Here is a 461,373-nt window from a genome sequence, read left to right as displayed (position 1 = left end):
CCGAGATTCGGCAGGTTGCGCGCCAGCAGCTCAAACGTCCCTCCATAAACGTCACCGATGCAGACGATGTGATCGCCCGCCTTGCAGTGGGTGAGGAATGTTGCCGCCTCCGCCGCCATCCCGGAGCTGAAGGCGAGAGCGAGTTCCCCTCCTTCCAGCAACGCCAGCTTGCGCTCCACCGCGCGGATCGTGGGATTCTGCCCGAAGCGCGTATAGAAGTTTCCTTCCTTGCGACCTTCGACCACATCGAGCAGTGCCTGCGTCGAGGGGAAGCCGAAGGTGGAGTGATTGTAGAGAGGGACGTGTATCCCCCCCTGGGGGTCCATCACATCGCCGCCATGTACGCAGAGGGTGGAAAAGCCTGTCTTTTGATCTTTCATCGGTAGTTCCTCCTGACAGACATCAGGGTTGAAACCGATACTGAGGCAGGAAGGCGGGTGGGTTAAGGCTTCGAAGGCGCGTCATTGCAGTTCACTCGCCATCACAGTCCATGAGGCATGAGAATATGGTAATACCTTTTTGGCCTCTCGTTGCAAGGACAACGGCAAATTGTTTTTAAGCTTTGATCGATACTCAAAACGGGTGTCGGGGGTGACGATCATTGGATAAAGGGGAGGCGGCTATGCGCACCACTACAACGCTCTGGACACCTTGCCAGTCATGGAGTTACAGCTGGAATCTGAAACCCCTAGCCGTCTGCTTCCTGAGCATCGGTGGCCTCGATCTCTGACCTACCGAGCCAGTAGCATGCCAGCGGAGCCGGGATTTTCAGGGCCTCGATCTCGCCCCCTCCCAGCGACAGAACTCCGAAGTCTGCTGCATCCTTAGTGATAACATATGCACGCTTCACCTTACGTTCCTTGCAGAACTCCACTAGTCCCTTTAGCTCATTGCTGGTGACATTGGTTCCGCGGTATTTGACCTCAAAGGGCACCAGCCGCCCCCCCACATCAGCTATGATGTCCACTTCCAGGTCCTTTTTCCCGCCGCGCCAATATGAGAAGGAGATGCTCCGCTGGTAATAGCGGGTGAAGACATGTTTGAAAAAGGCGGTCTCGACGGCCTGGCCCAGCGAGTTCACATCCTCCAGAAGCCCCTTTCCTTTCAGGAGGACGCCGGGGGCGATCGCTGCGTCAGCCAGGTAGATCTTTGCCTTTCCCCTGAGAATCTCCTTCCCATAGCCGAAGGGAAGCAGGCGGTAAATCAAGTGGGTCGCTTCCAAAAGGGCGATGAAGTTACTGGCGGTAGCTTTCTTTACCTCCAGGTTTTTGCTAAGTACCTGCATGTCCATAAGGCCGCCGTCGTGCAGACAGAGATACAGGAAGGTCTGTTCGAGCTCCAGCACTCGCCGCACCCCAAACAGCGCGGTCATATCCCGCTTCAGCACCTTGTCGACAATGTCCTCTCGGAGGAGTTTCTGCGCCATCGGGATGCTGCTGACTAACGTGCTTTGTGGAAAACCGCCGCGCAGGAGGTATTCGTGGAAAAGGCCGGTCAACGGCCGCGAGTCCTCCCCAATGCGGGCAAACCACCCTGGGGTTTTACCGAACAGCGTCATCAGGGAGGTCATCGGCGGCAACTGCGGCATCGGATCGTTGCGGATTTGCAGGTACTCGTAGAAAGAGAGTGTTGCCAGTCTGATGGTGTGCCAGCGGCCCACTCCCGACTCCTGCCCTTCCATCTGCAGCGGGGTAGCAGACCCCGTCACGGCAATCCGCCGCTTCTTCTCGAAGTCCACCTGATGCTTTAGCCAGACCTGCCAGTCCTTCGTGGCCTGGATCTCGTCGAGAAAGAGGTACTCAACCCCCTCCCGCGCCGGCTCGAACTCTCGCCAAAGTCGGAGCAGGCCGTCCAGCCCGATTAGCTTGAGCAGCGGATGGTCGAAGGTGGCGTAAAGTATATTGGTGGGTGCTACCCCCTGATCCAGCAGCACATCGATTGCCTGGAGCAGGAGTGTGGTCTTGCCGACCTGGCGCGGACCCGATAGCAACAGGGCACGCCCTGCTGGTGGGGCATGCAGCCAATCATTTACTTCCCGAAAGGCTGCGCGTCGCCAAGCAGGCAGATCCGGAAAACGAGCCCCCGACCACCATGGATTGTATTGCCTCAACACGGCGATGAGCTCAGCACTAGATGCAATCACAGGACTACCTCCTAAAGAACGGGATTAAGGCCAGTATACTGGCCTTAAAAGGCACTAGCAAGTCATTAGAGGTGCAGAAGGGAATAAATTCGCAGGAGGGTGGCGTTAAGCTAGGGGAGAGTGGGGTGTAGAACCCGGTCGATCGTGCGGACCGGGGCAGAAAGATTCAGAAAACTAATAAATCCCTGCAAACCTATGGCCTCGTCGCAGTGAAAACCGCCCTCAGCGGTGCCGGGTGCCCTTCGATCGTCTTCTCCGGGTCATCCGGATCAAGAAAATCCGCCAGCGACTCAAAGTGCATCCACTCCGTCGAGCGCTGCTCCTCGCGGCTGGTGCGGTTGGTGTCGACGCAGGCAATCTCGGTGAATCCGCACCGCTGCAGCCACAACATCATCGCCGCAATCGACGGCAGAAACCACACATTGCGCATCTTCGCGTAGCGTCCCTCCGGCATGAAGATCGTCTGCTGATCCCCTTCCACAATCAGCGTCTCCAGAATCAGTTGTCCCCCCCGGCGCAGGCACCCCTTCAGCTCGAAAAGATGGTCCAGGGGGGAACGACGATGGTACAGGACGCCCATGGAGAAGACGCTGTCGAAGCAGGCGAGATCGGGGGGGACATCCTCGATGCCGATGGGGATGCCATGATGCTGCGGATCGCGTATGTAGCGCTGCATCACCTGGAACTGCTGCACCGAGAGGAGAAACGGCTCGATCCCGAGCACGAAATCGGCGCCGGCGCCGCGCATGCGCCAGCCGTGATAGCCGTTGCCGCAGCCGACGTCGAGGACCCTGCGTCCCGCCAGCGGCTGGATGTGCGGAAAAACGCGATCCCACTTCCAGTCCGACCGCCACTCGGTATCGATCTTGATGCCGAAGAAGTTGTAGGGCCCTTTTCTCCACGGGTGAAATGCCTGGAGTTGAGCGATCAGCTCCTCCCTGTCGATGTCACCAAGATCGCTGCTGCAGCCGATGGTGACATTGTCTTTCAGCTCGATTCGGGAGGGACGTATCTCCGGCAGCGACTGGAGGGCGCTTAGCCACGCCGCCATCTTGCCGTGCCCGTCGAGGTCCAGTCTTTCCGGTAGGGTCGCTTGCAGTTGCTCTGCCCAGCGCTCCTGCCCCATGGCGGCGAGTTGCGGATAGAGGGTGTCGTAAAATTTCATTTTATCGCAACCAGAGAGGCAAAGTTGAAGCACTGGAACCACAGATCTGAGGAAGAGAATCCCGCGGCCTCCAGCCGCTCCTGGTGACAGGAGAGGGTCTCCGGGATCATCACCTTTTCCAGCGCCGAGCGCTTTTGGCTGATCTCGAGGTCGCTGTAGCCGTTGGCCCGTTTGAAGTCGTGATGCAACTCTTCATGAAAGTGCTGTCGCACCGGCTCGCTGAAGGCGATCTTTTCTGAGAGGATGAGGATGCCGCCTGGTCTCAGCCCCGCATGGATCCGCTGAATCAGCGCCAGACGCTGCGCCGGCGGGATGAACTGCAGGGTAAAGTTGAGGACGACTACCGAGGCGTTCTCGATAGCCACCTCCTGGATATCGGCACAGATCATCGTCACCGGAACGGTTGGCACGGAATCGCGCGCGAGGAGCTCCCGCCCGCGCTCGATCATTGCGGGGGAGTTATCAACAGCGATTATGTCGCACTCCGGCTGCTTGATGCGCTGGCGCATCGCGAGGGTGGCCGCTCCGAGCGAACAGCCGAGATCATAGCAGTGGCTCCCGGGCTGGGCGTACTTCCCGGCGAGGATGCCGATATTGGATATGATCATGCCGTACCCGGGAACGGAGCGTTGTATCATATCGGGAAAAACCGCAACGACCCGTTCATCGAATTTAAAGTCGATCATTTCCTGCAAGGGCGCAGCATAGATTGAATCTGTCTTTTTGGTCACAGTAGAGTGGTCCTTTTGGAACTGTCTGTTCGTGAAAAGAGGAAGATAGCTGGTTTGCCGCGGAACATCAACCCCTTGTTGCGCACGGATCAACCCCCTCTTGCCACCCGGTGTAGCTATTCTGAGCGTTTGAGCGCTGCTGCAACCCCAGCGCATTGTAGGTAAGCCGTGGAGAAGGTGGTGAACTTCGGGACGTCACCGAACAAGCCAGGCAGGAACGGGCCCTGCGTGAGGCCCCACGGAGGGAACAGAGGTCAATCGTCCTCAAAGCAGAAGATATTGACATTCAAGATCTCGGTAAACATAATTACCTAAAAGGTACTCACAGACACTATGACCTCCGGTCACATACAATATCCAGATAGGCTTTTTGAGGTGCATGTAGCAAAGGTCCCTTATCAAGGGGGGCTGCACATGACAACGTCGAATAGATCTTCTGTCATAGTTTTTCAGAACCACACGGAGGATATGGAGTTCCTGGCCTCCTCCGGCGTAGTTGCTGTCGTTCTCGATGCCGAAATGCTCGGCCCTTCCCGGCTCAATCTGCTGGCCAACCTCAGATCCTCGTATCCCGAAGTTACCATCATAGTCGCAGACCGCCCTGACTTGCGCGCTGCCCCGGAAAGTCTTGTGCCGGAGCGACTCATCAGGGCCGCGCAGTACATCCAGGATCACTGCTCCGAGCCGTTATACCTCGAGAGGATCGCCAGCGAGGCATGCCTTAGCAAGTTCCACTTCAGCCGGGAGTTCAAGAGATACTTCTCCGTCAGTCCCATCCAGTTCATGATCAACAGTCGCATCAATCTAGCTTTGGACCTCATGGCCCAAGGTATGTCCCCTCTTGCGCATGTAGCCGTCCATTGCGGATTCAGTGACCAGAGCGAATTCACCAAATGGTTTCAACGTATCACAGGCTCACCTCCTTCCTCATGGAACCCCAAAGGGTAAAGTTCCACCCATAGTTTGCATTCATTCAGCAAAATAACACAAGACGACCAATTTCTGGCTCCCTTATAGTCTAGCCGCCACGAGCAGCCGCTTATGGCAACCCCGTCCGCTGATCCTTACAGCCCCGTCATGTGCTGGACTTACAGGCTGACAACAGATATGGAGCGCATATGAGACTGGAGGAAAATTTGTGCGAGGAGCCAAAAGTCCAGAAGACAGACGGCAAAGAACTTTGGCTTTTGGGACGGGGACGGACGCATGAGCATCCTGGTAGTACCCCGGAGGTCGGCATGAGAGCGGTGAGAATCACTCTCACATATGAGGACGGCACTTCTTGTGACATCGCTGGGGACGCTGTCGCGTTGTATGATGAAAATGGTGAAGTCAGCGGGGCAATCGCCGCTTTGATCGACAGTAGGCACAACACGATGCAGCAAGAGCTGCAAGACTCGTACGACCAGTTGGAAAAACGAGTGCAGGAGCGGACGGTTGAGCTGAAATCGGCGCTTGATTCCCTGAAATTTGAAACGGAGGAGCGCATGCAAACACTGGCTGCGCTCCGGGAGAGGGAGGAACTGCTGATTCACCAAAGCCGGCTTGCGACGATGGGAGAGATGATTGACAACATTGCCCATCAGTGGCGTCAGCCGCTGAACATCCTCGGCGTGATCTTTGAGGATGTCGCGATGCTGAACGAACGGAGGGAACTAACCGAACAATACCTGTCACAGAAACTTGAAAAAGCGACCGATCTGATCCAGCATATCTCAGATACCATAAACGCTTTCAGGTACTTCTTTTGCAGTACCGTGAGAAGAGAGTCTCTGAAGACGGCCGACTTAATAGCAATGGCATTGAATCTAGTTCAAGACAGCCTGATGGAAGACCAGATTGTGGTTGAGGTTGAGGTGATAGGGGCGCCTGCACTCTATGGGCAGGCCAATGAGCTATCGCAGGTGCTACTAAACATTCTCCTTAACTCTCGGGACGCCTTCCTGGAGCTAAAGGACTGCGAGGTGCGCAGAATACAGATACGGACCTACTGCGAGAATGGCAGGACCATCATCACCGTCGCAGATAATGCTGGTGGCATCGCCCAGCACATCATAGAACAGATCTTCGATCAATATGTCACAACGAAGGGCCCGGACAAAGGCACCGGCCTCGGGCTCTTCATCGGCAAATTGATAATCGAGAAGCACATGGCCGGCAACTTCACAGTCCGTAACATCGGCCTGGGGGCAGAGTTCAAGATCGACGTGGAGAGTTATCCCTCGTAAGGACTCCGATATACGAAGGGCCGGTAGACGCTGTCATGAGCGAGATAGGCTGCCAAGACCTCTGGTGGAAAGCGCGACATCTCTTGGGAATTTACTCCCCACCACACAGTCAGCCAACCAGTGCCGCCGGGAGTAGCCGCTTTGAGCGGCGAGCATCTTTTCGGTCAATAATGGAGAAGGGGACGCACGTGAAATATGCGTTGGAGAAATTCTTGATTGAAGGCGTCCCACTCTTTCACCTGATCACGCTATCAGGTTGGAAACTTCACCATCTTCGGGAAAGCGCGGTTCTTCCATCTTCTGTTTGGAAAATATGAGCTTCCCGTCACACACCACATCGAAAACACCACCACTCCCTTCTACCAGCGTGACTTTCACATTCGGAAACTGCGCCTTCAGTTCCGCTTCCACCCTGGAAGCATGAGGAAGATAGTTTCAACTTCCGCAGTAGGTGATAACGACGTCCATATAACCTCCCTTGTCACTTGTCTATGATGCACAGGCGCCACATATCTCTTAGAAGACGGCAGCCTGCCGTTTGGGTTCTGGTGCCGGGGCAGAGTCAGTAGCTGGTGGATTCTATTCTTAATTGCACCAGTTGATGTAAAAGCAGGACATGACAGGCAAATCTGGTAGTGTGTGAAGCGCGACCAACACATACCCCAGGAGGAGCCCGCCATGTCCCACACGCATCTTACAGAAAATGAGCGATATGTCATCAGCCATTTGAAGGTGGCGAAATTTAGCCTTCGCGAAATCGGCCGTAGGCTTGGACGCCATCACACAAGCATCATGCGCGAGATTGCGCGCAACGGCCCGACATACCCCGATGGAGTTTACTGGTACACCTTCACGCATGGCACTGCGCTTAAACGTCGTCACCAGCCCAGGTCTTTCCGGCGGCAGGACAACGCCGATCTGGTCGCTTACGTTGAAGAGAAATTGATGCTGGATTGGCCACCTGAAGCCATTGCCGCCAGGCTCAAAATGGATTTCCCAATGGACCGGGCGATGCGCATCAGTCATGAAACCATCTACCGCTGGATTTACCTAGACGCCAGAGAAGGTGGCGAGCTTCACAAGCATCTTCGCCGTCGGAGGCGGAATCGCCGTAGGCAAACGCGCTACTGCGCAGGACGGCGGTTCATTCCGGGTCGAGTCTCAATTAAGGAGAGGCCGGCAGTAGTTGGTACCAGAGAACGATTTGGGGACTGGGAAGGCGACACGCTGCACGGTGCGAAAGGCGCAGGAAACCTTGCCACGTACGTTGAGCGCAAGAGCCGCTTTTTACTTGCCGCAAGACTCGCAGACAGAAGGGCCGCAACCATGACGGATCATAGCGCGAGGTGCTTCAGCCCTCTGCCCGAGATCCTCTGCCAGACAGTAACCGTTGATAACGGTAGTGAGTTTGCGGAATTCAAAGATCTGGAAACTAAGACAGGGCTTACCGTGTATTTCGCGGATCCTTATGCGTCTTGGCAGCGTGGCACCAATGAGAACACAAACGGCATCTTGCGGCACTACTTTCCGAAGGGGTTCGACTTCAGGACCCTATCAGAGGAAGAAATTCAGCAGGTCGTGAAACAGGTCAACGATCGACCACGAAAGTGCCTCGGCTACCGGACTCCTGCGGAAGTTCTGCGTGCATCATTCGGTGGTGCATTTACAACTTGAATTCACCGCTGTGGGGTCATAGCTGTGGGGTCAGGCTTTGCATATTGGCATTTGCCCTGACTCAATTCCCAGTTGCAAAGCCTGACCCGGCGACTGAGTCCGCGACTTCCATTGTAGCGGTTTTTGACTCGTCAGCTGACGGCGATGCCTCCATGGAAGCATCCGCGATGGCTTCAGCGGAAGTCCCACGGTCTCAAGGATTCTGGCGGATCTTCTCCTCTACCAGATCGGTGAAAACGGTGCGGCGATCCTTTGGATCGGTCAGTTTGCTGAGGAGCAACTCCCGGAAATCAAGCATCTCCCTCCACACCTCCCGTATCGAAGGGTCCCCTCGGCGGATGTGACTCTCAATGGCAAGTAGCGCGGTGTCGTCTCGTGTGCTGCGGAGGGTGACATCTGCGCCTGCAGCAATTAAGTCACGTGCGTGGGATAGATCACCCCGTTCCACAACATAGGTAAGAAGGGACTTGCCATTGGTCCTTCTTACATTGATGTCGCCGCCCCGGTGCAGTGCCAGCCTTAAGCCTGCCCAGTGAAAGTAATCCACAAAGTAGAACAAATAGGGTCTGCCTGCGCCGAGGATCTGGTTGGGGTCATAGCCAGCATCCAGCAGTGCTGCAACCGCTTCGGTTCGGGGTGGATTGAAGTGTTGTGTTATCGCAAGCACCGCCGGGGATCCTGCTCTGGGAATTATCTGATTTGGATTCGCTCCGGCACGCATCAGGCTAACAATGGCTTTGTGATCAGCTGTAACAACTGCAAACCCAAGCATAGTGATTTCTTGATAACCCGGGCTGTTTAAATCAACCCCATCCCGTACCGACTTCATCAACCGCTCTGTCTCGCCGCGTTGCGCCAGATGGTAAGCGGCGAGTTGCTGGCCTGAAAAATACCTCTCAGGATTCAGCGTGCTCCCGCTTGTTTCGCTACTACAGCTCCCAAGCAGAACAAGCAGAAGGCCGGCTGGAAATAGCCGTTTCAGAATATTTTCAGCCCTTGAGGAGCCTCGATTCGCCTTAAGTCGCACGATATCCTCCAAGACAGCGTCACTTCAAGGATTCTGGCGGATCTTCTCCTCTACCAGATCGGTAAAAACAGTGCGGCGGTCTTTTGGATCGGTCAGCTTGCTGAGGAGGAACTCCCGGAACTCGAGCATCTCCCTCCACACCTCCCGCAATGAAGGGTCACCTCGACGGATATGGTACTCAATGGCAAGTAGGGCGGTATCGTCTTGTGCGCTACGTAGCGTGACATCTGCGCCTGCTGCAATCAGGTCGCGTGCCTGAGATAGCTCTCCCCTTTCTACGACATACGCAAGAAGCGATTCGCCGTTTGACCTTCTCACATTGATATTGCCGCCCCGCTGCAGGGCAAGCCTCAGGCCTAGCCAGTGGCTGTAGTCGACAAAGTAAAACAAGTAGGGTGTCCCTTCGCCGAGAATCTGGTTGGGGTCATACCCAGCATCTAGCAGTGCTGCAACCGCTTCAGTTCGGGGTGGATTGAAGTGTTTTGTTATTGCAAGGATGGCCGGGGATCCTGCTCTGGGAATCACTTGATTTGGATTGGCTCCAGCCCGCACAAGGTTAACAATGGCGTCGTGGTCAGCTGTAAGTACAGCAAACCCCAGCATAGTAAGTCTCTGCTGCCCAGGACAGTTTAGGTCGACCCCTTCCTTTACAGCCTTGAGCAACCGCTCTGTCTCGCCGCGTCGCGCTAGATTGTAAGCGGCAAGTTGCTGGCCGGAAAAATATGTCTCTGGATTCATTGTGACTCCCTTTGTCTCGCTGCAGCTTCCAGTCAACAGAAGCAAAAGACTGGATGAAATGAGTTGCCTCAAAAGCCTCCTGATCTCAGCTGCCGGGGCAGTGTTTGCGGCAGGTCGCACGTTACCCTCCAACATAGCTGTTCAATCCTCCTTGATCCCTTCTTTTGTCTCGTTCAAGTGCCTCTATAACCTGAAGCATGGAATGCGCTTCGGTATTCGACTCCTCTGTGCTTGGCACGCTGAGATCTGGATCAATGGGTGCCAGCTCTCGGGGTGGGCCGGTTGTCACTGGCTTTTTCATTATGAACTGAGTGATGCCGCAATGTTGGGCGAAATATAGGGGGTCGGTGTGGGGTTCAAGAGGTGTAGACTCAATCATTTCACCATCGGCGTCACGATCAATGACCGTGGTACGATCGATTCTCATCTGACTCGGCCTTACATTATGCGTCAATGAGTATTGAGCGGGATCAAAGCCTGCGGGATTATATATGCGAGCAGAACTCCCTGAAGCTGCGGCAAACGCCTGTGCTTCAGATCCCCCTTTTGAGTGCCCCGTTGCACTAACTAAAGTGTCTATATCGAGCGATTTTTTTTCCGCACCTTTTGCGAGAAAGATCCCAAGCGCCGCAGCATTGGCCTGATGCGGTGCCTCGAAGCCAGCTTCATTTTGACCGTTATTGTTCCAGTCTGCCTCATCAAGCGTCGACCCACGGAAGGCTATTGTGTATTTGGGGCCAGGACCAAGTAACTCAACATCGCGCTCATACACCATTATCCTCTGGCTGGGGTTCTTTTCAGGATTCAGGAGGTCCGTGAGCTTCGCCTTGTCGACTCCAAAATCTTCCGCCATCTCATCAAGGGACGCCATCTTGAACCCAGGGGGCGCTTCATTTCGCAATGGCTTCAGGAACGCCTCCTGCTCAGCCTCTACTTCGTTCGCTGTGTAGGTATGAAGTGCCAGTCTCGCATCCTCGACTCGATCCATGTCCTTAGCAAGCCGATCCGCCGATGCCAGAATAGCTGTTTTCTTCGCAGGGTCTGCTTCAATAGCTGCATTATTCTGTGCTTTCCTTATCAGGTCGTGCCTTTTCTTCCTCCGCGACGCCTTTTCACTGCGCAGACACGGCATGTTCGGCGCCCCAGCCGGCTGGGTTGGATCTGTCCGGTCGAGCAGAGCATTGTACTCGCGGATCGCCTGCCTCTTCTTGAACTCGGGCGAACCCGTGCGTTCAGGCGTTTTCATTTCGCCCAGCTTTCCAGCTAGTCCTGCAGCAACGGCGGAAAGTCCGAAGGTCATAGTTCGCCGATCCGGATCATCTGTAGGAGATGAGCCTTGTCATCTTCAGCGATGGAGGGGTCTTGGAGTACAGCTGCATACTCCTTGATGGCATACGGATCGACACCGTCCCCGAGCCGCAGAATGGCGTACATGCCCATTAGCCGTTCCGACTTTATGCCACGGGCTTCCGCTTCATCGAGCGCGTTGGCGACGTGAGTGCACAGGACTTTCGGGTCGTTATCGGGAGCGACGGCCCCACTCGCAACCAGCATCTCTGCGACACGTTGAACGAATCGGGCGCGACCTAGAATCTCCATTTGCTCAGGGCTTATATCCATTTCATATCACCATTGTTCGTGGGGGCGCATCGAGCTGGCGGAATGGACTCCGCGCTCAGGAGTGTGAAATCCACAGCATATTGCCATCAAAAGAAAATTAGTCAATGCTAATTGTGTGAGGCGGGTTATCGCCAAAAGCAGGGAACGGGGCGGGCGACTGCCGCCGTGTCGCTAGTCTTTCGTCGACAGTGGATTATCGTCTCTTGAAAGCGGCTACGGCGGGGGAGGAGGGGCGGAAGTGGGGGGCGGAGTCAGACTTTGCATATTTGAACTTCCACCTGCTCGTGGCGCAAAAAAAGGGGGCTCACTTCTAGCCCCCTCGATTATTTCTTCAGAACGAACGGTACATGTGACGGGGTAACGGGCCCGAAAGCGCCCGTGACCTCGAGTGATGGTTACATGGTAAGGAGGCGGTTGAAGAACGAGCGGTAGCGGCGCAACGCAAGCCGGAGCTCTTCAGTGGAGACGTCGTCACCGCGGTCCCACTGAGCTTCGAGTTTCGCCCGCTCTTCGGCAAAACTCTCCGCCAGCTGTTTTATGGCCATCGCCACCAGATTGTCGGCCTGTTCCACGCATCGCCGCGGCTCATCGACAAAGCCGACCTGGACTTCGTCCCACCTGGAGCGCAGCGTCCTGGTCGCATCGGGTGAGAAGAGGGGCGTACTCTCCTCATCTGCTACTGCAGTCGGCGTAGCAGCAACGGGGGCAGGCTCCATCGCCTCTCCCTTGCCGACGTCAGCCAATGCTGAAGTGGTCAATCCTCTGTCTTCTCTTTCATCAAATTTATCATTCATGACATGATCTCCTCATTCCGTATCCTTTCGCACAGCTACAAGACCTTCTGATGCTTTTCTTCGAAGGTTGCCTCGGGCTTCTTCTCCTTCGCCGTGGTCATCTCAGGCCTGCCGGTGAGAGCAGCAAAGAGTTCTCTATAATGGATCATCGCTTGACGTAAGTCTTCGGTACTCGCTTCTCCTCTCGCGTGACGAAGCGCAATGGAGTGCCCCGCACGGTAATGCTCGACTACCCTCGGATGGCTCACGGAAATATCGTCCGCGCGCTGTTCAAAATCCCCGACCGGATAGCCGCGCTTCGACATGACCTCGCCCAGTAACTGGTCGGCTTCTGTCACCGCCCCCTTCGGGTCATCGACGAATCGCGTCTGCACGGCCTTCCAGGCATCGTTGTACCGGATGGCATCCTCCCGGGTCAGCGGCCGGATCGTCAGCCGGTCCACTCGTTTTCTGCGCTGCTCGAGTTCAGCTTCGGCGCGCGCCTTATCGCCGGTTTCCCTGAGAGTACGTTCGTATTCAGGGCCAAAGCGATCCTGCAATTGCTGACTGCGCCGTCTCTGATAGATCAGGAAGCCGACGACGGCGATCAAGGCGACAGCAAGGACCGCAATGATGATGTAGAGTGTCTGATTATCCATACCCCACCTCCTCTTGGTAGGCTTGAATCCACATATGTAGGCGATGCTCAGCCATCAATCAAGATTATACGAGAGACCGTTAATTACGTATACATTTCTGCGTCGCCGTCCGTACCGGCTGGTGACGGGGCGGGTAGCGGGCAGGAGGGAGCGCGCGGAAATTGGAGGGGTAGTGTTCGAGAGACGGCTCCAATTGAATATCGTTATCTGGAGGGTGTGGACACCTGAAATGGGTTTTAGGTGAGGATGGTGATTGGATGAAAATAGAAAGCCGCCTCCAGTGAGACGGCTAAGGTACGCTGGGATTTATTCCTGCCCTTCATTTCACGATCGGAATGTTGAGCTTACGTGCCGCATCATTGAGGCCGCCGTAGTTGACGACATCCCTGTAACCGAGCGTCTTTAGAGTTTGAAGTGCGATATCGCTTCTCCTGCCGCTGCGGCAGTATAGACCGATCTTCGTTCCCTTGTCCGGCGCAACACGGACAATATCGTCTGCAATTCTCTGATAGGGGATGAGGACGGCCCCCTCAAGATGCCCATCCTTCCATTCCGCCTCGCTGCGCACATCTATCACCAGCGACTTAGCCGCTGCGGTGCTGCCTGCGACGGCCAGCATCGGAAACGCAATGAGAGCCACAATCACAACCACGGTCAGCCTTATCAGCCTCTTCATCGATATCACTCCTGTTTTCAATAGTTAACAATTCGGGAAGGACGAGCGCTAAACGCCGATATCCTCATTCCAGAGTTCGGGCCTCTCTCGTACAAAATGCTCCATCAACTCCATGCATTCCCTGTCATTAATCACTTCGACGGTAACTCCTCGGGATCTGAGCAATTCCTCTTCGCCCATAAAAGTCGTGTTCTCGCCGATTACAACATGCGGGATTCCATAGAGCAGGATGGCGCCGCTGCACATGGAACAGGGGGAAAGGGTCGTGTAGAGTCGGCATTCCCGGTATGTGGCAGCCGGCAAGCGCCCGGCGTTTTCCAGTGCATCCATCTCCGCATGGAGGATGGCGCTCCCGTTCTGCACCCGCCGGTTGTGTCCACGACCGATGAGCCTCCCCTTATGGACAAGGACGGAGCCTATGGGGACGCCACCCTCTGCAAGCCCCTTTCGGGCTTCTGCGACCGCCTCCTTAAGGTAGTCCATTCTGTCTCCTGGTTGCCGACTCAAGCTGGCGGGTTGCCGTGGCATCATCCCGCGCCCGCCCCATTCTTTAGTCTGCACGGTAGCAATGATGATCCACAGCCCCCTCTCCGGCTGCACTGCTTGCCTCGCAGCTACAAGAGGGACCAGAACGCGCTCGTGAGCCCATGCTTTGCGAACAGCTCCGTAGCCTGCATGGCGCTGGCAGGCTCCCAGCTGAAATCGAGGCGTCTTGCATACCAATCTACCCCAAGATTATAGAGAGTTTCGGGGGCTACCACCGCTCCTTTCTGATAGCTTCTGGACTTCAGCCATTCTTCCAGTTCTCCTTCCGACCGGAAGGCTGCAATGTTCGCTCAGGTAAAGGCGATATCCTCCCAGAACGCCTTTGCGGGTACGAGAAAGTGAACGAGACCCTCTCCCTCCACGCGGCCCTCCGTGACGGAGAATCGCATAGGCTCGCCTGTTGCCGGAGAATGCGTTTCCAGTACCCCGTCCCCCATCAGTGCAAGAATGGAAAGCCCGTCCCAAACGCAGTTCGCGTACCAGCTCCTATCCCCAATGCGAACAAGGAAATCAGTCGGTATGGCCGAGAAGGGATGCGCCATCCACACTGATTCTGTGCCTGGAAGTAGAACAAGCCGGTGCTCGTCAGCCAGGCGCTGCAATGCCAGGCAGACATCACCTTCTGATGACCCAAGAGCAGAAGCAATGGTTGCGGCAGAAGGGGCAACAGAGGTGTCGCGCAGCGTCTGAATGACGTATGCTCGGACGTGGCGTTCGAAGTCGTTCATCTTGCCCTCCTTGCTTTCATATACGACCTGTTGCGCGGTTCGATCTTCGGGGGCGCTGCAGTCTTGCCGGGCTAGATGCTCGACTTTAATGTGGGGGCGGCCAGGGAAACTTCACTCATCCTGCACAATGACCTTGCTTCCTCCGCATCCAGGCTGACGGGCTTGGTCGTCAATGGGTTTAACTGTAACTGTCCTCTGGAAATGCACAACAGCTTTGCAGGCGGGAAAGACCCCTCTACAACTTTACATGCTGCTGTGATCTACGGATCCCTCACGCAGCCGATGTGCAACGTCACTGTATCGCCTTTGGCCATTCATATCACCGCTGCAGGTCGCATGCATACCAGGTACTCTACGGAGTGATATCTGACCATTGTGGTGAACCTTTTCTATTTGCAACAGGATTTGCTGTTCAGAGTAGTGCAACGACTGGATTAATGACTTATTAAAGCAGACGCTAGACTTGCTGCAGTTCAACATTTATACAAATGGTGCAAAGGGATTATTTTCTGTAGCGCAGTTGCCAATGCAGAAAAATGTGGAAATCTTTAAAGGTTGCCCGTTACATGAAGGTTTTGTTCTCCTTGCTCAATGTTACAAAAGAGAAGAAGCACAAAATCCAAGACAGGGAGGTACCATGTGAAGCTAAAATTCAGCTTAGATGGCAACTCTCATCAGGTCCGGGAGGCGAAGTGCCGGGAGATCATCACTCGGATGAGCACCAGTCGATTCTTCCCGGAGCCTTGGCACGGAACCGGGCTTTCCGCAGCCATTGCCACTGAGGCACTTGATCTCTACGGTGCCGATATTCTCGCGGCGAGCAGGGGAGACCGCGACAACATCGCCAAAAGGAACGAGACGTACATTCGCGTCAAAGCAATGATGGAGAAACTCTGCCACTACTGCGAGATCGTTGCAGGAGACAACATGGAGGCGTTACGAAGCTCGGGATTCGAGTTGAGGCGGCAGCGTGGGAAAGCAGCCTCATCCTCTCCCACCAAGGCAGTAAGTGAAGATGCACCACTCGAGCGGCCGGCGGAGACCGACGCTCAGTACCAGGGCGGAGCAGCTTGATCGGGGACGCCCCATGTAACGGAGCGGCAACTGCCGGCGTGGAGACTTCAGTCAAAGCGTCGGCAGTTTTTTTTCATAAGCTCCGAAGGTAACAACGAAGGGAGCTTTGACGCGTACAAAGGCCCTCCAGTTCTCACCGCAAGCCCCTTCGTCGGCTCCAAATCCCTCTGCTATGTCCCGGCAAGGCGCTTTGTCGTAACTCAAACCCATTGCCTCAACGAGACAACGCGCTCAAGTAGCACACAAGCCCCTTCCGGTGCCGGCCAAAGCCCCTCCGGTGACAGATAAGCCCGCTCGCCTAAGCCGAAACTCCCGTCTCGAAACCTTCAAGCAGCTTCCTATTACAACCAAAGCCCCTCCGGTATCAGGACGGCACCCTGGTAAGTCTGGCGATGGTATTGTTGTGACGCGGGAGACGGTTCTTCTGCTCCCAAAGCTCCGTTGGGAACAAAGTCATAGCACTTTGTTCTTGTGAAACTCTGCGAGAGGTTAAGGCGGCGCTAGCGGCGGAACGGGTGCATGCGGAAGTTCCGGTCCTGACGAAAGTGGCGGGGAGCGTGGTGGCCGGCATCGCGATCAACTGGACCAACCCCCGCATTAAGGATCACCCTTACTGCCGAAGATTTCGTTAAAGGTATCCTCACCACAGGCGATAACGGATACAGCGAACGCGCCGCGGCAGCCGTCACTTCACAGAGGGAAGGGAGACAGACCCATGTACTCCGCGAATGAAATCACAGTTTACGAAGCAAAGGAAGTCGCCTCCATAAGGGAATGGAAAGAGCTGGAACCGGGGGTGGTGGGGCAGGCTCTCGGCATGGTGGCGGCGCCGCTATCGTGGCTCGTTCAAAAGGTCGTCCCGGAAAAGGCGATTCAGGGGGTACTGGAGGCGGCAAACTGGGCGGGGGGGCAACTCGCCGACACCGGAGACATACTGCGTGACGGAGAGGTGAGCGACATCGCGGAGTTGCGCTGCAAGAGCCTCGAGCTCTCCGACAGGCTCGCCGACACGGTCCACAACTGGGCGATCGGAATGGGGACGGCGGAAGGGGCGGCGACCGGGGCGACCGGTCTACCGGGGATGGCGGTCGACATCCCGGCCATCATCACCCTCGCCCTGCGCACGGTGCACAAGATCGGGCTCTGTTATGGGTTTGAGTGCCGCACCGAAGAGGACAGGCAGTATGTACTGGGGGTGCTCTCCGCCTCGGGGGCCAACACCATGAAGGACAAGATCGAAGCACTTCTTACCCTGCGGACGATCCAGGAGATGGTCCTCAAGCAGACTTGGAAGAAGATGGCAGAAAAGGCCGCAGGGCAGCAGCTCTCCAAAGAAGGCGCCATCATTGCGATCCGTAACCTCGCCAAGCAGCTCGGGATAAATCTCACCAAACGCAAGGCGCTCCAGGCCATCCCGGTGCTCGGTGGCGGCATCGGTGCGGCGGTGAACGGCTCATACATAAACGACGTTGGGTGGGCGGCACGGCGGCTGTTCCAGGAGCGGTGGCTTGTGGAAAACGGCAAGATCATGGAGATCTAGTCACGTGTGTTTTTGACGATCCGAGAGCGGAGAAGGGTCGATTGCCCGCACCCTCCGGTGCTGCACCCGTGAACACGGTTCTGCACAAGACGGCACAGGGGAAGATAATTTCGGAATGGGCAAAGAACCTGGAATGCTGGAACTCCTTCAGGGAGTCGAGCTTCAGTTCATGGAAGCCGGCAATCCCCGAGGCCGGCCGCCTGCGCAGGGGACAGTAACGTGGCGGCACACCCGGGGGCGCCGGTGCCCCCGGGGTGGTGCAGCGAGTTCTGCTGCAGATAAAACAAAGTACAGACGAAAAATGGAGAACTGCCCTGGCAGCTCGAAGGAGTGAAGTCAACGTCTCTAACGCGCTGTACCTCATCCTCAAGCCCGCCACCCGCCGGCTCGACGAATCCCTCTCTGCAGCGAGGCGCAACCCGCCGCGCTGCCCTTTCGCCGCATACCCGCTGCCCTGGCAGCTGCATTCCCACGCCTTTCCCTCTGGATCGCCGGAAACGGTGCTCCGTGACGTCCCTGGGTATCCGCTGCCTTTCCTGCCCGCATCCGACCTTACAGGTACCTCTGTGGAAAGGTCCTGAACGGTTTATGAGGCGTCGTGAGCATGACGTTGGCTCTACCGCGGAGATGCGCACCCACAGTATCAACTCATCGCAAGAACGCGGTACCCCCTTGGGGGCCCCTTGTAGGGCCTTCCAGTAGCAGGACTATTTTGCACGCCGCAACCGCGGACAGGGAAGCCGTCGGCGTAAGGCTGGCAGGAAGGTTCGTAACGCCCCCGCCGTCGAGAAACTTGACATGAGCGTCTATATGCACTACTTCTTAGAGTAATTACTCTACATTGGAGGCGCCCATGAAAATGTTGCTCATCCAGCCCCCCAGCAACGATCCGCTCATGGATCAGGTCTATCTGTTCGAGCCGCTAGCCCTCGAATACGTGGGCGCCGGCCTTAGGCAGAATGGGTACACGGTGCGCCTGCTCGACTGCCGGCTCGAGCCGGATTACGAGACCGTGCTGCGCGAGATGCGCCCCGATGTGGTCGGCCTCACCGGCTATACCTGTCACCGCACAGTCATGCAGACCATGGCCGGGCGGGTAAAGCAACTTCTTCCCGATGCCTGGGTGATCGTCGGTGGCCACCACGCCACGGTGGCCCCGGAGGATTTCAACAGTGCGGAGATTGACGTTGTGGTCATTGGCGAGGGGGTCTTCACCCTGCGGGAAGTGCTGAGGGCACTCGCCGAGAAGAGCGCCCTGGACGCCATCCCCGGGCTCGGCATCCCCCGCCCGGAGGGGATGCTCTTTACCCCGCCGCGCCCCTACACCGACCTGAACCTCCTCCCCATGCCGGATCGCTCCCTCACCAGACAGTACCGAGGACGCTACTTCAGCGAATGGTTCAAACCACTCGCCTCGGTGCGCACCTCGCTCGGCTGCACGGCCCGCTGCACCTTCTGCGCCTTGTGGAAAATCACTGGCGGCAGGTACCTGCGCCGTGACCCGGAGCGGGTGGTGGCCGAACTTCTGACGGTCGAGGAACCGAACGTCTTTTTCTGCGACGACGAGTCGATGTGCGACACCACGCGGATGGACCGTCTGGCCGACCTCATCGCCGCGGCAGGTATCCGGAAGAACTATTTTCTGTACGGCCGGGTGGACACCATCGTCAACCATCCGCAGCTCTTCGCCAAATGGGCAAAGATCGGACTCGTTCAGGTATTCGTGGGGATGGAGGATTTCTCCGACGCCCGCCTTGCCGCCATGAACAAGGGAACCACCACCGGCCAGCAGAGGGACGCGGTGCGCATTCTACGGGAGTTGGGGGTGATGATGTACGCGTCGTACATGGTCGATCCAGAGTACGGCGCGGAGGACTTTGCAGCCCTCAAACGGCACGTGCGGGATATGAAGCACAACTACGCCACCTTCACGATCATGACGCCGCTCCCGGGAACGGAGCTGTACGAAAGGAACAAGGGCCGGATGCTTTCCCATAGGCCGGAGCTGTTCGACATGCTCCACACGCTTCTGCCCACCCGGCTGACGCCGCAGGAGTTTTATGCGGAGGTGACAACACTGTACACCTCGGCGGTACCGTTGTACCGCGCGCTGCCGGCGCTGATGCGCTTCGGCCTGCACGGTATGTGGCTGCGGGCAAGGCTCTTCGGCCAATTCGTGGAGAAAATGCGCCGCGCCCATCTCGACTATTAGGTGCATCTGTGGCAGAGTGTCGCCATGAGCACCCGCGACAGGATCATCGAGACGGCCATTCGTCTGTTCAACGACAAGGGGACCAAACCTGTCACCACGAACCACATAGCTGCGGAATGCGGAATGAGCCCCGGGAACCTCTACTACCACTTCCGGAACAAGGAGGCGATCATCCGTGCCATCTTCGAGCAGATGACCCAGGTGAGCGTGCAGGATTACGGTGCCATCGCCCACCGCCATGACCTGGGGACCGTGGAGGGTATCGCCGGCACCTTTGCCTTCATCCAGCAGTTCAACTGGCGCTACCGCTTCTTCAAGCGCGAGTTGACTGCCCTGGTGATGGCCGACCCGCTGCTGGGGGAACAGTTTCGCGCAACTAACGCCCTGATGCGTTGCATGATCCACGACGCCATCGAACGGGCGCTCGCGGCCGGGCAGGTGAAATCGCTGACGGAACCGGAGATAGACATATTTGTGGATGCGGTCTGGACCCTCGCGCTGTTCTGGGTGAATTACCTCGAGATCGGCGGGGAGGAGGTTACCGACGCGACCTTGGCGCGGGGGAACGAAGTGCTGATGATGATCATGAAGCCGTACTTAAAAGGGGAAGAGGATAGGGCGCATCTTCCTTCGAGTGCTTAGGAGAAGGGGGCCGCCCTGAGGGAAGGAGGGGACCGCTTGAATATATACATTGCTTCTGCCCGTAATAAGAAAAGCCGCCGCGTAGGAGACTGCTTTTTGCTGCACATTACGCGCGGCTCAAAGTTCTCATTGTGTTAAATGGTGCCTGTCCCCCTCCGCAGTCCGCAACCGCTGAGCGTGAACATAGGCGGGGTCAGTCCTCGCATTTTCGAATTTGCCAGTTCGAAATTCCCCGAATGCAAAGCCTGACCCCGGGACCTCTTCTGTGAGCTTTACAGTTCGCCAAGAACCGCTGCGAACCTGCCGGTGACCTTGCCGAACCCGCCCTCGGTGGGATGCATCTCGTTTGCCCACCATTTCTTGTAGTCCGCACCGCATGAAAGGGTGTTGCGCAGGTCGACGTACCGCACGTGCGCGAAGGCGCGAATCTTCGCCACCTCCGCCAGCATGTCGTTGAACCGGTCGATCAGCACCCTGGTCATCTCCACTCGCTGCGTCAGGTCGCCATATCCCTTCTCGCGAAATCCGGGCTCCAGCCACGGCCCGGGGAGCGGTCCCCACCCTCCCATGTACCCCCGCCCGTCGGGGACCGGATAGTCGTACCCGTGTATCAGGATCGGAATCGCCCCAGCGGTGAAGGGTTCGCACACCACCGTGACGGCACTCAGGATGAAGACGTACGCGGTGAATGCGGTCATTTACAACGCCCTCGATCACCTTGTCGTTCAGCCCGGCGATGGCCGAGCCAGCATGATTGATCAGCAGTCCGAATGCCGCGCCGGTGATGTCGTTCCCCCCGCCGGAGAGAAGGACCGCCTTGGGCTTGGTGCCCCTCCTGATCACCTTCTCGAGGGAGCGGGTAAAATCGTCCAGTTGATGCTCACCATAGGCCATGATCTCGATGGCATCCCCCTTGTGTGCCACGGACTCCACCTCGTAGGCCTGATCATCCTCCAGAAGCTTCAGCACATCGTGCAGGGGGTAATCGAACCACGAATCCCCCTCCGCCACCAGCACCCCCGCACTTGTAAACCCGGCCACCGTGGCGGGGGCAGTTGTGACGATAGGCTCTATCTTCAACGCCTTCATCTTGCGCGCATGCGCCTTCAGCGTCTTCTCACGCCTCTTCAGGGCTGCGCTCCGCGCCATCAGGACCTTCTGCGCCTGGTTCCGGCCATCTTCCAACGCCGCCTGCGTCACCGAGTCTTTTTGCATCGATCCCCCGCGTTTTGCCGGTTAGCTGGACACTCCCCCCTTCCCGCGTTTCCCTTATGCGCGACATCGGTCGCTCAGTAATCATCGTTCATGGTAGCGTCCGGGAGAGGGATTGCAATTCTGGTATTCGGACAGTAGCGAGGGGATCTTCTTTCAGCGAAGGCAGGCGCTCTACATTCTTGCTCTCGTCGTGATAAGAAAAGCCGCCTCCTTGGAGACGGCTTTTTGCTGTTTTTTGGCGGAGCACATGGGAATCGAATAAAGGGTTTAACTAACTGTAATAAAGGGGTAATGAATGTTGGATTTTCGGGCTGCTACCCAGAATATTACCCATCCTTTTTGTGACAGGTTGCTTCAGCCGCCTATCTAAAAGGCTGGCCGGATACGCAGGAGTACAGATGCGAGCCTCCAGTCCCCCCCCTCTAGATGCGAAGACCCTGCAAAGGTGGACGGCCGGCAACGGCCTCGTGGTGGGGGACAAGCGGTCGACTGCCGTGCATCCGCGTCCTTCATCAGTCGGATGAAGAGAGACAATTGTGAAGTGTGGCGCGCGGCAGGACAATCAGGTTACGGCGGGCGAGGCCACACTCCCCGTAGATTGGCCAACGAGCCGCGTTTTGCCGAGGCGGCCCCCGGCCGGCATCTTTCAGATTCTTGCCGACGAAAGCATCTACATCGCCAGAGAATCGAGCTTCCATTGAATCCGCCGGCAACTCATGGTGCCGCGGCCCCGAACCAGGTGAGGTGTCGTATGTGACCTTCCTGCCGACAGTCTTTGTTGGATGCTGGTTCTACCGACGGGACCTGTACCTCATCCTTGATCGGTACAATATCAAGACCCGTCCACGACACTGATAGCTCCGATCATGCCGTGCATCGGGTACATCGCACCGCGCTGGCAAAGGACATTCGCGCGAAATATGAGACCTGTATTTGCAAGGTGACAACGGTTCTACGTAAGGCCACTGTGCTCGCGATGCTCTATTGGCTCGGTGCCGTTGCCACTTGCATCACCCCCGTATTCGCGTCAGCGTCATTGGACGTTAACGCCTATGTGGAGGCATTATTCCGGACTGCGAAGTACCGCCGGAATTTCCTGCCGCCCGGTGCTATGACTTCGAGGCAGCACCGCTCTGGGGGGCACCATTGAAAAGGTCTGATTCGACAGACGCTATAAGGATTCCAAAGCCTTTGCAATTGCTTTATGATAGCTCGATTTGGTAATCAAAACTTTGCATTTATCATATATTTGTTGAGCATAGGTTAGTAAATGGGAAAGTCCCTGTTCGTCTATAATTGTAAGCATGTAAAACAATGCGTTTCCAAATTCATCAATCATCCTCTCATCAACGACTCGCATGTCGGTACATAAGGTGAATACGTCATTAGCCTTTAATAGTTTTTTAAACGCCTCGCCTGTATCCTTTTTAATTACATACTCCTTCTCAGCATAGCGGCGGTAGGCATTAATCAGCAGCGTGCCGACGATTTGAGACGTTTTCACCGACAAATCAGGATTTGATCTAATTAGTTTTTCGAGTGCAGAAATCCCATCATCATATGTACCTTGATAAACAAGATTTCTGGCGTATTCTATGACCACTTCATTGGCATCGGGACGGTCTCTATAGGCTTTTGATATATATTCAAAAGCCTTGGCTGAATCTCCTAGGGATTTGAGCAAAAATCCTGAATAATAAAAATTTAGCCTTGCATTGTCAGGTTGTATCTCAAGTGCTATTTGGAAATCCTCCTCGGCGCCAAGCAGATCGTCAGAAAGCGACTTAATAAATCCTGAAACTCTGTAAACCTCAAAATAATTAGGAGCAAGATTCTTTGCTTCACCTACCTTATCCAAAGCAGGTTCATACTCCTGCTGCCTAGAAAGTTGAAGAGCTTGTTGTAAGTATCTGGACGCTATTATTTCAGTAGAAGTCCTTGCTTCTATAGCTATTACGCTAAATTCAGAATGTTTTTTTGCAATCTTGCGTTGCTCAGATGAGCCGATCAACTTATTTTTTTTATCGGTTATTGCTGCTATAAAAACCTTACCGAGCTTGTTGTGTTTTAGTAAGTATTCTCTAGCAAAATCAGTTATTGAATATGAAAGTTCATCACCAGCAGAATTCTTTGTAACTGTTCTTTTTACAAATGAAGTTGCTATAAGACTGATGATAGCTTTTTTTAGCTCAACTGCTGATTTTTCTGTATAAAAAGCCAGTTCAGCTTCCGTTAACGGTGTCCTTGCAGCTAAAATGGTGTTTAAGATCAGCTTTGCGCTGTTGCTCATCTTGTCATAGACATTGGACAGGCAAAACTCCAATAAGGAATCTTTGTTCATTACGACTTCGTCTGGGTTTTTACCTGCGACGACTGAATTTACAAACCACTTCAAGGCCAAGGGATTGTAGTGGAGGTGTTTCGCAATTTCTGAAAGTCTGCTGTTGTTCAACCGGACCAACATCTCTTCATTTCTCATTTTAGCAGCTTCTCTTATGAGTGTAACTGACTCTGCTTCAGATAATCCATCTAGGTGTCGAGGGTACTCCAACTCTCCTAATCCGACACGAGACGTGATTGCAATCTTTGAGTGAAGCTGAGCCTCACGTATAAAAGCTTTAATATCTTCATTTATAATAGTCTCTAAATTGTCAATTATTAGCAAGGTTTTGAACGTTTTAAAAACCTCTAAAACGAGGTCAATATTTTCTGTTAGTGATTTGTTTGTATCTTCGATGTGCCCAGCTAAATTTCGGACCAAGCCAGGAAAGTTATCTATTGCATCTTTGATCTCGACTATTCCTGCAGGTGTTAACATTGTAGTCTTAGCCGTAGTCCATAGGATCATGTCAAATGGACATCTCTCCCCCATATCTGCAATATCGTATGCAACTTTAAGCATAAGGGCTGACTTTCCCATGCCGCCCTCACCAATCACACTAACTACCCGAGTGGAGCCAAGTAATAGCTTAGTTATCTCTAGGGCATCCTTTTTGCGCCCGATAAACCCAGTTTCATCGAAATCAGGCACTGGGAGATTATGATACACAATCTCGTCCTCAGCAGTAAAGCGAGGTAGGTCTATAGATAAAATATAATTGGGATCTGTCTCTATCTGTTGAAGAGTGAGTCTAGATGTGGAAAAAACATCTTCCACAGATACGTCCTGCAAGAAGCCGTAAACAAATCCTAAATCTCCGTGCAATAGCGGCCTGTTGTGCATCACTCTATTGCGAATTGGAACTATGTGATCAAGTTTTTCTACAAGGGGCTTTACTTTATCGACACAGTCAGGTTTTAGCTGGGAGTTTTGCAATAAAATCTTGTAGGTATCTTGAAAGTCAACGTAATGTACGATGTCATTCAGGTTTGATTCTGGGTCCAGACCTGGGTGATCCTTCGTGAACCTTTTTATAGATGTATCTCTTAAACCTGAATCTGGTATAAAATAGGTACTGTTATGGAGAGGAATGATTTGTGTTATAATTAAGTTTTTGAGGTCAGTTTCGATGGCAGAAATGAATGCATACAGTGTAAGCCTAGCTTCAGAAATCTTCATAATACCTCCACACCAAGGAATATATGGGAACCGAGTGGGACGCCCATGCGTTATGCTCCATCTGTCAGCGGACCGCATTCTATCATGCGCAGTTAATGTGTTTCAATGTAAATGTTTTTCGGGAATAGAACGCAAGACCAAATCGCCGGGATAGGTCGAATCGTTGCGCAATTCGAATGCATTTTTTTGAATAGCCGAGCTAATTGCCTGTCTAGCTTAAACATCCAAGGGAAATAGCATAATCTAACTATCTAGGTCTTCGTTGGCCAGAACCGGCGTAGCGCAGGTTCAATGTTTCTCGGATCCAAAGGGGATGCCCTGCTGCTCCCGGTCGAGCAGATAGCTTGAGCCGGAGGTCGGCCAGAGTCTGGGGAAAGTTAGCGGAGAGCCTAGGAGCTTTTTTGAAAGCTAGCGAGCTGCGCGTCCAGCTCGCCCGCGATGCGGAAGCCCATGCGTGAGTGCGGGCGTAGAGCCGCCCCCAAAACTGCAACCTAAACCTGCAACCTAAACCTGCAACTTAAACCTGCAACTTAAACCTGCAACTTAAACCTGCAACTTAAACCTGCAACTTAAACCTGCAACTTAAACCTGCAACTTAAACCTGCAACTTAAACCTGGTAATTTCTTCCACACCAGACGCAGCCCTTGCGGCTACATGTAAGACGGGTAAGGTAGAGAGTATTTGTGATAGCAGGGGGTTAGCTGGTACCACATGGTATGATGTGTAGTACAGGTCTCGACCGGTCTAATCCCGGAGTTTCTCATGTCCTCGAAATCACAGTTCCTTTACCTGCTACAACTGCCAATGACGTACTACGCGCTGTAACACAGCTTTTCCTGCCGCAGGAGGCCCCACATGAAGACCATTCAGGTGCGACTTTCGGACGAGGAGGAGGCGATTTTGGAGGAGAGGGTGACGCGCAGCGGGCTTACCGTTTCGCAGCTGGTACGAGCGTGCCTCTTTGAGAAAAGCGAGCGCGAAAGTCGTAGCGCGGCCCGCATCGAGGAGCACTATTCTTCTGTCTTGCTGGTGCAAGACGGTGTTTACGAGCTGGCGAAAATGGTTGGAAACCTTGATCAGAAAGCAGACGATACCGTCACATTCCTATCGCAAATCGCAGCCCTTTTGGAGGCGGGAACAGGGGGCGCAGGGGGCAATAGTAACTCCGAAAATGCCATCGTCTCGGCACAGAAGATCCAGGCTTCGGTGGAGGAAATGCACCGGGAGATGCGGAGGTTTTGTGCCGAAGCCTTGCCGGGTAACGCAGGGGTAATGCTTGATCAAATGGTGCTGCGCGCGGTCCAGGAAGGGCTGCAGCCACTGCATCAAGGTGTCAGAAGAGCGGATGTAGAAATCGACGGACTTACGAAGCGGCTAAAGTCTTTGACGTGGAAGTGGCGCATCCATCTGGGAGCTGTGGTGGCGGGAGTTGTTTCCGCTTTGATCGTTATGGGAACACTAGGTCTCGCCAGAAGTGAAGCGGGTGCTGAGGCTAGGCGCTACGAACTCCTCGGGCGCACCGTGGAGGCGAGGTTCAATCAGGACCCCCCGAAGGACAAGGAGAAGGTCTGGGCGTGGATATACGGGGTGGCTGGTGCGCCTTCTGGTAAGGACATTGTCGTCAGAGGCAGGGCACGCTGAAGGATGATCCTGCGTCGACAAGTGCGTCGCCACTAGACCAGTACCTCCAGGCCCTTCCGGTCAAGAATGTTGAGAAGTTTCAGGGCGAGGCCGCCAGGATGCTTTTCGCCAACCTCCCATTTGCGAACCGACGAAACGCTGGTGTTGAGCAAGGAGGCGAGAACGGCCTGGCTTATGTGATACCGGGTTCGGATGCTGCGGATCTGCTCTGGGGTGTAATCGGGAACCGGAGCAATACAAAGACCGTCGTACTTCTGCATCGCTCTCTTGTCTATGAAGCCGAGTTCGTGCAGGTCCTGAGCTGTCTCGTGGACTGCCTCCAAGATGCGTCTTTTCAGCGTTGTTCTAGTCACTGGGCACCTGTAGGAGCGATCACCATGTGAGTCAGGCAGTATTTCCAAGGATTTCTCTCGCGCCAGTCAGACGGAAAACCCATTGCAGCCGGACCGTGATCCAGCGTGTCGACCAGCGCCAATAACCTTCTCGTCCAGGAACTTCCGGGGCTGGTCGCCGTCATCAGCAAATCCAGGACCACCAGGAAGTTGAACAGGTAATGTGCTTGACCGTTTGGGGCCTCCGGCGCAACCAGGCGGTCCTCGATCCTTTTGATCTTCGGAAGGGACATGGCGAAGCGACGATTCCAGAGGCGGCTGTGGTGAGCACAGATGTTGCGCACGGGGGTGAGTGCGTGCAGGACCTGTTCAAGGATCTCGATGGTGGGCATGCTGAAGGCTTGAGCGACCTCTTTTTTTGCTGCGGTGTCATTGGTGTTCTTGAACCACCTGGAGAGGGCACCCAAGGTCATCGTTTCCACCACCGCCCAGATCGGCGGCAGGAAAGGCTGCTTGTACTGCCTCCGGTAGTGAGCGACGAAAGGTTCCTTGCTCTCCTCCAGGTTTGCCGCGATTTTTCCCAAGTCGCTTGAGTGCTGCCATGGGTTTTTGAACAGGTCCGACTGCATATACGCGTGGCTGCCATGCCTAACGGCAAGGGCATTTGCCCAGCGGGTGCGAATCGCCACCTCGATGCGCTCCATCGCCTCCATTACCATCATCCGGAGTTTCCGGTCGAAGACGTAGAGCGCGAGGACCTGCTCAAAGGTGGTGCCAGGTATGAGCCTATGGCTGCGGGTATGGGGAGATTCGGGGGGGTATTCGAACGGCAGCCAGTACGCGCTGAGGCGGTAATATCCGATGGTGGAGAGGTACTTTTCGAGACGCGGCACGTCGTCGCATGCGAGGCCCCTTCCCATTATGAGGGCCGCTTGTTCGGCGACGGATAGAGAGGCCTTTTCGTATCGCACGTGCACCATCCCCCGAAAAAATAAACCTCCCGGTTTGAGCATCATGGCGGCGGCCGCCAGAGAGGCTTGGGAGGTGTTGTTGACTGGTTTATACACGATCTTTAGTCACGGCGCAAGGTGGCAGGCTGGGAGGCTTCGAGGGGGTCAGGCACCGTCTAGTGTGTGGGGCGTTCTCTTTTTGCCGCTTAGGAAGCACGTGCCTTCTACTTCCGCACGATCCTCAGCGAATCCTTCTCTGCTACGACCTGAAATTCGCCGTGTAGGCCTTCCTCGCATAGCGCGGTGGCTGCAGCCTTTATCCTGGCAGGAAAGCGGGTGACGTCGTCGAAGCGCTTGGCGGTCCAGGCAACGAAGTGGTCGCCTTTGTGCACCTCGATGTCCATCTTGGCCGGATACCCGCCGCCCTCGAAGCTGCACTCCCATGCGCTTCCATCTTTGCTCCCCGAGATTATGCCGCGCAGCATCCCGGTATATCCGCTCTCCTTCTTGGCCGCATATCCGACCTTCACTGCGATTCCTCTTACGTCCGCGGCGGCAAGCGGCTCGCCATCCTTCCGGTAGAAGTACCGCGCCAATGCAAAGTCGACACGGTCGGCGATGAGGTCCCGGAACAGCGGGGTGCTCCACCATCCTCGGTAGTCTTCCCGGATCCTGAAGACCTTCCCCTTCTTGTCGGAAGGTGACTGAGGGTCGCGTCTGTACATTTACAGATGCCGTCGGCAGCGCACCCTCCAGCGACATCCCTCTTTGTCTCTTCCATCCCTTCTACTTGCGCACGATCCTCAGCGAATCGTTTTCTGCCACGACTTGAAAGTCGCCGTGCAAACCTTCCTCGCATAGCGCTGTGGCTGCAGCCTTTATCCTGGCAGGGAAGCGGGTGACGTCGTCGAAGCGCATCGGCGTCCAAGCGACGAAGTAGTCGCCCTTGTGCACCTCGATGTCCATCTTCGCGGGATACCCGCCGCCCTCGAAGCTGAACTCCCATGTGTTCTCATCCTTGCTGCCTGAGATGATGCCGCGCAGCATCCCGGTGTATCCGCTGTCCTTCTTGGCAGCATAGCCTACCTTTACTGCAATGCCTCTGGCGTCCGCGGAGGGAAGTGGTCCACCTTCCAGACGGTAGAAGTACCGTGCCAAAGCGAAGTCTACACGGTCGGCGATGAGATCCCGGAAGGGCGGGGCGCTCCACCATCCTCGGTAGTCCTCTCGGATCCGGAAGACCTTCCCCTTCTTGTCGAGCTCGAAGAACTTTCTGCCGGTGTTCTCCAACTTCTCCAGCGGCATCCGCATAAGGTGCGCCGCGACTTTCGACAGGGGGTAGAGGGGAGGCGTCTCGTGTTTGGCGAGATCGTCGTAGTCCGAAAGGCGCTCCCGGTTTTCCAGGTAGTACCTCAGAAAGAGCGGGGCGACGTCATCCACGGACCATTCGTGACCACCCAACTCCAGAAGCGATCTCAGCACGACCATTTTGTAGGAACGCACTGGGCTTAGCTCGGTTTCCAGGTGCTGCAGAAGCTCTTCTGCTGGCGTGCCCAGAAGCGTCGCTTCGTACTCCGTCAGATCCTCCATCGATTCTTTTACCCGCAGCCAGTTCTCCCCCAGGTTCGGCTTCTTCGCCTTGAGGAAGAGATACGGGTCGTGGGCCGCGGGGTTGGCGAAAAAGTCCATGATCCCGGGGGAGCGACCGAGACTGGAACGCAACTGCAGGTAAAGGTCTTTGAGCCGCTGAATTGGGTCCGGGCGATCTACCAGCTTCCTGATCTCGGCATCCCATATCCGCTGCACTTCCGTCTCGACGCTCACGTAGCACGCCGCGGGAGGTACAAAATCCTCCTCCTTCCTCCTCTGGCTCCTGTACTGCTCCAGGCTCGTGTAGCCCCGCATTGCCAACGGCGCCACATAGGACTGGCGGAAGTTCCCGACGAAGTCGAGGGCGACGAGGTAATCCTTTTCTGGAAACTGCCGCAGTCCTCTGCCGAGTTGCTGGAGGAAAACGGTGAAGGACTGCGTCGGCCGCAGGAACAGAATGTGGGAGACGGCCGGGATGTCTACCCCTTCGCCGAAGATGTCGACCGAGCAGATGATCTGGAGGGGATCTCTTTCATCCTGCAGCCTCCGCATCGCATCTTCCCGCTCGGACATAGAGTTCTCACCGAGGAGGCACATAGACGTCATGCCGCAACTGTGTCCCAATTCGTTGAACTTGCGGCTCATGTACGTGGCATGGCTTTTCGACGAGCAGAAGGCAAGAGCTTTCGTCTTTCCGGTTGCCGGGAGGAACTTGCGCAGAGTATTGAACACGAGCGCGGCGCGGGTGTCGTTGATGAGCACGGCATCCAGTTCGCTCTCGATGTAGCCGCGGCTGGTCCAGTGCAGTGCGGAATAGTCGGTCTTGTCGTGGATTGCAAAGTAGTGGAACGGTACCAGCCAGCGATTTTCGATGGCGTCGAAGAGGCGGGTCTCGAAGGCGACGTCATAATCGCAGATCTTTAGGACATCGCGGCCGTCCATCCGCTCCGGTGTCGCGGTCAGCCCGAGTAGGAACTTGGGCCGGAACTTCCCCAACACTCGCTGGTAAGAATCGCAGTCCGCGTGGTGAAACTCGTCAACGACTATGTAGTCGAATGCATCGGCAGTAAAGCGAGCAAGGGTGTCCGGCTGAGACAGGGTCTGCACCGTGGCGAAGAGGCTCCCGCCTCTGCCGCTCGGCTTGGAGTTGCCGGAGAGGACTTCGCCGAAGAAGGAGGTCCCTATTACCGTGCGGTAGGTCCCCATCGCCTGGAGGACGATGTTTTCCCGGTGGGCGATGAACAGGACCGTTCGCATTCCGCTCTGCTGGAAGTCGAAGGCGGCGAGATACGTTTTTCCTAGTCCTGTGGCGGCGATGACCGTGGTCTTACGGATCCCCCGACCGCGCCGCTCCGCAAGGGCCTGCAGCGCAGTAACCTGCGCCGGCCGCGGAGCCAGGGGGATAGGGAAGGTCTGTCGCATCTCTGTGGCAACCGTTCTACGCAGTTCCCGAGCCTTCTGCCAGCGCGGCATGTAGGCGTCAAGGAACGTCTGGTCGATCGGTACCGACGATCGCTGCCAGTAGTCCTCATACTCCTTCAGTGCCTCATCGAAGGCCGAGAGGTTGTTCTGGAAGAGAAGATTCGTCTCACTGTTGGAAAAGTAGTTCCACTCATGATTCCCGCGGCCTCCGTTTCCCCCGAGTCCGGACCCGGTGAGATTGGAGGAGCCGACGATGATGGAATGCGTTCCGTGGGGCTTTTCGAACAGGAAGCTCTTTATGTGGAAGGGTGGGGGCTCCTGGTTAAAATCTGCGGCGCCCGCTTCGCCAAGAGGATAGAAGATCCTTATGTCGATCCTGGGCAGTTGCGTGGCGAGGTGCTGCAGGTCGAGCGGGTTGTTGAAGTTGCCCATCACCGAAGTCAATAGGCGCAGTCGCCCGCCACGTTCCAGGAAGTCCCGGAAGGGGTCGAGGAGCAGGTTCAGCATCCCGCGCGAGTAAAATGCCGATGCTATGTGCAGCGCCTCGGCCTCGGCCAGCTCGCGCTTAATGACATCGACGAGGCCGATGAGGGAGTTGAAGGTGAGAAGTTGTGGCAGGCTGGGTGTGGTGGCCGCCGACTGTGCCTGTTCGTGTGTCGGTGCGGTCGCGTGCAGCATGAGCCGCTTTTCAAAGCCTCCTGCTGTCTCCCGCTTCGCAGCGCGTCTCGAGTACACGTCCTCCCAGCCGATTCCGTGCCGCTTGAGGATTGCCTCCATAAGCTCGAAGAGGTCGGCGGCCTCATTGATGATCTCTTCGCGGGACGACGCGTGGAAGAGCTCATGGGCCTCTTCGAGAACCTTGACGCGCAGGGCCTGCGCGAAGCCGGCGTCATCGAGGACGCTGACAGAACAGCATTTTCCCGATTCCTCGATTATCTGCGGAATGAAGTCCCGGACCAGCTTGTTGTAGATGAGCGGCCGGTCTGTCACGGCTTCTCCCCATCCTTCCAGTACGCTGCCTTGTCAGGAAAGATCCAGCGCACCCCTCCGCGTGGATCCTCCATGTCGCCTGCGTACCGAGGAATGAGATGGATGTGAAGATGCATCACCGTCTGGCCGGCCGCTGGCCCGTCATTGATGCCGATGTTGAAGCCGTCGGGGCTCCGCTCCTGGAGAAGCAACTCCCGCACCTCTTCGAGGAGCGCGAAAAGAGCGGTGCGCTCATCCGCCGTCGCCTCGAAGAAGGATGCCAGGTGTCGCTTCGGTATGATCAGCGTATGGCCAGGAGACAGCGGGAACCCGTCGCGGATGGCGATGGCATATTCGTTAGCGGCGACAATAGAAGGGCTCGGACTGCAGAACGGACAGGCGGAGAGGTGGGAGCTTTTTTCTATATCCATAGCGGCAGTATTCCGGAGATAGGGGATGGTGGGCAGATTAGGACAGTCAAAGGGAAAAGTCAAAGAGATTTGCCGGACTGTCGATGAGTATGCAAGACAGGCACTGTGAATGTCAGAATGGCCGTTCGCACTGCGGCCTTCATGGGGCGAGAAAGGTTGCTAGGCACGACATTGACAATAACGTGAAGGAAGATACTCTGGGGAAGCTTTAGGTATGGCCGGTAGGCGATGTCATGAATGAGATAAAGGCTGCCAATACCTCTGGTGGAAAAGTTCTGAAAGGGTTTGTGAGGAGTCGTGAGCATGAGGTGAATCTCTATATCGAGCGTAGATACTCCTATGAATAGAGCAATTCTGTTTCCCTTACCCGCATTTGCCCTTTGCTTCATTATGCTATTGTCTTCCGAAGTAAAAGGAGAGACCTCCACTCCTACCACTTTGCTCGGTACTTGGCAGGTCTGCGGTGTCCGTCTGGATACAACATTACTGCGAACGCCGAATTACGGATATGATGACGTTCGACTCACGGGCCGTCTGGTTACTATTGCATCCGAAGAAATCACTACCGATATGCCCGAAAGTTCAAGCTGCCAAGCACCTAAGGCTGAGAAGGCTCTCACCACGATGGATGAATTGATCGAAGAATCGATGGGTAGGCCCAAAGGCAGAAAGGTGACTAAAGAGTCAGACCGCTTTGAACTGCCGGTGGAGGGGGGGAGAGACCTTCAGGTGTGGTGGATCAGGTGTGAAAAGGGGGATATTGGACCCGATACCCCCTTCGGGCCGGAGGGGGCGAACTGGGTGGCGGCGCTGTCGAAGGACCGCCTTGCAATGCGCTGGTATGACAATGTCATCCTGTTGCTCACGAGGGTGCGTGACAAGGAACCCCACCCTTCCTTCCCCTGTGTTCGTGCGAAAAGCGCCGCCGAAAAAGCGATCTGTTCTTCCTTCAGCCTATCTTCCTTTGATGAGAGTGTAGCGCGGGCATTTGCTGCGGCAGCAGCGCGACTTTCAGCTGTGAAAGGGAACTCTACACTTCAGGCAGAGCAGAAGGCCTGGATTTCACGGCGTGACAGGTGTGGAAGCGATGAGGAATGTCTGAAGAAGACCATGCAGGATCGCCTAGAGCAGTTACATTCTGTAGAATGAGCATATCAAAGTCCCATCCTTCGAAGTCATGCTCTGTCTAGTCTCCCTCTATCTTCAGCGCCTTCATCTTGTGTGCGACAAGAAGCGGGGTCAAGGCTCCACATTCCACTTCTGTGAAAAGTGGAGCCCTCACCCTTACGTCACTCTCTTTTCGGGCACCCGGTTCATTGAATCAAGCCTCCTCATTTGGAAAGGCCTGCTCCATGGCATCAAGAGCGAATCGGGCCGAAACCGTTACTCGACCTGCACCCATCTCAATGCCGACTTCGATGGCTTCAAGAATCTCACGGTACGTAGCGCCGCATGCTGCTGCTTGGTCAATATGCCACTGCATACATGACTCGCAGTCCATTTGCACCGAAATGCCTATTGCAATCAACTCCTTTGCCTTCTTGGAAAGAGCACCGTCCGCAAAGGCGACTTGTTCCATCTGAAGAAAAGCGTCGTAAACCTGCGACTTCAATGAAACAAGCTTCTGGTGAGCCTTCTTCCTTTTGCGTGTGATTTCAGCAAGCTTATCCATAATTTCCTTCGCCATATGTCGCGCTTCCAAATGGAGGAGTCCAGGTAGGGACCTAGCTGTTTCCCTCAATCAGGCACCCTTCGGCAGGTAATCCTCCCTCACTGGCGAGAACACCTCTATAGCCACTGAATCCTCGATAGCCTCTGCAGAATGAACAACGCTTCCCGGAATGCACCAGCTATCCCCCGGCATGACGGTGTGGCAGTCGGAGTCGATCGTCAGCCGGATCTTTCCCTTTACAAGATACCCCGTCTGTTCGTGCGGATGCGAATGGAGCGGCAACACCGTATTCTTTTGTAGTACAAACTCCACCATCAACGACTTCTCACCGTGTACCAACGTCTTCTGTGCGACTCCGTCCAAGGGAAATCGGTACCCCTCATGACTCTGTTTCTCGAACATAGTTTTCTCCTCTCTCGCAGCCATGCCTCTTGATTTCGTCATTTTTATGCTCTGAGTCGGAATGGTCGGGGGACGTGGTTGATATGTTCACATTTGGGTTGGAGGGTACTCGACGCAACGTCCCCTGAGTCCCAAACGCGCCGCAGTCTACCATGTGCTCTTAACGGGTTTCAATGTAAATATCCTATGGAAATTTGCGGTGGCATTAGTGAGTCAGTGCTGTTTTGCTGACTGCGGCAGAAGGGAGAGCGGAAGATTCGAGAGATTCCGTGGACACAATACCGATAACTTCGCAACACATGGACGCGCGGGCGGGCGAGGATCGTGTCTGTAAATTCTACTGGACCGTGGACGTTGGTCCTATAAAAGTGACGATCCCAAACAGGAAAAGGGATCTGGGCGAAAGCAGTCCGGTCAACTCTCGGCACGGTATATAATGATTCTGTTCAGGAGTAATGGCCACACCCGTCCGCGCTGGGGAGCCTGCTCGGCCAGTGCAGCTTAATGGGAGATTCAAATGTTCAAGATTGTTTTGACTCTAGTTATAGCCCTGTTAATGGAGGGCTGCGCATCGACCAAGCCTGTTCTTTATCCCAACGAACATTTTAAATCCGTTGGGTCAGAGGCTGCGGAACGTGATATCAAGAGTTGCATGGATCTCGCTGAGTCTTCCGGTGCCAATTCCAAAGGCAGCGACGCTGGACAGGCGGCAACCTCGACCGCTGGGGGTGCTGCCATTGGCGCGGCATCAGGCGCCGTAGGAGGTGCGGTGGTGGGCTCGGCGGGTTCAGGATCAGCGATTGGAGCCGCTAGTGGCGCGACCGCTGGACTATTGTCATGGATGTTCAGCAAGCCGAAACGCAGTCCTGTCTTTGAGAACTTCGTGAATCAATGTCTTCAAGATCGCGGGTACCAGCCCATCGGCTGGAAATGAGCGCACCCAGCGGTGTCTGTAAAGGCAACGTCGTGAAAAGGGGGACTGGCACCTGCGGAGCCAGTCCCCTTTCGTCTCCATCAGGGTGGCTCGACTACGCATAGGTCAAACGCAAAAAGCCGCCTCCGAGGAGACGGCTTTTTCTGCTAGTAAATGGCGGAAGCACATGGGAATCGAACCCACCTGGGAGGCTTCTCACCCCCCACACCGGTTTTGAAGACCGGGCCGCCCACCAGCGACGGTCGTGCTTCCGTTGTCTTTCTTAATTTACTTCATGCTCTCCTGTCAATTACTATCTCACGCATTCTCCCGCTACTCTCGCGATCCCGCCCGCGCGGTCGCTCCGAGAGCTGCGGCAAGGTAGGCTACGTCCTCTTCCAGCAACGTGCGGGGGTCGAGCACGTATGACCCCTTCCAGATCCTGCCGATCACCGGAATCTCGCTCGTCCTCAGCGCCGCCTCCAGTTCGTTCGGGGACAGCCCGTCGACTGCCACTTCGATCAGGAGAGTGGGGAGGTTCAGCAGCGGCAGGGTTCCTCCTCCCCCCTGCGATTCTCCGTGGATGAGCGAGAGATGCACGCTCGCGGGGAGGGCGCGGCGCAGCTGCCGGACGATCCCTTTTGCCCGCCGCGTCACTTCCTCCAGCGGCGCGGTGAGCATCGCCAGGGTCGGGACTTCCTTCAGCGCCACCCGCTCGTCGCGATAAAGCCCGAGCGTCGCCTCCAGGCTCGCAAGGGTCAGCTTGTCGATCCGCACTGCGCGCAGCAGGGGGTGCTTCTTCATCGGCTCGATGAATGCCTTCTTCCCCACGATGATCCCCGCCTGCGGCCCTCCCAGAAGCTTGTCGCCGCTGAAGGTGATGATGTCGACGCCGGCCTGGACAAATTCCTGCACGTTCGGCTCGTCGCACGGGAGATGTTTCCTCAGGTCGATGAGGGAGCCGCTCCCCATGTCCGCCATCACGGGGACCCCCGTCTCCTTCCCGAGTCGGACCATCTCCTCTATCCCCACTTCGGCGGTGAAGCCGACTACGGCGAAGTTGCTGGTGTGCACCTTCAGGAAGAGTGCGGTCTCGGTGGTGACGGCGGCGCGGTAGTCTTTCGCGTGCGTCCTGTTGGTGGTGCCGACCTCGGTGAGGGTGACGCCGGAAAGTCGCATGACGTCGGGTATGCGGAAGGAGCCGCCGATCTCCACCAGCTCCCCGCGCGACACGATCGCTTCCCGCCCTGCTGCGGCCGAGCCGAGCGCAAGGAGGACGGCGGCGGCGTTGTTGTTGACGACCAGCGCGGCCTCGGCGCCGGTCAGCTCGCAGATAAGCCGCTCCACGTGGTCGTACCGGCTGCCTCGCCTGTTCTTCTCCAGATCGAACTCGAGATTCGAGTAGGAAAATGCGACTTCGTTGAGCGCCTGGCGCGCCCGCTCCGGGAGGATGGAGCGCCCGAGGTTCGTGTGCACGACGACGCCGGTGCCGTTCACAACTTTCCTGAGGCTCGGCGCGATCAGCCGGGCGATCTCGGCGCCGATTTCACTGCCGATGGCGCCCGCAGAAAATGCATCCTCGGAGGCCTCCCCGGCGAGCACTCCCTTTCGAAGCTGCTCCAGTACCAGCCGGGCAGCACGCAGCACGACCGTCCGCGGATACTCGGCCAGAAGACCTTTCACCTCTTCAGATTCCAGTACTCTATCCACTTTCGGAATCTTCCTTAGCTGCTCCAAGGTGTGCCTCCTTTAACAAACTCATTGGTGATGAAATCTAGCTTAAAAGAGCCTTCGTGGCAAAGGAAAAAAGGTGGGTCGCTGATACCAGAATCGGTATCCACTGTCACAAAAGACCTTTCGTACCTTCACCCAAAAGCCCTATGAGTGCACAGAAGTTTCAGGACTCATAACCTGAATCTGCTATGACACAACAACGTGCAGTGGTAAAATTATTGACAGAAGCAGGTTGATTTTCTTAGATTTAAATGATAAGTTACACATGAAATATTAATATAAATCTTCAGAGAGTTGTGGAGGCTCTTGCTACTGCTTCAGATGGCTCATCGGTGACAGGGGACGTACTTACGTCGGTTCATGATTCGATAGAGGGGGGAGCCATGCTGCAGACATCGATTTTGCTTGTGGAAGACAACCGCGACTGTGAGACGCTGGCTGTCAGGGCTCTGAAGAAGGCAGGCTTTACAACCATTTCGGTGGCACGGGACGGTGCGGAGGCGATAAACGTTCTCCTCGGGGAGACGGATCGAGGGTGGGAGAACCCTGTCGCCGAGGTCGTCCTTTTGGACCTGCGGCTCCCGAAGCTGGACGGGATCGACGTCCTCAAAAGGCTCCGCGCCGACCAGCGCACCAGCAAGCTTCCGGTATTCGCTCTCTCCTCCTCGGAGGATCCCACAGAAATCGACGGCTGCGTGCAGCTCGGCGTCGTCGCCGTTCTTCCGAAGCCTCTCGATGCCGAATTCCTGAAGACCTTTCTCGACGAGAAGAGCGGCCCCCCCCTCCCTGCCGTCAGGACGGGTTCGGCATAGCCCGCTCCAGGGTATCCTCCAGAAGGATCTCCAACTCCGCGAGGACGACGTCCTTAAGCCCCAGGACGTGAGACTCCGCCGCGGTAAAGAGGAGGAGGGACGGGTCGCTGTCGATGCCGATCCCCAGCCGCCGGCAGGCAAGGTTCGCAAGCCTCACCACCGCCAGGAGCGGATTTCCCTGCGGCCACTGGTCCGCCTGGTGCAAGCGCACCACGTCGCAGTAGATGTCCGGCATGTGCCACTTCAGCATGAGCTGATACCCCTGCTCCACGTGGAGCGAACTCAGCACCTCCCGCATGATGGCGGGGGTCAGAGCCTTCCCCAGATCTTCCTTCAGCGATATCTCCTCCATCACCTTCAGGAGGAAAAGCTTCCCGATGTCGTGCAGCAGCCCCGCCAGAAAGGCCTCCTGGGCGATCTCCTCAAGCCCTGAGCGCCCGGCAAGCCACTTGCTCCCCACCGCGCAGCAGTAGGAATGCAGCCACAGCTTCTGCATGACCCCCTTGAAAGCCGGCGTCTTGCAGCGGTACAGCTCCTGCTGCGTCGTCAGCATCGCTATGTTGGCCACCTCGCGGGAGCCGAGGCGCACGACCGCGTCCTGCACGGTGGCGACCTGGGTGAGCCCTGAGTAAAACGCGGAGTTCGCCACACGCAGCACCTGGCTCGCCAGTCCCGGATCGGCGCTGATCAGCTGGTGCACCATGTCCATCTTGAACTCCGGCGACGCCAGCTCCTTCTGCAGCCGCACCGCGACGGCGTTGAAGACCGGCACGCTGATGGTGTCACCTGCCAGGTAGCTCTTTATTACCTCTACGATCGATCGATTGGACATTTCGGTTTCCCTGTCGCCTTAGGTGCCGAGGATGCGCTTCAGCTCGTGAAGCGGTCGGGGGGGGCTGATGCGCGGCAGGTCGCGCAGGACTTCCTGTATGGAGACGAGGCCGCGTGCCGCCTTCACCAGTCCGTCCTCAAAGAGGGAGACCATGCCGGAGGTCTCCATGCTGATGCGGCGGATCTCGGAGGATGAGCGGTTTAAAAGGATCGCCTCCTTCACCGCCTCGTTGAGGATCAGGAGCTCGAAGGCGCCGAGCCTCCCGTGGAAACCGGTGAAACGGCAGTCCTTGCAGCCGCGCCCGATCCGGAAGGTCGCCCCCGCGAGGTCCTTCGTGGCGTACCCGAGTCTATTGTACTCGGTGGGGGTGGGAATGTACGCCTCGGCGCAGGAGTTACAGACCAGTCGCAGGAGTCGCTGGGCCACCACGCACACGATGGTGGAGGAGATCAGGAACGACTCGATCTGCATGTTCATGAGGCGCAGCAGGCCGCCGATGCTGTCCTCGGTGTGGAAGGTGGTAAGGACCTTGTGCCCGGTGAGGGCAGCCTGGATCGCGGTCTCGGCGGAGAAGTTGTCCCGGATCTCGCCGAGCACGATGATGTCCGGATCCTGGCGCACGATGTGGCGCAGCGTCTCCTCGAAACTGACCCCGATCTTCGTGTTGATGGAGCACTGCGCCACCCCCTCGATCACGAACTCGACCGGGTCCTCCGCCGTCACGATGCTCGTATTTATGTTGTTGAGGTGATTGACGCAGCTGTACAGGGTGGAGGTCTTCCCGCTCCCGGTCGGGCCGGTGATGATCATGACGCCGGAGGGGGTGTCGAGCGCGTCGCTGATGAACTGCTCCAGCATGCGCGGCGCCATCCCGATGCTCTGGATGTCGAGGATCGCCTCCTTCTTGTTCAGGAGGCGCAGCACGATCTTTTCCCCGAAGATGGTGATGAAGAAGGAGACGCGCATGTCCAGGTTGAAGCCGTGCACGCTGCTCTCGAAGAGGAGGCGGCCGTCCTGGTGTCGGCGCTTCTCCGCTATGTCGGCCTGGGCCATGACCTTTATGCGGGAGGAAAGCTGGGGGGCGAGCTCGAGCGGGAGCTCCAGGTGCGGCATCATCATCCCGTCGCGGCGAAAGCGGATGCGCAGCCTGTCCTTCAGCGGCTCGATGTGGATATCTGAAGCCTTCTCCGAGATGGCGTCGTTGAAGAGCTTGTTGATGATCCCCACCACCGTGCTCTCGTCCGCCGACCCCCCCTCGCCGGAGACGGCGTTCTTTTCAGCCGCGGCGATCGCGGCGATGACCGAGTTCTTGCTGGCGATGGCGGGCTGGAGGTCGGAGCCGAAGAGACGCGCAGCCTCGTCGCGGCAGCGCTTGTCCATGGGGTTGGCAAAGACGACCGTGACGCGCTCGCCGTCGAAGGCGATGGGGAGAAAGAGAAAGTCGCGGTATGTCTGGATCGGGGCCTTGGCGACGAGCTTCCGGTCCACCTTGCGGAACTCCAGTTCCGCCATGGGGAAGCCGAGCTGGTAGGAGAGGACCTCGATGAACTTCCGCTCGTCGATGAACCCCTTCTCGATGATGATGTCGCCGAGCATCTTGCGCTCTTTCCCCTGGTTCTGCAGGCTGAGCGCCGCGGCGAGATCCGCCTCGCGCAGGTAGCCGAGCTCGACGAGGAAATCCCCGATCCTCAGCGATAGGCTGTTTTTTCGCAGCGTGGCGGCGACCTGGTCCCTGGTCACGCTCCCGAGGTCGTGGAGGACGTCGATGAGGGTCTTCCCGGTGTGCAGCTTCGAGCGTACCCGGTGGGCGTACTGCAGCTGTTCCTCGCTGATGACCCCTTCCTGGACCAGAAGGTTTGCTATCATCGTCCCTGAAGGGTTTGCTGCTCCTTTTTTTTCCATAATCCCCGCTTGCCGCATTAGTTTCGCCGGATTATATAACAAATGAAAAAAGAGGACAAGGGAGGGGCGGGAGTGGTGCGGGCACAGAAAAAGGCCCCGCATTGCTGCCGGGGCCTCTCTCCGAGTCCAGGTATGACGAGGATGTGGCGCTAGTGCGTCTTGTTGTCATCCTCCCGCCTCGGGTTTATTTCAATCTCTTCCTTGCCGCTCGAGGCGTTCTTGAAATTCCTGATGCTCTTCCCCAACGCGCCGCCGATCTCCGGCAGCCGTCCCGCGCCGAAGACAACCAGTACGATGACGAGTACAACAATTAGCTCCGGCAGGCCGAATCCGAACATGTCATCCCTCCTTAGGGTATTTCGAACTGCCAAAGTATCGCAAAGTGGGAATAAAAAATCAAGCAGTTGCGGGAGCGGAAGGGCGAGTTTTTAATTATTAATCGATTGCCATGGATAGGGAAAGCCGGTATAAAGTGTTCTTCGAAGTATCCTCCAAAATCCTCCGTTGCCCCTTCACCCCTAATGAATCGTTGGGGATGAAGAAAACGGTCCCTGTTGCCCATCCATCCGCTAGCGGGGGGAGAAGGGAAGGAGATTGTGCCGTGCACAAGATGATCCTTTTGGTGGAAGACAACCCCGACGACGAGGTGCTCACCCTGCGCGCCCTGAAAAAGCAGATGGCGCACGGGATTGCCGTGGCGCGCGACGGAGCGGAGGCCCTCGACTTCCTTTTCGGCACAGGCAGCCACGAGGGGCGCGACACGTCGGTAAAGCCGCTTCTCGTACTCCTCGACCTGAAGCTTCCGAAGGTGAACGGGCTCGAGGTCCTGCGGGTCATGCGGGGGGACACGAGGACGCGCGCCATCCCTGTGGTGGTCTTCACCTCTTCCACCGAGGAGCAGGACATCCTGGACAGCTATACCCTCGGGGCGAACAGCTACGTCAGGAAACCGGTGGACTACGCCAAGTTCTGCGACGACCTGAAGCAGGTGAGCCACTACTGGCTCTCGCTGAACCAGCTCCCCCCCCAGCGGAGCTGCGCCGCGTCCTGATCCCCCTCGCCAGCCGGCGTCCACCCGTGCTATTATCTTCGCCATGGATCAATTCGAGCTTGTCAGCAACTACGAGGCGCGGGGTGACCAGCCCGCGGCGATAGCAGAACTTACCGAGGGGGTGCTGCGCGGCGACCGGCACCAGGTCCTCCTGGGTGTCACCGGCTCCGGCAAGACCTTCACCATGGCGAACGTCATCGCGCGGATAAACCGCCCGACCCTGGTGCTCGCCCCCAACAAGACTCTCGCGGCCCAGCTGTACGGCGAGTTCAAGGAGCTCTTTCCGCACAACGCCGTGGAGTATTTCGTCTCCTACTACGACTACTACCAGCCCGAGGCCTACCTCCCCACCTCCGACACCTTCATCGAGAAGGACTCGTCGATCAACGACGAGATCGACAAGTTTCGCCACTCCGCCACCCGCAGCCTCCTCACCCGCCGCGACGTCATCATCGTCGCCTCGGTCTCGTGCATCTACGGCATCGGCTCCCCGGAATCGTACCAGCAGATGCACATACGGCTGCGCCAGGGGGAGGAGATCGACCGGGACGAGCTCCTGCGCCGGCTGGTCGCCATACAGTACGAGCGGAACGACATCGACTTCCATCGCGGCACCTTTCGGGTGCGCGGCGACGTGGTGGAGATTTTCCCGGCTCACGACGATGAGCGCGCCGTCAGGGTTGAGTTCTTCGGCGACACCATCGACTCCCTCGGGGAGATCGACCCGCTGCGCGGGGTGCAGCTGCAAAAGATCGCCCGCTGCGCCATCTATCCCGCCTCCCACTACGTGGCGACGCGCGAGACGCTGAACCGCGCGGTGGAAGACATCCGGGTCGAGCTGGAGGAGAGGATCCGCTACTTCAACGAGGCGAACCGGCTCGTGGAGTCGCAGCGCATCGAGCAGCGGACCTATTTCGACATCGAGATGATGGAGGAGATGGGGTTCTGCCAGGGGATCGAGAACTATTCGCGCCACTTCGACGGGCGCCTCGCCGGCGAGCCCCCCTACACCCTCATCGACTACTTCCCGCGCGACTTCCTCCTCATGGTGGACGAGTCGCATATCGCCGTCTCCCAGGTAGGGGGGATGTTCCGCGGCGACCGCAGCCGGAAGGAGACACTCGTGGACTTCGGCTTCCGGCTCCCCTCTGCGCTCGACAACCGGCCGCTGACCTTCCAGGAGTTCAGCCGCAAGCTGAACCAGGTCATCTACGTCTCTGCGACCCCGGCCGATTACGAGCTGAAGCAGTCAGGGGGCGTGGTGGTGGAGCAGGTGATCCGCCCCACCGGTCTCATCGACCCGCTCATCGACGTTCGTCCCGCGGCGGGGCAGGTGGACGACCTCCTGCACGAGGCGCGGCTCACCATCGAGAAGGGCGAGCGAGTCCTCGTGACCACGCTGACGAAGAGGATGGCGGAGGAGCTCACCGAGTACTACCGCGAGCTGGGGATCCGGGTGCGCTACCTGCACGCCGACATCGACACGCTGCAGAGGATGCAGATACTGCGCGACCTGCGGCTCGGCGAGTTCGACGTGCTGGTGGGGATAAACCTGCTGCGCGAGGGGCTCGACCTACCGGAGGTTTCTCTGGTCGCCATCATGGATGCGGACAAGGAAGGGTTTCTGCGCTCCACCCGTTCGCTGATCCAGACCTGCGGCCGCGCGGCGCGAAACGTCGCGGGGAGGGTCATCATGTACGCCGACCATGTCACCGGCTCCATGCAGGAGTGCATCGACGAGACCTCCCGCCGCCGGGCGCTGCAGATGGAGTACAACCGGGAGCACGGCATAACGCCTGAAACGGTGAAGAAGACGATCGGGAATGTACTGGAGGCGCAGGAGGAGCGCGACTGGTTCACGGTGCCGTCGCAAAAGACGGAAGTGGAAGAGGTGAAGGACGTTGCGAAGACGGTGAAGAAGCTGCGCAAGGAGATGCTGGCGGCGGCGAAGAAGCAGGAATTCGAGCTCGCGGCGCAGCTGAGGGACCGGATAAAGCGGCTGGAGGAATCGGAGCTGACGCTTACGGCAGGGGGCCACGCAGCGCCGGCGGCGCCAGCCCCGGCGCCGGGGCGGATGAGGCGGCGGGCGCGGTAAACCCCGGCTTGTTGTCCAGCTACGCCATGTTGGCCGGAATAAGCGCAGCGTTTCCGGCAGGCGGTGGGGAAAATGGTGGCTGCGAAGCGGGGGGAACACAGGCGGTTTGCGGGTGTGGCGCCTGCGCCGTTAGGACAGGCAAGATGCCTGTCCTCCAGCGTCACGGCCTGGCATTTCTACCAGGTGATCACGTTGGCCGAGCGTCCCCTCCCTTTCAAGGGGAGGGACAGGGTGGGGATGGGGTTTTTAAGTGCTGCGGCAGCGGGTGGACCGCCGGGAACGCCTGGCGGCTTATCCCGGCCTACAGTACATACCGAGAGTTGTAGCGCCCCTTACGGTCCTTCCGGCATCCGCGTCGGTTTTCTTCTGCGGCGCCGCCTGCGCTTCTTCTTCTGCGGCGCTGCCCCTTCTTCGGCGTCGTGCGGCGCCTTCATTATCACCCCTGAAGCATAGCTCTTCCAGTACTCGTGCAGCGAGCGCTTCGGCGGGTTGAGTTCCTCCATGAATCCGAGGTAGCGAAGGGCATCGGGAAAGACGCGCCTTCCCACGAATCCTGGAGCGTTGCGCCCCGGGGTCTTCTGAAACCTGTACTGCGACCCCAGAATCTCCCGCACCGCCACCAGCACCCTGTTGGGGATCAGCACGGTCGTCGCGAGCTCCCCCGCGAACTGGGCTACGGCCATCTCCGTCGCCTGCTGCGGAGGGGCTCCCTCGTCGCGGAAGTACTGATTCCTTTCCTCCAGATACTCCCCGAACATCAGCGCTATAAGAAGGGCGGGGGAGACGACCTCTCCTTCGTCTATCCTGGCGTCGATCCACTCCAGTGCCTTGCCGACCCGCGCGTGGGGGAATCCTTCCGACTCCCGGGTGAGCCACGCATCGAAGTGCGGAAAGAGCGGCTCGAATAGGCCGATGTGTCGAAGCAGCTGGTAGGTGCTTTCGCCGGCGCCGAGCAGGAGGAGCTTCAGCACTTCCTCGAAGAGGCGCGGCGGCGTCGCGCGGTTGATGGCCGGGGCCATCTCCACGATCGCCTTCCGGGTCTCCTCCTCGATGGTGAATCCGAGCATCGCCGCGAAGCGGACGGCACGGATCATGCGCACCGGGTCCTCTGTGAAACGGGTCGCGGGATCTCCTATCGTCCGGATCACCCCTGCCTTCAGATCCTCCATACCCCCCACATGATCGATGATGGAGAAGTCGGCGATGTTGTAGAAGAGGGCGTTGACGGTGAAATCGCGCCTGAAGGCGTCTTCCTCCGGTGTGCCGAAGACGTTGTCGCGCAGCACCACCCCCTCGTCGCTCTTCAGCATGCGCGGCCCGTGGTGATGGTGGCGTCTCCCTTCCCGCTCCACGTGCTCCGGTTCGTGCTGGGGCTCCGGTTCTTCCTCGGGGGCGGGCTCTGCGGCAGACCTGAAGGTGGCAACCTCGATGATCTCGTCCTGAAAGTGCAGGTGGGCGAGCCGGAAACGGCGCCCGATCAGCCGGCAGTTCCTGAAGAGCTTCTTCAATTCCCCCGGTGTGGCGTTGGTGGCGATGTCGAAGTCTTTCGGCTCGCGCCCGAGGAGCAGATCGCGCACCCCTCCACCCACAAGATAGGCGGTGTAGCCGTTTTCCTTGAGCTTGTATAAAACCTTCAGGCCGTTGGGACTTAACAGGGATCGTGAGATACAGTGCTGCGGGCGGGGAATAATCGTGGTGTTTTTGTTCATTATAGTACTCATCGCCCTCAAAATAGCATAAGTGCCCGGCAAAGGCAAAGGGTGTGATTCTACACCGCAGAAGCGATCTTGCAAGGGGGGAGCGAAACGGCCTCACGAAGCGGTTCGTATCACGATTCGGCCAGATCGCCTTTCTTGACTTTCATCATACGTTTTGTTGCGCCTTTTGCTACTATGGGGCCATGAACGAGACAGCGAAGAAAGAAAAGAACGATCTGGAATTGCTGGCACATTTCATCCGCACCTACTGCCGCGGGAAGCACGGCTCGCGGAAAGGGGAGCTCTGCACGGAGTGCTCGGAGCTTCTCGAGTACGCACAGGCAAAGCGGAGGAAATGTCCCCTCGATCCGAAGCCGTCCTGCAAGCACTGCAAGGTGCATTGCTACGCGAAGAACCAGAGGGCCCGGATAAAAGAGGTGATGGCGTACTCGGGGAAGCGGCTCCTGCTGCGCGGGAGGCTCGATCTCCTCTGGCATTACTTCTTCTGATACGACTTTTTACGGGTGCCTGAAGGCGCTGGCACCATACCATAATTAAAGATAAACACCGCAGCCGGCTTCGAGCCGGTACAAGGAGAACGGGATGATCAGGAAAATCGTGAAGATAGACAAAGAGAAGTGCGACGGCTGCGGGCTTTGCGTACCCTCCTGCGCCGAGGGCGCGATCCGCATCGTCGACGGCAAGGCGGAGCTCGCCGCGGACAACCTCTGCGACGGTCTCGGGGCCTGCCTCGGTGACTGCCCGCAGGACGCCATCACTATAATAGAGCGCGAGGCGGACGAATTCGACGAGGAGGCCGTGCACCAGCACCTTGCCGGCAACGCACACGCCGCGGCTCCGGAGGCGCATGCGCCGCACAAGAGCCACGCCGAAGCGCACCACGGCGGGTGCCCCGGCTCCAGGGCAATGTCCCTGAAGCCTGCCGCTCCCGCTCCGGACGCAGGGGAGGGCGCGCCGCAGCCGAGCCAGCTCGGACAGTGGCCGGTGCAGCTGCACCTCGTGCCGCCGACTGCTCCGTACTTCCAGAACGCGGACCTGCTGATCGCCGCCGACTGCGTTCCGTTCGCCTACGCGGATTTCCATCGCGATCTTCTGGCGGGGAAGGCGGTCGTCATCGGTTGCCCGAAGCTCGACGACAACGATTTCTACACGAAGAAGCTCACCGAGCTCTTCCGCGTCTCCTCCATCAAGTCGATCACCGTCGTGAGGATGGAGGTGCCGTGCTGCGGCGGGATCGTGGCAGCCGCCCGGCAGGCGCTCGCCGCATGCGGAAAGGAGATCCCCTTCAAGGAAGTGAGGGTCAGCATCAATGGCGAGATTCTCGGGTAAAAGTTCACGGTTTCAGGGCTTCTCGCTCTCAGCGGATAAAAAGGATTGTTTTTATCTCTTTTGTCGTTGACAAGGTGAAACACCGCTGCTAGAGTTTTCTCCGTCCACTATTTTACATTGAAGGAAAAGGAGAGAGCAGATGAGCCTTACCACCCTTGTAACCCAGGAAGCGCCCGATTTCACCGCGGAAGCGGTTATGGCTGATAACAGTTTCGGAGAGATCACCCTTTCCAAGTATCGCGGCAAGTACGTGATTCTCTTCTTCTACCCGCTCGACTTCACCTTCGTCTGCCCGTCCGAGATCCTGGCATTCAACAAAAGGCTCCCGGACTTCAAGTCGAAGAACTGCGAGGTGATCGGTGTCTCGGTCGACTCCAAGTTCACCCACCTCGCGTGGAAGAACACCTCCCTGGAAAACGGCGGGATAGGGCAGATCCAGTACCCGATGGTACAGGATCTGGACAAGGCGATCGCCAAGAGGTACGGGATCCTGTACAACGAGTCGGTGGCGCTGCGCGGGCTCTTCCTGATCGATACGAACGGCATCGTGCGGCACACGGTCATCAACGACCTGCCCCTCGGCCGCAGCGTGAACGAGGCGCTGAGGATGCTCGACGCGCTGCAGTTCGTGGAGACCCACGGCGGCGAGGTCTGCCCGGCTAACTGGCAGGAAGGGGATGAGGCGATGAAGGCTTCCAGCGAAGGGGTCGCCGACTACCTCGCGAAGCACGGCTAGGGCGTCAGGCATACAGGGAACAAGCGGCGCGGCCACGACAGTGGTCGCGCCTTTTTTTTGTCCTGCCTCCGGGTTATCCCCAAAGCAGTGCGGTTCCGGCGGTAATCCGCGTGTGCCGCAAAGAGCAAATCCTCCGTGTCCCCCCTTCGCAAAGGTTCATCCGAATTCCGGGAATTGAGCCCGGTCGCTTCCGTTGACGTGAGGGGACACTAGTGGCGCCGCGCTGGAGCACAGGCTTCCCAGCCTGTACCGCGGCGCCAGCCGCGCGGTCTGTGGCGGCTGCGCCGCCATCGCAGGCAAGATGCCTACGCTCCAGCGTGGGGGCACCCGGATTCTTTGTAGCGCGTTCCCCAGAATTCCCGGAAGAACCTTTGCAAAGGGGGGGACGCGAGGCCTCGTGCGGCCCTTCATTGGAACATACTACGGCTTCCGTGGAATTCTCGCATGAGCCTTTTGTTGCCGCGGCAAGGGAGAGGTGACGCCGGGAGGGGGGTAAAGTGGCGCGGCGGCAGGTGTTAGGTTGCCAAGGTGGGGTATTTATGTTAAAAGAAATAGCATTTAATGCCAGAGCTGCGAAAAAGGAGTGCAAATGCGCGTCAGGACTACGGTTTTTTCCCTGCTCCTCCTCACCGTCCTCTCCACTGCCAGCTTCGCCCAGGAAGCCCAGCAGCCGGAAGCGATAACGGAGAAGATGGCTTTCAAGCTCATCCGCGGCGTGGCCAATATCACCACCGCGGTGGTGGAGATCCCGAAGCAGTCGTATCTCACGGTGCGCGATCGTGGAAACGTGGGATACTTGGTAGGGCCCCTGAAGGGGATGGGAATGGCCTTCTATCGCCTCTTTGCCGGCGTCACCGAAACGGTTTTCTTTGCGGTGCCGCAGCCGGGATATTACGACCCGATCGTGGAGCCGGAGTATGTCTGGAAGGGGTGGCATGAAAAACGGGTGGAACCCAGGAATCACCCTGAGTCGGACACCGCTGCAAAAGGAGAGTAGCATGCAGATCAAATGGAGTCTCCGCATAGTCCTCGTCGCCGTCCTCCTCGCGGCCGGGCTTACGGCGCGGCAGGCGCAGGCGGATCCCTTGAAGTCGATCGAGGACTCCGCCCCCCAGGAAGTGGTGGACGGCATGGCCAACAAGGCGGCACGCGGCGTAGCGAACGTTGCGACGGGGTGGGTGGAGGTTCCGAAGCAGATTGCCATGACCATGAAGGAAGATGGCGTCGCGATGGGGCTGACGGTCGGCCCGCTGAAAGGGGTAGGGATGGCGCTTGTGAGGACGGGAGCCGGTGTGGCGGAGGCGCTCACCTTCTTCATCGCCTGGCCGGAGTTCTACGAGCCGTACATCGAGCCGGCCTACGTCTGGCAGAAGGAGTAGGCCGCGGCGCAAATATCCCGCCTTCCTCCGCTGAAAGGGAATAAAAAAAGGCCGCATCGAAAGATGCGGCCTTTTTCATGCTTGCTTGTGCGGCGAAATTACTTCGCAGCCGGAGCAGCTTCAGCCGGAGCAGCCGGAGCTTCTTCTTTCTTCTCTGCTTTCTTTGCTTTCTTTGCTTTCTTTGCTTTCTTGGTGGCTTTCTTAGCCGGAGCTTTTTCTTCTTTCTTGGTCTCAGCAGCCGGAGCAGCCGGAGCAGCCGGGGTAGCGTCAGCAGCGAAAACTACGCCAGCGAAAGCAACAGCAACGAGAGCAGCAACAACAGAAGACAGAACTTTTTTCATGGTGTTTCTCCTTTAAAGGTTTAGATGCAGCGTTCATTAGCAGTAAACGTGCCACCTATTCATTGAAGTCTAATACCCCGTATTTTAAGGAGCCAGCTCCGGAGGCCCCGCGGTTGCCTCCTCATGAGAACCTCAAAAGCGCCACCGGCTACCCCATATGGGGTATCTCCGTCGGCTGTCGCAGCCAGTCGAAACGCCCCGGTAAATGCCTTGCCACCCACCTATATTATTGTTATCATGGCCGATTGTAGCTAACAGGAAGGGTGTCGGGGGTTTTTGTTGAGCAATAACAGCCTTTTGTCCGTGGATAAGCCGGCCCGCTATATGGGCGGAGAGATGGGGAGCGTGCGGGTGCCGGGGGCTGACCTTGCCTTCGTGCTCGCCTTTCCGGACGTCTATGAAGTGGGGATGAGCCATCTCGGGTTCCAGATTCTCTACGGCGTTCTGAAGACCGCCCCTTGGATCGCTCCGGAGCGTGCGTACGCCCCGTGGCCCGACATGGAAAAGATGCTGCGCGACAGCGGGCAGCCGCTGTGCACGCTGGAGAGCGGCGCTCCCCTCGGCGCGGCGGACATCATCGGATTTACCCTCCAGTACGAGCTCTCCTACACAAACATCCTGAACATGCTCGACCTCTCCGAGATCCCCCTCCTGGCGAGCCAGCGCGGCGAGGGGCACCCCCTCATCCTCGGCGGTGGGCCGGGCGCCTACAACCCGGAGCCGGTCGCCGACTTCTTTGACGCCTTCCTCATCGGCGACGGAGAGGAGGCGGTCCTGGAGATTGCGCAGGTCGTGCGCGACGCAAAGGATGCGCGCCTCCCAAAGGCGGAGCTCCTGAAGAAGCTCGCCGCCATAGAAGGGGTGTACGTCCCCTCCCTTTTCGAGGTGAGCTACCGGGAAGACGGGCGGATTGCTGAAATAAAGCCTCTCGACGAGGGTCACCCGCGGGTGCGCCGCCGTTTCGTGGCGGATCTCGACAAGGCCCTCTTCCCCGACACCCCGATCGTCCCCTTCCTGAAGGCGGTGCACGACAGGGTGAGCGTGGAGGTCTCCCGCGGCTGCACGCGCGGCTGCCGTTTCTGCCAGGCCGGGTACATTTACCGCCCTGTGCGCGAGCGCTCGCCGGAGAGGATCCTGGAGATCGTGGAGGAGGCGCTGAAGGGGACCGGATACGACGAGATTTCCCTCCTCTCCCTTTCCACCGGGGACTACAGCTGCCTCGCCCCTCTGCTGAAGGGGCTCATGGACCGCTACGCGACGCAGAAAAAGGCGGTGTCGCTGCCGTCGCTGCGGGTCGGGAGCCTGAGCGACGAGATGGTGCAGGAGATCGCCCGGGTCAGAAAGACCGGCTTTACCCTCGCCCCGGAGGCGGGAAGCGAAAGGCTGCGCGGCGTCATCAACAAGGGGATCAGCGCGCCGGAGCTCCTGGAGAATGCCCGCGCCGCCTACAGCGCGGGGTGGCGCCTCATCAAGCTGTACTTCATGATCGGCCTCCCCACAGAAGAGATGGCAGACCTCGAGGGGCTCGTGGAACTCTCCCGCGAGGTGAAAAGGCAGGGGAAACTCTCCGGCAACGGCGGCGAGGTGAACGTTTCGGTGAGCTCCTTCGTGCCGAAGCCGCACACCCCCTTCCAGTGGGAGCCCCAGATAACGGAGACGGAGATCGTGGAGAAGCAGCGCTGGCTGCGCCAGGAGCTCAAGAAGAAAAAGCTGAACATGAAGTGGCAGGACTCCTCCCTCTCGATGCTGGAGGGGGTCTTCGCCCGCGGTGACAGGCGTCTGTCCCGCGTCCTTGTCGAGGCGCACCGGCTCGGGTGCCGCTTCGACGGGTGGTGGGAGCACTACGACAGGCTGAAGTGGGAAGAGGCGTTCGCCGCGACAGGGGTCGACCCCTCCTTCTACCACCGCCGCCGCGAGTTGGACGAGACGCTCCCCTGGGAGCACCTGGACTGCGGCGTCACCACCGAATATCTCCTGGAGGAGCGCCAGAGGGCGCTTGCCAACGTTCCGACCTCGGATTGCAGGACCGGGTGCACCGCGTGCGGCGTCTGCGACTTCGATGAGGTGAAGATGCGCCTCCAGGAGAAGCGGGAGTTCACCGCCTTCGGCTGGACGCCGGAGCACGATGCCGAGCCTGCGGAGGCCAGCCGGGTGCGGATCCGCTTCTCCAAGACGGGGCGCATGCGCTACTTAAGCCACCTGGAGATGCTGACGCTCTTTACCCGCGCCGTGGGGCGCGCCGGGGTTCCGATCCGCTTCTCGCAGGGATTTCACCCCCATCCGAAGTTCTCCTTCGCCACCGCGCTTTCGGTCGGTGTGGAGTCATTCGCGGAATATCTCGACATGGAGATTGACGCAGGGTACGGCGCGGATACCCTGAAGGAGGCGCTGAACAGGGCGCTGCCGGAAGGTGTGGAGGTCCTGGAAGCAAAGGAGATCCCCCTTCGCTCCGCGTCTCTCTCCACGATCATGGAGCTGGTGCGCTACACGGTGCGGATCCCTCCTCCGCTGTGCGCCGACCTGCAGCTGCAGGCGGCACGCTTCCTGGAGAAGGAGAGCGTGCCGTACGTCAGGGAAAAGAAGGGGAAGAGCCTGGAGCTCGACCTGCGCCACGAGATGAAGGAGCTCTCCGCGCACGGAGACGTCCTGGAGATGGTGGTGGGGCGCGGCAAGCCGCTGGAGTTTGCCGCAGCCGTCTGCGACGTGCCGGTGGAGGCGCTTGCGGAGGCGAGCGTGCAGAAGGTGGAGGTTCTTTTCTCCGGCGCCTGGTAGCGATACCGCCGAAGCGGCACCGCTGTGGCGCGCGAACGATTTTACTGTTTCAATTACTATAAATGAAGAGGGGTTAGCATGGGAAATGAACTGGTTATCAACACCACCTCCCACGAAACCCGCATCGCGCTCATCGAAAACGGCACCATTGCCGAGCTGTATGTCGAGAGGAGCAGAGTAAAGGGGATCATCGGGAATATCTACAAGGGGAGGGTGGTCCGGGTCTTGCCCGGCATGCAGGCCGCCTTTGTCGATATAGGGCTCGAGAAAGCCGCCTTTCTCTACGTTGCGGATGTCTTCGACGCCATGGAGGAGTACGAGACCTTTATCGAGGGTGAGGAGGGGGAGGAGCAGGTGCCGCACCCGCTTCATCCGATCGAGGAACTCCTCCAGGAGGGGCAGGAGCTCCTGGTGCAGATCTCCAAGGAGCCTATCGGCACGAAGGGGGCGCGCATCACGGCGCACATCTCCCTTCCCGGGCGTCACCTCGTGTACATGCCGACCGTCGACCACGTCGGCATCTCCCGGCGCATCGAGGACGAGGCGGAGCGGGAGCGCCTGAAGGAGATCGTGGACCGCATAAAGCCTCCCGGCGGGGGGTTCATCGTGCGCACCGTCTCCGAAGGGAAGACCGAGGAGGACCTGGTAGCGGACCTCAATTACCTCACCAAGCTGTGGGACGAGATCTACAAGAGAAACGAGAAGGCGGGGGCGCCGACCCTGATCCACTCCGACCTCGACGTGACCCAGAAGGTGGTGCGGGATATCCTCACCGAGACGGTGGAGAGGATCGTTGTCGACTCGAAGCCGGAGCACGACAAGATCGTGCAGTTCATCAGCACCTTCATGCCGAAGATGAAGTACTCCATCGAGCTGTACGAGGAGGAGGAGCCGATCTTTGACCACTTCGGCCTCGAGGTGGAGATCAGCCGCGCGCTCGGGCGCAAGGTGTGGCTGAAGAGCGGCGGCTACATCATCATCGAGCAGACCGAGGCGCTGACGGCGATCGACGTGAACACCGGGCGTTTCGTGGGGAAGCACAACCTCGAGGACACCATTCTGAAGACGAACCTGGAGGCGGTGAAGGAGATCGCCTACCAGCTGCGCCTGAGGAACCTCGGCGGGATCATCATCATCGACTTCATCGACATGGAGAAGGAGGTGAACCGCGACAAGGTGTACACCGCCCTCGAGGAAGCGCTGAAGAGCGACAAGTCGAAGACGAACATCCTGAAGATTTCCGAGCTCGGCCTCGTGGAGATGACGCGCAAGAGGGTGCGGGAGAGCCTCGGGCGCATGATGTGCGAGCCGTGCCCCTACTGCGAGGGGAGAGGGTATCTGAAGTCGAAGATAACGGTGTGCCACGAGATCTTCAGGGAGCTGCGCCGGGAGATGCTCGATCTGAGGGGGAGCAAGGTCATGCTGACGGTGCACCCGCAGGTCGCCGATCTCCTCTACGACGAGGAGAGGCGCGGGCTGGAGGAGCTGGAGAAGAACTTCAAGAAGCGGATCACCGTCCGCGCGAAACCGGGATTCCACCAGGAGCAGTTCGAGATATCGCTGAGCTAGGGGGCGAAGCTTCGGCCGCTGCCACGCCGGGACGTGGAGCTCGTTTAAGATTTGGCCGATTGCCGCCGGACCTCCGGCGGCAATCAATTTTTATGACAGGGATGGAAGAGGGAGATTTATGCTTGGAACGCCGCTGAAGAAGGGTGCAACGAAGATCATGCTGCTCGGCTCGGGAGAGCTCGGCAAGGAAGTCACCATCGAGGCCCAGAGGATGGGTGTAGAGGTGATCGCGGTGGACCGCTACGCGGACGCCCCGGCGATGCAGGTAGCGCACAGAAGCCACGTCATCAACATGCAGGACAAGGCTGAGCTGGAGCGCGTGGTGCGCCTGGAGAAGCCGGACTACATCGTCCCCGAGATCGAGGCGATCGCGACGGAGTACCTCCTCGAGCTGGAGGCGGAGGGGTTCACCGTCATCCCGACCGCCCGTGCCACGAACCTCACCATGAACCGTGAAGGGATCCGCCGCCTCGCCGCCGAGGAGCTCGGCCTCCCCACCGCGGGGTACCGTTTCGCCACCACCTTCGAGGAGTTCCAGGAAGCGGTGGCGCAGATCGGCATCCCCTGCGTGGTGAAGCCGATCATGAGCTCCTCCGGGAAGGGGCAGAGCGTGCTGCGCACCCCCGACGACGCGGAGAAGTGCTTCAGGTACGCCATGGAGGGCGCCCGCGGCGCTTCCGACAAGATCATCGTGGAAGAGTTCATCCCCTTTGACTACGAAATTACCCTCCTCACCGTCCGCTCCGTCGACGGCACGACCTTCTGCCCCCCGATCGGGCATCGCCAGGTTGACGGCGACTACCACGAGTCGTGGCAGCCGATGGGGATGACCGAGACGGTCCTTGCGGAGTCCCAGCGCCAGGCGAAGGCGGTTACCGATGCCCTCGGCGGGCGCGGCATCTTCGGCGTCGAGCTCTTCATCAAGGGGGACCAGGTGTGGTTCAGCGAGGTCTCGCCGCGCCCCCACGACACCGGGATGGTCACCATGATCTCCCAGAACCTCTCCCAGTTCGAGCTGCACGTCCGCGCCATCCTCGGGCTCCCCGTCCCGGCGGTGGAGAACCTCGCTCCGTCCGCCTCCCACGTTATCCTCGCGGAGGAGCCGGCAGAGGAAGTGGCGTTTGACGGCGTGCGCGAGGCGCTCCTGGTCCCCGGCGCGAAGCTGCGCCTCTTCGGAAAGCCCGACGCCAGGAAAAACCGCCGCATGGGCGTCGTGCTCATGACCGGCGCCGACACGGACGAGGCGCGCGCGAAAGCGGAAGAGGCAGCGCATCTCGTGCGCATAGTCAAAAAGCAGTAAACGCGTCGCGCTGTTGATTTTCCGGCACCTCCCGGTACATTAGTAGGCGTGCCTCCTCCGGGAGGGGTGACGAGGGTGCATCGGGAGGAAAGGCCCTGAAAGGGGCCGGAAGAGAGCCATCCTGAGAAGGGTGAGCTAAAAAGTGGTTGACGCTGGCGAACTTTCGAGCTATTGTACTCCGCTCGGATCAAATTTACGGTAAAGGTGGTGAAGTTCATGTACGCAGTAGTGAAAACCGGAGGGAAGCAGTACAAAGTTTCCGAAGGCGACTTTCTGAAAGTCGAGAAATTGGAGGGCGCGGTGGGTGACACCGTGGAGATCTCCGAAGTCCTGATGGTTGGCGGCGATAAGGTTGTTATCGGAACACCTTTAGTGCCCAGCGCCTCTGTCATCGGCAAAATCGTCGAGCAGGGCAAAGACAAGAAGATTCTCGTCTTCAAGTCCAAGCGCCGGAAAAACCACCGGAAACTTAACGGGCACCGCCAACTCAGAACCATCCTGAGGATCGAGAAGATCAACGCCTAGGAAATATTTTACGAGACGCGTCGGCATCAGGTAGCACCGGTCGGCGGTCGCAAGGAGTCATGAAATGGCACACAAAAAAGGGGTCGGCAGTTCCAGGAACGGCCGCGATTCTGACGGCCAAAGGCTTGGTTGCAAGAAGTTCGGCGGTGAGACCGTAAAGGCTGGGAACATCCTGTACCGCCAGCACGGCACCAAGATCCACCCGGGGAACAACGTGGGTCTCGGCAAGGACTACACCCTCTTCGCCCTCATCGAAGGCGTGGTGAAGTTCGAGCGTATGGGTAAGGACCGCAAGAAGGTCTCGGTCTACCCGGCCAACTAACGGCAGCCGACATAAAAGAGTGCAAAAGCCCGGAGCCTCGAGTTTCCGGGCTTTTCACGTTTGAGGATCTCCCAAACCACCCTCCGCCTCACGGGGAGAGGGTATATTTGCTGCCGGAGATCCTTTGAAAGAGGAAGATCATGAGCTTTATCGACGAGGTGAAGATATACGTCAAGTCGGGTGACGGCGGCGCCGGGTGCGTCTCCTTCCGGCGGGAGAAGTTCATCCCGCTCGGCGGGCCGGACGGCGGCGACGGCGGCAAGGGGGGGGACGTGGTCGTGAAGGTCGGAGCGCAGCTCTCCACCCTCATGGACCTGCGGCATCACCCGCACCAGAAGGCGGAGCGCGGCAGGAACGGCAGCGGCAAGAACCGGCACGGAGCCGCGGGGGAGCCTCTGGTCATACTGGTGCCGCAGGGGACCGTGATAAAGGATGCGGAGACCGGCGAGGAGCTTGCCGACCTCACCGACCTTGACTCCACCATCGTGCTGCTGAAGGGGGGGAGGGGAGGACAGGGTAACGCCCGCTTCGCCACCGCCACCCACAAGGCGCCGAAGTTCGCCCAGCCCGGCGAGCCGGGGGAGGAGCGCTGGATCAGGATGGAGCTGAAGCTGATGGCGGACGTCGGCCTTCTCGGCATGCCGAGCGTCGGTAAATCGTCCCTCATCACGAAGATCTCCGCCGCGCGCCCGAAGATCGCCGAGTATCACTTCACCACGCTGAAGCCGAACCTCGGGGTGGTGAAGTACAAGAACTACCGTTCCTTCGTCATGGCGGACATCCCGGGACTCATCGAGGGCGCCAGCGAGGGGGCCGGGCTCGGGCACCGCTTCCTGAAGCACCTGGAGCGCACAGGGCAGCTCCTGCATCTCCTCGACCTCTCCTTCATGCCGGAGCGCGACCCGATCAAGGAGTACGAGGCGATCAACCGCGAACTCGCCCTTTTCAATCCGGAACTTGCCGAGAAGAGGCAGACGGTGGTCATCAACAAGATCGACCTGCCCAACGTGCGCGAGAACCTGAAGGAGGTCCTCCCGTATTTCGAGGAGCGGGGGATAAAGGTTTTCCCGATCTCCGCCGCGACCGGCGAGGGGATCAGCGAGCTTCTGGACGACATCGCCCACAACCTGTGGGGGGAGCCGGACGAGACCTGGTAAGCGGATGCGGTGGAGAGCCCTCCTGTATTTAATACCGAGACGACAAAGAGGGGGGAGCCGGCAATGGCTCCCCCCTCTTCGTTTAAGGTTCATCCGGGACTTCCTGGGGGGAGCGGTGCATGGCTACCCCGTTTCGTTAACGGATGGCACGCTGGTGGCGCCGCGCTGGAGCACAGGCTTCCCAGCCTGTAGCCGCGGCGCCAGCCGCGCGGTCTGTGGCGGCTGCGCCGCCATCGCAGGCAAGATGCCTACGCTCCAGCGCGGGGGCACCCGGGTTCTTGTGACACTCCACTATTTCCGGAAGAGCCTCATGTAAGACGCCTCGATTTTTGCCCCCTTCACTTGACACGTATACGGAGTTACAGTACGTACTTACTTACCTGTTCCCTCCGCTCCTTCACCCACCTGCCCCTCGAAAGATGGTGCCAAAACAGCAGGAAAAGAAAGAAAACAAGGAGAACGTCATGGCCGAGAATGTGGAAATATTCAGCTACTTCGTTTCATTGGTTTTCTCGAAATTGTACGAGCAGTTCCCTATTGAGGTAAAACTGGAGAGGGATGAGGTGCTGACCAAGTTTTATCAGGTGATCAACGCCGAAAATCTCTTCGACATAATGGAAGATGTGAACTACTGCGAGTACCTCAATGCCAACGCCGCCACCGTCAGCAGCGAGCAGAAGCACATCTGCGAGAAGCTTTCAAAGCAGTGCGAGATTGCTCTTGCAGGGAACGGGTGCGACAAGCAGAAGTACGAGACGATCTTTGACTACACCATCGACTTCCTGGTGACGGAGGGACTGATGAGGAAGATCGGGGTGAACAGCTACCAGATGACCCACAGGGGGTTCTCCCAGATCCATCGCCACTCCGACGGAGAGACCATGATCATCGAGTACTTCAAGAGGAATGTGAGCGACCCGGAGGCATTCCTCGGCTCGCTCTCGTCGGAGGTGATGGTACGGGCGATCTCCCGCTTCCTCGGCGTCGGTTAGCACCCCGGCAGTGACAAAAGAAAAAGCGGCTCCGGGTATCCCTCCGGAGCCGCTTTTTTATCAGCGCTTACCATCCCGGCGTCTACTGGCCGGCTGCCTCCACGAACTTCTGGATCCCCTCGCGCTGGTCCGCGGCCAGGTCGAGGAACTCCACGCCGTAGCTGTACCCCCCCTCCTGCGTCTGCACCGAGCGGACGACCTTTCCTTTCGTCTCGATCGAATCTGCTCCCACCCTGTACCTGATGGTGACGAGGTCGTCCTCCTCAAGGAGGGCCTCCGTCTCGCACAGAAGGCCGGATACGCTTATGTTGCATGAGGTGCCGGAGAATATCTCGCTCCCCCGCCGTCCATAGAGGTGCCCCGTGAAGGGAACCCTGTGGGCGCGGCGCTCGGCGATCCGGAGGAAGCGCGTCGCGCACTCAAGCAGCACATTCGGATCGACCGGTCGCGTCAGCCAGGCGTTCGCCCCCGAACCCGCCGCACGGCGCAGAGCTTTCTCGGTAGGGAAGCAGATCACGATGATGGAGACGTTTCTAAGGGTCGTGTCATTCCTGATGATGGAGCACAGACGCTCGATCTCCAGGTCGGGGAGGTTTAGATTGGCGATGATGAGATTGGTCCGGTGCTCCTGGTGGATAAGGAGCCCTTCCTGCGCAGTAGTGGCAGTATGAACCGAGAAGCCGGATTTGCTGAAGAGGTTTCTATTTCGTTCCAGGAATGCCTGGTCGCTGCTTACAAGAAGGATCTTCTCCATGGAGTAGACTCCTGTGCTGCACTCAGTCACAAAAAAAAGCCGAGTGCCAGAATAGACGCAGTCATAAAGCTTGCGGATATTTCGGCATCCCGGCTGTCTACTTGAGACCCTTGGGCTTTCCGTCCCACCCTCGCGAGTGGTTTAGTATTATCGTATATCGGACTTTAATGCCTGTGAGACAGCGGCACCTTAGTAGAAGGAGAGATAAAAGTCAAGGCAAAATGAGTGAGTGCAGTACGTTATATAGCGGAGTAGCGGATGGGAAGTGTCATCATAATAGAGAAGACACAGTGAGTGTAAAAAGTGGAAGCATACACTTCAACAAGTGAAAGGAAAACGGTCCGTCTAAGAGCACCTGACGCAGTTACCTGAGTGCAGCGTCGACGAGGCGCAGCAGAGGAGCAGGGTACACGCCAATGACAATAATGAGGAGGGAGCAGAGGGAGAGTGCGGCACTTTCCCCGACGGTGACGGGGCTTGGCTGCGGCGCAGGTTCGGTGCGCATGTACAGGTAGACCACGACACGGAGGTAGAAATAGGCGGAGGCTGCCGCCGTGCAGATACCTATGATCGCCAGCGTCATCTCCCCGCCGCGCACCGCGGAGTAGAAGATGAAGAACTTCCCCATGAACCCGGCGGTGGGGGGGATGCCGGCGAGAGCGAGCATGGAGAGGGCGAGGACCCCTCCGCGAAATGGCGCAGAGTAGCCGACGCCGGAGTACTCGGCGATGAGGGAGCGTTCCTTTGCGCCGGAGAGGGACGAGATGGCGCCGAACGCAGCGAGGTTCATTGCGGTGTAGATGACAGCATACAGAAGGACCGCGGCGTACCCCTCCCGGGTGCCGGTGAGGATGGCGAGTGCCAGGTATCCCATCTGAGCGATTGAGGAGTAGGCAAGCATCCTCTTCACGTCCTGCTGCAGGAGGGCGGCCAGGTTTCCGAGCACCATGGAGGCAAGGGAGAGGAAAAAGAGGGGGGCGCGCAGCTCCTCAATCGGTGGGAGGAGCGAGAGGAGGAGCAGGAAGAGGGCGAGGGCCGTGACCTTAGACCCGGTGGAGAGAAAGGCCGCGACCGGCGCAGGGGCACCTTGGTAGACGTCCGGCGTCCACAGATGGGCGGGTACGAGGGAGAGCTTGAAGGCCAGTCCCAGGAGGACCATTCCCCACCCGGCGGAGATGATAATGCGGTTCTCGGGGCGGGGTTGGAGCGCCTGCAGCGACAGGGTGCCGCTTCCCACATAGAAGAGGGCGATTCCGAAGGCGATGATGGCGGCGGCCACCGCTCCGATGAGGAGGTATTTGAGCCCCGCCTCGCCGGATTCCAGGCGGTGCAGGTCCATGGAAACGAGGATATAGAAGGAAAAGGTGATCGACTCAAGCGCCAGGAAGAGGATCAGCAGGTTGTTCCCGCAGGGGAGGACGCACATGGCAAAGAGGGAGAAGAGGACCGTCGCGGCAAACTCCTCACCCCGGACCTCGCGCCGCGTGTTGTAGCTGTGGGAAAGAAGCATGGTCATGGCGGCGCCGAAGCAGACGACAGGAATCAGGAAGCGGGCGAGCGCCGGGAAGCCGACACCCGGGAGGGAGAGGGAGGGGGAGGCCGGGGTGCAGGCGGCCCAGACGCCGGCAGCGACGGCCGCAGCGACGCTGGCGCCGCTGACTATGCCGCGGGGGAGAAACGGTCCGCAAATGAGGACGAGGAGCGCGGCGGCGGCGGTGATGATGATCGGCATCATGGCGATGGCGTCTGCTTGCGTCATGCAGGTACTCCGGACGTTTTCTTCAAGGATGGCCGGTGAGAAGCGCCACCGGCGTTTTGATCAGTTCAAGTACCGGCCCCGGATGGACGCCGAGGTAGAGCGCGGCCACCGCGAGAACCGAGAGGACAGCCCCCTCGCGCAGTGACAGGTCTCCGAGCGAAAGGGGCTTCTTTTCCGTGACGAAGAGGATCTCCTGCACCAGGCGGACCGTGTAGATAAGCGCCAGCACCATGCCGAGAAAGGCTCCCGTTGCAGCCAGAGGGGCAACGCGGAACGTCCCGGTGAGAACGAGGAATTCGCCGGTGAAGTTATTCAACCCCGGCAGGCCGGCGGAGGCCATGGAGAAGAAGAGGAAGAAGAACGCCAGCATGGGGACCTTCCCCCACAGCCCGCCGTAGCTCTCGATCTCCCGCGTATGCGCCCGCTCGTCCAGCATCCCCACGATGGCGAAGAGCGCTCCGGTGGTGACGCCGTGATTCACCATCTGCAGGAGGGAGCCGGAGAGCGCCACCGGCGTCCACGCCGCGATCCCCAGCGCCACGAAGCCCATGTGCCCGACGCTGGAGTAGGCGACGAGGCGCTTCATGTCCTTCTGCGCAAAGGCGACCCAGGAGCCGTAGATGATGCCGATGACGGCAGCCGCGTACAAAAGAGGGGTCGTCGCGCGTGCCGCCTCCGGGAAGAGGGGATAGCCGATGCGCACCAGCGCGTAGGCGCCTGTCTTCAAAAGGAGGCTTGCCAGCACGACGCTCCCTGCGGTCGGTGCGTCCGTGTGGGCGTCGGGGAGCCAGGTGTGCAGCGGGAAGACCGGGAACTTGATGGCGAAGGCGAAAAGGAAGGCGGCATAGAGCCACAGGCTCAGCCCGTACGGCACCGTCGTGCGGGCGAGATCGGTGAGGGCAAAGCTGTAGGCGCCGCTTTGCGTCCCATGCATGAGGTAGAGGGAGATGATCGCCACCAGCATCAGGAGCGACCCGAAGAAGGTGTAGAGGAAGAACTTCACGGCGGAGTAGACCCGCCGCCCGTGCCCCCAGATCCCGATGAGGAAGAGCATGGGGATCAGCATCGCCTCCCAGAAGAGGTAGAAGAGAAAGAGGTCGAGCGCCAGGAAGACGCCGAGTATCCCCGTCTCCAGTACCAGGAGGAGGGCGTAGTAGAGGGGGACCCTCTGCTGGATCCCGCGCCACGACACGAGGACGGCGATCACGGTGATAAAGGCGGTGAGAATAGTCATGACGAGGCTGATCCCGTCCATCCCGACCGTGTAGCGCATGCCGAACTGCTCCACCCAGGGAAGGTCCTCCAGGAGGAAAAAGCCGCCACCCGCACCGAGAGAGGAGACGCCGGAGGCGGCCCAGAGGTAGGCGGAGAGCGCCAGCTCGACAAGGGCGGTCCCCAGCGCCACGGTCCGCACCCCGTCGGGGTTACGGTGCAGGGCGAAGGCCAGAAGGGCGCCGGCCAGAGGGAGGAAGATGAAGATGGAGAGTATGTTCATAGCGCGACCCAGGCGAGGTAGACGAGAATGCAGGCGCACCCCGCGGCGAAGCTGATGAGGTAAAGGGAAATCTTGCCGCTGCTCCACTGCCCGAGCGCGGAGCCGCATCCGCCGAGGAAGTGCCCGAGGCGATCGAGGGAGTCGTCGATGATCCCCTCGTCGACGCGCTCCCAGAGGAAGGCGGAAAGGGTCCTGAAGGGGCGGATGAATATGAGGTCGTAAAGGCGGTCGAAGTACCAGCCGTTCAGCAGGAAAAGGGTCGCGGCGGAGGGTGACCCCGATTCTTTCATCCGGTCCTCCCTTCTCTTCGCGCCGTAGCGCAGGTGCGCGGCGGCGACGCCGAGTAGGGCGACAGCTCCGGCAACCGCCTGCAGGGCGATCTCCTCGGCGTGCGACCCTTCCGCAGGTGCGCCGCCGGGGACGGAGGCGAGGAAGTGGCCGAGGAACCCTTCGCCCAGGTAGCCGGGGAGGTTCAGCATGCCGCCGAAGACCCCCAGAAGCGCGAGGGGGATGAGCACGATCTCCATGGCGCGCAACTGCGTCGTGCGGTGCGGGTGCCCCTTCTCTTCTCCGCCGAAGACGAGATAGCAGAGCCTGAAGGAATAAAAAGCGGTGATGAGGGCGGTCAGGAGTGCCAGGACGTAGAGTCCGCGGTAGAGGAGATCCCCCCGCGACCACACCGCACCGAGAATGCTGTCCTTGCTGAAGAACCCGCCGGTGAGGGGGATCCCCGCCAGGCACGCGGCTCCCGCCAGGAAGGTCCAGAAGGTGAGGGGGATGGAGCGGCGGGCCCCCCCCATCCTGAAGATGTCCTGCTCGTGATGAAATGAGGTGATGATGCACCCGGCGCCGAGGAAGAGGAGCGCCTTGAAGAAGGCGTGGACCAGGAGGTGGAAGGTGGCGGCGGTGATCGCCCCTGCCCCCACGCCGAGGGTCATGTATCCGATCTGGCTGATGGTGGAGTATGCCAGCACCCTCTTCAGGTCGCGCTGCGCGAGGGCGCAGGTGGCGCCGTAGAAGGCGGTGAGGCATCCGGTGAGGGCGATGGCGGCGCAGACCGTCGGGGACGATCCGGCCAGGGGGAAGAGACGCGCCAGGAGGTACACCCCGGCGGTCACCATGGTGGCCGCATGGATGAGTGCGGAGACAGGGGTCGGGCCGGCCATGGCATCGGGGAGCCACACCATGAGAGGAAGCTGCGCCGATTTTCCCGTCGCCCCGATCAGCAAAAGGATGCCGATAGCGGTAACTGTGGCGGGGGGGATTGCTCCCGCCAAGCTGTTTACCTGCAAGATCGAGAGGCTTCCGGAGAGGCGGAAGAGCCAGGCGATGGCGATGACAAGAGCTGTGTCGCCGATCCTCGTGGTGACGAATGCCTTTCGCCCCGCGTCAGCGTTCGCTTTCTCCCGGTACCAGAACCCGATGAGGAGGTACGAGCAGAAGCCGACACCTTCCCAGCCGAGGTAGAGCAGAACCAGGTTCTCCGCGAGGACGAGGGTGAGCATGGCGAAGACGAAAAGGTTCAGGAGCGCGAAGAAGCGCGCATACCCTTCATCGCCGGCCATGTAGAAGACCGAGTAGAGGTGGATCAGCCCGCACACGAAGGTGATCATGACGCAAAGGGAGAGGGAGAGCGGGTCAAGGTAGAGGGAGAAGGGGGCGGCGAGATCGAAAGTGGCGAGCCAGGAGGCGAGCAGTACCGTCGCCGGAGCGGTGTAATCGGTGGCGGCAAGGAGGGCGCAAGCGAAACTCCCCCAGACGGTGGCGCAGGCGACCACCTCCACCACCCGCCGCGGCAGCAAATGCCCCCCCAGCGCATTGAGGAGCGCCCCGAGCAGGGGGAAGAGGAGCATGAGTGTCAGATACGTCGCCATGAAGCACCCTCTCTGTACCGCCAGAGTATCTACTTTTGAAAAAGGAATCCCTCCAGCTCGTCATCCCTTCCCGTTGCGGGAGGGGACATTCCAGGTCTACCCTTTCATGCTGCTGAATTCATCCGCGTTCACCGTCGACTTGCGCCGCTGCAGGTACACAACCATGGCCAGGGCGAGAGAGACCTCCGCCGAGGTGAGCGCCATTATCAGGAGGGAGAAAATCTGCCCGTCGGGGCCACCCCAGTGGGCGGAGCCGGCGACGAAGGTCAGCATCACAGCGTTCAGCATGATCTCTATCCCGATGAGCATCATGATGACGTTGGCGCGCCACACGACGACGCAGCCGAGTCCCATGGCGAAGATGAGGGTGGCGAGAACGAGGACGTGATAAAGGGGTATGCTCATCGCCGCCTCCCGAGGTAGAGCGCCCCGACCAGGGCGAAGAGAAGCTGCATGGAGATGAGCTCGACCGCGACGCCGTAGCGGCGGAAGAGCCCCAGCGAGAACTCCCGCACCGTCACGCCGCGAAAGGGGGGGGCGATGGCGGGGGTATGGCTGGCGGCAAGGACGAGCACCGAGCCGCAGATGACGGCGAAGATGACGAGCGCCGGCCAGCAGTCCCTCGGGCGGGGGATATTCATCCGCTCCGGGTGGCTCAGGTCGAGCATCATGATGACAAAGAGGAAGAGGACCATGATGGCGCCGGCATAGATGATGACCTCGAAGGCGGCGACGGTCGGCGCGCCGAGGAGGTAGAAGATGATCGCCAGTGCGAAGAAGGAGGTCACCAGGTAGATGATGGCGTGCACCGCGTGCTTCTCCGTGATGGCGCAGAAGGTGCCGAGCAGCGTCATTGCGGCGAGTATGTAGAAGATGACCGCTTCCATGGTGCTCCTGATATTCCGTTACGGGAGGAGGGTGCGCGGATCGGCCGGCGGCATCTCGCCGGGGTTGCCGCCGCGGGGCTTCACCACTCCTATCCCCGCGTGCTCGTAAAAATTGTAGTTCGGATCCTTCCCGGTGCCGTCGATGAGGAGATCTTCCTTCTCGGCCACCAGCCCAAGGACGTCGCGCAGCACCGGGACCTGCCCCGGGGTCATCTGGATCGCGAGGGTGGGGCACGCCTCCGCGCACATGCCGCAGAGGATGCACCGGGCGAAGTTGATGCGAAACCAGGCTGCGTAGCGGCGGCCGTTTTCCCCTTCGGCCGCCGCCATTGAAATGCAGTCTACCGGACATGCGCCGGAGCACAAATAGCACGCGACGCAACGCTCCCCCCCGTCGGGGTCCCGGGTCAGCACGATCCCCCCCCGGAAGCGCTCCGGGAGAGGACGCTTCACTTCCGGGTACTGGACGGTGACAGGCTTCTTGAGCATGTGCCCGAGGGTGATGGAGAGCCCAGTAAGGATTTCCTGGATGTCCTTGATGACCGACATGGCTCCTCCGGTGCCGCTAGCTTGGGCGCAGTGACCGCATCAGGAGGCTGAGACTCTGGGAGTGGCGGTTGCATTCGGCGTAGACCATGGCGGTGTTTCCGGCCGGAGTCGTCGCGAGGATATCGGCGCCATTACTGATAAGGACGTCGACGGTCTGGGTGCAGCCGTAGTTGGCGGCGAGCATCAGCGGGGTGTGCCCCTGCCAGTCGCGCGCGTCGATATCGGCCCCGTTGGCGAGAAGGAGTTGCACCACTTCCGCCCTGCCGTTGGCGGCTGCATAGTGCAGGGCAGTCTTCCCCTTGTCGCTGCGGGCCGCGAGGTTCGCGCCGCTCTGCAGAAGGTCCCTGGTGAGGGGGAGATCGCCGTCGCGGGCCGCCAGCATGAGCTGGGTGTGCCCGTAGCGATCCACTTCATCCACCGTTTGCACGAATGCCTCTCCCGATTCCGTTACAACTGTCGTGTTCATAGTTCCTCCTTTTGCGATTGCATGGCAACAACAGCTACCGAAGAGCCAGCCACCACCCGGTGGCCAGGATGTTAACGACGGCAAGGGGGGTGAGGAACTTCCACCCGAAGTGCATCAGCTGGTCGTATCTCAGGCGCGGCAAGGTTCCCCTGAGCCAGATGAAGAGAAAGCAGAAGAAAAAGACCTTCACGAAGAACCATACGATGGGGGGGAGAAGGGGCCCGCGCCACCCCCCGAGGAAGAAGACGGAGGCGAGAGCGCCGAGCGCGATGATGTTGATATACTCCCCGACGAAGAAGAGGCCGAAGCGCATTCCGGAGTACTCGGTGTGGAAGCCGGCGACGAGCTCCCCCTCCGCCTCCGGAAGATCGAAGGGGATGCGGCGGCACTCGGCGACGATGCTGACCAGGAAGATCAGAAAGGCCACCGGCTGGTACACGATGAAGGGCATCTGCGCCTGGGCGTTCACGATGTCGGAGAGGCGCATCGATCGGGCGAGCATGACCACCGGGACGAGGGAGAGCCCCATGGAGAGCTCGTAGGAGATAAGCTGGGAGAGCCCGCGTATCCCGCCGAGGAGGGCGTACTTGGAGTTGGAGGCCCACCCCCCGAGCGCGATGCCGTAGACGGCGATGGAGGAGAGGGCGAGGAAGAAGAGGAGCCCCACGTCGAGGTCGGCGATCTGCATGTTTACCTGGTGCCCGGCGATGGTGAGGGGGGCGGCGACCGGGATGACCGAGAAGGTGAGGATGGCGGGGATGGCGGCCATGGCGGGGGCCATGGCGAAGAGCCGGCGATCGGCACCTGCGGGGATCATGTCTTCCTTTGTGAGCATCTTGATGAGGTCGGCGAGAGGCTGAAGGAGTCCCATGGGACCGACGCGGTTCGGGCCGATGCGGTCCTGGATGCGGGCCAGGAGGCGGCGCTCCGCGTAGACGAGGTACGCCGCCAGGGTGAGGACCACGAAGTAGAGCGCCAGGATCTTTCCCAGCATGAACAGTATGTCGATCGTGTCCAGACTCATGTGTCCCCGCAAAAGGTTCTTCGAGTCAGAGCTGCATCGCTTCCCACACCGTGCGACCCTTCCCTTCGGAGCTGAGATCGCTCAAGGCACTCCATTTTCCCGTCAGCGGCTCCTGCACCGTTTCTCCGGAGAGCTTCTCCACGAGGGTGGCCACGATGCGCCACGCCTCGCACGCCTCACCTCCCGGCGGGGCAGTGCGGAAGATCCTCGGCGGGTGCAGCGCTATTGTCCCCTCCGGCGGCGTCTCTTCCCTGACCCGGCCGGTATCGCGGTAGTAGAGGGGATCGAGGCCGCGCAGCGGCAAACCGGGGCGCATCGCCCGCCTGAAGCGCTGCGCCCTCCCTGCGTAGTTGATGTAGATGCCGTCCGACTCCGGCCAGGCGGATGACGGGAGAAAGACCCCGGCACCGCTCGCGGCGGGAGTGGCGCGCCAATCGACAGCGCCGATCATAGTGACGGATGAAAGAAGATCCTCCGGCAGGTCCGCCTCCACCGCCACTACCCCCTGCACCCCGCGGGAGACCGCCTCCGAAAGAGTCACCGCACCGTGCTCACTGGCAAGGAGGGCGGCCCCGAAGGCATTCGGCCCGGGGAGGAGGATCGCCATCTGGGTCCCTTCACCCCCCTCGATAGCGGCCGTTTCCATCTCAGGCCCGTACCCTACGATAACTCCCTTTTTCGCCTCGGAGAGCGGCACCTCATGGAGAGATGGGACCACACTGCACTCAAAGGGGAGGCGCGCGAGCTTTTTGCGGTCCGGCTCCCGCGCTACCAGGAAGATCTTTGCACCCTTCAGCCATGCCTGCCGCACAAAGAGGGAGAGGACCGGGGCCTGCTCCATGAGATCGCTGCAGGTGACGGCGATGCAGTCCGCCCCCGCGACCTCCACCGGGGAGGCACATCTCTCACCTGTCATCCCCTTCACGGCTGCTCCGCTAGCATCCCCATCTGAACTCTCCGCGAAGTAGCACAGGGACGCGCCGGGAAAGAGTGCGGCAAGGCGGGAGAGTAGGATCCCCCCCTCCAGGGAGAGGCGGGGGGAGCCTGCGATGGCGAGCCTTTCCGCTCCGTGCACCTCGACGAACTTTTTCAGCCTCGCAGCAAGCGCCTCGATCGCCTCGTCCGGTGTCACCCTGCCCCCATCCACCAGCGCAAAGCGCGGCCTCTCCGGAGCGTTCACCGCCGGTTTCGTCTCGAAGCGCCCCCTGTCGCAGATGAACCAGCCATTCACCTCGTCGTTTCGGCGCGCCGAGATCTTGATGAGCTCGCGCTGGTAGCACTGAGGGGTCAGGTTGCACCCCATGGAGCATCCGGGGCAGACGGAGGAGGCCATCTCGTAATCCCAGTAGCGGGCGCGAAAGCGGGCGGTCTTGTCGGTGAAGACGCCGGTGGGGCAGATGTCGAGAAGGTTTCCGGAGAAGGGGGATTCCAGCGGGCCGTCTGCGGCGCGACCGAAGTAGACCCTTCCGGCAATCCCGGTCGGGCCGAAGTCGGTGCCGCCGGCGAACTCCTGGTAGAAGCGGGTGCAGCGGTAGCACTCGATGCAGCGGTTCATCTCGTGGTAGATGTATTCGCCGAGGTACTGGTTCTGGAAGGTGCGCTTCTTTCCCTGGTATCGGCGCAGGCCGTGGCCGCCGGCGATGGTGTAATCCTGCAGGAGACACTCCCCCCCCTCGTCGCACACGGGGCAGTCGTGGGGGTGGTTCAGCATGAGCCACTCTATCACCAGGCTGCGCATCTTCAGCGCCTCGGGGTCCCTCGTGGACACGACCATCCCGTCAGCGGATGCCAGTGCGCACGACATCTGGATCCCCTTCACCGGCCCCTCGAGAACCTTGACGGCGCACAGGCGGCAGGCCGCGGCGATGGCGAGGGCGGGGTGGTAGCAGAAGTGGGGAATGACGATCCCGACGCTGCGCGCCGCCTCGAGCACGCTCGTCCCTGGCGCTACCTCCACCTCTATGTCGTCTATGATGAGCTTCGGCATGACCCTCTCTGTTCCTGCCTCAGACGTGTCTTCTGAAGGGGCAGCGTCTCTTCGTTATGTGCTCCCTGATCTCGTCCTCAAAGTGGTTGAAGAGCCCCTCCAGCGGACCCATCGCCCCCGGCGCGAGGGCGCAGAAGGTGAAGTAGAGGTATTTCATATGCTCCCGCAGGAGCCCGAGGTCCTCCTCCTCGCCGCGCCCCGTCTCGATCCGCGTCAGGATCTCCTTCACGTAGGGGAGCCCCTCCCGGCACGGCGTGCACCAGCCACACGACTCGCGGGCGAAGAAGGTGATGAGGTTCAGGGTGGCGCCGACGAGGCAGGTATCCTCGTCAAAGACGATGACGGCGCCGGTGCCGAGGCGCGAGCCCGCCTTCGCGACGGTGTCGAAGTCCATCGGGAGGTTCAGGTGGTCCGGGGTCAGAAACTGGGTCGACGCACCCCCGGGGATGCACGCCTTGAACCTCTTTCCCGGGAGCATCCCGCCGCACGGTCCCTCGATAATCTCGCCGAGCGTCGTACCGATGGGGAGCTCGATGCAGCAGCGGTTGTTCACCGAGCCGCTGGTGCAAAAGAGCTTCGTGCCGGCCCCCTCCGGTGTGGCGGCAAGCCCCTTAAACCACGCCGCGCCGCGGGCGATGATCGCCGGGACATTGGCAAGTGTCTCCACGTTGTTCACCACCGTAGGTCCCCCCCAGAGCCCCTTCACCGCCGGGAAGGGGGGCTTCGACCGCGGGTTCGGCCTCTTCCCCTCGAGCGCGTTCATCAGCGCCGTCTCCTCGCCGCAGATGTAGCGGCCGGCGGAGAGGTGCACGTCGATGTCGACGGAGAAGTCGCTCCCCAGAAGCTTCTCCCCGAGGAACCCCGCCCGGTGCGCCTCGGCGATCGCCTTTTCCACATTCTGCGCCGCCTTCTCATAGTCGCGCCTGATGAAGACGAAGGCGTGCCGGACTCCGAGGGCGTAGCAGGCGATAGCCATCCCCTCCACGAGGGAGTAGGGGTTCGCTTCAAGGAGGACCCGGTCCTTGTACGTTCCGGGCTCCATCTCGTCGCAGTTGCAGATGAGCCAGCGCGCCCCCGGTGCGTCCTTCGGAACAAAGGACCACTTCCGGCCGGTAGGGAAGCCGGCCCCGCCGCGGCCGCGCAGCCCGGAGTCCATCACCGCCTGTTGCACCTCGGCGGGGGAGATGCCCAGCGCCTGCTTCAGCCCCTCAAAGCCGCCCTCCGCGCGGTACTCCTCGAAGGTGACGCTGCGCCCGGAGCGGTTATGTCTGAAGAGGAGAAGTTCCATGCCTTACCCTTGCGGTTATTTCCCGTAGCGCGCCAGCGCCTGGCGCTCCAGTTCCAGAATCTCGTCGACCCGCTTCGCTGTCACATGGCCGTACTGCGTCTCGCCCACCGAAAGGGCCGGGCCGTCGCCGCACATGCCGAGACAGCAACAGGGGATGAGTGTGAAGGCTCCGTCAGAGGTGGTGCCGCCGATTTCCACATCGAGCCTCTCCTTCAGGCGCTCAAGGACCTCGCCGCTCCCGGCGCACCAGCAGGAGATGGAGTCGCAGACGTGGATCACCTTCTTTCCCACCGGGCGGCGGTAGATCTTTTCGTAAAATGTGGCGAGCTCCTCCACCTGCAGCGTCGAGAGGCCGAGAAGCGCTGCCGCCTCCTCCACCGCCTCGTCGGTCAGCCAGCCGTAGTGCCCCTGCAGCGCCTTCATGACGTCGACCGCCGCCTCACGCGCTGTCACCGCGGCTGCCACACGCTGCTGCAGGGCATTTTTCAGTTTCTCTGGGATCATGGTGCCCCTTCTGCTCTCACAGTCCGACAGGTCAGACTGGTCAGACTTGTCAGACCGGTCAGACCTGTCTGACTGATTTACCGGTCGAGGTCCCCCAGCACGAAGTCGATGGAGCCGATAATGGCCAGGAAGTCGCCGACGAGCCACCCCTTGCTGAGGACCGGGAGCGCCTGGATGTGCGGGAAGCTCGGCGTCCTGAGGCGCATCCGATAGGCGGTGTGCAGGCCGTCGGAGACCACGAAGTAGCCGTACTCCCCCTTGGGGCCCTCGATCGGGGCGTAGCACTCCCCCACCGGCGGGGACATCCCCCGGGTCGCGTTCACGAAGTGATGGATCAACGACTCGATGTCGTGCAGCGTGTCGTGCTTTTGCGGCAGGACGTAGCGGTAATCCTTCGACACCCAGCGCCCCCCCGGCATCCCCTCGGCCGCCTGCCGCACGATGGAGATCGACTGCCTCATCTCCTCCATGCGCACGAGATATCTCCCCATGCAGTCGCCGGTGTCGGCGGTCGGCACCTCGAAGTTGAAGCGGTCGTAGCCGCAGTACGGCATCTTCTTCCTCAAGTCCCAGTCGATGCCGCACGCCCTCAGATTGGGGCCGCTGATCCCCCACTCCATCGCCTGGTCGAGGGTGATTGCCGAAACCCCCTTCAGCCGCGCGGTGAATATGGGGTTGCCGGTGAGTAGCTTTTCGTACTCCGCGATGCGCGGGGGGAGCCATTCCAGCACTTCCTTCACGAGATCCTGCCAGCCGTCCGGCAGGTCGTCGGCGACACCGCCGATCCTGAAGTAGGCGGGGTGCATCCGCGCCCCGGTGACCGCCTCTATGATGGAGAAGATCTTCTCCCGGTCGGTGAAGGTGTAAAAGACCGGGGTCATGGCGCCGAGGTCGGCCGCGAAGGTGCCGAGCCACACCAGGTGGCTTGCCAGCCGGAAAAGCTCCGCGAGCATGACCCTGATGTGGATCGCCCGGTCCGGGATGTCGATGCCGCACAGCTTTTCCACCGAGTTCACGTATGCCAGGTTGTTCTGCACGCCGGCGAGGTAGTCGACCCGGTCCGTGTACGGCATGTACTGGTGCCAGTTCTGGCGCTCCCCCGTCTTTTCCGCGGCGCGGTGGTGGAATCCGATGTCGGTGTGGATATCGACGATCTCCTCCCCCGAAAGCTTCAGGATGAAGCGGATGACTCCGTGGGTCCCGGGGTGCTGGGGTCCGAGGTTAAGGATGAGCGTCTCCTCGTCCACCCTGTCGAAGAATTCCGTCGCAGGCGCCGCCTGCCGCTTCATCCCCTCCGTGACGGTATAGGGGGGCATCTCCGTCGCGCGGGCGGGGTGCTCCTTGCGCAGCGGGTGCCCGGGCCAGTCGTCCGGCATGAGGATACGGTGCAGCTTCGGGTGCCCGGGGAAGCGGATCCCGAACATGTCGAACGCCTCCCGCTCGTACCAGTTGGCGACCGGAAATACCTCCGTCACCGACGGCATCTCCGGGTACTCCCCCTCCAGCTCCGTCTTGATCCGCAGCCGCCCCGGCTTTTCGAAAGAGAGGAGGTGATAGTTGATGGTGAAGTCCTTGAAAGAGCCGCGCTCCCGCCGCGCGGACTCGTCGACGCAGGCTATGTCCTCGAGCCTCCTGAAGGCGCCGCCGGAGCGGGTCTTCAGATGCTTCAGCACATCCGGCACTGCCTTTGGCGAGACGCGGTAGGTGGGGAGATCTGTGGCGTCCGGGTCGAGGCGGACCTCCCCTCCGAAGAGCGCCTCGAGCTCTCCGTCGAGGCCGAAGTCGGTAAAGGGGAGTTTCGGAGGGGGGGGACGCCACAAGTCGTCGGAGCGCGGGGCGTAAAAACGGGGGGGCTGCATAGAAGAACCCCGGATGGCGATAGATTCCATACCGGGGCCCCTGGTGTCGCGAGATTTAGTCACACCGTCGAGCAGAACCGGGGCGCTGGTCCCCTGGCTCCCGCCGGAAAGTCCCAGCACCGGCCGGGCCGGGTGCTCCTCCGCCCTGATCTTCTTCTGCAAGAGCATGAGCCCTTCCAGGAAGGCCTCCGGCGTGGGGGGGCACCCCGGTACGTAGACGTCCACCGGCAGGATCTGGTTCGCCCCCTGCACGACGCTGTACACGTCGTACATCCCGCCGGAGTTGGCGCAGCTCCCCATGGAGATGACCCACTTCGGCTCGGCCATCTGGTCGTAGAGCTTCAGGATGCTCGGCGCCATCTTCTTGAAGACGGTACCGGCGATAACCATGAGGTCCGCCTCCCGGGGGGTGCCGCGCAGCACCTCCGCGCCGAAGCGGGAGATGTCGTAGCGGGAGGTGAAGGAGGTCATCATTTCGACGAAGCAGCAGGAGAGGCCGAAGAACATCGGCCACAAGGAGTTGGCCCTCCCCCAGTTGATGAGGTCATCGAGGGAGGTGAGGAGGACATTGTCCGGTATATCGGTACCAGGCTCTTTCAAGGCGACTCCAGTGAAACTGAAGTGAAGCTTGGAGACTGATGACGAAGAGCACGCAGGTGCTCGATTGGGAAGATGGTATGTCTACAAGGCGGCTACCCTTCCTTCAGCGGCATTTCACGGTGTTTCAGGCTTGCGCCAGGAGTCCCCACGGCGCGGCCGGCGGAGGGGCCCCAGTCCAGCCCCCCCTTGATCCAGAGCCAGGCGAGACCGAGAAGGAGGACTGCGATGAAAACGGTCATGTGGACCAGCCCGGGGATCCCCAGGAGGTCCCACGCGGTTCCCCAGGTGAAGATGAAGGCGCCCTCGACGTCGAAGACTATGAAAAATATGGCAACGAGATAGAAGGGGACTTGCGAGGCCTGGTTGGCGCTGCCGGTCGGCGCTATGCCCGATTCATACGGCGCGGTCTTGCTGGGGGCGCTTTTCCCGGAGCCGAGAAAATAGGCAGCGGAAAGAAGCGCGCTAATGATGACGACCGCCAGAAAGGTATAGACGGCCAGAGAGATAAGATCTGTTTGCTGTGCGCTTACCGGCATAAGAACCTTTCATCTGGGTGAAGGTCTTAAACACGTTGTCTAATGTAGCGTAGCAGCGTTTTCTGTCAATAAAAAGTAAGAGGGTATCGTTAATTTTTTTTGCAGTGAGAGAAAAGCTCGAGTTTCTACGGCGCGAGGATCTTTGCTTTGAGTATGAGGATCTCGAATGCCAGTGAAGCTTTTGCCACCAGTTTCTGCAGGGGGGGCAACTCCTTCCCCAGTTGCACCGGCTCACCCTGCACATAGAGGACGGCGACGACACGTCCCATCAGCATGAGCGGGATGAGGAGTGTGTGGGCGCGCTGGGCGCCGAGGGTGGTTGCGATCCTCCCGTTTGCCGGTGATATCGGGAGCGGCCCCAGGTGGAAGGAGCGCTGCTCCACCACCGTCTTCAGGACGGACGGCTCGTCCATCCTGATCTCCAGCGCGTCGAAACCGGCGACTTCTTCGGTGCGTCGCCGCGCCAGCCACCCCGACCCCTTTTCCCCCTTTATCAGGAAGAGCGCGCTCGCCTCGAAGCGCTGCGCGGTGTGGTGCACCAGGAGCCTCGCTATGTCGTCCCGGTCGCGTGCCTCCGAGAGCCCTGTGAGCACCTCCTCGACGGTGTACCCCTGCGTCTTCTCGACCGGGACGGGCGCCGGCGGGGGAGGAGCCGCATCAAAGGGCGCGAGATCGAGAGGGGTGAGCTCCAGCGCCGCGTCATCGTCATCGCCGAGGTACTCGGAGAGGGGAGGGAGATCGAGGATCTCTTCCTCTGCGAGGTGTGCCTCCTTCGGCTTCGGCGGTGCGACCTTTTGCTTGATCTGCTCTTCCTGGAAGGAGGGGGGAGCACCCGCACGCCGGGAAGCCCTGCCACCTCCGGAGACGCTTATGTAGCGCATTTCCCGCCGGATGTCGTAATGCTTCTCCATGGCGCTCAAAAGGCGCAGTTCGGGGGTGACGAGGGGCTTCACGATGTAGCCGGTGAGAAAGGATATCTCGTCGATGGTGGCGAAGTCGGAGGGGTTCCCCATGGCGAGAAGAAGCTTGCGATTTTGCAGCTCTACCGGGACGACCCGGTGCTTCTTCACCGTCTCGGCGGGGAGGATCTTCTTCACCTCCGCGGAGATATTCATGATCTGTTCGGGGTGGGCGGGGGGGACGCCGGTCTTCTGGCTCAGAAAATCCGCAAGATCCTTCTCTTCCAGATACCCCATCTCCACCAGGTTGGTACCGAGTTTCCCTCCGAAAATGACCTGCCCTTTCAGGGTCTCCTCAAGCTGGGCCGGGGATATCTTCCCCGCCCGTACCAGCAACTCGCCAAGCTTCATCTTCCGTTCCTCCGGAATCCAGGTGCGGTGAGCCACAAGAGGAGGCGCCGCCGCTGCCTTGATCGCAGGGGCGGCGCCTTCTTTAATGAGCAAGCGGGAGATCTCACCGGTGCAACCCCGCCAATTTTCAGGCGGTAATCTAGATTCACGGAGCGGCAATGTCAACAGCAAAGAAGGATGGCGCCCTTTTTACCCCGGCAGCTGCACGACGGTCCTGCCGCGCAGCTTCCCGTCGAGGATGGCGGGGAACTTCTCCTCGAGGGACTCGAGCGTGCAGGAAGAGGCACTCTCCAGGATCTCGTGCGGCTTCCACGGCCCGGCGAGCTTCTGCCAGACCTCTTCCCGCAGTTTCGCCGGGCACTGTGCCGAGTCGATGCCGGCGAGGGTGATCCCCCGCAGGATGAAGGGGTAGACGTTCAGGGGAAGCTCGGCCGACCCGGCGAGGCCGCAGCAGGTCACCACCCCGCCGTAGCGGGTCGACCTGATCACCGCCGACAGGATCTCGCCGCCGACGACATCGACCGCGCCACCCCACCGTTCCGTCATAAGGGGTCTCTGGGCGCCCTCGAGGATCTCGGTGCGGCCAACCACCTCCTTCGCACCGAGGTGGCGCAGAAAGCCCGTCTCCGACTGCTTCCCGGTGACCGCGACGACCTCGAACCCCGCCCGGGAAAGGAGCTCGACGGCTATACTCCCGACGCCGCCGGTGGCGCCCGTCACCACCATCTCCCCACGGCGCGGTGTCATCCCGGAGGCGAGGAGCCGGTGCAGGGAGAGACCCGCCGTGAGCCCTGCGGTGCCAAGAATCATGCTCTGCTTTGCCGTGAGCCCTTTCGGAAGCTTCACTCCCCAGGAGGAAGGGACCCTGATGAACTGTCCGAAACCGCCGGGAGTGTTCATCCCCAGATCGTAGCCGGTGACGATGACCTGGTCGCCGGGGTTGAAGGCCCCGTCGGCGCAGGAGACGACTTCCCCCGCGGCGTCGATCCCCGGGGTGTGGGGGTAGCGCTTCGTGACGCCGGGGCGTCCCATGGCGGAAAGGGCATCCTTGTAGTTGAGGGAGGAGAATTGCACCCTGACCAGGAGGGCCCCTTCCGGGAGCTCATCTGTCCGCCTGCTGCGCAGGTGGCGGGTGAACTGCCCCGGCGCGCTCTCTTCTGCCACCAGGGCTCGAAAGGTTTGCGATTCCATAGGCACCTCCATGCGGGACTGCCGCGTTTGATGGGCGAGAAGCTCGCCATGAAATAGGAAGTGGTGACGGCCGCCGCCACCGGTATTAGTCCAGATAGAAGATCAGGCTGGCCATGTGCAGGTTCAGCCCTTGGTTGTTCCCGCCGTAGAGGTTGCCGTTGGACATGTGCTGGAAGCGGTACCCGATTCCCAGCAGGTCGGTGAAGCGAAAGTTCACGCCGATGTGGGATGCGAACTGCAGGTTACCTTCGAAGTTGTCCCTGCCGAAATGCGCCGTGCTGAGGAAGGCTAAGTTGAGCCCGGCATTCAGCTCCAGCGGTATCCCCTTCTTGTCCACGGCAAAGTCCGGCCCCACCATCCCGATGAAGGCATCCACACCTTGGCTGTGCAGGGCGCCCGCCGAGCCCTCCACCCGCGTGGTGAGTCCCCAGCCGCCAGCGGAGCGCCAGCTGAGAGGGGTCTCGAAGACGGTGAAGGCCTCGTACTCGTGGTAGTAGGTGTAGTGCGACGTCGCGGACAGCCCTGCCCTGACACCGGCCATCTTCCAGCCGGGATCGGCATGTGCGGAGAGAGCGAGAGGAAATGCGGCGATAAGCGCCGAGAAGGCGAGGATTGAGGAGATCCGCATCAGGTCCCGTCCTTTATCATTGCATTGAAGTGTCAGCGTCCCCTTTGCATCCGGAAAGTCCGGAGGGGGATCCGGGGGAGCGGTTCCCTCTGCAGTCCTTTCCCTCGTGGTGCCGCATGGGGCGGGGCTTCGCAGTACCTGAATCTTTACACACTGGCGTGGGACTGCAATCGCCGCATGTGAAAAATCTTCCGAAAGGCCTGTTTACACATTAATTGAGGGGGGAGGAGCGGCTGGTATACTGAAGTTGGCCTCGAACGCGAGCAGAAAAGGCGGAACGCAAGGAGGGCGTATGAAAGGGATAGCGATTGGAAGCTTCGGAGAGCCGGAGATCATGAAGCTGGCGGACCTTCCGGATCCCCACCCCGGACCGGGGCAGGTGGTGGTGAAGGTTGCGGCGGCGGGGGTAAATCCGGTCGATACCTACATCCGGAGCGGAATTTACGGCGAGGTTCCTTTCCCCTTTACCCCCGGGATAGACGGCGCAGGGATAATCGAAGCAGTCGGTGAAGGGGTGCGTCACCGCAAGGTGGGAGAGCGGGTGTACGTCGCGTTCTGCATCAGCGGAACGTATGCCGAAAAGGTGCTCTGCAACGAGTTCCAGACCCATCCTCTTCCGGACCGGATCAGCTTTGCCCAAGGGGCGGCAATCGGAGTGCCGTACGGTGCTGCGTACCGCGCCCTTTTTCAGAAAGCACAGGCAAAGGGTGGAGAGACGGTTCTCGTTCATGGCGCCAGCGGCGGGGTAGGCATAGCCGCAGTACAGCTGGCGAGGGGGGCGGGCCTTTGGGTCCTCGCCACTGCGGGGAGCGAGGAGGGGAGGCGCCTCGTACTGGAGCAGGGGGCTCACGAGGTCATCGACCACCATGCCCCCGGCCACCTCCGGCAGCTTGCGGAGAAGACGTGCGGCAGGGGCCTCGACGTGATACTGGAGATGCTCGCCAACGTCAATCTCGGAGAGGACCTGGGCGCGCTCGCCCAGGGGGGGAGGGTGGTCGTGGTCGGGAGCCGGGGCCGCGTGGAGATCGACCCGCGAGACCTGATGAAGCGGGAAAGCGCGGTCATGGGGATCACCCTCTTCAATGCCACCGAGCGGGAGCACCAGGAGATGCATGCGGCTTTTCGGGCGGGGCTGGAAAGCGGGACGTTGCGCCCCGTGGTAAGCAAGGAGTTGCCGCTCTCCGAAGCGGCGCAGGCGCATCATCTGGTGATGGAGAAGAGCACCTTCGGGAAGATCGTGCTGGTGCCGTGATGCGCGCGAGAGGAAAGGGGGAGCAGTTGTAGGCCGGAATAAGCGCAGCGTTTCCGGCAGGTTCTCGCGACAACGCTCGTAATTGGTTCACCTATGAACATCAGGCGCCCAAGCGTCCCCTCCCTTTCAAGGGGAGGGACAGGGTGGGGATGGGGTAGAAGTCGGTGAGTGAGCTGAACCCCATCCCCCTCCTGTCCTCCCCCTTGAAAGGGGAGGGACGCAATGCCGACGGAGTTGAGATGTCCTGGACCGTCGCCGATTCTCCTTATGCAGGAGGCCTTACCCCGAGATCACCGCGATCTGCAGGTCCATCACATTCGTCCCGGTGGGGCCCGTTCTGACAAGCGCACCAAGCGGATCGAAAAAAGAGTAGGCGTCGTTATTCTGCAGGTATAGCTCCGGCTCCATCCCCGCCTCCCGCGCCCGCGGCACCGTCTCGCCGTCTACTATCGCCCCTGCAGCATCAGTAGGTCCGTCTATCCCGTCGGTCCCGGCGGAAAGAAGCGCGACTCCCGGCTCTCCCGCGACAGCCATGGCAAAAGAGAGCGCGAGTTCCTGATTTCGGCCACCTTTCCCACTCCCCGTTACCTTGACCGTAGTCTCGCCGCCACTCACCAGGCAAAGCCGTTCCCCTTGCCTCAGTCGCGACCGTTCCCCCAGCGCGAGTTGCGCGAGTCGCTCTCCAGCCACTCTTGCCTCGCCGCATACCGGCTCCTCCATGAGGCGGACCTTCAACCCGAGGCGCGCCGCCTCACTCGCTGCGGCATCCTTCGCGTCGCGGTTGGTGGACACAATGGTGGTCTGCACCGCGGCAAAGATCGGATCCTCCGGCTTCGGCGTCTCGGGAACCTGCCCCTGCGCTCCCCGTACCAGCCGATCCCTCACAGCGGGTGGCACTTTTTCCAGCAGATCGAAATGATCGAGGATGTCGACGGCATCGGCGAAGGTGGAAGGATCGGGATACGCCGGACCGGAGGCTATGATCTCGGGGCGATCGCCGGGAACGTCGGAAACAGCAAGGACGACAGTACGCGCCGGATGTGCCAGCGCCGCCAGCTGTCCTCCCTTTACCGCGGAGAGATGCTTGCGCACCGTATTTAGCTGGAATATGTCGGCAGAGGCTTCCATAAGAAGCCGCGACGTGACTGCCTTTTCTTCCAGTGTGATTTCCGGAGCCGGCATGGTGAATAGGGCAGACCCTCCCCCGGAGACAAGGACAAGAAGGAGCGTCCTCGCGTCCACTCCCTGGAGCAGTTGCACAACCTCCCGGCTCGCCGTCACGCTATGCTCGTCGGGATGGGGATGGCTCCCTTCCAGGACCCGAACTCTCTCCGGCAGTCGTCCGGCTGCGGAGCCGCGCGGCACTATGACTGCGCCGGCAGCGATATCGTCTAGAAGAGCTTCCTCGGCGGCGTGTGCCATCGGGAGCGCTCCCTTGCCGAATCCCACCACCAACAGGCGATCAAAGCTCCCCCCGCGGTAGAGTTTCCGCACCTCGTTCAGGTGCGGCCCGAGGGCGCAACGCGGGTCGACTGCCGCGAGGGCCGCGGCGAAGACTCTTTTTAACACTTCCCGGTCTGGCGCACCGTCCATTATTCTCGTTCCCCCGTAAATCTTGGCTCTTCCGGGAATGCCGGGGAGCCAGCGTCAGGAAGATCCCCCCTCCCTTGACGGGAGGGGGCCAGGGGGTGGGTGAAGCTGCTATCTGGCTGAAATGGTGGCACCTTCCCCCCACCCTGTCCCTCCCCCGCAAGGGCGGAGGGGACGTCCGACCGGCTGTCCCCGGAATTCCGGGATGCCCCTAATTCCGGCGTCTATTACTTTACCCGATCGGTACTTTTCGTCCGACGTAGACACTGATGGGACAGGTGTACCAGACGGCGCCGTCGCGGTAGCGGGCGTTGATGCCGAAGGAGTCGACTCCGATGTCCTGCGTCACCATCTCGCGCAGCTTCTCCTTGTCACCCGGATTCGGGAAGGAGGCCGCGAGCTGCGTCTCCAGCGCAATATCGACCCCGTACGCGCTGCGGCGGCAGTCCCTGAGCGTCGACCTCCGGAAGAGCGCGTCAAACTCCTCGTGGGTGAGGGCATGGGTGTGCGACGGGTCGCGCATGACCTCCAGCCGGTCGTACGGTGCAGAGTGGCGCGCCTCAAGAGAGACATCGGCCACCAGCACCCGTCCACCCGGCCTGCATACCCTGATCATCTCCGCCAGCGCCCGTTCCGGATGAAGCAGGTGGTGAAAACTGTACCTCGTCACTACGAGGGAGAATGAATTGTCGGGGAAGGGGAGAGGGACCGCCTCGCCGACTTCCCACGACATGTTGTTCAATCTTTCCTGTCGCTGCCGCTTCTCTGCCTCCTCGATCATGGCCGGTGTGATGTCGATACCGGTGACGTGCGCCGCGACTTTCGCAAAGGCGCACGCCACGATCCCGGGGCCACACGCCACATCGAGGACCGTATCCGATCCGCCAACCTCCGCCAACTCCATGAGGAGCCCGATGGAGTCGAGATGACCCGGTACCTGCGCGAAAGGAACCGCCTGCCGTGAGAATTGCTCCACTATCGTCGCGCGGTGTTCTTCAGTCTGCATCTTCATGGCACCCTCCTTTGATGCTCCGAATATACCTTGCTCCGTCGTGGCTGCCTTGCTATAAGAAGCCAATGAATGTCGAAAAGCTGCCAAAATTGACGCCGATCGAGATCGGCTACCGTATAGATGCGTCACTCCCGGTGATCCCGTTCGCCATGGAGGTCAACAGGGCAGGATGCGCGGCGCCCCACGCGCACCCGCGGGGGCAATTCATATATGCCAGCAGCGGCGTCATGCGCGTCGTCTCACGCGAGGCGATCTGGGTTGTCCCGCCGTCACAGGGGGTATGGGTCCCGCCCGAGGTGGACCATGAAGTCTACTTCCCCGGGGAGGTGGCACTACGTAACCTTTTCATCGATCCCTCCGTGACACCGGTGCTGCCCCCTGCGTGCGCCGTGCTGAAGGTCTCCCCCCTCCTGCGGGAGCTCATTCTCCGGGCCGTCGAGGTGGGGGAGGAGTATCGGCCCGAGACGGCAGCTTGGCGGCTTATGCAGGTATTGGTGGACGAACTTCGGCGGGCGGAAGAGACGAAACTCTCGCTGCCGATGGCGCGGGACGAGCGCCTGGCGAGGGTGATCGACGCACTTCTGAAGGAACCGGGGGATCGCCGGGATCTCCAGGGGTGGGCAAAGGTGGCGGGGGCGAGCCCCCGAACCCTGGCGCGGCTTTTCCTGCGGGACACTGGTCTCACCTTCGCGGGGTGGCGCAGGAGGCTGCTCCTGCAGGAGGCGGTCGACCGCCTCGGCAGTGGCGCGACGGTGACTCAGGTGGCATTTGATCTCGGGTACCAGAGCCTCAGCGCGTTCATCGAAATGTTCCGGCAGGAGATGGGTGCGCCCCCCGCGCAGTATGCCCGGCAGAGGGGAAGCACCCCATCCCCACCCGGTACATTGTAGGCCGGAATAAGCGGTAGCGTTTCCGGCATTCGCTACTGCGCGCTGCCTCTGTGGTGGACTGCCGGGAACGCCGGACGGCTTATCCCGGCCTACATTACTTGCTGCCTTTCAGAAACTCCAGCACCTTTGCAGGATGATCTGCCGCCTTCGGGACCTTCGTCCAGTGCTTCAGTACGGTTCCATCAGGGGCGATGACTACGGTAGATCGAATCGTCCCCATCGCCGCCTTCCCGTACTGCACCTTTTCACCGAAGGCTCCATAGGTAGCCATCACCTTCGTCTCCGGGTCGGAGAGGAGCGTGAACGGGAGATTGTGGTCCGCGATGAACTTCGCGTGGGACTTCATGGAATCCCGGCTCACCCCGAGAACCTCCACTCCCAGTTCCTGGAACTGTGGGTATAGATCGCGGAATCCGATATTCTCGCTGGTGCAGCCGGAGGTATTGTCCTTCGGATAGAAAAAGATAACTACCTTCTTCCCGGCATATTCCTCAAGCCCGTGGACCTTGCCATCGCTCCCTTCCAGCTGAAACGCCGGCGCTTGCTTCCCTTCGAGTGACTCTGCCATCCGTTCCTCCTTCTTCTGCTTCTCATTGTCTGTTGCGGGTAAATGAAGTATCCTCTGCACCACTTTCGGGGGGATATGGACTCGCTACTTTTACAACTCTCATCGCCGCTGGACGGCCGATGGCACCATTTTGCCGGGGTCCTGCTGGTCATCGTGCTGGCTACCTTGCAAGGTCGCGTCGGCAGGGCCGGCGCTTTCTGGCAGATATGCTGGGCGCTGCCGGGAACGGTCCTGCACGAGACCGCTCATCTCCTTGTGGCCTTCGTCACCGGTGCCAAGCCGGCTGGATTCAGCATCCTGCCGCGGCGCGACGGTCCCGCTCGCTGGATCCTCGGTTCCGTCACCATCCGGAATCCGGGAATTCTCTCCGCGCTCCCGAGTGCGCTCGCCCCGCTGGGGCTTGTGATGGTTGCCTATTACCTCTTCATCGGATGGGTCACCTGGTTTCCGGCTGACCTGCCGCACACGCTGCTTCAGTACGCCACGGTGTACGTTTTTTCTTACAGTGCCATTCCGTCCGATCAGGATGTGAAGATCGCGCTCTCAAGACCTGCAGGGGTCGCTATTTACTTCTGCATCGGGTGCGGAGCGTGGGTGTTGTTGCGCCAGTAACCCACTGATTTTCAAGGCAAATCCCCCTGTCCCCCCTTCGCAAAGGGTCTTCCGGGAATTCTGGGGAACGCGCTACAAAGAATCCGGGTGCCCCCACGCTGGAGCGTAGGCATCTTGCCTGCGATGGCGGCGCAGCCGCCACAGACCGCGCGGCTGGCGCCGCGGTACAGGCTGGGAAGCCTGTGCTCCAGAGCGGCGCCACTAGTGTCCCCTCATGTCAACGGAAGCGACCGGGCTGAATTCCCGGAATTCCGATGAACCTTCGCAAAGGGGGGGAACGTAGGGTCGCTTGCTCCTTTGAGCGACACAGCTAACCTGCTTCCCCGGCACCGTTGAAAGAAAAAAGGGGACCGTTTTCCGGTCCCCCCGCTTAGCCTCTACCGTGCGCCGCTCATCCTGGCGAACTCTGCTTTGGAGCGCACTATGCAATCCTCGATCGCCATCCCGGCGAAGTAGTTCCCCGTGACGTACAGCCCGCTCCCGGCGATGAGCCGGTCTATCTCGGCGGTCAGGGAGGCGTTCCCGACGACGGGGGAGGGTAGCCGGCTCTCCCTCTGCACAACCTGCTGCAGGTCCCCCACCCCTACTCCCAGCACCTGCGCGATCCTTTTCAACTTCTCATCGCTTGTCGCCTTTCCCGCCTTGAAGTGGAAACTGAAGCCGCGGTACCCTTCGTGCGACACGGTGTCTCTGGAGACTGCCGAGTAGAAGATGTCATTTGCGGCGATGATGCCGGCAACCGGCTCCAGCTTCAGGCGTTCCTTTTCGACAGCCACCCCGACGGTCTCTATCGTCTCCACGTTGATCCGTGACAGGATGCCGGCCACCTCAGGTGCAATATGGCGCAGCAGAACGCTCCCTTCTGCCGGAGGGGTGGCCAGGACAAGGGCCGCAGTCTCAAAGCTCCTGCCGTCGGAAAGCTCCACCTGGTACCCGGCCCCGACCTTCTTCAGGGACGCAACTTCTGCACCGGTAAGGAGGGTGACCCCCGGTGCTGTCGCCAGCGTATCGGTAATCGTCTGCAACCCCCCCTTCATGGTATAGCTCTTTATGACGTCCTTTCTTCTGGGACGCTTGTTGAAGAGCATGTTGGCGGGGAAGTCGTCCGCTCTCTGGGAGATGACTGCGTTGAAGGCGGGGCCGAAAACTTTCTGGTAGTTCTTCTTTCCCACTATGCTCCCGTAATAGGAGGAGACGCTTTCTCCATCCTTCTTCAGCGTGAAGAGTCGCCATGCGGAAGTCAGGAGCTCCGGGAAGGAGAGCTGCGAGGTTATGGAGGCGATGCGTGAATCGACCAGCATTTTAAAGGAGACCTTCTCGCGCGGCAGGATCTCCGGCATCAGCCCGTGCTTTTCCATGATGCCGATGAGGCCTGTGTAGGAGTTGTAGCAGGTATGTGCTCCGAGTTCGAGCCAGAACCCCTGGGCGCTCCCCTCGAAGCGGTGTGAGTGGAAGCACCCGCCCGGGCGCTGTGCCCGCTCGAGAACCAGGGTGCTGCGCCCCGCCCCCGCGCTGTAGCTTGCCAGGCTGAGCCCGCTGATGCCGCCGCCGAGGATAATGGTGTCATAGTGGGTCATCTGACTTCGCTCCTTGTCAATGTGTGGTGCCTCATCAATGGGTGGTGATATATAAGCCCGCACGCTCTGGCTTGTCAAGTTCGCAGTGGTTGACATTCGATTTGTCACAGACTACATTCCTTGGGGAATTCCGACAAGAATGAAAGGGTCTTACACATGGCGCAAAGAGATTATTACGAGGTGCTCGGAGTCAAGAAGGGCGCCTCGATCGACGAGCTGAAGAAGGCATACCGGAAGCTGGCGGTGAAGTACCATCCGGACAAGAACCAGGGGAACAAGGAGGCCGAGGAGCGCTTCAAGGAGATCAACGAGGCATACGCGGTCCTCTCCGATCCGAAAAAGAAGGAGCAGTACGACCGCTTCGGCACCACCGGATTCCATCAGCGTTTCTCGCAGGAGGACATTTTCAGGGGGTTCGATGTGGGGGACCTCTTCCGTGACCAGGGTTTCGGCACCGACGACATCTTTTCCCGCATCTTCGGCGACGCGGTGCGTCGCGGTCGGGGAGGGGGGATGCGTGTGGCCCGCGGGGAGGACCTCTCCATGGAGGTACAGGTCACCTTCCGCGAAGCGTACGACGGGTGCGAGAAGCGCGTCGCCTTTCTGCGCGGAGGTCAAAGGGAGGAGATCTCGGTGCGGATCCCTGCGGGGATCGAGAGCGGCGCGCGCCTGCGGGTCGCCGGGAAGGGGGGGAACGGCCACCACGGTGGACCGGCCGGAGACCTCTACCTCAACGTGCAGGTGGGGAACGATCCGCAGTTCCAGCGTGAGGGCGCCGACATCATCGTGAACCGCGACGTCCGCTTCAGCGAGGCGGTCTTGGGGGGGAGCCTCGAAGTACCGACGATGGAGGGGACGAAGAGGATCAAGCTGCCGACTGGGATCCAGCCGGGGACGAAGATCCGGCTGAAAGGTCTCGGCTTCCACCACGCCGGAAAGCAGGCGCGCGGCGACCTTTTTGTGAAGATCGGCGTGCGCGTTCCGGAGCCGGAGACGCTGACCGCCGACCAGATCAAGCTTCTGGAGCAGCTCGCCGCGGAAGGGATGTAAATGCGATGAGGTTGGGATAGAGGAGCAGGAGCTCACACGTCCCCTCCCTTTCAAGGGGAGGGACAGGGTGGGGATGGGTAGACATTGGTGCCCGCATCGAACCCCATCCCCCTCCTGTCCTCCCCCTTGAAAGGGGAGGGACGTACTCCGGCGGGTGTGCCTTAACCAGTCTCATCCGGGAATTCCGGGGAGAGTGGGTCGGACCTCCCCTCCCCCCTTGCGGGGGAGGGACAGGGTGGGGGGGAAGGTGCCACCATTTCAGCCACATAGCAGCTTCACCCACCCCCTGTCCCCCTCCCGTCAAGGGAGGTGGGATCTTCCTGACGCTGGTTCCCCGCTATTCCCGGATAACCTTTAACCAGGGCAGGTTCCGGCAATTCCGCCAGCATAGCGCAAAAAAGGGAGATCCCGCGGAGGATCTCCCTTTTTCGTTACTTTTTGCTTCAGCGTCTGCGCTACCTGATCTCTATGGCGGCGTTGTTGCGCAGGTCCTTCACCCACTGGGCGAAGCGCTCGTCCGATTTCTTCTTGTAGAGGATGTCCTCGATCTCCCCCTTCACCTCGTCAAACGGCTTCGCCTTCGCTACGGTCCGCTCCTCCAGCTTGATGATGTGCAGTCCCGCAGGCCCCTGCACGATCGGGCTGACGTCCCCTGCCTTCATGTGCGAAACGGTGTTGCCGATCTCGGGGATCATGTCGCTCTTTCTGAAGGTGCCGAGATCTCCGCCGTCCTTTGCGGCGACCGGATCACTGTAGCTCTTCACCAGCTCCTTGAAGTCCTTTCCTTCCTTTGCTTCCTTCAGAGCCTGGGCTGCCAGCGCCTCCACCTTCCCCTTCTCCGCCTCGCTCGCCTTCGGGTCGAGCCGGAAGAATATGTGGCGGGCGCGGAAGACCTCCTCGCCGCCGAAGCGCTCGGGGTTCTCGTCGTAGTAGGTGCGCATCTCCTTCTCGCCGACCTGGATCTTTGCCCGGACCTCCTGGCTCATCAGGCGCACCCTCTCCAGCTGCTCACGCAGCTGATTGCGGTACTCCTCGTAGCTCATCCCCTGCGAGGCGAGTGCGGCGACGAGCGCCTCCTGGGAGAGGTTGTTCTGCTTCTTTACGTCCTCGATCGACTGCTTCAGTTCTTCGTCCGACACCTTGATCCCCGCCTCACGGATCTTCTGGTCGATGAGCTTTTTGTCCACCAGGCGGTTCAGCGCCACGCCGCGCAGGCCGATGAGGTCGCTGCCGGGGTTCTTTTCCTTCAGTATCTGGGCGTACTCGCGGTCCACCTCATGTGCGGTGATGACCTCGTCGTTGACGATGGCGGCAATGCTGTCGATGACCTTCGGTGCCGCAAATGCGGGGATCGCGCAAATCAGGAGCAGCGCGATGCAGGTAATGATCTTTCCCATAAGTTCTCTCTATAACCGCTGTCACGAGAAACAAAGCGGCCGGACATGAGCCCGGCCGCCGCATTCCCCTCTTTGTTGCTTCCTAGGGCTTCGCGGGCGCACTCTGCGCCGGCTTTGCTTCTTCGGCGCCCTTCGGGGCGGTCCCCTTCAGCGCGTCCTGGTTCACCGTTATCTTCGCGTCCTTCTTCAGGTCTTCCTTCAGCTTCTTGAAGACTTCCTGCTGCTTCTCGGGGATCAGCGCCTGCTTGATCTGGTCCTTCACCTCTTCGTAAGAGCGCTGCCCCGCCGGGCGCTTCCCGGTGAGCTTTATGATGTGGTAGCCGAACTTCGTCTTCACGATCGGGGAGATCTGCCCTTCCTTCAGGCTGAAGGCGGCATTCTCGAACTCCGGCAGCATGGACCCCCTGCCGAACCAGCCGAGATCGCCCCCCTTCTGTGCCGCGGCATCCATGGAGTGCTTCTTCGCCAGATCCTCGAAGCTCGCTCCCCCTTTCAGCTCCTTTTCGATCTGCTTCGCCTCGTCCTCGCTCTTCACGAGAATGTGGCTCGCCTTGATCTGCTCGCCGCTGTTGAACTTGTCCTTGTTCTTCTCGTAAAAGGCCTTCATCTCGGCGTCCGTGGGGGTCGCCGACTGCTCCACCTTCTTCTTCAGGTACGCCTCAACCACGAGGCGCTTCTTGAGCTCTTCCAGCTTCTGCGCGACCTCCGGGGACTTGTCGATGCCGTCCTTATTGGCCTGCTGCATGATGAGCTCGCGCACCACCATGGTATCGAGCATCTCCTTCTTCCCCTCCGGGGTTTCCGTCATCGGCTTCAGGTAGGGGGGGAGGTTCTCCGTCTCATGGCGGAAATCCGCGTCGGTGATCTTGGTGCCGTTCACCTCGGCAAGCACTACCGTCCCCTTGGCCTCTTCCTTCTTTGCCCCGCCTTCCTCTTTCTTGCACCCTGCACCGGCGGCCACCACAAGGGCCAGTGCCAGGCATGCCACGGTTCTCTTAGCGCGCACGATAGCTCCTTTTCCAGTCTTTTTAGTAACTTCCAATCCGGGCGCACGCTAGCATATCAGTACAGCGTTTTCAAGAGATTTCTGGCCTCTGCCAGTACCCCGTCGAACGAGCTGTCGCCGAGTTTCGCGTGCAGTTTGAACTGTGGCGTGAAGCGGTATCGCCCCTTCTCCTTCTTCAAGAGCGCGGTGATGGCATCGGGTGATACCGGAGTCCTCTCGTGGAAGGAGAGGACCAGTTCCCCTCCGGCGGCCTCGATCTCCTTCACGAGCAGGGACTTGAGGAGCGTCCTGATGCGCATGACCTCCAGGAGGTAGACCACCGCCTGGGGGAGGGCGCCGAAGCGGTCGACCAGCTCGCCGCTGATGTCGTCGATCTGCGCCTCGTCCGCGGGCTGCGCGAGCTTCTTGTAGAGGATGAGGCGCTGGTTCGGGTCGGGGACGTAATCCTCCGGGATAAAGGCGGGGACCCGCAGCTTTATCTCCGGCTCGACCCGCTCCGGGAGTTCCTCCCCCTTCAGGGTGCGCACCGCCTCGTCCAGGAGCTCCACGTACAGCTCGTAGCCGACGGCGAGTATGTCGCCGGACTGGCGCGCGCCGAGGAGGTCGCCGGCGCCGCGGATCTCCAGGTCGTGGGTGGCGATGCGGAACCCGGCGCCGAGCTCGGTGATGTCCTGGATGATCTTCAGCCGCTCCCGCGCGTCGGGGGAGATCGCCCCCTCACCCGGTATGAGGAAGTAGGCGTAGGCGCGCTGCTTGGAGCGCCCGACCCGGCCGCGCAGCTGGTAGAGCTGGGAGAGGCCGAAGGTGTCGGCGCGGTTCACGATGAGGGTGTTTGCGGAGGGGATGTCCAGCCCGCTCTCGATGATGGTGGTGCACAAAAGAAGGTTGCTCTCGCCGTGCATGAAGGAGAGCATGACCCGCTCCAGCTCCTTTTCCGCCATCTGGCCGTGCCCGACCCCTATCTTCGCCTCCGGCACGATGCGCTGGAGCTCCGCCGCCATGGCATCGATCGTCTGCACCCTGTTGTGCACGAAGAAGACCTGCCCGCCGCGCTTCAGCTCCCGCATCACCGCTTCCCGGATCAGTTCGTCGGAGCTGCGCGACACGAAGGTCTTTATGGCGAGGCGGTCGACAGGGGGGGTGTCGATGATGGAGAGGTCGCGAATCCCCATGAGGGACATGTACAGGGTGCGCGGGATGGGTGTGGCGGTGAGGGTGAGGATGTCCACGACGGCGCGGTACTTCTTCAGCCTCTCCTTGTGGGCCACCCCGAAGCGCTGCTCCTCGTCCACCACTATGAGCCCGAGGTCCTTGAACTCCACGTCCTTCTGCAGGAGGCGGTGGGTGCCGATGATGACGTCGACCCTTCCCGCCTTCACCCCCTCGAGGATCTCCTTCTGCTCCTTTGCGGTGCGAAAGCGCGACAGCATCTCCACCCTCACCGGGTAGTCCTTGAAGCGTCCCGCGAAGCTCTCGCTGTGCTGCTGGGCGAGGACGGTGGTGGGGACGAGAACGGCGACCTGCTTCCCGTCCATGACCGCCTTAAAGGCGGCGCGCAGGGCGACCTCCGTCTTCCCGTAGCCGACGTCGCCGCACACCAGCCGGTCCATGGGGCGGATGCTCTCCATGTCGGTGATGACGTCCTCGATGGCGTTTGCCTGGTCCGGCGTCTCCTCGAAAGGGAAGGTCGCCTCGAACTCGCGGTACATCTCGTCGCGGGGGGAGAACTGGTACCCCTGCTGGATCTCCCGGGCGGCGTGGATCTTCAGGAGCTCGGAGGCCATCTCCTGTACCTCGGCCTTCGCCTTCGCCTTCGCCTTTTCCCATCCCGGTCCGCCGAGGCGGTCCAGGCGCGGCTCGCTCCCCTCCACCCCAACGTAGCGCTGCACGAGGTTTATGCGGTCGACCGGGAGGTAGAGCTTGTCCTCCCCCGCGTACTCGAGGAGAAGGAAGTCCCCCTCCATGCCGGAGAGGCTCAGGTGCTTCAGCCCGCGGTAGAGGGCGACGCCGAAGTCCACGTGGACGATGTGGTCGCCGGGCTTCAGCTCGGCGAGGGAGGAGAGGAGCTGCTTCTTGCGCGTCTCGGAGAGGGCGCGCCTCTTCACGCGCTTGCCGAAGATCTCCTCTTCCGCGATGATCGCCAGCCGCTCGCGGGGGAACCTGAAGCCGCGGGCGATGTCGCCGATGAGAATCTCCACCCCGGCACCGGGGCGCTGCAGGGCCTCGTTGAATCCCCCTTCCAGGACGTCCAGCGGTAGCTGGTAGCGGCTCAGGAGCTCGAAGAGCCTGCGCGCCTGCCCCGGCTGGTGGCAGGGGATGAGAACGCGGTAGTCCGCCGCCAGGAAAGCGGAGAGGCGATCGGTGAGGCCGGAAAGGGCTCGTTCCCCTTCCGGGGCGATCTCCAGCTTCAGGTCGGCGTTCCCCTCCGTGACGACCCTCAGCGTGCTCTCCTCTGTTCCGATCTCCAGCTGGGGGAGGAGAAGGAGTTTCCCCTTCTCCAGGAGCCTCTGGAACTCCCCGGGGGAAAGGTAGAGCTGCTGCGGCTCGCAAAAGACGGCGTCGCGCAGGGAGGCGCGCGCCACCCCCTGGCTTACCTGCTCGGAGAATTTCGCTGCGGCGTCCTCGAATGCCGCCGGGTCGACGAGGACGCGGATCGCCCCCCCCCCGCCGTAGTCGAGGATCGTCTCCAGCCCGGGGTGGAAGAGGGGCTGCAGGAAGTCGACGCCGGGGGGGTACATGCCGTGCTGCAGCTGGTCCAGGAGTTCCCGGCGCCGGTCGGCGCCGATCCCCATCTCGTCGCAGCGCCTCTTCAGGAGGGGGGCGAAGCGCTTCAGCACCTCCTCGGAGAGGATGAATTCGCGCCCCGGAAGGAGCACGAGCTCCTCCACCGGCTCCAGCGAGCGCTGGGTCAGCGGATCGAAGGCGCGCATCGTCTCCACCTGGTCGCCGAAGAACTCGATGCGCACCGGTTTTTCCAGGTCGGGGGGGAAGACGTCCAGGATCCCGCCGCGCACGGAGAAGGTGCTGCGGTCCTCCACCACCGGCGTCTGGCTGTAGCCGAGCTGCACCAGCTTGTGCAGGAGGGTCTCCCGCTCGAGCTCCTCGCCGGTCACCAGGTACTGCGAGACCTCGCCGAGGGTGGCGCGCGGCATGACCCGCTGGAGCGCGGCCTGGGCCGGAACCACCACCGCGCGGGCGCGCCCGTCCAGGAGCCGGAAGAGCGCGTTCAGCCGCTCCCCGATCACGTCGGCGTGCACCGGGGCGGCCTCCATCGGCGCTATGTCCCAGGCGGGGAAGGGGACAATCTCCTCCGGCGTCGCGGAGAAAAAGCGCAATTCCCGCACCATCTCGTCGGCGCTGTCCTGGTCCGGCGTCACGATCAGCAGCGGTGCGGAGGCAGCCGCCAGGAGGCGGGAGAGAAGGTAGGCGGGGGCCGAGCCTTTCAGACCGGCGACGCTTGCCGTCGCGTTTTCCGGTGTGAGGAGGGCGGAGATTTCCTGAAGGTAATCGGGGGTAGTGGTCATGTACTCTTCGGGTTTCCGTGGGAGTGGGATGTATCTGGAGCAGCATAGCAAAATTGCTGCACTTTAGCCAGAGGCGGTTCTGGCGCAGCTTCGCACCCTTTCCGTCGCCGATGCGGGGGAGGGGACACGGAAGGTATTGGAAGGCGGCTTCTTTCTCCTTAAATTAATGTGCTCAAATCGGAAATAAGGGATAAAGAAAACGAAGGTGGTGCCGAATAGAAATTTTGTGGCAGGGAAGTGCCAACTCTGTCTGCAAGAATTGCAAAAAGGTGATGGTGAATTTGATGAGAGAAAACGACACGGTCCATGCGGACGTCCTCAATTACTTCACAGCGGAGTTCGACGCGCTGGAGGAGCGCCTGAGGGGGGGGATGCTGGAAGACTACCGGGAGAGGGTTCTGGTGAGCCAGAAGATAGGAGAGGCCGTGCATCTCCTCGCCCCGTACGTGCGCAGCGATGCCCGGGCGCGCCGCCTGGTGCGCCATGCCGAGGCGCTGAAGCAGGAACTTCTTTCCGTGCGCGAAATCATCGTCAAGCAGATCATGAAGCACAAGGAGCATCCTTCCCTGTTGCAGGCGCTCATGGAGCGCAACGGCCTTCTGCCGCGTGCGACGCAGAGCGGGAAGGATGATACCGCACCCTCTCCAACTGCCTCCGACCTCGAGGCGTAGCTCCCCCTGCGGGGGCTCCCGCGCGGCGGGTGACGCCTCCCGCAAAAAACGCTTTACAAAATCCGCGGCACATATTATAAACCTACTTCTCGTGGAGAGATGTCCGAGTGGTTGAAGGAGCACGCCTGGAAAGCGTGTGTACGTTAATAGCGTACCGAGGGTTCGAATCCCTCTCTCTCCGCCATAATTTCCTTGCGGATAGACCTGATAGCTGGGTCCCGCGCAACGGAAGGTTATGAACCCCGTCAGGTCCGGAAGGAAGCAGCGGCAGTAACCGCCACCGTGTGCCGCGGGGTAGCCCAGCTATCAGCTCTCTCCGCAACCCGCCGTTCTCCAGATTCCCCCCCTTCCGGATTGCTGCCAAGAGGTAAGCTCCCTTGTCCTATCTCGTTTTAGCCAGAAAGTGGCGTCCCCAGACCTTTACTGATCTGGTAGGGCAGGAGCACGTCAGCCAGACGCTGAAAAACGCCATCGACGGCGGCCGCGTGGCGCATGCCTTTCTCTTTACCGGCGCGCGCGGGGTGGGGAAGACGAGTTCCGCCCGCATCCTCGCGAAGGCGCTGAACTGCGAGACGGGGACGACGACGGAGCCGTGCAACGAGTGCCCGGCCTGCCAGGAGATCACCCAGGGAACCTCGGTCGACGTCTTCGAGATCGACGGCGCCTCCAATACCAGTGTCGACGATGTGCGCGAGCTGCGCGAAAACATCAAGTACCTCCCCTCGCGCTCCCGCTACAAGATATTCATCATCGACGAAGTCCACATGCTCTCCACGAGCGCGTTCAACGCGCTTCTGAAGACGCTCGAAGAGCCTCCCCCCCACGTAAAGTTCATCTTCGCCACCACCGAGCCGCACAAGGTCCCGATCACCATCCTCTCCCGCTGCCAGCGCTTCGACTTCAAGAGGATCGCGCTCCCGCGCATCGCGGCACGCCTGCGCTTCATCGTGGACCAGGAAGGGGTGGCGATCAGTGACGAGGCGCTGAACCTCGTGGCCCGCAAGGGTGACGGGAGCATGCGCGACGCGCTCTCCACCCTCGACCAGGTCCTCGCCTTCTGCGGTGCGACCGTTTCCGATGCGGACGCCGCGGCGCTCCTCGGGGTCGTCGACCGCACTCTCCTCTCCGACGCCTGCCGCGCCGTCTTTTCCGGGGACTCCCGGGGGGTGCTGCAGCTGGTGGCCCGGGTAGACTCCTTCGGCTACAGCATGCGCCACTTCTGCCAGGAACTCATCGAGCGCTTGCGGGCGGTCGCGGTGCTGAACGCGGTGCCGGACGGGGCGGACCTTCTCGATCTTTCCGAGGCGGAAGTGGAAGAGATGGGAGCGCTGGCGCGCGGCACGACCGGGCAGGAGGTGCAGCGCCGCCTGCAGATACTGCTGAAGGCCGAAGGGGAGATGGCGCAGGGAAGTTTTCCACGCCTGATCCTGGAGATGGCGCTTTTAAAGATGACCTCGCTCGCCCCCGCCATCCCGGTGGACGAGCTCCTGCGCAGGCTGAAGGCGCTGGAGGGCGGGGTTTCCGTGGCAGCCGCCCCGCGCCCTGCACCGCAAGGTGCACCCCGTCCCGCTGCGGCGCCGGCCGCGCCTGCGCCCCCTGTGCGCGAGGCCGCTCCCGCGAAGGCACCGGCTTTTGCGCCTCCGCCGGCTCCGGCGAGTGCTGCCCCGGCTCCCCCCCGTGAGGCGCCGGTTGCCGCCGCGCCCCTCGCCCCCGCGGGTGCCGACCGGGACGAGCTCTGGGCGGGACTGGTGCGCTACGTGAAGGGGAAGAAACCTTTCCTTGCCACCTTCCTCGAGGAGGTGCACCCTATCACGGTGACCCGCGAGCTCCTGGAGATCGGGGGGCCGGTCGGCTCCTACCACCTGAAGAGCCTGCAGGACCCGGAAAAGATCGCCGACCTGAAGGCGATGGCGAAGGGGTATTTCGGTGTCGACACGAACGTGCGCGTCGTCCCCCTCACCGCCGCCGGTAGCGATACCCCCGCCACGCTCGCGGAAAAAAAAAGCCTTGAAGATGCCCGCCGCAGGGAGACACTGAGGAAAGAGGCCGAAGAGCACCCCCTGGTCGCCCAGGCGGTACACCTCTTCGACGGCGAGATCGCCGACGTGCAGGAACTTGCGGCGGAAAAAGTATAACGACGTTAGGCTGGCAAAGGCCAGGATAAACACCATAAGCGGAGGAGAAGATGTCTAAAGGTTTGGCGCAGATCATGAAGCAAGCGCAGATGATGCAGCAGAAGATGGGCAAACTGCAGGAGGAGGCTGCGCAGCGTACCGCCGAGGTGACCACCGGCGGGGGCGCCGTGACTGTGGTGGTAAACGGCAAGAATCAGGTCCTCTCCCTCACCATAAAGAAGGAAGCGGTTGACCCGGAAGACGTGGAAATGCTTCAGGATCTCGTCATGACCGCGGTGAACGAGGCACTGAAGAAGGTGCACGCCGCCATGGCGGAGGAGATGAGCAAGATCACCGGCGGGATGAACATCCCCGGTCTCTTCTAGGACGGGCAGCGCCAGCCGGCCCCCCTGTCGCACGAGTGCGAGCGGGAGGGCTGGCGGGCTTTCCTGTCCTTCGTGAGGAGGGCCTTCCGGCTCGTCTCACGAAAAAAATTTTGGTAAAGATAAATAGTAAAAAATTGTTTTATCGGCAAGAGGAATATGCTACATTTCTCAAACTCGCTCACCAGACTGCTGGGAGAGCTGAAGAAACTTCCGGGGGTCGGCGAGAAGAGCGCCCTTAGACTGGCGTTTCATCTCCTGAAGTCCCCGGGGAATATAGAGGCTCTCGCGGAGAGCCTGAACGAGGTGGCGGCGAAGGTGCGGTTCTGCTCCGTCTGTTTCGCCATCACCGAAGAGGACCCCTGCCAGATCTGCACAGGGGAGCGGGAGGAGTCGACGCTTTGTGTGGTGGAGGAACCGCAGGATCTCCTCGCCATGGAACGCAGCCGCGCCTTCCGCGGGCGGTACCATGTATTGCAAGGGGCCCTCTCCCCCCTGAACGGCATCACGCCGGCGAGCCTGCGCATAGCGGAGCTCATGGAAAGACTGCGGGACGAGCGGGTGCGCGAGGTTTTGATCGCCACCAACTTCACCGTAGAGGGAGAGGCAACTGCTCTTTACTTGACGAAATTGATAAAGCCGCTTTGCATCAGGGTGACCCGGCTGGCTCACGGCATACCGATCGGCAGCGATCTGGAATACGTTGACACCGCCACCGTGCAGCGGGCTGTGGAGGGGCGCTCGGAGCTTTGAAGCTCTGGGCGTTTGTTATCTGTAGGACATTTTAGATCCCACCCCCTTCCCGCCTTCCGCACCCCTCTCTGGCAAATCCCGCTTTGACCTTGCTTCTGAAGTCCCCCGGAAAAGCCCGGGGACAGCTCCATTTTTCGACGCTCGCGGTACCATCTGCGCTGCCTGAACAGGCGGCATCAGGTCCGGCATTGCGTGCGACACTGCCTCCAGGGGTTGATATACATAATCAGGTTAAAACAGGAGAGAACCAAAATGGCCCGAAGAATGGTAACTATCGACGGTAACACCGCTGCGGCTCATGTGGCACACGCCACCAATGAGGTGATCGCGATCTACCCCATCACCCCCTCCTCGGTGATGGGCGAGATTTCCGACGTGAAGAGCGCCAGGGGGGAGAAGAACATCTGGGGGACGGTACCCCTGGTGTCCGAGCTGCAGTCCGAGGCTGGCGCGGCCGGCACCGTACACGGCGCCCTGCAGGCCGGTGCCCTGACCACCACCTTCACGGCGAGCCAGGGGCTCCTCCTGATGATCCCCAACATGTTCAAGATCGCCGGCGAGCTCACCCCGACCGTCTTCCATGTCTCCGCACGCGCCATCGCGGCGCAGGCCCTCTCCATCTTCGGCGACCACTCCGATGTCATGAGCGTGCGCTCCACCGGGTGGGCGATGCTCTGCTCCAACAACGTGCAGGAGGTCATGGACTTCGCCCTGATCTCCCAGGCCGCGACGCTGAAGTCCCGCGTCCCCTTCCTGCACTTCTTCGACGGCTTCCGCACCTCCCACGAAGTGCAGAAGGTCGAGGAGCTCTCCTTTGACGACATGCGCGCCATGATCGACGAGGACCTGGTCCGCGCCCACAGGGCTCGGGCCCTCTCCCCGGACCACCCGGTGCTGCGCGGCACGGCGCAGAACCCGGACGTGTACTTCCAGGGGCGCGAGACGGTGAACCCGTACTACGTCGCCACCCCCGGGATCGTCCAGGAGGAGATGGACCGCTTCGCGAAGCTCACCGGTCGCCAGTACTCCCTCGTGCAGTACGTCGGCGCGCCCGACGCGGAGCGCGTGGTCGTCATCATGGGCTCCGGCGCCGAGACGGTGGAGGAGACGATCGAAACGCTCGCGGCCCGCGGCGAAAAGGTCGGCATGCTGAAGGTCCGCCTGTTCCGCCCCTTCCCGGCAGAGGCTTTCGTGGCCGCCCTCCCGGCGACGGTGAAGTCGATTGCGGTACTTGACCGCACGAAGGAGCCGGGGGCCCTCGGCGAGCCGCTCTACCTCGACGTGCGCACCGCGCTCGGCGAGATGATGTCCGCCGGCAAAGCCTCCTTCTCCGCCTACCCGACCGTCGTCGGCGGGCGCTACGGCCTCGGCTCGAAGGAGTTCACCCCGGGGATGGTGAAGGCGGTGTTCGACAACCTCTCCGCGGCGCACCCCAGGAACCACTTCGTGGTGGGGATCACCGAGGACGTCTGCGGCACCTCCCTTCCCTACGACCACTCTTTCCTTAATCCGGCGGGACAGACCTACTCCGCCATGTTCTTCGGGCTCGGCTCGGACGGCACCGTCGGCGCCAACAAGAACTCCATCAAGATCATCGGCGAGACGACAGACTACAACGTCCAGGCGTACTTCGTGTACGACTCGAAGAAGGCGGGCTCCGTCACCACAAGCCACCTGCGCTTCGGGAAGCAGGTGATCCGCTCCCCGTATCTCATCGACCAGGCCGACTTCATCGCCTGCCACAACTTCTCCTTCCTGGAGAAGTACGACATGCTCTCCAAGGCGAAGGAAGGGGCGACCTTCCTCCTGTGCTCCCCCTTCAGCAAGGACGAGGTGTGGGACAGGATGCCGGTGGAGGTGCAGCAGTCGATCGTGGAGAAGAAGCTGCGTGTTTTCGTCATCGACGCCACGAAGCTCGCCGAGGAGCTCGGCCTCGGGGCGCGCATCAACGTCATCATGCAGACCGCCTTCTTCAAGATCTCCAACATCATCCCGCTGGAGACCGCTGTGGACTCCATCCGCACGGCGATCAAGAAGAGCTACGGCAAGGCAGGGGAGAAGGTCGTGGAGATGAACAACAAGGCGGTCGATGCCGCGCTCGAGAACATCTTCGAGATGCCGGTCTCCCCGTCCGTCACCGCGATCACCAAAAGGCCCCCCGCAGTCGGCGCTCACGCTCCGGAATTCGTGCAGCAGGTCACCGCGACCCTCATCGCGGGGAAAGGTGACGACCTCCCGGTATCTGCGATGCCGTCGGACGGTACCTACCCGACCGCAACCTCCCAGTACGAGAAGCGAAACATCGCCCTCGAGATCCCGATCTGGGATCCGGCACTGTGCATCCAGTGCGGCATCTGCTCCTTCGTCTGCCCGCACGCCACCATCAGGATGAAGATGTACGGCGAGGCCGATCTTCAGGGGGCCCCGGAAGGGTTCCTCTCCGCCGACGCGCGCGGCGCCGAGTTCAAGGGGATGAAGTGCTCCGTTCAGGTCGCCCCCGAGGACTGCACCGGTTGCGGCGCCTGCGTCTACAACTGCCCGGCGAAGTCGAAGGAAGACCCGAACCACAAGGCGATCAACATGCAGTTCCAGCCGCCGCTGCGCGCTGCCGAGGCTGAGCGCTACAACTTCTTCCTGAGCATCCCGGAGACCGACCCGGCCCTCTACAAGCGCGACACCCTGAAGGGGAGCCAGCTCATCAGGCCGCTCTTCGAGTACTCCGGCGCCTGCGCCGGCTGCGGCGAGACACCGTACCTGAAGCTCATGTCGCAGCTCTTCGGCGACCGCGCGCTCATCGCCAACGCCACCGGCTGCACCTCCATCTACGGCGGCAACCTTCCGACGACTCCGTGGGCGCAGCGTGCCGACGGGCGCGGACCGGCATGGTCCAACTCCCTCTTCGAGGATAACGCCGAGTTCGGCTTCGGCATGCGCCTCGCGGTCGACAAGTTCACCCAGGCAGCACTGGAGCTGGTGGACCAGATCTCCGCCTGCGCCTGCGAGAAGAAGAACGACGAGCTCACCGCCCTTTTGCAGGCGATCAAGGCGGCTGACCAGACGACCCAGGAGGGGATCGAGGAGCAGCGCGGCCGGGTGGCGAAGCTCAAGGAGATCCTCGGCGGGTGCGACTCCGACCTGGCGAAGCGCCTCCATTCCATCGCCGACTACCTGGTGAAGAAGTCGGTGTGGATCGTCGGCGGCGACGGCTGGGCATACGACATCGGCTACGGCGGCCTCGACCACGTCATCGCCTCCGGGCAGAACGTGAACCTCCTGGTCCTCGACACCGAGGTGTACTCCAACACCGGCGGCCAGGCATCGAAGTCCACCCCGATGGGGGCGGTCGCGCAGTTTGCCGCCGGCGGCAAGCCGCAGGCGAAGAAGGACCTGGCGATGATCGCCATGGCCTACGGCAACGTCTATGTGGCGAAGGTCGCCCTCTCCAACCCGCAGCAGGTGGTGAAGGCGTTCATCGAGGCGGAGGCGTACGACGGCCCCTCCCTCATCCTCTGCTACGCCCACTGCATCGCCCACGGCATCAACATGACCAGCGGCATCGATGAGCAGAAGAAGGCGGTCGCCTGCGGTCACTGGCCGCTGATCCGCTACAACCCCGCGCTGGCGGAGCAGGGGAAGAACCCGCTGCAGCTGGACAGCAAGGAACCGACCATGTCCCTCGAAGAGTACGCCTACGGCGAGAACCGCTACCGCGTCCTCAAGAAGAACAATCCGGAGGCGGCGAAGGCCCTCATGGATCGCGCGACCGTCATAAACTCCCGTCGTTACGACCTCTACCGCCGGATGGCGGAGATGAACTACGACGAAAAATAAAGCCTTGACTCGGTCTGGCCATCTTCATACTATTAAATTGTAGTGTTGGGGATGGCCCGGCCGAATTTGAAAAGGTAGAAGCAGTAAGCTAGGAGAAAGAAGTAATGGCAAAAGGTGTTGTAAAGTGGTTCAACGACAGCAAAGGTTTTGGTTTCATCGAGCAGGATAATGGCGAGGACGTATTCGTGCACTTCTCCGCAATCTCGGGAGAAGGGTTCAAATCCCTCGCAGAAGGAGATCAGGTGACTTTCGACGTCCAGAAAGGCCCCAAAGGGCTGCAGGCCGCGAACGTCATGAAGATCTAGTACCAACCCCCAGAAATGGAAAAAAGCCCCGGAGCGATCCGGGGCTTTTTTTATGGCTGGAAGATTTCCTCGGGGATTCGGAGGCGCAAGTTTTGGTGCCCTTAAAGAAGCGGCAACCCATTACGTTCCCCCCTTTGCGAAGGGGGACAGGGGGGATTTGCCTCCGGCAGGCCGAAGGGGCGATATCGAAAACCTCTAGTTCTCCCGGCATCTCCCCAAAGATCCGCTGCGGCAGACCGTCCGGTCGGTCCAGAGAGCGCCGTCGCAGCGTGCACCCCAGAGCCTGGTGCCGTTCAGTCGGGCCAGCCGCAGGGTCGCTCGGGTGAGGTTTGCGTGGGTGAGATCCGCGAGCTGCAGGTCCGTTTCACTAAGATCCGCCTTTTCCAGGTTGGCCCGCTCCAGATCGGCGCGGGAGAAGTTGGCGCCGCTCAGGTCGAGCCCGGCCAGGTCGAGGCCGCTCAGGTCGGCGCCGGAGAAGTCCCTGCTCCCTGCGAGGATGGCGTTGACCTCGCCGATGGTGAGGTGCTTCCCTGCCACCTTCGTCTCGCCATGTGGCGGCGTCGCCGCAGCGTGACCGCGCGGCTTTTTGTGCGGCTTCTTCCGGGAATGCGGCTTTCTGGCCGCTTTCGGAACGGCTGCATCGGCAGCGGGAAGGTTCGCCAGGGCGGCAAGCTTCGTCTCGGTTTCCTTCAGCGCCTGGAGCTGCACCCCCTCGGTGTCCTTTACCGTCACCGGTGCCTCTTCGGCTGCGCGGCTTGCTGCGGTTGTGAGGAGAAGGAAGAGGGTGATCATGACGGTCTTGCGGTGCAACATGATATGCATCCTTTCTTGGAAGCTAATGAGGTCGATGGGCCGGATTCAAAGCGTATCGGCCGGGGCAGGGAAAACTGAAGGGGTGAGGGGCGCGAGGAGCCGTGCAAAACGCCGGGCTCCTGTGCTATATTAATGAAAAGTTCGCCGGGTGCTCCCGGTAGCGATAAAATACTGGAAATGATTGGAACTTTCCTGGCAGGAAATCCCGGGACGCGTCCGACGACCCCCCGGGAGGAGAAGCTTTTATCATCTGCCTGATGAAGTGCGTTTGGGAGTGACATGGCAACAGACAAGATTATCGTGAAGGGTGCCTGCGAGCACAACCTGAAGTGCATCGACGTGGAGATCCCGCGTGACAAACTCGTAGTCATTACCGGCATTTCCGGTTCCGGTAAATCGACCCTCGCTTTCGACACCATCTATGCGGAAGGGCAGAGGCGCTACGTGGAGTCGCTCTCGGCCTATGCCCGGCAGTTCCTGGAGCAGATGGAAAAGCCGGACGTGGAGTCGATCGAGGGACTGTCGCCGGCGATCTCCATCGAGCAGAAGACGACCAGCAAGAACCCCCGTTCAACCGTGGGAACGGTCACGGAGATCTACGACTACCTGCGCCTCCTCTTCGCCCGGCTGGGGAAGGCGCACTGCTACAACTGCGGGAAGGAGATCTCCTCGCAGTCGGTCTCCCAGATGGTGGACCAGATCATGGGAATGCCGCAGGGGACGAAGATCACCCTCCTTTCCCCCGTCGTGCGCGGGCGCAAGGGGGAGTACCGGAAGGAACTCGCGCAGTTTCGCAAGGACGGCTTCGTGCGCGTCATCATCGACGGCACCACCCACGAGCTGGAAGAGGAGATCACCCTCGATAAAAAGAAGAAGCACGACATCGACATCGTGGTCGACCGCCTCGTGGTGAAGCCGGGTCTGGAGACGCGGCTCGCGGGATCGCTGGAGACGGCGCTCTCGCACGCGGAAGGGATCGTCAAGGTGGTGATCTCCGCCGACGAGGCGGCCGGGAAGGGTCCCGAGACCCTTCTCTTCTCCGAGTCTTCCGCCTGCATCGAGTGCGGCATCTCCTATCCCGAAATGACGCCGCGCATGTTCTCCTTCAACAACCCCTACGGCGCCTGCCCCGACTGCACCGGCCTCGGAACGAGAATGTACCTCGATGCGGAGCTGGTGGTCCCCGATCCCGATCTCTCCATCAGAGACGGAGCCATCGCGCCGTGGGAGAAGCGGCTTTCGGGGTGGTATCACCAGACGCTCGAGTCGCTGGCCAGCGCCTACCGCTTCGACGTGCGCACCCCGTTCAAGGACCTGCCGCAAAAGGCGAAGGACGTCATCCTGAACGGCTCAGGCGGCACCATGATCGAGTTCTGGTGGGAGGACGACCGCGGCAAGAGACACACCTACCACAAGGCGTTCGAGGGGGTGCTGAACAACCTGGAGCGGCGCTACCGCGAGAGCGAGTCGGAGCAGGTGCGCGAGGAGTTGGAAAAGTACATGAACGTCATGCCCTGCCCCACCTGCCAGGGGGCGCGCCTGAAGAAAGAGGCGCTCTTCGTGCGGGTCGGCGGGCGAAACATCCAGCAGGTGACGGCCCTCTCCATAAAGGACGCGCTCACCTACTTCACCTCACTGGGGCTCTCAGAGAAAGAAGAGGAGATCGGCCGCAGGATCCTGAAGGAAATCAGGGAGCGCCTCAACTTCCTGGTGAACGTCGGACTCGACTACCTGTCGCTCGATCGCTCCTCCGGCACCCTCTCCGGAGGGGAGGGGCAGCGCATCCGTCTCGCCACCCAGATCGGCTCCTCTCTCGTTGGCGTCCTCTACATCCTGGACGAGCCCTCCATCGGCCTGCATCAGCGCGACAACACCCGCCTTTTGCAGACGCTCAGGCACCTGCGCGACATCGGCAACACCGTCCTCGTGGTTGAGCACGACGAGGAGACGATCCTCGAGGCGGACTGGGTTATCGACATGGGTCCGGGCGCCGGCGTGCATGGAGGGGAGGTCGTCTCGGAGGGGACCCCCGCAGAGATAATGAAGGACCCTGCCTCCCTGACCGGGCGCTACCTCTCCGGGGACCTGGTGATCGAGGTGCCGAAGGTGCGCCGGAAGGCGGAGAAGTTCCTGAAGATCGTCGGCGCCACGGAGAACAACCTGAAAAACGTTTCCGTCGAGGTGCCGCTCGGCATCATGACCTGCATCACCGGAGTCTCCGGCTCGGGGAAGTCGACCCTTACTCTCGACACCCTGTACAAGATGCTGAGCCAGAAGCTGAACAAGAGCCGGGAGAAGCCGGGAGCGGTCCGGGCGATCCACGGGCTGGAGGCGCTGGACAAGGTCATCAACATCGACCAGTCCCCCATCGGCCGCACCCCCCGTTCCAACCCCGCGACCTACACCGGTCTCTTTACCGAAATCCGGGAGATCTTCGCGCAGCTCCCGGAGTCGAAGGTGCGCGGCTACAAGCCGGGGCGGTACTCCTTCAACGTAAAGGGGGGGCGTTGCGAGGCGTGCTCCGGTGACGGCATCATCAAGATCGAGATGCACTTCCTCCCCGACGTCTACGTGCAGTGCGAAGTGTGCAAGGGAGCCCGCTACAACAGGGAGACGCTGGAGGTGCGCTACAAGGGGCGCTCCATCGCCGAACTGCTCGATATGACGGTGTCGCAGGCCCTGTCGTTTTTGGAGCACATCCCCAGGATCAAGAGCAAACTGAAGACGCTGGAGGAAGTAGGGCTCGGCTACATAAAGCTCGGCCAGTCGGCAACCACCCTCTCCGGGGGTGAGGCGCAGAGGGTGAAGCTCGCGAAGGAGCTCTCCAAGCGGGCGACCGGGCGGACCATATACATCCTCGACGAGCCGACCACGGGGCTTCACTTCGCCGACATTCACAAGCTCCTCGAGGTGCTGCACAAGCTCGTGGAGGCGGGGAACACCATCGTCATCATCGAGCACAACCTCGACGTCATCAAGACTGCCGACTGGATCATCGACCTCGGGCCGGAAGGGGGGGACCGCGGCGGGGAGATTATCGCCACCGGCACTCCTGAGGCTGTGGCGAAGGTGAAGCGCTCCTACACCGGGCAGTTCCTCAAGAAGCTGGTGTGACGTCTGCTATCGGCATTTGGGGTGCGGAGGGATTCAGGAGATCGGAATGAGGCGGGAGGGGGCGTTGCGGCGTACGCTGGCCCCTCCTGACACGGTATGGAGGTGACAGATGGCGGAGAAGAAGGGATGCGGCTGCGGCGGTGGACAGAGCCAGGAGTCGTGCGGCAGCGGGCAGAATGAATCGTCGTGCGGCGGCTGCGGCGGGTTGGACCTCGACCTCTTCTGGTGCGAGTCCTGCCGCCGCCCCGTGGCAGAGAAGCGTTGCCCCCTGTGCGGCCAGAAGGCCCGCCGGGCCCGGCCGTCGGACGGGCAATAACGGCTATACGTTCCCCCCTCTGTTAAGAAGATCGGAGATTCCGGGAACGTGAAAAGGGTTCCACGAAGCGCCGCACGAGAGCCTCGCGTTCCCCCCTTTGCGAAGGGGTGACAGGGGGGAATTGCCTCGATCAGGCCGAGCCGGACCGCGCCTACGGCCCGAAGACGCTGACGAGGAACATGATGAATGATATGGCGGCGACAGCGCCATGAACATAGGTGAGAGGCAGTGGCAGTGATTTCTGCCGCAGATGAAAGAAGAGGAAGAGGATAGTGCCCGCTATCGCTGCAATGACGAAGCCGATCAGGGCAACCAGCGTGATGGTGGGGATGGTCCGCCCTTTGAGGGCGTCGGCGAGAGCTACCGCTCCGGCCACCACCACCAGGCCGTGCGGGACTGCAAGCGCGAGGGGCGGGATTGGGCGCCCCCCGCGGCGCATCGCCAGCATGGCGACGCCACCGAAGGCGGCTATGGTGAAAAGAATGGCTGATGTTCCCATAAGAAAACTCCTGCTTGTATGCATTGGCCAATATCTTTATAAGTATAGCGCGGCAGTTCCAGAGCACAGAGGAGCAACATGAGCGACAGCGCACACCCGTTTCAAACCCTGACCCCTAGTTTCATCATGGACGCCGTCGAGAGCCAGGGCTTTCGCTGCGACTGCCGCACCTTTGCGCTCAACAGCTACGAGAACCGGGTTTACCAGGTCGGCATCGAGGAGGCGCCGCCGCTCATCGCCAAGTTCTACCGGCCGGGTCGCTGGAGCGATGAGCAGATCGTGGAGGAGCATGAGCTGTGCATCGAGCTGGCCGAGCACGAGTTGCCGGTGGTGGCACCGATCCAGAACGCCGCGGGGGATTCGCTCTTTCATTTCCAGGAGTTCCGCTTCGCTCTCTATCCGCGACAGGGAGGGCACGCCCCGGAGTTCGACAACCTGGAGAACCTGCTGATCCTCGGCCGCATGCTCGGGCGACTGCACGCCGTCGGCGCGGTCCGTCCGTTCAGGCACCGGCCGCAGCTGGACAGCCAGAGTTTCGGTCACGAGAGCGTCGCTCTGATCAGGGAGAAGTTCATCCCGGAGGAATACCGGGCGAGCTACGAAGCGGTGACGGAGCAGCTGCTGCAGGGGATCGAGGCGCGGTTTGCGGAGGCGCGGGGGACGCGCCAGATCCGGACGCATGGGGATTGCCACGCCGGGAACATCCTCTGGCGGGACGGCGCCCCGCACTTTGTGGACTTCGACGACGCCCGGAGCGCATCGGCGGTACAGGATCTGTGGATGATGCTTTCCGGCGATCGGGGACGCAAGAGTGCGCAGCTGGAGGCGTTGATCAAGGGGTACCGGGAGTTCCGCGACTTCGACCCACGGGAGCTGGTGTTGATCGAGCCGCTGCGCGCCCTGCGCATGCTGCACTACAGTGCGTGGCTCGCCAAACGGTGGGAGGATCCGATCTTCCCCAGCACCTTCCCGTGGTTCAACACGGTGCGCTACTGGGGGGAGCACATTCTGCAGTTGCGCGAGCAGCTGGCGGCGCTGGAAGAGGAGCCGCTGGAGCTCGATTAGGAAAAGGATGACGCCTACCCGCGCGGCCACCTGATCGGGAAGCTTATTTGCTGAACTCCGTGGCGAAGTCCGTCACGCACATCGTCCCATATTCCGGGTGCGCCCCGCAGGCGACTCCGGCGAGCTTCACGACCGGGTCGAAGATGTTTTTGCGGTGTCCGCGGTCCCTGACCCCGTCGTCGATTATCAGTTGCATCACCATCAGCCGCGCCGTCCTCGGACCGTAGCCGATGTTCTCCGCAATCCGCCCGTTCCAGGTGCCGTGGCGTTCAATCCTTTCCTGCATACCACCGCTGCGGGCTCCGTCATGGCCAACCGCACCACTCCTGCCCTGCTCTCGGAGCAGGTCGTTTGCCGCCTCCGCAAGCCCCGCGGACCATTTCAACGGCTTCACCGGCTTCTTATGGGCGAGTTCGCGGATTGCCTCGTCAACCGCTGCACCCCCCTCCGTCGTCATGATCATCACCGACGAGTTCGGCATGCGCAGGATCTTTCCCTGGTAGTTGCGTCGCAACTCCTTCAGGTATTCGGCGTAGCGCGCCGGTGCGGTCCGCGCCAGGTTCATCTCGGCAAGGACCTGCTGCGACAGATCGTCGGCAGCGTGCGCCGCACTTACTAAAGCCAGAAGGAGTGCGACTCGCCGCAGAAGCGGAAGCGTCGCCACAAGCTTCCTCCAAAAAGGCCGCGCTTCCATCGCTAGTACCCTCCCGCAGTAAAGCTCACCCTGCCATGGAAAGGTCTGCCGTCCGCTCCTACCACCTTGTAGCGCAACACGTAGCTACCCATCCCGAGAACCGGCAGCACGACCGTCAGGTGATCGGTCGGGCCCGACACCTTCGGCTGCCTCGGCAACGCCGGCGTGAATCGCCCGCCGACCTCCGACAGACTCACCCTTGTCTTTGCCGGGTCGATAGCGCTGTCGAAGCGCAGCGTGATCGCTTTCGGAGCATGCGCCACAACCGCTCCATCTTCCGGATCCGATTGCACCAGAGCGACCTCTGCGCAGGCACTTCGGCTCGTCAGCACAATGAGGAGCAGGATCGGGAACATCAGCACAAAAAGCTTCACCCTCATTCCCCTCACCCCCTTTCGCTACTGTGTATGTCACTATAATTGTACCGGCTCAGGCACAGTCGCGGCAGGGGCATCGCCGTCGGAAGAGGAAAGGCTGAGGAAAATGTGCGGAAGGGAGGGCGGCGAGGAGAAAGGCGCCAGGAGGTCCCCCCTCCCTTGACGGGAGGGGGACAGGGGGTGGGTGACGCTGCCATCGGCTGTAATGGCGGCGCCTCCACGAAAGGGGGTGGGGCCGCGCGCGGGAACTATTTCTTCTTCGTGATGTGGTTGTGGCTGAAAATGTGGTCCTGGCAGTAGCCGTACTGTCCGTCGCACTTCGGGCAGTAGCGGAAGTCCATCTCGGGGTGAGTCTTATCCGTGATGCCGCAGGTGGTGCAGCGGTGCACCGGTCCGTCCCTTCTGACCGCGCGCTCCGCCTTCCGGGCGGCAACCCTTTTCCCCTGCCGCACGGTGAGGTAGATGTCGCGGCTGAAAAAGATCAGGTAGTTGGCGATGGCGGCAAGGACCATCAGTCGGGCGGACCAGTCCCCCACGATCAGCTGCCACGCGTACCCGAGCCAGGTGATGAGCGCCAGCCATTTTATCTGTATCGGCAGGATAAAGAAGAGGAGGATCTGGAAATCGGGGAAGAGGGTGGCGAAGGCCAGGAAGATGGAGCCGGCGATGAAGGTGTTCGTCATCGGCTCCCACGGCACGATGAAAGAGACCGCGACCGTGATGAGGAGCCCGAGGAGCAAAAAGGCGTTGTAGCGGAACGCGCCCCAGTGGGCCTCCAGGGAGGATCCCATCATCCAGAAGAAGTACCAGGCGAAGAGGGTGAAGATGAGGCTCTGCCGGGGCGGATCGAAGGGGAGGGCGAGGAGGCGCCACCACTCCCCCTGCATGAGAAGCTCCGCGGAGTAGTAAGTCATGCGCCGGTCCAGCTGCCCGGTCATGAACATGAGGTAGAAGAAGGACTGGCCGGCAATGAGATAGACAGTGACGTTCGAGAGGGCGTACCGGCCGAGTTTTCTTTCCAGCTTGTCGAGAAGTTGCATCTTGAGCTACCAGCTCCTTTGGCGGCGCTGCGACCGCGCGTGTGGCAAGAATCGCTATGGCTTGCCTACTGAGGGTTCTCCGTTTCAGGCGGTACTTCGACAGGCGCCGGAGTCCCGATATCTTCCTGGGGTGCCGCTTCCTGCGGCTGCTCCTGCGGTTGCTCCTGCGGTTGCTCCTGCGGTTGCGGCTGCGACTCCTCGGGCTGGACCTGCTCCTGCGGCTGCTGGGGCTGCTCCTCCTGCACCTGCGGCTCCTGGGGCTGTTCCTGCGGCTGCTCCGTTACCGGGGGCTCGGGTGGCGGCTGGTCGAGCTGTGCCATGTTCTTCTTCACATTTTCGGCAACGAGCGCATCGACTTCCTTCTTCACCAGCGCCGCCAGCTGGTTCTTCAGCGGAGCATAAGCCGCCTCCTGGGCGACGGGGGCCACCTTCTGCAGCTGTCTGAACACCATCTGAGCGTAGTGGTCGCGCTTCTCCGGGGTCTGGCTGTGGTAGCAGCCGATCGCCTTCCAGTTGTAGCCGTACTTGTTGATGCACTGCGCGAGGATCCAGGCGCCGGTCTTCGTGTTGTAGCATGCGTCGCCGAGCTCCTTCCAGCGCGCCGCACCGAGAGCAGGCGCCCAGCTGGAGTTGATCTGCATCAGGCCGACATCGTAGGTGCCGTTGGTGTTCCTGTTCAGCGCGGTGGGGTTGAAGTTCGATTCCACCTTCGCGATCGCCCGCAGGATCTGCGGGTTGATCTGGTACATGGCTCCTGCCTCGTCGAAGCAGAAAGAGTGTGCATTGCCGGCGAGCCACAGGGATAACACCAGTGCCACCGCCACCTTCTTGAGGTTACCCATCGTTCCCTTCTCCTCTTTGAAACGAAATTCCCCCCTGCTACACATGGCATCTCAGAACGAGCTTTTTTTCCGGCTTTGTGCTATATCGACAGTCAGCGCCGCGGCAACTGGGCGGCGGATTAAGGAGCTTTCGCATGAGAATGAATCTTACCGAAGAAGAGGTTCGCGTGCTCGGATGCCTCATGGAAAAAGAGCTCGCCACGCCGGAAAGCTACCCCCTGAGCATCAACGCCCTGACCAGCGCCTGCAACCAGAAGTCTAACAGGGATCCGGTCCTCTCACTCAGCGAGGGGGACGTCCAACGCACCCTCGAAACCCTCGGGACGAAGGGTCTGGCGCGTCTCACCGCCACCGGCGGGCGGGTCGCCCGCTATCGCCACTCGGTGGCCGAGAAGCTGAGGCTGGAGTCGCCGGAGAGGGCGGTGCTCGCCGAGCTCATGCTGCGCGGCCCCCAGACGGCAGCGGAACTGCGCAGCCGCGGCGAGCGGATGACCCCTCTGACTGACATCGAGGGGGTGCTGACGACCCTGCAGCAGCACGGTCCTCCCCTCATCACCCTGCTGCCGCGCCAGGCCGGCCGCAAGGAGCAGCGGTATGCCCAGCTTTTTTCCGGAATGCCGGAGATGGCCGACGTAGACGAGGTTCCTGAGGCCGCTGACCTCGCCGAGGGGGCTGAGTTCCCCGTCGTGCGGCGGGCGCCCCTGGCATCCCCGCAAAAGGTGGAGCGACAGGAGCGGCTTGAGAAGATTTCCCGGGACGTCACCGAGATTCGCTCCGAAATCGTGGAGCTGCGCCAGATGGTGCAGGAGCTGGTGGCTCTCTTCCAGTAAGGCAGTCTGTATTCCAGGCCGGGTACGCAGCGAGGCGTTCCCGGCTTTCCTTTTTGTGCCGGAAACGCTTCGCTTATTCCGGCCTACACGGAAGCTACATCTAACTCCGCCACGTCAGTTGGTGAACATGAGCTTCCTCTCCAGGTCCATGGAGTGCGACAGCCTCTTCGCGTCCTCCATGGTAATCAGGTCCTGCTCGTGCAGCTGCAGCAGATGCTGGTCGAGGGTCTGCATCTGGTACTGGTTCCTGCCGTTTTCCATGTGCGCCTCGATCTCGTCGAGACGGCCGTCCCTGATGCAGCTCTGGATCGTCGTGGTGGCGCGCATGATCTCCACAACCGGGATGATGTTCTCACCCGACTTCTCCTTCACCAGCCTGATCGAGACGATCGCCACCAGTATCGCCGACAGGCGGTGCCGGGCGATTTCCTGAGCCTCGGGCGGAAAGTGACCGACTATGCGGTTGATGGTCGCGACCGCCCCCTGCGTGTGCAGGGTGGAAAGGACGAGGTGGCCCGTCTCTGCGGCCTTTATGCAGGCGTCGATCGTCTCCAGGTCGCGCATCTCCCCCACCATGATCAGGTCCGGGTCCATTCTCAGCGCGGCGCGCAGTGCCGTGGCGAAGCTGTCCGTGTCGATTCCCACTTCCCTCTGGATGATGCAGCTCTTTTGCGACGAGAAGAGGAACTCGATCGGGTCCTCGATGGTGATGCAGTTGTAGCTGAAGTTCTCGTTGATGTGGCGCAGCATCGAGGCGAGGGTCGTCGACTTCCCGTTGCCGGTCGGCCCGGTGACCAGCACGAGGCCGTTCGGCGCCTTCACGATGTCGGCGAGGACGGGCGGCAGGTGCAGGTCCTGGAAGTTCCCGATCTCGGGGGGGATGACGCGCATGATGATCCCGAACGAGCCGCGCTGCCTGAAGATGCTGACCCTGAAGCGGCCGCCGCTCGGGAGGGAGTAGGCGGTGTCGAGCTCCTTCTGCTCGCTGTTCCACTGCCGGCCGTTGTGCAGCATGATCTGGGATACGATGAACTCCGTGTCCTCGCTGGTGAGCTTCGGCAGCTTCGAGCGGATGATCTGTCCCTTCCCGCGGAAAAAGGGCGGGTTATCGGTTTCGAAGTGCACGTCGGACACCTTTTTGGAGAAGGCTATCTCCAGGATCTGCACAAACATCTTTGCATCCATACGTTTCCCCTTTCTGGTGGTCTGCGGGACTTGATCTCTTTCGAACTCTAGGCGACGCGCGGTGCAGCGTGCTGGGCGACTCTCTTCCTGTACAGGGCGTTGTCGAGCACGAGCCCCGCGTGCTGCGCCATGATCTGCAGCAGGGAAAGCTGCGGGTCCGCAGCGGGGCCGTCACCCCAGTCTGCGTACAGAAGAGCGACAACCCTCCCCATGCTCTGCACCGGAAGGAGGAGGACGTCGCTGGAGGGCGCGCCGAAGTGGGAGAGGCTTTCCCGTACCAGGTCGTCCCCCTTCCCGTAGAAGATCTCCCCCTGTTCCGTGGCGTCGCGCAATATGGACGGCACATGGAGCGGGATGCGCAGCTTCAGCGGCGAGACGGCGCCGGGGGCGCGGAATCCTATCCCCTTCTCTGCCACCAGCTCGCCGCGCAGGAGTACGAGGGTCACCGCTCTCGGGAAGAATCCGGCGACGCAGCGCAGAAGGGAGAGGGTGATCTCCGCAGGGGTGCCGAGCTGCACCAGCTCGCGATAGAGCTTCATGAAGTGCGGCGGGAAGGGGTCGGCCTGCCGGGGGTGCCCCCTCCGCACGATGTAGCGCAGTGCCTCGCACGTCGCCACGAGATCCTCCACCACCGTCTCCACGGCGTCCGTCTCCGGCCACGGAAGGACGCCGCAGATCCCCCCCTGCACCGCGCTCGCGAAAAGCTGGTGGTTGCCGGGCGCCAGGAGGAGATACACCTCCACGGAGGGGAAGCGCTCGCAGAGCCGGGAGAGGAGCTTCTGCACCTCCGCGACACCGAGGGAAGCGGTCTCGGCGCCGAGAAGGATGATACGGCGCCTGCCACCCTCCAGAAGTGAGGGGAGCTCCTCTTCCTTTGCGGCGATGCCGCGCAGAGAATCGGCGCACGCCGCGCGTACGAGCTCGCCGGTCAGGGCGTCCCCCGTCAGGAGCACGGCGCAGGGGTCGGCGGCGGAACTTTCCGGCGCCAACCGGGCGAGATAGGCCACCAGACGCTCCACCCCCTCGGGAGGCACCCCCGGGAGGAGAGCCCGAAGCCTCTGACGCACCACCCCCGGTTCCTCCTGGTCGACGAGGCCGTGGAACGGCTCCGGCGGCGTCGTCTCCAGCTCGTCCAGTGCGTCGAGGCCGAGGTCCTCCGGGCTGAGCTCCGCCTCCGGTTCCTCACCACAGAAGAAGGTCGCGTCCATGAGGGTGCCGTCGCGCTTCCGCTCGTCGTAGATGCGCAGGGCGTCCATCAGCACGCTCTGGGTGTTCAGGTGTATCTGCTGCTCGAGCTTTTCAGGAAAGTAGCGGTACTCGTCGGAGACGAAGGTTTTCGTGACATCGAAGGAGAAGGTTCCCTCGCTCCAGGTGAGGACCTCCACGATGGTGAGTTCGATGAGGATCTCCAGCCCCTTGTACGCCTGGGGGGGGAGGATCGTCCCCGCCTCCACAAGCGCTGCCACCAGCGGGGCGCGCTTTTGTCCCGCATGAGCCTGCGACTTCAGGGCCCTGTCCAGCTCTTCCTGGGAGAGCGCCCCCATGTCCACCAGTATGCGCCCGATGCGCATGCTGTTGTTTACGTGATTGGCGCTTACGATGTACCCGCCGTCGAAGACGAGCTGGCTACCCCCCTTAGGTCCGGTGAGGGTGAGCGTCCCGCTCTTCCCCGTGGCGTGGAGCAGCTGGATGAGGTCGGTGATAGGCAGCGATTGCAGGTCGCCGTCAAAAGCCATAGAGGAAACCTTTGCGCAGACGGCGTCCGCGGCGCGGCAACGACTTTCCCGCACTGCGAGCGCACAACTGCCGGGGAGGTAGGTGCGGCCGCCATCTTAGCATGCGCATTTCCCAATTGTAAACCGCCATGGTGTTGAAGAAAGCGGCCCGGGGAGCCGCTGCAGGTCTTTCAGAAGGTCGCTGTGCAGGGGGTGGGCCAGATGGGGGTGGTGTGGACCTTGGAGTCGCCGCGGGTGGCGAGGTCGAGTTCGCCGGTGTGGCTCAGCCAGGCGAAGGCGAGAGCGAGGAGGTCGGCGACCCCTCCCATGGTGAGGTTCATCTGCATGTAGCGACGGTTCAGGTTGGTGAGAAAGGTCATGAAGTCGTCGCGCTCCGCGATCAGGCGCTCCAGCATCCTGCCGTCCTCGCGCAGCCGCGCCAGCCCCACGGTGCCGCAGCGGTGCAGCGCGGTGGTGTCCTCCACCGTCTGCATGAGGCGGGCGAGCATGGCGAAGGTCGCGCTGCCGCGGTTTCCCTCTGCAGCGATCTCCGCGCGATAGGCCGGGAGCGCCTCGTTGAAGAGGGAAGGGAGCCCCCGCAGCGCCTCAGCCTTGATCCCCCCGACCTGGTAGAGCTTGCGGGCGCGGCTGCCGTTGCTCTTGTGGTCGGAGGTCCTGGCAAAGAGCTGCAGCGCGAGGGAGGCGACCGCGCCGGAGAGGGCGCGCTCGTCGCGCCCGGGAGCGAGGCGGCTCGCACTGAGGAGGAGGCCGCTCAGAAAGATGAAGCCGCGGTGGCAGTTCGTGCCGACCTGCTGCATGACCGCGTGCTCCGTGGCGATCCCGAGCGTTATCTGGTCCTCCAGATCCTCCCCCGCGTCGAGGGAACGCTCCATCTCCGTCAGATAGCCGGAGATGATGGTGAGGGACTCCTCCATGCGGGAGACGGAGAGGTCCTTGTGGGAGCCGCTGTCGGCGAGGTCGACGAGACCGGGCTTCGGGGTCAGGTAGAGCTCCAGGAAGGCGCCGCGCAGCAGGTTCTGGGCCAGTCGTTGCGATTCACAGTGCATCAATGAGGGCATCTACCTCCTCCTGTAAAATTCGTGTCTCGTGCCGTTTGAGGCGCATGCACTCCGCCGCGCTCTCTCCGCACACGAGGCAGCGCCGCGGCGCCAGCCCCAGCAAGCTCCTGCCGAAGGCGCTTCCGCTCGTATCGTAGACATCGAGGTCTATGAGGCGCCCCGCAGGCTCCGAGCCTTCGATGGCGACCGCCTTCTCCTTCGCGCCGCGCGGGGTGAGGCGGGTCTGGTACAGGGCGTACGGGCCGAGGGGGTCCGTCCCGCTGAAAAGGAGCTCCACCGGGGCTTCGTCCGCCAGCCTGGTGAGCGCCCAGTTGAAGAGGCGCTGGGCTCGCTCACCGCTCTTTTCCGGTCCCGGAATGTTGAGGGAGAGCATGATGAGGCACGGCGAGTGCGGGGCAAAACTCTCCAGCTGGGCCTGGCGCCTGTCGCGGGCCGCCAGGATACTACTCTCTAACACGTCTAACGACATCGATGATGCTCCCGTCCCGGTACTCGATGAGGGCCACTACGTCATCCTCGAACTCCAGAGCTCTCGGGGTGCCGGTGACACGGTAAATTTCCTGCTGCAATTGGCCGATCTCTTTCACCGGCAGTTTCCTCGCCGCGAGCTCCTTCCTGAGCTCCGGGAGGCGATCGTTCACGGCGATTCCCCGCTCCGTCACCACCACACCGATCGTTTCCCCCGGGGTCGTGACGGTGGTGACCCTGTCCTTCACGATCGGGAGCCGTCCCCGGATGGAGGGGGCGACGATGATGGAGAGTTTCGCTCCGGCCGCGGTGTCGCTGTGCCCCCCGGTATTGTGCAGGAGGTAGCCGTTCGACTCCGTGTTCACGTTCACGTTGAAGTCGCTGTCGACCTCCGTGGCGCCGAGGATGACGCAGTCGAGGCTGTTCACCACCGCCCCGGCGTTGAAGGGGCTCGCGTACATGTCGGCGCTGATCTCCTGGTGGGTGCGGTTTCTCCCCATGGAACGCACCGCGTCGAGGTCGAAGCACTGCACGTCCAGAAGCGCCGAGAAGAGCCCCTCCTCCAGCATCTCCACGAAGTACCCGGTGATCCCGCCGCAGCCAAAGCTCCCCTTTATGCCGCGCCGGCGCATGAGCTGGCGCACCCGGTCCGCCACCGCGAGCGATATGCCGCCGCTGCCGGTCTGGAAGGAGAAGCCGTCGGCGAGGTAGCCGGAGGCGTCGATGACCTGCGCCGCGAAGTTCGCGATCTGCAGACCGACCGGATCGGTGGTGATGCGCGTCGTGGTGGAGACGATCTTCGCCGGGTCCCCGAGCCGCTCCACCAGTACGACGTGGTCGACCAGGGCCTGCGGGATGCTCACCGGGATCGCGGGGTAGGGGACCAGGTTGTCCGTCACCGCGACGACGACCCGCGCGTGCAGCGCGTCCACCTGCGCGTAGCCGAGGCTCCCGCAGGCGGAAGGGCCGAAGATGCCGTTCAGGTTGCCGTACTCGTCGCAGCAGGGGGCGGCGATGAAGGCGCAGTCAATCCCCACCGATCCCTCGATGACCGAGCGGGCCCTCCCCCCGTGGGAGCGGACGATGATCGGGCAGGAGATCTCCCCCTTGCTGGCGAGCTCGCCGATAAGGCCGTTCACGCCGCACTCGAAGCCGGCGATGACGCCGCTCCGTATGTGGGGGATGATCTCCGCATGCACCGGATGGACCGACGAGGAGGCGATCCAGATCCCCTTCAGCCCCATTTCCGCCAGGGTGTTCACCACCATGTTCAGGAGGAAATCGCCGTTTCTCAGGGAGTGGTGGGTGGAAATCGTCATCCCGTCCCGCAACCCCGCCGCGTCGACCGCCTCCCTGAGCGACGAGAGAAGCTTCTTTTCCCCCGGGTTTCGGCGCCTCAATTCGCGCGCGGCGATCTGCCCCGCCGGCTTCAGCGACCACGGGTCCGAGTAGGGGACGAGGCGCCTGCCGGCATAGCTCTCCGGGATCTCCCTGCCGAGGCTATTGAGCGCCATGGATGACCTCCTCGTCCACCGGGGTATCGGTCATGCCGTGGGCGTAGGCCGTCCGCAGCACCCGGGCCGCCCTCTTCACCACGGGGGCGTCGATCATCTTCCCCTTTAAGGAGATCACTCCGGTCCCCAGGAGGCGGGCCCTCTTTATCGCCTCGATGACCTCCAGGGCGTAGGCGACCTCTTCCTCCTTCGGGGCAAAGACGTCGTGCACGACCTCGATCTGGCGGGGGTTCACCAGTGACTTCCCGGTGTAGCCGAGCCTCTTTGCGAGCTCGGTCTCCGCTCTTAGCCCCTCCATGTCGGAGACGTCTGCGAAGATGGTGTCTATCGCCTGGATTCCCGCCGCCTTCGCGGCCCAGAGGATCTGGGTGCGGGCGTTGAAGAGCTCCTCCCCCCCCTTCGTCCGCTCGATCTCCATGCTCGCGGTGTAGTCCTCCGCCCCGAAGGCGAGCGCGAATATGCGAGACGAGGAGCGGCTGATGGCGGTGGCGTTGATGACCCCGAGCGCGCTCTCTATGGAGGGGAGGACGCCGAAGCGGCCGATCGGGAGCTCGAGCTCCTCCTCGAACTCGGTGAGGAGCGTGTCGAGGCGCTCCACGATCTCCGGGGTGTCCGCCTTCGGGAGGCGGATTCCGTCCGGGAGCGCCGGGAGGACCGTCTTCAGGTCCTCGTACCCCCAGCGGGTGTCGAGGGGGTTGATGCGCACGAGGATTTCCTTGTTCCGCTCCGTGTAGTTCTCCAGGAAGCGGCGCACCAGTTGCCGCGCTGCGTCCTTCTCCGCCAGGGGGACGGCGTCCTCCAGGTCGACGATGACCCCGTCGCATTCAAAGACAGGGATGTTCTGCAGCATGGAGGGCATGTTCCCCGGGACGTACAGGAGGGAGCGGCGCAGCTTCGAGTCTGTCATTGCGCTCTCTCCTCGTCGATGTAGATGGTGGGGATCCCGCCGATCTTCGATACGTGCCGCTCCACCCCTTCCACCGTGAGCTCCGAGAGCATGATCTCGCAGGTGGCGAATACCTGCGCCTCGTAGAGGTGCCCCCCCACGACCTCACCGGAGGACTTCCCGAGCATGATGTGGAAGTGGCAGTCGAGAAGGTCGGTCTCCCCCGATCCGGGCATGATGTTCCCGGTGAGGCTCAGGAGCTCGAGAGGCCCCTCTATCTCGTGGATCTGCACCCGCGGTGTGGTGATCGGGAGCTTCGCGCCGGTCTTGATGCCGCGCAGCTTCACGTTTTTCACGCTCCCGAGGGCGGAGACGATGACGGCGTAGCGGACGTCGGCGACATGGGCGAACTGCAGGAGACGGGTGGTGAGGTTTTCCCCGGGGGTGATCTTTATCAGGAAGCGCCTTCCCTGATTGCACTCCTTGTACCAGAGACCTTCCATCTACCCCTCCGCACCCCGCTGGAGCGCCGTCTCCAGACGCGCCTCAATGGCGTAGTCCAGCGCACCGCGGTCGGTGATGCGCACGAGCCCCGCCTCGACCCCGTGACGGGAGAGGACCTCGGCGACCTTCGCCCTTATCAGGTGCTCGAACTGCTTCTTCACCGTGCTCTCGATCTCCACGGCAAGCTCCTCCGCCGGCTCGAGAAAGACCATGAGATCGCTCGACTGCATCGTTCCGGCCTGCGCCTTTCTCGCTATCTTCATCGCCTTCTCTCCCACACCTCTCTCCCCTCGTCGGAAAGGAGATAACCCAGCGTCGACTCCGGAACGAGCTTCTCAAGGGAGTCGAGCTCGCCGTCCAGGAGGGCGCTGCGCACCGCGGAGGCGCTGATGGCGAGATCCCCCGCGCGTTCCCGCTCCACCTCGATGACCTCTATGCCGCACGCCGGGAGGACCCGGTGCATCGCGGCGTTATAGGCGGCGGTTGTCGCGCAGAAAGGTTCCGTGCCGACGAAGCGGCGCACGACTCCGAAAAAGGGGGCGATGCGGCTGGCAAAGAGCTGCAGGTCGAGCTCCATCTGCTCCCGGTGCCCCGGGTCCCCTTCCTTCAGGAAATAGGTCGGGAAGGTGACGCTCGAGATGGCGTACCAGGAGGTCTCCAGCACCGTCACGTTTTCCAGCTCCGCCACACCCCGCCGCACCATCTCGATCCTGCTCTCGAAGGGAAAGAGCGATTTCTCCTCCCGCACGACGAAGAGGTAGAGGTGGTCCACCCTTCTCGCGTTCTCCTCCACGAGGTAGCGGTGCCCGCGGGTGAAGGGGTTGCAGTTGGCCACTATCGCGCCATTGTTCCCCGGATTCACCAGGTGCCGGTGCTCCTCGAGGTAGCGGGAGAGGCCGTTGCCGTACTCCATGAGGGCGCTTTTCTTGTGGGTGACGAGAAGGTTGAAGTTCAACGACTGGAACGAGGGGGCGTGGGCCGGGGAGGTGAAGATGAAAAAGGAATCGACGCCGTGCTCGTAGCCGCGGCGCACGAGCTCGGTGACGATCTGGGCGAGGAGGGAACCCCCCTGGCTCTCCGGCCGCACCGCGAGCATCTTCAGGAGGCGTCCGCTGCGGGCACCGACCGCCTCAGGCGCACCACTGTGGAAGATCCCCACCAGGTCGTCGAAAGGGGGATCGAAAGAGAGGCCGCTGGCCGTGATGAGGGCTTTGGCCTGCTCCAGATCGGTCTTCGATAGGATCGGCACTACCATGGCGGATACTCTAACACTTTCCCATTGTAAACCAAACCATGTATACCATCAGAACTTCGTGGAAAGTGAAAGGTGAAAAGCGACGTCCGGAGAGGCGTTTACGATGATGTCCTCGGAGACTCCGATGTCCAGCGAGGTGCTCTCGGAAAAGGAGATCGTCCCCCCGGTGAGGAGCAGGAGGGAGAACGCATCGAGCTCGTCGAGCGAGCTGCCGTGGTAAAAGGGTGAGTGCCCGGAGAGCTGCACCTTGAAGGCGACCGGGCGCCACGGGGTCCACCCGGCCCCGAGCGACCCGAATCCGACGAGGTAGCGCTCCTGGTCCGGAATGACGTCCCCGCGCGTCTTCGCGAGCCCCCCGAGCGATCCGAAGAAGGCGACGGCGCCGAGGCGCTCGAGGGGGAGGTCCTGCTGCGCGCTCAGCCACAGGGAGAGATCGGTGCTGCCGCTCCCGTGGAGCCTGCTGCTCTCCCCGGTGGGGAGCTTCAGCGCGGCGCGCACGGCGACGGCGCGGCCGTTCTGGAGGTCCTGGTAGAGCTGGTATCCGCCGGTCAGCCGCACGTCGCCGATCCCTCCCCGGGAGCGGTCCATGCGCAGGCGCTCGCGGGAGTCCTTCGTGTAGACGTAGCTGAGGCGGTCTTGCGGCTCCTCCTTGCGCCCCCCTTGCGGCAGTCCGAAGAAGTCGTGCCAGTTCTCGATGAAGTCGTCGAATACGCCCCCCCCCTGGTAGACGAAGGGGATCTCGATCCCCCCCTCCAGCCCCCCCTCGAAGCCGCGGCGCAGCGTCAGCGTCGTGCGCCACGACTCGCCGTCAAGGGTGATCGATTCCCGAGGGGTGTTTTCGATGGCGTTGTTGTTGGCGACGTCGAGCGCCACCCGGGCGAGGTACCTCCCTTTGCCGAGGACCGTCGCGCTCTCCTGCGCCGGGAGGCCGTATATCTGCACCAGGGGGCTCTGGTCCTGCGTGTTGAAGGGGCCGAGCTCCGCCGCACCCGCGGTGGTGCCGGCGAGAAGGAGTGACGGTACAAGGAGCAACAGGCGAAACAGGCGAAAATTTCTCTTCATCGGTCATCCCCTCCACTCATTGAAAACGGAAAGAAGGCAGCCGCTCACTGTATACCCCTCCACACCGCCTTCAAGTCGACTGAAGAGGAAGGTTGAATCCCTCCCTCTACTGTTGTTTGAGGAGAGGAGTGAGTAACTTCTTTTCCCGGATAGTGTGCCAGCTTCTCCTTGTACTTTGATAGGACGCCTGCGTCAATGTCCAAAATTGCGAAAGCCTAATTCTGAGTGAAAAAAGTGAGTCTTCCCTAAGGGTCCGGGTGGTCTGAGGGGGCTTTACACAATAGCCTTGAATTAAATCAGCGTTCTGCGATAATGTGCAGTCTGCGTAATCTCATAGATAGACTGGAGTTTTACCATATGGAGACGTACAAGGCTCGGCCGCGCAGGAAAAAAGAAGGGTCCGGCAAGAAGCTTCTCGCTGGCATAACGCTCGGCGGGGGCGCCCTCCTGGTGCTCGCCTTCTTCGGATATTTCTTCTACCTGCTCGGAGCGCTCCCGAAGGTGGACCGCCTGGCCGACTACCGCCCGCCGATCGTGTCGCAGGTCTTCGGCGAGGACGGCAGCCTCGTCGGCGAATTCTACCTGGAGCGCCGCACGGTCGTGCCGGTGGACAAGATCCCGAGGCGTCTGATCCAGGCCTTTGTCGCTGCCGAAGACAGCAACTTCTACCAGCACAAGGGGATCGACTACCTGGGGATCGTCCGCGCCATCTTCAAGAACACCATGTCCCTTAGAAAGAAGGAAGGGGCTTCCACCATCACCCAGCAGGTGGCGAAGTCGATGCTCCTTACCCCCGAGAAGAAGTTCTCCCGGAAGCTGAAGGAAGCGATACTGGCGAAGAGGATGGAGGAGCGCCTCTCCAAGGACGAGATCCTGTACATCTACCTGAACCAGATCTACCTCGGCGCCGGTGCCTACGGGGTGCAGCTTGCCGCGGAAACGTACTTCGGGAAAGAGGTGGACCAGCTCAACCTGGCGGAGATGGCGATGATGGCCGGGCTCCCGAAGGCACCGAACGCCTACTCCCCGATCAAGCACCTGGACCGCGCGAAGGAGCGCCAGGGTTACGTCCTCGAGAGGATGGTGAAGGAAGGGTACATCACCCAGGCCGAAGCCGACCACGCGAAGGCCTTCCCGGTGGCGATCCACAGCCTGAAGAAGGTGAATCCCGAGCAGAGCGCCTACTTCCTGGAGCAGGTCCGCCAGCAACTGGAGGAGAAGTACGGCGAGGAGCGTCTCTACAAGGACGGCCTGAGAATCTACACCACCATGAACGCGGAGATGCAGAAGGCGGCCTACGACGGCGTGGTGAACGGGCTGAAGGCGCTGGACAAGAGGCAGGGGTTCCGCGGCGCCGCGCGCTACCTCACGGAAGAGGAGGTCGATCCCTTCTGCAAGAAGGTGGAGGACCAGATCGACACCGTGACGCTGAAGCAGGGTGGGGGCTACCAGGGGGTGGTCATCAAGGCCGACCCGGCGAAGGGGGAGCTCACCGTGCGGGTCGGCGACCGCACCGGGATCCTCGACAGGAAGGGGATGGACTGGGCCGGGCGCCTCGAGCTCGTGAACAGCTACGGCAAGCCGGAAGGGAAGCGTGCCATCGCCCTCGGTGCAGTCCTCGAGGTGGTGGCGCAGCAGACGGACCAGAACAGGGTTGGAGCGGTCTTTACCCTGGACCAGACGCCGGAGACCCAGGCGGCCCTCGTGGCGATCGACCCGCAAAGCGGCGGGGTGCGCGCCCTTGTCGGCGGATATGACTTCAGGAAGAGCCAGTTCAACAGGGCTACCCAGGCGCGCAGGAACCCCGGCTCGGCCTTCAAGCCGGTCATCTACGCCGCGGCGCTGGAAAAGGGGATGACCCCTGCCACCGTGATCCAGGACTCCCAGGTGGAGTACGACAGCGGGCAGGAGAAGACGTGGAAGCCGCGCAACTACGACAACATCTACCGCGGGCCGGTCACCATGCGCACGGCGCTCACCAACTCCATAAACGTGGTGAGCGTGAAAATCCTGGAGAGCATCGGCGTGAGGACTGCCATCGAGTGTGCGAAGAGGCTGGGGATCACCTCGCCCTTGGCCGGGAACCTCACTCTGGCGCTCGGCTCCTCCAGCGTCACTCCCCTTGAGCTCACCAGCGCCTATGCGGTCTTCGCCTCCGGAGGATACCGGATGGCGCCGTACTTCGTGACGAAGGTCCTCGATCGCGACGGCGCGGTGCTCGAGGAGATGAACCCGCCGAAGATCCCGGTCTTCACCGATATCTCCAGCGCCGGCGCCCCCCCGGAGGCGAGCGAGGATGCGGACGCATCCCTGACCGGAGAGGGGGCGGCAGCCACCGCCCGTATCGCCGCCCCCGGCACGGCACCCGCGAGACGCGGTGCAGCGGCTCCGAACCAGGTCATCTCCCCCGACGTCGCCTACATCATGACGAACCTCATGGAGAGCGTCGTCACCAGCGGTACCGGCGGGCGGGCCCGGGCCCTTGGCCGCCCCGTCGCGGGAAAGACCGGCACCACGAACGACATGAAGGACGCCTGGTTCGTCGGGTTCGTTCCGCAACTGGTGGCCGGCGTCTGGGTCGGTTACGACCAGGAGCGCAGCCTCGGTGCCGGCGGGTCAGGGGGGCAGGCGGCTGCGCCGATCTGGACCGAGTTCATGCAGCGGGCGCTGGCGGCGATCCCCTCGAAGCGCTTCGAGCCCCCTAACGACGTCACCTTCGCCCTCATCGACCCGCGCACCGGTCGGCTGGCGCGGGAGGGGACTCCGGGTGCTGTGCAGGAGTGTTTCATAAGCGGCACCGAACCGTCCACCTACGACCCGGAACCGGTCCCGGTCCCCGCTCAGGCGCCCCTTCAGGAGCCGGTTCTCTAACCGTCTGTTTTTGCGTCTTTCCGGCGAAAAGAGAGGCGAGCGGGTCCGCAGTGGAGGAAGCTTTCCGGAAACGCCGGAAGGGGCTTCGCGGAGGGGGGGATGGGCGCTAGAACCGCTCCTGGCGCGGGATAAAATCATTTCCGGTGCAAATAAAGCCTTGCAAAGGAAAAATTTATGGTTATAGTGACTTAAATTTTTGCACATAAGAAAAGGAGGGTTAGACATGACAAAAGCAGAACTCGTCGATGCAGTAGCGAAATCGGCTAATCTATCTAAGGGCGCGGCCGAGAAGGCCGTCGGCGCTTTCATCAACAGTGTCAGCGAGGCGCTGAAAAACGGCGACCGGGTTACCCTCGTCGGGTTCGGAAGCTTCGAGGTCTCCGACCGCCAGGCCCGCACCGGCAGAAACCCGCAGACCGGTAGCGAGATCAATATCGCAGCCGCCAAGGTGCCGAAGTTCCGTCCGGGCAAGGCGCTGAAGGACTCCATCGCTTCCGGCAAGTAATCCCTCCCCACATATAGACAAACAGAAAAACCCCGCAGCTGCGGGGTTTTTTCGTTATTGCGCCCCCCTTGAGTTTGCCACCCCCCTCTGCTACGATACTTGTAGTTCCGAGAAACTCATGAGAAACAGACGCCGATCCCCGGACAGTGCCGCCGGGGGAGCACCCGTGAGGCGGACATGATAACCACGAAGAGAAAGACGAAGATCATCGCCACCCTCGGCCCCGCCAGCTCCTCCGAGAGCATGATCGCGGCCCTCATCGAGGCGGGGGTGGACGTTTTCCGGATGAACTTCTCCCACGGGGTGCACGCCGAGAAGGGGGAGCTCCTGCAGCGGGTGCGCATGGTCTCGCAGCGGCTCGGTCGGGCGGTGGCAGTCCTTGCCGACCTGCAGGGGCCAAAGATCAGGACGGGGCATATGGAAGGGGGGCAGATGCCCCTGGTGAAAGGGGAGACGGTGCAGATCACCACCCGCGAAATTCTCGGGCGGGACAACCTCTTTTCCACCGTCTATGCAGGGCTTCCGAGGGACGTGAAGCCGGGGGCGCGCATACTCCTCGATGACGGCCTCATGGAGCTGAAGGTGCTGGAGGTCTCCGGCGAGAACGTGCGCTGCCGCGTCGTGGAGGGGGGGATCCTCAAGAACAACAAGGGGATCAACCTTCCCGGCGTCGACGTCTCCGCCCCCTCCCTCTCGGAGAAGGACCTGGGGGATCTCTCCTTCATCCTGCAGTCCGGCTTCGACTACGTTGCCCTCTCCTTCGTGCGCCGGGGAAGCGATGTGGAGCGGCTGAAGCGGATCATGTACGAGCAGGGCTCCAACCTTCCGGTGGTGGCGAAGATCGAGAAGCCGGAGGGGCTGAAGAACTTCAGGGAGATTCTCGCGGTGTCCGATGCCATCATGGTGGCGCGCGGCGACCTGGGGGTGGAGCTCCACCCGGAGCGGGTGCCGCTGGTGCAAAAGAGGATCATCCGGGAGTGCAACGAGGCAGGGAAGCCGGTCATTACTGCGACCCAGATGCTGGAGTCGATGATCAGCCACGCGCGCCCGACGAGGGCGGAAACCTCCGATGTGGCGAACGCCATACTGGACGGCACCGACGCCGTCATGCTCTCCGGTGAAACCGCCGCCGGCGCCTACCCGCTGCAGGCGGTGCAGACGATGGTGAACGTGGCGGTGGACGTGGAGCACGCCGAGCTGTGGAGGGAGTCTCCGCGCCCCCTCTCCTACAGCAACAACGTCGCCTCCGCGGTCGCCGGCGCGGCGTGCCAGGCGGCAGCTACCTTGAAGGCAAGCGCCATCGTGGTCATGACCCAGTCTGGGAGCTCCGCCTGCCTCCTGTCGAAGTTCCGGCCGCAGCTCCCGATCATCGCCTTCACCGCCAGCACCGAGGTGCAGCGCAGGCTCGCCCTCTGGTGGGGGGTGCGCAGCCAGCCTCTCGGTGCGCTGGGGGGGGCGGACGACCTGATCCCCATGGTGGAGGAAACCCTCCTCAAAAACGGCTTCCGCAAGGGGGACCTCATCGTCATCATCATGGGGATCCCGATGGAGGCGCGCGGCTCCACGAACATGATGCGGGTGTACAAGCTCGGCACCGGGTGGTACTACGAGGTCTTCTGAGAAAAAGGGGCTTTTGGGGGTGGAGTGGAGAAAGCTCTTTTTCTCTTGCATTTCACCTGGCGCTGTTGTAATAATGTGCGGCTGACTGACAGACCCCATACGGGAGCCGGTGCTCCCCCCCATCGATCCAACCCCTCGCATTCAAGAAATCCCCAAGAGAAATGCGGCATAGCTATGGTTGGCAACGATGTACCTTGCCGGTCATAGATTCTTTGCCCCCGATCACCGCAGTGGCGCAGACGCCCTCGTGCGACCGGCTTCTTATTTTTTTTGCCTCATTCATTTCGGCCGTCGTGCTCCTCCCAATTCCGCGAGGAGGATGCGCCGTTTTTCCCCCAGGAGAAAAGGAATTCCATGTCTTTTGAAACGTTGAACCTTGCCCAGCCGATCCTCAAAGCCATCGCCGCCCGCGGCTACACCGACCCCACCCCGATCCAGGAGCAGGCGATACCGCTGGCGCTGGCCGGGAAGGACCTGATCGGCACGGCGCAGACCGGCACCGGCAAAACCGCCGCCTTCGTACTCCCCGCGCTGCAGCGCCTCCTCGTCCCGTCCACTGCGCGCGGCAAAGGTCCCCGCATCCTCGTCTTGACCCCGACCCGCGAGCTCGCAAACCAGGTCACCGACGCGGTGCGCGCCTACGGGAAGTTCATGCGGGTGAGAAGCGGCGCCATCCTCGGCGGCATGCCGTACCGTGAGCAGCTCGCCCTGCTGTCGGCGCCGGTCGACCTGATCGTGGCCACCCCCGGGCGCCTTATCGACCACCTCGAGCGCGGCAGGATGAACCTCTCCCGCCTGGAGCTCCTCGTCCTGGACGAGGCGGACCGCATGCTCGACATGGGCTTCTCCGAGGACGTGGACAAGATCGCCGCCGCCGCCCCGGAGGCGCGCCAGACGATGCTTTTCACCGCGACGATGGACGACGCCATGGCGAAGCTCGCCAAGCGGCTCCTGACCGAGCCGGAGCGCATCGACGTGGCCCCGCAGCAGATCACGAAGCCGCAGATCGAGCAGCGCCTCCACGTGACCGACGACATCAGGCACAAGAACCGCCTCCTGCAGCACCTGATCTCCGACATCAACCTGACGAAGGCGATTATCTTCTCCGCCACGAAGACGGGCGCTGACCAGCTGGCGATGGAGCTCTACTCCCAGGGGCACGCCGCAGCGGCGCTGCACGGCGACATGAGCCAGGGCGCGCGCAACAGGACGATCGTCAATATGCGCCGCGGCAAGGTGCGCCTCCTTGTCGCCACCGACGTAGCCGCCCGCGGCCTCGACGTCTCCGGGATCAGCCACGTCATCAACTTCGACCTGCCGAAGTTCGCCGAGGACTACGTGCACCGCATCGGCAGGACCGGCCGTGCCGGCGCCTCCGGCGTGGCCATCTCCTTCTGCTCCTTCAACGAGGTGGCGTATCTGGACAGGATCGAGAAGTACACCGGGGAGTCGTTGCCGCACCACGTCATCCCGGGGCTCGAGCCGACCCGGCAGTTGCGCCGCACCTCCGGCAACGCCCCCCGCAAGGGGCGCCCCTTTGGCGATCCCCGCAAGAAGGGCGCACCCTTTGCCAAGGGACGCCCGAAGCAGGCGGGTTCGGGGAGAAGGGAGCCGGTCGTGGAATACCGGCACGGCAGGGGGAACTAGTACCCCTTTGCGGGTTGCGCCCCTCCCACCTTTTTGGTAAGGTCAATCGTCCGGTCCGCGCTAATGCGAGGCGGACCGCGCGGTTCCATCCAGAAGGTGCCGGCTTTTAGCCGGCAAAGGGGGTACCAATGGCGGCTATCGAGATTGCTGAAGGTTTGTACTGGATCGGGGTGTACGACCCCGACCTCAGGCTTTTCGACGAACTCTACCCCACTGAATTCGGCACCAGCTACAATGCGTACCTGGTGAAGGGGAACGAGCGCTGCGCCATCATCGACACCGTCAAGGGGAAGCGCCACCAGGAGTTCCTGGACAATCTGCGTGAAATACACGATCCGGCCCGGGTGGATTACATCGTGGTAAACCACTCGGAGCCCGACCATGCCGGATCGCTCCCTTTCCTCCTCGAGATCTGCCCGAACGCCACCGTCCTCAGCACCCAGTCCGCCCGCACCTTCCTCGGCAACCAGATCCACACCCCCTTCGCCTCCAGAGTGGTGAAGGACGGTGACTCCGTCGATCTCGGCGGGCGCTCCCTTCATTTCTTCGCCGCACCTTTCCTGCACTGGCCCGACACGATGTTCACCCTCCTTCGGGAGGACGGGGTTCTCTTCCCCTGTGACGCCTTCGGGGCCCACTTCACCACCGGGAAGATCTTCGCCGACGAGAACCCCGACTTCACCACCGAGATCCGTTTCTACTTCGACTCCCTCATGCGCCCCTTCAAGGAGAAGATCCGCAGCGCCCTCGCGAAGATAGAGGGGGTGGAGGTGCGGATGCTCTGCCCCAGCCACGGGCCGGTTCACCGCAATGACGCGATGGCGCCGATCGATCTGTACAGGAAGTGGGCGGAGCCGAAGCCGCGTGCCGGGAAGAGGGTCGCCGTCTTCTACATCTCTCCCCATGGCAACACGGAGAAAATGGCGGAAGCGGTCCACCGCGGCGCGTCCGGGGTCGAGGGGGTCACTGCCACCCTCTGCCGCATAACCGAGACTTCGCAGAGGGAGCTCCGGGATCTCCTGGAGGAGAACGACGCCCTCCTTTTCGGGGTCCCCACCATCAACCGGGACATTCCGAAGCCGATGTGGGAGGTCCTGGCGGATCTTTCAGCCGTGAGCCTGAAGGCGGAGATCGCGGGAGTCTTTGGCTCCTACGGCTGGAGCGGCGAGGCGTGCAAGATGGCCGAAGAGCGTCTGAAGGCGATGGGCTTCAAGATCCCGGTGCCGTACCTGCGCTTCCCCTTCAAGCCGAAGGAAGACGGGATTGCCGAGTGCGAGTCGCTGGGACGCACCGTGGCGCAGGAGATCATGAAGAAGGAAGTGAAGGCGTAGGCCACGGCGTGGCCGACACCGACTTCGGCATGCCGAACTTTCTGCTGAGCCGGCCACTTCGGCATGCCGAAGTAGCCTTTCGATGTGAAATGTAGGCCGGAATAAGCGCAGCGTTTCCGGCATTTTTGGCCGCTGCAGGCGGCTGAACCCCATCCCCGCCCTGTCCTATCCTTCAAAGGGAGGAGACGCGGCGGCTATCTTGCTGTACAATGCGCTGCTCTCTACGCGCCATCCGTATTTATCGTTTTCCTCTTCCTTACTTTTCCGTTCTTCCGGCAGCAAGGTTTTTATGCCCACATCGCAAGTCGTTGAAGTAGCCATCCCACTCCCTTTGCACGGCCACTTTCATTATCGTGTGCCGGCCCACCTCGTACCGCTGGCGACCCCGGGGAAGCGTGTGCTCGTCCCCTTTGGCAAGAGGAAGATTACCGGCTACCTCCTTGCTCCCGCCGAGGCGGGGAGCGCCGAGCTGAAGGAAGTGCTGGAGGTCCTGGACGACGCCCCCCTTTTCACCCCCTCCGAATTGACCTTCTACCGCTGGATAGCGAGCTACTACTTGCACCCGCTCGGCGAGGTCATCAAGGGTGCCCTCCCTGCCGGTATCAACCTGGAGAGCCGCTTCATGTGCGAGACGGCAGAGGATGGCTCCCTTGTCCGCACCGAGGTTCTCCATGGCGGCAGGAGCGTGCGGATGGAGAAGTTTTACCGCGCCCTTCCACTTCTCGCCCCGCCGAAGCTGAAAGGGAAAGGGGTGGAGATCCTCTCTTTTCTGGAGGAGCAGGGGGAGGCTTCAGCCTCGCTCCTGCGGGAGCGCTTCGGATCGTGCACCCCTCAACTGCACCGACTCGTGGAACTGCAGCTTGCCGAGTGCGAGGAGCGGGAAGTTTACCGAGACCCCTTTCATGCAGAGGTGTACCAGAAGGACACGCCGCTCCCCCTCAATCCTGACCAGACTGCAGCCCACGACGCGATTTGCTCCGCGCTCCGCTCCGAGGCGTTCACCCCTTTCCTCCTTCACGGGGTGACCGGGAGCGGCAAGACAGAGGTGTACCTGCAGAGCATTGCCGTCTGCCTCGAGGCGGGACGCACCGCGCTCGTTCTCGTGCCGGAGATAGCGCTCACGCCGCAACTCGTCGGGCGCTTCAAGAGGCGCTTTGAGTGCGGCATCGCCGTTTTGCACAGCGGCCTTTCCGACGGGGAGCGCTACGACGAGTGGCGGCGCATCAGGCGCGGCGAGGCGCAGATCGTGATAGGTGCCCGTTCCGCGCTCTTCGCGCCGCTGGAGCGGCTCGGGATGATCGTGGTCGACGAGGAGCACGAGACCTCCTACAAGCAGTCGGAAGGTGTGCGCTACAACAGCCGTGACCTCGCGCTGGTGCGCGGGAAGCTCGCCAACGCTGCCGTCGTCCTCGGTTCCGCCACCCCTCTCATCACCACGTACCACGCAGCGATGGAGGGGAGGCTTCGCTACCTCCAGCTGCCCAGCCGGGTGCGGGAGCTCCCGATGCCCGAGACGACCCTTCTTGACGCACGCGGGCAGAAGGGGGAGACGCTCCTCGCGCCGCTGAAGACCGCCATGGAAGAGAACCTGGCGGCGGGGGGGCAGACCCTTCTCTTTCTGAACAGGCGAGGCTTCGCGACCTATCTCGTATGCCAGGAATGCGGCCAGGTCCTGCGCTGCCCCAACTGTGCGGTGACCCTGACCTATCACCGCGGCCGCGGCAAGCACGTCTGCCATTACTGTGACTACGCCATCCCCGCCCCGACCGTTTGCGGCGCCTGCGACGGCGGCGAGATCGTCCTTCTCGGACGCGGCACCGAACGGGTGGAGGAGGAAGTGCAGGAGCTTTTCCCGGAGGCGCGCGTGGCACGGATGGACCGCGACACCACTCGGGGAAAAGGGGGGCATGCACGCGTCCTGAAGAGCCTCGAGGACGGCAGCACCGACATCCTCATCGGCACGCAGATGATCGCCAAGGGGCACGACTTCCCCGGCGTGACCCTCGTCGGCGTCGTCTCTGCGGACTCCACCTTGAACATGCCTGATTTCCGCTCTGCCGAGCGGACCTTCCAGCTGGTAAGCCAGGTAATGGGGAGGGCGGGGCGCGGGGACAGGCCGGGGAAGGTTCTGGTGCAGACCCTGGCACCGGAGCACTACGCCCTCACCTGCGCCGTAGAGCATGATTTCCGCGGGTTTTATGAGCAGGAGGTAGAGTTTCGCCGCGAGGTCGGCTATCCTCCCTTCACCCACCTCGCTGCGCTGACCTTTTCCAGCGTCACCGCCAGGCACGCCGAAGATTCGGCATCCGAGGCCGCGCGCCTTCTGCTGAGGGTGAAGCGCGAGCTGAAGGCGCGGGTCGAACTCCTCGGGCCGATCTCGGCGCCGCTCGGGAAGGTGCGGGGCCGCTTCCGCTGGCAGATCCTCCTGAAGGGGAAGGAGCGCCCCGATCTGCACAAGATGCTTCTCGCGCTGCGGCACGATTTTACCCATCCATCGACTGTGCGGGTGACGGTGGATGTGGATCCGGTGGAGATGATGTAGGAGCGCTGGGCGACGCAGAAGGTCAAAAGGGAAGGCGAGGCCATCACGTTCCCCCCTTTGCGAAAGGGGGACAGGGGGGATTTGACTCGGCCAGGACCGTCCTGCAAAGTGCGCAACTGCTGTGGTCCCAAGCAATTTCTTTGCTTCGACTTCGCAAAAAAGTGGTGGGCCTATGTCGTTGATCTTTGGACTGCCGCAGCACTGCGGTTCGACGACCGAGATGTACTGTTAAACGGGCTGCGGTTCTGGAGGAGACTCGAAGATCAAATCCCCCCTGCCCCCCCTTCGCAAAGGGGGGAACGTTAGGCCTTCGGCAGTGCTTCGTGGCAATGTACCCAGCCCCGCAATTTCCGGATGAACCTTCGCAATGAGGGGACGCGAGTGCAGCGGGGCGGAGCTGAGCTGTCTCATAGTTCCCGATAAAAATAAAAAGGGCACCCCCCGCGAGGGAGGTGCCCTTTTTTTCTTACTGCTCCTGCAGCGTCGTTAGACGCCCGGTCTCAGGAACGCCAGAACCATGAGTCCCAGCAGCGTGAGGCCGATGAGGAGGGCGGTGAAGCCGAACCCTTTCACCAGGAAGTCGTACACCACGCCGCTCGTCTTCTGAGCCTTGAACTGCTCGGTGATCCCTTCCTTCTCGTAGCGCGCCCACTGGTCGCCACGCTCTTCGATGAACTCATGCTTGGACATCTGCCCGTTGAAGATGACGAAGTCCATCGGGAACTTCTCCGGACGTCCATGGGTGTTGAAGAAGTGGACGCTGAAGATGAAGCCGGTCGCCAGGAGCGCCTCGTCGGAGTGGACGATCGTTGCTACGTTGAAGGCCCACCCCGGGAGGAAGTGCCCGAAGAATTCCGGGAACCAGAGCATGAGGCCGGAGCCGCCGATGGCGAACATACCCCAGAAGACCGCGATGAAGTCGAACTTCTCCCAGTAGGTCCAGCGCTCGAAGGTCGGTTTCGGACCTTTGAAGAGGAACCAGCGGACCATGCCGACGACGTCGTTGATGTCCCTGAGGTTCGGCATCAGGGAGTCAGGCCCGAAGAGCCTCTGCAGGAAGTTCCCCTTGAGGTCCTTGCGGATGAAGAGGAAGTGGATGGAAAGCGCAATCGCCATCGCGAAGTACACGAAGGTGATCCCGGCGCAGAGGCGGTGGATCAGACCTGCGTTCGCGGAGCCGCCGTAGAAGCCCATGAGGATCTTCGCCCACGCCTGGTCGCTGAACTTCAGCGGGAGCCCCGTGAGGGAGAGACCGAGGAAGCTCACGATAACGAGGATGTGCATGAAGATGTGGCGCGTCTCGAAGCGGCGGTACTGCTTGTGCCCGTCCGGAACGGCGTGCGGCACGTGGCCGTTTTCGAGCTCAGCTGCCTTCTCCCTGTTCTCCACAAAGCCGCGGATCATCCACAGCAGCGTGTGCAGCCAGAAGACCGCGAAGGTGGAGACGAGAAGCCCGGTCATGGCGAGGAAGGTGTAGTACAGGATCGGGTAATGCTCGCGATCGTTGTGCTCGCCGTGCGCGTAGAACTTGGTGAAGAGGGCGGTGCTCCCCTTGTGGCACTGGCCGCAGGTCTTGACCAGGTTCTCGGAGTTGACCGTCGACTTCGGGTCGCTCGGCGGCAGGACGTCGTGGGCGCTGTGGCAGTCGGCGCACCCAGCAACGCGCTCGGGGTAGCCGAGGCGGTAGTTCTTGCCGTGGTAGCTGGAGAGGTAGCTCTCGACCGCAACCTCGTTGATGTGGTTGCGCTTCACCAGTTCCTCGTTGGCGTGGCACTTGAGGCACACCTTCGTGTGGAACTCGCGGTTGGACTTGGACTTCGGATCGCCCAGCGCCTTGATGTCGTGGAGGCTGTGGCAGTCGTTGCAAGCCGCGGAGTCCTGGTTGCCGGCGAGGACACCTTTGCCGTGCACCGACTGGGTGAAGCTGCTCTCTGCCTTGTGACAGTTCACGCAGCTCGCCAGCACCCGGCGCTTGTCGCCCTTCCAGGCAACGTGGGTGTGGATGTCGGTGTGACAGTTGGCGCAGGTGACGCCGTTTGCCAGGTGGACGGAGCCGGCGTGCTCGGCGGTCTCTTTCCTGTGGCAGCGCGCACAGTCGACCTTACCCACCTTCACCTCGCCCTTCATGTGCTTGGTCAGGTCGGTAATCTCGATGTGGCAGCTGGTACAGCCGTTCTTGCCGTGCACGGAGGCTGCATGGGCCGCAGCAGAAATCTTGTTGCCGTGACAGCCGAGACAGGTTGTCGGGTCGATGGCGAGCCCTTGCGCGGCGTACGCCGGCAGTGCCAGTCCGAAGAGGAGCAGCAGCGACGGGAGGAGGCGGGTGAGTCTGAGAGACATGGTCAATTCTCCTGTGGATTTTAAAACGTCGTTACGTTGCACCGTAATCGGGCCGGAGCAAGAACCGCGCTACTTTATAGGAAGGCTCCGGCATAATCAATAGAAAAAATTCTAATTAGATCAAATTGTTGCGCAGAATCGCGAGGTTGGGAGATTTCAGATCCCTGTATATTTTTTCCATACACTTTTGCGGGAAATCGTTTCGTGCCTGGCGGGTATAGCGGGAGCTCCCTTCTTCACAGTCGGGCGGGTAGAACAACCATCCCTTCGGAGAGCGCCGTTGCAAGGAAATCGAGAGCCTCCTCCTTCGGGATCCTGAGACTCTTCAGGAGATCTTTCGGAAGGCTCCTGCCGTCCAGTTTCTCCAGGAGCTGGAAGTACGGACGGGGAAGGTCCTCGGTGCGGACCTCCCCCCGGAAGGGGTAGATTATGGCATAAGATCCGGACTTTGGAACTTCCGCACTGAAAGGGGCGAGCTCCACCTCTCCGGCTTCGAGCAGCTCGAGTATCGGGTAGTTGAAGCGGGCAAGCGCGGCCGACGGGGGGACGGCCAGGGGGGTAGCAAGGAGGTCAACACCCTTCAGCGCACGCTTCGACGGGATTGCCGGGGGGGCGGCAAGAAGGGCCTCGGCGTAGAGGTGGTGATAGTAGGCGAGATCGAGTGCCACCGGAAGGAGCCGCTCCTTCTTGCGCGCCCTGAAGACCTCCTGGAGAAAGTCGTGCTGCAGGCGCCATACTTCCCGGTCGGAAAGGTCCTCTTCCTCGCGTGCGAGAGCCTGTCCCTCGATCCATTGTGCGAACGCATCCAGGAAGGCGCTCGGGGCGAGTTTGAGCCCGGCGCAGACGGAGTTGAACCAGGCGACCGCTTTCCCTCGGCTGTAGAAGATGTCGCACCCCCGCGCCAGGCGCCGCGCCTCATCCAGTTCCTTACGGGAGAAGCCGGCGGTGGCGGTGATGGTGTAGGGGGGGGAGGGGAGGTGCTGCAGCCCCGCCTTCTGCGCGTCGCTGAAGAGGCGCGTCCCGGGGAGGACCGCCAGCGGGAAGATGTCCAGGTGGTTCGGGTAGAGGGAGAGGGCGAAGTCGAGCGAGTCGCGAAAGAGCTTCAGGTTGTCCCCCGGGAGCCCGTAAATCAGGTCGAAGCCGAAGATCGCGCCCGCCTCGTTCAGGAGGTAGATCTTCTCCTCGAAGGCGTACCTGTTGAACTTCCTCCCGGCCGCAGCGAGGACGCCGGCGTCGGCGCTTTGCAAGCCGATCTGCAGGGAGCAGGTGATGGAGGCGAAGAGCTCCGCCATCTCGGCATCGATGAACTCGCTGCGCACCTCGAAGTGAAAGTGCACCATCGGCGCAATCTTGCGGATCAGGCGCAGGACCTCCTTCGCCCGCTGCGGGACCTTGTTGAAGGTGGAGTCCAGCACGAAAACCTGCGTCACCTGGCGCTCCACCAGGAGGCGCAGCTCCGCCTCGATCCGCTCCATGGGGAAGCGACGTACGGCGACGGCGGTTTTGCCGTCGAAACAGAAGGCGCAGCAGAAGTCGCAGCCGCGAGAGAGTTGCCAGAGGACCGCACCACCGGGCGGGGGATCGAGGAGGCCGCACAGATACGGAGAGGGGATCTTCTCGAGCGGCACCGGCGGGGCCGGGGCCGCGCTCGCCGCACCGGGAAGGAGGATACCCGGGAGATCGTGCACCCCATCATCACCCAGAAGTCGGCAGAGTGCCGCGGCAAGCGGAGCTTCCCCCTCTCCCTGGACGAGGAAATCGAAAGGAGCGTTCCGGAAAAGGGGTGCGGGGTTCGCACTCGCCTCCGCGCCACCGGCGCACAGGATGAGCTCCGGGCGGCTCTGATGGAGGATTTTCGCAATGGCGACACCCAGCTCCGCCCCCCACACGTAGAGGGAAAAGGCCACCAGATCCGGCTCGACCGCCAGGATCTTTCCCGCGCACGTCTCCGGCTCGTCTCCGGCGAAACATTCGACGATCTCCACCTGGATTCGGTCGCCAAGGAGCGCGTCCGCGAGGAGGTATCCTTTCAAAAAGGCGCACGCCAGCGGCACCGCCTGCGGGGAGGGGTATGCGTGGATCGCCACGAGGGCTATTTTCATGGATTCTTTCCGCGTACCTTTATGCGTGGCTTGCCATCTTCGACGACCACACGCATTTCGACTTCGGAACAGCCGTATTTCTTGATGATGCCGGGGACCTGTCTCGTCACGGCCTCGAGGACCTTGTCTCGGGAGACGGATTCGGTGGGGAGATTGCAGAGTCTGCGCGCCTCGATGTAGTCTTGGTAAAGCTTTTCCAGCTGACCTTCGGCGACGCCCCCCTTCGGTTGTGCCGAGGAGGGTGGGGTGGAGGATGGTGTGGGTGTGCCGGCTCCGCCTTCGCGGGAGTGCAGCGCCATCTTGAAGCGGTCGCGCTCGTAGCGCCCCTCGTCGATGAGGCGGGTGATCCGGTTCCACTTCTGTCGGTGCACGCTGAAGGTCGCGATGAGGGAGTTGTACTTGTACCTCAGCATCGTGTTGGTGATGGAGATATTCTGGTAGCGCCGGGCGAGCTGCTCGACCTCCGCGAGGAGAATGAGGGGCTCCCTCTTTTCGATCCCCACGAAGTACTGCTCGTACTTCACCACCAGCTCGTGGAGTAGCTGCTCCAGCCGGGTTATGTCCTCAGGCAACCCCATGGTCCCTCCAGTCGATGAATATATCGGTAACTTTTCCTCCTGTAAATGAGAAAGAGTGCTCTATGACACCGTTTTTCCGGCAAAGCCTTGACCTTAAGCGGCATTACTGTTAGATATATACAGTTTTGCGACCCGGCAGCATCTTTGCTGTAATGACCGGTGGTTACGGTCCTTTAACGGGTGGAAGAATTCTGCGGCGGCACAAGGAGCTGATACATGGCTGAGACAGGGGCGATCGTTCTCGCGGCGGGGATGGGGACGCGCATGAAATCGGCGCTGGTGAAGGTTATGCACCCCCTGGCGGGTGTCCCGATGATCGAGTGGCCGCTGGCGGCCGCTTTCGAGGCGGGGGTGGCCGAGTGCGTCGTCGTGGCGGGGCACCAGGAGGAGAAGGTTCGAGCGCACCTGGGCGAGCGCCCGGGGATCCTCTTTGCCACCCAGGCGGAGCAGCTCGGGACGGGGCACGCCGTGAAGTGCGCCCTGCCGCAGCTCCCTTCTTCCTGCGAGACGGTCCTTATCCTGTGCGGCGACACTCCGCTCCTTACCGCGGCGACCTTGAGCGAGATGCTGCAGCGGCACAAGGAGAGCGGCGCCACCCTCACCGTCATGACCGCAAAAGTGGCAAATCCCTTCGGGTACGGAAGGATCGTGAAGGGGAGCGACGGGACCGTTCAGAAGATTGTTGAGCAAAAGGACGCCTCCGCCGAAGAGCGTGAGATAACGGAGGTAAATGCCGGCGTCTACTGCGTCGATGCCGGATTCCTCAAAGCCGCCGTGGCGGAGTTGAAAAACGACAATGCGCAGGGGGAATATTACCTCACCGACATCGTGAGCCGCGCGGCCCGCGAGGGGAGGAGCTGCCAGAGCTTCCAGGTCGTGTCCCCTTCCGAGATGATGGGGGTGAACGACCGCGCGCAGCTCGCGGACGCCGCAAAGATCCTGCGCCGCCGCATAAACAGGGAGCTCATGCTCTCCGGCGTGACGCTGATCGACCCGAGGACCACCTACATCGACCGCGACGTGAAGATCGGGAAGGACACCGTCGTGGAGCCGGGGGCAACTATCACCGGAAACACGGTCATCGGCGAGCGCTGCCGCATCGGGCAGGTTTCGCAGATCCACTCCTGCCGCCTCGCGGACGACGTTACCGTGAAGGCGGGGAGCGTGCTGGAAGAGTCGGTGGTGTACGAATTTGCCAGCATCGGCCCGATGGCGCACCTGAGGCCCGGCAGCGAGTTGCACGCACACGTCAAGGTCGGTAACTTTGTGGAGACGAAGAAAGTGGTGATGGGGGAAGGGTCCAAGGCCTCCCACCTTACCTATCTGGGTGACGCCGTCGTCGGCAAGGAGTGCAACATCGGGTGCGGCACCATCACCTGCAACTACGACGGCGTGCGCAAGCACAAGACGGTCATCGAGGACGGCGTCTTCGTCGGGAGCGACGTGCAGCTCGTGGCGCCGGTGACGGTCGGCCGCGGCTCCCTCATCGCGGCGGGAACGACCGTCACCCAGGATGTCCCGGCGGATTCGCTGGCGATCTCCCGCACTCCGCAGACGAACAAGGAAGGGTGGGTGCTCAGGAAGAAGCAGCAGGGGTAAAAGCGGTTTTCTCCGCAGATTACGCAGATTAGCGCAGATTAGGACTTAGGAGTTGCGGAATCACGTCGCTTCGTGGTGACGGTGAACAGACATAAAAAGGAAAGGCAGAAGGATCGGCCTGGTGATGTGCAAGGAGTCGTGCGTCGCGGCTGAATCTGCGGAATCTGCGTAATCTGCGGATAGAAGCCTTTACTGAAGGGGAAAAAGCTATGTGCGGAATCGTTGGATATATAGGTGAGCAGGACGCCACCCCGATCATCATCGAGGGTCTGAGAAAGCTGGAATATCGCGGATACGACTCCGCCGGGATTTGTACCATCTGCTCCGGTGCGGCCTCCACCAGAAGGAGCCAGGGAAAACTGGTGAACCTGGAGAAACTCCTGAAGGAGAGCCCGCTCGTTGGCTCCGTAGGCATCGGGCACACCCGCTGGGCCACCCATGGCCGTCCGTCGGAGATCAACGCCCACCCGCACCAGGCCGGGAGCGTCGTGGTGGTGCACAACGGCATCATCGAGAACTACCTCGAGCTGCGCGAGGAGCTGAAGGGCGCCGGGCACGTCTTCAAGAGCGAGACCGACACCGAGGTCATCTCCCACCTCATCGACGAGGAGATGAAAGGGTGCGACGACTTCGTGCAGGCGGTGCGCAACGGCCTCGCCAGGGTCCGCGGTGCCTATGCCTTGTGCATCCTCTGCGAAAAGGAGCCGGGCCTCATGGTCGCCGCGAAGCTCGGGTCCCCGATGGTCGTGGGGCTTGGCAACGGTGAATTCTTCGTCGCCTCCGACATTCCCGCCATCCTCTCGCACACCCGCTCCATGATCTTCATGGAAGACAGCGAGATGGTAGTGTTCCGCGACGGCGAAGCGGTCTTCAGCACCATCAAGGGGGAGCCGCTGGAGAAGAAGCCGCGCCACATCGACTGGTCGCCGCTCATGGCGGAGAAGGGTGGCTACAAGCACTTCATGCTGAAGGAGATCTTCGAGCAGCCGCGCGCCGTGCGCGACACCATCGCAGGGAGGCTGAAGGAGACCGAGGGGGACGTCTACCTCGAGGACCTGGCGCTTGACGAGGCGCAGCTCGCCGGCATCCAGCGCATGACCATCATCGCCTGCGGCACCTCGTGGCACGCGGCGCTGGTGGGGAAATTCCTCATCGAGGAGCACTGCCGCATCCCGGTGGAGGTGGACATCGCCTCCGAATTCCGCTACCGCAACCCGGTGGTGGACGACAAGACCCTGGTGGTTCTCATCTCCCAGTCCGGCGAGACCGCGGACACCCTCGCCGCCATGCGCGAGGCGAAGCGGCGCGGCGCGAAGAGCGTGGCGATCTGCAACGTCGTCGACTCCTCCATCCCCCGCGAATCGGACGGCATCATCTACACCCACGCCGGCCCCGAGATCGGTGTCGCCTCCACGAAAGCGTTCGTGACCCAGCTCGTCGCGCTCTATCTATTCACCATCAGGCTCGGCCGCGCCCGCAACACGATGAGCCTGGAGCAGGGGCAGAAAATGATTGGCTCTCTCGTGCGCGTGCCGCAGCTCATGGAGGAGACGCTGAAGCTGAACGCCCAGGTGGAGAAAATGGCGCGGAACTACCTCGCGTCCCGCGACTTCCTGTACCTCGGCCGCGGCATCAACTACCCGATCGCCCTGGAAGGCGCGCTGAAGCTGAAGGAGATCTCCTACATCCACGCCGAAGGGTATCCGGCGGGGGAAATGAAGCACGGCCCGATCGCCCTCATCGACGAGCACATGCCGGTAGTGGTTCTGCTGCCGAATGGGGAGTCGTTCGAGAAGACCTTCTCCAACATGGAAGAAGTCATCGCCCGCGGCGGGCGCGTCATAGCCGTCTGCAGCGCCGGGAACGAAGCGGTGAAGAACAAGGTGGAAGTCGCCCTCGAGGTCCCCGCCGACGGCGAAGACATGAGCCCGCTGATCCTGTCGATCCCGATGCAGCTCCTCGCGTACCACGTTGCTGTCCTGAAGGGGACGGACGTTGACCAGCCGAGGAATCTGGCAAAGAGCGTGACGGTGGAGTAGGGGAAGGCAGACTGTAACCACGACGACGACAACAAACAAACACAACAGAAAAGGGAGCTGGCATATTCTGCCACGCTCCTTTTTTCGCATAGGGGGTCGACTCCTACAGCGTCATGACGTACCGCAGCTTCACGATAGCATCCTCAATGTAGTCTCCGGGGCGCCTGATGGCAAAGTAGAACTCGGAGTATGTTGTGCCGGGAATGTGGAAGACCAGATCGCCATTCTTTTGCGTCTCTTTCTGGTACGTTTTCTCCTTCAAGCTCCTTTCAACGGCTTTTATGTCCCGCTCGCTCAGAGCCAGCTTCGACAAGTAAAGCATCCTTTCAAATACGCAATCGCCATTGAACCAGTCCTTGTGCTTATCCGGAACCTTATTTGTATCAACCAGGACGCATTCGAGTGCGTTGGAGTCCTCTGTCAACCATCTTTTGTAGTAGAGGAAGCGTCCTTTACTCAAAATAGCGTAACCCGCATTCGACTTCCCATCTTCCAAGCAGGTACGCATATCAGCTGTCTGAAAGGAGAAACTGCAAGCATCATGGGTGTCAGCACAATAGCAGGTGGAAACGAAAGATAGGAGGATAGCTATACCTGCAGCCAGTTTCATGTCGGACCTCCGAGCTCGATTTCCATATGATAGGCAGGATCCTCTGGTGGATGAAAAAATTTATGAACATCTTTGTGGCTGAAAACAGCTACCTCAAATTTCTTCCTTAGAGAGATAGGAATTGACGATGGCGCGACATCAAAAACAGGCCCTTATCCGGATCTGAACCGGCTAAGGGCCTTTTCCGTTCTGCCGAGCAGTCGCCCATAGAGAAGCCAACCGACTTGTCCAGGTTTACCTGCTGAAAGCCGAGGATTGGGAATGGTACGTGAGGAGGGGCGCTACTACCGTTTCCACACGTTGAACCCAGTGCTCGGAGGGCACCCCCACACCCCCAACGCCAGAGGTGGTCTGCACTGCCGGATTCCCTCTGGTCTATACCCGCCCCTGACGCTGCAGCATCTCCCTATTCCCTTATACTATCTTTAGTCGTCCCTGCTGGTGGGACCAACCCCTCTGAATAACGCCCTCATTTCGCCGAACCTGCACGATTGTGTTGGAGCGGTTCGGGTTCAATTCATCAGGGACTATCCATGGAATGGTATCAACTCCAACTCGATCAAGTCTTTAACAGCCTCGAATCCACCCCGACGGGACTTTCTTCCGCCGAGGCCGCCAAGCGCCTCGCCCTCCACGGACCGAACCTTCTCACTGCCTCGAAACGGAAGACCCCACTCTTACTTTTTCTCAACCAGTTCAAGGACTTCTTGATCGTGGTCCTGATCGTTGCCGCGGTGGTTGCCGGTGCGATCCGTGAAACAGTGGATTCGGTTGTCATCCTCGCAATTGTGGTGGTGAACGCGGTCATCGGCTTCCTGCAGGAATACCGGGCGGAACGTGCCATGGAAGCGCTGAAGCAGATGGCGGCGCCCCAAGCGACTGCGGTGCGCGACGGTAGCCCCTCCATAATAGCCGCAGCGGAGCTCGTCCTCGGGGACGTGGTGCTTTTGGAGGCCGGAGACATGGTGGCTGCCGACCTGCGGCTCTTGGAGGCAACACGGCTCACGGTGGTGGAGGCAGCGCTGACTGGCGAATCGGTCCCGATATTGAAAGATGCTATCGCGCGCTCGGAAGGTAACCTGCCACTGGGGGACCGGAAGAACCTTTGCTTCAAGGGAACGGTAGTCACCAACGGCAAAGGCAGAGGGATGGTGGTAGCGACCGGCATGCAGACCGAGCTCGGAAAGATCGCAAAGATGCTGGAGGGGGAGGAGGCGTTGCAGACCCCGCTACAGCGGCGACTAGAACTTTTCGGCCACCGGGTGTGCCTGGCGATCCTGGCGGTATGCCTTGTCTTCTTCTGTGCAGGTCTCCTCAAGGGGGAGGACCTCATTGTCATGCTCCTTACCGCGATCTCTCTCGCCGTGGCGGCGATTCCCGAGGCCCTTCCGGCAGTGGTGAGCGTCTCCCTAGCGCTGGGTGCGCGCAGGCTGGCGGGAGAGAATGCGCTGGTGAGACACCTTTCGGCGGTGGAGACCCTCGGCTCCGTCACGCACATCTGCACGGACAAGACCGGTACCCTGACGGTGAACCGGATGACGGTGCAGGAGATCTACACCTTGGGGAAGCGTATGCCGCCAGATGAGTCTGGAAGATGGCAGGAGGGGGAGAAGGGTGAGTCTCTCTGGGCGGCTATGGCGCTATGCCATGAGGTGAGAATCGGGAGCGCTGGAGAGATGAGCGGGGATCCCACCGAAGTTGCGCTGGTGGCCGCGGCACGCGACCACGGGGTGCCGGTGGAGAGGGTTATGGGAGAGCACCCGAAGTGCGCGGAGCTTCCCTTCGACGCGCAGCGCAAGCTGATGACCACCGTGCATCCCTGGGCCAACGCATTCGTCTCCTTTACCAAGGGCGCGCCCGAAGCAGTACTGCCACGCTGCACCGCCGTGCTGACCGCGGCAGGGCTCGCCTCACCGGATCGGGACGCTGCCGGGGAGGCGGTCACGGCGATGACGGAGGGTGGCCTGCGGGTGCTCGCCCTGGCGATGCGACGTCTGGATGCAGTCCCGGCGCACCTTGTCGATGTAGAACTGGAAGGGGAGCTGACGTTGCTGGGACTCGTGGGGATGATGGACCCTCCGCGCGAGGAGGTGCACGACGCGGTGGCGCTGTGCCGGATGGCGGGAATCTTGCCGGTGATGATTACCGGCGACCACCCGCAGACGGCGTGTACCATCGGCCGGCGGCTGGGAATCATGAACGGCAGCGATCTTTCCACGTTAATGAGCGGCGATACTCTGGCTGCGCTCCCCATGAAACGTTTTCGGGAGGCGGTGGAAACGGTGCGGGTATACGCACGGTGCGCACCGGAGCAAAAGCTGAAGATTGTGAAGGCGCTCCAGGAGCAGGGGGGATGCGTCGCCATGACCGGTGACGGTGTGAATGACGCGCCCGCCCTGAAGCGCGCCGACATCGGCGTCGCCATGGGGGGAACCGGCACCGACGTGGCGAAGGAATCCGCAGACCTGATCCTGCTGGACGACAACTTCGCCACCATCGTCAAGGCTGTGGGGGAGGGGAGACGGATCTACGACAATATACGGAAGTTCATCAAGTACCTTTTGACCACCAACTCAGGGGAAATCGTGGTGGTCGCGGCAGCTCCTTTCATCGGGCTGCCGATGCCCCTTGTTCCGGTACAGATTCTGTGGGTCAACCTGATGACCGACGCCCTGCCGGCTCTCGCTCTTTCTCTGGAATCTGCGGAGGGAGACGTCATGGCTCGCCCGCCGCGCCCGCCCCAGGAGAGTATCTTCGCTCATGGGCTCGGCCTCCACGTCATTCTGGTGGGGCTACTGATCGGTGTGCTGGTTCTCGGCATACAGGCGTGGTCGTTGCGGCGAGGGGACGTCCACTGGCAGACCATGACCTTCACCGTACTCTGCTTCACTCAGCTTTTCCACGTCCTCGCCATTCGTTCGGAGCGTCAGTCGCTCTTCACCATGGGGGTGTTTAGCAACAAGGCGCTACTGGGAGCCGTTCTCATCTCGTTGATACTGCAACTCGCCATAGTTTACCTGCCACCGCTGAATCCGATCTTTAAAACGCTTCCGATGGACTGGGAGGAATTGGCAGTGGTGGTGGCTGTCTCCTCCGTTGTCTTCTTCGCCGTGGAGTTGGAAAAGATGGTGAGGAGAAGTCGCGATGGAAATGCCGATCGGCGCTGAGCATGGTGGGTTAGGATGGTGCTAAAACGCCTTCCAGATGAACCATCCCCCTACGGCGCTTATGATGGCGCCGACAACAACAGAAAAGGGAGCTGGCGTACTTCGCCATGCTCCCTTTTTTGCAGCCTGTGAAATGCTGGTCCATGCCCAAGTGGCAGTTAAAAGGTGCACGATCCGGCTGTGACTCCTACAGCGTCATGACGTACCGCAGCTTCACGATTGCATCCTCAATGTAGACTCCGGGGCTCTTGATAGCGAAGTAGAACACGGAGTATGTTGTGACGGGAATGTGGTAGACCAGATCTCCATTCTTTTGCATCTCTTTCTGGTACGTTTTCTCCTTCAAGCTCCTTTCCACGGTTTTCTGTCCCGCTCGCTCAGACCCAGACAGTGCGTTGGAGTCCTCTGTCATCCATCTTTTGTAGTAGAGAAAGCCCCCTTCACTCAAAGTAGCGTAGGTGAATTCAAGTTGTAAATGCACCACCGAATGATGCACGCAGAACTTCCGCAGGAGTCCGGTAGCCGAGGCACTTTCGTGGTCGATCGTTGACCTGTTTCACGACCTGCTGAATTTCTTCCTCTGATAGGGTCCTGAAGTCGAACCCCTTCGGAAAGTAGTGCCGCAAGATGCCGTTTGTGTTCTCATTGGTGCCACGCTGCCAAGACGCATAAGGATCCGCGAAATACACGGTAAGCCCTGTCTTAGTTTCCAGATCTTTGAATTCCGCAAACTCACTACCGTTATCAACGGTTACTGTCTGGCAGAGGATCTCGGGCAGAGGGCTGAAGCACCTCGCGCTATGATCCGTCATGGTTGCGGCCCTTCTGTCTGCGAGTCTTGCGGCAAGTAAAAAGCGGCTCTTGCGCTCAACGTACGTGGCAAGGTTTCCTGCGCCTTTCGCACCGTGCAGCGTGTCGCCTTCCCAGTCCCCAAATCGTTCTCTGGTACCAACTACTGCCGGCCTCTCCTTAATTGAGACTCGACCCGGAATGAACCGCCGTCCTGCGCAGTAGCGCGTTTGCCTACGGCGATTCCGCCTCCGACGGCGAAGATGCTTGTGAAGCTCGCCACCTTCTCTGGCGTCTAGGTAAATCCAGCGGTAGATGGTTTCATGACTGATGCGCATCGCCCGGTCCATTGGGAAATCCATTTTGAGCCTGGCGGCAATGGCTTCAGGTGGCCAATCCAGCATCAATTTCTCTTCAACGTAAGCGACCAGATCGGCGTTGTCCTGCCGCCGGAAAGACCTGGGCTGGTGACGACGTTTAAGCGCAGTGCCATGCGTGAAGGTGTACCAGTAAACTCCATCGGGGTATGTCGGGCCGTTGCGCGCAATCTCGCGCATGATGCTTGTGTGATGGCGTCCAAGCCTACGGCCGATTTCGCGAAGGCTGAATTTCGCCACCTTCAAATGGCTGATGACATATCGCTCATTTTCTGTAAGATGCGTGTGGGACATGGCGGGCTCCTCCTGGGGTATGTGTTGGTCGCGCTTCACACACTACCAGATTTGCCTGTCATGTCCTGCTTTTACATCAACTGGTGCAATTAAGAATAGAATCCACCGTAACGTGTCCCTACGCTGGGGTCAGGCTTTGCATTTGGGGATTTGAAAGAGGGAAATACGCATATGCAAAGCCTGACCCCGCTTTGGAAACGGGGCCGAATCCCAAAATGCAAAGCCTGACCCCGCGTTTGTGCTGCCCCCGCGTTTGTGCCGTTCATGACTACCCGCACCTGTTTCATCTAGAGTCCTTTTTCAATGGATAACTGCTAACTCTGCGTGATATGCTTTCGCGTCAAATAGCCACGTGAACCGGACTTTGTTTCGCACCTTTCAATGCCAGGGCGGCTGCCATATGGCACTGCCGACGCTCTTGAGGACCATCAAATGACGCATGAGGACGTTCGCTGGAAACAGCGCTTCCACAACTATGTCAGAGCCTTTGAAACCTTGCGGCGGGCAGTGGATCTTGCGAGCCAGCGCGATTTGACCGAACTGGAGCAGCAGGGATTGGTGCAGGGCTTTGAATTAACTCACGAGTTGGCGTGGAATGTGTTGAAGGATTATCTGGAGGAAAAGGGAGTTGCCGGGATCATCGGCTCCAAAGATGCGACCAGGCTGGCATTCAAGAACGCACTGATTGATGACGGAGAAGCATGGATGGACATGATCAAGGCACGCAATCTCTCTTCACACACCTACAACCCCGAGACTGCTGAGGAAATAGCAAACAGTATTCTTACCCGCTTCTTTCCGGCCTTTGACCAGATGTTCAGGAAGTTTTCCGTGCTGGAAGCCGAGACAGAGTGATGCGCTTTGGCTTGAAAGAGGCGACTATCGCGTCGATTAACGCCGTCCTGGCGCGGCACCCAGCGGTGGAAAAAGGAGTGCTGTACGGTTCACGCGCCAAAGGCAATTTCAAGCCCGGCTCCGACATCGACCTCACCCTCTACGGCGATTCTTTGGCTTCTCCAGAACTAGGCGCCATTGCCGAAGAACTCGATGACCTGCTGTTGCCTTATGAGATTGATCTTTCAATCTTTCACCGGCTTGGAAACGCCGAGCTGCAAGAACATATCACTCGTGTTGGTGTAGTTTTCTATCTGCGTCAGGAGGGGAAAGATCGCTGATCTGGACCTTCCATGTGGGGTGGCCGGAGATCGAGAGAGCAAAAAGGGAGATGGCGTGGCTGCCAGACTCCCTTTTCTTTTTTTCTTCCGGAAGCGTCAGGGCATCATGGCGAGGGAGAGGTCTACGCAAGACGGGTTGCCATCCTAAAGGTGTACGGCGTTCCCGTCTTCCTGGCGCCAGGTGTAGAAAATCCTCCTGCAGTAAAGAATATTCCCCGATGCCTTTAACTGGATCTCTCTTGCTTATGCTAGCGTTTCCGGCGGCTTAGCTGGAAAGGGAAGTCTTGGCACAGGATGTGGATTATGGATGGCAGATGACTCAATACCACTGAATCCATTCTGGAGGATCACCATGAAAAAGCACCTGCGCATTCTTGTCGCCACTCTTGTCGCCGCCACAACCATCGGAGCAGCAACAATGGCCCTCGCCTCCAAAACCGGCAGCCCCTGCTGCGCTAACACCAGTTCCGCATGCTGTGCCTCTGAAAGCACCTGCTGCATTTAGGACGTAAGAAGGTAGCGCCGCGAAAAAGCGGGAGCTGGCAATGACTGCCTTGCTCCCGTTTTTTTTTGCCATCATCGCCCCGCTGCAAGCACACGCAGCGTCCCCTTTCACCCGTATTTCCGCGCTCTTTGAGCTGACGTGTTAATTTTTTTAACATTAGCACGATATAATAATGTGGTGAAGCAAACAACACGGGAGGAGTTAGCTATGGCAAGTGTGAAGAGAATGTTGTTCCGGACTTTGGCGATCGTTGCGGTTTCGGCCCTTACCTTTGGCACAATAGGCTGTGCGAACAAGAGCGGTAGCGGTGGCAGTGCAACTGGCGGAAGCACTGAGATGTCCAGTCCGAGCAGAGGGAGTGGTGCTACCGGCAGTGGTGCTGGCGGCACAATAAGTGACACCAGCGGTACCAGCAGTGGCGGTGCGGGTGCCAGCCCGAGTGGGACCAGCAGCGGCAGCGGCGCCGGCGGCAGCACAGGCGACATGGACGGCTCCAGCAGTGGCAGCGGCACAGGCGGCAGCACAGGTGACATGGGCGGCTCCAGCAGTGGCAGCGGCACCGGCGGGAGCACAGGCGACATGGGCGGCTCCAGCAGTGGCAGCGGCACCGGCGGCAGCACAGGCGACACCGGCGGCTCCAGTAGCGGCAGCGGCACCGGTGGCAGCACCGGCGGCACAAGCGGCGGCAGTTCTGGCGGCAGCATGGGAGGCGGAACTGGCGGCGGCAGTGGGTATTAGCAGGTAAGAAAGGGTCCTCCGGAGCGGAGAAGTCAACTGCGGAGCCCCTCTGACAGGATAGCCAGCTCCCCTCGGGGCAGCTGGCTATTTCATTTATTTACAGCGGGGAACCACGAGAAGACGTTTAGGCGTGGGGCGTGGACTTCCTCCGATCTGGCAAAGGTGCTGCAACCATTTCGTTGATCTTATCCAGCTCCTGGCACTGTTCCTGGTAGCAGGACGGGCAGAGGCCATGCGAGCAGACGGTATTGTCTTTCTTCCTCAGGTACTGATGTATCGCTTCCCATTCCCCTTCTTCATTGCGAACCTTTTTGCAAACGGAGCAGAGCGTCACAAGATATCGCAGGGCCAGCAACTCAGTCACATCTTGCAGTACCATCAGGACAAGGGGCTCCCCCTCGACCGCCAACGGCGATGCCGTGACATAAAACTCGGCAAACTCCTCTTTGCCGTTTTTGCGGTGCAGCAATTTGTGCCTGTCCCGGAACGTCGAATTCGTCGCCGTGACAGCTCCTACTGCCTGCCGGAGGATGCAATCTCTGCAAAACTCGGTACTGCCACACTCGACGTCGGCGTCAATCTGGTGGAGGCAATGAAGTACCTCGCCGCAGAGGCGCTTCAACACGGCGTCCTCTCCTTCGTCGAGATACGTTTTGGCTGTGCTGTTGAAGTCGATGACCCTGAGATCCGGGTCCACAATGAAGATCAGCGAGGGAATGGCATCAAGGACCTCCCTCAGGTACTTGACCTGATCAATGAATCTTTCCGTCATGGCTCCGCTCCTGTGCCGTAGCGTTGTTGATGCCGGGATCACTTCTCCTTTTGCCGAGCTTCGTACTCTGCGAGCTCACCCTCCACATCTGCTATCTCGCGCTCCGTCGATTGCACGTACAGCTCATGAAACCTGTTGTCCAGATCCGACGGCGGATTATCCTTCAACTCCCGCAAGGTCAAACGGAGCTTTTCCAGCACGTTCTTTTTTTCAAGATACTCCACTTCATTCTCAATCATTTAGTTGTCTCCATACCGTGCCCTCCTTGGCGGGTCCAAAGTTCATAGCACATATGCTGGCATTAATAAACAGTGATCGCAGACTGCTCCGGATTTTCCCGTGCTCGATAACTTTCCTCCGGGCGCTTTCGCGGCAGGGACACCGATACCAGTGGCCGCAAAAGTGGCTCACTCTTCCGGCAAGGCCACGAAAGCCGCTTACAATTTACCTATGGAGTCGATAGTTACAGAGGTTCGGAGGTTGATATGAGCAATCACGACCAACCGTTGATAGTGGGGGCGGGGCCGGTCGGGCTCGCGGCGGCGCTCTTTCTGGCGAGGCAGGGGATCGTTCCGCGAGTGGTGGAGATGCGGCATGCGCCTGCTCCGCACTCCCGCGGAATGGCAGTCAATCCGCGCACTCTCGAAATCCTGGAGCATACCGGGATCTCACGGCAGATGCTGGAACTGGGATTGCCGATTCGCGGGGTCCTCTTTCACAGGCATCACAGGAAGTTTGCCGAGCTCTCACTGGCGGGAATTCATCCGCACTATCCTTTCATGCTCGCCCTCTCGCAGGCGAGCACGGAGCGCCTGCTGGCCCGGGCTCTGGATCGGGCGGGGGTAGCGGTGGAGCGAGGTTTGAAGATGATCGATTGCCGTCCCGACGAGGACGGGGTCGCGGTGGTACTGGAGCCAAGCGGCGGCGGCATGCTGAAAGCGATTGAGTGCCCCTGGATCCTCGCGGCAGATGGTGCGCACAGTACAGCTCGTGAGAAGCTGAAGCTCGATTTCGGAGGGTCCACTCTCGGCGAGGAGTGGTACCTTGCCGACGTGCAGTTGCGAACAGGGCTTGCCGCCGATCACGCCCACGTCTTCCTCTTTGACCACGGGAGGTTCCTCTTCATGCTGCGCATGGTCGATGACGCGCTGAGAGACATGCCGGGAGAGCCGCTCTGGCGGGTCATGTCCAACCGACCTGAGCCGCTGTCGCAGCTGGTGCAGGCAGAGCAGGCAGGAGTTCCGATCTGGGAATCGGAGTTCCACGTCTCGCACCGGATCGTGGACATGATGGCTTTCGACGACGTCTACTTTGCAGGAGACGCGGCGCATCTCCACTCTCCCATCGGCGCCCGGGGGATGAACCTCGGCGTGGAGGACGCCTGGGTGTTCTCGGAACTGGTGAGGACAAACCGGATGGCCGAGTATGATGCTCTCCGGCGGCCGGTGGACAGGCAGGTGGTGCGCAGGGTGGAGTTGCTCACCCGCATGATCGCGGCCCAGTCTCCATTTTCGCGGGTGGCGAGACAGATCGCCTTGCCGGTCGCGGTGAAGACTCCCATCCTGCGCGGCCGCATGCTCGCTGCTGTCACCGGACTGGACCACGAACTGCCAGATCTCTCGCATCCCGCGAAGACGGATCAGTAACGACGTGCGGGAACCGTTACGCTGTTAATGAGTTCACCAGGAAATCCCGGGAAGGAGGATCCATGAAGCGCTGGAGGAGGCCCAGCGTTCCCCCTTTGCGAAGGGGGGACAGGGGGGATTTGACTTGGCCGGGACCGTCCTGCAAAGTGCGCAACTGCTGTGGTCTCAAGCACTTTCTTTGATTCCACTTTGCAAAAAGCGGTGGTGCCTTGTCGTTGATCTTTAGAGTGCCGCAGCACTGCGGTTCGACGACCGAGATGTACTGTTAAATGGGGTGCGGTTCTGGAGGAGACTTGAAGATCAAATCCCCCCTCGGGCCGTCAAAGGGTGATTACGGCGTCTTCACATACCTCTCCTTCGAGCACGACTTCTTCTAAAGCGAAAATGGCATTTCCCTTCGCATCGCCAGTTGCCGCCCATCTTAGCGCTTGTGAAAGGCAGGCAAAGGTGCTAATGAGTGGCTTTCGCCATTTCTGTCGTGGAGTGCCTATGCGTGCGGTGGTCGGGTTTTTGGTCGGTTTTGTCGTTTCCTTGCTGATAACCATAGCCTTGTGCCTGAAGCTGAACCTGGTTGTGAAGGGCCCGGTATGGTTGCTGGTCTGGGGCGCTGCCGGCGCATTCACGGGATGGCTCTTCACTCACATGCGGTTCCCTTTCAGGCGGAACCGTGCGGGAGCCCGATCCGCACTCCGGGAAGAGGCGGCCGTTCAGGATTGAAAATGTACGGCGGGCGGAGCCGCGCGCCGCTGAGTCATTCGCAAAAGAGGGGGACGTTGTAGATGGCACTGGATAAGCTGCTAAGAAAGGCGTTGGAGAAACACAACAAGCGGGACTACAGGGAAGCTGCAAAGCTGTACAAAAAGATACTCGCTGCCGACCCGAAGCATCTCGACGGCAACTACCTGCTGGGAACCCTGTATGCCGAATGTGGGGAAGGTGACAAGGCGATCTTTTACCTCTCCAAGGCATGCCTGATAAACCCCATGTCGCCGAAAGTTCAGGTGAACCTCGGAAACGTCTACCTGACTGCAGGGATGGCGGACAAGGCTGTCTCGCATTACAGGCAGGCGATCGGGCTGGCGTCTCACATGTTCGAGGCGCACCTCGGTCTCGGCTCCGCGCTGCTGGAGCTGAACCAAGATCTCGACCAGGCGGAGCAGGCCCTTCGGAAGGCCGCCATGCTGGCTCCGCGGGTCCCGGCGATCCGCTACACCATAGGGATGCTCCTGCAGCGGCAGGGGAGGCTCGATGAGGCTGTCAAGGAACTTGAAGCGGTGCGGGAGATGATCCCGTCCTTCCCGCGGATCAACGCGGTGCTCGGTAGCATCTCTTTGCAGCAGGGGAATAAAGAAACCGCCGCTAGCTACTTCCGCGAAGGGTGCCGCATAAACCCCGAGGATGCAGAGTGCGCCTCATTGCTGGCGGAAGCGGAAGGGGTGAGCAGCGAAGCGAGCGCTTGATCTGAGGGTGAGCTAGATGAAAGAGAAGGGCCCGGCAGCATGTCCTGTCGGGCCCTTTTTTGCCACTTGATTACCAACGTTACAACTTCTCTGTCCCTTCGTCCTTCAGCAACCTGCGCCTTATTTGAAGGTATTCCCGTCCCTGTTCCGTGATGTAGAAGAAGCGTCTCAAGTCAAACTGGTCGGGGCTGTCCTTGTATTGCTGCCTGATTGCGCTCAGGCCGCTCCCCTCATGGTGGCGGGCCAGCCCCATCGCACGCAGTCGCTTCAGCTCCGCCAGCAAATCGTCAGAGTAGTAGCAAAGGAACGGCTCGTCCTTGCCGAGTCCCACCAGCTTTTCAAATTCGTACACGGTGACCACGCTTTGCAGCGCGATCTGGATCGAGCGGATCTCCGCTTCATGTTGGGAAAGCTGCTTCTCCTGCTGTTCCTGACGCGAGGTGATGTTGCTGATAGCGTAGGCGGTCTTCAGGTCGGACATGCCCATGTCACGAATGACGTTGCGGATGCTGTCGCAGGCTGCTCCGACGGCGGATAGGTAGTTGTTGTCTCCGCGCGGCCAGTTGTACACCGCAGTCGTTACTCCGGCCACGTCGCTGGGAATCTTGATATCGGCCTGGTGCAGAAGAAAGGTCCGCGGCCGCCCGAGTCGTCCCATGAAGAGCCCCAGCTCGAAAATGACATTGTCGCGAGGGGTGAGTTGTTCCACGTCGCGGCTCACCACAAGGTCGTCCGGGGTCAATACCAATACGGCGAAATCGAACCTCGAAACCGCGTTGACGAGGGTGTCGATGAAGGTGCCCCCGGGCTTGAAGAAACCTTCCTTCCACACCGTAACCTCAGCGACGTCCTCCAGCTGCGAGCGCACTGCCCGGGCAAATTCGAGCCCTTCGGTAGATGAACCAATGAAAAGGGAGGGTTTTGCCATACCAGCCTCACAAAAAGGGAAAAGGAGATGGCCCTCTTCCTCGAAAGATATACCAACTTTGTGTTTCTGCACGATCTTACTGAACGCGAAGATCGGTTAAGTAGCAGGTCCGGTTTTCCTGCCTCCCTTGACAACGGGGTGGCCCCAGTTAACCTTCTTGCGGTTATGCTGTGACTGCGCCGTGTTATCCGGCTGTAATGGCAACGGCGCCACTGTCGAATCCACTGATCAGAGGAGGAATGCATGAACAGGAAAATTGCTGCAGGATTGACCGCTCTCACCATCGCGGGGTGTATCATCGGCGGGTGCAAAAAGGAGGAGGAGCACAAGCCGGCCGAGACGACGCCGGCACCGGCAACGACTACAGCGCCGGCGGCGCCCGCAGGGACCGCGACTCAGGCGCAGGGGAAATCGGGGGAGGCGCTCTTCAAGGAACGCTGTGCTTCCTGTCACCCCGATGGCGGCAACACCATGAATGCAAAGAAGACCCTTCATAGCGCGGACCTGAAGGCGAACAATATGACCAAAGCGGAGGACATAGTCGCCTTCATGCGCAACCCCTCCGGCGGGATGCCGAAGTTCGATGCTACGACTGTCCCTGACGCCGATGCCACTGCGATCGCAGAGTACATCCTGAAGACTTTCAAGTAGGCCCGTAGCACCTCGGGAGATCAGATCCAGTTCAAGCAGCACCCGGACAAGGCCCTGCAGATTTCTGTATGGGCCTTGTCGCATTTTCGGCTCTACCCCTTCCCCATCCTGTCCTTCCCCTTGAAAGGGAAGGGACGCGGGAGCTCCTTTGGAGGCTGAAGGATCGGCGGCTGCGACTGGCCCCAGCACGGCTGGTCCCTCTTCTCTCGTCCTCCGCAGGTGTAAAATATTTCCAATGGCTCCTGCACACTTCTTTTTTGACTCGCGCTATACCCGGGGAATTCACCTATGGCAGACAGGGACCTTTATTGGCTGGTCGAAGACCAGCGGGAACGCCTCGATGAACTGGTGAGCCCCGACCCGTCGATAAACGAAAAGCCGCTGAAACGCGACGTGCGATCCCTCGGCATGCTCCTTGGGACCGTGATCCGCGAGCAGGCGGGAATGGCTGTGTACGAGACGGAGGAGGAACTGCGGCAGTTGGCGATCCGCCACCGCATGCTCGAAGACGAGCATGCCCCCTCGGCTTCCGAAACGGGCGAAGAGCGGGAACTCCTGACCCGCATGATAGAGGTTGTCGGCAGCCTTCCCCTCGAGGACGCCTACCAGGTCGTGAAAGCCTTCGGCACCTACTTCGAGCTCACGAATCTCGCCGAAACGAATCACCGGAAAAGAAGGCTTCACGCGATACGGCTGGCGGCGGCGGGCGACAAGCCGGGCTCGCTGCGCGGCATCCTGCGCCGCATGCGTGATAGCGGCATCAGCGGCGAGGAGGCACTGAAGTGCCTCGGAAAGGTGGAGGTCGTTCCCGTATTTACAGCTCACCCCACGGAAGTGGCTCGGGAGGTGGTTCTTTTCAAGAGACGCCGTATCGCGAAGGTGCTCGAAAAGCTTGAACAGCTCCCTCTTGCACCGGATGCCGCGGCACGGGGGCAGGACGCCATTGCGACGGAGATCACCGCTCTGTGGCAGACCGACGAGGTGCGTCGCACGCAGCCAACGGTGATCGACGAGATCGAGATGGGACTCCACCACTACCCGGATTCCCTCATTCGGCCTCTGCCATCCTTCTACCAGGACTTCGCCGATGCCTTTGCCGAGGTGTACGGGATGAAGTTTTGCCCGGGTGAGCTGCCGACCGTTCTCCGTTTCGGATCGTGGATAGGGGGCGACCGCGATGGCAACCCCTTTGTCACTACCGAAAGCACACGGGCGGCGCTTGCCAAGGCACGCGAAACGATCCTCGCGCACTACCTCGCCGAAGTCGACCAGCTTCGCGAGCTCCTCACCACCTCCAGCTGCACGATAGGGTCCTCTCCGGAAATCGATGCGGCGATCGAGGAGTATCGACGGTCCTTTCCCGCTGCGGCTCTGGACATCGAGGGGTACCCCGAGTGCGAGTCGTATCGCAAGTACGTGGCGGTAGTCCGTCATCGCCTGCACCACGCCCGGTTCGATCCTGATGATCCCGAGGCCTATCCGGACGCCGCCTCCTTCAAGGCTGACCTCGCCACTGTGCGAAAGAGCTTGATTGAGTGGGGGGGAGAGCGGCTGGCTTGCGACTACGTAGACGGGCTGCTGCGGAAGGTGGAGACCTTCGGCTTCCATCTGCACACGCTCGACATCCGCGAGCACGCGCACGTGCACGCAAAGGCGGTGGCCGAGCTCGCTGCGGGGCAGGAGTTGCGGTCGGCAGGGAATTTCGCGTCCGCGTCAACGTCAGCCGAAACTGTCGATCTCCTGCGCACGTTGCGCGCGGTCGCCGAGCTGAAGCGGGAGTATCCGCCGGAATCAATCCGCAGTTACGTTATCAGTGGGGCACAGTCGGTAAGCGACATAACCTCACTGGTGTGGCTTATGGAACTGTGCGGCGTAGAGGTGGCCGCGACAGCGGACCGCCGTGACCCCGGCGTGATGCCCGTCCCCCTCTTCGAGTCGATAATGGACCTGCGCAACGCTCCGGAGGTCTGCCGTACCCTTTGGAGCACACCGGCATATGCGCGGTATCTGGACTCGTGGCAGCGCAGGCAGGAGGTCATGCTGGGGTATTCCGACTCCAACAAGGACGGCGGGATGCTCACCAGCACCTGGGAAATCTTCAAGGCGCACCGCGCACTTCAGAAGGTCGCTGCCGAGTGCGGGGTGGAGCTGCGCCTTTTCCACGGGCGCGGCGGAACGGTGGGGCGGGGGGGCGGGCCGACCCAGAGGGCGATAACAGCCCAGCCTGCGGAAGGTTTTGCCGGCTCCATCCGGCTCACCGAGCAGGGGGAGGTCGTGAACTGGAAATATGCAGATGAAAAGCTCGCAGGGCGCAATCTCGAAGTCATGGTTGCCGCGTCTCTCGCTTCTCTCACCCTCGGCGCGGAAAGAGATGCGGCCGTCCCTGCAGGGTGGGAGGAGGAAATCCTGGAGCGGCTGTCGTCAACGGCGTACCGCTGCTATCGGGAGCAGATCGCGGAAAATCCCGACATCATGCCGTACCTGGAACAGGCGACTCCGATCATGGAGTTCGAGGTGGCGAAGATCGGCTCGCGCCCGAGCAAGCGTAGCCGCACCCGAAGCCTCGACGACCTGCGCGCCATACCGTGGGGGTTCGGGTGGATGCAGAGCAGGCATGTCATTCCCGGGTGGTTCGGAGTCGGCTCTGCTCTCGAGGAATTCATGTCGGGTGAAAATGGTGCTCTCCCCCTGTTGCAGGAAATGCTGGGGAGCGTTCCCATCTTCAACGACCTCATCAGAAACGTGGAGCTGGCTCTCACGAAGGTGGACCTCCCCCTGGCGAGCCTGTATGCGGAGCTTGTTTCGGATGTGCCGTTGCGGGAGCGGGTGTTCCGGATGGTGGTGGAGGAATTCCAGCGCACCCGGGCGCTTATCCTGGCGGTCACGGGGCAAAAGGAGCTTCTGGAGCAAAACCAGCCGCTGGCGCGTTCCATAAGGCTTCGCAAGCCGTACGTCGATCCCCTGAGCCTGGTCCAGATAGAGTTGCTGCGGCGCAAGAGAGGGGGGGCGGACTCTGCAGATCTCGATTTCGTTCTCGCCGCCACCATAAACGGCATAGCCTGGGGGTTGCGCAATACCGGGTGAGGTCCCATCTGGCAAGGCTCCAGAAGCTGGAGAAGATGACCGGACGGTGATGGGGGGCGAGCCTCAGGCGAAATGTAGGCCGGGATAAGCCGCGAGGCGTTCCCGGCAGTCCACGAAGACGCTGCCGCGTTGCCGGAAACGCTGCCGCTTATTCCCGCCTACAAAGGCAGCCGCCGCAGCGGGTAGGGGTGGGGGTCGGGCCTCGGGTGTACCATGTAGGCCGGGATAAGCCGTGAGGCGTTCCCGGCAGTCCATGAAGACGCTGCCGCGTTGCCGGAAACGCTGCCGCTTATTCCGGCCTACAAGGGCACTCGCTGCAGCGGGTCGGGATGGGGGTCGAGCCTCGGGTGTACATGTAGGCCGGGATAAGCCGTGAGGCGTTCCCGGCAGTCCACCGAAGTCGCAGCTGCGTTGCCGGAAACGCTGCCGCTTATTCCGGCCTACAAAGGCAGTCGCCGCAGCGGGTAGGGGTGGGGGGCGGGCCTCGGGTATACATGTAGGCCGGGATAAGCCGCCAGGCGTTCCCGGCAGTCCACCGAAGTCGCAGCTGCGTTGCCGGAAACGCTGCCGCTTATTCCGGCCTACAAGGGCAGTCGCCGCAGCGGGTAGGGGTGGGGGTCGAGCCTCGGGTGTACATGTAGGCCGGGATAAGCCGCCAGGCGTTCCCGGCAGTCCACCGAAGTCGCAGCCGCGTTGCCGGAAACGCTGCCGCTTATTCCGGCCTACAAAGGCAATCGTCGCAGGGCATTAAAAAAGGGAGCAGGGTGCAGTACCATCCTCCCTTTTTCGCTGTCAATGTTCGCACCATCAGGAAATCGGGCACTCCGTTGCGCCCGGCCGTGCATAGTCATGCTCTTCCACGTTTCCGTGAACGACAGCTTTTGCATGCTTTGCATCTACCACTTCGGTGACCTTCGCGCATCCTACAGTTTCCTGCCGGTAGGTCGGCATCGTCTCTTTAGAAGGGTTGCCGTACATTATCCTCTTGTTCCGATAGACCTCGTATGCCTCCCCAGCCGTTGCCCTGTCTGCGCTGCCGAGCTTGAGGAGAGCCTGCCCGCCGCTTACGTCCTCGACCCGGGCAGTAGTGCCGGCACAACCGGCCAACATACCGAATAAAATCATGAGGAAAAAGGTTCTTCCCATCGTATCGATCCTCCCTCTGGTGGCAGCCTCGGTCAGACTGCCCGCTACATGTGTTATTCCTTACCATACCATTTTCATAGGAATTTCTGCAGCACCGTGAGTGGCCCAGGCAAAGAAAAAGGGAGATGGAGCAAGCTCCATCCCCCTTCCGGTCCGAGGAATATCAAGATGTATGGCCGGCGTGGCCGGTGATACGCGTCGTGCTACTTCCTCTCGTACCCCATGGCGTCATGGCAGCTGGTGGTGCAGTTCCCGCCCTTGTCGGTGGTGGTGTAGGTCGTCGTCACCGTCTCCGCCCCTTTTTTTCCTTTCGGGGTGATCAGGTGAAGCTGGGCGCTCGCGTGCACGTTGTGGCAGGCGAGGCAGGAAATCTTGTTCGTCCCTGCGTGCACGAAGTGGAGATTGTCCTGCCCGTCGCGGAAGGCGGTCCCCTTCGTGGTCTGCTTTTGTTCCACCAGTGCCTTTTCATGGCAGTTGAAGCAATCGGCCTCGACTTTCAGCAGGTACTGCTGCGGCGAGTTGTGCTTCGCGTGACAGACAAGGCAACTTTCCGCTTCGATCACCGGATGCACGCTCTTTGCCTTGGAGTTGCTGTCATGGCACTGGTAGCAAAGGGCGGCGCTTTTGTCCTTCACACCGAAGAGTTTGTGGTCCTTCTGATGACTCCCGGCGGACACCTCATGGCAGGGGGTGCATTCTTTGTCGGCCAGGGCACTGTGAACATAGGCACCGGTAACCTTGCTCCGGTGGCATTCGTAACAGGCTTTTCCGCTTTTGGGATCGACGGTTCCCTTTTCGGCCGCTGTCCCGGATGTCACAAAAAAGGCGCTACAGAGCGCCGCCACGGCCAAAACCACCACTGTTTTTTTCACGTCTGATTCTCCTGTGGGTATTTGAACAATCTCAAGCAGGCCGGCAAAGAAGAGTGCCGCTGTTCACCGTTGGTGTTATCGGCTCCTTTCCGATTACCTTGAGTCAAATTTTTCTTTAAAGTGTGCAATGCGCACCGCCAGACTCTATACTCCAGCTTGGGAATGCATTGCTCGCGAGGCCCGGCCTCGCCACTGTTCGGACACTTCTCCGCTGACGCGGATGCAAAGCCGGAGCTTTGCACCCATGTGCGTTCCCAAGGTGGACCTTGGGAACGAGAGTGACGAGCGTGATTCGATATCTGACATAGGAGGAAGGGATGAGACTTCAACTATTTCTATCTGCAGTACTTCTCGCTGCCAGCATCAGCGGTCCCACTTTTGCCGCGGCGGCGAATGATGTCCGCCTCTCCAGCGGGCAAACTGTCTATGTTTCGGTCTACTCCAATCTCCCCATCGGTCCGCGGGCGCGGCCGGTCAGCCTGGAGACGGTGCTGACGATCCGCAACACGGACATGAAGAGGGGACTCACCATCAGCAGCATCGATTACTACGATACGGATGGCAAGGTGCTGCGCCGCCATCTCGCATCCCCTCTGGCGCTCGGGCCGCTCGCTACAAAGTACATTCACGTGAAGGAAGGGGAGAGCGCGGGAGGCCCCGGGTCGAACTTCATCGTGAGGTGGCGCGCCGCGAAGCCGATGAATCCTCCCATCGTCGAGTCTGTCATGTTGAGCGCCCGGGGCGGCCAGGGTATCTCCTTTGTCATTCCCGGCCAGGTGATCTCGGAGGAATAGTCACCTTTCATCCCGCATCCTCTCTGGCTCCCCGCCGGGCAAGGTACTAGAATTAAAAATAGATGGTCGTTCCTTGCCGCTGCACCTTGGGGAGCTTCGATGGCGCATCCTTCTGTTACCACCAGGAATGATCGGATGGAGAGGACCCTGAGGCATGGCGCCATCGGGGCCGGTGCGGGTGCGGCTTTGATAGGTGCCTACTTCCTCTTTTCCTGGCTCTCCGGCACCCTCGTCTCCCGCGGTCTCCATTCCTTTGTCATCAAGACAAACGCCTCGCTCTGCCTCGTCTTTTGCGGTGTGGCCCTCTCCCTCGCAGTCTCCGGAGGCGGAACTTTGAAGCGTTCCCTCGCGGGGGCACTCGCCTCGCTCTCCATGCTTGTCGGGGCGATGACCCTGCTGGAGCACATCTTCGAGGTGGACTTCGGAATAGATCAACTCATTGCCGTAGAGCAGGCCGGCGCCCTCGGTGTGCTGCACCCCAACCGCATGGGTCCGCCGGGAGCACTGAGCTTCACCCTTTGCGGCATCGGCATCCTCCTTCTTCTACGGGAAAAGCCGAAGGCCGCCCTCGTCCAGTCGCTCGGCATGGTGCTGTGCTTTATCGCCTCCCTCGGCATTCTTGGGCACCTGTACCGGGTCGAGGGGCTGTACGCCGTGCCGCGTTTGACCGGTATAGCCTTGTCGGCCGCCGTGGGTGTATTCCTCCTGGGCCTCGGTCTTATGGTTGCCCGTTCCAACGAAGCATTCCTCGCCCTCTTCACCGCCAGCACCCCCGCGGGGGTGGCAGCGCGCCGTCTGCTGGTCCCGGCAGTGGTTCTCCCCATCCTGCTCGGCTGGCTCGGGCTGGAGGGGGAGTGGCACCGTTTTTACGGCCCGAATTTCGGTATGACCGTCATGGTCCTCTCCTGGGTGCTCATCTTCTCCTTCCTCGTCCACCGGATCGGCAGGGGGATGGAGGCGCGGCAAAAGGCGGCGGAAGAGGAACGGGCCAGGGAGACGTTGCGCGAGAGCGAGCAGCTGCTGAGAACCGTACTGGAGACACTGCCGGTTGCCGTATGGGTTCTCGGCCTGGACCGGAGAATCCTCCACGCCAACAGGGCCGCACTTGAAATATGGGGAGGTACCCCTCGTGTAGCGCTCGAAGACGAGGTGTACAAGGGGTGGAGGGCCGATTCGGGAGAGCCGATACCCCCTGAAGAGTGGGCTGGCGCAAGGGCAATACGGAGAGGGGAGACATCGCTGAACGAGGAAATTGAGATCGAGGCCCTTGATGGATCCCGAAAGATCATCCTGGATTCCGCCGTACCGATCAGGAATGAAAAAGGGGAGATAACGGGGGCGGTGACGGTGAATCAGGATATAACCGCCCGGAAGGACGCAGAAGACGCGCTGCGAAAGGGGGAGGAGAAGTTTCGGGCGGTGTTTCACCAGGCGGCAGTCGGGATGGGTCGTGTCAGTTTCACCGACGCCCGCTGGCTCGATGTGAACGAGGCTTTCTGCACCATGCTCGGCTACACCGAGAATGAGTTGCGGGCAACGCCGTGGCCGCAGATCACGCACCCCGAGGATCTGGATCTTGACCTCATCCCTTTTCAGGAGATGGCCGCGGGGAGGCTGGAGAGCTACACCGTGGAGAAGCGTTTTTTCCACAAGGACGGCCATCAGGTGTGGGCGCGGCTGACACTGTCACTTGTGCGGGATCTCCATGGGCACCCCGACTACGAGATCGCCATAATCGAGGATGTGACCAGCCGGAAGGAGGCTGAAGAGGCCCTTCGGAAGGCGAAGGATGAACTTGAGCTGCGGGTCCGGGAGCGAACAGCGGAGCTTGAGCAGGCATATAGTGCGCTGCAAAAGGTCACCGAACAGCGCCTTGCGGCGGTGGAGGACCTGCGGGAGAAGGAGCAGTTGCTGGTCCAGCAGTCGCGGATGGCGGCGATGGGGCAGATGCTCGGCCACATCGCGCACCAGTGGCGGCAGCCGCTAAACATCCTGAGCTTGCTCATCCAGCAGTTGCAGTTGTCGTACGAGGTGGGGGAGTTTTCGGAGGAACTTCTCGACAGTGAAGTGGCCCGGGGAATGGAGCTGATCAACCACATGTCGCAGACGATCACCGACTTCAAGGACTTCCTCAAGGAGGAGAAGGAGGCGCAGCCTTTCAGCGTGAACAAGGCGGTGCTCGCGACAGTATCGCTCCTCGATGCTCCCCTCAGGGTGATGAATGTGGAGCTGAAGGTGCGCCAGAATGATGAACTGGTAGTGAAAGGGCACAGGAACGAATTTTCGCACGTCGTCATGAACCTCGTCACCAACGCCCGCGATGCCCTGAGGGAAAGGGGGGTAGAGGCGCCGAAGATAGAGATCAACCTTTTCAAGGAAGGTGGCCGTTCTGTGATAACCGTTTCGGACAATGCCGGCGGCATAGGGGAGGACGTCATCGGCAAGGTTTTCGACGCGTATTTCACCACCAAAGCACCGGACAAGGGAACCGGGATCGGATTGTACATGTCGAAGAGCATCATAGAGAAGAGCATGGGCGGCCGGTTGAGCGTGCGAAACACGGAGGAGGGAGCGGAATTCCGGATCGAGTTGTAGCCCGAAGTGGACATGTACTGTAGGCCGGGATAAGCCGCAGGCGTTCCCGGCATTTCTGCGGCCGGCTGATGCGAATCGGAAGATGTTTGGGTACCACAGTGACCGCGCGCTGGAGCGCAGGTATCCTGCCTGCGATGGCGGTGGAGCCGCCAAATACGCGGCTGGCGCCGCGGCACAGGCTGGGAAGCCTATGCTCCAGCGTGCGTGCCACCTTACGTGTGGAGACCGCGGCTTCCGGAGAGTCAGTACTTTCTGTGGGTGTGGGTCACCGCCTTCAGGATGGCGATACCGACAAGGATTACTGCTGTAATCAGGATGTACTCGGTGCGGACTCCCGCCACCACAAGAGCCCAGGCGATGCCGCCAATTATGAAGGCGAACCCGAGGAGATAAACCCAAAAAGACATGCCGCACCTCCTGATATTGCGTCCATTTATGCACGTTCACCCGCTGGTTCACAGGCCCCTTGCAGCAACCTGTGGTTTCGCAACAGCACCTCGATCCAGTACTGCATCCGCTCGGCATCGGCCGTATCCCCCCAGTGCGAAAAGAGGGGCGCGTACTCTCCCAGCTCCTGCCGCCCTTGCGGCGCGTGTATCTCCAGCGTGAACGACAGCCTCTCATCGGGCAGGAACGATCGGGCGGCCATGACGACTCTATGCACCCCGACCGGTCCGAATAGCATCTGCAAAGTGTGGCTCCCCCGGTAGCTGAACGGGATGGGGACCTCCTGGAAGAAACTCAGGTGGTCGCTCACCCCGACGGAACTGAATGTGGAGCTCGGGTGACCGTCGTGCAGGTGGAAATGCATCGGCTTCCCCAGCCTTCCCAATGAGGCGACCACCTGCAGCACTCCCGGCAGCGCCGTCGCGCACGCCTCCTGGACCCGATCCACATGAATCCGCAGCTCCGGCGTGTGTGCCTTCAACTTCGCCACCCGGAGGCCCGGATGCTCCTCCTCGAAAGCCCGGTAGCAGTGGAAGAGGCCGATGTGGCCGATATCTACACACGCCCCGACGCCGGCGACATCACGCAGCGCCTCATGCAGTGCAACGAACGTGGCCGGCTCCAGCCATGCGGCATACTCGATAAAGATCAGAGGGCGCGCTGCCTGCCTATCCAGCTGAGCGTCAAGCTGCCGGACGGCAGCGGTATATTCGGCAAAGCGGGTGGCGGCCTCCACCTGATCGTGAAGGACAAAACCGGTTGCAGAGGCGTCGGCTACCGCGGCAAAGGCGCACACGGTTTCACGTCCAGCCGGGTTCAAGATGTCGATGTGTCTCGGGAGATGGACGGTGTACTCGTCCGGTGAATGGGGGCGGAACCGGAGGAGGAATCGGAGGTGGTCGGGTGTGTCGGGGTAGAACTCGGCGCCGAGGCCCCCCTCGGAGAACCTGCGCTGGGCGAGTTCCAGCAGGGCGTGATCGCCCGGGATCTGCTGCTGGAAAATCGCATTTAGCCGCGGACGAGACATGGCGTCGCCTCCCACTCCTGATCAGACCAGTTCCGGTGTGTTTCCACAACAATTATAGGCACACTCTCAGCGGTTACGGGAGGAGAGGATGCACAATCGGTATTGCGGGCTTGATGTGCGGCATGACGAGAGAGCGGACAGCGGTGGAGGGGGTGCCCATGAATTCGGTGCGGGAAACCCTCCCGGCGGAGGATAGATCGACGAGGCGCCGGGAGGTGTTGTTGTAAATTTCGGATGTGAGTGGAGTCCCTGCTGCCTGCGATGGAGCGATGCCGGTTCGGGACAGTAACGAGCGCGGCTGGCGCGCTTCAGGTCGGATCAACGAAGATGAGATCCTCGGGGGAGGGATCCGTCTCCCCCTCTGTCCTGTCCGGGTCAGGAGTCACCGGTCGAGTCTCTTTCATGCCTGTCTTCCTTTCTGGTTTCTGAGGTGTGGCTAATATGCCAGTAATAATACTACCACGTCGTCAGCACCTCTGCCGGGGATGACAAGCTCCTGACATTTACTTCCTGATGCGCCTGAGTGACGAATGACTCGATCCAGCAGGTGAAATATGGCATTATGGGCGCGCAGGGGTGAGGCTCAGTCTCGGCTCCTGCAAAGAGCGACCGGCGGTCTTGCCGATCCGAAGCTGTCAGCTGCAGTTCCCCTTTGTTTATCCCTTCTGTCAGCGGCACAATCCTGGAGCTACATGAGATTCAATCACGTACCACGTCTGTTGCGGCTCGCCGCACCGATGATCCTCTCTTCTTCTGCGATCACCGTCATGCAGATCATCGACGCCATCGTGCTGTCGCGCCACTCTGGTGAGGCGGTCGCCGCGATCGGCCCCTCGGGGATGGCGGTTATCCTCTTCCAGGGATTCCTCTTCGGTACCGCCGGGTACGCCGGGACCTTCGTCGCCCACAATCACGGGCGCGGCGACTCCGACGGGGTCCGCTCCTCGGCCTGGCTCGGCATCTACACCTCACTCGCTGCGGGGCTGCTCGCTCTTGCGCTCTGCTGGCCGGTGGCGCAGCTTTTCCATCTGGCGGGGCACGAGCCGGAGGTGGCAAGAAACGAGAGCACCTATTTCCTCATCTGTATGGCCGGGGCCTTCTTTCCCGTCATCGGTTCCGCGCTCGGCGGATGGCTCTCGGGTATTGGCCGTCCTGCAGTCGTCACCGCGGTGACCTTTGTTTCCATAACGGCCAATGCCCTCCTTGCCTGGGGACTGGTGCTGGGGGAGTGGGGGATGCCCCGCATGGGAATTGCCGGTGCTGCGCTTGCGACCGTCCTGGCGCAAGCCGTCGGAGCGGTCCTCTACGCCCTTTTCTTCGCCAGGGCGGGTGGATTTTCCGATGCGAAGGCGCGGCGGCTGGAGTGGGAGGAGCTGCGGCGCTTCCTCGCGCTCGCCATGCCGCTCGGACTGCGGATCAGCGGCGAACTGACCGCCTGGACCCTCTTCCTCGTATTCATCGGCAGGCTCGGGACCGTGGAGCTCGCTGCGTCGAGCATTGCCTTTCGCATCAACGGCACCGCTTTTTTCCCGGCACTCGGCCTCGGGCAGGCGGCGGGCGTGCTGGTGGGGCACGCGCGCGGGGCGGGGGATGACGATGCGGTGCACGCCATCGCCTGGCAGTCCCTCCTCGTGTGCGAGGTGTGGATGCTCGCCATGGCGGTAGTCTTCGCCACGGCGTCGGCGCCGCTTATCGCCGTCTTCGCGGGGGACGGCCCGGAGAGCGCGAGGATCATCGAGACCGGCTCCGTCATCATGAAATTCGTCGCCTTTTACTGCCTCTTCGACGCGGCAAATGTCATGCTCGGGTGCGTGCTCGCTTCCGCCGGGGATACCCACTGGGTCGCCCGCACCTTCCTGGTCTGCTCCTGCACCTTTCTGGCATTGCTGTGGCTCATCGTGGGGACGGCGCCGGGGCTGGTGGCGGAATGGACGCTGGCGACGGTTTTTGTGCTCGCCACAGCGATCATCTGGTCTCTTCGCTTCAGGACCGGCGCGTGGAGAAAGATAGAGGTGCTGAGGGGCGCGGATGGAGTCGATTGAAGGGCGGAAGGTCGGAGAATGTAGCCATGGGCTGCAGGCGGCGTCTCGCTGCAGCCCTTCACGGAGCGGTGGAGGAGACCTCGCGTCCCCCCCTTTGCGAAGGGGGGACAGGGGGGATTTGATTTTATCAGGCCTGCGACGCCGACAACCCCGGTTCCCCGGACGAGTCCGCCTAAATGGCTTTACACCGCAGGGATCTCTTTCTCGTACTCCCTGATCATGGCGTAGATCGGTTTGAACGACTCGACGAGTGAGGCGTTGTCCGTGTTGCTGAAGGACGAGACGATGAGGGCGGTGAGGTTCTTGTTGAACTCCTCCCCCTTTTCCTCCAGTGCCTTGCGAAGCACGCTGTACTTCTTTGCGCTCTCCTCAAAGACCATGGCGCTGTTCTTTTGGGGATTGTCGAGGCAGTGGCGCAGCGCCACGTAGGTCGCGACCTTCCCGCCGTTATACTTCTCGTCAAAGATCGGCCACATCCTCTCGGTGAGTGTCATCCCGAGCATCACGGAAGGGATGAGGTACTCCGCCTCGCTTGGCGTGGTGCCGGACGCTGCCGCATCGTCGTTCAAAGCTGCACGCTTTGTCTCCATCGTTATATTGGTGATGACGATAGTCACCGCCTCCTCGAGGGAATTGATCTCACCGTTTCCGGAGCTGCTCCTGATGGCGGCTGCGGTCTTCATGATGGCTGCTTCGTTCTTCGCCTTGCTGCTGAACGCATTTTTTAAAGCTTCGAGCATGTTCCTCCACCTGCCTGTCTGCTGTTGATGTGTTTGACCCGTCCAGTGGTACTACAAGCCGTGCGGACTTTCAACCCCGATTCCTTTCCGTGGAACCTCTCCCACTTTGAAATAATCAGCCGGCGCCTGTCAAGACGATACCCTACTGCACCGCTGCCGCAGCGCGGTCCTTTGTGTGGTCGCGGGCGATAAGCATGTAGATGGAGGGGATGACGAAGAGGGTGAAGCCGGTGCCGATGAACATTCCCCCCACCAGCACGAGGCCGATGGAGTTTCGGGCGGCTGCGCCGGCGCCGGAAACCAGGGTCAGCGGGAAGTGTCCGGCGATGGTGGCGGCGGCGACCATGAGGATCGGCCTCAGTCGTGTCAGCGCCGCCTGGTGCACTGCTTCCCGTTTGCTGTGCCCCGCCAGCTGGAGCTTGTTGGCGAACTCCACGATCAGGATCCCGTTTTTGGAGACGAGCCCCACCAGGGTGACCAGGCCGACCTGCGAGTAGATGTTCATGGTCGTGGTCCAGCCCCGCGTCCAGAAGGGGACATTGGGGTCCGGCATCTTCAGGAAGGTGAAGATGAGCGCTCCGAACATGGCGAGCGGAACTGAGCCGGCGAGTATGACGAAGGGGTCGCGGAAGCTGTTGAACTGCGCAGCCAGGACGAGAAAGATCAGGATGATGGCGAGCATGAAGGCGGGGAGGAACTTGTTCCCCTCCGTGCGCAGCTGGCGCGACTCGCCGGTGTAGTCCATGACATACCCCTTCGGCAGTATCTTTGCCGCCTCCTTTTCCAGAAAGCCGAGCGCCTCGTCAAGCGGACGCACTGCGACACCGCTGATCTTCACCGAATTGAGCTGCTGGAAGCGGTTCAGCGAACGGGCCACCACCGACTGCTGGACCGTCGCCACCGTGTCCAGCTTGATGAGCCCGTTACCCGGACCGTTCACGTACACGTCCTGGATCTGCACCGGGTTCAGCCGGCCGGCCCGCTCGACCTGCGGTATCACCTTGTAGGAGCGCCCCGCGATGTCGAAGCGGTTCACGTAGTCTCCCCCCACCATGCTGCTCAAATCGCCGCCGATCTGGGCGAGGTTCAAGCCCAGCGAGGCGACCTTGTCCTTGTCGATCACAAAACGCGACTGCGGCTGGTCGATCTTCACGTCGATGACTGGGGGGAAGGCGAACATTCCGCTCTTCGTCGCCTTCGCCTGCAGGTCCTTCGCGAAGTCGAGGATGCGGGGGGTATCGTCGGTGGATGCGATGATGAATTCCACCGGGAAGTCCCCGCCTCCGGGGAGGGCCGGGGGAGTGACAGGAAAGATGCGCACGCCGGGAAGGGCCTGCAGCTTCTGCTGCACCTCCGGGAGTATCTCGAAGACCGAGCGCTGGCGCTTTTCCCACGGTTTTGTCACCATCCCGCTGAACCCTGAGTTGGGGTTCGTCACCTGGAAGGTGAAGTTGGTCTCGGGGATGCTGAAGAAGACGTCGTTGATCGCCCTGGCAAAGTGGCTGTTTTGGTCGATGGTGGAATTGGCGGCGCCATCGACGATGCCGAAGATGACCCCCTCATCCTCGGAGGGTGCCAGCTCCTTCGCGCTCATGGTGAACATGGGGAAAGCGAGGATGGTGACGATCCCCCACACGAGGTAGACCGCGGGACGGGCGTCGAGGGTGAAGTCCAAAAGCCGTCCGTAGAACCTCCTGAAGCGGGCGAAGTCCCGGGAGATCTTCCCGGCGAAGCCGTGCTCCTCCATGCCGGGCTTCAGGAGGCGCGATGACATGACGGGGGAGAGGGTGAGCGCCACGATCCCGGAGATGGTCACCGCCCCTGCGAGGGTGAAGGCGAATTCCCGGAAGAGGGATCCGGTGAGCCCCCCCTGCAACCCGATTGGGAGATAAACCGCCGCAAGGGTGACCGTCATGGCGATGATCGGTCCCACCAGCTCCCGTGCCCCGACCAGCGCCGCCTCAAGGGGGGGGAGCCCCTCGCTTATGTGGCGCTCCACGTTCTCCACGACGACGATGGCGTCGTCGACCACGAGCCCGACCGAGAGGACGATGGCGAGGAGGGTCAGGAGGTTGATGGTGAACCCGAAAGCCTGCAGGAGGAAGACGCCGCCGATGAGGGAGACCGGGATGGCGACGATCGGGATGAGGACGGAGCGGAAGGAGCCGAGGAAGAGGAATATCACCACCACCACGATGAGGAGGGTGTCCCCCAGGGTGTGCAGCACCTCGTGCACCGCATCCGAGATGTAGCTCGTGGCGTCGTAGGCGACGCGCGCCTTCAGCCCGGTAGGAAGCTGGCGCTCGATGTCCCCCATCTCGCGCCGCACGAGCTTGATGACGTCGAGCGAGTTGGCGTTGGGCAGCGGCCATATCCCCATGAAGACGGCGGTCTCGCCGGAGAAGCGCACGTCGGTGTCGTAGTTTTCCGCGCCGAGCACGATGTCCGCCACATCCCCGAGCCGCACGATGCTCCCGCCGCTCTGGCGCAGCGCGAGCTTCTTGAAGTCATCGACCGTGCTGAGGTTGGTGTCGGCGGTGAGGTTCACCTGGATGTAGCTTCCCTTGCTGCTGCCGAGCGCGGAGAGGAAGTTGTTGGCGCGCAGCGCTTCGCGGATCTGGGTAGGGGTGACGTTCAGGGCGGCAAGGCGCTCCGGCCTCAGCCAGATCCGCATGGCGAAGGTGCGGGCGCCGAGGATGTCCGCGCGCTGGACCCCCGGGACTGCGGAGAGGCGCGGCTGCACGACCCGCACGAGGTAGTCGGTGATCTCGTTCTGCTTCAGGATATCGGAACTGAAGGAGAGGTAGGCTGAGGCGAAGCGGCTGTCGGCGGATTCCACGTTGATGGTGGGGACCTCGGCCTCCAGCGGCAGGTCGCGGCGTACCTGGTCGACCTTGGAGCTGATCTCGGCAAGGGCCTTCGTGGAGTCGAAGTTGATCCTCAGGCGGATGCTGATCGTGGAGAGGCCGAGGGTGCTCTGCGACTCCATGTACTCGATCCCGTCCGCCGCGGCGATGGCGCGCTCCAGCGGGGCGGTGATGAAGCCGCGCACGAGGTCGGCGCTCGCGCCGACATAGACGGTAGTGACGGTGATGGTGGCGTTTTCGCTGTGCGGATACTGGCGCACCTTCACCGTGCGTATCGCCTGGATCCCGGCGATGACGATGATCAGGCTCACCACCACGGCAAGTACCGGTCTGTGGATGAAAAGGTCGGTGAGCTTCATCCCTTAGTTGTTCTCCGGTTTCGGCTTGGCGCTGAAGGGGGGTGCGAGCCGGTTGTCCACCAGCACCGACTGCCCGTTGTTGAGCTTGAAGACCCCTGTGGTGACGACCGTATCCCCTTCCTTCACCCCGCTGGCTACCGCCACAAAGTCCCCCCGGTGCTCCCCGAGGCGCACGAACTGCTGACGCAGCACCTTGCCTCCGCGCTTCTTCGGATCGTCGACCACGAGGAAGACGGAGTCGCCGTATGGTGCATAGAGGACCGCGGTGGCGGGGATGACGAGGACTTTCTGGCGCACCGGGAGCCCGACCGCCACATTGACGAACATGCCGGGGCGCAGCCGCTCGCCGCGGTTGGATACGGTCGCCTGCACCTTCACGTTGCGCGATTCTGCGTCGACGAGAGGGTTGATGGCGGTGATCTTCCCGGTGAGTTGCGCCCCAGGGACCGCGTCGCAGGTGACCTGCACCGTCTGCCCCGTGCGCAGCTGGGCGAGCTGTTGCTGGGGGAGGCTGAAGTCGGCAAAGATGGGGTCGAGAGACTGCAGCGTCACCACCGGGTCCCCCTCGCGCAGCATCTGCCCCAGGTTTACCTGTCGGATGCCGAGGCGGCCGCTGAAGGGAGCCTTTATGTTCTTCTTGTTGATGGTGGCCCGCACGTTGTCCGCCTGAGCGACCGCCTGTTCGTGACCCGCGACGGCGGTATCGTGATCCGCCTGGGAGATGATCTTTACCGCGAGCATCTTGTTGTCGCGCTCCAGGGTTGTGCGGGTCAGCCGCGCCTGGGCGACTGCCGCCGCGAGCTGCGCCTCCTCCGAGGAGGTGTCCTGGCTGACGAGGAGCGCGCCCCGCTCGATCGACTGCCCCGGCTGGAAGCCGATCTTCACCACCTTGCCGGCCATCTCGGCCGCGACTGTGACTCCCTGGACGGCTGTGAGGGATCCCACCGCCGTGAGCGCGCTCTCCCACTCCTCACCTTTGACGACGGCGGTAGTGACAGTCTCCGGAGGGGGTACGAATTTTTTCCCCTGATCGATCATCGTCCCGATCTGGAGCGCCTTGATCCCGGCGAGGACCGCGATCACGAGTATCAGCCCCAGGAGGGTGAAGAGGATGCGCTTTTTTTTCATGGGTGCTCCTGGATTCAAAAGTCTCCGCAGATTGGCCGGTCGTGGTGATGCCGGCAGCTGCCGGAAACGCTGCGCTTATTCCGGCCTACATCGCTGCTTCTGCTTTCCTATCTGCCGGGGCCCCTCGCGCTGGAGCGCAGGCATCTTGCGTGAGATGGCGGCTGGGCCGCCACATTGGCGACTGGCGCCTGTGTAGGCCGGGATAAGCCGCAGGCGTTCCCGGCATTCTTGCGCTGCCGGACGATGGAAATAGAGCACTCTCGGTACCACAGCGCCCCCGTGCTGGAGCGCAGCGATCTTGCCCGCGATGGCGGCTGGGGCGCCACATTACGCGGCTGGCGCCGCGGCACAGGCTGGGAAGCCTATGCTCCAGCGCTTCGATCGGCGTTCCAGATGATGGGGCGCGTCTGCTTTGTCGGTGGCCGTGGTGGTGATGCCGGCAATTGCCGGAAACGCTGCGCTTATTCCGGCCTACATTGCGACGTTCCTGCTCCTTCTACTCCGTCCTGCGTTCCCTCTCGCGGTTCCACCAGCCGCCTCCGAGCGCCTGCAGAAGGGCGGCGCTGTCGGCGAGACGGGCGGCTCTCGCTTCGATGAGGGTGAGCTCGGCGCGCTTTTGCTGCTGGATGGCGTTCAGCAGCGTGGGATAGCTCGTGGCGCCGTACCGGTACTCCTCCTGCGCCACGACAAGGGAGCCGGCGGCCGCGCCCTCCGCCTCCGCCTGCGCCTTCAGCGCCCGGGCGTCGACCTCCAGAGCCCGCAGGACATCGGCTACTTCGCGAAATGCGGAGAGTATCGTGTTCCGGTACTGCGCCTCCGCCTCGTCGTAGGCGGCACGCGCGGCCGCCTCTCTTGCCTTCAACTCCCCTCCGCGAAAGAGAGGCTGCGTGAGCCCCGCCCCCAGGTTCCACACCATCGTCCCGGACGAAAAGATACTGCCGGCGCTCGAGCTCTGCGACCCGAGGGAGCCGGTGATGGTCAGGGCGGGGAAACGGTCGGCGCGGGCGACCCCGACTTCGGCGGAGGCGGTGTGCAGCAGCGACTCCGAGGCGCGGACGTCGGGACGCTGGCGCACCACCTCGGAGGGGAGGCTGACCGGAAGCGCCTGTGGCAGGACGAAATCCTCCAGCTCGAACTCTGGAAAGGTACCGGCATCTTGCGGGAGGCGGCCGGCCAGCACGGCGAGCAGATGCCGCGTCTGCGCCAGCGCCTTCTCCAGCGGCGGGAGAGCCGCCCGCGTGTCGGCAAGGACCGCCTGCTGCGCCAAAACTTCGCTAAGGGCCGCGGCTCCAAGTTGCTGGCGCAGCTCTACCAGCTTAAGCTGTTCCTCCTGGGAGGCTATGATTGCGGAAAGCGCACGTATCCTCCCACGCAGCGACCCCTCCTGGACCGCGGTGGTGACGATGTTGCCGGCGAGTGTCAGCCGCGCACCCTCCAGCAGAAACTCCTGGTAATCGACCTGGGACTGTGCGGCTTCCAGGCGCCTGCGATTTCCGCCGAAGGGGTCGAGATTGTAGGAGAGATTGAGTGACGCGTTGTAGAGGGTGAAGAGGGAAGAGGGGGCATCGGGCTGGCCGAAGGTGGCGCCGCTGATCTTGCTCCGCTCGGCGGAGAATGTTCCGTCGAGGGCGGGAAAGAAGGCGCCGAACTGGGCGCGGCGAAGCTCGGCTGCCTGGCGAAGGGCGCCTTCGGCCGCGGCCAGCGTCGGGTTCGCCTTCAGCGCCTGTGCTACCAGTTCCTCCAGCTTTTTGCTGCGAAAGAGCGTCCACCACTGCGCCGGGATGGTGCCGCCCGCCGCAAAACGCTGCGACTCCCCATCGGCAACGGGGGCGGCGGCAGTCGCGGCAGGAAGCGGCGTCGCGGTGTACCTCTCCACTGTCGGTGCTGCGGGTCTGTGGAAATCGGGTCCTACCGCGCAGCCACAAATCGCCGCAAGGGCGAAAGCCGCAACGACCCGCGCGCCCGTGTGACGAGTCGAAGTAACAGTCATTCTCTGGTAAGGACGAAGGGAAATCACTGTCATTGCACGTCGGTTTTCTGTCACAGAGACGGTGGACTGGAAGGGAGAAGTTACAGGATGGTACGTATTTACAGGAATAGTGCCGGCTGGTGCAAGAGATTTGTTTAATTTACCTGCAACAAGTTTAGTGGTTCGGGCACGTTCTGCCGGAAACGCTCCGCTTATTCCGGCCTACAATGATTTCTTCCTGAGAAGAGTGGGGAATGTGCCGGACGGCTCCACCCGGCTTATTACGTGACACAAAAAAGGCTCCCCCGAGAATTCCGGGGAAGCAGTAGTATGTTCCAATGAAGGGCCGCATGAGGCGTCGCGTCCCCCCCTTTGCGAAGGTTCATCCGGGAATTCCGGGAATTCAGCTCGGTCACTTCCGTTGACGTGAGGGGACACTAGTGGCGCCGCGCTGGAGCACAGGCTTCCCAGCCTGTACCGCGGCGCCAGCCGCGCGGTCTGTGGCGGCTGCGCCGCCATCGCAGGCAAGATGCCTACGCTCCAGCGTGGGGGCACCCGGATCTTTGTAGCGCGTTCCCCAGAATTCCCGGAAGACCCTTCGCAAAGGGGGGAACGTTAGGCCTTGTGCAGTGCTTCGTGGCAATGTACCCACGCTCCCCCGGAATTCCCAGAAGAACACAAAAAAAAGGCCGCCACAAAAGCTGGCGGCCCTTTCGGCTTCGTTGCCGGGGTCAGACCCCTTCACGGTTTCTGTTCACAAACATCCGCACCGCCAGGTAGACGACAGGGAGGATCCCCACGATGAAGAGGGTGTCGCCCGGGAGGCGCAGCCACTCGAAGAGGCGCACCAGCGGCTGCATGAAGAACTCCGGCTCTCGCCCATGCCAGTACGAGGTGGAGAGTATCTGGTTCAGCTGGAGAAGGCCGACCGGAAAGAGGTTCACAAAGAGCATACAGGCAAGCCCGATGTTGGTGCACCAGAAGGCGATCCCCATCGCCCTGTTGCTGGCGCGATCGAGCGGGAGGAAGTAGCGCGCGACGAACATGAAAAAGCCGAGGGAGAGCATGCCGTACACCCCCATCATGGCGCCGTGCCCGTGGTTCGCGGTCCATTGGGTGCCAATTTCGTAGTAGCTCACGATCGGCAGGTTGATGAGGAAGCCGAAGACCCCCGCGCCAAGAAAGTTCCAGAAGCCGACCGCGATCAGGAACATCACCGCCCATTTGTGCGGGAACATCTCGCCGGCTGTACTCAGCATCGTGCTCCCTGCCGGGGCGCCCAGCCGCATGAACTTCCACGCCTCGTAGGTGAGAAGCAGGAGCGGGATGACTTCCATCGCGGAGAAAAAGGCTCCGAGCGCCATGTGCACTTCAGGTGTGCCGTTGAAGTACATGTGGTGCATGGTGCCGATGACCCCTCCGATGGAGTAGAGGATGATGTCGAGGTAGATGATGGTCGTGGCCACCCGCGCCCGTACCACGCCGAGGAGCATGAAGACGTAGGCGACCATGATGGTGGTGAAGAGCTCAAGGAAATCCTCCACCCAGAGATGCACGACCCAGAATCTCCAGAACTCTATCTGCGTCACGTTGGTGTTCTTGCCGTACAGCATCCCGGCGGCGTAGAAGAGGGGGATGGAGACGGCGCTGTACACGAAGAGCCACGGCATGTTCCCCGGGTGCTCCCCTTTGAGCCTCTCCGCCATGCCGCGGATGAGTATGACGAGCCACAGTATCATCCCCACCGTCAGAAGGATCTGCCAGAGTCGCCCGAGGTCGAGGTATTCCCACCCCTGCGACCCGACCCAGAACCACGGCCCGCTGGTCGGCAGAAGCCCTTTCAGGCTCGCCGCCTCGCCTCCCAGGCTTCCCAGCACCACGACGACCAGCGCTCCGAGGAGCAGGAGTGCAAGCTTCTCCTGGTGCGGCGGCTCTTTCCCCGCGATCATGGGGGTGAGGAAGATCCCCATGGCGAGAAAGCTCGATGCCACGAAAAAGAGTGCGAGCTGCACGTGCCACATCCTGGAGAGGTTGTACGGCAGGATGTCGCCGAGGGAGAAGCCGTAGAACCCTGCCGGTTCGACGTGGTAGTGCGCGTTGACCCCCCCCAGAAGCCCCTGGAGGAGGAAGAGACCAGCGACGACGAGGAAGTACCATGCCACTGTGCGCTGCGAGGGGGTGAGGCGAACCTTCTCCGGCGCCTCCATCTTTTGCGACGGGTAGTCGTCCGCTGCGTGCCACCCCAGAGTTTCGTAGCGGCCGAAGATGAAGAGGATGAGGCCGGTGCCGACGAGGAGCGCCACGAGGCTCAGGACGCTCCACAGGAGCACGCCGGCGGTCGGCTTGTTGCCGGCCAATTCGTCAGGAGGCCAGTTGTTGGTATAGGAGTGGCTCGTTCCGGGACGCTGGGCGGCACTGACCCAGGCAGACCAGGAAAAGTAGGCGGTAAGCCTGCGGATCTCCTCCGGGTCGCTGAGGAAGGGGCGGCGCAGCCCCTGCTGCGTCTCTGCCGGCCCGAACCACTTCCGGTAGTAGTCGATCATTTCCGCGTGGGCGCGTGCCTGGGCAGCGGAGAAGGTGACTGTCCCGGTGGCGGAGTCGTAGGTGTTGGTCTTCAGCTCGGAGCGCACCTTTTCCGCCGCTCCTGCGGCAGGGATCCCCTGCCCCGTGTAGAATCCCAGCGCCTTCTCTCCGCTGATGTGCAGGTATTGCGCGGTGAAATCCGGCCCGAGATAGGCGCCGTGGCCGAAAAGGGTGCCGTACTGCATCAGCCCGTATTTCTGGAACAGGTGCTGCCCCCCGAGGATGTCGGCCTTGGAGTAGAGGAGAGTGCCATCGGTGGAACGGACCTCCTGGGGGATGGGAGGCTGGTCGGTGCCGCTCCGGTAGGCCAGGTAGCCCAGCACGGAGAAGCCGAAAATAAAGGTGATGATGGCGGTCATCAGCCATCGGGGGGAGAGGAGCATGTTCTTTTCCGGTGTGTTCATGGGATCCTCCGGCTCGTTTAGGTGATGCTATCGTTCCGTGGACAGTCGCGGCAAAATATTAATTATGTTTAATTTTATCACTTGGCGAGTGCACCGTTTCCTGAGCACGAAAAAAGGGGCCTGGCAGCGCAGGCCCCTTTCGGCACGTTCAGAGATGTCCCTCTCCTTGCGGGGGAGGGCTAGGGCGGGGGAGGTGCCACCGTTTCGCAGACAGCAGCTTCACCCACCCCCTGACCCCCTCCCGTCAGGGGCGGGGGGCCGCCGGGTCGTAAGTCATCTTCTGACTCTCACGGTGAGGGTCGTACTGTTCATCTCCGTCTGGTCGTCGGTAAAGGTGCGGGCATTGTACCGGTTCAGGTCGTAGATGAGGCACGCCTTCACCGTGTACTCTCCCGGCTTCAGTTTCGGCGTCCAGGGAAGTGTCCGCTCCTCGCCGGCACGGATGGTGCTCTCGTGAGGCCCCTGCGCATCCGCCTGCATGGCGGCGACCGCGTCAGGACGCTTCTTGTCTTCCTCCAGGAACTTCTTGTCGTCCGGACGCGCGCCGTACCACGGCGCGAACATCCAGTCGTTCCCTGCGACGAGCTTCCCTTTCCTGTCCGTCACTTCGACCTTCAGGTATACCGCCCGCCTGTTGGAGCCGGTGGGAACGGAGTGTCCCGCCCCGATGTTGATGACGTGGAATGCGAGGTTCGGCTTCCCCTCCAGGGGCTGCGTCACCACGAGGCCGAGCGCACTCGCCAGCCGCTGCTGCGACCGCCCTCCGGTCCAGAGATGGCGCGCCACTGCGCGCTCCGGATTGTCGTACTCCTCCGCGATCTTCCGCATGGTGCGCGGCATGTGGCAGTCCTGGCACTGCTGCAGGCCGAGGGTCGGCTTGTAGAAGTCCTCGCGCCACTCCAGAAAGGTCTGCGTCTGCTTCCCCACCACTCTCTTCCCCATGGCGTGGCAGTAGGCGCACATGGCGGAGGTATGGATTGCGGGATCGGCGACGGTATCGTGCGGTGCCTTCACCACATGCGCCCCCCGGATCTTTCCTTCGGGCGTCAGGTGGCAGCTCGCGCAGGTGAGCCCCCCCGCCTCTTTATCCTTCGGGCGCGCCTTCGGCTTGGAGAGTTCCGGGGCTTCCATGTCGGGAATGGCAAAGGACTCGGGATAGTGGCAGACGTTGCACGATTTCCCCCCCTCCTCAGCCTCGCGCGAATGTACCGGGTACGGGTCGACCCCGGCAATCGCGTGGGCCGTCGCCGTGCCGGAGACGTTGGCGGGGAGTGAGAGTTTATCCCCCTCCTTTCCCGGCATGGTGGTCGGCTTGAAGAGGATGTCGCTACCGAAACCGAAGGCAAACTCGCGGTAGATCGCCCTGTGGCACTTTCCGCAACTTTCGGAAGGAGTCGCACTTCCCTGGGGGAACGTCTGTGACTGGCCCATGGCAAGGGATGCACAAAGTATCGCTGCAACTGTGACTGCAAAGCATGCTCTCTTTCCCTTCATTTTTCCCTCCTTCGCTCCGTCTGTCTTCATTCTGCTACGCGACGGCGTAACTTCACAAATATCTCATAAAAAAGCGACAATGCACGACTTCCATGCAATCGCACCTCCTGCGATGCCACCTCCAGGGGCACGCGCTGCCGCTACCCCTCGAACTTGTCCTTCTTCCCGACGTACCACGGCACCGTGATGATCAGAATCTGCGGCCCTCCGCGCAGGAGGATGAGTTCCCTCAGGAGGGTCGCACGGTGCCGGAAGAGGAAGTTGTACCACCGCTTCTCCACCAGCTCCGGAATGATCACCGCCACCTGCCGGTCGGGGTAGTGCTCGGACAGCACCTTCACCTGGTGGGAAAGGGGGCCGAAGAACTCCCGGTAGGGGGAACTCACCACGACGAGCTTCGGGACCGGCTGTCCTGCCTGGCGCGCCGGCTCCTCCACGAGGGCTCGCCACCGCTCTGTCAGGTCCTCCATGTTTGCTTCCTCGGCCACAACCTGGACGGCGAAGACATTGAGGCCGAAGGAGAGCCCCACCCGGATCGCCTTTCTCGTTACCCTGTTCAGCCTTTTCAGCGGCACGACCATGATCGGCGCGGGGATGTCTTCGAGCTCCAGCGGCCCGTCGACCTCTTCCAGCTTCTGCTCGATCGATTCGTGGTATCGCCGTATGCGCAGAAAGACGACGAGCAGGAGGGGCATGACGATGATGGTGAGCCAGGCTCCTTCTGCGAATTTCGCGACCGCTATGACGATGAGAGTCACTCCCGTGGTCACGGCGCCTATGCCATTCAGAATCATCCGGTGCCTGGCGTTTTTCTCCTCGGAGCGCTTCCAGTGGAAGACCATACCGAGTTGCGACAGGGTGAATGCGGTGAAAGCCCCCACGGCAAAGAGGGGGATCAACCTGTCGGTGACCCCGCCGAAGGCGACCAGAAGAAGTGCGGAAAAAATGCCGAGGACGATTATGCCGGCGGAGAAGACGAGGCGCCGCCCCCGGTGCGCGAACTCGGCGGGGAGAAAAGTGTCGAGGGCGAGGAGGCGGCAGACGCGGGGAAAGTCGGCGAAACTCGTATTGGCGGAAAGAAGGAGGACGGCGAGGATGGAGGAGATCGCCAGGTAGTAGAAGGCGCCGCGCCCGGCAACGGCTCCAATGATCTGGGAAAGGACGCTCTGGTACCCCGACTGCCCCGGAGAGGTCGCGGTTATGCCGTAGTAGTGCGCAAGAATGGCAATCCCCGCCAGGAGAAAGGCGAGTACCGCCATGATGACGGTGAGGGTCCGCTTCGCCCGCACGGTGCGCGGCTCCCGGAAAATGGGGACCGCGTCGCTGACGGCTTCCACCCCGGTCAATGCTGTGCACCCGCTGGCGAAGGCGCGCAGCAAAAGCCAGGCACCTGCGCTGTGCACCGAGACCGGCACGACAGGGGGAGGGCGCACCGGGACGGGGTGCCCATGCGTCGCCACGACGTTGTACAGGCCGATGGCGACCGTGACGGCGAGGCAGCCGATAAAGAGGTAGGTAGGGACGAGGAAGAGAATGCCGGCGGAGCGGACCCCGCGCAGGTTCACCACGATGAGGAAAAGGAGCAGCCCGAGGCACAGTGGCAGCGTGTACGGCAGAAGACGCGGGACGGCGGAAACAAGGGCCGCGACACCTGCCGAGGTCGCGACGGCAACATTGAGAATGTAGTCGATGCAGAGGGCGGTCCCGGCGAGAAGACCGGGGAGGGTGCCGAGGTTCTGGGAAGCTACCGTGTACGACCCGCCCCCCTGCGGGTAGGCCGGGATGGTCTGCCGGTAGGAGAGGGCCACAAGGGTGAGGAGAACGATTATGCACCCTACGATGGGGGTGATGTATCTTGATCCGACGTTGCCCAGCACAATGAGGACCGTCAGTGCCGCTTCCGGACCGTAAGCCGCCGAGGCGAGGGCGTCGAGCCCCACCACCGGGATCGCCGGCATCGTTGAAAGCTGCTCGGTCTCCTCCTCCTCGGTTCTCAGGCGTTTGCCAAAGATAGCTTCCTTCAGCAGCTTGCTATTCATCGCACCTCCTCGTTTAAATGGTAAATAACTTTATGAGGAAGAGAAGGGGGGCCTTTCGGATGTGACGCGACCGAAAGGGAGGGTGAAGCCGGACCAGTCGCGCCCGGCCGCCTTTCTTCGGTAGCAGTGCTGCTATAATGGTGGTGAGCCTGCCTCGGGAGGATCTATGAAAAGAGTGGGTGAACCTACGGGGAAATTTTCCGGGTGTGAAGACTCGTCGACCAGCAGTGAAAATGAAACAAGTCAGAAGGAAAAGGTTAGCATCGGGAACCCCTTCATGGCGATGTTCCAGGCCCGCGAGCTCCTCTCCAGGATCACAAAAAAGGAGCGGTGAGGTAACCAAAGCACCGCTCCCCCAACCATCAAGACGTAACTCCCTTCCCGACCTGCCCCTTCAACTGAATTTCGCAACAGAGGCTACCTGCCGAGCACCTCACGCAGCGTTCGAACCGCCACGATCCCCACTGCCAGCGGCAGCCAGACCCAGCGCACCTCGCTCATGAGGACGGTAAAGCCGTACCTGGTGAAGAAAGGGCCGATCCCGATAGGCGGAACAAGAATCGGGCGGAAGCGGAAGAAGTATCGCTTCGTGTCGAAAGGGGAGAAGAAGGCGACACCGAGGCCGCCGTCCGTCATGGCGTCGGTGACACCGTGGCTTGCCACCGCTGCGAAAAAGAGGAGGAAGTGATAGAGCGGTCGGTCCTGGCGGAAGAGAAGGAGGGCGGAGGCGCCGGCAACCAGTGCTCCAAAGGTGAGGGAATGGAGGAAGCCTCGATGACCGAAGAGTGAGCCGTAAGGGATGCCGAGAAGGTAGCCGATGCCGTCGCCGTCCGGCAGAAAGGCTCACAGCGCGGCGACGGAGATGGTGGCGGCGGAGGGCTCCTTTTCCGCCAGGACGGCGAGAGCCGCCCCGGTGATGGCGTGGGTGAAGATGCTGGACATATCGTAACTATAGCACCGCGCCTTCTTGCCTCGGCGGGGTACCTCGTGCCGAATATTCTTCGTAGCGGAGGAATATTCTGCAGCCGGTGGAATGCCTTGTGGTGGTAAAGCTGAGTTATTTAGACGTCTTACAAGTTGGCACGCCTGCTGCTCTAAGGAGACAAAGACTCATAGCACTTTACCTCCAGGAGGAAGCAATGAAGAAACTTATGGTGATATTGGCAGCAACGATTCTGATGGCGAGTGGAACTGCTATGGCGGCCAATGATGCAAAGCCCGGGCACGACCCGAAGTGCCTCAAGGAATGCCAGATGCTGGTGAAGAACTGCGACCGGGAGGTCGACAGCCTGCCGCAGAAAATCTCCAAGCTGAAGACGGAGATCCAGAAAGGAGCTTCGCTCTATACACCTGACGAGTTGAGAACGTTGGAGCGGAACCTGAAGGAATCGGAGGATCTCCTGAACAACCTCACCTATGGCGGGTAATCAACGCCATCCGCTGCAGTCGCAAGAAGAAAAAGGGCCGTTCCCACCGTGGGCGGCCCTTTTTTGGGCTCATCGGAGAATTCCAGGGAAGCCGTAGTATGTTCCAATGAAGGGCCGCACGAGGTCCCCACCTTTGCGAAGGGGGGACAGGGGAGATTTGACTTGGCCAGGACGGCCCTGCAAAGTCGCAACTGCTGTGGTCTCAAGCAAAAACTGGTGGTGCCCATGTCGTGATCTTTAGAGTGCAGCACTGCGGTTCGACGACCGAGATGTACTGTTAAACGGGCTGCGGTTCAGAGGTGACTCGAAGATCAAATCCCCCCTGCCCCCCCTTCGCAAAGGGGGGAACGTTGGGCCTTCTGCAGTGCTTCGTGGCGATGTACGCACGCTCCCCCGGAATTCCCGGATGGACCCTTTTTTTTCGCGTACCGACTTCGAGATGTAGGACGGAATAAGCGCAGCGTTCCGGCACTCCGTTGCACCTGCGTATCGGCTGCGCCGATGCCGGGAACGCCTGCGGCTTATCACGGCCTACAGTGCTCAGGCATGAAGAGACTGGTTACCTTTCCAGGTACCCGCGGTTTCGCGACTCCCTATCTCTTGCCACGTCCGGGTTTTTCTGGATGGTGCGCACGATGAGGCGCCAGCTGATCGGCCCCTGCGCCAGGGTGTGCTTATGATGGTGTTCCGGCGGCATCGAATCACCTTTTGTGGAGACGATCTCGTAGCCGCATACCTCGCAGCGATAGATCCCGGAATAGAGTGTTGTATCCCCCGGCTGAAGAAGCCGGTCGAAAGCCTGGTGATCCAGCTGGTGAATCAGGTTCCTGTACTTGAAAAAGACCATTCTTCTTCTCCTGGGCAGCGGGACGTCTTCGCGATGAGCCAGGGTCGGAGATAACAAGAATGATGCCAGAACGGGGGAGGCAGAGCCGGGCTCAGCGTCGCCTGAGACTTAACCCCGGTGACCTGGTCGGCGATTGCTCTGTGCTGACGGTGGTATACAGCCGCTCACGATTTGTGGCTGGATTGATCAGAAAAGGAAAGAGGACTCTTCGGGCAGGGGCGGGGCGCCTGCTGCCGACGCCCGTATGGTGCCAAATGCGGGGACGGAGGGTTAAGAAAAGCAACACGTGGTGCCAGGTGGCGGATTCCACTGCGGAATTGCTGCCGGTTGGCCGGTAAAAATATTAACAGGAGCCGCGGAAAAGCCAGCCCCGGCGAAGGCCGCTGTTAAAAAAGGTGACAAACTGACCTGTCTACCGCCCTGCAGCCAGGTCCTGCCGCAACGTCTTCTCCAAGGTGGCGTCGAGGAGCTCCTTGCGGCAATCGACCCCCGCTACCGAGCCGGTATTGAGCCGTTGCAGGTACTTGCAGCCGCCGAAGCAGATAGGGAGGTACGCGCAGTCGAGACATTCCTCCTGCTTCCAGGCTCCCACACCGTGAGACTCCGCATACTCCTGTACCCCTTCCGTCAACGTCCCGATGCGCAGGTCCTGCCATCCCATGAATGCCGGGCATTTGTAGATCCCGCCGTCATACCCTATCACCATGTTGTTTTCCGATTCCACCATGCATGCCGAGAGCTTCGGTTTCTGCACCCTGAAACCGCGCTTCAGCGTCTCTTCCCGCAGATAGAGGGATGCCTCCATTAGCCACGGCTCGCTTGAACAGGCGCAACCGGCGGTGAACTCGGGCAGTCCCGCCTCGTCTGCTTTGGGGGCGATGGCTGTGAACTGTACAGCTGCGATGGACTCGGGGGAAATCCCCTCTTGGACGAGGATGTCAAGGAGCTCCGGAAACTCGCGGTACTTTTCCTGGCTGAAGTTCCCCCCGAGCTGAATGGGAAGGAGGGCGCAGATCTCCTTCAGGTTCGCCAGGATGGCCGCGAAGCTCCCCCTTCCGGAGGTGAAGGGACGCTGCTGGTCGTGAATCCGGGGGGGACCGTCCAGGGTGACTTTGGCACTGCTCAGGCCGAGGGGGAGGAGTTCCTCCACCGTGCGCCGGTTGAGGAGTGTGCCGTTGGTGACGATGCTGAAGGAGTAGGCCTTTCCCCGTGCCTCGACCGCTGATTTGAGCTGCGTCGAGATCCTGCGCATCAGGGGCACCGATAGGAGCGCCTCACCGCCATAGAACTCGACCCTCAGATCCCGTGAAGCGGCAAGGGGATGATTCAGAAGGGCCTGCACCACAAGGTCTGCAGTCTCCTCCGTCATGTAGCTGCTGCAACGGAAGGGGGACTCGTAGCAATAGCTGCAGGCGAGGTTGCAGTCGAGGTTCAGGGTGACAACCGCGCAGAAGAGGGTGTTGCGCCGGTCAAGCTCCTGCAAAAGCTCCATCATCTGCTGGCGCTCGCGCTCCCGGTCCGGCACCAGGATCCCCAGGCGCTGGAGCGTCTCGACATGGGCCTCAGGCACAGTGCCGCTCGTGATGGCTTCGGCGAGGCTTTTGGAAACGGTAAGCTTTGAGCCGTGCAGCGTGGAGTAGAGAAGGACTTTGTCCCCCTGCGCGGAGGGGTAGGACTTCAGGTAGCACGAGGGTGCCAATGCTTTCATTGTAGATACCCCTTGGGGTGGGAAGTAAGGCGGGTGGGCAGGCAAGCGGGGGGGCAGATGTGGCCCCCCGCCCGAAGTTCTCAGCGCTGTACGACGCCCATGTACGCAAGGTAGCAGCAGGTAAATTGCGGGGATACCGCCGCCGGGCAGGTTCCTTCATCATGAATTTCCAAGATTTCTGTCAACATGCGTCTCACCTCCTTCTGAGTGTGAAAGTGCTGGACTCTAAATCTGCTTTAGGTTATAGAGTAAGTTCAAATGAAATACAACTAAAAATTAAAAAAAATATATCCGTGAGGTTTACCCTGAGACATATCGAAAGACATAGGCCACGACTCCACACTCTCAGCGTCCTGCTGGTGACTTGCCTCCTCTTTTTCTGTCTCTCCCCTCCCGGCCTGAGAGGTGAAGAACTGGAAGAGGAGACGCTCTCTGTCTTGGGCAGCTCAGATGCTGACACGATCGCCACCGGGAGATTCAGCAGGCCCGTCTCGAGGACTGCCGAGAACGTATCCGTCATAAGCGCAGAGGAGATAGAGGCTCATAACGCCCATACCGTAAGTGACATTCTCAAGCTGATTCCCGGGATCCAGGTCGATCTCCAGACCGGACCGGCGAGCGTCGTGAGCATCACCGTCCAAGGGGCCGACTACAACCACGTCCTCGTGCTTTTCGACGGCATACCGTGGAACAACCTGATGTCGAACTTCCCCGATCTCGGCCTCATTCCTGCGCGCATCGTCGAAAGGATCGAGGTCTCCAAAGGTGCTGCCTCCTCCAGCTGGGGGCCTGCCCTGGGAGGCATCATCAACATAGTCACCAAGTCACCGGAGCCGGATCGGAAGCTCTCGGGGACGATCTCTGCCTCCCACGGTGAGCACAATACCAATGACGACAGCGGAGAGATCTCCGGCACTGCAGGAAACTTCGGCTATTACCTCTCCGGCGGCTATTTCGGCACCGGCGGCTTCCAGCCCAATACCAACGAGAGGCTCAGGAATGCCTACCAAAAGCTCAGCTACGAATTTCCCGGCGGTGGAAGGGCCCTCTTCTCTTTCGGCTACACGGAGGTAAACCGCGGGAATTTCGCCATAGATCAACCTGACATCACTGCGAAGGAGGACAGCTGGGGGCGCCGCCTGACCTTTGTTCTCTCCGCCACCAAGCCCCTGACCGAATACCTCGATCTCCAGCTGACAGCCAGGCACTCGAGCAACGACAACCGGATCTCCAGCGAGGCAACCCTTCCTGTTCTTTACCCCGACACCGTATTTCGCAGCACCCTGGACTGGGACGAGAAGATCAGCGGCGGCAGCGTCCAGCTTCTGCTGCATACCAGCAACAACACCCTTGTTGCCGGCGTCGATCTGGACAAGGACTCGGTGAGCTTTCTGCGTGACGGGGAACGCGTGGACAAGGGGGAAAACCGCTGGGGCTTCTACCTCAACGACAGCTTCGCCTTCGGTCCTTTCTCCATCTCACCCGGCATCCGCTACGACATAACGGGGAATGCCGGGAACCAGTGGAGCCCGTCTTTCGGCGCGACGTGGCAGGTAAACGAGCAGACCACGGTCCGGAGCTACGTCGCCAAAGGGTACAGCCTTCCCTCTCTTGCCCTCGACTCTGTAGAAAAGGTATGGACGGCCCAGGTGGGGGTGGAGACGAGCGCCATTCCCCACCTGTGGCTCAAGGCAACTCTCTTCCACAACGAGCTCGACGCGCTGCTTGATGATCTCTCCACGCAGCACCAGGTAAAGGAGGGGGTAGAGACCGAGGTGCGTACCGCTCCCTTCTTCCATACCTCCTTTTTCCTCGGCTACACCTTCATCGACGCCCGTCGCACCTCGGATGACAGCGTCATCCCGAACCGCCCCCGGCACCTCCTCCTTCTCGGAGCGCGCTACGATGACGGTCGCATCCTCGACGTGGCCGTTACCGGGCGTATGGCCGACCTCCAGTCGGACCTGAACGGCAGGTACGGCGCGATGGTATGGGACGGGACGCTGACGGCAACGCCTTGGGGGCGCGGGGACTTGATGCCCCACTTTTTCGTCACCCTGCACAACGTCTTCGATGGAGACCAATACCTGACGGACCAGTTCAAGAACCCCCGGAGGTGGCTCGAGGGGGGCGTGAGGTGGCGGTTTTGAGAAGACTCCTTCTCCTCTGCATAGCTGTCCTTTTCCTCATCCTGCCGTGCGTCGCCGAGGCGTACCAGGTCCTTTTGCTCCTGAGCACGAGGGACCCGGTCTATACGGAGGCGGCGAGCGCCTTCCGGCGCGGCAGGGATTTCTCCCACCGCACCATCGTCCTTTCCGATTACCAGGAGGCGGACCTGGCACGGGTGATCAGGGAGGATAAGCCTTCAGTCATCGTCGCTGTCGGGGACCGCGCTCTCGCGGCCGCCAAACGTGCGCGCCATTTGCCGGTCATTTCTCTCATGTCGCTGAGCTTCTCAAGACTCTACGGCTCATCCTCGAACGTCACGGGGGTGGAGCTGTTCGTAAGGCCTGAGCGCCACTTCCCCCTTTTCGAGGGAATGAACGTCCGACGGGTGGGGGTGCTGTACAACCCCGCCCGCAGCGGGATCTACATGAGGAAGGTGCAGCAGTCCGCCGCTCGTTCGGGGATCGAGATCGTGACGAGGGTGGTGAACTCGCCGAAGGACGCCCTCGGGGCGCTCGCCAGCCTGAAGGGGAGCGTCGATGCGATCTGGATGATTCCGGATGCCTCGGCGGTGGACCACAAATCTGCGGAAGCCTACTTCCTCTTCTCCCTGGCTGAGAAGATCCCGGTGATCTCCTTTGACCGCTCGCACCTGCAGCTCGGCGCGGCGGCGGTCATCGAGGCGGACCGGGAGGAGATGGGGCGCCAGGCTGCGGAGATGGCTGCGGACCTCCTCGCCGGGAGGCCGGTACACGAATACCCGCTGCTGTCGCCGGCAAAGAGCATCCTGAAGGTAAACCAGGGGGTGCTGAAGCACCTTGGCATCTTCTACGAGGCGCCTTCGCGCCAGGCCAACTTCTGATGGGGGCGGTGACTCGCAGCCGGAAGTTCCCGTGGAACTTCCGAACCCGGCTCTTCATCATCTTCGCCGCGTTCACCGCCGTGATTTCCGCGACCTTCACCGGGATCTACATGGTGCGGCAGGTGCAGTCGTACCGGCTGCACACCGGAGAAAAATCGCAGCTCTTAGCCACCATGCTCGCCGCTTCCGTCCGTCTCCCCCTCTTTAGTGAAGACAGGGTCACCCTTGCCCAGCTCGCCTCGGAGTACGCCCGACACCCCGGGGTGAAGCGCGTCACCATCATGAACGCAGACGGGAAGGTTATGGCAGAGGCGGGAGAGGAGCCCGCGCAAATGATGGAGAACTCCCTCTCCGGTTCGGCGCTCGTCACCCCCGGCCTCTCCGGGAACTCCGGCCGTTACCTCCTCGGCGCGGGGAGCAACGAAAAGCCGGTCGGGCGGGTCGAGGTGGTGATGGACAAGAAGGAGCTGACCCTCCTGATCCGCTCCATGGTCCTCACCTCGCTTGTCACCGCGCTCCTATTCTGGGTTGCGGCCACAGCCGTCAGCTACCTCGTGGTGCAGCGCATCACCCGCTCCCTCACCTGCCTCATCGGGGGGCTGCGTGCGCTGCGTGCGGGTGACTACCGGCACCGGATAGGATCGGTGGACAGCGACGAAGTGGGGGACGCGGCCGACGCGGTGAACGAGCTCGCTGCCGCCCTCCTGCGCCGGGAGGAGGAGAACCGCGGCCTGCAGCAGGAGCTCATCAACTCCATGAAGCGGGAGATGAGCGAAGAGCGCAAAAAGATGATGGCGAAGCTGATCCAGACGAACCGGATGACCTCTCTCGGGCTCCTCGTCTCCAGCATGGCGCACGAGATCAACACGCCGAACGGCGCGATAAAGCTCGCGGCGCAGCAGCTCGCCAAGGGGTGGAAGAGCGCGCTTCCCATACTCGACGGGGTGGCCCGGGAGGAAGGGGATTTCGTCCTTGGGGGGGGGATCTACAGCGTGGTGCGCGAGGAATTCCTCACCGCCATCGAGGTGGTGAGCCGCTCCAGCGAGCGGATCGGGCAGGTCATCAAGGACCTCAGGGACTTCAACGCCGGCGAGCGCAGCGAGCTGCGAAGTGACGTCAGCATCTCCCAGGTCATCGCGGACGCCATGGCGATCATCCGGGCCCACGGGCGCTACGGCAACATCGCCATGCTCAACAGCGTGCAGCCGGAGCTCCCGCTGGTGGTGGGAAACCGGCACCAGCTCGAGCAGGTCGTCATAAACCTCCTCCTGAACGGGATGCAGGCCATACCGGAAGGGAAACGCGGGCAGGTCTCCATCTCGGCGGAGTATGAAAAGGAAAAGGGGATGGTGAAGGTCGCGGTGGCGGACGACGGCGTGGGGATCGACCCCGAGCACCTGGGACAGCTGATCGAGCCTTTCTTTTCCACCAGGATCGAGAAGGGGGGGAGCGGGCTCGGACTCTATATATCGAATTTCATCATTACGGAGCACCACGGCTCGCTGGAGTTCGACTCGCAAGTCGGCAAGGGGACGACGGTCCTCGTGCGCATCCCTGCAAAGCAGCAGGGGGTGACGTCGCCGTCACCCCCGCTCACACCACCCACCATCTGATCAGGCGTCACGCCCGAGCCTGATGCCTTCTCTCCATCTCGGCGAGTTTTTTCTGCACCGTCTGGCGGCATACCCCCAGAAGGTCTGCAGCCGCGCTTTTCTTCCCGCCGGTAGCCTTCAGCGCCTCCTCGAGCATGACCATCTCCACCTCCTCCATGGAGGGGAAGGTGGGGAATACCACGTGCAGGTTGAACTGGCCGTTCCCCGGCTTCTGGGTCAGGTCGTTCACGGCGCGCTCCTTTACGATAACCTCCGGAAAATCGTTCTGGGTGAGGATCCCGGTCTGGTTCGCCACCACGGCGCTGCTCACCTTGTTGATCAGTTCCCGCACGTTCCCGGGGTAATCGTACGCCTCGAGGATGAAACGAAGCTCCGAGGAGATGCGCGGCGGGTGCTTCCCAATGTTGCGCGCAGCCGCCTCCACGTAGTGGGTCACCAGCGGCAAGATGTCCTCCCGCCGTTCCCTGAGGGGCGGGATGTGCAGCCGGTGGTAGCAGAGGCGGTGGTACAGGTCCTCCCGGAAGCTCCCCTGCTCCATCATCTTGCTGAAGTCGCCGTTCGACGCCACGATGATGCGGGCCTCGTTCTTCAAAAGGACGTCCGAGCCGAGCCGGTAGTACTCGTTCTCCTGGAGGAGCCGCAATAGCTTGATCTGGCTCTCCAGCGAAAGGTCCCCGATCTCGTCCAGGAAGAGGGTCCCCCCCTGCGCCTTCTTCACGAGCCCGTCGCGCCTTTCGTTTGCTCCGGTGAAAGCCCCCTTGTTGTGACCGAACAACGTATCCTCGAACATGTGGGCCGAGAGCCCAGCCACGTTCAGCGGCACGAAGCTCCCGGTGAGGCCGCTGGCCTTGTGCACCGCGCGGGCGATGAGCTCCTTTCCGACACCCGTTTCCCCTGTGATGATGACAGGGTAGCGGGAGGGGGCGATCGTCTCGATGAGCTTGAAGATCGCCTGCATCTTTTCGCTTCTGGAGAGGATTTCGCTGAAGGTGCCGGGACAGACGACAGGCTCTCCCATCAGGTAGTTCTGAAGGAGGCGGTTCTGGGCGGAGAGCTCCGTGATCCGGAGGGCGCTGTTGATGCACGACAAAAGTCTTGAGGAATCGAGCGGCTTCGTCACGTAGTCGAGCGCCCCCTGCTTCATGCAGGTGACCGCCGTATCGACGTCGTTCACACCGGTCATGATGATTACCGGGAGGCTGGGGAAGCGCTGGGTAATAACCGGAAGAAGATCGGCGCCGGAAAGCCCCGGCATGATCCAGTCCATGAAGACGATGGAATATGGGGCCGACTCCAGTTCGGAGAGGACCTTGCTGCTGTCTGTGAGGGTCACGACGTTGCAAAGCTTGTTTGAAAGGAGGACGAAGCGGATTTCGTTCAGGAAATCGGCATCGTCGTCCACGAAAAGGACTGCCGGCAACTGGCCGGGTCTCTGCAGGTCGGTCATCGATGTATTCCTCCTGGGAGCGCTCCAGCAAGAAGCTTGCCTGGAAAGGAATGGTGCAGCAAAGAGCGGGGTGTCGCCGGAAGGTGCCGGAAAAGCACGCTACTTTACGGCTGCCTGTCGGACCGCTCGGGGCGCTCCACCTCTTCCACTGGGGAGTGGCCGGAGGGAGCGGTAAAAAAATTAACACCGGATTCCCGGAGGGGGGTACGCCGATGTTAAAAAAAATGACAGCGGGGGGAGGCCCGGTGATCCGGTTTTTCCGTACACGATGTTAAAAAAAGTAACAGGGAAGGCCGCGCGGCTATGAAAGCAGACATAATGAAAAAAATCAATAATAAAAGAATGTGAATCTTTACCGGGCCTTCCTTCCTGCAGGGGGGCAGAATCGGGGCCCATGCCTCAGGCTCCCTGCCATATACCAATCGCTCCTTTAGAGAGGGAGGTATCGCCCCGCTCGCCCCCGCAACTCCCCTCCCCGTAACACAAAATTGCTCCAAACACCCGCCCCGCTTATACTTAATAGAGGCAGCACCGGTACGGCTTCTCTCGCTGCCGAGGAGGATCCTTCCCATGGATAGCAGGGATCGCATTATAAAGGACGTCGTTTCCGCGCTCGAGCAGGAGCGGCGCATTGATCTGCACCGGCACCCGATCGAGGTGGACTTTCGCGGGAAAAAGCTGGTGCTGGCGGGAGAGGTGGAGAGCGTGGCGGCGAAGAAGCTGGCGCTCGAATATGCAGCGGCCTTTGTCGGCGGGGGCGCCCTGGAGGATCGTCTCCTGGTCCGGCCGGGGGAGGCGATCGAGGACGGCGCCCTCGGCGATCTCGTCTATGCCGCCCTTAGTGGCGAGTCCGCCTTCAATGACTTTGACCTCTATGTTCGGGTGCAGGGGGCGGACAAGGAGTTCCGCTCCTCCCCCCGTAACGCCACCGGGAGAATGGAGGTGGAAGTCTCCCGGGGGGTGGTGACTCTCAGCGGCACGGTCGAGAGCTACACCCACAAGGCGCTCGCCGGTGTGCTGGTGTGGTGGCGCAGGGGGACGCGGGACGTGGTGAACAACCTTTCGGTCACCCATCCGCTGGACGACCCCGACGGGGAGATGACAGACGCCCTGCGCATGGTGCTGGAGAAGGACCGCTTCGTACAGGAGGCCCAGGTCCGGGTGCACTGCCGCGACTTCACGGCCGTCCTCGACGGTGCGGTGCGAAGCGATCTGGAGAAGGAGCTGGCGGAGGCCGACGCCTGGTACCTTCTGGGAGTAACAGACGTGGAGAATCGGCTGAAGGTTCTGGGGTAGGGGCCGCCCGGGCCGGCGGTTTCACCCCTTCCTTCCAAAAGAGGAGAGAGAGCATGCCAACATACGAGTATCGGTGCGAGACCTGCTCGCAAACATTCGTGGTCCAGATGAGCATGTCCGATCACGAGAAAGCGGAGATCATCTGCCCTTCCTGCCAGAAGGCGACCTCCATTCCGCAGTACAGCGCATTCTACGCCAGGACGAGCAAGAAGAGCTAGTTCCCAGCAGCATGGGGGGGCGCACCACCCGGCGGCGTTCCCCCTCTCCTCACACCCCCTACCTGCGCGGACCTTTACAGTCTTTGACCAAAAATTCCTCAAGTGCTATAAAAGACGCTTGGGTAGAATCCGACGGCGGAACCTGATAATTCAAGACCTGACCCCGGGGTCAGGCCTTGAATTATCACTTTTCGTACGGGACATATCAGCACCTCCAACATCCCCACCACCGAAGGACGTCATGAAACTGCTGCAACACCTCAATCCCCCGCAAAAAGAGGCGGTCCTGCACGGCGAGGGCCCCCTCCTCATACTCGCCGGAGCCGGCTCCGGCAAGACCCGCGTCATCGTGCACCGCATCGCGTACCTCATCGAGGAGAGGGGGGTCCCCCCCTGGCAGATCCTGGCGGTGACCTTCACCAACAAGGCCGCCGGTGAGATGCGGGAGAGGGTGGAAAAGATCCTCGGGGGTGGGGAGCCGCCGCTCATCTCCACCTTCCACTCCCTGTGCGCGCGGATACTGCGCCGGGAGATCCACCACCTGGGGTACGATTCGAGCTTCGCCATCTACGACGACAAGGACTGCGAGCGGCTCCTGAAAGAGTGCTGCCTGGAGCTGAAGCTCGACGACCGGAAGTACCCCCCGAAGGCTCTCGCCGCCGCGATCGACGGGTTCAAGAACAACGGAACCCTGGTCGATGAGGCACCCCGCGACAATCCGTTCGCCAGGGCGGTCGCCGGCGTGTACCGCGTCTACCAGGAGAGGCTGAAGCGCTGCAACGCGCTCGATTTCGGCGACCTGCTCCTTCTCCTGGTGCGCCTCTTCCAGGAGCATCCGGACGTCCTGCAGAAGTACCGGGAGCGCTACCGCTGGATCCTGGTGGACGAGTACCAGGACACCAACGCGGTGCAGTACTCTCTTGTGAAACTCCTGGCGGGGGAGCGCAGAAACCTGTGCGTGGTGGGGGACGACGACCAGTCGATCTACGGCTGGCGCGGCGCCGATATCAGGAACATCCTGGAGTTCGAGAGGGACTTCCCAGGGGTCAATGTGGTGAAGCTGGAGCAGAACTACCGCTCCACCAAGAACATTCTCGACGCCGCCTGGCACGTGGTGCAGAGGAACCGGGACCGCAAGCCGAAGCGGCTCTGGACCGACAACCGGGAAGGGGAGCGGATCATCTACCGCAGGCTCAGCAGCGAGTGGGAGGAGGCGCGCTTTGTCTGCCGGGAGATCGAGCGGCACCTCGGGCGCGGCGGCGATCTCTCCGACGTGGCGGTCTTCTACCGCACCAATGCCCAGTCGCGCGCGGTGGAGGATGCCATGGTGGCGGGGGGGATCCCCTACCACATGGTCGGCGGCCTCCGCTTCTATGCCCGCCTCGAGATAAAGGACATCCTCGCCTACCTCCGGGTGCTGGACAACCCGGCGGACGACGTCGCCCTGAAGCGCATCATCAACACCCCCCCCCGCGGCATCGGCCAGACCACCGTCGATCGCGTCTCGGAGGGCGCCTCGCGCGAGGGCACCACCTTTTACGCCGCGCTGCACGAAGCTGCGAAGGGGGGTCTCCTGACCGGCGCCGCCCGCAGCAGGGTCGTCGACTTCCTCGATCTTCTGGCCCGCTTCCGCAAGGTGAACGGGACGATGCCTCTCCCGGAGCTCGCCCTTACCGTCATGCAGGAGAGCGGCTACTTAAAGCGCCTGGAAGAGGCGGGGACCGACGAGGCGCGCGACCGCATGGAGAACCTCCGGGAGCTTCTGACCGCCATGGAGGCGTTCGAAGCGGGGCCGGGGGAGAAGGGGCTCGCCCCCTTCCTGGAGCAGGTCGCCCTCGTTTCCGACCTGGAGGCGGAAGGGGAGGGGAAGAAATCGTCGGCCACCCTCATGACGCTCCACTCCGCAAAGGGGCTGGAGTTCCCCGTCGTCTTCATGATCGGGATGGAGGAGCGGATCTTCCCGCACTCCCGCGCACTCGATGACCCGGCGCAGATGGAGGAGGAGAGGAGGCTTTGCTACGTGGGGATGACGAGGGCAAAGTCGCGCCTCTATCTTCTGAACGTGCGCCGGCGCCACATCTTCGGGCAGGAGCAGATGAATCCTCCGGCCCGTTTCCTGAACGACGTGCCGCCGGAGCTCCTCGACCAGGAAGAGGAATTTACCCGTGCCGCGCCGTCGGCCGCACCGGCCTTCTCCTCCCACGCCCTCGCCGCTCTCCTCGAGGAGGAGATGGAAGCGGACAACGAGGTGCGGGTCGTGCCGGAGGAGACCGGCGAGGTGTATATCGGAATGCGGGTGCGGCACCGCCAGTTCGGGGCGGGGACGGTGCGCAAGCTGGAGGGGGAAGGGGACAACCAGAAAATCATCGTCTGGTTCGACTCGGTAGGCCCCAAAAAGCTCATGCTCCGCTTCGCCGGCCTTGAGCATGAATAAGGGGAGAGTATAATAATTTCGCAGGGGTATGGCGAACGCAGAAATCAGGGGGTAATCGATGAGAACGATCGTGCTACTGCTGGCCTTCCTCCTCTCCCTAACAGGATGCTCCTCCTACAAGACGCAGTACGTTTCCTTCCGCCCGCCGGAGGCGTACAACAACCACCTGCAGCAGGACGGCATAAGCCTCGGCGGAGAGGCGTTCTCCGAGAAGAAGGTCGCCAAAAAGGCGTTCGGCTTCGACATACGGGGGGCGGGACTCCTGCCGGTGATGATTGTCCTCGACAACAAGAGCGGCGGGACGCTGGAGCTCGTGACCGCCCAGAGCTTCCTCGTGGACTACGGCGGAAACTACTGGCCGATGGTGGCAAACAACGTGGCGATGGAGCGGCTGGAAAGCTCCACCCAGGTGGCGAAAATCATGGGGGGCGCAGGGAAGGGTGCCGCCTGGGGCGCCGTGGCAGGCACCGTCATCGGCGCGGCGGTGGGGATCGTCGCGGGACATAGCGTTGGTGAGGCTGTGGGGAAGGGAGCGGCGGTCGGTGCAGCGAGCGGGGCCGTTATGGGGGGGGGGAGCAAAGCCGCCTCTACGGACGACTCATACCGGATACTGGACGATCTGAGGGAGAAGGGGCTGGAAGGAAAGGGTATCCCCGACCAGTACCTCGCAAACGGCTTCCTTTTCTTCCCCGGCGAGGCGAAAAGCGCTAAAGAGCTGCGGCTGCAGTGGCGGGATCGCGGCACCGGGAAGGTGCACAGGAGTGTGCTGCAACTCGAGCAGGCGGGGAAACGTTGACAGAAGGTGGCGGGAACTGGTAAAGAGTGGGTACCAAGCTGAAGGGGCGAAAGCCCCTTCTTTTTTGCCTGGAGGTCGTCGTGAAGAAGCCCGTAATCGCCATCACCATGGGAGACCCGAGCGGCATCGGCCCGGAGATCATAGCCGCAAGCCTTGCCGACCCCTCCGTCGTCTCATCCTGCTCTCCGCTGCTCTTCGGTGATCGCGGCGTTATGGAGCGCGCGCTGAAGGTGACGGGAGCCCCCCTTCTTCTGGAGACGGTCGAGGACCTCCCGCCGGAAGAGCCGGCGCCGGGGACCGTGTACCTGAGGGAAGTCTCCCGTCTGGAGAGCGCCGACGCGGCATACGGCTCCCCTACCCGAGCGGCGGGGGACGCGGCGTACCGCTACATCTGCGAGGCGACAGCGCTATGCCTCGCCGGACGGGGGGCGGCGCTCGTCACCGCCCCCATCAGCAAGGAGTCGATGAACGCGGCGGGGCACTCCTTCCCGGGGCATACCGAGCTCCTCGCCCACCTGTGCGGTACGCCCGAGGTGGTGATGATGCTCGCAGGTGACAAGCTGCGCGTGACGCTGGTGACGATCCACGAGCCGCTCTCGAAGGTACCCTCCCTCATCACGGTCGATCGCGTCCTTACCACGATACGGATCACCCATCAGGCGCTCACCAGGTATTTCCGCCCCAACCCGCGCCTCGCGGTCCTCGCCCTCAACCCTCACTGCGGTGAAGGGGGGCTTTTCGGAAACGAGGAGCGGACGGTGCTCGTCCCGGCGATCTCGGCGGCCCGGCGGGAAGGGATCGACGCCCACGGTCCCCTTTCGGCCGACACCCTTTTTCACTTCGCGGTGCAGGGGGGGTACGACGCGGTGGTATGCATGTACCACGACCAGGGGCTCATCCCCCTGAAACTTTTGCACTTTGACGACGGGGTGAACGTCACCCTCGGTCTCCCCATAATCCGCACCTCGGTGGACCACGGCACCGCCTACGACCTTGCCGGCACCGGGAGGGGGTCGGCCGCCAGCATGAAGCAGGCTCTGCGCACCGCGCTCGGCATGGCGGGTGCGGCAGCCGGTGACCGCGCAACTGGAGCCGCTTCATGATGAAATTGATCAAGCTTGCTATCTGCCTCGCCGTCCTTTACGCCGGCTATCTCGTCTTCTCCGTCTACAGGCTCCCCCCCGTCACCATGCTGAAGGACCGCAAGACCAACCTCACGGTGCAGGTGAAGGACTGGCACGGCGAGTACCACCCCCTGGTGGTGGGGCCGAAGAACCGTTACTGGACGCCATCCCGCCTGATTCCTCCCGAGATGAAGTGGTCGGTGATCCTCGCCGAGGACGACAACTTCTACCGGCACGAGGGGATCGACGTGAAGGCGATCAAGAACGCCATCAAGTACGATCTGGAGCGGAAAAGCTTCGCCCGCGGCGCCTCCACCATCACGCAGCAGACCGCCAAGAACCTCTTCCTGTCGCGGGAGAAGACCCTCTCCCGGAAGGTTCAGGAGGTCTATCTCGCCAAGAGGATGGAGCAGGAGCTGACGAAGGGGCGGATCATAGAGCTTTACCTGAACGTGGTGGAACTGGGGCCGATGGTGTACGGGGTCGGCCACGGCGCGCGCTACTACTTCGGAAAGCCCGCGCAGGCGCTCACCCCCCGCGAATGCGCCTTCCTCGCCGCCATGCTTCCGGGGCCGCGGGTGGCGTACAATCCGTACAAGAACCTCGGCAAGGTGTTGAAGCGATCGGACATGATCCTCAGGCTCTTGCGCGACAAGGGGGTCCTCTCCGCGGGTGAGTACCAGGTGGCGCTCGCGCAGGTGCCGAACGTCGGCTGGATGCAGAAGCGGGTGGAGGAGACGATCAAGAAGGTCGAGGTCATGGGGAACATGAGCAGCGCGCAGCTCCCCCCCCAGCCGGAGGAGGAGCCAGCGGCGGAGCCCGCACTCCCCGAGGCTGCACAGGATGAAGAGCCGGCGCCGGAAGCGCCGCAGGGGCCGGCTGCGCAGTAATGTATTGATGCAGTGGAAGGCGAGGAGATATTTTCAGGGCCGCACGAGCCCTCGCGTCCCCCCCTTTGCAAGGCTCATCCGGGAATTTCGGGAATTCAGCCCGGTCGCTTCCGTTGACGTGAGGGGACACTAGTGGCGCCGCGCTGGAGCACAGGCTTCCCAGCCTGTACCGCGGCGCCAGCCGCGCGGTCTGTGGCGGCTGCGCCGCCATCGCAGGCAAGATGCCTACGCTCCAGCGCGGGGGCACCCGGATTCTTTGTAGCGCGTTCCCCAAAATTCCCGGAAGACCCTTCGCAAAGGGGGGACGGGAGGTCTGCTCCAGCGCGGGCCGAATCGCCTTCCACTGCGTCCGCCAGCCCAGCCACCGATGACGGCAGGGGCGCGGTACAACCTGCTGCCCCCCCCCCGCACAACCTTACCGTACGTAATAACCTCCTGATTTCCTCCACTTTCCCCTATTCTCCCGTTAAATAATTCTAGTTCGAATGTAGTCAAGTTCCCGCCCCGCGCTGCCGAAGTGTCTCTCAAGATATTTCGCATACCAAGAGGGGTGAATGACATGGAAACAACGGCTAACGGACGGGTCATGGTGGTGGATGACGATCCGTTCGTGCTGGAGAGCGTCGCTACGCTCCTTAGCTTCAGCGGCTTCGAGGTGCACCCCTTTTCCAACGGCAACGATGCCTTGGCAAAGCTCCCCCATCTCCCCCCGGACGTCGTCCTCACAGACGTGAACATGCCGCACATCACCGGAATCAAGCTCCTGGAGCGGATACACGAGATCGACAAGGACACCCCTGTCATCCTCATGACCGCCTACGCCGAGCTCGAGATGGCGGTCTCCGCGATAAAGAAGGGCGCCTTCGACTTCATCATAAAGCCTTTCCATACCCCGTACCTGATCCACTCCGTCAGCAAGGCGACCGATTACAAGCGCCTCGTGCTGGTGGAGAAGAACTACAAGATGGAACTGGAGTGCACCGTCGATCAGCGCACCCGGGAGCTCGCGCAGGCGCTCTCCCAGATGCAGAGCATGAGCCGGGAGATCATCGAGAGGCTGACTGCCGCGGCGGAGCTCAGGGACGAGGATACCGGCAGGCACATCTCCCGCATCGGCCTCTACGCGAAACGGCTGGCGGAGCTCCTGCGCATGCCGCCGGAGTTCGTCGACACCATAGGTCTCGCCGCCGCGATGCACGACGTCGGAAAGATCGGTATCCCCGACTCCATCCTTTTGAAGAACGGTCCCCTCACCGCGGAGGAGTTCGCGGTCATGAAGAGCCACACCACCATCGGGGGGAAGATCCTCAGCGGCTCCAGCCACCCCGTGCTGCAGATGGCGGCGTCCATCGCCATGTTCCATCACGAGCGGTGGGACGGCGGAGGGTACCCCACCGGCGCCAGGGGTGAGGATGTGCCGATGGAGGGACGCATCGTCATGCTGGTGGACCAGTACGATGCGCTGCGCTCGAAGAGGGTGTACAAGCCGGCCTTCGACCACGACAAGACCTTCCGCATCATCACCGAAGGGGACGGGCGCACCATGCCGAGCCACTTCGACCCGCAGGTCCTCTCCTCCTTCGTTCTGGCGGCCCCCGACTTCGAGGAGATCTTCAGCAGGGAGCGTGATGAAGCCCCCTAAGGCTCTCCAGTTCCTCCCGGGCCTGAGGCTCAACACGAAGCTTACCCTGGCAGTGGCGCTCCTGATGATCGTGGCGAGTGGCGTAACGGTGCGCTGCTCGCTGCACTACTTCATGGTCCATTTCAAGGAGGCCGCTGTACGGGACCAGTCCGCACTGGTGCATGCCGTGGCCGGGGAGCTCGACGACAAGATCTCCGTCGTGCAGCGCGAGCTTGCCGCGGTGGCGGCGAGCATCCCCCCCGAGGTGACGCACGACCACAGGGGGCTGCAGCACTTCCTCGAGATGCGCCGCGACCTGAAAGCGCTCTTTCCGGGGGGGACCGGCTACCTCTCCCCTTCGGGTGTCATGATCGCCACCACTGCCTGGCCCGAGCTCGTCGGCCGCGACTTCTCCTTCCGTCCCTATTTCCGCCGCACGGTGGAAACGCGCGCCCCCTACATCTCCGAGCCGTACCTCACCCTCAGCAACGACGGGCACCCGAGCGTCATGTTCACTGCCCCCGTCTTTGACGGCGGCTCCCTCGCCGGGATTCTCTGCGGTCGCCTCGACCTCCTGTCGGGTCACTTCCTGGGGCGGGTGGCAAAAGAGGAGCCGCGGGAGGCTGTACATTTCTACCTCTTTAACAGGGACGGCCAGATCGTCGTGCATCGCGACCTGGGGCGGCTGCCTCACAATGGGCTGGCCCGCAACAGGGAGCTCCTGAAGCGTGTCATCTCCAGCCGCGAGGGGACGGTGGAATCGGTCGGGGAGTGCGGGGAATTGGTCCTTTCCTCCTTTACCAGGCTCAACTCCACCGGCTGGATCCTTGCGGCGGAGGCCCCCCTCTCGGCGGTCTATGCTCCGTGGGAGCAGACCCGCACCCTCGTACTGCGCACCATGGCGGTTGTCCTCCCTTTCTCTGTCCTTCTCCTGTGGCTCTTCGTGAGACGCCTCACTGCGCCTCTGCTCCTCCTCGCCAGGGAGGTGGAGCAGATGAACGAAGGGGACTTCACCCCGGTCGCCATCGACGGCGGGGACGAGATCGGGGTACTCGCGCGGGTGTTCAACCGGATGATGGTGGAGGTGGGGGCGCAGCGCAGGGCGCTGGAGGAGGAGAAGGGGTTCTCGGAAAAGCTCCTGCTGAACACGGCGGTACCCTCCCTCGTCATCGACACGCAGATGCGGGTCCTTATCTGGAACAGGGCGTGCGAGCAGCTCACCGGCGTCTCCGCACCGGAGGTCGTCGGCGGCTGCGAGGCGTGGCGCGGGTTCTACGATCAGAAGAGGCCGGTGCTGGCGGAGCTCGTGGTGCAGGGGGATTTTGCGGAGATGGCGGACCTGTACGAGCGCTATTCGGAGTCGTTCCTCATCCCGGACGGAGTGCGGGCGGAGGGGTGGTACGTGGTACGGGGGAGGGAGCGGTATCTCTCCTTCGATGCAGCCGCCATCAGGGACAGCTCCGGGACCGTCATCGCGGCAATAGAGACGATCCAGGACCTCACCCCCGGGAAGAGGAAGGAGGACGAGTTGAAGCGGATGGTTGCGGCCACCGCCGAGAGCGAGGAGCGCTTCCGCCGCCTGGTGGAGCTCTCCCTGGACGGGATCGCCATCCTCGTCGGGCGCCTCTTCGTCTTCATAAACCCGGCCGGGTGCGATCTCCTCGGCGCCTCATCCCCCGATCCCCTCATGGGTGCCCCGATGGTGCAGTTCGTGGAGCGGGACTCCCTGGAGCTCTTCGAGGAGCAGCTGCGCTACGTGGAGCAGAACGGGCAGAGCTCGCCGTGGCTGGAACAGCGCCTCGTCCTGCAGGACAGGAGCACCATGGACGTGGAGCTCGGCGTCAGCCCCTTTGTATACGAAGGGCAAAAGGCGCTGCAGGTGATCTTCAGGGACATTACCGAGCGGAAACTGGCGAAGGCGCGCCTGGAGACGCTGGCGCACTACGATTCGCTCACCTCCCTCCCCAACAGGGTCCTCTTCTTCGACCGACTCTATCACGTGGTGGAGGAGTCGAAGCGCCACGACTACCCGCTCGCCCTCCTCTTCATCGACCTGGACCGTTTCAAGGAGGTGAACGACTCCCTCGGGCACACCGCGGGGGATGCCGTCCTCGTGGAGGTGGGGCAGCGGCTGAAGGATTGCGTGCGCTCCTGCGACATGGTGGCGCGCATGGGGGGGGACGAGTTCACGGTGATACTGTCAAAGATGGTGGGGGAAGAGGACGCGGCGCTGGTTGCGGAGCGGATACTCGATGCCCTTTCGGTCCCCTTCCTCCTCTGTGGCGAGAGCTACACCATCGGGGGGAGCATCGGTATCTGTCTCTTTCCCAGCGCCGCAAAAGATGTGGCGGAGATTGTTTCCCACGCCGACAGCGCCATGTACCAGGTAAAGCAGGGTGGCGCCAACGGCTACTGCTACTACGGCGGTGCGGTGCGCCACCTCCGGGGGAGGGGCTAGATCCTCAGCCGCTCCACCGCCTCCTCGTCGAGTGCGTTCACCACCGGGAGTTTCGTGACGGCGCCGTCGAGGGTGACCTCGATCGTCGTCTCCCCCTGCGGGAGCGCCTTCGTGTAGCGCAGGAGCACCTGCGCCGCGGTCTGCAGGAGCTCGGGGGAGCTCTTTCCGGTCAGGATGGCAAGGGGGCTCGAACCTTCCGCCCAGCGCAGCTGCGCCTCCCCCCCCTGGACCGCACGCTCCAGGATCTCGTTCTCCCCCTCGTTTCTCCCCACAATGACCTTCGTCCTCTCCCCGATACGGAAGTGCCTCCCCATCTTCAGCAGACGGAAATCGCGCAGGTTCAGCTCGTCGGAGTGGTCGAAGACGTCCCTGATTTTCGGCACGAAGGAGAGCTCCGTGAGAAGGCACCCCCCCGCCGGGCAGGGGTAATTCTTCACGTCGAGTTCCTCGGCAAGTTCCATCTGCTCCTTGCGGGAGCGCCCCTGGATGGCGAGGAGCTTCTCGCGGTCCACCCACCCCTCCTGCTCCGGTATGGTGGGGTTGAAGTGCTTCGCGGAGAGGGGGCGCAGCAGGAGCCCCTCGAGCCCGCTCTCCCTCTCGATCACCCTCAGGGTGTCGCGGCGCTGGCTCATGGGGCGCTGGCCGAGCACCTCCCCGGTGAAGACGAAGTCCGCGCCGCTCTCCTCCATGTATGCCTTCGCCTGCTTCAGAAGGTAGATGCGGCAGTCTATGCAGGGATTCATCCCCTTGCCGTGGCCGTGCTTCGGGTTCCTGATGATCTCCAGGTAGTCGGCACCTTTGTGCATGACCTTGATGGGGATCTTGAACTCCTCCGCCACCCGCACCGCCTCCGACTTGCACCCGGCGTTCTTGCCGGTGCAGGTGCAGAATGGGGAGGTGAAATTGAGCGCCTCGACCTGGATCCCCTGCTCGAGGAGGATCTTGACGGCGAGGGTGGAGTCGAGCCCCCCGGAGAGGAGCGCGATCGCTTTTCTTGACATGTCTTTCTCCCTGGTTCTCCGGCTTCTTGCCTTGAACCGCATTGTTGAATATAGGTACCGGGAAAACCGGCGCTCCCCTCCCGTGGAAGCGGAGGAAAGAAGAGGGCTCCGCGAAGGGAAGGGGGCGTAAGTGGGCAACGCCACAGGCTAACACAGAGGCTGCGGGAAAGTAAAGGTTGTCCGTCACCCCATTTTTGTGTACATTTCACTATCGCAACCGTCTGCGCCGGGAGGTGACCACATGAACGGGGTCGTAAAAGAAGGGTCGATCGGTGAGGTGCTCCTCCGATCGCGCATCATCACGGAAGGGGAGCTTCAGGCGGCCCTGGAGGCCCAGAAGGTCTCCGGTAGCCGCATCGGCGAGGCGCTGGTGAAGATGGGGGTGGTGACCCAGGAGGATATCGACTGGGCGCTGTCGCACCAGCTGAACATCCCGTACGTGCGCCTGAAGAAGGAGAACCTCGATCCCGCCGCCATCGCCCGGGTACCCGCGCAGCTCGCCCGCCGCTACCAGCTGATCCCCCTCTTCCTCTCCGGAGAAGAGCTCTCCATCGCCATGGCCGATCCGCTGAACAGGGAGGCGGTGGAAGCGGTCGCCGAGGCCTCCGGCTGCCAGGTCACCATCTCCGTCGGGCTGATCCGCGAAATCCGGGAGATGCACGACATCATCTACGGGCCGGAGCCGGACACCACCGGTCTCAACTTCGTCTCCCCCCACTTTGCCGAAAAGGTGCTCGACACCATAAACGCCGACCTCACCGGCACCACCCTTTTGAACCGGCTCCTCCTCTACGTGGTGCAGCAGAAATGCGGCTCCCTCGCGCTGCAGCCGGTGGGTGAGACGGTCCTCGTGGTAGCCCGCTCCGGCGGGAACGTGAGCGAGATCGGGCACTTCTCCTCCGTGCGCTACCCCTCTCTCCTGGAGCGGATCCGCAGCATCGCGAAGCTGGAGTACTCCGGGCGGAGCGCCTCCAACGGGACGCTCCTCTTTATGTGGCAGGGGAAAAGGATCCCTTTCCAGCTCTTCATGCTGCGCGCCGCCGTTGGGGAATACGTGACCGTGAAGCTGCACATCTCCTCCCCGCACCTCAACCAGCTGTGGGACCTCGAGGTCTCCGCGAAGAAGAAGGAGGATCTTAAGGCACTGACCGCCACGAGGCGCGGCTTGATCCTCTTCGCCCTCGCCGACAGCGAGGAGCGCTGCCGCTTCATGGATCTCTTCGTCGACGCCTGCGATACTGCGGGGCGCACCGTCCTTCTCTTCGGCGACGGACTCGGCCGCGGCACCCACCGCTTCACCCGCATCCCCACCGCCCGCGAATGCTGCAGCGAGACCCCCTTTCTCCTCACCCAGGCGCTGGAGCACGACCCGGACCTCCTGGTGGTGGAGGATGCCACCGACGTCGCCTCCTTCGTGGCGGCGAGCAAGGCGGTCATGCGGGGGAAACTGGTGGTGGCGGGGCTTGCCCTCTCCGACAAGCTGAACGCCCTGAAGCAGCTTCTCTACCTGCGCCAGAAGAATTACCTGATCCCGAGCCAGCTCTCCGGGATCGTCTGCTGCAAGGGGGTGCGGGTGCTGTGCCCCTCCTGCAAGGAGAGTTACGCCCCTTCCACCGAGGAGCTGGCTGCCCTGAAGCTCCCCGCGCCGCACTTCCCCTTCTACCGCCCGACCGGGTGTCCCGCCTGCGACCACACCGGGTACAGCGGCAGGCGGTATCTCCTGGACGTGATCCGCTTCGACAAGAGGCTTTTGGAGGCTTTCGAGCTGCTGCGCGACAGCTCGGAGATCGTGCGTTTCATGAAGGACAACGGCTACCGCGGCCTCACGGAAGAGGGGGTCGAGCTCCTGGAGAAGGGGGAAATCTCTCCGGGCGAATTCGTCGCCGCCATACTATTGTAATGGAGAAGATCAATGGCAAGGATTGACGCGCTTTTCAAACTCATGAGCGACAAGGGAGCTTCCGACCTGCACCTCTCGACCGGCGCACCACCGATCTTCCGTGTGCGCGGCGAGATGGAGCGGCAGAACTTCAAGACGCTGACGCACGACGAGCTGAAGGCGATCCTGTACGAGATCATCTCCCCTAAGCAGCGGGCGGTCTTCGAGGAGAAGCACGATCTCGACTTCGCCTACAGCGTGCCGGGGCTGGCGCGTTTCCGCGGCAATCTCCTGATGCAGCACCGCGGCATCGCCGCCGTCTTCAGGATCATCCCGAGCAAGATCCTCTCCGCCGACGACCTCGCGCTTCCGGAAGCGGTGCGTAACCTGACGAAGCTGAAAAAGGGGCTCGTGCTGGTGACCGGCCCCACCGGCTCCGGGAAGTCGACGACCCTCGCCGCGATGATCGACCTGATCAATTCGACGCGAAACGAGCACATCCTGACCCTGGAAGACCCGCTGGAGTTCATCCACGAAAACAAGATGTCGCTCTTCAACCAGCGCCAGATCGGGGAGCACTCCGAGAGCTTCAGCGCCGCGCTGCGTGCGGCGCTGCGCGAGGACCCGGACGTCATCCTCGTGGGGGAGATGCGCGACCTGGAGACGATAAGTCTCGCCATGAGCGCCGCGGAGACCGGGCACCTGGTCTTCGGCACGCTGCACACCAACTCCGCCGCGAAGACGGTGGACAGGATTGTCGACGTCTTCCCGAAGGACTCGCAGGAGCAGGTGCGGGCGATGCTTTCCGAAGCGCTGAAGGGGGTAATCTGCCAGCAGCTGCTGCGCACGGTGGACGGGAAGGGACGGGTGGCCGCCCTGGAGATCATGGTGGGGACCCCGGCGATAGCGAACCTTATCAGGGAGTCGAAGACCTTCCAGATCCCCTCCATCATGCAGACGGGGCGGAAGGACGGGATGCAGCTGATGGACCAGCACATCCTCGACCTGCTGAAGACAAAGAGGGTAACTCCCGAAGAAGCGTACCGCTGCTGCAACGACAAAAAGCAGTTCGAGCAGTATCTGGAACCCGCCTCCTAGCACTGCGCCGCGTTGGTGACGGTCGAACCCCATCCCCCTCCTGTCCTCCCCCTTGAAAGGGGAGGGACGGACTGCCGGCGGCTGAGGCTTTCGGTGCCCTCGTCGCATGAAAAAGGTTCTTCCGGGAATTCTGGGGGAGCGTGGGTATATTCCCACAAAGCACAGCAGAAGGCCTAACGTTCCCCCCTTCGCAAAGGGGGGGACGTGATGCCTCGTGCAGCCCTTCATTGGAACATACTACGGCTTCCTCTGAATTCTCGGATGAACCAAAAAAAGCCCCCCGGGAAGGTCTCCCGGGGGGCTTTTTTGCTGCTGACTAAGTGGCCTAGAACCTCTCGAAGTCGTCGCTGTCGAGGCTTATGCTCACCCCGCCGCCGCAGGCGGCTTTCTTCTGCGGCTGCTTCTGGGGCTTCTCTCCCGCGAAGGTCCGGCGGGGCGCGGTGAGCGGGGTCCTGCGCACACCCTGGTACTCGCCGCCGTTTTCATTCACTTTGAAGAAGTGCATGGTGTTTTGCAGCTGCACCGCCTGGGTGGAGAGCTCCTCGGCGGTGGAGGCCATCTCTTCGGCGACCGCGGCGTTCTTCTGGATCACGGAGTCGAGACCCTGGACAGCCTTGTTGATCTGCTCGACGCCGCTGTCCTGCTCTTTCGATGCGGCGCTGATTTCCTGCACCAGCTCTGCGGTCTTCTGGATGTTCGGCAGTATCGTCCCGAGGAGCTCGCCCGCCCTCTCGGCAATCTTCACGCTGGAGACGGAGAGGTGGGAGATCTCTCCCGCCGCCTTCTGGCTCCTCTCGGCGAGCTTTCTCACCTCGCTTGCCACCACGGCGAACCCTTTGCCGTGGTCACCTGCGCGTGCCGCCTCGATCGCTGCGTTCAGCGCGAGCATGTTCGTCTGGCGCGCGATCTCCTCGATGATCCCGATCTTCCCTGCGATCTCCTTCATGGCGTCGACCGTGGAGGCCACCGCCCTGCCACCTTCCTGTGCGTCCTCGGCGGACTTCACCGCGATCCGCTCCGTCTGCAGCGCGTTGTCCGCGGTCTGCTTGATGTTGGCGCCCATCTCCTCCATGGAGGAGGAGACCTCTTCAGCGGTCGCCGCCTGCTCGGAGGCACCCTGGGAGGTGTGCTCCGAGTTCGCGGAGAGCTCCTTCGAGCCTGCCGCGACGTTGTCGGCTGCGGACTTCACCTCCATGACGACCTCGGAGAGTTTCTCCACCATCGTCCCCAGGTCCCTCATCAGGTCGTCCTTCTCGGAGCGCGGCATGACGGTGACGGTGAGGTCGCCGTTGGCGATCTCCTTGGTGATGTGGCAGATGTTGTCCATCGCCGTCTTCACGCTGCGCAGGCTGTCGTTGATCTTGGTGAAGTTGGCATGCGCCTCCTTCGTGTGCTGGTCCGGCTCCTGTACCACGAGCTCGAGGTCGAGATCGCCGTCCGCCAGAAGGAGCAGGTTCTGCGCCATCCTGTCCACTTCCGCCTTCGTGTAGTCCCTGTTCCTGATGATGGCGGTCAGATCCTGCACGACCTCGACGTACCCGATCTTCTCCCCTTTGCGGTTCACGAGGTGGGAAGTTTCCTGCTTGCACTTCGAGCCGTGCCAGTCGAAGAAGCTCTCCTTCACCCCCTGGTGCAGCTGCTTGATGCCGCAGTTCGGGGTGTTGCAGATATTCGCCGCGGCGTTGGAGCAGGCGCAGCCGAGTGCGGATTCGCGATCCTTTATCTGCCCCGCGTCGATCAGGAGCTTCTCGAACGGCTTGTTCAGGAAGGTCCAGTTCATGTCGGCGTCGGTGACGTGGATCGGGAAGGGGACTGCGTCGATGATCGCCTCGTACCAGTGCGTCTTGTCGAGGAACATGTCGAGCGTCTTGTTGACGCCGTCGATGATGTTCAGGTACTCGCCGAGGTGGCGGCTGGCGTCGGCGCGGTAGGTGAAGTTGCCACCGAGTGCGGCGGCCACGAGCCCTTCCCCGTCCGTTACCAGGTTCCCCACCGCGTCCTTCACGGCGGAGAGGCTGCCGCTGATGGTGAGGAAGTTCTGGCGCGATTCCTTCGTGTGCTCGTCACCCTCGTCCACGTGGAGGTCGAGCTCCAGATCCCCCTTTGCGAGCCTGGTGAGGTTCTCCGCGATCCTTTCCACCTCGGCCTTCGTATAGTCGCGGTTCTTGATGATGGCGGTGAGATCCTGCACGACCTCGACGTAGCCGATCTTCTCCCCTTTGCGGTTCACGAGGTAGGAGGTGTCCTGCTTGCACTTGGAGCCGTGCCAGTCGAAGAAGCTTTCCTTGATCCCCTTCTGCAGCTGCTTGATACCGCAGCCGGTGGTGTTGCAGATGTTCGCGGCGGCGTTGGAGCAGTCGCAGCCGAGTGCGCTCTGGCGGTCCTTGATCTGTCCCGCCTCGACGAGGAGCTTCTCGAACGGCTTGTTCAGGAAGGTCCACTTCATATCGTTGTCGGTGACGTGGATCGGGAAGGGGACCGCGTCGATGATCGCCTCGTACCAGTCGTTCTTGTCCACGACGACGTCGAGGGTCCTGTTGACGCCGTCGATGATGTTCAGGTATTCGCCGGAGTGGCGGCTTGCGTCGGCGCGGTGCGTCAGGTTGCCGGAGAGGGCGGCGCCCACGAGGCTCTCGGCGTCGGCCACCAGGTTTCCGACGGCGTCCTTCACCTCTGCGAGGCTGCCGCTGATGGTGAGGAAGTTCTCCCGCGCCTCCTGGGTGTGCTCGTCCCCCGCAGCGACGCTGAGGTCAAAGTCGAGGTCGCCCTTGGCGAGCCTGGTGAGGTTCCCCGCGATGCGATCGACCTCCGCCTTCGTGTAGTCGCGGTTCTTGATGATGGCGGTGAGATCCTGCACGACCTCGACGTAGCCGATCCTCTCCCCTTTGCGGTTCACGAGGTAGGAGGTGTCCTGCTTGCACTTGGAGCCGTGCCAGTCGAAGAAGCTTTCCTTGATCCCCTTCTGCAGCTGCTTGATGCCGCAGCCGGTGGTGTTGCAGATGTTTGCCGCGGCGTTGGAGCAGTCGCAGCCGAGTGCCGTCTCGCGGTCCTTGATCTGCCCCGCCTCCACGAGGAGCTTCTCGAACGGCTTGTTCAGGAAGGTCCACTTCATTTCGTTGTCGGTGACGTGGATCGGGAAGGGGACCGCGTCGATGATCGCCTCGTACCAGTCGTTCTTGTCCACGACCACGTCGAGGGTCTTGTTCACGCCGTCGATGATGGTGAGGAACTCGCCGAAGTGGCGGCTTACGTCTGCGCGGACCTGGAAATCGCCGGCTACCGCGGAGGTGACGAGAGTTTCGGCATCCTCGATGAGGTTGCCGATGGCGTCTTTGACGTTTTCGAGGCTGCCGTTGATGATGAGGAAGTTGGTGTGTGCCGCCTCGGTGTACTGGTCGGGCTCCTGCACGTTGAAGTCGAGGTTGAGATCGCCCATGGCGAGCTTCGTCAGGTTGCTCGCCATACGCTCGACTTCCACCTGGGTGTAGTCGCGGTTTCTGATGATGGCGGTGAGGTCCTGTACCACCTCGACATAGCCGATGCGCTCCCCTTTGCGGTTGAGGAGGTAGGAGGTCTCCTGCTTGCAGCTCGAGCCGCACCAGTCGAAGAAGCTCTCGCGCACCCCTTTCTGCAGCTGATGGATGCCGCACCCTTCGGTGTTGCAGATGTTGGCGGATGCATTGGCGCAGGGGAGCCCGACTGCCTGCACGCGGTCCTTGATCCGCCCTTCCTTCACCAGCAACTCCTCGAACGGCTTGTTCATGAAGGTCCAGTTCATGTTGTTGTCGGTGACGTGGATCGGGAACGATACCGCATCGAGGATGCCGATAAACCAGTCTCTCTTCTGGCTCATCGCCTCAACGGCGGCGTTCACCCTCTCCGCGAGGAGGCGGTGGGCGCCGCGGAAGCTTTCCTCGTCGGCGCGCACGCTGTAGTGCCCCTCGAGAACAGCGTCCGTGACCGGCTGCAAGCCGGAGAGCAGCCCCTCCATGGAGGCAGCTGCCTGCAGGAGGGCGACGGAGGCCTCATCCACCGGCTCGAGGTCGAGGGTGGTTTCACCGGCGGCGAGCTTCAGCGCACCCGCCGTGACGCGCTGCAGCGCTCCCGCACAGGCGGAGGAGAGGTAGGCGCCGATGAGAAGGGTCGCCACCGGCGCCGCGAAGAGGAGGGCAATCCCTGCCCCTCCGGCGACGTGCAGGGCCGCGTAGCTGCCTAGGCCAGAAGCCGCGGCGGCGGCCACGAATCCGGCCATCACCTTTTTGCACAACTTGAGACTCTTCATTTAATGAACTCCCTTCTTGTAGTTTTAAGCTCAATCGGAGCGTCGAGAAGCACGTTCGAGCCTATGGTTCCTGCCGTCGTCCTCATGCGGTGGTAGGGGAGAGGAGTAACAAGGGAGCTATTCGGCTTAACGTGCTAAAGGTTTAATTTCTATGAAATTAATTTGGACTAACTGTGACGTGCGGTGGGCAGGAAAGGGTGGGCAGGGGAGGGAAGGGCAGGGGAGGGAAGGGGCGCCGGGAACGCCTTGCGGCTTATCCCGGCCTACATGGACCGAATCGTGGCGGCGCGGCAATACTTCACCTTGTTCATGAGGTCGCACCGTTCTACGCTAGAGGTATGACAGCACTATTTCTCTTCATAGTGGCGATAGTTGCCATACTGTTGACGCTGTGGCTCCTGCTGATCCCTGCCGGGGTGGTGGCCGGTTCCTTCCGTGCACTCCGGCACGGCGGCAGGAAGGGCGCCAGAAGGGGGTAGCCGCCTGGCGCACTGACATCCGTCAAACCATCGTCAGAGACAACGCTCTGTACCCCTACCGGTCTACCCGCACCGCCGCTCCATCAGCGCGCGAGGGTAAAGGTGCTCACCAGCCCGAGGAGTTGGTCGGCGTGGCTGGAGAGGTCGCCGGCGGCGGCTGCAGAATCCAGCAGGCAGTCGGTGTTTAGCTGCATGACCTCGGTGACCTGGAGAATCTTCACCGTTATCTCGCTCGTCGTTGCGGTCTGTTCCTCTGCCGCGATCGCTATCTGGTTGATCTGCTGGCTCACCGCATTGATCTGATCCTGTATCTTCGCCAGGGCGTCACCGGAACGTGCCGCCTCGGTCGATCCTTTTTCCACCTCGCTAACGCTTTCCTCCATGGCACTCACCGCAGAGCGCGTTTCGTCCTGGATCCCTTTGATCATGGAGCCGATCTCCCGGGTCGCCCGCGCCGTGCGGGCTGCCAGCGCGCGCACTTCGTCCGCCACGACCGCGAACCCTCGCCCCTGCTCCCCGGCCCTCGCCGCCTCGATGGCGGCATTAAGCGCCAGGAGGTTCGTCTGGTCTGCTATGTCCTCGATCGTGCAGATGATCTCACCGATCTGGTCGGAGCGGCAGCCGAGCTCCCGCACGCTCCGTCCCGATTCGATCACCTTCTCCGAGATGCGTTGCATCCCTGCCACGGTCTCTCGGACGACCGCTACACCTGCTGTGGCGACTTTGCTCCCCTCGTCCGAGCTGTCGGCCGCCATCGTGCAGCTCCTGGCGATGCCGAGCGAGGTTGCCGACATCTCCTCGCTGGCGGTGGCCACCGTCACGATCTGCTGCACCACCAGCTCCGAGTTGGAGGAGATCTGCTGGCAGACGGAGTTGAGGATGCTCGAGGAGGAGGCGACCTGGGAGGCGGTCTCCTTGATTGATGCGATGAGGGCGTTCAGGTTGTGCAGCACCTTCCGCGAAGATTCCGCCAGCTGCCCTATCTCGTCGCTCCCCCGCATCTCGATCTCCACGGAGAGGTCGCCGTCGGCCAGGCGGCGGTTCACCTCCACCATCTGGCGCAGAGGGCGTAGCGAGCGCCGCACCAGGAGGAGGGAGAGGAAGGAAAGAGTTGCAGCGAGGAAAGCCGCCATGCCGATCAGGATCCAGTGGAGCCGGTTGTACCCGGCGAGGTACTCGCTCTGCTTGACCCCCACGTAAAGGATGCCGATGACTTCGCCAGCTGCATTCCGGATCGGGTCGTAGGCAGTGAAGTACGGCTCCCCGAGGATCACAGCCTCACCACGATACGGCTTTCCTTCATTAAGTACCGTATCGTGCGCTGCCCCCTGGAGCCTCGTCCCGATGGCGCGGCTGCCGTCCCCCTTGAGGACATTGGTGGACACCCTCAGGTCACCCATGAAGATGGTGGCAGAGCCGCCGAAGATCGCTTTGATGCGGTCGGGGAGTTCGAAGTTGTCGTTTATGACGTAGCTCCCGGCCAGCAGCTTACCCTGCACCACGGCGAAGTCGTGCCCCTTGTGACCCAGCAGCTCGTGCAGGCACCTCATGCGCTGCTCCAGGTCGACCGCAGCCCTTTGCACGAATTCTCTCTTGAAGGTGTCGAGAGCGAAGAGCGAGGTGGTGGTGATGCCGATCATGAGGAGAAGCAGGTTGGCGAGAAAGATCTTGTGGCTCAGTTTCATCGGTTTCCACTCCTTGAGTCCCGTAGCGTCTTCAGGCACATGCCAGTGACGGCGCAGGGTGGTGTTGTAGTTCTGCGCAGGGGGCGCGGAAGTAAAAGCTCTCATCGGAAGTTAACGAGAGAAATGAAGTTAAAAATGGCGAATAAATGTTTACGTTACGGAAGGGAGAGCCGCCGGAAGAGCAGAAGGAGGAGGGGGCTGAAAAGGTGGAGAGGATGCTGGTTTTGGATGTGAAAGGCCCGTGGAGATGAAGCCACGGGCCTTTTTTCTTCAGAAAAGAGTCTGTTTTGGCGGGCAGCTAGAGGTGGATCCCTCCGGAGACTTCGATCCGTTGCCCGTTTATCCACCTGCAGTCGTCGGACAAGAGGGCGGCGACTGCCCCTCCGATATCGTCTGGGAGCCCCACCCGGCCGAGCGGGGTCTGGGCCGCGATCGCCTTGTTCAGCTCGGGGTTGTCGCGCACCACGCCGCCGCCGAAGTCGGTCTCGATGGCGCCGGGGGCCACGACGTTGACGGTAATGCCGCGCGCCCCGAGCTCCACCGCGAGGTAACGGGTGAAGACCTCCACGGCCCCCTTCGCCGATGCATAGGCCGCGTACCCCGGGAGGCTGAAGCGAGCGAGTCCCGAGGAAATGTTCACGATTCTCCCGCCGTCTTTTATGAGGGGGAGAAGCATCTGCGTGAGAAAAAAGACGCTCTTGTAGTGGATGTTCACCATGCGGTCGAACTGCTCTTCAGTAGTCTCCGCAATGGGGGCATAAACCCCTGTGCCGGCGTTGTTGACGAGGAAGTCGAAATCGCTGCGCCCCCACATTTCCGAGAGTGCGCCCGCGACCCTGTCGCGGAAGGGTTCGAACGACTTGTGGTCCGAGACATCGAGCTGGAGCGCCACCCCTCTCCCCCCATTCCTTTCGATTTCCGCTACGACCTCCCTCGCCTGCTCCTCATTTGAATGATAGGTCAGGATGATGTCGGTGCCTTTGGCGGCAAGGTGCAGGCACATATTCTTGCCGAGGCCGCGGCTGCCGCCGGTTACCAGTGCGATCTTCATCGAAAGCTCCTTTTCCCTGATATGAAATAGACACGATACGATCAATGGTACCGCGCGCTGATTCTATCGGTAGGGGGAGCATGTGGGGGAGGCGAGGAATGTAGGCCGGGATAAGCCACAGGCGTTCCCGGCGGTCCACCGCTTACGCCTCTTCACCCGCGAGCCCGGGGACGGTGTCACGGGAGCGGCCGGCGCTTCGCAGGCTGACGAGGGTGATGCCGGAAAGGACGAGGGCCGCGCCTACTGCAAAATACCGGTCGATCGGCTCGTGCAGCAGGATGACCCCGAAGCTGACGCCGAAGAGGGGTGTCATGAAGGAGAAGGCCGAGAGGCGGGAGGCAAAATAGCGGGTCAGTAGCCAGAACCAGGCAAGGTAGCTGGCAAAGGAGACGATGACTGCCTGGAAGATGAGGCTCCCCCAGGCAACCGACGTCATCGTCACGGCGCCGGACTGCCCGGTTGCGGCCGCATAGGCGAGGAGAATGGCGCACGCTGTGGCGAGCTGGTAGATCAGGGTCTTTGCGGGGGGGGCATCGGAGAGGGTGGAGCAGCGGATAACGACCGTCGTCACCCCCCATGCGGCACCGGCGAGGATGCCGAAGAAGTCCCCCTTGAGGGTCTCGGGGCTCACGGCTGTCCCCAGGAAGCCTCCGGCAAAGGCGGTGACGATCCCGCCGAAGGCGATGCCGGTCCCGAGCCACTGCCTCGGAGTCAGGCGCTCCGCCGGCAGCTTCAAGTGCAGGCCGAGCGCGGTGAAGACGGGAGAGGTGTAGAGAAAGATCGCCATGTGCGAGGCGGAGGTGTGCTCGAGCCCCTTCGCCACAAAGAGGAACTCGGCGGCAAAGAGGGTTCCGGCGACGAGGCCGGGGAGGAGGGTGCCGTCTTTCAGGGTGAAGCGTTCCCTGCGAAGGAGCATGAAGATCGCGACGAGGGAAGCGCTGATCCCGGAGCGCAGACCGACCTGCATGATCGGCACGATGTCGTGCGCAGCCGCTTTTATCGCCACCTGCTGCAGCCCCCAGATCATGCAGAGAACCAGCATCAAACCTGCCGCAAACCCGTCGACATTTCTGCGTGCCGCCATTACAACCCCCTTCACCGCTCCACGATCGTGCAGCCTGCCAACCTACCACATTGTGGTGGGGAGGGGAACGGTTTTGGAGTGGGGAAATTGAGCTTTAAAAACGAGGACAGCTCGTGCAGCAGGAGGGAGGCGTTTCGCCGATCATCTGCCGGCGCTGGCGCATCATGACCTGCCCCTGCCAGATCTCCCCGAACGGGTCCAAAAGGAGGTTCCCCGCGCGGTTCTCAGGCTGGCAATCGCAGGCGGTAACCGTCCCGTCGACTGAAACGGGAAGGGTCTGCCAGGGGGAAACGCAGTGGGTTCTTCCCTCAGGGCGCTCCAGCAGGCGGGCGGGGTTGGAGAGGAGGTGCCTGTGATAGCGGTGCGGGAGCCCCAGTTCCTCGAGGCCGTGGACCGAGAGTACCGGCAGCCCGAGGGAAAACGCGGTGCGCACCGCCTGTCGCAACGTTTTCAGCGCTGCCTCTTTGCCGAGGTGGAAAAGGGAGTTGGCGGAGTTGAAGGTGAAGTTGAGGTCGGAGAGCATCATGGCGTCGACCCCCAGAGTCGCCGCGACCGAGACGAGCTCCTCGAGGTGGGGGAGGGTGACGACGGAAAGTGCCGTGAAGAGAGCCCGCGATACCTTCCTCGCCGCATCCGCCTGACGGCAGAACGCGCGGATGTTTGAGAGGATGAGCTCCATGTCTGAGCCTGGTCGCGCCGTGTCGGCCACTCCCTGAGTGACGGCATCGAGGCTGAAGGTGATCCCGTGCACCCCGGCGTCCAGGAGTCGCTCCCCCATATCGGGGGTGAGCGCCGCCGCGTTGGTGACGAGCGATACCCTCCGTCCTCGTGACACTCCCTCCCTTACCAGCGTGGCGACTTCCGGATGGAGCAACGGTTCGCCGAGCCCCACGAGAGTCACGCGGTAGCCGTGGGGCACGAGGTCGAGGATCCTGCGGAAGGTCTCCACCGACATGTCCCTGTTCTCCGAGCCGCGCACCGTACGGGCACAGAAGGGGCAGCGCAGGTTGCATCGGGTGGTGATCTCGATGTTGAGAAAGACCGGCTCTACCTGTGGCTCGGCCGCCACCGGACCCGCGAGATCCTCGAGGGACAGCCCCGCCGGGGAGGCGGCGAGGTGACGTAAGGAGTGGGGGGATGTGGTGAGGAAAGCGGCGGCCTCCGGTTCCACCGAGACGAGGCGTGCCATCCTCTCCCGCTCTTTTGGGGTGGGGCGGTGGCATGCATCGGAGACGGCCCGCAGCAGCACGTCCTCGACGAACCGTGAGCTCTCCCCCTTGAAGAGGTGGTGCCGGGCGCCCGGGAGGAGCACCGTCCGTGCGGAGACGATAGCCTCCTGCCAGAGGAGCACCTCGTCGCGCGGCACCAGTTCGTCCTCCTCCCCCTGCAGCAAGAGGACGGGACAGCGTCCGGAAACGGTGCGGGGATCGATCCTGTTCACCAGATGGACCATGGAGGCGAGGGAGGTGAGGGATATGGCGTTTCCAGGGGATGCGTGCTCTCCCCACCGTGCGATGTAAGGGATGTCGATCCGTCTCGGGACAGACACCAGAACCAGCAGACGCAACGCGGGCAAGTGATCGGCAAGGGCCGCCAATGCGAGGGTCCCGCCGGTAGAGTGGCAGATGACGACGAGGTCGTCGCCGCGATGCAGGAAGCGGGAGGCGGCAGCCTCGACCGCGACAAGGATTGCGTCGGTATCGAAGCGGGGAGGCTCGGCGCAGCCGTGGCCGGGGAGGCAAAGTGCATGTACTGCGTCGGCGCCGAGGCGCGCGGCAAGGGCTCCGGGGAGGGTGCCGAAATCGTCGGGCCTTCCGGTAAAGCCGTGGATGAGGAGGACGCCCGTTGCCATCTCAGTTCACCAGCATGTTGCAGAGAGTTTGAGTAGCCTGGAAGCTTTCGAGGATCGTGCGGGCGTGCGCCAGGCGGCCAGGAGCAATTGCCTCACGTGTACAGCTGCGTACCGCGGTGCAGAAATCGTCATCGCTCATCGCCTGGAAAGCGTCGATATAGACTTGGGAATTCCCCCTGAATATTTGGGGAGGGAGAAGCCTTTTGCCGCAGCCAAGCCGCTCGAGGCAGAGACCGTTATGCGCCTGTTCAGGCTGCAGCGGCATGACCAGTACCGGTACCTCGTGCGCGAGGGCCTCAAAGACCGTCAACTGCCCGCCGTGGCACACCAGCAGGGCGGCATGGGGGAAAAGGAGGTGCAAGGGGGCGAATCGACAGACAGTGACCCTTGCGGGAAGCTTTGATGCGCACAGGAGCTCGTTTTGCCCCCCTGCCGCCAGAAGGACGCGGTATCCCATCCCGGAAAGGAGGCGGACGGTACGGATGGCCACCTCGGCGCTGTTGACGCAGGTCCCGAAGGTGACGATGGCGAGTGGTGCCGCGTCCTCGGTGAGTTGCGGGATGTCCAGCTCGTCGTGCGGCCAGTAATTCCAGGAGACCGGGCCGATATGGTGGGTATCGATGCCGGGGGGGACAGCTGCAAACTCGGGGAAGTCCCAGAGGAAGGTACGCTCGCCCTGCAGCATCTCCCTGATATCGGCGATCCCTTCCAGACCGAAAGTCTTCAGCACCGCTCCCACTTTTCTGCCTGCGTACCGGTAGAAGTTGTCGAGGTATTGCTTCTGCTCGGCGGCTCCCTCTTCCCGGCGGTCGAACCCGAGGACTTCGGATGAAGAGTGGAGCATGCAGCCGCAGGTCAGCGAATCGAAGGGGATCCCGGCGAGTGCTGCAGAAGCCTTCAGCGTAAAGCGGAAGACGCCGAGGACCCGGTCGGGGCGATACTCCTTCATCAGGGTGACCTCGTTTCTGATGCACTCCGAGATCTTCTCAGCGTCGCTGAACCACTGCACCGTCGGGAGCCCGGCGTGGTCGTTTTCCTGCAGGTCCGGCAGAATTGCACAGGTGCGTCCGGAATCGCGGACGAACTGAGCGCGGTCCGCTCCCACCGCGAGCAGTGAATCATGCCCGAGGGCACGAAGCCGCTCATCGATGGCCAGGCATTTGGCGATGTGGGAGAGGGAGTTGTTACCCGGAACCAGGAGGAACTTCATAATAGGTTATCAGCCGGAGGGAGGCCCAGAACTCCTTGACGTTGGTGTCCCCGAAGCGGGGGAAGAGCCCAATTTAGAGGAAGACGCTGGTTTCGGCAAGGGGATTAATGAAATCTTGGGTGATTAGTGACAGGTGAACCGAGAGGGCGTGCGGGGAGAGGAGGCTCGTGGGCCGGCAGTTCAGCGGATGCCATCTTCACCCACCCCCTGTCCCCCTCCCCCCGTAAAGGGAGGGAGGACGAGGAATTTCAGGCTAGTAGCTGGACAGAAGCCGGTGGCGGAACACCAATGGCGGCTGCGCCGCCAACGCAGGCAAGATGCCTACGCTCCAGCGCGGAGGCAGCAGACGTCGCACACATGGGACATCCCGGCTCGAGAGACGGTGGCAGCACTCTGGAGGATAGGCTTCCCAGCCTGTCCTGCGGCGTTAGCCGCATCAGGGCAACTACTACAAGACGCCGCTAACGCTCTGCGATAATCAGTGCTTGCCGTGGCCGTTGCCGCGCCCGCCATGGCCGTGTTTCTTGTGGCCGTAGGCGTTACCACCTTTTTTGTGGTGCCCCCTGTCCTTTTCCAGGTAAATGACCCTTCCCCCTTCACGGTAGCACGGGCGCCCCCCTTCCAGATAAACATGTACTCCCGGCGGTGCGGGGAGATACCCGCTGATGTTGATATTTACCGAGGCTCCTGCCGAAGCGCTCGATGCAACCGCCACAAGTGCCAGTACCGCCAATGCCACCGTCTTTCCGTTTTTCATAGAATTCCCTCCTGCGGGGTCTTGAGCCCCTCTATTCTGATAGCGTAAGTTCCTGTCACGGCACGACTTTACTACGGCTCACTGTTCATGCAACAACTCCTTCAGGCCGCAAAAAAGCCGGGGCCTCATATCGTTGGGGATATTTCGGCGACCCGGCTGTCTCGGTGAGACCCTTAGGCTTTCCGTCCCACCCTCGCGGGTGGTTTAGTATTGTCGTCTATCGTACTGATTTTGAATGCCTTCATACGCCCCGGCACAGCTCATGTCAAGGCAAAAGTGACGGGAAGAACGGACCTCGTCACCCGATGCCCCGTTCCGTCCGCCCCACTCCCCTCCTGTACGAACATCGAACACTCAATCTCGCTGTGCAGCTTTTGAACAGCCAGCGGGGAGTAATTCGGCTGCTGATGCAGGAAAATCCGCTTCTTCCGCAGACGGTCAGGTGGCCCGCCCTGTGCAAGCGGCTTCGCCATCCGTCCAGTGATCGGTTTTGAAGGAGTGTGATATGCGAAGCTTAAGGAGCCTATCTTTAGCAGTAGTACTGGTACTGTCGGCGTCTGCGCCTGTGGTCGCGTCTTATCGGGACACCGTGCTGGCAGACACACCGGAGGCCTACTGGCGCCTCGGTGAGTCCGCAGGAACTGTTGCCGCCGACAGCAGTGGCAATGGGCATGACGCCACCTACTCCGGTCCCCTTCTCGGGCAGGCGGGGGCGATCGTAGGAGACGCTGATACCGCGGTGTACTTCGGTTCCTCAGGGATCATCCAGACCGGCAGCACCGGTCTCTTGCCGAGCCTTGACTCGTGGACGGTAGAGACGTGGGTCAAGGTGCCCGCGACCGGAACGCTGATGGAGATGGTGAGCTGGTACCCCGGCGGCTATTTCTGGGGGCACGGCAGCGCCTATATCCTGGGGATCAGCGAGCAGGGGGTCCCCACCTACACTCTCCAGGACGTCTCCGGCAACCTGATCATTCTGAAGGGACCGGCTGCGATCAACGATTCTTCCTGGCATCACGTGGTGGGGGTACTGGACCGTCAGGGGGGAGCCGTCAAGGTGTATGTCGATGGGAAAGAGGTCGCGTCCGCTCCGGTTGCCGCCTTGGGATTGATCGCGGAAAATGGCACGTCCCTCAACATCGGGCACCAATACAGGTACTGGACGGAGGCCTCCCACTTCCAGGGGATGATGGACGAGGTGGCGCTGTACCGGGGCGCGTTGAGCGCGGAACAGGTCGGGAACCACTACGATACCGGCCGCGGGCTCAGCTTCGACTCCGACGGTGATGGAGTTCCTGATGGCCTGGACAAATGCGCGGCTACCCCCGCCGGCTCCATCGTCGACACCAAAGGGTGCATCACCCAGTGCCCGTCGCAGACCTCCTCAACCGCAATCGACACAGCGGTTCAGGAGGCGTTGGCCGCACAGAGTGCTCTTCTTGCGGAGAAGGATGCCCTGATTGCCCAGAAGGATGCGACCATTGCGTCGCTGAACGCCGACAACAATCTCCTGACCGCAGCCGTTGCCTCGAAAGAGGACACCGTTGCAGCTTTGCAGAGAGAGGTCGCGACGCTCCAGGCGGCGATAGCGGATAAAGATGCCGCGCTCGCAGCCCTTAACGCGTCGATTGCTGCTCTCAGGGCGTCGCTTGCCGAGAGGGAGCAGGCCATATCTCAACTGCAGCAGCAGGTTTCCGCCCTCGATGGGACGATCGCAGCGCTGACTTCCTCCAGTGATGCAAAGGATCAGGCAATCGCCCGCCTCAACTCGCAGATGAGCCTGATGTTCACAGCCGCGCAGCTGGACAAGGCGGTGCTCGATGCGAAAGCGGTCGCACAGCAGGAGTTGATGGCGGTTCTGGTGGGGAACCTGCGGAAGGTCTTCGGTGACGCCGGCTTCTCGCTTCCGGGAGGCACTGCCATAGAGCAGATAACCAGTTTCACCGATGCCCTCGGGAAGATGCCTGCGGGGCAGATCAAGAAGCTGCATGAGTTGACCGGTAGGTAAGCCAATTTCCGGAAGGCCTTATTTGTCAAAGAGGCCGTTGGCGTATGCCGACGGCCTCTTTGCATTGGGCGGAGGTGAAGCCGGAGCCAACCATGACACGCCCAAAAAAGAATAAGGGAGGGGGCTGCTATAATTGAATCTGGACCTCGAAGGGTGCCGGCGCCATTTCAACGGTAGAACCCTCTCCCGGGGCATTAACGTGCACCGTGCCGGGGGAGATCCAGATTCCAATCGCAGCTAAAGGTTGAGAGGGGGTAATGAATGGACAAAAAAGAGATCCTGGAATTCATGACTGCAAATCCTGTTTTTCATCTGGCAACTGCTGAAGGGAGCAAGCCGCATGTGCGCGGCATGCTGCTATACAGGGCGGATGAGAACGGAATTATTTTCAACACCGGAAAGGTGAAAGATCTGCACCAGCAGCTGACCGCAAATCAGCAAGTAGAGTTGTCGTTTCACAACGGCAACTTCGAGAACCTCATCCAGGTTCGAGTCTCAGGTACTGCCGAGCTTGTGGAAGACCTCGACCTGAAGAAAGAGATCATAGAGCAGCGGGACTTCCTGAAGCCCTGGGTAGAAGAAGTCGGATATGAGCCGGTTGCGGTTTACCGAATCCGAAATGGTGTGGCGACAGTGTGGAGACTGTCGGGCAACCTGGCACCGAAGGAGTATGTCGAGCTATAAGTAGGTATTGGGTGAGAGCCCCCCGCCGGATTGGCGGGGGGTGAGGGGAAAGGAAGACCTCTCCGGTCCGCGAATGGGGGACTTCTTGCTACATAAGCAGGTCCTCGTAGAATGAACCGAACTGCTGCTCAGGGTGCAGGAGGTGGATTTCCACCATCCAGAGGTTTGGTGCCGGTGTAAAAGTGATTTCAGATAGCGGGCCTTCGTAGTGCTGGCCGCTCGGAAAATCCCCCAGCCTGTGCCCGCCGAGGTCGAGGTTCAACGTCCACCCGAGCTCTTTCGCCTTTTGCTCCGCAAAATTGTACAGCTCGGCGCCGGTCGCCTTCTCCGTTTTCCACTTTTCCAGAACAGCATTGAATACATTCCGGGCGTCTTCTGCGGCGCGTCGGAAGTCCCTGTTGTTCCCGGTCACGAAGGTATCACCGGCATCCCCCTCGTACTCACCAAAAACGGGTCCCACATCGATAAAGAAGATGTCGTCCTCGCCGAGCACCACCCCCGGATCGGACTCGGCGCCGAAGGTTTTGGTGGTATTGGTCCCGAAGCGGATGTAAGCCTTGTGGAAGTTCTTGCTCGACCCCATTTCCTGCAGTGTCTCCGCCACAACCGTGTTGGCGTACTCCTCCGCCATCCCGGGATGCACCTTTGCCGCGATGCGATGTACCGCCTCCTTGGCCTTCGCCCTTGCTTCGAGCATCAGCTGAACAGAAAAGTCCGCTCTCGTCCCTTCCAGTGTCTCGCGGTTTTGCTCCATGTGGTCTGCTCCTTTTGGTGGATTTGCCAGGCTACGCTTCGCAAGGGTATAGCACGTGCCTGACAATTTTCAATTGCACCTGGATCTTTTGAAACGGGAAGACGATCTGCAGCGCTCATCGCCAGAGCAGCAGGGGCGGGGCTGAAAAGATTCCTGAATTCGCACCCGGTGCTGGTGCCTACAGGGTCTGCGTGACGGAGGTGACCTTTACAGCCAGTGCGGCACGCGCCCAGGGGTACCTCGCCTTCACCTGCTCGAAACTCGCTCCGGCATAGAGGAACTCCGCGGTTCCCTTGATGAGAAAGCCGGTTCCGGCGCCGAGCTTTCCCTGCACCTCGTGACTCCCTATCGTTAGCAGGATCCGGTTGTCTTTGGAGATGTTGGTCTCCGTCTCGTGCATGTAGCCGGCCGGGATCAGCATCCACCCCTCTTCGGAGAACTGCAGGTAACTGTTCCAGGTGTTGACCAGGTGCGGGCCATCTTCGCCTTGGGTGGCGATCGCCACCACCCCCGGGTGTTTCAGAACTTCGAGCGCTTTTTCGGGAAACATGGAACTCCTCCATTTGTTGTATTTTCTGCTGCCTGGATATCTGTTACAGATATTTCACATTTTGACCCCATCCTCTAGAGCAGATAGCAGGATCTCGGTAGGGACAGATTCCCTTGACGTCTGCGTCCCGAAAGCTCTACCCTGCCATCTGAGCAGCCAACAAAGGTGCCACACAAGAGCAGGGGAGAGGTCATGCTGGTCCTTAGCCACGACAGCCAGGTTCCATTGTACACGCAGCTCTACAGCCAGATAAAGGGAGCGATCCTCTCCGGGAGATTCGCCGCCGATTCAAGACTCCCTTCGGTGAGGGACCTGGCGCGCCAACATCTCATCAGTCGCAACACCGTGGAGAATGCCTACCTTGAGCTCTACGCCGAAGGGTACATCTACAGCAAGGAGCGCAGCGGGTATTTCGTCTCCCCCTTGAGCCCCGACGACGTTCTTGTCTCCCCTCCGGCCAGGGGTGCTGCGCGGGAGACGGTCCAGGAGACACAGTGCCTATTCGACTTTCATCCCGCTCGACTCGATGCGGAGGCATTCCCTGAGCGCATCTGGCGGAAATGTCTCCTCGACGCATTGCACCGCGGGTCCCGCGATCTGAACCATTACTCCGAGGCGCAGGGAGAGGGCACCTTGCGCGGAGAGATCCGGAAATACCTGGAACAATCCCGCGGCGTCGTCTGCGACATCGATCAGATCGTTGTCTGCGGCGGACTTCAGCACGGACTCGACATCGTGGCGCATCTCCTGAAAGACAGTCGCCCCGTGGTTGCGGTCGAGGATCCCGGCTACCACCTGGCGCGGTCGGTCTTTGCGAACCACTCCCTGGAGGTACTTCCTCTCCCTGTGCTGGATGAGGGCCTCGACCTCCGTGCGCTCCAGGATAGTCGCAGCACCGTGGCCTACGTCACGCCGTCGCACCAGTTCCCGATGGGATGTGTGATGCCGATCGCGAACCGCCTGAAGCTTCTTCGCTGGGCAAGGGAGGGGGGCAACTTCATCATCGAAGATGACTACGACAGCGAGCTTCGTTATCACGGCCGGCCAATTCCATCGCTGCAAGGGCTCGATCCGGACGGCAACATCGTCTACTCCGGCACTTTTTCGAAGGTGCTGTCTCCGGCTCTGCGCGTCAGCTACCTGGTGCTGCCCCATTCGCTACTGCCCGCCTACCGTCGCCTGTTCAGCGATTATGCTCCTTCGGTGTCGGTGCTGGAACAGAGGGCACTGGCGCAATTCATGGAGCAGGGGCACTGGGAGCGCCATGTGCGGCGGGTGCGAACCCTCTATCGGAAGAAGCATGACGCGCTGTTGCGTGCGTTGGCCCGGCATTGCGGCGAGCGCGCCAGTGTCATAGGGCAGGGCGCAGGGCTACATGTGGTGGTGCAACTTCACGATACTGCAGTTAAAGAAGAAGAGCTTGTCGCCGCTGCACGCCACAGCGGCATAAAGCTTTTTCCCTTCTCGACAACGTGCGTCAATCGGAAACCGGAAGAAGGAATGGTCATCCTCGGGTTCGGCGGTCTGAGTATCGACAGGATTGAAGAGGGGGTCGCTCTCCTTTTCCAGAGCCAGCAGAAAAGAATATCCGCAGAGTAGCTGAAAGAACGGGGCGAGGCACAGGTGCAGTTTCTTGTTTTTTGTTGGGGGCAGGGAACACACAAATCCGCGACTGCACGGGCGCCCTGGGCGCAAGCCGCTCCAACGGAAGCAGAAAGGGCCTTGGCGTGTGCCAAGGCCCTTTCTCTGATAACTCTTCCGCTGAGACGATCCGTCGAGGTCACGTTTCCTTTTCATCCACCAGTTTGGGAACCAGAGGCGGCTCGTACCCGCGGAATCGGCGGAGGAGTTCCCCGGCTGTTTGCTCGACGATGAGCATGGCGCGCTGTGCGTTCTGGACGAACTGTTCGGCGACGGCATGATCCAGAAATGCGGCGAGTCCATCGTAATAACCCGCCACATTGAGCAGACCGCACGGCTTGTGGTGAAAACCGAGTTGCGCCCAGGTCCAGACCTCAAAGAGCTCTTCAAGCGTTCCGATGCCGCCAGGGAGGGCCACGAAGCCGTCAGAGAGATCGGCCATCAGCATCTTGCGCTCGTGCATGGAGCCTGTCACGTGCAGTGTGGTCAGCCCCTGGTGCGCCACCTCTTTGGCGACCAGCGCTTCAGGAATGACACCGACGACTTCCCCCCCGAGACTGAGGACTGTGTCGGCGAGCATACCCATAATCCCGACTTTCGCGCCTCCATACACGAGCCTGATGTTGTTTCCCGCCAGCACAGCGCCCAGCGCCCGCGCAGATGCCGCGTAGGCATCGAGCCTGCCGGGGCTCGAGCCACAGTAGACGCAAATGCTTTTCATCTCTGACAACCTTTCTTCCTCCCGTCGCTTCCTCTTTCGAAGGGTAATACCTGCTTCTGTGGTTAAAGCTCGCCGGTATATTGGAGGAGGCGGTTCACGACCTCCTTTACCTTGCCAGCTATGGTGTTCACCCGCCCCCCGGTACCTTCAGGTGCGACATCATCGGGAGACCATATCTGTTTTACGGTGCCAAGAGCGATATTTTTGCGCCAGGTTATTCGGTCGTAGTTGTCCGTTATGCCACAACAGGCAGCTCTGTTCCACTGGTCACGGCTCTTTGATTTCCATTTTGCTTTAAACTCGGGAAAAGACAACTTGTCCCCATAGTTCATCTCCGTGACATCTATTGCAGTTGCGTTCCCGTTGGCATTGCGGTGCACCTTTTCGACGTAGGCGACGTGCCAGTAGTTCTTGATTGTGAAAATGGCGACATCACCCTCGGTCACATTCGTGACGTCCGTATTCTTCAGCGATGGCATATCGTCCTTGTAAGGGATAGGGAATGCCGGGATCCGATCCTTTATATAATCGACACAATACCCGCCTTTTGCCATCCAGTCTTCACAGTTACAGCTCACGGCATAGCAGCTCGTATATATGGTCGAACTTATGATGGTAAGGAAGATCACTGTAAAGTATTTCATGACATCTCCATGGGCTTCAGTCTCCGATTTGCTCACGCGGAGGGGATAACACAGACGCAATGCACAGGGGTGAAGCCGGTGCCTGGGAAGAGCACGACCGGACGGTGGCGATCAAGCCACATCCCCTGTCCTGATGCCGCGCGCGGCTCCACTTTCTCTTTATTTCTGCACCTCGGTTGCTGCAGCAGGGAGAGAGCTCCGTTCCCGAGGTGCAACTAATTGGTTGGGCTTACAGTTGTGCTGCGGGAGGAGAGCGGCCGGGACTCTTTGGAGAAAGAAGGGAGATGTACAGTGGCGGGATGCGGTGAGAATCGGTGCGATGCGAAACGATGTGGCTTGATATCGGAAGCTCCGGCAAAACGGCAGGAGACTCCTGCTGCTTCAGGTGCTTGGATGGTGTCTTTTGCGTTGTCTCCAGTGCGAGACGATGGACCGACCTCGGGCGGTGGGGACGGGCCAGGTCCGGGACGTGCGCTCCGGCGAAGAGGACGCAGAGGGCGACCAGGAAAGTTACCAGGAGCTGCGGTCGGCTATTTTTTTGAGCGGAAATGGTCATAGGTTCTGTGGAGGGCTTTGCCGCTTCCTTAGTAGCACGTTTGTTCGCAAAAGGAAATGAAGCAGTCAGTGCACAGAAAGAAAAGGCGGCCGGCTAATGCCGACCGCCTTCTGTCATAACGGTGAAGCCAGTCGATCAGAAGGATTGGTGCTGAGGATCGAGCAGCGCCTTTATCAGGTTCAGGTAAATCTCCGTATGAGTATCGGAGGGGCAGGGGGGGGTGCAGCGGAGCTTGTCGCGGATCCCCAGCAGGTCCGCAGCGACGTAGAAAGAGCGGCGATACTCCGAAAGGGGGAGCACATGGCGAAATCCTCCGGCGATAGTCGAGTCGGAGCTCGATTCGGAGAGGGTACTGAAGAAGGGGAAGCAGGTAAAAACCTTCAGCATGCCGTTCTTCGCGAGGGTTCTGAGCCTTATGTCATACGGAGTATGGTCGCTGAATCCGTGCTCCATCATGCGCAGGAACTTCTCCTTGCTGTCTTTGTTCACAAAGTATGAGGTCGCCCCTGCGAACTCCCAGCTTTGAATGTCGATGAAGGTAACGGTGCCTGACTTCATCGACTCCACGTATTTCTCATGCAGGTATTTGAAGAGATACAGGTCGGGGGGGAGAAAGAGGTCTGTCATGAGGACATCCCATTCCGGCGCCTGCTCATGCGTGGCGAAGTGTTCGAGGACCCTTCCGATATCCCGGTGCAGGATGGCGTCATCTTCAATGATGTGCAGGTGTTTTCCGGAGTCGAGCTGATCCTTCACTATGCTCAAGTGACTCAACGTGCATCCGAGCACGGGAGAGCCGGCTACGGCATCTGGTCCATAGGTAATGGCCGTCCCATCTATGGCAGGGAATCTCGCATACCTTTGCGACAGGCCGGCATCCTGGAGGTGCTGTTCCAGCAGCTTTCTTCTCTCTACCGCTCTGTCCATGTTGATGTAAAAGCCTTGATACATGGTGATTCCTTTATCGATGACCGGGCGGGGTGACCCGGAGTCGTGGATGATGTGGCATCCGGAGGCAAAGGCCGGGGCACTAGGAAGCCGGGTGCCGTTAGCATATCGGCAGCCGCCGCCAAAACATTAGGCTGGAGGGGAAAGGAAAAGGCAGCCGGCGGGTGCCCGGCCGCGGCGATGATTTGGCAAGGATCGCGACTGCGGCAAAGGTGATCTACTTCGTGGCTGCCCCTACGGTGCGGGGAGGCTCGGGGGTCATCGGAGCCCTTCTGGCTGGTTCGCTGCCGCACCGTCGGAGGAGGGCGCTTCGACCTGTGGCGGGACTGTTGCTGTGAGGTACCTGAGATAGCTGCTACGGGCTGGGGTGCGGAGATAGAAGAAGATGGTGCAAAACTCCATGCCCCCCCTAATGTAATCCTTAACCCCGACCTTGGACCCCTTCACGTCCACCCATTCGCGGAGCGGGTGCTCGACCCAGCGCGAGGGCACCTCCTCCGGGGTAAGGTCCTGCAGCAGGAGAAAACGACCGATCATCTCCAGGTCGAAGGTCCAGTTGACCTTGAACGGGGTGCCAAAGACCTGCCGCAGGAGGGGGGAAGCTTTGAACAGCTTCGCGCCGCACTGGGTGTCGTAGACTTTGAGCTGAAGTAAAAGGGAGGCGCAGGTGGCGAAGACCCTTCCTATGTAGTGTTTCCAGGCTCTGCGCTGAATGTTACGTCCGAGCAGGCAGACCCTCGAGCCGAGGACCACGTCTATCCCGCCGCGGTCCAGAAGGGAAGAAAAGTCTGCAATCTCGTCAAGCGGCGTGGCGAGGTCCGCATCCCAGTAGCCCACGTAGTCGCACGGGGTTTCCAGCGCCTTGAGGATCCCGCGGCGGACAGCCTCAGCCTTCCCGGAGTTTCGCTCCATGTCCAGCACCCCGATCCGCGTCGGCTCCTTATCTCTCAGGGCATGCAGGCTCTGCAGTGTCTCGTCGCGGCTGCCGTCGTCGACAAAAAGAAATGACAACTCCGGGTCTTTCCCGAGGGTCTCGAGAAAAACGGAGGGCTTGAGACGCTCCGCCTCATTGTAACAGGGGACGACGATCGTGGTGGTGCTCACAGTAGGTCCGATCTTGGGTTTGTTAGGAACTGGTGTTGGCATCTTATAGCACAAGCTGAAAGCAGACGTAGCCTTTTTAGCACCAAGGTGTCACTCACAGAGTTTGATTGCCCCCCCTCAATCCACCAACCCAGCCGCCTTTGCAAACGGATCCCACGACGGGTCCCTGTGTGGTTCGTATTCGGTGGCGCGCGCCAGCCACTCTGCCACGTCCTTCCCGTACAGACGCGCTATAACGGCAAGCGACATGTCGATTCCTGCGGAGATGCCTGAAGAGGTCACGATGGTGCCGTCGTCGACCCAGCGGGCGTTCTTGACCCACTTTACCTTCGGCCCCGGGCCGGTCGAACTCTTCCAGAACATTTTGTTGGTAGTTGCAGGCCTGCCGTCGAGGATTCCTGCTGCTGCCAGGAGTGACGCCCCGTTGCAGACGGACATGACGATCTCTGCCTTTTTCGCCCGCGTTCGCAGCCATTCGAGGGTCTTCTGGTCATTCACCAGGTCGAAGGCGCCCATTCCTCCCGGAATGAGGAGGAGGTCTATTTGTGGCGCGTCGTCGAAACCGTAGTCGGCTACCGTCCTCGGACCCTGGTTCGAAGCAACTGCCCCCGCTTGGGTGGCAACGGTTATCACCTGTACTTTCTCTTTGAGGTTTCCCCAGAGTTCCATCGGTCCGTAGGCGTCGAGCATCTCGAACCGGGGGAAGAGAAGGACCCCGAGGGTTTTTTTCCTGACGGGAAGCGCCGCCGGCGAATCCTTCGTGGGAATGGCCTGGACGGTCTGCCCCTTTGCTACTATGGTACGTATCGCCCGTTCCGGATCTTTTGCCACGGCGTCGCGGCACATTTCCGAGCAGAGGTAGATGCGTTTTCCGTTGTAGTCCACATACAGCTCGGGATTAATCGGGGCTCCCATTTCCGGACAGGTGGCCTGGGGGTGGAGAGGGGAGCTTTCCGCCGATTGCACCTGCCTGGCGCCACTCAGCAACAGGGCACACACGATAGCGGTACTTGTCGTAATGAGGGATCGAAGCATTCTTCGTCTACTCCTTTCTAGGTGAGGGAGTCACCGGCGCTCACGGTACTCCCCAAGGTTACGCCGAAGCGTCGTCGGAACGACCGTCCGAGATTGCCCGCGCTGTCGAGGCCGCGCTCCCGGGGAAGGGTCTCGAGCGGGAGTGCAGAGTTCTGCAAAAACTTTACTGCCGTTTCCAGCCTTCCCTATGCCCCGTAAGGCGAGGTCCCGGGCTTCACTGATTCTCCTGCGCCCGTTCGACAGGGTACTTCCTGTCTTGCACCAGGCTGAGCAAATAGCCCTTCATTTTTCCCAAGCCTTCTGTCGTATCGTTCCAGCCGAGGGTGCCGAAGCGCAAATCGTAGGCCTCGTATCCCAGTTGGTTCAGGAAAAGGGTAGCCGCCGCTGCGATGTGCCCGATGTAGCAGACAACCACGATCTTGCGGTCGGTCGGAAGCTTGCTGAGGCTTTTCTTGCTTGCCAGCTCGGTGAAGGGAACGTTGATCGCCCCGGGGACGTGCCCTTTTGCGTAATCCTCCGGGCGTTGAATGCTGACTAGGAAAATTCCCTTGCCCCCGTCTTTGGCCGCCTCTTCGTACACCTCGTTCTGGTTCATGAACAATTTCCTGCGTGAGGTCAGCACGCCCCTCGTCCGCTCGGCGATCAGCTCATTTCCTTTTCCGGCGTTGCTTGAAACGGCCGGAACCGCCTTCCCGACCGCAACGTCCGCCTTCTCCGTGCTCACCGGGTACCGTGCGGAACCTGTTAAGGGCGCAGCAGATTCGGTCCGGTTCCAGTGGCTGAGACCCATCGGCATGGCTGTGGCGCTGTAGCCGAGTTGGTTGAAGTACAGCGATGCCATCATGGAACGATGTCCGTCATCACAGGTGAAGACGATCTTTCTGTCACGCGGGAGGAGTTTGAGGACACTGCGCTCCGTGATCTCCTCGAAGGGGAGGTTGACCGCGCCCGGCACGTGTCCCTTGGCGAACTCGGTGCGGGGCTGAAGGCTCACCAGGAAATAAGTGCTGTCACCCTCTTTAACCACTTTGGCGTAGACATCCTCAGCCGCCATGAAGGGGGGAGCCGCAAAGAAGGCGGAACTTTTTTGCACGATTTCTTCCGACCCCTGCACCGCCGTCGCCTGCGCCGGTTTGCTGTGTGCTTTTGCTTTCCTGGCGCTCGTCCCAGTGGCGCTGGCCCATCCCGGGACGGCGAGGCAGACCATCAAAAGCGCCGCACCGGTAACGAAACTGCAATTGCATCTGACGTTCATTGACCGTTCTCCTTGGAAGTAATCCCCCTCCACGAGGGGGTAGCCTCTTTCGCGGCACTATCCCACTCTGCGGGTGGAGGCTCAAGAAGTACTTGACGAACGGGTTAATCTGCGGGATGAACGGTTCTTCCGGAGGAAACGGCCTTCTTGACTGCGGACACGAGGCGGCGGGAAACCGGAACGGCGGGAATAGCAGGCTCGTAAAAGGAGAGAACGGTGCGGCTGTCGCCCCCGGGCCCCAGCGCCTTCACGTGCCTGAGGTTGACTATGAAACTCTTGTGCACCCGGAAAAAGTCGGAGGAGGGGAAACGTTGCAGAACCGCCTTCAAGCTCATCAGCAGGTGGAATTTTTTGAGTGGGGTGTGGATCCGGCAGTAATTGCCGTCGGCCTCTATCAGGTACACCTGGTCTGCGGAAAGGAAATGGAACTGGCCTTTCTCGTAGATCGGCATTTTCTTCAATTCCAGGTGCCCGCTCTGGGGGTTGGTGCAGGCTCCTGTCTGCTCGGACAGATCCATGAACGACACCGCCCAGGCCATCGCGCTATCCGGGACCGTGAGACGAGACAAGCTGATCATGAGTACCCTGCCGAGAAAGTCGATCACCATGGACCTGGGGTGCGATTCCGGCGGAGTAGACAGTTCGTCCAGAATGCCGCGCACCTTCTCGCGGGTCTTCACGGGGTGCATCCGGAAAAGGTTTTGGCCAAGAGGCTCCATATTGGGACCGGCAATGCATAGAGCATGCTCATTCATCCCGAGCACGCGCCAATCCCTCGAAAGAAGAACCAGTCCGATATTCATGCTGCCTTGGTCGCTCAAGTACTGTTCCAGTGCCATGGAGCCGACTCTAGCTAATCTTGTCTCTTACTGCAATATGCAAAGTAAGGTCACCCGCCGACACGCCACACACCTCTCTCGGGGGACAGAGGGGGGAGGCGAGTTCTCGTGCAGCCCCTTCGGGGATGGATACCCCAGGTTCCCATTTCGAAACGAAAAGGGCTCCCGGTCTGGCCGAGAGCCCCTTCTCGATATGGTCGGAATCGGAGAGTTCCGGCCGCCTGCTCCCGAAGGGAGCGCTGGGAGCGGGTGCAGTCACCCGGAACGTGGATCTCCTCGCCGAACCAAGCCCGACTCTGCGGCGGACTTACCACATCAGCAGCCAGACGTTAGCACTTTCGTCACTGCCGCATCAGCATGTACACAATGAAGAGAATGATGATGGCCGCAATGACGACCATCGCAATCATCGCCGGTGAACGGGTGCGGGCCGGCTTGTCGTAGACCCCGAAGGTCTTCTTTACCCCGCTGTCCCTCTCGCTGCTGCCACCCTTCTCCGCCTCCTTTGGAGCTGGATACACCTTTGGCATTTGGTCCTCCTTCCCATAACCCTAAGTACGGCGCTTTTTATCCCATCCGTACCGGATCGCGTCCTTGAACTGACTCCACGTTCCGCCGGGGTGCTTTTTGTCCCACGAGCGGTGCACGTCCTCTTCCACTTCCGACCACTCCCTGCCGCGCAGCTGCATCATCTCGGGGTCTTCGCCATAGTGATAGGCGGAGCGATACGTGTCGTAGTCCCCCTTGCTGCTGTACAAGCTCTGGTAGTGCCTGCGGAAGTCTTCATCCTCGTCATGCGGCGCGGTCCCGCTGCCGCGCCCTGTTTGCTGTCCTCTCTCCACCTCGACCTTCGTCTGGCGTGCAGTCTCGTGTACGGTCTCCATGCGCTGGGTCGAGTCCTTGCCCACCAGCACCTCCTCCTTGACCCGGGCTTCTTTCGATACCACCGGCTCTTCTCTCATCTCGCGGACCTCGACGGAGGATTCCCTGAAAGCCTCGCGGTCGGCCCCGCTGATCGGGCGATCCACAGGACGCCGCTCTATGGTGGCGTGCTCCTCGCGTAGCGAGACATTCTCCTGGATCGGAACTGATTCGACGTGGGTGTAGACCCGAACAAACCCTTCCGATACCTCGCGCTTACCTACCTTTACCGTCTCCTCGGCAACCGGCAGGACCCGTGCCTCCTGGTGGCCACTCCGCGCCTGGGCAGTATGTTCATACCCCTCCGCATGGAAGCCGGTCCACCCCTCCCGTTTCCAGTGCTCCGCGGTCCTGTCTATGTCGATTGCGCCGTGGTTCTGCATGATACTCGATGCCTGGGGGACTCTGTCATCCGGGCAGGTGACAGCGACCATGACGCCACCACGCTTCACACCTTCCATATAATAATGGGCATCCTGTTCGGGCACCCCCATCTTCACCAGGGGACCTAATCCCCCGCCCGAGAGATCGGAGCCGAGCGATCCCCGGTGGAGTGCTGGGCCTATCCCGGGAATGGTAGTGGGGGTGAGTCCACTCTCATAGGCGCCGCTTGGGGCGCCAGTTGTGCCACGCTCCGCTGCCGTGGTGCGTGTTTCATCCAGCCCCTGCCCGGTCCTGGTTGTCCCCGTAAGTGTGCCGCTCTCTGTACCCGTACCCCTGTGACTACCGATCAGGTTAATTGAGCCTTTCTCGAAGCCGGTGCTCTCAAGTTCACGCACCACCTCATGCGCCTGTCTCATGCTATCCATCAGTCCTACAACTGTCTTTGCCATAAGTTGTAACCTCCGTTGCCTGCCAAAAGTCTGAATATCGATAAAGCTCTAATAGACCTGCTTTTCCGGAACCAGCTTGCTTCTTTAAGTCCACCGATATCTTCTCGCTGGTGCATCGGATTAAAAAAGAGTGGGTTTGTTGGAAAAAAACAATAAAACCATCCTTCTTGCTGATTCTCCAAAGAAGATGCACCGCCCTCTAAAAAGTGTAATGCACACAAAGAATCCTTCAAATACTTTGAAGTGTTACTTTGGAGGTGGGAATAATCTGTCTTCATGAAGTAATTGGGGGAGCCGAGGTAATCTACAGACTCTGAACTGCGTGGACAGCCAAGGGCGCTGGCGGAGTCTTGGGAACGGCAGAGAGGCCAGTAAAGGAAAGCCGGAGAGAGAAATATTTAGCCTTGTTCTTGAGTTCCTTCCCCTTTTCGCTCTGGTTGATGGAATCCCCCTGAACTGTCCGCAAGGGGGGCGATGACGGTGGCCCTGGCCCCCTCGCCGACAACGGAGCGAATCTCGAAGGAGCCCCCGATGAACACGAGACGTTCCCGCAGATTGAAGAGCCCGAACCCGCCTGGCGGCGGAACTGTCGGAGACTGAGGACCGGGAGCGTATGCAGCTCGCTACTGTGCTGCATGAAGGTGCGGCTCAGTCACTCGCCGTCGCCAAGATGGCAGCGGACTCCCTCTCCCGGCAGCAGCTTCCGCCAGAAGCGGCATCGGCCCCGACAGACCTCCTCGAAGGAATTGATGTGACGATCGCCCAACTTCGGGAGTTGATGTCCGAGCTGTCCCCCCCGGACGCGCCGGGGACTGCTCGTCGCGAGGCGCCTATCTTTCAGAATCGCCCATATGCTAAGATTTTACAAACGATCTTCGGGATGTATTTATTGGAGGCTCGTCCGAGACTTCCGGGGAAGTCGTAGTATGTTCCAATGAAGGGCCGCACGAGGCCTCGCGTCCCCCCCTTTGCGAAGGTTCTTCTGGGAATTCTGGGGAAAGTTAAAAAAAATAAAGCGACAACGACAGCACTGGGTTATTTTGAGGTTCCCCAACATCAAATACTCAGGAGGCTGCCGTTGTCGCAAACCGATCTTATATCATATCTCGGAGGGTGGGAAGGATATCGTATTGCCAAGGTCACCACTTCAGGCACAGACAAGCAGAAACGGTTCGAGATAGTGCTGGTTCCAAGGTTTCAGGAGAAGTTGCTGTGCCCCAGTTGTGGTAAGCGCTGCACAGGGGTTCACGACACCAGTGTCCGACTCATACGCGACCTGCCGATACTGGATGCCCAAACGTATCTGAGGGTTCGGCGTCGCAGACTCTGGTGTCCCCGATGCGGACCTGTCCTTGAGGCGTTGCCATGGTTGGAGAAGTACGCTCGCGTCACAGCCAGACTTGCTGAGAGCGTAGCGAAGTTGTGCTGCGTTCTCCCAATAAAGCAGGTGGCAGAGTTCTACGGGCTATCCTGGGATCAGGTTAAGGAGATCGACAAACGGTCTCTGCAAAACGGATTCGGCAGCGTTGATCTCTCGGACGTCGAGGTAATCGGCATGGACGAATTTGCCCTTCGAAAGGGGCACGATTATGCAACTGTCATCGTGGAGCCGCACCGCAGGAAAGTGCTGTTCGTGGCAACGGGGAGGGGCCGCGAGAGCATTCGTCCGTTCTTTCAGCAACTTGGGGAAGAGGGGTGCAAACGACTCAAAGCCGTTGCTATGGATATGAATGGTGCCTTTGAGACGGAGGTGAAAGCTAACTGCCCTCAGGCCGCAATCGTCTATGACCTTTTCCATGTCGTAGCAAAGTACAGCAGAGAGGTCCTGGACAAGGTCCGCAACGCTGAAGCGGACCGCCTCAAAGATGACAAGAAAGCCCGCAAGGTAATCAGAACCTCGCGGTGGTTGTTGCTGCGGAATAGCCGGAATGTCAAAGGTGACGACATGCTTCGTTTGCAGGAACTATTGGAAGCAAACCAGAACCTCCTGACGGTTTATCTGCTGAAAGAGGACCTCAAACAGTTATGGCGTTTCAGGTGTACCGAGGAAGCGAAGCTGTTCTGGGAGCAGTGGCACCGACGAGCGATGGAAAGCAATATTGAACAGCTCACGACGTTTGCAAAGCGGTTGCAGCCCTACCTCCAGGGCATCCTGAATCACTGCCTTTATCAACTGCACACCGGCATCCTCGAAGGCATCAACAACAAGATCAAAGTGATCAAGAGAATGGCCTATGGCTTCCGGGACCATGACTACTTCTTTCTAAAGATTAGAGCGGCCTTCCCCGGAATTCCCGGATGAACCTTTGCGAAGGGGGGAACAGGAGGGGGGATTTGACGTGGCGAGGACCGTCCTGAAACCGCGCAACTACTGTGGTCAGGGCAATTTGCAAAAGAGTGGGGCCTATGTTGTGGATCTTTAGACTGCCGCAGCACTGCGGTTCGACGACCGAGATGTACTGTTAAACGGGCTGAGGAGACTTGAAGATCAAATCCCCCCTGCCCCCCCTTCGCAAAGGGGGGAACGTTAGGCCTTCTGCAGTGCTTCGTGGCAATGTACCGACGCTCCCCCGGAATTCCCTGATGAACCTTATTGGAGCAGGGGGGGGCGCAAAGCAGGTGCCGGAGGACACAGGGAAATGTTCGCTGGGATCGGAGTCGCAGACGCATACTTGAATTGGGGGCTCGGCTATGGGTGGTTTGGGTGCCATCATATCGATATCGCCGCTTGACTACGACGCCGTTCTGTTCGACCTCGACGGGGTTCTGACGCAGACCGCAAGTGTTCACGCAGCTGCATGGAAAAGGTTGTTCGACGACTTTCTCCGGAAGCGCGCGGACGAGACCGGGGAAGCTTTCCTCCCCTTCGATATTCAAGAAGACTACCGGCGCTACGTCGACGGAAAGCCTCGCAACGACGGGGTGAGGGACTTTCTTAGATCCCGCCGCATCGAATTGCCTCCCCGCGTACCGGAAGGGAATCCCCAAACGGTCAGTGTTGAGGCGCTGGGCAAACTGAAGGACAAGTATTTTGCGGAGCACTTGGCGGCGCACGGCGTCGAGGTGTACGAACCCTCTGTCGCCCTGGTGCGCACGCTGCGGGCGTTGGAAGTAAGGACCGGCGTCGTTTCCTCCAGCAAGAACTGCGCTGCTGTCCTGGAGTCGGCAGGGATCGCGCAACTCTTCGACGTGCGGGTCGATGGACACGACATTGACTCTCTTCCCCTGAAGGGCAAACCGGCGCCGGACTCGTTTCTTGAGGGAGCGCGCCGCCTCAAAGCCGAGCCGTCGCGCACAATCGTCGTGGAGGATGCCATCGCCGGGGTCGAGGCGGGGCGCGCCGGAAAGTTCGGCATGGTGATCGGGGTCGACCGTCTGGGGCAGTCGCAGGCTCTGCGGGAAGCAGGGGCTGATGCGGTGGTGACCTCCTTGGCGCAGGTCCGGGTTGCCGAGGAGCCCCCTTCGGCCTGGTCCCTCGTGTACGAAAGCTTCAACCCTGCGCAGGAGGGGATGCGCGAAGCTCTCTGCGCCCTCGGCAACGGCTACTTCACGACGCGCGGCGCCGTGCCCTGGGGGAGGTCAGACGCAGTCCACTACCCCGGCACCTACTTCGCGGGGGGGTATAACCGGCTGACCACGGACATTGCCGGCCGCAGCATCGAGAACGAATCGCTCGTCAACTTCCCCAACTGGCTCGACCTACGTTTCCGCATCGGCGACGGCGAGTGGTTCGATCTAAAAACGGTTTCCATCCTCTCCTACCGTCAGGAACTCGACCTGAGGCGCGCCATGCTGCTGAGGACGGTCCGCTTCGAGGACGACCGGGGGCGGCGCAGCACCCTTGCGGAGCGGCGCCTCGTATCGATGGCCGATATGCACCTCGGCGCCCTTGATCTGGCGCTGACCGCGGAGAACTGGAGCGGGACCGTCACTGTGCGCTCTGGGATTGACGGGTGTGTCGTCAACGCCGGGGCGAAGCTCTACGCACGCTTCAACAACAGGCACCTGGAGCCGATATCAGGGGAAGCCGCCGGCGAAGACGGCGTCTGCCTGCTGGTGCGCACTTCCCAGTCGAAGCTCAATGTGGCGCAGGCGGCGCGGACGCGGGTTTTGGTGGGGGGGAAGCGGCGCGATGTCCCCCGGCGTCTGGTCGAGGAACCAGGTTGCATCGGGCAGGAGTTCCTGGTCGAACTGGGAGAAGGGCAAACGCTGACGCTGGAAAAGCTCACCTTTCTTTACACCTCACGCGATCAGGCCATATCGGAGCCCGCTGTCGCTGCGCGCAAGGCGCTGTCGCGAGCCAGCACTTTCGATGACGTCAAAGTGGCGCACGAGCTTGTCTGGAAAAACCTCTGGCGCCGCTTCGACGTGCACATCATCCCTGGAGAAGGGCTGCATCTGAACGCCGCGATGCTGTTGCGGCTCAACATGCTGCATCTGCTGCAAGCTGTGTCGCTTCATTCGATCGGGCTGGACATCGGCGTGCCGGCGCGGGGATGGACAGGTGAGGCATACGAGGGACATATCTTCTGGGATGAGCTCTTCATCTTCCCATTCCTCAATTTCCGGATGCCGGAGATTACCCGCTCGCTTCTGATGTACCGATACCGGCGCCTTGGTGAGGCCCGCGTAGCGGCCAAAGAGGCGGGTTTCAAAGGGGCGATGTTCCCGTGGCAGAGTGGAAGCGACGGTCAGGAGGAGACGCAGGAGATGAACCTGAATCCACGCTCCCTGCGGTGGGTAAAGGACAATTCCTACCTGCAGCGCCACGTCGGGAGCGCCGTCGCCTGGAACGTCTGGCAGTACTTCCAGGTGACCCGCGATATGGAGTTCCTGCAGTTCCACGGTGCCGAGCTGATACTGGAGATTGCCCGCTTCTGGTCGAGCGTCGCCGAATTCAACGGGGAGCGGGAGCGCTACGAGATCCGGGGGGTGATGGGGCCCGACGAGTTCCACGAGGGGTATCCGGGTGCCCCGAAAGCGGGGCTTGCCAACAACGCCTATACGAACCTGATGGCGGTGTGGGTCCTCTGGCGAGCATTGGACGTCCTTGAGATCCTGCCCGACATTCGCCGTGCGGAGCTGACGGCGCGACTAGCGCTATCGGCGGAGGAAACGGTACGCTGGGAGGAGATCAGCCGCCACATGTTCATTCCCTTTCACGGCGACGGGATCATCAGCCAGTTCGAAGGTTACGACAGCCTGGCGGATTTCGATTGGGCGGGATACCGCAGACGCTACGGCAACATCCAGCGTCTCGATCTCATCCTGGAGGGGGAGGGGGACACCCCGAACCGATACAAGCTCTCCAAGCAGGCCGACGTGCTGATGCTCTTCTACCTTTTTTCCGCCGAAGAACTGGCGGTGCTCTTTGCGCGCCTTAACTACCCGTTCGACCCGGCCAGCATCAGGAGAAACGTAGAGTACTACAACGACCGCTCCTCCCACGGCTCCACCCTCTCCCGCGTTGTGCACGCCTGGGTGCTCGCGCGCTCGAACCGGCAGCGGGCGCTGCAATTTTACGAGGAAGCGCTGCAAAGCGACGTGAGCGACATCCAGCAGGGAACAACCGCTGAGGGAGTGCACTTGGGAGCCATGGCGAGCACTGTCGACCTGGCGCAGCGGACCCTGACCGGGATCGAGGTGACGGGAGAAGTCCTGAGGCTCAACCCGCAGTTACCGAGGGAGGTGGAGCGCCTTGACATGCGCATCCGCTACCGTGGACACTCCCTCGACCTGCGTCTGACGCGCGATACCCTCACCGTGCGCGGACGCGAGACCGGTGTGGCGCCTATCCGCATCGATGTAAAGGGTGAGATTGTCGAGTTCCCAGGGGGGAGCACGAGGATCTTCCCGGTTGAGGGACGCCGCGACCCCGGTTCACCTTAGGGTAAATGGACTCGGCCGAGCCTGAACGGTCGAGTCACATAGCGCAAGTAGCGCAAAGGGGACGCCCATAAGATAGGGGGACGCCCAAAGATAGGGGGACGCCCAAAGATAGGGGGACGCCCAAAGATAGGGGGACGCCCAAGATAGGGGGTGGATTCTATTCTTAATTGCACCAGTTGATGTAAAAGCAGGACATGACAGGCAAATCTGGTAGTGTGTGAAGCGCGACCAACACATACCCCAGGAGGAGCCCGCCATGTCCCACACGCATCTTACAGAAAATGAGCGATATGTCATCAGCCATTTGAAGGTGGCGAAATTTAGCCTTCGCGAAATCGGCCGTAGGCTTGGACGCCATCACACAAGCATCATGCGCGAGATTGCGCGCAACGGCCCGACATACCCCGATGGAGTTTACTGGTACACCTTCACGCATGGCACTGCGCTTAAACGTCGTCACCAGCCCAGGTCTTTCCGGCGGCAGGACAACGCCGATCTGGTCGCTTACGTTGAAGAGAAATTGATGCTGGATTGGCCACCTGAAGCCATTGCCGCCAGGCTCAAAATGGATTTCCCAATGGACCGGGCGATGCGCATCAGTCATGAAACCATCTACCGCTGGATTTACCTAGACGCCAGAGAAGGTGGCGAGCTTCACAAGCATCTTCGCCGTCGGAGGCGGAATCGCCGTAGGCAAACGCGCTACTGCGCAGGACGGCGGTTCATTCCGGGTCGAGTCTCAATTAAGGAGAGGCCGGCAGTAGTTGGTACCAGAGAACGATTTGGGGACTGGGAAGGCGACACGCTGCACGGTGCGAAAGGCGCAGGAAACCTTGCCACGTACGTTGAGCGCAAGAGCCGCTTTTTACTTGCCGCAAGACTCGCAGACAGAAGGGCCGCAACCATGACGGATCATAGCGCGAGGTGCTTCAGCCCTCTGCCCGAGATCCTCTGCCAGACAGTAACCGTTGATAACGGTAGTGAGTTTGCGGAATTCAAAGATCTGGAAACTAAGACAGGGCTTACCGTGTATTTCGCGGATCCTTATGCGTCTTGGCAGCGTGGCACCAATGAGAACACAAACGGCATCTTGCGGCACTACTTTCCGAAGGGGTTCGACTTCAGGACCCTATCAGAGGAAGAAATTCAGCAGGTCGTGAAACAGGTCAACGATCGACCACGAAAGTGCCTCGGCTACCGGACTCCTGCGGAAGTTCTGCGTGCATCATTCGGTGGTGCATTTACAACTTGAATTCACCGGGGGACGCCCAAGATAGGGGGACGCCCATAAGTTAATAACTTTCGACTATCCCTGCTCGTCGATCAACTTTTCCAACTCCCAACCTTTTTCTGCAGCGAGTTGCTCTCCTCGGGAGACGGAAAGGGAGACGGCTGGTTGGCTGATTCCGAGACGTCTCGACAGGCTTGTAGCACTCTCACCCAGCTCTCGCACTGCCCAATAGCAGAATAGACTCCGTGCCTCCACCCGCTTTCGTTGTCTCCCTTCCGCCCATAGGTCTTTCACTGCAATGCCGAATTTAGCCGCTATTACTTCAGCTAATGCGTCGACATCAATTGCTTTCTGACAGTAGACACTTTTTCTGTCGAAGGTTTCGCCTGCCGTGTTGAGTACCAAATCGACGAAGTCGCTGTCGCCGAGAATCCGCTCATCACTTTTCAGGAAAATCCCGTATTCCCTGGCAGCAATCACCTCTCGCCACCCCCCAGCGCTTCTCAGCAACCCACCGCCGGTCAACTCGGACCGCCGTCCTTGCTGGACGCCCTCTGCAACAAACGACTCGTAGGCGGTTCGGGATTTCGCCTCCGTTCCCCCGAAGTGCTGCAGTATTTCCTGAACGTCCATCCACATCGAAAAGTTGGAATTAAGCCCCATAATGCAACTGTGACCACAATATGGGTAACTCCTTAGTTGGCCGAGGGAAGAAACAATCCCGGCACGAAGGGGATTCAAGTGGATGTACCGGACCAGTTCTAACAGGTATGTATCTGCATGGCAAAGGATCGATTTATAGCGGTTTTGAAACAGGTGCCCGTGACGGTTGTGGCGGTGGTTAAAAGTGGCTGCATATCCCGTCAGCAACCGCTGCATACTTGCTGTTATGGGGATGGCGCCGGTCCGTAACAGAAGGTGGAAATGGTTCGGAAGCAGGGCCCATGCGTAACAGCGGGTTTGGGACTTGGAGGTAATCTCGACGAGTCGCGTAAGAAAATCATTCCTGTCGGCATTGTCGCGGAAGATTCTCCTGCGCTCAATGCCGCGGCAGATAATGTGGTGCAGAGCACCTGGAAAATCGACCCGAGCTTGGCGTGGCATAATGTCATCAAGTTTAACAAAACTTATAAAGTTATGGGCGTCCCCCTATACCTAAAAACTTATAAAGTTATGGGCGTCCCCCTATACCTATACATGGGCGTCCCCGTATATAGGGCCTACACAGGACCCAGGACCTAAACGTAAATAGGAAAGCAGTTTGGAATAGGCGATTCAGCGGTTTCCTAGGTCTGCACGAGGGCTGTTCCAGCAGATAGAAACGGATGAAGAGGTTAAGGCGCTACTCGAGAAGATACGGCTGTAGTTGAAGCTGTGAATTGTGGAGCTTTGACCCCTCCGCCTCTCTTGCATGGGGAGGCGTGCCCGGAGGCTTGATGTAGGTGTCGTCCGGAGGCGAAGGGGGCTTCGCGAATGTCCGGTGCCGTTACCGGCGTACGCTGCGAAAGCATTCGAGGAAGAGGGGCAGGCCGCGGAGATGAACTGAGGATGGCTGGGGAGACGGTGCAGCTGCTGGATGATGACGACGCGCACTCGGGTACAATTAGAGGGGCCTTCCACTGCCGAAACCATGTCCGCAACAGTCAGACTTGCGGTGCCGGATCGCCGGTAACACCCGTTGTCTCACCACCCAGACGAAAAGTCCGGAACAGTGACTGGAGACCGGACAGATTGCTCAACCCTTCGAGCGGGCTGTATCATCCCCCCCGGGAGTCTCGTCTTGGAAGATCTGATAGAAAAAGCAAGGCAGTACGCTACGTCTGCCTACGCCAGGATCGGTCAGCTCCGCAAATACACCCTGCAGCCGTACGATGTACACCTGCGGGGAGTTGCGCAACTGGTCAGCTCGGTAACCACCGATACGGCAATGATAGCCGCCTCTTGGCTCCACGATACGGTGGAGGATACGCCGGCGACCTTCGAAGATCTGGAGCGCGAATTCGGCGCCGATGTCATGAATCTCGTGAAGGAGCTGACCGATATCAGCAGGCCCGGCGACGGTAACCGTGCTGCCCGCAAGCTTCTCGACCGTCAGCACATTGCCATGGCATCTCCCCGCGCAAAAACCATCAAGCTCGCCGATATCATGGACAACTGCGAGGACATCTGCCGTCACGATCCCAGGTTCGGCCGTGTCTATCTCGAGGAGATGCGGGCGCTCATGGAGGTTCTCCACGAGGGAGATGCGAGGTTGTACAGCAAGGCGCTGAAAAGGATGGCGGAGTCCGCCGGGAAACTAGCTCCCCTGGAGAAAGACGCCACGGCCGACGACACATTTCCCGCCGGCATGCTTTCCGGCAGGCATGGCATCCGCCTCTTCACGCAAACCTTCACAGCGCAGGATATTTTAGAACCGCTCTTCTCCTTTGATGACACATCGCTGAAGGAGCTTCAGTCAGTGCTGCAATCCGCGCCGCACCTTCAGATCGTTGGCATCCGCAGCAAGGGTGAGGTGACGGGATATCTGGAGGCAGATCCGTGCTCGGTTCCGGACGCAAAGAAGGTGCGACCCATCGATCCACGGCAGCGAGCAGGGCTGGAAACCTCCCTGGGCGACGTGATCCATATACTCACCCTCTTCACCTACTGCTTTGTCACCTTGGAGGATACGGTCATCGGCGTGATCAGCCGCCGGGACATTGAGAAACCGGTGGTGAGGATGTGGCTCTTTGGCATCATCATCCTCATCGAGATGATAGTGGTGGACGAGATCCGGTGCAGATGGGGTGACGGAAGCTGGGTCCCACTCCTCAGCGCAGCGCGACTAGACAAGGCCGAACAGCTGCAGGCGGAGCGCAGACGACGCGGCTACAGTGCAGACCTCCTTGACTGCCTGCAGTTCTCCGACAAACTGCGCGTCATCATCAACGAGCCCGGCTTTGCCGCAGCGCTCGGTTTCCCGTCCAGCAGCATGGCGAAGAGGGCGTTGAAGGAGCTGGAATCACTGCGCAACAATCTTGCCCACGGCCAGGACATAGGAAATTACGACTGGCCCCCCATTGTGAGGCTGGCACGGCGGGTTCAGCAGCTGTTTAGCAAGTGAGGTGCAAGGTCGGAGTCGAAATAGTTCCAACCGATGCGCGGGCCCTTACGGACGTTCGCTGAGAGGTGAACATGAGCTCGATCACCATTGCTGTTGTCGCGTTTGGGGCCATCTTTGCCGGCGGCCTGCTCGGAATGGGGATCCGGTGGGTGCTTCCGGCTCATCATGCCAGCGAGGAGACGAAGGAAATCCTGAGATTGGGGTCGGGGCTGGTTGGGACGCTCGCTGCCATCAGCCTCGGTCTGCTGATCAACACATCGAAGGGGACCCTCGATACCATGAACAACGGCTTTACCCAGTACGGCGCAAAGGTGATTGTGCTCGACCGCGTTCTGGACAATTACGGCCCCGAGACCGCCCCGATCCGCGGCATGCTCCGGAACGCAGTGATGCACACCCTCGACCGGGTATGGCCGGAGGACAAGAAAAGGCATGTAGACCTGAGCCCCCTCGAGGCTTCGACCACGATCGAGATGGTCCAGGTGAAGATGAACCGTCTGTCGCCGGTCAACGACAACCAGCGCCAGCTCAAGTCGCAGGCGATCCAGATCGCGGCGGATCTGGCACAGTCGCGCTGGATCATGATAGAGCAGACCCAGCAGACACTGCCGCCATTTTTCCTGACCCTTTTGCTCTTCTGGCTCACCACCCTCTTTGCAGGGTTCGGCCTCCTCTCACCCCGCAACGGGACCGCCGTTGCCGTCCTTTTTGTCGCCGCCTTGTCGCTGGCAGGTGCCATCTTTTTCATAACCGAGATGAGCACGCCGATCACCGGGATCATCAAGGTTTCCAGAGCTCCGCTCGAAAAGGCCCTGCATCACCTCGGCAGGTAGCACCCTTAAGCAGTTGCGGTGACCACACCACAGTCCGCCTGAATCCAGCCACTCCTTGTCACATAGGGGACTCCCATCACATACGGGACGCCCACTAAAACTTATATAGTTATGGGCGTCCCCCTTATACGAAAACTTATATAGTTATGGGCGTCCCCCTTATACGCGGCTCATTTGCTCGACGGTCAGCGGCTCGTCCAAGTGCCGCTCGATGTATCGCAGGACCCTGTCGAATCTTTCTGCGCTTGTCCATGTTCATCGCCCCTCTAGATTCGCTGCTCATCCTACCTGAGTATCGGGAGACATTCCTGACCGAAATTGCTCAAATTACCCCTTCCCTCCCGATCTGGATCTGACCATTGCCTGCAGGCGCACCCGGAGCGAGCAGTAGGGGTGAGCTGACTCATCAGGCTGCCTCAATCAGTGTGCGCCCGTCGCCTCGCCTCGATGCACTCAATTTACATTTAATTCGACATTATTTACACCGCTCTTATCGGTCCTTCACAACAATATCAATGAGCTGCAAGTCTCAAAGCATTTGGTACGCCGCATGCTCATTCAACCACCGGGGCAGACATACCGGGGATGACAGCAGGAACGGGTTGTAACAAAGGGTGGTATCCCGAACCCCGGTCCAGCTTCCTGGAAAGGAGGTGATGGGGCGAGTCGCACGTGGAGCAGAACGATTGGCAAACCAACGTAAAGGAGGAAGTCATGAAAAAGTATCTGAAAGCAGTACTCACTATCTCTGCAGCCCTGGTCTTCGTTACTGGAGTGGCCTTCGCGGAGCCCTCGGTCGTTCCCCCCGACAAACCGTACGCCGGCATGACTTACGGTGACTGGTCTGCAGCCTGGTGGCAATGGCACATCCAGACACCAAATGGAGGGGCGCTATATGGTGATGATGACTCCTGGAACGGGCAGTATGACTGCGTTTCGGGCCAGAAGCTGGTACCGGTCTTTTTCCTTGTCGGGGGAGGATCAAGCACCACAACTGCAATTCGCACATGCACAATCCCTCAGGGAAAAGCGATCTTCTTCCCGATCATCAATGCAGAGTGTTCCACCGTAGAAGCAGATCCTTTCTATGGAGGTACCGAGTATGATTTGCGAAGTTGCGTGTCATCATGGGGTAATGCTACGAATCTCAAGACGTTGAGGGTCACTGTAGACGGCGCACCTTTGCAGCATCTGCAGAACGCAAGGGCGCAGTCCCCGGTCTTTACCTTCCATTCAGTCGCTACAGGAATTTTGGGAGTCGATGGAACCGGCTCCTCCGCTTCCGACGGGTACTGGGTATTACTGAACCCCTTGCCTCCCGGAAAGCATACGATTCACTTCGAGGCCGCAGCCCCAGAAGTCAACAACTACCAGAGCGTAACCTACAAGCTTACGGTCGAGTGATGACCATATGACGAGTCGATCCATGGAGTACGGCAGAGGCGGGGCAGGAACACCCTGCTTATTTCGAAGGCAGGCAATGCCCGTGTTCCTTCCTCCCTCGCTTTATCCATGACTGGTACCGGGGGACACCATTAATGCCCCCCCAATCTCAAGAAGATCATCCCCCGGAAAGGGAGGGCAAAGGAGCCTCCATCGGACCGACTGTGGGGAAAATGTAAAAGGGTTCTTGGCGGTGCCAGGAGCCCTTTTCTAATTGGCGGAATGAGAACAGATGCGGATAACCAGTCACGTCAGCCGAGGCACCCGCCGCCGACGGTATTGTTCCCCTCGTTGGACTCGCTCACCTGCTTTTCGGAGTCGACGGTAATCCTGAAGGAGCAGTCGGGGCTGAAGCAACTGGGCGGCACCGGGAACAGGAGATCCACCGACGCTCCCGCCGGAATGGGGGGCGTGTCGAGAGTGACGGGGTGATCGCGGAAGACGACGGTTGTCTTTGACGCGCCGGCGTTCCCTGTTCCCACGTTCTTGACCGTCACCCGCAGAAATTTTCCGTCCTGCTCTATCCTGCAAAACGCGAATGGGCCGTTGCCGGTTGGGCTGAAGGGGACGAGATCCGGTGCCAGGACCGCGGATGTCGGCTTGAATCCCAGGATCGTCACCTTGTGGGAGAAGGCGTGTCCAGGGCTGCCGTCCTTGTCTCTCAGGATGGAGGATACCTTGTAGTGCAGGGTCCCCGTGGGGGTGCCGGGACTCTTGTCATAGTGGAATTCATCCAGCCACGTTCCGACCTCTGTGACATGCTCGTCGTCACACCCATAGTACAAGTTCCAGCCGGTGAGCATCGGGAGGGCGTACTCGAAAGGGACGTTATCGACGACCACATCTTCCGTTTTCTGCCCTGACGCTTCACCGAGACAGGCCCCGAATACCCCCATGTCCTCATGTGGCAGGATCGAGAAAGGCGGCTGGATCAAGCCGACATCCTTGCCTCCCAGCCCGGAGGCGATGTGACCGAACCCGTACCCCCTTCTCCCGTCGTTGTCCTTGATGATGGCGTAGGTGTCCCAACTGACAAAGCCGGAATCGACCTGGTTGACGGTGTTTCCAGGAGGCGGCTGGGGAACCGGCACCGGAGTCAGCTCAAGGAGAAAGCCCTTCTTGTACTTCTTCCCGTTCTCTGCAAATGTTTCCGCATGATCTAGATTCAATGCCATCTGAAGCAAATGGTGGTCGGTGTCGCACTCTGAGCTCCACTTGAAGCCGAAGCCTCGCGGGAGTACGGCAACTGTCTTGCCGGAGGCGAAGTCCGGATTGAAGAGGAAACTGGGAAACGAGGAAAGAGCGGTCGTGGTGTCTTTGTTGTCGGTTATAAAGAAGTTCGCTTCGGCGGGGCTCCGGTTATCACAATTCCCATCCTTGTGATCAACTGCAAGATCCAGTTTCGCAGGATTCCACCCCAGGACTGTATAGAAGTAACACCACCTGTAGCCATCATCGAAGTTCTTATCGGCAAGCACGCCGGCCGCCTGCCATTTCAGGGTCCTCTCCTCCATGCGGATATTGCTGATCATGGTGCCAAGCCCCCCGACATGGTGGTCGCTGCTCTGATAGTTCATGTGCCAGCCGTTGAGGAAAACGGTAGCCTTCGTGGCATAACGTGGCATCTCGAGGCTCTCTTCCAGTTTCAAGTAATCCTCGGTTCCACGGTTGTCCGATTCTGCACAACTGAACCCGTGATAGGCGATGATGGTATCTGGATCTTCAAGGACGGAGGTCCGACTGGAGGAAGTCGCCACGCTGGCCGCAGCGCCACCGATGAGATCGCACATCTGGGTATAAGTGACGCATGGGGTACAGGAGATCAGCAGGGTTGAGACCGAAATGGCTATAGAGCAGACCAGTGAATTTTTAAGGCTTGTCCTGTGCACATGTTCCCTCCCATGCTCCCACACTCACTGCAGGAGACCGTTCAGTCACGTGTTCTAACAGGCGCCGTTCTGGCACTGGAAAAAGAGCCGCCCGCGTGGGGGCCGGCTGGAGGCAGGGAAAATCCAGAAGAAGTGTAATAAACCGCACCGTGATTACAACTGTGAGGGGGTGCTGTTTCTGCGTTGTCCTTCAATGCTGAAACTTTCGGGGGTGGGCGGGAGCGGTTGCTACAGAGAGGTCTCCTGCGTGAACCGGACGAGGACGGCGGAAAAGAAAAGGGCTCTTGGCGGTGTAAAGAGCCCGTATGCTTATATGGTTGGAAAAAGACGATAAGGCGCTACTCGAAAAGATGCCGCTGCAGTTGAATCTGTGAATTGTGGAGCCTTGACCCGTCCGACGCTTTCTTTCCCCCCTCCGCCTTTCTGGTGATCGGTCGGCGACATCAGTTTCTCCCGCATGCCAACTACCTAGGCAGATGCGAGGAACCAACAGCAAAAAGCCGGTCCCCTTTACTTGCGAGTTTAGGCGTCCGCCGCTCTCTTGCGGATTAAGAGAGCCTCCCGCTCGGAGATCCCTAACGAGAGGAGGAAGGCTTGGTGCGCCTCAGGCGCGCGCTGCTCGAACTCCGCATGCAACTGGCACATTGCCGCTTCGTCCATGCCTGCCGCTTTCAATAGGTCGACGAACATCTCCTTGTCGACGGCAGCGGGAGCCTCGCCGGCGCCATGCAGGCGCAGCATCCCGGCGAGGAGGCGCTGTTGGGCTTGTAAAGCGAGAATCTCCTTTCCCACCGCTTTCAGTCGCTGTTGCAGGACAGTCACCTCGTTGGAGGTCGCCGCCATGATTGACTTGATCTCTTCGATCGACAAGCCGGTTTGGCGGCAGGAGCAGATCGACTCCAGCCGCTCACGGTCCGCGGCCGAGTAGAGACGGTACCCCGCCTTGCTGCGCGCCGTGGGGGAGAGGAGGCCGATCCGGTCGTAGTATAGAAGTGTGCTGCGGGAAAGCCCGAACTGTTGGGCGAAATCCGTAATGAAGTACATGATGGCTCCGATCGGGCCCCCGGCCGCCAGACCGGGGGCCGCTGCTGGTCACTTCGAGTTGTCGCGGATCTCTCCGATTCTCTCAGGAGAAAGACCCAGCCATTCCAGGAAACTCTGGTGCCCTTCGGGGTTTTCACGCTCGAACGAGGTGTGCCATTTTTCCATCGCCGCGTCGTCCAGCCCTATGGCCCGGAAACGCGCCACCCACTCTTCGACTGTTACATGTGACTTCATTGCGCTCGCCTCCTTTTGTGGTGATGGAAGGACCTTAAAGTGTGAAGCGATAGACGGGTCAACTAATTTATGCATGCATCAATACTTTTAAATTATCCAGCATTTCTGTGTGCCGTTCGGCCGCTTCAAAACTTCGGAGAATCAAGGGGGGCGAATCAGGGGGCGGGCTTTGAAATCGTGCGTGGTTCACTGACGAACTCAGGCGCCGCCTATCCTTGTGCCACTCTGACGACAGCCTTCGTAGCGCGGTCGTAGGTACGGGGCTGAGAGCGAGGAGGTGCGGTAAGGAGATGCAACTGAGCGGAGGAGGACCGGAGCGGATAAAGAAAAAGGGCCCTTGGCAGTGCCAAGAGCCCTTCTCTATTATGGTCGGAATGAGAGGATTCGAACCTCCGGCCCCCTGCTCCCGAAGCAGGTGCGCTACCAGGCTGCGCTACATTCCGAGGTGCGTCCGGGAAGTCTTATCTTTAGCTTTTTCGCCCTTTTCTGTCAAGTGAAAAATGGCGGGAGAAAAATTTGCTTCTTGCGATACCCTCACATTGGTGCCCACGCTGCTGACGCGGCCGCGTTCTGGCAAGTACTCAACTTCGGCAGCATCCCCATCCTTCTTTTGCCGAGGTGTTCTATGAGCTCCCTTTATTCATCCAGCGTTTTCCTGGCTTCCCTACTCATTGGCACTCTCTTGCCTGTACCGGTCTCTGCGAACGACTCGGAAGCTCCGCAGCTCTTTATCGCGGCTTTCAACGCTTATCAGAAGAAAGAGTATGGCTCGAGCGTTGAACAGATGGAGACGCTACTGAAGAAGTATCCGAAGTCGCAGGTGCGGGACATGGCCCTCTTCTGGCTCGCAAAGGGGCAGTTCAGGAAAGGTAACCGACTGGAGGGGGCAAAGCTCATGGCGCAGTTTCTTAGGGATTTCCCTGAAAGCCCGTTGAAATTTGCGGTCGATGAGGAGCTTCGCGAACTTGTCGTTCTCTATATAAAGGGGGAGCCGCTTCCCCCTTCACCCTCGGGTAAAAAAGAAACGGCCGGCCCCCCTGCTCCGGTGGGTGCTGCTGCGGCTGCGTCGGACAAGAGGTAGGTCGCCTCTTCAGATAACGGGTAACTCTTCTGGCGGTTGAGCCGCCATCGCAGGCAAGATGCCTGCGCACGAGCACGAGGCTCCGGCGTCAGTGCATATCTCTGGACCACCGCAAGCCGATCCGCGCGTATCCTACCGGCGGCCGGAACCACCTTCCGGACCGATATTTTCGGACGGAGCGGCCGGGGAGGGGGAGTGCGGGGGTACCGGCGATCCCGGCGCCGGGGGCGCTCCCGACTCTGCGGGGGGGGCGGCCGGCGCCGGCAACGGGACAATCAGCGTCTGCCCGATCTCCAGCTCGGAGAGGTTCGATATGCCGTTCAGGCGCAGGATTTCCGGGAGAAGCCTCAGTAGTTCTTCCTCCGGCAGGTGCAGGTGCTTTGCCAGAAGCCGCGTCCTGAAGTCGCTCTCCTGCACGGTGTACTTGGCGTAGCCGTCCTCGTAGATGATCGGCTTCGGCGCCTTCTTCGGCTTCGGCGGCTTCGGCTTTTTGGGGCGGGCCGTCTTCGGTTTCGCTGCGGAATCCTTCCTGTCCAACTCGTTCACGTCGATGTCGAATGTGGATGCCGCGAGCGACTGAGGGGGGAAATAGAGCGATGCGAGAATGACCAGGAACCCTGCTTTTCTTGATGCAAACATAAAACCTCAAACACCTTCTTTTCCTCTTCCGGTCGCTGGCAAATCACCGGAAGTAGAGGACCAATGCCCTTATCTTCAGATCGGGGACCTTGCGATAGACGGTCAGCCCCGCTCCCTCCGCCTGCAGTTTTTCCACCTGGTAGTTACCCTTCTGCTCTTTTGATAGTAGCTTGTGTGGCCCCGCGGCGGCAAACTCCTTCTTCGCCCAGTTGAACAACTCCCCAGGCACCGTCTCGTCTCTTGCCGCCATGATCTGCACGGCTTTGATGAGGGTGCCTTCCCGGAAGATCTTGTACTCGAGGCGCGAGGTGAGATACCGCTCCCAGCCGGGGTGCGTCTTCCCGTACTCGGTATCCTGTTCGGCATCGACCACAAAGGGGGGGAGGTCGGCAAGTCCCTTTCCGCTTGCACTCGGCTTCGGCCGGGGTTCGGGAACGACTGCTTCATCCCCTTTGGACGGAGCCTCACCTTGCGGAGCGGCTGGCTGTGCGGGCGCAGCCGGAGCGGGAGCCGGCGGCATCGGGACCTTCTGGACCGGACGGGGGGGGAGGGGAATCGTCTCTCTCGTTTCGGGGCGAAGCAGATACCCGGTGACGGCTGCGGCACCGATGACGACGATGGAAATGAGCAGGAACGTCCGGCGCCTGAGCTTGCGCGGAGACAGGTAGCTCTTCGAGGCGAAGTCGCGCAGCGACCGCGCTGGTGCCATCACGACGCAACGCCGCTTCCGGCGCGCCTTCTGCGGGGGCTCGGCAGGATGCTGGCGCTCCGCCTCGGCACGTGATACCGGCTGCGGCTCATACACCTGTTGGGCCCTCAACGTCTTCTCGAAAGCGCTCTCGGAGGTCGGCGCTGCGGTCGGCTCAGTCCCTTCCTCTGCCGGGGGGACCGGTGCCAGGGGAGATGGCTCCGGAGTCGGCGGCGTCCCTTCTGCCGGTGCCGCCAAAGTGTCGTCATTTTCGTCCTGCTCCGGGGGCGCGACAGCTTCCTGCGCCTTCTGCGCGATTTCAGCCGAGGAAAGCACCTCGCGCACCGCGTATCTGAGCGACTCGTCGCTGCTGCCGAGATTGATGGCGAGCGCCTGGAGGGTCTGCGCTTTCTTCAGCTCTTCCTCGTCTCCGGACAGGAGCACGATCTTTGACCGGTGGGAGAGGAGACTGCGGATGTGCCGCACCACGATCTCTCCGGAAAGGGCGGAGACGCGGCTCTGGACAAAGGCAAAATCGGGGGGATTTTGGGAAAGGAGTCGCTCGGCGTCCGTGATGCTGGAGGCGACCTGCAGTTGCAGCATGCCCTGAGCCTCCAGGGACCGGAAGAGCTCCAGCAGTCGTGCCTGGCTCGCTAAGAGCAGTACTGTCAATCCTATCTCCTCGATATTCATTAAGTTCCTTCATTCTAGGTGAGGGGCCGGGAATAATCAACAGCGATTTGCGGCACCTGCACCATTTCTGGGGCAGGAAGTTAATTAAGGGAGCCGGTAGAGCGGCGATTTCATGCTAAAGCAGCCCTCCGGGAAAAAGGTCCTCCTCGGGAAATTTTTTTGCTGCGGAACATCCTGGCATCATTGGAAAAACCGGGTAATTAGTTGAATTAGAGAGGTTTTTGTTGACAATTTTTCGGCAGGTACGGTAGAAATAGAGCACCTGAAGCAAGATGCCATTTCGATAGACGACAATACTAAACCATTCGCGAGAATGGGACGGAAAGCCTAAGGGTCTCCCTGAGACAGCCGGGTCGCCGAAATATCAACGGATATTACGGCCCCGGTTTTTTTGTGTCTGAGGCCGGTACACCTTCCCCGCTATGAGAAAAGCGTGGAAATTACTGACTGTGGCTGCTGACAAACACTGGGTGAGACGACACTAAAATTATCATTATTTAATATAAGCGCAAGTTCCCGCTGCCGTAAGCCTCAGTCTTCCATCGGGCAGCAAAAGATAGACGATAATACTAAACCATTCGCGAGAATGGGGCGGAAAGCCTACAGGGTCTCTCAGAGACAGCCGGGTTGCCGAAATGTCACCACGAGTTTTGGCGGTCCGGCTTTTTTTTGTCCTCAGCACGCATTCCGTCACAAGTGTCAAAAAAGCTGATGCGGGAAAGAGCTGCAGCAGCAAAAGGAGAATCAATACATGTGCTTAGCGGTGCCAATGCAGGTGGTCAGCCTGAACGAGAAGGGGATCGTGGCGGAGATAGACGGCGTTCAGCGCGAGGCAAGCCTCATGATGCTCGACGCTCCAGTCACGCGCGGCGACTTCGTGCTGGTGCACGCCGGCTTCGCCATCGCGAAGATCGGCGAGGAAGAGGCGAAAGAAACGCTGGAGCTGATGAGAGAGGTCATGTCTCTCGCCAGCGAGTAGCGGCGCCCCCCCCGCCAGGATGTACGGCAGATACAATCCCGCCCCCCGCAGCAGCGCGAGCGGGCGACTTTATAGCTTCACCGGCGTCACCAAGGAAAGAAGAGTAAAAAACCTCAACCTGCTTCACAAACACAGACCAACAGGAGGAGAAGTATGAAAATTTCCAGACGAGACTTTATGAAGTACTGCACGGCCTCGGCGGCTGCGCTCGGACTCCACTCCGCGCTCGGGCCGCTGTCACAGGCGCTTGCCGCAACGAGCGGGCCTCCCGTCATCTGGTTGAAGGCCGCCGGCTGCAGCGGGTGCACCGTGTCCCTCTCCAACAGGATCTCCAGCAGCGCGCCGGTCGACGTGGCGGATCTGCTGATCAACACCATCGACCTCGTGTACCACCCCACCCTGATGGGCGCGGCGGGTGAGCTCGCGGTGCAGCAGCTGCGAAACGCGGAGGCGGGGAGCTTCATCCTGGTGGTCGAGGGGGGGATCCCGACCCTCTACAACGGGAAGACCTGCGTGGTGTGGACCCAGAACGGTGTGGAGACCACTGCCCTTGCCGCGGTGAAGGAGCTCGGCGCGAAGGCGAAGAAGGTCGTCTGCGTGGGGACGTGCGCAAGCTACGGCGGCGTCTGCGGAGCCGCTCCGAACCCTACCCTTATCAATGGGGTAAAGGCTGCCACAGGGCTTTCCACGGTCAACATCCCGGGGTGCCCCTCGCATCCGGACTGGATAGTGCAGACCCTCGCGCAGCTTCTGGCGGGCACCACCATCACCCTCGACACCAACGGCAGGCCCACCAGCATCTACGGATCCACCGTGCACTCCAAGTGCCCCCGCAGGGACAAGGCATGGGCAACCTCGCTCAGCCAGACCGGTCTGTGCATGGGGAACCTCGGCTGCAAGGGGAGAAATACCCGCTCCGACTGCCCGACCCGCAAATGGAACAATGGCGTCAACTGGTGCGTGAACTCGGATTCCCTGTGCCAGGGTTGCACCGAGCCCGGTTTCCCCGACAAGTTCGCCCCGCTCTTCAGCACCATGGGGGCGATTCCGACGGGGCACAAGATTGTCGACCCGCCGAGGACGACCTGCACCACCTGCCACGGCAAGAAAGGGTAGAGGCTGAAGCTAAACCCCCCACCGGCTCAGCGCGTGGCGAATCTGTCGCCACGGTGCCCGCGAGGGAACGGGGAAGGATTTCTCTTAAACGTACATCACCTCTGAATAGGAGAGTTTATGGCAACAGTGACAATAGTAGATCCGGTTAGCCGCATCGAAGGACATATGAAGGTGAAGGTCACCATCGACACGGTAAACGGCAGGCAGCAGGTGACCGACGCGCAATGTACCGGCACGCAGTTTCGCGGGTTCGAGACCATGCTCAAGGGTCGCGCCCCGAAGGATGCCTCCTACCTCACCCAGCGCATCTGCGGGGTCTGCCCCGTCTCCCACGGCATGGCGGCAAATCTCGCGCTGGAGCAGGCGGCGGTGGTGACCGCGCCCACAAACGGAAGGCTCATGCGCAACCTGGTGCTCGCCTCCAACTTTCTGCAATCGCACATCTTGCACTTCTACCTGCTGACCGCGCTCGACTACGTGAACGGTCCGGACAGCGCGCCGTGGACCCCGGTGTGGAACGTCGACCTCATGCGCGACTCGCGGCTGCAGCAGATCAGCAACAACTTCACCACCGCTGTCACCATGCGCAGGAAGGCGCACGAGATGGGGGCGATCTTCGGCGGGAGGCTGCCGTCACCCCCGTCCTTCCAGGCCGGCGGGATCACCACCAAGCCGACCTCCACCAACATCGGGCTCTTCCGCAACTACCTGAACGAGATGCTGCAGTTCATCCAGTACACCTACCTCCCGGACGTCGATCTCCTGGCGAGCGTGTACAGCGACTACAAGCAGATCGGCAAGGGGCACGGAAACCTCATGGCCTACGGCGTCTTCGACACGGTGGACAGCGGCAGCACCAAGTTCCTGAAGCGCGGCCTCGTGTACAACAGCGCGCCCGGGACGGTGCAGGCGCTCTCCACCGCCAACATCAAGGAGATGGTTACCTACTCCTGGTATGACAATGCCACCAACAACCTCAATCCTGCGGCCGGCAACACGGTTACCGTCGATCCCGCCACGAAGGCTGCGGCCTACTCCTGGATGAAGGCGCCCCGCTACAGCAACGCGCCGTTCGAGATGGGGCCGCTGGCCCGCATGTGGGTAAACGGCGACTACCGCAGCGGCGTCTCCGTCATGGACCGCCACCAGGCACGCGCCCGGGAAGCGCTGAAGGTCGCGACCGCGATGCAGGACTGGCTGGCCCAGATTGCCGTCGGCGGCGCTGTCATCAACAACCTCACCGTCCCGGTCAGCAAGACCGGGGTGGGGCTCACCGAAGCGCCGCGCGGCGGACTCGGCCACTGGCTCAACATCTCCTCCACCGGCAAGATTGCGAACTACCAGATCATCACCCCGACCTGCTGGAACGCCTCGCCGAAGGATACGAACGGCGTGCGCGGCCCCCTGGAGCAGGCACTTATCGGCACGCCGGTCACCAACGCCACCCAGCCGGTCGAGGTGCTGCGTGTCATTCACTCCTTTGACCCCTGCCTCTCCTGCGCGGTGCATGTCATCCGCCCGGAAGGGACTCCCGTGGTCGTCGCCCAGGCGCGGTCGAGGGCGTAGATGAAGACGGTTGTCCTTGGCATAGGAAACCTCCTCCTGGCAGACGAGGGCGTGGGGGTGCATGCCGCCCGCGCCCTCGCGCAGGAGGAACTTCGTGGCGAAACCGAGATCCTCGACGTCGGGTGCGCCTTTCTCGATGCGCTACCCGCGCTCGAGGATGCCGACCGCATCATCATCGTCGATGCGATGGAGGCGGGGGAGGCGCCGGGGACAGTGTACCGGATCCCCTTTGCGGAGTGCAGGTCGCGCCAGATGGGGGGATCGCTGCACAACTTCGATCTCGCCCGGGCCCTCTTCCTCTGCGGCCGCACTTCGGTGCCTGAAGTCGTGGTGTACGGAGTAGAGCCCGCCGCAATCGAGTGGGGGCTCGATCTCTCTCCTCAGGTGCAGGAGACCTTCGGGCCGCTTCTGGAGGCGATACGCAGCGAGATAGCGGGGGAGGCAGTGCAGGGCTTCGCTTGACGCGGAAGACGCAACAGGCTACAAGGAGAAGCGGGTTCCACTCTGTGCCGCCCCGGCGGCGTCTTCAGCACCTCTTCTCCAAAAGGATCTTCCCATGCACGAAATGTCCATAACCCAGGGAATCGTGGAAATTTGTCAGCAGAACGCGGGGGGGCGCAAGGTCACGGAGGTGACGCTCGAAGTGGGAGCTCTTTCCGGAGTCATCCCCGACGCGGTTGAATTCTGCTTTGCCGCGTGCACCTCCGGCACCCTTCTCGAAGGTGCGCGGCTGGTAATCGAGGAGATTCCGGGGAGGGGGCACTGCGGGTCGTGCAACGCCACCTTCGGGATCAGGAACTATTACGACCCCTGTCCCTCGTGCGGCAGCTTCGGAGTGAGCATCGTCTCCGGCGAGGAACTGCGGGTAAAAGAGCTGGAAGTAGAATAACTACAAAGGACGTTACGGAGGTTATACATGTTTGGTTTCGGTTTGCCCGAGCTTGTCATCATCCTGGCAATCATTCTCGTCGTCTTCGGGGCGGGGAAACTGCCCGAGATCGGCGGGGCGTTTGGCAAGAGCATCAGGAATTTCAAGAAGGCTTCGGAAGGGCGTGAGGACATAGACATCACCCCCAAGTCGTAGTTTCGGCACTGTCGGCACTGAAGGCTGTGAAAAAGGAATATATATGTTTGGAATAGGAACGCCCGAATTAATGATCATCCTCGTCATCGCGCTCGTGGTGATGGGGCCGCAAAAGCTTCCGGAGATCGCGAGCTCGCTCGGCAAGGGGATAGCTCAGTTCAAGCGCGCCTCCAACGATTTCAGGAACAGCATCGAGCAGGAGGCAAGGGTCGCAGAGGAAAAGGAGAGACTTGCCAAAGAGGAACAGCTCGCCGCGCAGCAGGCGGCGGAGCAGGGGAAGGCGCAGGCAGATGGCAGCGCCGCAGGTGCAGGGGCCGCCTCGGCCTAATGCCCCCGCGCAGGCAAAATGTGCAGCAACAAGAAAAGCCAGGGGCGTGCCTCCTGGCTTTTCTTGTTGGCTCATCCGAGAATTCCGGGGAAGCCGTAGTATGTTCCAATGAAGGGCCGCACGAGGCCTCGCGTCCCCCCCTTTGCGAAGGGGGGACAGGGGGGATTTGACTTGGCCAGGACCCTCCTGCAAGTGCGCGACTGCTGTGATCCCAAGCGATTTTTTTGATTTCCACTTTGCAAAAATCTGTTGGGGCGTATGTCGTTGATCTTTAGACTGCCGCAGCACTGCGGTTGGACGATTCAGATGTGCTGTTAAGCGGGCTCCAGGAGACCTCAAGATCAAATCCCCCCTGCCCCCCCTTCGCAAAGGGGGGAACGCCACGTCTTCTGCAGTGCTTCGTGGAAAGATGTACCCATGCTCCCTGAAATTCACAGATGACCTTTTTTCTCTATCCGCAGATTACGCAGATTTCGCAGATCAGAAAGATGACTAAGTCGCGGTGCCGGAGATATGTGTGTCAATGCGGCGTGATGTGCGGTCGGGCAGGCAAAGACTCCTGCCTGCTTTTTTAATATGCGGAATCTGCGTAATCTGCGGATGAGCTTCTGAGCCTTTGTCTACAGCGCCTGGTTCATCCACTTCAGCGCGTCTCTCACCGACTGCTGATCGAACTTCATGCGGAACCTGAGGTACGGGCCTGCTGCGGTGTAATCGGCTGCGGAGAAATCCTTGTCGGTGAACCCTGCAAAGTTGTACCCGACGCTCACCCAGACATTCTCCACCATGCTGTACCCTACCGACAGGCCGGTGCTGTACTGGGCGATGTTGCTGCTCCAGGCATGCAGGATGCTCCCTTTGACGCCGATATCCCATTTGCTGGTCAGGTCGTAGCGCCCTTCGGCGCCGGTGAGATCGGTGTAGCCGGAGTACGAGTCGCCATCGATCTTCTCCAGCGCGTACTTCGCGCCGTACTGGAGGGAGAGCTGGAATTTCTCTGCCGCCTTGTAGTTGGCGTTCAGGTTGTTCACGATGCGGCGACTGCGGATGTCGACCCCGTTGCTGCCGCCGGTCTGCTCGTCGACGATAAGGTCGAGCCGGTCCAGGAGGATCCAGGCGGAGGCGAAGGGACGGTATGCAGCGCCGAGCCTGAGGTCGGCATTGATCTTCTTCTCTCCGGCCGAGTTGCGCGAGTTGTAATACTGCAGGCGGGACGACCCCCCCAACCCGGGGGCGAGCTCCCCTATGAGAGAGGTCTGGATCCCCCACTTGTCCTCGGAGTCCCCGAAGCGTGCCTCCACCCGGGTGGTGGAATTCCACAGCTTCTCCTGGTAGTTGCTCCCCAGTGAGATCGCGGTGAAATCTTCCGTCGTCCCGTTGGCGGGAGGGGTATTGACGTTGACGGAGTAGGACTCCCTGCTCTTCACGGTCTGGCTGCGGTCGAGCCCTGCGTCAACGCTCCAGTTGTCCGAAACCTTCCACTGCTGCTTCAGCCCGAAGAGTGCCGCCAGCCGCTCCCCGTTCTCGTCCATCACCCGCTGCATCCCGGTATTGACGGTGCCGCCGTCCCACGGGGTCGACTTGAGGCCGATGCGGGTGCTGTTGGTGTCGGTGTCCGATCCGTGGGTGAATTCCTGCTGTGCGGAGAGCACCGTCTTCTGCGTGAGCTTGTAGTCGGCTCCGACTGCGGTGCGGGTGGGGAAGCTCGTGTTGCCGTTTCCGCCGATCGACTGGTCGTGGTCTACGTGCAGGCTTAGCTTGTCGTTCAGTACCAGCCAGTTGACGCCGCTGGTCAGCTGCTGCGAGGTCTTGTTCGTGCCGTCGCTCAGGAGGTCGTTCGCATAGCGCAGGCCGAGGGAGGCGCCGTACGTCTTGGCGTTGTACTGACCTTTCGTCTCCACCACGTCGCTTACGCTCCCCGTGCCGAGGTTGTACTGGCGGAAGGCCTCCCCGGAGAGGTTCAGCCGCTCCTTCAGCTTGTAGGTGGCGTCCATGCCGAACTTGCGCGTCCCCGACTCGCTCGCGCTTTGCTGCCCGAGGCCGAAGCCGTTCCCCATCTGGCGGATGTACCCTCTGGCGCTGAGATCGGCGGAACGCTGCTCTATCTCGGCGAGGAAGGCGTTGCCGTCCCTGTTTATTCCCGAGAAGTCGGTGGAGCTGTGGGCCACCTCGCCGCGAGCCCTCAGTTCCCTGGTGACCTGCCACTGGGCATCGATGCCGTAGAGGTCGCTGTTGGCGGAGAGCTGCCCCTCGTGGAGATAGGAGAATCCGGCCTTCACGGCATCGTCGTACAGCTTCGCCCCGACGCGCCCGCCGATGGTGAGGGAATCCTTCCCGTCATTTTCCACTTCGTAGTCGACGACGATGACGACAGGGTTGAAGTGCTGGTCGCGGCTGGAAATCGGGCTTTTAAAGAAGATCGTTCCGGCATCGTAGTCGATGGTGTAGTCGCTGAAACGGGCGAGGCTCGTCGTGCTCACCACGATCTCGCTGCGGTAGCGGTCTCGTACCTCTATGGAAACCTTCTCCGAGTTGAGGGCGATGTTCTTTCGGGAGAGGTGGTACAGCCCGGAGGTCCCATCACCCTGGAGCTCGTCCTTCACGAAGATCTGCCCGGTCTGGCTGCCGAACACGTTCAGCTCGAAGTTGCGCCCCTGGTACTCCGCCTTGATCCCGTTGAGGGTACGGCTGTAGCGGGAAAGCTCGGTGACGGTCAGGTTGGTGTCGTAGTCGCCAAAGAGGGCGTAGAACCTGTCCCGCTCGATCTTCAGGTAGAGCTTCTTCGTGCTCGATGCCTCGTTCTGCTGCTGCGAGGCGTCGCCGTAGAGGGTGTAGTAGCTGTTCGGGTCGATCTTCTGGAAGAGACCGTTTCCAACCGCAGGTTTACCCTTGGAGGTATCGTACGCCATGGTGAGAAGCCAGTTCCCCTTGATGCTCCCCTTGGCGAAGAAGGCGATCTTGCCGTCCTGGTAGAAGCGCTCGTCGGTCTCGGAGGCCTGCAACCCTTCCATGTGCCCGGTCACGGTGTTGTACCCTGCGGTCCCCTCGGCAAGACCGACCAGCACCCAGTCGCGCTGCTGCGGGGTGAGCCACACCCGGTACTGCTCGTCACGCTCGTTGAGCGGAAGGGTAATGGTCGCCTCGCCGGAGCGGGTGGTCGGTTGCAGGCGAATCAGGGCGACCCCTTCCTTGCCGACCTGGTACTGCACGCCGTCCTTCTCGAGCGGGTCGTTCGCCATGTTGTCGGCGAGCTTCCTGAACGCCTCGTACGGCGCGGTGACGGAGAACTTGCCGGTAACACCCTGGCGGGCGGGGGAGTCGTCCTTGTCCAGGAGCCTCAGCGCGATCACCGGCGCTGTCTTGCCGTCGGCCACGAGCTGGGAGAGCTCCGGCACGATTTCGGCCTTGACCGGCGCGGTGGAAACGTGCAGTACCCGCTCGAGCTGCGTCTTCTCGCCGTTTGCACCCTCGATGGTGGCGACTACCTTGTTGTCGCCGTAGGTAAGGGGCACGCCGCGCCAATAGGAGAGGGCCTTCGTGCCGTTCGGCGCCTTGATGACCTTTTCGAGGAGGACGGGGTGCACCGGGTCACCGTTAACCGTGACGCTCACCTTGTCGGCAGGGGCGTGCTTGATGGCGAGGTGGGTACTGGTGATGGGAGGGAAATACACCTCCGGCGGCCAGGCCCATTCTCTCCCCGGCTCGCTGTTTTCCAGCCATGCCTGGTCGAATACAGGTACCTCGTCATCCTGCGCCGCCTTCTCCACACCTTCCTTCGATGGAGTTCCTGCGGCGGCAGGGGCGCTTTCCCCTTCCGTAGCTGCCTCGCCATCCTCTTTTGCCTCGGCCGTGTCATCGGCAGAGGTGGCAGATTCCTCCACTGTGGATGCGGCAGGGAGAAGTGCGGTAGAGGTCGGTGCGCCTATCGCTTCTTGCTGCGCAGCCGCACCCTGGGTCACGGCCGGTGCCGGTGAGGCCACGGGCGCTTCAACCGGCGCTACCATCGGCGGTGCCGCCGGTGCTGCCACGGAGGGGACTGCCTCTACCGACGGCGCGACGGCAGGCGCGTCGGACGCAGTGCCGGAAAGCTCCTGTACCGCCTGTGCCATGGCCATTAGTTGCGGTCTGACCTGGGCTACCGGTTTCCTCTCCTTTTTGGGGGAGACCCCGGTAGCTCCAGCTGCGACGACGTTCGGTGCGGCGGCGATTAAGGTGCGCAGGGGGCCGCTCTCTCCTTTGACGGAAACAGCACGCGTGATCGCGGTGCGGCGCTCGGCGAGGACCCTTATTTCCACTCTCCTGTTTTCGCTGCGACCCTCCGGGCTGTGGTTTGTAGCAACCGGCTCCGCTTCACCCATTCCGGCGAGGTTAAGCTGCGCGGGGGGGAGTTTCAGTTTCTCCATCAGGTAGCGCCCGACGCTCTTGGCGCGCGCCAGGGAGAGCTCCCTGTTGTTGCGGTACACGCTCTTGCTGCGCTGCGCGATGCACATGCTGTCGGCATGCCCCGTGACACTGATCTCCCCGACGGTGACGGTGGAAAGGATTCCCGCCAGTTCGTCCAGCGCCGCCTTGTCCCCTGCTTCGAGTTCGGCGCCAAAGACAGGGAAGTGCGGGTGCAGGACTATCGCGGGCAGCGCGACCCGCTCCTCGGCGCGATCCCACTGCAGCACATTGCTGGCAACAGGTGTGGTGAGACCCTTTGCACCGACCGTATCGAAGCCGAGAACCGCAGTCGTCAGCTGCGACCCCTCAGGGACATCGCGCTTCAGTACCCCCTCGAAGCGCACCGTCTTTTCCCAGCTTTCAGACGTAGCGGGAAGAGGGAAGGTGAGTTCGGCTCCTTTCATCTCCGGATCGCGGGCACCTTTTCCCGACACGCGGGCGGTTCCCGGCAGGTACGTTACCCCTGAGGGGAGGGTGACCTTTAGGGAAAGGTTGTCGAGGGATACTGGGCCCCCCCACATTTTCACCACGTATCGGACAGTGTCTCCGTCAACGACACTCTTCAACTCCAGTCCTGCCTCCGCAGGCTGGGAAGGCGCAGCAGCAGGGGGGGCAGCAGCCTCAGGTGCACTATCTTCGTCACCGTTTTCCGTGGACGCCACTTCATCTGCAGGTGCTGCAGGAACTGCCGTAGCAATGACGGCAGGTGCAATCGCCGCGGCGGGAGCAGCGATTGGTGTCGCCGCAGGAGCAGCCGCCGGAGCAGCCACCGGAGCAGCCACCGGAGCAGCCACCGGAGCAGCCACCGGAGCAGCCACCGGAGCAGCCACCGGAGAAGCCACCGGAGAAGCCACCGGAGCAGCCACCGGAGAAGCCACCGGAGCAGCCACCGGAGCAGTCGCCGGAGCGGTTGCCGGAGCGGTTGCCGGAGCGGTTGCCGGAGCGGTTGCCGGAGCGGTTGCCGGAGCGGTTGCCGGAGCGGTGGCCGGAGCGGTGGCCGGAGCGGTGGCCGGAGCGGTGGCGGGATTAGCAACGGGTGCAGCAGCCGTCGGTGCCACCGGAGCAGGGTTCGTCGTGTTCGGAGCCACTGTCTTGGCTTGGGCCGGAGCAGGGGAGTTCTGCGCCCTTTTTGCCTTCGGGTTCTCCACGTGGAAGTCGACCCGCCACAGCGTTCCTCCCTGGATTTCCACAAACTGCGAGTATGCCCTTCCAGCGAAGCGGCTGTTCTGCTCGCACGGTACGGCGCGGTACCCGTCGGGGAGCGAGTCGAGGTCGAGCTGCGCCACATGCGTACCGGGACGCACCCCTTCGAAGTGATACATCCCCCTTTTGTCCGTCACCACGAATGTGCCGTCCTCGAGGTACACGCGCACGCCGGGGACTCCCGCACCCGGGGTGCCGCATGCGCCATCGGTGACGGTCCCGGCGAGGAAGGAGCGGGAGCCGAAGAGATCCTCGACGATCTTCAGCGAAGCCGTGGCCATGTTCGAAGTCACCCCGGTCCCCGCTGCTGAGGCAGTGTTGGTGACCATGCCGAGGCGTGCACCGGGGACGACCTCGGTGACATAGCTGATGGTGAGACTTTCGGCGCCGGAGAGGTCGCGGACCGGGAAGGTGAAGGAGGATCCGTCTGCAGAGAGGGACGGATCGGGCACCGGCGCGCCGTCCATGCGCAACGATCCTTTCCGGTAGCGCATTCCGTACGGGAGCTGATCGGTGACGATGACCCCTTTTGCGGTCTCGCCGGCACTGGCGTTGGTTATGTTGATGGAAAACGGCACGAAATCGCCAACCGCCGCAGTCGTCTTCGTGGAGGTCTTCTCCAGCCACAGTCCCTGCCCGACCGGGTCGAGGGGGATGTCGATAAGGATGATCGGCCCCGGGTTTACCGCAAAGATCCCGCCGCGGGAAGCGCCGGAGAGGGTATAGGGAGCGCCGGAGAGTCTCTGCAGCGCGCTGTCAGAGACCACGGAGGGCGCTATGTAGCCGGGGGGCGGGGTGACCTTCAGTCGGTAGGTACCCGCGGTAACGAGGGGGAATCGGTAGGTGCCCGGGGCGAAGTCGTACACCCTGCCACTCACGTCGGTCGCGGTGCTTCCGGTGGTGATGCTCGCCGGGAAGGCGCTCACGCCATCGTCCCCTATGACCGTTGCGTCCTCTCCACTTTCGGTGACGAGCGTGATGGTGGCGCCGTCGACGGGCTTTCCGGTGAGACTGTCGAAGACCCTTCCGGTCGGATCGACGAGGGCGGACGCGGTTACCGAGGTGGTGTTTCCGGTGCCTCCTTCCTCCTGGTACTCTGCGGTGACCTGCGTGGAGTCGGCGACGGTGAGTACGCCGTCGTAGCTCTTCTGGGCTCCCGCCACGCTCTGGGCGGTCTTCAGGTAGCCGGCGAAGATGCCGCTGTCAGGTGCTGTCTCGGTGAGGGTGAGGATCTCGCGGTCTGCGGTCGAGGAGACGATTTCGATCTGGACCGTCTCCGTCGTTTCCGGGTGCCGGTTCTCGGCAACATCGGTCACCACCACGTAGATCGGCTGAGAGGCGTGGAAAAAGCTGTCCTGGCGCAGCGCCAGCGGTACAGACGGGTCGTTCGGCGGAGAACTGACGCTGCTCGATCCGCTGCTGCTTCCGCTGTTGAAATAGGTAACCGGTACTACGGTGGTGATATCTGCGGCGTCGCTCCCTGCAGTCCGGTAGAGGCGGAGCGTGGGGGTGGTCTGCTGCAGGTTCGCCACGAACTGGTTCACGTTGGAGGCGCTGGTGTAATGGTTGGCGCCGAAGCTGTAGCTTGCGGTGGCCTGGTTCACGATCGGGGTGTTTGGCGGGGTCTCCCCCTTCGCGCCTACCGGGAGAATAGCCAGCAATACCGCGGCAACGACGCAGAAAAGGCGCAGGAACAGGTCGCTCCCCGCATTGCGGGTAAAGCGGTGCCTGTCGTCCCTCCGGTGGGAGGGATGTGTCACCCTGTATCTCAGTGCGCCCTTTTGCGTCAAAACTCTTCCTGTATCTGCCGGGCCCGTTTTCCGGGCCCGGCGATTGTTATTCCTAGTTGATCGTTACGTTGAAGGTGAGGGTGACGCTCTCACCCGCCTTCAGTTCTCCAGCGCTGTAGGTCGTGTCCTGAGCGGGGAGGAGCGTGGCGAAGTTCGCCGTGATGCTCTGGCCGGATACGCCTACGCCGGTCCCCGCGCTGTAGTAGCTGGGGGTCGGGGTGGCGGTCCTGCCGGTCGCGGTGTGGGTCACCTTGAAGCTCTTCCCGACTGCGGAGGTCGGGGCAAGAGTCGACGATGCCGAAGCAGCTACGAAGTTCGGGTCGAGTAAGGTGTTGTCGTTCAGGGTGTCCTGAATGGTGGTGAGGTTCGCCGAGGCGAGTGCCGCGATGTCGTTGGTGATGGTGATGGCGTACTGCACGTAGGCGCCCGGGATGCTGCGCGGGGTGCTGTTGTAGTTGATCGGGTCCCAGATGACGCTGGAGGACTTGGAGATCGACAGAACCGGGGCGATGATGCGGAATGCGCCGGTGCCTACCTCGCTGTTTGCAAAGGTATCCGCTACGTCCGCGAAAACGGTGTAAATGGCGTTTCCGGCCACGGTGCCGTTGGTGTCGGTGGTGCTACCCCCGGCGATCGTCCCCCCTTTCCCTGCAGCGTGACCGTAGAGGGCGTTGGCGGTAATGGAGAGCCCGGCGACATTCCCGTTCGTCTGCGGCGTGGGGAAGGTGCCGACGACGAAGACGGTGACGGTCTTGTCCGGCGTGACCTCGTCGAGGAAGTGGGTGGTGGTGATTTCCGTGTCGCCGGCATCGAACGCGCCGACTGCGCCGGTGGTGGGGTTGTCGAGGTAGAGCTTCACGTCGGTGGCGTCGATGCTGTCGTTGATGCCGAAAATCTGCTGGCCGCCGAGCTGCGCTACGGTGAGGTCGAAGTCCTGGGTGTCGTTCCCCTGATTGCTGACAGTGAACTTCAGCGCCTGCGCCTGTGCCCCGGGATAGACGTTCACAAAGTTGCCGGTCGGTGCGACGTAGTTGACCACGAAGTTGACCTTACGGTCGACGTTGAAATTCGCCACGGCGGCAGTCGACGGCTGGGTGAGCCCGCCCACCTTGTAGTCCAGTGTTGCGGTGTTGGTTACCACGGTACCGGCAACGGTACCCGCTGCCTGCGACTGCTGTGCCGCTGCCAGCGGCAGCGCCGCTGCAACCAGCAGAAGTGCAATTTTCTTCATTCTTTTCATCAGCTTTTCTCCTTGTGAAAATGGTGCATTACAGACGAGTGCGGCGGAGCCCCGCTACGGTGCCCCGCCTTCTCATTACTTCAGCCTTGCCCTGAACCCCACATCCCCTTCCTTTCCGGGGGGGATGGGGTTCTTGAAGGTCCACCTGATGTGGGTGTACTCTTCCGCCCGCGCGGTCCTTTTCTTCCCCTTCTCGGTCTTCACCAGCTTTCCCGGGGTGTCGAAGGTCTTTCCCTTGTCGATGGAGAAGGTGATCTCCGCTCCCTCCCCGAAGGCGCTGCCGTCGAGGTAGACCATGTGCTTCGGCACCGGGTTGGAGATGACCGCGTTCTCGGCGGGGATCTTTCCGCTGTTCTGGTAGTGGTTGGTGAAGAGGACCACGTCACCCGGCACGACGTTTTGCGCCGGAACGAGCTTCACTTCCTTCTTCCCGTCCTTCACCACGGTCACTTCCTTCTGAGTCCGCGACACGAGGTTGATCTGGTTTTCTGCGAAGCTGACGCTGCCGATTGCCAGCAGCAGGACAGCGACTCCCGTGCTTACTAAAGCTCGGAGTTTCATAACTGGCTCCTTCTTTTTGCTTTCTGCTAATTGATGGTGACCTGGAAGGTTACCGTTTTGTCCGCGGCGCCCGCCGGTACGTCGCCGAGGCTGACAGTCACCGTATTGGGGGTCGTTATACCCATGTCGCCCGCATCATCACCTGCTGCGTCGGAAAGGCTGAGGCTGCCGAGCTTGATGCTTCCGGTCTTGTAGGTGGTGTTCGTCGGAACCGGGTCGACGATTTTGAGGCCGGTGGCGGTGCCGGTGCCGGTTACCTTCGTCACGATGCTGTAGGTGACGATGGCGCCCGGGACCGGAGAGGTGCCGCCGTACGGGTCGGTGATGCTGGAGGTTTTGGTGATGCTCACCACCACGGAGGAGATGATGTAGGTACCCTGGCCGGAGGCGTAGCCGTTGGCGACTCCCAGGACGACGTCGGTGCCGAGGGTGGTGTTGCCGTTCGGGAAAACCTTGCCGATCGGGCCGTTGTTGTAGGCCTCCGACTGGGCCTGCAGCTGAACAATGCCGGTATTGCCGTTGATCTGGCTTGCCGGGATATTGCTCAGTACGAAGACGGTGATCGACTTCCCTGCCGCGATCGGAAGGGCGGCGCCGGGGGAGTACGGGAGGTCGCCGGTGTTGTAGAAGCCGTCGCCGGTGGTGTCGAGGAAGATGGAAGAGGTGGTGGGATCGAAGCTGTCACCCGCGATGTTGTGATTGAGGGTGAGGATGAAATTGTCGGTGGCGTTGCCGTCGTTGCTCACCTTGAAGGTGATCGCCTTCGAGGTGTCGTTCGGCGCGACCGGGACCTGACCGCTCTGGTTGGTGACGGAGAGGTTGACGATCTGCGCGACCTTGAAGGAGGTCGAGGAGGTCACGCTGTACGGGGTGCTCCCCACGGTGTAGTTCGCAGAAGCGGTGTTGCTGATGGTGACGCCGGCGTCGGTTGCTGCCATTGCGCTTGCAGCGGTAAGGGCGAGCCCCAGTGCTGCGGCAACTACGATTTTCACTTTCTTCATTTGCCTGCTCCTTTCTGAAATAAATTGCATTAAATGGCCTGCTCTACTGCTGGTTCTCTCCTCCTGGTGCCGCGTCCTGCCGGCGTGAGGAGTCTCTTTCAACTTCGCTCCTCACCTCCTTCATCTCTTCTCTCTGTCTCGTGCATTCGTTTCCTCCTTCTGTCAGTTGATAATCACCTTGAACATGATGCTGAAAGTGGGGTTGCTGCTGCCGTTCGAGGGATTGATGATCCCCCGCGGGGTGAGACGCAGGTGCGTCACTGCCGGATCGGCGCCGTTGGCGGCCGGAACCGGGATGTAGTTGAAGGTCGATCCGCCGTCCCGGGAGAACTTCACGTCGTCGGTAAGGCTCCCGAGCCCCCCCCAGTTGAGGGTGAGGCCGCTCGGGACGCTCCCCTCGCTGAAAAGAACCGGGGTGCCGCTCACCAGAAGGGACGTGGACGGGGGGATGGCATCGGTGATGACGATGCTGTCGGCGTCGGCAATCCCTTTCCCGAAGTTGGTGACGGTGACCTGGTAGAGCACCTGCGCCCCGGGGATCGCCCGGGGAGAGACCGAACCGTTCACCGGGTCGGAGAAGACCTGCGCGCTCTTCAGGATCGTGAGGTTCGGCAGGGGCTTCACCGTGAGGGTCGCGCTCGCGGCGCTCCCCGTCCCGGCGCTTGCGGTAGTGACCGGTCCGGAGCTGTTGGAAAAGCTCCCGGTGCCGGTGGTGCTGACGGTCGCGGTCACGGTGCAGCTCCCGCGCGCGGGAATCGTCCCGCCGGAAAGGGAGAGGGTGCTCCCCCCGTTGGGCGCGGCGATCGTCCCGCCGCACGTCGTGCCCCCGGAGCCCCCCACGTTGAACATTCCGGAGGGGTAGCTGTCGAGGAGGGCCAATCCCGAGATGTCGCTCACGTTCGGATTGGTGAGGGTAATCGTGACCGTGGAGCTGGAGCCGAGGTAGATGGTGTCGGGGGTGAAGCTCTTTTGCACGGTCGGCGCGGCGAGGACGCGCAGCGTCGCGTCGCTGACCGCGTTGTTCAGGCTCGCGATGTAGATGATGCTCTTCGCGTTGTTGACGTAGGTCCCCGGTATGCTGCTCGTTACCTGCACGGCATAGGTGCAGGTGGCGTTGGCGGGGATCTTGGCGGCGGAGAACTCGATGGAGGTATCTCCGGTGCTGCTCGGCACGAGGGTTCCCGGCTTGTAGATGGAGGCCGCGACGCACCCGGGATTCGTGCTGGTGTTCACGATCGTCGGCGACGCGAGAGAGAGGTTCAGCGGGAAGACGTCGATGAAGTCCGGGCTGGTGGCGCTCTGGCTGCTGGAGGCGATGGTGAAGGTAAGCGTGGCGGTCCCCCCCACCGGAATCGCCGAGGGAGAGAACGCTTTCGACAGGGTAGGTGCGCTGTCCACCACGAGGGTCTGGGGGGTGACCCCGTTGGTGAGGCTTGCGCTCAGCCCGCTTATGTTCGGCGCGTCGTTCAGGTAGCTGCCGATCTTCGTGCTGGTGACGGTGGCGCTCACGGAGCACCCGGACTGTCCTGCGGCGAGGGTTCCGCCGTTGAAGGTGATGACGTTGTTTGCCGCTCCGCCGTAGCTCAGGGTGCCGCCGCACTGGGAGGCGACGGGGGTGCCGCTCCATTTCAGGTCCGCAGGGAGAGTGTCGGTAAAGGAGAGCCCGGACTGCTGCGGGTTCCCGGCAGCGTTGGTGATGGTGAAGTGGAGCTCCGTCGTTCCGGAGGTGATGATCCCGCTCGGGATGAAGGACTTCTTGAGCACCGCGGGGACAACCTGCAAGGTCGCGCTGAGACCGCTGGCGTCGAGGCCGGAGAGCGACACGATGTTCGCTTCGGTGTTGCTGTAGCTTCCCGGCACCGTGCTGGTGACCTGCGCGGTGACGGTGCAGCTGGAAGGCCCGGCCGGGAGGCCGCCGCCGGTAAAGCGGATGGTGTTGTTGAGGCCGCCGCTCTGGGCGTAGGCCACCGTCCCGCCGCACTGCGAAACGATCGGCGTCCCGCTCCAGGTAAGCCCCGCCGGGAGCTGCTCTGTAAAGGCGAGGCCGGAGAGGGCGGCGTTCCCGGAGAGGTTCGTCATGGTGAACTTCACGGCGGTCGTCCCGCCGGGACCGATGATGACGGGGTCGAATGTCTTCGACAGGAAGGTCTTCGTGGGGACGATGACGCTGCAGGAGGCCTTCGCGTCGTCTCCGAGCGCTGCCGAGGCGTCGATCTGCTCCGCCCCGATGTGCGCGTAGGCGGCGAAGTTGTACACGCCGGAGATGTCCGGCACGTGCAGCGACAGCGTGAGACTCTTCGTCCCGGCAGCCGGCACGAGGTACTGCCCGCTCCAGGTCAGAAGCCTCCCCGACTGCAGCGGGTTCGCGATAGCACTTCCGCCATAGGCGGAGGTCCCGCTGTTGTAGGTCACCGTGCCGGGGGAGACCGGGAGGATCATGTCGATGTCGTCGAGGGTGACATCGTAGTCGCCGCTGTTTATCAGGTTGATGGTGCAGGCGACGTCGCCGGCCGATCCCGCCGGGAGCATGGAGGGGTTGCAGCTCGCGGTGACGATGACCGAGTTGCCGCTCGTCCCCGACACGGGGGGGGCGAGGGGGTCGATCGTGCCGGCGCCGGTGGGGACGTGCTTCAGCACGTTGCCGCTGTTGATGTACGCCACAGGGCTCGTGCTGGTGGGGGCGGAGTAGCTGCTCACCGCCACGAAGGTGTACACCCCGACGTACGCCCCGGAGCCCCCGGTGTAGCTCCCCTGGTACAGCTTGTCCTTCAGGACCGTGCCGTCGGGGAGGGTGATGGTGGCGGAGACCAGGCGGTACGTTTGGTCCGGCCAGTACGGGTCGGACGCGGGAGAGAAGATCATCGGGCCGTTGCTGGTGCCGGTGTCCCCGATGACGGTGATGGTGACGATCCCGCCGAGCTGTGCGGGGGTCGGCCCCGATACCACGGAGCTCACCTTGCTCGCCTGCGCCTGGATCGTGTCGTACATCGCCTCGTAATAGGTGCCGGCGACGGTCGTGCCGGTGAGGGTGAAGCGGCTCCTGGAGAGCTCTCCGCCGCCGGTGGAGGGATTGCCGCTCCACACGGAGATGTCGTGCCCCTGCGTCGCGGTGACGTCGTTGTTGGCGCTCGTCTCGATGTAGAAAAAGACCGTTTTGGTGGAGCCTGCGGTCATCGGGCCGATGTGGTACAGGTCGGCGCCGGGCGCGGTGCTGGCGACACTCAGGTACCCCCCCGTGAAGTTGTCGATCTTTGCCCACGCGTCGGCTATGTCGCTTGTGGTGGTGACGGAGAAAGAGACGTACTGGGCATTCAGACGCGGCGAGGTGTCCTTGTCGAAGGGGAAAAAGGGCGCGGAGGTGCGCACGATGCTGATCGCGGCCTCCGCCCTGGTGCAGCAAAAGGCTGACAGGAGAAGGAAAAGGCAGACGACGAGCGTCGTCTTCACCATTTTGTGCTGCAGGTTTCTCGGCATATATTCGTGTGGCCTGGTGCTGACAGCGGTGGACCGTCGCGCCACCGGGGCAAAAAAAAACGCCCGGCTCCCAGAGCCGGGCGTTCTCCTCCCGTTGTTTCCTAATTTCCGAGGCGCCTGACTCTGCAAGCTCTTCGGTAACCCGGCTGTCCGTGCGTGGTGTGAACGCCTGGGGACCCGTGGCTTTGCGTCACCGGATTGCTCCGGTTTTGCCTTTATCGGAGTGACACGTATATTTCGGTTACGACATCATCAGTTCAAGCGCACGGTCCCTCTAAACGCACTTCCCTCCCCCGTGAGAGCCGGGGGCAGGCGACGGCGTATTGCATTAAAAAATAAAAAGGTTTCGCGGGGGGTGACGGGGTGGGCCTCAATGGCCTCTTTTTCCGCCGCGATACCGCCATTTGGCGCAGAGACGTCCGGTGAATTGCCGGACAGTTTCTGCACATTAGAAAGCGCCGTGACTATAACAAATTAAAGCCGCAATAGAAAGCTATTTTAAATGTTTAGTCCATTCCCCGGCAGATCCCGGGAATACGAAAGCGGGGAGGAAGGTAAGCCTCGCCGCGAGACTCCCCGGCGCCTGCCGCCGGTGGTGATATGACGGCGGGAGCTGGCGGTTTTCCGGCCGGTACTGCAGGGATCATTCCAAGAGGGTGGGGTCCTTCGAAAATGCGGGAAAAGAGGGGGGAAATCTGCGATTGGGGCTCACGGCGGCACCGCTGTGGAGGGTGCCGCCGGAGCGGGTCGGGACCTGGTTAATTGGCGTTCAGGAGGATCTTCAGCGCACCGATCTGCGCGGAGGCGAGACGCATGCCGTGGTGGGTGGCGTCGGCCCCGAAGAGGGACGGCAGCTTCCCACCCTTCAGGGCAAGGTCAGGGGCTTCCCCACCTGTCATGTCGTAGCTGCCGAGGGTGTGGCAGGAGGCGCACCCGGCCTCGTAGCTCTGTGTGGCGAGTGCGGGGATCGGGGGTGCCGCGGGAAGGACCGGACCGCTGGCGCCGACCGTGAAGGAGAAGTCACCGGCGAGACGGTAGCTTGGCCTCGTGCTGTCGTACCCGTCGACGATTGTGGCGCTGAAGGTACCCGCGATCGTATCCCCCGCGCTGCTCCCGAAAGAGGTGAACCTGATCGATCCCTCGGCGGTCTGCAGCAGGGTGGACTGATGGCCATCGAAGAAGAAGATGTTCCCGGGGAAGGAGGGGACCCCCGCCGACGCGCTGCCGAGGGCGTACACCGTACCGGGAGCTATCGCGCCGGGGGCGGCCACGTCGATGCGCGTGACGGTGCGGAAGGCGGGGTCGCTTATGCTGGAGGCGATCGCCGCGCGTAAGGCGACTCCCCCCGACGAGGTGGTGGCGGCGAGGTAGGTCGCTCCCTGCATCCCGTACTCGTCGGTGGTAAAGGAGAAGGCGTCGGCAGCGCGCTCTGCCGCCGTCGGGGCGACCGCGTTCACCGAGCTCGATCCTCCACCCCCTCCGCACCCTGCGAGAGCCACTGCCATGCCGAGGGCGCAGAGCCCCGCGATCCATCCGTTCCCTTTGCTGCGCAAGATCTGCTTCAGTACCACCACCATGACGTGCCTCCCTGTAGAGCGGTTTGTGCCGACTGCTGTTTCACGGGGGGTGCCAGAACGTTGCCGGTGTGTCGTAACTGGAGAAGTAGCGAAATTAGCGCTTTTTTCTACGGATTCTCTTATGTCCTAATGAAATAGCTGGTCAAAATGGCGGTGTGCACTTCTTGCACATCAGGAGGTGGGGTAAAGGACGGTCCGCTTCTGCGTCCCATCCCAATTGTAGGTTCCCTGCGCCTCAGCGCAATACCCGCCGCGCAAAGAAGGGGGGAGCCGCGGCGCGCGGAAAAAAGGTTGTCAAGGCGTGGGGGGAAGTGATAAATACTAGCACTTCAATGTACTTTCCGGGGTGGTCATGGCGCACAGGGACTTGCGGGCGTTTCTGGAAAGGCTGAAGTCGCTCGGGGAACTCCATACGGTGCAGGTCGAGGTCGATCCGGACCTGGAGGTCGCGGAGATCACCGACCGGCAGAGCAAGGCCCCCGGCGGGGGGAAGGGGCTTCTCTTCCTCCGCGTCAAGGGGAGCCCTTTCCCTGTGGCGACGAACCTTTTCGGCTCCCCGGCGCGCATGGCAGCGGCCCTCGATGTGGCAGCGCTTTCCTCACTTACCGGCCGGATGGAAGAGCTTCTGGCCGACCCGGCGCTGGCGCCCCTTCCGGTGCGGATCACCGCTCCGCGCTGCCAGGAGGCGGTGCAGGAAACCCCCGATCTTTCCCTCTTCCCTTTTGTAAAGAGCTGGCCAGGGGAGAGCGGAGCCTTCATTACCCTCCCGCTCGTCTTTACCCGCGACCCCGAAACCGGTGCCGGGAACTGCGGCATGTACCGGGTGCGCATCTTCGACGGCGCGAGCGCCGGGATTCGCTGGAAAAAGGGGAGCGGGGGGTGGCGACACCACGAGAAACACCGTACGGCGGGGACGCGGATGCCGGTGGCGATAGCACTCGGGGGACCCCCTGCGCTGACCTTTGCCGCCGCGCTGCCGCTTCCCGACCCTTTTGACGAAATCTCCTTTGCGGGATTTCTGAATCGCGCCCCGCTGGAGATGGCACGCTGCCTTACCTGCGACCTGGAGGTCCCGGCGGATGCCGAGCTCGTGATAGAGGGGTACCTGGACCCCGGGGGGACCAGAGGTGAAGGGGCGTTCGGCAATCACACCGGTTGCTACGACCCGGGGGAAGAGGTGCCGGTGCTGCAGGTCACCTGCGTGACCCACCGCGCCGATCTCATCTATCCTGCGACGATAGTGGGACCCCCCCCGATGGAGGACTGTCACCTCGCCAAGGGGGCGGAGCGCGCCATGCTGGCGCTCAGCCGCAGGCAGTGCCCGGCTATCGTGGACATCTCCCTGCCGCTGGAGGGAATCTTCCACGGCTGCGCCCTGGTGGCGATCGAGAAGCGCGCCCCCGGCGAGGGGAGGGCAGTCCTCGAGTCGCTGCGCGAGGGGGGGTGGCTGAAGAGGGGGAAGATACTGGTAGTTCTCGACGCGCTCCCCGGCGATCCCTTCGCGGACGCGCTCTGGCGCACCCTCAACCACGCGCGCTTCCCGCGCGACATCGTGGTCGAGGACGGCCGCATCGGGCTCGACGCGACGCGAAAGCTCCCGGGGGAGGCGGACGAGGTGCTCCGCCCGCTGGAGAAGGATCCGGCGGTGACGGCCCTCGTGACGAAGCGCTGGAAAGATTACGGGTTTTGACTATTTGGAGCTGGAGGGGGAATCTTTCCGGCAGCTACTTACAGCAAGGTATCGATCGACCGGACCCGTCCGGCACCTTGAGATAGGGGAGGAAATGACACTTTTTGCCAGGGTAGGGGTTTTCCTGGAGATGATAAAGTTCTCCCACACCATCTTCGCCCTCCCGTTCGCCTTTACCGGCGCGCTCCTCGCGGCGGGCGGCTTTCCGACACCGGCTCAGGCCGGGTGGATCGTCCTCGCGATGGTCGGTGCACGCACCGCAGCGATGGGGCTAAACCGCGTCATCGACGCCGAGATCGACGCACGAAACCCGCGCACCAGCGGGCGCGCCATTCCGGCGGGGTTGCTGGGGCGCGGTGCGGTCCTCTTCTTTGTCGCACTGTCGGTCCTCCTGATGGTTTTTGCAGCGGGGATGCTCAATCCGCTCTGCCTTTACCTTTCGCCGATCGCGCTCTTTTTCCTCGTCCTTTACTCCTACTGCAAGCGCTTCACCTCCTTTGCCCATGTCGTCCTCGGCATCTGCCTCGCCGGCGCGCCGCTCGGCGCCTGGGCCGCCATCCGCGGCGAGCTGGAGCTGCCGGCGTTTCTCCTTGGCTTCGCCGTCCTTTTCTGGGTGGCCGGGTTTGACATTCTCTACGCGCTGCAGGACCTCGACTTCGACAAGAAGAGCGGCCTCCACTCCATCCCGGCCCGCTTCGGGGTCAATGGTTCCCTCTGGATCGCCCGCGTCTTTCATGTTGTCGCCTGCGTCTTCCTGCTGGGGCTCTACCTGACCATGCACCTTGGCCCCTGCTACCTGGCCGGCTTAATCGCCGTCTGCGGGATGCTTCTGTACGAGCACCACCTCCTGCGCGGCGGGGACCTCGGAAAGCTCGACGCGGCCTTTTTCAACATGAACGGCTACATAAGCGTGACCCTTTTCCTCGCGACCCTCGCCGACATCGTCCGGGGTTCCCTGTGAAGCACTTCGTCCTCGCCATTACCGGCGCCTCCGGTGCGGTGTACGGGCTGCGGCTCGCCGAGGAGCTCCTGCGGGGGGGGAACCGGCTCTCTCTCCTCGTGTCGGCCGCAGGGTTTGCGGTGCTGAAAGAGGAGTGCGGTCTCGACTGGAGCGGCAGCGAAGACGAGGTTGCGAAGACGGTGCGGGAGCATTTCTCGGCCTCCCCCGAGGCGCTCTCCTTCTTTGCGGCGGACAACTGGCTTGCGCCGATCGCCAGCGGCTCCTCGGCGCCGGACGCCATGATCGTCTGCCCCTGCTCCATGGGAACCCTTTCCCGGATCGCGACCGGAAACTCCGGGTCACTTCTGGAGCGCGCCGCCGATGTCATGCTGAAGGAAGGGCGTCCGCTCATCCTGGTGCCGCGGGAGACCCCGCTAAACGCCATCCACCTGGAGCACATGCTGACCCTCTCCCGCCTCGGCGTGAAGATCGTCCCGGCGATGCCCGGTTTTTACCACAAGCCGCAGACGCTGGAAGATCTGGTCGATTTCCTGGTGGGGAAACTCCTCGATCTCCTCGGGGCGGAGCACGCTCTTTTCAAGCGCTGGGGGGATAAATGACGACTCTGTTCAAGGAGATAGCGGATAAGGTCGAGGCGGGAGTAAGGATCTCCGAGGAGGAGGCGCTCGCCCTGTACCGGCACCCGAACCTCCTGGAGGTCGGCGAGCTTGCCGCGGCGGTGAACAGGAAGAAGAACGGAGAAAAGGTCTTCTTCAACGTGAACCGCCACATAAACCATACGAACATCTGCGTGAACCGCTGCCGCTTTTGCGCCTTTTTCCGCAGCGCCGACGAGCCGGGGGGGTATCTCCTGTCCCTTGACGAGGTCCGGGAGCGCGCCGAGGAGGCGCTGGCGCAGGGTGCGACGGAGATCCACGTAGTCGGAGGCCTCCACCCGGAGCTCCCCTTTTCCTGGTACCTGGAGCTTCTCTCCACCATCCGCGCAGTGTCACCCTCCCTGCACATAAAGGCCTTCACCGCGGTGGAGATCGCCTACCTCGCGGGGCTGGCGGAGCTCTCCATCCCGCAGACGCTGGAGCGCCTGAAAGAGGCGGGACTCGGATCGCTTCCGGGCGGGGGGGCCGAGATCTTTGCACCGGAGGTGCGAAACCAGCTCTGCCCCGAGAAGATTTCGGGCGAGCAGTGGCTCGCCATCATGGAAGAGGTGCATCGCAGCGGGCTCAAGTCGAACGCCACCATGCTCTACGGCCACCTGGAGAGCGTGGCGGACCGGGTGGACCACATGCGCCGCCTGAGGGAGGTGCAGGACCGAACCGGAGGGTTCCAGGTTTTCATCCCGCTCGCCTTCCAGCCGGAGCACTCCGAGCTGAAGATTGCGGGTGGGGGCACGACCGGCGTCGACGACCTGCGCACCCTCGCGGTGGCTCGGATCTACCTGGACAACTTCGCGAATGTGAAGGCGTACTGGGTCATGCTGGGGGAGAAGATCGCCCAGGTGTCCCTCGCCTTCGGCGTGAACGACCTTGACGGGACAGTGGTGGAGGAGCGCATAGGCCACGAGGCGGGCGCCGCCACCCCGCAGACCATGAGCCGCGACGGCATCATCTCCCTCATCAGGAAGGCGGGGAGGGTTCCGGTGGAGCGGGACACGCTGTACCGCGAGTTGCGAGTGTACTAGGTCGGACCGGTCCGACAGAATCAGGTGACGATATGCTGGAGACGATTTCCAAAAAAATAGCCGCTGCGGAGCCGCTCGACGCGGCGGAGGCGCTCTGGTGCCTGACCGAGGGGGATCTCCTGGCGGTCGGCATCCTCGCCGACGGGGTGCGCCGCGCCATGCATCCGGTGGGGCGGGTCAGCTTCGTCGTCGACCGCAACGTGAACTACACAAACGTCTGCCAGTCGCAGTGCAAGTTCTGCGCGTTCTACCGCAATGTCGAGGACCCGGACGCCTACCTGCTGGAGACCGCGGTCATCCTGCAAAAGATCGAGGAACTGGTGGCGCAGGGGGGAACCCAGCTCCTGATGCAGGGGGGATTGCACCCCTCCCTCACCATCGACTACTTCGAGGAGCTCTTCCGCACCATCAAGGGGCGCTTTCCGAAGCTGCAGAACCACTCACTCTCCCCCGCGGAGATCACCCACGTGGCCGAGCTCTCCGGGCTCACCGTGCGCGAGGCGCTCCTCCGGCTGAAGGGGGCGGGGCTCGACTCTGTTCCGGGGGGCGGGGCGGAGATCCTCGTCGACAGCGTGCGGCAGGAGATATCCCCGAAGAAGATAGGGTGGCAGGGGTGGGCCGCGGTGATGCGCGAGGCGGCGGCGCTCGGGCTACCCACCACGGCGACGATGATGTTTGGCAGCCGCGAGCGGCCTGAGGACATCGTGGAGCACCTCTTCAGGATCCGCGACCTGCAGGACGCCGGGGGGAGCTTCACCGCCTTCATCCCCTGGACGTACCAGCCGGGGAACACCGAGCTCGGGGGCGAGGGGGCGACGGGGGTGGAGTACCTGAAGGTGCTCGCGCTCTCCCGCCTCGTGCTGCGAAACGTCCCGCACCTGCAGGCGAGCTGGGTGACGCAAGGGGCGAAGCTTGCGCAGGTGGCGCTCTCCTTCGGCGCGGACGACCTCGGCGGTACCATGCTGGAAGAAAACGTGGTGGCGGCTGCGGGATGCCAGTTCCGCATGTCGCAGCAGGAGATGATCGAGCTGATCCGCGGCGCCGGCTTCACCCCCGCCCGGCGCACGACCGTGTACGAGATTCTGGAAGAGTACTGATAGAAGGCAGAAGAGGAAAGGAGCACCCATGATCCCCTTGAGGCAAAATATCGCAGAGATGGCGGGGTATGTCCCCGGCTTCCAGCCGGCGGATGCCGCATCGTACATCAAGCTCAACACGAACGAGAACCCGTACCCGCCGGCACCTTCGGTTCTCGCCGCCATCGCTGCCGAGGCGGGGGAGGGGCTGCGCCGCTACCCGGACGCCGCAAGCCGGCTCGCGCGGGAGGAGGCAGGGCGCCTCTACGGTTTCGACCCGTCGTGGGTTATCATGGCGAACGGCTCCGACGAGGTGCTGAACAACCTGATCAGGGCCTTTGCCGGTGAGGGTGAGGAGGTGGCCTACGTCCACCCGTCCTACTCCTACTACGGCACCCTTACCAACATCCAGGGGGCAAGGGTCCGCACCTTCGGGCTCACCGACGACTTCCAGATCGCCGGGCTGCCGGAGCGGTACCAGGGGAAGCTCTTCTTTCTCACCAATCCAAATGCCCCGCTGGGATTCACCTATTCCCAGAGCTTCATCGCCTCCCTTGCCGAGCGGATCGACGGGATGCTGGTGGTGGACGAGGCGTATGCGGACTTCGCGGATGAGAACTCTCTCGAGCTCGTGAAGAGCCACGAGAACGTGGTGGTGACCCGCACCTTCTCCAAGAGCTACTCCCTCGCGGGGATGCGCCTCGGGCTTGCCATCGCGAGGCCGCAGGTCATAGATGCGCTGAACAAGATCAGGGACCACTACAACCTGGACCGCCTCGCTCAGGCGGCGGCAGCAGCGGCGCTGAAGGACCAGGAATACTTCCGCTCCTGCGTGGCGAGGATCCGGGAAACCCGCGAACGGTTTACCGCGGAGCTCCTGCGGCTCGGCTTCCAGGTCATCCCTTCCAGCGGCAACTATGTCTTCGCCACACCTCCGGGGGGGGACGGCGCCGCTCTCTACGAGGCGCTCTACCAGCGCCGCATCCTGGTGCGCCACTTCACCGACCCCCTGCTGCGCCACGGGGTGCGCATCTCCATCGGGACCGCCGAGGAGATGGCAAAAACGGTCGAGACGATAGCGCAGATCGTCGCCTGACCCACGTCTGAAGGGGGGCGCTCCCCCGTGTTGCGCCCCTTCGCGCGAAAATGTACAATGTTTTCTGGTCGTTCGGGCTATACTCCTTCTTGCACTGCGCGGTGCAAGGCTGTATTATTCTAAGCTGTTAATCTGACTAATGCAGGGAACGAAGAGAAACTCTTCTCTCTCTAAACAATCGACAGCATGTAAATGCGGAACGGTGGGAACTTTTGCTGAAGAAAAAGGATGCGGGCAACCCCGCGACGACAAACCTGGTCACCGACCAACATACGCTCGACCTCCTCGTCGAGCGGCTTTCCAAGGAAACGCTCCTCGCCTTTGATCTGGAAGCGGACTCTTTGCATCACTACACGGAGAAAGTCTGCCTGATCCAGGTGTCCACCCGGCAGGAAACCCAGCTCATCGATCCCCTGGCGCCAATCGACGTGAAGGTGCTCGCTCCGATCTTCGCCGACCCGAACGTCAGGAAGATCTTCCACGGTGCTGACTACGACATGCGCTCCCTGTACCGGGATTTCGGCATCACGGTGGTGAACCTTTTCGACACCATGATCGCCAGCCAGTTCCTGGGGGAGAGCGAGTTCGGCCTAGCCGCGCAGCTGAAGAAGCGTTTCGGGGTCGAGCTGGACAAGCGCTACCAGAAGGCGGACTGGAGCAAGCGCCCCTTCTCGCCGGAGATGATCGAGTACGCCATGAAGGACACCTCGCTCCTCATCAAGCTGTACGAGCAGCTGGAGTCGGAGCTGAGGGTGAAAGGGCGTCTCGCCTGGGTGGAGGAGGAGTCCGAGCTGGTGGCGAAGGTGCGCTCCGCCTCGCGGGAAGGGGAGCCCCTCTTCACCCGCTTCAAGGGTGCCTCGCGCATGAAGCCGCGCGAGCTCGCGGTACTGGAGGAGCTTTTGCGCTTCAGAGACGAGCGGGCGAAGGCTGCGGATGTCCCTCCTTTCAGGATCCTCGGGAACGACGCCCTGCGCGAGCTGGCGGAGAAGCAGCCGCGCAGCAACTTCGAGCTGGTGGCGGTGAACGGCCTCTCCTCCAAGCTCATCGAGAGGCTCGGGCGCGGGATTCTGCAGTCGGTCGCGGCGGGGCTCGCGGTGCCGCAGCAGAAGCTCCCGCAGATCCCTGCGGCGAAGCGGCCGGTGCTCGACAGGCTTCAGGAGGACCGGGTGAAGAAGCTGAAGGCGTGGCGCGAGGCAAAGGCGGCCGAGCTTGGGCTCGGGGTCGGGCTGGTGGCGAACAACACCCTCCTGGAGGCGCTCGCGGAGGAAGGATCCGAGCCTGGCTCTTTGCTGAAGCGCTGGCAGACGGAGGCATTCGGCGAAGAGCTCTCGACGCTGAGCCTATAGAATCTTCATCAAGATGAAAAAAAGGCGGGGCTCCCGAAAGGGGGCTCCGCCTTTTTTTTCGCCGGTTGCTCCAAACCTATTCCAGCCAGTCGAGTCCCTTTACCTTCTCACCCTTTTCCTCTTCGTGCTGAGGGAGCGCTTGCGGCGACGGATTTTCCTCCGCCGGCTTCGGCTCGTCCGGTGGGAAGAGGTCCTCAAGCTCGAAGCCACCCTTCCCGAAGGAAGATGTACTCCCCCCGCTTTTCCCCGTGCTGTTCAATTCGGAGAAGTGGATGAAGTCGTCGAGGGTGAATTCCCCCTTCATCCCTTCTTGCAGTGCGGTTGCACCTGGCGGGGGTGCTGCCGGTGGTGCCTGCTTCGGAGCGGGATGCTCAACGGCAGACGCTACTTTTTGCCGAGACGGCTTTGCCGCCGTCACGGCATCGGGGGAAATTGCTTCTGTTGCCGGAAGGTCGAAGGGGGCCGGTTCGGCGGTGGCGATGACGACGTTCGCCGGGGGAGGCTCTGCCGGAGGCGCTACCCGCAAAGGAGGCTCGGGGGGCATCGTTGCCGCCGGAGGGGGCTCGAGCGGCGTGCTGTCAAAGGCGAAGTCGTCGGGGGAAAAGTCGGCGGCGCCGGCTGCCATGGCGGGGAGGGGATCTGCAGCCGATGTCGGCGGGGGAGCCGCAAAGGGAAGGTTGCCGGGGACTTCCGCATCATCCGGTGCTGCTCCCGTTTGCTGCTCCTCTTTCGCGGGTGGGTGGACCAGGGCGCGGATGTTGAAGCTCGCCTTGAAGGCGGCCAGGTCCTTGCCGCATTTCCTGCAGGTGTCGTGGAACTCGAAGCTGTTGAAACCGCACTTGGGGCATTTCATAGCTCTGGCTCCTGTTGTACTGTTACCCTAAATCCCCCCACTGGAACTGCAGTATGGCGATGACGGCGAGACCGGCAGTCTCCGTGCGCAGGATGCGTCTGCCGAGGGAGACGGGGATGAAGCCGCAGCGGCGCGCTGCCTCTACTTCCTCGGGGGTGAGCCCCCCTTCGGGGCCAACCACGACCGCCACGCTCTCCGGAGCGGCAGTCGCTGAAAGTGCCTGCCTAAGCCCGGTGACCTCCTCCCCTTCCCAGAGCAACAGCTTAACAGAGTGCTCCGACCCCCGCAACACGGCCTCCAACTTCCCGCCGAGAAGGACGGCAGGGACAGATCTCCTTCCGCACTGCCGGGCCGCCTCCTGCACGATCTTCTCGCAGCGGTCCAGGCGCCCCGCCTCGCGCCCTTCCTTCAGCTTGACGACAGAGCGGGCAGCGGCAAACGCCACTACCTCGGCGACTCCGAGCTCCGTCGCCTTCTGCAGCACCATGTCGAGCTTCTCCCCCTTCGGAAGCCCCTGGTAGAGGGTGATGCGGGGAGCCAATTCCTCCTCCCCGGCATCGCTCTCCGTTATGCGCACGGTGAGGCTTTTGGCCTCCACCGCCTCGATGGTGCCGAGATGGCGCCTGCCGGCGTCGTCGGTAAGGGCGACTTCCGCCCCCTCCTTCAGGCGCAGCACGCGCACCATGTGCTTGAAGAGCTCTCCGCTGACATGCGCCCTTTCCCCTTCGATGGTGTTGGGGCCGAGAAAGAAGGAACGCATCGCTACCCTCTTTCTTCCTTGCGGAAGGTGAGGCAGCTCCATTCCGCCTCTGTCGGTGCCTCCACGGCGGTAAGGGTGGAGAACGCGGCGCTTACCATCGCTGCCTTCTCCGTCAGGATCCCCGAGAGTATCAGCCACCCCCCCGGCCGCACGACTGCGATGAGCTGGGCGGAGAGGCGCACCAGCTCTTCTGCGAGGATGTTCGCGAGGACGACGCCAAACTCCTCCTTCAACTCCGCGAGGTCGGTGGTGGACGCTGCGACCCTGTCCGCGACGCCGTTGATGGCGAGATTCTCCTCCGTCACCCGCACCGCCTCCGGGTCGATGTCCACCGCCACGATCCTCTGCGCGCCCATGAGCGCCGCGGCGATGCTCAGAACCCCCGAGCCGGTGCCGACGTCGAGGGCCGGCTCCGGGAGGGTGCCGTTCCCGTGCTGAAGCCAGATCCGCTCCAGCGACTCGAGGCACATCCGGGTGGTGGGGTGGGCCCCCGTGCCGAAGGCCATCCCCGGGTCGATCTGGATCATCAGGTCCCCCTCGGCCTCCTGGTATTCCTCCCACGTCGGCTTGATGACCATTCTCTCCCCGATGCGCACCGGTTTGAAGTAGGCCTTCCAGTTGTTGGCCCAGTCCTCGTTGCGGATCGTGGATACCACGGGGGGGACGTACACGAAGCCGTCGAAAGAGGGGCCGTGCTCAACGAGGAACCGCTCCACCTTGCTGCGCGTCTCCTCGAGTGCGGGGTCCAGCGGCAGGTATCCCTTCACCTGCTTCACCGGGGAGTCCTCGAGGGAGTCGAGGGAAAAGGTGTCCAAATGGAGATTCTCTATGCTCACGCCGTTTCCGGTCAGCTCCACGAGAAAGGCCGCCAAACTGTCCACCATGGCGGCCGGTACTTCACAGGCGATCTCCGCCCAGTCCGTAGTCATCTTTTGGGGTGCTCCTTGCCAACTTTTTTCAGGTAACCTAGCAGAATAGCGGGCTCCAAGGCAATCAAAACCTTGACAAGTGAAAAAAGAAGGGGCCTAATTATAATTAAAACGAGGATTTTAATGACAAGGTCCGTTTCCGGAGGCTTTTCCCATTAATTTAGTTTTTGCGTAATACTAAAAAAAATGGTATATATCTAATGAGTTGCGCGGTCGGGGGTGTAACTCCCCCATATAAGAGGATTTTTTGGTGATAGATGCCATGAAGCACGTCTATCTGCTTTCTGACGCAACGGGTGAAACTGTTGAGCGGGTGGCGCGGGCGGCGCTGACCCAGTTCAAGGATGTGGACGTCAAGCTGCACAGGGTGGGACAGATCCGCACCCGGGACGACATCGTCCGGGCGCTCGACGAGGTAAGCCGCGAGCCGGGGATCATCTTTTACACCCTTGTAAATACCGAACTCGCGCAGCTGGTCAGGAACGAGACGGAGGCGCGCGAGCTCGAGGCTGTCGATCTCATCACCCCCCTCCTTTTCAAGCTGGCGGAGTTTCTCCACATGCCGCCGCAGAAGTTGCCGGGGCTGCAGTACCAGATGAACTCGGAGTACTACCGCAGGATGGAGGCGGTGGACTTCACCGTGAAGCAGGACGACGGCCAGGAGCCGCGCAACCTGCACAAGGCCGACATCGTGCTGGTAGGGGTGTCCCGGACCTCGAAGACGCCGCTATCGATGTACCTCGCCCACAAGGGGTACAAGGTCGCCAATGTACCGCTGGTCCAGGGAATCGAGCCACCGAAGGAACTCACCCAGGTCGAACAGAACCGGGTCGTCGGACTCATCATCGAGCCCCAGCGGCTGGTGGACATACGCAGTGCACGCCTCAGAAACCTCCGGCAGAGCCCGCGGGGGAGCTATGCAGATTACAAACAGGTGGAGGACGAGCTTTCCTTCTGCCGCAGATTTTTCCGGTCGCATCCCGAGTGGCTGGTAATCGATGTGACGAACAAGTCTGTGGAGGAGTCTGCAGCCGAGATACTGAGCAGGCTCCACGGCGAAATACGGCACGACTAGCTTACCTATTACACAAGTACAGAGAGAGGAAATGGACATGAGAATCCTGGTAGTTGAAGATGAAAAAAAGGTGGCGAGCTTTATCAAGCGCGGCCTCGAAGAGGAGCAGTACGAGGTTCATACTGCTGCCGACGGCGAAGAGGGGCTCAAGCTCGCGCTGGAAAAGCCGTTCGAGCTGATCGTGCTCGACTGGATGCTGCCTAAGAAGGATGGATTGAGCGTTTTGAAGGAGCTGAGGGAGAAGAAGAATACCACCCCGATCCTCATGCTTACTGCCAAGGACTCTGTTGAAGATATCGTAGCAGGACTCGATTCCGGTTCTGACGACTATCTCACCAAGCCGTTTGCCTTCGCCGAGCTTCTGGCCAGGGTGAGAGCGCTGATGCGCAGAAGCGAGCTCGACAGGGGCGCGGAGATCCGCTTCGCCGACCTCAGGCTCGACCCGGTCACCCACAAGGTGTGGCGCAAGGAGAAGGAGATCGATCTTACCGCGAAGGAGTACGGGCTCCTCGAGTACTTCATGCGCAACCCGCACCAGGTGCTCACGAGGACGATGATCGCGGAGCATGTCTGGGACTACACCTTCGACAGCTTTACGAACATCATCGACGTGTACGTGAACTACCTCAGGAAGAAGATCGACCGCGACGCAGACAAGAAGCTCATCCACACCGTGCGCGGCGTAGGGTACATCCTCAAGGAAGAGGAATAGTTCCTCCCCTCCCTCACATATAGCCGGCTCCCGCACCCCGGGCGCTGGCGATGAAACAGACAGCGGACGATTCTTTGGCGCGACTACAGCCAGGGATATCGTCCGCTGCTGTTTTTGGGGCGCCCCGCCCCCTTGCGCTCCCCTTTAGAAGGGTGTTGACAAAGAGTGGCCGCATGATTACTTTCTGTCTCGTTTGCTGGGGCACACCCGCCCCTTCCTGCCTTTACGGCTACGATCGTATTGTCCAAGAGCCGCTTTGCGAGAGCGCCCGTGGCGCCCGTTTTTTATCAAAGAGAGCTTTCCAGGAGGTACCATGCGGAAACGGCCACTTAGCACCCTTATCCACCTCGTCTTCACCCAGATCCTGCTCTTTGCCTGCACCGGGGGCGCCTACGCCTCGAGTGCCCCCCTCCCCGATTTCGTCGCGCTGGCAAAGAAGCTGAAGCCGACCGTCGTGAACATCAGTACCTCGAAGACTGTGGGCCCGAAGAAGATGCAGCATCCGGGGGGGGATCCTTTCCAGGAATACTTCGAGCGTTTCTTCGATCAGCCGCGCCAGGCGTTCAAGCAAAAGAGCCTCGGCTCCGGCTTCATCATCAGCGACGACGGCTACATCCTCACCAACAACCATGTGGTCTCCGGTGCGGACGAGATAACGGTGAAGCTTTCCGATCGCCGGGAGTTCAAGGGGGTGCTGAAGGGGAGGGACGAGAAGCTCGATCTCGCGCTGATAAAGATAGAGGCAAAGGCGCACCTGCCGGTGGCGACTCTCGGCGACAGCGACAAGCTTGAGGTCGGGCAGTGGGTGATGGCGATAGGCAACCCCTTCGGACTTGCCCAGACCGTCACCGCAGGGATCGTCAGCGCGGAGGGGCGAGTCATCGGCTCGGGTCCGTATGACAACTTCATCCAGACCGACGCCTCCATCAACCCCGGAAACTCCGGAGGGCCCCTTTTCGACACGAAAGGGGATGTCGTAGGTATAAATACGGCCATCCTCGCCGGAGGGCAGGGGATCGGCTTCGCCATACCGGTAAACCTCGCGAAGGAGATCATCTCGCAGCTGAAGGAGAACGGCAGGGTGACGCGTGGCTGGCTCGGTGTTTCGGTGCAGCCGGTGACGGCGGATCTCGCTGCCTCCTTCAACCTGCCGGAGGAGCAGGGCGCCCTGGTCGCGGAGGTCGTGGACGGCAGCCCCGCACAGAAGGTGGGGATCAAGGAAGGTGACGTCATCCTGGAGTTTGACGGGAAAACGGTGCACGAGATGAACGAGCTGCCGCGCCTCGTGGCGGGTACGCCGGTCGGGAAGAAGGTGCCGGTCCTCGTCCTGCGCGACGGTAAGAAGCAGAAGTTCACGGTGCCGATCGAGCAGCTGAAGGACGGAGAGGGAACGGAGGATGTGGCGGTCTCGCAGGACAAGCTCGGGCTGAAGGTATCGGAGCTGACGAAAGAGCAGGCTGAGCGGATGCGGCTGGTGGAGGGGGGAATCGTGGTCTCCGAGGTTCAGCCGGACGGCGTGGCGGACCGCGCCGGAATCGCAGCCGGCGACGTCATAAAGGAGATAAACACCATAAAGATCGGGTCGCTTGCCGACTACAACAAGGCTCTTTCCACCGTGAAGAAGGGGGGGTACCTGAGGGCGCTGCTGCGCCGGGGCCGCTCCTCTCTCTTCGTGGCGATGAGGGTCGACTAGCCTTCCTTTGTCACCCGTCCCGTCCCTTCAAGTCGGGGGAGGCGGGGCGGGTGGCTTTACTCTTCCTTTTGCTCCCTTTCCAGTCCCACCTTCCGCATCCTCATCCTGGTGTTACTCTCCCCGAAAGGCAGCCTCCACCTCCTGCCGCAAAAGATTTTCCTCCCCGAGGTGCCTCGGAGAGAAGTGAAACGGGATGACGCGCGCCACCTGCGCCGCCCGGGCAAGCTCCCCTGCTTGGCGGGCTGTCAGGTGACAGCGCTTGTGCGCCCTCTCCCGCTCGCTGTCGAGAAAAGTGGCCTCGATAAAGAAGTAGTCCGCCCCCCGTGCCAGCTCCACAATCCTCTCCCGGTTCGTCTCCGAGAACGATACGTCCGTCACGTACGCCACCTTTTCCCCTCGCACCACCGAGAGGGTCTTCTCCTTCAGTTCCCCCAGTAAAAAGTGGCGCTCGCGCACCTCGCCCCGCTCCTTCCAGACCGCCCTCACGACCGTATCGTCACCCGCTCCGGCAAGTACCGCACGCTTCAGCTCCGCAAGCCAGGGGCCGACCGGCACCCCCAACTCCTCCAGCTTGTTCTTCATGATGTTCACATGGACCTTCTCCTCCAGTGCGAAGCCGAGCGTGGTGGTGTTGTGCTCCAGGAAGGCGTACCGGATCCTCAGGTTCTCCTCGTCCAGGAGAATCCCGTCCAGGGCGCTCCGCTCCTCCTCCGACTCGCGGGCGAAGGCTTTGCGCGACGAGAAGACGGCGCTCCGGATCGTTCCGTCGGGGGCGGCTTCTGCCGCGGTTATGATGAATTCGGTGGGGTAGCTGGCGATCAGGTTCCAGCTGTACGATGCGAGCCTGCTTTCGAGCTGGCGCAGAAAGTGCGGGGGGCCGAAGAGCCGCATCCCCTTGTCGCGCCCGAGGCAGATGCGCAGGAGACGGTCAAAGCCGTTGAAGTGGTCGATGTGGGTGTGGGAGACGCAGACGTCGCTTATGCGCAGGAGTTTTTTTGCCGAGAGGGGGGCGAGATCGCCGAGGTCGAAGAGTATGGCGCGGCGCGCGAAGAGAAAGTCGAGATAGAGCCCGGGGTCCTGAAAATCGCCGTTCACCAGGGCGGGGATAAAGTGCGGGGTCATGAGCCATCCCCCCGGTGTCCTTAAACGGGGCGCCCCTCATGCTGGAGGCGCGTCCTCACTGCGGGCACCAGGAGCCCGGAAAGGATCAGAAAAAGCCGGTCCTGTGCCGGGTTCCACTTAATTGATACGCCCTTCACCCGCGCCCTGCAACACAAAAAAAGGGGACCGTTTCCGGTCCCCTCAATATCAAATCTCTCCACTCTGCCGTCGGTTTGGGGGCCTCACAGCGAGTTCCCAGTAGGTGGGCTTCGATGGACCGCTTTAGGCAATTCCCGCGCAATGGGGCAGCTCACCACGGTTTGAAACGTCGCCCGTTTTTACAATTATTCCGCAGGGGCGTTACAACCTGACGATGCAGGGTAGAGAGAAGAACTGCCCGCATAATAGCCCAGCCGCCCCGGCGAATCAAGGGGCTTTTTTCTTAAAATCCCAGATAGTTGTAGAGCGGCTTAAGCTCGTTCATAAGGGCCTCGAAGTCCTCGCAGGTAAGGGACTGCGGGCCGTCGGAGAGGGCCTTTTCCGGCTCCGGATGCACCTCCACGAGGATCCCGTCCGCACCGGCAACGAGCGCCGCTTTTGCCATCGGGCGCACGAGGCTCCTCTTCCCGGTGGCGTGCGAAGGGTCGGCCATGATCGGCAGGTGGGAGAGCTCCTTTATGAGCGGGATGGCGGAGAGGTCGAGGGTGTTGCGCGTCGCCGTGTCGAAGGTGCGGATGCCGCGCTCGCACAGGATCACGTTGGGGTTCCCCTCGGCGAGGATGTACTCCGCCGCGGCAAGGAACTCCTCTATGGTGGCGCACATGCCGCGCTTCAGGAGAACCGGTTTCCCGCTTCTGCCGAGCTCCTTCAGGAGGTCGAAGTTCTGCATGTTGCGGGCGCCGACCTGGAGGAGGTCGGCGTGCTCGGCGACAATCCCCACCGTCTCCGGAGACATCACCTCGGTCACCACGGCAAGCCCCGTCTCCCGTCCCGCCGCGGCCAACAGCTTCAGCCCTTCCTCCTTCAGCCCCTGGAAGGTATGGGGGCCGGTGCGCGGCTTGAAGGCGCCTCCCCGCAGAAGATCTGCTCCGGCCTTTTTCACCGCGCGGGCGGTGCGCATGATCTGCTCCTCGCTCTCCACGGCGCACGGCCCCGCCGTCACCACCGGGCGCTCGCCGGAGCCGATCCGCACATTTCCCACCGTCACGACGCTGCACTCCGGATGGAAGGCGCGCGACACGAGCTTGTACGGCTTGGAGACGTGAATGACCTCCTGTACCCCCGGCAGATCGCGCACCGTGCTGTCGTCCACATACCCCGTGTTGCCGAGGACCCCGATGGCGGTGCGCTCCCCGCCCGGAATCGGCTCCGCCCGCAGTCCCATGCACTCGATCGCCTTTATGACGGCGGCAATCTCTTCCTTCCTGGCTTGGTATCCCATTACGATCAGCATTGCGCGATCTCCTTCCGGCGATTGTCCACCCCTACGCGATTCCGGCGCTGCACCCGGGCATCACAGGCGGCGCCAAGGATAGCAGGAGCGCTCACGCCGGTCAACGCTTCCTTCGTATTGCTTTTTGCCGCCATTAACGTACAATGCGCCAAATCGAGCTTCCGGGAGGGTAAAGATGCGTCTCAAGGATGAACAGGTGGCGCGCCTGGCGGAGAAAGTGCTGGGCGATCTGGAGCGTGAAGGGGTAATGACGGCGAAAAAGGAGAGGGGTGTTCTCCTTGCCGCCGTGCGCGGTGCGATCAGTGCCGATCTGAAGGCGGAAGAGGCGCTCGAGCGCGACGCCGAGGACCTCCTGGAGAAGACCCTCAGGGGGATGGGGGGCGCCCAGGAGATCGACCGGCACAAGATGCTCAGGATGATAAAGGAAAAGCTCGCCAAGGACCGGAAGATAGTTCTGTAGGCGGACCTTCATTTAACTTATCTGCACAATGGAGAGCAGGCATGCATATCTCGGAAGACCGCATTTCCCATCTGGCGCACAAGGTGTATGACAAGCTGTGGCGCGACGATCTCGCCGACTTCTCCGATGAGAGGCTGGCACTTGACTGCATCAAGGGCGCGATCGGCGGCTTCTTTTCCGTTCTCGAACAGGTAGACTCGGCGGTGCGGACGAAGCTTTCCTCCTACAGTCACGCGAAGGTCCCGGGAAGCAGGGAATGGGAGATTCTTTACCAGAAGTTCTACGCGGAGGAACTCGCGAAGCGGAAGTGGTGACAGGGAAAGATCTATAAGCGCGACCTCGCCTCCATCTCGAGAAGGGAAAGGGACAGCCCCTCTACCAAAAGGGCCTGTCCCCCTTCCCGCGGCGGGAGGCGCCATTCGCGCGGCTGCACCGTTAAGGGGCTCACAAAATAATTTGGGTGGGCCCCTTGATTTTTGCCCGGAGCCTGATTATATTTGTCGAGTGTTTAGCACTCAACCATTTTGAGTGCTAATATTTTTTGAAACTATAAAGAGATCTGGCATCTCGAAGAAAGGAGAGGAAGGTATGAATCTCAGACCGTTGCAGGACCGCATCATCGTGAAGAGGGTTCAGGAAGAGACAATGACAGCCGGTGGGCTTTACATTCCCGAGACCGCGAAAGAAAAGCCGCAGCAGGGCGAAGTCGTTGCTGTCGGCAAGGGTAAAAGGGGTGAGGATGGCAAGGTGTTCCCGGTCGATCTGAAGGTCGGCGACAAGGTGCTCTTCGGGAAGTACGCAGGGAGCGAAGTGAAGCTCGATGGTGAGGACTACCTGATCATGCGCGAAGACGACATCCTCGGCGTGGTGGAGAACTAAACCGACGACCGGAACCAGGCAGGGCAAAACACCAGTCGCCGGGCGCGCGGGACATGCCGGAAGTCCCCTTTCGCGTTTCGCAAAGCGCCGGCGCCATAACCATCCTAAGGAGGATATTTGACCATGGCTGCAAAGCTCATCAAGTTTGACCAGGACGCGAGAAACAGCATCCTCAAAGGTGTAAATACACTGGCAGACGCCGTGAAGGTTACCCTCGGCCCCAAAGGGCGCAACGTCGTCATCGAGAAGTCGTACGGCGCACCCCTCATCACCAAGGACGGCGTGACCGTAGCAAAAGAGATCGAGCTCGAGGACAAGTTCGAGAACATGGGCGCCCAGCTGGTGAAGGAAGTCGCCTCCAAGACCTCCGACGTCGCCGGTGACGGCACCACCACCGCGACCGTTCTGGCCCAGGCGATCTACCGCCAGGGTGCGAAGCTTGTCGCTGCAGGTCACAACCCGATGGAGATCAAGCGCGGCCTCGACCAGGCTGTGGAGACCCTCGTCGGCGAGCTGAAGAACATCTCCAAGCCGATCAAGGACCACAAGGAGATCGCCCAGGTAGGTACCATCTCCGCCAACAATGATCGCACCATCGGCGACATCATCGCCCAGGCGATGGAGAAGGTCGGGAAGGAAGGGGTCATCACCGTCGAGGAAGCAAAGTCGATGGAGACCACCCTGGAGACCGTCGAAGGTATGCAGTTTGACCGCGGCTACCTCTCCCCGTACTTCGTGACCGATCCGGAGCGCATGGAGGCGAACCTCGAGAACGCCACCATCCTGATCCACGACAAGAAGATCTCCAACATGAAGGACCTCCTCCCGATCCTCGAGCAGACCGCCAAGTCCGGCCGTCCGCTCCTCATCATCGCCGAGGACATCGAGGGTGAGGCGCTGGCAACCCTCGTTGTGAACAAGCTGCGCGGCGTGCTGAACGTCTGCGCTGTGAAGGCTCCCGGCTTCGGCGACCGCCGCAAGGCAATGCTCGAAGACATCGCAGTCCTCACCGGTGGCAAGGTCATCTCCGAGGAAGTCGGTTTCAAACTGGAGAACACCACCTACGACATGCTCGGCACCGCTAAGAAGATCACCGTCGACAAGGACAACACCACCATCATCGACGGCAACGGCGCAGAGGGCGACATCCAGGGTCGCGTGAAGATGATCCGTGCCCAGATCGAGGAGACCACCTCCGACTACGACCGCGAAAAGCTTCAGGAGCGTCTGGCGAAGCTTGTCGGCGGCGTGGCAGTGATCAAGGTCGGTGCCGCCACCGAGGTGGAGATGAAGGAGAAGAAGGCACGCGTCGAGGACGCGCTGCACGCAACCCGCGCTGCAGTCGACGAGGGTATCGTCCCTGGCGGCGGCGTCGCTTATCTGCGCGCACTCTCCTCTCTTGACGGCCTGGAGCTTCCGGCCGAGCAGCAGTTCGGCGTTACCGTCATCAAGCGCGCCCTCGAGGAGCCGATCCGTCAGATCGCCCAGAACGCGGGCGTTGACGGCTCCATCGTGGTGGACAAGGTGAAAAACGGCGACGTGGCATTCGGCTACAACGCGGCTGACGACACCTACGTCAACATGCTGGAGGCAGGGATCATCGACCCGACGAAGGTCTCCCGCTACGCGCTGCAGAACGCGGCTTCCATCGCAGGTCTCATGCTGACCACCGAGGCGATGATCGCTGACAAGCCGAGGGAAGAAGGCGCTATGCCGGCAATGCCTGGCGGCATGGGCGGCATGGGTGGCATGGGCGGAATGGGCGGCATGATGTAGCCGATCCGTACCAGCGGACAAAAAAAGGGGAGCCGGCTTCACGCTGGCTCCCCTTTTTTCATTGGCGGCAGATAGAGGATATTTCAGAATCTCCTCTTGCTCATTGCCGTATTGCGGCGGGGGGTGGCGTCGAGTCTCGTTCTGTGGGAATCGAGATCGTGGGTCAGGTGCTGTTGGTTGCTTTGCCGCTCCATGTACGACTTCAGTTTCGCGCGCAGCGCCGGGCCGTTCCCCATGAGGTTCTCCGGTTGGTCGAGGTGCTCTGTCGGTCCGAGATAGATAGGCATGGCGTCCCTCCTTTAGATCGGCAAAGGTGAAAGGAATAGTGTGCAAAATATTGGCAGGTGCTAATGATCTTCGGCGGGCTCGTGAAAAACTTTAAAAAAAAGTAATGAAGTGGTCGCGGCAGCGGGGGGCAGGTGTGAAAGTTCGCGGTGGACTACCGCGCCATCAACGTGCTACAGCATGTTGATGAGAAGGAGCGGGGGGTACAGCGATGATTTGTCCTAAATGCGGTTTCGAGCAAGGGGAGGGGATGACCACCTGCGAGCGCTGCGGGGTCATATTTGCGAAGGTGAGGCGGTCTTCCTCGGCGGCCTCCGCTGCGCCCCCGGTGGCTTCGACTGCTGCAGTGGCGGGGGACCTTTTCGGACGGCTGCGCGGGGCGCTCGTCGCTGTGGAGCCTGGAGAGCCTGACTTCTTTGTCGTCGGCCGTTCTCTCCTCTTTGCCGCTCTCGTCTTCTGGGGGTGGCGCTTCATGAGCGCGACGATTGCCAGCGGCTATGCGGCAGAGAGCATGCTGCATCTCACCCTCCTCCCCTTCCACGAAGCGGGGCATGTCATCTTCGGGGTGCTCGGCAACAGATTCCTGACGGTACTCGGGGGGACACTCGGGCAGCTGCTGGTGCCGCTCGTGGTGATCTGCGCCTTCCTCGCCCGGCGCAACCCTTTCGCTGCTTCGGTAGGGGTGTGGTGGCTGGGGGAGAGCTTCATGGATGTGGCGATCTATGCCGACGACGCCCGCGCGGGGGAGCTGCCACTCCTTGGAGGCGTCACCGGGAGCGAGGTAGAGGATTACCACGACTGGGAAGTCATGCTGGGAAAGCTCGGCTGGCTCCAGTACGACCACCTGATCGGCCGCATCTTCTACGGGTGCGGCACCATCCTCATCCTCCTCTCTCTGGCGTGGGGTGCGCTCTTGTTGTGGCGGCAGGTGCAGTTGAGACGCGGCCGCCCCGGGTGAGTCGCTCGACATAAGCTCGCCCCCTGTCGATGATTGCAACGGGAAGCGACAAATCGTACAGGGGTACATCCGCTGGTGCCGGAGACGGCATCTCTTTGCAATATTATTTTCCTTTAAGAACACCCTCCTTTCGGGCCTGAAGCCCTCCTCCCCAGCACTTAATTTCCACTGGTCTGAAAAGACTTTACTCCTGCAGCGAGATCGACAGCCTCCCGGTGCCTCGGGCAAATAGTCTGCTTCCTGCCGCGACGGGCAATGAGCCGGTTCGCATGTTGCTGTGCGCAGACAACCTTTTTTGCCTCACATCTCATGGCCTTGGTCCAGAACAGGAGCTCCCATGAAAGTCTTTCTTTGTCGCCTGCTTCCTCTCTCCACTCTATTGACCATCCCCGCATCCTCCTGGGCGCTCACCTCCGTCGAGTCAACGACAATCCTGCGGCTGGAGCAGCGTGACGCTGCGGGTTCGAAGAAGGACGTGGCGCCCCTCACCCAGTTCCTGGGGCTCGACCTGGACCGGCTCTCCGGCTCCAGCCTCTCCCTCCACTTCTACGGCTGGGGGCGGCTCGATCTGGCGGAAAAGAGCTACAACACCGACCAAGGGGGGGGGAGCGTCACCTACGGGTACCTGCAGTACCGGCCCCGAGATGCGAATGCCGAGCTCAGGCTGGGGCGCTTCTTCGTGCACGAGGGGATCGTGAACGAGCAGGTTGACGGGGTCGGCGCCCGCAGCGACCTTCCCTTCGGTCTGGCAATCTCGGCCTTTGGCGGGGCGACGGTCCATACCGTCAACCTGCCGGGGGAGGAGAGCGACGGCAAGGGGGATGGCCTCTTCGGCGGCCGCGTCAGCTACCGGTACCGCGGGGTAGTGGAGGTGGGACTCTCCGGCGTCTATGAGAGCGCGGCCCCGAGCCTCGCCACACATGCCGGCGGGAACCACCGCCTGGTGGGAGGTGACCTGTGGCTCGCCCCGCACAGTGCCGTCGAGCTGACCGGCCATAGCAGCTACAACACCGAGACGAGCCAGGTCGCCGAGCACAGCTATCTCCTCAACGTGCGGCCGGTGCAGGAACTAACCGTGTCGGCGCGCTACGAGGAAGAGCGGGATCGCAGCTATTTCTATACCTGGGCGCTCTTCTCCGGCGCCGCCCTCGACCCCGCCGACCGGTCGCGCTCCATCGGCGCAAGCGCCTCCTATCGGATCAGGAAGGGGGAGCTCTTCGCGGAGTACCGGCGCTACAAGCGTGAGCTCGGCACAGCAGACCGCTTCGGCGGGGAGGCGAAATTCTCCTTTGCCGACAACAGAGTGCGCGCAGGGGGGGGCTACCACTACCTGCGCGCCGACCAGTCCTTTGCCATCAGCGGGACGCAGTCCCCCTCCTACCACGCCGTGCGCGGCTACCTGATGACCGATACACCCTCCTATTTCGGCGCCCTCGACCTCACCGCCTACCTTTTCAAGGAGAAGATCTTCGGCAGAAAAAGCGCCTGGGAAGGGACGGCTTCGGGGGGATATCACCTGACGCGGGCACTGGCACTCTCAGGTGACGTCGCCTACGGCAGCAACCCGCAGTTCAGCGACGAGGTGCGCGCGGTCGTGCGCCTGACCTACAACATGGCCTACGACGGCAAAGGAGGGACCAAATGACAACGATATCCAGACGCCTCTTTCCCCTGATCCTCGCCGGAGCGCTCTTTCTTCTTGCCGGGTGTGCCCGGATGGCGGCGCTCCCGTCCCTCCCGGAGTCCCATCCCGAGTCGCTCGCGGTGGGGCAGCAGGTGAATTGCCTGGAATGCCACGAGGATCAGCAGAAGGGGAGCCTGAAATCCTTCTCCGCATTCAGCCATACTGCGGTCTTTGTCAGGAATCACCGCTTCTACGCCCAGAGTGACGACCGACTCTGCGCCAGCTGCCACAAGAGGTCATTTTGCGCAGACTGCCACACAAACCAGGTGGAGATGAAGCCCTCGCTGAAGTATGGCAACCGCCCGGACCGCGAGATGCCGCACCGCGGCGATTACCTCACCATTCACAAAATCGAGGGGAAGATAGATCCCGCGAGCTGCTACCGCTGCCACGGCAGGGGGAACAACGAGAGATGCATCAGCTGCCACCGCTGAATTCCCGCAGGCGAAGGAGTGTGACATGAGGCGTGACATGAAAAAACTTCTGTATGGTGCCGCCGTTCTTCTCGTGGCGGGGCTTTCCGGATGCAGCAGGGGAGGAAGCAGCAGCTCGATCGACGTTTCGGGCCGGCACCAGGCAGGGTGGGTTGTCCCGGTTTCCGGGGGTGCCCACCCCGCGGCATATCTCGACGACCCCAATGCGTGCAAGGAGTGCCACGGCAGCGACTACGCCGGGGGGATCAGCAAGGTGAGCTGCTTCAGCGCCGACCGGAACGGAGTAGGCTGTCATGCCGGGGGACCCTCGGGACATCCCGCCGGATGGGCCGATCCTGACGCCCACGGCGCTGCCGCCAATGCACGTGCCGCGGGGATAACCGGCCTTCCCCATTGCCAGGCCTGCCATGGGGCCGATCTTGGCGGGGGGATCTCCAGGAGGTCCTGTCTCAACACCGCCGGGTGCCACGGAGCGCAAGTCGCGGCGCCCCATTCCCAGAAGCCGTGGCGCTCCTCCATCGGGGGGCGCACCCACAGCTCGGCGGACGCGAGCAACGCGAGAGCCTGCGCCGTCTGCCATACCGGCGGGGCGAACTCGTCCCGCAAGCCTTCCGACCCGGCGCCGGCAGGGACAGAGCCGGGGTGCTTCAACAACACCCTCTGTCATGGAGTGGAAGGACACCCGACAGGATGGTCCGCCGCCGCCCGGCATGGCGCAGCCGCCAACGCCGTCGCCGGCGGGAGCACCGGGCTTTCCTCCTGCACGCCGTGTCATGGCTCCGATTACAGCGGCGGCTCTGCACAGCAGGGGTGCTTCAACGATGCCTCGTGCCACGGCTCCGGAATAAGCGCGCCGCATCCAGCCACGCCGTGGCTCTCCACCAGCGGCGGGCCTTCCCATAGCACCACCGATACGAGCAACGCGGGACAGTGCGCCCTGTGCCACGCGGCGGGTGCCAACTCCTCCCGCACGCCTCAGGCGGGGGATCCGGTCGGCGCCAGCGGGTGCTTCGACAACTCCCTCTGTCATGCCCAGATCGGCCACCCCGCCGGCTGGGGCGCAGCGGCCCAGCATGGAGCACAGGCGAAGAAGGCGCCCGGCTCGGCCAGCGGTTTCGCCTACTGCCAGCAATGCCACGGGACCTCCTTCGCGAACGGCTCGGCGACGAGCTGCCTCAATAACTCCGCCTGCCACGGCAGCGCCGTTCTGGCTCCGCACCCGCGCAAGCCGTGGTTCTCCTCCACCGGCGGGGCTTCCCACGCGACAGCGGACCAGCGAAACGTGACAGTCTGCGCCCAGTGTCACACCGCAGGGGCCAACTCCACCATAAAGCCGCCAACTACGGTCGCTGCGGCGCCGGGATGCTTCAACAACACCCTGTGCCACTTCCATCAGCTACCGTTCGCACCCTCCGCAACGATACCGCCGTCCCTGCATGGCGGGGAGGCGAAGAAGGATCTCACCGTTTGCCAGGCCTGCCACGGCACCAAAGGAACCACCGCCTTCGACGGGACCACCCTCGCGGACGGCACGAGGACCGCCGCCTGCTCCAGCTGCCACACCTTTGCGAAGGCACACCCCACCGACTGGCAGGGGAGCGGCGCCTTCTCGCACCGCACGGCCGGCTCTATCGCCAAGGCCTGCGCGGTTTGCCACGATGTGAGCCAGGGGCGCACCGCGCCTCTCCCCGCAGCGCCAAGCTGCTTCTCCACCACCTTCACGAACGCCCTCGGGCAGGCAAGGACCTGTCACTCCAACGGGCCGGGAAATGCGCCGCACGCGGTGCCGTACAACAACCACAACGCCACGGCGCGCGGCAACTTCGGGTATTGCCTGGGATGTCACCAGGTCGGGGCGGACGTCCCCCTCACCGGAGGGAAGACGATCCCGCGCTGTCTCACCTGCCATATCGCCGATCCGACCGCGGTAGCGACCGGCTGCACCTCCTGCCATGCCACCCCCCCGGGCGGGACAAGCTATCCTGACGTCGCGGCGGTTCACGGCTCGCACAGCGCCATCAATCTCCCGGCCGGAGAGTCGACCGTCTGCGCCGAGTGCCACAGCGGCCTCGGAGTCGGCACGGTCGACCACCTGAACCGCTCCCGGGCTCGTGCCGCCACCGTCCTGGCCAACCCGGTCGTCTTCGGCGCGCTCGCTTCCAGCGGCGGGCTCACGCCGGCATACACCGCGGCGGGGCGGAGCTGCAGCAACACGTACTGCCATGGCAATGGCCCCGAGATGGACAAACCGGCGTCGGCGGTCCTCGCGCCGTCGTGGGGGAGCCCCTTCCTGACCGGTGTCGCCGCGAGCGACTGCACGAAGTGCCACGGATATCCGCCAGCCAACGCCACCCACGCCGGGATGACCCCGGTAAACTGCATAACCTGCCACCCGCATGTCAATGCTGCCGGAACCGGCTTCACCGACCGGACGAAACACGTCAACGGCGCCATAGAAGCAACAGGCGCGCATGTGGTGCCCTACTTCACCCACAACGCGGTCGCCGCCCCCACCTGTCTGAAGTCAAACGGCGGCTGCCACAACACCGGTGTGGGGGGAAGCGCTGCCGCGAACCAGTACCCGCTGGCGAAGGACGCCACAACCGGAGCTCCCGACTGCATGTCCTGCCATACCGTGGCAAACCCGCTCCTGGCTGGGAACGGGAAAGGGAACTGCAGGTCGTGCCACGGCACCGGGGGGACGGGAAACCTCGCCGCACCGACCGGAACTCTTTTCCCGAACATAAAGCGCAGGCATCCGACGCACCACGGATCGGTGTGCGGCACGTGCCACCCCGGCGTCAGCAACACCGGCTTCGGCACCCAGGCCGGCTCGGGGGCGGGGGTGAACCACGGGCCGAACAAGAACAGGCTGAGCGGGACGACGCAGACGAACACGGTGCAGACCACCACCGGCATCACCGTCAATACGCCGCGCGGGTCGAGCGCCTCCTGCTCCCACGGCAGCCTCATCGTCAGCGGGTGCCATGACGGCCCCGGAGTACAGTCGTGGTAGCGAAATGAAAGGTATCAAGCCGGAACGAAAGAAGGCCGGGCATTCGGTGCCCGGCCTTCTTTGCGTCTTTGCGGTTGACGGCCCCCTGATAGAGCCCATTGCTTCATCCCTACATCTCCACCCTCGTTACAACCCCCTGCAGCTTGCTGGCGGGCAACTTGTTGAACTGCACGAAGTTCGGAGAGAGCTTCTTGATGACCGAGAATATTTTCCACACCGGGTTGCTGGTGGTGATGTCCTCGACTCCGTAGAAGATAACCTTCTCCGCTATCCCATGCTTCTTCAAGAGCTTCTCGATGTCCAGCACCTCCATGTACCCCGCACTGATCTGGAAGGCATCGAGACCGGTTCCAATGTTCGGAATTACCTTCGAAGTCACGCCGAACGGCTCGTCGGTGCGGTCGATGGAAATGAACACGTTTCTCTCGTACACGATGTTGCTGCGCACGGTGCAGTGGATGACGTACGGCGGGATGATGTGGTACTCCCTGGTAAAGAAGAGACCGGTCCCCGGAATGTTCCGCCCCTTGGCGTAGATCTGCTCGTAGGAGACGAGGAAAGTGTCCAGATCGAGCGGGGCCAGGGCCCGGTAGAGTGCGCGCTGCCCGCGAGTCCAGACGAGGATGGTGCCAAAGGGGACGCCGGCGAGGATGAGGGACCAGTAGCCGCCGTGGGGGAGCTTGTTCAGGTTTGCGGTTAGAAAGATGATGTCCACAATGGTGACCAGCACCGCGATGGGTACCTTCCACCTCTTCGTGGTGCGGGAAAAGATCCAGGTCATCATAATACCGGTTATCACCATCGTGCCGGTGACCGCGAGACCGTACGCCGCGGCGAGGTTCTCGGACTTCTTGAACAGGAGCATGATGAAGATGACGAGGACCATCAGTAACCAGTTGACGGAGCCGATGTAGATCTGGCTCTTGAGGTGGCTGGAGGTGTAGTCCACCTTCATAAGGGGCATGATGCGGGTGGTAATCCCCTGGTATACGATGGAGAAGACCCCGCTGATCAGCGCCTGCGAGGCGATGATGGTGGCGAGGATCGTCAGTATCAGGAAGGGGACGTACAAAAACGGCGACTCCCACTGCACCATGGAAAAGAGGATGTTTTTCGCCTCGGGGTGCCGCAGAAGGAATGCCCCCTGTCCCAGGTAGTTGATGACCAGGGCGAAGAAGACGTAGTACCACGCGCGGATGATCGGCTTTCGCCCGAGGTGCCCCATGTCGGCGTAGAGCGCCTCCCCCCCCGTTGCGCAAAGGATTACCTCCGAGAGCACGAAGAAGCCGGCGACGCCGTTGTCGAGGAAGAATTTTACGGCGTACCAGGGGCTCACCGCCTCCAGGATGTTGGGAACACCGGCAATGGAGATGAGGCCACTTACGGTCAGCGCCACGAACCAGATCACCATGAGCGGCCCGAAGGCGCGGGCGACCTTGTCGGTCCCCTTCGACTGGAAGATGAAGAGGGTGATGGCGATAATCGCCGCGATGAAGATGAGCACCCCCTGCGGCACACCGGAACAGGCCGGTATCAGCACGAGGCCCTCGACGGCGGAGAGGATACTGATGGCGGGGGTAATGACGCCGTCCCCCAGCAGAAGAGATACCCCTATAAAAGAGAGGACGCCGACGAAGGCGAGATACCGTCCACCCTTCAGAATGTGGGTCAGTATCTCCTTCAGGACGATCGTCCCCCCTTCGCCTTTGCGCCCGAGGCTCATGGCCAGCCAGGCGTACTCTACCGTGACGAGGATAATGAGGGTCCAGACGATGAGGGACAAGATGCCGAAGACGTTGTCATGCGTCGGCTTGGTGATGGCGAAGATTACCGAGAGTGTGTAAATCGGGCTTGTGCCGATGTCACCAAAGACGAGGCCCATCGATTTGATGACACCGCCCCAGTACGATTCAGTGTGTTTGGTCATAAACCCTCTGCCCCTTGCAAATCAATAGCGCCCTGTATAACATGAGCCTGACCTGCTGGACAACAGAAATCCCTTTATTCTTGACATTTAGCGGTCTTTCTAGTAGTTTTAAGCGCTTTTTTCGAAGCTTTGCTGACGCCAGAACCATCCCCCGGTATCGCCGGAAAGGGTGCGTCTGAGCCCATCCTACACCGAACCTATCAGGGGTGGCAGCAAGAAAAGACACGCGGAAAAGACGCCCCTCGGGGCGTTTTTACGGCTTTACCTCCTCCGAGGTGAGCCCAACAGATACAGCGGAGGCCGCTACATGGACTACAAGGACACACTCAATCTCCCCGTCACTTCCTTTCCCATGAAGGGTAACCTGCCCCAGCGCGAGCCCGAGATCATCAAGGGGTGGGAAGAGATGGCCCTCTACCGGAAGATGGTGGAGGCGGGTGCGGAGAAGCCGCGCTACGTCCTGCACGACGGTCCCCCGTACGCCAACGGCCACATCCACATCGGCCACGCCCTCAACAAGATCCTGAAGGACATCATCCTCAAGAGCAAGAGAATGAGCGGCTTTGACGCCCCCTACGTTCCGGGGTGGGACTGCCACGGCCTGCCGATCGAGCTCCAGGTGGAGAAAAACCTCGGCTCCAAGAAGCACGAGATCTCCAAGCTGGAGATGCGCAAGCTCTGCCGCGAGTATGCCGCGAAGTTCGTGGCGATCCAGCGCGCCGAGTTCGAGCGCCTGGGGATCTTCGGGGAGTGGGACGACCCGTACCTCACCATGCGCGAGAGCTACGAGGGGATCACCGCCCGCGAGCTCGCCCGCTTCGCCGCCAACGGCGGGCTGTACAAGGGGAAGAAGCCGGTGCACTGGTGCTCCTCCTGCGGCACCGCCCTTGCGGAGGCGGAAGTCGAGTACGCAGACCACAAATCCCCGTCCGTTTTCGTGAAGTTCCAGGTGAAGGAGGATCTCGGCTTCCTCGATCCCTCCCTCGCCGGCCGCCACGGCTCCGTGGTGATCTGGACCACGACCCCCTGGACCCTCCCCGCGAACCTCGCGGTGGCGCTGCACCCGGAACTCGACTACGTGGCGCTGGAGGTGAACGGCGAGCTTCTCATCGTTGCCGACGGGCTGAAGGAGAGCTTTTTAAAGCAGATCGGCGCGGAAGGGGAGGTGAAGGCGACCTTCAAGGCGACCGCGCTGGAGCGTAAGTTCGCGAAGCACCCCTTCTACGACCGCGACTCCGTCATCCTGCTCGGTGAGCACGTCACCCTCGACGCCGGTACTGGCTGCGTGCACACCGCCCCCGGCCACGGCCAGGAGGACTACGAGCTCGGCCTCAAGGAAGGGCTCGACATCTACAACCCGGTCGACAACCGCGGCAAGTTCTTCGAAAACATCGAGTTCTTCGGCGGCCAGTTCGTCTTCGAGGCGAACAAGAACGTCATCGAGAAACTTACGGAGGTAGGCGCGCTCCTCGCCAGCGCCGAGATCAGCCACTCCTACCCGCACTGCTGGCGCTGCAAAAAGCCGATCATCTTCCGCGCCACGGAGCAGTGGTTCATCTCCATGGAGAAGAACGACCTGCGCGGCAAGGCGCTCGACGCCATAAACAGCGTCAACTGGATCCCCAAGTGGGGGAAGGAGCGCATCTACGGTATGATCGAAAACCGCCCCGACTGGTGCGTGTCGCGCCAGCGCTCGTGGGGGGTGCCGATCACCGCCTTCTACTGCAAGAGCTGCGGGGAGGTGCTCGCCACCGGCGAGGTCATGCACCGTGTCGCCGACCTCTTCGAGGAGCACGGCTCGGATATCTGGTACGACTGGGAAGCCTCCCGTTTCCTCCCGGAAGGGACCTCCTGCGCCGCCTGCGGCAAGACCGAGTTCGACAAGGAAACGGACATCCTCGACGTCTGGTTCGACTCCGGCGTGTCTCACGCCGCTGTTCTCGAGCACCGTCCGTACCTTTCCTCCCCCGCCGACATGTACCTCGAGGGGAGCGACCAGCACCGCGGCTGGTTCCACTCGTCCCTTCTTGCCTCCGTCGGCACCCGCGGGCGCGCGCCGTACAAGAACGTCCTCACCCACGGCTTCGTCATGGACGGCTCGGGGCGCAAGATGAGCAAGTCGCTCGGCAACGTGGTCGCCCCCGAGGACGTGGTGAAGAAGTTCGGCGCCGACGTGCTGCGCCTCTGGGTGGCCGCCCAGGACTACCGCGACGACCTGAGGATCTCCCAGGAGATCCTGACCAGGCTCTCCGAGGCGTACCGCAGGATCCGCAACACCTGCCGCTACATCCTCGGCAACATCCACGACTTCGACCCCGCCGTGCACACCGTCCCGTACGCGGAGATGCCGGACCTCGACCGCTGGGCGCTGCACCAGCTGGAGCTCCTGAAGGAGAAGGTGCTCGGCTGCTACAACGACTGCGAGTTCCACATCCTCTACCACGCGGTGAACGGCTTCTGCACCGTGGAGATGAGTGCCTTCTACCTCGACATCCTGAAGGACCGCGTCTACACGAGCAAGGCGGACTCCGTGCAGCGCAGGAGCGCCCAGACCGTCATGTACAGCATCCTGGACGCGCTGGTGCGCATGACCGCGCCGGTCCTCTCCTTCACCGCCGAAGAGGTGTGGAAGGTGATGCCGGGCCCGCGCGAGACGAGCGTGCACCTCGCGGCCTTCCCGCCGCTCATCGAGGGGCACAAGGACGCGACGCTGGCAGAGCGCTACGAGAAGGTCATGAAGGTGCGCGCAGAAGTTTCCAAGGCGCTGGAACTGGCCCGAGTGCAGAAGACGATCGGCCACTCCCTCGACGCCGCGGTCGCCATCAAGGCGGCTGGCGCTACCGGCGAGCTGCTGCGCCAGGTTCAGGCGGAGCTGAAGGAGATCTTCATCGTTTCCAAGGTGGAACTGGCCGACACGCTGGTGGGAGAGGTGTACACCGGGGACGCGGGGGATCCGCTGGAGATCGCGGTCAGCGCGGCTCCGGGAGCAAAATGCGAGCGCTGCTGGTGCTACGACGAGAAGATCGGCAGCGATGCGGAGCATCCGACGATCTGCCCGAAGTGCATCTCCGCCGTCGAATAAGAACGCACCACCCGCTCGCCGGGGCAACCTCATGCCCCCTCCCCGCGAGGGGAGGGGGGACGGGGTCCGTAAGGCTTGGCTTCGACAGCTTCCTCCACAACATACGCCGGGGATACTTACGAATGGACAAACGATATCAGATACTGGCAGGGGTAAGCGCACTGGTGCTCTTCCTGGACCAGCTCACGAAGGTCTTCATCGACCAGGCGATGCCGCTGCACAGCACCATCACCGTCATCCGCAACTTCTTCAACATCAGCTACGTGCGGAACAAGGGGGCGGCGTTCGGGATTCTCGCCAATTCCGCGTACCGGCTCCCCTTCTTCATACTGATCTCCCTGATAGCGGTGGTGGTGATCTGCATCGCCATCAGGAAGTTGCGTCCCGACCAGACGCTCGCCGCCGTGTCGCTCTCGCTGATCTTCTCGGGCGCGCTCGGCAACCTCATCGACAGGATCCGCCTCGGCGAGGTGATCGACTTCCTCGACGCCCACTGGTACGAGCACCACTGGCCCGCCTTCAATATCGCCGACTCCGCGATCTGCGTCGGGGTCTTCCTCCTGGCGCTCGACATGTACTTCGAGGAAAAGAGAAAAACAAAAGGCTGAAGGGTAACCTTCAGCCTTTTGTGCGCTTATCGCTGAATTTGCGTGGAACGTGGAGTCCGTTTCCACGAACCGCTGCACTTGAACTCGCGTTCCCCCCTTCACAAAGGGGGGAACGTATGCGGCCCCTACTTCTCCGAGGGCACAGAAATGCTGGGTTCATCTCCGGGACAACCTTTTTTCAGCATGTCCCTCACGTCTGCCGGGAGCCTCTTCGCCCGCAGAGTCTCTCCTATGCACGCCAGCGTCACCTCCGCCTCGCAAAGAACCGTCCCCCCATCCCTGCGCAGCACCCTTTGCTTTGCAATAAAGGAGCTGTTCTTCACTTCTCCGATCTCCGTCTCGATCTCGAGAAGGTCCCCGAGGCGGGCCGGGGAGCGGTAGTCGATCTTCATGGAGACGATCGCGAAGATGGTGCCGGCATTGTGCATCGCGGCGACGTCGAACCCCCTCTCCCTCAAAAACTCGGTCCTGCCGCGCTCGAAAAAGCGCAGATAGTTGGCGTGGTAGACAACCCCCCCGGCGTCGGTGTCCTCGTAGTAGACGCGAACTTCCATTCATTTTCCTCCTGGTAAGCCAATGAAAAGCGGGGTGAACTGTCGGTATCGACAGCGTGACCCCGCGCATGTGATGCTGTGAGGTACAGATCAGGTTTGTCCCAAGGGGTGACCCGGTGCGAGTCGAACTCTCGACAGCGTGACCCCGCGGGCAAACCCGTGATTTTTACAAGAGCAGGCGCTCAGGCGTCCCCTCCCTTTCAAGGGGAGGGACAGGGTGGGGATGGGGTAGAAGTTGGCGAGCGCGGGATGAACCCCATCCCCCTCCTGTCCTCCCCCTTGAAAGGGGAGGGACGTGCTGCCACCTGTTGCAGGTTATTCCGGAACCCTCCCGCAGAGCTCAGGAGAGGGGCGCTTCCGTCGCGGCGCCACCGAGGATCCTCTCGTACACGTCCCGTATCCCCGCAGTCGTGCGGGTGTAATCCGAGATCAGAGCCTCACCCGGGTTCTGCAGCGTCGCGCTGTAGCCGAGGCGCAGTGCGAGCTTGTTCAGGTAGCGGGGAGGGCCGCCCAGATCGTTCATGGAGTAGTCGTGGATGATCCGGATCCGGTTCTCGAGCCGGCGCAGGAACTGGTAACCCTCCGAGAGCGCCTGGTAGTCTGCAGAGGAAAGAAGGCCGGCCTGGTTCAGGTGGGAGAGGGCGGTGAGGGTGTGGCAGCTTCTGAGTGTCGGCTCATCCACGCCGTGCTTCAGCTGCAGGTACTGCACCAGGAACTCCACATCGACCATGCCGCCGCGGCCGGTCTTTATGTTGTAGCTCCCCGCCTTTTCCTTCGCGAGCTCCACCTCCATCCGCATGCGCAGCCGGTGAATCTCGCTGCGCACGAAGTCGTCGGCGCCGCTGCCATACACGGTCTGGCTGATGACCTGCTCGATCTCCTCCTTCAGCACGCCCCCGCCGAGCACCACCCGCGCCTTTGTCAGCGCCTGGCGCTCCCATATCTGGCTCTCGGTGCGGTGGTAGTCGCGAAACGACTCCAGCGATGTGACGAGCGGGCCGGCATTTCCGGAGGGACGCAGCCGGGTGTCGATCTTGTAGACATACCCCTCGCGCGTCTGGGTGGTGAGGATCAGGATGATCCTCTGGCCGAGCTTTGCGAAGTACTCGTGGTTCGTTATCCGCCTCGTCCCGTCGGTGAACCCCTGGTGGTCGTAGATGTAGATGATGTCGAGGTCGGAGTGGTAGTTGAGCTCGCGCCCCCCGAGCTTCCCCATGGCGAGGATCGCGAATGACGCCTCCCGCGTGATGCCGCTTTCGTCAGAGAAGGTGGGGCGCCCATAGGCGGAGAGCTCCACCCGTGCCATGTCCACCGCGCACGACAGGCATACTTCCGCAAGATGGGTCAGCTGATGTCCGGCCTCTCCCTCCCCCATCTTCCCGTTGATGTCATTCATCCCGATGCGCAGAAACTCCTCGTGCCGGTAGCGGCGCAGCGCGTCGAGCTTCGTCTCGAAATCCTCGGCACGGCGAATCACCGCGATAAGCTCCTCCGCCATCGCATCCCGCTCCTTCGTGCAGTAGGCGTAGCTGCGGGTGATCATGCTGTCCAGGAGCTCGGGGTGGCTGATGAAGATCTTGGTAAGGAATTCCGACATCCCGAAGAGCTGGACGAGGAGCTTCAGGATGTCCCGGTTCTCGGCCAGGAGCGCGTAGATCGAGGACCGGCTGCGCACGGCGACAAGGAAGCGTTCCAGGTTGGAGAGGGCGAGGTCCGGGTCGGGGGATGCGAAGATCTCCTGCAGGAAGAGGGGAGCGATCTTCTCCCGTGTCCGATGCCCCTGTGCGGTGAGGTTCTGGTGGGGCGGACCGTCCCGCAGGACAAGCAGGTTCTGGTATGCCGGTTCCGGGTGCTCGAACCGGCGCTGCGCGAGCATCGCCTTGATGAGCTCGGGGTCCGCGTTCCGGTCGAAAAAGAAGAAGACCTCCGGGAGCACCTCTTCCTTGATCTTCTCGTCCCGGGAGTGGAAGAGGTCGCCGTAGATGGCTGAGACGGCGCTCCTGTGCTCCTCCAGTGTTATGGAGAAGCGCTGCAGGCCGTCACCCCGCAGAAAGCCGCAGCGCCGGGAGAGGGCGAGTAGCTCGTCCATCTTCTTCGGGAGGAGGTGCGTCTGACGCTCCTGGACCACCTGGATGCGATGCTCCACCATGCGCAGGAAGCGGTAGGCGTCGGTGAGGGTGGTGCAGTCCGCCTCGCGCACCACGCCGCTCTCCTTGAGCTTCTGGAGCGCCTGCAGCGAGTTCTTCACCCTCAGGCTCTTGTTGCGCCCCGCATAGACGAGCTGCAGCGCCTGTACGAAAAATTCGATCTCCCTGATCCCGCCGCGGCCGAGCTTTACGTTCAGCTCCCCTTCCTGCAGTCGCGCGAGGGAGGCATTTATGCGCAGCTTCATCCCCATCATGTCCTCGATGAGGTTGTAGTCGAGGAAGCGCCGGTAGATGAACGGCTCGATCATGCGCAGGAACTGCTCGCCAAGCGCCATGGACCCCGCCACCGGCCGCGCCTTTATCATGGCGGCGCGCTCCCACGACTGCCCCCACGACTCGTAGTAGATCTCCATGGAGCGCAGAGACGAAGCGAGGTCGCCGCTCTTCCCCTCCGGGCGCAGGCCGAGGTCGACCCTGAAGACAAAGCCGTCGCCGGTGACCTGGGAGATGGCCCGGCTGATCATCTCGCCGAGCTTCACGAAGAAGGCGTGCAACGAGATCTTCCCGGCGAGGGTCCCCTGGGCTCCAGGCACCCCTGCCGTCTCTCCGTTGTCGGAAGAGTAGAGGTAGATGATGTCGATGTCGGAGGAGAAATTGAGCTCGCGCCCCCCGAGCTTTCCCATGCCGATGACGACAAGGTCCGCCTCCGAGGTCCCCTCTTCGGTCACCATGAGCGGAGCGCCGTGCTCCTTCACGAGTTCCTTGCGCGACGTTTCGTACGCAATCTGCAGCGTCGCGGAGGCGAGCGCCGCGAGCTCGGCGGTAACCTCTTCCAGGGGAGCGAGGCCGTTCAGGTCGCGTGCCGCGATGCGCAGCATCTCGGAATACTTGAACCGGCGCAGGAGGGGGAGGAGGTCGCTGTACGAAAGATCGTCCGGGACGAGCGCCCGGAGCGCATCGAGCATCTCGGCTTCGGTGCGGCTGTGCATGATCTCGCGCCTGATGAAGAGCGCGCTGAAGTAGGCGCGGTCGCGGCAGATGATGTTGGTGAGGAATGAAGAGGAACCGCAGATGTTGAGGAGCTGGGTGAGGGGGACGCGGCGCGAGCAGACTTCGAGGAATTCCGCGGGGTCGACCGCATTGGAGACCCGCTCCAGTCCGTTCAGCGCCATGTCCGGAAGGGGCGCCGCCAGGGCGGAGTAGGCGATATCCGGGACGAGCTCCACGGGAAGGCGCTCCGCCAGGAGGCGCAGGTTTGCCGCGGAGCGGGTGCCGTAGCTGAAGCCGGCGTCTTCCAGCCGGCTGGCCAGCCATTGTTCTTTGGGGTCCCCGGTCAGGGCCGCGAGGATCCCCATATAGAACCGGGTCGGGATGTTCACTGCCCTACCAGGGCTCTGAGTTCCCGCTCAAAGTCGCCGCGCACAACCCCCTTCTCCGTGATGATCCCGGAGATGTAGCGGGCGGGGGTGACGTCGAAGGCGGGATTTCTGACCTTTACCCCTTCCGGGGCGATCCCCACCCCCTGGATCTGCGTCACCTCGCTGGAGGTGCGCTCCTCGATCGGGATGGAGTCGCCGGTGGGCAGGGTGAGGTCGAGGGTGGAGATCGGTGCGGCGACGTAGAAGGGGATCTTGTTCTCCTTCGCCAGCACCGCAACGGAGTAGGTGCCGATCTTGTTGGCGGTGTCGCCGTTGGCGGCGATCCGGTCGGCGCCGACAACGCAGCAGTCGATCTCGCCGCGGCGCATGAGCCACCCGGCCATGTTGTCGGAGATCAGCGTCACCGGGATCGAATCCTTCATGAGCTCCCAGGCGGTAAGGCGTGCCCCCTGCAGCCAGGGGCGCGTCTCGTCGGCAAAGACCTGGATCTTTTTGCCGGACTCATGCGCCGCGCGGATCACGCCGAGCGCGGTGCCGTACCCCGCGGTGGCGAGCCCCCCTGCGTTGCAGTGAGTGAGGACGCGGCCCCCCTCCTTGATGAGGGGACCGCCGTGGCGGCCGATCTCCTTGCAGATGGCGAGGTCTTCCGTCTCGATGCTGATCGCTTCCGCCTTCAGCATCTCGCGGATGGAGTTGAGATCGAGCGCCTTGTGCTGTTGCGCCACGCGCTTCATCCGCTCGATGGCCCAGAAGAGGTTCACCGCCGTCGGCCTGGTGCGGCCGATGACGTCGCAGACGTTCTCCAGCTGCCGGTAAAAGGAGTCGAAGGTGTCGGCGATGATGTCCCGGGCGCCCAGCGCCACACCCATGGCCGCTGCCACCCCGATGGCAGGGGCGCCGCGCACGACCATGCCGCGGATCGCTTCGGCCACACCGGTGTAGTCGGTGTAGGTGTTGTAGCGCTCCTCAGCGGGAAGCTTCGTCTGGTCGATCATAACGACCTTGTTGTCTCGCCACTCTATCGTTCTGAAGGACATCTTTCTCTCCTGGTAAAACAGTAACCGTAAGTCGTGCCCGGCGAGGCCGGTGCCCCCACGTCCCCTCCCTTTCAAGGGGAGGGACAGGGTGGGGATGGGGTGGATTCACTACCCCTTCAGCTTCTTCTGCAGCAACTCGTTCACTACGGCCGGGTTCGCTTTCCCCTTGGAGGCGCGCATGACCTGCCCGACGAAGAAGCCAAAGAGCGTCTCCTTGCCGCCGCGGTACTCTGCGACCTGGCTTTCGTTCTTCGCGAGTACTTCGTCCACCATCGCCTCTATCGCGCCGGTGTCAGAGACCTGGACCAGCCCCTTCTCCTCGACGATGGCCGCAGGAGCCTTGCCGGTCTTGTACATCTCGTCGAAGACCGTTTTTGCGATCTTTCCGGAGATGGTGCCCCCTTCCATGAGCTTCAGCAGTTCGGCGAGGCGCTCCGGCGTCACGGGGCACTCGGAAATGTCGCGGCTGTCCTCGTTGAGGGCGCGGGTGACCTCCCCCATGACCCAGTTGGACACCGTCTTCGCCTGCGGGAAGAGGGCGAAGGTAGCCTCGAAGTAGTGCGCGAGCTCGCGGCTTGCGGCGAGGACCTCGGCGTCGTAGGCGGGAAGGCCGAGCTCACTCTGGAAACGTGCGCGTTTTGCGTCCGGAAGCTCCGGAAGGGTTGCAGCCACTTCCTGCACCCACGCCTCGTCCACCAGCACCGGTACGAGATCCGGATCGGGGAAGTAGCGGTAGTCGTGCGCCTCTTCCTTGCCGCGCATGGAGCGGGTCGTCCCGGTGTTGGGATCGAAGAGGCGGGTCTCCTGGATCACGCGCCCGCCGTCGTCGAGGATCTCGGCCTGCCGCTCGATCTCGTATTCTATCGCCTGCTTGATGAAGCGGAAAGAGTTGATGTTCTTCAGCTCGGCACGGGTGCCGAACTCTTTGGCGCCGACCGGCATGAGGGAGACGTTGGCGTCGCAGCGGAAGCTCCCCTCCTCGAGGTTTCCGTCGCAGATCCCGAGATACATGACGATCTGGTGCAGCTTCTTGAGGTATGCGATTGCTTCGTCCGCGGAGCGCATGTCCGGCTCGGAGACGACCTCCAGAAGAGGGGTGCAGGCGCGGTTCAGGTCGACGCAGGAGTCGTCGCCGACTCCGGGGATGTCGGCGTGCACGAGCTTGCCGGCGTCCTCTTCCATATGGATGCGGGTGATCCCGATCCGTTTCTGGACCCCGTCCACCTCGATGTCGAGATGGCCGTTCTGGCAGATCGGGAGGTCAAACTGGCTGATCTGGTAACCCTTCGGCAGGTCGGGGTAAAAGTAGTTCTTGCGGGCGAAAATTGAGCGCGGCGTGATGGTGCAGTTGGTGGCAAGCCCCGCCTTGACGGCGAACTCCACCACCCGCTTGTTGAGGACCGGCAGCGCGCCGGGGAAGCCGAGGCACACCGGGCAGGTCTGGGTGTTGGGGGGCGCGCCGAAACGGGTCGAGCAGCCGCAGAAGATCTTGGTGTTGGTGGTGAGCTGGGTGTGCACCTCGAGCCCGATTACGACCTGATATTTCATGCTCATTGCTCCGCGGTCAATTCATTCACCCCTTCCCGGGGGAAGGGTCTGGTATCGATCAAAGGGTCGGCTTCTTCGTGTGCCACTCGGTCTCGCGCTCGAAGGCGCGTGCCGCCAACAGGATCTCCTCCTCGCCAAAGGGCTTGCCGAGGAGCTGGATGCCGATGGGGAGCCCCGCTGCGCTGATCCCCGCGGGAATGGAGATGCCGCACGTCCCGGCGAGGTTCACCGGGATGGTGAAGATGTCGGAAAGGTACATCTGCAGCGGGTCGGCGACCTTCTCGCCGAGCTTGAAGGCAGGGGTCGGTGCGACCGGCGTCAGGAGGACGTCGACGTCGGCGAAGGCGCGCTCGAAGTCCCTCATGATCAGGGTGCGCACCTTCTGCGCCTTCAGGTAGTAGGCATCGTAATACCCGGAGGAGAGCGCGTAGGTGCCGAGCATGATGCGCCTTTTCACTTCGGAGCCGAAACCTTCGGCGCGGGTCTTCGCGTACATGTCGATAAGGCCGCTTGCCTCGTCGCTCCTGTGGCCGTAGCGCACGCCGTCATAGCGCGCGAGGTTGGAGCTCGCCTCCGCGGTGGCCACGAGGTAGTAGGTGGCGACCGCGTACTCGGTGTGCGGCAGCGATACCTCGCAGATCTCCGCGCCGAGGTTCTGGTACAGCTTTATGGCCGCTTCGGTGGTTGCCTTCACTTCCGGGTCGAGTCCCTCGATGAAGTACTCCTTCGGCAGGCCGATTTTCATCCCCTTCACCCCCGCCTCGAGGCGGGCCAGGTAATCGGGAACCGGGGTGTTGACGCTGGTGGAATCCATCGGGTCGTACCCTGCCACCGCGCCGAGCATGACGGCGCAGTCGCGCACGTCTTTTGTCATCGGCCCCACCTGGTCGAGTGAGGAGGCGTAGGCGATGACGCCGTAGCGGGAGACCCTGCCGTAGGTGGGCTTTAGTCCCACGCAGCCGCAGTGGGAGGCGGGCTGGCGGATGGAGCCGCCGGTGTCGGTGCCGAGGGTCGCTATGGCGGTCTGCGCGGCGATCGCTGCTGCTGACCCGCCGGAGGAGCCGCCTGGTGTGCACTCGAGGTTCCACGGATTGCGGGTGGCGCCGTAGTGGCTCGACTCCGAGGAGGAGCCCATGGCGAATTCATCCTGGTTCAGCTTGCCGAGGATCACCGCGCCGCGCGCCTTCAGCTTGGCTACCGCGGTCCCGTCGTAGGGGGGGATGAAGTTTTCCAGGATCTTCGATCCGCAGGTGGTGCGGATTCCCTTGGTGACGAAGATGTCCTTCAGCCCGATGGGGATACCGGTGAGGATGTCGATGTCGCCGGCAGCGATACGCTCGTCGGCGGCGGCAGCCTCGGCAAGAGCTTCCTCGGGGGTGACGGTGACGTAGGCGTTCACCTTGCCGTCGACCGCGTCGATCCGCTTCAGCATGGCAGTCGTCGCTTCCACGGAGGAAAGCTCCTTCTGCTTCAGTTTCTCGTGCAGCTCATGTAGCGAAAGCTCGAAAATTTCCATTATCTCTGGTCTCTCCGGAAAAGGTGCGGGAGGGGGTCAGGCCCTTTTAACAGAGGGCCTGACCCCTTCGGTCTTATTCCCTGTTGGCTTATTCTATGACCTTGGGAACCCTGAAGAAGCTCTCGGCGTGCTCCGGCGCGTTGGCAATGGCGTTTTCGACCCCGATCGGGCTTTTTACCTCGTCGACCCGGAAAGCGTTCTCCATCGGGACGGCATGGGAGGTGGGGACGATGTCGGTGGTGTCGAGGCCGTTCAGCTTCTCGACGTAGGCGAGGATGGCGTCCATCTGGCCGGTGAAGGTATCAAGTTCCGCGTCGGAAAGTGCCAGGCGGGCGAGGCGTGCCACATGCTCCACCTCCGCTCTCGTAATTTTCATGTCACGCTCCACGCGCCGGTAGGCGCGGCTGCTGGATAAGAACGGCAGCCCCGCGAAGGGCCGCCATTGCTGAGAATACGATTGTTTATCATGAAAAGGGTGGAAAAGGCAAGATAAGGGCATGGAATGCCTGGAGGGAGGGGCGGGAAGGAGCACCTGCTACTCCGGCTCCGCGATCTCCCCCTTCACCTCGGCTGAAGGCGCGCTCTCAACCATATCTTCTCCGATTTTTACCACAGTGCGTGCGCTGTAGATGTAGGAGGCACCGTGCCGGACCGTCTGGTCGAGATACGGTCCGGGAACCGGTGCCGGATTTAGCGGCGCCACCGGGAACTCCTCGGTGCCGGTGCGGCGGTACACGTCATAGCCGACGAGCTTCCCCTCCAGAAGGGGCGGGGAAGAGAAGGTGACGGTAACCCCTGCCGACGACGACGCGGTCGAGGCTGACGGGGGTGGCGGAGGCGTGTGTGCCGGGCGCTGTACCTTGTTGGAATCCTTGCTGCTGGTGCCGTTCTGCTTGAAGGAGCGGACCTTGTATCGGTACGTGGTGCCGATAGTGAGGTCGCGGTCGGCAACCACATAGCGGCTGCCGCTGCGGCGGACGTCCTTCAGGTAGTCGAGGTCGATGGTGGCGATGACGCGGTAGGCATCGGGGCAGAGGTCGCAGTCGCTGGCGGGATCGATGACCTGGTGGCGCAACAGGACGAACCCGGCAAGGTCCTGGAGCCGTGCCCCGCTTTCCTCGCGCGCTGGCCCGGACCAGCTCACCTGGAACTGGTCCCCCTTCTGGCGCACCTGCAGGTCGTTTATCGCTGCGGGGACGAGCGCCTCGGGGGGGAGCAGAGCCCCTTTTTTCCCGCAGCCGCAGAGGGCGACGAAGGTGGTGAGACAGACGGCGATCTTGAGCCTGGTGCGTAGCATCTCTTTCCTCTGTGGGGCGAACCCCATCCCATGTAGTTCATTCCGGAATTCCGGGAGCGTGAGTACATTGCCACGAAGCACTGCAGGAGACCTCACGTTCCCCCCTTTGCGAAGGGGGGGCAGGGGGGATTTGATCTTTGGATCTCCTCCAGAGCCGCAGCCCGCTGGTGCGCGGCTGCGTCTGTTGGACTGCCGGGAACGCCTCGGCGGCTTATCCCGGCCTACATTGTCTGGGGTGCCGAACCCCATCCCCACCCTGTCCCTCCCCTTGAAAGGGAGGGGACGTGAGGGCGGGGGTGTGCGGGTATGGCGTGGCTGGTCGGTCGTTACTGCTTCTGCTCTGCGCGGGCGCGGTCGATCTCCGCTTTCACCCTTTCGAGCGCGGTGCCGCCGGTCGCTTTGCGGGCGTTGACGGACGCCTCCAGGGTAATGGCGTCGGCGATGTCGGCGTCGATCGCTTCGGAGAAGGCTTTCCACTCGGCGGTGGAGAACTGGTCCAGATCCTTCCCGGTCTCGATCCCGTAGCGCACCGCTTTCCCCACGATCTCGTGCGCGTCGCGGAAGGCGATCCCCTTGCGCACCAGGTAGTCCGCCACGTCGGTCGCGGTGGAGAAGCCGGCGGCGGCCGCCTGTCGCATCCTGTCCGGGCGCACCTTCATCTCGCGCACCATGTCGGCGAAGATCTTCAGCGACCCCTTCACCGTATCGATGGTGTCGAAAAGGGGCTCCTTGTCCTCCTGCATGTCCTTGTTGTAGGCCAGCGGCAGCGACTTCATGACGGTGAGGAGCGAGATCAGGTTTCCATATACCCGGCCGGTCTTGCCGCGCACCAGCTCGGGGACGTCCGGGTTCTTCTTCTGCGGCATGATGGAGGAGCCGGTGCAGAAGGAGTCGGTGAGCTCCACGAAGCGGAACTCGCTGGTGGACCAGAGGATGAGCTCCTCGGAGAAGCGGGAGAGGTGCATCATGAGGATGGAGGAGGCGGAGCAGAACTCCAGCCCGAAGTCGCGGTCGCTCACCGAATCGAGCGAGTTGCGGGTGACCTGCGGGAAGTCGAGGAGCTCGGCCACGTACTCGCGATCGATGGGGAAGGTAGTCCCCGCGAGCGCCCCGGCTCCCAGCGGCAGGACATTGGTGCGCTTCAGGCAGTCTTCCATTCTCCCCTTGTCGCGCTTCAGCATCTCGACGTACGCCATCATGTGGTGCGAGAAGAGTATCGGCTGCGCGGTCTGCAGGTGGGTGAAGCCGGGCATGATGACGGAGAGGTTTTCCTCCGCCTGGAAGAGGAGCGAGTCGATCAGGCGGTCGAGGTACCCGCAGATCTCCACGAGCTCGTCGCGCAGGTAAAGGCGGATGTCGAGTGCCACCTGGTCGTTGCGGGAGCGCCCGGTGTGGAGCCTTTTGCCGGCGTCGCCGATCTTCGCGGAGAGACGCGCCTCGATGTTCATGTGGATGTCTTCCAGAGAGACGGAGAAGTCGAAATTCCCCGCCTCGATCTGGGCGAGAATATCGGTGAGCCCGTTCTCGATGGCGACCACGTCTTCGGCCGGAATGATTCCCTGCCTGCCGAGCATCTTTGCGTGGGCGATGGAGCCGCGGATGTCCTGCCGGTACAGGCGCTTGTCGAAATCGATGGAGGCGGTGAATTCCTCCACGAACTTGTCAGTAGGCTGGGTGAAGCGGCCGCCCCACAGTTTGTCCTTGGACATTTTTTTCTCCTGTCTGATCTTGCCTGGCCGGTTTCTGATCCGGCTGCCGGGACCTCTCCGGCTATAAAAGCGAATAGGGGCACCGACATCGTGCCCCTGAAAAATCGCCTTCTGCTATCGCTTTTGTTACCCGTTTTTCTGCTGCATGAGGGACCTGATGCGCAGCCTGAGGGAGTTCAGCTTGATGAAGCCCTCCGCATCCTGCTGGTTGTACACCTGGTCCTTCTCGAAGGTGGCGAAGTCGAGGTTGAAGAGGGAGTTGCTCTCCGACTTACGCCCGACGGTGCGGCAGTGCCCCTTGTACAGCTTCAGGCGTGCCACGCCGTTCACCGTCTTCTGGGAGTCGTCGATCGCCGTCTGCAGCATCTCGCGCTCCGGAGAGAACCAGTAGCCGTTGTAGACCATCTCCGCGTAGCGGGGGATAAGGGAGTCCCTGAGGTGCATGACCTCGCGGTCCATGGTGATCTGCTCCACTGCCATGTGCGCCTCGCGCAGGATGGTGCCGCCCGGGGTCTCGTACACGCCGCGGGACTTCATGCCTACGGAGCGGTTCTCCAGGATGTCCACGCGGCCGATGCCGTGCTCGCCGCCGAGGGTGTTCAGGTGGGTCAGGAGCTCCGCCGGGGTCATGCGCACGCCGTCGACCGCCACCGCGTTACCCTTTTCGAACTCGATCTCGATGTACTGCGGCTTGTTCGGTGCCTTCTCCGGGCTCTTGGTGAGGACGTACATCTGCTCGGGGGGCTCTGCCCAGGTGTCCTCGAGGATCCCCCCTTCAAAGGAGATGTGCAGCAGGTTGCGGTCGCTGGACCAGGGGCGCTTCTTCGTCACCGGGATGGGGATATCGTTCCTTTTTGCGTAGTTGATGAGCGCCTGGCGGCTGTTCAGCTTCCACTCCCTCCAGGGGGCGATGACCGTGATGTTCGGGTTGAAGTGGTAGTAGGCGAGCTCGAAGCGGACCTGGTCGTTCCCCTTGCCGGTGGCGCCGTGGGCCACCGCGTCGCACCCTTCGATGGCAGCGATCTCCATCTGACGCTTCGCGATGAGCGGGCGGGCGATGGAGGTGCCGAGGAGGTACTGTCCCTCGTAGATGGCGTTGGCACGGAACATCGGGAAGACGAAGTCGCGCACGAACTCCTCGCGCAGGTCGTCGATGTACACCTTGCTGGCGCCGGTAGCGAAGGCCTTCTCGCGCACCGGGGTGAGCTCATCCGCGAGACCCACGTCAGCGGAGAAGGTGACGACCTCGCAGCCGTACTCATTCTTCAGCCACTTGAGGATTATGGAGGTATCCAGCCCGCCGGAGTAGGCGAGAACGATCTTTTTGACTTCTTTCTTGGCCATCAGGTTCTCCTTTAAGTCGTATAACTGCTTTTCGTCCGCAGATTACGCATAAAAACTTGTTGTCCGCAGATTACGCACAAAAACTTGTTGTCCGCAGATTACGCAGATTCACGCAGATTATAAAATTCTTGTTTTCCCAGAGCATCCTTAGCTATCAGCCGCTCGACCCAAGGAGGATAGTGGCAACAGTGCGCTGTAATCTGCGAAAATCTGCGTAATCTGCGGACAGAAACGGTTTTAGGCCATCAGCGTGGCCATGATCGCCTTCTGCACGTGGAGACGGTTCTCCGCTTCGTCGAATACCACGGAGTTCTTTCCTTCCATGACTTCGTCGGTGATCTCCTCGCCGCGGTGCGCGGGGAGGCAGTGCAGCACGATGGCGTCAGAATGCGCGGAGTGCATCAGCTCTTCGTTGAGGCAGAAGCCGGCGAAGGCCTTCTCGCGGATCTTCTGCTCCTCCTCCTGACCCATGCTCGCCCACACGTCGGTGTTGAGAACGTCGGCGCCGAGCGCCGCCTCGCGCGGGTCGCGGGTGAGGGTGATCTTCGAGCTGGAGTTCTTCCGCGCCCAGTCGAGCACCTTCGGATCAGGGTCGTACCCTTCCGGACAGGCGACGGTCAGGTCGAAGCCGAAGATGGCGGCAGCCTCTATCCAGCTGTTCGCCATGTTGTTGCCGTCCCCGATCCACGCCACCTTCAGCCCGTCGTAGCTCCCCTTGTGCTCGATGATGGTGAAGACGTCCGCCATCACCTGGCAGGGGTGGTGCAGGTCGGTGAGCCCGTTGATGATCGGTACGGTGGAGTAGTGCGCCAGCTCCTCGACGATCTCCTGCCCGAAGGTGCGGATCATGACGCCGTCGCAGTAGCGGGAGATGACGCGTGCAGTGTCCTTGATCGGCTCGCCGCGCCCGATCTGCGAGTCCTTCCCGGAAATGAAGAGGGGGTGGCCGCCGAGCTGGTACATCCCCACCTCGAAGGAGATCCTCGTCCTCGTCGAGTTCTTCTCGAAGATCATGGCGAGGGTCTTCCCCTTCAGCAGGTGGTGCTTCATGCCGTTTTTCTGCTTCTGCTTCAGGTCCTTCGTCAGGGCGAAGATGTCGTCGAGCTCCGCCTTTGTGAAGTGGCTCAGGGCGAGAAAGTCTTTTTTCATGGCAGGGTCACTCCCCGTTAAGGTTGATGGTACTGCGTCTCCCCTCCCTCGCGAAAGGGGGTATTCCGGTCCTAGATCTCCGCCATGATCTCCGTGAGGGTGGCGATCATCTCGTCGATCTCTCCCTTCTTCACGATGAGGGGCGGCACGAAGCGCAGCACCCTGTCCTGCGCGCAGTTCAGCAGGAGCCCGCGCTGCAGCGCCTTCTTCACGATGTCTCCGCCGGGAACGGTGAGCTCGACCCCGATCATGAGGCCGATGCCGCGCACCTGCGCCACGAAGGGGAAGCGCTCCTTCAGCGACTCGAGCTTCGCCATGAGGTAGCCGCCCACTTCCTGCGTGTGCTCCAGGATCCCCTCCTCGAGGATGGTGCGCACGGTGGCAATCCCTGCCGCTGTGACGAGCGGGTTCCCGCCGAAGGTAGAGCCGTGGGTCCCGGGGGTGAAAGCCGCGGCAAGCTCTTCCGTGGCGAGCATGGTGCCGATCGGCGCGCCCCCTGCCAGCGCCTTCGCGAGCGTCATGATGTCGGGGGTGATCCCGAAGTGCTCGTGTGCGAAGAGCTTCCCGGTGCGCCCCATCCCCACCTGGACCTCGTCGAAGATGAGGATCAGGTTGTTCTCGTCGCAGATCCTGCGTACCTCGGCGAAATACCCGGCGTCGGGAACCACGACCCCACCTTCGCCCTGGATCGGCTCCAGCATGACCGCGCAGGTGCAGGGGGTGATGGCGTCTTTGAGCGCCTGTGCGTCGTTGAAGGGGACGTAGCGGAAGCCGTGCAGGAGGGGGTCGAAGAACTTCTGGACCTTCTCCTGTCCCGTCGCGGAGACGGTGGCCATGGTGCGGCCGTGGAAGGAGGCGAGGGCGGTGATGATCTCGAAGCGCTCGGGGCCGAACTTCTCGCGGCTGTACTTGCGGGCGAGCTTGATCGCTGCCTCGTTAGCCTCGGCGCCGGAGTTGCAGAAGAAGGCCTTCTCCGCGAAGCTGTTCTGGCACAGAAGCTCCGCGAGCTCGATCTGCTGGGGGATGTGATAGTAGTTGGAGCAGTGGATCAGCTCACCCGCCTGGCGGGCGAGGGCCGCGGTGACCGCGGGGTGGCAGTGTCCGAGGTTGTTGACGGCGACGCCGGCGAGGAAGTCGAGGTACTTTTTCCCGTCCGCGTCCCACACGTTGCACCCTTCCCCTTTTACCGGGACGAGCGGGTAGCGGCCGTAGGTCCGCATGATGTACCGATCCGCCTTTTCAATCCATTCTGCTGAATTCATTCCGTTCCCTCCTATAACATACTGGGGGATCTTGAAACACGTTCGGAGCAACGGCTCGGCGAACGGAGGATTCGTCCGGTCCTATCCCAGGATTTCAGTGCCGATCCCCACGTTGGTGAAGATCTCCAAGAGGATGGCGTGCTCCATCCGGCCGTCCACGATGTGCGCCTTCTTCACCCCGGCGGCGAGCGCGTCGGTGCAGCAGGTGACCTTCGGGATCATCCCGCCGGTGACGGTGCCGTCCGCGATGAGGGGGGGGACGTCCTGGAGCGCGATGCTGGAGAGGAGCTCTCCGTTCTTCGACTTTACACCGGCGACGTCGGTCAGAAGGATCAGTTTCTCAGCCTTCAAGGCCGCGGCGACGCGCCCTGCCACGAGGTCGGCGTTCACGTTGTAGCTCTGGCCGTCCTTTCCGACACCCACCGGCGCGATGACGGGGATGAAGCCACCCTTTTCCAGCGCCTCCAGGATGGCGGGGTCGACCTGCACCACGTCGCCGACGAATCCTATGTCCACCTTCTCGACCGTGCCGTCTTCCTTGCGCACTTCCTGCAGGAGCTTCTCGCACAGGAGGAGGTTCGCGTCCTTCCCGGAAATGCCGGCAGCGCGCCCGCCGTGCTGGTTCAGGTAGCCGACGACTTCCCTGTTCACCTGGCCGGTGAGGACCATCTCCACGACCCCCATCGTCTGGCTGTCGGTAACGCGCATCCCCTGCACGAACTGCGAGACGATGCCGTAGCGCTTCAGCGTCTCGTTGATCTGAGGGCCGCCGCCGTGCACCACCACCACGTTGATGCCGATGTATTTCAGGAGGATGACGTCGAGGGCGAAGGACTTCTTCAGGTTCTCGTCCGCCATGGCATGGCCGCCGTACTTGATGACCACGGTCTTGCCGGCAAAACGCCGCATGTAGGGGAGCGCCTCCAGGAGGGTGCTCGCCTTTTCGATGAGTCGTTGCATGGCTGCCTCTGGCTGTATCGAAGATTAGGTGCTGCGCGGAAAGGGGCTAATATAGCAGATGAGATGAAATAATCAACGCTAAAGAGGGGCTGGCCGCAGCTTTACGAGGATGCGCCGGGCCTGCGGGGAACGGTGATGACGACCTTCGTGCCGGAGTCGACGGCGCTGTCGAGGGTGATGCTGCCGCCGTGCATGCGCACGAACTCCCGCGCGTAGAAGAGCCCGAGCCCAAAGCCGCGGATCTGGCCGGTGCGGTCGGCGTCGACCTGGTAGAACTTCTCGAACACCTTCGGGAGCTCACCCTGGGGGATGCCGATCCCGGTGTCTTCGATCTCGATGCGGCAGTTCTGTGTCGTCTGCTCCATCGCCACCCGGACCTGCCCGGACTGCTTGGAAAACTTGAAGGCGTTGTCGATGACCTGTTGCAGCGCAAAGGAGAACTTCTCGCGGTCGAGGAGGATCTCCTCCATCGGCTGCAGCTCGCACTCCACGTTTATGTGGAGCCTGTCGGTGCGCTCCTTTGCCTTCGCCAGCGCCAGCGCGATGATCGTCGGCAGGTCGCACGGCTCGAGCTTCAGCGCCTCGCCGGTGTCCATCATGTGGGAGAAGGTGAGGAGGTCGGTGACCAGCGTTCCGAGGTAGCACGCCTCGTCGTAGATGAGACCCGCGTACTCGCGGTTCGTCTCCTGCGATGGGTCGTACACGCCGGCGGCGAGGTTTTGCAGGAAGAGTGATATGGAGGTGATGGGGGTGCGGAATTTGTGGGAAATGAGGGACAGAAAGTTCGTCTTGAAGCGGTCCAGGTTCTTGAGGTTCGCGATCTCCTCTTTCAGCGCTTTCTTGTCCAGCGCCTTGTCGACCGCGGTGCGCAGCTGCATGAGGTTCAGGGGCTTCGTGATGAAGTCGTCGGCGTCCTCTTTCAGCGCCTTCAGGATGAGATCCTTGTCGGCGTAGCCGGTCATAATGATGACCACGATGGTCGGCTCCCGCTCCTTCAATGCCTTCAGAAGCTCGATGCCGTCGACCCTCGGCATCATGACGTCGGTGAGGACGACGTCGATCCCCCCCTGCTCGTAGACCCTGAGTGCCTCCTCGCCGTTGGCTGCCTCCACCGTGTGGTAGTCGCGCAGCGCCCGCATGCACAGGTCGCGGATGATCGCCTCGTCGTCCACCACGAGGACCGTCTTCTGCGCTTTCTGCTGCATCTGTGCCACGCCGGCTTGTTGGGTCTGTTGGAGCATGCGGTCTCCCTGGGTACATGACCGGTTGCATTATCCCCCTCCCCGTTGGAGGGGAGGGGGAAGGTGGAAAGGTTTTAGCCGATGATGTTGTACACCGCTTCCAGCGCCTCGTCCAGGTTTTCCGGGCGGGTGCCCCCTGCCTGGGCGAGTTCCGGCTTGCCGCCGCCGTTGCCGCCGACGATCGGTGCGATCGCCTTGATGACGTCTCCGGCCTTGCAGCGCTCGGTGAGGTCGGCGGTGACCGCCACGAGGAGGTTCACCTTGTCCGCCGCGGCGGTGCCGAGGACGATGACGCCGGAGCCGATCCGCTCCTTCAGGGTGTCCGAAAGCTCCCTCAGCCCCTTCGCGTCGACACCGTCGACCCGGGTGGAGAGAACGCGGATGCCGTTCAGCTCGCGCGCCTTCTGCACGAGGTCCACCGACTTGGAGGCGTTGATCCGCCCCTGCAGCGACTCGATCTCACGCGCGAGCTCTCTTTGCTGGGCGAGTACCCTCTCCAGCTTCTCCAGCGCCGACCCTGCGTCGGCTTTCAGGAGGGCGGAGACTGCGCGCTGCTCGTCCTCAAGGGTGTTCACGTAGGCGAGCGCCCCGCTCCCGGTGAGCGCCTCTATCCTGCGCACGCCGGCGGCGATGCCGACTTCGGAGAGGATCTTGAAAAAGCCGATCTCGCCGGCGCCGCCGACATGGGTGCCGCCGCAAAGCTCGGAGCTTATCTCGCCGACCTTCACCACGCGTACCACGTCGCCGTACTTCTCGCCGAAGAGTGCGGTGGCGCCTGCGGCCATCGCTTCTTTCTGCCCCATTTCCAGCGCGCTCACTTCGGAGTTATCCATGATGAAGCCGTTCACCAGCGCCTCGACGCGGCGGATCTCCTCTGCGGTCATCGCGGAGAAGTGGGTGAAGTCAAAGCGCAGCCGCTCCGGGGTAACCAGCGAGCCTGCCTGCTTCACGTGATCGCCGAGCACCGCGCGCAGCGCCGCCTGCAGGAGGTGGGTCGCCGTGTGGTTTCTCTCGGCAGCCTTGCGCACCGCCATGCCGACCTTCAGATCTGCGGCGTCCCCGACCTGCAGCGCGCCGGAGGTCACCTTTCCCTTGTGCACGATGAGGTCCGGCACCGGGCGGACCGAGTCGGTGACGTGGAAGTGGCCGACTCCGGTGGAGATCTCGCCGACATCCCCTACCTGCCCGCCGGACTCCCCGTAGAAGGGGGTGGTGGGGACGATGACTTCGACTTCTTCACCTTCGCGCGCCTCGGAGACCCGCTCCCCCTTCTTGATGATGGCGGTGATCGGGGCGTAGGCGGTGTGCTCGTTGTACCCCACGAAGGTCGACTTGATACCTTCCCCCACGAGTTCCTTGTAGATGGTGGAGACGCCGGCCTCGCCGGAGCCTTTCCAGTGCTCGCGCGCCTTCATGCGCTGCTTTTCCATGCACAGCGCAAAGCCGTCCTCGTCGAGGGTGAACCCTTCACTCGCCACGATGTCGGCGGTGAGGTCGACCGGGAAGCCGAAGGTGTCGTACAGCTTGAAGATGACTTCGCCGGAGATGACCGTCTCCCCCTTCGCCTTCAGCTGCGCCGTCTCCTCATTGAGGATGGCAAGGCCGCGGTCGAGGGTCTCGGCAAAGCGCTCCTCTTCGGCGAGGATGACCTTTTTCACGTACTGCTCGCGCTCCAGGAGCTCCGGGTACGCCTCCCCCATCATGAGGTTTACCGCGTCGACGGTGCGGTACAGGATCGGCTCGGAGACGCCGAGCATCTTCGCGTGCCGCGCCGCGCGGCGCATGATGCGGCGCAGCACGTAGCCGCGCCCCTCGTTGGAGGGAAGCACGCCGTCGCAGATGAGGAAGGTGACGGCACGGGCGTGGTCCGCCATGACGCGCATCGATGCGTCGTCCTTTGCGTCCTCGCCGTACTTCTTCCCGGAGAGCTTCTCGATGTGGCGGATGATCCCCTGCAGGAGGTCGGTGTCGTAGTTGGAGGTCACCCCCTGCATGACGGCGCTGATCCGCTCGAGCCCCATCCCGGTGTCGACCGACGGCTTCGGCAGCGGCGTCATGGTGCCGTCCTTGTCGCGATTGAACTGCATGAAGACGTTGTTCCAGATCTCCATGTAGCGGTCGCAGTCGCAGCCGACCGCGCAGGTCGGGGAGCCGCAGCCGGTGCCGGGGCCGTTGTCCCAGAAAATCTCGGAGCAGGGGCCGCAGGGGCCGGTGTCCCCCATGGACCAGAAGTTGTCCTTCTCCCCGAAGCGGTAGATGCGCTCCAGGGGCACCCCTTCCTGCTCGTTCCAGATGGCGGCCGCCTCGTCGTCATCGGTGTACACCGTGACGTAGAGCCGGTTCTTGTCGAGCTTCAGCTCTCCGGTCAGGAATTCCCAGGCAAAGGCGATCGCTTCTTTCTTGAAGTAGTCACCGAAGGAGAAGTTGCCGAGCATCTCGAAGAAGGTGTGGTGCCGGGCGGTGTGGCCGACGTTCTCCAGGTCGTTGTGCTTCCCGCCGGCGCGTACGCACTTCTGCGAGGAGACGGCGCGGACGTAGTCCCTTTTCTCCACGCCGAGGAAGACGTCCTTGAACTGGTTCATCCCCGCGTTGGCGAAAAGCAGGGTCGGGTCGTTCTTGGGGATCAGGTTGGAGCTCTCCACCAGGGTGTGCCCCTTCCTCTGGAAGTAGTCGAAGAACTGCGCCCGTATCTCTTTGCCTGTCATTCTGACCTCTTTATCGTTGATAGGACCGTCCGGTCCATGTAAATCTCGAGCAAAACCCCGAAGGGAAGGAAAAACTTTCAGTCCGATGCGGCGCCCTTCAGCGCGGAAAATATGGCCGAGAGGGTGAATCCCCGGCGCTGCAGGTATCCCACGACCCGCCGTTTCTCCTTCTCCGTCGCCGTCGCCGCCTCGAAGCGCGGGAACTTCCGCTCCAGGAGCTCCGCGAGGCTCTCCCTCTCATCGAATTCCCCGGAGAGCTCCTCCAGCACCTCGGCAATCGTCGCCGGGGTGATGCCGCGCCGGGAGAGGTCCTGCGAGAGCTTCGCGCCGAACCCCCTGCCATTTCGCATGGCGCTCTCGGCGAATGTGCGGGCAAAGCGGCGGTCGTCGAGGTAGGAGAGCTCCCGCAGCCGGGAGAGGGCCGCCTCTATCTCTTCGGCGCCGAAGCGCTTGGCGGAGAGCTTGCGGCGCAGCTCCGTCTCGCTGTGGTCGCGCAGCGCGAGGGCTCTCAGCGCACAGTCGAAAAGCGCGTTGGACACCCCTTAGTACTTCTCGATCACCAGTTCTCCATCCCCGGCTTCAGGTTCTTCCAGGGTGAACTGGTCCCAGCTGGCGTTGGAGGTGGAAGAGATGCCGGAGACCTTCAGGGCGAAGTCGTCCGGGTTGCTGGACTGGCGCAGCGCCTCCTCATAGCTGATGAGCTTGCTCGTGAAGAGCTGCATGAGCGACTGGTCGAAGGTCTGCATGCCGTAGGTGGTGTACCCCTGGGAAATGGCGTCCGCGATCTGCTTCGTCTTTTCCTTGTCGTCGATGCAGTCCCTGACGCGGGCCGTGCCGATCATGATCTCCACCGCCGGCACCCTTCCCTTGCCGTCGATGCGCGGCACCAGGCGCTGGGAGATGACCCCTCTGATGATCCCGGAGAGCTGCATCCGGACCTGTCTCTGATGGTACGGGGGGAAGACGGAGATGATGCGGTTGATGGTCTCGGCGGCATCGAGGGTGTGCAGCGTGGAGAGGACCAGGTGCCCGGTCTCGGCGGCGGTGAGCGCGGTCTCGATCGTCTCGTGGTCGCGCATCTCGCCGACGAGGATGACGTCCGGGTCCTGGCGCAAGGCGCTGGTGAGCGCCCTGCCGAAGGTCAGGGTGTCGAAGCCGACCTCGCGCTGGTTGATCAGGCTCTTCTTGTCCTTGTGCAGGTACTCGACCGGGTCCTCGATGGTGATGATGTTGCAGGTGCGGTTCTCATTTATGTAGTCGATCATCGAGGCGAGCGTGGTGGACTTGCCGCTGCCGGTCGTGCCGGTGACAAGGATCAGGCCGCGCTGCTCGAGGGCGAGCTTTTTAAGGACCGGCGGGAGGTTCAGCGCCTCCAGCGAGGGGATGGCGATCGGGATGGCGCGCAGCACCATGGCCACGGTGCCGCGCTGGGAGTAGGCGTTGACGCGGAACCTCCCGAGTCCGGGGACGCCGTAGGAGAGGTCTACCTCGTAGTTCTCCTCGAACTGCTTCCTTTGCCGCTCGTTCATGATCCCCTTGGCCATGGTGCGCACCGCGTCCGCGGAGAGGCGCTCCGCGTTCGGGATGGCGCGCAGCTGCCCGTCGATCCGCACGATCGGGGGGATCCCCGTCTTCAGGTGGACGTCGGACCCCCGGGCCTTCATGGCGACGGAAAGGATCTCGTTCAGTTCCATGTCTTATACCGCCTGGGCGGCTGCCTCGGGGGCGAGCAGCCTCTCCCGGATCTCTGCGGTGATCTCCGGGTGCTCCTTCAGATAGATGCGGGAGTTCTCGCGACCCTGGCCGATGCGGTCCTTGCCGTAGGAGAACCAGGCTCCGCTCTTGTCCACGATCCCCTTCTCCACGGCGAGGTCGAGGACGTCCCCTTCCTTGGAGATCCCTTCGCCGTAGAGGATGTCGAATTCCACTTCCTTGAAGGGGGGGGCGACCTTGTTCTTCACCACCTTCACCCTGGTGCGGGAGCCGATGACGTCGTTCCCCTGCTTCAGTGCGGCGATCTTCCTGATGTCCATGCGCACGGAGGCGTAGAACTTCAGGGCGTTACCGCCGGTCGTCGTCTCGGGGTTGCCGAACATGACGCCGATCTTCATCCTGATCTGGTTGATGAAGATGACGCAGCAGTTGCTCTTGGAGATGATGCCGGTGAGCTTGCGCAACGCCTGCGACATGAGGCGGGCCTGCAGACCCATGTGGGAATCGCCCATGTCGCCCTCGATCTCCGCTTTCGGCACGAGGGCCGCGACGGAGTCGACGACGAGGACGTCGATGGCGCCCGATCTGACGAGGGTCTCGGCGATCTCCAGCGCCTGCTCGCCGGTGTCCGGCTGGGAGACGAGGAGGTCGTCGGTCTTCACCCCGAGCTTCCTCGCGTAGCCGATGTCGAGCGCGTGCTCGGCGTCGATGAAGGCGGCGATGCCACCTTCCTTCATCGCCTCCGCGATGATGTGCAGCGCGAGGGTCGTCTTGCCGGAGGACTCGGGACCGTATACCTCGATGACGCGACCGCGGGGTACGCCGCCTACGCCGAGCGCCAGGTCCAGCGAGAGGGAGCCGGTGGGGATGGCTGCCACGTCCGGGAGCGCCTCCTCGTTGCCGAGCCTCATGATGGCACCTTTGCCGAACTGTTTCTCTATCTGGCCGAGTGCCAGGTCAATCGCCTTCTCCCTGTCGAGCATACGCGTATCTCCTTGCTGTTTTCGCCTGTTCCGGCGATCCCATGACAAATAGCACAAATTCCAGCGAGTTTTCAAGTAACATCGGAGCGTGCGGCTCCCGCTCCTCCTGACGCACGGGGGGAAGCTCCGCGCTAGAAGAGTTCCGGCTGGCTGAGCTCCTGCTCCAGCGGCAGAAGGAGGAAGAAGGAGCTCCCCTTGTCGCTCTCCACCCACACCATGCCGCCGTGCGCCTCCACCATCCCTTTCACGATCGCAAGGCCGAGCCCCGCCCCCTTGCCGCTCGAATGGTGCCTGACGTCGCCGATCTCGTAGAAGATCTGGAAGACGCGCTGCTGCTCCTGCGGCGGAATCCCGATTCCGTTGTCGCGCACCTCCACCTCTAGGTAGCACCTGTTGCCGCAGCGCGCGAGGAACCCCTCGTTGAAGCGCTCCAGCGTCTCGCGCCGCTCAGCGAGGGACTTCCCGTCCACCACCCGGCCGCTGACCCGGATCTCCCCGCCGTCGGGGGTAAACTTCATGGCGTTCTCCAGGAGCTCGCCAAAGACCCGCTCCAGGTTCTTCCAGTCCCCCACGAACGAGGGGAGATTCTCCAGCCCGCAGAGGATGAGGCTCTGGTTTCGCGCGGCGAGCGCGGGGGCGAGCTGCTCCCTTACCAGCTCCAGCTCCCCTTTCAGGTGCACCGGCTCCGCGACCATGACCCCTTCCTTCGCCTCCAGCTTTATCAGGTTCAGGAGGTCCCCCACCAGGTCCTTCAGGCGCAGCCCGCCGTCGCGCACCATCCGGAGGACCGCCTCGTCCTCCTCCGCGCACCCCTGCTGCAGGAGGTGATCGGTGCCGGCGATGATGCTCGTGAGGGGGGTGTTGAACTCGTGGGAGACGAGGCCGAGAAACTGGTTCTTCATGGCGGAGACGCGCTTGAGATCGGCGTTTGCCTGTTCCACCAGGGCGAGGTTTTGCTTCAGCTTTATCTCGGAGGCGGCAAGGGAGCGGCTGCTCGTCTCCAGGAGGCGGTGCGAGCGCATGAGCTGCGCGCTCTTCCAGTCGAGCTCGGCAAAGAGGCGGGCCTGCTCCAGGGCATTCCCCATCTGCTGCCCCACCGTGGTGAGGAAGCGGATCTCCTCCTCGCTGTAGGGGTGCCACTGGCGGTGCAGCAGGTGCATGACCCCGATGAGGCGGCTGCGGGTCGCGAGAGGTACCGCGAAGAGCCGTCCCCACCCTTCCGAGGCGGCAGCCGGGGCGAGCCGGCACGACTCCGTCTCCGCCGCACCGCAGCTGTTGATGCTGCCGCACCGCTCCATGCCGCGCCCTATGCACCCGGCGAGATCGACGGTGAGGTGGGGGGAGACCTGGCGCGATACGGTCGGGGCGGGGGCCCCGTCCTCTTCGATAAGGTGCACAGCACCCCCTTCGGCCCCCACATGCTCCATGAGCTTGGTGAGGGTTTCCTCCATGACCTCCGGCAGCGGCTTCCCTTCGTTTATGGTGGCCAGAAGAGCGTTCAGGATGCTGAGCTCACGATTTCTCTGCTGCAGTTCCCCCTCGGCCCGCCGCTTCTCCGAGATGTCGCGCACGATCCCCGCCACCAGCCGCTCGCTCCCGAGCTCCAGGAGGCGCGCCTCGACTTCTCCCAGGAAGCGGGAGCCGTCTTTTCGCTGGAAGACGAGGTCGACAGGGTCGGCGCTGCCGCGGCGCTTCAGCCGGTACACGAGGGAACGGAATTTTTCCTGCTCCCCGGCGGGAAAGAATTCCTTCCCCTGCAGCGCGGACATCTCTTCCCTGGTGAAGCCGAGAAGCTCCTGCGCCGCGCCGTTACTCTCCTCCAGGAGGCCGTTCTCCGCATTGAAGATGAAAAGGGCGTTTCCTGCCCCCTCGAGGATGCCGTGGTAGCGCCGGGTGCAGCGGGCAGCTTCCTGCTCTATCTCGGTCAGAAGGGCGCTGCGGCGGGTGCGCTCGGAGCTCTCCCTGCGGCGCCAGGCGCACAGGGAGACGACGAGGATGCCGCCGGCGCAGAGGTGCAGCGGCACCGGCAGCGAAAGGAAGGGCTCGGCGAAGAGAATGAGGAGCGTTAAGGGTATCAGGATGGATAGCGGAGCAAGGTGCACGGGTATCCCCTTAAAGCCAGAAGGAGTTTCCGGATTCAGCCGCGGCAGGTGTCTGCCATCGTGAGGAGATCTCTGCGCAGCCAGTCGAAGGCCGCAAAGACGGTGAGTTCCCTCACCCTCTGGCGGTCTCCCCGGAAGAGGTGGCGCTGCGCATGGCACCCCTCCCGGTTTGCAACGGCGATGTACACGGTCCCCACCGGCTTCTGCGGCGAGCCCCCCTCGGGCCCCGCGATCCCGGTGACCGCCAGCGCAAGGTCGCTCCCGGCCCCGTCGCGCGCTCCCTGCGCCATGGCGACGGCGACCTCTTCGCTTACCGCCCCGTGCTTCTCGATGAGAGTCGCGGGGACGCTCAGGAGGCGGGATTTCGCGGCATTGCTGTAGCTCACGATCCCTTCCAGGAACCAGGCGGAGCTGCCGGCGACCTCGGTGATGCGCGCGGCGATCATCCCCCCGGTGCACGATTCGGCGAGCGAAAGGGTGGCGCCGGTGCAGCGGAAGAGATTTGCCACTGTCTCCTCCATCGTCCCGCTTCCGGAGGCGAAGATGTGCGGAGCGAGCGCTTCCTTTGCGGCGGCGACCGCCTCCTGCAGGCGCTTCCCGTTTTCCTCTCCGGTGGAAAGGGCCAGGTGCAGTTCCGGCTCCATTTCGCGAAACTCCACCTTCACCCCGAGATCCCAGGGGAGCGCCAGCGCAAGGCGTGCCGCCGCCTCCTCGGGGCTCACCCCGTACAGCTTCAGTACCTCCTGCAGGAGCGCTTCGGTCATAGGAGCCTCAACACGAGGTGGGTCGCGGCGCAGGCGTAGACACCTGCGGCGATGTCGTCGAGGACGACGCCGTAGCCGTTCTTGAGCTTCTGGTCGAAAAAGCGGGCCGGCGGGGGCTTCACGATGTCGAAGAGGCGGAAAAAGAGGAAGCCGGCTATCAGCGCCGGCACGGCCTGCCGCGGCTCCGGGAAGGCTTGCGCCACCCCTGTCATGGTAACGAGGAAGCCTGCGACCTCGTCAATGACGATCTTCCCGGAGTCCTTCTCTCCGAAGATCGTCTCCGCGTCCCCCGAGACGCGGCAGGCAAGGAGGGTGAAGGCGACGACCGTGACGAGGTACAGAGGGAGCGACAGGCGGGAAAGCGCAAGGTACAGGGGGATCGCCCCCAGCGTCCCTACCGTCCCGGAGGCGACCGGAAAGTAGCCGAGTCCCCCCCAGGTGGCGGCGATGGTCAAAAACAGTCTCATGGGCGCCATGTCTCCCGCTCGACGATGCGGAACACCTCGATGAGCGGCATCTTCCGCTCCAGCGCGATCTTGCGGCAGTCCTCGTACTCGGGGGAGAGGCGCCCAGCCCCGATGATCTTCACCCGCACCGGCCCGAGTGAGGTCTCCCGCGTCTCGCTGTGGCGTGGCAGCGTCATGCGGCGCGCGGGGTAGTAGCGGAAGCCGATGGAGGTGGACTCGCTCAGGATGACGCCGGAAAGGGTGTCCAGATCGGTCGGTCTCGCGATGACCGTCACCCGGGTGCCGGGGCGGTTTTTCTTCATCTGCATCGGGACAAGCCCCACGTCGAGCGCGCCCGCGGCGAGGAGCCTCTCCATGAGGAATCCGAACGCCTCAGGGGTCATGTCGTCGATGTGGCACTCCAATACGAGGATCTCCTCGCCGGTGCCGGCGGCGCTTTCGCCGGCGACAACGCGCAGCAGGTTCGGGAGGTCGGGGAACTCCTTCGTCCCGGCTCCGTACCCTATTTTTTCGATCCGCATCTCCGGAGCGGGGCCGAAGGAGTCGGCAAGCGCCGCCACGATCGCCGCGCCGGTCGGGGTGACACGCTCGCCGGGGCCGATGTTGCCGTGCACCGGGATCTCCCGCAGGAGCTCCGCGACCGCCGGCGGAGGGACCGGAAGCCTGCCGTGCGCCGTCTCCACAAAGCCGCTCCCGTAGGGGAGGGGGGAGCAGACGATCTTTTCGAAGCGGAGCCAGTCGAGGGCGATGGCGGTCCCTACGATGTCGACGATCGAATCGACCGCCCCGACCTCGTGGAAGTGCACCCGCTCCAGCGGCACCCCGTGCACCTTCCCCTCCGCCTCTCCGAGGCGCCGGAAGATCCGAAGCGAGAGCTCCTTTACCTGTGCGTTCAGCGAAGAATTCTCGATGAGGGAGACGATGTCGCCGTAGTGGCGGTGCGGCTGATCCGCCTCCTCCAGATGCACCTGGAAGTGGGTACCGGAGACACCGTGCTTCTTCACCTCGACCGTCGCCAGGCGGTATCCTGTGAAGGGGAGGAGGGAGAGACCTTCCTGCACGACTTCGAGGGGCACCCCCAGGTCGAGGAGCGCCCCGACCGTCATGTCTCCCGAGATCCCTGCGAAGGCATCAAAATAGAGGGTCTTCATGGCTGCGTCCTGTTCATGAGGCTCGCCGCGTACGCCGCGCCGAAGCCGTTGTCGATATTAACCACGGTCACCCCTGCCGCGCACGAATTGAGCATCCCCAGAAGTGCCGCGACTCCGTTGAACGCCGCGCCGTATCCGACCGAGGTGGGGACCGCGATCACCGGCTTCTCCACCAGCCCGCCGACGACGGACGGCAGCGCCCCTTCCATCCCGGCGACGACGATGACGACCGCCGCCTGCCGGAGCAGGGTATGCCGGGAGAGGAGCCGGTGCAGCCCGGCCACACCGACGTCGTACAGCTTCTCCGTTTCGTTTCCCATCATGCGCGCCGTCACGAGCGCCTCCGCCGCCACCGGGATGTCGGAGGTGCCGGCGCAGACCACGAGAATCTTTCCCCTGCCGCGCAGCTCGATCGGGTGCTGCTCGATGGTGAGGCAGCGCGCGTCGGCGTGGTACACGGCCTGCGGGAAGCGCTGGAGGAGCTTTTTTCCTTTCACGGGGCTCACCCGGGTGGCGAGGACGTTCCCCCCCTTGGCGAGGAGCGCCGCGATGATCGTTTCCATCTGCGCCACGCTCTTTCCCTGCCCGAAGACCACCTCGGGGAACCCCTGGCGCAGGGCCCGGTGGTGGTCAAGGGTCGCGCACCCGAGATCCTCGTAGGGGAGGTGCTTCAGTTCCTCCATCGCCGCGGCGACGTCCTTCCCCCCTGCGGCCACTTCCGCAAGTATTTTTTCAATCCTGTCGCTGTGCAATTACTTCGTCTCCTGCTTGTCTTCGGCCGCTCACGCGAAGGGGAGGGCCCGCTTTTTCGAAGGCGTAAAGTAACACGCTTTCATTCCTCGCGGGACAAAAAAATATGGGCGGGAAACTCCAACGAGTGCTGGACCAAAGTTGAGCCGCCAGCAGTTCGTCCCTCCCCTTTCAAGGGGGAGGACAGGAGGGGGATGGGGTTCCGCGTTCACGAACTTCTACCCCATCCCCACCCTGACCCTCCCCTTGAAAGGGAGGGTACCTTCGAGGTGCTACCGTGGAGGAAGATCAACACTCTGGCTCCGCCCCTAGCCATACGTTCGCGGCCGGTCAAACTCTAAAAGGTAAGGGAAGAATCGGATGATGCAAGGGGGGGAGGGAAATATTGTTCCCCCGATGACAGGCTCTTCTAGCGCCGCTCCCGGCCCTGTACGCGCGGGACGGCGAGGTACGAGGAGCGCGCCGCGAGCCGGTTCAGGTAGGCGTGCACCTCCCGGGCAAGGGCGGGGTCCTGCACGAGGAGCGAGAGCTCGCTGTTTCTGGAAAGGGCGCTCTGGGTGAGGTTGTGGCTGCCGAGAAAGAGGAGCCGGTCGTCGATGACCAGTGCTTTCACGTGGGCTGCACCCCTCCCCGAGGGGAAGAGGACCTTCACCCCTCCTCTGGCGAGGAAGAGGGCGGTCGCGCGGTTCGTTCGCCCGACCGGGTTCTTTCCCTCCAGGAGGATCGTCACCTCTACGCCTCGTCGTGCGGCGGCAACGAGTTCGGCGGCGACCTGTGCCGGGATGTTGCGGGAGCCGCGCCCGATCTTGAAGAGGTAGTAGGCGCCGGTGATGGTGCTCCTCGCACCCCTGATCCCGGAAATAAGAAGCCCCGGGAGTGCGGCGTCTGCTATCAGCGCGCTCTCCCGGGGCTCAGCTTCCACGACGGGGAGGGCGCAAAAAAGGAGCGCTGCCAGGGCAACGCGCGCCACTCCCCTGAGGTCATCACGTGAAGAGGTCCATCACCTTCGAGAAGAAGTTCTTCCGGAGCGGATTGGCGTCCTCGCCGCCGGTGCGCGCCAGCTCCTCGAGGAGTTCCCGCTGCTGCTTGTTGAGGTTCGTCGGTGTCTCCACCTTCGCCACCACAATGTGGTCTCCGCGCCCGTACCCCTGCAGCGCCGGCACACCCTTGCCGCGCATGCGGAAGACGCTGCCGGACTGCGTTCCTTCAGGAATCTTCAGGCTGACCCTGCCGTCGAGCGTCGGAACCTCGAGCTCGCAGCCGAGCGCCGCCTGGGTAAAGCTTATCGGGATCTCGCAGATGACGTCGTTGTCCTCGCGCCGGAAGATCGGGTGCTCCTTCACCATGAGCGCGACGTAGAGGTCGCCGTTCGGTCCCCCCTTCACCCCCTGGCCACCCTCTCCGGAGAGCTTCAGCCTGATCCCCGTCTCGACCCCGGCGGGGACCTTCACGGAGATCGTCTTCTTGTCGCGCACCGTGCCGACGCCGCGGCAGGTGGGGCAGGGGGACTCCACGATGCGCCCCTCGCCGTTGCAGTGGGAGCAGGTCTTGGAGACGCTGAAAAAGCCCTGCTGGAAACGCATCTGACCGGCGCCGTGGCAGGTCGGGCAGGTTTTAGCCTCGGTGCCCGGCTTTGCTCCGGAACCGGAGCAGGCGTCGCAGCGCTTGGCGTAGGGGATGTCGATCTTCTTGTCCACCCCGAAGGCCGCCTCCTCGAAGGTCACCTCCAGGTTGTACTGCAGATCATCCCCGCGCCGGCCGCGACCCGGCTTCGGCCGCGCGCCGAATACCTCGCCGAAGATGTCCCCGAAGATGTCGCCAAAGGGGGAGCCGCCGAAGCCCCCCGCGGAGAAACCGCCGAAGCCGCCTCCACCCATCCCCGCGTGGCCGTACTGGTCGTACAGCGCCCTCTTCTGCGGGTCGGAGAGGACCTCGTACGCCTCGGTGACCTCCTTGAACTTCTCCTCGGCCGCCTTCTCACCGGAGTTCTTGTCGGGGTGGTACTTCACCGCCATGCGCCGGTAGGCCTTCTTGATCTCCGTCTCCGAGGCGTTGCGGTTTACCTCGAGAACCTCGTAATAATCCTGCTTCTCTCCGTTTGCCAAAATACGTCCTTTGTAACGCAAAGACAGCGTCCATAAAGATTAATGAGACGCTGCCCGGCTGCGTGATGAAATTAAACAGCGGCGCGCGCCTCGGGAGACGCGCGCCTATTTGTATAGCAGATTTCCTACTTCTTGTCGTCTTTTACTTCTTCGAAGTCGGCGTCGACTACTTTTTCCCCTTTCGGCCCTTCCTGCTCCCCGTGAGCCTCGCCGCCGTGCGCCCCCTCGGCGCCGCCGGCTTTCGCGTACACAGCCTCGGCGAGCTTGTGGGAGGCCTGCATGAGGGCCTCGCTCTCCCTCTTGATCTCGTCGGCGTCGTTTCCTTCCAGCGCCTTCTTCAGGCTTGCCACGCCCCCCTCGATCTTCGCCTTCTCGGAGGGGTCGATCTTGTCGCCGTACTCCTTCAGCGACTTCTCGGTCTGGTACACCAGGTTGTCCGCCTGGTTGCGCGCCTCGACCACCTCGCGCTTCTTCTTGTCCTCGGCTGCGTGGCTTTCCGCCTCGCGCACCATCTTGTCGATCTCTTCTTTTGAGAGCCCCGAGGAAGCGGTGATGCGGATCGACTGCTCCTTCCCGGTGCCGAGGTCCTTCGCGGAGACGTGCACGATGCCGTTCGCGTCGATGTCGAAGGTGACCTCGATCTGCGGCACGCCGCGCGGCGCTGCGGGGATGCCGGAGAGCTCGAAGTTGCCGAGCGTCTTGTTGTCCGAGGACATCTCGCGCTCGCCCTGCAGGACGTGGATGGAGACGGCAGGCTGGTTGTCCGCCGCGGTGGAGAAGACCTGGCTCTTTCTGCAGGGGATGGTGGAGTTCTTCTCGATGAGCTTCGTCATGACGCCCCCCAGGGTTTCGATGCCCAGCGAGAGCGGGGTCACGTCGAGCAGCAGGACGTCTTTCACATCGCCGCGCAGTACGCCCCCCTGGATCGCTGCGCCGATCGCCACGACTTCGTCGGGGTTCACGCCGCGGTTCGGGGTCTTGCCGAAGATGTCCTGCACCTTCTTCTGCACCACCGGCATGCGGGTCATGCCGCCGACGAGGATGACCTCGTCGATGTCGCTCGGGGAGAGCCCAGCGTCCCTGAGCGCGGTGCGGCACGGTCCTTCGAGCTTCGCCACGAGGTCGGCGCAGATCGCCTCCAGCTTCGCACGGGTAAGCTTCAGGGTGAGGTGCTTCGGCCCGGTGGCGTCGGCGGTGATGAAGGGGAGGTTGATGTCGGTCTCGAGCGAAGAGGAGAGTTCGCACTTCGCCTTCTCGCCCGCCTCTTTAAGGCGCTGCAGCGCCATCTTGTCCCCTCTGAGGTCGATCCCCTGGTCCTTCTTGAACTCGTCGGCGATCCAGTCGATGATCTTCTGGTCGAAGTCCTCGCCGCCGAGGAAGGTGTCGCCGTTGGTGGACTTCACCTCGAAGACCCCCTCGCCGAGCTCCAGAATGGAGATATCGAAGGTGCCGCCGCCGAGGTCGAACACCGCGATCTTCTCGTCCTTCTTCTTGTCGAGGCCGTAGGCGAGTGCTGCCGCGGTCGGCTCGTTGATGATGCGCAGGACGTTGAGACCCGCGATCTTCCCGGCGTCCTTCGTTGCCTGGCGCTGGGAGTCGTCGAAATACGCCGGAACGGTGATGACGGCGTCGGTGACGGTCTCGCCGAGGTAGTCCTCCGCGGTCTTTTTCATCTTCTGCAGCACCATGGCGGAGATCTCGGGAGCGGAGTACTTCTGCCCGCGTACCTCCACCCAGGCGTCGCCGTTGTCCGCCTTCACGATCTTGAAGGGGGAGATGGCGATATCCTTTTTAACCGCCTCCGAATCGTACTTGCGGCCGATGAGGCGTTTGATGGCGAAAAGGGTATTTTCGGGGTTGGTGACCGCCTGGCGCTTTGCCTGCTGCCCCACCAATCGCTCGCCGCTCTCGGTCATCGCAACCATGGACGGGGTGGTGCGGCTCCCCTCGGCGTTGGCTATGACAACAGGTTCCCCACCTTCCATGACTGCGACGCAGGAGTTGGTGGTACCCAGGTCGATTCCTATGACTTTGCTCATTTCTTCCTCCTCTTAAGGTAGCTGTACCGGAAAGCTAGTCATCCCTCCCCCAAAAAACAAGGGGGCGTGTAAAAAAAAGGGGATCAGGGGCGGGGGCGGAAAAAAGGGGGGTGAAAAGGATCGGGGCCAGAAGGGATGATCCCTTTCTGACCCCCGAACGCTGACCCCGAACCTTTTTTCTAGTCTTCCTTCGGGGCTATCGCCACCGACACCATCGCCGGACGCAAGAGCCGCTCGTTTATGAGATACCCCTTCTGGTACTCCTGCACCACCGTGTTCGGCGGCTGCTCGGCGCTCGGCACCTGCGCCATCGCCTGGTGCAGCGCCGGGTCGAACGCGGTCCCGGGGGCCGATTCGAGCGGGGTCACCCCGTGTTTTTTGAGTGCTGAGAGGAGCATGCTGAGGGTGATCTTCACCCCCTCCAGTATGGCGGAGAGGGACTCGTCAGAGGCGTGCTCGATCGCCCGCTCCAGGTTGTCCAGGGCGGGGAGGATCTCCAGCACGAACCCCTCGTTGCCGTACTTGAGGATCTCTTCCTTCTCCCGCTGCACCCTCTTCCTGTAATTCTCCAGATCCGCCCGCTCCCTGAGGAACTTGTCGTAATTCGCTGCCGCCTCGGCCTCTTTCGCCTTCAGCTCCGTCTCCAGTGTCGCGATACGCTCCTCCGCGCTCTCCGGGGTGATCTCGGCGGCTTCCTGCGGCGCCTCGGGGGCGGTTCCTGGCTCCTGCTGCTGGGAGTCGTGGGTCTTGTTTGCCATCCCTTTACTCTCTCCTTTTATCCCTGCTCGCTCTCGAGCAGTCTGCTTATTAACTTCGCGGTGTAATCCACGATCGGAATAACCTTGCCGTATCCCATGCGGGTCGGGCCGATGACGCCGAGGACACCTACAGTGTCGTTCCCTGCCATGTAGGTGGAGGCGATCAGGCTCATCCCCTCGCTGCGCAGGATCGGCGACTCGGTGCCGATGAAGATCTGCACCCCCTGCGCCTCCATGGCGCGGTCGAGGAGGTTCAGAAGGAGCCCCTTCTTCTCGAAGGCGCGGAAGATCTCCCGCATCTTTCCTGCGTCGGAAAATTCCGGCTGATCGAGAATGTTCGCCTGCCCCTCCAGGAATATCTCCGGGTCCTCTGCCGCGACCGCCTGCTGGGAGAAGGTGATTGCCTGCTTCATCAGGGCGTCGTAGCGCACCTTCTCGCTTTGCATCTCGCTCAGGAGTTTTTCCCGCACCTGGGCGATGGTGAGCCCCTTCAGGAGCTCGTTCAGGTAGTTCGACATGCGCACCAGGTCGTCTGCGCAGACCTCGGCATCGGTCTGGATCAGCCTGTTCTGGACCGTGCCGCTCTGGGAGACGAGTATGGCGAGGATCCTTCGGGCGCTGAGCTTCACGAACTCGATCTGGCGGAAGTGATCCGTTGCGAAGCGCGGTGCGAGGACGACTCCCATGTAGTGGGAGGTCGCCGAGAGCAGCCGGCTCGTTTCCTTCAGGACCTCCGCCACGTCCTTCCCCTCCACCTGGCAGCGCCGGCGGATCTCCCGGACCCACTCCTTGTTCCCCCTGGTGAGCTTTTGCACCTCGAGGATGGAGTTCACGTAGAAGCGGTACGCCTTTTCGGTGGGAATCCTGCCGGCCGAGGTGTGCGGCGAGGTGAGAAAGCCCATCTCTTCGAGATCGGCCATGACGTTTCTGACCGTCGCGGGGGAGAGGGCGAGCTGGTGGCTGCGCGTGATGCTGCGGCTCGCCACCGGCTCCGCGCTCGCGATGTAATCCTCGACGATCGCCTCGAGAATCCGCTTTCCCCTGTCTGAGAGCTGCTCTTCCATGACACACCCTCTAAAGCATAATTAGCACTCGCTGTTGGGGAGTGCTAACGAGGTATAAGGTAACAATGCCCCCCTTCTTTGTCAAGGGGTGGGACTCCTACAGGAAACGGCAGAAGACGCTGTTGGCGACGGCGACGGCGGCGGGGGCGAGCCGCACCCGGCTCCCCTCCCTTTGCAGCGCGCCTGAGGCGACGAGACTCTCGGCTTGTGCCAGGAACGGCTGCAGATCCTCCGCGCGGAAGATTGCCGAAAGCTCCGCGAGATCGACGCCGTCGAGGCGCCTCAAGCCGAGAAAGAACCCCTCCGATATCGCCTCCCGCACGGTGAGCTCGTGCATCTCCTCTTCGGGGAGGCGGCCAGAGGCGACCGCGTCCCCATATTCCGCGATCCCCCGCGCGTTGCTCCAGCGGGTTCCGGTCCCCCCCCGGTTCAGGAAGGAGTGGGCTCCGGCCCCGAAGCCGAGATAGCTGCCGCGGCGCCAGTAGACGGTATTGTGTCTCGATTGGTAACCCGGGCGGGCGAAGTTGGAGATCTCGTACTGCAGGTACCCGGCGGCGGCAAGGATCTCGCCGGTGCTCTCGAACATGCGCGCCCCTTCCTCTTCATCCGGGAGGGGGAGCTCTCCCCGCTCGTCCATCCCCTCGAAAGGGGTGCCGGGCTCGACGATGAGGGCGTAGGCGGAGATGTGCTCCGGCGCAAAGGAGAGCGCGCGCCGCAGGGTGTCGTGCCACTCCTCTAGCGACTGCCCGGGGAGGGAGTGCATGAGGTCGATGCTCAGGTTGCGAAATCCCGCTTCCCGCGCCGCCTCGATGGCGTCGGCGGCCTCGCGGGCGCTGTGCACCCGGCCGAGGACGGCAAGAAAGCGGTCGTCGAAGCTCTGCACCCCGAGAGAGAGCCTGTTCACCCCAGCTGACCGGTAGCCGCGCAGCGTCTCCAGTGAAACGGTCCCCGGGTTTCCCTCCATGGTTATCTCGGCGTCTTCCTCGACCCCAAAGAGGCGCCTCGCCGCGTCCACGATTTCCCGTACCAGGTCCGGCGCCATGAGAGATGGTGTTCCCCCGCCGAGGTAGAGGGTGGGGGCGGTGACCTCCGCGGGGAGCCGCGACCGGCGCAGCTCCATCTCCTTCAGGAGGAGGGAGACGTAGTCGCGCGGCGCCATCGCGTCACCCCCCACCGAGTTGAAGTCGCAGTAGAGGCATTTGCGGACGCAGAAGGGGAAGTGGATGTAGAGGGAAGCTTGCATGATGTCCTTGTGTATTATTATTTCCGGGAACCGCTCCAGCGCGGCTCGTGCACCGAGCAGCACTATTCATTACTAGCAAATGCCCCTGGCAAAGTCACCAAAAAGGGGTGGTCCGCGGAAGGCGGCGCAGGCGCCATCTCCAGCGGTCCGCAGGTAGCGCCGGCATCGCCGCAAGCTCACGAGATCTCTTGAAAAAGTTCCGATCTGATATTACACTGCGCGTGCTGCAAACGGAGGGATCGTGGAAGAGAAGATACGGGCGGCTTGCGTGCAGTTCACGGTGAAGCTCGGGGATGTGGAGGGGAACCTTCGCCATGTGAAGGAGGCGCTCTCCTGCGTCGCCGGGGAGGGGGCGCAGCTCGTGGTCCTTCCGGAGATGTGGAGCTGCGGCTTCGACTACCGCCGCCTCCGGGCACATGCCGGCCAGACCTCGCGTATTCTCGACGATCTCCTCCTGCTGACGGAGCGACTCGGGCTCACCGTGGTGGGGAGCCTCCCGGAGCCGCACGGGGAGAAGGTCTACAACACCGCCTTTGTCGTCGACCGCGGCGCCCTCGCCGGGAGCTACCGCAAGATGCACCTCTTCTCCCTCATGGGGGAGGACCGCATGCTCGACGCGGGAGACTTCTCCCTGGTGGCCGAGACCTCCCTTGGCCCGGTCGGCGTCCTCATCTGCTACGACCTCCGTTTTCCCGAGCTTTCCCGCAGGCTCACCCTGGAAGGTGCGCGGATTATCGCAGTCCCGGGGGAGTGGCCGCAATCGAGGAGCGCCCACTGGCGCACCCTGCTGCAGGCCCGCGCCATCGAGAATCAGCTCTTCGTTTTGGGGGCGAACTGTTGCGGCACCACCGGGAAGCTCTTCTTCGGAGGAGAGAGCCTCATCGTCTCCCCTCGCGGAGAGCTTCTGGCCGCGGCGGACGGGGAGGAAGGGGAGATCGTGGCGGAGCTCGATCTGGCTGAAATAGCGGGGTTTCGGGGGGAGATCGACTGTCTCGGCGACCGCAGGCCCGACTGCTACTGAGGGCGCCACCCCGCCAGCGCTCTTTCCTGTTGACTTCACAGATGCTTAAGCATATTTTTCACGTTTTGACAGCTCTATAACTGGAGGAACAAAACCTTGGGTATGTTCGCTTCGACCGGCCTGGTCGTGAAACTGGTCCTTATTGTCCTCATCTACTTCTCGGTCGTCTCGTGGGGTATCATCTTCTACAAGTTGCTGCAGGTGTACCGCGCCAACAACGCCTCGGAGCGCTTCCTCGAGTTCTTCTGGAAATCGAAGCGGTTCGACGCGATCGGCAGCCAGGTCGACCGCTTCAACCATTCCCCCCTCACGGTCCTCTTCACCGAAGGGTATGCCGAGCTCAGGAGGCTCCAGGAGACGGGGGAGCAGAAGGCTGAGCCGAATATCATCAGCACCGACCTCGGCGGGATCGACAACATCTCCAGGGCACTGCGCCGCGCCACGACCTCCGAGATCACACGGCTGGAGAAATACCTCACCTTTCTCGCCACCACCGGCTCCACCGCCCCCTTTATCGGGCTTTTCGGGACTGTGTGGGGGATCATGACCGCCTTCCAGGGGATCGGCCAGTCCGGCTCCGCCTCCCTTGCCGTCGTGGCACCCGGTATCGCCGAGGCGCTCATCGCCACCGCCATCGGCCTCGTGGCAGCTATCCCTGCCGTCATGGGGTACAACCACTTCCAGCAGAAGATAAAGGTGCTGATCTCCGAGATGGACAGCTTCTCCACGGAATTCCTGAACATAGTGCAGCGTAACTTCGGGAGATAGCGATGGAACTGGGCAACAGGGATAACGGCAGCCGCTCGACCATGAGCCAGATCAACGTCACCCCGCTGGTCGACGTCATGCTGGTGCTACTGGTCATTTTCATGGTGACCGCCCCGATGATGCAGCAGGGGGTGCAGGTGAACCTCCCGAAGGCGGATACCAAGTCGCTCAATCCGCAGGAGGACACGGTGGTGGTCTCCATCGAGAACACCGGGAGGACCACCATCAACGCCAACGAAGTGCCGAAGGGTGAGCTGAAGGAGCGCCTGAGCACCATGTTTGCGAACCGCCAGAAGAAGGAGGTCTTCCTGAAGGCCGACAGCGCGGTCCCCTACGGCGAGGTGGTGCAGGTCATGGCGCAGATCAAGGGTGCCGGCATCGAGCGTCTCGGCATGGTTACGGAGCCCGCCGCACGGAAATGATCATGGCACGCAAGGGGCAATATCCCGGGCCGGGGGGGATGCTCGCGCTCTCCTTCCTCTGTCACGCACTCGTCCTCGTGCTGGTGCTGAAGCTGCAACTCCTGCCGCACGCAGCAACGGTGGAGACGCCGTCCTACTACGTCGACCTGGTGAACCTGCCGGTCGCCTCCCCCCAGGCGGGGACCCCGGGGCCTCCGGCCGCGGCACCTGCCGGGCCAAGCGCTCCGGAGGAGCCCGCAAGCGCCCCGGTTATGCCGGCAAAGCTTCCGGTGCCGCAGCCGAAGTCGAAGCCTCTCCCCGCGACGGTGCCGGCAAAGCCGGCGGCCAAGCCGAAGCCGGAGGCGGCGCACGACGATAACCACGATTTCAACGAGCGGATGGCGAAGCTCGCGCAGGCCGCCGAGGAGCGGCGCTACAACGAGACGCTCGCTAAGCTGAAAAAGGGTGGCGGCGGGAAGGTCGGGGTCCCGGGAGGAAAGGGAACGGAGGCCGGAAGCGACTACTCCTCCTACATCCAGTCGCGCCTGAGAGACGCCTTCCGCTCCACCATAGCCTCCGACACCTCCGCACCGCGGGTGGCGGTGCGCCTCACCATCGGCCCCGACGGCCGCATCGTGCGACTGCGCATCGAGCAGACGAGCGGCGACCGCGTCTTTGAGGAGGCGGTGGAACGCGCGGTGCACCTCGCCGAGAAGTCTTTCAGGCCCCCGCCGTCCGGGGGGGAATTCGAACAGGGATTTGTCTTCAGGCCGCAAGGGGTGGGTGTCCGATGAGAGCGCTGGTGCTCGTGGTTTTTCTATTGCTGGCGGCACAGATTTCCGGTGCCGCGGACTCCTACCTGGAGGTGACGGCGCCCGGCAGCCGCAAGCTCGGTCTCTACCTCGCTCCCGCCACCACCCTCTCCGGCGCTCCTGCGCCGGCGATACCGAAAGAGACGGAGGAGGTCTTCACCTTCGATCTGAACCTCGCCGGCCCCTTCAGCGTGACGAGCGGGGGGACGGGGCAGGGGGCGTCGGAGCTCGTGCTGAAGACCGCCTACTCCCTCTCCGGGGAGAAGGTGACCGTGGAATGCCGCCTGTGGGACGCGGTGCTGAACCGCGAGGTGACCGCAAAGCGCTACAGCGGGAGCCAGAAGGACGTCCGGCACATGGCCCACGCCTTCTCCGACGAGGTGCTGCGGGCCGTCACCGGGGAGCGGGGGGCGTTCACCGGGAGGATCGCTTTCGTGTCGCGGCGCTCCGGCAACAAGGAGATCGCGCTCATGGACTCCGACGGCCACAACGTGCAGCGGGTCACCAACAATGGCGCCATCAACCTGAGCCCCGATTTCGACCCCTCCGGCCGCGAGATCATCTACACCTCGTACAAGAAGGGGAATCCCGACCTGTACCGGAGAGAGCTTTTCACCGGCGGGGAGGCGCGCATCTCCTCCCGCCCCGGGCTGAACGCGACGGCCACCTATGCGCCGGACGGCAGGCGTGTCGCCGTGACCCTCACCAAAGACGGGAACTCGGAGATCTACATCCTGGACAGCTCCGGAAGAGAGCTCTCGCGCCTGACGCGAGATCCCGCGATCGATGTCTCTCCCGCCTGGTCCCCCGACGGCTCCCGTCTTGCCTTCGTCTCGGACCGGCTGGGGAAGCCGCAGATCTTCGTCGTCAACGCCGACGGGAGCAACGTGCGCCGGCTCACCACGAGCGGCTCCTACAACGTGACGCCGCGCTGGTCGCCGAAGGGGGACCGGATCGTGTACGCCCGGCAGGAAGGGGGCGGCTTCCAGATCCACATCGTCAATGCCGACGGCAGCGGCGATGCGCGCCTCACCGAGTCGGGGAACAACCAGCACCCGCACTGGTCCCCGGACGGCCGCTTCATCGTTTTCGACTCCAGGCGCGACGGCGGGGAGGGGGTCTACGTCATGCGTCAGGACGGCAGCGGCGAGACGAAGGTTTCCCGTGAAGCCGGTGCCTCGCAGCCGGTGTGGTCGCGCCCGTGGTAGCGCTCCTGCATTGAATTTGCAGGGTGCAAAGGTATACTTTGTTTCGCTTGATCGGCCCCCCTCCGGAGTGCCGAAATTACTATGACAAAAGGAGAGACTGAAATGCGCAAGGGGATATCTGGAAGCTTGGTGGTTCTGTGCTGTGGGGCTCTTCTCATGGCGGGTTGTGCGCACAAGGAGCAGGTGAAGCCGAGCGAGCCGGTTTCGACGACCCAGCAGCCGCCGGCGGCTCAGCCCCCTGTGGAGGCGCCGAGACAGGCCTCTCCGAGGGAGACTGCCCCGCAGCAGGCTCCCCTGCCGGAGACGCGGACGGACGAGTCGACGATCCGGCCGGAGCAGCGCCCCGTCGAGCAGGGCGCGGGGAGCGTGCAGGCGGAGCTTGAGAAGGTCTACTTCGACTACGACTCCTCCTCCCTCTCCCAGGAAGCGCGCAACACCCTTTCGAAGAGTGCGCAGTACCTCTCCCGCAACTCCCAGGTGAAGGTGCGGGTCGAAGGTCACTGCGACGAGCGCGGCTCCGACGAGTACAATATGGCTCTCGGCGAGAGAAGGGCGAAGGCTGCCAGGGATTACCTGGTGAACCTGGGGATCTCCTCCGACCGTCTCTCCACCATCAGCTATGGGCACGAGAAGCCGGCGGATCCGGGGCACGACGAGGCTGCCTGGGCAAAGAACAGAAGGGACGAGTTCACGATCATAAAGTAACGGCCCCTGCACCGATGAAAGGGAGCCTCAGGGCTCCCTTTTTCGTGGTATGAGAAGCGCCGGAGGGGAGATGTGATGTTTTACGGGAGAAAGTTTGGAATCTGCCTGATCCTTGCCACCCTGTGCGGCTGCGTTGCCACCAGGGACGAGCTGTCCGTCGTGCAGCGCGACCTCGACGAGATGAAGAGCCGCCTCTTCACGGTCAACAAGGATCTGGCGCAGGTGCACACGGAGGTGCAGGAGGGGGTCCAGAAGTCGCTGGTAGGCTACACCCAGAGGGTGGAAGGGCTCGAGAAGGACGTGCAGGGGTTCCAGAAGGAGCTCGGTGCGATTCGGAAGAGCAGCGCGGACGTGCAGGCCTCGCTGGACAGCACACACGTCGACATGCAGAGCCTGAGCGGGAAGGTGGACGACGTGCGCATCCTCGCCCAGAAGCCTGTGGACGACCTGCAGCTCATGAGGGACGACCTGTCGAAGCGCCTTGCCGCCATCGACGAGCGCCTGGCGAAGCTTGAGAAATCGCTCGCCGAGGTGCAAAAGAGGGGTGAAGAGGCGCAGCAGACTCCGGAGCGGCTGTACGAGCTGGGGGTCGCGGCGCTGAAGGGGGGGGATGCGGCGAAGGCGCGTGAGCTTCTCGGCAACTTCGTGGAGCGCTACCCGAAGCACCAGCTGACCGGGAACGCCCACTACTGGACCGGCGAGAGCTACCTCTCGGAAAAGAACTACGAGCAGGCGATCCTCGAGTACCAGGAAGCCATCAAGAGCCACGGGGAGAAGACTCCCGATGCGATGCTGAAGCAGGGGGGCGCCTTCAAGGAGCTGGGAGACGCGAAGAGCGCCGCTTACGTGTGGAGAAAGCTCGTGGAGGAATTCCCGAAGAGCGAAGAGGCAAAGACGGCGAAGGAGAAGCTGCGCCAGAAGTGAACTGAAAGTTGGGGGGAACTCCGCTTCGGCTCCCCCCTCCCTTGACGGGAGGGGGACAGGGGGTGGGTGAAGCTGCCACCTGCTGCGATGGTAGCGCCTTCCCCCCCACCCTGTCCCTCCCCCGCAAGGGGGAGGGGACGCTCCTGCCGGCTCTTCGGGACGGGGCCTCAAAACAAAAAAGGCGAGGGAATCTTTCCCCCGCCTTTTTCATATCTGCTGCGAACTTTTCTCTCAGGCCGTGTGCTGCGGCTTTTCCTCGGCCTTCTGCTCTTCTTTGACCTCTTCATCCTTTGTCTGTGCGGCCGCTTCCTTCGCCATTTTCTCCCTCTCCGCGGCTGTTGTCTCCGCATCGATGGTGTGCTTGAAGTCTTCGGTCGCCCTCTTGAATTCCGCCAGCCCCTTGCCGAGCGAACGCGCCAGTTCCGGGAGCTTCTGCGGGCCGATCACGATGAGAGCTATCACCATGATGATGATGAGCTCCGGCATTCCAATGCCAAACATACTCTGGTACCTCGCAAATATGGTGGAAAAGACGCACCGTCGGTAAAAACTGGGAAAAGAATAGTGGTTTTGCTTCTGCGTGTCAAGAGGCGCGGGGCCCGGCCGTTAAAGGGTTTGACATGCATGTTAAGATTGTCTACTATCATAACCCTGTTTAGGAACCGTGTTTACACAATGAGCATTAAGAAATTCACTTTATCAATCTGGTGGTGACCGCATGGAGCAGCAGTCGATACAGTCTGAGATACGGGCGTTACTGAAGCAGCGCAACGCGGTGCTTCTGGCACATAACTACATGAGGGACGAAGTTCAGGAGATCGCCGACATCACCGGTGATTCCCTCGCCCTCTCCATCGAGGCGGCGGCGACCGACGCCGATGTCATCGTTTTCTGCGGTGTCCATTTCATGGCGGAGTCCGCTTCCATCCTCGCGCCGGAGAAGACGGTGCTTCTGCCGCGCCTCGACGCCGGCTGCCCCATGGCGGACATGGTGGACGCGGAGTCGCTGCGCAAGATGAAGGCCGAGCACCCGGGGGTGCCGGTGGTGACGTACGTGAACTCCTCTGCGGCGGTGAAGGCCGAGACGGACATCTGCTGCACCTCCGCTAATGCGGTGAAGGTCGTGCAGTCCCTCCCGGAAAAGGAGCTTATCTTCACCCCCGACCGCAATCTCGGGCGCTTTGTATCGAAATTCACCGACAAGAAGTTCCACCTCTGGGAAGGGTATTGCCCGACCCACGAGAGGCTGAAGCCGGAGGCGGTGCTTGCGCTGAAGGAGCAGTATCCCGATGCACCGTTTGTGTGCCACCCGGAGTGCAACCCGGCGGTCTCGGCGCTCGCCGACCACGTCTGCTCCACCACAGGCATGTACAGCTACGTGACGGAGAACCCGGCGAAGCGCTTCATCATCGGCACCGAGGCGGGGATCCTCTGGCGCATGAAGAGGGAGAATCCGGAGAAGGAGTTCATCCTCGCCTCCCCGGCGCTGGTCTGCCCGAATATGAAGCTCACCTCGCTGGAGGATATCCTGGAGGCGCTGCAAACGATGAAGCCGGTCGTGAAGGTGCCCGAGGAGATTCGGATCCCGGCAAAGCGGGCGCTGGATCGGATGCTCGCCATACCGAGGGACTGACGAAAAAAAAGCCCTCCTCCCGCTAAAGGGAGGGGGGCTTTCTCATTGGCTCTTCGGGGATTCCTGGGACGTGGTACCCCCTCCCTCAACGGGAGGGGGACAGGGGGTGGGTGAAGCTGCCACAGGCTGGGATGGTGGCACCTTCCCCCCACCCTGTCCCTCCCCCGCAAGGGGGGAGGGAACGTTCCTGCCTGCTCTCGCTGTCCAAGAATCTAGAACTTTTCGGGAGGGGCATCGATGATACGTGCCTTCAAAGGAGTCTCGCCGCAGATCGATCTCACAGCCTTCATTGCAGAGGGGGCCGTGGTGATAGGGGATGTGCGCATCGGGAGGGAGAGCAGCATCTGGTTCAACTGCGTCGTGCGCGGCGACGTGAACTTCATCTCCATCGGGGAGCGCACCAACATCCAGGACCTTTCCGTCCTCCACGTGACGCACAAGAAGGATGCAGACGATCCAGGTGCGCCACTGGTGATCGGGAGCGACGTCACAGTGGGGCACAGCGTGACGCTGCACGGCTGCACGATAGAGGACGGCGCCTTCATCGGCATGCAGGCGATCGTCATGGACCGTGCGGTCGTCGGGAAGGGAGCGCTCGTCGGGGCGCGCGCCCTCGTCACGGAGGGGACGGTCGTTCCCCCCGGGACGCTGTGGCTCGGCGCGCCGGCGAAGTACGTGCGGGATCTTACCCCGGAGGAGAAGGAGTGGATCGCCCGCTCCCCCGGAAACTATGTGAGCTATGCATCAGAGTACCGGGACGACCTGCCATAACCCCGCCCTGAGCCTCCCGCTCCAAAAGCGGCGGGAGCGCCTCATGGAGATTTTCGAGCTCCTCCTCGCCCGCTATGGAGCGCTGCACTGGTGGCCGGCGGAGACGCCGTTCGAGGTGTGCGTGGGGGCAATCCTCACCCAGAACACGAACTGGAACAACGTGGAGAAGGCGCTCGCGAATCTGAAAGGGGAGGGGGTGCTGACGGTGGCGGGGTTGTGGGAACTCCCGGTGGAGAGGCTCGCGGAGCTGATACGTCCGGCGGGATTTTTCCGGATAAAGAGCCAGAGGCTGAAGGATTTTCTGGGGTACCTGGTGGAAGGCTACCACGGGAGCCTCGACCTCATGTTCGACCGTGACTGGCGGAGCTTGAGGAATGAGCTCCTCGGCGTGCGCGGCATCGGGAGGGAGACCTGCGACTCGATCCTCCTTTATGCGGGGGAGAAACCTTCATTCGTCGTCGACGCCTACACGCGGCGGCTCTTTTCCCGGCTGGGGCTCATCTCGGAGAAGGACGACTACGAGACGGTGCGCTCCTTCTTCATGGACGCGCTTCCGGAGGAGACCGAGCTTTTCAACGAGTACCACGCGCTCATCGTGGAGCACTCCAAGCAGCACTGCAGGAAGAAGCCTCTCTGCGAGGGGTGCCCGCTGTTGGCGCTCCCGCGGCTCGTAGCATAGATCATTACGCCCGCGCGCTTCCGGCGCCGAAGACTCCCACCCCATCCGGCAACTTCACCACGACATCCAGAAACTGCTTCAGAATCCTCGCCGTCAGTCCCCAGATCTCGTCCCCGCGCCAGGTAAAGAAGTACATCGGCTTCACCCCCTCCTTCCACGGTGGCCAGTGCTCCGTCCGCATCGCCCCCTCCCCGAGAAGGTGGCCCAGCGGGACCTCGATGACCCGCTCGATCTCCCGCTCGCTCACGGTGAGAGAGAGATCCGCCGGGATGACTCCCACAACAGGCGTAACGAGATAGCCGTGGATGGAGAGGAAGTCGTCGAGGATACCGAGCACCGCCACGTCTTCGGGGGGAATCCCCAACTCCTCGTGGGTCTCCCGGAGCGCGGTCTGAACGGGATCGCGGTCCTCAGGCTCAGCAACGCCTCCGGGGAAGGAAATCTCGCCGCTGTGGTGGGTGAGGTGCGAGGTCCTCTTGGTAAAGAGGATGTGGTACTCGCCGTGGCGAATGAAGAGGGGAAGAAGGACTGCTGCCGGCACCGATCCCGGCTCCAGCGGCACGCGCTCGCGCGCGGCGAGCGCCTTTTGCAGCGCAGAAGGTAAGCCGGGCGCCCCCGTCGCACCGTTTCGTGGGTGTGCCGGGGGCGCGGGCGAGGTCACAGGATCGGCTCCTTCGCCTTTTTCTTCAGCTCTGCGATGGTGGCGGCGTAGTCGGGGCTTTCAAAGACGGCGCTTCCCGCCACGAAGACGTCGGCCCCGGCGTGGGCTATCCGGCCGATGTTGGAGATCTTCACCCCGCCATCCACCTCCAGCTCAGTCTCCAGCCCGCGCTTGTCCAGCATGCCGCGCAGCGCCTGGATCTTGGGGATGCACGCCTCGATGAAGGACTGCCCACCGAAGCCCGGGTTTACCGTCATGAGGAGCACCAGGTCGAGGTCCTCGAGGACGTACTCGAGGTGGTTCAGGGGCGTGGCGGGGTTGAGCGACACCCCGGCCTTCTTTCCGAGGGACTTGATGAGCTGCACGGTGCGGTGCAGGTGGAGGGTTGCCTCCGCGTGGACGACGATGATGTCCGCTCCTGCCTTCGCGAACGATTCCACGTAGCGGTCCGGCTCTGCGATCATCAGGTGCACGTCGAGAGGAAGCTTCGTGACGCGGCGGACCGCCTCCACCACGAGTGGCCCGATGGTGATGTTCGGCACGAAGCGTCCATCCATCACGTCGACGTGCACGTAGTCGGCGCCGGCCGCCTCGATGGCGGCAACCTCTTCCCCGAGGCGGGAAAAATCGGCGGAAAGTATCGACGGAGCTATCTTTTTCATGCGTTCTCCCTGTGCTTTTTCGGGTTCTTTGGGAAGTCGTAGTGGTTGTGATTGAGGTTCCCCCTCCCGTGACGGGAGGGGACGTTGCTACCGACTGTGTCCCTAATTTTCCGATCCCTTTTTTTTCAGTCTTGCAGCGAAGAAGCCGTCCATGCCGCCGCGGTGCGGCCAGCTCCTGAAATAGCCCTCTTTGGTCATGAGCTCTGAGTACTCAGGGAAGAGGGCGGCGAGGTTCTCCGCCTCGAATTCCGGATGCCCCGCGAGGAAGCGCTGCACCACGTTTTCATTCTCCTCAAAACTGGTAGAGCAGGTGGCATAAAGCAGGGTGCCACCGGGCTCCAGGTATTGCGCGAGGTTTTCCAGGATCGCAAGCTGCCCGGTGGCAAGGTTCAGAAGCTCCGCCCGGGTGCGCCACCATTTTCCTTCCGGGTGGCGCCTCAGGACGCCGAGTCCGGAGCAGGGGGCGTCGACGAGGACGCGCTGGAAGCGCACCTCGGAAATAGCGGGACTGGGAATCGCCGCATCCATTGTGAAGGTCCGCACGCTCTGGATCCCGAGCCTGTCGCAGGTCTCCTTTATCAGGCGCAGCTTCTTCGAGTGCATGTCGCAGGCGCAGATCTCGCCGCGGTCCCCCATGAGCTGCGCTATCTGGGTGGTTTTCCCCCCCGGCGCGGCGCAGGCATCGAGGACGCGATCCCCCGGCTGAGGGTCGAGGAAGAGGGGGGCGAGCTGGCTCGACTCGTCCTGTACCGTAAAGAGCCCCTCGGCGAAGGAGGGGAGCCTGGTGATGGGGCCGGAGTTGCTGATACGCACCCCCTGCTTTGACCAGCGAGTGGGGGAGCATGAGACTCCTTCCTTCTCCAGCCGTTCCGCCAGGGCGTCCCTGTCCGTCTTCAGCGTGTTCGCCCTGAGTGTCAGGGGGGCGGGCTCCGCCATGGCGGCCGCCAGTTCCTCCGCCTCGGCGAAACCAAGCTGGTCGCACCACTGGCGGGTGAGCCAGGTGGGGTGCGAGTAGCGGGCGGCAAGGTACTCCGCGGGTTGCGTCGCAGGATCGGGGTAGGTGATCCCGTCCTTTCCCCTGAGGGCGTTGCGCAGTACGGCATTGATGAAACCTGCAGCGCGCGGCACTATCTCCTTCGCGAGGTTCACCGTCTCGTTCACCGCGGCGGAAACCGGGACGCGGTCGAGGAAGAAGACCTGGTAGGCCCCCAGCCTCAGCAGAAGGAGGACGGTGAGTTCCAGCTTTGCCGGGCGCTGCTTGGAAAACTGCCCGAGGATGTGGTCGAGCGTCCCCTGGCGGCGCAGCACGCCGTAGACCAGCTCGGTCAGCAGCCCGCGGTCCGCTCCGACAATGGCGCCCTTGGAGAGTTCGAGATCAATGAGGAGATCGGCAAAGGACTTTTCTTTTTCGATGCGCAGCAGGATTTCAAAGGCGGCGCGCCGTGGATTTTTGGTGGACAAGTGGCTCCCTCTTTCCGGTTACTTCTTTTGCTTCCTTCTCTGAAGGGGATGGAATGCGGCTCCGCGCCCCCAGATTTGCGGGATCATTATAAGCATTGCGCCCAAAACTGCAAGACGTAACGGCCTTGACAGCATTGGGGGGACAGTTAGTCTTGCAGTAGAGAACCGCTATCTCTTCAGTATAAGGAGGCTTTCTGATGATCAGATGGGAATCTGACATGGCCACGGCACTCTCCCGGGCCAAGGAAGAGCACAGACCGGTGCTCCTCGATTTCTACAGCCCCGGTTGAATTGGCTGCCAACAGATGGATGCGGTTTCGTATCCCGACAATGCTGTAGCGCAGTTCATCACGGAAAAGGTTATTCCCCTGAGGGTGCCTGCAAACGCCCAGCCCCTCTCCTCCGACTTCAAGGTACAGTGGACGCCGACCTTGGTAATCCTCGACGAGAACGGCGAAGAGCACAACAGGACGGTGGGGTACCTGCCGCCTGAAGAACTTCTTGCCTCGCTGCTCCTGGGTATTTCCAAGGTCGCCTTCGACAACGGCAAGTACGACGACGCGGTAGTCCAGCTGAATACCCTCGGCATGCTCTATCCGAAGAGCGGCGCGGCGCCGGAGGCTCTCTATCTCAAAGGAGTGGCGAAGTTCAAGGCCACCCACGATGCGCAGCTCCTGAAGCAGACGTATGAGCAGCTCTCCAGCCAGTACCCCGACAGCGAGTGGACCCGCAGGGCGCTGCCGTACCGTCTCCTCTAGCACGTCATTGGCAACTGCACCCGCAGCGTATCTGCTTTACCCAGGGGGACGGCACAACCGTCCCCCTTTTTTTCGGAACATCCGGAAACCGTGGAACCTACAGTTAATATCCACCACACGTTCCCCCCTTTGCGAAGGGGGGACAGGGGGGATTTCCCTTTGCTAGGCCACAAGACCACCTAATTGGAACTGGGATACCTTTTGCGGAGGATCCTTGTACTACCTCTTCTACATACTGCTCGCCCTGGCGCTGGCCTTCTTCTCCATCGTCTCGGCCGGGCACGCCCTCATAAACAAGCGGGACCCGCGGTCGTCGGTGGGGTGGATCATTACCTGCCTCGTCTTCCCGCTCGTGGGGCCGCTCGCCTACTGGGGGATGGGGGTGAACAGGATCTACAGCAGGGCGAGACGCTGGCATCGCAGGGGGAAGCCGGCTCCCAGGCTCCAGCATCCGGAGGCTCCGCAGGTGGTGGCGCCGCTCCCCGAAGAGCTGCGCTTTCTGCGGGAGTTGCGGGTCCTTTCCGACCGGGTCGTGAGCTCACCGCTCTCGCCGGGGAACGCCATCGAGCCGCTGGAGAACGGGGAGGACGCCTATCCCGCGATGCTGGAGGCTATTGCGGCGGCAAAGCGCAGCGTCCACCTGTGCACCTATATCTTCGACGGGGATGAGACCGGCCGCCGCTTTGTACATGAATTGAAGGAGGCGGTACAGCGAGGCGTGGTGGTGCGGGTGATCGTGGACAGCCTGGGGGAAAAGTATTCGCGCACGACGGCAGCGGAGCTCCTGAAGGGGACGGGGGTGCGCTTTGCGAGGTTCCTCCCTCTGCGCCCAGGAGGGTATCTCAACCTGCGCAACCACAGGAAGATCCTGGTGGTGGACGGGACCCTCGGCTTCACCGGCGGGATGAACATCGGGGACCGGCACCTCTCAAGGAGCGGCGAGCGCTACGTCCGGGACCTCCATTTCCGGGTCGTCGGCCCGGTGGTGACGGATCTGGAAGCAACCTTTCTCGATGACTGGCGCTTTGCCACCGGCGAGTTGCTCCAGGCGCCCCTCTACCCGCAGGAACTCCCGGGAAGGGCCCTTGTGCGGGCGGTGAGCGACGGGCCGGACAAGGAGTTCCGCAAGCTCAACTGGATCATCCTCGGCGCCATCTCTTGCGCGAGGCAGAGGGTGATGATCGTCACCCCGTACTTCATCCCGGACCGGGCGCTGATCTCGGCGCTGGTGACCGCCGCGCTGCGAGGGGTGGCGGTCGTGCTGGTCCTTCCGGGCAAAAACAACCTCCCTTTCGTCCAGTGGGCGACTCGCGCCTACCTGTGGGAACTTTTGCAGCACGGAATCAGGGTCTACCTGCAGCCCCCACCCTTTGTGCACACGAAGTTCATGACCGTTGACGGCAGCTGGAGTCTCATCGGCAGCGCCAACCTCGACCCGCGCAGCCTGCGCCTCAATTTCGAGCTGAACCTCGAGGTGTACGACGTGAGATTCGCGCAGCTCCTGGAGCATCACTGCATCCAGGCGATGGCCGGATCGCACCAGACGACCCTCAAGGAGGTCGATTCGAGGCCCCTGCCAACGAAGCTGCGGGATGGCGCGGCGAAGCTCTTTTCCCCTTACCTGTGAAAATCCATTCTTTCGGAGGATGTAGGCCGGAATAAGCGTAGCGTTTCCGGCATTCGCTGCCGCGCGCGGGTGCGTCGGAGGTGGACTGCCGGGAACGCCTGGCGGCTTATCCCGGCCTAAGGGCTGTGCTGGAAAAGGCGGCGTCTCCACCCCATCCCCACCCTGTCCCTCCCCTTGAAAGGGAGGGGACGCGAGGATCCTGGCTGAGGTGCGGGACTGGCTGTAGAGGTGGTGCTTGCCGCGAAAAACACAGGAATTCTGCGACTCCGCCGGCGGGGCGTCCCTCCCCTTTCAAGGGGGAGGACAGGTGGGGGATGGGGTGCTGCGAATGCGGCAGCTACTCGAGGGCGGAGCTTCTTTCTTCGAACCTCACGTCTGTCGTGGTTCCGGCGGAAACGATTGCTCCGGCGCGGCGCCGGGCCACCTCGTGCGGCAGCGCAGACCCGTACATCGTCGCCTGATTCTTCCCGCGTTCCTTGCTCTGGTACACCGCGATGTCGGCGTTCGCCATCACTTCCTTCAGGGAGCTGCCGTCCTCGGGGAAGGAGGCGAGGCCGGCGGAGACGGTGCAGGTGAGCCGGTGCCCTTCGAAGAAGAAAGGTGTTGTCGCCATCGCATGTACTATCCTCTCTACGGCGGGGAAGATCTGGTGCTTGTCGTGCTCGCTGTAGAGGATGATGAATTCATCGCCGCCGAAGCGGGCGGCGACGTCGCATTCCCGGATGTTCTTCTCGATGATGCGCGCGGTCCACTTGATGAGTTCCGTACCCGCCATATGACCGAATCTGTCATTGATCCTTTTCAGGTTGTCGCTGTCGAGCATGCAGATGGCGAAAGCTTTGGAGTAACGCTTCGCCATCTTTTCCTGCTGCTCGGCGAGCGCATGGAAGCTGCGCATGTTGTGCAGGGAGGTGAGATCATCCGTGAGGGAGAGGCGCTCCACCTCCCGTCGCGCCCTGCCTGCTTCTCCCGCCAGGAGTGCCCCGAGATGTGTGATGAGGGCAAAGGAGACAAATTCCGGCAGGTGCCCCACTAGCGTCCGCGCCGCATCGTCCCCTTCGGTGGCGGCAAGAATGGCGCAGCACGATATGGAAAAGGCGGCCAGGAGGTAGCTGCTGCGCGCCCCCTGCGTCAGCGCTCCCGCCATCAATATCAGGTAGTTCAAGGGGTAAAATGGGCTCGCCGTCTTTCCCGTGAAGGAGCAGATGCCGGTCACAAAGAAAAGAAGGACGAAGAGGTCGAGGAGGGTGCGTGAGCGGCCGTTCTCCGGGGTGATCCGCATGAGCCCGGTCCCCCAGTAATAGGCGAGGAGGATGGCACAGCAGACGCAGGGAACACCCGCCTCACTCCCCGAGAGGGGGGAGACGGCGAGATCGAGGAGTGCCAGGGTGACGAGGAGATAGGAGACGGTGCCGAACGTCTTGTGGTAGCCGCTGTAGCGCGCCTGTACCTCATCTTTTGCCCACGACTGGTCTGGTATCACTCGATGCCCCTTTTGCGACGTGGCGGTGCAGAACCGCCTTCTAGACCATATCGGCAGCAGCAGGGGAAAGGTAAAGGGTGAAACGTCGGAAGCGGAGCTAGTGGGCTCCTCTTCTGACTGCGAGCAGGAGGCGGCACAGGAATGCGCAAACGAGGGCGAAGAAGTTCATCATGACGATGGTGGCGCCGCTCGGGAGGTTCATGACGAAGGAGAGGCTGATTCCCGCCACCACCGTGGCGACGCCGGTAAGACAGGCGAAGGCGATGGCGGTCTTGAACCCTTTGGCCAGCTGCAGGGCCGTCACCGCCGGAAGGATGAGGAGTGCGGAGATGAGCATGATCCCCACGACTTTCATGGCGAGCACGACGGTAAGTGCCGTCAGAAGGACCAGCACCGCGTTGATCCGCTCCGTGTTGATGCCGCTGCTTTTGGCGAGTTCCTCATCGAAGGTGCTGGCGAAAAGGTCGTTGTAGAAAACGACGACGCCGGTCATGACGATGGCGAAGAGGACGGCGGAGATGACGAGCTCGCTCTCGCTAATGGAGAGGATGTTGCCGAAGAGGTAGCTGAAGAGGTCAACGTTGAAGCCGCCGGCGACACTGGCGAGCATGACGCCGCTGGCAATCCCCACTGCCGAGACTATGCCGATGGCGGCGTCTCCGTAGATGCGCGCCTTTTCCGCGAGCTTCAGTATGCCGAGGGCGCAGATGAGGACGACCGGTATGATGGCGATGGTGGCGTGGAAGGAGCGCAGGCGCATGAAGAGGGCGAGCGCGACACTGCCGAAGGTGACGTGGGCGAGCCCGTCCCCTATCAGCGAGAGGCGGCGCAGCACGAGAAAGACGCCGAGGACGGAGCAGAGGATCGCGATGAGGGATCCGCCGATCAGCGCCCGCTGCATGAAGCCGTAGCTGAGCATTTCCGATATGTTCATTACCAACTTCCTTGTCCGCAGATGACGCAGATTTCGCAGATTATTAGAAACTCAAAACAGAATCTGCGTCAATCTGCGTCAGCTGCGGAGAATGTTTTTTAGTGCCGGTGACATACCAGGTGCTGCACGTGGGAGCCGAAGTAGTCGGTCATCTCCGTGGATCTGCAGAACTGGTCGAAGTCGCCGTAGAAGACGACGCGCTTGTCCAGATAGAGCATGTGCGAGGCATAGTTCCCTATCGTGGCGGTGTCGTGGGTGACAAGGAGCACGGAGGTGCGGTGTTCCCGGTTCATCTCATAGACGATCTTGTAGAAGCTCTCCCTCGTCTCAGGATCGAGCGCCGTGGTCGGCTCGTCCAGCACCAGGAGCTCCGGCTGGTTCACCAGCGCCCGTGCCAGGAGGACCCGCTGCCGCAACCCCCCGGAGAGCTCGCCGATCATCTTCCCGCGGATGTGGCCGATACCCATCCACTCCAGGGTGCGATTCACCGCATGATCGTCCTCGCGGCCGAAGCGCTTCGGAAAGCTTTTCACCGAGAGCCTCCCCAGCCGCACAACCTCGTTCACCGTCGCCGGGAAATGCGGGTTGAAAAACTGCAGACCCTGCGGCAGGTAGCCGATCCGTTCCCAGCGGCGAAACTTCACCTGCGGCGTGCCGAAGAGGGAGATCTCCCCCCGCTGCACCGGCAAGAGGCCGAGAATCGTCTTGATAAGGGTGCTCTTTCCGGAGCCGTTGGGGCCGCAGATCCCGATGTAGCTTCCGGGCTCGACGCTGAAGCTTACATCGCTGAACGCCGTGCTGCCATGGTAGCCGGCGGCGATCCCCTGCACCCTGAGTACGTCTGTTGTCATGGTATTCCTGTCTGAAGGCATTCAGTCTGCCCGACCGCCGGCGTTCCCGGAGGGGTGCTCTTCAAAAGCGGCATCCCCCTTTTCACTCATGCACTTGCCGCACAGTCCGTTGAACTGGACGATGTGGGAAAGGACCTTTCCACCGGTCCGGGCGGTGATCTCCCGCTCCATCGGCTCCAGTGTGCAGGACGGCAGATCCTCCACCTTCCTGCAGGAGAGGCAGACGAAGTGATGGTGATGGTCACGATTCGGGCAGAAGTAGTAGTAGAGCTGCCTGTTTGGATGGATGACCTTGCTGATGACCCCGCTTGCTGCCAGATCCTCCAGGTTTCTGTACACGGTGGGAAGTCCGATGCGGATGAAGCGTGGACGCAGCCGTTGCCAGAGCTCCTCCGGGCTTGCATACCGTTGCTCATCCTGGAGGGCTTCCAGAATGGCCACCCTCTTCGGCGTCGCCTTCATCTGGAGCGCTTTCAGCGTAGCCGCGTGTACATCGTCCATATTCGCCTCTAAATAGAAACGGTTTCCTTTTAGGATATCAAGAGAATCCTCTAAGTCAAGGTTAATCGCCGGACCGTTGACTACCTCCTGCAAGGAAATCGCTTTACCTCGGAGGTGTTGACGCCGATGACTTCACAGATCGGGTGGTGGGAGAGGGGCTAGGTGGTCCCGTAATTGCAGTGATAGAGACGGCTTGAGTTCCAGTTACTTGCGTCGCTGGTGCTCCGGCGCGATGTTCTTATATACTGTACAGGGAGAGACGGAGGATGGTGATGGGATCGAGCAACTGCAGGGATTACTTCCGACCGGGGATGCGGGCAAGAGTGGAAATAGGTCCGGGAGGAAATGGCTGTTTTGTGGAGTGGGCCGACGTCGTCACGGTTGACGACAGCCTCATTACTCTGCGGCTGTCACGCGACATGCTCCCGGATGGGCTCTCCTTCGAAGAGGGGCTCCCGGTCCTTGTCAGGGGAGGGGATGAGGGGAATGTGAAGGCGCTCGGCTTCAGCTGCGAGGCAATGGTTGTCTCCACCGCCCAGGGAGGAGAGGTGCAGGTGAGATTGACCGAAGAGGTGAAGCCGGATGAACTGCGGGAGTTTTACCGCCTGAACGCGGAGATCCCGGTCACCCTGTTCAATCTCAGCGCCGGCGGCGCCGATATCTTCGCCTGCGGAACGCCATCGGTTCAGGGGGTTGTTTCCCGCATAATCAACATAAGCGGCGGCGGCATCAGGACGGAGACGATGCTGGAGGCCGCCGACGGTGACATCGTGTATGCCACCTTCCATCTGCCGCTGCCGGAACCGAAGGCTGTACCGCTGGTGGCGCAGGTCGTCCATACCGAAACAATCGGGGCGGACGGCAACGAAAAGGTCTTCAGCACGGGGCTGCGCTATGTCCACATAAATGAGCGGGACCGCGACAGCATCGTGCGATACGTCTGCAACGAGGAGATCAGGAGAATCCGCCTCACCCGGAAGGAGTTTCTCTCCTTTCCTGACAAATAGTTGACGCCTGCGCCGTCAGATCACTGTCCCAAGTTCCTGCAAGAGCCGCTCGTTTTCGGAGCGGCTTCGCACCGCCACCCTGAAAAACCTGCTGTCCAGCCCCTCAAAATTTGAGCAGTCCCTGATGATGATCCCCTTGCGGACGAGTCTCGTCTGTAGCTCTGCAGCGCCCAGTCCGTTCTCGATGCACGCCAGGAGATAGTTCGGCGCCGACGGGAAAACCGTCAGCCACCCCAGCTGGTCCAGTCCACTCACAAGTAGAGCCCTCTCCCTTGTCACAAGCTCCCTTGTTGCCTTCTGGTATGGAGCGTCCGCAAGCGAAGCGATTCCGGCAAGCTGCGCTGCCGTGTTCACGCTCCACGGCGGCTGCAGCGCTGCCAGGCGCGAGATCGTGGCGGCGGTGCCGACGGCGTACCCAAGCCTCAGGCCGGGGATGGCGAAGAATTTCGTCATCGAGCGAAGCAGCAAGCCCCCGGGAAAATCCTTCATGACCCCTTTCGCAGATTCCTCCTCGCAGAAGTCGATAAATGCCTCATCGATGACGGCAAAGGTGCCGGTCGATTCGCACACCCTCAGCACCTCCTCGATCGCCTCTTTGGGCAAGAGCGTCCCCGTCGGGTTCCCCGGGTTGCACAGAAAGAGGAGTTGGTAGCCGCGCGATAGGGTCTGCGCGAGCTCCGGGATAGACAGCGAGAAGCCCGAATCGCTCGTCAGGGTGAAGTAGTCGCATTCCCAGCCGTTGCGGGCGAGGGCGGAGGCGTATTCCGAAAAGGCAGGGGCGACGACGAGGGCGCGGCGGCCGCTGACGAGCCTGGGGATCAGGTGAATGAGCTCCGTTGATCCGTTGCCGATGGCGATGCTTTCGCAGGGGACGCCGTGGTAGGCGGAGAGGCTGGCGGTGAGGTCGCAGGCGGAGTTGTCGGGGTAGTGCAGGAGCCTGTCGAAGGAGGAAAGGATCGCCTCCCGCACCCCCGGCGCCGGTCCGAGAGGATTGATGCTGGCGGAGAAATCGATCACCTCTTCCGGAATCACTCCGAGGGAGCGGGCGATTGCGAAGATGTTGCCGCCGTGAGCGTATGCTGACATAGATCCTCTAGCACCCTCACGTCCCCTCCCTTTTCGAGCGGAGGGACAGGGTGGGGATGGGGTTGAAGGTTGGCCCCTTGAACCGGGGAGTCGATGTAGGCCGGGATAAGCCGTCAGGCGTTCCCGGCAGTCCACTTTAGACGCAGCCGCAAGCAGCAAATGCCGGAAACGCTATCGCTTATTCCGGCCTACAAAGTCACCGCGTCTGACACGGCGCCCTCCCCCTAAGTTCAACGGACAGGGTGGGGACTGGGTTGAAGTTGGCCCTTGAAAATGGGGAGTCCATGTAGGCCGGGATAAGCCGGCAGGCGTTCCCGGCAGTCCACCACAGACGCAGCCGAAATCAGCAAATGCCGGAAACGCTATCGCTTATTCCGGCCCACAATGGAGCGCGCCCGATACGATCAGAATCCGAGCATGACCTTGAAGATAAGGTAGCTTCCCACCATGACCCCCTCGCTGCAGTACATGAGCTTTACCGCCCCGTGGTAGGCAGCAGGGGTGAGGGGGACGAGAGCCTCCCCTATCGTCGGCTTCTCCATAACCTTCCCAAAATAGGTGTTTGTCCCTCCGAGCTGCACCCGCAGGGCGCCGGCCGCCGCGGCCTCCGGGAAGCCACTGTTGGGCGAGGAATGGCTGTGGCAGTCCCTCAGGAGGATCTCCTTCGCACCGCTGCCGTCGAGGCTGCAAAGGTGTGCCGAGGCAACCATGAGGAAACCGGTGAGCCGCGCCGGAATGTAGTTCGCCAGGTCGTCGAAGCGTGCGGAGGCCCAACCGAAGTGGAGATAACGCTCATTTTTGTACCCGACCATGGAGTCGAGGGTGTTGACGGCCTTGTAGGCGAGGGCGAGTGGAGCTCCGCCGAGCATGAGGTAGAAGAGGGGCGCGATAACGCCGTCGCCGGTATTTTCCGCCACAGTCTCAACGGTGGCTCGCAGCACCTCCCCCTCATCGAGCTGCGCCGTCTCGCGCCCGACGATGTAGGAAAGCCAGTGCCGCGCCGCCCCCAGGTCTCCGCTCTCGATTGCCCGCGTTACCTTCGCCGATTCCTGGTGCAGCGAGCGCGCCGCGAGACAGGTCCAGGCGAGGTATATCTCCACGACATAGCCGAGGTAGCGGGATACGGCATAGGCCCCTTTTATGATGCAGTCGGCGGCGAGGTAGGTGAGAGTAACCGTGGCCACCAGCAGGATGATCCCGCCGGTCTTCTGATTCGCCACCCGCTGTCGCAGGAAGCGCTCGAAGCCGGAGATGAAGCGGCCGATGCCGGCGACCGGGTGCGGCAGAGAGCGCGGGTCCCCCAGCAGGAGATCGATGATTACAGCACAGAGAAGCAATGTAGCGTCAAGTGGAAGAGGATTATTCACGCCAGTACTCGTTTCATGGCAGATTCAGGCAACCGGAAAGCCGCCGTCTCATCCTTCCGCCTCCCTTTAGGGGAGGTTTCCGGGTAGTCCGGGGGAGCCGTACTATGTTTGAACAAGGATCGCACGAGGCCTCGCGTCCCCCCCTTTGCGAAGGGGGGACAGGGGGGATTTGACTTGGCCAGTGCGCAACTGCTGTGGTCTCAAGCAATTTCTTTGATTCCACTTTGCAAAAAATTCGTGGTGCCTATGTCGTCAGAGTGCCGCAGCACTGCGGTTCGACGACCGAGATGTACTGTTAAACGGGCTGCGGTTCTAGAGGAGACTTGAAGATCAAATCCCCCCTGCCCCCCCTTCGCAAAGGGGGGAACGTTGGGCCTTCTGCAGCGCTTCGTGGCAATGTACCCACGCTCCCCGGGAATTCTCCGGATGAACCTTCCGCAATGGTGGCCGTCCCGACCCTATACCTATTTCAGCTGTTCCGTTCGTACCTTCAGGCGCTTCCTTCGAACGGCAGCCCGCAGATCGCGAAGATCCGCTCCATGTCGAGGTGCTTCTCCATATGGTCCGCCAGGAGGTCGAACGGCTCGACGACTGGAACTGCCTGCCGCTGCTCGGAGAGCCCGCGCTTGCGCCGCAGCTGGTTCAGAAACGCGGTGCGGAAATCGTCGTTGTCGAAGATGCCGTGCACATAGGTGCCAAAGACGCGTCCATCTGCTGAGACGGCGCCGTCGAGGACCTCTACCGCTGCTCCCGAACGGGCGGTGATCGCCGCAAACGGCTCCGCCTCCGGGCCGAGCACGGTGTGCCCCATGTGGATCTCGTACCCCGAAAGCTCCGCTCCCCCTGCGGGAGAGACTGCCAGCGCTGCGGAGGTCGGGCGTGCCACCACCTGGTGCGTCTCCTTCTCCTCCAGCATCGTCGTCTCTGCATCGAGAAGCCCAAGACCCGCTGCCTCCCTAATGCCGCACTCGACACCGTGCGGATCGAAGACCCGTCTCCCGAGCATCTGGTATCCGCCGCATATTCCTGCGATGGCACCCTTGAAGCGCTTGATGGGGTCGAAGAAGCCGCGCTCCGTCAGGAAGAAGAGGTCGGCGATGGTCGACTTCGTTCCGGGCAGGATCAGAAGGTCGAGGGTGTCCAGCAGCTTCGGGTTGTCCAGGTAGCAAAGCTCGACATCCGGTTCCCGCTCCAGTGCATCGAAATCGGTGTAGTTGGAGATCCTGGAGAGGCGCAGCACGCCGATGCGCAGCTTGTCCGCGGAACCCTTCGAGGAGGTATTTTTCTTCTGCAGTGCGACGCTGTCCTCCTCCGGAAGAGAAAACCCGGTAAACCAGGGGAGGACGCCGAGGATCGGGAGCCCCGTGCGGCGCTCGACCTCTTCTATCCCCGACGTCAGCAGGCTGGCGTCGCCGCGGAACTTGTTGATGATTACCCCTTTTACCCGGGCCCGCTCCTTCGGCTCCAGGAGCTCTACGGTCCCAACGATCTGCGCAAAGACGCCGCCGCGGTCGATGTCGGCGATGAGGATGGCCGGAGCGTCCGCCATCTCGGCGATCTTTAGGTTGGCGATGTCGTGCCGGCGCAGGTTGATCTCGGCGATGCTCCCGGCTCCCTCCATCACGATGAAGGCAAAGCGCGACTTCAGTCGCTGGTAGCTCTCCCGCACTTTCTCGAACGCCTGCGGCTTGTAGCTGTTGTACTCCTTCACCCCCATGTTCGCCACGACCCGCCCCTGCACGATGACCTGGCTGCCGGTCTCCGAGTTCGGCTTCAAAAGGACGGGGTTCATGTCGGTGTGCGGCGCAATGCGGCACGCCTCGGCCTGCACCGCCTGGGCGCGGCCGATCTCTCCCCCCTCGGGGGTGACGGCGGAATTGAGCGCCATGTTCTGCGACTTGAACGGAGCGACGGAGATGCCGCGCCTCTTGAGGATCCGGCAGAATCCTGCGGCGAGAACGCTCTTCCCCACGTCGGAGCCGGTGCCGCAGAACATCACTGCCTGCGGCGGAATGGCGGCAGCGCGGGCGCGCGGCTCCCTGCGGACCGTGCTCGACTCCACGTCGTAGCCGCGCGGGGTGATCATCCTGCCGTCCTGGGAGATCCTGGTGGCGGAGTTGCCGATGATGACGATGGAAAACATGTCGATGGGGTGGCCAAGCATCTCGTCGAGGGTGGTGACGACCTTCTCCTCACCGGCGCGGCAGGCGTTGCGGACGATACCGACGGGGACGTCCCCTCCGCGGGCTGACCGGAGAATTCCCGCGGCCTCCTCGATCTGGGTGGTTCTCCCCTTGCTGCGCGGATTGTAGAGCGCAACCACGAAGTCGGCGTCCGCCGCGGCGCGCAGCCTCTTCCTGATCGTATCCATGGGGGTGAGGAGGTCGGAAAGGGAGATAACGGCAAAATCGTGCATGAGGGGCGCGCCGAGGACGGAAGCGGCCGCCTGCACCGCGGAAACTCCCGGGACTACCACAACTTCCACATTGTCGAACGCTGCAGCGTCTTCGGCGAGCTCGAGCGCGAGCCCCGCCATGCCGTAGATGCCGGCGTCACCGCTGGAGACGAGGGCAACGTCCCTCCCGGAGGCGGCGATCCGCAGCGACTCGAGGCAACGCTCGACCTCCCGCATCATTCCGGAGGAGACGACTTCTTTCCCGGCGAGCAGGGGGGCGATGAAGTGAAGGTAGGTCTGGTACCCGACAATGACCTGGGAGTGCTCGATCGCCTGGCGCGCCTCGAGGGTCATGTGATTGAGGCCGCCGGGGCCGATCCCTACAACGTGCAGTTTTGACATTGAAACCTCGAGAACCATTGCCGGAAACGCTCGCGCTTATTCCGGCCTACATTGCATCTCATCTTGCTACTATCTACTTCACCGCGATGGCGAGGGTCACGTTCCCGCTCTTTACCTTGTTGAGGAGGAGCCTCCCTCCCCCTGCCGCCAGTATCGCGGCCGGTTCGGCGACACCCTGCGCGCCTATTGCCACCAAGGCATGCTCGGAGGGAGGGGAGGGGACCGCTACCGCATTGAGTTCATGGGGCTCGAAGGTCTCGAGCGGAATCGCTGCCGCCGAGGCGAAAGCGAGGAGCCCCGGCTCGTCTCCCTTGGCACTCGCGGTGGCGATGCACCCGACGCTTTTCATGGAGAGAGAAAGCTCGGAGAGCTTCTGGTGAACCACTGCTCCAATTTCGGCGGCGGAGGTGCCCCTGTTGCAGCCGATTCCGAGGGTGAGATCCATCGGGCGCAGGATCAGCAGCCGCTCGGTGGGGAGCTCCGGAGGAGGCGTCTGGTTCGTCACCCACAGGCACCCGCTGGCGCCGCTGGCGCAGGCGTCTTCAACGGTGGCGTGGAAGCTCAGTGCGCCTTTCCCGCCAAAATAGCTCCGGATCTCTTCCTCCCGGCCGGCGACTGCGATCTCCTTCCCCTCGAGGAGAAGGGCATTCAGGACCTTTACCTTGGAGAGGTCATCGATAACCCACCCCTTCTCCTTTGCCAGCATGTCGAAGGAAGGGAGGCCGTTGGCGTCGGTGGCGGTAGTGACGACCGGGATGCTCCCGGCAAGCGCCGCGCACCTTTCAGCCAGGGCATTGGCGCCGCCGAGGTGCCCCGAGAGGAGCGATACCGCGAAGCGCCCGGCATCGTCCAGCACCACCACCGCCGGGTCGCACTCCTTCGACTTCAGAAGGGGCGCCACTGAGCGCACGACGATGCCGGTAGCCATGATGAAAACGAGCCCTGCGTACTGATGCCAGAGCCGCTCGACGAGTGCCGGTACCCTTTCACAAAAAGGAGTTGCCCCCGGGCAGGCATGCTTGTCTATCACAAAAAGGGCGCTTTCGGGGAGCCCGTTGCGCAGGAGGGAGCCGAGGCGTGCACCGTTGGCGGTTATGGCAATTATGGCGATCATCATCTCTCCGCGGCCGCAGCAACTTGGCGCCACAGGTGGCCATTGCGCTGGAGCGCAGGCATCTTCCCTGCGTTGGCGGGGCAGCCGCCATCGTCTCACCCCGTAGCGGCGACCCCGGAATGCCTTAGGCTACAATCCCTTCCCGGCACCCGTGGCTGAATTCCTTGTCGTACAGGAGCGACTTTGCGCGGAGTCCATCGGTGCGGGCGGAAAGGACGTCGCCGACCATGATGAGCGCCTGCTTGTAAATGCCTGCCTCCTGCACCTTCGCGGCTATATCCCCGAGCGTCCCTTCCACGATCTGCTCGTCCGGCCACGAAACCTTCGCAAGGACCGCCACCGGTGTTTCCTCGGTGTACGCCCCCTCGAGGAGTTCCTCGACCACGCGCTCTATCATGGAGACGGAAAGGTAGATGACGAGGGTCGCGCCGATCCTTGCGATTTCCCGCAGCTTCTCGCGCTCCGGCACCGGTGTGCGTCCTGCCAGGCGGGTGATGATAACCGTCTGCGAAACCTCGGGAAGGGTAAGCTCCTGCTTCAGCGCGGCGGCGCCGGCAAATGCGCTCGTGACGCCGGGGACCACCTCGTATTCGATCCCCAGCATCTCCAGCTCCGCCATCTGCTCCTGGATCGCGCCATAGATGGAGGGGTCGCCGGTATGGAGCCGCACCGCCTTTTCGCCTGCAAAGACCGCCTCGGCAAGCGCCCGCGTCGTCTCGTCCAGGTTCATACCTGCGGAGTCGTAGATCCGGGCATCGGGGGCGTAGGTCTTCACCAGCTCGAGATCCACGAGGCTCCCGGCGTACACGACCACGTCCGCCTCCTTGAGGAGACGCGCCCCCTTCACGGTGATGAGCTCGGGATCGCCCGGCCCGGCGCCGACGAAATGAACTTTGTGTGTGGTCATGCTGCAGTGCCTTTCATCTTTTTTGCGGTTGTTGATTACGCCATACCTTCTTCCCATCCGGCCTCGGAGGAAACAGGTGCTCATACGTCCCCTCCCTTTCAAGGGGAGGGACAGGGTGGGGATGGGGTAGAAGTTGTGTCCTCCCCCTTGAAAGGGGAGGGACGTACTGCGGGAGGAAGAAGTCGCGTGACCACACCTCAAGCTCGCCCGGAGAACCCTGAGTCTCCAAACGTTTGGAGCGCCGCCCGGTATCCTCATCGGGCGGCGCTCCGGGTGAAACTGCCTCAGGGCTCCTCGGGGAGTTGAGGCAAGCCCTGCAGGTGGCCGAGGAATCGTTCCTCGTTGAACGGCTTGTTTTCCTTCAGCACGTTGAGCATTTCCAGGCGTATCACCTGTGCCAGGAGGAGCTTGGCATCCTCAACGGAAAATCCCTCAGCAGTCAGCCGCTCCAAGGTCTCTTTGCTTTCCGGGGGCTGGTTCGTGCTTAATTGGTTCTCGACGACCTGAAGCAGCATGGCGCTGATTCCGGGACGGTCCTTCACGTATTCTGCAGCTGTCGGCATACGATCTCCTTGTACTTCACCGCTTCACGCCGCCGGCGTCGCCAGGCGGCCCCCCTCCTGCTTCTTTACGATCAACATGGAAAGGTAATCGAGCTTTTTCCCTACCAGGCTCTCCAGATCGAAGATGATCTCCTCATCGCTTGAGCCGACGCGGCGTACGAAGACTCCGCACTTCTCGCGCCCCAGCTCCTTCAGCACGGCGTACACCCGGTCAAAGACCCGGTTCACCTTCATGAGAACCACCGTGTCGAACTGCTGCAGGGTCCTCTTCAGCTCCTCGTCCTCATAGGTGGCGGGGAGGACGGCGATCCGTTCCGCCGCCATGGCAAGGGGGAATCCGGCGGCCGTGGAGGCGGCGTTGATACTGGAAATTCCCGGCACCACGTCTATCTGCATCTCGGGATACTTCGCGAGGATGATGCGGTGGATATAGAGGTAGGTGGAGTAAAGGAATGGATCCCCTATGGTGATAAAGGCAACTTTCTTCCCCTGTCGCACCCGTGCGGCGACCTGGTCGGCGGCTTCCTCCCAGAAGGGGTCGAGACCTTCCTGGTTCTTCTTCATCGGAAAGACCTGCACCAGTACTTCCTGGCGCTCCCGGTCGATGAATTCCTCCACGATGGAAAGGGCGTAGCTGCTCGCTTCTGCCGCTCCCGTGGGGGCGCAGATGACGTCTGCCTCCCGAATCACCCGCTCAGCCTTTCTCGTCACCAGCTCCGGATCGCCCGGTCCCACCCCGACTGCGAAAATCTGCGCCACTACTCTTCCCCTTTCCAGGCCGAGATGACGTAGACCGGGTTGTGGGCCGCGAACATCTTGTACTCTGTGAGCCCGCGGGTCTTGGAGATATTGACGCAGGTGACCTCGACGGTATAGCCGTGGTCCTCAAGGAACTCGACGGACTTGGTGAGGGTGTCGAGGGTAACGGCGTTGAGAACGATGACCCCTTCCGGCTTCAGCCGCTTGTCGACGGCCTCGATGATCTCTTCCAGCATCCCGCCCGATCCGCCGATAAAGACACGGTCCGGGTCGGGGAGGTCCTCCAGTCCGTCCGGAGCGTACGCCTCGATCACCATGACGTTGCGGGCAACGAACTTGGCGAGGTTGTCCTTCAGGAAGGTGAGGTACTGCGGATTCTTCTCCAGCGCGAAGATGCGCCCGTTGGGCATGAGGTTTCCCGCCTCGATGGAGACGGAGCCGCTTCCGGCGCCGATGTCCCACAGGACCAGGTCGTCCTGGATCTGGAGCTTGCCGAGCGTTACCGCGCGGACCTCTTCCTTGGTGATGAGCTTTTTGGCGGTGGAGAACTCCTCGTCACGGATCCCCATGACCGGGAAGTGCTGCAGGTTCGCCTCCCAGCTCCTGATGAGAATGAGGATATTGAGCGGCGATGCGGATATCTCGGTGAGCCCCCGGACCGTCGTCTTGGTGAAGCGCTCGGAGAGAAGGCCCAGGTCCTCGCAAAGCCATGCATCGTACCCTTCCGCGCCGCGGGCGATGAGGGCCTTCGCGATCTGCGCCGGCGTGTTCACCGGGTCGGTGAGGATCGCCACCTTTTCGGAGGCGATGATCCTGTCCAGCGCCCGGCTGATCCCCCTGCCGTGCACGGAGACGAATGCCGCGTCGTCCCACGGCTCCTTGATGCGGGCGAAGGCGTACTGCACGCTGGTAACGTTCGGGTAGATCTCGATCCGTTCCTTCGGGAGGTTTCTGAGCAGAAAACGCGCGACGCCGAAAAAGTTCGGGTCCCCTGAGCCGAGGACAACGGTGCGCCTGGTGGTCGTTTTCAGGTACTCCAGCATCGCCGAGAGGTCGTCCATGGAGCGTTTTTCGCCGGGGAAATCGGGAAATATTTCCAGCAGGCGCTTGTGCCCGATCAGGACCTCGGCGCTGTTGATGACGTCGAGCGCCTGTTTGCCGAAGCCTTCCCACCCTTCGATGCCGGCGCCGACCAAGAAGATTTTCTGCTGTTCCATTGTTTCCCTCGATTGCATGTCATCCCCCAGGGCGGGGGAGGGGGCACAGTCGGTGCCTTTGGCGGCTTTTCTCCGACCCGCTCCCGTTAAGGAAGACGGGATGTTATCCGTAAAAGAGCGCCTCGCCATGGTAGCCGACCATGAGGACGGTGGCGGAGAGCTCGGGGGCGAGCCGCTTCACCTGGGCCGCCGCCTTCTCGCAGACGAGCGCCACCAGCTTCTGGTCATTCCCCGACTCCTCCAGGAGGTGCCGGGCGGTGTTGGCGCGGGCAGCAACCTCTGCCAGGTGCTCCAGCCCGGCTGTTTCCGCAAGCCACCCCGCGACGGTGGAAAGGTCCATGGTGGAGGCGGAGACGTGGGTCTGTTCGTGCCCGCAGCCGATCTTCACCAGCTTGGCGAACTGTCCTGCGACGACGACTCCCTCCATCCCTTTCTGCGCGCAACTCCGGACTGCGTAGCCGAAGTGGTCCCCCATCATGATGAAGGATTCGGCCATCGGCTTAAGGGTCTGCTCCAGGTGGCGCTGGGCCGCCATTTCAGAGGTCCTGCCGGTGGAGAGGATGGCCTGTCGCGCGCCGCAGGCAACGGCGACGCTAACGGCGGCGTCGAGCGTGTCGGTCCAGGCCTTGGTGGAGATCGGCTTCACGATTCCGGTGGTGCCGAGGATGGAGAGCCCCCCGACGATGCCGAGTCGCTCGTTCAGCGTTTTCTTCGCCAGCTCCTCGCCATTGGGGATGCTGACGGTGATGGTAAGGGTCGCCGGGACGCAGCGGAGTGCAAACACTTCCTTGATGACCTCCAGGATCATCTTGCGCGGTACCGGGTTGATCGCCCACTCACCGACGGGGACCGCGAGCCCGGGCTTCGTGATCCGCCCGATGCCGGTCCCCCCCTGGATGACCAGGCGGTGCTCGGTGAAAAATGCTATCTTCACGTGCGCGTGAATCTCCGCGCCGTGGGTGACGTCCGGGTCGTCCCCGGCGTCCTTCACCACGTAGCAGGAGGCGCTGTCTTCGTCTATGCGCCCCCCCTGCAGGCGGAAACGGGCCGTTTCGCCGCAGGGAAGCGTCAGCTGTACCTCTTCGACGGGACCCTGGTCCCGCAACATCTGACACGCGCCCTTTACCGCAGCCGCAGCGCAGCTACCGGTGGTGTACCCGTGTCGAAGGTTTCTGGGGGTCATAGCTCATAGATCCTGTGCTGCCGAGGGATGAATTACAGGAAAACCGGGCACTCTCAATGGAACAAAACGGTGTTAGCTGCGACACGCACTGATATACAACGCCAGCCAATAAATGGCAACTTCTATCGCCCGTGAGCGAGGATCAAAAGGGCGTTCATGACCGCCGCGGCGACATTGGAACCCCCTTTTCGCCCCCGGTTGGTGATGAAGGGGAGCTCGGGGAAGTCGCGGGAGAGCTCCAGGAGCGCTTCCTTGCTCTCCGCCGCCCCCACGAAACCGACCGGAAGCCCGACCACGAGGGATGGCCTCACCCCTTCCTCCCGCACCAGGCGGATCAGCTCGAAAAGGGCTGTCGGGGCGTTTCCGATGAGGAAGATCCCGTTTGCCGGGTCGGCGGCTCCCTTGCGCATGGCCATGATGGAGCGGGTGATCCCCTGCTCCTTCGCCGCGCGTGCCACCTCGGGATCGGCCACAAAGCATGAAGTGCTGCTGCCAAAGGGTGCCAGCCGCGCCTTGCTGAGGCCGGCGAGGATCATGGTGGTGTCGCTCACTATCCCCTTTCCGTCCTTCAGGGCGGCGATGGCGCTGTCGATGGCGTTTGCGGAGATACACATGCTCCGGGCGTAGTCGAAGTCCGCGCTGGTGTGAATGGCGCGGCGCACGATCGGCCACTCACTCGCGTTCCACCGGTGCGCCCCTGCTTCAGCCTCGATGATCCGGAAGGATTCCGCCTCGATCTCCTCCGGGGGGAGGTGCACCGACATCAGTACCACTTCTCCTCGGTGAGAGTCTGGGCGATCCGCTCCACCACGATCTCCGCAAGCTTCGGGTGGGTCCCCAGGTGCTTGCCGAGCACCATCTCGATCTCGGGGTAGCGGGTGCGGGCGACCTCCAGCTCCTCCGGGAGGTCCTCCAGCACGTGCGCTCCCATGGAGAGGAAATAGGGGACGAGGAGGATGCGCTTTGCCCCCTGCTCGACGCAGCGGTCGACGCCGATCTGGATGTTTGGCTGGTGCTGTTCGCGGAATGCGACCTCCACGACCTCGTAGCCGGTAAGGGTCTTCACCCGCGCCGCGATCTCGCGTGCCGAGTCGTTGGCCTCCGGAATCCTGCTGCCGTGGGCCATCAGTAAGATTGCAGTTTTCATCAGTGCTCCTCTTGTTGTTCTAAGCTGTCGGACGAGTCGGACGAGTCGGACTGGTCGGACTGGTCGGACTGGTCGGACGATATTCTAAGCCCACTGCCTCTGGTACTCCGCCAGAAGCTTCTCCACCTCGCGACGCGCGGGAGCTTTCTGAGGGCCCACAGCAACGAGGTTTAGCCGCGCCGGCTCGAAGAGCTCCCGTGCCGTCGCCTTGATCTGACCGGCCCCGATCCCTTCCACCTCGGCGTGGTCCTCCTCCAGGGAGCGCACCATTTCCATGAGCTCCCCCCAGCCGTAGCGCACCTGCATCTCGTAGGTCGAATCGCGGCTGTACTCGAGGTCGTAGAAGTATCCTTCCCTGACCCGCTGCAACTCCTCTTCCCCTACCTCCTCGACGGAAAGGGCCCTTACCTGTCTCAGTACCTCTGCCACGGCAACGGGGAGGTTCTCAGGCGCGGTGGCGAGCTCGATGGAAAATGCACCGGTCTCGTGGTAGGCGGAGATGGAGGCGTCGACGGAGTAGACGATGCCGAGCTTTTCCCTGAGCGCGAGGTGCAGGCGCGAGCAGCCGCCGCCACAGAGGATCCTGCGGATCAGCCGGAGCGGCATCATCCTCTTGTCCGGACGGGCAAAGCCGCGAAAGGCGATGTGCAGGTTCACCTGGCTGTCGGAGTCCTTCACGAAGAGGGAGCGCGGCGCGTCCTGGGCCTCGGAGGCTGCCACGGATACTTCCGGAGCCGGCCCCTTCCAGTCGCCGAACGACTTCTGGCAGGCGTCGAAGAAGCTTTCGGGCTCCACCTGTCCTGCGACGACGATGAGGCCGTTTTGCGGCACGTAGTGGCGGGCCAGGTGCTCCCTCAGGTCCGACTCCCGGATGTCCTGAATGGTGTCGAGATAGCCGATGGTGGGCATCCCGAGCGAGTGCCCGGGCCACAGGAGCCTGCTGGAGAGGTTGTGCGGATTTGTCTCCTCGCCGCGCTCGTTGATGTCTTCCAGCGCCTCTTCCGTGATGATCTTCTTTTCGATCTCGATCCCGGTGAGGGCGGGACGCAGAAGCATGGAGGAGAAGAGCTCGATACCGCGGGGAATGCGAGAGGGGTGGATCCGGGAGAAATAGCAGGTGGTCTCTTCGTCGGTGGCGGCGTTCACGCTCCCGCCGATCGCCTCAAAGGCGACCTCCAACTCGAGGTTGGTGGCAAACTCGCTCGTGCCGCGAAAGAGCATGTGCTCGAGGAAGTGGGAGATCCCGGCCTTTGCCGGCGGGTCGTTGCGCCCCCCGACCTTCAGGTAGACGGCCATCTCCGCACTGTGCAGGTGCGGCATTTCCACCGCCACCAGGCGCAGGCCGTTGGAGAGAACCTTTTTGCGGCAGGCCAGCATCAAACCTCCATCAGAAGAGCGCCTTCCCCTGCAGGGTCAGCCAGGCGACCGCGGCGTACCGCCCCAGCTTTCCGGCAAAGACGAGAAGGGAAAAACGCAGAAATTTCACGCGCAACACGCCGCCGACGAGGCAGAGCGGGTCGCCCACAACAGGGAGCCAGGAAAAGAGAAGAGAGTAGGCACCGAAGCGCTCGTAGAAGCGATGCGCCTTCCCCCTCTTTTCCTCATTAAGCCCGAGTACCCGCTCCGTCAGGAACGGGCCTCCGTAGATACCGATCCAGTAGGTGGTTAGTGCGCCGAGGTAGTTACCGGCACAGGCGACGGCGACGGCAACGACGGGGTCCTTCTTCACCAGGAGCAGGGCTACCAGAAGCCATTCCGATCCGATCGGGAGAAGGGTGGCGGCGAGAAAACTCATGAGAAACAGGGACGAAAACCCGTGACTTAATAGCACTTCTCGCATGTTCGTCAAATTAACGGAAAGGCCCCCGATTGTCAAACAACTTGATAGTCAGTGTCAGGCACTTTTTCCTTGACAAGCAGTCACCAAAGTGGCAGAAACTGAATCCATGAACAACACTGGCTACTTTTCCTTTTTTAACTTCTACTTTTGGTGCGGCTTTTACTTTAGCCGTTTCCCCGGTAGAGGTGTAATTTAAGGGTAGCAGACCAAAATTACCAACCGAAGCCGGGGCGGAGCGACTCCCCCCCTTTGGTTGACAGCAATAGTTTCAAAAAGGGCCGGGGGGGAATCTTCCGGCCCTTTCGCGTTTCGGAACCAAACGGGAGGGTTCAGATGATCGTGGTCATGAAGTCGGGAGCATCGAAGAAGGACAGGGACGAGGTAACGAAGCGGATCAAGGAGCTCGGGTATCGCCCCCACATCATTCACGGCACCACCCGCGACGTCATCGGCGCGGTCGGCGACGAGAGGGGCAAAAGCGTCCTGCAGTCGATCGAGTCGATGCAGGGGGTCGAAAGCGTCGTGCCGATCCTGCAGCCGTACAAGCTCGCCTCCAAGGAGGTGAAGAAGGAGAGCCTGGTGCCTATCACCGACACCCTTGCCATCGGCGGGAAGGAGATCATCGTGATGGCCGGACCATGTTCGGTCGAGAGCGAGGCGCAGATCATCGAATCGGCGAAGGCGGTGAAGGAGGCCGGCGCCCAGATGCTGCGCGGCGGCGCCTTCAAGCCCCGCACCTCTCCCTACTCCTTCCAGGGGCTCGAAGAGGAAGGTCTGAAACTCCTCGCGAAGGCGCGCGAGGTGACCGGGCTTCCGTTCGTGACGGAGGTCATCAACCCCGAGACCGTCGACCTCGTCGCCTCCTACGCCGACATGCTGCAGATCGGCGCCCGCAACTCCCAGAACTTCGCACTGCTGAAGAAGGTTGGCCAGATCAAGAAGCCGATCCTTTTGAAGCGCGGCATGTCCATGACGATCCAGGAGTTCCTGATGAGCGCCGAGTACATCATGAGCGAAGGGAACCAGTCCGTCATCCTCTGCGAGCGCGGCATCAGGACCTTTGAGACGGCGACGAGGAATACGCTCGACCTTTCCGCCATCCCGGTGCTGAAGACGAAGACTCACCTCCCGGTGGTGATCGACCCCTCGCACGGCACGGGGAACTACCACTACGTCGCCCCCATGGCATTCGCCGCGGTCGCAGGGGGAGCGGACGGGCTCATGATAGAAGTGCACCCCGATCCGGAGCGCGCCTCCTCCGACGGGCCCCAGTCCCTGAAGCCGAAGCACTTCAAGACGCTTATGGAAAAGCTGAGGCTCTTTGCCGACGCGGCGGATCGCACCCTGTAACTAATTCGGGCGCCGCACCCCATCCCCTCCCTGTCCCTCCCCTTGAAAGGGAGGGGACGCGGGGGGAGCGGCGCCCTCGGAGTGCAGCGGCATCAGCGGATCGGGAGGCTCGCAAAACGAGCCCTCCCGCTCGCCCGAGCGCAGGCATTTTGCCTGCGTTGGCGTCGCAGCCGCCACAAGAACACGGCAAGACACCTGAGCGATGTGATGGTACTATTGGCCAATCCCAATTTGAGGAGGCGGCCATGCGTATCGTCATTTGCATGCTCTTTATCCTTTCTCTCCTGTGGGCAGCACCCGGCACCGCAGAGGTCCGGGGAGTGGCGGAGACGGAGGTGCTGCACGACTTCGAGCAGATCCTCGATCTCTGGCGCGACGGGAAATACGCCGAACTCTATGAGCGGACGGACGCGGGTAGCCAGGGGAAAGAGACCTTTGCGAAGAAACTCGCCTCCGCGCCGCGGCGCCCGGCCTGCTGCTGGGAAAAGATGCAGGACGTGCGGGTCTCGGTGAAGAATGACCGCGCAGCCGTCGTGCATGTACGCCTCGGACTCGAAGGGGAAGTCCCCGGTGTCGAATACGTGACGAAGGCGGTGAAGCTCAAGAAGGAAGAGGGGACGTGGGTGATTTCGCAGAGTGAGCTTTACTCCCTGGCGAACGTCTCCAAGAAGAAAGCACGATACAAGTACCTCCCGGCGCGCGAGAAATAGCCTCGGCGAACTGTAGGTAAATGTAGGCCGGGATAAGCCGGAGGCGTTCCCGGCATTACTGCGTGCGACCAGCTTATGCCGGAAACGCTCCGCTTATTCCGGCCTACATAGCGACATGACGAAGAGCGGGCCCGGCACAAGTCTCAGCCGACGCGGGAGAAATAGCATCGGCGAAACTGTAGGTAAATGTAGGCCGGGATAAGCCGCAGGCGTTCCCGGCATTACGCTGCCTGCGACCACCTTATGCCGGAAACGCTCCGCTTATTCCGGCCTACATAGCGATATGACGAAAAGCGGGCGCCGTACAAGTCTCAGCCGACGCGGGAGAAATAGCATCGGCGAAACTGTAGGTAAATGTAGGCAGGGATAAGCCGCAGGCGTTGCCGGCATTACGCTGCCTGCGACCACCTTATGCCGGAAACGCTTCGCTTATTCCGGCCTACATAGCGACATGACGAAGAGCGGGCCCGGCACAAGTCTCAGCCGACGCGGGAGAAATAGCATCGGCGAAACTGTAGGTAAATGTAGGCCGGGATAAGCCGCAGGCGTTCCCGGCATTACGCTGCCTGCGACCACCTTATGCCGGAAATGCTTCCCTTATTCCGCCCTGCACCACTGTATCAGCGGCACAAGCTGTTGGATGAGCCGCGACCATCACCCCACCAAGGTTTCCACCTTTCCCATTTGCACCCTTCAATGTAACTACTCATGTCTCTTCTCATCCGTTCCCCCTTCTTCTGATTGCCATAATTATCTCTAACTCACCTGCCAGCCTTCAAGCTTGACCCTTTTTCCCCCTTCCGGTACTCTAAGCGGATGCCCAGCAATAATTCGATTAAATCCTTAAAAAAACCGGAACTTCTGGCTCCCGCAGGGTCGCTGGAGGCTTTTTTCGCCGCCATGGAAAAGGGGGCCGACGCAGTCTATGCCGGCCTCAAGGAGTTTTCCGCGCGCGCCAAGGCGAAGAACTTTACCCTCTCCCACATGGAGCGCATGACCGCCTACGCCCACTCCCTCGGCAGGAAGGTCTACGTCACCATCAACACCCTCGTAAAGGAGTCGGAGCTTCCTCTCCTCATCGACGTCCTCGCTGCCCTTGAGGCGATGCGGGTTGACGGCGTCATCCTGCAGGATATGGCGGTCGCGCGCCTGGCCCGCAACTTCTTCCCCGGTCTGCCGTTGCACGCTTCCACGCAGATGACGATCCACAACTCGCTGGGCGTTCGCCAGCTCGAGGAACTCGGCTTCGAGCGCGTCGTTCTCGCTCGGGAACTCCACATCGATGAGATCCGCACCATCGTGGAAAAGAGCCAAGCGGAGATTGAGTGCTTCATCCACGGCGCGCTCTGCTTCTCCTTTTCCGGGCAGTGCTATTTCTCTTCCTTCCTCGGCGGCCACAGCGGCAACCGCGGGCGCTGCGCCCAGCCGTGCCGACGCCAGTACAAGTACCGCGGCAAGGAAGGGTATTACCTCTCCACAAACGATTTCTCCAGCATCGAGATGATCCCTCAGCTGGTCGATGCGGGCGTCGCCTCCCTCAAGATCGAGGGGCGCATGAAGTCCGCGGAGTACGTCGCGAGCGTCACCGGGGCCTATCGCCTGGTGCTCGACGCCCCTCCGGAGCGGCGCGAGGCTGCGCTGGCGGAGGCGAAGGCGCTGCTGAAGCTCTCCTTCGGCCGCGTCCCCACAAAAGGGTTCCTCGCCTCCCACACCCCCACCGACATTTCCACGCCGTCCATCAAAGGGGCGACGGGTCGGTATCTCGGCGATATCAGGTCGATTCGCGGCAGCCGCATCTCCTTTGAAACGAAGGACCGCCTCCACGTGGGGGACCGGATCCGGGTCCAGCCGAAGACGGACATGGCGGGGCGCGCCTTTACCATCAAGGAGCTCTTCATCTTCGACAAGCCGGTGAAGTCGGTGAAGGAGAATACCCTCGTCTCCACCACTTCCCCTTTCCCCTTCAAGCTCGGCGACTCCGTCTTCAAGGTCTCGTCGGAGACGGCGTTCACCATGAGCGAGAACGCCTGCTTGAAGAAGCTTGAGAGCGTGAAGGGGGGGAGCATACCCTGCGCACTTACCCTCTCCCACGACAACGGCACGCTGCAGATAGCAGCAGAAGTCCTCGGGAGCCGCTTCGTGGCGCACTACCCGCTCGGGGAGCTGGAGCCTTCCCGGACGAGCGATATGGAAGGGGTTTTGAGAGGGCAGTTCGCCAAGACGGGCGAGACGTCATTCTCCCTGAGCTCCCTCTCCGCGCCGGATTTCCCGTCCCTCCTCATTCCAGGGCCGCGCCTCAAGGAGATCCGCCGGGCATTCTACTCGTGGCTCGCCAACGAGACGATCGGGAGCCTGAAGAAAAAAAGCCGCATCGGCCGCGAGGAGGCGCTCGCCGCCCTCGTTCCAGGACGTCCCGCTCCTTCTCGCGGCAAGGACGAGGTGACAGTGTGCGTGGAGCAGGGGAAGGACTGGTTCGAACTGCACCGGGACGGCATCGACGCCGTGACGCTCCCGGTGTCGCGGGCGAACCTGCACCAGCTCTCCTTCCTCGCGAGAAAGCTGAAAGGCTCGGAGCGGCGAGTCATCTGGCACATCCCCTTCATCATCTTCGAGGCGGACATCCCCTTCTTCCGCGATGCCGTCGCCGCCATAGTCGCGGCCGGCTTCACGCGTTTCGAGCTGTCCAACCTGTCGCACTTCCAGCTTTTCAAGGGGGTGGACGCGGAGCTCGCCACCGACTATCGCCTCTTCTCGCTGAACAGCCAGGCTCTTCTCACCTGGCAGGAACTGGGAGCGAAGCGCGCGACGCTGTACATAGAGGATGACCGGGAGAACCTGACGCAGCTCCTGGCGGCGCAGATCGACCTCCCGCGCTCTGTGCTCCTCTATGCACCGGTGCCGGTGATTACCTCAAAGATTGCCATAAAGGAAATAAAGGGGGACGCGCCGATCACCTCGGACAAGGGTGAAGGGTACCTGGTGAAGACAAAGGACCACCTCAGCATCGTCACAGCCCAGACCCCCTTTGCCATCACGCAGCACAGAAACGAGCTGCGCCAGCTCGGCTGCGGCTCTTTCATAGTCGATGTGAGTCAGCTGCAGCAGGGCGATCGCGACCGCGTGCTGGAGGCGTGCCGGAAGGGGGTGGCGGTGCAGGGCGCATCGTCCTTCAACTATTCGGCAGAGCTGGTTTAGGAGTACGCAGGCCGATCATTGTAGGCCGGAATAAGCGAAGCGTTTCCGGCACCGCAAGCAGAAAGGGCTGGATTCGTCTACACCAAAAAAATAGCAAAACGATCGGAGGTCGGTAGTGGGCGACTATTTGGTAAGAGTTATAGCGAAAAACGGGAAGATACGCGGCCTTGCATGCGTCACCACCGAGCTGGTGTCGGAAGGGTGCAAGCGTCATGGGACGCTCCCCACCGCAACCGCCGCACTTGGCAGGGCGCTGACGGCCGGGACCCTCATGGGGGCCCTTCTCAAGACGGGGCAGCGGGTTGCGCTGCGCTACGAAGGGAACGGCCCGTTGAAGAAGATCATAGTGGAGGCCGACAGTAACGGAAGCGTGCGCGGCTATGTAGCGGAGCCGCTGGTGCAGCTCATGCGCCCCGACGGAAGGCTCAATGTCGCCTCCGGGCTCGGGCGCGCCGGCTTTCTCACCGTCACAAAGGACCTTATGCTGAAGGAGCCGTACCGCGGCAGCGTCATGCTGTACTCCGGTGAGATCGCGCAGGACCTGGCGCTTTATCTTGTGGAGTCCGAGCAGATCCCATCCGCCGTGGCGCTTTCGGAGTTCATCGACAGCGACGGAAACGTTGCCGTCTCGGGCGGCTTCCTTATCCAGGCGCTTCCCCCGGTCGATACCGAAGTGGTGGATCAGCTCATGAACAGGATCGGCGAGATGCCCCCCCTGAGTGACCTGCTGCGCCAGGGAAAGTCGCCGGAGGAGATCCTGGAGCTCCTTTTCCAGGACCTTCCGCACGACACCCTCGAAAAGAGGGCGCTCGCCTTTGCCTGCAGTTGCAGCAGGGAGAGGATCGAGCGGGTTCTCATCTCCACGGGACACGACGAGATCCTCTCACTCATCGAAGAGCAGGGAGGAGCCGAGGTGACCTGCGAGTTTTGCCGGCAGCAGTACAGCTTCAGCCACGAAGACCTCGATGCGCTGCTGAAAGAGCTGGAGGCGGGAGCGCAGGGGCAGGGAGATGATGCACGGTAGGGAGATGATGCACGGTAGGGAGATGTAGGCCGGAATAAGCGCAGCGTTTCCGGCGATCTGCCGTCACTGCAAGTGAACTCGCGTTCCCCCCTTTGCGAAGGGGGGTAGGGGGGATTTGATCTTCAAGTCTCCTCAGCCCGTTTAACAGTACATCTCGGTCGTCGAACCGCAGTGCTGCGGCAGCCTAAAGATCAACGACATAGGCCCCACCACTTTTTTGTAAATTGCCCTGACCACAGCAGTTGCGCGGTTTCATGACGGTCCCCGCCAAGACAAAATCCCCCCTGTCCCCCCTTCGCAAAGGGGGGGGCGCGAGGCCTCGTGCGGAACATACTACGACTTCCCCGGAATTCTCGGATGAGCCTTTGCGAAGGGGGGACAGGGGGATTTGCCTTGCTTTAGGGCGACTCCGGCCACCTCGTTCCCAGGAATTTCCGGGTGAACCTTTTTTGAGCAGTAGCGGTATAATGAAGCGGTAGTCTAACGATCGAGGTGCGAGGCCTATATGCGCATTCACGACATCAGCGTTCCCCTTGCTCCCACCCTGCCGGTCTATCCCGGCGACCCCTCCGTCCGTATCGATCCCTGGTCCCAGATCTCCGAAGGGGAGGCAGCGAATGTCTCCCGGGTCATCATCTCCACGCACAGCGGCACGCACATCGACGCCCCGCGCCACTTCGACGACCAGGGGGCCACGGTGGACCAGATCCCGCTCCCCCTCCTGATCGGGCCGGCGCTGGTGGTCGAGATCCCGGAGGTGAAGGTGATAGGGCGCAGAGAGCTCGAGCGGCTGCCGGTGCGCGGAGTCGGGCGGCTTCTTTTAAAGACGGACAACTCCATGCTGTGGAAGAGGAGCTCATTTACCTCCGACTTCGCTGCGCTTTCGGTTGACGGGGCGCAATACCTGATGGAATGCGGGGTGAAGCTGGTGGGGATAGATTATCTTTCGATGGAGCGGTACGAGGGGGACGGATCGGTGCACCGGGCCCTTCTGGACGGGGGGGCGCTGATACTGGAAGGTCTCAATCTTTCCGATGTGCCTGCCGGTGAGTACGAGCTGATCTGCCTCCCGTTGAGAATCGCAGGCGGCGACGGCGCCCCGGTCAGGGCTATTCTCAGAGGGGGTGCCGGGCCGAATGAGGATTCCCATTTCGACCCGCACACCACGAAGTGGCCTCTGTCGTAAAAAACAGCCTCTTTACTTCGCTTTCTTCTGGTCACAGCACGGTTTCTGCTGTGACTTTTCTTTTTTCGCGCAGCTGTCGCACCCTTTCAGGTCGCAACCTTTGCTCGTGTTGCAACCACAGGTGCAGGCGGCGTTTTTCTTCCCTTCGGAGCACGACTCGCAGATGCACTTCTTCTCCGCCGCCTGCGCCGTGTTCTGGGCGACTTTCTGGCAGTTGCCGCAGCCGGGCTGGTCTCCGGCCCAGAGGGCCGCGGTGGCTGCGAGGGCGATGCTGCACGACAGTGCGATGGTTACCAGTGCTTTTTTCATTTTCCCCTCCCGTGTGTGTGAATGCTCTTCCTTCAAAAGCCGGAACCTTCCGCCGGTTCCGGCGCATTACCCAGCTACCCAGTTTCAAAACCTGCTACGCGGGGGCGTTCTCGATCACTTCGGGGGCCGCGGCGGCAAAGTCATCATCGAGCGGCGCCACCGCCTCGATGATCCTCCCCCTCGGCCCGGTGAAGCGCATGCTGCGGCAGTGCAGCATCATGCGAGCTGCGGGTGCGCCCCCGTAGGCTTCGTCCCCAACGACCGGGAAGCCCGCGTGCTTGAGGTGCACCCTAATCTGGTGGGTACGCCCGGTCAGCGGCTTCGCCTCCACGAGGGTCATCCCGTTTGCCTCGCCTAGAACGGTAAAGATGGTAGATGCCGGCTTCCCGCCGAAGGCGACGCCATACTTGAACTTCCCAAGCTTACCAATCGGCGAGTCGTCGCGCCACCCGGTGCGGTCGGGAGTCCCGGAAACGAGCGCCCAGTATGTCTTGTCCACCTTGCCCTCTTTCAGAAGAGCGGAGATCAGGGTGGCACTTCTCTTGTTCTTGGGGAAGAACATCACCCCGGAGGTGCCGCGGTCCAGCCGGTGGATGACCCGCGCCGGCTCCTTCAGCCCGAGCTTTTTCAGGTAGCAATCCACCGCATACTCGACCGTCCCCTTCAATTGGTACGGTGTGCGTTGCGTATTGAAGCCGGCGGCCTTGTACACCGCGATGAAATCCGAATCCTCGTAGAGGAGATCCTCTTTGCGGTAGACAAGGTCGATGCAGCGGGAAGCCTCCATGATGCCGAGCGCAATTTCGTCCCCTTCCTTCAGCGTGCGCGATGCCACCCGCACCAGCGCCTGGGAGACGTTGCACCCCCCCCAGTCGATGATCCTTCTTATCTCCGTCTTCGAAAGGTTTGGAAAGAGGGCCTTTGCGCCGTCGTCCAGGCGCATCCCCGCTTCTTCTGTGGTTACCCGTGCCGTCAATATCATCTAAGGAGCCTCTCCGCACGAAGAAGCGCCGCTATCGTCTTGCCGTCCGTAATTTCCCCCTCTGCCGCCATCCGGAGCGCCTCTTCAAAAGGAATGCGCACCGCGGAAATATCCTCGTACGCCTCCGGGAGCGCCTCCCCCTGCTCCAGGTTCGTGGCGAGAAAGAGATGAATTATTTCATCGAAGACTCCCGGGGAAGAATGAAGTATGCCGAGGGGTTTGATGGTGGAGGACTTCAGCCCCGTTTCCTCCACGAGTTCCCTGGCGGCACACTCCCCGGGATCCTCCTCCGGCGACAGGCGCCCGGCCGGAAGCTCCAGGAGGAATTCCCCGACCGCGGGGCGCAGCTGCCGTATCAGTGTCACGGTGCGGTCCTCGTGCAGCGGGAGGATCGCCGCGCCCCCGGGGTGGCGCACGATCTGGTAGGTATGCCATCCCCGCTCCCCGATCAGCACTTCCATCTGCTCCACATCCACCACGAGACCGTTGAAAATGATGGTGTTGTCTTTGGTTTGCATGCTTCCTCCAGTGACGATACATACCATTTCCGCCCCTCGAAGTGAAGGGGCGATTTCCGCTCCCCGGGAGGGCGCCGCACCAATACGGAAGGCAAATGTGCAACCGCCGCTTCCTTTGCCTTCCACCGTGTGGCACAATTTATTGGAAAATGATGAAGTGATCTGCTATTTTCACCCACTTCGAGGGACCATAAAACAAAAGGTGGTGCACTATGGCACAGGCAAAACAGGGGGATCGCGTAAAGGTTGACTACACGGGGAAGCTTGATGACGGCTCCGTATTCGATTCCTCCATTTGTGAGGATGATGATTGCTCGGGCGGGCACGGCCCGCTGGAATTCACCGTAGGCGAAGGTGAGGTCATTCCCGGCTTCGAGGCAGCCATCGTTGGGATGAGCCCGGGCGAGACCAAAACGATCCACATTCCCGTCGACGAAGCATACGGTGAAAGGATTGAAGAAATGGTGGCGGAAGTGCCGCGTGGCGACCTGCCGCCCGAAATGAACCCCGAGGTGGGGCAGCAGCTGGAAGTGACCCAGGCGGACGGGCAGGTTTTCCAGGTAATGGTGACCGAGGTGACCGACGAGACGATCACCATCGACGCCAACCACCCGCTTGCCGGCCAGGCACTGAACTTCGACCTCAAACTGGTGGAGATCCTGTAAGACGCGTGTAGTCTGCAGCTTTGCCAGGAAGTACAAGAAAATCCCCCTCCGGTCAGCCGAGGGGGATTTTTTTGTGCATCGGGCATTCCGGAAGGCCGGGAACCAAGGTTTCTGCGCCCCTTAAACGAAAAAGCGATGCTAATACGTTCCCCCCTTCGCGAAGGGTTCTGCACTCCCAAGGATTTGCACGGTAGTTCACCCACTGCACGAGAACTCGCGTCCCCCCCTTTGCGAAGGGGACAGGGGGATTTGTCCTGCGGCAGCTTATCACTCACGCCTGTCAAGCACCCGCCAATGGCAAGGAAGGCTGAAGCATAATTGCTTCGAGTCTTGGCTGATGTCTTTCCTCCCGCTAGTTCTCCACCAGAAAATGCGCCTCGTACAGGTCCTCAAGGCACTGCAGGTGCCGGCTCTCGTCAGCCAGCATGTGCTCGAAGAGGACGCCGATCGGCGCGCCGGAGTATCCCTCCGCCATCTGCTGGTAGAAATCTACCGCTCCCTTTTCCAGGTGAATGGCGAATGAGAGCGCCTCCTGCACATCGGAGTCCGGCCCGATCTCCCGCTTCCCGAGGATAGATCCGAGGTTCATGACTGCGGCTTTCTTCTGCAGGCGCCCGTCCCCCTTCATCTCCCCTTCCACCAGAGTCTTTTCCAGCTGGTGCTTGTGCTCGAGCTCGTCGAGCGCCGCCTCCCTCAGTATTTCCCTGGCCCCCTGATCCTTCACCATCCGCAGCGCCGAGAGGTAATTCCTGAAGGAGTCGTTTTCCATGCGCGCCGCCAACTCGATTGCGTCTTCGATCGTGTTGCATGAAGGTTTCTGATCTGACATGGCTGCCTCCTTTTCATAAAACGGTAGTTACTGTATGGGAAATGTCGCGTCTCTATCTGGGACAGAGAGGCCCGTTCAATGTCATGGAAATGATGATACTAGCCGACTGTCGCTCTGTCTATGACGCCCGCTCGTGTGGTGCTTTGACAGACGCCTGCTACACTGTAGCTGATTTTACCTGAAAGGAGGGGGGCGATGCGGGTATTCCTTGTCGGAGGGACAGGTTTTGTCGGTGGGCACCTGAGAAAGGAACTTGTCGCGAGAGGGCATCAGGTAAGAGTCCTCGTGCACCATCGTTGCGAGAAGCCGGAGCCGGGAACGGAGCAGGTGCTGGGGGACGTAACCGATCTCTCCACCTTTGCAAAGGATATGGCAGGATGCGACGCCACCATCAACCTCGTCGGGATCATCCGCGAGTTCCCGGAGCGCGGCGTCACCTTCGAGCGACTCCATGTGGAGGCAACGCGCAACATTATCGCAGCTGCCCGCGAGGCAGGAATCCGGCGCCACCTGCAGATGTCCGCCCTCGGCACGGGTCCCGACACCGATTCCGGATACTTTCAGAGCAAGTACCGAGCGGAGGTGGCGGTGCGGGATTCGGGGCTGCATTACACCATCTTTCGCCCGTCGATCATCTTCGGCCCCAAGGACGAGTTTGTGAACAAGCTGGCGAGTTACCTGCGGCTATATCCTGCGATGCCGGTGATAGGGGACGGCGAGTACCAGTTGCAGCCGATCTCCGGGCACGACGTGGCCCGCTGCTTTGCAATGGCGCTGGATATGCCGGAGACGGTAGGAAAGACGTACGAACTGTGCGGCCCCGACCGGATGACCTACAACGAGCTTCTGGACACGATGGGCCGGGTCCTGGGGAAGCGCCACGTCCTCAAGGTGAAGAACCCACTTTTCCTCATGCGCCTGGTAGTACCCTTTCTGCAGCATTTCCCCCAATTTCCGATCACTGAAGATCAGTTGAAGATGCTGGTGCAGGGAAATGTTTGCGACGGGACGTGGCGCAAGACCTTCGCCTTCGACCCCATCCCCTTCGAAACAGGCATCCGCCAATACCTCGCCCGATGAGGCTCCGTTTCACCCTGCCGACTTTGCCGACATAGCGACGCGAAAATGTAGGCCGGAATAAGCGCAGCGTTTCCGGCAGTCCACCTCCACCTCTTATCCGCGCCAGCGGATCCCACATTTTGACTCCGCGACTTCTTTTAAGCTATAGTGTCGCAGCACACGACAAAGGAGAGGTCGCAGTATGGGTGAAACGATCCGTTTCGGGATTTCCATGGACGAAGGGCTCCTCGAGAGCTTCGACAAGCTCATCGAGCAGAAGGGGTACGCGAACCGCTCCGAGGCGATCCGCGACCTGATCCGCGCCGCCCTGGTGGAACTCGAATGGGAAGAAGGGGAAAAGGAGGCGGTCGGCACGGTGACGCTGGTGTACAACCACCACGTCCGTGACCTTTCCGACAAGCTGACGGAGCAGCAGCATTCCCACCACGATCAGATCATCTCCGCGCTGCACGTACACCTCGATGCGCACAACTGTCTCGAAGTGCTGGTGGTACGGGGGAAGGCGCGCGAAGTAAGGCGCATCGCCGACGAGCTTATCGGAGTGAAAGGGGTCAAGCACGGCAAGCTGGTGATGACGACCTCAGGGGAGGGGCTGCACTGAAAGCCTCCGCAGCAGAGAATACGCGTGATGCGAAAGCGGTGAAAGGTATGGATCGTGATGACGCATACTGGATGGGGAAAGCGATCGACCAGGCCCGGCGCGCCGAGGTGATCGGCGAAGTCCCCATCGGAGCCGTCATCGTGAAAGACGGCAAGGTCATCGCGCGCGGGCACAACCTGCGGGAGTCCCGGCAGGACCCCTCAGCCCACGCCGAGATGATCGCCATCCGCAAGGCAGCCAAAAAGCTCGGCAGCTGGCGCCTGACAGGCGCGACCCTGTATGTCAGCCTGGAGCCGTGCACCATGTGCATGGGCGCCGTGATTCTCGCGAGGCTGGACCGCGTCGTTTTCGGTTCCTTTGACCCGAAGGGAGGCGCCGCCGGATCGCTGTATGACTTCTCCAACGACAGCAGGCTCAACCACAGCGTCGTCCTGACAAGCGGCGTGAGGGGCGAAGAGACCTCCGCCTTACTATCCGACTTTTTCTCTGCCTTGCGGGCACGCAAGAAGGAAGCGAAAGCAGCAAAGGTTGCAGCCGCACAATTGCTGGTGGCTGATACTGATGTCGAAGGCGAAGCCGTAGCCTCTGCCAGTGCAGCGTAGGGTTTCTGCGGGGTTTTCTGAGGTAGGCGCGGAAGATTAAACGCAGGACTTGAGTTTAGGCAAAAAATAAGCTATACCTTGTTGGCGTTACCTGAAAGGGGCGCTGACGCCGCGCCACACGCGGCAGCACGGTTGAAAACTGAATAAACGGAGAGGTGTCCGAGTGGTCGATGGTGCCTGACTCGAAATCTTAGAGAAAAGCACCAAAAATCTCCGTGTAGAAAAAGACAATTTTACGTTTTAGACCGAGGGGTTAGCTGATAAAGGCTAGCCCCTTTTTTGTTGCCCAAAATCAGTCAATGGTGCACTGGTGGTGCTTTTAACCACGAATGAGCGCGACAAATGGCGGCAGCTGACAGTAATGGAGCGGGTGGCGTAATGTACTAGTCTCACACGGCTTTTGGACTAAGAGGAAAATACGAAGTGCACCATGAGTGCACCATTTTATCTTGACCTTCACCTAACGCGCTGATATAACAGCCGAAATCCGACAGGGCCATTTGATTGAGCATCATTGTTGTGGTTTTTTGCTGTTATTTGTGACTTGTTGTGAGTTGTTAAAAGGAGGCAGTGAACAATGGCATATATCCAGGAGAGGACCACCCAGGACGGCAAAAGCCATTTTCGGGTGCAGGTAAGATTGAAGGGCTTCCCGGTCCAGACAGCGACCTTTGAGCGTAAGACCGATGCCAAAAAGTGGGCGCAGGCGACCGAGGCTGCAATCCGCGAAGGAAGGCACTTTAAGACCACCGCCGCGAAGAAGCACACGTTGGCCGACATGATCGACCAGTACATAAAACAGATCCTGCCAAGCAAGCCGAAGAGCAAGGAAGTTCAGGAGGGCCAGCTTAACTGGTGGAAGGCCGAGATTGGCGCTTATACCCTCTGCGATGTGACCCCCGCGATGATCGGGGAGTGCCGCGATAAGCTTCTGCAAGGGAAGACGAAAAAGGGGACGCCGAGGACTCCAGCGACAGGGGTGAGGTATCTGGCTGCATTGTCCCACGCCTTCACTGTGGCGGTGAACGAGTGGGGCTGGCTGGATGATAACCCGGTGCGGAAGGTTAAGAAGCCCATCGAGCCAAGAGGGAGGGTGCGGTTTCTGTCTGAGGAGGAAAGGCCGGCGCTCCTGAAAGCCTGCCGGGAGAGCAAGAATAAGAGCCTCTATACTATTGTCGTTCTGGCCCTTTCATCAGGTATGCGCTATAGCGAAATCATGACTCTCACGTGGAGGGATGTGGACCTTGCCCGTAAATGCGTGATCTTGCAGGATACCAAGAATGGCGAGCGGCGTAATGTGCCTATTGCGGGTCATGCCCTTGACCTGCTCAAGGAGCATCACAAGGTCCGCAAGTTGGATACGCAGCTTCTCTTTCCTTCTACGGACCGTAAATCACCGATGGACCTCCGCAAATCGTGGAAGCGGGCTCTTGAAATCGCTAAGATATCAGACTTTAGGTTTCACGACCTGCGGCATAGTGCCGCCAGTTATCTCGCCATGAACGGTGCAACCACCGTTGACATAGCCGATGTCCTCGGGCATAAGACGCTAGCCATGGTAAAAAGGTACAGCCACCTTTCGGAACAGCACACCAGCAAGGTTATTGCGTCGATGAACGAGAAAATCTTCGGAGAAAGTCTGAATGGATGAGGTATTCAAAAATATTATTAAGCTGATGGATGTGGAAGGACTTGATGTCATTGTCACTCCTCGGAGACCTTTAACCCCTGAGGATTGCGTTTATTGGGCATATGAGCCGTATTGGACTCATGAGCAATGCGTATGGCTGGCAATGTCTGTGCATCCTGACAAAAAAATGCCTCTTGACGTTGACGACTGGCCTTTGGAACGCTTGGTCGCCCTGTCCGATAAGTACAAACGAATAAACGGTATAATCGAGAAGCAACGGGATCTAGGGACCTTGCAGTACCTCACTGTGGAAAAAGTGGTAGACGAAACATCGATGGACGTCATCAATAGCATCGTTCATGAACCAGCGGTATTCGTGAAATGGGCGATTGAAAACCTACCATCTTTCCCTCCGGACCTGTACCATGCCGTTAGGGATAGAAAACCTCCATGCTTCGAAGGCTTCACTCCCTCCATTGGGTCAAAGCGGAACGAGAAGGGAATGCCAAAGGGGACAGGAGCAGAGCCAAAGCAATTAACCGATTACCTGTGGGGACCGAAGCGAGAAATGGAGGTCAAAGCCTCGCGATACGTAGTGGAAGCGTTGGAACGAGGCTGCACCTGCAGCCACGGAAAGCTTGCTGACTTCATGAATACGGAGGCTTGTGATGAGGCAGGGAAACTGCTGTTCAACCTGAAAGGAAAGGAAGATCATGAAATGCGGAATCTCCTTTTAAAAGTTACACGTACGGTTTTTAAGGAGAGAGCGCCGAGTCGAGTGAAAGGAGATCCGGGGTATTCGAAACCGAAAGGACCGTGCCCGATTCACAATAGCTAGCACCCGAACCTAAGAGCCAGCCCCGTAATCTAAGAGCCAGCGTTCCACCCGCTGGCTTTTTTCATACCCCCCCTATACGCATCACCCCACCGGCCGCCTTCCATAGCACCCCAGTAATCAGCATACCCCAGTCTAGGCACTGCATTGATGATTTGCTACAACCGGGCCTCACAGAAACGGTGCGCACCGGTTACTGAATCACCACATGCTAGGAGTCGTAGAATGCAGAATCAAGAACCCGCAAAAAATCACCGTCTTATCCCTGTCCCCAAATGGAATGACCATCATGCTTGGCCTCCCCAGGGTGGCCTCCGTCACCTCATTTTCAACGCAAAGAGCAATGGCTTTGACCGTGTGATCAAACGCGCAGGCCGTCGTGTGCTTATCGATGAGGCAGCCTTTTTCGAGTGGGTCGAGGCACAGAGCCGTTAAATACATAGTGCTAGCCCCCGGCGCCTCCATGCGTCGTGGCAACAGGAGAGGAATTATGAGCGCGAACGATAACAGACTGTTGAGACAACTTGTGGACATCCGTAAAGCATGCGCAATCGCCACCGGAGCCGAAGACATCAACCTCAATTACGTCATCAGAAAAGTTGACCAGATGGCCGCCGATTGCATAAGCCTGCTATCCGCAGACCACGAGTCATCTGCTATCTCGGGTCGAAAGTGAGAAGTGAGCCTCCCCTTGAGCAGTCGACTGCCAGGGGGGGGGGAGATTAACAATAAAGCATAGGGAGAATCAAAGTGAACGGTGAAGGCATGAAATATACGGAGGGACAAGCGGCAAGTGTTGGCAACCCTCAACAAGATAGTGCGAATTTTCGGGATACCTCAAATGCAGGGCAGCAATCCGAAAATGGCGAATTCCAAGGGGAAGTCATCAAGGCCATCCTTGGGAAGAACGAATTCGCAATCAACGGCGAGGGGGTGTACTGGGCCGAAATTTCAGGGACGCAAATTAAACCGGAAATGCTGGTGTGTGCCCCACTAAGGGTAGTGGCTGACAGCCGCGATGATAACAGCCAGAACTGGGGGCGGATACTCGAATTCGAGGACAGGGACGGAAACCAACAGCGTTACCACATGCAGATGAGCGACTTGAGGCGAGACGGTGAAGCCATCGTTGATGCCCTGCTGTCAAAAGGGTTGTCCATGGTGCCGGGCAAGAAGGCAAGACTCCGGTTGATTGACTACATTCAGAATAGCAAACCGATTAAGAACAACCGGGTTCTGACAACCGATAAGACCGGGTGGTACGGTACGCGATTTGTCCTCCCTGATGAGGTTATCGGTGCAGGAGAGGAAGACGTAATGTGCATATCGTCCACGGCATCAGCTAATCCGCTAGTCAGCAGAGGATCGCTTGACGATTGGAAGCGTGATGTGGCGCTGCTCTGTAAGGGTAACTCACGTCTGCTATTTGCGGTGTCCTGCGCATTTGCGTCTCCAATGTTGTACGCCTTAGGCGAGGAAAGCGGAGGGTTTAACTTCGTTGGTGGCAGTAGTACCGGAAAGAGCACCGCCCTCCATGTAGCAGCCTCGGTCTACGGAAAGCCCGACCGATATACCCAGAACTGGCGATCCACCTCCAATGGCTTGGAAGGCATTGCCAAGGCCCACAACGATACCCTGCTAATTCTGGATGAGCTTGGACAGGTGCAGCCGAAGGATGCAGGCGAGATTTCATACATGCTGGCCAACGGTGCAGGGAAGCAAAGGGCGAATATCAAGGGTGAGGCTAGGCAGAAAGCGACATGGCGGCTGCTATTTTTGTCCTCCGGTGAGATCACGCTTGCCGATCACATGGTCGAAGGTGGGAAAAAAGCAAGGGCTGGACAAGAAATCCGTTTAGCTGATATCCCCGCCGATGCAGGCTGCAACATGGGGATCTTTGAAAACCTGAATGATATCGATACGCCCGCAGCGTTGGCAGAGTTGCTCAAGCGTAACGCAGCAGAACGTCATGGGACGGCCTTTCGGGCTTTCATTGAGAAGGTTATCGAGGATTACGACCAGGTGATACAGGACGTGAAGGTCTACCGGGATGACTTCATAAAGGAGAACGCATTACAGGACGCCAGTGGTCAGGTCAACAGGCTTCTGAACCGGTTTGCGCTGGTTGCGGCCGCTGGCGAAATGGCGACAGCTCTGGAAATAACCGGCTGGGAACTTGGCGATGCCAGTAGGGCATCAGCTCAGTGCTTCAAAGGGCTGCTAGAAAAGCGGGGAGGGACAGGCATGCAGGAGGAGGCAGCTCTATTCTCCCAAGTCCGTGCCTTTTTTGAGCTCCATGGCGAGTCTCGGTTTACACCGCGGGAGAAGGGCACGGGGGTACCTGATACCCACAAGGTCACACACAATCGAGCAGGGTTCATCATCAAGAATGGCGACGGTAATACCGAGTACCTCGTATTACCAGAAGCCTTCACTGAGATCTGCTCTGGCTTTGACAAGAAGTGGGCGGCGAAAGTCTTGGTGGAAAGGGGGTTGATCCTGCCTGGGAATGACGGCAAAAACCAGCGGAGCGTCAGGCTGGCCGGGATCGGAACGAAAAAGATTTACCACTTTACGGCCAAGGCCATTGCAGATGAATAGTCACAAACTATCAATTTTTTGAGGAAACAGGGGGTACGTGGGTAGCGGTGTCGTAAGGTGTTGAAACTAAGCACATATGATTGAATAGCGCGCATCGTGAACAGGGAACACCATGGGGTGCAGAGGGAACATCGGTACAGGATTGTATCCCCCCGCTCCCCCGCCCATAACCGCGCCAGGATACAACTTCCGCCGGAAGAAAATCGTAACATCGCACGCTTACGGCATTGTTACCCATGTTGCCCCAGTCGCCTCAGAAAAACACTAAATTCACAAAAGGAAGACAAACGATGACAAAAATAATGAGATACCTCTTCGGCGTAGAAGAGGCACAAGTAATCACAACTCGTAAGTTTGATGGCGAGCATTGGTACACGGCGGTCGATATATGCAATCTGCTGGGAATTGAGAATCACAGCCAAGCAGTTCACCGGCAGAGAGAAACAGACAATCTCACTCTTGAGGACTCAGAGTGGAGAAAAGAATCGGTCTTCAATGGCACCAGCAAGCGGAAAATGCTGATGGTAAATGACTCTGGGGCACTCAAGCTGATATTCCAAGGCACATCCGCTGTGGCGTGTGACATTCAGGAGAGGGCAAGGAAGACGTCGATAGACCTGATCCCAGCCTCTTGGCCTCTTGGACTGCTAGGAATGGAATAAGGGGGGGCGCGTAAGAACTCTTTCAATTCTAGGGGAAAAGTGCTATAAAATGCGGCCAGATAATTCGCATCAATAAATGTAAGTATAGAATTTTCGCATAGATAGATGGCCAGCTTGGGCGGCGGAATCTAAAATTCCGCCGCTCTCGACCCCCTTTTTGGAGAAGTTCGTGTTTAATGAAATTGCGCCCACTGATAGTTGCGACAGAACACTTAATGCCCTCTCCCTATTTTCCGGCGGTGGGGGCCTTGACTTGGGGTTTTCCGCAGCAGGCTTTAAAATAGGGTGCTCTACGGACATTGACGCGTTCTCGTGCCAGACCCTTATTTTGAACAGTGGCAAAAAAGATTTTTACTCCCATGCCCACTCGATCCCAGCAGATATCAGAAAGGTAACGGCTACGGACCTCCTCAAAGAGTCACACCTCAGAGATCGAGAAGTGGATATTGTTATAGGTGGTCCTCCTTGTCAGGCGTTCTCGATTTTCGGGCGGCGAAAGGGGCTAGGTGATCCCAGAGGTAACCTCGTTTGGGAGTACGAGCGGATCATTCGTGAAGTAATGCCGCGAGCTTTTGTATTTGAAAATGTTGCTGGCCTTAAAACGATCCATGGCGGAACCCTCTACGAAGATATTCTTGATGAACTCACCCTTGGGGGCGTCTACACTGTAAGTGCGCATAGTTATCAAGTTGCGGACTATGGAATTCCGCAGTTCCGAGACAGAATCTTCTTTATTGGGACGAAAAATGGGATTAAGGTTCCAGAGATGGCGCCGACCCATGGTGTGGCAATGGAAAATCCATATCGCACCGTAAAAGAGGCGTTGCGATATCTACCCATTTCGTGGGAGGGAAGTGGCGTATCTAACCACATTGGTCGCAAGCACAGCGCCAGAATCATAGAAAGGTATTCGAATCTTGAATTTGGAGAGCGAGATCCCAAAACTCGTATCAACAAGCTAAACCCCGAACGCCCAAGCTTTACGATTATTGTAGGTTCGGATCAAGGTGGCGGGAAAGGACACGTGCACCCTTTCGCTCCACGAGAAGTCACACCAAGGGAATCAGCCAGAATGCAGACCTTCCCTGACTGGTGGACATTCCACGGAACAGGCAGGCATGTGATTAGGCAGGTTGGTAATGCAGTCCCACCTCTTTTTGCTGCGCTCCTTGCTGAGCATATCAGAGTACATGCCTTTGGAGCTACCAACAGAAAGAGCTATGACACCTTGGCTGCCATTTTGGGCCTTAACTACCTTTTAGGAAGCATGGCGAATTCAGAAATTACTGGCAAAGCTGCCTAATCCTCTATCAAACCTATGATTGTTGATTTATTCAGCCATAAAATCCACTCAAGCAGTGATAGCTGGGTTGAAAAGCTTGCCGAATTGGCCGCCATATTCGGTGAGTTCGATGGGCAGTTATACGACCGTCCAGCCATTGAAGTGCGGCTCCAAGCTATAAGCCCTCGTGTCTCATACTTGGCATCGGAAGCCGCAACGCGCCCCTTAACGCCAGGAGGCCGTCTCGATGTTTCTAAATTTCGGGACGAGATTAGTGCGTATCCTGCATACCTTGGTCTATATTTTCTGGAGCAGAGTCCGGCAGGGTGGGTACTGCGGCTAAGTGAGACGGCGAAAAGGTATTTGCTCAGAGAGGAGCCGGATGTTGCATCATTTCTGCGCTTGCAACTACCGCTGTTTCAATATCCTAATGCCATGGGTGCACGGTACCGGAGCTTTACGAATGATCTGCACATCCAATCTAACACTCGGGACCGCACTTTAGAGTTTATAGCAGGAGGCATTCACTTCTCGCCTGTGCGGCTCATTGCTGTAGCACTCAAAGCTGATGCCCTGTTGCGAGGAGTTAACATTTTTGATGCATCTATTTCCTTTCACGAGATTTTTGGACTCGCAAATGCGCCAGACGTAAATCGTTATGCTTTGCCGCCACAGGAAGTCGTAGCCGCTACATTGGCAGCAGTGCGTCGCGGAGAGATCGTGGGACCGGCAACATTTGAGAGTCGGTTTCATACGTTGCGCCATACTGAAATCTTTCAACTTTCCCATGGGGCTGCGAAACTCCGGGAAGGTGTGACGGTTGAGGATAGAAATCAACTAGTGCAGCAGCTGGATGCAATATGCTCGATTGCTGCTCAGTTTGAGGGATTCGATGATTGCACCACTGGCCAAGATCTTGAGCAGGTAATAGCAAGCGGAGATTGGGGGCGCTATTTCGATGGCGTCAGAGTACTGCCTTCCAATGTCGTCCTAACCCTAACCGCTGATCACGCTCTTAACGCTGCAGAAGTCGAGCCTCAGGTTGCTGCAGAACAGATTGCAATTCAGCCTGTCCCTGAAACGTACCCGTTTAGGCAAAGAACCGGAACGCCTCCGCCTGCGCGCTCTTTTGATCGCCGCCGGGAGATTGCAGACCCAGAAGTTACTAGGGTTAAACTCCAGCGTCGCAATTTAGCTCACAAAGAGCTCATCGATAAAATGGACTCGTACCTGCGTTCCCTTGGGGCAATACCGAAAGAAAACGACCACATCGACCTACTTGCCAAAATCCCGCATGACGGGTCTTTCATATTTGAGATGAAAAGCGGTGGAGATACTCTGCTAGATCAAATCAGAAAGGGCCTAAGCCAGCTATACGAGTACAGGTTTAGATACAGAGATTTGATCGAGGATGAAGCTATTTCTCTTTGCTTAGTGCTCCCAGGTAACCCCTCTGTAATCCCATGGATCACGAGATATCTTTGTGAAGATAGAGACGTTGGCATTTGTTGGTTTAACGAAGATGGGCACCCTGTGTGGCCAGACCTGTGCGAAGACCGTATGAGCGTTTTGCGCCCCCCTGTGCCTGCTTAAGTAATCGGAAGGCGTAAATGAACAGAAGCGAAATGATGGCTGCTGTTCGTTCTAAGAATACGCGCCCTGAAATGCTGGTGCGTCGCTTGATTCATTCCCTTGGTTACCGTTACCGGATTCACCGACCTGACCTCCCTGGTAAGCCGGACCTTGTTTTTCCTAGCCGTAAAAAAGTCATCTTTGTACATGGTTGCTTTTGGCACCAACATGGATGCAAATCCTCTCATTTCCCGAAAACAAACCAAGAATATTGGGTTCCAAAGCTTGAGAAAAATGTCACCCGAGATGCGTCAAATCTAGCAGCGTTAGCTGCTGCAGGGTGGAGTTTTCTTATTCTTTGGGAGTGCGAGTTAAAGGACGTTTCCTCGCTGCAGAGCCGGATTTGCAAGTTTCTTGATGCCGTTGATACCCCTGAATAGAGGTATCTATTGGAAGCTTACGGATATCGCGATAATGCACTGTACCCTGCGTAAAAGCCACAATAGAGCTGTCCTCGCCTTGTTTCTGTTGTTCTTTTTAATCCCATTCACAGCAGTACACGCACAACCGCCGGTCAGATCATTAGCGGGATTCGTTATCAAAGTTGCCGATGGAGATACCATTACCGTCATTGATTCACTTGGAACAAAGGTAAGGGTTCGATTATATGGCATAGATGCTCCTGAGATAGAAAAAATTAACAAGAGAACGGACCGAATCAGTAAACCGGGACAGCCTTATGGTGACGAGGCTTGGAAGGCTCTCAGTGGTAAAATCCTCCGTCAAAGCGTCAAGCTTGATGTGATAGCTGTTGATCTTTACAGAAGGCTGGTTTGCTTGGTGTGGCTAGGCAGTAGGAATATAAATCAGGAAATGGTGGCCGAGGGCTGGGCTTGGGCATATCGTGATTACCTGGAGACCCCATATGCATCGGAGTTTATTGATGCCGAGGTTCGTGCACGTAATTCTAAATTGGGGTTATGGCAAGGGGTGAATCAGCTTCCACCATGGGAATTCAGGCGACTAGGCAAGAACGAGAAGATAAAATGATCATCGAGGTTTTCGGATGGCGGAATACATTTTAAACACAAATATCGGAGAAGTCCCAGTAATAAAGCCTCGAAGACTTGATGGTTATTATGGGACTATCTTTGTTTCATATGATCGTAATATTGCTTTCAAAGTCTTTAAAAAAGGAGATAGTGCCTTCGATAGGCTTGCTCGCTTGTATACCTTCCGAAGTGAAGTAGCAGCTTATACAAAGATAACAGCGGATAATCTTCTAGGAAGGCACGTTCCTAAGTTCTACGGTACTTTGGAAGTAAGTAATGTAGTAAGCTCTATTGAGGTATTGCCAGACTTTAATGATACAGTAGCGTACTGTATGGAATTCATCGATGCTCCTTTTTTCGGCGTTGTCAATGATTCCAAAGCAGAGGCGACGATATTGAATTTCAAGGCAGTTGGAGTAGATTACGTTAAAGATGCAGACTTTGCAATAGTAAATGGTGTGTATAAGTTCATCGACTTTGCTCTGATAGGTGTGAGAGAAGAACTGCAAAAAGGAGAGTGGTATCTTTTGAGCGATGAATCGAAACTGCAAAAACTTCTCGCTGCCTTTCCATTTTTGGCGGAAATCCCAAAGCACTACTACGTAAGTGAAAACTCCTATGACTATTGAGACTATCTTTTTCACACAAATCGGTTCAGTTATTGGTGTTCTATCAGGCGCATTTTGGCTCTATCGGTTACTTGTATCGCAAAAGGATAGCGTGATTGAGTTGCTACATGAAAAGATAAAATATCTTGAGTTGAAAGTTGCTGATGCAGAGTCTCAATCGCCAGATATTTTAATTGAGAGATTGAGAAAGCGAGTTGAAATTGGGAACGAAGAAATACATAGGTTGAGAGAAGATGGGGAAGATTATAAGGGCCAGCTAACAGAGAAAGAGTGGCAACTTCAAGAGCTGGTGGCGAAGTTAAATAAGATCACTTCGCTGTTGGAGACATATGAGTTGGTTTGTCCGAAATGCAAAGCTCCCCTCCTTAGAAGGGAGTACCATACCATCTACGGATACGTCAGTGGAAGCGAAGTGGAAGCTGATGTTGAGTATGTTGAATATGAGTGCGGATTTGCGACGAAAGAAGGCGAGGACAAACCTCTTTCTCCATGTGGGCGCTCCACAATGGAGGAGGCAGGAAAGGGGCCAACAGGATGACAGAAGAGGAATACAAAGCAGCATTCGGGATTGACCCACTTGACCGTCGCAAGGCAAAAGAAGCTTTAGGTCATGCGTTGGATATCAGAAAATTCGAGATCGAACTTTACTGGAAAAGAGCTACCTATTTCTGGGCATTAATTGCCGTTGCCTTCGCAGGATATTTTGCAATCCTAGGCTCTGAACATCTTATAGATAAGCAGTACTTAGCATACATTGTAAGCTGTGTTGGTATTTTATTTACATGGGCTTGGTTTTTGGTCAATCGTGGCAGCAAGTACTGGCAAGAAAACTGGGAGAATCATGTTGATATGCTGGAGGATGTTGTTACTGGACCACTGTACAAGACGGTACTGTATCGACCGCAGGAAGAGAACCTGACTGAGAAATACTTTACTGGTCCCCTGCCTGTATCGGCTTCAAAGTCAAATCAATGGGTTAGCCTCTTTACCGTCTGCATATGGGTAATTCTCATCATCCATGCTTTGCCCGAATTGCACTTCGACTGCACCTATGTCGTTGACTATTACATATTAGGGCGGCACATTGTGCCTCTAGCCGTGACTCTCCTCTTTGGGAAGGTAATGTTTAAATGGGGAAGAACCTTTCCAGGCTCCTACGATCACGTGGCTCAAAAGCGTGATACCAAAATCATACCGCCACCGCCATAGTCCAAGGAGATTGCATGAAAACCAGGCTTTGTTGTTTGAGTGAGGAGCATTTTAACACCTGCGTGGCCCATAAACTATGGGGTGCAAACAGCACTCACCCAAAAAAATGGGATATAGGCGATATATTGATATTTAAAGTCGATAACAAACTAGCAGGTGTCGCTAGAGTCATTGGTGAGGCATATATTGATGACACAAAAATATGGGACAATGGTTTGTTTTTTTACAGAGTTGAACTAGATTTTGAAAGAGTATTGACGCCTGAAAACCGTATTGCTTTCGATGGAGAGATCAAAGATTCATTTATCAGCCTGTGGGGCAAAAGTTATGGTTGGGTAATCCTGAACAAATATCCTTTGCCCTTGAGTATTCGTGATCTTATATTGTCAAAGTTCAAAATGAACGCTTAAGACACAGAATTCACAAGGACTTGCACTCGCCCAATCGAGCGATCGTTGGCGCAGGGACAGGTACGTTCAGACTCGCAACGAAATGTCTCTGATTGAAGTCATGTCCGCCAGCAGGATAAGAATAGCGTGTAACCGGTTCGCTGCGACCTAACAAAATGTTCCCTAGTAATTGGTGCGGTCCCATGGAGGAAGACGTGGAATGCACAATCGTGTATGCCAAAGAACCTTGTATCAAGGAAGGGGCATCGAGGGACCGATTCCTACCTTTTCAGCAAGTCCCCTCCTGAGATAATCTCAGCTTCGTCATTTCTCTCCTGCTCTTACCATCAGCTTGACAATCCCCTCCTGAATAACCTCATCCTCAAGGGTCCTAAATGCTTTAACGAGCATCGTTTCCCTGTCTGAAAGTGGGGGCTTTTCATAGGTGCTCTCATCGAAGAAGGCAGAAGGTGGCACCTTAAGAGCATTGGCTACACGTTGGAGCTTGTCAGTATTGAGCATCGTGCTCCCATTCTCATACTTCTGAATCTGCTGGAAAGATACTCCTACCAATTCAGCAAGCCTCTCCTGGCTCAGACCCGCATGCTTTCGCAGCATCCTGATCTTCCCACCTATTTCCTTGGTGTCCAATATCTTATCCATAGTCATATACCCCTGGCAGGGACAATACAACTAAGGGTTGTAGCAAACTACGAATGAGAGTTAGATAAATGTTGAAATGTTCTAAGTCAGGTTGTACTATCCCTCCTGTTTTGCATTTTGTGCTGGTTGAGGGGGGGATGAGGGGATGGCTTTAGTCAAATGCCATGAGTGTGGCAGGGAGATATCTGACAAAGCAACAGCCTGCATTGGATGTGGGTGTCCTATCGAGGTGATGCACGGGGAGTTATCAGTTATTGACGTAAAAGATGAGCCGGTTGATGCTCATGGTGTTGAAAGTATTAAAGGTGAGGGGAGTCTTTCAGGTAGTCAAACGGCCTTGGGATGTCTTATTGGGATTTGTGTCATTGTGGGTATGGTTCTTTCTTTTTTCATTCCGCATAGAGGCCCGCTTTACATTTTTATAATAGGTGTTGTCTTTTTAGGCTCTAGATTTCTTATGAAAGTCAGCGGGACACGATCCTGAGGTCATTACAAGTATAATTTATTCCTATTACTAATTAAGGAGTTGATGATGAGGTTGATACTCGCTTTTGTTTTAAGTGTTATCTGTATCCTATTCCCGGTTCTATGCTATGCTGACAATTTCGATCTTCTGGTTAAATACAAAGAAACTAAACAGGATATTGTCAGGGGGCTTTTGGTTAGAAAGGATATACAGCAAATACTTGTTGAACTGTTGGGTAAGGCAGAATTTAAGAAGTTTAAACTCAATTGTCAGGTTACAGAGGGTTTCGCATCAAAAAATAAAGATGGGATCTACACAGGGACAGGATGGATAAAGGGTGACGAAATATATCTATCTAGTCTCATGCTGAATCCATCTACTAAGAGTGTTTATGTTTTATATGGTGGAAAGGACTACATAAAGATAGTTTCTAACCAAAATAATAGGATGGAGTTGCCGCCCTATATCATGCACGATCTAGTAAAGGCATTAAGCGGTCGGGACCTAACTGCTACTGATCTCGAATTTAATTATAGTGAGAAAGGTAAGGCTAGTTCAGTTAAGTATACTGCTGCAGAAATACAGCAAATGCTTGGAATTCCAGTCCTGAAAGCTGAGGACCTCGTGAATGTGTTTGATAATCGGAAGAATGTTATATTTGTCAATACTAAATTTACTACTAGGAATCAGGCTGGATTTGTGCGTTCATGGGTGCGAATTGTTGATAATACAAAAGCTGATAATGATATCTATCATGACACCTATCGACTATACACTCTGGATTGCAACAATGCTAAGAGTTCTAATAATTATTCCATCGTATCGGTTGATGATGATGGGAAGCTAGTAACTGCGACAGATTATTATCGGAACATGGTTTTAGACATAAATAAAGTGGAAAGCACAAATTATTTTGGTGAGGCTATAGAAGATGGTACCTATGATTCTGTAGCCTACAAATATTTATGCAAGCAACACGAAGACGATCAAAGCAGTGTTAAAGAACAAATAGATGTAAATGAGCCAGTAGAGGCTAGTGACCAAGCAGATACTTCAAATTAATTTCGACAATCTAGAGAATAATTATACTGCATGATGGAGGTTACAATTGAATGATTTGAAGATTTTTCTACTGGTAATAGGTGTGACCACATTAGTCGGTGCTGGCTTTGCTATCCCTCAATTTCATCAGAAGTATAAAGAGAAAAAAGCCAGCGAGTTGAATGAACAACAGCAAAGAGACTATTACGAGAAAGTTCGTGGATCTGCAAGAGTGGGTTTCGATGGAAAAGTCTATATCCCTTATGATCCTTATGCTCCTGTCAGGTTTGGTACTCCACCACCGAAGTGATAGTTATTAATTCTATAATACGATAATGTTACATATATCAGTTCAAAATAATACCCACAGACCAAGACCGAGATTAGATATGTAGAAGTCAATTGCAATCATTTTCCTACCCCACCCTCCTAAATCAAGAGGCATGTCCAACATCGGATGTGCCTCTTTTTTTGTCTCAAAGGCTACCAAGTCGGACCAATCGGAGAAGCCCGACAATAAGAGGTAAGCCGCTAGAAGGAGAAGGAGCATGTGTAAGACCTATGATGTGATCAATGCGAGGATCACGGAGCTTCTGGAAGCTGGTACGGTGCCATGGAGGAAAACATGGAATGCAGAGGCTAATGTGCCGAAAAATCTGGTAAGTGGCAAGGAGTACAGAGGAATCAACATCTTTCTTCTCGGCTGCATGACTTATGGATCTCCGTACTGGTTGACATTCAAGCAGGCAACAGAGAAGGGGGGGCATGTCCGTAAAGGAGAGAAGTCTTCTCCGGTGATCTTCTGGAAGTGGATCGACCGCAAGGATGCCGATGGTGATGATGCGGAGGATACCAGTAACGGCAAGGTGCCATTACTCAGGTACTACTCGGTGTTCAACTTGGAGCAGGTAGAAGGGATACCATCGCCACCATCACCTGAGAACATCATCAACCCATTCACTCCCATCGAGAGAGCAGAGCAGATCATAGCCGGTATGCCATTAAGACCGGACATTAGACATGGTGGTAACGAAGCCTCTTATAGCCCCATGTTGGATTACGTCAGACTACCGGAACCCTCAGCCTTCCAGTCACCAGAGGAATATTACAGCACAGTATTCCATGAGCTTACCCATGCAACAGGACACGCTTCCAGAGTTGGCCGAAAGGGGATACTGGAGCCTTCCTTTTTCGGCAGCCATTCCTATTCGAAGGAAGAACTGGTAGCTGAGATGGGCGCTGCATTCCTATGTGGTATTGCCGGTATCGAGCAGGGGACCATCGTGAATTCCGCTGCCTATATCCGAGGTTGGTTGAAGGCTCTCAAGGACGACAAGAAGATGTTGGTGATGGCCGCAGCCCAGGCTCAAAAGAGTAGCGACTATATCCTCCACCGAAAAGGAGGTGAAGTCGACCAAGCTGAAGACTCCGCAGAATAAGGACTCCCCGCTGTAATCCCCACCTTATGAAAATCGCCATTAAGCAGTAACTCTCATTAACTCTCCTCGCAAAGACTATCAAGCAAGCTCCAAATTTGCCCTACAAGCCCATTTCTAAGTTCAACCCATACTAACCCCTCAATTCATAAGTACGGAGGACCCGCTATGGCCTTATTCCGATGCGGCACATGTGGTGCCGTCTATGAAGACTATTACCCACCTGATGATACCTGCCTCAAGTGCAGGGTCGGGACCATTCGGATTATCACATCACAAGGAGGAAACCATGACCGCGATCAAGCCCACCATTAAGCTCTTCACCAGCCAGGACGACGACAGCAACGGCATCCACATTAACAGCCTCATCCTCGATCATGGAGGTAACAATTACCAATTCCAAGGAGGTACCCACGATACCATCCACGTTTTCACTCAGAGCATCGCCCTCTATGTACTGACTATCAATAAGGCCCTTGGGACCATGGGCCTTCACGCCTTCATGGCACCAGAGCCGGACCCCATCAACACCTTCTATATGCACACCCCGAAGGATATCAAGGAAACCCTTGGCGCTAAATGGGAGCACCTGTCACCCAAGCGGATAGTCGAGAAGTTAATTAACTGCCTAATCTAAAAGGAGGAGTAGCCATGCCAGTAGTAGACACCCTATTCGGACCCATGGAATTTGCTGACCCTAAACCGAGACCGCTCAAGTTCAAGACAATCAAGGCGGTATACGAGACACTGACGGTAAGGGAGCCAGTTGGGAACTACCTGAACCCTCGGACTAGGTATACCTCTCCATCCCAGATCTATGACACCTTCAGCTTCCTCAGGCAGGAGACCAAGGAGTACTTTATGGCTATCCACCTCGACGGTAAGAACCGCATCGCAGCCATTGATATCGTCAGCATAGGGAGCTTGAACCAAACGATTGTCCACCCCAGAGAGGTATATAAAACAGCTCTGCTCTCATCGGCAGCCGCCTTGATTCTCATCCATAACCATCCGACCGGAGACTCTACGCCGAGCGCGGAAGATATCCAAGTCACAAGGAAGCTCATAGAGGCAGGGGAGATACTTGGTATCAAGGTGCTGGACCATATTATCGTCGGTGACCACCATTACTCATTTGTGGAAGGAGGGGTCATCTAATGAAATGCGAGTTCTGCGGTAAGTGGATGAGGCAAGGTGATATCGTTCATGGCCTCAAGTATGGGACGTTGGAAAGGACAGGCTTTACGCCAGCAAGGGATTCAGCAGTGACGGTGATATGTGGACCATGCAGTATGGAGATATACAGGATCATCTATGGTCGCTTGGAAAATCATAAAGTGACATTTCCGGTCATGTTCAAGATGCATGAGGAGCTTAGTGCCCTGATGAAGAATGGATACAAGTTCGTGCAGAACATGGCGAAGCTGCCCAGGACGGAGCTAGTAGCACTACAACAGTTGATTGCCATCTGCAAAGTCTCCCGCTGACTCACCATCGACGCCCTCCGCGCAGGAAAACCAACCTTACGAAAAAATCCTTCGTTTCTCCACTTCTAAAAGCCAAAACCGACAGTGCCACCAAAGCTGTGTGACTGCAATTTAAAAGCTGAATAAAATTAGTGGGTTGCAGCGCATCGCGCTACTGGTAAGGCTTGGGGGGATGGGAAAGCCTGCGCAGTAGCCCATAATTAGAGGCTTTGCGTGGCAATTAGTGGTGGAAATATAGCCTTTGCTATATATGCCCTCACAATATCGTGGTGGTAGCAATCTATCCGACCTGTGGCAGCAGGTCACTGATGAACATCGATGTGCACGCATGGATGATCCTTGGCGCTCCGTGGCCCCTTTGGGGGGTAGCTATGGGTATTGACGGTGAATGGTGCAGTGGAGGGTTGCAATGGTGCAGTGCGGTTGAAGGACGAGTTGGCTGCTGCTTGGCGTAATCAGTTATGAATTCCGAGGCTTCGCCTCGTTCGGTCTCTCAAGATATATTTGCATGAAGCCGCAAATCTATCATGAGAGATCCGAGCCCTTAGAACCCCAAAAGCCGCATTCCGTCAGGCTTCGATGAAAACATAAGCTTGAGTTTTGGCCTAAAATGCGCTATGATTCTGATTCCGTTGCGCCTGCCGTCTAGGTGGCCGCTGAGAGCTACAGAATAATGGTGCACTGATGGTGCACTTCCGGTGCAAAAAAGGCGACAAACAGCGAAAGCTGGCAACACATCCTGAGTGAAGGTGGAAGAGCTAACCTAACGGGATTTTTAGTAAAACGTAGAGTTGTCAACATACGGAGAGGTGTCCGAGTGGTCGATGGTGCCTGACTCGAAATCAGGTGTACGGAAACGTACCTAGGGTTCGAATCCCTACCTCTCCGCCAACTTAAACAAGAGGGCCGGTCATCAGACCGGCCCTCTTGCTGTTTAAATGTAGCAAATGTGAAGGGGGGGCGGCAGAAAGCCTCGACCTTTTACTGGTTCGATTTCTCGGGAACCAGTCTTATTTCCAGATGGCAGCCTACGGCGCGGGCATACTTCTTCAGGGTCGTCAGGGAAGGCGCGTGTTTCCCGACGGCTTCGAGACGCGATACGGCACTCTTCGTCGTGCCCATCCTCTCGGCTACGGCTTCTTGCGAGAGACCGACTCGCGCGCGGGCAGCAAGAATTTCCCTTGCCAGGGCGTATTCCAGTATCCCCACAGGCCGGCCCTCGATCTCGGCTTTGACGCGTTTGTGGAAGTACTCGACGGTGTAGTTCATGTGCACTGAGGTTAGCATCTTTGCCAACGCCGATCAATTTTCTTCCGGCTGGCCGCTTCTTATCATCAGGGGTGTCGTCGGGGGCAGACTTTTGCATCGGGTGGTTTTTGACGCCTCGTCTAAACCGTAGCCCTACAACCAAATCCCCAAATGCAAAGCCTGACCCCAGAGATGGTCTTGTGGATCTCAAGGTCTGGAGGAATGATAACGGCTGCAGGTCTTTTTCTAGTCACGAGGACTACAATAAGGCGCGGTGTTGATCTGCGGGGTCAGGCTTTGGATTTCGGGATTTGGTGCCTCTCTGAACCGTGGAGGATCAACAAATCCCCAAATGCAAAGCCTGACCCCAGAGATGTTTATTCGAAGGTTGCCCCCACCGTCTCGCTCGTCACGAATTGACGTATCAGCGCCAGAACCCGCCGTACGTCTACCGGCTTGCTGATGTAGGCGTCCATTCCCGCGGCCAAGCATTTTCGCTCGTCCTCTTTTAGTGCATGCGCGGTAACCGCTATGATGGGGATGTGGCCTCCGCGGACGGTCTCCTCTTCCCGTATGGCGCGAGTTGCTTCGAAGCCGTCCATCCTCGGCATCTGGATGTCCATCAAGATCAAGTCGGGATGCTCCTCTTGCCACTTCTCAAGCGCCTCCTGTCCATCTTCCGCGACCTGAACGTCATACCCTGACATGGTGAGGATTTTCCGGAGGGCGTCGCGCACCGTCGGATCGTCTTCTGCAATCAGAAGCTCTGCTCCTTTCCCATCTCCTGCAGCACGGGGCGGTGTCTCGGAAGGGTGAATGGCTCTATCCTGCGCGGCTACACTTTCCGCCACCGCCTCTGCCAGCGGTATGATGAAGCAGAAGGTGCTCCCTTTTCCCTCTGTGCTCTCGAAGTCGATGCTCCCCCCCAAAAGCTGTACGATCTGGCTGCTGATGGCAAGCCCCAGCCCGGAGCCGCCGAAGCTGCGGCTGTACGAGGAATCGACCTGGGTGAAGGGACGAAAGATCAGGTCCCTCTTGCTTTCCGGGATGCCGACTCCAGTATCGGTGACGGAGAAGGAGATCTTCTTTTTGCCTCCCGCGGCATTCCCTGCTCTCGCGACGCGTACCTCTACCCGCCCATTCTCTGTAAATTTCACGGCGTTGCCGACCAGGTTCAGAAGAACCTGGCGCAGCCGCACCTGATCGCCGACCACTGCTTCGGGCACTCCGGCCTCAACCGAAAGGACGATCGGAAGACCCTTTCGCTCGGCGTCGAATGAGACGATCTCGATCACCTCGGAGAGGCACTCCCGCAGCAGGAACGGTTCCTCCTTGATGGCGAGCCTCCCTGCTACGATGTTTGTCATGTCGAGGATGTCGTTGAGGATACGCAGCAGCGCACGTGCGGAGGTGACGGTCTTTTCGAGGTACTGCCGGGTGGCTGGAGCAACGTCTTCCTGCAGCGCAAGGTGCAGCATGCCGAGCATGCCCGCCAGCGGGGTGCGCAGCTCGTGACTCATGTTGGCAAGGAACTGGCTCTTTGCGGAGTTAGCCGCTTCGGCAGCTTCCTTGGCGGCTCGGTGCTCAGTTATATCAACCCCTACGCCGACCAGACAATCCCCCTCTCTGGTGTGCAGCTTGACACCGGTGAGGTAATAGGCTCTGCTGGTGCCCTCCTTCAACGAAAAAGTGGCTTCCACGTCGGCCTCACCGCGCTCGAATACCTCAGCAATCCGGGCGGCAACGCGTTCGCGGTCTTCCCCGGAGAAGAAGTCGAGGGCGCCCATCCCTGTCAACTGCGCCGGATCGAATCCGGTCACCTCCTCGAATCTCCTGTTCCAGCGCAGAAGCTTCAGATCGGTATCAAACATGTAGAAAATGCTTGGGAGGGTATTGAGGACAGCGTCGGAGAAATCCCGCTCGGCGCGAAGGGCGGACTCCATTTCCTTACGTGCGGTGATGTCGGTAGCAACCCCATCCCACACGATGGCACCGGATGATTGCCGACGCGGACGCGAATGCAGCTGCAGCCATCGGCTTCTCCCGTCGGCTGCGGCATAACTCACCTCCAAGTGGAAATCTGCCAGTGCTGCGGTGCTGGCATGCTCCGCTTCCAGTAAAGCGGCACGTATATCCTCGTTGACCTGGCCGTGCAGGGCCCGCGCATCGTGCAGCACCTCGTCAACCGTCACGCCGTGGATCTTCTCGACCCCCGCAGAAACTTCGAGGAATCGGGGTGCCTCGTTTTCGCGGGTGTAGCGGTATACGTAGCTGTCAGGGAGATTGTCGGCAAGGCTGCGAAGACGCTCTTCGCTTTCCCTGATCTGGGCGGTGCGCTCCTCTACAAGAGTCTCAAGTCCCGCCTGATTCAGCTTCGCCTCCATCAGGAGCTTTGTGAGCCATGCCAGAAGGAGGCTGAAGGTGATCGCGGTAATCACCATCAACGACATTCCCAACGGGTCACCCCACCCTCCCGACGGAGCTACGCTAAGAACCCACCTGCTGTTCGGCAGCTCTATAGCTCTGTGCACCGGGTTCCACAGCGGACCGGACGAGGAGGCTACGATCTGCTTTCTTCCGCTCTTCGGTTCATTGCGCCACAGCTCATACGCCAGCCCCCTCCGTGTTAGCGTTGCCAGCTGTGCCGGATCGAGCGTTTGTGGAAAGCGGATCAGAACGCAGACAAAGCCCCAAAACTTCTGGTTGCCGTCGCCCGAATCAAGGAATACAGGGAGACGGGCCACAGCTCCAAATCCCCCCTGCATGAGATTGAATGGCCCCGCCAGGGTGAGCTTACCGGTCTGCACTGCCAGCAATGCCTCGCGGTCTCGTTGAGGATCTTTCAGCAGGTCATGCCCGATCGCCCCCTCATTACCCTCACGGGGTACAACCTGGCGTACAACGCCTCTCGGTGCCAGCTCCAGCGCAGCTACTCCTTGATAAAACGCAAGCATTTCCCTCGCGACAGATTCGAAGTCACGCACGGTCCCGTTCCCCTGCCGCACCAGGGCCGCAAGCGCATAGCTAGCAGAAAAAGATCTCTCGATATTGAGCTGGAGTGCAGTGGCATGTGCACCAGCCAGCGTGCCGAGTGCGGCGCGTCTTTCATTGAGGCGGCTCTCCTCGATGCGCCAGACCAGTGCCGCAGAGGTGGCCGCTGCCACCAGAAAGACAACTGCTGCTATCAGGAGCGGCTTGGGCCAGTTGCGAACATCTTTATGTGCAGGAATATGCGACATCTGTCGTCTACTCCGTAGAAGCTCTGTCTTTTTCGGGCGTACATCTATACCAGTACGCACGACCGCCAGCACCATGCCCCTTACGTGCGTGACGCACCCAAAAGCGTTGTTGAGGGTGAGGAAATACTTAAAGAAGGATACCACTTACACGACTCCGCGCGCTACCTTCCCAACAGACGGTACTCCATCGCGCGAGGTGTGCCGTGACTCTGCAGATTGGCCACTTCACCTCCTGTGTTATAATGAAGCCTGTCAAAAGGGGGGGCGCTATGGGAAAGCTGGAGGGGGAGAAGACGTTGATGCGGATTCATATCAGCGAGAATGATACTTTTCACCATAAGCCGCTCTATGAGGCGCTGACGCAGCTTTTGATGAAGGAGGGTTTCAAGGGGGCGACGGTGCTGCGCGGGATTTCAGGCTTCGGCCCTCATCTTGTCTATCACTCGGATCGGTTCCTCGAGCTCGCGAAGGAACTGCCGATAATCATCGAGGTTGTGGCGAGTCAGGAGAGGATTGACCGGACGATGCCGAAGATAGATGAGATGATGTGCGGCGGGCTGATTACCCTGGAGAAGGTGCGCGTTGTGCGCTACTGCGACAAGAACGACGAGGCGTGCCTGGTGAACGAGCCGTAGCCGACCCCGTTCGCCCTGAGCCTGCCGAAGAGGACTCCCCGGATTCTCCGGCCCGCGGAAAGCCGGAAAACCTTAGAGGCGAGCTTCGACAGGCTCAGCACGAACGGTATGACGGATGAAGTCGGGGCGAAGGCAGTGGCGGTGGTGAAGTCGGACTGCCGGGAACGCCTGCGGCTTATCCCGGCCTACATGACAACGTGCGTACATGCAAGCTCAGAAGTAGTGATTCCACAGAAGTCCCGCTTCTTCGATCACGTTGCTGTTCATATACTGCCGACTGTACTGAGTGGTGATGCTGTTGTTCTGGTTTACCCTGAAGTTTTGCCCCGCCCCGAAGGTCACAGTGTCGCGATGGTCCCCCAGCCGGTACAGAAACCCCCTCGCGAAAAGATGCACTTTCCACCACTCCGTTAGCTGCTCCAGAATCCCCACGCTTATCCCCGGCGCCAGGCTCACTCCGGCGCGCACCTTCCCCCCTGCGACCAGATCGGCCTCTCCGAGTCCATAGATGATCCCGTCCCACGGGGAGGAATAGGTGTACCCCCCTCCGGTGTTCAGCCTGAAGACGAGCGCATCCTGCCCGTTTCTCATCGCCTCCCGGTCGGCGCCGAAGGCAACCTTCCAGGAGAGCGACTTGAAAAAGGTGTCGCGCGGCGCCAGCGAGATGATGTCGACGAGGTGCACCCTCTTCAGACGCACGTCCTCGGTCTTCGCATTGTAAAGAAGGGCGGTGTTGAAAAACTCGATCTGCGCGCCGCGGATGTACCCTATGTCGGGGTCGAGGAGCCCGTGAAAGGCGGGCTGCGCCTCCAGCTCTACCACCGGCTCACCCCTGCGCACTCCTGCTCCCACTGCGACCTTGCTGGTACGGTGCCCGCTCTCGGGGCGAGAAGGCTCCTTGATCTCGTACAGCTCGACCGGGGGCGTGCCGAGCTTGCTGCGCGCCCTGAGCAGCTTCAGGTAAAGCTTGCTGTACTCATCCTTGTCGAGTTCGTCGCGCGCGTAGCGCACCTGCACGTACTCCGCCGCCACATCGAGCATCCTCATCTTTTCCGCGTTCGAGACGTCTCCGTCCTGAAGCAGCGCCTCCGGGTTTCCTTCTCCGTGGGCAAGGGTGTACGCAGACTTCCTGTCTTTCAGGTCCATCACCGAGAGGATGGCGTGGATACGGGTACCCTGGGACGGCCGGTAGTGTGGCTCGTCGAGGATGCCGCTTTCCTTCGCCACCCGTATGGTGTCGGTGGGAAGGACGAAGAAAAAGCCGGTCCTGTCGGTTAGGTGGATCTGCGGCCGTGCGGCCTCAATTACGAAGAGAAGATTGTAGGAGCAGTTCTCGTCCAGGAAGTAGTACGGGGAGGACATGGTCTGCAGCTCCCAGAGGTGGTTCATCATCATCTTCACCTCGTCTTCCGACAGCCGCAGGGTGTATTCCCACATGTCCCTGTGTTCGAGATCGTTGTACTCCTTGGTCTTCTCGTAGTATGGCATCATGGAGTAATATCCGGGATACCCGCCGGTAAGACCCCTGTAGGCGTAGAGGAAGCCGTTTGTGTCGGTGGTGCCGGCTGCGTAGTTCGCGGCGTAGGAGAGGAGACGGCTCTTCCTGCTGCTGTCGATGCGCAGCAGGGTGTGGCCGAACATCGATGCCGGGCTGTTTGTGTGGCCAACGGGAAAGACGAGGACGGCGGACTTGGCGTCGACCAGCGTGATCGTCTTGTCCCTTTCGGAGCAGGTAAAGGGGGGGAGGCGGGAGGTATCGATGTCGAGCTTTCCCTTCAGCCATTCGAAGCGTGCAGGAAGCCTGCAGGATGTGTGCTCGCCGTCTTTCGCGGCTGGCACGAAGAAGCTTCTGAGTGTCGCCTCCAGCTCAGCCGCGCTGTCCGTTTTACCGTCAGGAGAGAGAAAGAATTTTTCATCGCCGATGCGGCTGCGCTCCACGCCGCGGTAACTTTTGCTGTAGTGGAGGAGCGTCTTCCATCCCCGGTCTTCATGCAGCTTCAACTCGGTGGCTCTTCGCAGGAGCAGGTTAAGGTAGGCATTGTCGACCTCTGCGCACGAGGGGGTGGGGGAGAAGGCGAGGAGAAAGGCGCTGACGATCACCACGAGGAGCAGAACGGCCGGTAAGGGAGACGATAGCTGCAGCGCATTTCTCATGTGGGGTCCCCGGTACGAACGATTGGCTTGCACCATCCTGCGCTCATTGCAAATCCCCCTGTCCCGCCCTGTCCCCCGTTCGCAAACGCTCATCGGAGAATTCCGGGGAAGCCGTAGTATGTTCCAATGAAGGGCCGCACGAGGCCTCGCGCCCCCCCATTGCGAAGGGGGGACAGGGGATTTGACCTGCGGTTCGACGGCCGAGATGTACTGTTGAACGGGCTGCGGTTCTGGAGGAGACTTGAAGATCAAATCCCCCCTGCCCCCCCCTTCGCAAAGGGGGGAACGTTGGGCACGCTGCAGTGCTTCGTGGCAATGGACCCACGCGCCCCCTGAATTCCCGGATGAACCTTTGCGAGGGAGCGTAAGACTCGCCTGCTCCTTTAAGAGCCCCTGAAGTATCGGGCTGCCTGGCAGGTATTTTTCCTGCGACAACCAAATAAAAAGGTACACAAGATGACCCTGTGTACCTTCTTATGTGCAAGGTGCTGCGTCGGGTCAGCTGTTCGCTACGGCGTAGGCGTTGTCGATTACCTGTGCCACCTCGACCTTGTCGGAACTGAAGACCTTGTCGAAGTTCGCCTGCAGCTTCGCTTTGTATATGACGGACTGCTCCTGGGGAACCCCCATCATTTCAACGAAGGTATCCAGCGTTTCACCTTTACCCATCGACATTTCTTTCGCCAGGTTGTCCATGTTGGACTGGACGAAGTTTATCAGCTTGTCGTTCTGCACGAAGGCAGACGGTTTCGTGCAGTTGGAGGTGCCGGAGCTAATGCCGAAGGTCTGGGTTCCGGAAGTGCCGTTGGTGGTGGCCTGGAAGCTCTGAAATACGGCCGATCCATCCGCTTTCCTTTCCCAAAGCATCGTTCCGAGACCGCAGCCGGTGTTGACATGGGCCTGCCCCTGTGCCAGGGCGACTCCTGATGCTGCAACGGATAATGCGAGTGCCAGTAGTAAAGTTCTCATGGCTGTCCTCCTATTGTGGTGCCTTAGTAAATCGTATGAAATTTTGAGTACTTGTCAACGGCAGTGGGCACAAAAGCCGCTGCTGGAGGCGCTGTTTCAGGTGTCTGAGGCTCTGGAACCCGTGCTTTGGGCGAGGATGTTGCATCTGCCGCAGCCCCAATTGTGCTATAACTGGTGCCGGCCCCAAACATGGGGCAAAGAGACTCATGGAGGAAATGTGTTGAAGGCTTTTTCTATCATTTGTGTGCTTGTTCTTGCTCTGGCCGCAAATGTCTCTGCTGCCGACCTTGCGCTGGTCGAGGCATCTGCGCTCGCTACCCGCCTTGCGGAATCGGTCATCCTCGATGCGCGTCCCCGGAAGGAGTGGAACGCGGGGCATCTGCCGGGAGCGCACTCCTTTTACTGGGAGGACTACTCCAGGAAGGAAACGGCCGGTGCCGAGACCCGCATCCTCGCACCGCGCGAGATGGCTCCGGCTCTGGCTCGGCTGGGAATCGACGAGCGGACGCCGGTGGTTATCTATGGTGATGCGGACAGCAGCTGGGGTGGAGAGGGGTGGGCCGCGTGGCTCCTCTCCTCGATGGGGCACAGGGGAAGCATTCGCCTATTAAACGGTGGTATTCAGTCATGGCGGGAAAGGGGGCTTCCGCTGGTGAAGGGCCCTGAGTCGACTGTGCCGGCGAAGGCGCACTACCGGGTGGACCTGAGACCTCAGCTGTCGGTTGCTGCCGAGGACCTCGAGAGGCTAAAGGGGAAGGTCTCCCTGGTCGATGTGCGCTCGACGCTGGAATGGTTTCGCGGGAGAATACCGGGCGCGGTTCATATCCCGTGGCAGGAGTTTTTCACCGGAAAGGAGAGACGGCCGCTGTCGCCGGCACAACTCAAGAAGCTTCTGGCAGGGCACGGCGTCGACCCGGAGAAGCCGGTTGTCTACTACTGCGCAGCGGGAGTCCGTTCATCGTACGCTTGGCTCGTGCATCACCTTTCCGGGCTGCCGGATGCCAGGAATTTCTACGGCGGGATGGATGCCTGGAAGAAGACGGGACGCTGAATGGCGAACCTGATCCAGTCGTTGACGCGGCAGCATCATGCTGTATTCCCGGTATACTTGTGCTCCGAAAGCCATCGGTCAGCGTGGTGGGGAGGTCTCTATGCACAAGCTTTTTTCGACAGTGGTCCTGCTGATTGGAATGTGCCTTGTTGGCTCTGCGGGGGTAGCGGGGGGTGAGAAGGGGCATGGCAATGCGGATGAAACCGTAACACGCCTGCATCACATGCACACCTTGATGAATCACAGTCTCATCATGGCGTTGCAGGGGTCCGATCTCCTGATGCATTCCCGGATGCAGCCGCCGCAGCCGCTCGGCCAGCTTTCTGCGGCACACGGCAAGGAGATGATCGCACAGGGAAAGGCAACACTCAAGGATGTCCTCTCCGGCACCGAGATGAAGATGGCCCACGAGCAGGGGCGGTGGAGTGATCCTCTGATGGGTTACACCCACGAGCTCGGGGCGGAACTCCTGGCGCTGGTGGATGATCTGGAGAAGGTCGAGCTGCGCGAGCTATCTGCGCACCAGAGGCAGATTCCGCTCAACCATGCCCTGGAAATGGCTGCAGAAGGCTCCAATCTCGTCATGCTCGGCGGCATGAAGATGGCGGGACCGATCGACGAGCGCACCGTGCGACATGGCCGGAAGATGATTGCTGATGGGCGCAAGCTCTGGGATCAAGCCGCAGCAGCCATGTCTCAACAGTCTCCGGCGGAACGGTCCTTTATTCGGCACGGCGGGAAGGTCATTTCACTGCTGGAGAAGATGAGCGCGCTGCAGGAATAGTGCGGGGGAGATAGCTATGCGTACCGTTTTGAAAGCTGTCGTGGTGGCTATTGTCTGCTTCCTGCATTTCGGAGAGTTCGCTTTGGCGGCGGGGACCGCTGCTACTGCCACCGAGGGGCGCGGAGAGCGTACGGTGCTTGGGGATCTCGATCTGCGGACGCCGGCGGGTAAGCAGGTTTCACTGATCCCGCTGGTGGGGTCGCAGGCGATCGTGGTGGTCTTCTGGGGCTCCGGGTGCCGCAGTTGCGCAGAGGAGGTCCAGCGCCTCAATGGGCTCGACTCCGACAGGCTTATCAAGGTGGTGGCGGTCAACGAAGGGGACAGCGTCAAGACGATCGAGGACTTTTCCGCGAAGCACAATGTGGCGTACGAGGTGGTGGTCGATTTGGACGGGGCGGTGGCGAGGGCTTTTGAGGTTTCGGGCGTACCCTCCTGCGTTATCCTCAGCCGTTCGGGCCTTATCGTGTACCGCGGGCCTAAGCTTCCGGAGGAGATAGATTATTATGTTGCGCAGTAGGTGAGAAAACCACAGCCCCGCTGGCACTTGTAGGCCGGAATAAGCGGTAGCGTTTCCGGCATTCGCTGCCGCGCGGCTGCGTCTGTGGTGGGTATTGTGGACTGCCGGGAACGCCTGGCGGCTTATCCCGGCCACATGACACCCGAGGCGGACGTTCTCTGTTAAAAGGGAGGGGCGGGCGGCGTGTTAGGTGCGCTGCACTTGTAGTCCGGAATAAGCGGTAGCGTTTCCGGCATTCGCTGCTGCGCGGCTGCGTCTGTGGTGGGCATTGTGGACCGCCGGGAACGCCTGGCGGCTTATCCCGGCCCACATGACCACCCTCGCGGTTGAATGGAGGGGCGCTGCATCACGGAGGGCTAGTGGCGGTTGCGCCGCCAACGCAGGCAAGATGCCTGCGCTCCAGCGCGGAGGCCACCTTTCGGTGCTGGTCGTCGGCGGGCTGGGACACTGCTACTGCGATACCAATCCTGCTACTTCGATGACCATTGCCGCGGTTCCCTTGCAGACATCGGTTGCGAAAGACATATTCAACGTCTCGAAGGTGTCTCCGGCGTTGTGATAGTTGGGGTTGCGGAAGTTGGTGGTGTCGGTGAGCATGATCGCCTGGTACCCCCTGTCCCAGAAGGGCGCATGGTCGGACCTCCTGGTATCGGGGAGGACTTCTCCGTTGCCCGGCACGACGAGGCAGACGCACGGAAGCGAGATGCTGTTACGCTGCACCCCTTCATTGAAAGCCTTCACCAGCCCCGCTGATTTGTCGTTCCCTATCACCGTCAGGAAATCCCCCGTCTTTGGAACCTCGACCGGTACGCCGGCGGGTGCGTTTTGCTGCACGTCCGGACCGGCGTACGCGACAGACTCCAGCACCACTACTCCTTTTATATCCCATCCCCTTTCCTGTGCGTACTGGGCAAGGGCTGTGCTGCCGCGCAAGCCGGAGCCGGGGTCGTCTTCGCGCGCATTTTCCTCGAGAGTGACGGCGACGAATTCAAGGGAGCTGTCAAACTGATACGGCTTCAGCACCCTGGCCAACTCCAGCAGAACGGCGACGCCGCTGGCATTGTCGTCGGCGCCGGGAGAGGTGGAGACGGTGTCGTAATGTGCCACGACCATCACCCGCCCCTGCGGCTCATCAAGCCCCCAGCGGCTCGCCACGATATTGAGATAGGTGCAGCCGTTCTCCCCTACGCAGTGCTCTGTGATCCGGTATCCGAGGGACTGCAGGAAATCCTGGATGTAATCGGCCGCACGGTCGAGGGCGGCAGCTGCGGCGGTCGGGTGCCTTACTCCTTCGAGCGCCTGAATATGGGTGGCGAGCTGTTCCTGTGAGACTTCCCCGAGGATTTCCTGCATCAGTTCCATTGTCACACTCCGGTGGTGGGTGGTTTTAGAGCATCCGAAGCTTACAGCCTATCCACCAGCGTTGCAAGAGAGGGCGCATCCCCTCCTACAGCGCTGCCGCCGCCCTCTCTCCGACATGCTCAAGGGGGGTCTTCTCCAGCATCTCCCGAAAGGTGCGAAAGGTCCCGCTTCTCCTCGCCGCTATCGCCGCCAGGAGGGCCTCCGTCCGCTCTCCCTCCTCGGCGCGGTCACGTGCCATCTCGCTGAAGACGTCCATGTCATGCAGCTTCCCGAGCACTTCCTGGTACTTCTTCAGCGTGCTGTGCAACTCGTCGTAATCCCTGTGAAGGAGCGGCGCGATGATCTCCAGCCGGTACCTCTCTCTCTTGATCGCGATGCGCAGCTGGTGCTGGGCGGCGCCCTCCTTTTCTTCCATGGCGACCGGCACGAGTTCGGCGACGCTCGCGGCTCGGGCGAGGATACCGTCCCGTGCGTACTCCCTGATCTCCATGAACGGATCCCGTTCGCTCTCCTCAAAGATGATGGGCCGGTCGCGCGCTGTGTGGTACTCGTCCCGCAACGGTTGCGGCGGGAAGTCCTTCAGCCCCCGTTTCACCTTTTTGCGCGCGACCTTCTGCTCTTTTCCCAGCGCGTCGAGTAGCTCCGGCTGGAGGGGCGCTCCCTCTCCCATCTCCTCAGGGGTGAGTGACTGGAAAAAGAGGATCGCTTCGTCTGTGTTGCGCAGCGTCCCGAGGAGACGCGTCACCTTTTTCACCTGCTTTTCCAGCTTTGCGAAGTTGCCCGCCGGAAAGCAGGGGGAAAAGAGGGCGATACCTTCCCGCAGGCGGCGCGACGCCACGCGGAGGTCGTGGATGTCCTCTGCGTCGAATGATTTCTGCGCCTTGGTCAGGCGACGGAAAAACTCCTCTCCGTGTCCCATCAACATCTCACGGGAGGCAACCCATAGCGGAGTGGATCCGGTGAGATTCATGCGGACCCCCTGGAGACGGGGGACTGGCTAAAGGCCATCAGACGTTCCTCCTCTGTGCATTGTAGATCCCCCTCTGGATTCAATCTTCCCTGCCGAGGATATTCCGCAGGAAGTTGCAGCGTGGCAAGAGAAACCACAGCGACGCGAAAACGCAGAGAAGTCCTGCCGCGAGCGCCGCGCTGACTGCTTCGTTGTGCAGGATCAGCCGGGCGATGATGTAGAAGTCGAGCGACACCCCGAACATGAGCGGGATCATCGACCAGAGCAGGAGCCGCGAGGCAATCATGAGGAAGTGCCCCGATACCTCTTTTATCCCTGTCTGTCGATGGTACGCTGCCGGTGCCATGACAAGAGCGACGGCAATAGCCACAAAGCCTATCGCCACAAGGTGGCAGAGCTGTTCCCCCTCTCTCAGTCGCTCGCTGAAACCGGAGTTTATGACCGCAATGAGCTGAAAGCCAAAGAGTGCCTGGATACCGGGAAGTACCATGCGGCATTCTTCCAGTATGTCGCTGGCGGCTTCACTCATGGAGAGTGATTCTTTTTCTTCCGGTCTGACTGTCATGGCTCCTCACGCCTTTCCTGTCATGGCTTCGCGCCGGACACGATTGTCAAAGGACCCGCTCATAGTAACATTGTACCGGAGTTTTTGTACCCCCGCCCCGGGCGCGACACAGGCGGGCTTTGCATCCGGCGACAGCTGAACCTGAAAAGCTGAAGGGATTGTAAAGGAGGGATGATGAGGAAAATCACGAGACTGTTGATGGGATTCTTGGCAGTCATGGCCCTTTCAGCCTGCACCGTTTTCGACGTCGCTCTTCTTCAGCCGACGCGGCCGTTCAAGGAAAAGGTGGTCGAAGGGGAGGGGCACGCGAAGATCCTTCTGCTCGAAATAAGCGGGATGATCTCGGAGAAGGGTAAGAGCGGCTTGAAGGAAAAGCCCTCCATGGTGGCGGAGTTCAAGGAGGCTCTGCAGAAAGCGGAAAAGGATGACGCTATTGCCGGCGTTGTCCTGCGCATTAACTCTCCGGGGGGGACGGTCAGCGCCAGCGACATCATGCACCACGAACTCCTGGCCTTCAAGGCGCGCAAGAAGGTTCCGATCTACGCCTCTATCGTTGGGCTCGGTACCTCCGGGGCGTACTACCTCGCCTCGGCCACTGACCGCATCAGCGCCCACCCCGCATCCGTGACGGGGAGTATCGGCGTTATCCTCATGCGCTTCGAGGTCGAGGGGCTGATGCAGAAACTCGGGGTGAAGGAGATAAGTGTGAAGTCGGGGGCGAAGAAGGATATGCTCTCCCCCTTCCGCCCCGCAACGCCGGAGGAGGAGCGCCTCGCCCAGGAAGTAATCAACAGCCTCCACCTCCGTTTTGTGGAGATCGTGCTCGGGCGACCGGGAAACAAGCTGCAGCGCAAGGAGCTGGAAACGCTGGCAGATGGGCGGATCTATACAGCCGACCAGGCGCTGGCGGCGAAGCTCATCGACAAGATCGAGTACCTGGACGAGACGATAAAGGGGGTGAAGCAGGCGGCGGGGGTGAGCGAGGCGAAGGTCGTCAGCTACTACCGCCCCGGCGGCTACCGCAGCACGATCTATTCGGGGGACCCATTCACGGACGTGAACGTGAGCCTGGTGAAGGTGGGGGGCGAAGGGGTGGAGGTGATGCCGGAGGGGGGCTTCATGTACCTGTGGCGGCCGTAGCTACCCCCCCTCGAGTTTCCTGATGCACTCGGCGATGTCTATCCCCTCGCCGAGTACGCCGGCGAAGAGGTCGCCGAGGCGCTCGATCCGGGCAGGGACGGAGCTGATGGTGAACTGCGAGGGGGAGAGCCCGATTTTCACCTCATCCCAGGAGAGGGGGGTGGAGACGGTCGCTCCCGGTCGGGGTCGCAGGCTGTAGGGAGCCGCCAAGGTCTGCCCCCCGCGGTTCTGCAGGAAGTCGAGGTACACCCTCTGCTGGCGCTTCGCGGGGGACCTGACGATGCTGGTGAAATCGGGAGCCTTGCTGTTGGCGATGGTGGCGATCAGTCGCGCGAAGTTGGTGACGGTGTCGTAGTCGTACTGCGCCGCCAGGGGGATGTAGATGTGGATTCCCGTGGCTCCCGAGGTCTTCGGATAGCCGGTTATCCCCATAGAGTCGAGGACCTCACGGACGACGAGGGCGGTTTCCACCACCTTCTCAAAGGGGATGTCCTCCGGGTCGAGGTCGATCACCATGAAATCCGGGTTGTCCGGGCTCTGGACCCGGGAGAGCCACGGGTTGATCTCGATGCAGCCGAGGTTGGCCATGTACACCAGGGTGGCCTCGTCCTGGCAGAGGAGAAAGTTGATGTACTTGTCGTTGGAGTTGGAAAAGATTCTCTGCGTCCCCACCCACTCGGGAGGGAGATCGCCCGTGTCCTTCTGGAAGAAGCCCGGCTTGTTTATCCCCTCCGGGGTGCGGTACAGCGACTCGGGGCGATCCTTCAGGTGCGGCAAAATGAATTTGGCCACAGTCATGTAGTAGTTGATCACGTCCCCCTTCGTGTAACCTTCGTCGGGCCAGAAGAGCTTGTCGAGGTTGCTGAGCGACAGCTTCCTTCCCCCTATCTCGAGCTGCCGGTCCTTCCCCTTTAGTACTCCCACGATTTTCTTTGCAGGCGGGGGGGCAACCCCATCCCCACCCTGTCCCTCCCCTTGAAAGGGAGGGGACGCTTCGGAGGCGTTTTCCTGCATGGTCGGGGCGGTTGGAGCGGGCTTTGCCTCGGGTGGAGGGGGAACTGTCGCCGGCTCCGGTTCTGCGGCGGATTGCAGTGCCTCGCTCACGTTCAGGAATTCCGTCTCCCGTACCACCGTAGCCGGGTCCCTGTCCACACGCATCCCGATGAAGATGGGGTGGCGCATGACTCCTTCGTCGGTCCATTCGGTGAAGGAGACCTCGCACACCAGCCGGGGCTCCACCCAGGTGGCGGTGAGCCCGATGCTGCTGCGGAAGGGGGATGAGGGGCGGATCAGGGGGCGCAACTGCCCGTCCACCTCGGCGAGGGTCTTCTCGTCGAATCCTCCGCCACAGAGGCCGATGTAGACGAGCTCCTCCTGTTCATACACACCGAGCACCAGCGCGCCAAAATACCTCCTGCTGCCGCGGGGGTCGGTGAAGCCGCAAATGACGGCTTCCTGTTCCTGCTTTATCTTGATCTTCAGCCATTCCTTCGTCCTTCGCCCCGTATAGTACTTGCTGCTGCGCCTCTTGGCGATGATCCCCTCGAGCTCTGATTGCCTCGCGATGTCGAAGAAGGTTTTCCCCTGCTCCGTCACATGATCGGTGTACTTCACGTTGGGGAGCTCGGGGAGGAAGGCGCGCAGGATCTCTTTCCGCTCTTCCAGAGGGAGCTCGCGCAGGTCCTGACCGTTGAGGTAGAGGATGTCGAACGCGAAGTAGGCGAGGTTTCCCCTACCGGTTCTTTCGTAGTTCTGTACGAGCTGGAAACTGGGGCGCCCCCGGTCGTCGAGAACGACGACCTCGCCGTCGAGCACCGCGGCGCCCGGAAGTTGTCGCAGCGTCTCCACTACACCGGAAAATTTTGTGTTGAAGGAGAGGTTGTTGCGGGAATAGAGACGGACATCGCCGTTTTCGATCTCGGCGACTGCGCGGTAGCCATCGAGCTTGATCTCGAAGAGCCACTCGGGATTGTCGAAAGGCTCCTTCAATGCCGAGGCAAGCATCGGCTTCGTTTGGCGCGGCATCGGGAGGCCCGCGGTGACTGAGGGGGGCGCTGCGGCTGCGGGCTCAGGGGGCGCCGGGGTTGCCGGTGCAGGCTCAGGGGGGGAGGGCATTGCCGGTGCCGGTTTCGGGGGGGCTGGCGGGGGGGGCGAGGCGTGCGGGGGCGCCGTTTGAGAGGGTGCTGGTGCTTTCTCCCCTTTCGCGTCTGTCCTCTGCGGCGTTCCGCGGCGGTTGCGGTCTTCGAGGATCCTCTCCGTCACCACGGACCGGGCGTCCCTGGTGATGTCCTCGGTGGTGGCGAACTGGTCCTTTTTTTTCAGCAGGAGCCAGGAGTTGTCGTCTGCCGACTTGATGCGCACGAGGGCGAACTCCCCCTTGAGCTTCTCGCCGTAGAGGATGAACTTGAGGTCCCCCTTTTCGTATCCTTTGCGGAGGGCGTCCTCGTCCCCTTCCGAGCCGTCGCGGTTCAGCGCCCGGTAGCTCCCCTTGTCCCAGATAATGACGTCACCTGCGCCGTAGTTCCCCTTGGGGATCGTCCCCTCGAAGTCCTTGTACTCGTACGGATGGTCCTCGACATGCATGGCGAGCCGCTTCAAGGCGGGGTCGAGAGAGGGGCCCTTTGGGATCGCCCAGCTCTTCAGCACGCCGTCGAGCTCGAGCCGGAAGTCGTAGTGCAGACGTGTCGCAGCGTGCTTCTGCACCACGAAGCTCAGTTCCCCGACCCCATCGTGCGGCGGGGCGTTCTTCTTATCCTGCGGCGGCATGGAACGTTCTCTCTATCAGGCAGCCTCTCTCTTTTTCTTTTCCAGGCTTTCCTTGAGAAGGGCCATGAGGTCGACGACCTTCGTGGGCTGGGGCGCTTCTTCCGCCGGTGTCGGCTGGAGTCCCTTCGATTTCTCCTCGATGATCCTCTTCAGGTCCTCCACATAGGTATCGTGGTACTTCGCCGGGTCGAAGGGGACCGTGAGCTGCCCGATGAGGGTCAGGGCGAGCTCGATCTCCTGGTCGCGCAGGCTCTGGTTCTCCGGGAGCTTCAGCTCCTTGTAGTTCCTCACCTCCGAGGCGTACCTCATCTGATTCAGCACCAGTACGTCATCGTACGGCTTCAACACCCCCAGGTTTCCCTTGTTGCGCAGCACATAGGTGGCGATCCCCACCTTCCCGGATCTCTTCAGTGCCTCCAGAAGCAGGGCGTACGGCTTCGCCCCCGTCTTGTCAGGCTCCAGGTAGTACGGCTTCTCGAAGTACCTGGTGTCGATCTCGCTCTCCTGGACGAAGTCGAGGATGTCGATGAGTTTCGTCTTTTTCACGTTGGCGTTCTGGAAGTCCTCGTCGGTGAGGACGATGTATTCGCCGTCGGTGTACTCGTACCCCTTTACGATCTCCTCGAAGGGGACTTCCTGATTGTCCCTCTTGCACACCCTGAGGTACTTGATGGGGCACAAGTCATTCTTTCGCAGCATGTCCAGGTCGAGAGAGGTGCTTTCGGCACCGCTGAAAAGCTTCACCGGTATATTGACCAACCCGAAGCTGATCGCTCCGGTCCAGATCGCTCTCATATCTTGAACCTCCGTGCATCTTGGCCGCTTCCGGCGCCCGCTCTCCGTGCGGCGGCGCCCCGCCAGCTAGTCGTTCACGTAGTAGCGGCGCAGCGGCTGCAGCTTCTCGTCGAGTTCGTACACCAGCGGGACGCCTGTGGGGATCTCCAGGTTGAGGACCTCGCTGTCGCTCATGCCGTCGAGGTATTTTACGAGCCCCCTCAGGCTGTTGCCGTGGGCGGCGATGAGGGTGCGCTTGCCGCTCTGGATGGCTGGTGCGATGAGGTCGCGCCAGCAGGGGAGGACGCGCGCCACGGTGTCCTTCAGGCACTCCGTCGAGGGCATCTGCTCCGGCCCGAGGTAGCGGTAGCGCGGGTCGAACTGGGGATGGCGCGGATCGCTCTCCTCCAGCGCGGGGGGGCGGATGTCGTAGCTGCGCCGCCAGAGTTTCACCTGGTCGTCGCCGTATTTCTGCGCGGTCTCCGCCTTGTTGAGCCCCTGCAGCGCGCCGTAGTGCCTCTCGTTCAGGCGCCAGTCCTTCTGCACCGGAACCCACATCAGCTCCATTTCGTCGAGGGTGAGATAAAGGGTCCAGATGGCGCGCTTCAGCACCGAAGTGAAGGCGAGGTCGAATTCAAACCCCCTCTCCCTCAGGTTGCGCCCCGCCTTTCTGCTCTCCTGCCGCCCCACATCGCTCAGGTCAACATCGGTCCAACCGGTGAAAAGATTTTCCTTGTTCCATACGCTTTGCCCGTGTCGTAACAGTACCAGCTGATGCATGCCCAGCCTCCATCTATCTATTTGAGTCTACGCCTGTGCTGTCAAAGCTAACAGCTCAATCACACTAGGAAGTCTACCACGGCGCAGGTGGAGCCGCTTATCGGGCCGGCCGTGTGACGGAGAGGGGAGGCGCTGTGCCGCAGTGGCACCCTCTCTGCCCTTATCGTATACTAGTGATGATGCAAGTTGCGGCGGGACGACCTTCGTGAGGTCGCGCTCCCCGTGACGATGATGGTATGTATTTCGAGGTAGCTTGATCCGAGGAGGGGGACCAGGCGCAGTACCGCTGGAGACGGCCATGGCCGAGCAGCAGGAAGAAAAGCAGAGTACCCCTCCCCGCAGGCACCCCGCCCTGAAAGTCTTCCTCTGGATAATAGGGATTCTCTTCGCGCTGATCGTCATCCTCTTCATCGCCTCCTTCTTTCTCGACGAGCCGATACGCAGGAACATGGAACGGCGGGTCAACCGCGACCTGAAAGGGTACTCGGTGCGCATCCCGGGACTCCATTTCCAGCTCATAAACCTCTCCCTGACGCTGAAGGGGATGACGGTCATACAGCAGGCGTACCCCAATCCGCCGGTCGTGTACTTCCCCCGGCTGAAGGCGAGCGTGCACTGGAGGGAGATTTTCTCCGGGAGAGTAGTGGGGGAGTTCAGGCTGGACCAGCCCCGGGTGAACATCAACCTCCAGCAGCTGCAGGCCGAGGCGCGCAGCAAGGTTCCGGTGAAGCAGCGCGGCTGGCAGAAGGCGGTGGAGGATATCTACCCGCTGAAGATCAACACCCTCACCATAAACGACGGGAGCGTGACCTATCTCGACGTCGATGGCAAGAACCCCATCTCCCTCACCCACGTCAACCTGCGTGCCACGAACATCCGCAACATCCACCTGCCGGACAAGGTTTACCCCTCCTCCTTCCGCTTCGACAGCACGGTCTTTGGGACCGGACGCGCGGCGGTGGAGGGGCGGGCGAACTTTCTCGCCGAACCGGTCCCCGGGATCAAGGCGGGGCTGAGGCTTGAGAAGGTGCCCATCGACCGGCTGAAGCGGATCGTGGCGCGGGCGAACCTCGCGATCGAAGGGGGAATTCTGGAGGCTGCAGGAGATGTGGAGTACGCTCCGGCGGTGAAGAGGGCGCACCTGCAAAAGCTTTCCATAAAGGGGATGAGGCTCGACTACATCCATTCCGCAAAGACGGCGGCAGCCGAGGAGCGGCGCGCGAAGGCCGCCAAGAAGGCGGCGAAGAAAGTCACCAACAAGCAGGACCTCCTCTTGCGGGTGGACGAGCTCGCGCTGACCGGTTGCACGCTGGGGATGCGCAACGAGATGCCGGGGAAGCGCTTCCGCGTCTTCATCGCCGATACCGATATAAGCCTCACGAACCTCTCCAACAACTTTACGGAGGGGCCGGCAAAGGCGAAGCTGAGCGGAAAGTTCATGGGGAGCGGAGTGACCAGCGCTACCGCGACCTTCCGCCCGGAGAAGAAGGGGCCGGACCTCGACCTGTACGTGAAGATCAGCAACACGCAGCTGACGAGCATGAACGATCTCCTCAGGGCCTACGGGAACTTCGACGTCTCCAAGGGGACCTTTTCGCTGGTGACGGAGCTGCACGTGAAGAACGACGCGGTGCGCGGCTATCTGAAGCCGTTTTTCAAGGACATGCAGGTCTACGACCGGCGCAAGGACAAGGATCGATCCCTCTTTCACCAACTGTACGAGATGCTGGTGGGGGGGGTGGCGAAGCTCCTGGAGAACAAGCCGCGGCAGGCGGTGGCGACGAAGGCGGATATCTCTGGGCCGCTGGAAAAGCCGCACACCAGCACGATGCAGATCGTGGTGCAGCTGATAAAGAACGCCTTCTTCCGTGCCATACTCCCGACCTTTGAGCGCCAGGTTACCAGCAGCCAGAAGCGGTGAGGCAGTGGATGGTACAGGGAGTGGTGCGTCCGCGTTCGGCGGAAAAACGGGGTTCGTTCCCGCCTGGCACCAGGTAAAGAGGGGGCATCTCGCGCCATGCCGGAGGGGTGGCCGATGCCGGTGGTGGCGGTCCAAATCGTTGACAAATAGGACGAATGTGTGAACTTTTAAGGTGTAAAGTGTAGAAGGAGAGAGTGCTGAAACGGGGCTGCCGACCCTCGCAGGAGGGCCGGAGTAGTTGGTAAAACTCGCGGGAAAGTGAGGGAGGAGAGTCATGAGAACCGTGCTGCTGATAGTCCTTATCCTGCTCCTGATCGGGTCGCTGCCGACCTGGCCGTACAGCGCCGGGTGGGGGTACTACCCCAGTGGCGGGATCGGCCTCATCGTGGTCATACTGCTCGTCCTTATGCTGCTGGGGCGAGTGTGACGCTGCCGGGCGCGGCGCACGGGCAGCCATAACGGTGAGATGCAGGACCGGGAGGAAACAGCCGCAGCACCTGGATGTATGGAGTGTTCCGGCGGTGGAGAAGGATGCCGGGTGCAGGAAGGAGACGTACCGTCGTAAAGGAGACTTGAACCATGGCACGAAAGAACGTGGCAGTGTTTGGCATATATGTAGGACGTCAGGACATGGAAGAGGCTGTCGAGGCGCTGAAGAGGTCGGATTTCCGCCCCACCGATATTTCGGTCCTCTTCTCCGAGAACGTTGGCACGAAGGACTTCGCCCACGTAAAACACACGAAGGCTCCTGAGGGCTCGGCCGCAGGGGGAGGGACCGGTGCCGTGATCGGGGGTATCCTCGGGTGGCTGACCGGGATCGGCGCCTTGGCCATACCGGGTGTAGGCCCCTTCGTGGCCGCAGGACCGATCGTGGCGATGCTCGCCGGAGTAGGTGCGGGAAGCGTCATCGGCGGGCTCACCGGCGCGCTCGTCGGGATGGGGATTCCCGAGTACGAGGCAAAGAGGTACGCGGGGCGCATCAAGGGAGGGGACATCCTCGTTTCGGTGCACTGCGACAACGCTGACTGGAAAAAGAGGGCGCTGGACATCCTCAAGCGCACCGGCGCGGAGGACATCGGAACCGAGGGTGAGGCAAAGGCCGACTTCTCCGTCAGCGACAAGCCGCGGCCGCGCAGCGAGTAGCTTCAGGGCGTTCGCCGGGAGGCGCAATGACAGCCGGAGACGATGCAGCCAGAGCGGCCGGGACGGGTGACTCCGCAGGAAGGGGTGAGCCCCTGCTGGACCTGCTGAGGCGCGATCACCGGGAGATCCTCGATCTCTTCGACCGGGTCGCCGAGTGCGGCAAAGGGGAGCTCGACAAGATGCTCTCTCTCTTCAACCGGATCGAGGAAGGGGTGCAGAGGCACTTCGAGGGGGAGGAGAGGTTTCTGTACACCGCTCTGGAGCAGCACGAGGAGGCTCGCGGCCTCGTGCTGGAAAGCTACGAGCTGCACCGCGTTGCTACCTTCACCATCGGGGGCTTCAAGGCGCTGGCACTGGATGACGAGCGGTGGAGACCGAAGGCACTGGTGCTAAGGCGCCTGGTTGAGGTGCATGTGGAATTGCAGGAGAAGGATCTCTTCCCGGTGGCGTTGAGGGTACTGGGAGAGGAACAGCTGCGCGGGATTGAGGCGCACTTTGTAGGGGTAAGAAGCGGCAGCGATCCTCACCGGGCGGGGCTCGATGCGCCGAAGTAGAGGGCACGCGAGGTGATGGGTGGAGACGGAAAAAGGGACTCTCGAAAGCGGGAGAGTCCCTTTTTTTGCATCGTCCGTTTTCCGGCAATCTTGTGAGCTGTGCGCCGGCGGCTAGCGCAGTATCGCCCCCTGCGTTTCACCGTGCTGGGTTTCGTCGTCGTAGTCGACCTGCACGTCCCGCAGGCGCTTCAGCTTTTCATGGACCAGGGACTTCGCACGCTCTTCCAGTTCCTTGCTGCTGTCGAAGCTGCCCAGGGAGGCGAGGGAGGTGTTGATGTCCGCCGCGGCTTTCACTGCCAGGTCCTTGTGGCCGAACTCATGGATCTTCAGGTTCTCGTAGTACTTGTTCCACATCTCTGCAATGGGGTCTGTCCCGCTCGGGGTCGCCCTCTTCGGGAGGTGGAACACGATGTCCACGTCAGTCGCGATCGACTTCAGTGAGTACTTCCCGTTGTCTTCGGCGACATCGTAGTGATAGCTGATGTCCCAGGTGGTGAGGGCGGCATACACCTTTCCGTCATTCCACTTGGTCCCTTTCTCCCTCATCTGATGCAGGAGGTTATCCGGATCTGAGCCATTAATGTCATAATATTGATAATTCTCTTTCACCATCAGTTCGTGGGAAACGTCCAGCTTCTTCTGTGGCATCGGATTTTGTTCACTCTCACTAATTTTAGCTACTGTGATTGGCGCAGTCTGCAAAAGATTGTCAGCGAGAATCGGTGATGCAAAAAAGAGCGTGGCAATAAATAACAGCGTCGAGCGTACTACCATTCTTCTTTTCCTCCTGCCTCGTGATCATTGGCAATGTAGAATTGTCCAAAAGATTGTTAGACAATATAGGAGGCGAGGAAAACTGTAAGTGAGCCAGCGCACAAAACTACAGTTTGCACCGGAGCTTTTTGCCGCGAAAAAGCAATGCGTTGCTTGAAACAAGAGGGAAAATTGTTATAGTACCTTTATAACCTTGCGCTAACCAAAGGGAGCGCACACAACCCAAGAAGGGAGGACCAGCATGGAAACAGTAAAGCGGATGATATTTGCCGCTGTGGCTCTCGTCGCTCTTTCAGCATTTGCCTTCGGCGCAGGCTCAATGGGTGGCTACACTGACACTTCAAGCGGGGCCAGCCATACCACCATAGGTAACGACAACACCACGTCCGGCAGCTCCCCGGGTGCGTATAGGGGGAGCGATGTGAACCAGGGCGGGACGACCGGTTACAGCGGGAGCGGCAGCATGTCCGGAAGCGGGGCGGGCGGCTCGACCGGCAGCGACAGAGACCTGTACCAGGGAGGCGGCACCGGCGGCTCGACCGGCAGCGACAGAGACCAGTACCAGGGGGGCGGCACCGGCGGCTCCACCGGCAGCGACAGAGACCTGTATCAGGGAGGCGGCACCGGCGGCTCAACCGGCAGCGACAGCGACATGTACAAAGGGAGCGGCAGCGGCGGCTCCACCGGCAGCGACAGCGACGTGTACCACGGGAGCGGAACGGGAGGGTGGAGCGAAAGCGACCCGTACAGCGGCAGCGGGACTGGCGGCTCGACCGGAACCGGTTCGAGCGGTGGCAGCTACAGGGGTAGCGACGTTCAGAGTGATCAGGATATGAGAAGCAGCAGCCCTGGCGGCACCATGGGGAGCTACTCGAGCGCGAAGAAGGATAAATATCACAAGAAAGCGCCCATGGGCGGGACGGGTGGCAGCTACAAAAACTACTGATCTGCTAGGATTTATTGATGTGAGCGTATAGATGAAGGTGCAAGATCTCACCTGAAGGCAGTGGTCCCCTCCGCGGAACCACTGCTTTTTTTTTCTTCGGACGGCGCAACTCCAGGGCGACCGTAGGCAGGGCGACCGTAGGCCGGAATAAGCGCAGCGTTTCCGGCAACGCTCGTGCAGCAAGGAGACGCCGGAGGCGAGCGCCGGGAGCGCCTGCGGCTTATCCCGGCCGGCAACGCTACCTACGACGGTACGCGGGTGGCTAGAGGGAGACGTCGTCGAGGGAGGCAGGAGGCGGGGGGGGCTCCTCGCCGGGAGCGGTACCGGTAAAGTCTCGCCAGACGACGACGAGGAGGACGAAGACGATGGGGCCTGCCAGAAGCCCCAATACCCCCATGGTCATGACTCCTCCAACTGCGCCCAGAACGACAGCAAGTGCAGGAATTTTCCCACCCTTAGCTCCCACCGCGAGCGGTCTGATGACGTTGTCGGTTATGGCGACGACTACTATGAGACACCAGAGGAAGAGAAGGAGCGCGTGAAGGTATTCGCGGCGCAATCCGAGGTACGCCACCAGGGGAATCCAGATGACGGCGGAGCCGACAACCGGCAGGAGCCCGGCGGCAGCGGTAAGAACCCCGCAAAGGACAGCAAGGGGCGTCCCGGCGACGTAGTAGCCCACTCCCGCAAGCCCCCCCTGCACGAGACAGGTGAATAGGGTGCCGACAACGACGGCACTCGTGGTGGAGCTGATCTCCGAAAGATAGAAGAGGACGCGTTCCCTGTGTCCGCTGCAGCGCCTCATGGCGGCCGTCACCACCGCGTCTCCGTCACGATAGACGAAGAAAAGGATGAAGAGCATCAGTGCCAGGGCGAAGAGGAGGGCGGCGAGGTTTTTCAGCGCGCTCGTCACCGCCTCCAGGAGGTAGTGGGATATCCCCGCGGCGAGTTTCGCGACATGCCCCGTTATGTCTATCCCCACCCGGGCACCGAGGGAGATGACCGGCTTTGCGAATGGCATCTTTTTCAGGAAGGTCCCCCCTTTCAGCGCGGTGAGGGAGTTGAAGAGCTGCTGGCTCTCCTTCAGCCAGTCTGCAGCATTCTCCTCTATGAGAAAGAAGAGGCCGGCGAGGGGGAGAATGAGGCCAAGGATGATGAGAAGGGTCATTGCCGTCGCAGAGAGGAGCGGACGGCGGCCGGTCGCAGCATGGAGGCGCCGGTAATGCGGCATCGTGGCTATCCCGATAATGAGGGCCCACGCGAGAGGGCTGGCAAAGGGGGCTGCGAGGTAGGCGGCCGCACCGGCTGCCACCGCAGTGGCGAGAGCCGCAATGATCGCTAGATAAATTTTCAGGTCCATGCCGCTCCCCTGTCGCCAGCGATGAAACTCCTTCCTCCCCTGGCACGCAGTGTGGGGGATTACGGCGCATAAGGCGCTGCTGGCACGCATAAACTGTAATCAGCGACGGAAAAGTTTCAACCTCCGTACCGGGGAGGAAGGGAGGCCCGGACGTGTTGCGGCAGCATTTGGCCCCATCTATACTTTTCTTAGGTAATACGGCGCGTTGGCGCCGGAGGGAAGGAGGAAGGTGATGGCAGAAGGCGAAGAGAAAAAGGAGTTCCCGGCACAGCGCCAGGAGCAGCCGGGGGTGGAGCAGAAGATGACCCCTCCTCCCGACTCCGGTGAGCAGGAGTATCGCGGGACAGGAAAGCTGAAGGGGAAGGTGGCGATCATCACGGGGGGGGACAGCGGTATCGGCAGGGCGGTGGCGATCGCCTTTGCCCGGGAAGGGGCGGACGTGGCGATCGCCTACCTCGAGGAGGAGCAGGACGCGAGGGATACAAAGGAGATGGTGCAGAAATCGGGCGCACGCTGCCTCACCTTCGCCGGCGACGTCGGTAACGAGTCATTTTGCAGCGATATCGTGGAGAAGACGGCGCGGGAGTTCGGACGGCTGGACATCCTCGTCAACAACGCGGCGGAGCAGCATTACGCAACGAAGCTCGAGGAGATAACGGCGGAGCAGCTGGAGCGGACCTTCAGGACGAACATCTTTGCCTACTTCTTCATGGCCAAAGCCGCGCTGCGCCACCTCGGCGAGGGGGGGCGGATCATCAACACGACCTCCGTCACCGCCTTCAAGGGGAACCCGATGCTCCTCGACTACTCCTCCACAAAGGGGGCGATCGTCGCCTTCACCAGGTCGCTTGCCCTCTCCCTCGCGGAGCGCGGGATACTGGTCAACGGTGTCGCCCCGGGTCCTGTCTGGACGCCACTCATTCCTGCGACCTTTCCGGACGAGAAGGTGGAGAAATTCGGTGAGAACGTGCCGCTGAAGAGGGCGGGTCAGCCGTCGGAGATCGCCCACAGCTACGTTTTCCTTGCCTCGGACGGCGGATCGTACATGACGGGGCAGATCCTGCATCCGAATGGCGGCACCATCGTCGGCGGGTGACGCTTCCCCCGCGCCGTGACTGCCGCCCCCTGCGGCGCGGGGTCAAATGCTTGACAGGGTGGCGTTGGAGTATACACTAATAATATCGCGTAATTATGTCGCGCTTACGACTTGCGGCACGGTGTATAGGTGTCGGCCCGAAGAGACGCCGGGCGGGTCTTGAGCGATGTCCGCTGTCACAGCGTTGGAGGTGCAGGCCATGTCCCTGTTGCATGTGGTGTTGGTCCTCATAGTGGTCGGCGTACTTCTCTGGCTCGTGAACTCGTTCATACCGATGGCAGGATCGATAAAGTCCATACTCAATGCCGTAGTGGTGATAGCCGTTGTACTGTGGCTCTTGAACCTGTTCGGGCTTTTGGATTTCCTCTCCAACATACGGGTGGGGAAGTGATTTTGAGATAGCTGCGGCGGCGCGGTAGGTGAAGGCAGGTCAACGTAGCCTGGGCAGCGCGCAGGCGAGACAGAATGAATCACGGTGGGTGCCCCCAGGGGTGCCGTAAAACCGCATCGGAGGACGAACCATGTTGTGGACGCTCGTGGCAATACTGCTGGTACTCTGGCTTCTCGGGCTGGTTACCAGCTACACCCTTGGCGGCTTTATCCACGTACTGCTGGTAATCGCAATCATCGTGGTGGTAGTGAACCTGGTACAGGGGAGGAGACCGTTATAGACGGGTAAGATGGGACGAGGCGGAAAGGCCGTCTGCGGCCTTTCCGGCGTAACTTCCGGAGTATAGCCGTAAAAAAAATTTTGCACCAGACTGTAATTCGCCGGTTGGTGATGCTATATTTTACTCAGGTAGCTACCTGGATCAGAATCTCGGACAAAGGAGGGACCATTTATCGAGAGATCTCACACAATGAGGCTTCATAAAACATGACCGTTGTTGAGGCTCGGCGTCACTGACCGCCCGAGATACCCTGGAAAAGGGTGAAACGAAACCAAAGAAAAAAGAGGCCCGCCTACCCTATGGCGGGCCTTTCATTTTGCAGCAGCGTCGGTTCTTACTCCCGCGGCGCGCCTCTCCTCCGACACCACCTTTTGACTCCCCTCCCACTCGCTGCTATCCTGTAATTAGAGATGAAAGAAACTTCACTGACGTTGCGTGCAGGTGACCATGACCTGCAGCTCCCTCGCCACCCGCCAATCCGCCTTCGGGACGCCGCAGGTGATGAATCTTCTTCCCCCTGTATGGATGCAATTTAGCTTGTGTACCGGTATTTCGCTGCGTTAAAATGACTCAGTCATCTGGTCGCTGCGTCATTTGATCTGGAGGTGAGTTGTAGTTTTTGCACCGGGTTGATTATGGGGTAGGCGTTATGATGCTTAAAGTCATATTTGCCAATGGTGAAGAAGGAACAGTCCCTTCCTACGGGCTCGATTACCTTATCAGGGAAAAAAAAGTCATTGCCTTCCAGCGCTCTGACGGGTGGGCCTATGTCGGGCGTGATCAAATAAGGAAAAAACAGGTACCTCTGAAGCGCCCGGGACAAAGGGACTACGATTTTCTCTTCAAGAGAAGCAATGCTGAAGAGCAGTAGGTTGCTGCCAAAGATTCACGTGATTCTTTACGAATTAGTATCGAGGCCGCTCTTCACACCGCTCACATAAGGAAAGGAAGAGACGGCCTCCGGTACGGTATCTCCAGGCGCTCTTCGCACCCTCTACTTAAGCGGGGGCGAGGTAACGGGCAATACTCTCCTTCATCCGCTCAATCTCCTCCTTAAGCTTCTCCGGCTCGTCAGTGACCCTCTCCACCACGGCGACAAGGCGCGCCTGGGTCTCTTCATCTACCTGTACAATTTTCGTTCCCAGCATGGTATAGAAGGAGTACACCACCTCCACGACCAGGCGCAGCGGGGCCTCCTCGTCATCGAGAAAGACGAGGACCACGCACTCCTCCCCCTTCGGGACGATTATGCCGTCCGAGAAGCTGATGAGGGCGCCGTTTAGCGACATGTTCTCGGTGTGGCCGTGGTAGGTGATCCCGTTATGGGTCAGGGCGCAGCGCGCGGTGAGGCGAATGCGGTGGAACTTTCTTTTTTCCATTGTCTCTCACTCGGGGTAACGTTCGCTGGGAAGCGTCCTCTTCTTATCGTCACGACACGGAAAATCTGTAGCACCTTTGCAGGCTTTCCATATGTAAACGGGGTGGTATAGTCCTCAGTGGCTTTTACCAGGATGCGGAGGTGGAGATGAATATGAAGCTCATGAGATGGCTGGTGGCGGGAGGATGCATGCTTCTCTGTGCGTGCGCCGTGATAACGGTGAACGTGTACTTCCCGGAAAAGGCGGCAAAGGAAGCATACAAGTCGCTCGACGAGATGCTCCTGAAGGACGGCGAGCATCCGACAACCCAGGAGACGCCCCCTGCGCAGTCGGCGCCGGGTGCAAGGCCGGAGGAGAAACCGCAGAGCAGCCTGAGGCGGGAAGTCATCGGGCTCTTCACCGTCTCCGAGGCGCATGCCGCCGACAGCGATGCCGAGGCCCTCGCCGTCGAGCTCTCCAGCATGCCGGAGGTGCTGAAGGCTTACGACGAGATGAACAAGAGGCTGCCGCGGCTGAACCAGCTCTTTGACAGCGGTGCCGTCGGGCTCACGAAGCAGGGTCTGGTGACGGTGCGCGACAAGGCGAAGACGGTCGATACGGACGAGGCGCTGGTGAAGTCGGAGAACGAGAGCCGCAAGACGGTCGTGGCGAGCATGGCGAAGGCGATCGTGAAGCTCAACAAGCAAAAGGAGAGCAAGGCTCTCATCGACCAGGTCATGGGAAAGGCCGCCTCCACCTTTGCCGACACTAAACGGGAGGCGGCGAAGCCGGGGTGGTGGATGCAGCTGGAGAACGGGCGCTGGGTCCAGAAGTAGCCCTTATCAGGGGTCGGATCAGGGAAATGGAAAGGCCCGCGGCATGAGCTGCGGGCCTTTTTCCGGTCATCGGCGCGACAAATAGCAGCGGCTATTCTGTACTTCCGTCCAGGATGCCGCGCACCTTCGTCAGCAGCTCCCCCGGGGTGAACGGCTTGTTGAGGAGGATGAAGTCCCCCTCCACCAATCCCCTCTGGAACATGATGTCGTTCGTGTATCCGCTCATGAAGAGGACGCCGATCCGCGGGCGTACCTTCCTGATCTCCTCGTACAGGGCTTTCCCGTCCAGCTTCGGCATCACCACGTCGGTCGCCAGCAGCTCGATTTCGTCCTGACGCTCCACGAATTTCTCCAGGGCGTCCTGCCCGTCCAGCGCCTCCACCACCCGGTACCCTGCCTGCTCCAGGATCATCTTGTGCAGCTGACGCACCGCGGCGTCGTCTTCGGCAAGAAGGATCCCCTCCCTCCCGCCGGCCGGTGCATGGCGCTGCGCCTCCCCCTCGTCCTCCTTTTGCATCTCCTCGATGAGGGGGAGATAGACAAGGAAGGTGGTACCGACACCCCGCTGCGAGTTCACCTCGATGAAGCCGTTGTGCTGCTTCACGATGCCGTAGCTGATGGCCATGCCGAGGCCGGTTCCCTTGCCGAGTTCCTTCGTGGTGAAGAACGGCTCGAAGATCCTGTTCCTCGTTTCCTCATCCATCCCGAGCCCGGTGTCCACCACGGAGAGGCAGGCATAGCTCCCTTCCCTGCCGAAGCCGTGCTCGTGGATGAAGCGCTGGTCCATGGAGGTGCGGAACCCCTCTATCAGAAGGCGCCCCCCCTGGGGCATGGCGTCCCTCGCATTGGTGACCAGATTCATCAGGACCTGCTCCAGCTGACCGCGGTCCGCCATCACCACCAGGTCGGGACGGGAGAGGCGCACGGTGAACTCGATGTCCTCAGGAATGATGCGCGCGAGCATCTTCTCGAAGTCGTGCACCACCTGCCCCACGTCCAGCGGCTTGGTCCGCAGCACCTGCTTCCTGCTGAAGGCGAGGAGGCGGCTGGTAAGCTCAGCAGCGCGCGCCGTCGCCAGCTGCACCTGCTCTGCGTACCCCGCCAGGGTGCTCCCCTTCTCGAGTCTGTTGGCTAGGATGTCGGAGTACCCCATGATGGCGGTGAGTATGTTGTTGAAGTCGTGGGCGATCCCCCCGGCGAGCTGCCCGACCGCCTCCATCTTCTGGGCCTGGTGCAGCTGCGTCTCCAGGTTCACCCGCTCCTCCTCCGCCTGGTGACGCTCGCTGATGTCGCGGCTGATGCCGATCAGCCCGCGCACGTTGCCCGCCTCGTCGTAGAAGGGGGTCTTCAGCGTCTCCAGAAGGACATGCCGGCCGTCCGGGTAGTCGACCCACTCCTCGTTGAGCCGCGACTGGCGCTGCGCCATCATGTTGCGGTCCATCTCCCTGAAAAGCCGCGCCATCTCCTCCGGGAATAGATCGAAATCGGTCAGCCCCGTCAGTTCCCTTTCCCTGCGTCCGGCGAAGTATTCGAACGCCTTGTTGCAGCCGAGATAGGTGCTGCTGTGGTCCTTGAAGAAGATGAGGTCGGGGATGGAGTCGAGGAGCCCCCGCAGCAGCGTCCGCTCCTGGTCTCGAGTGGCGGCGAGGCTGCGGTACTCCTCCGCCGTGATCTGCAGCGCCTGGCTCGCCTGCTGATGGCTGATCCTGGTGCGCAGCGCGCTGATGCCGTAGGCGAGGTCGGTGGCGAGCTGCACCATGAGATCGACCTCCTCCTCATCAAAGGCATCGGCCTCGGACGAGTAGATGTTGAGGGACCCGCGCTGCACCGGGGAAAAGAGGGGGACCGCCAGGATGGAGCGGTACCCCTGTGCCTCGGCCCGTTCCCTCCAGGGCGCGAAGGAGGAGTCGACTGTTCTCACATCCTTTATGTAGGTCGGCTTGCCGTTGCGGATCGCCGTACCGACAGGGCCGCGCCCCTGCACCGTGTCGGCCCAGACGATGTCCAGCGACTCCAGGTACTCAGGGGAGCCTCCCGCCTCCGCGGCCAAGTGCACGCTCTGCTTCTCGTCCGACTCCGCATAGGCGACCCAGGCGCAGCGATGCCCCCCTTCCTCTACCACAATCGTGCAGACATCGTGCAGCAGTTGCGACTCGTTCTCCGCCCTCACCAGCGCCTCGTTGCACTTGGTGAGCGTCCTCAGTGTCCGGTTCAGCCGGGACATGGCGTCCTCTGCTCGTTTCCTCTCAGTGATGTCCTTCACAAAGCCAAAGAGAAAGCTCCTCCCCTGCAGCTGGACCTTCCCTGCAGATATGAGGACGGAGAGAAGGTGCCCATCCTTGTGGCGCAACACCCCTTCCATGCCGTTGACGAAGCCTTTTTCGTCCAATGCCTGAAGAAGCTGCCGACGTATCTCCGGGACGGGCCACAGGCCGATCTCCAGTGAGCTTCTGCCGATAACCTCCGCCTTTGTATATCCGCTGATCCTGGAGAATCCCGGGTTCACATCGACGAAGATGCCGTCTTCGAAGGTGCTGATGGAGATGTATTCCGGAATGACGTCGAAGGCGGCGCGGAAGAGATGGTGACTCTCGCGGGAGGCGACCTCCGCCCGCCTGAACTCGGTGACATCCTGATTCGTCCCGAGGAGCTTTACCACCCGGCCGTCCGGATCGCACCCCATGCGGTAGCGCACCACCACATAGCGCCTCTCGCCGTTGGGGCGCACCACCATGTGTTCCATCTGTCCCGTGTGGCGGGGATCGCGACTGGAGAAGGCGGCTTCCAGCTGGTCGACCACGTGCTGGGCGTCCTCGGCGGGAATGAATCGTCTGAGGTAATGGTCGAGGGAGACGATGTAGCTCCCCTCCCGCCCGACCGTCGTCCCGTACACCTCGTAGAACCGGTCATTGAAGTGGAACATCCCGGTCGCCAGGTCGTATTCCCACTGCGCCAGCCTGGCGTGGTCAACAGCGAGCTCCAGCCGCTCCTTGCTCTCTCGCAGCTCGTCCTTTGCCCGTTCCCGCCGGGCGACATCCCTGATGGCGGAGATGGTCACGCCGCGCCCCTGCCATTCGAAGGAAGAAGTGCGGATTTCCGCAGGGAAAACCTCTCCGCTTCGCGTTCGCTGACGGCAGACTGCACCCTCGTCACCAGGAGTCAACGAAGCTTCTCCATCCGCGGAAAGCTCTGCAGCCGGACGGCCGACGAGCTCTCCCCTGTTGAACCCGTACAGGCGGCAGGCGGCGGTATTGGCCTCGACTATCGCGCCGCTCTCACTGTCGGTAATGAGGATTGCGTCGCTTTGCAGGTCGAAGAGCTGCCGGAACTTCAGCTCGTCCGCCGCGAGCTCCGCCTCCCGCTTGCTGCGCAGGCGCATGAGGAGGAGGATGACGGAGGAGAAGAGGATGGTGAGGAGAACGGCCAGAAGCACGACCTCCTTCCTGAAACGGTCGTACATATTGAAGTAGACGCTCTTCGGGGTGCCGACATAGAGCGCCCCGATCGTTTCCCCGTCAGCTGTCTTTATCGGGTCGTAGGCGGTGAGGGAGGGGACGCCGAGGACAAGGGCCTCGCCGCGGTATCCTCTCCCCTGGCTGAAGAGGGCGGTCCGTGCCGGTCCTTGCAGGACGGTTTCGATGGCGCGGGTGCCGTCTGTGTTGACGACGTTGGTCGCGATGCGCCGATCGCCGAGAAAGATGGTGGCGGTGCCGCCGAAGACCTCGGATATAGCGTCGGGGAGCTCATTTCGGCCGTTGAGGACGTACTCCCCGATCAGGAGCTTGTCATTCACTATCCTGAAGCCGCTCCCTTTTTCTTCGATGAGTTTTCTGAAGCTCTGGAGGTGCTGGGCCTGTTCCCGCAAGGCCCACTGCTGCGCGCTCTCCTTCACCTGGAAGAGAAAACAGAGGGTAGCGGTGGCGAGAGCTACGGCGACGAGGATGACCTCGAGGTAGAGAAATCGTGTGCTGACTTTCATTCGGGAACCTGGCTCGTGGTGGAGATCGGTGTCTGTGACTCACTCCGTATCGGCAAGAAGTGAAGTTGCATAAATGGTTTTCGGCGGGAAAGTGCGCATAACTCCGCGCAAAACCGCGGGCAGCGTGCCATGACAGATTTTGTATACAGAAGATGCCACAGATGTCGTCACCACTCAACCGCTTTTTGGGGGAAAAGGGGGGAAAGGCGACTCAGAGCACTCTTTGGCAGGGTGAAAGGCATTTGGCCCCTCCGATGAGGCCAGTGTGCGGCGCGGCAGAGACCCCCGGTCCAGAATCCGGCGCGGTATCTGTGCGGGCGAAAGCAGGAGCTCCCGCCCCCCCAAAGCGGAGGGGCAAGGTGGAGATAGGGTTAAGCCGGGGCAATTGGCCGATGTAGGCCGGGATAAGCCGACAGGCGTTCCCGGCAGTCCACCACTGACGCACGGCGCCTCAGCGAATGCCGGAAACGCTACCGCTCATTCCGGCCTACATGTGTCAGTGCGTCCATGGTGGAGATGGGGTTGAGCCGGGGCGTCAATGTAGGCCGGGATAAGCCGCCAGGCGTTCCCGGCAGTCCACCACAGACGCAGTCGCGCCTCAGTGAATGCCGGAAACGCTACCGCTTATTCCGGCCTACATGCGTCAGCGCGTCCACGGTGGAGATGGGGTTGAGCCGGGGTGTCAATGTAGGCCGGGATAAGCCGACAGGCGTTCCCGGCAGTCCACCACAGACGCACGGCGCCTCAGCGAATGCCGGAAACGCTACCGCTTATTCCGGCCTACATGTGTCAGCGCGTCCACGGTGGAGATGGGGTTGAGCCGGGGCGTCAATGTAGGCCGGGATAAGCCGCCAACCGTTCCCGGCAGTCCACCGCAGACGCAGTCGCGCCTCAGTGAATGCCGGAAACGCTACCGCTTATTCCGGCCTACATGCGTCAGCGCGTCCACGGTGGAGATGGGGTTGAGCCGGGGTGTCAATGTAGGCCGGGATAAGCCGCCAGGCGTTCCCGGCAGTCCACCGCAGACGCAGTGGCGCCTCAGTGAATGCCGGAAACGCTACCGCTTATTCCGGCCTACATGCGTCAGCGCGTCCACGGTGGAGATGGGGTTGAGCCGGGGTGTCAATGTAGGCCGGGATAAGCCGACAGGCGTTCCCGGCAGTCCACCACAGACGCAGTCGCGCCTCAGCGAATGCCGGAAACGCTACCGCTTATTCCGGCCTACATGTGTCAGCGCGTCCAACGATGCCCTCCCCCGCGTCTCCTCTACAAGGGAACAGCGTGGGGAGCGGGTGTGCCGGCATCTCCACAGGTGATCCAGAAGGGGGGCAGGAAGAGTCTGCGTGAAAACGCGGGGTGCTGCGTGAAAACGCGGAATGGTACGTCAGAACGCGTACCGCGGAACGTATCCTTCAGCCCCAGCCCCTGTCATTCATGCGATTTAAAAGAGGAATAGATTTTACTAATTCACGTGACCTAATTGTATACGCAAGGGTGTGGCCAGGGTGCCGCTCGTATCAGGGGGGGCGCTGCGTCACGTTGCACAGTCGTTGCCGTCGTTGGAGTGCCATGAATTGATCACTGGATTGACCAGGAGGCGGTTGTGTATATCGGACAGCACTCGCTAAGAAAGATTCTTTCTCTCCTTTTTGTTGCCTCTGTATTTCTCCTTTCTGTCGGGCCTGCAACTGCGGCAAATTCAGCGCGCGCCAAAGGTTCCCTCATCGTGAAGCTCCGCGCCGGCGTCAGCACTGCCGACGAGGCTCAGGTCATCGCCGCAAACGGGGGGACCCGGAAGGCGAGGCTGCATCAGTTGAGGCTTCATGTTGTGAAGATGGCCAGCGGGGACCTTCAGGCGGTGCTGGCGAAGTACAAGAAGGACCCCCGGGTGGAGGCGGTCGAGGTCGACCAGGTCAGAAAGGCGGCGGGGATTCCGGATGATCCGGCATACCCGTCTCAATGGGCTCTCCCGAAGATCGGGTGGGACAAGGTGGCCGGTGTCCGGGAGCCGGCCGGTGCCGCTATCGTTGCTGTCCTGGACTCGGGAGTAGACGCTTCGCACCCGGATCTTGCCGGCCGGGTCATGAAAGGCACCTCCTTCCTCGACAGTACCAACGGCCTGACCGATAGTACCGGCCACGGCACCGCAATGGCCGGCATCATCGCGGCCGTCGCCGGGAACGGCATGGGGGGCGCCGGGGTTGCGCCCGCGGGGGTGAAGGTCCTGCCGGTCACAGTACTCGACGCAGAGGGGGAAGGACTCGACAGCGACATCATCGCCGGGATCAGGTGGGCAGCGGACAACGGTGCGCACGTCATTCTCATGCCGTTCAGCAACCCGACCTTCAGCCAGAGCCTCCAGGACGCCATCGACTACGCCTGGTCCAAGGGCGCGGTACTGGTCGCCGCCACCGGCAACGGCGGAAGCAGCGCGCCGACATTTCCGGCAGGGGACCGCGGCGTCGTAGGGGTCGCGGCAACAGATCAGAACGATCTCCTCTACCGGGGGAGCAACTACGGGGACGACGTGTACCTCGCGGCGCCGGGGGTCGGCATCTTCACGACGGGGATGAACGGCAGCTACACCAGCATGACGGGAACCTCCGCGTCATCGGCGGTGGTTGCTGCGGTCGCGGGCTTCATGAAGGCTATGGATCCGGCCCTTACAAACGGCGTCATCGTGGGGCGCCTGGGGCGCACGGCGGATCAGACAGGGAACGCAGGGGAAGTCGGCAACGGCAGGGTGAACATGGCGAAGGCAGTCGAAGACGCTTCGATCTCTACGGTTCAGCCATCAGGAGTTTCTGCCGGTGGCGCATTCATCGACGGGTACGTGGCCGCAGGAGCGTGTACAAGTCTAAGGTTCCCGCAGTACCTCAGCGGCACTATCCAGACTACCGCAGTCGGCATGGTGTCAACTGCCATAGACATAGAGGCCCACAACGGTAATACGAAATGCACACTTATGAGTGCAACTGTAAAATTATCCAGCTCCAGTTCTACCGGTACGTTTTACAGTGACTCCGGCAAAAAAACCCCAATCACCACGATCGACCTGGATGGTGGAACCGGTCAGAACAACAACAACACCCACAAAGCCATTGTCTACTATAGTGACAGTACAGTTGGCAAGTACCTCCTTACAGCCGAACAAACTGGACTAACTTCTGGAGTTATGAATGAGGAGATAACGAGCAAGGCAGTGGCGACTGTCGCGCTGGGAGCTCTCACCCATACATACGATGGGACAGCGAAGAGCGCCACTGCCACTACAACACCTGCCGGACTTTCTGTCGTCTTAAGTTATAACGGGACTGCGGGTACAACATATGGTCCGACTGCTATCCCTCCCACGGACGCCGGAAGCTATACCGTCAGTGCAACGGTGACCGACCCGGCGTATGCCGGGAGCGCCAGCGGCACCCTCACCATTGCAAAGGCTCCCCAAACGATCACTGTCGCTGCTCCGGCTCCTCCGAGCGCAGCGTACGACACCACCTTTACCGTCGCGGCGAGCGCGTCCGGCGGCGCCGTCACCTACAGCAGCGGGACCCCCGCTGTTTGCAGCAACTCGGGTGCGACCTTCAGGATGTTGAGCGGGACCGGGACCTGCGTCGTGCAGTATGATCAGATCGGCAGCCTGAACTATCTCCCTGCGCAGCAGGTATCAAGCAGCACGACGGCAGCCAAGGCAGCCCAGGCGACCGTGACTGCGACAGCTCCTGCTCAGGCGGTTTTCGGAGACGTCGGCCTCTTCGCCGGTGCGACCGGGGGGAGCGGCAGCGGCGCCTACAGCTATAACGCCGGGGCCTCCACCGCCTGCAGCGTGGAACCGTCCACCGGCGCGCTCGCCTTCACGAGCGGTACCGGCACCTGCTCCGTCACCGCGAGTCGCGCCGCTGATGTCAATTATGCCGCCTCGGCGGCGAGCGCCCCGGCGGTGATAGCGGTCGGGAAGCGGACGCAGACGATCAACTTTGATCTCCCTTCTCCGGTGACGTACGGTGCCGCGGATTTCACGGTGACGGCAACGGGAGGGGGTTCCGGCAACCCGCTCACCTTTGCAAGTTCCGATACCTCTGTCGCCACTATCAACGCAGCAGGCGTCGTCCAGGTCGTCGGGGCAGGGAGCGCTGCCATTACCGTGAGCCAGGGGGGAAACGGCAACTACAGCGCCGCTGCCGACGTAAGCCGGTCCTTGGTAGTCGACAAGGCGGTCGTTACGGTGACGGCCAATAATGAAAGCCGCGCGTACGGGGAGCAGAACCCAGCCTTCAGCGCAAGCTACATCGGGTTTCTGAGAGGCGACACCTCAACGGTCCTCTCCGGTCTCCCTTCCCTTACCACCACTGCCGACAGAACGAGCCCGGTAGGGAGCTACCCTATCGTCGCGGCGGCTGGTGACCTTTCGGCAAAAAACTACAGCTTTAACTATGTCGACGGCACACTTCTCATCATCCCCGCGACGCCGGTCATCTCAGCATCCCCGGTCGCGAAGGAGATCGTGTTCGGGGAGTCTCTGGCCTCTTCCACTCTTACAGGAGGAACAGCGTCGACCGAGGGGACGTACAGCTTCGCCGACCCTGCCACCGTTCCAGCCGCAGCAGGGACTTACCGAGCCGCTGTAACCTTCACCCCGCTCGACGCGGCGAACTACAACGCTGCCACCCTGACGGTAGATGTGCCGGTTGCCAGGGCAACCCCGACAATCACGGCTCTACCGACGGCTACCGGCATCGTCTATGGCCAGACACTCTCCGCCTCCACGCTCACCGGCGGCTCAGGCTCCGTTGAAGGGAGCTTCAGCTTCAAGGTACCGGGTACGGCACCCTCGACCGCAGGCTCCTACAGCGCCGTGGTGATCTTCACTCCCTCCGACAGCAGCAACTACACGACCGCCACTGCTACGGTGAATGTGGCAGTGGCGAAGGCGACGCCGTCCATCACCAGTTGGCCCGCCGCCAGCGGGATAAAATACGGGGAGTCGCTCTCCTCCTCAGGACTCACCGGCGGCACCGCGTCTGTGGCGGGGGCCTTCACCTTCGATTTGCCCGATGCCGTTCCGGCAGCCGTAGGCCCCTACAGCGCAGCCGTTACCTTCACCCCGACCGACCCGGGATATACTCCTGTCTCCGATACCGTCATTGTCCAGGTCGCGAAGGGATCCGCCACCGTCGCACTCGGCAACCTCGGCCAGACCTACGACGGTACCCCCAGATCCGTCACCGCCACCACGGTTCCGGCGAACCTGCAGGTGGAAGTGAGCTACGACGGCTCCTCCTCCGCCCCGACAGCGGCGGGAAGCTACGCCGTCACCGCCACCATCAACGACGCGAACTTCGAGGGCTCAGCGAGCGGCACCCTCGTCGTTGCAAAGGGGAGCCAAATAATCACCTTTGGCGCACTCGCCGAGAAGACGTACGGAGCGGGAGACTTCGGTCCAGGCGCCAGCGCCTCCTCCGGGCTTCCCGTCGTCTATACCAGCAGCGCGCCGGCGGTGGCCACCGTAACGGCTGAAGGGCTCATTCACATCGTCGGGGCGGGGAGTGCAACGATCACGGCCACCCAGGGCGGCGACGACAACCGTCTTCCCGCAGCGGCGGTCGCCCAGGCCCTCACGGTGCGGAAGGCGGTCATAACGGTGACAGCCAGCAACGCCAGCCGCGCCTACGGAGAGCCGAATCCCGACTTCTCCGCGAACTACAGCGGGTTGATGCTGGGCGAGACAGCAGCTGCAGTCATCTCGGGGACACCGGGTTTCACCACGACGGCGACGGCAGGCAGCACCCCCGGAAGCTACCCGATCACCCCTGAGATCGGCTCGCTCTCGGCTGACAACTACACCTTCGTCTTCGCCCCCGGTACCCTTGCGGTCGACCTCGCCAGCCAGATGATTACCTTTAACCCCATCGGGCCGAAGACATACGGAGCAGGGAGCTTCCCCCTTGGCTACACCGGCGGCGCTTCCGGTCAGCCCGTTAGCTTCACCAGTTCCAACACGGCGGTCGCCACAATCGATGGCTCCACCGTCACCATCGTCGGCGCTGGGAGCACGATGATCACCGCCACCCAGCCCGGTGACAGCAACTACGCCTCCGCGACGGCGCAGCAGACCCTCACGGTAGAAAAGGCAGTCGTGACCGTCACCGCCAACGACCAAAGCCGCCCATACAACACCCCCAACCGGGAGCTTGCCGTCAGCTACAGCGGCTTTATCGATGGCGAGACAGCAGCGAATCTCGAGGGGGAACCAGTCGTCAGCACCAGCGCTCTCCAGTCGAGCCCCGTCGGCAGCTATTCCATCACCGTTTCGGCAGGCACACTAAAGGCAGCCAATTACACCTTCCGGTTCGTTGACGGAATCCTGGCGGTCGGGCAGGCGAGCCAGACGGTCTCCATCACTCCTTTCGAAAGGAACACCTATGGAGCACTGCCCTTCGATATCACCGCCACCGGCGGCGATTCGGGGAACACGATTTCCTTCACGAGCTCCAACCCGACCGTAGCGACGGTCTCGGGGAGCACCGTCACGATCGTCGGTGCCGGAACGACAGAAATCGTCGCCAGCCAGGCCGGCGACACCAACTACGCCCCCGGCACCGCCCGGCAGACCCTTACGGTAGAGAAAGCGCCGCTCATGGTGGCCGTAGCCGCTGCATCCCGCCCGTACGGCGCGGAAAACCCCGCCTTCACCGCCGCCTACACCGGTTTCGTGAACAACGAGAACGAAAAGGCGCTCCTGGGAGCTCCACAGTTCAGCACCACCGCCGCCGCCGGCAGTCCCGTCGGCGAGTACGAAATCGTGGTGAGCCGCGGCAACCTCTTCTCCAATAACTATGAATTCAGCTACGGCAACGGGAAGCTCGTCGTTGAGAAGGCGACCCCCGTCATCACCTGGAACACCCCCTCCGACATCATCGTCGGGAGCCCCCTCTCCGGGAGCGAGCTCAATGGATCCGCCTCCGTCCCGGGTACCTTCTCCTACACCCCCGACTCAGGCGAGGTACTGTCGCTGGGGAGCCAGACCCTTAGCACAACCTTCACTCCGCAGGACAGCGTCAACTACTCAACTGCGACGATGACGGTGGCACTGAACGTGGTCCCGAAAAACAGAGCCACCATAACCCTCGGTAACCTCAGCCAGACCTATGACGGTTCGTCCAAAAGCGTCAGCGTCACCACAACCCCGGCGCCTCTTGAGGTGACTGTCAGCTACAGCGGCACGGCGGGAACCAGCTACGGCCCGACCGCCACCGCACCGACGGCCGCCGGAACGTACACGGTGACTGCAACGGTGAACGATCCGACGTACCAGGGGACCGCCAGCGGGACACTTCTGGTCGCCAGAGGTGCGCAGACGATCACTGTAGGGACCCCGGCTCCTGCAAGTGCGCCGTACAACTCGTCGTTTACTGTAGCGGCGACCGCCCCCGGCGGGAGCGTGAAATACAGCAGCGGCACCGGGACAATCTGCACCAATGTGGGCGCGACCTTCACGATGGTGAGCGGGAGCGGGACGTGCGTGGTGCAGTACGACCAGGAAGGGAATGGAAACTACCTCGCTGCAGCGTCGGTGACGAACAATACTGCGGCGGCGAAGGCGGCGCAGGGTGTCGTGACGGTCAGTGCTCCTGTAGCGGCTACATACGGCGAAACGGGTCTGCGTGCCACTGCGGAAGGGGGGAGCGGCAGCGGCGCCTACAGCTACAGCGCCGGGGCTTCCACCGCCTGCAGCGTCGATCCCTCCACCGGCGCCCTGACCTTCACCAGCGGGACAGGCAGTTGCTCCATCGTGGCAACCCGTGGCGCTGACGCATATTACCACCTCTCCGCGCCCAGTGCCCCCGCGGCAATAACAGTAGGGAAGCAGGCGCAGATCATCAGCTTTGAATCACTACCCCCGGTCACCTACGGAGCAGCGGACTTCGCTCTACGCGCAACCGGAGGGGCTTCCGGAAAACCGGTAACCTACGCAATCTCCGATCCGACCGTCGCCACCGTCAGCGCGGACGGCCTCGTTCACGTCCTCAGGGCCGGCAGCGCCACCATCACCGCCAGCCAGTCCGGCGACAGCAACTACAGCGCGGCCGCAGATGTGGCGCAGACCTTGAGCGTCCGGAAAGCTTTCCTCACCGTTACGGCCAACGATGCGACACGCGCATACGGCGAGGCCAATCCGGCCTTCACTGCGGTGATGACAGGGTTTGTCAATGACGAGAATCCGGAGGCCATTTCCGGGGCCCCGGCCTTCGCTACCGAGGCAGGCAGCACTTCCCCTGTCGGACCGTACTTCATCATCCCGTCTCGCGGAGCACTGACTTCCAACAACTACGACTTCGCTTTCGTCAACGGGATACTCACGGTGACACAGGCAACGCCGTCAATTACCGAAAGACCGGCCGCGAGCGGAATAGTGTTCGGTGAGGCGCTATCCGCCTCCACCCTGAGCGGCGGGAAGGCCAGCACGGCAGGAACGTTCGCCTTCACCGCTCCGTCGGCAGTCCCCACCGCCGCAGGGACCTATCCGGCGGCCGTCACCTTCACACCGGCCGATTCCGGGAATTACAAAGCGGCGGCCGTCACGGTAGATGTGCCGGTTGCCAAGGCAACCCCGACAATCACGGCTCCTCCAACCGCGACCGGTATCGTCTATGGGCAGACACTCTCCGCCTCGACACTGACCGGCGGCAAAGGCTCCGTTGCAGGGAGCTTCAGCTTCAAGGTACCGGGGACGGCACCCTCAGCTACAGGTTCGTACAGCGCCGAGGTCGTCTTCACTCCCTCCGACAGCAGCAACTACACGACTGCCACTGCTACGGTAGATGTGGCGGTTGCGAAGGGAACGCCGACCATCACGAGCCCGCCGGTCGCCAGCGGGATCAGATACGGACAGTCCCTCTCTTCCTCGAGTCTCACCGGCGGCACCGCGTCTGTGGCCGGAACCTTCACCTTCACATCGCCCGATGCCGTTCCGGCAGCCGTCGGCCCCTACAGCGCAGCCATTACCTTCACGCCGACCGACCCGGGGTATGCCCCTGTCTCCGATACGGTGACCGTCGCCGTCGGGAAGGGATCCGCCACCGTCACATTGGAGAAACTGGGCCAGACCTACGACGGTACCCCCAGATCCGTCACCGCCACCACGGATCCGGCGAATCTGCAGGTGGAAGTGAGCTACGACGGCTCCTCCTCCGCCCCGACATCGGCGGGAAGCTACGCCGTCACCGCCACCATCAACGACTCCAGCTTCGAGGGTTCGGCGACCGGCACCCTCATCGTCGCAAAGGGGAGCCAGACCATCACCTTCGGCGCACTGGCCGAGAAAACGTACGGAGCGGGAGACTTCGGACCCGGCGCCAGTGCCTCCTCCGGGCTTCCCGTCGCCTATACCAGCAGCGCGCCGGCGGTGGCCACTGTTACGGCTGAAGGGCTCATTCATATCGTCGGCGCGGGGAGTGCGACTATCACCGCCACGCAGGGCGGCGACGATAACCGTCTTCCCGCAGCGGCAGTCGCCCAGACCCTCACGGTGCAAAAGGCGGTCATAACCGTGACAGCCACCAACGCCAGCCGCGCCTATGGAGAGCCGAATCCCGACTTCTCTGCGACCTACAGCGGGTTGATGCTGGGCGAGGCAGCGGCTGCAGTCATCTCGGGGACACCGGGTTTCACCACGACGGCGACGGCAGGCAGCATCCCCGGAAGCTACCCGATCACTCCTGAGATCGGCTCGCTCTCGGCTGACAACTACACCTTCGTCTTCGCCCCCGGTACCCTTGCGGTCGGCTTCGCCAGCCAGACGATCACGTTCAACCCGATCGAGCCGAAGACATACGGAGCAGGCAGCTTCCCCCTCAGCTACACCGGCGGCGCTTCCGGTCAGCCCGTTAGCTTCACCAGTTCCAACACGGCCGTCGCCACAGTCGATGGCTCCACCGTCACCATCGTCGGCGCCGGGAGCACGATCATCACCGCCACCCAGCCCGGTGACGGCAACTACGCCTCCGCGACGGCGCAGCAGACCCTCACGGTAGAAAAGGCCATTGTGACGGTCACCGCCGACGACAAGAGCCGTCCGTACAACACGCAGAACCCGCCATTTACCGTCAGCTACAGCGGCTTTGTCAGTGGCGAGACAGCAGCGAAGCTCGAGGGGGAACCGGTCGTCAGCACGAGCGCTCTCCAGTCAAGCCCCGTTGGCAGCTATCCCATCACCGTTTCCGCAGGCACACTAGCGGCAGCCAATTACAGCCTCCGGTTCGTTGACGGAACCCTGGCAGTCGGGCAGGCGAGCCAGACGGTCTCCATCACTCCTCTCGAAAGGAAGAGGTATGGAGACCTCCCCTTCGATATCACCGCCACCGGCGGTGAGTCGCGGAACCCGATTTCCTTCACGAGCTCCAACCCGGCCGTAGCGACGGTTTCGGGGAGCACCGTCACGATTGTCGGTGCCGGAACTACGGAAATCGTCGCCAGCCAGCCCGGCGACACCAACTACGCCCCCGGCACCGCCCGGGAGCCCCTTACGGTAGAGAAGGCGCCTCTCGTCGTGGCCGCAGCCGATGCCTCCCGCCCGTACGGTGCGGAAAACCCTGCCTTCACCGCCGCCTACAGCGGTTTTGTGAAGAACGAGAACGAAAAGGACCTCCTGGGAGCTCCACACTTCAGCACCATCGCCGCCGCCGGCACCCCCGTCGGCGAGTACGAAATCGTGGTGAGCCGCGGCACCCTCTTCTCCAATAACTATGAATTCAGCTACGGCAACGGGAAGCTTGTCGTTGAGAAGGCGACCCCCGTGATTACCTGGAGCGACCCTGCGGACATTTTCGTCGGAAGCGCACTATCGGGAACCGAGCTGAACGCGAGTGCGACCCCGGGAGGCGGCTCCTTTGGATATGCGCCTGCAGCAGGGACGACTCTCGTTACCGGGAGGCACTCGTTGTCCGTCGTCTACACCCCGGCCGACACCGCAAATTACACGACGGCCACGAAGACGGTCACGCTGAACGTGGTGCCGAAGATCGCGGCGACGGTTTCTCTCACGAGCCTCAGCCAGACCTATGACGGTGCAGCGAAACGGGTGACGGTGACGACGACTCCTGCCAACCTCCCGGTCGAGGTAACGTACAACGGCAGCAGCACGGTCCCGTCCAGCGCGGGAAGCTACAACGTCGTCGCCACCATCAACAGCGCGAGCTACACCGGTTCTGCCAGCGGTACCCTGGTCGTCGCCAAGGGGCAGCCGGTGGTGAGCTGGAGCAATCCGGCCGGTATCACTTACGGTGCCGCTCTTTCGGCGGTGCAGCTGAATGCCTCTGCAACCCCTGCCGGCGGCTCCTTCGTATATACCCCTGCTGCGGGTACAGTCCTACCTGCAGGGGCGGGGCAGATCCTTTCGGTCACCTATACGCCGGCCGATACCACAAACTACAGCACGGTAACAAAAACTGCCGCCATAACAGTTGCCAAAGCCACCCCCGCCATCACCTGGGGCAATCCCGCCGGCATCACCTATGGGACACCGCTCTCGGCCGCCCAGCTGAACGCGACCGCTTCAGTACCCGGCTCGTACAGCTACTCACCGGCCCACGGGGCGATCCTCACGGCCGGCAGCCAGACGCTCTCCGTCACCTTCACACCGCTCGACAGCGCCAATTACGCAACCGCCAGCGCCACGGCGGTCCTCGTGGTGGCGGGGAACCCCGCGGTGAATGGTGCCTGCGGCACGGCAAACGGCGCCAGCTACTCTGCCACCCCCGTCACCAATCTTTGCACGGCGGGAACCGCCTCGGCTGTAAGTGGGACCGGACCGTGGAGCTGGAGCTGCAGCGGTCTCAACGGGGGCGCCAGCGCCACATGTTCAGCGGCTCTGACGGCCCCTGTGGTGACGACACAGCCCTCTGCCAGCTTTGCCGCATTGAAATCGGGCACCACCTTTACCGTCAGCCGGTCCGAGGGTGGCAAGGCGTTCACCCCTGTCGTTGCCACGACCAGCACCACCTTCAAAGACACGGCGGCGCTGCTGCCGAACACGATCTACCAGTACACCGTCACCTCCGACACCGATCCGACCCAGACCGTCTTCATGACGATCCGGACGCCGCTCTACAACGGATGGAACATCATCGCGGTTCCGTATGCCACCAGCGGGGTCAATGCCTCCACCTTCTTCGGCGGGGGGGCGAGCGCGGTGTACGAGTGGGTCCCTTCCGGAGCGACAGCGGAGACGAGCAATTCCCCGCTCGGCTCCTATGTCACCGTTGCCACCCTCACGCCGGGGAAAGGGTACTTCGTGAAGGCGACGGGGAGCGGGACAACTCTCGTCTATGCCGGGAACCCCGGGCCATCCAGCGCGAGCATCACGCTGAAGCCGGGGTGGACCATGGTCGCCTCGCCGCAGACGAGCAACAAGACCAATATCGGGACGAAGTGGCTCATCGACGGCAACCCGCTGTCGCAGGCCATCAGCGCGAACAGGATAGGGGGCTCAGTCTACTGGTGGAACGGGAGCGCCTACGATTCCTGGTCGATCATCGGCAGCAATCCGGTGATAGAGACGTGGAAGGGGTACTGGATACTCAACCTCGACTCGCAGAACCATAGCCTGACCATTCAGTAGGAGCCACCAAACAGTGCGCATTTTCGTGATAACTACAGCAGTTCTCTGCCTCACCACCGCGGCGGCCATGGCCTATGAGCCGATGGCCGCCGCGATCCGCGTCTCCAGCGGGAGCGTGTACGACTATGTCCTCATAGGGGAGGACAGCCGCGCCTCCGACGGCTTTGACAACGCCTACGACACCATCTCGCCGGGAAATCTGAACGCCGACATGGGGCAGCCGTACATCAGCGCGCTGATCGTTCATCCGGAGTGGAATATGGCCATGAAGGAGTTCCGCGGAGACGTGCGCTCCGTTGCCAGGCGGCAGGAGTGGGCCGTGTCGGTCTCATCGAGTCTGCCGAAGGGGACCCCCCTGACGGTGGAGCTTCAAGAGGACAGAAGCTCGCTGCCGAAGGGGATGAGAGTGACGCTAAAGGACAGGGCGAGAAAAAAGGAAAGGAATGTGGCGCAGGAAAGGTATCTTCTCCCTGCCCCGGGGCCGGGAGCGAAATCGGAATTTACCTTAGTCGTGGAACAACCGTAGGAGGACGGCATGCACACCAAAAGAAGCCGCGTTGCACAGGCTGTTACCGTTGCCGTAGTTGCCTATGTAACCATTACCGCAGCGGCCTGGGGAGGACCCCCCATGCCGCCGGTTACCAGCACACCGTCAACCCCGCTTGGAGGTCCGGAAGCCGCCCTCGCTGTGGCAGCAGGCATAGCCATGTACGGGATGTGGAGATCGCGCAGGTAGCTCGATGAAAACTTCGAATCATCAGGAAGAAAAGGGGAAGCCGGAACTGGGGCTTCTTTTCGTGCTCGCCGTAGGTGTCTCTGTCGGGCTTGCAGCGTATCTGCCGGTCGCCGTCGTGGAAGGGTGGCGCCAGCTCGTCATGCGCGTCGCAGCGCTGGGGGGCGCTCTCTTCGGGCTCTCGGTGACCACGAGCCGGGACATTCTGTCGGTCAACGGCTTTGCCATGCGCATCGCCAACGAATGCACCGCCATCAACTACGTCATCATCATCTCTGCGGCGATTCTCTGCTATGCGCGCCACACGATCCGCTACCGGCTGCAGGGGGTGGCCGCGGTCGTCCCGGTTATCGTGCTGGCAAACGCCTTCCGTCTCCTGGTGACCGGAGTGTGCGGCTCCATCTCATGGACGGTCTTCGAGCTGGTCCATGAGTACCTCTGGGTCGCTCTCTTCGCCCTCCTGATCTTCGCCCTCTGGAAGCTGTGGGTCGATCGCTCCCTCTCTATCACCAGAGGCGCCCTTCAAAGGATATTGGTGGTGCTGCTCGCCTCCTCCTTCTTCTATGCCCTTTTGAGGCTGGGGGTGCGGGAGTACGGGGACTCTCTCGCGCTGTTGAGCTCTCTCTTCCTGAAGGTCTTCCTCTGCGACCCCGGCGTCGGCGTGACCTGGGCGGGGCAAACGATGCGGAGCACCTATGCGGGGACGACGTACGACGTCATGTTCACCATCGAGTATCTGAACCTCGCCGTCTTTGCCGGTCTCGCTCTTCCGCTGCAACGGCGGGGGGACTGGAAGACCGCGGCGGTGACGCTCCTTGCCCTTGCCGGAGCCTTCGTGCTGAACGCCGTCTTCATCGCCAACTCCCTTTCAGTCAGGATCGTGCACGGCGAAGCAGCCCTTGCGCTCTTTCTTTTTGTCGAGAAAGGGCTTCTTCTGGCCCTGCCATTCGCTCTCTGGTGGGTGATCGGCGGCGCACAGAGGAACAAGGAGCTGTGTGGATGTAGGCCGGAATAGGCGCAGCGTTTCCGGCAGCGCCGGGTGGACCGCCAGTAACGCCTGCGGCTCATCCGGCCTGCAAGTCCAACGGCAGGGAAGGGTGCCAGAGCTTACTCCAGATGATCGAGGTACCATTTCGCCTGCAGCGATCCCTGCTCCTGCGCCTTCCTGAACCAGGAGGCCGCCGCTTCCCTGTCCTTTTCGACCCCTTCGCCCTCCGCATACATTACCCCCAGAAACAATTGCCCCTGGAGGGAGCCCTGCTCCGCGGCACGCCGGAACCAGTACGCCGCCATGTTGCGGTCCCTGGCGACTCCCGCGCCGTAGGCGTACAGCTTGCCGAGGCAGATCTGCGCCTTTGGGTATCCCCGCTTCGCCGCCTTGGTAAACCAGTGCACCGCTTCACCGAGGTCCTTCTCCACGCCGTCTCCCATGGCATACTGAAGCCCCAGGTTCACCTGCGCCTTCACGTCTCCGCGCTCCGCCGCCTCCCGGAACCAGCGCGCGGACTCCTCGCGGTCGCGCTGGACCCCTTCTCCCCTGAGGTAGAGAACCCCGAGGTTGTACTGGGCGCCGGCATGTCCCCGCTCGGCGGCGCGCTGGAAGGAGAGGGCAGCCTCTTCAGGAGCCCGGTCGGTGCCTTCCCCCTTGAACTGCATGACCCCCACGGCGAAATCCCCTTTCGGGGAGGGATCCTTCTGAAACTCGCGCAGCGCCTTCGGGTAGTCACCTTTGCGGTAGGAGGTGAGGCCCGGACCGGCGCAGGCGCCAAGGAAGAAGGCGCTGCCGATGAGAGCGAGGTGCAGGAAGTGGGATAAACGGAGCCATGGGCGGCAGGTAGAGGCCGAACTAAAACTGCACGGGGACGGGACAATCTTTTGCGGAGACATCGAACTCTCGATAAGCCCAGAGGATAGCGTCGGTAAATCGCGGTGTTACCTGTGGCATCTATCGGCGTTCGCATCGGTTTCTTTAGGGATATCTCCGGGGATGGGAGGGGTGGCTAGGCTTCGGCCCACATTTCGCGGAGCCTCGCGGCGCTGTATTTCAGATAGCCGGGATCGGGGGTGAAGACTTCGAGGGTGATGGTGCCGTCGTAGCCGGTTTTCTTCAAGGATGCCAGACGCTTTGGAATATCGATGACACCGGCGCCCAACGGGAGATGGAGGTCTGCATCGCCACCTTTGTTGTCATGGAGATGGACGTGCATGATGCGCGGGCCGAAACGTGCCAGGATTTCGTCGGCGCTGCTTGTCTGAACGGAGAGTTCAGTGTGCCCGAGGTCGAGGTGCAGCCCGAGTTGTGGAAGTGGATCGAGGAGTTCGCCGAGTTGCGCAGCGGTGTTGAAGTTGCGGGGGAGGTTTTCGACCATCACCTTCACGCCGGCCCCTTCTGCTGCCTGCAAAATTTCCCCGAGGCTCCTTAAGTTCTGCGCGATCACGAAGGCCCGGTCGTGCATCGGCGCGTGAGCGTCCGGATGGATGTTCATGACCTTTGCCCCGATCTCTGCGAAGGCTGCGATGGAGCGGCGAAATGCCTCGACCGCTCCCCGCCGCACGTCCTCGAAGGGGTGGGCGATAGGGAGATAGTAGGCTGTGTGCCCGACGATTCCCATCCCTGTCTCGGCGAGCGCCCTTTTGATCGCCTGCGGGTCGCATTGCCACCAGCCAGCCTCGGGCGGCTCCAGTGTCAGGTCGATGAAGTCGAGCCCCAGGCGGGCGAAGTGGTGGATCTCTTCAACGGTATTGCGTCCAGGATGATTCATGGCCCCGATTATCACGGCAGGTCTCCGGCAAAAAGGTGCGCGCTCTTGAACAGGGCCACTCTCTCATGGTGAACCTCTGCATCCGAGAAGGGGGGAGGAAGGAGTCCCATGGGAGCCCAGATCGACTCAGGAAAGCGGCAGGCGAGGCCCGGGCAGAGCCAGCGCAGCAAGTTCACGACGCCCCCCAACACCATGGCGTCATCTCCGAGGTTCGAGAGCATGTGTTCCCAGTCGAGCTCCACGCCCCGGGCGTAGAGGAGGCTGAGAATGTCCGGCCAATCGGCACGATCGATTCTGAGGATATAGAGCTTTGACCAGATGAGTTCTTCCACCGGAAGGAGCCTGAGCGGTACGCCGCGAACCTGCAGCTCCCATCCCCTGGTCAGCCAATCTTCGGTAACGGGAGCTCTTTCGTTCAGCATCTTCCACAGGAAGTCCATGATGTAGCCGTCGCGGGAACTGCGGTAGCTCCAGGTGCGGTCGTACGGCACCTCGGTAAACTCGTCGAAGCGAAGGCGCCTCGTTATGTCGACTACTTCCTCGCTGTCTTTCTCCAACACGAAAATATCCATGTCCTTCGTGTTGCGGACGCAACCGGTATAGGCGGAGATCGCCAGCCCCCCGCCGACGGCAAAGGGTATGCGGCGCTCCATGATTTCGGTGAGGAACTCCGAGTAAACCGTCCACTGCTCCGGTGGTATGAGGTCGGTCATTATTTCAGAAGCTTTTTCAGCGCTTGGTGGTGTTTGCAAAGGCTCACTCCCTTTTGTTAATACGGTAATTATAGCATTTAGGAGATCGACGAATCACCTGCAGCCTTGGGCATTCCTGATTGATGGTGAACCCCGGTCTCGGAGTTACTTCAACATCGATACGTCGATGAATCGTAATCGCATTAGCATTTTTTGTAGACCATAATAATGAAAAGTGATAGGTTGCATACCAATTACATCTCATTAGTTGCCGGCTATTTGCGACCCAGATGTGCGTATACAGTGGCTTAGGCAGGTGAAGGACTTGCAAAAGTGTCTGTACTATAATGTTTAATTTCTCCTGATAAGGATAGCAGCCCTCAGGAAATCAGGAGCGCTGAGTAAGTGATCCGCATCTTGCGGATGACTGGTCCCGAAGAAGGTTGAGCACGAGCTGTAGCTGGCATACGAGCGCCCATTTCGATTTCGGATTGGGCGTTTTTCTTTGTGGTTCAGAAGAAAGAAGAAGCGGGCAGCTCGTACAATGTGATTTTTGGTGGCTCACGCACCTGCCGCGGTTTCAGAGATCTCCCGTGTCTTTGTCGTCTATTTGAAGTTTGTAAAGGAGGAGGATGTATGAAGGTAAAAGGTTTCTGTGCAGCGGCAGCAGTTTTCATTGCAGTCACCGGATGCACCCAGTTCACCGGTTACAAGGCCAGTTCCCACATCGGCTATCCCAACGCCAATGTCACCCCGATCGGTCCAGGCACCGGCTCTGCCACCAAGTGCACCGTCATGCTGCCGGCACTGATCTCTTCTGCCATGCAGGAAGAAGCCATTTCCCAGGCAGTCGCCTCCCGCAGGGGGGCCCTTCTCATAGATTTCGCAGAATTCAGGACCGACTGGACCATTCCCCTTCTCTATCTCAACATCAACTGTGTGAAGTACAGCGTTGAAGGAACTGTGGCCAAGCAGGAAATAGGCCTGCAAAAGCTCAAGTAGATAACGTACGGGAGGAACAATGAAAGTTTTCAAAGTAGCAGCAGCTATAGTGGCCGTCGCCTCCTTTTCCGGTTGCACGCTCAAAAGCGGCAACTTCGTCGACAAGTCCCGATTTGCCTACCCCAACAGCAACATCAAGGCATTGGGAAGCACCAAGATCTCCAAGACAAAGACGGCTGCCATCATCCCTCCGGACTGGAGCAAGGAAGAGATTGACGCTCTGTACGCGGAGGCTCTCAAGAAGTATCCCGGTGCAGACATGCTGGTCAATTACAAGGCGGATACCACCACGACCTTCCCGCTGGTCCCGCTCTACTGGTGGTCCACCATCGAGCTCGAGGGTACCGCCGCCAAGATGACCATCGGCAAAAAAGACCTGAAGGCGATGCGCTAGCATGCTGTTCCTTCTACGGGATGGGGGGGAGATATTCCCCCCTGCCTCTTTTGGGGGGTGATCATGATGAGGCTACTCAGTCTTCTCCTTTGTCTGGTTATGTTCGCTGGCTGCGCCTCCTATCCGAAGGAGATCTCCATCGGTCCTATCGATCTCGATTTCAGCAACGATCAGGAGCTGTACCCGAAGGCGTCGGACGACGCAAACCAGATGATTGTGCTCCAGTCGAATATCGAGCGCACCACCTTCTTTGTGGACGGCAAGTCCGTAGCCACCGGCAGGCGGGTGAAGGTGCTGGTGAACGACCGGAAGGAGCACACCATAAGGGCCGTGCCGGAAGGGTACCTGGCGAAGGAGGAGTTCATCCAGCCCCCCTACCGCAAGGGGTATCTGCTGAGCTTCACGTACATGATGGGAGAGGAGAGGCCCGGTTTCCGGGTACAGGATGACAGGGTGCAGGAGGTGGCTAGCTCCGACGTGGACGAGCTTCCGGCAAAGGGGATCCGTCCGACGGCCAGCAAGTTCGCCATCATCGTCGGGGTCGAAAAGTACCGCAGCGACCTTCCCCCTGCCGACTACGCCGCCAACGACGCGACAGCCGTGTACAACTACGCCACCAGGGTCATGGGGTACCCGGCGAAGAACGTGGTGCTTCTTACCAACGACAAAGCCACCAAGAGCGATTTCGAGAAGTACTTTGGCCGGTGGCTCAGCAATAACGTGACGCCGAAGTCGGAGGTACTTGTCTACTATTCCGGTCACGGCGCCCCCAACACGAAGGACGGCACTTCCTTTCTGGTCCCGTATGACGCCGACCCCGCCTTTATCGAGGAAACCGGATACCCGTTGAAGAAGCTGTACGGGCAACTGAGCGCGTTGAAGGCCAAAAGCGTGGTGGTGGCGCTTGATTCCTGTTTTTCCGGTTATGGCGGGAGGTCGGTCATCCCCAAGGGAACGCGGCCTCTGGTGCTCACTTCGGAGAAGGAAGCGCAGCTTGGGAAGAACGTTGCAGTCATGACGGCTACCTCGACAAACCAGGTCAGCTCCACTTACAAGGAGAAGGCGCACGGGCTCTTTACCTATTTCTTCCTGAAGTCAATAAAGGAGTCTGCGCAGAAGGGGAGGAAACCGTGCGAGCTTCAGGCCCTCTTCAAGGATATCCAGCCGAACGTGATGGATCTCGCCCGCAAGCAGAACAACGTGGAGCAGACCCCCCAGTTGATCTACTCTGACGGTTCGGTGAAGAAGCTGAGCCTCATGTGAGAGCAAGCCGGGTGGTAGAAGAAATGATTCCACGGGAACAGCTCGCCCTGGCGCGTCTGATCCGGAAGCTGGAGCATGAGATCAAAAGCCACGACACCATCGACTAAGGTGGACCTGGAGGCGCTGATCAGCGCCTTCTGACAGTGTGGGTCGTCTGAAATTCTTTTTTCACATGTGGGAGGGGATTTATGAAGAGGGTAGTTTTGGCGGCCGTCCTGATCGCGGCAATGGTGCAAGGCGCCGTGGCCGATAGTGGCGCTTCTGTGCAGTTGGACGAGACGTTCACCAAGGCGAGGACGTGGCTTGACCAGCAGAGTCTCGCCCTCACCGGGGGACCGTCGGGACAGGACTACGCGATGCCATTTGAACAGGACGCCATCCTTTTTTACGGTGAAGCAGTTGGCAACCCGGAGGCGCGCACCCCGGCGCAAAGGGAGCTCGGTGCCAAGAGAACCGCCGAGGTCATGGCGCAGCGCTCGGTACTGGAATATCTCAACGGCTTTGCCGTCGTGGGGGACACTCTCGTCAAGGACAGCATGCAGCAGTACGATGTGGTGCGCTCCGCTGTAGCCGGAACCGTCAAGGGGGCACAGGTCGTCTACAAGGAATACAGCCCTGAGAAGGACATGGCCGTTGCCATAGTGAAGCTCGGCATGCATGGCCCGAAAGGGTTCGCTACCTCCATCTACGAAAAAATTTTCAGGGACCCGCAACTAAAGAAGAAGCTTACGGAGTTGAACGACAAGCCCGCGCTCAGATACAGGCACAAGGCGGAGAATCTGCCGGAGCTTTACGACGGGTTGGTCGTCGATGCTACTGAGCAGAACTTCAAACCAGCCCTCATAAACCGCATCTTCAGCTCAAAGGGTGAGCTGCTGTATGACCCCTCCAAGGTGAGCCAGAAAATACTCGTCGACCAGGGCTGCGGTGAGTACACAAGCAGTGTGGAAAAGGCAAAAGAGGCCCTCTCGGGGAGGGGGGTGAAGAATCCACTGGTGGTCAAAGCTACCGGTTCTCTCAACAACGCTGACCTTCAGCTGGCTGAAGGGGATGCCGTGAAGGTGTACTCGGCAAACCAGAAAAATGACTTTTTTGCAGGGGCAAGGGTTGCTTTTGTTCTCAAATAGCCTTCAGGGCATGCGGCCATAGCTCAGCAGCTCGCAACATCCGGCCTCCCTCCCTTTCTTGACCAGAACCCGTTGAAGCTTCCCTCCTACTTTGGGGAGCCACTGGAGAGTGATATGAACACGATGATTCTTTTGGTCGCACTGCTTCTCTTGCCGCCGCTGGCCCGCGCCGCCACCGAGCCTGTATGGGTGGAGGCTGTAGGGGAGTCGATCGGGAGCGAATATGACCCTCCGAAGGAGGTGATGGATCGCGCACGCAACGACGCAAAACGAAAGGCGGTGGAGGAGGCTGTCGGCTCCTTCCTCCGCTCCCATACACTGGTAAGCGATGCACAACTGGCCGAGGAGCTGACCTTTGCCAGGGTGCGGGGGACGATCGACACCGTCCGCATCATTTCCGAGGAGCGCGACGGCGCAAATCCCAACCTCTTCCGGGTGCGACTGAAGGCGCTGGTGCGGCCGGTCCTCCCGAAGGAAGGTGAGGGGCTGGACCTGAAGCTCTCGGTGGACAGGTCGGTCCTCAAGGAGGGGGAAGAGGTAAAGATCTACTATCAGAGCAACAGGGACTGTTATGTCTACCTCTTTTCCATCGCCGCGGACAACTCGGTCACCCTCCTTTTCCCCAACTCCGAGATGAAAGACAACTTTGTCAAGGCAGACGCAGGGATGGTCTTCCCCCCCGAGGCGTCTTCGCTCCGTCTCCGGCCGCTGCGCCTCCCCGGTTCAAAGGGGACGGTGCAGGAGAAGGTAAAACTGGTGGCAACCAAAAAGAAGGAGATCATTCTCACCGGCTTCCAGGAGGGGATGTTCCAGGTCCACGACGCGAGCTCGACCCCGCTGGTAGGGGATCTTGCCCGCAGGCTGAACCAACTCGACCCGGCCGAGTGGGGGGATGCGGTGGCTGCGTACACCATCGTCGATTGACGGTGACAATGCTTGTTGGAAACGGTCCGGGTCCCGCCGCTTTACGACCCCGATCCTTTTCCGAGGATGACGGGCGTTTGTCCGTCAAATGATGCAGGTGCAGTGAAGAAAGCCACACGACCGACTACAGGTGCCACATGAAATCTGGAAACTTCTTCCCCCTTCTTTGGACGGCTCTTGCCTTGTCTCTTTGCGCCTCCGCGGCATCGGCCGAACCGGTCACGGTACGACACGTGGTCAGGCAGAACTTCGCCGGCAGCCAGTCTCCCGACGATGCACGCGCCGCCGCACTGGCAAAGGCCAAACGCGAGGTGCTGGAGAAGGCAGGAACCTACATCGACAGCGTCAAGGTCGTGAGGGACCGGCAACTGGCGCACAACCAGATCGTCGCCCTCTCCGCGGCGGTGTTACAGGCGGAGATCGTCGCCCAGAAAAACTGCATATCTGGAGAAACATTCTGTGTGGAGATTGAGGCAACAGTCAGCGTCGACACAGCCGATCTGGAGCGGCGGATCAAGAAGTTCCTGGATGAACGGAGCGCCCTGGAGAAGGCCGAACGACTGGAGCAGCGCGAGAGGGAACTTCTGGCAAAGATTGATGAACTAGAAGGGCGCTACCGCCATCTTTCAGGGGGGGCGGCAGAAACAGGAAAAGAAAAAGGCGGCGAGCAGGAGGCATCCCGCGAGTTCCGCGAGGCTGCCAGGAGCCTGAAGGCTGTCGAGGCGAACCGGAAGGCAATGGCGCTTTTCGGAGGGGGCATGTTCAGCGATCCGGAGGAGGCGCTCTCCCTTCTCAACGAGGCGATCTCCATGGATCCGGCTTTTTCTGATTCCTTCAACAACAGGGGGATTCTGCACGCCACACAGCGCGAGCCTGCAAGGGCGATTCAGGATTTCGAGCAGGCGATCAAACTCGACCCGCACAATGCGGACGCTCTATGCAACTCGGGGAACGCCTACACCGAGCTCGGCAAGTATGACCGAGCGCTTGACAGATTCAATGCCGCCATAAAGGCCGATCCGGGAAACGCAGACTCGTACTTCAACCGGGGATACGCAGCGTTGAAGTCCGAAGCGTACGCCAGTGCCATCGAGGATTTCGATCGGGTCCTGACTTCCAATGGGAAGGATGCTGAAGCCTACAAATACAGGGGGCTCGCTTTTCTGATGATCGGTGACCGGCAGAAGTTTTGCGCAGATCTCCAGGCGGCATGCAAGGTGGGGAGTTGCGAGGCTTTGGAGAAGGCCAGAGAGGAAGGAGAATGCAAGTGACTGCACTTGTACGGACCACGGAGAGAGTCATGAGATGGAGTAGAAAAAATCGATTACTGCTGTCAGCCTTCCTTTTCTTCCTTCCGTTGGTGGGGTGTGCCCGTGTGGACGTCTCCAGCACGATCGGGGAAGAATACTTCGTGTTGAAGTTCCCTACAGCGAAGCACCACATTGGCTCGGAGTGGTCGCGGCAGTTCAACGCGACGGGGAAAGGATCGTTGAGCGATGACAAGATCGTGATGGAGAAGTCGCTAAAGCAACTGGACAAGGGGACGGCGGACAAGGTCGCCCTCGGGCTCGCCGTCCTCAGCACCGAGGGCTCCTCCGCCAGCGCCGGCATCAATGCCAGCGTGGCGAGCCAGGTGAGGATGAGTGGCCTCCAGATCATCAAGCCCGCCTCCCCGGGGTACATCGACTTCAAGCCGGGAATCACCTACGTGGGCGAAGCATTGCGCCTGGAGTCGTTCAACCAGAGCAAGGACAAGAATCTATCCCTCGAAACAAAGGCGGGAGGGAGCAAGGCGATCGGCTCCGGCTCCGCTGACCTCAACGTCTCGCACGACGCCAACGACGGCATAAGCGGCGAGGGGCTGGTCGTCGGCTATCTCCTACAGACTGTGGACGACGATAGCTACTCGAGGAAACAGACGGAGCCCGTCCCCGTCGGGCTGGATGCCAAGGCTGTGCTGAAGGATGCGGCGATAACGGCATCGGCGTCCTTCGAGTCGATCGTGCCGGGGTCGGGAAAGTCCCTCCCGAAGAACCTGCTGTGGGCGTGCAAGCGGGCGGCCAGCCAGAAAAACGCGATCAATGCGGCGTGGGTAGTCACCGTGGCGCAGACGGGGGCGGATAGGAAGACCCTCAAAATCGCGTTTCCCGCCCATCCGGAGATCGAGGACTGCTCCGAGTATGAAGGGATCATCTCCACCGGGATCAACTCGGCGAACGACATGATCGAGCGCACGCGCCTGAAGATCTCGCTGCAGAAGGGGACCGTAACAGAGATGCTGGAGCCTGTCGAATTCAGCGCTGAGCTTTCCGCCGCGCAGGAAACTTTCAAAATCAAGACGGTCAGGCTGCAATGACCGGCAAGGGACGCAACGTGAAAATAGTGGTTATTTCAGCGGTAGCGGGGACCTTCCTCGCGCTCTCCGGCCTTGCCCAGGCGGGGCCTCCGGTAATTACCAAGTACGATGCTCACCTCCTGGAGAAGGAAGTCCGGTTGAACATCTCGTGGCAGTCGGATGAGCCGGTAACAAAGATAATCGCGTCCGCCGACAAGGAGCAGGTCGTGGTGACCGCGGAGATCGACAACGACAGGAACGACGCCGGGTATTCCGGGACGATGGACCTGGTCGTCCCCTTCAACCCCGAAAACCTGTACAGCGGCCGCTCCTTTTACATGAACCAGCAGACTTCCACCCCGACCCAGGAGCGCAGCACCGAAATCGCCCAGAATTCCGTCACACCGTATCAGTATGCGATCAGCTACGCGATCCAACTGGTGGACGAGGTGAACCAGCGAAGCGCCATGGTGAAGGACACCATCAGGCGGTTCGAGGAGACTCGCACTGCGAGGGGGGGAAATCTGTCTCAGTCACAGGATCAAAAGACGACTACCTCGGGAGGAGTCACGGTGGACGTCGGCAAACTGTCGAACGCCGCGGCGCAAGTGGCGCAGAACGTGTTGGAGCAGATCAGCGCAAAGCCGTGGGTCAAGGAGTTGGTGGTTAAGAGGTACGCCGATAACCGCACCGCGTTCGCGGTCAGCGCTCAAGATGACAAGGGTGTGGCAGGGATCGTCATCGAGGTAAGGAATCCCCAAGGGCAGATCGTTCACGAAGAGAGCGTGGAATGCGCGGACCAAAAGGAATGCACCAAAACGTCGAATCCGATCTCACTTGGCAACGGCATGTACAAGGTATCGGTGGTGGCTCTGGACGGTGACGGCCGCAAATCTGCAGAGAAGGTGAAGGAATTTGGCGTCGAGGTGGCGCAGACCGCCCCTTCGGCTGACAAAAGCTCGCCTAAAACCACTTCAGACTCGGACCCACCGGATGATGGAACAGAGCACAAAAGCAGCACGGGGGGGTGAGGTGAAGCCAGCACGATACTTACTCCTTCTTTGTAGTGTGGCCCTGCTCCCACTGTCCCCCAATCGTGCCGCTGCCGCGCAGCCGCTGACAAAGGTAGATTGGGTCGGCGGCTACGTGAGCGCCACTGCCACCGGATATGCCAAGGATACCGGAACGCCGATGGACGTCGACAACGCTGTCGATGCTGCAAAAGTCGTCGCCCAGGCCGATCTCCTGGGGGCCATCAAGGAGGTGCGGGTCGACAGGCAGACGTCGGTGGGGGAGTTGATGGAGGAGCGGACGGAAGCGTCGATCAGAGTGCAGGGGGTGCTGCGCAACGCCTTTCAGTCCGGAGAGGCCCGAGTCTCGAAGGAGCAAGGCTACGTTGCGGCGACCGTGGAGATGAGGGTGTGCCTCTACAGCGAGGGGGGGAGTTGCCGGTCCGAGAGTGCGCTGGCGAGTGTCCTGCCAGCCAAGAGAAGCGGAGGGAAAAGGGCGCGCCCCGCATCGTGCGATCTCACTCCCGATCTGGAGTCCTCGCGCGAGGCGCTGGCAAAGGTCCCCGCCGCGGCTGGCGAGATGCCGTTCTTTCTCGTGAACGTGAGCGGCAGGCCGATCAACAGCGAGACCAGGGATATCTCCATCGTCTTTGAGGGGCAAGGTGGTGAAACGTGCGCCGTCTATGCGCCCGACCGGGTCGACCCTGTGGTCAGGCGGGACCGGGGAACGGCGGAGATATTCCTGCGCGAGGGGGAGGCGAAGGAGAAGTACGGCAGCGGTACGATCGTCTTGGCAGCGCTGGCGGTCGACGGCAAGAACCGCGTGACGGTGTCAAAGCCGGACGCCTACCTCATGAATCTCGTCAACGAAAGCAAGAACGACGCGCCGTTCAGACAGGCCCGGGTAGGGATCGCCATGGGCGGGGCACGGTAGTCACCTGGGCAGCTGTTCAGGGCGGGCGCGCACGTATCGCCTGCTGTTTGCTCTGCGGCGATCTTTTTTGAAGAAATTTCCGGTGGTGCCCGTCAGGTAATCACCAGGGATGAGGAGAAATGCGGAGAAGGCTGCCGCTGGCGCAGGGCTGTAATCCAGAGTGTCTGGTGCACTGCCAGTAGGGGTAAAAAATAAATGTGTCTGAATGTTATTCCAATCGAATGGAGGGGAGTTCTATGTATGGAAAGAGTTTCTTAAAGATTGCAACAAAAGCTTTAGCCTATCTGATTTTACTTTTTTCGTCTTTAGCCACCGCGGCAGTGACTCCGCCAACAGCTCAAACCAATTCCGCCACCGGTATAGGGCAGACAACCGCTACCCTCAGTGGCGTGATTACTGCGAACGGGGGAGCTAACATTACCGAGTACGGCTTTTTCTGGGGGAGCGGCTCCAATCTATCCACCAAGAAGGTCGTTGGCAGTAATGGACTGAAAGGTACATCGTATACTTATAACCTGACTGGTCTGACCCCTGGCTCAACTTACTCTTACAAGTTTTACGCAGTGAATTCTGCAGGGACCGGTTACGGTAGTGTGACCAAGTTCACCATGCCATCTCCCTCATCTCCCTCTTCTAAACCGACCCCGATGCCAACGTCCGACATTCCTGTACGCGGGGTGAGCGTCAGCAAAAAAAGCATCACTATGGCCGTGGGTGATACGGCAAGCCTGACCGCAGGCGTATCGCCGTCTAACGCAACGGACAAGCGGCTGACCTGGGATTCGAATAATAAAGCTGTTGCGAAGGTGGACGGGAACGGCAATGTGAAGGCGGTTGCCCAGGGAACGGCGGTAATCTCTGTTGTTAGCGCAGCGAACAGGGCAAAATATGACCACTGCACCGTGACAGTATCCGAAATTCCACCCAATGTTAGTAGTGTAAACGTCAACCCTGCCAGCATAACAGCGTGGCAGCCTGTGGCCTTTAGTGCGAGTACTGACCGCGCCGCCTCGCGGGTGGTCCTTAGCTTCCCGGACGCCGGGGTCAACCTGAACATGAACGGCAGCGGTACGAACTGGAACTGGAGCGGCCCGATCAACCAAGCCGGCAGCCGCCGGTTCGTGGTCACCGCCTACGATGAGAGCGGTAAGAACGGCAGCACGAAAGGGGGCAGCGTTACCGTTAACCCTGCGGTTGGTTACCCCTCGAAATCATCGACAAAAAGCGAAATCGTACAAGTGGATCTCCCATCTGAGAAAGTGCACCTGTATGTAGTCATGGCTGATCCCAGTAACATTTCTTTTAAGCCCTTGCTAGGCGGTACGGTTCCTAGACAGGCTAGCCTCGGGATTAACGGAGGTTACTTTTCCGATGATGAAAACGACGTTCCAGAATTCTATTTGTACTCCATTGCTATAATGAACGGAAAAAGTGTCATGCCTGCTCGTTATGGTGGTACTGGTGGTATAGGGAAGCCGCTAGACACATTGGTTTACGATCCGAATATAAAGAGCAAGTTGTTTATAAACCAATACTATTCGAGCAAAACGATTGGAGTTTCCAAGGGAACCACGAATTGGTGGGCACACAGTGGCAACCAACTGCATCTTAATAACGATTCCGGGTGGAAAACGTCTAGGCGTTCTATCCCATATTTTGATGTTTCACATTACCGAGACGGACGTCCGATTTATCGCGGAGCAATGGTCTATGGTTCAGATTCGGGGGAATTAAAGGTATGGCTCATAGGAACTGATACGGGATGCACAGCAGATACCTTCAGAATTGCAATAAATAAATACAGCAAAGACAAGGGCTATAGGTTCGTCGATGGCATCACAATGGATGGGGGGACAGCGAGCCAAATGAAAGTAGATGGCGGGAGCTACGGAACAGGTCGTCCAGTAGCCGAAATGGTCTATGTCCTCAAATAGTCTCAATTTGTTGCTGAAAAATCGTTGAGCCAGTTGGTGTTGATACTCACGTACTAAAGGCAGCATAAACAGAATGCATGTTACTAAAATGAGGCCTATCCTACCATTGCGGCTGCTCTTTGCAGTATTCAGTGCTGCACTGGCAGGAAAGACAATAGCAGCAAATTCATATAGAGTCGCTCAACCTGGTATTTTGACATTTACCGCCAAAACAACCTCCAAGTGGAGCAGGCCTGGTAGCGAAACTTGTATCCATGGTGGTGGAGTCGCCGCGGAATGGGGTCGGGGGCAACTCTGGGTCGGGCAACCCTGAGGGCGCACCTTGAAATGTGACAAATCTGAACCCAGCCGAGACTGAGAAGCCTTTATTGTCACCGATGGAGCCGGCATATTCCCAACTGGGATATGCCGGCCTCCTTAGTTATTGAAACTTGCACTGGTTTGTACAACGACTAGGAGGCTAGGGCACGACTTTGACCTGACTGAGTGACGGTTACATACAGTCTTTGTAAGTGATAGCTTTGGGGACAGGCTCTAAGAACTGCTCCCTCGGCATGAGGCACATACTGTTAATAACTGCAAATTTGTAAGTTCAGTCATGTACCCCGATAATCGAGAGGATGGCGTGAAAAAACATATCACAGTAGTTATTTATTTTTCTTTGTTTATCGTTATTGGTGGGTGCGCCCATAACGGAGATACAAAAAATGTATGTGTTAATTCCGAGTCTCAGCCATACACTGCATGCCATTATGTTGATGGCGAGTGTCTTTCATGGTCAACGACATGCGTCAATGATGGTGGAAGAAGGATATGCACAAAGGAGTGTCAAGACCGTGAGCAGAGAGAGGTCTGCGGAACGGAATTTCGCGATGTATGCAAGGAATACGAACTTCGTTACTACTGTGAAGCTCAAAAGCAGTGGGTGACCGACATTGATTTTAATAACAATTGTTCCATGACTCTTGTAAAAAAAGCCGCAAAAAAGGCAAAAAAGGCAAAGAAAGCTGCCAAGAAAGAAGAGGCCCCTCCATCTGGGGACCCAAACATAGCAACAGCAGACGCCAGTACACCGTCAGGCGGGACCACCGAACAGTTGGAAGTGTCAGGTGATGCCGGTACACAGCGTTCGCAGTCTCACGACACAAAAAAGCCAGAGAAGAAAGCAAAGAAAATAAAAAAAGCAAAGAAGCCAAAAAAACCTGTAGAGAAAGAAGAAGCTCCATCTGGGGGCCCTGCGTCTGAAGATGTCACTTGAGCGCGTGATTATTCGCGGAACAGTGTCGCATGCGGGACGTCGTTGATATTTTTCACATATGCGCCTTTCGTTACCCACGTCCCCCAATGTACGGGGCGATCTACCTCGAGTCCGTGATCATGGCGGGCGGCCGGGTCTCGACGGATTCCGCTCTCTTCCGGTTCGGCTGGAAGACGTGAACCAGCGGCCCGACTACTCCTGGATCGATTTCAGATGGCCGGATCCTCCGGTACTGGCACCGGGGAAACACTGGTTAGTGCTGCGGCACAGCGGAGAGGCGATAGTAAATTGGTTCCTTACCCCAGGAAAGCGGGTAGGGAGCCCCGACGACACCCGTTCCACCGCTCAGGACTGGCAGTGGGAGGATGTGCTCGCAGGAGAGTTCGTCTACCGGATACGAGGGATGGTGGAATAGTTGGTTCAACAGCATTTATCAGGATTGTAGTGGGGCAGTAGCCTGCGCGAAAAGGAGCCTGCAGTTATAAATTCCCCGCTTCTTCGACAAGGTGCCCTTTTACAAGATGGCGCAACTACACATACTCGATTGCCAGAACAACGTTGCCAATGCCTGTCCCTGTCGATTGTCCCCGTCCGGGACTGTTACCCGGCTTTCTCCAGGCGTTCCGCCACCCATACCTTGATGATGGCCTGCCGCGGGACACCCAGGCGCCGTGATTCCTTGTCAAGTTGCTGGATCATCCAGAGGGGAAAGTCAACATTGACCCGCTTTTGTTCCTGTTCCGGCCTTCTCGCCTTCGTCACATCGAGATGTGCAGAGATATCGCCACCTTCGTCGAAAGTCTTGTCTATGTCATCAGCTTTCATATAGTGCAATTTCCTCCTTGCGGGAGCGCCGGACCGAGATGATTCTGATGGCATCGCCGCGGTACGTAATGATGCCAGACCAGTGCTTTCCCGAAATCCTGCCGACCACAAGAAAACGAGGTCCATCGGTGGTTACAACAGGGACCTCAAGCAGATCCGGGTCATCCCAGAGACTTTGGGCTTCGTCGAAATCGATGCCGTGCTTTTGCTTGTTCCCGGCGCTCTTGGACAAGTCAAACTCATACTTCATGGGTATAATTTTTATACCGATTATATACGGATGTCAACGGCGGAGCTCACCTTAACAGGGCCAGTTCCCTACATATTCGAGCACTCATGGCTTCGCATGCTTTGCCCTTACCTCTTTGGGTGTTGGAGCCGGGAAAACGGCGCCCTTTTGTTCCATCAAATTCTTTAGTCTCAGCACCTTGTTGTAAGTCGGACTGCCCGGCTTGAATTTCTGCAAGTGAAATTGCACCGTATAAGCCGGAGTAACGCCCGCTTTGGTCTCGATTTGAATTGACGCGCCTTGTTGGAGGAGCCACTCCGCCAACTCATAATCTTGTACATCCATTGCATCCATCATGATCGTGTTGCCTGCGTCATCGGGCAAATCAATAGGAGCTCCACGTTTGAGAAGCAGTTCCAGGCAAGGCTTGCACCCGTTTATAACAGACTCCGTTAGGAGATATTCAATTGTGTCCTTCGACAGAGTGTGAGCGGGCTTTAATTCAAGCAGTAAGGAAAGCAGTTCAACGTCCTTTAGAGTCAGGGCGAACAAGAAGGCTCGTCCAAATCCTTGCACACTGAGTTCTGGGTCCGCCCCCACGGCGACAAGTACCCTGATCGCCTCGCGGTTGCGGGCAGCCATTGCATAGTGCAGCAGGCGCAATCGATTGTAGGGGTTACCTCGAGGGCCTTCGTCGTTTGGATTGGCCCCCTGCGCCACGAGGTTCTTTGCCTTTGGGAGATCTCCTGCCATGGCGGCGGCAAGAAGGGCCAACGTCTTGTCGTCGGCAAAGTAATGAGTAGGGGGCTTTAGTTTAAAGACGGGTGCACCAATCGCGTTCGTGGTCATCATAGTGATCAATCCTATTGATAAGAGGGACATGCAAAAAAGAGTCTTGTGCCTGTGCCAACGTGGTGGGAAACGGTAAGTCACCTTGAATTCCCCCTTATGCCTGTGCACCCTTTTAATATAGCCTCGTCTGCTCTCTTCTGTTTCTCGGTTGAATCGATAACTTCATCCATGCCGTGCAGATATGTATCGTAGGCGTCACGATCGTCGGCCTTGCCTTCTGCTTTGAGTGCGTTGAAGTATGCTTCGTGGTGAGAGGGTTCAATATCGCGCTTCGTACCCACAGCGTCATTGGCCAATACGGACAAGCCGCGTGAGCCGAAAACGTTCTCTTGAGTCTTGGTCAATACCTCTCCATAAACTCGAACAGCCGTTATTTTATCCGGCTCGGCCG

390 protein-coding genes, 4 tRNA genes, 2 other RNA genes, 4 pseudogenes and 5 riboswitches (2 of these 405 only partly in view) are annotated in these 461,373 nt (G+C 60.8%); of the genes and pseudogenes, 191 read left to right on the top strand and 209 right to left on the bottom strand.

The window, feature by feature from the left end; genetic code table 11:
• From LPW11_RS07785 to cmoA, 4 genes are all read right to left on the bottom strand, one after another.
• Window positions 1-380, bottom strand: partial view of a trans-sulfuration enzyme family protein gene (locus LPW11_RS07785; protein ID WP_230997559.1) — the 5' end (the start) only. The gene continues 796 nt to the left of window position 1, outside the view; only the first 380 of its 1,176 coding nucleotides appear in the window; it begins with the start codon at window positions 378-380; its stop codon lies beyond the left edge, outside the window.
• A 308-nt stretch (window positions 381-688) separates the two neighbouring features.
• On the bottom strand, window positions 689-2,143 hold the full coding sequence (locus tag LPW11_RS07780; RefSeq protein WP_230997558.1) for an ATP-binding protein: 1,455 nt from the start codon (window positions 2,141-2,143) through the stop codon (window positions 689-691).
• A 193-nt stretch (window positions 2,144-2,336) separates the two neighbouring features.
• Entirely contained in the window at window positions 2,337-3,308 is a 972-nt protein-coding gene (gene cmoB, locus LPW11_RS07775; RefSeq protein WP_230997557.1) for a tRNA 5-methoxyuridine(34)/uridine 5-oxyacetic acid(34) synthase CmoB, read from the bottom strand.
• A complete protein-coding gene (gene cmoA / locus LPW11_RS07770) occupies window positions 3,305-3,994 on the bottom strand; it encodes a carboxy-S-adenosyl-L-methionine synthase CmoA (protein ID WP_230997556.1) in 690 nt (229 codons plus the stop codon). Before cmoA ends, cmoB begins: the two co-directional genes overlap by 4 nt.
• A gap of 459 nt (window positions 3,995-4,453) precedes the next feature.
• On the opposite strand from cmoA, the gene LPW11_RS07765 reads away from it, so the two are divergent.
• Entirely contained in the window at window positions 4,454-4,987 is a 534-nt protein-coding gene (locus tag LPW11_RS07765) for a response regulator transcription factor (RefSeq protein WP_230997555.1), read from the top strand.
• Between the two features lie 290 nt (window positions 4,988-5,277).
• Window positions 5,278-6,267: a sensor histidine kinase gene (locus LPW11_RS07760; RefSeq protein WP_230997554.1), complete on the top strand. Its 990-nt coding sequence runs from the start codon at window positions 5,278-5,280 to the stop codon at window positions 6,265-6,267.
• A gap of 243 nt (window positions 6,268-6,510) precedes the next feature.
• Here LPW11_RS07760 and LPW11_RS22395 read toward each other — a convergent pair.
• A pseudogene (locus LPW11_RS22395) lies at window positions 6,511-6,690 on the bottom strand (SelT/SelW/SelH family protein); the annotation flags it as partial.
• 255 nt (window positions 6,691-6,945) lie between these two features.
• Here LPW11_RS22395 and LPW11_RS07755 point away from each other — a divergent pair.
• A complete protein-coding gene (locus LPW11_RS07755; RefSeq protein ID WP_230994357.1) occupies window positions 6,946-7,941 on the top strand; it encodes an IS30 family transposase in 996 nt (331 codons plus the stop codon).
• 193 nt (window positions 7,942-8,134) lie between these two features.
• On the opposite strand, the gene LPW11_RS07750 is transcribed toward LPW11_RS07755, so the two are convergent.
• The 9 genes from LPW11_RS07750 to merB all read right to left on the bottom strand — a co-directional run bounded on the left by LPW11_RS07750 (window position 8,135) and on the right by merB (window position 14,708).
• Window positions 8,135-8,968: an ankyrin repeat domain-containing protein gene (locus LPW11_RS07750; protein ID WP_230997553.1), complete on the bottom strand. Its 834-nt coding sequence runs from the start codon at window positions 8,966-8,968 to the stop codon at window positions 8,135-8,137.
• A gap of 24 nt (window positions 8,969-8,992) precedes the next feature.
• Window positions 8,993-9,841, bottom strand: coding sequence for an ankyrin repeat domain-containing protein (locus tag LPW11_RS07745; protein WP_230997552.1), 849 nt, complete (start codon window positions 9,839-9,841; stop codon window positions 8,993-8,995).
• Window positions 9,828-11,006: a hypothetical protein gene (locus tag LPW11_RS07740; RefSeq protein WP_230997551.1), complete on the bottom strand. Its 1,179-nt coding sequence runs from the start codon at window positions 11,004-11,006 to the stop codon at window positions 9,828-9,830. The genes LPW11_RS07745 and LPW11_RS07740 overlap by 14 nt, the downstream gene beginning before the upstream one ends.
• A complete protein-coding gene (locus LPW11_RS07735; protein ID WP_230997550.1) occupies window positions 11,003-11,326 on the bottom strand; it encodes a hypothetical protein in 324 nt (107 codons plus the stop codon). The genes LPW11_RS07740 and LPW11_RS07735 overlap by 4 nt, the downstream gene beginning before the upstream one ends.
• Before the next feature lie 395 nt (window positions 11,327-11,721).
• Window positions 11,722-12,120, bottom strand: coding sequence for a hypothetical protein (locus tag LPW11_RS07730; RefSeq protein WP_230997549.1), 399 nt, complete (start codon window positions 12,118-12,120; stop codon window positions 11,722-11,724).
• A 35-nt stretch (window positions 12,121-12,155) separates the two neighbouring features.
• On the bottom strand, window positions 12,156-12,758 hold the full coding sequence (locus LPW11_RS07725; protein ID WP_230997548.1) for a hypothetical protein: 603 nt from the start codon (window positions 12,756-12,758) through the stop codon (window positions 12,156-12,158).
• A gap of 319 nt (window positions 12,759-13,077) precedes the next feature.
• Window positions 13,078-13,434: a rhodanese-like domain-containing protein gene (locus LPW11_RS07720; RefSeq protein ID WP_230997547.1), complete on the bottom strand. Its 357-nt coding sequence runs from the start codon at window positions 13,432-13,434 to the stop codon at window positions 13,078-13,080.
• 48 nt (window positions 13,435-13,482) lie between these two features.
• Window positions 13,483-13,917 (bottom strand): nucleoside deaminase, encoded by a 435-nt coding sequence (locus LPW11_RS07715; RefSeq protein ID WP_230997546.1) that lies wholly within the window; start codon window positions 13,915-13,917, stop codon window positions 13,483-13,485.
• 353 nt (window positions 13,918-14,270) lie between these two features.
• The gene (merB, locus tag LPW11_RS07710) at window positions 14,271-14,708 is read right to left on the bottom strand and encodes an organomercurial lyase (RefSeq protein ID WP_230997545.1); all 438 of its coding nucleotides are present in this window, start codon (window positions 14,706-14,708) and stop codon (window positions 14,271-14,273) included.
• Between the two features lie 714 nt (window positions 14,709-15,422).
• On the opposite strand from merB, the gene LPW11_RS07705 reads away from it, so the two are divergent.
• From LPW11_RS07705 to LPW11_RS07685, 5 genes are all read left to right on the top strand, one after another.
• Complete coding sequence (locus LPW11_RS07705) at window positions 15,423-15,782, top strand: hypothetical protein (RefSeq protein ID WP_230997544.1); 360 nt, start codon at window positions 15,423-15,425, stop codon at window positions 15,780-15,782.
• Window positions 15,783-16,497: 715 nt separating this feature from the next.
• Window positions 16,498-17,322 (top strand): EcsC family protein, encoded by an 825-nt coding sequence (locus LPW11_RS07700; RefSeq protein WP_230997543.1) that lies wholly within the window; start codon window positions 16,498-16,500, stop codon window positions 17,320-17,322.
• Window positions 17,323-17,390: 68 nt separating this feature from the next.
• Window positions 17,391-17,540, top strand: a complete 150-nt coding sequence (locus tag LPW11_RS07695) for a hypothetical protein (protein WP_230997542.1) — start codon at window positions 17,391-17,393, stop codon at window positions 17,538-17,540.
• Window positions 17,541-18,175: 635 nt separating this feature from the next.
• The gene (locus LPW11_RS07690; RefSeq protein WP_230997541.1) at window positions 18,176-19,534 is read left to right on the top strand and encodes a B12-binding domain-containing radical SAM protein; all 1,359 of its coding nucleotides are present in this window, start codon (window positions 18,176-18,178) and stop codon (window positions 19,532-19,534) included.
• Window positions 19,535-19,558: 24 nt separating this feature from the next.
• Window positions 19,559-20,176: a TetR/AcrR family transcriptional regulator gene (locus LPW11_RS07685; RefSeq protein ID WP_230997540.1), complete on the top strand. Its 618-nt coding sequence runs from the start codon at window positions 19,559-19,561 to the stop codon at window positions 20,174-20,176.
• A 272-nt stretch (window positions 20,177-20,448) separates the two neighbouring features.
• Here LPW11_RS07685 and LPW11_RS07680 read toward each other — a convergent pair whose 3' ends face one another.
• A complete protein-coding gene (locus LPW11_RS07680; protein WP_230997539.1) occupies window positions 20,449-20,874 on the bottom strand; it encodes a hypothetical protein in 426 nt (141 codons plus the stop codon).
• Between the two features lie 359 nt (window positions 20,875-21,233).
• Here LPW11_RS07680 and LPW11_RS07675 point away from each other — a divergent pair, with 359 nt between their 5' ends.
• Window positions 21,234-21,416, top strand: a complete 183-nt coding sequence (locus LPW11_RS07675; protein ID WP_230997538.1) for a hypothetical protein — start codon at window positions 21,234-21,236, stop codon at window positions 21,414-21,416.
• A gap of 1,146 nt (window positions 21,417-22,562) precedes the next feature.
• Here the strand turns inward: LPW11_RS07675 and LPW11_RS07670 are convergent.
• Window positions 22,563-24,950: a tetratricopeptide repeat protein gene (locus LPW11_RS07670; RefSeq protein ID WP_230997537.1), complete on the bottom strand. Its 2,388-nt coding sequence runs from the start codon at window positions 24,948-24,950 to the stop codon at window positions 22,563-22,565.
• Window positions 24,951-25,806: 856 nt separating this feature from the next.
• Between LPW11_RS07670 and LPW11_RS07665 the strand changes: the two genes are divergently transcribed.
• Entirely contained in the window at window positions 25,807-26,592 is a 786-nt protein-coding gene (locus LPW11_RS07665; RefSeq protein ID WP_230997536.1) for a DUF6290 family protein, read from the top strand.
• A 32-nt stretch (window positions 26,593-26,624) separates the two neighbouring features.
• On the opposite strand, the gene LPW11_RS07660 is transcribed toward LPW11_RS07665, so the two are convergent.
• The 5 genes from LPW11_RS07660 to LPW11_RS07640 form a co-directional block, all read right to left on the bottom strand.
• Window positions 26,625-26,945 (bottom strand): helix-turn-helix domain-containing protein, encoded by a 321-nt coding sequence (locus LPW11_RS07660; protein WP_230997535.1) that lies wholly within the window; start codon window positions 26,943-26,945, stop codon window positions 26,625-26,627.
• Entirely contained in the window at window positions 26,942-27,940 is a 999-nt protein-coding gene (locus LPW11_RS07655) for an Abi family protein (protein ID WP_230997534.1), read from the bottom strand. The genes LPW11_RS07660 and LPW11_RS07655 overlap by 4 nt, the downstream gene beginning before the upstream one ends.
• Before the next feature lie 158 nt (window positions 27,941-28,098).
• A complete protein-coding gene (locus LPW11_RS07650; RefSeq protein ID WP_230997533.1) occupies window positions 28,099-28,599 on the bottom strand; it encodes a hypothetical protein in 501 nt (166 codons plus the stop codon).
• Between the two features lie 61 nt (window positions 28,600-28,660).
• Window positions 28,661-31,876, bottom strand: a complete 3,216-nt coding sequence (locus tag LPW11_RS07645) for a DEAD/DEAH box helicase family protein (protein ID WP_230997532.1) — start codon at window positions 31,874-31,876, stop codon at window positions 28,661-28,663.
• Window positions 31,873-32,286: an HIT family protein gene (locus LPW11_RS07640; protein WP_230997531.1), complete on the bottom strand. Its 414-nt coding sequence runs from the start codon at window positions 32,284-32,286 to the stop codon at window positions 31,873-31,875. The genes LPW11_RS07645 and LPW11_RS07640 overlap by 4 nt, the downstream gene beginning before the upstream one ends.
• Window positions 32,287-32,625: 339 nt before the next feature.
• On the opposite strand from LPW11_RS07640, the gene LPW11_RS07635 reads away from it, so the two are divergent.
• Window positions 32,626-33,435 carry a lysozyme inhibitor LprI family protein gene (locus LPW11_RS07635; protein WP_230997530.1) on the top strand — a complete coding sequence of 270 codons (810 nt, stop codon included), beginning with the start codon at window positions 32,626-32,628 and terminating at the stop codon, window positions 33,433-33,435.
• 172 nt (window positions 33,436-33,607) lie between these two features.
• On the opposite strand, the gene LPW11_RS07630 is transcribed toward LPW11_RS07635, so the two are convergent.
• Window positions 33,608-33,973 carry a carboxymuconolactone decarboxylase family protein gene (locus LPW11_RS07630; RefSeq protein WP_230997529.1) on the bottom strand — a complete coding sequence of 122 codons (366 nt, stop codon included), beginning with the start codon at window positions 33,971-33,973 and terminating at the stop codon, window positions 33,608-33,610.
• Between the two features lie 54 nt (window positions 33,974-34,027).
• Window positions 34,028-34,360, bottom strand: coding sequence for a cupin domain-containing protein (locus tag LPW11_RS07625; protein WP_230997528.1), 333 nt, complete (start codon window positions 34,358-34,360; stop codon window positions 34,028-34,030).
• Window positions 34,361-34,877: 517 nt separating this feature from the next.
• On the opposite strand from LPW11_RS07625, the gene LPW11_RS07620 reads away from it, so the two are divergent.
• Window positions 34,878-35,294: a glycine zipper family protein gene (locus tag LPW11_RS07620; protein WP_230997527.1), complete on the top strand. Its 417-nt coding sequence runs from the start codon at window positions 34,878-34,880 to the stop codon at window positions 35,292-35,294.
• Window positions 35,295-35,448: 154 nt separating this feature from the next.
• Here the strand turns inward: LPW11_RS07620 and LPW11_RS07615 are convergent.
• Together LPW11_RS07615 and selA are read right to left on the bottom strand one after the other, a co-directional pair.
• Window positions 35,449-35,546, bottom strand: a tRNA-Sec gene (locus LPW11_RS07615).
• A 60-nt stretch (window positions 35,547-35,606) separates the two neighbouring features.
• Window positions 35,607-37,010, bottom strand: coding sequence for an L-seryl-tRNA(Sec) selenium transferase (gene selA, locus LPW11_RS07610; protein WP_230997526.1), 1,404 nt, complete (start codon window positions 37,008-37,010; stop codon window positions 35,607-35,609).
• Between the two features lie 380 nt (window positions 37,011-37,390).
• Here selA and LPW11_RS07605 point away from each other — a divergent pair, with 380 nt between their 5' ends.
• Window positions 37,391-37,819 (top strand): response regulator, encoded by a 429-nt coding sequence (locus tag LPW11_RS07605; RefSeq protein ID WP_230997525.1) that lies wholly within the window; start codon window positions 37,391-37,393, stop codon window positions 37,817-37,819.
• On the opposite strand, the gene LPW11_RS07600 is transcribed toward LPW11_RS07605, so the two are convergent.
• The 3 genes from LPW11_RS07600 to LPW11_RS07590 form a co-directional block, all read right to left on the bottom strand.
• Window positions 37,800-38,651, bottom strand: a complete 852-nt coding sequence (locus tag LPW11_RS07600; RefSeq protein ID WP_230997524.1) for an HDOD domain-containing protein — start codon at window positions 38,649-38,651, stop codon at window positions 37,800-37,802. The two genes, LPW11_RS07605 and LPW11_RS07600, sit on opposite strands and share 20 nt — an antisense overlap.
• Before the next feature lie 18 nt (window positions 38,652-38,669).
• Window positions 38,670-40,553 (bottom strand): GspE/PulE family protein, encoded by a 1,884-nt coding sequence (locus LPW11_RS07595; protein ID WP_230997523.1) that lies wholly within the window; start codon window positions 40,551-40,553, stop codon window positions 38,670-38,672.
• A gap of 149 nt (window positions 40,554-40,702) precedes the next feature.
• Entirely contained in the window at window positions 40,703-40,891 is a 189-nt protein-coding gene (locus LPW11_RS07590; protein WP_230997522.1) for a twin-arginine translocase TatA/TatE family subunit, read from the bottom strand.
• A 263-nt stretch (window positions 40,892-41,154) separates the two neighbouring features.
• On the opposite strand from LPW11_RS07590, the gene LPW11_RS07585 reads away from it, so the two are divergent.
• Both LPW11_RS07585 and uvrB read left to right on the top strand, forming a co-directional pair.
• On the top strand, window positions 41,155-41,604 hold the full coding sequence (locus tag LPW11_RS07585) for a response regulator (protein ID WP_230997521.1): 450 nt from the start codon (window positions 41,155-41,157) through the stop codon (window positions 41,602-41,604).
• A 43-nt stretch (window positions 41,605-41,647) separates the two neighbouring features.
• Window positions 41,648-43,627 (top strand): annotated as a pseudogene (gene uvrB, locus LPW11_RS07580) (excinuclease ABC subunit UvrB); the annotation flags it as partial.
• Window positions 43,628-44,031: 404 nt separating this feature from the next.
• Here the strand turns inward: uvrB and pcnB are convergent.
• Window positions 44,032-45,420, bottom strand: coding sequence for a polynucleotide adenylyltransferase PcnB (gene pcnB, locus LPW11_RS07575; RefSeq protein WP_230997520.1), 1,389 nt, complete (start codon window positions 45,418-45,420; stop codon window positions 44,032-44,034).
• 179 nt (window positions 45,421-45,599) lie between these two features.
• Between pcnB and LPW11_RS07570 the strand changes: the two genes are divergently transcribed.
• The 5 genes from LPW11_RS07570 to LPW11_RS07550 all read left to right on the top strand — a co-directional run bounded on the left by LPW11_RS07570 (window position 45,600) and on the right by LPW11_RS07550 (window position 48,861).
• Window positions 45,600-45,905 carry a nitrous oxide-stimulated promoter family protein gene (locus LPW11_RS07570; RefSeq protein WP_230997519.1) on the top strand — a complete coding sequence of 102 codons (306 nt, stop codon included), beginning with the start codon at window positions 45,600-45,602 and terminating at the stop codon, window positions 45,903-45,905.
• Window positions 45,906-45,999: 94 nt separating this feature from the next.
• A complete protein-coding gene (locus tag LPW11_RS07565) occupies window positions 46,000-46,746 on the top strand; it encodes an ATP-binding protein (protein WP_230997518.1) in 747 nt (248 codons plus the stop codon).
• Between the two features lie 139 nt (window positions 46,747-46,885).
• Window positions 46,886-47,482 carry a peroxiredoxin gene (locus tag LPW11_RS07560; protein ID WP_230997517.1) on the top strand — a complete coding sequence of 199 codons (597 nt, stop codon included), beginning with the start codon at window positions 46,886-46,888 and terminating at the stop codon, window positions 47,480-47,482.
• Between the two features lie 589 nt (window positions 47,483-48,071).
• A complete protein-coding gene (locus tag LPW11_RS07555) occupies window positions 48,072-48,479 on the top strand; it encodes an exosortase system-associated protein, TIGR04073 family (RefSeq protein WP_230997516.1) in 408 nt (135 codons plus the stop codon).
• 1 nt (window position 48,480) lies between these two features.
• A complete protein-coding gene (locus LPW11_RS07550) occupies window positions 48,481-48,861 on the top strand; it encodes an exosortase system-associated protein, TIGR04073 family (protein ID WP_230997515.1) in 381 nt (126 codons plus the stop codon).
• A gap of 98 nt (window positions 48,862-48,959) precedes the next feature.
• Here the strand turns inward: LPW11_RS07550 and LPW11_RS07545 are convergent, their stop codons facing one another.
• Entirely contained in the window at window positions 48,960-49,202 is a 243-nt protein-coding gene (locus tag LPW11_RS07545) for a hypothetical protein (protein ID WP_230997514.1), read from the bottom strand.
• A 279-nt stretch (window positions 49,203-49,481) separates the two neighbouring features.
• Between LPW11_RS07545 and LPW11_RS07540 the strand changes: the two genes are divergently transcribed.
• The 7 genes from LPW11_RS07540 (at window position 49,482) to LPW11_RS07510 (ending at window position 57,839) form a co-directional block, all read left to right on the top strand.
• Complete coding sequence (locus tag LPW11_RS07540) at window positions 49,482-51,974, top strand: TIGR03960 family B12-binding radical SAM protein (protein WP_230997513.1); 2,493 nt, start codon at window positions 49,482-49,484, stop codon at window positions 51,972-51,974.
• A 78-nt stretch (window positions 51,975-52,052) separates the two neighbouring features.
• The gene (gene rng / locus LPW11_RS07535; RefSeq protein WP_230997512.1) at window positions 52,053-53,543 is read left to right on the top strand and encodes a ribonuclease G; all 1,491 of its coding nucleotides are present in this window, start codon (window positions 52,053-52,055) and stop codon (window positions 53,541-53,543) included.
• 118 nt (window positions 53,544-53,661) lie between these two features.
• The gene (purT, locus tag LPW11_RS07530; protein WP_230997511.1) at window positions 53,662-54,843 is read left to right on the top strand and encodes a formate-dependent phosphoribosylglycinamide formyltransferase; all 1,182 of its coding nucleotides are present in this window, start codon (window positions 53,662-53,664) and stop codon (window positions 54,841-54,843) included.
• Window positions 54,844-55,059: 216 nt separating this feature from the next.
• Entirely contained in the window at window positions 55,060-55,368 is a 309-nt protein-coding gene (rplU, locus tag LPW11_RS07525; RefSeq protein ID WP_230997510.1) for a 50S ribosomal protein L21, read from the top strand.
• Between the two features lie 64 nt (window positions 55,369-55,432).
• Window positions 55,433-55,690, top strand: a complete 258-nt coding sequence (gene rpmA, locus LPW11_RS07520) for a 50S ribosomal protein L27 (RefSeq protein WP_230997509.1) — start codon at window positions 55,433-55,435, stop codon at window positions 55,688-55,690.
• Window positions 55,691-55,830: 140 nt separating this feature from the next.
• Complete coding sequence (gene obgE / locus LPW11_RS07515) at window positions 55,831-56,847, top strand: GTPase ObgE (RefSeq protein ID WP_230997508.1); 1,017 nt, start codon at window positions 55,831-55,833, stop codon at window positions 56,845-56,847.
• Between the two features lie 464 nt (window positions 56,848-57,311).
• The gene (locus LPW11_RS07510; protein ID WP_230997507.1) at window positions 57,312-57,839 is read left to right on the top strand and encodes a hypothetical protein; all 528 of its coding nucleotides are present in this window, start codon (window positions 57,312-57,314) and stop codon (window positions 57,837-57,839) included.
• An 82-nt stretch (window positions 57,840-57,921) separates the two neighbouring features.
• Here LPW11_RS07510 and LPW11_RS07505 read toward each other — a convergent pair whose 3' ends face one another.
• From LPW11_RS07505 to LPW11_RS07425, 17 genes are all read right to left on the bottom strand, one after another.
• Window positions 57,922-58,593, bottom strand: a complete 672-nt coding sequence (locus tag LPW11_RS07505; protein WP_230997506.1) for a PilZ domain-containing protein — start codon at window positions 58,591-58,593, stop codon at window positions 57,922-57,924.
• 80 nt (window positions 58,594-58,673) lie between these two features.
• Window positions 58,674-58,749: riboswitch (cyclic di-GMP riboswitch) on the bottom strand.
• Window positions 58,750-58,957: 208 nt separating this feature from the next.
• On the bottom strand, window positions 58,958-60,352 hold the full coding sequence (locus tag LPW11_RS07500; protein WP_230997505.1) for an NADH-quinone oxidoreductase subunit N: 1,395 nt from the start codon (window positions 60,350-60,352) through the stop codon (window positions 58,958-58,960).
• Window positions 60,353-60,374: 22 nt separating this feature from the next.
• Entirely contained in the window at window positions 60,375-61,847 is a 1,473-nt protein-coding gene (locus tag LPW11_RS07495; RefSeq protein WP_230997504.1) for a complex I subunit 4 family protein, read from the bottom strand.
• Complete coding sequence (nuoL, locus tag LPW11_RS07490; protein ID WP_230997503.1) at window positions 61,844-63,721, bottom strand: NADH-quinone oxidoreductase subunit L; 1,878 nt, start codon at window positions 63,719-63,721, stop codon at window positions 61,844-61,846. Before nuoL ends, LPW11_RS07495 begins: the two co-directional genes overlap by 4 nt.
• 96 nt (window positions 63,722-63,817) lie before the next feature.
• A complete protein-coding gene (gene nuoK, locus LPW11_RS07485) occupies window positions 63,818-64,126 on the bottom strand; it encodes an NADH-quinone oxidoreductase subunit NuoK (protein ID WP_230997502.1) in 309 nt (102 codons plus the stop codon).
• Window positions 64,123-64,608 carry an NADH-quinone oxidoreductase subunit J family protein gene (locus tag LPW11_RS07480; protein ID WP_230997501.1) on the bottom strand — a complete coding sequence of 162 codons (486 nt, stop codon included), beginning with the start codon at window positions 64,606-64,608 and terminating at the stop codon, window positions 64,123-64,125. Before LPW11_RS07480 ends, nuoK begins: the two co-directional genes overlap by 4 nt.
• 18 nt (window positions 64,609-64,626) lie before the next feature.
• Complete coding sequence (gene nuoI, locus LPW11_RS07475) at window positions 64,627-65,157, bottom strand: NADH-quinone oxidoreductase subunit NuoI (protein ID WP_230997500.1); 531 nt, start codon at window positions 65,155-65,157, stop codon at window positions 64,627-64,629.
• A 16-nt stretch (window positions 65,158-65,173) separates the two neighbouring features.
• Window positions 65,174-65,623, bottom strand: a complete 450-nt coding sequence (locus LPW11_RS07470; RefSeq protein ID WP_230997499.1) for an ankyrin repeat domain-containing protein — start codon at window positions 65,621-65,623, stop codon at window positions 65,174-65,176.
• 34 nt (window positions 65,624-65,657) lie between these two features.
• Complete coding sequence (gene nuoH / locus LPW11_RS07465; protein ID WP_230997498.1) at window positions 65,658-66,647, bottom strand: NADH-quinone oxidoreductase subunit NuoH; 990 nt, start codon at window positions 66,645-66,647, stop codon at window positions 65,658-65,660.
• 25 nt (window positions 66,648-66,672) lie between these two features.
• Window positions 66,673-68,634: a 2Fe-2S iron-sulfur cluster-binding protein gene (locus LPW11_RS07460; protein ID WP_230997497.1), complete on the bottom strand. Its 1,962-nt coding sequence runs from the start codon at window positions 68,632-68,634 to the stop codon at window positions 66,673-66,675.
• Between the two features lie 19 nt (window positions 68,635-68,653).
• Window positions 68,654-69,922 (bottom strand): NADH-quinone oxidoreductase subunit NuoF, encoded by a 1,269-nt coding sequence (gene nuoF / locus LPW11_RS07455; RefSeq protein WP_230997496.1) that lies wholly within the window; start codon window positions 69,920-69,922, stop codon window positions 68,654-68,656.
• Between the two features lie 15 nt (window positions 69,923-69,937).
• Complete coding sequence (nuoE, locus tag LPW11_RS07450; protein ID WP_230997495.1) at window positions 69,938-70,426, bottom strand: NADH-quinone oxidoreductase subunit NuoE; 489 nt, start codon at window positions 70,424-70,426, stop codon at window positions 69,938-69,940.
• Window positions 70,427-70,503: 77 nt separating this feature from the next.
• Window positions 70,504-72,885 (bottom strand): NADH-quinone oxidoreductase subunit B/C/D, encoded by a 2,382-nt coding sequence (locus LPW11_RS07445; protein ID WP_230997494.1) that lies wholly within the window; start codon window positions 72,883-72,885, stop codon window positions 70,504-70,506.
• Between the two features lie 92 nt (window positions 72,886-72,977).
• Entirely contained in the window at window positions 72,978-73,421 is a 444-nt protein-coding gene (locus LPW11_RS07440; protein ID WP_230997493.1) for an NADH-quinone oxidoreductase subunit A, read from the bottom strand.
• A 125-nt stretch (window positions 73,422-73,546) separates the two neighbouring features.
• A complete protein-coding gene (locus LPW11_RS07435) occupies window positions 73,547-74,824 on the bottom strand; it encodes a general secretion pathway protein GspE (RefSeq protein WP_230997492.1) in 1,278 nt (425 codons plus the stop codon).
• 96 nt (window positions 74,825-74,920) lie between these two features.
• Window positions 74,921-75,922, bottom strand: a complete 1,002-nt coding sequence (locus LPW11_RS07430) for a YhdH/YhfP family quinone oxidoreductase (protein ID WP_230997491.1) — start codon at window positions 75,920-75,922, stop codon at window positions 74,921-74,923.
• An 85-nt stretch (window positions 75,923-76,007) separates the two neighbouring features.
• Window positions 76,008-76,550, bottom strand: a complete 543-nt coding sequence (locus tag LPW11_RS07425; protein WP_230997490.1) for an acyloxyacyl hydrolase — start codon at window positions 76,548-76,550, stop codon at window positions 76,008-76,010.
• 292 nt (window positions 76,551-76,842) lie between these two features.
• On the opposite strand from LPW11_RS07425, the gene LPW11_RS07420 reads away from it, so the two are divergent.
• A complete protein-coding gene (locus LPW11_RS07420) occupies window positions 76,843-77,802 on the top strand; it encodes an NADPH:quinone reductase (RefSeq protein ID WP_230997489.1) in 960 nt (319 codons plus the stop codon).
• A gap of 279 nt (window positions 77,803-78,081) precedes the next feature.
• On the opposite strand, the gene LPW11_RS07415 is transcribed toward LPW11_RS07420, so the two are convergent.
• Together LPW11_RS07415 and LPW11_RS07410 are read right to left on the bottom strand one after the other, a co-directional pair.
• The gene (locus tag LPW11_RS07415) at window positions 78,082-79,395 is read right to left on the bottom strand and encodes a glycerate kinase type-2 family protein (RefSeq protein ID WP_230997488.1); all 1,314 of its coding nucleotides are present in this window, start codon (window positions 79,393-79,395) and stop codon (window positions 78,082-78,084) included.
• 229 nt (window positions 79,396-79,624) lie between these two features.
• Complete coding sequence (locus tag LPW11_RS07410; RefSeq protein ID WP_230997487.1) at window positions 79,625-80,404, bottom strand: class I SAM-dependent methyltransferase; 780 nt, start codon at window positions 80,402-80,404, stop codon at window positions 79,625-79,627.
• Between the two features lie 65 nt (window positions 80,405-80,469).
• On the opposite strand from LPW11_RS07410, the gene LPW11_RS07405 reads away from it, so the two are divergent.
• Window positions 80,470-81,294, top strand: coding sequence for an AraC family transcriptional regulator (locus tag LPW11_RS07405; RefSeq protein WP_230997486.1), 825 nt, complete (start codon window positions 80,470-80,472; stop codon window positions 81,292-81,294).
• Window positions 81,295-81,388: 94 nt separating this feature from the next.
• Here LPW11_RS07405 and LPW11_RS07400 read toward each other — a convergent pair whose 3' ends face one another.
• On the bottom strand, window positions 81,389-81,862 hold the full coding sequence (locus LPW11_RS07400) for a peroxiredoxin (protein ID WP_230997485.1): 474 nt from the start codon (window positions 81,860-81,862) through the stop codon (window positions 81,389-81,391).
• A 75-nt stretch (window positions 81,863-81,937) separates the two neighbouring features.
• Here LPW11_RS07400 and LPW11_RS07395 point away from each other — a divergent pair, with 75 nt between their 5' ends.
• Window positions 81,938-82,474 carry a hypothetical protein gene (locus tag LPW11_RS07395; protein WP_230997484.1) on the top strand — a complete coding sequence of 179 codons (537 nt, stop codon included), beginning with the start codon at window positions 81,938-81,940 and terminating at the stop codon, window positions 82,472-82,474.
• A 377-nt stretch (window positions 82,475-82,851) separates the two neighbouring features.
• Here the strand turns inward: LPW11_RS07395 and LPW11_RS07390 are convergent, their stop codons facing one another.
• A complete protein-coding gene (locus tag LPW11_RS07390; RefSeq protein WP_230997483.1) occupies window positions 82,852-84,051 on the bottom strand; it encodes a protoporphyrinogen/coproporphyrinogen oxidase in 1,200 nt (399 codons plus the stop codon).
• Between the two features lie 156 nt (window positions 84,052-84,207).
• On the opposite strand from LPW11_RS07390, the gene LPW11_RS07385 reads away from it, so the two are divergent.
• On the top strand, window positions 84,208-85,101 hold the full coding sequence (locus LPW11_RS07385; protein ID WP_230997482.1) for a DnaJ C-terminal domain-containing protein: 894 nt from the start codon (window positions 84,208-84,210) through the stop codon (window positions 85,099-85,101).
• 455 nt (window positions 85,102-85,556) lie between these two features.
• Here the strand turns inward: LPW11_RS07385 and LPW11_RS07380 are convergent, their stop codons facing one another.
• The 3 genes from LPW11_RS07380 to mfd all read right to left on the bottom strand — a co-directional run bounded on the left by LPW11_RS07380 (window position 85,557) and on the right by mfd (window position 91,028).
• Window positions 85,557-86,498 carry a peptidylprolyl isomerase gene (locus LPW11_RS07380; RefSeq protein WP_230997481.1) on the bottom strand — a complete coding sequence of 314 codons (942 nt, stop codon included), beginning with the start codon at window positions 86,496-86,498 and terminating at the stop codon, window positions 85,557-85,559.
• A gap of 82 nt (window positions 86,499-86,580) precedes the next feature.
• Complete coding sequence (locus LPW11_RS07375) at window positions 86,581-87,504, bottom strand: peptidylprolyl isomerase (protein ID WP_230997480.1); 924 nt, start codon at window positions 87,502-87,504, stop codon at window positions 86,581-86,583.
• Between the two features lie 56 nt (window positions 87,505-87,560).
• Window positions 87,561-91,028, bottom strand: a complete 3,468-nt coding sequence (gene mfd, locus LPW11_RS07370) for a transcription-repair coupling factor (protein WP_230997479.1) — start codon at window positions 91,026-91,028, stop codon at window positions 87,561-87,563.
• 284 nt (window positions 91,029-91,312) lie between these two features.
• Here mfd and LPW11_RS07365 point away from each other — a divergent pair, with 284 nt between their 5' ends.
• From LPW11_RS07365 to LPW11_RS07330, 8 genes are all read left to right on the top strand, one after another.
• A complete protein-coding gene (locus LPW11_RS07365) occupies window positions 91,313-91,699 on the top strand; it encodes a hypothetical protein (protein ID WP_230997478.1) in 387 nt (128 codons plus the stop codon).
• Window positions 91,700-91,792: 93 nt separating this feature from the next.
• Window positions 91,793-91,883, top strand: a tRNA-Ser gene (locus LPW11_RS07360).
• A 25-nt stretch (window positions 91,884-91,908) separates the two neighbouring features.
• Window positions 91,909-92,007, top strand: an RNA gene (gene ffs / locus LPW11_RS07355) — signal recognition particle sRNA small type.
• 69 nt (window positions 92,008-92,076) lie between these two features.
• The gene (dnaX, locus tag LPW11_RS07350) at window positions 92,077-93,834 is read left to right on the top strand and encodes a DNA polymerase III subunit gamma/tau (RefSeq protein WP_230997477.1); all 1,758 of its coding nucleotides are present in this window, start codon (window positions 92,077-92,079) and stop codon (window positions 93,832-93,834) included.
• Window positions 93,835-93,884: 50 nt separating this feature from the next.
• Entirely contained in the window at window positions 93,885-94,199 is a 315-nt protein-coding gene (locus LPW11_RS07345) for a YbaB/EbfC family nucleoid-associated protein (RefSeq protein WP_230997476.1), read from the top strand.
• A 156-nt stretch (window positions 94,200-94,355) separates the two neighbouring features.
• A complete protein-coding gene (gene recR / locus LPW11_RS07340; RefSeq protein ID WP_230997475.1) occupies window positions 94,356-94,949 on the top strand; it encodes a recombination mediator RecR in 594 nt (197 codons plus the stop codon).
• 252 nt (window positions 94,950-95,201) lie between these two features.
• Window positions 95,202-98,780, top strand: coding sequence for a pyruvate:ferredoxin (flavodoxin) oxidoreductase (gene nifJ / locus LPW11_RS07335; protein WP_230997474.1), 3,579 nt, complete (start codon window positions 95,202-95,204; stop codon window positions 98,778-98,780).
• Between the two features lie 104 nt (window positions 98,781-98,884).
• Entirely contained in the window at window positions 98,885-99,085 is a 201-nt protein-coding gene (locus tag LPW11_RS07330) for a cold-shock protein (RefSeq protein ID WP_230997473.1), read from the top strand.
• Window positions 99,086-99,280: 195 nt separating this feature from the next.
• Here the strand turns inward: LPW11_RS07330 and LPW11_RS07325 are convergent, their stop codons facing one another.
• On the bottom strand, window positions 99,281-99,898 hold the full coding sequence (locus LPW11_RS07325; protein ID WP_230997472.1) for a pentapeptide repeat-containing protein: 618 nt from the start codon (window positions 99,896-99,898) through the stop codon (window positions 99,281-99,283).
• 279 nt (window positions 99,899-100,177) lie between these two features.
• Here LPW11_RS07325 and uvrA point away from each other — a divergent pair, with 279 nt between their 5' ends.
• On the top strand, window positions 100,178-103,012 hold the full coding sequence (gene uvrA, locus LPW11_RS07320; RefSeq protein WP_230997471.1) for an excinuclease ABC subunit UvrA: 2,835 nt from the start codon (window positions 100,178-100,180) through the stop codon (window positions 103,010-103,012).
• A gap of 109 nt (window positions 103,013-103,121) precedes the next feature.
• Entirely contained in the window at window positions 103,122-103,328 is a 207-nt protein-coding gene (locus LPW11_RS07315; RefSeq protein WP_230997470.1) for a hypothetical protein, read from the top strand.
• 151 nt (window positions 103,329-103,479) lie between these two features.
• On the opposite strand, the gene LPW11_RS07310 is transcribed toward LPW11_RS07315, so the two are convergent.
• The gene (locus tag LPW11_RS07310) at window positions 103,480-103,827 is read right to left on the bottom strand and encodes a hypothetical protein (protein WP_230997469.1); all 348 of its coding nucleotides are present in this window, start codon (window positions 103,825-103,827) and stop codon (window positions 103,480-103,482) included.
• Window positions 103,828-103,905: 78 nt separating this feature from the next.
• On the opposite strand from LPW11_RS07310, the gene LPW11_RS07305 reads away from it, so the two are divergent.
• Window positions 103,906-104,892 (top strand): serine/threonine protein kinase, encoded by a 987-nt coding sequence (locus LPW11_RS07305; protein ID WP_230997468.1) that lies wholly within the window; start codon window positions 103,906-103,908, stop codon window positions 104,890-104,892.
• Between the two features lie 43 nt (window positions 104,893-104,935).
• On the opposite strand, the gene LPW11_RS07300 is transcribed toward LPW11_RS07305, so the two are convergent.
• The 4 genes from LPW11_RS07300 to LPW11_RS07285 form a co-directional block, all read right to left on the bottom strand.
• Window positions 104,936-105,556 (bottom strand): CAP domain-containing protein, encoded by a 621-nt coding sequence (locus LPW11_RS07300; protein ID WP_230997467.1) that lies wholly within the window; start codon window positions 105,554-105,556, stop codon window positions 104,936-104,938.
• Window positions 105,557-105,588: 32 nt separating this feature from the next.
• On the bottom strand, window positions 105,589-105,966 hold the full coding sequence (locus tag LPW11_RS07295; protein ID WP_230997466.1) for a copper resistance CopC family protein: 378 nt from the start codon (window positions 105,964-105,966) through the stop codon (window positions 105,589-105,591).
• Window positions 105,967-106,211: 245 nt separating this feature from the next.
• Window positions 106,212-107,003, bottom strand: a complete 792-nt coding sequence (locus LPW11_RS07290) for a rhomboid family intramembrane serine protease (protein WP_230997465.1) — start codon at window positions 107,001-107,003, stop codon at window positions 106,212-106,214.
• 65 nt (window positions 107,004-107,068) lie between these two features.
• The gene (locus tag LPW11_RS07285; RefSeq protein ID WP_230997464.1) at window positions 107,069-107,845 is read right to left on the bottom strand and encodes a lytic transglycosylase domain-containing protein; all 777 of its coding nucleotides are present in this window, start codon (window positions 107,843-107,845) and stop codon (window positions 107,069-107,071) included.
• A gap of 134 nt (window positions 107,846-107,979) precedes the next feature.
• Here LPW11_RS07285 and LPW11_RS07280 point away from each other — a divergent pair, with 134 nt between their 5' ends.
• Entirely contained in the window at window positions 107,980-108,675 is a 696-nt protein-coding gene (locus tag LPW11_RS07280; RefSeq protein WP_230997463.1) for a YceH family protein, read from the top strand.
• Window positions 108,676-108,789: 114 nt separating this feature from the next.
• Here LPW11_RS07280 and LPW11_RS07275 read toward each other — a convergent pair whose 3' ends face one another.
• From LPW11_RS07275 to LPW11_RS07230, 10 genes are all read right to left on the bottom strand, one after another.
• The gene (locus LPW11_RS07275; RefSeq protein WP_230997462.1) at window positions 108,790-109,860 is read right to left on the bottom strand and encodes a type IV pilus twitching motility protein PilT; all 1,071 of its coding nucleotides are present in this window, start codon (window positions 109,858-109,860) and stop codon (window positions 108,790-108,792) included.
• A 47-nt stretch (window positions 109,861-109,907) separates the two neighbouring features.
• Complete coding sequence (locus LPW11_RS07270) at window positions 109,908-111,596, bottom strand: DUF4388 domain-containing protein (RefSeq protein WP_230997461.1); 1,689 nt, start codon at window positions 111,594-111,596, stop codon at window positions 109,908-109,910.
• Window positions 111,597-111,766: 170 nt separating this feature from the next.
• A complete protein-coding gene (locus LPW11_RS07265; protein ID WP_230997460.1) occupies window positions 111,767-112,654 on the bottom strand; it encodes a triphosphoribosyl-dephospho-CoA synthase in 888 nt (295 codons plus the stop codon).
• Entirely contained in the window at window positions 112,632-113,123 is a 492-nt protein-coding gene (gene citX / locus LPW11_RS07260; protein ID WP_230997459.1) for a citrate lyase holo-[acyl-carrier protein] synthase, read from the bottom strand. Before citX ends, LPW11_RS07265 begins: the two co-directional genes overlap by 23 nt.
• Window positions 113,098-114,636, bottom strand: coding sequence for a citrate lyase subunit alpha (citF, locus tag LPW11_RS07255; RefSeq protein WP_230997458.1), 1,539 nt, complete (start codon window positions 114,634-114,636; stop codon window positions 113,098-113,100). Before citF ends, citX begins: the two co-directional genes overlap by 26 nt.
• A complete protein-coding gene (locus LPW11_RS07250; RefSeq protein ID WP_230997457.1) occupies window positions 114,623-115,543 on the bottom strand; it encodes an HpcH/HpaI aldolase/citrate lyase family protein in 921 nt (306 codons plus the stop codon). The genes citF and LPW11_RS07250 overlap by 14 nt, the downstream gene beginning before the upstream one ends.
• A complete protein-coding gene (locus tag LPW11_RS07245; RefSeq protein ID WP_230997456.1) occupies window positions 115,540-116,025 on the bottom strand; it encodes a PPC domain-containing DNA-binding protein in 486 nt (161 codons plus the stop codon). Before LPW11_RS07245 ends, LPW11_RS07250 begins: the two co-directional genes overlap by 4 nt.
• Window positions 116,026-116,289, bottom strand: a complete 264-nt coding sequence (citD, locus tag LPW11_RS07240) for a citrate lyase acyl carrier protein (RefSeq protein WP_230997455.1) — start codon at window positions 116,287-116,289, stop codon at window positions 116,026-116,028.
• Window positions 116,286-117,281: a [citrate (pro-3S)-lyase] ligase gene (gene citC, locus LPW11_RS07235; RefSeq protein WP_230997454.1), complete on the bottom strand. Its 996-nt coding sequence runs from the start codon at window positions 117,279-117,281 to the stop codon at window positions 116,286-116,288. The genes citD and citC overlap by 4 nt, the downstream gene beginning before the upstream one ends.
• A gap of 48 nt (window positions 117,282-117,329) precedes the next feature.
• Window positions 117,330-118,343 carry a DUF3187 family protein gene (locus LPW11_RS07230; protein ID WP_230997453.1) on the bottom strand — a complete coding sequence of 338 codons (1,014 nt, stop codon included), beginning with the start codon at window positions 118,341-118,343 and terminating at the stop codon, window positions 117,330-117,332.
• Between the two features lie 357 nt (window positions 118,344-118,700).
• Between LPW11_RS07230 and LPW11_RS07225 the strand changes: the two genes are divergently transcribed.
• From LPW11_RS07225 to priA, 6 genes are all read left to right on the top strand, one after another.
• Window positions 118,701-121,214 carry a penicillin-binding protein 1A gene (locus tag LPW11_RS07225; RefSeq protein ID WP_230997452.1) on the top strand — a complete coding sequence of 838 codons (2,514 nt, stop codon included), beginning with the start codon at window positions 118,701-118,703 and terminating at the stop codon, window positions 121,212-121,214.
• A gap of 223 nt (window positions 121,215-121,437) precedes the next feature.
• Window positions 121,438-121,719, top strand: coding sequence for an HU family DNA-binding protein (locus LPW11_RS07220; RefSeq protein ID WP_230997451.1), 282 nt, complete (start codon window positions 121,438-121,440; stop codon window positions 121,717-121,719).
• Between the two features lie 177 nt (window positions 121,720-121,896).
• Window positions 121,897-123,339, top strand: a complete 1,443-nt coding sequence (gene pyk, locus LPW11_RS07215; protein WP_230997450.1) for a pyruvate kinase — start codon at window positions 121,897-121,899, stop codon at window positions 123,337-123,339.
• A gap of 354 nt (window positions 123,340-123,693) precedes the next feature.
• Window positions 123,694-124,986: a DEAD/DEAH box helicase gene (locus LPW11_RS07210; protein ID WP_230997449.1), complete on the top strand. Its 1,293-nt coding sequence runs from the start codon at window positions 123,694-123,696 to the stop codon at window positions 124,984-124,986.
• A 128-nt stretch (window positions 124,987-125,114) separates the two neighbouring features.
• Entirely contained in the window at window positions 125,115-126,317 is a 1,203-nt protein-coding gene (locus tag LPW11_RS07205; protein WP_230997448.1) for an FprA family A-type flavoprotein, read from the top strand.
• A gap of 289 nt (window positions 126,318-126,606) precedes the next feature.
• Window positions 126,607-128,859 (top strand): replication restart helicase PriA, encoded by a 2,253-nt coding sequence (gene priA / locus LPW11_RS07200; RefSeq protein WP_230997447.1) that lies wholly within the window; start codon window positions 126,607-126,609, stop codon window positions 128,857-128,859.
• Between the two features lie 486 nt (window positions 128,860-129,345).
• On the opposite strand, the gene LPW11_RS07195 is transcribed toward priA, so the two are convergent.
• The 3 genes from LPW11_RS07195 to LPW11_RS07185 all read right to left on the bottom strand — a co-directional run bounded on the left by LPW11_RS07195 (window position 129,346) and on the right by LPW11_RS07185 (window position 133,879).
• On the bottom strand, window positions 129,346-131,199 hold the full coding sequence (locus LPW11_RS07195; protein ID WP_230997446.1) for a cytochrome c3 family protein: 1,854 nt from the start codon (window positions 131,197-131,199) through the stop codon (window positions 129,346-129,348).
• Between the two features lie 236 nt (window positions 131,200-131,435).
• Window positions 131,436-133,301 carry a B12-binding domain-containing radical SAM protein gene (locus LPW11_RS07190; RefSeq protein WP_230997445.1) on the bottom strand — a complete coding sequence of 622 codons (1,866 nt, stop codon included), beginning with the start codon at window positions 133,299-133,301 and terminating at the stop codon, window positions 131,436-131,438.
• Entirely contained in the window at window positions 133,298-133,879 is a 582-nt protein-coding gene (locus tag LPW11_RS07185; protein ID WP_230997444.1) for an MXAN_5187 C-terminal domain-containing protein, read from the bottom strand. The genes LPW11_RS07190 and LPW11_RS07185 overlap by 4 nt, the downstream gene beginning before the upstream one ends.
• Window positions 133,880-134,095: 216 nt before the next feature.
• Between LPW11_RS07185 and glmU the strand changes: the two genes are divergently transcribed.
• Both glmU and glmS read left to right on the top strand, forming a co-directional pair.
• Window positions 134,096-135,478, top strand: a complete 1,383-nt coding sequence (gene glmU, locus LPW11_RS07180) for a bifunctional UDP-N-acetylglucosamine diphosphorylase/glucosamine-1-phosphate N-acetyltransferase GlmU (RefSeq protein WP_230997443.1) — start codon at window positions 134,096-134,098, stop codon at window positions 135,476-135,478.
• 209 nt (window positions 135,479-135,687) lie between these two features.
• Window positions 135,688-137,517, top strand: a complete 1,830-nt coding sequence (gene glmS / locus LPW11_RS07175) for a glutamine--fructose-6-phosphate transaminase (isomerizing) (protein ID WP_230997442.1) — start codon at window positions 135,688-135,690, stop codon at window positions 137,515-137,517.
• 103 nt (window positions 137,518-137,620) lie between these two features.
• Here glmS and LPW11_RS07170 read toward each other — a convergent pair whose 3' ends face one another.
• Window positions 137,621-138,127: a hypothetical protein gene (locus LPW11_RS07170; RefSeq protein ID WP_230997441.1), complete on the bottom strand. Its 507-nt coding sequence runs from the start codon at window positions 138,125-138,127 to the stop codon at window positions 137,621-137,623.
• A 533-nt stretch (window positions 138,128-138,660) separates the two neighbouring features.
• Here LPW11_RS07170 and LPW11_RS07165 point away from each other — a divergent pair.
• Window positions 138,661-141,294 (top strand): cation-translocating P-type ATPase, encoded by a 2,634-nt coding sequence (locus tag LPW11_RS07165; RefSeq protein WP_230997440.1) that lies wholly within the window; start codon window positions 138,661-138,663, stop codon window positions 141,292-141,294.
• Window positions 141,295-141,481: 187 nt separating this feature from the next.
• On the opposite strand, the gene LPW11_RS22355 is transcribed toward LPW11_RS07165, so the two are convergent.
• On the bottom strand, window positions 141,482-141,613 hold the full coding sequence (locus tag LPW11_RS22355; protein WP_269145395.1) for a hypothetical protein: 132 nt from the start codon (window positions 141,611-141,613) through the stop codon (window positions 141,482-141,484).
• Between the two features lie 145 nt (window positions 141,614-141,758).
• Entirely contained in the window at window positions 141,759-142,754 is a 996-nt protein-coding gene (locus LPW11_RS07160) for an IS30 family transposase (RefSeq protein ID WP_230994357.1), read from the bottom strand.
• Between the two features lie 432 nt (window positions 142,755-143,186).
• Here LPW11_RS07160 and LPW11_RS07155 point away from each other — a divergent pair, with 432 nt between their 5' ends.
• The 3 genes from LPW11_RS07155 (at window position 143,187) to LPW11_RS07145 (ending at window position 145,172) form a co-directional block, all read left to right on the top strand.
• A complete protein-coding gene (locus LPW11_RS07155) occupies window positions 143,187-143,609 on the top strand; it encodes a nucleotidyltransferase substrate binding protein (RefSeq protein ID WP_230997439.1) in 423 nt (140 codons plus the stop codon).
• Window positions 143,609-143,929 carry a nucleotidyltransferase domain-containing protein gene (locus LPW11_RS07150; protein ID WP_230998261.1) on the top strand — a complete coding sequence of 107 codons (321 nt, stop codon included), beginning with the start codon at window positions 143,609-143,611 and terminating at the stop codon, window positions 143,927-143,929. Before LPW11_RS07155 ends, LPW11_RS07150 begins: the two co-directional genes overlap by 1 nt.
• Before the next feature lie 841 nt (window positions 143,930-144,770).
• A complete protein-coding gene (locus LPW11_RS07145) occupies window positions 144,771-145,172 on the top strand; it encodes a hypothetical protein (RefSeq protein WP_230997438.1) in 402 nt (133 codons plus the stop codon).
• 124 nt (window positions 145,173-145,296) lie between these two features.
• Here LPW11_RS07145 and LPW11_RS07140 read toward each other — a convergent pair whose 3' ends face one another.
• Window positions 145,297-145,944, bottom strand: coding sequence for a PAS domain-containing protein (locus LPW11_RS07140; protein ID WP_230997437.1), 648 nt, complete (start codon window positions 145,942-145,944; stop codon window positions 145,297-145,299).
• Window positions 145,945-145,982: 38 nt separating this feature from the next.
• A complete protein-coding gene (locus LPW11_RS07135) occupies window positions 145,983-146,183 on the bottom strand; it encodes a hypothetical protein (protein ID WP_230997436.1) in 201 nt (66 codons plus the stop codon).
• A gap of 246 nt (window positions 146,184-146,429) precedes the next feature.
• Between LPW11_RS07135 and LPW11_RS07130 the strand changes: the two genes are divergently transcribed.
• Together LPW11_RS07130 and LPW11_RS07125 are read left to right on the top strand one after the other, a co-directional pair.
• The gene (locus LPW11_RS07130; RefSeq protein WP_230997435.1) at window positions 146,430-147,590 is read left to right on the top strand and encodes an FAD-dependent oxidoreductase; all 1,161 of its coding nucleotides are present in this window, start codon (window positions 146,430-146,432) and stop codon (window positions 147,588-147,590) included.
• A gap of 779 nt (window positions 147,591-148,369) precedes the next feature.
• Window positions 148,370-149,050 (top strand): tetratricopeptide repeat protein, encoded by a 681-nt coding sequence (locus tag LPW11_RS07125; protein ID WP_230997434.1) that lies wholly within the window; start codon window positions 148,370-148,372, stop codon window positions 149,048-149,050.
• Window positions 149,051-149,129: 79 nt separating this feature from the next.
• On the opposite strand, the gene LPW11_RS07120 is transcribed toward LPW11_RS07125, so the two are convergent.
• Window positions 149,130-149,978, bottom strand: a complete 849-nt coding sequence (locus tag LPW11_RS07120; protein WP_230997433.1) for a nucleotide-binding protein — start codon at window positions 149,976-149,978, stop codon at window positions 149,130-149,132.
• Window positions 149,979-150,221: 243 nt separating this feature from the next.
• Here LPW11_RS07120 and LPW11_RS07115 point away from each other — a divergent pair, with 243 nt between their 5' ends.
• Together LPW11_RS07115 and ppc are read left to right on the top strand one after the other, a co-directional pair.
• Window positions 150,222-150,629, top strand: a complete 408-nt coding sequence (locus LPW11_RS07115; protein WP_230997432.1) for a c-type cytochrome — start codon at window positions 150,222-150,224, stop codon at window positions 150,627-150,629.
• Between the two features lie 288 nt (window positions 150,630-150,917).
• Window positions 150,918-153,713, top strand: coding sequence for a phosphoenolpyruvate carboxylase (gene ppc / locus LPW11_RS07110; protein ID WP_230997431.1), 2,796 nt, complete (start codon window positions 150,918-150,920; stop codon window positions 153,711-153,713).
• A gap of 807 nt (window positions 153,714-154,520) precedes the next feature.
• On the opposite strand, the gene LPW11_RS07105 is transcribed toward ppc, so the two are convergent.
• Entirely contained in the window at window positions 154,521-154,859 is a 339-nt protein-coding gene (locus LPW11_RS07105; RefSeq protein WP_230997430.1) for a hypothetical protein, read from the bottom strand.
• A 203-nt stretch (window positions 154,860-155,062) separates the two neighbouring features.
• Complete coding sequence (locus tag LPW11_RS07100; protein ID WP_230997429.1) at window positions 155,063-155,731, bottom strand: cytochrome c3 family protein; 669 nt, start codon at window positions 155,729-155,731, stop codon at window positions 155,063-155,065.
• A 317-nt stretch (window positions 155,732-156,048) separates the two neighbouring features.
• Here LPW11_RS07100 and LPW11_RS07095 point away from each other — a divergent pair, with 317 nt between their 5' ends.
• Together LPW11_RS07095 and LPW11_RS07090 are read left to right on the top strand one after the other, a co-directional pair.
• Window positions 156,049-156,525 carry a DUF3124 domain-containing protein gene (locus LPW11_RS07095; RefSeq protein ID WP_230997428.1) on the top strand — a complete coding sequence of 159 codons (477 nt, stop codon included), beginning with the start codon at window positions 156,049-156,051 and terminating at the stop codon, window positions 156,523-156,525.
• Window positions 156,526-156,624: 99 nt separating this feature from the next.
• Window positions 156,625-159,120, top strand: coding sequence for a PAS domain-containing sensor histidine kinase (locus tag LPW11_RS07090; RefSeq protein WP_230997427.1), 2,496 nt, complete (start codon window positions 156,625-156,627; stop codon window positions 159,118-159,120).
• A 242-nt stretch (window positions 159,121-159,362) separates the two neighbouring features.
• On the opposite strand, the gene LPW11_RS07085 is transcribed toward LPW11_RS07090, so the two are convergent.
• Together LPW11_RS07085 and LPW11_RS07080 are read right to left on the bottom strand one after the other, a co-directional pair.
• Complete coding sequence (locus LPW11_RS07085) at window positions 159,363-159,527, bottom strand: hypothetical protein (protein WP_230997426.1); 165 nt, start codon at window positions 159,525-159,527, stop codon at window positions 159,363-159,365.
• A gap of 26 nt (window positions 159,528-159,553) precedes the next feature.
• Window positions 159,554-160,594 (bottom strand): hypothetical protein, encoded by a 1,041-nt coding sequence (locus LPW11_RS07080; protein ID WP_230997425.1) that lies wholly within the window; start codon window positions 160,592-160,594, stop codon window positions 159,554-159,556.
• Between the two features lie 692 nt (window positions 160,595-161,286).
• On the opposite strand from LPW11_RS07080, the gene LPW11_RS07075 reads away from it, so the two are divergent.
• On the top strand, window positions 161,287-162,636 hold the full coding sequence (locus LPW11_RS07075) for an MATE family efflux transporter (RefSeq protein ID WP_230997424.1): 1,350 nt from the start codon (window positions 161,287-161,289) through the stop codon (window positions 162,634-162,636).
• Between the two features lie 182 nt (window positions 162,637-162,818).
• On the opposite strand, the gene LPW11_RS07070 is transcribed toward LPW11_RS07075, so the two are convergent.
• The 7 genes from LPW11_RS07070 to LPW11_RS07040 all read right to left on the bottom strand — a co-directional run bounded on the left by LPW11_RS07070 (window position 162,819) and on the right by LPW11_RS07040 (window position 176,219).
• Window positions 162,819-163,376 carry a hypothetical protein gene (locus LPW11_RS07070; RefSeq protein ID WP_230997423.1) on the bottom strand — a complete coding sequence of 186 codons (558 nt, stop codon included), beginning with the start codon at window positions 163,374-163,376 and terminating at the stop codon, window positions 162,819-162,821.
• A gap of 142 nt (window positions 163,377-163,518) precedes the next feature.
• Window positions 163,519-166,602 (bottom strand): efflux RND transporter permease subunit, encoded by a 3,084-nt coding sequence (locus LPW11_RS07065; RefSeq protein WP_230997422.1) that lies wholly within the window; start codon window positions 166,600-166,602, stop codon window positions 163,519-163,521.
• A 3-nt stretch (window positions 166,603-166,605) separates the two neighbouring features.
• Window positions 166,606-167,730: an efflux RND transporter periplasmic adaptor subunit gene (locus LPW11_RS07060; protein ID WP_230997421.1), complete on the bottom strand. Its 1,125-nt coding sequence runs from the start codon at window positions 167,728-167,730 to the stop codon at window positions 166,606-166,608.
• A gap of 496 nt (window positions 167,731-168,226) precedes the next feature.
• A complete protein-coding gene (locus LPW11_RS07055) occupies window positions 168,227-169,720 on the bottom strand; it encodes an efflux transporter outer membrane subunit (protein ID WP_230997420.1) in 1,494 nt (497 codons plus the stop codon).
• A gap of 710 nt (window positions 169,721-170,430) precedes the next feature.
• On the bottom strand, window positions 170,431-172,686 hold the full coding sequence (locus tag LPW11_RS07050) for a nitric-oxide reductase large subunit (RefSeq protein WP_230997419.1): 2,256 nt from the start codon (window positions 172,684-172,686) through the stop codon (window positions 170,431-170,433).
• Between the two features lie 273 nt (window positions 172,687-172,959).
• Complete coding sequence (locus tag LPW11_RS07045) at window positions 172,960-174,180, bottom strand: NapC/NirT family cytochrome c (RefSeq protein ID WP_230997418.1); 1,221 nt, start codon at window positions 174,178-174,180, stop codon at window positions 172,960-172,962.
• Between the two features lie 140 nt (window positions 174,181-174,320).
• Entirely contained in the window at window positions 174,321-176,219 is a 1,899-nt protein-coding gene (locus LPW11_RS07040) for an APC family permease (protein ID WP_230997417.1), read from the bottom strand.
• 166 nt (window positions 176,220-176,385) lie between these two features.
• Here LPW11_RS07040 and LPW11_RS07035 point away from each other — a divergent pair, with 166 nt between their 5' ends.
• Window positions 176,386-176,553: a hypothetical protein gene (locus tag LPW11_RS07035; RefSeq protein ID WP_230997416.1), complete on the top strand. Its 168-nt coding sequence runs from the start codon at window positions 176,386-176,388 to the stop codon at window positions 176,551-176,553.
• 83 nt (window positions 176,554-176,636) lie between these two features.
• Here LPW11_RS07035 and LPW11_RS07030 read toward each other — a convergent pair whose 3' ends face one another.
• Window positions 176,637-177,020 carry a metal-dependent hydrolase gene (locus LPW11_RS07030; RefSeq protein ID WP_230998260.1) on the bottom strand — a complete coding sequence of 128 codons (384 nt, stop codon included), beginning with the start codon at window positions 177,018-177,020 and terminating at the stop codon, window positions 176,637-176,639.
• A gap of 338 nt (window positions 177,021-177,358) precedes the next feature.
• Between LPW11_RS07030 and LPW11_RS07025 the strand changes: the two genes are divergently transcribed.
• Complete coding sequence (locus LPW11_RS07025; RefSeq protein ID WP_230997415.1) at window positions 177,359-177,646, top strand: hypothetical protein; 288 nt, start codon at window positions 177,359-177,361, stop codon at window positions 177,644-177,646.
• Window positions 177,647-178,205: 559 nt separating this feature from the next.
• Here the strand turns inward: LPW11_RS07025 and LPW11_RS07020 are convergent.
• Window positions 178,206-178,493 (bottom strand): hypothetical protein, encoded by a 288-nt coding sequence (locus LPW11_RS07020; RefSeq protein ID WP_230997414.1) that lies wholly within the window; start codon window positions 178,491-178,493, stop codon window positions 178,206-178,208.
• 412 nt (window positions 178,494-178,905) lie between these two features.
• Complete coding sequence (gptM, locus tag LPW11_RS07015) at window positions 178,906-180,201, bottom strand: geopeptide radical SAM maturase (protein ID WP_230997413.1); 1,296 nt, start codon at window positions 180,199-180,201, stop codon at window positions 178,906-178,908.
• A 437-nt stretch (window positions 180,202-180,638) separates the two neighbouring features.
• Here gptM and LPW11_RS07010 point away from each other — a divergent pair, with 437 nt between their 5' ends.
• From LPW11_RS07010 to LPW11_RS07000, 3 genes are read left to right on the top strand one after another with little or no spacing between them, the layout of a single operon-like run.
• Window positions 180,639-182,351: a TonB-dependent receptor plug domain-containing protein gene (locus LPW11_RS07010; protein ID WP_230997412.1), complete on the top strand. Its 1,713-nt coding sequence runs from the start codon at window positions 180,639-180,641 to the stop codon at window positions 182,349-182,351.
• Window positions 182,348-183,229 (top strand): ABC transporter substrate-binding protein, encoded by an 882-nt coding sequence (locus LPW11_RS07005; RefSeq protein WP_230997411.1) that lies wholly within the window; start codon window positions 182,348-182,350, stop codon window positions 183,227-183,229. Before LPW11_RS07010 ends, LPW11_RS07005 begins: the two co-directional genes overlap by 4 nt.
• A gap of 8 nt (window positions 183,230-183,237) precedes the next feature.
• Window positions 183,238-184,842, top strand: a complete 1,605-nt coding sequence (locus LPW11_RS07000; protein WP_230997410.1) for a sensor histidine kinase — start codon at window positions 183,238-183,240, stop codon at window positions 184,840-184,842.
• Window positions 184,843-184,849: 7 nt separating this feature from the next.
• Here LPW11_RS07000 and LPW11_RS06995 read toward each other — a convergent pair whose 3' ends face one another.
• On the bottom strand, window positions 184,850-186,289 hold the full coding sequence (locus LPW11_RS06995; RefSeq protein ID WP_230997409.1) for a sigma-54-dependent transcriptional regulator: 1,440 nt from the start codon (window positions 186,287-186,289) through the stop codon (window positions 184,850-184,852).
• Window positions 186,290-186,859: 570 nt separating this feature from the next.
• Between LPW11_RS06995 and LPW11_RS06990 the strand changes: the two genes are divergently transcribed.
• The 8 genes from LPW11_RS06990 to LPW11_RS06955 all read left to right on the top strand — a co-directional run bounded on the left by LPW11_RS06990 (window position 186,860) and on the right by LPW11_RS06955 (window position 197,126).
• Entirely contained in the window at window positions 186,860-187,585 is a 726-nt protein-coding gene (locus LPW11_RS06990) for a BON domain-containing protein (protein WP_230997408.1), read from the top strand.
• Between the two features lie 53 nt (window positions 187,586-187,638).
• On the top strand, window positions 187,639-187,803 hold the full coding sequence (locus LPW11_RS06985; RefSeq protein WP_230997407.1) for an FmdB family zinc ribbon protein: 165 nt from the start codon (window positions 187,639-187,641) through the stop codon (window positions 187,801-187,803).
• Window positions 187,804-188,044: 241 nt separating this feature from the next.
• Entirely contained in the window at window positions 188,045-190,237 is a 2,193-nt protein-coding gene (locus LPW11_RS06980) for an ATP-dependent helicase (RefSeq protein WP_230997406.1), read from the top strand.
• Window positions 190,238-190,295: 58 nt separating this feature from the next.
• The gene (locus LPW11_RS06975) at window positions 190,296-191,033 is read left to right on the top strand and encodes a glycine zipper family protein (RefSeq protein ID WP_230997405.1); all 738 of its coding nucleotides are present in this window, start codon (window positions 190,296-190,298) and stop codon (window positions 191,031-191,033) included.
• Window positions 191,034-191,140: 107 nt separating this feature from the next.
• Complete coding sequence (pdxA, locus tag LPW11_RS06970) at window positions 191,141-192,136, top strand: 4-hydroxythreonine-4-phosphate dehydrogenase PdxA (protein WP_230998259.1); 996 nt, start codon at window positions 191,141-191,143, stop codon at window positions 192,134-192,136.
• A complete protein-coding gene (locus LPW11_RS06965; protein WP_230997404.1) occupies window positions 192,133-193,047 on the top strand; it encodes a transglycosylase domain-containing protein in 915 nt (304 codons plus the stop codon). Before pdxA ends, LPW11_RS06965 begins: the two co-directional genes overlap by 4 nt.
• Before the next feature lie 559 nt (window positions 193,048-193,606).
• Window positions 193,607-194,689 (top strand): response regulator, encoded by a 1,083-nt coding sequence (locus LPW11_RS06960; RefSeq protein WP_230997403.1) that lies wholly within the window; start codon window positions 193,607-193,609, stop codon window positions 194,687-194,689.
• A complete protein-coding gene (locus LPW11_RS06955; RefSeq protein ID WP_230997402.1) occupies window positions 194,676-197,126 on the top strand; it encodes a sensor domain-containing diguanylate cyclase in 2,451 nt (816 codons plus the stop codon). The genes LPW11_RS06960 and LPW11_RS06955 overlap by 14 nt, the downstream gene beginning before the upstream one ends.
• On the opposite strand, the gene LPW11_RS06950 is transcribed toward LPW11_RS06955, so the two are convergent.
• Complete coding sequence (locus LPW11_RS06950) at window positions 197,123-198,127, bottom strand: hypothetical protein (RefSeq protein ID WP_230997401.1); 1,005 nt, start codon at window positions 198,125-198,127, stop codon at window positions 197,123-197,125. The two genes, LPW11_RS06955 and LPW11_RS06950, sit on opposite strands and share 4 nt — an antisense overlap.
• A 241-nt stretch (window positions 198,128-198,368) precedes the next feature.
• Between LPW11_RS06950 and LPW11_RS06945 the strand changes: the two genes are divergently transcribed.
• Window positions 198,369-200,027, top strand: coding sequence for an ATPase, T2SS/T4P/T4SS family (locus LPW11_RS06945; RefSeq protein ID WP_230997400.1), 1,659 nt, complete (start codon window positions 198,369-198,371; stop codon window positions 200,025-200,027).
• A 12-nt stretch (window positions 200,028-200,039) separates the two neighbouring features.
• Window positions 200,040-201,104 (top strand): type IV pilus twitching motility protein PilT, encoded by a 1,065-nt coding sequence (locus tag LPW11_RS06940; protein WP_230997399.1) that lies wholly within the window; start codon window positions 200,040-200,042, stop codon window positions 201,102-201,104.
• 325 nt (window positions 201,105-201,429) lie between these two features.
• Here the strand turns inward: LPW11_RS06940 and LPW11_RS06935 are convergent, their stop codons facing one another.
• Window positions 201,430-205,386, bottom strand: coding sequence for a methyl-accepting chemotaxis protein (locus LPW11_RS06935; protein ID WP_230997398.1), 3,957 nt, complete (start codon window positions 205,384-205,386; stop codon window positions 201,430-201,432).
• A gap of 338 nt (window positions 205,387-205,724) precedes the next feature.
• Between LPW11_RS06935 and LPW11_RS06930 the strand changes: the two genes are divergently transcribed.
• Window positions 205,725-205,865 carry a hypothetical protein gene (locus LPW11_RS06930; RefSeq protein WP_230997397.1) on the top strand — a complete coding sequence of 47 codons (141 nt, stop codon included), beginning with the start codon at window positions 205,725-205,727 and terminating at the stop codon, window positions 205,863-205,865.
• Window positions 205,866-205,948: 83 nt separating this feature from the next.
• Here LPW11_RS06930 and LPW11_RS06925 read toward each other — a convergent pair whose 3' ends face one another.
• The 6 genes from LPW11_RS06925 to LPW11_RS06900 form a co-directional block, all read right to left on the bottom strand.
• Window positions 205,949-207,550: a methyl-accepting chemotaxis protein gene (locus LPW11_RS06925; protein WP_230997396.1), complete on the bottom strand. Its 1,602-nt coding sequence runs from the start codon at window positions 207,548-207,550 to the stop codon at window positions 205,949-205,951.
• A 298-nt stretch (window positions 207,551-207,848) separates the two neighbouring features.
• Window positions 207,849-208,601: an SDR family NAD(P)-dependent oxidoreductase gene (locus LPW11_RS06920; RefSeq protein WP_230997395.1), complete on the bottom strand. Its 753-nt coding sequence runs from the start codon at window positions 208,599-208,601 to the stop codon at window positions 207,849-207,851.
• A 142-nt stretch (window positions 208,602-208,743) separates the two neighbouring features.
• The gene (locus LPW11_RS06915; protein ID WP_230997394.1) at window positions 208,744-209,685 is read right to left on the bottom strand and encodes a DMT family transporter; all 942 of its coding nucleotides are present in this window, start codon (window positions 209,683-209,685) and stop codon (window positions 208,744-208,746) included.
• A gap of 94 nt (window positions 209,686-209,779) precedes the next feature.
• Window positions 209,780-211,537, bottom strand: a complete 1,758-nt coding sequence (locus LPW11_RS06910) for an alpha/beta fold hydrolase (protein ID WP_230997393.1) — start codon at window positions 211,535-211,537, stop codon at window positions 209,780-209,782.
• A gap of 1 nt (window position 211,538) precedes the next feature.
• On the bottom strand, window positions 211,539-212,747 hold the full coding sequence (locus tag LPW11_RS06905) for a glycosyltransferase (protein WP_230997392.1): 1,209 nt from the start codon (window positions 212,745-212,747) through the stop codon (window positions 211,539-211,541).
• 478 nt (window positions 212,748-213,225) lie between these two features.
• Window positions 213,226-213,504: a hypothetical protein gene (locus LPW11_RS06900; protein ID WP_230997391.1), complete on the bottom strand. Its 279-nt coding sequence runs from the start codon at window positions 213,502-213,504 to the stop codon at window positions 213,226-213,228.
• A 143-nt stretch (window positions 213,505-213,647) separates the two neighbouring features.
• A riboswitch (cyclic di-GMP riboswitch) is annotated at window positions 213,648-213,723 on the bottom strand.
• Window positions 213,724-214,093: 370 nt separating this feature from the next.
• Between LPW11_RS06900 and LPW11_RS06895 the strand changes: the two genes are divergently transcribed.
• Both LPW11_RS06895 and LPW11_RS06890 read left to right on the top strand, forming a co-directional pair.
• Window positions 214,094-215,512 carry a LamG-like jellyroll fold domain-containing protein gene (locus LPW11_RS06895; RefSeq protein WP_230997390.1) on the top strand — a complete coding sequence of 473 codons (1,419 nt, stop codon included), beginning with the start codon at window positions 214,094-214,096 and terminating at the stop codon, window positions 215,510-215,512.
• Window positions 215,513-215,773: 261 nt separating this feature from the next.
• Window positions 215,774-216,196 carry a pyridoxamine 5'-phosphate oxidase family protein gene (locus tag LPW11_RS06890; RefSeq protein WP_230997389.1) on the top strand — a complete coding sequence of 141 codons (423 nt, stop codon included), beginning with the start codon at window positions 215,774-215,776 and terminating at the stop codon, window positions 216,194-216,196.
• Window positions 216,197-216,284: 88 nt separating this feature from the next.
• Here LPW11_RS06890 and LPW11_RS06885 read toward each other — a convergent pair whose 3' ends face one another.
• A complete protein-coding gene (locus LPW11_RS06885) occupies window positions 216,285-216,950 on the bottom strand; it encodes a M24 family metallopeptidase (RefSeq protein ID WP_230997388.1) in 666 nt (221 codons plus the stop codon).
• 178 nt (window positions 216,951-217,128) lie between these two features.
• Window positions 217,129-217,500, bottom strand: coding sequence for a pyridoxamine 5'-phosphate oxidase family protein (locus tag LPW11_RS06880; RefSeq protein ID WP_230997387.1), 372 nt, complete (start codon window positions 217,498-217,500; stop codon window positions 217,129-217,131).
• A 192-nt stretch (window positions 217,501-217,692) separates the two neighbouring features.
• Between LPW11_RS06880 and pdxR the strand changes: the two genes are divergently transcribed.
• Window positions 217,693-219,099, top strand: coding sequence for a MocR-like pyridoxine biosynthesis transcription factor PdxR (gene pdxR / locus LPW11_RS06875; RefSeq protein ID WP_230997386.1), 1,407 nt, complete (start codon window positions 217,693-217,695; stop codon window positions 219,097-219,099).
• A 181-nt stretch (window positions 219,100-219,280) separates the two neighbouring features.
• Here pdxR and LPW11_RS06870 read toward each other — a convergent pair whose 3' ends face one another.
• From LPW11_RS06870 to LPW11_RS06830, 9 genes are all read right to left on the bottom strand, one after another.
• The gene (locus LPW11_RS06870; protein ID WP_230997385.1) at window positions 219,281-219,862 is read right to left on the bottom strand and encodes a TIGR00730 family Rossman fold protein; all 582 of its coding nucleotides are present in this window, start codon (window positions 219,860-219,862) and stop codon (window positions 219,281-219,283) included.
• Window positions 219,863-219,924: 62 nt separating this feature from the next.
• A complete protein-coding gene (locus LPW11_RS06865; RefSeq protein WP_230997384.1) occupies window positions 219,925-220,506 on the bottom strand; it encodes a hypothetical protein in 582 nt (193 codons plus the stop codon).
• A 691-nt stretch (window positions 220,507-221,197) separates the two neighbouring features.
• Entirely contained in the window at window positions 221,198-222,013 is an 816-nt protein-coding gene (locus LPW11_RS06860; RefSeq protein ID WP_269145394.1) for a glycosyltransferase family 25 protein, read from the bottom strand.
• Window positions 222,014-222,268: 255 nt separating this feature from the next.
• Complete coding sequence (locus LPW11_RS06855; protein ID WP_230997383.1) at window positions 222,269-223,114, bottom strand: glycosyltransferase; 846 nt, start codon at window positions 223,112-223,114, stop codon at window positions 222,269-222,271.
• 117 nt (window positions 223,115-223,231) lie between these two features.
• Window positions 223,232-223,999, bottom strand: a complete 768-nt coding sequence (locus LPW11_RS06850; protein WP_230997382.1) for a DJ-1/PfpI family protein — start codon at window positions 223,997-223,999, stop codon at window positions 223,232-223,234.
• A gap of 364 nt (window positions 224,000-224,363) precedes the next feature.
• A complete protein-coding gene (locus LPW11_RS06845; protein WP_230997381.1) occupies window positions 224,364-225,437 on the bottom strand; it encodes a rhodanese-like domain-containing protein in 1,074 nt (357 codons plus the stop codon).
• A gap of 71 nt (window positions 225,438-225,508) precedes the next feature.
• Complete coding sequence (locus LPW11_RS06840; protein WP_230997380.1) at window positions 225,509-226,084, bottom strand: LytR/AlgR family response regulator transcription factor; 576 nt, start codon at window positions 226,082-226,084, stop codon at window positions 225,509-225,511.
• A gap of 500 nt (window positions 226,085-226,584) precedes the next feature.
• A complete protein-coding gene (locus tag LPW11_RS06835; RefSeq protein WP_230997379.1) occupies window positions 226,585-226,773 on the bottom strand; it encodes a hypothetical protein in 189 nt (62 codons plus the stop codon).
• 21 nt (window positions 226,774-226,794) lie between these two features.
• Window positions 226,795-227,997 (bottom strand): YsnF/AvaK domain-containing protein, encoded by a 1,203-nt coding sequence (locus tag LPW11_RS06830; protein ID WP_230997378.1) that lies wholly within the window; start codon window positions 227,995-227,997, stop codon window positions 226,795-226,797.
• 613 nt (window positions 227,998-228,610) lie between these two features.
• On the opposite strand from LPW11_RS06830, the gene LPW11_RS22495 reads away from it, so the two are divergent.
• From LPW11_RS22495 to LPW11_RS06815, 4 genes are all read left to right on the top strand, one after another.
• Window positions 228,611-228,922, top strand: a complete 312-nt coding sequence (locus tag LPW11_RS22495; protein WP_442899807.1) for a hypothetical protein — start codon at window positions 228,611-228,613, stop codon at window positions 228,920-228,922.
• A 153-nt stretch (window positions 228,923-229,075) separates the two neighbouring features.
• Entirely contained in the window at window positions 229,076-230,299 is a 1,224-nt protein-coding gene (locus LPW11_RS06825; RefSeq protein WP_230996936.1) for an ISL3 family transposase, read from the top strand.
• A gap of 389 nt (window positions 230,300-230,688) precedes the next feature.
• Window positions 230,689-233,886 carry a beta-phosphoglucomutase family hydrolase gene (locus LPW11_RS06820; protein WP_230997377.1) on the top strand — a complete coding sequence of 1,066 codons (3,198 nt, stop codon included), beginning with the start codon at window positions 230,689-230,691 and terminating at the stop codon, window positions 233,884-233,886.
• 256 nt (window positions 233,887-234,142) lie between these two features.
• Window positions 234,143-235,138, top strand: a complete 996-nt coding sequence (locus LPW11_RS06815; RefSeq protein WP_230994357.1) for an IS30 family transposase — start codon at window positions 234,143-234,145, stop codon at window positions 235,136-235,138.
• Window positions 235,139-235,192: 54 nt separating this feature from the next.
• Here the strand turns inward: LPW11_RS06815 and LPW11_RS06810 are convergent, their stop codons facing one another.
• Entirely contained in the window at window positions 235,193-236,146 is a 954-nt protein-coding gene (locus LPW11_RS06810) for a transposase (RefSeq protein WP_230998257.1), read from the bottom strand.
• Between LPW11_RS06810 and LPW11_RS06805 the strand changes: the two genes are divergently transcribed.
• The 4 genes from LPW11_RS06805 to LPW11_RS06790 all read left to right on the top strand — a co-directional run bounded on the left by LPW11_RS06805 (window position 236,042) and on the right by LPW11_RS06790 (window position 240,457).
• A complete protein-coding gene (locus LPW11_RS06805; RefSeq protein ID WP_230998353.1) occupies window positions 236,042-236,359 on the top strand; it encodes a hypothetical protein in 318 nt (105 codons plus the stop codon). The genes LPW11_RS06810 and LPW11_RS06805 overlap by 105 nt on opposite strands.
• Before the next feature lie 538 nt (window positions 236,360-236,897).
• Window positions 236,898-238,220, top strand: a complete 1,323-nt coding sequence (locus tag LPW11_RS06800; protein WP_230997376.1) for an HD domain-containing protein — start codon at window positions 236,898-236,900, stop codon at window positions 238,218-238,220.
• Window positions 238,221-238,291: 71 nt separating this feature from the next.
• Window positions 238,292-239,053: a bestrophin-like domain gene (locus LPW11_RS06795; protein WP_230997375.1), complete on the top strand. Its 762-nt coding sequence runs from the start codon at window positions 238,292-238,294 to the stop codon at window positions 239,051-239,053.
• A gap of 714 nt (window positions 239,054-239,767) precedes the next feature.
• Window positions 239,768-240,457, top strand: a complete 690-nt coding sequence (locus LPW11_RS06790; protein WP_230997374.1) for a hypothetical protein — start codon at window positions 239,768-239,770, stop codon at window positions 240,455-240,457.
• Between the two features lie 290 nt (window positions 240,458-240,747).
• Here the strand turns inward: LPW11_RS06790 and LPW11_RS06785 are convergent, their stop codons facing one another.
• The 4 genes from LPW11_RS06785 to LPW11_RS06770 all read right to left on the bottom strand — a co-directional run bounded on the left by LPW11_RS06785 (window position 240,748) and on the right by LPW11_RS06770 (window position 244,106).
• Window positions 240,748-242,385, bottom strand: coding sequence for a CARDB domain-containing protein (locus LPW11_RS06785; RefSeq protein WP_230997373.1), 1,638 nt, complete (start codon window positions 242,383-242,385; stop codon window positions 240,748-240,750).
• Window positions 242,386-242,907: 522 nt separating this feature from the next.
• Window positions 242,908-243,429 (bottom strand): MerR family transcriptional regulator, encoded by a 522-nt coding sequence (locus LPW11_RS06780; RefSeq protein WP_230997372.1) that lies wholly within the window; start codon window positions 243,427-243,429, stop codon window positions 242,908-242,910.
• 48 nt (window positions 243,430-243,477) lie between these two features.
• Window positions 243,478-243,663, bottom strand: coding sequence for a hypothetical protein (locus tag LPW11_RS06775; RefSeq protein ID WP_230997371.1), 186 nt, complete (start codon window positions 243,661-243,663; stop codon window positions 243,478-243,480).
• A gap of 366 nt (window positions 243,664-244,029) precedes the next feature.
• A tRNA-Pro gene (locus LPW11_RS06770) sits at window positions 244,030-244,106 on the bottom strand.
• A gap of 80 nt (window positions 244,107-244,186) precedes the next feature.
• On the opposite strand from LPW11_RS06770, the gene LPW11_RS06765 reads away from it, so the two are divergent.
• Window positions 244,187-244,744, top strand: a complete 558-nt coding sequence (locus LPW11_RS06765) for a tetratricopeptide repeat protein (protein WP_230997370.1) — start codon at window positions 244,187-244,189, stop codon at window positions 244,742-244,744.
• A gap of 132 nt (window positions 244,745-244,876) precedes the next feature.
• Here the strand turns inward: LPW11_RS06765 and LPW11_RS06760 are convergent, their stop codons facing one another.
• Window positions 244,877-245,383: a LysM peptidoglycan-binding domain-containing protein gene (locus LPW11_RS06760; RefSeq protein ID WP_230997369.1), complete on the bottom strand. Its 507-nt coding sequence runs from the start codon at window positions 245,381-245,383 to the stop codon at window positions 244,877-244,879.
• A 43-nt stretch (window positions 245,384-245,426) separates the two neighbouring features.
• On the bottom strand, window positions 245,427-246,743 hold the full coding sequence (locus tag LPW11_RS06755) for a hypothetical protein (RefSeq protein WP_230997368.1): 1,317 nt from the start codon (window positions 246,741-246,743) through the stop codon (window positions 245,427-245,429).
• 306 nt (window positions 246,744-247,049) lie between these two features.
• Window positions 247,050-247,125, top strand: a riboswitch (cyclic di-GMP riboswitch).
• Window positions 247,126-247,322: 197 nt separating this feature from the next.
• Window positions 247,323-247,399, top strand: a riboswitch (cyclic di-GMP riboswitch).
• Between the two features lie 116 nt (window positions 247,400-247,515).
• Here LPW11_RS06755 and LPW11_RS06750 point away from each other — a divergent pair.
• From LPW11_RS06750 to LPW11_RS06720, 7 genes and pseudogenes are all read left to right on the top strand, one after another.
• On the top strand, window positions 247,516-247,743 hold the full coding sequence (locus LPW11_RS06750) for a HypC/HybG/HupF family hydrogenase formation chaperone (protein WP_230997367.1): 228 nt from the start codon (window positions 247,516-247,518) through the stop codon (window positions 247,741-247,743).
• Between the two features lie 147 nt (window positions 247,744-247,890).
• Window positions 247,891-248,859 (top strand): annotated as a pseudogene (locus tag LPW11_RS06745) (hydrogenase small subunit); the annotation flags it as partial.
• A 117-nt stretch (window positions 248,860-248,976) separates the two neighbouring features.
• The gene (locus tag LPW11_RS06740) at window positions 248,977-250,425 is read left to right on the top strand and encodes a nickel-dependent hydrogenase large subunit (RefSeq protein ID WP_230997365.1); all 1,449 of its coding nucleotides are present in this window, start codon (window positions 248,977-248,979) and stop codon (window positions 250,423-250,425) included.
• Window positions 250,426-250,887 carry a hydrogenase maturation protease gene (locus tag LPW11_RS06735; RefSeq protein WP_230997364.1) on the top strand — a complete coding sequence of 154 codons (462 nt, stop codon included), beginning with the start codon at window positions 250,426-250,428 and terminating at the stop codon, window positions 250,885-250,887.
• Between the two features lie 94 nt (window positions 250,888-250,981).
• Window positions 250,982-251,314, top strand: coding sequence for a hydrogenase maturation nickel metallochaperone HypA (gene hypA, locus LPW11_RS06730; RefSeq protein ID WP_230997363.1), 333 nt, complete (start codon window positions 250,982-250,984; stop codon window positions 251,312-251,314).
• 27 nt (window positions 251,315-251,341) lie between these two features.
• Window positions 251,342-251,509: a twin-arginine translocase TatA/TatE family subunit gene (locus LPW11_RS06725; RefSeq protein ID WP_230997362.1), complete on the top strand. Its 168-nt coding sequence runs from the start codon at window positions 251,342-251,344 to the stop codon at window positions 251,507-251,509.
• Window positions 251,510-251,579: 70 nt separating this feature from the next.
• Window positions 251,580-251,837 (top strand): twin-arginine translocase TatA/TatE family subunit, encoded by a 258-nt coding sequence (locus LPW11_RS06720; RefSeq protein WP_442899806.1) that lies wholly within the window; start codon window positions 251,580-251,582, stop codon window positions 251,835-251,837.
• A 620-nt stretch (window positions 251,838-252,457) separates the two neighbouring features.
• Here LPW11_RS06720 and LPW11_RS06715 read toward each other — a convergent pair.
• The 6 genes from LPW11_RS06715 to LPW11_RS06690 all read right to left on the bottom strand — a co-directional run bounded on the left by LPW11_RS06715 (window position 252,458) and on the right by LPW11_RS06690 (window position 267,126).
• Complete coding sequence (locus LPW11_RS06715) at window positions 252,458-259,273, bottom strand: OmpA family protein (protein WP_230997360.1); 6,816 nt, start codon at window positions 259,271-259,273, stop codon at window positions 252,458-252,460.
• A 52-nt stretch (window positions 259,274-259,325) separates the two neighbouring features.
• Window positions 259,326-260,513 (bottom strand): hypothetical protein, encoded by a 1,188-nt coding sequence (locus LPW11_RS06710; protein ID WP_230997359.1) that lies wholly within the window; start codon window positions 260,511-260,513, stop codon window positions 259,326-259,328.
• A 75-nt stretch (window positions 260,514-260,588) separates the two neighbouring features.
• On the bottom strand, window positions 260,589-261,074 hold the full coding sequence (locus LPW11_RS06705) for a hypothetical protein (RefSeq protein ID WP_230997358.1): 486 nt from the start codon (window positions 261,072-261,074) through the stop codon (window positions 260,589-260,591).
• A gap of 26 nt (window positions 261,075-261,100) precedes the next feature.
• Entirely contained in the window at window positions 261,101-262,075 is a 975-nt protein-coding gene (locus LPW11_RS06700; RefSeq protein ID WP_230997357.1) for a hypothetical protein, read from the bottom strand.
• 162 nt (window positions 262,076-262,237) lie between these two features.
• Window positions 262,238-265,525, bottom strand: coding sequence for a DUF7933 domain-containing protein (locus tag LPW11_RS06695; protein ID WP_230997356.1), 3,288 nt, complete (start codon window positions 265,523-265,525; stop codon window positions 262,238-262,240).
• Between the two features lie 157 nt (window positions 265,526-265,682).
• Window positions 265,683-265,773: riboswitch (cyclic di-GMP riboswitch) on the bottom strand.
• Between the two features lie 534 nt (window positions 265,774-266,307).
• Window positions 266,308-267,126, bottom strand: a complete 819-nt coding sequence (locus tag LPW11_RS06690; RefSeq protein WP_230997355.1) for a hypothetical protein — start codon at window positions 267,124-267,126, stop codon at window positions 266,308-266,310.
• A 352-nt stretch (window positions 267,127-267,478) separates the two neighbouring features.
• Here LPW11_RS06690 and LPW11_RS06685 point away from each other — a divergent pair, with 352 nt between their 5' ends.
• From LPW11_RS06685 to LPW11_RS06655, 7 genes are all read left to right on the top strand, one after another.
• On the top strand, window positions 267,479-268,816 hold the full coding sequence (locus LPW11_RS06685) for a UbiD family decarboxylase (protein WP_230997354.1): 1,338 nt from the start codon (window positions 267,479-267,481) through the stop codon (window positions 268,814-268,816).
• 94 nt (window positions 268,817-268,910) lie between these two features.
• Window positions 268,911-269,777 carry a 4-hydroxybenzoate octaprenyltransferase gene (locus tag LPW11_RS06680; protein ID WP_230997353.1) on the top strand — a complete coding sequence of 289 codons (867 nt, stop codon included), beginning with the start codon at window positions 268,911-268,913 and terminating at the stop codon, window positions 269,775-269,777.
• Window positions 269,774-270,376: a UbiX family flavin prenyltransferase gene (locus tag LPW11_RS06675; RefSeq protein ID WP_230997352.1), complete on the top strand. Its 603-nt coding sequence runs from the start codon at window positions 269,774-269,776 to the stop codon at window positions 270,374-270,376. The genes LPW11_RS06680 and LPW11_RS06675 overlap by 4 nt, the downstream gene beginning before the upstream one ends.
• Window positions 270,373-271,455 carry an aminofutalosine synthase MqnE gene (mqnE, locus tag LPW11_RS06670; protein ID WP_230997351.1) on the top strand — a complete coding sequence of 361 codons (1,083 nt, stop codon included), beginning with the start codon at window positions 270,373-270,375 and terminating at the stop codon, window positions 271,453-271,455. The genes LPW11_RS06675 and mqnE overlap by 4 nt, the downstream gene beginning before the upstream one ends.
• A 32-nt stretch (window positions 271,456-271,487) precedes the next feature.
• Window positions 271,488-272,552, top strand: coding sequence for a cyclic dehypoxanthinyl futalosine synthase (mqnC, locus tag LPW11_RS06665; RefSeq protein ID WP_230997350.1), 1,065 nt, complete (start codon window positions 271,488-271,490; stop codon window positions 272,550-272,552).
• A gap of 28 nt (window positions 272,553-272,580) precedes the next feature.
• On the top strand, window positions 272,581-273,627 hold the full coding sequence (hisC, locus tag LPW11_RS06660) for a histidinol-phosphate transaminase (RefSeq protein ID WP_230997349.1): 1,047 nt from the start codon (window positions 272,581-272,583) through the stop codon (window positions 273,625-273,627).
• Window positions 273,628-273,839: 212 nt separating this feature from the next.
• Window positions 273,840-274,973 (top strand): ribonuclease D, encoded by a 1,134-nt coding sequence (locus LPW11_RS06655; protein ID WP_230997348.1) that lies wholly within the window; start codon window positions 273,840-273,842, stop codon window positions 274,971-274,973.
• 76 nt (window positions 274,974-275,049) lie between these two features.
• Here LPW11_RS06655 and LPW11_RS06650 read toward each other — a convergent pair whose 3' ends face one another.
• From LPW11_RS06650 to prmA, 3 genes are read right to left on the bottom strand one after another with little or no spacing between them, the layout of a single operon-like run.
• The gene (locus LPW11_RS06650) at window positions 275,050-275,826 is read right to left on the bottom strand and encodes a hypothetical protein (protein ID WP_230997347.1); all 777 of its coding nucleotides are present in this window, start codon (window positions 275,824-275,826) and stop codon (window positions 275,050-275,052) included.
• 22 nt (window positions 275,827-275,848) lie between these two features.
• Window positions 275,849-276,586, bottom strand: a complete 738-nt coding sequence (locus LPW11_RS06645; protein ID WP_230997346.1) for a 16S rRNA (uracil(1498)-N(3))-methyltransferase — start codon at window positions 276,584-276,586, stop codon at window positions 275,849-275,851.
• Window positions 276,587-276,588: 2 nt separating this feature from the next.
• The gene (gene prmA, locus LPW11_RS06640) at window positions 276,589-277,515 is read right to left on the bottom strand and encodes a 50S ribosomal protein L11 methyltransferase (protein WP_230997345.1); all 927 of its coding nucleotides are present in this window, start codon (window positions 277,513-277,515) and stop codon (window positions 276,589-276,591) included.
• A gap of 262 nt (window positions 277,516-277,777) precedes the next feature.
• On the opposite strand from prmA, the gene LPW11_RS06635 reads away from it, so the two are divergent.
• From LPW11_RS06635 to LPW11_RS06625, 3 genes are all read left to right on the top strand, one after another.
• A complete protein-coding gene (locus LPW11_RS06635) occupies window positions 277,778-278,590 on the top strand; it encodes a pyruvate, water dikinase regulatory protein (RefSeq protein ID WP_442899820.1) in 813 nt (270 codons plus the stop codon).
• A 37-nt stretch (window positions 278,591-278,627) separates the two neighbouring features.
• Window positions 278,628-279,302, top strand: coding sequence for a response regulator transcription factor (locus tag LPW11_RS06630; RefSeq protein ID WP_230997344.1), 675 nt, complete (start codon window positions 278,628-278,630; stop codon window positions 279,300-279,302).
• 313 nt (window positions 279,303-279,615) lie between these two features.
• Entirely contained in the window at window positions 279,616-280,995 is a 1,380-nt protein-coding gene (locus tag LPW11_RS06625; RefSeq protein ID WP_230997343.1) for a DegQ family serine endoprotease, read from the top strand.
• A gap of 111 nt (window positions 280,996-281,106) precedes the next feature.
• Here the strand turns inward: LPW11_RS06625 and LPW11_RS06620 are convergent, their stop codons facing one another.
• The 3 genes from LPW11_RS06620 to aroF (LPW11_RS06615) all read right to left on the bottom strand — a co-directional run bounded on the left by LPW11_RS06620 (window position 281,107) and on the right by aroF (LPW11_RS06615) (window position 283,549).
• Complete coding sequence (locus LPW11_RS06620) at window positions 281,107-282,117, bottom strand: ribonuclease Z (protein ID WP_230997342.1); 1,011 nt, start codon at window positions 282,115-282,117, stop codon at window positions 281,107-281,109.
• 189 nt (window positions 282,118-282,306) lie between these two features.
• Window positions 282,307-282,486: non-coding RNA, 6S RNA (gene ssrS / locus LPW11_RS22490), on the bottom strand.
• Window positions 282,487-282,538: 52 nt separating this feature from the next.
• Window positions 282,539-283,549 (bottom strand): 3-deoxy-7-phosphoheptulonate synthase, encoded by a 1,011-nt coding sequence (aroF, locus tag LPW11_RS06615; protein WP_230997341.1) that lies wholly within the window; start codon window positions 283,547-283,549, stop codon window positions 282,539-282,541.
• Window positions 283,550-283,724: 175 nt separating this feature from the next.
• Here aroF (LPW11_RS06615) and LPW11_RS06610 point away from each other — a divergent pair, with 175 nt between their 5' ends.
• The 4 genes from LPW11_RS06610 (at window position 283,725) to groL (ending at window position 286,664) form a co-directional block, all read left to right on the top strand.
• A complete protein-coding gene (locus tag LPW11_RS06610; RefSeq protein ID WP_230997340.1) occupies window positions 283,725-284,009 on the top strand; it encodes a DUF507 family protein in 285 nt (94 codons plus the stop codon).
• A gap of 41 nt (window positions 284,010-284,050) precedes the next feature.
• Window positions 284,051-284,323 (top strand): DUF507 family protein, encoded by a 273-nt coding sequence (locus LPW11_RS06605; protein WP_230997339.1) that lies wholly within the window; start codon window positions 284,051-284,053, stop codon window positions 284,321-284,323.
• A gap of 274 nt (window positions 284,324-284,597) precedes the next feature.
• On the top strand, window positions 284,598-284,888 hold the full coding sequence (gene groES, locus LPW11_RS06600; protein WP_230997338.1) for a co-chaperone GroES: 291 nt from the start codon (window positions 284,598-284,600) through the stop codon (window positions 284,886-284,888).
• Window positions 284,889-285,011: 123 nt separating this feature from the next.
• Entirely contained in the window at window positions 285,012-286,664 is a 1,653-nt protein-coding gene (gene groL, locus LPW11_RS06595) for a chaperonin GroEL (protein WP_230997337.1), read from the top strand.
• 83 nt (window positions 286,665-286,747) lie between these two features.
• Here groL and LPW11_RS06590 read toward each other — a convergent pair whose 3' ends face one another.
• Window positions 286,748-286,951 (bottom strand): hypothetical protein, encoded by a 204-nt coding sequence (locus LPW11_RS06590; protein WP_230997336.1) that lies wholly within the window; start codon window positions 286,949-286,951, stop codon window positions 286,748-286,750.
• Window positions 286,952-287,160: 209 nt separating this feature from the next.
• Between LPW11_RS06590 and LPW11_RS06585 the strand changes: the two genes are divergently transcribed.
• From LPW11_RS06585 to LPW11_RS06570, 4 genes are all read left to right on the top strand, one after another.
• Window positions 287,161-287,907: a hypothetical protein gene (locus LPW11_RS06585; protein ID WP_230997335.1), complete on the top strand. Its 747-nt coding sequence runs from the start codon at window positions 287,161-287,163 to the stop codon at window positions 287,905-287,907.
• Window positions 287,908-288,244: 337 nt separating this feature from the next.
• Window positions 288,245-289,552, top strand: coding sequence for a hypothetical protein (locus LPW11_RS06580; RefSeq protein WP_230997334.1), 1,308 nt, complete (start codon window positions 288,245-288,247; stop codon window positions 289,550-289,552).
• Entirely contained in the window at window positions 289,549-290,025 is a 477-nt protein-coding gene (locus LPW11_RS06575; protein ID WP_230997333.1) for a cytochrome C, read from the top strand. The genes LPW11_RS06580 and LPW11_RS06575 overlap by 4 nt, the downstream gene beginning before the upstream one ends.
• 37 nt (window positions 290,026-290,062) lie before the next feature.
• Entirely contained in the window at window positions 290,063-293,041 is a 2,979-nt protein-coding gene (locus tag LPW11_RS06570) for a CxxxxCH/CxxCH domain c-type cytochrome (protein ID WP_230997332.1), read from the top strand.
• A 109-nt stretch (window positions 293,042-293,150) separates the two neighbouring features.
• On the opposite strand, the gene LPW11_RS06565 is transcribed toward LPW11_RS06570, so the two are convergent.
• Window positions 293,151-294,968, bottom strand: a complete 1,818-nt coding sequence (locus LPW11_RS06565) for a KUP/HAK/KT family potassium transporter (RefSeq protein ID WP_230997331.1) — start codon at window positions 294,966-294,968, stop codon at window positions 293,151-293,153.
• A 307-nt stretch (window positions 294,969-295,275) separates the two neighbouring features.
• Between LPW11_RS06565 and ileS the strand changes: the two genes are divergently transcribed.
• Both ileS and lspA read left to right on the top strand, forming a co-directional pair.
• Window positions 295,276-298,050, top strand: coding sequence for an isoleucine--tRNA ligase (gene ileS / locus LPW11_RS06560; protein ID WP_230997330.1), 2,775 nt, complete (start codon window positions 295,276-295,278; stop codon window positions 298,048-298,050).
• 122 nt (window positions 298,051-298,172) lie between these two features.
• Window positions 298,173-298,658, top strand: coding sequence for a signal peptidase II (gene lspA / locus LPW11_RS06555; RefSeq protein WP_230997329.1), 486 nt, complete (start codon window positions 298,173-298,175; stop codon window positions 298,656-298,658).
• A gap of 125 nt (window positions 298,659-298,783) precedes the next feature.
• On the opposite strand, the gene ybgC is transcribed toward lspA, so the two are convergent.
• The 28 genes from ybgC to hemW all read right to left on the bottom strand — a co-directional run bounded on the left by ybgC (window position 298,784) and on the right by hemW (window position 333,645).
• Window positions 298,784-299,212, bottom strand: coding sequence for a tol-pal system-associated acyl-CoA thioesterase (gene ybgC, locus LPW11_RS06550; protein WP_230997328.1), 429 nt, complete (start codon window positions 299,210-299,212; stop codon window positions 298,784-298,786).
• Between the two features lie 340 nt (window positions 299,213-299,552).
• A complete protein-coding gene (gene glnE / locus LPW11_RS06545) occupies window positions 299,553-302,714 on the bottom strand; it encodes a bifunctional [glutamate--ammonia ligase]-adenylyl-L-tyrosine phosphorylase/[glutamate--ammonia-ligase] adenylyltransferase (protein ID WP_230998255.1) in 3,162 nt (1,053 codons plus the stop codon).
• 20 nt (window positions 302,715-302,734) lie between these two features.
• Entirely contained in the window at window positions 302,735-303,775 is a 1,041-nt protein-coding gene (gene mtnA, locus LPW11_RS06540) for an S-methyl-5-thioribose-1-phosphate isomerase (protein WP_230997327.1), read from the bottom strand.
• A 108-nt stretch (window positions 303,776-303,883) separates the two neighbouring features.
• Window positions 303,884-305,323: an Asp-tRNA(Asn)/Glu-tRNA(Gln) amidotransferase subunit GatB gene (gene gatB, locus LPW11_RS06535; protein ID WP_230997326.1), complete on the bottom strand. Its 1,440-nt coding sequence runs from the start codon at window positions 305,321-305,323 to the stop codon at window positions 303,884-303,886.
• Window positions 305,324-305,381: 58 nt separating this feature from the next.
• A complete protein-coding gene (gene gatA / locus LPW11_RS06530; RefSeq protein WP_230997325.1) occupies window positions 305,382-306,839 on the bottom strand; it encodes an Asp-tRNA(Asn)/Glu-tRNA(Gln) amidotransferase subunit GatA in 1,458 nt (485 codons plus the stop codon).
• An 88-nt stretch (window positions 306,840-306,927) separates the two neighbouring features.
• Window positions 306,928-307,215: an Asp-tRNA(Asn)/Glu-tRNA(Gln) amidotransferase subunit GatC gene (gene gatC, locus LPW11_RS06525; protein WP_230997324.1), complete on the bottom strand. Its 288-nt coding sequence runs from the start codon at window positions 307,213-307,215 to the stop codon at window positions 306,928-306,930.
• 159 nt (window positions 307,216-307,374) lie between these two features.
• Entirely contained in the window at window positions 307,375-308,136 is a 762-nt protein-coding gene (locus LPW11_RS06520) for a fibronectin type III domain-containing protein (protein ID WP_230997323.1), read from the bottom strand.
• Between the two features lie 326 nt (window positions 308,137-308,462).
• Complete coding sequence (gene argH, locus LPW11_RS06515) at window positions 308,463-309,845, bottom strand: argininosuccinate lyase (protein WP_230997322.1); 1,383 nt, start codon at window positions 309,843-309,845, stop codon at window positions 308,463-308,465.
• A gap of 126 nt (window positions 309,846-309,971) precedes the next feature.
• Complete coding sequence (locus LPW11_RS06510; RefSeq protein WP_230997321.1) at window positions 309,972-311,189, bottom strand: argininosuccinate synthase; 1,218 nt, start codon at window positions 311,187-311,189, stop codon at window positions 309,972-309,974.
• Window positions 311,190-311,426: 237 nt separating this feature from the next.
• Window positions 311,427-312,338, bottom strand: a complete 912-nt coding sequence (gene argF / locus LPW11_RS06505; RefSeq protein ID WP_230997320.1) for an ornithine carbamoyltransferase — start codon at window positions 312,336-312,338, stop codon at window positions 311,427-311,429.
• A 71-nt stretch (window positions 312,339-312,409) separates the two neighbouring features.
• Window positions 312,410-313,600: an acetylornithine transaminase gene (locus LPW11_RS06500; RefSeq protein ID WP_230997319.1), complete on the bottom strand. Its 1,191-nt coding sequence runs from the start codon at window positions 313,598-313,600 to the stop codon at window positions 312,410-312,412.
• A gap of 81 nt (window positions 313,601-313,681) precedes the next feature.
• Window positions 313,682-314,560 carry an acetylglutamate kinase gene (gene argB, locus LPW11_RS06495; protein WP_230997318.1) on the bottom strand — a complete coding sequence of 293 codons (879 nt, stop codon included), beginning with the start codon at window positions 314,558-314,560 and terminating at the stop codon, window positions 313,682-313,684.
• 101 nt (window positions 314,561-314,661) lie between these two features.
• Window positions 314,662-315,801, bottom strand: coding sequence for a hybrid sensor histidine kinase/response regulator (locus LPW11_RS06490; RefSeq protein WP_230997317.1), 1,140 nt, complete (start codon window positions 315,799-315,801; stop codon window positions 314,662-314,664).
• Window positions 315,802-315,875: 74 nt separating this feature from the next.
• Window positions 315,876-318,506, bottom strand: coding sequence for an alanine--tRNA ligase (gene alaS / locus LPW11_RS06485; protein ID WP_230997316.1), 2,631 nt, complete (start codon window positions 318,504-318,506; stop codon window positions 315,876-315,878).
• Window positions 318,507-318,583: 77 nt separating this feature from the next.
• Window positions 318,584-319,045: a regulatory protein RecX gene (locus LPW11_RS06480; RefSeq protein ID WP_230997315.1), complete on the bottom strand. Its 462-nt coding sequence runs from the start codon at window positions 319,043-319,045 to the stop codon at window positions 318,584-318,586.
• A 3-nt stretch (window positions 319,046-319,048) separates the two neighbouring features.
• Complete coding sequence (locus LPW11_RS06475; protein WP_230997314.1) at window positions 319,049-320,200, bottom strand: type IV pilus twitching motility protein PilT; 1,152 nt, start codon at window positions 320,198-320,200, stop codon at window positions 319,049-319,051.
• 3 nt (window positions 320,201-320,203) lie between these two features.
• The gene (gene recA, locus LPW11_RS06470; RefSeq protein WP_230997313.1) at window positions 320,204-321,202 is read right to left on the bottom strand and encodes a recombinase RecA; all 999 of its coding nucleotides are present in this window, start codon (window positions 321,200-321,202) and stop codon (window positions 320,204-320,206) included.
• Window positions 321,203-321,333: 131 nt separating this feature from the next.
• A complete protein-coding gene (locus LPW11_RS06465; RefSeq protein ID WP_230997312.1) occupies window positions 321,334-323,304 on the bottom strand; it encodes a sensor histidine kinase in 1,971 nt (656 codons plus the stop codon).
• 35 nt (window positions 323,305-323,339) lie between these two features.
• Complete coding sequence (locus LPW11_RS06460; protein ID WP_442899805.1) at window positions 323,340-324,068, bottom strand: CinA family protein; 729 nt, start codon at window positions 324,066-324,068, stop codon at window positions 323,340-323,342.
• A complete protein-coding gene (locus LPW11_RS06455) occupies window positions 324,065-324,535 on the bottom strand; it encodes a phosphatidylglycerophosphatase A family protein (protein ID WP_230997311.1) in 471 nt (156 codons plus the stop codon). The genes LPW11_RS06460 and LPW11_RS06455 overlap by 4 nt, the downstream gene beginning before the upstream one ends.
• Window positions 324,532-325,686: a nickel pincer cofactor biosynthesis protein LarC gene (gene larC / locus LPW11_RS06450; RefSeq protein ID WP_230997310.1), complete on the bottom strand. Its 1,155-nt coding sequence runs from the start codon at window positions 325,684-325,686 to the stop codon at window positions 324,532-324,534. The genes LPW11_RS06455 and larC overlap by 4 nt, the downstream gene beginning before the upstream one ends.
• Window positions 325,683-326,438: a nickel pincer cofactor biosynthesis protein LarB gene (larB, locus tag LPW11_RS06445; protein ID WP_230997309.1), complete on the bottom strand. Its 756-nt coding sequence runs from the start codon at window positions 326,436-326,438 to the stop codon at window positions 325,683-325,685. The genes larC and larB overlap by 4 nt, the downstream gene beginning before the upstream one ends.
• A gap of 407 nt (window positions 326,439-326,845) precedes the next feature.
• A complete protein-coding gene (locus tag LPW11_RS06440; protein ID WP_230997308.1) occupies window positions 326,846-327,406 on the bottom strand; it encodes a phospholipase D-like domain-containing protein in 561 nt (186 codons plus the stop codon).
• 13 nt (window positions 327,407-327,419) lie between these two features.
• Entirely contained in the window at window positions 327,420-328,541 is a 1,122-nt protein-coding gene (dnaJ, locus tag LPW11_RS06435) for a molecular chaperone DnaJ (protein WP_230997307.1), read from the bottom strand.
• A 125-nt stretch (window positions 328,542-328,666) separates the two neighbouring features.
• Window positions 328,667-330,580, bottom strand: coding sequence for a molecular chaperone DnaK (gene dnaK, locus LPW11_RS06430; protein WP_230997306.1), 1,914 nt, complete (start codon window positions 330,578-330,580; stop codon window positions 328,667-328,669).
• Between the two features lie 179 nt (window positions 330,581-330,759).
• On the bottom strand, window positions 330,760-331,338 hold the full coding sequence (gene grpE / locus LPW11_RS06425; protein WP_230997305.1) for a nucleotide exchange factor GrpE: 579 nt from the start codon (window positions 331,336-331,338) through the stop codon (window positions 330,760-330,762).
• A 17-nt stretch (window positions 331,339-331,355) separates the two neighbouring features.
• Entirely contained in the window at window positions 331,356-332,402 is a 1,047-nt protein-coding gene (hrcA, locus tag LPW11_RS06420; protein WP_230997304.1) for a heat-inducible transcriptional repressor HrcA, read from the bottom strand.
• A gap of 97 nt (window positions 332,403-332,499) precedes the next feature.
• A complete protein-coding gene (hemW, locus tag LPW11_RS06415; RefSeq protein WP_230997303.1) occupies window positions 332,500-333,645 on the bottom strand; it encodes a radical SAM family heme chaperone HemW in 1,146 nt (381 codons plus the stop codon).
• A gap of 241 nt (window positions 333,646-333,886) precedes the next feature.
• Between hemW and LPW11_RS06410 the strand changes: the two genes are divergently transcribed.
• The 7 genes from LPW11_RS06410 to ybgF all read left to right on the top strand — a co-directional run bounded on the left by LPW11_RS06410 (window position 333,887) and on the right by ybgF (window position 339,484).
• Complete coding sequence (locus tag LPW11_RS06410; RefSeq protein ID WP_230997302.1) at window positions 333,887-334,666, top strand: carbon-nitrogen family hydrolase; 780 nt, start codon at window positions 333,887-333,889, stop codon at window positions 334,664-334,666.
• A 102-nt stretch (window positions 334,667-334,768) separates the two neighbouring features.
• Window positions 334,769-335,434 carry a protein TolQ gene (gene tolQ / locus LPW11_RS06405; RefSeq protein WP_442899818.1) on the top strand — a complete coding sequence of 222 codons (666 nt, stop codon included), beginning with the start codon at window positions 334,769-334,771 and terminating at the stop codon, window positions 335,432-335,434.
• Window positions 335,435-335,436: 2 nt separating this feature from the next.
• Window positions 335,437-335,856, top strand: coding sequence for a protein TolR (gene tolR / locus LPW11_RS06400; protein WP_230997300.1), 420 nt, complete (start codon window positions 335,437-335,439; stop codon window positions 335,854-335,856).
• Window positions 335,857-335,858: 2 nt separating this feature from the next.
• Window positions 335,859-336,629, top strand: coding sequence for an energy transducer TonB (locus LPW11_RS06395; protein WP_230997299.1), 771 nt, complete (start codon window positions 335,859-335,861; stop codon window positions 336,627-336,629).
• Window positions 336,626-337,855 carry a Tol-Pal system beta propeller repeat protein TolB gene (gene tolB, locus LPW11_RS06390; RefSeq protein ID WP_230997298.1) on the top strand — a complete coding sequence of 410 codons (1,230 nt, stop codon included), beginning with the start codon at window positions 336,626-336,628 and terminating at the stop codon, window positions 337,853-337,855. Before LPW11_RS06395 ends, tolB begins: the two co-directional genes overlap by 4 nt.
• A gap of 102 nt (window positions 337,856-337,957) precedes the next feature.
• Complete coding sequence (gene pal, locus LPW11_RS06385; RefSeq protein ID WP_230997297.1) at window positions 337,958-338,560, top strand: peptidoglycan-associated lipoprotein Pal; 603 nt, start codon at window positions 337,958-337,960, stop codon at window positions 338,558-338,560.
• 75 nt (window positions 338,561-338,635) lie between these two features.
• A complete protein-coding gene (gene ybgF / locus LPW11_RS06380) occupies window positions 338,636-339,484 on the top strand; it encodes a tol-pal system protein YbgF (protein WP_230997296.1) in 849 nt (282 codons plus the stop codon).
• A 231-nt stretch (window positions 339,485-339,715) separates the two neighbouring features.
• Here the strand turns inward: ybgF and LPW11_RS06375 are convergent, their stop codons facing one another.
• Window positions 339,716-339,985 carry a TatA/E family twin arginine-targeting protein translocase gene (locus LPW11_RS06375; RefSeq protein WP_230997295.1) on the bottom strand — a complete coding sequence of 90 codons (270 nt, stop codon included), beginning with the start codon at window positions 339,983-339,985 and terminating at the stop codon, window positions 339,716-339,718.
• A 217-nt stretch (window positions 339,986-340,202) separates the two neighbouring features.
• On the opposite strand from LPW11_RS06375, the gene nadA reads away from it, so the two are divergent.
• From nadA to LPW11_RS06360, 3 genes are all read left to right on the top strand, one after another.
• Window positions 340,203-341,117 carry a quinolinate synthase NadA gene (gene nadA, locus LPW11_RS06370; RefSeq protein ID WP_230997294.1) on the top strand — a complete coding sequence of 305 codons (915 nt, stop codon included), beginning with the start codon at window positions 340,203-340,205 and terminating at the stop codon, window positions 341,115-341,117.
• A 237-nt stretch (window positions 341,118-341,354) separates the two neighbouring features.
• Complete coding sequence (locus LPW11_RS06365) at window positions 341,355-341,888, top strand: gamma carbonic anhydrase family protein (RefSeq protein WP_230997293.1); 534 nt, start codon at window positions 341,355-341,357, stop codon at window positions 341,886-341,888.
• A 43-nt stretch (window positions 341,889-341,931) separates the two neighbouring features.
• Window positions 341,932-342,567 carry an endonuclease III domain-containing protein gene (locus LPW11_RS06360; protein WP_230997292.1) on the top strand — a complete coding sequence of 212 codons (636 nt, stop codon included), beginning with the start codon at window positions 341,932-341,934 and terminating at the stop codon, window positions 342,565-342,567.
• A 4-nt stretch (window positions 342,568-342,571) separates the two neighbouring features.
• Here LPW11_RS06360 and LPW11_RS06355 read toward each other — a convergent pair whose 3' ends face one another.
• From LPW11_RS06355 to rsmB, 3 genes are all read right to left on the bottom strand, one after another.
• On the bottom strand, window positions 342,572-343,228 hold the full coding sequence (locus tag LPW11_RS06355; RefSeq protein ID WP_230997291.1) for an NUDIX hydrolase: 657 nt from the start codon (window positions 343,226-343,228) through the stop codon (window positions 342,572-342,574).
• Window positions 343,225-343,890 carry a ribulose-phosphate 3-epimerase gene (rpe, locus tag LPW11_RS06350; RefSeq protein WP_230997290.1) on the bottom strand — a complete coding sequence of 222 codons (666 nt, stop codon included), beginning with the start codon at window positions 343,888-343,890 and terminating at the stop codon, window positions 343,225-343,227. The genes LPW11_RS06355 and rpe overlap by 4 nt, the downstream gene beginning before the upstream one ends.
• A 102-nt stretch (window positions 343,891-343,992) precedes the next feature.
• Window positions 343,993-345,351: a 16S rRNA (cytosine(967)-C(5))-methyltransferase RsmB gene (rsmB, locus tag LPW11_RS06345; RefSeq protein WP_230997289.1), complete on the bottom strand. Its 1,359-nt coding sequence runs from the start codon at window positions 345,349-345,351 to the stop codon at window positions 343,993-343,995.
• Between the two features lie 197 nt (window positions 345,352-345,548).
• Between rsmB and LPW11_RS06340 the strand changes: the two genes are divergently transcribed.
• From LPW11_RS06340 to cls, 3 genes are all read left to right on the top strand, one after another.
• Window positions 345,549-345,641: a thioredoxin family protein gene (locus tag LPW11_RS06340; RefSeq protein WP_230997288.1), complete on the top strand. Its 93-nt coding sequence runs from the start codon at window positions 345,549-345,551 to the stop codon at window positions 345,639-345,641.
• A gap of 15 nt (window positions 345,642-345,656) precedes the next feature.
• Window positions 345,657-346,109: a thioredoxin fold domain-containing protein gene (locus LPW11_RS06335; protein ID WP_230997287.1), complete on the top strand. Its 453-nt coding sequence runs from the start codon at window positions 345,657-345,659 to the stop codon at window positions 346,107-346,109.
• A gap of 214 nt (window positions 346,110-346,323) precedes the next feature.
• On the top strand, window positions 346,324-347,736 hold the full coding sequence (gene cls / locus LPW11_RS06330; protein WP_230997286.1) for a cardiolipin synthase: 1,413 nt from the start codon (window positions 346,324-346,326) through the stop codon (window positions 347,734-347,736).
• 337 nt (window positions 347,737-348,073) lie between these two features.
• Here the strand turns inward: cls and LPW11_RS06325 are convergent, their stop codons facing one another.
• From LPW11_RS06325 to LPW11_RS06310, 4 genes are all read right to left on the bottom strand, one after another.
• Window positions 348,074-349,219 carry a GGDEF domain-containing protein gene (locus LPW11_RS06325; RefSeq protein ID WP_230997285.1) on the bottom strand — a complete coding sequence of 382 codons (1,146 nt, stop codon included), beginning with the start codon at window positions 349,217-349,219 and terminating at the stop codon, window positions 348,074-348,076.
• A gap of 97 nt (window positions 349,220-349,316) precedes the next feature.
• Window positions 349,317-350,153, bottom strand: a complete 837-nt coding sequence (locus tag LPW11_RS06320) for a metal ABC transporter permease (protein WP_230997284.1) — start codon at window positions 350,151-350,153, stop codon at window positions 349,317-349,319.
• A gap of 98 nt (window positions 350,154-350,251) precedes the next feature.
• Complete coding sequence (locus tag LPW11_RS06315) at window positions 350,252-351,004, bottom strand: metal ABC transporter ATP-binding protein (protein ID WP_230997283.1); 753 nt, start codon at window positions 351,002-351,004, stop codon at window positions 350,252-350,254.
• Between the two features lie 21 nt (window positions 351,005-351,025).
• Window positions 351,026-351,505 carry a Fur family transcriptional regulator gene (locus LPW11_RS06310; protein ID WP_230997282.1) on the bottom strand — a complete coding sequence of 160 codons (480 nt, stop codon included), beginning with the start codon at window positions 351,503-351,505 and terminating at the stop codon, window positions 351,026-351,028.
• Between the two features lie 272 nt (window positions 351,506-351,777).
• Here LPW11_RS06310 and LPW11_RS06305 point away from each other — a divergent pair, with 272 nt between their 5' ends.
• Window positions 351,778-352,512, top strand: a complete 735-nt coding sequence (locus LPW11_RS06305; RefSeq protein WP_230997281.1) for a PilZ-like domain-containing protein — start codon at window positions 351,778-351,780, stop codon at window positions 352,510-352,512.
• A 15-nt stretch (window positions 352,513-352,527) separates the two neighbouring features.
• Here the strand turns inward: LPW11_RS06305 and cobD are convergent, their stop codons facing one another.
• The 13 genes from cobD to LPW11_RS06240 all read right to left on the bottom strand — a co-directional run bounded on the left by cobD (window position 352,528) and on the right by LPW11_RS06240 (window position 366,492).
• Entirely contained in the window at window positions 352,528-353,598 is a 1,071-nt protein-coding gene (gene cobD, locus LPW11_RS06300; RefSeq protein ID WP_230997280.1) for a threonine-phosphate decarboxylase CobD, read from the bottom strand.
• Between the two features lie 404 nt (window positions 353,599-354,002).
• Window positions 354,003-354,965 carry an adenosylcobinamide-phosphate synthase CbiB gene (gene cbiB, locus LPW11_RS06295; protein ID WP_230997279.1) on the bottom strand — a complete coding sequence of 321 codons (963 nt, stop codon included), beginning with the start codon at window positions 354,963-354,965 and terminating at the stop codon, window positions 354,003-354,005.
• A 490-nt stretch (window positions 354,966-355,455) separates the two neighbouring features.
• Complete coding sequence (locus LPW11_RS06290) at window positions 355,456-357,762, bottom strand: cobyric acid synthase (RefSeq protein ID WP_230997278.1); 2,307 nt, start codon at window positions 357,760-357,762, stop codon at window positions 355,456-355,458.
• Between the two features lie 73 nt (window positions 357,763-357,835).
• On the bottom strand, window positions 357,836-358,876 hold the full coding sequence (locus tag LPW11_RS06285) for a cobalt-precorrin 5A hydrolase (RefSeq protein WP_331001603.1): 1,041 nt from the start codon (window positions 358,874-358,876) through the stop codon (window positions 357,836-357,838).
• Between the two features lie 124 nt (window positions 358,877-359,000).
• Complete coding sequence (gene cobM / locus LPW11_RS06280) at window positions 359,001-359,783, bottom strand: precorrin-4 C(11)-methyltransferase (protein WP_230997276.1); 783 nt, start codon at window positions 359,781-359,783, stop codon at window positions 359,001-359,003.
• 284 nt (window positions 359,784-360,067) lie between these two features.
• On the bottom strand, window positions 360,068-360,346 hold the full coding sequence (locus LPW11_RS06275; RefSeq protein WP_230997275.1) for a hypothetical protein: 279 nt from the start codon (window positions 360,344-360,346) through the stop codon (window positions 360,068-360,070).
• Between the two features lie 24 nt (window positions 360,347-360,370).
• The gene (gene cobI, locus LPW11_RS06270) at window positions 360,371-361,105 is read right to left on the bottom strand and encodes a precorrin-2 C(20)-methyltransferase (RefSeq protein ID WP_230997274.1); all 735 of its coding nucleotides are present in this window, start codon (window positions 361,103-361,105) and stop codon (window positions 360,371-360,373) included.
• Window positions 361,105-362,322, bottom strand: coding sequence for a precorrin-6y C5,15-methyltransferase (decarboxylating) subunit CbiE (gene cbiE, locus LPW11_RS06265; protein WP_230997273.1), 1,218 nt, complete (start codon window positions 362,320-362,322; stop codon window positions 361,105-361,107). The genes cobI and cbiE overlap by 1 nt, the downstream gene beginning before the upstream one ends.
• Window positions 362,323-362,425: 103 nt before the next feature.
• Window positions 362,426-363,505, bottom strand: coding sequence for a cobalt-precorrin-5B (C(1))-methyltransferase (locus LPW11_RS06260; RefSeq protein ID WP_230997272.1), 1,080 nt, complete (start codon window positions 363,503-363,505; stop codon window positions 362,426-362,428).
• Window positions 363,506-363,627: 122 nt separating this feature from the next.
• Window positions 363,628-364,269: a precorrin-8X methylmutase gene (locus LPW11_RS06255; protein WP_230997271.1), complete on the bottom strand. Its 642-nt coding sequence runs from the start codon at window positions 364,267-364,269 to the stop codon at window positions 363,628-363,630.
• Complete coding sequence (locus LPW11_RS06250) at window positions 364,269-364,652, bottom strand: sirohydrochlorin chelatase (protein ID WP_230997270.1); 384 nt, start codon at window positions 364,650-364,652, stop codon at window positions 364,269-364,271. Before LPW11_RS06250 ends, LPW11_RS06255 begins: the two co-directional genes overlap by 1 nt.
• A gap of 84 nt (window positions 364,653-364,736) precedes the next feature.
• On the bottom strand, window positions 364,737-366,029 hold the full coding sequence (locus LPW11_RS06245) for a M16 family metallopeptidase (RefSeq protein WP_230997269.1): 1,293 nt from the start codon (window positions 366,027-366,029) through the stop codon (window positions 364,737-364,739).
• Window positions 366,030-366,039: 10 nt separating this feature from the next.
• Complete coding sequence (locus LPW11_RS06240; protein ID WP_230998254.1) at window positions 366,040-366,492, bottom strand: YqaA family protein; 453 nt, start codon at window positions 366,490-366,492, stop codon at window positions 366,040-366,042.
• A gap of 333 nt (window positions 366,493-366,825) precedes the next feature.
• Here LPW11_RS06240 and aroF (LPW11_RS06235) point away from each other — a divergent pair, with 333 nt between their 5' ends.
• From aroF (LPW11_RS06235) to LPW11_RS06215, 5 genes are all read left to right on the top strand, one after another.
• A complete protein-coding gene (gene aroF / locus LPW11_RS06235) occupies window positions 366,826-367,842 on the top strand; it encodes a 3-deoxy-7-phosphoheptulonate synthase (protein WP_230997268.1) in 1,017 nt (338 codons plus the stop codon).
• A gap of 245 nt (window positions 367,843-368,087) precedes the next feature.
• Window positions 368,088-368,552 (top strand): hypothetical protein, encoded by a 465-nt coding sequence (locus LPW11_RS06230; RefSeq protein WP_230997267.1) that lies wholly within the window; start codon window positions 368,088-368,090, stop codon window positions 368,550-368,552.
• Window positions 368,553-369,452: 900 nt separating this feature from the next.
• Window positions 369,453-371,747, top strand: a complete 2,295-nt coding sequence (locus LPW11_RS06225; protein WP_442899804.1) for a peptidase U32 family protein — start codon at window positions 369,453-369,455, stop codon at window positions 371,745-371,747.
• 115 nt (window positions 371,748-371,862) lie between these two features.
• On the top strand, window positions 371,863-372,771 hold the full coding sequence (gene hslO, locus LPW11_RS06220; RefSeq protein ID WP_230997265.1) for an Hsp33 family molecular chaperone HslO: 909 nt from the start codon (window positions 371,863-371,865) through the stop codon (window positions 372,769-372,771).
• 505 nt (window positions 372,772-373,276) lie between these two features.
• The gene (locus tag LPW11_RS06215) at window positions 373,277-373,957 is read left to right on the top strand and encodes a cyclase family protein (RefSeq protein ID WP_230997264.1); all 681 of its coding nucleotides are present in this window, start codon (window positions 373,277-373,279) and stop codon (window positions 373,955-373,957) included.
• Window positions 373,958-373,969: 12 nt separating this feature from the next.
• Here the strand turns inward: LPW11_RS06215 and LPW11_RS06210 are convergent, their stop codons facing one another.
• From LPW11_RS06210 to LPW11_RS06200, 3 genes are all read right to left on the bottom strand, one after another.
• The gene (locus LPW11_RS06210; RefSeq protein ID WP_230997263.1) at window positions 373,970-374,266 is read right to left on the bottom strand and encodes a hypothetical protein; all 297 of its coding nucleotides are present in this window, start codon (window positions 374,264-374,266) and stop codon (window positions 373,970-373,972) included.
• 94 nt (window positions 374,267-374,360) lie between these two features.
• The gene (locus LPW11_RS06205; RefSeq protein ID WP_230997262.1) at window positions 374,361-375,248 is read right to left on the bottom strand and encodes an RluA family pseudouridine synthase; all 888 of its coding nucleotides are present in this window, start codon (window positions 375,246-375,248) and stop codon (window positions 374,361-374,363) included.
• Complete coding sequence (locus tag LPW11_RS06200; protein WP_230997261.1) at window positions 375,245-375,766, bottom strand: NUDIX hydrolase; 522 nt, start codon at window positions 375,764-375,766, stop codon at window positions 375,245-375,247. The genes LPW11_RS06205 and LPW11_RS06200 overlap by 4 nt, the downstream gene beginning before the upstream one ends.
• 212 nt (window positions 375,767-375,978) lie before the next feature.
• Here LPW11_RS06200 and LPW11_RS06195 point away from each other — a divergent pair, with 212 nt between their 5' ends.
• Window positions 375,979-376,431 carry an FKBP-type peptidyl-prolyl cis-trans isomerase gene (locus LPW11_RS06195; RefSeq protein ID WP_230997260.1) on the top strand — a complete coding sequence of 151 codons (453 nt, stop codon included), beginning with the start codon at window positions 375,979-375,981 and terminating at the stop codon, window positions 376,429-376,431.
• Between the two features lie 352 nt (window positions 376,432-376,783).
• Here the strand turns inward: LPW11_RS06195 and LPW11_RS06190 are convergent, their stop codons facing one another.
• The gene (locus LPW11_RS06190) at window positions 376,784-377,260 is read right to left on the bottom strand and encodes a ferritin family protein (protein WP_230997259.1); all 477 of its coding nucleotides are present in this window, start codon (window positions 377,258-377,260) and stop codon (window positions 376,784-376,786) included.
• Between the two features lie 195 nt (window positions 377,261-377,455).
• On the opposite strand from LPW11_RS06190, the gene LPW11_RS06185 reads away from it, so the two are divergent.
• The 15 genes from LPW11_RS06185 to LPW11_RS06115 all read left to right on the top strand — a co-directional run bounded on the left by LPW11_RS06185 (window position 377,456) and on the right by LPW11_RS06115 (window position 391,425).
• Window positions 377,456-378,340, top strand: a complete 885-nt coding sequence (locus LPW11_RS06185) for a complex I NDUFA9 subunit family protein (protein ID WP_230997258.1) — start codon at window positions 377,456-377,458, stop codon at window positions 378,338-378,340.
• A gap of 181 nt (window positions 378,341-378,521) precedes the next feature.
• Complete coding sequence (gene nikR / locus LPW11_RS06180; RefSeq protein WP_230997257.1) at window positions 378,522-378,941, top strand: nickel-responsive transcriptional regulator NikR; 420 nt, start codon at window positions 378,522-378,524, stop codon at window positions 378,939-378,941.
• A gap of 47 nt (window positions 378,942-378,988) precedes the next feature.
• On the top strand, window positions 378,989-379,543 hold the full coding sequence (tadA, locus tag LPW11_RS06175) for a tRNA adenosine(34) deaminase TadA (RefSeq protein ID WP_230997256.1): 555 nt from the start codon (window positions 378,989-378,991) through the stop codon (window positions 379,541-379,543).
• Between the two features lie 577 nt (window positions 379,544-380,120).
• Complete coding sequence (locus LPW11_RS06170; protein WP_230997255.1) at window positions 380,121-381,194, top strand: tyrosine-type recombinase/integrase; 1,074 nt, start codon at window positions 380,121-380,123, stop codon at window positions 381,192-381,194.
• Complete coding sequence (locus LPW11_RS06165) at window positions 381,187-382,011, top strand: hypothetical protein (RefSeq protein WP_230997254.1); 825 nt, start codon at window positions 381,187-381,189, stop codon at window positions 382,009-382,011. The genes LPW11_RS06170 and LPW11_RS06165 overlap by 8 nt, the downstream gene beginning before the upstream one ends.
• A gap of 747 nt (window positions 382,012-382,758) precedes the next feature.
• Window positions 382,759-384,609 carry a DUF927 domain-containing protein gene (locus LPW11_RS06160; RefSeq protein WP_230997253.1) on the top strand — a complete coding sequence of 617 codons (1,851 nt, stop codon included), beginning with the start codon at window positions 382,759-382,761 and terminating at the stop codon, window positions 384,607-384,609.
• Between the two features lie 290 nt (window positions 384,610-384,899).
• Window positions 384,900-385,271, top strand: coding sequence for a BRO family protein (locus tag LPW11_RS06155; protein ID WP_230997252.1), 372 nt, complete (start codon window positions 384,900-384,902; stop codon window positions 385,269-385,271).
• A gap of 169 nt (window positions 385,272-385,440) precedes the next feature.
• Window positions 385,441-386,574 carry a DNA cytosine methyltransferase gene (locus LPW11_RS06150; RefSeq protein WP_230997251.1) on the top strand — a complete coding sequence of 378 codons (1,134 nt, stop codon included), beginning with the start codon at window positions 385,441-385,443 and terminating at the stop codon, window positions 386,572-386,574.
• Between the two features lie 15 nt (window positions 386,575-386,589).
• Window positions 386,590-388,146: a hypothetical protein gene (locus LPW11_RS06145; RefSeq protein ID WP_230997250.1), complete on the top strand. Its 1,557-nt coding sequence runs from the start codon at window positions 386,590-386,592 to the stop codon at window positions 388,144-388,146.
• Window positions 388,147-388,163: 17 nt separating this feature from the next.
• Entirely contained in the window at window positions 388,164-388,565 is a 402-nt protein-coding gene (locus tag LPW11_RS06140) for a very short patch repair endonuclease (RefSeq protein ID WP_230997249.1), read from the top strand.
• Window positions 388,543-389,175, top strand: coding sequence for a thermonuclease family protein (locus LPW11_RS06135; protein ID WP_331001601.1), 633 nt, complete (start codon window positions 388,543-388,545; stop codon window positions 389,173-389,175). Before LPW11_RS06140 ends, LPW11_RS06135 begins: the two co-directional genes overlap by 23 nt.
• Window positions 389,176-389,191: 16 nt before the next feature.
• On the top strand, window positions 389,192-389,806 hold the full coding sequence (locus LPW11_RS06130) for a hypothetical protein (RefSeq protein WP_230997248.1): 615 nt from the start codon (window positions 389,192-389,194) through the stop codon (window positions 389,804-389,806).
• A 91-nt stretch (window positions 389,807-389,897) separates the two neighbouring features.
• On the top strand, window positions 389,898-390,344 hold the full coding sequence (locus tag LPW11_RS06125; RefSeq protein ID WP_230997247.1) for a hypothetical protein: 447 nt from the start codon (window positions 389,898-389,900) through the stop codon (window positions 390,342-390,344).
• Complete coding sequence (locus LPW11_RS06120; protein WP_230997246.1) at window positions 390,341-391,015, top strand: RipA family octameric membrane protein; 675 nt, start codon at window positions 390,341-390,343, stop codon at window positions 391,013-391,015. The genes LPW11_RS06125 and LPW11_RS06120 overlap by 4 nt, the downstream gene beginning before the upstream one ends.
• A 14-nt stretch (window positions 391,016-391,029) precedes the next feature.
• Window positions 391,030-391,425 (top strand): EVE domain-containing protein, encoded by a 396-nt coding sequence (locus tag LPW11_RS06115; RefSeq protein WP_230997245.1) that lies wholly within the window; start codon window positions 391,030-391,032, stop codon window positions 391,423-391,425.
• Window positions 391,426-391,728: 303 nt separating this feature from the next.
• Here LPW11_RS06115 and LPW11_RS06110 read toward each other — a convergent pair whose 3' ends face one another.
• Window positions 391,729-392,067, bottom strand: coding sequence for a helix-turn-helix domain-containing protein (locus LPW11_RS06110; protein WP_230997244.1), 339 nt, complete (start codon window positions 392,065-392,067; stop codon window positions 391,729-391,731).
• Between the two features lie 145 nt (window positions 392,068-392,212).
• Here LPW11_RS06110 and LPW11_RS06105 point away from each other — a divergent pair, with 145 nt between their 5' ends.
• From LPW11_RS06105 to LPW11_RS06070, 8 genes and pseudogenes are all read left to right on the top strand, one after another.
• Window positions 392,213-392,551 (top strand): hypothetical protein, encoded by a 339-nt coding sequence (locus tag LPW11_RS06105; RefSeq protein WP_230997243.1) that lies wholly within the window; start codon window positions 392,213-392,215, stop codon window positions 392,549-392,551.
• A 48-nt stretch (window positions 392,552-392,599) separates the two neighbouring features.
• Window positions 392,600-393,595: a hypothetical protein gene (locus LPW11_RS06100; protein ID WP_230997242.1), complete on the top strand. Its 996-nt coding sequence runs from the start codon at window positions 392,600-392,602 to the stop codon at window positions 393,593-393,595.
• 46 nt (window positions 393,596-393,641) lie between these two features.
• Window positions 393,642-393,884, top strand: a complete 243-nt coding sequence (locus LPW11_RS06095; RefSeq protein WP_230997241.1) for a hypothetical protein — start codon at window positions 393,642-393,644, stop codon at window positions 393,882-393,884.
• Between the two features lie 238 nt (window positions 393,885-394,122).
• Complete coding sequence (locus LPW11_RS06090) at window positions 394,123-395,013, top strand: ArdC family protein (protein ID WP_230997240.1); 891 nt, start codon at window positions 394,123-394,125, stop codon at window positions 395,011-395,013.
• A gap of 286 nt (window positions 395,014-395,299) precedes the next feature.
• Entirely contained in the window at window positions 395,300-395,647 is a 348-nt protein-coding gene (locus LPW11_RS06085) for a hypothetical protein (protein WP_230997239.1), read from the top strand.
• Window positions 395,648-395,802: 155 nt separating this feature from the next.
• A pseudogene (locus LPW11_RS06080) lies at window positions 395,803-396,168 on the top strand (JAB domain-containing protein); the annotation flags it as partial.
• Window positions 396,168-396,497 (top strand): hypothetical protein, encoded by a 330-nt coding sequence (locus LPW11_RS06075; RefSeq protein WP_230997237.1) that lies wholly within the window; start codon window positions 396,168-396,170, stop codon window positions 396,495-396,497. The pseudogene LPW11_RS06080 and the gene LPW11_RS06075, both read left to right, overlap by 1 nt.
• 803 nt (window positions 396,498-397,300) lie before the next feature.
• Window positions 397,301-397,388 (top strand) — tRNA-Ser (locus LPW11_RS06070).
• A 90-nt stretch (window positions 397,389-397,478) separates the two neighbouring features.
• Here LPW11_RS06070 and LPW11_RS06065 read toward each other — a convergent pair.
• Window positions 397,479-397,766, bottom strand: a complete 288-nt coding sequence (locus LPW11_RS06065; protein ID WP_230997236.1) for a helix-turn-helix transcriptional regulator — start codon at window positions 397,764-397,766, stop codon at window positions 397,479-397,481.
• A 356-nt stretch (window positions 397,767-398,122) separates the two neighbouring features.
• Window positions 398,123-400,984 carry a response regulator gene (locus LPW11_RS06060; RefSeq protein ID WP_230997235.1) on the bottom strand — a complete coding sequence of 954 codons (2,862 nt, stop codon included), beginning with the start codon at window positions 400,982-400,984 and terminating at the stop codon, window positions 398,123-398,125.
• A 269-nt stretch (window positions 400,985-401,253) separates the two neighbouring features.
• Here LPW11_RS06060 and LPW11_RS06055 point away from each other — a divergent pair, with 269 nt between their 5' ends.
• Window positions 401,254-401,619, top strand: coding sequence for a DUF190 domain-containing protein (locus LPW11_RS06055; RefSeq protein ID WP_230997234.1), 366 nt, complete (start codon window positions 401,254-401,256; stop codon window positions 401,617-401,619).
• A 213-nt stretch (window positions 401,620-401,832) separates the two neighbouring features.
• Here LPW11_RS06055 and LPW11_RS06050 read toward each other — a convergent pair whose 3' ends face one another.
• Both LPW11_RS06050 and LPW11_RS06045 read right to left on the bottom strand, forming a co-directional pair.
• Complete coding sequence (locus LPW11_RS06050) at window positions 401,833-403,773, bottom strand: Lnb N-terminal periplasmic domain-containing protein (RefSeq protein WP_230997233.1); 1,941 nt, start codon at window positions 403,771-403,773, stop codon at window positions 401,833-401,835.
• A gap of 498 nt (window positions 403,774-404,271) precedes the next feature.
• On the bottom strand, window positions 404,272-404,742 hold the full coding sequence (locus LPW11_RS06045) for a DUF3015 family protein (protein WP_230997232.1): 471 nt from the start codon (window positions 404,740-404,742) through the stop codon (window positions 404,272-404,274).
• Window positions 404,743-404,962: 220 nt separating this feature from the next.
• Here LPW11_RS06045 and LPW11_RS06040 point away from each other — a divergent pair, with 220 nt between their 5' ends.
• The 3 genes from LPW11_RS06040 to LPW11_RS06030 all read left to right on the top strand — a co-directional run bounded on the left by LPW11_RS06040 (window position 404,963) and on the right by LPW11_RS06030 (window position 407,094).
• Window positions 404,963-405,793, top strand: coding sequence for a sulfurtransferase (locus LPW11_RS06040; RefSeq protein WP_230997231.1), 831 nt, complete (start codon window positions 404,963-404,965; stop codon window positions 405,791-405,793).
• A gap of 100 nt (window positions 405,794-405,893) precedes the next feature.
• Window positions 405,894-406,577 (top strand): hypothetical protein, encoded by a 684-nt coding sequence (locus tag LPW11_RS06035; RefSeq protein WP_230997230.1) that lies wholly within the window; start codon window positions 405,894-405,896, stop codon window positions 406,575-406,577.
• Between the two features lie 16 nt (window positions 406,578-406,593).
• Complete coding sequence (locus LPW11_RS06030; protein WP_230997229.1) at window positions 406,594-407,094, top strand: TlpA family protein disulfide reductase; 501 nt, start codon at window positions 406,594-406,596, stop codon at window positions 407,092-407,094.
• A gap of 450 nt (window positions 407,095-407,544) precedes the next feature.
• Here LPW11_RS06030 and LPW11_RS06025 read toward each other — a convergent pair whose 3' ends face one another.
• From LPW11_RS06025 to LPW11_RS06015, 3 genes are all read right to left on the bottom strand, one after another.
• Window positions 407,545-408,456: a M28 family peptidase gene (locus LPW11_RS06025; RefSeq protein ID WP_331001600.1), complete on the bottom strand. Its 912-nt coding sequence runs from the start codon at window positions 408,454-408,456 to the stop codon at window positions 407,545-407,547.
• Between the two features lie 85 nt (window positions 408,457-408,541).
• Window positions 408,542-409,426 (bottom strand): CHAD domain-containing protein, encoded by an 885-nt coding sequence (locus tag LPW11_RS06020; protein WP_230997228.1) that lies wholly within the window; start codon window positions 409,424-409,426, stop codon window positions 408,542-408,544.
• A 79-nt stretch (window positions 409,427-409,505) separates the two neighbouring features.
• Window positions 409,506-409,991, bottom strand: a complete 486-nt coding sequence (locus LPW11_RS06015; protein ID WP_230997227.1) for a DUF6328 family protein — start codon at window positions 409,989-409,991, stop codon at window positions 409,506-409,508.
• 198 nt (window positions 409,992-410,189) lie between these two features.
• On the opposite strand from LPW11_RS06015, the gene sppA reads away from it, so the two are divergent.
• Window positions 410,190-411,131 carry a signal peptide peptidase SppA gene (gene sppA / locus LPW11_RS06010; RefSeq protein ID WP_230997226.1) on the top strand — a complete coding sequence of 314 codons (942 nt, stop codon included), beginning with the start codon at window positions 410,190-410,192 and terminating at the stop codon, window positions 411,129-411,131.
• On the opposite strand, the gene ligD is transcribed toward sppA, so the two are convergent.
• The 3 genes from ligD to gpmA form a co-directional block, all read right to left on the bottom strand.
• The gene (ligD, locus tag LPW11_RS06005) at window positions 411,132-413,897 is read right to left on the bottom strand and encodes a DNA ligase D (protein WP_230997225.1); all 2,766 of its coding nucleotides are present in this window, start codon (window positions 413,895-413,897) and stop codon (window positions 411,132-411,134) included.
• 15 nt (window positions 413,898-413,912) lie between these two features.
• Window positions 413,913-414,692, bottom strand: a complete 780-nt coding sequence (ku, locus tag LPW11_RS06000) for a non-homologous end joining protein Ku (protein WP_230997224.1) — start codon at window positions 414,690-414,692, stop codon at window positions 413,913-413,915.
• 66 nt (window positions 414,693-414,758) lie between these two features.
• The gene (gpmA, locus tag LPW11_RS05995; RefSeq protein WP_230997223.1) at window positions 414,759-415,451 is read right to left on the bottom strand and encodes a 2,3-diphosphoglycerate-dependent phosphoglycerate mutase; all 693 of its coding nucleotides are present in this window, start codon (window positions 415,449-415,451) and stop codon (window positions 414,759-414,761) included.
• 298 nt (window positions 415,452-415,749) lie between these two features.
• Between gpmA and LPW11_RS05990 the strand changes: the two genes are divergently transcribed.
• The 4 genes from LPW11_RS05990 to LPW11_RS05975 all read left to right on the top strand — a co-directional run bounded on the left by LPW11_RS05990 (window position 415,750) and on the right by LPW11_RS05975 (window position 419,069).
• On the top strand, window positions 415,750-417,372 hold the full coding sequence (locus LPW11_RS05990) for a DUF748 domain-containing protein (RefSeq protein WP_230997222.1): 1,623 nt from the start codon (window positions 415,750-415,752) through the stop codon (window positions 417,370-417,372).
• Between the two features lie 274 nt (window positions 417,373-417,646).
• On the top strand, window positions 417,647-417,799 hold the full coding sequence (locus tag LPW11_RS05985; protein ID WP_230997221.1) for a DUF3309 family protein: 153 nt from the start codon (window positions 417,647-417,649) through the stop codon (window positions 417,797-417,799).
• Between the two features lie 152 nt (window positions 417,800-417,951).
• Window positions 417,952-418,515 (top strand): DUF3341 domain-containing protein, encoded by a 564-nt coding sequence (locus LPW11_RS05980; protein ID WP_230997220.1) that lies wholly within the window; start codon window positions 417,952-417,954, stop codon window positions 418,513-418,515.
• Window positions 418,516-418,541: 26 nt separating this feature from the next.
• A complete protein-coding gene (locus LPW11_RS05975) occupies window positions 418,542-419,069 on the top strand; it encodes a hemerythrin domain-containing protein (RefSeq protein WP_230997219.1) in 528 nt (175 codons plus the stop codon).
• Between the two features lie 111 nt (window positions 419,070-419,180).
• Here the strand turns inward: LPW11_RS05975 and LPW11_RS05970 are convergent, their stop codons facing one another.
• Complete coding sequence (locus LPW11_RS05970; protein WP_230997218.1) at window positions 419,181-419,717, bottom strand: DUF922 domain-containing protein; 537 nt, start codon at window positions 419,715-419,717, stop codon at window positions 419,181-419,183.
• Window positions 419,718-420,084: 367 nt separating this feature from the next.
• Here LPW11_RS05970 and LPW11_RS05965 point away from each other — a divergent pair, with 367 nt between their 5' ends.
• Complete coding sequence (locus LPW11_RS05965) at window positions 420,085-420,789, top strand: hypothetical protein (RefSeq protein WP_230997217.1); 705 nt, start codon at window positions 420,085-420,087, stop codon at window positions 420,787-420,789.
• A 262-nt stretch (window positions 420,790-421,051) separates the two neighbouring features.
• Here LPW11_RS05965 and LPW11_RS05960 read toward each other — a convergent pair whose 3' ends face one another.
• Window positions 421,052-422,149: an AI-2E family transporter gene (locus LPW11_RS05960; RefSeq protein WP_230997216.1), complete on the bottom strand. Its 1,098-nt coding sequence runs from the start codon at window positions 422,147-422,149 to the stop codon at window positions 421,052-421,054.
• A 232-nt stretch (window positions 422,150-422,381) separates the two neighbouring features.
• Between LPW11_RS05960 and LPW11_RS05955 the strand changes: the two genes are divergently transcribed.
• The 4 genes from LPW11_RS05955 to LPW11_RS05940 all read left to right on the top strand — a co-directional run bounded on the left by LPW11_RS05955 (window position 422,382) and on the right by LPW11_RS05940 (window position 424,787).
• Window positions 422,382-423,245 carry an SDR family oxidoreductase gene (locus LPW11_RS05955; protein WP_230997215.1) on the top strand — a complete coding sequence of 288 codons (864 nt, stop codon included), beginning with the start codon at window positions 422,382-422,384 and terminating at the stop codon, window positions 423,243-423,245.
• Between the two features lie 199 nt (window positions 423,246-423,444).
• Entirely contained in the window at window positions 423,445-423,636 is a 192-nt protein-coding gene (locus LPW11_RS05950; protein ID WP_230997214.1) for a Thivi_2564 family membrane protein, read from the top strand.
• 130 nt (window positions 423,637-423,766) lie between these two features.
• Window positions 423,767-423,916, top strand: coding sequence for a lmo0937 family membrane protein (locus LPW11_RS05945; RefSeq protein ID WP_230997213.1), 150 nt, complete (start codon window positions 423,767-423,769; stop codon window positions 423,914-423,916).
• 649 nt (window positions 423,917-424,565) lie between these two features.
• Window positions 424,566-424,787, top strand: a complete 222-nt coding sequence (locus tag LPW11_RS05940) for a GSU3473 family protein (RefSeq protein ID WP_230997212.1) — start codon at window positions 424,566-424,568, stop codon at window positions 424,785-424,787.
• A 127-nt stretch (window positions 424,788-424,914) separates the two neighbouring features.
• Here LPW11_RS05940 and LPW11_RS05935 read toward each other — a convergent pair whose 3' ends face one another.
• Window positions 424,915-425,295 (bottom strand): PilZ domain-containing protein, encoded by a 381-nt coding sequence (locus tag LPW11_RS05935; protein WP_230997211.1) that lies wholly within the window; start codon window positions 425,293-425,295, stop codon window positions 424,915-424,917.
• A gap of 152 nt (window positions 425,296-425,447) precedes the next feature.
• Here LPW11_RS05935 and LPW11_RS05930 point away from each other — a divergent pair, with 152 nt between their 5' ends.
• Window positions 425,448-426,110 carry a DUF1318 domain-containing protein gene (locus LPW11_RS05930; RefSeq protein WP_331001599.1) on the top strand — a complete coding sequence of 221 codons (663 nt, stop codon included), beginning with the start codon at window positions 425,448-425,450 and terminating at the stop codon, window positions 426,108-426,110.
• Window positions 426,111-426,201: 91 nt separating this feature from the next.
• Here the strand turns inward: LPW11_RS05930 and LPW11_RS05925 are convergent, their stop codons facing one another.
• Window positions 426,202-430,089, bottom strand: coding sequence for a PAS domain S-box protein (locus LPW11_RS05925; protein WP_230997209.1), 3,888 nt, complete (start codon window positions 430,087-430,089; stop codon window positions 426,202-426,204).
• Between the two features lie 1,603 nt (window positions 430,090-431,692).
• On the opposite strand from LPW11_RS05925, the gene LPW11_RS05920 reads away from it, so the two are divergent.
• From LPW11_RS05920 to LPW11_RS05905, 4 genes are read left to right on the top strand one after another with little or no spacing between them, the layout of a single operon-like run.
• Window positions 431,693-442,708, top strand: a complete 11,016-nt coding sequence (locus LPW11_RS05920; RefSeq protein WP_230997208.1) for an MBG domain-containing protein — start codon at window positions 431,693-431,695, stop codon at window positions 442,706-442,708.
• 13 nt (window positions 442,709-442,721) lie between these two features.
• Window positions 442,722-443,234, top strand: coding sequence for a hypothetical protein (locus LPW11_RS05915; RefSeq protein WP_230997207.1), 513 nt, complete (start codon window positions 442,722-442,724; stop codon window positions 443,232-443,234).
• A gap of 9 nt (window positions 443,235-443,243) precedes the next feature.
• On the top strand, window positions 443,244-443,444 hold the full coding sequence (locus LPW11_RS05910) for a hypothetical protein (protein WP_230997206.1): 201 nt from the start codon (window positions 443,244-443,246) through the stop codon (window positions 443,442-443,444).
• Between the two features lie 4 nt (window positions 443,445-443,448).
• A complete protein-coding gene (locus tag LPW11_RS05905) occupies window positions 443,449-444,456 on the top strand; it encodes an archaeosortase/exosortase family protein (protein WP_230997205.1) in 1,008 nt (335 codons plus the stop codon).
• A gap of 92 nt (window positions 444,457-444,548) precedes the next feature.
• Here the strand turns inward: LPW11_RS05905 and LPW11_RS05900 are convergent, their stop codons facing one another.
• From LPW11_RS05900 to LPW11_RS05890, 3 genes are all read right to left on the bottom strand, one after another.
• A complete protein-coding gene (locus tag LPW11_RS05900) occupies window positions 444,549-445,328 on the bottom strand; it encodes a tetratricopeptide repeat protein (RefSeq protein WP_230997204.1) in 780 nt (259 codons plus the stop codon).
• 113 nt (window positions 445,329-445,441) lie between these two features.
• Window positions 445,442-446,218 (bottom strand): sugar phosphate isomerase/epimerase family protein, encoded by a 777-nt coding sequence (locus tag LPW11_RS05895; protein ID WP_230997203.1) that lies wholly within the window; start codon window positions 446,216-446,218, stop codon window positions 445,442-445,444.
• Window positions 446,215-446,916: a nucleotidyltransferase gene (locus LPW11_RS05890; RefSeq protein WP_230997202.1), complete on the bottom strand. Its 702-nt coding sequence runs from the start codon at window positions 446,914-446,916 to the stop codon at window positions 446,215-446,217. Before LPW11_RS05890 ends, LPW11_RS05895 begins: the two co-directional genes overlap by 4 nt.
• Before the next feature lie 615 nt (window positions 446,917-447,531).
• Between LPW11_RS05890 and LPW11_RS05885 the strand changes: the two genes are divergently transcribed.
• The 12 genes from LPW11_RS05885 (at window position 447,532) to LPW11_RS05830 (ending at window position 459,491) form a co-directional block, all read left to right on the top strand.
• The gene (locus LPW11_RS05885) at window positions 447,532-447,897 is read left to right on the top strand and encodes a hypothetical protein (RefSeq protein ID WP_230997201.1); all 366 of its coding nucleotides are present in this window, start codon (window positions 447,532-447,534) and stop codon (window positions 447,895-447,897) included.
• 19 nt (window positions 447,898-447,916) lie between these two features.
• Entirely contained in the window at window positions 447,917-448,291 is a 375-nt protein-coding gene (locus tag LPW11_RS05880) for a hypothetical protein (protein ID WP_230997200.1), read from the top strand.
• A 63-nt stretch (window positions 448,292-448,354) separates the two neighbouring features.
• Window positions 448,355-449,554, top strand: coding sequence for a caspase family protein (locus LPW11_RS05875; protein WP_230997199.1), 1,200 nt, complete (start codon window positions 448,355-448,357; stop codon window positions 449,552-449,554).
• 188 nt (window positions 449,555-449,742) lie between these two features.
• Window positions 449,743-450,681, top strand: coding sequence for a hypothetical protein (locus LPW11_RS05870; protein WP_230997198.1), 939 nt, complete (start codon window positions 449,743-449,745; stop codon window positions 450,679-450,681).
• A gap of 114 nt (window positions 450,682-450,795) precedes the next feature.
• Entirely contained in the window at window positions 450,796-451,605 is an 810-nt protein-coding gene (locus tag LPW11_RS05865; protein ID WP_230997197.1) for a DUF4384 domain-containing protein, read from the top strand.
• A gap of 137 nt (window positions 451,606-451,742) precedes the next feature.
• Window positions 451,743-452,876 (top strand): tetratricopeptide repeat protein, encoded by a 1,134-nt coding sequence (locus tag LPW11_RS05860; RefSeq protein WP_230997196.1) that lies wholly within the window; start codon window positions 451,743-451,745, stop codon window positions 452,874-452,876.
• Between the two features lie 104 nt (window positions 452,877-452,980).
• Window positions 452,981-453,961, top strand: a complete 981-nt coding sequence (locus tag LPW11_RS05855) for a hypothetical protein (protein ID WP_230997195.1) — start codon at window positions 452,981-452,983, stop codon at window positions 453,959-453,961.
• A gap of 17 nt (window positions 453,962-453,978) precedes the next feature.
• On the top strand, window positions 453,979-454,971 hold the full coding sequence (locus LPW11_RS05850; RefSeq protein ID WP_230997194.1) for a hypothetical protein: 993 nt from the start codon (window positions 453,979-453,981) through the stop codon (window positions 454,969-454,971).
• 115 nt (window positions 454,972-455,086) lie between these two features.
• Window positions 455,087-455,884 (top strand): hypothetical protein, encoded by a 798-nt coding sequence (locus LPW11_RS05845; protein ID WP_230997193.1) that lies wholly within the window; start codon window positions 455,087-455,089, stop codon window positions 455,882-455,884.
• Window positions 455,885-456,120: 236 nt separating this feature from the next.
• Entirely contained in the window at window positions 456,121-457,818 is a 1,698-nt protein-coding gene (locus tag LPW11_RS05840; protein ID WP_230997192.1) for an Ig-like domain-containing protein, read from the top strand.
• 625 nt (window positions 457,819-458,443) lie between these two features.
• Complete coding sequence (locus tag LPW11_RS05835; RefSeq protein WP_230997191.1) at window positions 458,444-459,076, top strand: hypothetical protein; 633 nt, start codon at window positions 458,444-458,446, stop codon at window positions 459,074-459,076.
• A gap of 175 nt (window positions 459,077-459,251) precedes the next feature.
• Complete coding sequence (locus LPW11_RS05830; protein ID WP_230997190.1) at window positions 459,252-459,491, top strand: hypothetical protein; 240 nt, start codon at window positions 459,252-459,254, stop codon at window positions 459,489-459,491.
• 185 nt (window positions 459,492-459,676) lie between these two features.
• Here the strand turns inward: LPW11_RS05830 and brnA are convergent, their stop codons facing one another.
• The 4 genes from brnA to LPW11_RS05810 all read right to left on the bottom strand — a co-directional run.
• A complete protein-coding gene (gene brnA / locus LPW11_RS05825; protein ID WP_230997189.1) occupies window positions 459,677-459,901 on the bottom strand; it encodes a type II toxin-antitoxin system BrnA family antitoxin in 225 nt (74 codons plus the stop codon).
• The gene (locus LPW11_RS05820; RefSeq protein WP_230997188.1) at window positions 459,891-460,133 is read right to left on the bottom strand and encodes a BrnT family toxin; all 243 of its coding nucleotides are present in this window, start codon (window positions 460,131-460,133) and stop codon (window positions 459,891-459,893) included. The genes brnA and LPW11_RS05820 overlap by 11 nt, the downstream gene beginning before the upstream one ends.
• Window positions 460,134-460,235: 102 nt before the next feature.
• Complete coding sequence (locus LPW11_RS05815; RefSeq protein ID WP_230997187.1) at window positions 460,236-460,982, bottom strand: ankyrin repeat domain-containing protein; 747 nt, start codon at window positions 460,980-460,982, stop codon at window positions 460,236-460,238.
• Window positions 460,983-461,059: 77 nt separating this feature from the next.
• Window positions 461,060-461,373 carry the 3' end of a hypothetical protein gene (locus LPW11_RS05810; protein WP_230997186.1) on the bottom strand. 802 nt of this gene lie beyond the right edge of the window, so 314 of the gene's 1,116 nt are visible here — the last part of the coding sequence; the start codon falls outside the window, past its right edge — the gene reads right to left on this strand; its stop codon occupies window positions 461,060-461,062.

It is taken from the genome of Geomonas sp. RF6 (genome assembly GCF_021044625.1).
In the GTDB taxonomy this organism is placed as follows: domain Bacteria; phylum Desulfobacterota; class Desulfuromonadia; order Geobacterales; family Geobacteraceae; genus RF6.
The sequence above is the reverse complement of the archived record's forward strand: the minus strand, read 5'-3'. Positions and strand labels throughout refer to the sequence as shown.

Coding starts and splice junctions, on each gene's coding strand:
- LPW11_RS06635 (WP_442899820.1), top strand. CDS start 277,778: ATGAAGCACGTCTATCTGCTTTCTGACGCAACGGGTGAAACTGTTGAG.
- LPW11_RS06935 (WP_230997398.1), bottom strand. CDS start 205,386: ATGAAGAGTCTCAAGTTGTGCAAAAAGGTGATGGCCGGATTCGTGGCC.
- LPW11_RS06915 (WP_230997394.1), bottom strand. CDS start 209,685: ATGGCGGCACGCAGAAATGTCGACGGGTTTGCGGCAGGTTTGATGCTG.
- LPW11_RS06720 (WP_442899806.1), top strand. CDS start 251,580: ATGATCATCCTCGTCATCGCGCTCGTGGTGATGGGGCCGCAAAAGCTT.
- LPW11_RS07650 (WP_230997533.1), bottom strand. CDS start 28,599: ATGTACAGACGCGACCCTCAGTCACCTTCCGACAAGAAGGGGAAGGTC.
- LPW11_RS07715 (WP_230997546.1), bottom strand. CDS start 13,917: ATGGACTACCTTAAGGAGGCGGTCGCAGAAGCCCGAAAGGGGCTTGCA.
- LPW11_RS07070 (WP_230997423.1), bottom strand. CDS start 163,376: ATGCTCGAAGCTTTAAAAAATGCGTTCAGCAGCAAGGCGAAGAACGAA.
- pyk (WP_230997450.1), top strand. CDS start 121,897: ATGATAACCACGAAGAGAAAGACGAAGATCATCGCCACCCTCGGCCCC.
- LPW11_RS05950 (WP_230997214.1), top strand. CDS start 423,445: ATGTCCCTGTTGCATGTGGTGTTGGTCCTCATAGTGGTCGGCGTACTT.
- LPW11_RS07440 (WP_230997493.1), bottom strand. CDS start 73,421: ATGCCGGTAAGCGCACAGCAAACAGATCTTATCTCTCTGGCCGTCTAT.
- LPW11_RS05860 (WP_230997196.1), top strand. CDS start 451,743: ATGAAATCTGGAAACTTCTTCCCCCTTCTTTGGACGGCTCTTGCCTTG.
- gatB (WP_230997326.1), bottom strand. CDS start 305,323: ATGAAATATCAGGTCGTAATCGGGCTCGAGGTGCACACCCAGCTCACC.
- LPW11_RS07550 (WP_230997515.1), top strand. CDS start 48,481: ATGCAGATCAAATGGAGTCTCCGCATAGTCCTCGTCGCCGTCCTCCTC.
- LPW11_RS06905 (WP_230997392.1), bottom strand. CDS start 212,747: ATGAAGTTCCTCCTGGTTCCGGGTAACAACTCCCTCTCCCACATCGCC.
- LPW11_RS06860 (WP_269145394.1), bottom strand. CDS start 222,013: ATGTATCAAGGCTTTTACATCAACATGGACAGAGCGGTAGAGAGAAGA.
- LPW11_RS06990 (WP_230997408.1), top strand. CDS start 186,860: ATGGATAGCAGGGATCGCATTATAAAGGACGTCGTTTCCGCGCTCGAG.
- recA (WP_230997313.1), bottom strand. CDS start 321,202: ATGCTCGACAGGGAGAAGGCGATTGACCTGGCACTCGGCCAGATAGAG.
- LPW11_RS06585 (WP_230997335.1), top strand. CDS start 287,161: ATGATTTGTCCTAAATGCGGTTTCGAGCAAGGGGAGGGGATGACCACC.
- glmS (WP_230997442.1), top strand. CDS start 135,688: ATGTGCGGAATCGTTGGATATATAGGTGAGCAGGACGCCACCCCGATC.
- LPW11_RS06900 (WP_230997391.1), bottom strand. CDS start 213,504: ATGAAAAACGGAAAGACGGTGGCATTGGCGGTACTGGCACTTGTGGCG.
- LPW11_RS07230 (WP_230997453.1), bottom strand. CDS start 118,343: ATGAAGAGAAATTTTCGCCTGTTTCGCCTGTTGCTCCTTGTACCGTCA.
- LPW11_RS07600 (WP_230997524.1), bottom strand. CDS start 38,651: ATGTCCAATCGATCGATCGTAGAGGTAATAAAGAGCTACCTGGCAGGT.
- LPW11_RS07390 (WP_230997483.1), bottom strand. CDS start 84,051: ATGACCCACTATGACACCATTATCCTCGGCGGCGGCATCAGCGGGCTC.
- LPW11_RS07040 (WP_230997417.1), bottom strand. CDS start 176,219: ATGAATAGCAAGCTGCTGAAGGAAGCTATCTTTGGCAAACGCCTGAGA.
- LPW11_RS07080 (WP_230997425.1), bottom strand. CDS start 160,594: ATGTCTCGTCCGCGGCTAAATGCGATTTTCCAGCAGCAGATCCCGGGC.
- hisC (WP_230997349.1), top strand. CDS start 272,581: ATGATCCCCTTGAGGCAAAATATCGCAGAGATGGCGGGGTATGTCCCC.
- LPW11_RS06050 (WP_230997233.1), bottom strand. CDS start 403,773: ATGAGAAATGCGCTGCAGCTATCGTCTCCCTTACCGGCCGTTCTGCTC.
- LPW11_RS07160 (WP_230994357.1), bottom strand. CDS start 142,754: ATGTCCCACACGCATCTTACAGAAAATGAGCGATATGTCATCAGCCAT.
- merB (WP_230997545.1), bottom strand. CDS start 14,708: ATGAACGACTTCGAACGCCACGTCCGAGCATACGTCATTCAGACGCTG.
- LPW11_RS06685 (WP_230997354.1), top strand. CDS start 267,479: ATGGCGCACAGGGACTTGCGGGCGTTTCTGGAAAGGCTGAAGTCGCTC.
- pal (WP_230997297.1), top strand. CDS start 337,958: ATGCGCAAGGGGATATCTGGAAGCTTGGTGGTTCTGTGCTGTGGGGCT.
- LPW11_RS07380 (WP_230997481.1), bottom strand. CDS start 86,498: ATGGGAAAGATCATTACCTGCATCGCGCTGCTCCTGATTTGCGCGATC.
- LPW11_RS06200 (WP_230997261.1), bottom strand. CDS start 375,766: ATGCAAACCAAAGACAACACCATCATTTTCAACGGTCTCGTGGTGGAT.
- LPW11_RS07060 (WP_230997421.1), bottom strand. CDS start 167,730: ATGAAAAAAAAGCGCATCCTCTTCACCCTCCTGGGGCTGATACTCGTG.
- ybgF (WP_230997296.1), top strand. CDS start 338,636: ATGTTTTACGGGAGAAAGTTTGGAATCTGCCTGATCCTTGCCACCCTG.
- LPW11_RS07190 (WP_230997445.1), bottom strand. CDS start 133,301: ATGAAAATAGCCCTCGTGGCGATCCACGCATACCCCTCCCCGCAGGCG.
- LPW11_RS05880 (WP_230997200.1), top strand. CDS start 447,917: ATGAAAGTTTTCAAAGTAGCAGCAGCTATAGTGGCCGTCGCCTCCTTT.
- cobD (WP_230997280.1), bottom strand. CDS start 353,598: ATGTCAGCATACGCTCACGGCGGCAACATCTTCGCAATCGCCCGCTCC.
- LPW11_RS06805 (WP_230998353.1), top strand. CDS start 236,042: ATGGTTCGGAAGCAGGGCCCATGCGTAACAGCGGGTTTGGGACTTGGA.
- LPW11_RS06260 (WP_230997272.1), bottom strand. CDS start 363,505: ATGACCCCCAGAAACCTTCGACACGGGTACACCACCGGTAGCTGCGCT.
- nuoE (WP_230997495.1), bottom strand. CDS start 70,426: ATGATCCCAGAGAAACTGAAAAATGCCCTGCAGCAGCGTGTGGCAGCC.
- LPW11_RS06580 (WP_230997334.1), top strand. CDS start 288,245: ATGAAAGTCTTTCTTTGTCGCCTGCTTCCTCTCTCCACTCTATTGACC.
- LPW11_RS07055 (WP_230997420.1), bottom strand. CDS start 169,720: ATGACTGTTACTTCGACTCGTCACACGGGCGCGCGGGTCGTTGCGGCT.
- LPW11_RS06105 (WP_230997243.1), top strand. CDS start 392,213: ATGGCTTTAGTCAAATGCCATGAGTGTGGCAGGGAGATATCTGACAAA.
- LPW11_RS07560 (WP_230997517.1), top strand. CDS start 46,886: ATGAGCCTTACCACCCTTGTAACCCAGGAAGCGCCCGATTTCACCGCG.
- LPW11_RS05955 (WP_230997215.1), top strand. CDS start 422,382: ATGGCAGAAGGCGAAGAGAAAAAGGAGTTCCCGGCACAGCGCCAGGAG.
- citD (WP_230997455.1), bottom strand. CDS start 116,289: ATGAAGATAGCGAGAAAGGCGCAGGCCGGAACGATGCAGTCGAGCGAT.
- LPW11_RS06475 (WP_230997314.1), bottom strand. CDS start 320,200: ATGGAACTGAACGAGATCCTTTCCGTCGCCATGAAGGCCCGGGGGTCC.
- LPW11_RS06815 (WP_230994357.1), top strand. CDS start 234,143: ATGTCCCACACGCATCTTACAGAAAATGAGCGATATGTCATCAGCCAT.
- mqnC (WP_230997350.1), top strand. CDS start 271,488: ATGCTGGAGACGATTTCCAAAAAAATAGCCGCTGCGGAGCCGCTCGAC.
- LPW11_RS07415 (WP_230997488.1), bottom strand. CDS start 79,395: ATGGACGGTGCGCCAGACCGGGAAGTGTTAAAAAGAGTCTTCGCCGCG.
- LPW11_RS07510 (WP_230997507.1), top strand. CDS start 57,312: ATGGCCGAGAATGTGGAAATATTCAGCTACTTCGTTTCATTGGTTTTC.
- LPW11_RS06155 (WP_230997252.1), top strand. CDS start 384,900: ATGACAAAAATAATGAGATACCTCTTCGGCGTAGAAGAGGCACAAGTA.
- LPW11_RS06045 (WP_230997232.1), bottom strand. CDS start 404,742: ATGAGAACTTTACTACTGGCACTCGCATTATCCGTTGCAGCATCAGGA.
- LPW11_RS06920 (WP_230997395.1), bottom strand. CDS start 208,601: ATGAAGATCGCACTGGTAACCGGCGGCAGCCGCGGCCTCGGCAAGAAT.
- LPW11_RS07480 (WP_230997501.1), bottom strand. CDS start 64,608: ATGGAAGCGGTCATCTTCTACATACTCGCCGCAATGACGCTGCTCGGC.
- uvrA (WP_230997471.1), top strand. CDS start 100,178: ATGGCAACAGACAAGATTATCGTGAAGGGTGCCTGCGAGCACAACCTG.
- LPW11_RS06520 (WP_230997323.1), bottom strand. CDS start 308,136: ATGCTACGCACCAGGCTCAAGATCGCCGTCTGTCTCACCACCTTCGTC.
- LPW11_RS06570 (WP_230997332.1), top strand. CDS start 290,063: ATGAAAAAACTTCTGTATGGTGCCGCCGTTCTTCTCGTGGCGGGGCTT.
- LPW11_RS06210 (WP_230997263.1), bottom strand. CDS start 374,266: ATGAAAAAAGCACTGGTAACCATCGCACTGTCGTGCAGCATCGCCCTC.
- LPW11_RS06055 (WP_230997234.1), top strand. CDS start 401,254: ATGGGAAAGCTGGAGGGGGAGAAGACGTTGATGCGGATTCATATCAGC.
- LPW11_RS22355 (WP_269145395.1), bottom strand. CDS start 141,613: ATGCAAAAGAATGGAGATCTGGTCTACCACATTCCCGTCACAACATAC.
- grpE (WP_230997305.1), bottom strand. CDS start 331,338: ATGGCAAACAAGACCCACGACTCCCAGCAGCAGGAGCCAGGAACCGCC.
- LPW11_RS07635 (WP_230997530.1), top strand. CDS start 32,626: ATGAATAGAGCAATTCTGTTTCCCTTACCCGCATTTGCCCTTTGCTTC.
- LPW11_RS07035 (WP_230997416.1), top strand. CDS start 176,386: ATGAAAAGAGTGGGTGAACCTACGGGGAAATTTTCCGGGTGTGAAGAC.
- LPW11_RS07565 (WP_230997518.1), top strand. CDS start 46,000: ATGATCAGGAAAATCGTGAAGATAGACAAAGAGAAGTGCGACGGCTGC.
- nadA (WP_230997294.1), top strand. CDS start 340,203: ATGGAGCAGCAGTCGATACAGTCTGAGATACGGGCGTTACTGAAGCAG.
- LPW11_RS06275 (WP_230997275.1), bottom strand. CDS start 360,346: ATGCCGACAGCTGCAGAATACGTGAAGGACCGTCCCGGAATCAGCGCC.
- LPW11_RS06575 (WP_230997333.1), top strand. CDS start 289,549: ATGACAACGATATCCAGACGCCTCTTTCCCCTGATCCTCGCCGGAGCG.
- LPW11_RS07195 (WP_230997446.1), bottom strand. CDS start 131,199: ATGTCTCTCAGACTCACCCGCCTCCTCCCGTCGCTGCTGCTCCTCTTC.
- hypA (WP_230997363.1), top strand. CDS start 250,982: ATGCACGAAATGTCCATAACCCAGGGAATCGTGGAAATTTGTCAGCAG.
- LPW11_RS06290 (WP_230997278.1), bottom strand. CDS start 357,762: ATGTCAAAACTGCACGTTGTAGGGATCGGCCCCGGCGGCCTCAATCAC.
- LPW11_RS06500 (WP_230997319.1), bottom strand. CDS start 313,600: ATGAATTCAGCAGAATGGATTGAAAAGGCGGATCGGTACATCATGCGG.
- LPW11_RS05945 (WP_230997213.1), top strand. CDS start 423,767: ATGTTGTGGACGCTCGTGGCAATACTGCTGGTACTCTGGCTTCTCGGG.
- LPW11_RS06985 (WP_230997407.1), top strand. CDS start 187,639: ATGCCAACATACGAGTATCGGTGCGAGACCTGCTCGCAAACATTCGTG.
- LPW11_RS06240 (WP_230998254.1), bottom strand. CDS start 366,492: ATGCGAGAAGTGCTATTAAGTCACGGGTTTTCGTCCCTGTTTCTCATG.
- LPW11_RS06760 (WP_230997369.1), bottom strand. CDS start 245,383: ATGTTTGCATCAAGAAAAGCAGGGTTCCTGGTCATTCTCGCATCGCTC.
- tolB (WP_230997298.1), top strand. CDS start 336,626: ATGAGAGCGCTGGTGCTCGTGGTTTTTCTATTGCTGGCGGCACAGATT.
- alaS (WP_230997316.1), bottom strand. CDS start 318,506: ATGACAGGCAAAGAGATACGGGCGCAGTTCTTCGACTACTTCCAGAGG.
- LPW11_RS06725 (WP_230997362.1), top strand. CDS start 251,342: ATGTTTGGTTTCGGTTTGCCCGAGCTTGTCATCATCCTGGCAATCATT.
- LPW11_RS06865 (WP_230997384.1), bottom strand. CDS start 220,506: ATGAAATACTTTACAGTGATCTTCCTTACCATCATAAGTTCGACCATA.
- aroF (WP_230997268.1), top strand. CDS start 366,826: ATGATCGTGGTCATGAAGTCGGGAGCATCGAAGAAGGACAGGGACGAG.
- LPW11_RS06460 (WP_442899805.1), bottom strand. CDS start 324,068: ATGACCGAAGCGCTCCTGCAGGAGGTACTGAAGCTGTACGGGGTGAGC.
- LPW11_RS06955 (WP_230997402.1), top strand. CDS start 194,676: ATGAAGCCCCCTAAGGCTCTCCAGTTCCTCCCGGGCCTGAGGCTCAAC.
- LPW11_RS06960 (WP_230997403.1), top strand. CDS start 193,607: ATGGAAACAACGGCTAACGGACGGGTCATGGTGGTGGATGACGATCCG.
- LPW11_RS07140 (WP_230997437.1), bottom strand. CDS start 145,944: ATGACGGAAAGATTCATTGATCAGGTCAAGTACCTGAGGGAGGTCCTT.
- nuoH (WP_230997498.1), bottom strand. CDS start 66,647: ATGAGTCTGGACACGATCGACATACTGTTCATGCTGGGAAAGATCCTG.
- LPW11_RS05910 (WP_230997206.1), top strand. CDS start 443,244: ATGCACACCAAAAGAAGCCGCGTTGCACAGGCTGTTACCGTTGCCGTA.
- citC (WP_230997454.1), bottom strand. CDS start 117,281: ATGGTAGTGCCGATCCTATCGAAGACCGATCTGGAGCAGGCCAAAGCC.
- LPW11_RS06285 (WP_331001603.1), bottom strand. CDS start 358,876: ATGATCGCCATAATTGCCATAACCGCCAACGGTGCACGCCTCGGCTCC.
- pdxA (WP_230998259.1), top strand. CDS start 191,141: ATGGGAGACCCGAGCGGCATCGGCCCGGAGATCATAGCCGCAAGCCTT.
- LPW11_RS07285 (WP_230997464.1), bottom strand. CDS start 107,845: ATGGGTAACCTCAAGAAGGTGGCGGTGGCACTGGTGTTATCCCTGTGG.
- tadA (WP_230997256.1), top strand. CDS start 378,989: ATGGATCGTGATGACGCATACTGGATGGGGAAAGCGATCGACCAGGCC.
- mfd (WP_230997479.1), bottom strand. CDS start 91,028: ATGACCACTACCCCCGATTACCTTCAGGAAATCTCCGCCCTCCTCACA.
- ligD (WP_230997225.1), bottom strand. CDS start 413,897: ATGCCGCCGCAGGATAAGAAGAACGCCCCGCCGCACGATGGGGTCGGG.
- LPW11_RS07305 (WP_230997468.1), top strand. CDS start 103,906: ATGAGCGACAGCGCACACCCGTTTCAAACCCTGACCCCTAGTTTCATC.
- LPW11_RS06620 (WP_230997342.1), bottom strand. CDS start 282,117: ATGACCCCGCACTTTATCCCCGCCCTGGTGAACGGCGATTTTCAGGAC.
- LPW11_RS07325 (WP_230997472.1), bottom strand. CDS start 99,898: ATGTTGCACCGCAAGACCGTCATGATCACCCTCTTCCTTCTCCTCACA.
- LPW11_RS06455 (WP_230997311.1), bottom strand. CDS start 324,535: ATGAGACTGTTTTTGACCATCGCCGCCACCTGGGGGGGACTCGGCTAC.
- LPW11_RS06950 (WP_230997401.1), bottom strand. CDS start 198,127: ATGTCAAGAAAAGCGATCGCGCTCCTCTCCGGGGGGCTCGACTCCACC.
- gatC (WP_230997324.1), bottom strand. CDS start 307,215: ATGAAAATTACGAGAGCGGAGGTGGAGCATGTGGCACGCCTCGCCCGC.
- LPW11_RS06700 (WP_230997357.1), bottom strand. CDS start 262,075: ATGAAGAAAGTGAAAATCGTAGTTGCCGCAGCACTGGGGCTCGCCCTT.
- LPW11_RS06880 (WP_230997387.1), bottom strand. CDS start 217,500: ATGTTTCCCGAAAAAGCGCTCGAAGTTCTGAAACACCCGGGGGTGGTG.
- LPW11_RS06215 (WP_230997264.1), top strand. CDS start 373,277: ATGCGCATTCACGACATCAGCGTTCCCCTTGCTCCCACCCTGCCGGTC.
- LPW11_RS06110 (WP_230997244.1), bottom strand. CDS start 392,067: ATGGATAAGATATTGGACACCAAGGAAATAGGTGGGAAGATCAGGATG.
- LPW11_RS07740 (WP_230997551.1), bottom strand. CDS start 11,006: ATGACCTTCGGACTTTCCGCCGTTGCTGCAGGACTAGCTGGAAAGCTG.
- glnE (WP_230998255.1), bottom strand. CDS start 302,714: ATGGGGATCCTCGCGGCCCTGACCGGGGACCCCAAAGAACAATGGCTG.
- LPW11_RS07315 (WP_230997470.1), top strand. CDS start 103,122: ATGGCGGAGAAGAAGGGATGCGGCTGCGGCGGTGGACAGAGCCAGGAG.
- LPW11_RS07065 (WP_230997422.1), bottom strand. CDS start 166,602: ATGAAGCTCACCGACCTTTTCATCCACAGACCGGTACTTGCCGTGGTG.
- gpmA (WP_230997223.1), bottom strand. CDS start 415,451: ATGCATCAGCTGGTACTGTTACGACACGGGCAAAGCGTATGGAACAAG.
- pcnB (WP_230997520.1), bottom strand. CDS start 45,420: ATGAGTACTATAATGAACAAAAACACCACGATTATTCCCCGCCCGCAG.
- LPW11_RS06995 (WP_230997409.1), bottom strand. CDS start 186,289: ATGACCGACCTGCAGAGACCCGGCCAGTTGCCGGCAGTCCTTTTCGTG.
- LPW11_RS06310 (WP_230997282.1), bottom strand. CDS start 351,505: ATGGACGATGTACACGCGGCTACGCTGAAAGCGCTCCAGATGAAGGCG.
- LPW11_RS07670 (WP_230997537.1), bottom strand. CDS start 24,950: ATGAAGATTTCTGAAGCTAGGCTTACACTGTATGCATTCATTTCTGCC.
- LPW11_RS07680 (WP_230997539.1), bottom strand. CDS start 20,874: ATGACCGCATTCACCGCGTACGTCTTCATCCTGAGTGCCGTCACGGTG.
- sppA (WP_230997226.1), top strand. CDS start 410,190: ATGGGATTCTTGGCAGTCATGGCCCTTTCAGCCTGCACCGTTTTCGAC.
- LPW11_RS07700 (WP_230997543.1), top strand. CDS start 16,498: ATGTACTCCGCGAATGAAATCACAGTTTACGAAGCAAAGGAAGTCGCC.
- ppc (WP_230997431.1), top strand. CDS start 150,918: ATGGCAGACAGGGACCTTTATTGGCTGGTCGAAGACCAGCGGGAACGC.
- LPW11_RS05900 (WP_230997204.1), bottom strand. CDS start 445,328: ATGTCTCCGCAAAAGATTGTCCCGTCCCCGTGCAGTTTTAGTTCGGCC.
- LPW11_RS07410 (WP_230997487.1), bottom strand. CDS start 80,404: ATGAAGATGCAGACTGAAGAACACCGCGCGACGATAGTGGAGCAATTC.
- LPW11_RS07045 (WP_230997418.1), bottom strand. CDS start 174,180: ATGAAGGGAAAGAGAGCATGCTTTGCAGTCACAGTTGCAGCGATACTT.
- LPW11_RS05940 (WP_230997212.1), top strand. CDS start 424,566: ATGATGCTTAAAGTCATATTTGCCAATGGTGAAGAAGGAACAGTCCCT.
- LPW11_RS05875 (WP_230997199.1), top strand. CDS start 448,355: ATGATGAGGCTACTCAGTCTTCTCCTTTGTCTGGTTATGTTCGCTGGC.
- LPW11_RS06115 (WP_230997245.1), top strand. CDS start 391,030: ATGAAAACCAGGCTTTGTTGTTTGAGTGAGGAGCATTTTAACACCTGC.
- citX (WP_230997459.1), bottom strand. CDS start 113,123: ATGTCGTTAGACGTGTTAGAGAGTAGTATCCTGGCGGCCCGCGACAGG.
- tolR (WP_230997300.1), top strand. CDS start 335,437: ATGGAACTGGGCAACAGGGATAACGGCAGCCGCTCGACCATGAGCCAG.
- nifJ (WP_230997474.1), top strand. CDS start 95,202: ATGGCCCGAAGAATGGTAACTATCGACGGTAACACCGCTGCGGCTCAT.
- recR (WP_230997475.1), top strand. CDS start 94,356: ATGCTACATTTCTCAAACTCGCTCACCAGACTGCTGGGAGAGCTGAAG.
- LPW11_RS06340 (WP_230997288.1), top strand. CDS start 345,549: ATGATCAGATGGGAATCTGACATGGCCACGGCACTCTCCCGGGCCAAG.
- LPW11_RS06225 (WP_442899804.1), top strand. CDS start 369,453: ATGGAAAAGGGGGCCGACGCAGTCTATGCCGGCCTCAAGGAGTTTTCC.
- LPW11_RS07705 (WP_230997544.1), top strand. CDS start 15,423: ATGAGCACCAGTCGATTCTTCCCGGAGCCTTGGCACGGAACCGGGCTT.
- LPW11_RS07205 (WP_230997448.1), top strand. CDS start 125,115: ATGGCGGCTATCGAGATTGCTGAAGGTTTGTACTGGATCGGGGTGTAC.
- LPW11_RS06870 (WP_230997385.1), bottom strand. CDS start 219,862: ATGAAAAGCATTTGCGTCTACTGTGGCTCGAGCCCCGGCAGGCTCGAT.
- LPW11_RS07225 (WP_230997452.1), top strand. CDS start 118,701: ATGGAGACGTACAAGGCTCGGCCGCGCAGGAAAAAAGAAGGGTCCGGC.
- nuoF (WP_230997496.1), bottom strand. CDS start 69,922: ATGGAACTTCTCCTCTTCAGACATAACCGCTCCGGGCGCAGCGTCACC.
- LPW11_RS06120 (WP_230997246.1), top strand. CDS start 390,341: ATGACAGAAGAGGAATACAAAGCAGCATTCGGGATTGACCCACTTGAC.
- LPW11_RS07760 (WP_230997554.1), top strand. CDS start 5,278: ATGAGAGCGGTGAGAATCACTCTCACATATGAGGACGGCACTTCTTGT.
- LPW11_RS07145 (WP_230997438.1), top strand. CDS start 144,771: ATGTCCAGTCCGAGCAGAGGGAGTGGTGCTACCGGCAGTGGTGCTGGC.
- LPW11_RS06790 (WP_230997374.1), top strand. CDS start 239,768: ATGAAAAAGTATCTGAAAGCAGTACTCACTATCTCTGCAGCCCTGGTC.
- citF (WP_230997458.1), bottom strand. CDS start 114,636: ATGGCGCTCAATAGCCTCGGCAGGGAGATCCCGGAGAGCTATGCCGGC.
- LPW11_RS07090 (WP_230997427.1), top strand. CDS start 156,625: ATGGCGCATCCTTCTGTTACCACCAGGAATGATCGGATGGAGAGGACC.
- LPW11_RS06820 (WP_230997377.1), top strand. CDS start 230,689: ATGGGTGGTTTGGGTGCCATCATATCGATATCGCCGCTTGACTACGAC.
- LPW11_RS07250 (WP_230997457.1), bottom strand. CDS start 115,543: ATGACAGACTCGAAGCTGCGCCGCTCCCTCCTGTACGTCCCGGGGAAC.
- LPW11_RS07500 (WP_230997505.1), bottom strand. CDS start 60,352: ATGACGCAAGCAGACGCCATCGCCATGATGCCGATCATCATCACCGCC.
- lspA (WP_230997329.1), top strand. CDS start 298,173: ATGGACAAACGATATCAGATACTGGCAGGGGTAAGCGCACTGGTGCTC.
- LPW11_RS07170 (WP_230997441.1), bottom strand. CDS start 138,127: ATGAAACTGGCTGCAGGTATAGCTATCCTCCTATCTTTCGTTTCCACC.
- LPW11_RS06145 (WP_230997250.1), top strand. CDS start 386,590: ATGATTGTTGATTTATTCAGCCATAAAATCCACTCAAGCAGTGATAGC.
- LPW11_RS05930 (WP_331001599.1), top strand. CDS start 425,448: ATGAAGCTCATGAGATGGCTGGTGGCGGGAGGATGCATGCTTCTCTGT.
- larC (WP_230997310.1), bottom strand. CDS start 325,686: ATGAAGACCCTCTATTTTGATGCCTTCGCAGGGATCTCGGGAGACATG.
- LPW11_RS06945 (WP_230997400.1), top strand. CDS start 198,369: ATGAACGGGGTCGTAAAAGAAGGGTCGATCGGTGAGGTGCTCCTCCGA.
- LPW11_RS06645 (WP_230997346.1), bottom strand. CDS start 276,586: ATGCGTTCCTTCTTTCTCGGCCCCAACACCATCGAAGGGGAAAGGGCG.
- LPW11_RS06680 (WP_230997353.1), top strand. CDS start 268,911: ATGACACTTTTTGCCAGGGTAGGGGTTTTCCTGGAGATGATAAAGTTC.
- LPW11_RS07605 (WP_230997525.1), top strand. CDS start 37,391: ATGCTGCAGACATCGATTTTGCTTGTGGAAGACAACCGCGACTGTGAG.
- LPW11_RS07290 (WP_230997465.1), bottom strand. CDS start 107,003: ATGCAACTTCTCGACAAGCTGGAAAGAAAACTCGGCCGGTACGCCCTC.
- LPW11_RS06695 (WP_230997356.1), bottom strand. CDS start 265,525: ATGGTGAAGACGACGCTCGTCGTCTGCCTTTTCCTTCTCCTGTCAGCC.
- LPW11_RS07150 (WP_230998261.1), top strand. CDS start 143,609: ATGCGCTTTGGCTTGAAAGAGGCGACTATCGCGTCGATTAACGCCGTC.
- LPW11_RS07185 (WP_230997444.1), bottom strand. CDS start 133,879: ATGGGGTTGCCTGAGGACATAACCCGGCTGGAGCAGCTACTCCACGAG.
- LPW11_RS06205 (WP_230997262.1), bottom strand. CDS start 375,248: ATGATATTGACGGCACGGGTAACCACAGAAGAAGCGGGGATGCGCCTG.
- LPW11_RS07395 (WP_230997484.1), top strand. CDS start 81,938: ATGGACTCGCTACTTTTACAACTCTCATCGCCGCTGGACGGCCGATGG.
- LPW11_RS06830 (WP_230997378.1), bottom strand. CDS start 227,997: ATGGCAAAGACAGTTGTAGGACTGATGGATAGCATGAGACAGGCGCAT.
- rng (WP_230997512.1), top strand. CDS start 52,053: ATGGGAAATGAACTGGTTATCAACACCACCTCCCACGAAACCCGCATC.
- cmoB (WP_230997557.1), bottom strand. CDS start 3,308: ATGAAATTTTACGACACCCTCTATCCGCAACTCGCCGCCATGGGGCAG.
- LPW11_RS07755 (WP_230994357.1), top strand. CDS start 6,946: ATGTCCCACACGCATCTTACAGAAAATGAGCGATATGTCATCAGCCAT.
- LPW11_RS07385 (WP_230997482.1), top strand. CDS start 84,208: ATGGCGCAAAGAGATTATTACGAGGTGCTCGGAGTCAAGAAGGGCGCC.
- obgE (WP_230997508.1), top strand. CDS start 55,831: ATGAGCTTTATCGACGAGGTGAAGATATACGTCAAGTCGGGTGACGGC.
- LPW11_RS06650 (WP_230997347.1), bottom strand. CDS start 275,826: ATGAAATGCCCCAAGTGCGGTTTCAACAGCTTCGAGTTCCACGACACC.
- LPW11_RS07630 (WP_230997529.1), bottom strand. CDS start 33,973: ATGGCGAAGGAAATTATGGATAAGCTTGCTGAAATCACACGCAAAAGG.
- LPW11_RS07155 (WP_230997439.1), top strand. CDS start 143,187: ATGACGCATGAGGACGTTCGCTGGAAACAGCGCTTCCACAACTATGTC.
- LPW11_RS05865 (WP_230997197.1), top strand. CDS start 450,796: ATGAACACGATGATTCTTTTGGTCGCACTGCTTCTCTTGCCGCCGCTG.
- dnaK (WP_230997306.1), bottom strand. CDS start 330,580: ATGAGCAAAGTCATAGGAATCGACCTGGGTACCACCAACTCCTGCGTC.
- LPW11_RS05885 (WP_230997201.1), top strand. CDS start 447,532: ATGAAGGTAAAAGGTTTCTGTGCAGCGGCAGCAGTTTTCATTGCAGTC.
- LPW11_RS06255 (WP_230997271.1), bottom strand. CDS start 364,269: ATGTCGGTGCACCTCCCCCCGGAGGAGATCGAGGCGGAATCCTTCCGG.
- LPW11_RS07125 (WP_230997434.1), top strand. CDS start 148,370: ATGGCACTGGATAAGCTGCTAAGAAAGGCGTTGGAGAAACACAACAAG.
- prmA (WP_230997345.1), bottom strand. CDS start 277,515: ATGACTACGGACTGGGCGGAGATCGCCTGTGAAGTACCGGCCGCCATG.
- LPW11_RS06705 (WP_230997358.1), bottom strand. CDS start 261,074: ATGAAACTCCGAGCTTTAGTAAGCACGGGAGTCGCTGTCCTGCTGCTG.
- LPW11_RS06320 (WP_230997284.1), bottom strand. CDS start 350,153: ATGAACATATCGGAAATGCTCAGCTACGGCTTCATGCAGCGGGCGCTG.
- LPW11_RS07505 (WP_230997506.1), bottom strand. CDS start 58,593: ATGGAGAAGATCCTTCTTGTAAGCAGCGACCAGGCATTCCTGGAACGA.
- LPW11_RS05870 (WP_230997198.1), top strand. CDS start 449,743: ATGAAGAGGGTAGTTTTGGCGGCCGTCCTGATCGCGGCAATGGTGCAA.
- LPW11_RS07405 (WP_230997486.1), top strand. CDS start 80,470: ATGAATGTCGAAAAGCTGCCAAAATTGACGCCGATCGAGATCGGCTAC.
- LPW11_RS06305 (WP_230997281.1), top strand. CDS start 351,778: ATGGGATCGAGCAACTGCAGGGATTACTTCCGACCGGGGATGCGGGCA.
- LPW11_RS06170 (WP_230997255.1), top strand. CDS start 380,121: ATGGCATATATCCAGGAGAGGACCACCCAGGACGGCAAAAGCCATTTT.
- LPW11_RS07730 (WP_230997549.1), bottom strand. CDS start 12,120: ATGAATGATAAATTTGATGAAAGAGAAGACAGAGGATTGACCACTTCA.
- LPW11_RS07685 (WP_230997540.1), top strand. CDS start 19,559: ATGAGCACCCGCGACAGGATCATCGAGACGGCCATTCGTCTGTTCAAC.
- LPW11_RS06625 (WP_230997343.1), top strand. CDS start 279,616: ATGCGGAAACGGCCACTTAGCACCCTTATCCACCTCGTCTTCACCCAG.
- LPW11_RS06510 (WP_230997321.1), bottom strand. CDS start 311,189: ATGGCCAAGAAAGAAGTCAAAAAGATCGTTCTCGCCTACTCCGGCGGG.
- ileS (WP_230997330.1), top strand. CDS start 295,276: ATGGACTACAAGGACACACTCAATCTCCCCGTCACTTCCTTTCCCATG.
- LPW11_RS06395 (WP_230997299.1), top strand. CDS start 335,859: ATGGCACGCAAGGGGCAATATCCCGGGCCGGGGGGGATGCTCGCGCTC.
- LPW11_RS06195 (WP_230997260.1), top strand. CDS start 375,979: ATGGCACAGGCAAAACAGGGGGATCGCGTAAAGGTTGACTACACGGGG.
- LPW11_RS06085 (WP_230997239.1), top strand. CDS start 395,300: ATGACCGCGATCAAGCCCACCATTAAGCTCTTCACCAGCCAGGACGAC.
- LPW11_RS07130 (WP_230997435.1), top strand. CDS start 146,430: ATGAGCAATCACGACCAACCGTTGATAGTGGGGGCGGGGCCGGTCGGG.
- gatA (WP_230997325.1), bottom strand. CDS start 306,839: ATGGAAATTTTCGAGCTTTCGCTACATGAGCTGCACGAGAAACTGAAG.
- LPW11_RS06795 (WP_230997375.1), top strand. CDS start 238,292: ATGAGCTCGATCACCATTGCTGTTGTCGCGTTTGGGGCCATCTTTGCC.
- LPW11_RS06925 (WP_230997396.1), bottom strand. CDS start 207,550: ATGAAACTGAGCCACAAGATCTTTCTCGCCAACCTGCTTCTCCTCATG.
- mtnA (WP_230997327.1), bottom strand. CDS start 303,775: ATGTCCTTCAGAACGATAGAGTGGCGAGACAACAAGGTCGTTATGATC.
- LPW11_RS07275 (WP_230997462.1), bottom strand. CDS start 109,860: ATGGATGCAAAGATGTTTGTGCAGATCCTGGAGATAGCCTTCTCCAAA.
- argF (WP_230997320.1), bottom strand. CDS start 312,338: ATGAAAAAAGACTTTCTCGCCCTGAGCCACTTCACAAAGGCGGAGCTC.
- LPW11_RS07460 (WP_230997497.1), bottom strand. CDS start 68,634: ATGCCGAAGCTCATCATAGACGACATAGAGGTGGAGGTAGCGCCAGGG.
- LPW11_RS06075 (WP_230997237.1), top strand. CDS start 396,168: ATGAAATGCGAGTTCTGCGGTAAGTGGATGAGGCAAGGTGATATCGTT.
- LPW11_RS06610 (WP_230997340.1), top strand. CDS start 283,725: ATGCGTCTCAAGGATGAACAGGTGGCGCGCCTGGCGGAGAAAGTGCTG.
- nuoK (WP_230997502.1), bottom strand. CDS start 64,126: ATGAGCATACCCCTTTATCACGTCCTCGTTCTCGCCACCCTCATCTTC.
- LPW11_RS07420 (WP_230997489.1), top strand. CDS start 76,843: ATGAAAGGGATAGCGATTGGAAGCTTCGGAGAGCCGGAGATCATGAAG.
- LPW11_RS07270 (WP_230997461.1), bottom strand. CDS start 111,596: ATGGCTTTTGACGGCGACCTGCAATCGCTGCCTATCACCGACCTCATC.
- LPW11_RS07570 (WP_230997519.1), top strand. CDS start 45,600: ATGAACGAGACAGCGAAGAAAGAAAAGAACGATCTGGAATTGCTGGCA.
- LPW11_RS07095 (WP_230997428.1), top strand. CDS start 156,049: ATGAGACTTCAACTATTTCTATCTGCAGTACTTCTCGCTGCCAGCATC.
- LPW11_RS06630 (WP_230997344.1), top strand. CDS start 278,628: ATGAGAATCCTGGTAGTTGAAGATGAAAAAAAGGTGGCGAGCTTTATC.
- LPW11_RS05990 (WP_230997222.1), top strand. CDS start 415,750: ATGGCCGAGCAGCAGGAAGAAAAGCAGAGTACCCCTCCCCGCAGGCAC.
- LPW11_RS06780 (WP_230997372.1), bottom strand. CDS start 243,429: ATGTACTTCATTACGGATTTCGCCCAACAGTTCGGGCTTTCCCGCAGC.
- LPW11_RS06245 (WP_230997269.1), bottom strand. CDS start 366,029: ATGCTGGCCTGCCGCAAAAAGGTTCTCTCCAACGGCCTGCGCCTGGTG.
- nuoL (WP_230997503.1), bottom strand. CDS start 63,721: ATGGCGACGTATCTGACACTCATGCTCCTCTTCCCCCTGCTCGGGGCG.
- hemW (WP_230997303.1), bottom strand. CDS start 333,645: ATGCAAGCTTCCCTCTACATCCACTTCCCCTTCTGCGTCCGCAAATGC.
- LPW11_RS06035 (WP_230997230.1), top strand. CDS start 405,894: ATGCACAAGCTTTTTTCGACAGTGGTCCTGCTGATTGGAATGTGCCTT.
- LPW11_RS05960 (WP_230997216.1), bottom strand. CDS start 422,149: ATGGACCTGAAAATTTATCTAGCGATCATTGCGGCTCTCGCCACTGCG.
- LPW11_RS07245 (WP_230997456.1), bottom strand. CDS start 116,025: ATGGAAGGTCTCTGGTACAAGGAGTGCAATCAGGGAAGGCGCTTCCTG.
- LPW11_RS06910 (WP_230997393.1), bottom strand. CDS start 211,537: ATGGCAACGGGCGTCCTCCTCATCCACGGCTTTACCGGAAGGCCCGAC.
- LPW11_RS06605 (WP_230997339.1), top strand. CDS start 284,051: ATGCATATCTCGGAAGACCGCATTTCCCATCTGGCGCACAAGGTGTAT.
- LPW11_RS06735 (WP_230997364.1), top strand. CDS start 250,426: ATGAAGACGGTTGTCCTTGGCATAGGAAACCTCCTCCTGGCAGACGAG.
- argB (WP_230997318.1), bottom strand. CDS start 314,560: ATGCAACGACTCATCGAAAAGGCGAGCACCCTCCTGGAGGCGCTCCCC.
- LPW11_RS07620 (WP_230997527.1), top strand. CDS start 34,878: ATGTTCAAGATTGTTTTGACTCTAGTTATAGCCCTGTTAATGGAGGGC.
- glmU (WP_230997443.1), top strand. CDS start 134,096: ATGGCTGAGACAGGGGCGATCGTTCTCGCGGCGGGGATGGGGACGCGC.
- LPW11_RS06980 (WP_230997406.1), top strand. CDS start 188,045: ATGAAACTGCTGCAACACCTCAATCCCCCGCAAAAAGAGGCGGTCCTG.
- LPW11_RS07135 (WP_230997436.1), bottom strand. CDS start 146,183: ATGATTGAGAATGAAGTGGAGTATCTTGAAAAAAAGAACGTGCTGGAA.
- LPW11_RS06690 (WP_230997355.1), bottom strand. CDS start 267,126: ATGGTGGTGGTACTGAAGCAGATCTTGCGCAGCAAAGGGAACGGATGG.
- LPW11_RS07720 (WP_230997547.1), bottom strand. CDS start 13,434: ATGAAGAGGCTGATAAGGCTGACCGTGGTTGTGATTGTGGCTCTCATT.
- LPW11_RS07220 (WP_230997451.1), top strand. CDS start 121,438: ATGACAAAAGCAGAACTCGTCGATGCAGTAGCGAAATCGGCTAATCTA.
- LPW11_RS07400 (WP_230997485.1), bottom strand. CDS start 81,862: ATGGCAGAGTCACTCGAAGGGAAGCAAGCGCCGGCGTTTCAGCTGGAA.
- LPW11_RS06965 (WP_230997404.1), top strand. CDS start 192,133: ATGATGAAATTGATCAAGCTTGCTATCTGCCTCGCCGTCCTTTACGCC.
- LPW11_RS06065 (WP_230997236.1), bottom strand. CDS start 397,766: ATGAACTACACCGTCGAGTACTTCCACAAACGCGTCAAAGCCGAGATC.
- LPW11_RS06565 (WP_230997331.1), bottom strand. CDS start 294,968: ATGACCAAACACACTGAATCGTACTGGGGCGGTGTCATCAAATCGATG.
- LPW11_RS05965 (WP_230997217.1), top strand. CDS start 420,085: ATGGAAACAGTAAAGCGGATGATATTTGCCGCTGTGGCTCTCGTCGCT.
- LPW11_RS06740 (WP_230997365.1), top strand. CDS start 248,977: ATGGCAACAGTGACAATAGTAGATCCGGTTAGCCGCATCGAAGGACAT.
- LPW11_RS07545 (WP_230997514.1), bottom strand. CDS start 49,202: ATGAAAAAAGTTCTGTCTTCTGTTGTTGCTGCTCTCGTTGCTGTTGCT.
- LPW11_RS05935 (WP_230997211.1), bottom strand. CDS start 425,295: ATGGAAAAAAGAAAGTTCCACCGCATTCGCCTCACCGCGCGCTGCGCC.
- LPW11_RS05980 (WP_230997220.1), top strand. CDS start 417,952: ATGGCACGAAAGAACGTGGCAGTGTTTGGCATATATGTAGGACGTCAG.
- LPW11_RS06030 (WP_230997229.1), top strand. CDS start 406,594: ATGCGTACCGTTTTGAAAGCTGTCGTGGTGGCTATTGTCTGCTTCCTG.
- LPW11_RS06135 (WP_331001601.1), top strand. CDS start 388,543: ATGCCGTTGATACCCCTGAATAGAGGTATCTATTGGAAGCTTACGGAT.
- gptM (WP_230997413.1), bottom strand. CDS start 180,201: ATGAAAGCATTGGCACCCTCGTGCTACCTGAAGTCCTACCCCTCCGCG.
- cobM (WP_230997276.1), bottom strand. CDS start 359,783: ATGACCACACACAAAGTTCATTTCGTCGGCGCCGGGCCGGGCGATCCC.
- LPW11_RS07365 (WP_230997478.1), top strand. CDS start 91,313: ATGAGAGAAAACGACACGGTCCATGCGGACGTCCTCAATTACTTCACA.
- LPW11_RS06590 (WP_230997336.1), bottom strand. CDS start 286,951: ATGCCTATCTATCTCGGACCGACAGAGCACCTCGACCAACCGGAGAAC.
- nuoI (WP_230997500.1), bottom strand. CDS start 65,157: ATGTCGGTCATCAAGGACATCCAGGAAATCCTTACTGGGCTCTCCATC.
- LPW11_RS07265 (WP_230997460.1), bottom strand. CDS start 112,654: ATGCCCTCATTGATGCACTGTGAATCGCAACGACTGGCCCAGAACCTG.
- LPW11_RS07555 (WP_230997516.1), top strand. CDS start 48,072: ATGCGCGTCAGGACTACGGTTTTTTCCCTGCTCCTCCTCACCGTCCTC.
- tolQ (WP_442899818.1), top strand. CDS start 334,769: ATGTTCGCTTCGACCGGCCTGGTCGTGAAACTGGTCCTTATTGTCCTC.
- LPW11_RS07725 (WP_230997548.1), bottom strand. CDS start 12,758: ATGGATAATCAGACACTCTACATCATCATTGCGGTCCTTGCTGTCGCC.
- aroF (WP_230997341.1), bottom strand. CDS start 283,549: ATGCTGATCGTAATGGGATACCAAGCCAGGAAGGAAGAGATTGCCGCC.
- LPW11_RS07425 (WP_230997490.1), bottom strand. CDS start 76,550: ATGCGGATCTCCTCAATCCTCGCCTTCTCGGCGCTTATCGCCGCATTT.
- LPW11_RS05815 (WP_230997187.1), bottom strand. CDS start 460,982: ATGATGACCACGAACGCGATTGGTGCACCCGTCTTTAAACTAAAGCCC.
- LPW11_RS06930 (WP_230997397.1), top strand. CDS start 205,725: ATGACAGCACTATTTCTCTTCATAGTGGCGATAGTTGCCATACTGTTG.
- LPW11_RS07295 (WP_230997466.1), bottom strand. CDS start 105,966: ATGAGGGTGAAGCTTTTTGTGCTGATGTTCCCGATCCTGCTCCTCATT.
- LPW11_RS07590 (WP_230997522.1), bottom strand. CDS start 40,891: ATGTTCGGATTCGGCCTGCCGGAGCTAATTGTTGTACTCGTCATCGTA.
- LPW11_RS05975 (WP_230997219.1), top strand. CDS start 418,542: ATGACAGCCGGAGACGATGCAGCCAGAGCGGCCGGGACGGGTGACTCC.
- LPW11_RS07280 (WP_230997463.1), top strand. CDS start 107,980: ATGAGAATGAATCTTACCGAAGAAGAGGTTCGCGTGCTCGGATGCCTC.
- rplU (WP_230997510.1), top strand. CDS start 55,060: ATGTACGCAGTAGTGAAAACCGGAGGGAAGCAGTACAAAGTTTCCGAA.
- LPW11_RS07625 (WP_230997528.1), bottom strand. CDS start 34,360: ATGTTCGAGAAACAGAGTCATGAGGGGTACCGATTTCCCTTGGACGGA.
- LPW11_RS06250 (WP_230997270.1), bottom strand. CDS start 364,652: ATGAAAACTGCAATCTTACTGATGGCCCACGGCAGCAGGATTCCGGAG.
- LPW11_RS06025 (WP_331001600.1), bottom strand. CDS start 408,456: ATGGAACTGATGCAGGAAATCCTCGGGGAAGTCTCACAGGAACAGCTC.
- rpmA (WP_230997509.1), top strand. CDS start 55,433: ATGGCACACAAAAAAGGGGTCGGCAGTTCCAGGAACGGCCGCGATTCT.
- LPW11_RS07595 (WP_230997523.1), bottom strand. CDS start 40,553: ATGGAAAAAAAAGGAGCAGCAAACCCTTCAGGGACGATGATAGCAAAC.
- hrcA (WP_230997304.1), bottom strand. CDS start 332,402: ATGGAAGAGCAGCTCTCAGACAGGGGAAAGCGGATTCTCGAGGCGATC.
- LPW11_RS05985 (WP_230997221.1), top strand. CDS start 417,647: ATGAGAACCGTGCTGCTGATAGTCCTTATCCTGCTCCTGATCGGGTCG.
- LPW11_RS07640 (WP_230997531.1), bottom strand. CDS start 32,286: ATGGATATAGAAAAAAGCTCCCACCTCTCCGCCTGTCCGTTCTGCAGT.
- groES (WP_230997338.1), top strand. CDS start 284,598: ATGAATCTCAGACCGTTGCAGGACCGCATCATCGTGAAGAGGGTTCAG.
- LPW11_RS07025 (WP_230997415.1), top strand. CDS start 177,359: ATGAAGAAACTTATGGTGATATTGGCAGCAACGATTCTGATGGCGAGT.
- groL (WP_230997337.1), top strand. CDS start 285,012: ATGGCTGCAAAGCTCATCAAGTTTGACCAGGACGCGAGAAACAGCATC.
- LPW11_RS07210 (WP_230997449.1), top strand. CDS start 123,694: ATGTCTTTTGAAACGTTGAACCTTGCCCAGCCGATCCTCAAAGCCATC.
- priA (WP_230997447.1), top strand. CDS start 126,607: ATGCCCACATCGCAAGTCGTTGAAGTAGCCATCCCACTCCCTTTGCAC.
- ku (WP_230997224.1), bottom strand. CDS start 414,692: ATGAGAGCGATCTGGACCGGAGCGATCAGCTTCGGGTTGGTCAATATA.
- LPW11_RS06975 (WP_230997405.1), top strand. CDS start 190,296: ATGAGAACGATCGTGCTACTGCTGGCCTTCCTCCTCTCCCTAACAGGA.
- LPW11_RS06015 (WP_230997227.1), bottom strand. CDS start 409,991: ATGACAGTCAGACCGGAAGAAAAAGAATCACTCTCCATGAGTGAAGCC.
- LPW11_RS06360 (WP_230997292.1), top strand. CDS start 341,932: ATGGAGATTTTCGAGCTCCTCCTCGCCCGCTATGGAGCGCTGCACTGG.
- LPW11_RS05890 (WP_230997202.1), bottom strand. CDS start 446,916: ATGACCGACCTCATACCACCGGAGCAGTGGACGGTTTACTCGGAGTTC.
- LPW11_RS07495 (WP_230997504.1), bottom strand. CDS start 61,847: ATGAACATACTCTCCATCTTCATCTTCCTCCCTCTGGCCGGCGCCCTT.
- LPW11_RS06100 (WP_230997242.1), top strand. CDS start 392,600: ATGAGGTTGATACTCGCTTTTGTTTTAAGTGTTATCTGTATCCTATTC.
- LPW11_RS07745 (WP_230997552.1), bottom strand. CDS start 9,841: ATGTTGGAGGGTAACGTGCGACCTGCCGCAAACACTGCCCCGGCAGCT.
- LPW11_RS06375 (WP_230997295.1), bottom strand. CDS start 339,985: ATGTTTGGCATTGGAATGCCGGAGCTCATCATCATCATGGTGATAGCT.
- LPW11_RS05970 (WP_230997218.1), bottom strand. CDS start 419,717: ATGCCACAGAAGAAGCTGGACGTTTCCCACGAACTGATGGTGAAAGAG.
- LPW11_RS06185 (WP_230997258.1), top strand. CDS start 377,456: ATGCGGGTATTCCTTGTCGGAGGGACAGGTTTTGTCGGTGGGCACCTG.
- LPW11_RS06335 (WP_230997287.1), top strand. CDS start 345,657: ATGGATGCGGTTTCGTATCCCGACAATGCTGTAGCGCAGTTCATCACG.
- LPW11_RS06315 (WP_230997283.1), bottom strand. CDS start 351,004: ATGACAACAGACGTACTCAGGGTGCAGGGGATCGCCGCCGGCTACCAT.
- LPW11_RS06710 (WP_230997359.1), bottom strand. CDS start 260,513: ATGAAAAGAATGAAGAAAATTGCACTTCTGCTGGTTGCAGCGGCGCTG.
- LPW11_RS06020 (WP_230997228.1), bottom strand. CDS start 409,426: ATGAATCTCACCGGATCCACTCCGCTATGGGTTGCCTCCCGTGAGATG.
- LPW11_RS07085 (WP_230997426.1), bottom strand. CDS start 159,527: ATGTCTTTTTGGGTTTATCTCCTCGGGTTCGCCTTCATAATTGGCGGC.
- argH (WP_230997322.1), bottom strand. CDS start 309,845: ATGTCCAAGGACAAACTGTGGGGCGGCCGCTTCACCCAGCCTACTGAC.
- LPW11_RS07020 (WP_230997414.1), bottom strand. CDS start 178,493: ATGGTCTTTTTCAAGTACAGGAACCTGATTCACCAGCTGGATCACCAG.
- nikR (WP_230997257.1), top strand. CDS start 378,522: ATGGGTGAAACGATCCGTTTCGGGATTTCCATGGACGAAGGGCTCCTC.
- LPW11_RS07330 (WP_230997473.1), top strand. CDS start 98,885: ATGGCAAAAGGTGTTGTAAAGTGGTTCAACGACAGCAAAGGTTTTGGT.
- LPW11_RS07430 (WP_230997491.1), bottom strand. CDS start 75,922: ATGGAATCGCAAACCTTTCGAGCCCTGGTGGCAGAAGAGAGCGCGCCG.
- LPW11_RS07075 (WP_230997424.1), top strand. CDS start 161,287: ATGAGATTCAATCACGTACCACGTCTGTTGCGGCTCGCCGCACCGATG.
- LPW11_RS07470 (WP_230997499.1), bottom strand. CDS start 65,623: ATGAACACGACAGTTGTAACGGAATCGGGAGAGGCATTCGTGCAAACG.
- LPW11_RS06490 (WP_230997317.1), bottom strand. CDS start 315,801: ATGCTCCAACAGACCCAACAAGCCGGCGTGGCACAGATGCAGCAGAAA.
- LPW11_RS07050 (WP_230997419.1), bottom strand. CDS start 172,686: ATGAACACACCGGAAAAGAACATGCTCCTCTCCCCCCGATGGCTGATG.
- LPW11_RS07665 (WP_230997536.1), top strand. CDS start 25,807: ATGAAGACCATTCAGGTGCGACTTTCGGACGAGGAGGAGGCGATTTTG.
- LPW11_RS05925 (WP_230997209.1), bottom strand. CDS start 430,089: ATGAAAGTCAGCACACGATTTCTCTACCTCGAGGTCATCCTCGTCGCC.
- LPW11_RS06090 (WP_230997240.1), top strand. CDS start 394,123: ATGTGTAAGACCTATGATGTGATCAATGCGAGGATCACGGAGCTTCTG.
- mqnE (WP_230997351.1), top strand. CDS start 270,373: ATGACGACTCTGTTCAAGGAGATAGCGGATAAGGTCGAGGCGGGAGTA.
- LPW11_RS07120 (WP_230997433.1), bottom strand. CDS start 149,978: ATGGCAAAACCCTCCCTTTTCATTGGTTCATCTACCGAAGGGCTCGAA.
- LPW11_RS22495 (WP_442899807.1), top strand. CDS start 228,611: ATGCAGCTCGCTACTGTGCTGCATGAAGGTGCGGCTCAGTCACTCGCC.
- LPW11_RS06885 (WP_230997388.1), bottom strand. CDS start 216,950: ATGGAGCAAAACCGCGAGACACTGGAAGGGACGAGAGCGGACTTTTCT.
- LPW11_RS06835 (WP_230997379.1), bottom strand. CDS start 226,773: ATGCCAAAGGTGTATCCAGCTCCAAAGGAGGCGGAGAAGGGTGGCAGC.
- LPW11_RS06165 (WP_230997254.1), top strand. CDS start 381,187: ATGGATGAGGTATTCAAAAATATTATTAAGCTGATGGATGTGGAAGGA.
- LPW11_RS05840 (WP_230997192.1), top strand. CDS start 456,121: ATGTATGGAAAGAGTTTCTTAAAGATTGCAACAAAAGCTTTAGCCTAT.
- rpe (WP_230997290.1), bottom strand. CDS start 343,890: ATGAAAAAGATAGCTCCGTCGATACTTTCCGCCGATTTTTCCCGCCTC.
- LPW11_RS07345 (WP_230997476.1), top strand. CDS start 93,885: ATGTCTAAAGGTTTGGCGCAGATCATGAAGCAAGCGCAGATGATGCAG.
- LPW11_RS07655 (WP_230997534.1), bottom strand. CDS start 27,940: ATGATGCTCAAACCGGGAGGTTTATTTTTTCGGGGGATGGTGCACGTG.
- LPW11_RS07165 (WP_230997440.1), top strand. CDS start 138,661: ATGGAATGGTATCAACTCCAACTCGATCAAGTCTTTAACAGCCTCGAA.
- LPW11_RS06130 (WP_230997248.1), top strand. CDS start 389,192: ATGGCGGAATACATTTTAAACACAAATATCGGAGAAGTCCCAGTAATA.
- LPW11_RS07690 (WP_230997541.1), top strand. CDS start 18,176: ATGAAAATGTTGCTCATCCAGCCCCCCAGCAACGATCCGCTCATGGAT.
- LPW11_RS07735 (WP_230997550.1), bottom strand. CDS start 11,326: ATGGATATAAGCCCTGAGCAAATGGAGATTCTAGGTCGCGCCCGATTC.
- brnA (WP_230997189.1), bottom strand. CDS start 459,901: ATGAAAGCTGATGACATAGACAAGACTTTCGACGAAGGTGGCGATATC.
- LPW11_RS07310 (WP_230997469.1), bottom strand. CDS start 103,827: ATGGGAACATCAGCCATTCTTTTCACCATAGCCGCCTTCGGTGGCGTC.
- LPW11_RS05905 (WP_230997205.1), top strand. CDS start 443,449: ATGAAAACTTCGAATCATCAGGAAGAAAAGGGGAAGCCGGAACTGGGG.
- cbiE (WP_230997273.1), bottom strand. CDS start 362,322: ATGGAACAGCAGAAAATCTTCTTGGTCGGCGCCGGCATCGAAGGGTGG.
- LPW11_RS06940 (WP_230997399.1), top strand. CDS start 200,040: ATGGCAAGGATTGACGCGCTTTTCAAACTCATGAGCGACAAGGGAGCT.
- pdxR (WP_230997386.1), top strand. CDS start 217,693: ATGCTGGTCCTTAGCCACGACAGCCAGGTTCCATTGTACACGCAGCTC.
- LPW11_RS07115 (WP_230997432.1), top strand. CDS start 150,222: ATGAACAGGAAAATTGCTGCAGGATTGACCGCTCTCACCATCGCGGGG.
- LPW11_RS07765 (WP_230997555.1), top strand. CDS start 4,454: ATGACAACGTCGAATAGATCTTCTGTCATAGTTTTTCAGAACCACACG.
- purT (WP_230997511.1), top strand. CDS start 53,662: ATGCTTGGAACGCCGCTGAAGAAGGGTGCAACGAAGATCATGCTGCTC.
- LPW11_RS06890 (WP_230997389.1), top strand. CDS start 215,774: ATGGACAAAAAAGAGATCCTGGAATTCATGACTGCAAATCCTGTTTTT.
- ybgC (WP_230997328.1), bottom strand. CDS start 299,212: ATGGAAGTTCGCGTCTACTACGAGGACACCGACGCCGGGGGGGTTGTC.
- LPW11_RS06060 (WP_230997235.1), bottom strand. CDS start 400,984: ATGTCGCATATTCCTGCACATAAAGATGTTCGCAACTGGCCCAAGCCG.
- LPW11_RS06190 (WP_230997259.1), bottom strand. CDS start 377,260: ATGTCAGATCAGAAACCTTCATGCAACACGATCGAAGACGCAATCGAG.
- LPW11_RS06775 (WP_230997371.1), bottom strand. CDS start 243,663: ATGAAGTCACATGTAACAGTCGAAGAGTGGGTGGCGCGTTTCCGGGCC.
- LPW11_RS06140 (WP_230997249.1), top strand. CDS start 388,164: ATGAACAGAAGCGAAATGATGGCTGCTGTTCGTTCTAAGAATACGCGC.
- LPW11_RS06750 (WP_230997367.1), top strand. CDS start 247,516: ATGTGCTTAGCGGTGCCAATGCAGGTGGTCAGCCTGAACGAGAAGGGG.
- cmoA (WP_230997556.1), bottom strand. CDS start 3,994: ATGATCGACTTTAAATTCGATGAACGGGTCGTTGCGGTTTTTCCCGAT.
- LPW11_RS06365 (WP_230997293.1), top strand. CDS start 341,355: ATGATACGTGCCTTCAAAGGAGTCTCGCCGCAGATCGATCTCACAGCC.
- LPW11_RS06230 (WP_230997267.1), top strand. CDS start 368,088: ATGCGTATCGTCATTTGCATGCTCTTTATCCTTTCTCTCCTGTGGGCA.
- LPW11_RS07105 (WP_230997430.1), bottom strand. CDS start 154,859: ATGGGAAGAACCTTTTTCCTCATGATTTTATTCGGTATGTTGGCCGGT.